418 protein-coding genes, 5 tRNA genes, 5 pseudogenes and 1 riboswitch (2 of these 429 cut by a window edge) are annotated in these 451,050 nt (G+C 71.3%); of the genes and pseudogenes, 182 read left to right on the top strand and 246 right to left on the bottom strand.

From position 1 onward, the window contains the following. Together ACQRWP_RS31185 and ACQRWP_RS31180 are read right to left on the bottom strand one after the other, a co-directional pair. Positions 1-1,152, bottom strand: partial view of an MFS transporter gene (locus tag ACQRWP_RS31185; protein ID WP_430499786.1) — the 5' portion only. The gene continues 120 nt to the left of window position 1, outside the view; only the first 1,152 of its 1,272 coding nucleotides appear in the window; the start codon lies at positions 1,150-1,152; the stop codon falls past the left edge of the window. Beyond that, positions 1,149-1,859, bottom strand: coding sequence for a siderophore-interacting protein (locus ACQRWP_RS31180; RefSeq protein ID WP_430499785.1), 711 nt, complete (start codon positions 1,857-1,859; stop codon positions 1,149-1,151). The genes ACQRWP_RS31185 and ACQRWP_RS31180 overlap by 4 nt, the downstream gene beginning before the upstream one ends. An 81-nt stretch (positions 1,860-1,940) precedes the next feature. Between ACQRWP_RS31180 and ACQRWP_RS31175 the strand changes: the two genes are divergently transcribed. After that, positions 1,941-2,501 (top strand): GNAT family N-acetyltransferase, encoded by a 561-nt coding sequence (locus ACQRWP_RS31175; protein WP_430499784.1) that lies wholly within the window; start codon positions 1,941-1,943, stop codon positions 2,499-2,501. Between the two features lie 3 nt (positions 2,502-2,504). Here the strand turns inward: ACQRWP_RS31175 and ACQRWP_RS31170 are convergent, their stop codons facing one another. The 3 genes from ACQRWP_RS31170 to ACQRWP_RS31160 are packed head-to-tail and all read right to left on the bottom strand — an operon-like array spanning position 2,505 to position 5,785. Beyond that, entirely contained in the window at positions 2,505-3,203 is a 699-nt protein-coding gene (locus tag ACQRWP_RS31170; protein ID WP_430499783.1) for a hypothetical protein, read from the bottom strand. Between the two features lie 24 nt (positions 3,204-3,227). Next, positions 3,228-3,887 carry a DUF305 domain-containing protein gene (locus ACQRWP_RS31165; RefSeq protein ID WP_430499782.1) on the bottom strand — a complete coding sequence of 220 codons (660 nt, stop codon included), beginning with the start codon at positions 3,885-3,887 and terminating at the stop codon, positions 3,228-3,230. Between the two features lie 14 nt (positions 3,888-3,901). After that, on the bottom strand, positions 3,902-5,785 hold the full coding sequence (locus ACQRWP_RS31160) for a sigma-70 family RNA polymerase sigma factor (protein WP_430499781.1): 1,884 nt from the start codon (positions 5,783-5,785) through the stop codon (positions 3,902-3,904). Between the two features lie 321 nt (positions 5,786-6,106). Here ACQRWP_RS31160 and ACQRWP_RS31155 point away from each other — a divergent pair, with 321 nt between their 5' ends. Both ACQRWP_RS31155 and ACQRWP_RS31150 read left to right on the top strand, forming a co-directional pair. Continuing rightward, positions 6,107-6,292 carry a hypothetical protein gene (locus tag ACQRWP_RS31155; protein WP_430499780.1) on the top strand — a complete coding sequence of 62 codons (186 nt, stop codon included), beginning with the start codon at positions 6,107-6,109 and terminating at the stop codon, positions 6,290-6,292. A 232-nt stretch (positions 6,293-6,524) separates the two neighbouring features. Further along, entirely contained in the window at positions 6,525-7,337 is an 813-nt protein-coding gene (locus ACQRWP_RS31150) for a SigB/SigF/SigG family RNA polymerase sigma factor (RefSeq protein WP_430499779.1), read from the top strand. On the opposite strand, the gene ACQRWP_RS31145 is transcribed toward ACQRWP_RS31150, so the two are convergent. Both ACQRWP_RS31145 and ACQRWP_RS31140 read right to left on the bottom strand, forming a co-directional pair. Then, positions 7,338-8,405: a DUF2855 family protein gene (locus ACQRWP_RS31145; RefSeq protein ID WP_430499778.1), complete on the bottom strand. Its 1,068-nt coding sequence runs from the start codon at positions 8,403-8,405 to the stop codon at positions 7,338-7,340. Between the two features lie 69 nt (positions 8,406-8,474). Continuing rightward, positions 8,475-9,689, bottom strand: a complete 1,215-nt coding sequence (locus ACQRWP_RS31140) for a PP2C family protein-serine/threonine phosphatase (RefSeq protein ID WP_430499777.1) — start codon at positions 9,687-9,689, stop codon at positions 8,475-8,477. Positions 9,690-9,955: 266 nt separating this feature from the next. On the opposite strand from ACQRWP_RS31140, the gene ACQRWP_RS31135 reads away from it, so the two are divergent. Further along, on the top strand, positions 9,956-10,975 hold the full coding sequence (locus tag ACQRWP_RS31135; RefSeq protein WP_430499776.1) for an ice-binding family protein: 1,020 nt from the start codon (positions 9,956-9,958) through the stop codon (positions 10,973-10,975). Positions 10,976-11,030: 55 nt separating this feature from the next. Here ACQRWP_RS31135 and ACQRWP_RS31130 read toward each other — a convergent pair whose 3' ends face one another. From ACQRWP_RS31130 to ACQRWP_RS31110, 5 genes are all read right to left on the bottom strand, one after another. After that, positions 11,031-12,521: a glycoside hydrolase family 130 protein gene (locus tag ACQRWP_RS31130; protein WP_430499775.1), complete on the bottom strand. Its 1,491-nt coding sequence runs from the start codon at positions 12,519-12,521 to the stop codon at positions 11,031-11,033. After that, complete coding sequence (locus ACQRWP_RS31125) at positions 12,518-13,570, bottom strand: glycosyltransferase (RefSeq protein ID WP_430499774.1); 1,053 nt, start codon at positions 13,568-13,570, stop codon at positions 12,518-12,520. Before ACQRWP_RS31125 ends, ACQRWP_RS31130 begins: the two co-directional genes overlap by 4 nt. Beyond that, positions 13,567-14,703, bottom strand: a complete 1,137-nt coding sequence (locus tag ACQRWP_RS31120; protein ID WP_430499773.1) for a glycosyltransferase — start codon at positions 14,701-14,703, stop codon at positions 13,567-13,569. The genes ACQRWP_RS31125 and ACQRWP_RS31120 overlap by 4 nt, the downstream gene beginning before the upstream one ends. Positions 14,704-14,818: 115 nt before the next feature. Continuing rightward, a complete protein-coding gene (locus ACQRWP_RS31115; protein WP_430499772.1) occupies positions 14,819-15,823 on the bottom strand; it encodes a glycosyltransferase family 4 protein in 1,005 nt (334 codons plus the stop codon). Continuing rightward, entirely contained in the window at positions 15,820-15,993 is a 174-nt protein-coding gene (locus tag ACQRWP_RS31110; protein ID WP_430499771.1) for a hypothetical protein, read from the bottom strand. Before ACQRWP_RS31110 ends, ACQRWP_RS31115 begins: the two co-directional genes overlap by 4 nt. Positions 15,994-16,413: 420 nt before the next feature. Between ACQRWP_RS31110 and ACQRWP_RS31105 the strand changes: the two genes are divergently transcribed. Continuing rightward, positions 16,414-17,595 carry a low temperature requirement protein A gene (locus tag ACQRWP_RS31105; protein WP_430499770.1) on the top strand — a complete coding sequence of 394 codons (1,182 nt, stop codon included), beginning with the start codon at positions 16,414-16,416 and terminating at the stop codon, positions 17,593-17,595. Positions 17,596-17,602: 7 nt separating this feature from the next. Here ACQRWP_RS31105 and ACQRWP_RS31100 read toward each other — a convergent pair whose 3' ends face one another. From ACQRWP_RS31100 to ACQRWP_RS31090, 3 genes are all read right to left on the bottom strand, one after another. Beyond that, entirely contained in the window at positions 17,603-18,634 is a 1,032-nt protein-coding gene (locus ACQRWP_RS31100) for a medium chain dehydrogenase/reductase family protein (protein ID WP_430499769.1), read from the bottom strand. 87 nt (positions 18,635-18,721) lie between these two features. Then, a complete protein-coding gene (locus ACQRWP_RS31095; RefSeq protein ID WP_354944028.1) occupies positions 18,722-19,264 on the bottom strand; it encodes a TetR/AcrR family transcriptional regulator in 543 nt (180 codons plus the stop codon). A gap of 90 nt (positions 19,265-19,354) precedes the next feature. Continuing rightward, entirely contained in the window at positions 19,355-19,687 is a 333-nt protein-coding gene (locus tag ACQRWP_RS31090) for a nuclear transport factor 2 family protein (RefSeq protein WP_430499768.1), read from the bottom strand. A gap of 144 nt (positions 19,688-19,831) precedes the next feature. Here ACQRWP_RS31090 and ACQRWP_RS31085 point away from each other — a divergent pair, with 144 nt between their 5' ends. Next, on the top strand, positions 19,832-20,314 hold the full coding sequence (locus ACQRWP_RS31085) for a winged helix-turn-helix transcriptional regulator (protein WP_430499767.1): 483 nt from the start codon (positions 19,832-19,834) through the stop codon (positions 20,312-20,314). Positions 20,315-20,328: 14 nt separating this feature from the next. On the opposite strand, the gene ACQRWP_RS31080 is transcribed toward ACQRWP_RS31085, so the two are convergent. Then, positions 20,329-21,210 (bottom strand): helix-turn-helix domain-containing protein, encoded by an 882-nt coding sequence (locus ACQRWP_RS31080; protein WP_430499766.1) that lies wholly within the window; start codon positions 21,208-21,210, stop codon positions 20,329-20,331. Positions 21,211-21,366: 156 nt separating this feature from the next. Here ACQRWP_RS31080 and ACQRWP_RS31075 point away from each other — a divergent pair, with 156 nt between their 5' ends. Continuing rightward, the gene (locus ACQRWP_RS31075) at positions 21,367-22,233 is read left to right on the top strand and encodes an oxidoreductase (protein WP_430499765.1); all 867 of its coding nucleotides are present in this window, start codon (positions 21,367-21,369) and stop codon (positions 22,231-22,233) included. On the opposite strand, the gene ACQRWP_RS31070 is transcribed toward ACQRWP_RS31075, so the two are convergent. After that, a complete protein-coding gene (locus ACQRWP_RS31070) occupies positions 22,230-23,822 on the bottom strand; it encodes an MFS transporter (RefSeq protein WP_430499764.1) in 1,593 nt (530 codons plus the stop codon). The two genes, ACQRWP_RS31075 and ACQRWP_RS31070, sit on opposite strands and share 4 nt — an antisense overlap. A 102-nt stretch (positions 23,823-23,924) precedes the next feature. On the opposite strand from ACQRWP_RS31070, the gene ACQRWP_RS31065 reads away from it, so the two are divergent. From ACQRWP_RS31065 to ACQRWP_RS31050, 4 genes are all read left to right on the top strand, one after another. Then, a complete protein-coding gene (locus ACQRWP_RS31065; protein ID WP_430499763.1) occupies positions 23,925-24,404 on the top strand; it encodes a winged helix-turn-helix transcriptional regulator in 480 nt (159 codons plus the stop codon). 251 nt (positions 24,405-24,655) lie between these two features. Continuing rightward, entirely contained in the window at positions 24,656-25,906 is a 1,251-nt protein-coding gene (locus ACQRWP_RS31060; protein ID WP_430499762.1) for a DUF222 domain-containing protein, read from the top strand. A gap of 739 nt (positions 25,907-26,645) precedes the next feature. After that, positions 26,646-29,723: a S8 family serine peptidase gene (locus ACQRWP_RS31055; RefSeq protein ID WP_430499761.1), complete on the top strand. Its 3,078-nt coding sequence runs from the start codon at positions 26,646-26,648 to the stop codon at positions 29,721-29,723. 98 nt (positions 29,724-29,821) lie between these two features. Beyond that, entirely contained in the window at positions 29,822-32,347 is a 2,526-nt protein-coding gene (locus ACQRWP_RS31050; protein WP_430499760.1) for an ATP-binding protein, read from the top strand. A gap of 51 nt (positions 32,348-32,398) precedes the next feature. Here ACQRWP_RS31050 and ACQRWP_RS31045 read toward each other — a convergent pair whose 3' ends face one another. The 5 genes from ACQRWP_RS31045 to ACQRWP_RS31025 are packed head-to-tail and all read right to left on the bottom strand — an operon-like array spanning position 32,399 to position 39,778. Next, positions 32,399-34,612: a glycoside hydrolase family 27 protein gene (locus ACQRWP_RS31045; protein WP_430499759.1), complete on the bottom strand. Its 2,214-nt coding sequence runs from the start codon at positions 34,610-34,612 to the stop codon at positions 32,399-32,401. A gap of 46 nt (positions 34,613-34,658) precedes the next feature. Continuing rightward, the gene (locus ACQRWP_RS31040) at positions 34,659-36,746 is read right to left on the bottom strand and encodes an alpha-galactosidase (protein WP_430499758.1); all 2,088 of its coding nucleotides are present in this window, start codon (positions 36,744-36,746) and stop codon (positions 34,659-34,661) included. Further along, positions 36,743-37,564 (bottom strand): carbohydrate ABC transporter permease, encoded by an 822-nt coding sequence (locus ACQRWP_RS31035; protein WP_196920834.1) that lies wholly within the window; start codon positions 37,562-37,564, stop codon positions 36,743-36,745. Before ACQRWP_RS31035 ends, ACQRWP_RS31040 begins: the two co-directional genes overlap by 4 nt. Continuing rightward, the gene (locus ACQRWP_RS31030; protein ID WP_124818439.1) at positions 37,561-38,481 is read right to left on the bottom strand and encodes a carbohydrate ABC transporter permease; all 921 of its coding nucleotides are present in this window, start codon (positions 38,479-38,481) and stop codon (positions 37,561-37,563) included. Before ACQRWP_RS31030 ends, ACQRWP_RS31035 begins: the two co-directional genes overlap by 4 nt. A gap of 1 nt (position 38,482) precedes the next feature. Continuing rightward, complete coding sequence (locus ACQRWP_RS31025; RefSeq protein ID WP_430499757.1) at positions 38,483-39,778, bottom strand: ABC transporter substrate-binding protein; 1,296 nt, start codon at positions 39,776-39,778, stop codon at positions 38,483-38,485. A 159-nt stretch (positions 39,779-39,937) separates the two neighbouring features. On the opposite strand from ACQRWP_RS31025, the gene ACQRWP_RS31020 reads away from it, so the two are divergent. The 8 genes from ACQRWP_RS31020 (at position 39,938) to ACQRWP_RS30985 (ending at position 47,095) form a co-directional block, all read left to right on the top strand. Further along, the gene (locus tag ACQRWP_RS31020; protein ID WP_430499756.1) at positions 39,938-40,684 is read left to right on the top strand and encodes an SDR family NAD(P)-dependent oxidoreductase; all 747 of its coding nucleotides are present in this window, start codon (positions 39,938-39,940) and stop codon (positions 40,682-40,684) included. A 35-nt stretch (positions 40,685-40,719) separates the two neighbouring features. Further along, the gene (locus ACQRWP_RS31015) at positions 40,720-41,430 is read left to right on the top strand and encodes a FadR/GntR family transcriptional regulator (protein ID WP_430499755.1); all 711 of its coding nucleotides are present in this window, start codon (positions 40,720-40,722) and stop codon (positions 41,428-41,430) included. After that, the gene (gene dgoD / locus ACQRWP_RS31010) at positions 41,427-42,572 is read left to right on the top strand and encodes a galactonate dehydratase (RefSeq protein WP_430499754.1); all 1,146 of its coding nucleotides are present in this window, start codon (positions 41,427-41,429) and stop codon (positions 42,570-42,572) included. The genes ACQRWP_RS31015 and dgoD overlap by 4 nt, the downstream gene beginning before the upstream one ends. Further along, a complete protein-coding gene (locus ACQRWP_RS31005) occupies positions 42,566-43,420 on the top strand; it encodes a hypothetical protein (protein WP_430499753.1) in 855 nt (284 codons plus the stop codon). Before dgoD ends, ACQRWP_RS31005 begins: the two co-directional genes overlap by 7 nt. 10 nt (positions 43,421-43,430) lie before the next feature. Next, positions 43,431-44,051: a bifunctional 4-hydroxy-2-oxoglutarate aldolase/2-dehydro-3-deoxy-phosphogluconate aldolase gene (locus ACQRWP_RS31000; protein ID WP_430499752.1), complete on the top strand. Its 621-nt coding sequence runs from the start codon at positions 43,431-43,433 to the stop codon at positions 44,049-44,051. Beyond that, a complete protein-coding gene (locus ACQRWP_RS30995) occupies positions 44,048-44,989 on the top strand; it encodes a sugar kinase (RefSeq protein ID WP_430499751.1) in 942 nt (313 codons plus the stop codon). Before ACQRWP_RS31000 ends, ACQRWP_RS30995 begins: the two co-directional genes overlap by 4 nt. 20 nt (positions 44,990-45,009) lie before the next feature. Further along, positions 45,010-45,891, top strand: a complete 882-nt coding sequence (locus ACQRWP_RS30990; protein ID WP_430499750.1) for an SMP-30/gluconolactonase/LRE family protein — start codon at positions 45,010-45,012, stop codon at positions 45,889-45,891. Positions 45,892-45,991: 100 nt separating this feature from the next. Further along, positions 45,992-47,095 carry an L-dopachrome tautomerase-related protein gene (locus ACQRWP_RS30985; protein ID WP_430499749.1) on the top strand — a complete coding sequence of 368 codons (1,104 nt, stop codon included), beginning with the start codon at positions 45,992-45,994 and terminating at the stop codon, positions 47,093-47,095. Between the two features lie 135 nt (positions 47,096-47,230). On the opposite strand, the gene ACQRWP_RS30980 is transcribed toward ACQRWP_RS30985, so the two are convergent. Next, complete coding sequence (locus tag ACQRWP_RS30980) at positions 47,231-47,986, bottom strand: dienelactone hydrolase family protein (RefSeq protein ID WP_430499748.1); 756 nt, start codon at positions 47,984-47,986, stop codon at positions 47,231-47,233. Between the two features lie 178 nt (positions 47,987-48,164). Between ACQRWP_RS30980 and ACQRWP_RS30975 the strand changes: the two genes are divergently transcribed. Then, complete coding sequence (locus ACQRWP_RS30975) at positions 48,165-48,560, top strand: hypothetical protein (RefSeq protein WP_430499747.1); 396 nt, start codon at positions 48,165-48,167, stop codon at positions 48,558-48,560. Then, positions 48,557-48,997: an SAV_915 family protein gene (locus ACQRWP_RS30970; protein ID WP_430499746.1), complete on the top strand. Its 441-nt coding sequence runs from the start codon at positions 48,557-48,559 to the stop codon at positions 48,995-48,997. The genes ACQRWP_RS30975 and ACQRWP_RS30970 overlap by 4 nt, the downstream gene beginning before the upstream one ends. Here ACQRWP_RS30970 and ACQRWP_RS30965 read toward each other — a convergent pair. The 8 genes from ACQRWP_RS30965 to ACQRWP_RS30930 form a co-directional block, all read right to left on the bottom strand. Further along, on the bottom strand, positions 48,901-50,916 hold the full coding sequence (locus ACQRWP_RS30965; RefSeq protein ID WP_430499745.1) for an FAD-dependent oxidoreductase: 2,016 nt from the start codon (positions 50,914-50,916) through the stop codon (positions 48,901-48,903). The genes ACQRWP_RS30970 and ACQRWP_RS30965 overlap by 97 nt on opposite strands. A gap of 102 nt (positions 50,917-51,018) precedes the next feature. Next, entirely contained in the window at positions 51,019-51,699 is a 681-nt protein-coding gene (locus tag ACQRWP_RS30960) for a response regulator (RefSeq protein ID WP_210782924.1), read from the bottom strand. Further along, on the bottom strand, positions 51,696-54,245 hold the full coding sequence (locus tag ACQRWP_RS30955) for a DUF4118 domain-containing protein (protein WP_430499744.1): 2,550 nt from the start codon (positions 54,243-54,245) through the stop codon (positions 51,696-51,698). The genes ACQRWP_RS30960 and ACQRWP_RS30955 overlap by 4 nt, the downstream gene beginning before the upstream one ends. A gap of 73 nt (positions 54,246-54,318) precedes the next feature. Then, complete coding sequence (locus ACQRWP_RS30950) at positions 54,319-55,200, bottom strand: potassium-transporting ATPase subunit C (RefSeq protein WP_430499743.1); 882 nt, start codon at positions 55,198-55,200, stop codon at positions 54,319-54,321. Further along, positions 55,200-57,395, bottom strand: coding sequence for a potassium-transporting ATPase subunit KdpB (kdpB, locus tag ACQRWP_RS30945; RefSeq protein WP_430499742.1), 2,196 nt, complete (start codon positions 57,393-57,395; stop codon positions 55,200-55,202). The genes ACQRWP_RS30950 and kdpB overlap by 1 nt, the downstream gene beginning before the upstream one ends. Positions 57,396-57,415: 20 nt before the next feature. After that, positions 57,416-59,071, bottom strand: coding sequence for a potassium-transporting ATPase subunit KdpA (kdpA, locus tag ACQRWP_RS30940; protein WP_430499741.1), 1,656 nt, complete (start codon positions 59,069-59,071; stop codon positions 57,416-57,418). Continuing rightward, positions 59,071-59,160, bottom strand: a complete 90-nt coding sequence (gene kdpF, locus ACQRWP_RS30935) for a K(+)-transporting ATPase subunit F (RefSeq protein WP_036410889.1) — start codon at positions 59,158-59,160, stop codon at positions 59,071-59,073. Before kdpF ends, kdpA begins: the two co-directional genes overlap by 1 nt. Before the next feature lie 345 nt (positions 59,161-59,505). Further along, complete coding sequence (locus ACQRWP_RS30930) at positions 59,506-60,546, bottom strand: TRM11 family SAM-dependent methyltransferase (protein WP_430499740.1); 1,041 nt, start codon at positions 60,544-60,546, stop codon at positions 59,506-59,508. Between the two features lie 72 nt (positions 60,547-60,618). Between ACQRWP_RS30930 and ACQRWP_RS30925 the strand changes: the two genes are divergently transcribed. Then, positions 60,619-61,509 (top strand): zf-HC2 domain-containing protein, encoded by an 891-nt coding sequence (locus ACQRWP_RS30925; RefSeq protein WP_430499739.1) that lies wholly within the window; start codon positions 60,619-60,621, stop codon positions 61,507-61,509. 31 nt (positions 61,510-61,540) lie between these two features. Here ACQRWP_RS30925 and ACQRWP_RS30920 read toward each other — a convergent pair whose 3' ends face one another. Continuing rightward, complete coding sequence (locus tag ACQRWP_RS30920; RefSeq protein WP_430499738.1) at positions 61,541-62,074, bottom strand: MarR family winged helix-turn-helix transcriptional regulator; 534 nt, start codon at positions 62,072-62,074, stop codon at positions 61,541-61,543. 79 nt (positions 62,075-62,153) lie between these two features. Between ACQRWP_RS30920 and ACQRWP_RS30915 the strand changes: the two genes are divergently transcribed. Beyond that, positions 62,154-62,543 carry a hypothetical protein gene (locus tag ACQRWP_RS30915; protein ID WP_430499737.1) on the top strand — a complete coding sequence of 130 codons (390 nt, stop codon included), beginning with the start codon at positions 62,154-62,156 and terminating at the stop codon, positions 62,541-62,543. 82 nt (positions 62,544-62,625) lie between these two features. Here the strand turns inward: ACQRWP_RS30915 and ACQRWP_RS30910 are convergent, their stop codons facing one another. Continuing rightward, complete coding sequence (locus ACQRWP_RS30910; RefSeq protein ID WP_430499736.1) at positions 62,626-63,276, bottom strand: TetR/AcrR family transcriptional regulator; 651 nt, start codon at positions 63,274-63,276, stop codon at positions 62,626-62,628. 104 nt (positions 63,277-63,380) lie between these two features. After that, positions 63,381-64,406: an IS30 family transposase gene (locus ACQRWP_RS30905; RefSeq protein WP_430499735.1), complete on the bottom strand. Its 1,026-nt coding sequence runs from the start codon at positions 64,404-64,406 to the stop codon at positions 63,381-63,383. Between the two features lie 154 nt (positions 64,407-64,560). Between ACQRWP_RS30905 and ACQRWP_RS30900 the strand changes: the two genes are divergently transcribed. The 4 genes from ACQRWP_RS30900 to ACQRWP_RS30885 are packed head-to-tail and all read left to right on the top strand — an operon-like array spanning position 64,561 to position 70,220. Further along, positions 64,561-65,727, top strand: coding sequence for an acyl-CoA dehydrogenase family protein (locus ACQRWP_RS30900; protein ID WP_430499734.1), 1,167 nt, complete (start codon positions 64,561-64,563; stop codon positions 65,725-65,727). Beyond that, positions 65,717-66,931 carry an acetyl-CoA C-acetyltransferase gene (locus tag ACQRWP_RS30895; protein ID WP_430499733.1) on the top strand — a complete coding sequence of 405 codons (1,215 nt, stop codon included), beginning with the start codon at positions 65,717-65,719 and terminating at the stop codon, positions 66,929-66,931. The genes ACQRWP_RS30900 and ACQRWP_RS30895 overlap by 11 nt, the downstream gene beginning before the upstream one ends. Before the next feature lie 14 nt (positions 66,932-66,945). After that, positions 66,946-69,102 (top strand): 3-hydroxyacyl-CoA dehydrogenase NAD-binding domain-containing protein, encoded by a 2,157-nt coding sequence (locus ACQRWP_RS30890; RefSeq protein ID WP_430499732.1) that lies wholly within the window; start codon positions 66,946-66,948, stop codon positions 69,100-69,102. Next, on the top strand, positions 69,099-70,220 hold the full coding sequence (locus tag ACQRWP_RS30885; RefSeq protein WP_430499731.1) for a CaiB/BaiF CoA transferase family protein: 1,122 nt from the start codon (positions 69,099-69,101) through the stop codon (positions 70,218-70,220). Before ACQRWP_RS30890 ends, ACQRWP_RS30885 begins: the two co-directional genes overlap by 4 nt. Before the next feature lie 64 nt (positions 70,221-70,284). On the opposite strand, the gene ACQRWP_RS30880 is transcribed toward ACQRWP_RS30885, so the two are convergent. Both ACQRWP_RS30880 and ACQRWP_RS30875 read right to left on the bottom strand, forming a co-directional pair. After that, positions 70,285-71,142 (bottom strand): cytochrome c oxidase assembly protein, encoded by an 858-nt coding sequence (locus tag ACQRWP_RS30880; protein ID WP_430499730.1) that lies wholly within the window; start codon positions 71,140-71,142, stop codon positions 70,285-70,287. Continuing rightward, positions 71,139-71,627 carry a DUF2243 domain-containing protein gene (locus ACQRWP_RS30875; protein WP_430499729.1) on the bottom strand — a complete coding sequence of 163 codons (489 nt, stop codon included), beginning with the start codon at positions 71,625-71,627 and terminating at the stop codon, positions 71,139-71,141. The genes ACQRWP_RS30880 and ACQRWP_RS30875 overlap by 4 nt, the downstream gene beginning before the upstream one ends. A 189-nt stretch (positions 71,628-71,816) precedes the next feature. Here ACQRWP_RS30875 and ACQRWP_RS30870 point away from each other — a divergent pair, with 189 nt between their 5' ends. From ACQRWP_RS30870 to ACQRWP_RS30855, 4 genes are all read left to right on the top strand, one after another. Continuing rightward, the gene (locus ACQRWP_RS30870) at positions 71,817-73,079 is read left to right on the top strand and encodes a DUF2786 domain-containing protein (RefSeq protein ID WP_430499728.1); all 1,263 of its coding nucleotides are present in this window, start codon (positions 71,817-71,819) and stop codon (positions 73,077-73,079) included. Positions 73,080-73,226: 147 nt separating this feature from the next. After that, a complete protein-coding gene (locus ACQRWP_RS30865; RefSeq protein ID WP_430503345.1) occupies positions 73,227-73,583 on the top strand; it encodes a YciI family protein in 357 nt (118 codons plus the stop codon). Then, positions 73,580-74,833: an RNA polymerase sigma factor gene (locus ACQRWP_RS30860; RefSeq protein ID WP_430499727.1), complete on the top strand. Its 1,254-nt coding sequence runs from the start codon at positions 73,580-73,582 to the stop codon at positions 74,831-74,833. Before ACQRWP_RS30865 ends, ACQRWP_RS30860 begins: the two co-directional genes overlap by 4 nt. A 91-nt stretch (positions 74,834-74,924) precedes the next feature. Further along, positions 74,925-75,593, top strand: coding sequence for a class I SAM-dependent methyltransferase (locus tag ACQRWP_RS30855; protein WP_430499726.1), 669 nt, complete (start codon positions 74,925-74,927; stop codon positions 75,591-75,593). A 48-nt stretch (positions 75,594-75,641) separates the two neighbouring features. Here the strand turns inward: ACQRWP_RS30855 and ACQRWP_RS30850 are convergent, their stop codons facing one another. The 7 genes from ACQRWP_RS30850 to ACQRWP_RS30820 all read right to left on the bottom strand — a co-directional run bounded on the left by ACQRWP_RS30850 (position 75,642) and on the right by ACQRWP_RS30820 (position 81,680). Beyond that, positions 75,642-77,102, bottom strand: a complete 1,461-nt coding sequence (locus tag ACQRWP_RS30850) for an alpha/beta hydrolase (protein WP_430499725.1) — start codon at positions 77,100-77,102, stop codon at positions 75,642-75,644. A 124-nt stretch (positions 77,103-77,226) separates the two neighbouring features. Then, positions 77,227-77,496 (bottom strand): hypothetical protein, encoded by a 270-nt coding sequence (locus ACQRWP_RS30845; protein WP_430499724.1) that lies wholly within the window; start codon positions 77,494-77,496, stop codon positions 77,227-77,229. After that, on the bottom strand, positions 77,493-77,840 hold the full coding sequence (locus ACQRWP_RS30840; protein ID WP_285792822.1) for an ArsR/SmtB family transcription factor: 348 nt from the start codon (positions 77,838-77,840) through the stop codon (positions 77,493-77,495). The genes ACQRWP_RS30845 and ACQRWP_RS30840 overlap by 4 nt, the downstream gene beginning before the upstream one ends. Positions 77,841-78,002: 162 nt before the next feature. Continuing rightward, positions 78,003-78,176, bottom strand: coding sequence for a CsbD family protein (locus tag ACQRWP_RS30835; RefSeq protein WP_036390803.1), 174 nt, complete (start codon positions 78,174-78,176; stop codon positions 78,003-78,005). A gap of 74 nt (positions 78,177-78,250) precedes the next feature. Then, positions 78,251-80,497, bottom strand: a complete 2,247-nt coding sequence (locus tag ACQRWP_RS30830) for a heavy metal translocating P-type ATPase (RefSeq protein ID WP_430499723.1) — start codon at positions 80,495-80,497, stop codon at positions 78,251-78,253. 12 nt (positions 80,498-80,509) lie between these two features. Next, on the bottom strand, positions 80,510-81,457 hold the full coding sequence (locus tag ACQRWP_RS30825; RefSeq protein ID WP_430499722.1) for a hypothetical protein: 948 nt from the start codon (positions 81,455-81,457) through the stop codon (positions 80,510-80,512). A gap of 13 nt (positions 81,458-81,470) precedes the next feature. After that, positions 81,471-81,680, bottom strand: a complete 210-nt coding sequence (locus ACQRWP_RS30820) for a heavy-metal-associated domain-containing protein (RefSeq protein ID WP_430499721.1) — start codon at positions 81,678-81,680, stop codon at positions 81,471-81,473. A gap of 95 nt (positions 81,681-81,775) precedes the next feature. Between ACQRWP_RS30820 and ACQRWP_RS30815 the strand changes: the two genes are divergently transcribed. After that, complete coding sequence (locus tag ACQRWP_RS30815) at positions 81,776-82,072, top strand: metal-sensitive transcriptional regulator (protein WP_030329541.1); 297 nt, start codon at positions 81,776-81,778, stop codon at positions 82,070-82,072. 6 nt (positions 82,073-82,078) lie between these two features. Here ACQRWP_RS30815 and ACQRWP_RS30810 read toward each other — a convergent pair whose 3' ends face one another. Further along, the gene (locus ACQRWP_RS30810; protein WP_430503344.1) at positions 82,079-84,097 is read right to left on the bottom strand and encodes a copper-translocating P-type ATPase; all 2,019 of its coding nucleotides are present in this window, start codon (positions 84,095-84,097) and stop codon (positions 82,079-82,081) included. A 368-nt stretch (positions 84,098-84,465) separates the two neighbouring features. Here ACQRWP_RS30810 and ACQRWP_RS30805 point away from each other — a divergent pair, with 368 nt between their 5' ends. Together ACQRWP_RS30805 and ACQRWP_RS30800 are read left to right on the top strand one after the other, a co-directional pair. Then, positions 84,466-85,836, top strand: coding sequence for a YibE/F family protein (locus ACQRWP_RS30805; protein WP_430499720.1), 1,371 nt, complete (start codon positions 84,466-84,468; stop codon positions 85,834-85,836). A gap of 166 nt (positions 85,837-86,002) precedes the next feature. Further along, a riboswitch (cyclic di-AMP (ydaO/yuaA leader) is annotated at positions 86,003-86,133 on the top strand. 4 nt (positions 86,134-86,137) lie between these two features. Continuing rightward, a complete protein-coding gene (locus ACQRWP_RS30800) occupies positions 86,138-87,157 on the top strand; it encodes a coiled-coil domain-containing protein (protein ID WP_430499719.1) in 1,020 nt (339 codons plus the stop codon). Positions 87,158-87,213: 56 nt separating this feature from the next. On the opposite strand, the gene ACQRWP_RS30795 is transcribed toward ACQRWP_RS30800, so the two are convergent. Continuing rightward, the gene (locus ACQRWP_RS30795; RefSeq protein WP_430499718.1) at positions 87,214-87,951 is read right to left on the bottom strand and encodes a carbonic anhydrase; all 738 of its coding nucleotides are present in this window, start codon (positions 87,949-87,951) and stop codon (positions 87,214-87,216) included. A gap of 226 nt (positions 87,952-88,177) precedes the next feature. Here ACQRWP_RS30795 and ACQRWP_RS30790 point away from each other — a divergent pair, with 226 nt between their 5' ends. Together ACQRWP_RS30790 and mycP (ACQRWP_RS30785) are read left to right on the top strand one after the other, a co-directional pair. Continuing rightward, positions 88,178-88,513 carry a helix-turn-helix transcriptional regulator gene (locus tag ACQRWP_RS30790; protein WP_430499717.1) on the top strand — a complete coding sequence of 112 codons (336 nt, stop codon included), beginning with the start codon at positions 88,178-88,180 and terminating at the stop codon, positions 88,511-88,513. A gap of 51 nt (positions 88,514-88,564) precedes the next feature. Then, on the top strand, positions 88,565-89,794 hold the full coding sequence (gene mycP, locus ACQRWP_RS30785; RefSeq protein WP_430499716.1) for a type VII secretion-associated serine protease mycosin: 1,230 nt from the start codon (positions 88,565-88,567) through the stop codon (positions 89,792-89,794). Positions 89,795-89,890: 96 nt separating this feature from the next. On the opposite strand, the gene ACQRWP_RS30780 is transcribed toward mycP (ACQRWP_RS30785), so the two are convergent. From ACQRWP_RS30780 to eccCa, 3 genes are all read right to left on the bottom strand, one after another. Further along, the gene (locus ACQRWP_RS30780) at positions 89,891-90,169 is read right to left on the bottom strand and encodes a WXG100 family type VII secretion target (RefSeq protein WP_030329555.1); all 279 of its coding nucleotides are present in this window, start codon (positions 90,167-90,169) and stop codon (positions 89,891-89,893) included. Positions 90,170-90,194: 25 nt separating this feature from the next. Then, positions 90,195-90,503: a WXG100 family type VII secretion target gene (locus tag ACQRWP_RS30775; RefSeq protein WP_030329557.1), complete on the bottom strand. Its 309-nt coding sequence runs from the start codon at positions 90,501-90,503 to the stop codon at positions 90,195-90,197. A 204-nt stretch (positions 90,504-90,707) separates the two neighbouring features. Further along, positions 90,708-94,673, bottom strand: coding sequence for a type VII secretion protein EccCa (eccCa, locus tag ACQRWP_RS30770; protein ID WP_430499715.1), 3,966 nt, complete (start codon positions 94,671-94,673; stop codon positions 90,708-90,710). Positions 94,674-94,839: 166 nt separating this feature from the next. Here eccCa and eccD point away from each other — a divergent pair, with 166 nt between their 5' ends. After that, positions 94,840-96,237 carry a type VII secretion integral membrane protein EccD gene (gene eccD / locus ACQRWP_RS30765; RefSeq protein ID WP_430499714.1) on the top strand — a complete coding sequence of 466 codons (1,398 nt, stop codon included), beginning with the start codon at positions 94,840-94,842 and terminating at the stop codon, positions 96,235-96,237. 19 nt (positions 96,238-96,256) lie between these two features. Here the strand turns inward: eccD and ACQRWP_RS30760 are convergent, their stop codons facing one another. Continuing rightward, positions 96,257-97,444 carry a type VII secretion protein EccE gene (locus ACQRWP_RS30760; protein ID WP_430499713.1) on the bottom strand — a complete coding sequence of 396 codons (1,188 nt, stop codon included), beginning with the start codon at positions 97,442-97,444 and terminating at the stop codon, positions 96,257-96,259. Positions 97,445-97,606: 162 nt separating this feature from the next. On the opposite strand from ACQRWP_RS30760, the gene eccB reads away from it, so the two are divergent. The 8 genes from eccB to ACQRWP_RS30720 all read left to right on the top strand — a co-directional run bounded on the left by eccB (position 97,607) and on the right by ACQRWP_RS30720 (position 104,199). Then, on the top strand, positions 97,607-99,226 hold the full coding sequence (eccB, locus tag ACQRWP_RS30755) for a type VII secretion protein EccB (RefSeq protein WP_430499712.1): 1,620 nt from the start codon (positions 97,607-97,609) through the stop codon (positions 99,224-99,226). A 46-nt stretch (positions 99,227-99,272) separates the two neighbouring features. Next, positions 99,273-99,683: a hypothetical protein gene (locus ACQRWP_RS30750; RefSeq protein WP_354943970.1), complete on the top strand. Its 411-nt coding sequence runs from the start codon at positions 99,273-99,275 to the stop codon at positions 99,681-99,683. Continuing rightward, positions 99,676-100,974: a WXG100 family type VII secretion target gene (locus tag ACQRWP_RS30745; protein WP_430499711.1), complete on the top strand. Its 1,299-nt coding sequence runs from the start codon at positions 99,676-99,678 to the stop codon at positions 100,972-100,974. The genes ACQRWP_RS30750 and ACQRWP_RS30745 overlap by 8 nt, the downstream gene beginning before the upstream one ends. A gap of 245 nt (positions 100,975-101,219) precedes the next feature. After that, on the top strand, positions 101,220-101,540 hold the full coding sequence (locus tag ACQRWP_RS30740) for a hypothetical protein (protein WP_430499710.1): 321 nt from the start codon (positions 101,220-101,222) through the stop codon (positions 101,538-101,540). 153 nt (positions 101,541-101,693) lie between these two features. Next, positions 101,694-102,512 (top strand): hypothetical protein, encoded by an 819-nt coding sequence (locus ACQRWP_RS30735; protein WP_430499709.1) that lies wholly within the window; start codon positions 101,694-101,696, stop codon positions 102,510-102,512. A 33-nt stretch (positions 102,513-102,545) separates the two neighbouring features. Then, positions 102,546-102,887, top strand: coding sequence for a YkvA family protein (locus ACQRWP_RS30730; RefSeq protein WP_091395179.1), 342 nt, complete (start codon positions 102,546-102,548; stop codon positions 102,885-102,887). Between the two features lie 36 nt (positions 102,888-102,923). Beyond that, positions 102,924-103,331 (top strand): pyridoxamine 5'-phosphate oxidase family protein, encoded by a 408-nt coding sequence (locus ACQRWP_RS30725; RefSeq protein ID WP_430499708.1) that lies wholly within the window; start codon positions 102,924-102,926, stop codon positions 103,329-103,331. Between the two features lie 223 nt (positions 103,332-103,554). Beyond that, complete coding sequence (locus tag ACQRWP_RS30720) at positions 103,555-104,199, top strand: C39 family peptidase (RefSeq protein WP_430499707.1); 645 nt, start codon at positions 103,555-103,557, stop codon at positions 104,197-104,199. A 10-nt stretch (positions 104,200-104,209) separates the two neighbouring features. On the opposite strand, the gene ACQRWP_RS30715 is transcribed toward ACQRWP_RS30720, so the two are convergent. Further along, positions 104,210-105,526: an FUSC family protein gene (locus ACQRWP_RS30715; protein WP_430499706.1), complete on the bottom strand. Its 1,317-nt coding sequence runs from the start codon at positions 105,524-105,526 to the stop codon at positions 104,210-104,212. A gap of 170 nt (positions 105,527-105,696) precedes the next feature. On the opposite strand from ACQRWP_RS30715, the gene ACQRWP_RS30710 reads away from it, so the two are divergent. Further along, entirely contained in the window at positions 105,697-106,296 is a 600-nt protein-coding gene (locus ACQRWP_RS30710; protein ID WP_430499705.1) for a hemerythrin domain-containing protein, read from the top strand. A gap of 71 nt (positions 106,297-106,367) precedes the next feature. On the opposite strand, the gene ACQRWP_RS30705 is transcribed toward ACQRWP_RS30710, so the two are convergent. After that, entirely contained in the window at positions 106,368-106,538 is a 171-nt protein-coding gene (locus ACQRWP_RS30705) for an antitoxin (protein WP_430503343.1), read from the bottom strand. Positions 106,539-106,751: 213 nt separating this feature from the next. Here ACQRWP_RS30705 and ACQRWP_RS30700 point away from each other — a divergent pair, with 213 nt between their 5' ends. Continuing rightward, positions 106,752-107,852 carry an AI-2E family transporter gene (locus ACQRWP_RS30700; RefSeq protein ID WP_430499704.1) on the top strand — a complete coding sequence of 367 codons (1,101 nt, stop codon included), beginning with the start codon at positions 106,752-106,754 and terminating at the stop codon, positions 107,850-107,852. On the opposite strand, the gene ACQRWP_RS30695 is transcribed toward ACQRWP_RS30700, so the two are convergent. Beyond that, positions 107,853-108,503: a dienelactone hydrolase family protein gene (locus tag ACQRWP_RS30695; RefSeq protein ID WP_430499703.1), complete on the bottom strand. Its 651-nt coding sequence runs from the start codon at positions 108,501-108,503 to the stop codon at positions 107,853-107,855. A 191-nt stretch (positions 108,504-108,694) separates the two neighbouring features. On the opposite strand from ACQRWP_RS30695, the gene ACQRWP_RS30690 reads away from it, so the two are divergent. Then, positions 108,695-108,889, top strand: a complete 195-nt coding sequence (locus tag ACQRWP_RS30690; protein ID WP_091395197.1) for a hypothetical protein — start codon at positions 108,695-108,697, stop codon at positions 108,887-108,889. Positions 108,890-108,963: 74 nt separating this feature from the next. Here the strand turns inward: ACQRWP_RS30690 and ACQRWP_RS30685 are convergent, their stop codons facing one another. From ACQRWP_RS30685 to ACQRWP_RS30640, 10 genes are all read right to left on the bottom strand, one after another. Continuing rightward, positions 108,964-111,336 (bottom strand): glycoside hydrolase family 65 protein, encoded by a 2,373-nt coding sequence (locus ACQRWP_RS30685; RefSeq protein WP_430499702.1) that lies wholly within the window; start codon positions 111,334-111,336, stop codon positions 108,964-108,966. Then, on the bottom strand, positions 111,333-112,136 hold the full coding sequence (locus ACQRWP_RS30680; RefSeq protein WP_430499701.1) for an HAD family hydrolase: 804 nt from the start codon (positions 112,134-112,136) through the stop codon (positions 111,333-111,335). Before ACQRWP_RS30680 ends, ACQRWP_RS30685 begins: the two co-directional genes overlap by 4 nt. A 59-nt stretch (positions 112,137-112,195) precedes the next feature. Continuing rightward, entirely contained in the window at positions 112,196-112,660 is a 465-nt protein-coding gene (locus tag ACQRWP_RS30675) for a DUF4442 domain-containing protein (protein ID WP_112581804.1), read from the bottom strand. Between the two features lie 61 nt (positions 112,661-112,721). Continuing rightward, positions 112,722-113,732, bottom strand: a complete 1,011-nt coding sequence (locus ACQRWP_RS30670) for a hypothetical protein (protein ID WP_430499700.1) — start codon at positions 113,730-113,732, stop codon at positions 112,722-112,724. A 94-nt stretch (positions 113,733-113,826) separates the two neighbouring features. Beyond that, positions 113,827-115,125: an ABC transporter ATP-binding protein gene (locus ACQRWP_RS30665; protein ID WP_430499699.1), complete on the bottom strand. Its 1,299-nt coding sequence runs from the start codon at positions 115,123-115,125 to the stop codon at positions 113,827-113,829. A 124-nt stretch (positions 115,126-115,249) separates the two neighbouring features. After that, complete coding sequence (locus ACQRWP_RS30660) at positions 115,250-117,460, bottom strand: bifunctional glycosyltransferase/CDP-glycerol:glycerophosphate glycerophosphotransferase (protein WP_430499698.1); 2,211 nt, start codon at positions 117,458-117,460, stop codon at positions 115,250-115,252. Between the two features lie 14 nt (positions 117,461-117,474). After that, complete coding sequence (locus tag ACQRWP_RS30655) at positions 117,475-119,505, bottom strand: DUF5941 domain-containing protein (protein ID WP_430503342.1); 2,031 nt, start codon at positions 119,503-119,505, stop codon at positions 117,475-117,477. A 26-nt stretch (positions 119,506-119,531) separates the two neighbouring features. Next, positions 119,532-120,278, bottom strand: a complete 747-nt coding sequence (locus ACQRWP_RS30650) for an ABC transporter ATP-binding protein (protein WP_430499697.1) — start codon at positions 120,276-120,278, stop codon at positions 119,532-119,534. Position 120,279: 1 nt separating this feature from the next. Further along, positions 120,280-121,107, bottom strand: a complete 828-nt coding sequence (locus tag ACQRWP_RS30645) for an ABC transporter permease (protein ID WP_430499696.1) — start codon at positions 121,105-121,107, stop codon at positions 120,280-120,282. A 71-nt stretch (positions 121,108-121,178) separates the two neighbouring features. Further along, on the bottom strand, positions 121,179-122,549 hold the full coding sequence (locus tag ACQRWP_RS30640; protein ID WP_430499695.1) for an L-serine ammonia-lyase: 1,371 nt from the start codon (positions 122,547-122,549) through the stop codon (positions 121,179-121,181). A 731-nt stretch (positions 122,550-123,280) separates the two neighbouring features. On the opposite strand from ACQRWP_RS30640, the gene ACQRWP_RS30635 reads away from it, so the two are divergent. Continuing rightward, the gene (locus tag ACQRWP_RS30635; protein WP_430499694.1) at positions 123,281-123,490 is read left to right on the top strand and encodes a PspC domain-containing protein; all 210 of its coding nucleotides are present in this window, start codon (positions 123,281-123,283) and stop codon (positions 123,488-123,490) included. Between the two features lie 225 nt (positions 123,491-123,715). On the opposite strand, the gene ACQRWP_RS30630 is transcribed toward ACQRWP_RS30635, so the two are convergent. The 7 genes from ACQRWP_RS30630 to pdxH all read right to left on the bottom strand — a co-directional run bounded on the left by ACQRWP_RS30630 (position 123,716) and on the right by pdxH (position 129,848). Then, a complete protein-coding gene (locus ACQRWP_RS30630) occupies positions 123,716-124,573 on the bottom strand; it encodes a DUF4230 domain-containing protein (RefSeq protein WP_430499693.1) in 858 nt (285 codons plus the stop codon). A 99-nt stretch (positions 124,574-124,672) separates the two neighbouring features. After that, positions 124,673-125,836, bottom strand: a complete 1,164-nt coding sequence (locus ACQRWP_RS30625) for an acyl-CoA dehydrogenase family protein (protein ID WP_430499692.1) — start codon at positions 125,834-125,836, stop codon at positions 124,673-124,675. 44 nt (positions 125,837-125,880) lie between these two features. Beyond that, the gene (locus ACQRWP_RS30620) at positions 125,881-126,186 is read right to left on the bottom strand and encodes a type II toxin-antitoxin system VapB family antitoxin (RefSeq protein WP_030329612.1); all 306 of its coding nucleotides are present in this window, start codon (positions 126,184-126,186) and stop codon (positions 125,881-125,883) included. 187 nt (positions 126,187-126,373) lie between these two features. Further along, the gene (locus ACQRWP_RS30615; protein WP_430499691.1) at positions 126,374-126,976 is read right to left on the bottom strand and encodes a nitroreductase family protein; all 603 of its coding nucleotides are present in this window, start codon (positions 126,974-126,976) and stop codon (positions 126,374-126,376) included. Next, positions 126,976-127,905 (bottom strand): aldose 1-epimerase family protein, encoded by a 930-nt coding sequence (locus ACQRWP_RS30610; RefSeq protein WP_430499690.1) that lies wholly within the window; start codon positions 127,903-127,905, stop codon positions 126,976-126,978. Before ACQRWP_RS30610 ends, ACQRWP_RS30615 begins: the two co-directional genes overlap by 1 nt. Before the next feature lie 18 nt (positions 127,906-127,923). After that, a complete protein-coding gene (locus tag ACQRWP_RS30605; RefSeq protein WP_430499689.1) occupies positions 127,924-129,222 on the bottom strand; it encodes an MFS transporter in 1,299 nt (432 codons plus the stop codon). Continuing rightward, the gene (pdxH, locus tag ACQRWP_RS30600) at positions 129,219-129,848 is read right to left on the bottom strand and encodes a pyridoxamine 5'-phosphate oxidase (protein ID WP_430503341.1); all 630 of its coding nucleotides are present in this window, start codon (positions 129,846-129,848) and stop codon (positions 129,219-129,221) included. The genes ACQRWP_RS30605 and pdxH overlap by 4 nt, the downstream gene beginning before the upstream one ends. Positions 129,849-130,126: 278 nt before the next feature. Here pdxH and ACQRWP_RS30595 point away from each other — a divergent pair, with 278 nt between their 5' ends. The 3 genes from ACQRWP_RS30595 to sepH all read left to right on the top strand — a co-directional run bounded on the left by ACQRWP_RS30595 (position 130,127) and on the right by sepH (position 133,852). Continuing rightward, a complete protein-coding gene (locus ACQRWP_RS30595; RefSeq protein WP_091395245.1) occupies positions 130,127-131,233 on the top strand; it encodes a citrate synthase 2 in 1,107 nt (368 codons plus the stop codon). Between the two features lie 226 nt (positions 131,234-131,459). Next, entirely contained in the window at positions 131,460-132,587 is a 1,128-nt protein-coding gene (gene serC, locus ACQRWP_RS30590; RefSeq protein ID WP_430499688.1) for a phosphoserine transaminase, read from the top strand. A 185-nt stretch (positions 132,588-132,772) separates the two neighbouring features. Next, positions 132,773-133,852 carry a septation protein SepH gene (gene sepH, locus ACQRWP_RS30585; RefSeq protein WP_430499687.1) on the top strand — a complete coding sequence of 360 codons (1,080 nt, stop codon included), beginning with the start codon at positions 132,773-132,775 and terminating at the stop codon, positions 133,850-133,852. Between the two features lie 54 nt (positions 133,853-133,906). Here sepH and ACQRWP_RS30580 read toward each other — a convergent pair whose 3' ends face one another. Then, on the bottom strand, positions 133,907-134,737 hold the full coding sequence (locus tag ACQRWP_RS30580) for an alpha/beta fold hydrolase (RefSeq protein ID WP_430499686.1): 831 nt from the start codon (positions 134,735-134,737) through the stop codon (positions 133,907-133,909). Between the two features lie 15 nt (positions 134,738-134,752). Beyond that, complete coding sequence (locus tag ACQRWP_RS30575) at positions 134,753-135,418, bottom strand: DUF4097 family beta strand repeat-containing protein (RefSeq protein ID WP_430499685.1); 666 nt, start codon at positions 135,416-135,418, stop codon at positions 134,753-134,755. 237 nt (positions 135,419-135,655) lie between these two features. On the opposite strand from ACQRWP_RS30575, the gene ACQRWP_RS30570 reads away from it, so the two are divergent. Next, on the top strand, positions 135,656-136,423 hold the full coding sequence (locus ACQRWP_RS30570; RefSeq protein WP_430499684.1) for a helix-turn-helix domain-containing protein: 768 nt from the start codon (positions 135,656-135,658) through the stop codon (positions 136,421-136,423). Here the strand turns inward: ACQRWP_RS30570 and thpR are convergent. The 5 genes from thpR to ACQRWP_RS30545 all read right to left on the bottom strand — a co-directional run bounded on the left by thpR (position 136,393) and on the right by ACQRWP_RS30545 (position 140,980). Then, entirely contained in the window at positions 136,393-136,971 is a 579-nt protein-coding gene (gene thpR / locus ACQRWP_RS30565) for an RNA 2',3'-cyclic phosphodiesterase (RefSeq protein ID WP_430499683.1), read from the bottom strand. The genes ACQRWP_RS30570 and thpR overlap by 31 nt on opposite strands. 13 nt (positions 136,972-136,984) lie before the next feature. Beyond that, on the bottom strand, positions 136,985-137,494 hold the full coding sequence (locus tag ACQRWP_RS30560; protein WP_430499682.1) for a hypothetical protein: 510 nt from the start codon (positions 137,492-137,494) through the stop codon (positions 136,985-136,987). An 87-nt stretch (positions 137,495-137,581) separates the two neighbouring features. Beyond that, on the bottom strand, positions 137,582-138,865 hold the full coding sequence (locus ACQRWP_RS30555) for an MFS transporter (RefSeq protein ID WP_430499681.1): 1,284 nt from the start codon (positions 138,863-138,865) through the stop codon (positions 137,582-137,584). Positions 138,866-138,937: 72 nt separating this feature from the next. Beyond that, a complete protein-coding gene (locus ACQRWP_RS30550; RefSeq protein WP_030486369.1) occupies positions 138,938-139,387 on the bottom strand; it encodes a MarR family winged helix-turn-helix transcriptional regulator in 450 nt (149 codons plus the stop codon). A 114-nt stretch (positions 139,388-139,501) separates the two neighbouring features. Beyond that, on the bottom strand, positions 139,502-140,980 hold the full coding sequence (locus tag ACQRWP_RS30545; protein WP_430499680.1) for an NCS2 family permease: 1,479 nt from the start codon (positions 140,978-140,980) through the stop codon (positions 139,502-139,504). An 88-nt stretch (positions 140,981-141,068) separates the two neighbouring features. Here ACQRWP_RS30545 and ACQRWP_RS30540 point away from each other — a divergent pair, with 88 nt between their 5' ends. Then, complete coding sequence (locus ACQRWP_RS30540) at positions 141,069-141,314, top strand: DUF2530 domain-containing protein (RefSeq protein ID WP_091395273.1); 246 nt, start codon at positions 141,069-141,071, stop codon at positions 141,312-141,314. Between the two features lie 36 nt (positions 141,315-141,350). Here the strand turns inward: ACQRWP_RS30540 and ACQRWP_RS30535 are convergent, their stop codons facing one another. Then, entirely contained in the window at positions 141,351-142,190 is an 840-nt protein-coding gene (locus ACQRWP_RS30535; RefSeq protein WP_430499679.1) for a DUF3027 domain-containing protein, read from the bottom strand. 88 nt (positions 142,191-142,278) lie between these two features. On the opposite strand from ACQRWP_RS30535, the gene ACQRWP_RS30530 reads away from it, so the two are divergent. Next, a complete protein-coding gene (locus ACQRWP_RS30530) occupies positions 142,279-143,880 on the top strand; it encodes an MFS transporter (protein WP_430499678.1) in 1,602 nt (533 codons plus the stop codon). Further along, entirely contained in the window at positions 143,877-144,527 is a 651-nt protein-coding gene (locus tag ACQRWP_RS30525; RefSeq protein ID WP_430499677.1) for a futalosine hydrolase, read from the top strand. The genes ACQRWP_RS30530 and ACQRWP_RS30525 overlap by 4 nt, the downstream gene beginning before the upstream one ends. A 12-nt stretch (positions 144,528-144,539) precedes the next feature. On the opposite strand, the gene ACQRWP_RS30520 is transcribed toward ACQRWP_RS30525, so the two are convergent. Then, positions 144,540-145,130, bottom strand: coding sequence for a GNAT family N-acetyltransferase (locus tag ACQRWP_RS30520; RefSeq protein ID WP_430503340.1), 591 nt, complete (start codon positions 145,128-145,130; stop codon positions 144,540-144,542). Between the two features lie 78 nt (positions 145,131-145,208). After that, positions 145,209-145,352: pseudogene (locus ACQRWP_RS30515) on the bottom strand (helix-turn-helix domain-containing protein); the annotation flags it as partial. A 469-nt stretch (positions 145,353-145,821) separates the two neighbouring features. Between ACQRWP_RS30515 and ACQRWP_RS30510 the strand changes: the two are divergent. Continuing rightward, positions 145,822-146,670: a 1,4-dihydroxy-6-naphthoate synthase gene (locus ACQRWP_RS30510; protein WP_112677681.1), complete on the top strand. Its 849-nt coding sequence runs from the start codon at positions 145,822-145,824 to the stop codon at positions 146,668-146,670. On the opposite strand, the gene ACQRWP_RS30505 is transcribed toward ACQRWP_RS30510, so the two are convergent. Together ACQRWP_RS30505 and ACQRWP_RS30500 are read right to left on the bottom strand one after the other, a co-directional pair. Continuing rightward, positions 146,631-147,017, bottom strand: a complete 387-nt coding sequence (locus ACQRWP_RS30505; RefSeq protein WP_196920747.1) for a cold-shock protein — start codon at positions 147,015-147,017, stop codon at positions 146,631-146,633. The two genes, ACQRWP_RS30510 and ACQRWP_RS30505, sit on opposite strands and share 40 nt — an antisense overlap. A gap of 27 nt (positions 147,018-147,044) precedes the next feature. Continuing rightward, entirely contained in the window at positions 147,045-147,668 is a 624-nt protein-coding gene (locus ACQRWP_RS30500; RefSeq protein WP_430499676.1) for an HAD family hydrolase, read from the bottom strand. 83 nt (positions 147,669-147,751) lie between these two features. On the opposite strand from ACQRWP_RS30500, the gene ACQRWP_RS30495 reads away from it, so the two are divergent. Further along, positions 147,752-150,235, top strand: coding sequence for a helicase-associated domain-containing protein (locus ACQRWP_RS30495; protein ID WP_430499675.1), 2,484 nt, complete (start codon positions 147,752-147,754; stop codon positions 150,233-150,235). 30 nt (positions 150,236-150,265) lie between these two features. Here the strand turns inward: ACQRWP_RS30495 and ACQRWP_RS30490 are convergent, their stop codons facing one another. Both ACQRWP_RS30490 and ACQRWP_RS30485 read right to left on the bottom strand, forming a co-directional pair. Then, the gene (locus tag ACQRWP_RS30490) at positions 150,266-150,502 is read right to left on the bottom strand and encodes a hypothetical protein (RefSeq protein WP_430499674.1); all 237 of its coding nucleotides are present in this window, start codon (positions 150,500-150,502) and stop codon (positions 150,266-150,268) included. A 97-nt stretch (positions 150,503-150,599) separates the two neighbouring features. After that, positions 150,600-151,478 carry a L,D-transpeptidase family protein gene (locus ACQRWP_RS30485; RefSeq protein ID WP_430499673.1) on the bottom strand — a complete coding sequence of 293 codons (879 nt, stop codon included), beginning with the start codon at positions 151,476-151,478 and terminating at the stop codon, positions 150,600-150,602. Positions 151,479-151,650: 172 nt separating this feature from the next. Here ACQRWP_RS30485 and ACQRWP_RS30480 point away from each other — a divergent pair, with 172 nt between their 5' ends. Next, entirely contained in the window at positions 151,651-153,330 is a 1,680-nt protein-coding gene (locus ACQRWP_RS30480) for a DNA repair helicase XPB (protein ID WP_112699948.1), read from the top strand. Between the two features lie 88 nt (positions 153,331-153,418). On the opposite strand, the gene ACQRWP_RS30475 is transcribed toward ACQRWP_RS30480, so the two are convergent. Continuing rightward, positions 153,419-153,994 carry a TetR/AcrR family transcriptional regulator gene (locus tag ACQRWP_RS30475; protein WP_430499672.1) on the bottom strand — a complete coding sequence of 192 codons (576 nt, stop codon included), beginning with the start codon at positions 153,992-153,994 and terminating at the stop codon, positions 153,419-153,421. A gap of 89 nt (positions 153,995-154,083) precedes the next feature. Between ACQRWP_RS30475 and ACQRWP_RS30470 the strand changes: the two genes are divergently transcribed. Then, a complete protein-coding gene (locus ACQRWP_RS30470; RefSeq protein WP_430499671.1) occupies positions 154,084-154,455 on the top strand; it encodes a DUF4267 domain-containing protein in 372 nt (123 codons plus the stop codon). A gap of 147 nt (positions 154,456-154,602) precedes the next feature. On the opposite strand, the gene ACQRWP_RS30465 is transcribed toward ACQRWP_RS30470, so the two are convergent. Then, complete coding sequence (locus ACQRWP_RS30465; protein ID WP_430499670.1) at positions 154,603-155,355, bottom strand: TIGR03089 family protein; 753 nt, start codon at positions 155,353-155,355, stop codon at positions 154,603-154,605. A gap of 141 nt (positions 155,356-155,496) precedes the next feature. Here ACQRWP_RS30465 and ACQRWP_RS30460 point away from each other — a divergent pair, with 141 nt between their 5' ends. Both ACQRWP_RS30460 and ACQRWP_RS30455 read left to right on the top strand, forming a co-directional pair. Then, positions 155,497-156,582 (top strand): hypothetical protein, encoded by a 1,086-nt coding sequence (locus ACQRWP_RS30460; protein WP_430499669.1) that lies wholly within the window; start codon positions 155,497-155,499, stop codon positions 156,580-156,582. A gap of 54 nt (positions 156,583-156,636) precedes the next feature. Next, entirely contained in the window at positions 156,637-158,943 is a 2,307-nt protein-coding gene (locus tag ACQRWP_RS30455) for an esterase-like activity of phytase family protein (protein WP_430499668.1), read from the top strand. A gap of 84 nt (positions 158,944-159,027) precedes the next feature. On the opposite strand, the gene ligD (ACQRWP_RS30450) is transcribed toward ACQRWP_RS30455, so the two are convergent. Both ligD (ACQRWP_RS30450) and ligD (ACQRWP_RS30445) read right to left on the bottom strand, forming a co-directional pair. After that, the gene (gene ligD, locus ACQRWP_RS30450) at positions 159,028-159,942 is read right to left on the bottom strand and encodes a non-homologous end-joining DNA ligase (protein ID WP_430499667.1); all 915 of its coding nucleotides are present in this window, start codon (positions 159,940-159,942) and stop codon (positions 159,028-159,030) included. Beyond that, positions 159,932-160,873, bottom strand: a complete 942-nt coding sequence (gene ligD / locus ACQRWP_RS30445) for a non-homologous end-joining DNA ligase (protein WP_430499666.1) — start codon at positions 160,871-160,873, stop codon at positions 159,932-159,934. The genes ligD (ACQRWP_RS30450) and ligD (ACQRWP_RS30445) overlap by 11 nt, the downstream gene beginning before the upstream one ends. Positions 160,874-160,958: 85 nt before the next feature. On the opposite strand from ligD (ACQRWP_RS30445), the gene ACQRWP_RS30440 reads away from it, so the two are divergent. The 6 genes from ACQRWP_RS30440 to ACQRWP_RS30415 all read left to right on the top strand — a co-directional run bounded on the left by ACQRWP_RS30440 (position 160,959) and on the right by ACQRWP_RS30415 (position 166,265). After that, positions 160,959-161,993, top strand: a complete 1,035-nt coding sequence (locus ACQRWP_RS30440) for a Ku protein (RefSeq protein ID WP_430499665.1) — start codon at positions 160,959-160,961, stop codon at positions 161,991-161,993. Between the two features lie 73 nt (positions 161,994-162,066). Continuing rightward, positions 162,067-162,705 carry a DUF4241 domain-containing protein gene (locus ACQRWP_RS30435; RefSeq protein ID WP_430499664.1) on the top strand — a complete coding sequence of 213 codons (639 nt, stop codon included), beginning with the start codon at positions 162,067-162,069 and terminating at the stop codon, positions 162,703-162,705. 145 nt (positions 162,706-162,850) lie between these two features. Then, complete coding sequence (locus ACQRWP_RS30430; RefSeq protein WP_430499663.1) at positions 162,851-163,522, top strand: FKBP-type peptidyl-prolyl cis-trans isomerase; 672 nt, start codon at positions 162,851-162,853, stop codon at positions 163,520-163,522. 190 nt (positions 163,523-163,712) lie between these two features. After that, positions 163,713-164,540, top strand: coding sequence for an SCO6745 family protein (locus tag ACQRWP_RS30425; protein ID WP_430503339.1), 828 nt, complete (start codon positions 163,713-163,715; stop codon positions 164,538-164,540). A 32-nt stretch (positions 164,541-164,572) separates the two neighbouring features. Continuing rightward, positions 164,573-165,226, top strand: coding sequence for an HAD family hydrolase (locus ACQRWP_RS30420; RefSeq protein WP_430499662.1), 654 nt, complete (start codon positions 164,573-164,575; stop codon positions 165,224-165,226). 28 nt (positions 165,227-165,254) lie between these two features. Continuing rightward, positions 165,255-166,265 carry an NADPH:quinone reductase gene (locus ACQRWP_RS30415; RefSeq protein WP_266303845.1) on the top strand — a complete coding sequence of 337 codons (1,011 nt, stop codon included), beginning with the start codon at positions 165,255-165,257 and terminating at the stop codon, positions 166,263-166,265. 183 nt (positions 166,266-166,448) lie between these two features. Here ACQRWP_RS30415 and ACQRWP_RS30410 read toward each other — a convergent pair whose 3' ends face one another. Continuing rightward, the gene (locus ACQRWP_RS30410) at positions 166,449-168,083 is read right to left on the bottom strand and encodes a fatty acid--CoA ligase (protein ID WP_430503338.1); all 1,635 of its coding nucleotides are present in this window, start codon (positions 168,081-168,083) and stop codon (positions 166,449-166,451) included. Positions 168,084-168,154: 71 nt separating this feature from the next. On the opposite strand from ACQRWP_RS30410, the gene ACQRWP_RS30405 reads away from it, so the two are divergent. Then, entirely contained in the window at positions 168,155-168,646 is a 492-nt protein-coding gene (locus ACQRWP_RS30405; protein ID WP_357762795.1) for an NUDIX domain-containing protein, read from the top strand. Positions 168,647-168,666: 20 nt separating this feature from the next. Here ACQRWP_RS30405 and ACQRWP_RS30400 read toward each other — a convergent pair whose 3' ends face one another. Beyond that, positions 168,667-169,701: an aldo/keto reductase gene (locus tag ACQRWP_RS30400; protein WP_430499661.1), complete on the bottom strand. Its 1,035-nt coding sequence runs from the start codon at positions 169,699-169,701 to the stop codon at positions 168,667-168,669. A gap of 125 nt (positions 169,702-169,826) precedes the next feature. Here ACQRWP_RS30400 and ACQRWP_RS30395 point away from each other — a divergent pair, with 125 nt between their 5' ends. Then, the gene (locus ACQRWP_RS30395; protein ID WP_430499660.1) at positions 169,827-170,459 is read left to right on the top strand and encodes a TetR/AcrR family transcriptional regulator; all 633 of its coding nucleotides are present in this window, start codon (positions 169,827-169,829) and stop codon (positions 170,457-170,459) included. A gap of 53 nt (positions 170,460-170,512) precedes the next feature. On the opposite strand, the gene ACQRWP_RS30390 is transcribed toward ACQRWP_RS30395, so the two are convergent. Both ACQRWP_RS30390 and ACQRWP_RS30385 read right to left on the bottom strand, forming a co-directional pair. Next, positions 170,513-172,189: an MDR family MFS transporter gene (locus tag ACQRWP_RS30390; protein ID WP_430499659.1), complete on the bottom strand. Its 1,677-nt coding sequence runs from the start codon at positions 172,187-172,189 to the stop codon at positions 170,513-170,515. A gap of 182 nt (positions 172,190-172,371) precedes the next feature. Then, positions 172,372-172,914, bottom strand: a complete 543-nt coding sequence (locus ACQRWP_RS30385) for a type 1 glutamine amidotransferase domain-containing protein (RefSeq protein WP_430499658.1) — start codon at positions 172,912-172,914, stop codon at positions 172,372-172,374. Between the two features lie 180 nt (positions 172,915-173,094). Between ACQRWP_RS30385 and rfaE2 the strand changes: the two genes are divergently transcribed. Together rfaE2 and ACQRWP_RS30375 are read left to right on the top strand one after the other, a co-directional pair. Beyond that, complete coding sequence (rfaE2, locus tag ACQRWP_RS30380; protein WP_430499657.1) at positions 173,095-174,930, top strand: D-glycero-beta-D-manno-heptose 1-phosphate adenylyltransferase; 1,836 nt, start codon at positions 173,095-173,097, stop codon at positions 174,928-174,930. Beyond that, entirely contained in the window at positions 174,927-175,805 is an 879-nt protein-coding gene (locus ACQRWP_RS30375) for a glycosyltransferase family 2 protein (protein WP_430499656.1), read from the top strand. Before rfaE2 ends, ACQRWP_RS30375 begins: the two co-directional genes overlap by 4 nt. Before the next feature lies 1 nt (position 175,806). Here the strand turns inward: ACQRWP_RS30375 and ACQRWP_RS30370 are convergent, their stop codons facing one another. The 3 genes from ACQRWP_RS30370 to ACQRWP_RS30360 are packed head-to-tail and all read right to left on the bottom strand — an operon-like array spanning position 175,807 to position 177,976. Beyond that, a complete protein-coding gene (locus tag ACQRWP_RS30370) occupies positions 175,807-176,913 on the bottom strand; it encodes a glycosyltransferase family 9 protein (RefSeq protein ID WP_430499655.1) in 1,107 nt (368 codons plus the stop codon). Between the two features lie 8 nt (positions 176,914-176,921). Further along, positions 176,922-177,473, bottom strand: coding sequence for an Hsp20/alpha crystallin family protein (locus ACQRWP_RS30365; protein WP_430499654.1), 552 nt, complete (start codon positions 177,471-177,473; stop codon positions 176,922-176,924). After that, a complete protein-coding gene (locus ACQRWP_RS30360; protein ID WP_430499653.1) occupies positions 177,470-177,976 on the bottom strand; it encodes a DUF2231 domain-containing protein in 507 nt (168 codons plus the stop codon). Before ACQRWP_RS30360 ends, ACQRWP_RS30365 begins: the two co-directional genes overlap by 4 nt. Positions 177,977-178,141: 165 nt before the next feature. Between ACQRWP_RS30360 and ACQRWP_RS30355 the strand changes: the two genes are divergently transcribed. The 3 genes from ACQRWP_RS30355 to ACQRWP_RS30345 all read left to right on the top strand — a co-directional run bounded on the left by ACQRWP_RS30355 (position 178,142) and on the right by ACQRWP_RS30345 (position 181,368). Then, on the top strand, positions 178,142-178,759 hold the full coding sequence (locus tag ACQRWP_RS30355; RefSeq protein ID WP_430499652.1) for a pyridoxamine 5'-phosphate oxidase family protein: 618 nt from the start codon (positions 178,142-178,144) through the stop codon (positions 178,757-178,759). Between the two features lie 96 nt (positions 178,760-178,855). Beyond that, complete coding sequence (locus tag ACQRWP_RS30350; protein ID WP_430499651.1) at positions 178,856-179,740, top strand: SAM-dependent methyltransferase; 885 nt, start codon at positions 178,856-178,858, stop codon at positions 179,738-179,740. A gap of 179 nt (positions 179,741-179,919) precedes the next feature. Continuing rightward, complete coding sequence (locus ACQRWP_RS30345) at positions 179,920-181,368, top strand: gamma-glutamylcyclotransferase family protein (protein ID WP_430499650.1); 1,449 nt, start codon at positions 179,920-179,922, stop codon at positions 181,366-181,368. Positions 181,369-181,383: 15 nt separating this feature from the next. On the opposite strand, the gene ACQRWP_RS30340 is transcribed toward ACQRWP_RS30345, so the two are convergent. Next, positions 181,384-181,938 carry a DUF4240 domain-containing protein gene (locus ACQRWP_RS30340; protein WP_430499649.1) on the bottom strand — a complete coding sequence of 185 codons (555 nt, stop codon included), beginning with the start codon at positions 181,936-181,938 and terminating at the stop codon, positions 181,384-181,386. 109 nt (positions 181,939-182,047) lie between these two features. Here ACQRWP_RS30340 and ACQRWP_RS30335 point away from each other — a divergent pair, with 109 nt between their 5' ends. Both ACQRWP_RS30335 and ACQRWP_RS30330 read left to right on the top strand, forming a co-directional pair. Further along, positions 182,048-182,692 (top strand): class I SAM-dependent DNA methyltransferase, encoded by a 645-nt coding sequence (locus ACQRWP_RS30335; RefSeq protein ID WP_430499648.1) that lies wholly within the window; start codon positions 182,048-182,050, stop codon positions 182,690-182,692. A gap of 92 nt (positions 182,693-182,784) precedes the next feature. Next, a complete protein-coding gene (locus tag ACQRWP_RS30330) occupies positions 182,785-183,660 on the top strand; it encodes a patatin-like phospholipase family protein (protein WP_430499647.1) in 876 nt (291 codons plus the stop codon). Between the two features lie 553 nt (positions 183,661-184,213). On the opposite strand, the gene ACQRWP_RS30325 is transcribed toward ACQRWP_RS30330, so the two are convergent. After that, positions 184,214-186,460, bottom strand: coding sequence for a hypothetical protein (locus tag ACQRWP_RS30325; protein ID WP_430499646.1), 2,247 nt, complete (start codon positions 186,458-186,460; stop codon positions 184,214-184,216). A gap of 93 nt (positions 186,461-186,553) precedes the next feature. Here ACQRWP_RS30325 and ACQRWP_RS30320 point away from each other — a divergent pair, with 93 nt between their 5' ends. From ACQRWP_RS30320 to ACQRWP_RS30305, 4 genes are all read left to right on the top strand, one after another. After that, a complete protein-coding gene (locus ACQRWP_RS30320) occupies positions 186,554-186,901 on the top strand; it encodes a hypothetical protein (RefSeq protein WP_430499645.1) in 348 nt (115 codons plus the stop codon). Continuing rightward, positions 186,901-187,521, top strand: coding sequence for a tetratricopeptide repeat protein (locus ACQRWP_RS30315; RefSeq protein ID WP_430499644.1), 621 nt, complete (start codon positions 186,901-186,903; stop codon positions 187,519-187,521). Before ACQRWP_RS30320 ends, ACQRWP_RS30315 begins: the two co-directional genes overlap by 1 nt. A gap of 8 nt (positions 187,522-187,529) precedes the next feature. Further along, a complete protein-coding gene (locus ACQRWP_RS30310) occupies positions 187,530-188,795 on the top strand; it encodes a glycosyltransferase (protein ID WP_430499643.1) in 1,266 nt (421 codons plus the stop codon). Positions 188,796-188,913: 118 nt separating this feature from the next. Continuing rightward, positions 188,914-189,132 carry a hypothetical protein gene (locus ACQRWP_RS30305; protein WP_430499642.1) on the top strand — a complete coding sequence of 73 codons (219 nt, stop codon included), beginning with the start codon at positions 188,914-188,916 and terminating at the stop codon, positions 189,130-189,132. A 23-nt stretch (positions 189,133-189,155) separates the two neighbouring features. Here the strand turns inward: ACQRWP_RS30305 and ACQRWP_RS30300 are convergent, their stop codons facing one another. From ACQRWP_RS30300 to ACQRWP_RS30290, 3 genes are all read right to left on the bottom strand, one after another. Then, entirely contained in the window at positions 189,156-189,296 is a 141-nt protein-coding gene (locus ACQRWP_RS30300) for a DUF6228 family protein (protein WP_430503337.1), read from the bottom strand. A 54-nt stretch (positions 189,297-189,350) separates the two neighbouring features. Further along, on the bottom strand, positions 189,351-189,914 hold the full coding sequence (locus ACQRWP_RS30295; protein ID WP_430499641.1) for a YbaB/EbfC family nucleoid-associated protein: 564 nt from the start codon (positions 189,912-189,914) through the stop codon (positions 189,351-189,353). Positions 189,915-190,337: 423 nt separating this feature from the next. Beyond that, positions 190,338-190,414 (bottom strand) — tRNA-Thr (locus ACQRWP_RS30290). Positions 190,415-190,558: 144 nt separating this feature from the next. Between ACQRWP_RS30290 and ACQRWP_RS30285 the strand changes: the two genes are divergently transcribed. After that, positions 190,559-192,313 (top strand): metallophosphoesterase family protein, encoded by a 1,755-nt coding sequence (locus tag ACQRWP_RS30285; RefSeq protein ID WP_430499640.1) that lies wholly within the window; start codon positions 190,559-190,561, stop codon positions 192,311-192,313. A 9-nt stretch (positions 192,314-192,322) separates the two neighbouring features. Here the strand turns inward: ACQRWP_RS30285 and ACQRWP_RS30280 are convergent, their stop codons facing one another. The 6 genes from ACQRWP_RS30280 to tmk form a co-directional block, all read right to left on the bottom strand. Further along, a complete protein-coding gene (locus ACQRWP_RS30280) occupies positions 192,323-193,162 on the bottom strand; it encodes a PSP1 domain-containing protein (protein ID WP_430499639.1) in 840 nt (279 codons plus the stop codon). 376 nt (positions 193,163-193,538) lie between these two features. Further along, the gene (locus ACQRWP_RS30275) at positions 193,539-194,213 is read right to left on the bottom strand and encodes a hypothetical protein (RefSeq protein ID WP_430499638.1); all 675 of its coding nucleotides are present in this window, start codon (positions 194,211-194,213) and stop codon (positions 193,539-193,541) included. Further along, a complete protein-coding gene (locus ACQRWP_RS30270) occupies positions 194,213-194,518 on the bottom strand; it encodes a hypothetical protein (RefSeq protein WP_430499637.1) in 306 nt (101 codons plus the stop codon). Before ACQRWP_RS30270 ends, ACQRWP_RS30275 begins: the two co-directional genes overlap by 1 nt. A gap of 1 nt (position 194,519) precedes the next feature. Next, positions 194,520-194,849: a YbaB/EbfC family nucleoid-associated protein gene (locus ACQRWP_RS30265; protein WP_007454690.1), complete on the bottom strand. Its 330-nt coding sequence runs from the start codon at positions 194,847-194,849 to the stop codon at positions 194,520-194,522. 122 nt (positions 194,850-194,971) lie between these two features. Then, the gene (locus ACQRWP_RS30260; protein WP_430499636.1) at positions 194,972-196,234 is read right to left on the bottom strand and encodes a DNA polymerase III subunit delta'; all 1,263 of its coding nucleotides are present in this window, start codon (positions 196,232-196,234) and stop codon (positions 194,972-194,974) included. Then, positions 196,234-198,333, bottom strand: a complete 2,100-nt coding sequence (gene tmk / locus ACQRWP_RS30255) for a dTMP kinase (RefSeq protein WP_430503336.1) — start codon at positions 198,331-198,333, stop codon at positions 196,234-196,236. Before tmk ends, ACQRWP_RS30260 begins: the two co-directional genes overlap by 1 nt. A 309-nt stretch (positions 198,334-198,642) precedes the next feature. Between tmk and ACQRWP_RS30250 the strand changes: the two genes are divergently transcribed. After that, complete coding sequence (locus ACQRWP_RS30250; protein WP_430499635.1) at positions 198,643-199,851, top strand: amino acid deaminase/aldolase; 1,209 nt, start codon at positions 198,643-198,645, stop codon at positions 199,849-199,851. Between the two features lie 49 nt (positions 199,852-199,900). On the opposite strand, the gene ACQRWP_RS30245 is transcribed toward ACQRWP_RS30250, so the two are convergent. Next, positions 199,901-200,506 (bottom strand): TetR family transcriptional regulator, encoded by a 606-nt coding sequence (locus tag ACQRWP_RS30245; RefSeq protein WP_410819953.1) that lies wholly within the window; start codon positions 200,504-200,506, stop codon positions 199,901-199,903. A 226-nt stretch (positions 200,507-200,732) separates the two neighbouring features. Here ACQRWP_RS30245 and ACQRWP_RS30240 point away from each other — a divergent pair, with 226 nt between their 5' ends. Beyond that, positions 200,733-202,049 carry a D-arabinono-1,4-lactone oxidase gene (locus tag ACQRWP_RS30240; RefSeq protein ID WP_430499632.1) on the top strand — a complete coding sequence of 439 codons (1,317 nt, stop codon included), beginning with the start codon at positions 200,733-200,735 and terminating at the stop codon, positions 202,047-202,049. A 31-nt stretch (positions 202,050-202,080) separates the two neighbouring features. On the opposite strand, the gene ACQRWP_RS30235 is transcribed toward ACQRWP_RS30240, so the two are convergent. From ACQRWP_RS30235 to ACQRWP_RS30195, 9 genes are all read right to left on the bottom strand, one after another. Continuing rightward, positions 202,081-203,181, bottom strand: coding sequence for an SGNH/GDSL hydrolase family protein (locus tag ACQRWP_RS30235; protein WP_430499630.1), 1,101 nt, complete (start codon positions 203,179-203,181; stop codon positions 202,081-202,083). Beyond that, positions 203,178-203,477: an antibiotic biosynthesis monooxygenase gene (locus tag ACQRWP_RS30230; protein ID WP_430499628.1), complete on the bottom strand. Its 300-nt coding sequence runs from the start codon at positions 203,475-203,477 to the stop codon at positions 203,178-203,180. Before ACQRWP_RS30230 ends, ACQRWP_RS30235 begins: the two co-directional genes overlap by 4 nt. Then, positions 203,474-204,100 (bottom strand): TetR/AcrR family transcriptional regulator, encoded by a 627-nt coding sequence (locus ACQRWP_RS30225; RefSeq protein WP_430499626.1) that lies wholly within the window; start codon positions 204,098-204,100, stop codon positions 203,474-203,476. The genes ACQRWP_RS30230 and ACQRWP_RS30225 overlap by 4 nt, the downstream gene beginning before the upstream one ends. 114 nt (positions 204,101-204,214) lie before the next feature. Beyond that, positions 204,215-207,049 carry a type I DNA topoisomerase gene (gene topA, locus ACQRWP_RS30220; RefSeq protein ID WP_430499624.1) on the bottom strand — a complete coding sequence of 945 codons (2,835 nt, stop codon included), beginning with the start codon at positions 207,047-207,049 and terminating at the stop codon, positions 204,215-204,217. Positions 207,050-207,398: 349 nt separating this feature from the next. After that, positions 207,399-208,151: a hypothetical protein gene (locus tag ACQRWP_RS30215; protein ID WP_430499622.1), complete on the bottom strand. Its 753-nt coding sequence runs from the start codon at positions 208,149-208,151 to the stop codon at positions 207,399-207,401. After that, entirely contained in the window at positions 208,142-208,681 is a 540-nt protein-coding gene (locus ACQRWP_RS30210; RefSeq protein WP_238662652.1) for a hypothetical protein, read from the bottom strand. The genes ACQRWP_RS30215 and ACQRWP_RS30210 overlap by 10 nt, the downstream gene beginning before the upstream one ends. 103 nt (positions 208,682-208,784) lie before the next feature. Next, positions 208,785-211,145: a sodium-translocating pyrophosphatase gene (locus ACQRWP_RS30205; protein ID WP_430499620.1), complete on the bottom strand. Its 2,361-nt coding sequence runs from the start codon at positions 211,143-211,145 to the stop codon at positions 208,785-208,787. A gap of 316 nt (positions 211,146-211,461) precedes the next feature. After that, entirely contained in the window at positions 211,462-211,899 is a 438-nt protein-coding gene (locus tag ACQRWP_RS30200) for an ATP-binding protein (protein WP_430499618.1), read from the bottom strand. Then, positions 211,896-212,252 (bottom strand): STAS domain-containing protein, encoded by a 357-nt coding sequence (locus ACQRWP_RS30195; RefSeq protein WP_091395433.1) that lies wholly within the window; start codon positions 212,250-212,252, stop codon positions 211,896-211,898. Before ACQRWP_RS30195 ends, ACQRWP_RS30200 begins: the two co-directional genes overlap by 4 nt. A gap of 140 nt (positions 212,253-212,392) precedes the next feature. Between ACQRWP_RS30195 and ACQRWP_RS30190 the strand changes: the two genes are divergently transcribed. From ACQRWP_RS30190 to ACQRWP_RS30180, 3 genes are all read left to right on the top strand, one after another. After that, positions 212,393-214,813, top strand: a complete 2,421-nt coding sequence (locus ACQRWP_RS30190; RefSeq protein WP_430499615.1) for a DEAD/DEAH box helicase — start codon at positions 212,393-212,395, stop codon at positions 214,811-214,813. Positions 214,814-214,912: 99 nt separating this feature from the next. Further along, positions 214,913-215,122: a hypothetical protein gene (locus tag ACQRWP_RS30185; protein ID WP_030334221.1), complete on the top strand. Its 210-nt coding sequence runs from the start codon at positions 214,913-214,915 to the stop codon at positions 215,120-215,122. Positions 215,123-215,285: 163 nt separating this feature from the next. Next, the gene (locus tag ACQRWP_RS30180; RefSeq protein WP_354944416.1) at positions 215,286-215,864 is read left to right on the top strand and encodes a hypothetical protein; all 579 of its coding nucleotides are present in this window, start codon (positions 215,286-215,288) and stop codon (positions 215,862-215,864) included. Positions 215,865-216,073: 209 nt separating this feature from the next. Here the strand turns inward: ACQRWP_RS30180 and ACQRWP_RS30175 are convergent, their stop codons facing one another. The 10 genes from ACQRWP_RS30175 to ACQRWP_RS30130 form a co-directional block, all read right to left on the bottom strand. Continuing rightward, complete coding sequence (locus tag ACQRWP_RS30175) at positions 216,074-216,493, bottom strand: Rv3654c family TadE-like protein (protein ID WP_430499612.1); 420 nt, start codon at positions 216,491-216,493, stop codon at positions 216,074-216,076. Next, positions 216,493-216,888, bottom strand: a complete 396-nt coding sequence (locus ACQRWP_RS30170) for a TadE family type IV pilus minor pilin (RefSeq protein WP_430503335.1) — start codon at positions 216,886-216,888, stop codon at positions 216,493-216,495. Before ACQRWP_RS30170 ends, ACQRWP_RS30175 begins: the two co-directional genes overlap by 1 nt. Positions 216,889-216,935: 47 nt before the next feature. After that, on the bottom strand, positions 216,936-217,103 hold the full coding sequence (locus ACQRWP_RS30165) for a DUF4244 domain-containing protein (RefSeq protein ID WP_081883916.1): 168 nt from the start codon (positions 217,101-217,103) through the stop codon (positions 216,936-216,938). A gap of 22 nt (positions 217,104-217,125) precedes the next feature. After that, complete coding sequence (locus ACQRWP_RS30160; RefSeq protein ID WP_430499610.1) at positions 217,126-217,854, bottom strand: type II secretion system F family protein; 729 nt, start codon at positions 217,852-217,854, stop codon at positions 217,126-217,128. After that, positions 217,851-219,017, bottom strand: a complete 1,167-nt coding sequence (locus ACQRWP_RS30155) for a hypothetical protein (protein WP_430499608.1) — start codon at positions 219,015-219,017, stop codon at positions 217,851-217,853. Before ACQRWP_RS30155 ends, ACQRWP_RS30160 begins: the two co-directional genes overlap by 4 nt. Then, positions 219,014-220,225 (bottom strand): TadA family conjugal transfer-associated ATPase, encoded by a 1,212-nt coding sequence (locus tag ACQRWP_RS30150; RefSeq protein WP_430499606.1) that lies wholly within the window; start codon positions 220,223-220,225, stop codon positions 219,014-219,016. The genes ACQRWP_RS30155 and ACQRWP_RS30150 overlap by 4 nt, the downstream gene beginning before the upstream one ends. Then, positions 220,222-221,325 carry a septum site-determining protein Ssd gene (gene ssd, locus ACQRWP_RS30145; protein WP_430499604.1) on the bottom strand — a complete coding sequence of 368 codons (1,104 nt, stop codon included), beginning with the start codon at positions 221,323-221,325 and terminating at the stop codon, positions 220,222-220,224. Before ssd ends, ACQRWP_RS30150 begins: the two co-directional genes overlap by 4 nt. Before the next feature lie 220 nt (positions 221,326-221,545). After that, positions 221,546-222,553 (bottom strand): CU044_5270 family protein, encoded by a 1,008-nt coding sequence (locus tag ACQRWP_RS30140; protein WP_430499602.1) that lies wholly within the window; start codon positions 222,551-222,553, stop codon positions 221,546-221,548. Next, entirely contained in the window at positions 222,553-223,107 is a 555-nt protein-coding gene (locus ACQRWP_RS30135) for an RNA polymerase sigma factor (RefSeq protein ID WP_430499600.1), read from the bottom strand. The genes ACQRWP_RS30140 and ACQRWP_RS30135 overlap by 1 nt, the downstream gene beginning before the upstream one ends. A 110-nt stretch (positions 223,108-223,217) precedes the next feature. Beyond that, on the bottom strand, positions 223,218-224,408 hold the full coding sequence (locus tag ACQRWP_RS30130; protein ID WP_430499598.1) for a serine hydrolase domain-containing protein: 1,191 nt from the start codon (positions 224,406-224,408) through the stop codon (positions 223,218-223,220). Between the two features lie 541 nt (positions 224,409-224,949). Between ACQRWP_RS30130 and ACQRWP_RS30125 the strand changes: the two genes are divergently transcribed. Further along, positions 224,950-225,753, top strand: a complete 804-nt coding sequence (locus ACQRWP_RS30125; RefSeq protein ID WP_354944431.1) for an HAD family hydrolase — start codon at positions 224,950-224,952, stop codon at positions 225,751-225,753. A gap of 18 nt (positions 225,754-225,771) precedes the next feature. On the opposite strand, the gene ACQRWP_RS30120 is transcribed toward ACQRWP_RS30125, so the two are convergent. Next, positions 225,772-226,518, bottom strand: a complete 747-nt coding sequence (locus tag ACQRWP_RS30120; RefSeq protein ID WP_430499595.1) for an oxidoreductase — start codon at positions 226,516-226,518, stop codon at positions 225,772-225,774. Positions 226,519-226,830: 312 nt separating this feature from the next. Between ACQRWP_RS30120 and acs the strand changes: the two genes are divergently transcribed. The 4 genes from acs (at position 226,831) to ACQRWP_RS30100 (ending at position 235,790) form a co-directional block, all read left to right on the top strand. Beyond that, a complete protein-coding gene (acs, locus tag ACQRWP_RS30115) occupies positions 226,831-228,795 on the top strand; it encodes an acetate--CoA ligase (protein ID WP_430499593.1) in 1,965 nt (654 codons plus the stop codon). 267 nt (positions 228,796-229,062) lie between these two features. Next, positions 229,063-231,858 carry an immune inhibitor A domain-containing protein gene (locus ACQRWP_RS30110; protein WP_430499592.1) on the top strand — a complete coding sequence of 932 codons (2,796 nt, stop codon included), beginning with the start codon at positions 229,063-229,065 and terminating at the stop codon, positions 231,856-231,858. Between the two features lie 334 nt (positions 231,859-232,192). After that, the gene (locus ACQRWP_RS30105; RefSeq protein ID WP_430503334.1) at positions 232,193-234,646 is read left to right on the top strand and encodes an immune inhibitor A domain-containing protein; all 2,454 of its coding nucleotides are present in this window, start codon (positions 232,193-232,195) and stop codon (positions 234,644-234,646) included. Between the two features lie 211 nt (positions 234,647-234,857). Next, the gene (locus tag ACQRWP_RS30100; protein WP_354944435.1) at positions 234,858-235,790 is read left to right on the top strand and encodes an alpha/beta fold hydrolase; all 933 of its coding nucleotides are present in this window, start codon (positions 234,858-234,860) and stop codon (positions 235,788-235,790) included. A gap of 4 nt (positions 235,791-235,794) precedes the next feature. Here ACQRWP_RS30100 and ACQRWP_RS30095 read toward each other — a convergent pair whose 3' ends face one another. Further along, positions 235,795-236,160: a hypothetical protein gene (locus ACQRWP_RS30095; protein ID WP_430499589.1), complete on the bottom strand. Its 366-nt coding sequence runs from the start codon at positions 236,158-236,160 to the stop codon at positions 235,795-235,797. After that, entirely contained in the window at positions 236,157-238,940 is a 2,784-nt protein-coding gene (locus ACQRWP_RS30090; protein ID WP_430499587.1) for an SseB family protein, read from the bottom strand. Before ACQRWP_RS30090 ends, ACQRWP_RS30095 begins: the two co-directional genes overlap by 4 nt. A 152-nt stretch (positions 238,941-239,092) precedes the next feature. On the opposite strand from ACQRWP_RS30090, the gene mycP (ACQRWP_RS30085) reads away from it, so the two are divergent. Next, complete coding sequence (mycP, locus tag ACQRWP_RS30085; protein ID WP_430499586.1) at positions 239,093-240,316, top strand: type VII secretion-associated serine protease mycosin; 1,224 nt, start codon at positions 239,093-239,095, stop codon at positions 240,314-240,316. Positions 240,317-240,443: 127 nt separating this feature from the next. On the opposite strand, the gene ACQRWP_RS30080 is transcribed toward mycP (ACQRWP_RS30085), so the two are convergent. Beyond that, on the bottom strand, positions 240,444-240,737 hold the full coding sequence (locus ACQRWP_RS30080; RefSeq protein ID WP_091395513.1) for a WXG100 family type VII secretion target: 294 nt from the start codon (positions 240,735-240,737) through the stop codon (positions 240,444-240,446). Between the two features lie 21 nt (positions 240,738-240,758). Next, a complete protein-coding gene (locus tag ACQRWP_RS30075; RefSeq protein ID WP_430499583.1) occupies positions 240,759-241,079 on the bottom strand; it encodes a WXG100 family type VII secretion target in 321 nt (106 codons plus the stop codon). A 361-nt stretch (positions 241,080-241,440) separates the two neighbouring features. On the opposite strand from ACQRWP_RS30075, the gene eccE reads away from it, so the two are divergent. The 4 genes from eccE (at position 241,441) to rarD (ending at position 245,340) form a co-directional block, all read left to right on the top strand. Continuing rightward, positions 241,441-243,324 carry a type VII secretion protein EccE gene (eccE, locus tag ACQRWP_RS30070; protein WP_430503333.1) on the top strand — a complete coding sequence of 628 codons (1,884 nt, stop codon included), beginning with the start codon at positions 241,441-241,443 and terminating at the stop codon, positions 243,322-243,324. Positions 243,325-243,386: 62 nt separating this feature from the next. Continuing rightward, a complete protein-coding gene (locus ACQRWP_RS30065; RefSeq protein ID WP_238679880.1) occupies positions 243,387-243,773 on the top strand; it encodes a phage holin family protein in 387 nt (128 codons plus the stop codon). A gap of 128 nt (positions 243,774-243,901) precedes the next feature. Beyond that, positions 243,902-244,399: a GNAT family N-acetyltransferase gene (locus ACQRWP_RS30060; protein ID WP_430499581.1), complete on the top strand. Its 498-nt coding sequence runs from the start codon at positions 243,902-243,904 to the stop codon at positions 244,397-244,399. Next, positions 244,396-245,340, top strand: coding sequence for an EamA family transporter RarD (rarD, locus tag ACQRWP_RS30055; RefSeq protein ID WP_430499579.1), 945 nt, complete (start codon positions 244,396-244,398; stop codon positions 245,338-245,340). The genes ACQRWP_RS30060 and rarD overlap by 4 nt, the downstream gene beginning before the upstream one ends. Before the next feature lie 93 nt (positions 245,341-245,433). Here the strand turns inward: rarD and ACQRWP_RS30050 are convergent, their stop codons facing one another. Beyond that, positions 245,434-246,150 (bottom strand): anti-sigma factor family protein, encoded by a 717-nt coding sequence (locus ACQRWP_RS30050; RefSeq protein ID WP_430499577.1) that lies wholly within the window; start codon positions 246,148-246,150, stop codon positions 245,434-245,436. Beyond that, complete coding sequence (locus tag ACQRWP_RS30045; protein ID WP_051708644.1) at positions 246,147-246,662, bottom strand: sigma-70 family RNA polymerase sigma factor; 516 nt, start codon at positions 246,660-246,662, stop codon at positions 246,147-246,149. Before ACQRWP_RS30045 ends, ACQRWP_RS30050 begins: the two co-directional genes overlap by 4 nt. Positions 246,663-246,888: 226 nt before the next feature. Between ACQRWP_RS30045 and ACQRWP_RS30040 the strand changes: the two genes are divergently transcribed. Then, positions 246,889-249,015, top strand: a complete 2,127-nt coding sequence (locus ACQRWP_RS30040) for a PhoX family protein (RefSeq protein ID WP_430499575.1) — start codon at positions 246,889-246,891, stop codon at positions 249,013-249,015. A gap of 102 nt (positions 249,016-249,117) precedes the next feature. Here the strand turns inward: ACQRWP_RS30040 and ACQRWP_RS30035 are convergent, their stop codons facing one another. Further along, positions 249,118-249,900, bottom strand: coding sequence for an IclR family transcriptional regulator (locus tag ACQRWP_RS30035; protein WP_238679885.1), 783 nt, complete (start codon positions 249,898-249,900; stop codon positions 249,118-249,120). Between the two features lie 154 nt (positions 249,901-250,054). On the opposite strand from ACQRWP_RS30035, the gene ACQRWP_RS30030 reads away from it, so the two are divergent. Then, positions 250,055-251,281: an MFS transporter gene (locus ACQRWP_RS30030; RefSeq protein ID WP_430499573.1), complete on the top strand. Its 1,227-nt coding sequence runs from the start codon at positions 250,055-250,057 to the stop codon at positions 251,279-251,281. On the opposite strand, the gene ACQRWP_RS30025 is transcribed toward ACQRWP_RS30030, so the two are convergent. The 25 genes and pseudogenes from ACQRWP_RS30025 to paaA all read right to left on the bottom strand — a co-directional run bounded on the left by ACQRWP_RS30025 (position 251,257) and on the right by paaA (position 278,574). Further along, complete coding sequence (locus tag ACQRWP_RS30025; RefSeq protein ID WP_430499571.1) at positions 251,257-252,342, bottom strand: polyprenyl synthetase family protein; 1,086 nt, start codon at positions 252,340-252,342, stop codon at positions 251,257-251,259. The genes ACQRWP_RS30030 and ACQRWP_RS30025 overlap by 25 nt on opposite strands. A 90-nt stretch (positions 252,343-252,432) precedes the next feature. Continuing rightward, positions 252,433-253,986 (bottom strand): NADH-quinone oxidoreductase subunit NuoN, encoded by a 1,554-nt coding sequence (gene nuoN, locus ACQRWP_RS30020; RefSeq protein WP_430499569.1) that lies wholly within the window; start codon positions 253,984-253,986, stop codon positions 252,433-252,435. 52 nt (positions 253,987-254,038) lie between these two features. Then, complete coding sequence (locus tag ACQRWP_RS30015; RefSeq protein WP_145794932.1) at positions 254,039-255,574, bottom strand: NADH-quinone oxidoreductase subunit M; 1,536 nt, start codon at positions 255,572-255,574, stop codon at positions 254,039-254,041. 64 nt (positions 255,575-255,638) lie between these two features. Beyond that, on the bottom strand, positions 255,639-257,564 hold the full coding sequence (nuoL, locus tag ACQRWP_RS30010; protein WP_430499566.1) for an NADH-quinone oxidoreductase subunit L: 1,926 nt from the start codon (positions 257,562-257,564) through the stop codon (positions 255,639-255,641). Between the two features lie 12 nt (positions 257,565-257,576). Continuing rightward, positions 257,577-257,894 carry an NADH-quinone oxidoreductase subunit NuoK gene (gene nuoK / locus ACQRWP_RS30005; protein ID WP_088951135.1) on the bottom strand — a complete coding sequence of 106 codons (318 nt, stop codon included), beginning with the start codon at positions 257,892-257,894 and terminating at the stop codon, positions 257,577-257,579. Beyond that, positions 257,894-258,664: an NADH-quinone oxidoreductase subunit J gene (locus tag ACQRWP_RS30000; protein WP_430499564.1), complete on the bottom strand. Its 771-nt coding sequence runs from the start codon at positions 258,662-258,664 to the stop codon at positions 257,894-257,896. The genes nuoK and ACQRWP_RS30000 overlap by 1 nt, the downstream gene beginning before the upstream one ends. Then, positions 258,661-259,302 carry an NADH-quinone oxidoreductase subunit NuoI gene (gene nuoI / locus ACQRWP_RS29995; protein WP_238679892.1) on the bottom strand — a complete coding sequence of 214 codons (642 nt, stop codon included), beginning with the start codon at positions 259,300-259,302 and terminating at the stop codon, positions 258,661-258,663. Before nuoI ends, ACQRWP_RS30000 begins: the two co-directional genes overlap by 4 nt. A gap of 1 nt (position 259,303) precedes the next feature. After that, complete coding sequence (gene nuoH, locus ACQRWP_RS29990; protein WP_430499563.1) at positions 259,304-260,656, bottom strand: NADH-quinone oxidoreductase subunit NuoH; 1,353 nt, start codon at positions 260,654-260,656, stop codon at positions 259,304-259,306. Next, complete coding sequence (locus tag ACQRWP_RS29985) at positions 260,653-263,160, bottom strand: NADH-quinone oxidoreductase subunit G (protein WP_430499561.1); 2,508 nt, start codon at positions 263,158-263,160, stop codon at positions 260,653-260,655. The genes nuoH and ACQRWP_RS29985 overlap by 4 nt, the downstream gene beginning before the upstream one ends. Then, positions 263,160-264,476, bottom strand: coding sequence for an NADH-quinone oxidoreductase subunit NuoF (gene nuoF, locus ACQRWP_RS29980; RefSeq protein ID WP_430499559.1), 1,317 nt, complete (start codon positions 264,474-264,476; stop codon positions 263,160-263,162). Before nuoF ends, ACQRWP_RS29985 begins: the two co-directional genes overlap by 1 nt. Continuing rightward, entirely contained in the window at positions 264,473-265,654 is a 1,182-nt protein-coding gene (gene nuoE, locus ACQRWP_RS29975) for an NADH-quinone oxidoreductase subunit NuoE (protein WP_430499557.1), read from the bottom strand. Before nuoE ends, nuoF begins: the two co-directional genes overlap by 4 nt. Continuing rightward, positions 265,651-266,976 (bottom strand): NADH-quinone oxidoreductase subunit D, encoded by a 1,326-nt coding sequence (locus tag ACQRWP_RS29970; RefSeq protein WP_430499555.1) that lies wholly within the window; start codon positions 266,974-266,976, stop codon positions 265,651-265,653. Before ACQRWP_RS29970 ends, nuoE begins: the two co-directional genes overlap by 4 nt. Before the next feature lie 55 nt (positions 266,977-267,031). Then, positions 267,032-267,769, bottom strand: coding sequence for an NADH-quinone oxidoreductase subunit C (locus tag ACQRWP_RS29965; RefSeq protein ID WP_430499553.1), 738 nt, complete (start codon positions 267,767-267,769; stop codon positions 267,032-267,034). Further along, complete coding sequence (locus ACQRWP_RS29960) at positions 267,766-268,443, bottom strand: NuoB/complex I 20 kDa subunit family protein (RefSeq protein ID WP_124821345.1); 678 nt, start codon at positions 268,441-268,443, stop codon at positions 267,766-267,768. The genes ACQRWP_RS29965 and ACQRWP_RS29960 overlap by 4 nt, the downstream gene beginning before the upstream one ends. Positions 268,444-268,457: 14 nt before the next feature. After that, positions 268,458-268,823 (bottom strand): NADH-quinone oxidoreductase subunit A, encoded by a 366-nt coding sequence (locus ACQRWP_RS29955; RefSeq protein ID WP_007454588.1) that lies wholly within the window; start codon positions 268,821-268,823, stop codon positions 268,458-268,460. 135 nt (positions 268,824-268,958) lie between these two features. Then, positions 268,959-270,236 (bottom strand): geranylgeranyl reductase family protein, encoded by a 1,278-nt coding sequence (locus ACQRWP_RS29950; protein WP_238679898.1) that lies wholly within the window; start codon positions 270,234-270,236, stop codon positions 268,959-268,961. Between the two features lie 139 nt (positions 270,237-270,375). Beyond that, complete coding sequence (locus ACQRWP_RS29945; protein ID WP_430499550.1) at positions 270,376-270,600, bottom strand: hypothetical protein; 225 nt, start codon at positions 270,598-270,600, stop codon at positions 270,376-270,378. Positions 270,601-270,687: 87 nt separating this feature from the next. Beyond that, a complete protein-coding gene (locus ACQRWP_RS29940) occupies positions 270,688-271,398 on the bottom strand; it encodes a demethylmenaquinone methyltransferase (RefSeq protein ID WP_196920656.1) in 711 nt (236 codons plus the stop codon). Positions 271,399-272,166: 768 nt separating this feature from the next. After that, positions 272,167-273,222, bottom strand: a pseudogene (locus tag ACQRWP_RS29935) (cell wall anchor protein); the annotation flags it as partial. A 376-nt stretch (positions 273,223-273,598) separates the two neighbouring features. Then, positions 273,599-274,789 (bottom strand): cyclic dehypoxanthinyl futalosine synthase, encoded by a 1,191-nt coding sequence (gene mqnC / locus ACQRWP_RS29930; RefSeq protein ID WP_430499548.1) that lies wholly within the window; start codon positions 274,787-274,789, stop codon positions 273,599-273,601. A gap of 129 nt (positions 274,790-274,918) precedes the next feature. Continuing rightward, complete coding sequence (gene paaE / locus ACQRWP_RS29925; RefSeq protein ID WP_430499546.1) at positions 274,919-276,028, bottom strand: 1,2-phenylacetyl-CoA epoxidase subunit PaaE; 1,110 nt, start codon at positions 276,026-276,028, stop codon at positions 274,919-274,921. Beyond that, complete coding sequence (gene paaD, locus ACQRWP_RS29920; RefSeq protein ID WP_430499544.1) at positions 276,025-276,501, bottom strand: 1,2-phenylacetyl-CoA epoxidase subunit PaaD; 477 nt, start codon at positions 276,499-276,501, stop codon at positions 276,025-276,027. Before paaD ends, paaE begins: the two co-directional genes overlap by 4 nt. After that, positions 276,495-277,220, bottom strand: a complete 726-nt coding sequence (gene paaC, locus ACQRWP_RS29915) for a 1,2-phenylacetyl-CoA epoxidase subunit PaaC (protein ID WP_430499542.1) — start codon at positions 277,218-277,220, stop codon at positions 276,495-276,497. Before paaC ends, paaD begins: the two co-directional genes overlap by 7 nt. Continuing rightward, positions 277,217-277,501, bottom strand: coding sequence for a 1,2-phenylacetyl-CoA epoxidase subunit PaaB (paaB, locus tag ACQRWP_RS29910; protein ID WP_091395615.1), 285 nt, complete (start codon positions 277,499-277,501; stop codon positions 277,217-277,219). The genes paaC and paaB overlap by 4 nt, the downstream gene beginning before the upstream one ends. Next, entirely contained in the window at positions 277,498-278,574 is a 1,077-nt protein-coding gene (gene paaA, locus ACQRWP_RS29905) for a 1,2-phenylacetyl-CoA epoxidase subunit PaaA (protein ID WP_430499539.1), read from the bottom strand. The genes paaB and paaA overlap by 4 nt, the downstream gene beginning before the upstream one ends. A gap of 371 nt (positions 278,575-278,945) precedes the next feature. Between paaA and ACQRWP_RS29900 the strand changes: the two genes are divergently transcribed. Next, positions 278,946-279,935 (top strand): hypothetical protein, encoded by a 990-nt coding sequence (locus ACQRWP_RS29900; RefSeq protein WP_430499537.1) that lies wholly within the window; start codon positions 278,946-278,948, stop codon positions 279,933-279,935. Then, positions 279,935-280,897, top strand: a complete 963-nt coding sequence (locus ACQRWP_RS29895) for a hypothetical protein (protein WP_430499535.1) — start codon at positions 279,935-279,937, stop codon at positions 280,895-280,897. Before ACQRWP_RS29900 ends, ACQRWP_RS29895 begins: the two co-directional genes overlap by 1 nt. A gap of 90 nt (positions 280,898-280,987) precedes the next feature. Here ACQRWP_RS29895 and ACQRWP_RS29890 read toward each other — a convergent pair whose 3' ends face one another. From ACQRWP_RS29890 to ACQRWP_RS29880, 3 genes are read right to left on the bottom strand one after another with little or no spacing between them, the layout of a single operon-like run. Next, positions 280,988-281,839 (bottom strand): menaquinone biosynthetic enzyme MqnA/MqnD family protein, encoded by an 852-nt coding sequence (locus ACQRWP_RS29890; RefSeq protein ID WP_210785476.1) that lies wholly within the window; start codon positions 281,837-281,839, stop codon positions 280,988-280,990. Next, a complete protein-coding gene (locus tag ACQRWP_RS29885; protein WP_430499533.1) occupies positions 281,791-283,200 on the bottom strand; it encodes an MFS transporter in 1,410 nt (469 codons plus the stop codon). Before ACQRWP_RS29885 ends, ACQRWP_RS29890 begins: the two co-directional genes overlap by 49 nt. 42 nt (positions 283,201-283,242) lie before the next feature. After that, the gene (locus tag ACQRWP_RS29880; protein ID WP_430499531.1) at positions 283,243-283,827 is read right to left on the bottom strand and encodes a winged helix-turn-helix domain-containing protein; all 585 of its coding nucleotides are present in this window, start codon (positions 283,825-283,827) and stop codon (positions 283,243-283,245) included. A 213-nt stretch (positions 283,828-284,040) separates the two neighbouring features. Here ACQRWP_RS29880 and ACQRWP_RS29875 point away from each other — a divergent pair, with 213 nt between their 5' ends. After that, positions 284,041-285,330, top strand: a complete 1,290-nt coding sequence (locus tag ACQRWP_RS29875; RefSeq protein ID WP_430503332.1) for a DUF222 domain-containing protein — start codon at positions 284,041-284,043, stop codon at positions 285,328-285,330. A gap of 504 nt (positions 285,331-285,834) precedes the next feature. After that, the gene (locus ACQRWP_RS29870; RefSeq protein ID WP_430499529.1) at positions 285,835-288,030 is read left to right on the top strand and encodes a HelD family protein; all 2,196 of its coding nucleotides are present in this window, start codon (positions 285,835-285,837) and stop codon (positions 288,028-288,030) included. Here ACQRWP_RS29870 and ACQRWP_RS29865 read toward each other — a convergent pair. Beyond that, positions 288,019-288,630: a hypothetical protein gene (locus tag ACQRWP_RS29865; protein ID WP_430499527.1), complete on the bottom strand. Its 612-nt coding sequence runs from the start codon at positions 288,628-288,630 to the stop codon at positions 288,019-288,021. The genes ACQRWP_RS29870 and ACQRWP_RS29865 overlap by 12 nt on opposite strands. A gap of 160 nt (positions 288,631-288,790) precedes the next feature. On the opposite strand from ACQRWP_RS29865, the gene ACQRWP_RS29860 reads away from it, so the two are divergent. The 5 genes from ACQRWP_RS29860 to ACQRWP_RS29840 all read left to right on the top strand — a co-directional run bounded on the left by ACQRWP_RS29860 (position 288,791) and on the right by ACQRWP_RS29840 (position 292,288). After that, positions 288,791-289,435: a transporter gene (locus ACQRWP_RS29860; RefSeq protein ID WP_430499525.1), complete on the top strand. Its 645-nt coding sequence runs from the start codon at positions 288,791-288,793 to the stop codon at positions 289,433-289,435. After that, positions 289,432-289,743 carry a transcriptional regulator gene (locus ACQRWP_RS29855; protein ID WP_430499523.1) on the top strand — a complete coding sequence of 104 codons (312 nt, stop codon included), beginning with the start codon at positions 289,432-289,434 and terminating at the stop codon, positions 289,741-289,743. Before ACQRWP_RS29860 ends, ACQRWP_RS29855 begins: the two co-directional genes overlap by 4 nt. Further along, positions 289,740-290,681 (top strand): ABC transporter ATP-binding protein, encoded by a 942-nt coding sequence (locus ACQRWP_RS29850; protein ID WP_430499521.1) that lies wholly within the window; start codon positions 289,740-289,742, stop codon positions 290,679-290,681. The genes ACQRWP_RS29855 and ACQRWP_RS29850 overlap by 4 nt, the downstream gene beginning before the upstream one ends. 10 nt (positions 290,682-290,691) lie before the next feature. Further along, positions 290,692-291,429 carry an ABC transporter permease gene (locus ACQRWP_RS29845; RefSeq protein ID WP_430499519.1) on the top strand — a complete coding sequence of 246 codons (738 nt, stop codon included), beginning with the start codon at positions 290,692-290,694 and terminating at the stop codon, positions 291,427-291,429. Positions 291,430-291,523: 94 nt separating this feature from the next. Further along, positions 291,524-292,288 carry a VOC family protein gene (locus ACQRWP_RS29840; protein ID WP_430499517.1) on the top strand — a complete coding sequence of 255 codons (765 nt, stop codon included), beginning with the start codon at positions 291,524-291,526 and terminating at the stop codon, positions 292,286-292,288. Positions 292,289-292,304: 16 nt separating this feature from the next. Here ACQRWP_RS29840 and ACQRWP_RS29835 read toward each other — a convergent pair whose 3' ends face one another. The 4 genes from ACQRWP_RS29835 to ACQRWP_RS29820 all read right to left on the bottom strand — a co-directional run bounded on the left by ACQRWP_RS29835 (position 292,305) and on the right by ACQRWP_RS29820 (position 297,491). Next, positions 292,305-293,108 carry an ABC transporter ATP-binding protein gene (locus ACQRWP_RS29835; RefSeq protein ID WP_430499515.1) on the bottom strand — a complete coding sequence of 268 codons (804 nt, stop codon included), beginning with the start codon at positions 293,106-293,108 and terminating at the stop codon, positions 292,305-292,307. After that, the gene (locus tag ACQRWP_RS29830; RefSeq protein ID WP_430503331.1) at positions 293,105-294,196 is read right to left on the bottom strand and encodes a FecCD family ABC transporter permease; all 1,092 of its coding nucleotides are present in this window, start codon (positions 294,194-294,196) and stop codon (positions 293,105-293,107) included. The genes ACQRWP_RS29835 and ACQRWP_RS29830 overlap by 4 nt, the downstream gene beginning before the upstream one ends. 121 nt (positions 294,197-294,317) lie before the next feature. Continuing rightward, positions 294,318-295,247 (bottom strand): ABC transporter substrate-binding protein, encoded by a 930-nt coding sequence (locus tag ACQRWP_RS29825; protein WP_430499513.1) that lies wholly within the window; start codon positions 295,245-295,247, stop codon positions 294,318-294,320. 366 nt (positions 295,248-295,613) lie between these two features. Next, positions 295,614-297,491, bottom strand: coding sequence for a M14 family metallopeptidase (locus ACQRWP_RS29820; protein WP_430499511.1), 1,878 nt, complete (start codon positions 297,489-297,491; stop codon positions 295,614-295,616). A gap of 210 nt (positions 297,492-297,701) precedes the next feature. Between ACQRWP_RS29820 and ACQRWP_RS29815 the strand changes: the two genes are divergently transcribed. Continuing rightward, complete coding sequence (locus ACQRWP_RS29815; protein WP_430499509.1) at positions 297,702-299,039, top strand: C39 family peptidase; 1,338 nt, start codon at positions 297,702-297,704, stop codon at positions 299,037-299,039. Between the two features lie 77 nt (positions 299,040-299,116). Here the strand turns inward: ACQRWP_RS29815 and ACQRWP_RS29810 are convergent, their stop codons facing one another. The 3 genes from ACQRWP_RS29810 to mqnE all read right to left on the bottom strand — a co-directional run bounded on the left by ACQRWP_RS29810 (position 299,117) and on the right by mqnE (position 301,114). Next, positions 299,117-299,410 carry a DUF4229 domain-containing protein gene (locus ACQRWP_RS29810; RefSeq protein WP_430499507.1) on the bottom strand — a complete coding sequence of 98 codons (294 nt, stop codon included), beginning with the start codon at positions 299,408-299,410 and terminating at the stop codon, positions 299,117-299,119. Positions 299,411-299,483: 73 nt separating this feature from the next. Then, complete coding sequence (locus ACQRWP_RS29805; RefSeq protein ID WP_430499506.1) at positions 299,484-299,921, bottom strand: hypothetical protein; 438 nt, start codon at positions 299,919-299,921, stop codon at positions 299,484-299,486. 23 nt (positions 299,922-299,944) lie between these two features. Beyond that, entirely contained in the window at positions 299,945-301,114 is a 1,170-nt protein-coding gene (mqnE, locus tag ACQRWP_RS29800) for an aminofutalosine synthase MqnE (protein WP_124815231.1), read from the bottom strand. Between the two features lie 239 nt (positions 301,115-301,353). Between mqnE and ACQRWP_RS29795 the strand changes: the two genes are divergently transcribed. The 4 genes from ACQRWP_RS29795 to ACQRWP_RS29780 all read left to right on the top strand — a co-directional run bounded on the left by ACQRWP_RS29795 (position 301,354) and on the right by ACQRWP_RS29780 (position 307,436). Then, positions 301,354-302,913, top strand: coding sequence for a C40 family peptidase (locus ACQRWP_RS29795; protein ID WP_430499503.1), 1,560 nt, complete (start codon positions 301,354-301,356; stop codon positions 302,911-302,913). A gap of 114 nt (positions 302,914-303,027) precedes the next feature. Further along, positions 303,028-304,518 carry a hypothetical protein gene (locus ACQRWP_RS29790; RefSeq protein WP_430499501.1) on the top strand — a complete coding sequence of 497 codons (1,491 nt, stop codon included), beginning with the start codon at positions 303,028-303,030 and terminating at the stop codon, positions 304,516-304,518. 311 nt (positions 304,519-304,829) lie between these two features. Then, complete coding sequence (locus tag ACQRWP_RS29785; RefSeq protein WP_430503330.1) at positions 304,830-306,713, top strand: DEAD/DEAH box helicase; 1,884 nt, start codon at positions 304,830-304,832, stop codon at positions 306,711-306,713. 102 nt (positions 306,714-306,815) lie between these two features. Further along, positions 306,816-307,436, top strand: coding sequence for a putative glycolipid-binding domain-containing protein (locus ACQRWP_RS29780; RefSeq protein WP_372471488.1), 621 nt, complete (start codon positions 306,816-306,818; stop codon positions 307,434-307,436). Positions 307,437-307,488: 52 nt separating this feature from the next. Here the strand turns inward: ACQRWP_RS29780 and ACQRWP_RS29775 are convergent, their stop codons facing one another. The 3 genes from ACQRWP_RS29775 to ACQRWP_RS29765 are packed head-to-tail and all read right to left on the bottom strand — an operon-like array spanning position 307,489 to position 309,952. Then, positions 307,489-308,580, bottom strand: a complete 1,092-nt coding sequence (locus ACQRWP_RS29775; protein WP_112680845.1) for a PLP-dependent cysteine synthase family protein — start codon at positions 308,578-308,580, stop codon at positions 307,489-307,491. A gap of 32 nt (positions 308,581-308,612) precedes the next feature. Continuing rightward, the gene (locus ACQRWP_RS29770) at positions 308,613-309,443 is read right to left on the bottom strand and encodes an SDR family NAD(P)-dependent oxidoreductase (protein WP_430499499.1); all 831 of its coding nucleotides are present in this window, start codon (positions 309,441-309,443) and stop codon (positions 308,613-308,615) included. A gap of 50 nt (positions 309,444-309,493) precedes the next feature. Next, a complete protein-coding gene (locus ACQRWP_RS29765) occupies positions 309,494-309,952 on the bottom strand; it encodes an Lrp/AsnC family transcriptional regulator (protein WP_238668705.1) in 459 nt (152 codons plus the stop codon). Positions 309,953-310,222: 270 nt separating this feature from the next. On the opposite strand from ACQRWP_RS29765, the gene ACQRWP_RS29760 reads away from it, so the two are divergent. Beyond that, entirely contained in the window at positions 310,223-310,489 is a 267-nt protein-coding gene (locus tag ACQRWP_RS29760; protein WP_007454516.1) for a BldC family transcriptional regulator, read from the top strand. A 143-nt stretch (positions 310,490-310,632) separates the two neighbouring features. Here ACQRWP_RS29760 and ACQRWP_RS29755 read toward each other — a convergent pair whose 3' ends face one another. After that, positions 310,633-311,262 carry a UbiX family flavin prenyltransferase gene (locus ACQRWP_RS29755; protein WP_091395700.1) on the bottom strand — a complete coding sequence of 210 codons (630 nt, stop codon included), beginning with the start codon at positions 311,260-311,262 and terminating at the stop codon, positions 310,633-310,635. 151 nt (positions 311,263-311,413) lie between these two features. Between ACQRWP_RS29755 and ACQRWP_RS29750 the strand changes: the two genes are divergently transcribed. Beyond that, positions 311,414-312,397, top strand: coding sequence for a terpene synthase family protein (locus ACQRWP_RS29750; protein ID WP_430499495.1), 984 nt, complete (start codon positions 311,414-311,416; stop codon positions 312,395-312,397). A 21-nt stretch (positions 312,398-312,418) separates the two neighbouring features. On the opposite strand, the gene mqnP is transcribed toward ACQRWP_RS29750, so the two are convergent. After that, positions 312,419-313,330 (bottom strand): menaquinone biosynthesis prenyltransferase MqnP, encoded by a 912-nt coding sequence (mqnP, locus tag ACQRWP_RS29745; protein ID WP_430499493.1) that lies wholly within the window; start codon positions 313,328-313,330, stop codon positions 312,419-312,421. Continuing rightward, on the bottom strand, positions 313,330-314,790 hold the full coding sequence (locus ACQRWP_RS29740; protein WP_430499491.1) for a menaquinone biosynthesis decarboxylase: 1,461 nt from the start codon (positions 314,788-314,790) through the stop codon (positions 313,330-313,332). Before ACQRWP_RS29740 ends, mqnP begins: the two co-directional genes overlap by 1 nt. Before the next feature lie 151 nt (positions 314,791-314,941). Between ACQRWP_RS29740 and ACQRWP_RS29735 the strand changes: the two genes are divergently transcribed. Beyond that, positions 314,942-315,817, top strand: a complete 876-nt coding sequence (locus ACQRWP_RS29735; RefSeq protein WP_430499489.1) for an alpha/beta fold hydrolase — start codon at positions 314,942-314,944, stop codon at positions 315,815-315,817. Between the two features lie 28 nt (positions 315,818-315,845). Here the strand turns inward: ACQRWP_RS29735 and ACQRWP_RS29730 are convergent, their stop codons facing one another. After that, positions 315,846-316,400: a carboxymuconolactone decarboxylase family protein gene (locus ACQRWP_RS29730; protein WP_430499487.1), complete on the bottom strand. Its 555-nt coding sequence runs from the start codon at positions 316,398-316,400 to the stop codon at positions 315,846-315,848. 83 nt (positions 316,401-316,483) lie between these two features. Here ACQRWP_RS29730 and ACQRWP_RS29725 point away from each other — a divergent pair, with 83 nt between their 5' ends. Next, positions 316,484-316,960 carry a MarR family winged helix-turn-helix transcriptional regulator gene (locus tag ACQRWP_RS29725; RefSeq protein WP_430499485.1) on the top strand — a complete coding sequence of 159 codons (477 nt, stop codon included), beginning with the start codon at positions 316,484-316,486 and terminating at the stop codon, positions 316,958-316,960. A 27-nt stretch (positions 316,961-316,987) separates the two neighbouring features. Here ACQRWP_RS29725 and ACQRWP_RS29720 read toward each other — a convergent pair. The 8 genes and pseudogenes from ACQRWP_RS29720 to hemL form a co-directional block, all read right to left on the bottom strand. Then, positions 316,988-317,119: pseudogene (locus ACQRWP_RS29720) on the bottom strand (DUF397 domain-containing protein); the annotation flags it as partial. 17 nt (positions 317,120-317,136) lie between these two features. After that, positions 317,137-317,382, bottom strand: a pseudogene (locus ACQRWP_RS29715) (Scr1 family TA system antitoxin-like transcriptional regulator); the annotation flags it as partial. Between the two features lie 54 nt (positions 317,383-317,436). Next, positions 317,437-318,408 (bottom strand): c-type cytochrome biogenesis protein CcsB, encoded by a 972-nt coding sequence (ccsB, locus tag ACQRWP_RS29710; RefSeq protein ID WP_430499483.1) that lies wholly within the window; start codon positions 318,406-318,408, stop codon positions 317,437-317,439. Then, positions 318,408-320,051 (bottom strand): cytochrome c biogenesis protein ResB, encoded by a 1,644-nt coding sequence (resB, locus tag ACQRWP_RS29705; protein WP_430499481.1) that lies wholly within the window; start codon positions 320,049-320,051, stop codon positions 318,408-318,410. Before resB ends, ccsB begins: the two co-directional genes overlap by 1 nt. After that, the gene (locus ACQRWP_RS29700; RefSeq protein ID WP_430499479.1) at positions 320,051-320,869 is read right to left on the bottom strand and encodes a cytochrome c biogenesis CcdA family protein; all 819 of its coding nucleotides are present in this window, start codon (positions 320,867-320,869) and stop codon (positions 320,051-320,053) included. The genes resB and ACQRWP_RS29700 overlap by 1 nt, the downstream gene beginning before the upstream one ends. Beyond that, on the bottom strand, positions 320,869-321,438 hold the full coding sequence (locus ACQRWP_RS29695; RefSeq protein ID WP_350854418.1) for a TlpA family protein disulfide reductase: 570 nt from the start codon (positions 321,436-321,438) through the stop codon (positions 320,869-320,871). The genes ACQRWP_RS29700 and ACQRWP_RS29695 overlap by 1 nt, the downstream gene beginning before the upstream one ends. Further along, positions 321,438-322,085 (bottom strand): histidine phosphatase family protein, encoded by a 648-nt coding sequence (locus ACQRWP_RS29690; protein ID WP_266303973.1) that lies wholly within the window; start codon positions 322,083-322,085, stop codon positions 321,438-321,440. Before ACQRWP_RS29690 ends, ACQRWP_RS29695 begins: the two co-directional genes overlap by 1 nt. 7 nt (positions 322,086-322,092) lie before the next feature. Then, positions 322,093-323,430: a glutamate-1-semialdehyde 2,1-aminomutase gene (hemL, locus tag ACQRWP_RS29685; protein WP_430499476.1), complete on the bottom strand. Its 1,338-nt coding sequence runs from the start codon at positions 323,428-323,430 to the stop codon at positions 322,093-322,095. 179 nt (positions 323,431-323,609) lie between these two features. Here hemL and ACQRWP_RS29680 point away from each other — a divergent pair, with 179 nt between their 5' ends. Then, on the top strand, positions 323,610-323,945 hold the full coding sequence (locus ACQRWP_RS29680) for an STAS domain-containing protein (RefSeq protein ID WP_088951070.1): 336 nt from the start codon (positions 323,610-323,612) through the stop codon (positions 323,943-323,945). 14 nt (positions 323,946-323,959) lie between these two features. Here the strand turns inward: ACQRWP_RS29680 and ACQRWP_RS29675 are convergent, their stop codons facing one another. Both ACQRWP_RS29675 and ACQRWP_RS29670 read right to left on the bottom strand, forming a co-directional pair. Beyond that, a complete protein-coding gene (locus ACQRWP_RS29675) occupies positions 323,960-324,514 on the bottom strand; it encodes a response regulator (RefSeq protein WP_196920611.1) in 555 nt (184 codons plus the stop codon). Beyond that, positions 324,511-328,881, bottom strand: a complete 4,371-nt coding sequence (locus ACQRWP_RS29670; RefSeq protein WP_430499474.1) for a HAMP domain-containing protein — start codon at positions 328,879-328,881, stop codon at positions 324,511-324,513. Before ACQRWP_RS29670 ends, ACQRWP_RS29675 begins: the two co-directional genes overlap by 4 nt. A gap of 287 nt (positions 328,882-329,168) precedes the next feature. Between ACQRWP_RS29670 and ACQRWP_RS29665 the strand changes: the two genes are divergently transcribed. Next, positions 329,169-331,241, top strand: a complete 2,073-nt coding sequence (locus ACQRWP_RS29665; protein WP_430499472.1) for a SpoIIE family protein phosphatase — start codon at positions 329,169-329,171, stop codon at positions 331,239-331,241. A gap of 48 nt (positions 331,242-331,289) precedes the next feature. Next, positions 331,290-331,721: a hypothetical protein gene (locus ACQRWP_RS29660; RefSeq protein WP_430499470.1), complete on the top strand. Its 432-nt coding sequence runs from the start codon at positions 331,290-331,292 to the stop codon at positions 331,719-331,721. A gap of 46 nt (positions 331,722-331,767) precedes the next feature. Here the strand turns inward: ACQRWP_RS29660 and ACQRWP_RS29655 are convergent, their stop codons facing one another. Next, positions 331,768-333,126, bottom strand: a complete 1,359-nt coding sequence (locus tag ACQRWP_RS29655) for an FAD-binding oxidoreductase (RefSeq protein WP_410819862.1) — start codon at positions 333,124-333,126, stop codon at positions 331,768-331,770. 96 nt (positions 333,127-333,222) lie between these two features. On the opposite strand from ACQRWP_RS29655, the gene ACQRWP_RS29650 reads away from it, so the two are divergent. Beyond that, positions 333,223-335,319, top strand: a complete 2,097-nt coding sequence (locus tag ACQRWP_RS29650; protein ID WP_430499468.1) for a S9 family peptidase — start codon at positions 333,223-333,225, stop codon at positions 335,317-335,319. 176 nt (positions 335,320-335,495) lie between these two features. Continuing rightward, on the top strand, positions 335,496-335,681 hold the full coding sequence (locus ACQRWP_RS29645; RefSeq protein ID WP_430499466.1) for a hypothetical protein: 186 nt from the start codon (positions 335,496-335,498) through the stop codon (positions 335,679-335,681). A gap of 42 nt (positions 335,682-335,723) precedes the next feature. Here ACQRWP_RS29645 and ACQRWP_RS29640 read toward each other — a convergent pair whose 3' ends face one another. From ACQRWP_RS29640 to ACQRWP_RS29625, 4 genes are all read right to left on the bottom strand, one after another. Then, on the bottom strand, positions 335,724-337,259 hold the full coding sequence (locus ACQRWP_RS29640) for an FtsX-like permease family protein (protein WP_430499465.1): 1,536 nt from the start codon (positions 337,257-337,259) through the stop codon (positions 335,724-335,726). Next, complete coding sequence (locus ACQRWP_RS29635; RefSeq protein ID WP_430499463.1) at positions 337,256-337,957, bottom strand: ABC transporter ATP-binding protein; 702 nt, start codon at positions 337,955-337,957, stop codon at positions 337,256-337,258. The genes ACQRWP_RS29640 and ACQRWP_RS29635 overlap by 4 nt, the downstream gene beginning before the upstream one ends. Continuing rightward, positions 337,954-338,490 (bottom strand): PadR family transcriptional regulator, encoded by a 537-nt coding sequence (locus ACQRWP_RS29630; RefSeq protein ID WP_430499460.1) that lies wholly within the window; start codon positions 338,488-338,490, stop codon positions 337,954-337,956. Before ACQRWP_RS29630 ends, ACQRWP_RS29635 begins: the two co-directional genes overlap by 4 nt. Positions 338,491-338,652: 162 nt before the next feature. Beyond that, positions 338,653-339,231 carry a TIGR03086 family metal-binding protein gene (locus tag ACQRWP_RS29625; RefSeq protein ID WP_430499458.1) on the bottom strand — a complete coding sequence of 193 codons (579 nt, stop codon included), beginning with the start codon at positions 339,229-339,231 and terminating at the stop codon, positions 338,653-338,655. Positions 339,232-339,262: 31 nt separating this feature from the next. Here ACQRWP_RS29625 and ACQRWP_RS29620 point away from each other — a divergent pair, with 31 nt between their 5' ends. After that, positions 339,263-340,090, top strand: a complete 828-nt coding sequence (locus ACQRWP_RS29620; RefSeq protein ID WP_430499456.1) for an AraC family transcriptional regulator — start codon at positions 339,263-339,265, stop codon at positions 340,088-340,090. Positions 340,091-340,111: 21 nt separating this feature from the next. On the opposite strand, the gene ACQRWP_RS29615 is transcribed toward ACQRWP_RS29620, so the two are convergent. The 6 genes from ACQRWP_RS29615 to ACQRWP_RS29590 are packed head-to-tail and all read right to left on the bottom strand — an operon-like array spanning position 340,112 to position 345,709. After that, positions 340,112-341,641 (bottom strand): SpoIIE family protein phosphatase, encoded by a 1,530-nt coding sequence (locus tag ACQRWP_RS29615; RefSeq protein ID WP_430499455.1) that lies wholly within the window; start codon positions 341,639-341,641, stop codon positions 340,112-340,114. 13 nt (positions 341,642-341,654) lie between these two features. After that, on the bottom strand, positions 341,655-343,016 hold the full coding sequence (locus ACQRWP_RS29610) for a sensor histidine kinase (RefSeq protein WP_430499453.1): 1,362 nt from the start codon (positions 343,014-343,016) through the stop codon (positions 341,655-341,657). Continuing rightward, the gene (locus tag ACQRWP_RS29605) at positions 343,013-344,026 is read right to left on the bottom strand and encodes a SpoIIE family protein phosphatase (RefSeq protein ID WP_430503329.1); all 1,014 of its coding nucleotides are present in this window, start codon (positions 344,024-344,026) and stop codon (positions 343,013-343,015) included. The genes ACQRWP_RS29610 and ACQRWP_RS29605 overlap by 4 nt, the downstream gene beginning before the upstream one ends. Next, complete coding sequence (locus ACQRWP_RS29600) at positions 344,023-344,442, bottom strand: anti-sigma regulatory factor (RefSeq protein ID WP_430499451.1); 420 nt, start codon at positions 344,440-344,442, stop codon at positions 344,023-344,025. Before ACQRWP_RS29600 ends, ACQRWP_RS29605 begins: the two co-directional genes overlap by 4 nt. Continuing rightward, the gene (locus ACQRWP_RS29595) at positions 344,439-344,849 is read right to left on the bottom strand and encodes an STAS domain-containing protein (protein WP_355029225.1); all 411 of its coding nucleotides are present in this window, start codon (positions 344,847-344,849) and stop codon (positions 344,439-344,441) included. The genes ACQRWP_RS29600 and ACQRWP_RS29595 overlap by 4 nt, the downstream gene beginning before the upstream one ends. Then, positions 344,849-345,709 carry an STAS domain-containing protein gene (locus tag ACQRWP_RS29590; RefSeq protein WP_430499449.1) on the bottom strand — a complete coding sequence of 287 codons (861 nt, stop codon included), beginning with the start codon at positions 345,707-345,709 and terminating at the stop codon, positions 344,849-344,851. Before ACQRWP_RS29590 ends, ACQRWP_RS29595 begins: the two co-directional genes overlap by 1 nt. Positions 345,710-345,872: 163 nt before the next feature. On the opposite strand from ACQRWP_RS29590, the gene ACQRWP_RS29585 reads away from it, so the two are divergent. Continuing rightward, positions 345,873-346,229, top strand: coding sequence for an STAS domain-containing protein (locus tag ACQRWP_RS29585; protein ID WP_091395791.1), 357 nt, complete (start codon positions 345,873-345,875; stop codon positions 346,227-346,229). A 13-nt stretch (positions 346,230-346,242) separates the two neighbouring features. On the opposite strand, the gene ACQRWP_RS29580 is transcribed toward ACQRWP_RS29585, so the two are convergent. Beyond that, complete coding sequence (locus ACQRWP_RS29580; RefSeq protein WP_430503328.1) at positions 346,243-347,394, bottom strand: MFS transporter; 1,152 nt, start codon at positions 347,392-347,394, stop codon at positions 346,243-346,245. A gap of 179 nt (positions 347,395-347,573) precedes the next feature. On the opposite strand from ACQRWP_RS29580, the gene ACQRWP_RS29575 reads away from it, so the two are divergent. From ACQRWP_RS29575 to ACQRWP_RS29560, 4 genes are all read left to right on the top strand, one after another. Then, a complete protein-coding gene (locus ACQRWP_RS29575) occupies positions 347,574-348,290 on the top strand; it encodes a FadR/GntR family transcriptional regulator (RefSeq protein ID WP_430499447.1) in 717 nt (238 codons plus the stop codon). Between the two features lie 39 nt (positions 348,291-348,329). Beyond that, positions 348,330-348,788, top strand: a complete 459-nt coding sequence (mscL, locus tag ACQRWP_RS29570; protein WP_430499445.1) for a large conductance mechanosensitive channel protein MscL — start codon at positions 348,330-348,332, stop codon at positions 348,786-348,788. Positions 348,789-348,869: 81 nt separating this feature from the next. Beyond that, positions 348,870-349,121 carry a hypothetical protein gene (locus tag ACQRWP_RS29565; protein ID WP_238678688.1) on the top strand — a complete coding sequence of 84 codons (252 nt, stop codon included), beginning with the start codon at positions 348,870-348,872 and terminating at the stop codon, positions 349,119-349,121. Positions 349,122-349,246: 125 nt separating this feature from the next. After that, complete coding sequence (locus tag ACQRWP_RS29560) at positions 349,247-349,618, top strand: hypothetical protein (RefSeq protein WP_347664732.1); 372 nt, start codon at positions 349,247-349,249, stop codon at positions 349,616-349,618. A 67-nt stretch (positions 349,619-349,685) separates the two neighbouring features. Here ACQRWP_RS29560 and ACQRWP_RS29555 read toward each other — a convergent pair whose 3' ends face one another. Beyond that, the gene (locus ACQRWP_RS29555; protein ID WP_430499443.1) at positions 349,686-350,903 is read right to left on the bottom strand and encodes a benzoate/H(+) symporter BenE family transporter; all 1,218 of its coding nucleotides are present in this window, start codon (positions 350,901-350,903) and stop codon (positions 349,686-349,688) included. A gap of 55 nt (positions 350,904-350,958) precedes the next feature. On the opposite strand from ACQRWP_RS29555, the gene ACQRWP_RS29550 reads away from it, so the two are divergent. The 8 genes from ACQRWP_RS29550 (at position 350,959) to ACQRWP_RS29515 (ending at position 357,735) form a co-directional block, all read left to right on the top strand. Further along, positions 350,959-351,519: a helix-turn-helix domain-containing protein gene (locus tag ACQRWP_RS29550; protein ID WP_425697368.1), complete on the top strand. Its 561-nt coding sequence runs from the start codon at positions 350,959-350,961 to the stop codon at positions 351,517-351,519. A gap of 115 nt (positions 351,520-351,634) precedes the next feature. After that, entirely contained in the window at positions 351,635-352,354 is a 720-nt protein-coding gene (locus tag ACQRWP_RS29545; RefSeq protein ID WP_357567778.1) for a PP2C family protein-serine/threonine phosphatase, read from the top strand. A 104-nt stretch (positions 352,355-352,458) separates the two neighbouring features. Continuing rightward, entirely contained in the window at positions 352,459-352,797 is a 339-nt protein-coding gene (locus ACQRWP_RS29540; RefSeq protein ID WP_430499440.1) for a PadR family transcriptional regulator, read from the top strand. Further along, on the top strand, positions 352,794-353,639 hold the full coding sequence (locus ACQRWP_RS29535; protein ID WP_430499438.1) for an ATP-binding cassette domain-containing protein: 846 nt from the start codon (positions 352,794-352,796) through the stop codon (positions 353,637-353,639). Before ACQRWP_RS29540 ends, ACQRWP_RS29535 begins: the two co-directional genes overlap by 4 nt. Then, positions 353,636-354,328, top strand: a complete 693-nt coding sequence (locus ACQRWP_RS29530; protein ID WP_430499436.1) for a hypothetical protein — start codon at positions 353,636-353,638, stop codon at positions 354,326-354,328. The genes ACQRWP_RS29535 and ACQRWP_RS29530 overlap by 4 nt, the downstream gene beginning before the upstream one ends. A gap of 68 nt (positions 354,329-354,396) precedes the next feature. Then, entirely contained in the window at positions 354,397-355,587 is a 1,191-nt protein-coding gene (locus tag ACQRWP_RS29525) for a GNAT family N-acetyltransferase (protein ID WP_430499434.1), read from the top strand. A gap of 54 nt (positions 355,588-355,641) precedes the next feature. Continuing rightward, positions 355,642-356,391: a ZIP family metal transporter gene (locus ACQRWP_RS29520; RefSeq protein WP_430499432.1), complete on the top strand. Its 750-nt coding sequence runs from the start codon at positions 355,642-355,644 to the stop codon at positions 356,389-356,391. 159 nt (positions 356,392-356,550) lie between these two features. Further along, positions 356,551-357,735: a hypothetical protein gene (locus tag ACQRWP_RS29515; protein WP_430503327.1), complete on the top strand. Its 1,185-nt coding sequence runs from the start codon at positions 356,551-356,553 to the stop codon at positions 357,733-357,735. 129 nt (positions 357,736-357,864) lie between these two features. Here ACQRWP_RS29515 and ACQRWP_RS29510 read toward each other — a convergent pair whose 3' ends face one another. The 4 genes from ACQRWP_RS29510 to ACQRWP_RS29495 form a co-directional block, all read right to left on the bottom strand. Beyond that, complete coding sequence (locus ACQRWP_RS29510; RefSeq protein ID WP_430499430.1) at positions 357,865-358,947, bottom strand: NAD-dependent epimerase/dehydratase family protein; 1,083 nt, start codon at positions 358,945-358,947, stop codon at positions 357,865-357,867. Positions 358,948-359,094: 147 nt separating this feature from the next. Next, positions 359,095-359,373 (bottom strand): hypothetical protein, encoded by a 279-nt coding sequence (locus tag ACQRWP_RS29505; protein WP_430499428.1) that lies wholly within the window; start codon positions 359,371-359,373, stop codon positions 359,095-359,097. Positions 359,374-359,504: 131 nt separating this feature from the next. Further along, positions 359,505-360,554, bottom strand: a complete 1,050-nt coding sequence (locus ACQRWP_RS29500) for a GlsB/YeaQ/YmgE family stress response membrane protein (protein ID WP_430499426.1) — start codon at positions 360,552-360,554, stop codon at positions 359,505-359,507. Further along, positions 360,551-360,973, bottom strand: a complete 423-nt coding sequence (locus ACQRWP_RS29495) for a PadR family transcriptional regulator (protein ID WP_430499425.1) — start codon at positions 360,971-360,973, stop codon at positions 360,551-360,553. Before ACQRWP_RS29495 ends, ACQRWP_RS29500 begins: the two co-directional genes overlap by 4 nt. A 244-nt stretch (positions 360,974-361,217) precedes the next feature. Between ACQRWP_RS29495 and ACQRWP_RS29490 the strand changes: the two genes are divergently transcribed. Further along, positions 361,218-361,289 (top strand) — tRNA-Lys (locus ACQRWP_RS29490). Positions 361,290-361,373: 84 nt separating this feature from the next. On the opposite strand, the gene ACQRWP_RS29485 is transcribed toward ACQRWP_RS29490, so the two are convergent. From ACQRWP_RS29485 to ACQRWP_RS29460, 6 genes are all read right to left on the bottom strand, one after another. Then, complete coding sequence (locus ACQRWP_RS29485) at positions 361,374-362,594, bottom strand: tyrosine-type recombinase/integrase (RefSeq protein ID WP_430499424.1); 1,221 nt, start codon at positions 362,592-362,594, stop codon at positions 361,374-361,376. Further along, positions 362,594-362,791, bottom strand: coding sequence for an excisionase family DNA-binding protein (locus ACQRWP_RS29480; RefSeq protein ID WP_430499423.1), 198 nt, complete (start codon positions 362,789-362,791; stop codon positions 362,594-362,596). The genes ACQRWP_RS29485 and ACQRWP_RS29480 overlap by 1 nt, the downstream gene beginning before the upstream one ends. Then, a complete protein-coding gene (locus ACQRWP_RS29475; RefSeq protein WP_430499421.1) occupies positions 362,788-364,356 on the bottom strand; it encodes a replication initiator in 1,569 nt (522 codons plus the stop codon). Before ACQRWP_RS29475 ends, ACQRWP_RS29480 begins: the two co-directional genes overlap by 4 nt. Positions 364,357-365,419: 1,063 nt before the next feature. Further along, positions 365,420-365,890, bottom strand: a complete 471-nt coding sequence (locus tag ACQRWP_RS29470) for a hypothetical protein (RefSeq protein WP_430499419.1) — start codon at positions 365,888-365,890, stop codon at positions 365,420-365,422. Continuing rightward, a complete protein-coding gene (locus ACQRWP_RS29465; protein WP_430499417.1) occupies positions 365,887-366,699 on the bottom strand; it encodes a hypothetical protein in 813 nt (270 codons plus the stop codon). The genes ACQRWP_RS29470 and ACQRWP_RS29465 overlap by 4 nt, the downstream gene beginning before the upstream one ends. A gap of 923 nt (positions 366,700-367,622) precedes the next feature. Further along, positions 367,623-368,264 carry a hypothetical protein gene (locus ACQRWP_RS29460; protein ID WP_430499416.1) on the bottom strand — a complete coding sequence of 214 codons (642 nt, stop codon included), beginning with the start codon at positions 368,262-368,264 and terminating at the stop codon, positions 367,623-367,625. Positions 368,265-368,852: 588 nt separating this feature from the next. Between ACQRWP_RS29460 and ACQRWP_RS29455 the strand changes: the two genes are divergently transcribed. After that, positions 368,853-369,755, top strand: coding sequence for a hypothetical protein (locus tag ACQRWP_RS29455; RefSeq protein WP_430499414.1), 903 nt, complete (start codon positions 368,853-368,855; stop codon positions 369,753-369,755). 163 nt (positions 369,756-369,918) lie between these two features. Here ACQRWP_RS29455 and ACQRWP_RS29450 read toward each other — a convergent pair whose 3' ends face one another. Further along, a complete protein-coding gene (locus ACQRWP_RS29450) occupies positions 369,919-370,320 on the bottom strand; it encodes a GntR family transcriptional regulator (protein ID WP_430499412.1) in 402 nt (133 codons plus the stop codon). A 369-nt stretch (positions 370,321-370,689) separates the two neighbouring features. On the opposite strand from ACQRWP_RS29450, the gene ACQRWP_RS29445 reads away from it, so the two are divergent. From ACQRWP_RS29445 to ACQRWP_RS29425, 5 genes are all read left to right on the top strand, one after another. Next, entirely contained in the window at positions 370,690-370,908 is a 219-nt protein-coding gene (locus tag ACQRWP_RS29445; protein WP_430499410.1) for a flavin reductase, read from the top strand. Continuing rightward, positions 370,905-371,078: a hypothetical protein gene (locus ACQRWP_RS29440; protein ID WP_430499408.1), complete on the top strand. Its 174-nt coding sequence runs from the start codon at positions 370,905-370,907 to the stop codon at positions 371,076-371,078. Before ACQRWP_RS29445 ends, ACQRWP_RS29440 begins: the two co-directional genes overlap by 4 nt. 408 nt (positions 371,079-371,486) lie before the next feature. Next, positions 371,487-372,293 (top strand): IclR family transcriptional regulator, encoded by an 807-nt coding sequence (locus ACQRWP_RS29435; protein ID WP_430499406.1) that lies wholly within the window; start codon positions 371,487-371,489, stop codon positions 372,291-372,293. Positions 372,294-372,731: 438 nt separating this feature from the next. Beyond that, positions 372,732-374,162: an extracellular solute-binding protein gene (locus ACQRWP_RS29430; RefSeq protein WP_430503326.1), complete on the top strand. Its 1,431-nt coding sequence runs from the start codon at positions 372,732-372,734 to the stop codon at positions 374,160-374,162. Further along, positions 374,159-376,195 (top strand): ABC transporter permease subunit, encoded by a 2,037-nt coding sequence (locus ACQRWP_RS29425; protein WP_430499404.1) that lies wholly within the window; start codon positions 374,159-374,161, stop codon positions 376,193-376,195. The genes ACQRWP_RS29430 and ACQRWP_RS29425 overlap by 4 nt, the downstream gene beginning before the upstream one ends. 124 nt (positions 376,196-376,319) lie before the next feature. Here the strand turns inward: ACQRWP_RS29425 and ACQRWP_RS29420 are convergent, their stop codons facing one another. Further along, positions 376,320-376,964, bottom strand: a complete 645-nt coding sequence (locus ACQRWP_RS29420; protein ID WP_430499402.1) for a TetR/AcrR family transcriptional regulator — start codon at positions 376,962-376,964, stop codon at positions 376,320-376,322. Positions 376,965-377,020: 56 nt separating this feature from the next. Here ACQRWP_RS29420 and ACQRWP_RS29415 point away from each other — a divergent pair, with 56 nt between their 5' ends. The 3 genes from ACQRWP_RS29415 (at position 377,021) to ACQRWP_RS29405 (ending at position 378,676) form a co-directional block, all read left to right on the top strand. After that, positions 377,021-377,314, top strand: a complete 294-nt coding sequence (locus tag ACQRWP_RS29415; RefSeq protein WP_430499401.1) for a hypothetical protein — start codon at positions 377,021-377,023, stop codon at positions 377,312-377,314. Beyond that, positions 377,314-378,177: a methyltransferase domain-containing protein gene (locus ACQRWP_RS29410; protein WP_430499399.1), complete on the top strand. Its 864-nt coding sequence runs from the start codon at positions 377,314-377,316 to the stop codon at positions 378,175-378,177. The genes ACQRWP_RS29415 and ACQRWP_RS29410 overlap by 1 nt, the downstream gene beginning before the upstream one ends. A gap of 94 nt (positions 378,178-378,271) precedes the next feature. Continuing rightward, on the top strand, positions 378,272-378,676 hold the full coding sequence (locus tag ACQRWP_RS29405; RefSeq protein ID WP_430499397.1) for a hypothetical protein: 405 nt from the start codon (positions 378,272-378,274) through the stop codon (positions 378,674-378,676). A 42-nt stretch (positions 378,677-378,718) separates the two neighbouring features. Here ACQRWP_RS29405 and ACQRWP_RS29400 read toward each other — a convergent pair whose 3' ends face one another. Further along, positions 378,719-379,663 (bottom strand): GNAT family N-acetyltransferase, encoded by a 945-nt coding sequence (locus ACQRWP_RS29400; RefSeq protein WP_430499395.1) that lies wholly within the window; start codon positions 379,661-379,663, stop codon positions 378,719-378,721. Then, the gene (locus ACQRWP_RS29395) at positions 379,660-380,271 is read right to left on the bottom strand and encodes a dihydrofolate reductase family protein (protein WP_112677548.1); all 612 of its coding nucleotides are present in this window, start codon (positions 380,269-380,271) and stop codon (positions 379,660-379,662) included. The genes ACQRWP_RS29400 and ACQRWP_RS29395 overlap by 4 nt, the downstream gene beginning before the upstream one ends. A gap of 137 nt (positions 380,272-380,408) precedes the next feature. On the opposite strand from ACQRWP_RS29395, the gene ACQRWP_RS29390 reads away from it, so the two are divergent. Both ACQRWP_RS29390 and ACQRWP_RS29385 read left to right on the top strand, forming a co-directional pair. Then, positions 380,409-381,290, top strand: a complete 882-nt coding sequence (locus ACQRWP_RS29390; RefSeq protein ID WP_430499393.1) for a LysR substrate-binding domain-containing protein — start codon at positions 380,409-380,411, stop codon at positions 381,288-381,290. 72 nt (positions 381,291-381,362) lie between these two features. After that, positions 381,363-382,544, top strand: coding sequence for a low temperature requirement protein A (locus ACQRWP_RS29385; protein WP_430499391.1), 1,182 nt, complete (start codon positions 381,363-381,365; stop codon positions 382,542-382,544). A gap of 30 nt (positions 382,545-382,574) precedes the next feature. Here the strand turns inward: ACQRWP_RS29385 and ACQRWP_RS29380 are convergent, their stop codons facing one another. The 3 genes from ACQRWP_RS29380 to ACQRWP_RS29370 all read right to left on the bottom strand — a co-directional run bounded on the left by ACQRWP_RS29380 (position 382,575) and on the right by ACQRWP_RS29370 (position 385,523). Further along, on the bottom strand, positions 382,575-383,471 hold the full coding sequence (locus tag ACQRWP_RS29380; RefSeq protein WP_430499389.1) for a GNAT family N-acetyltransferase: 897 nt from the start codon (positions 383,469-383,471) through the stop codon (positions 382,575-382,577). A gap of 27 nt (positions 383,472-383,498) precedes the next feature. Further along, on the bottom strand, positions 383,499-384,659 hold the full coding sequence (locus ACQRWP_RS29375) for a low temperature requirement protein A (RefSeq protein ID WP_430499387.1): 1,161 nt from the start codon (positions 384,657-384,659) through the stop codon (positions 383,499-383,501). 75 nt (positions 384,660-384,734) lie between these two features. After that, positions 384,735-385,523 carry an SAM-dependent methyltransferase gene (locus tag ACQRWP_RS29370; RefSeq protein WP_430499385.1) on the bottom strand — a complete coding sequence of 263 codons (789 nt, stop codon included), beginning with the start codon at positions 385,521-385,523 and terminating at the stop codon, positions 384,735-384,737. Positions 385,524-385,668: 145 nt separating this feature from the next. Here ACQRWP_RS29370 and ACQRWP_RS29365 point away from each other — a divergent pair, with 145 nt between their 5' ends. Continuing rightward, entirely contained in the window at positions 385,669-386,133 is a 465-nt protein-coding gene (locus tag ACQRWP_RS29365) for a hypothetical protein (protein ID WP_430499383.1), read from the top strand. A 13-nt stretch (positions 386,134-386,146) separates the two neighbouring features. Here ACQRWP_RS29365 and ACQRWP_RS29360 read toward each other — a convergent pair whose 3' ends face one another. Further along, the gene (locus ACQRWP_RS29360; protein WP_430499381.1) at positions 386,147-388,546 is read right to left on the bottom strand and encodes a glycoside hydrolase family 65 protein; all 2,400 of its coding nucleotides are present in this window, start codon (positions 388,544-388,546) and stop codon (positions 386,147-386,149) included. Between the two features lie 173 nt (positions 388,547-388,719). Between ACQRWP_RS29360 and ACQRWP_RS29355 the strand changes: the two genes are divergently transcribed. Then, positions 388,720-389,352 (top strand): phosphatase PAP2 family protein, encoded by a 633-nt coding sequence (locus tag ACQRWP_RS29355; RefSeq protein WP_430499379.1) that lies wholly within the window; start codon positions 388,720-388,722, stop codon positions 389,350-389,352. Between the two features lie 31 nt (positions 389,353-389,383). Here ACQRWP_RS29355 and ACQRWP_RS29350 read toward each other — a convergent pair whose 3' ends face one another. Beyond that, positions 389,384-390,061 carry a prepilin peptidase gene (locus ACQRWP_RS29350; protein WP_430503325.1) on the bottom strand — a complete coding sequence of 226 codons (678 nt, stop codon included), beginning with the start codon at positions 390,059-390,061 and terminating at the stop codon, positions 389,384-389,386. A 797-nt stretch (positions 390,062-390,858) separates the two neighbouring features. Between ACQRWP_RS29350 and ACQRWP_RS29345 the strand changes: the two genes are divergently transcribed. From ACQRWP_RS29345 to ACQRWP_RS29290, 12 genes and pseudogenes are all read left to right on the top strand, one after another. After that, on the top strand, positions 390,859-391,425 hold the full coding sequence (locus tag ACQRWP_RS29345) for a hypothetical protein (protein ID WP_430499377.1): 567 nt from the start codon (positions 390,859-390,861) through the stop codon (positions 391,423-391,425). Continuing rightward, positions 391,419-392,354, top strand: coding sequence for a hypothetical protein (locus tag ACQRWP_RS29340; RefSeq protein WP_430499375.1), 936 nt, complete (start codon positions 391,419-391,421; stop codon positions 392,352-392,354). The genes ACQRWP_RS29345 and ACQRWP_RS29340 overlap by 7 nt, the downstream gene beginning before the upstream one ends. Next, positions 392,351-393,010 carry an SAF domain-containing protein gene (locus ACQRWP_RS29335; RefSeq protein WP_430499373.1) on the top strand — a complete coding sequence of 220 codons (660 nt, stop codon included), beginning with the start codon at positions 392,351-392,353 and terminating at the stop codon, positions 393,008-393,010. Before ACQRWP_RS29340 ends, ACQRWP_RS29335 begins: the two co-directional genes overlap by 4 nt. 2 nt (positions 393,011-393,012) lie before the next feature. Then, positions 393,013-393,813 carry a ParA family protein gene (locus ACQRWP_RS29330; protein WP_430499371.1) on the top strand — a complete coding sequence of 267 codons (801 nt, stop codon included), beginning with the start codon at positions 393,013-393,015 and terminating at the stop codon, positions 393,811-393,813. Then, on the top strand, positions 393,803-395,344 hold the full coding sequence (locus tag ACQRWP_RS29325; RefSeq protein WP_430499369.1) for a CpaF family protein: 1,542 nt from the start codon (positions 393,803-393,805) through the stop codon (positions 395,342-395,344). Before ACQRWP_RS29330 ends, ACQRWP_RS29325 begins: the two co-directional genes overlap by 11 nt. Before the next feature lie 4 nt (positions 395,345-395,348). Continuing rightward, positions 395,349-396,251, top strand: a complete 903-nt coding sequence (locus ACQRWP_RS29320) for a type II secretion system F family protein (protein ID WP_430499368.1) — start codon at positions 395,349-395,351, stop codon at positions 396,249-396,251. 55 nt (positions 396,252-396,306) lie between these two features. Continuing rightward, a complete protein-coding gene (locus ACQRWP_RS29315; RefSeq protein ID WP_430499366.1) occupies positions 396,307-397,179 on the top strand; it encodes a type II secretion system F family protein in 873 nt (290 codons plus the stop codon). 25 nt (positions 397,180-397,204) lie between these two features. Next, positions 397,205-397,408, top strand: a complete 204-nt coding sequence (locus ACQRWP_RS29310; RefSeq protein ID WP_430499365.1) for a hypothetical protein — start codon at positions 397,205-397,207, stop codon at positions 397,406-397,408. A 5-nt stretch (positions 397,409-397,413) separates the two neighbouring features. Next, positions 397,414-397,857, top strand: a complete 444-nt coding sequence (locus ACQRWP_RS29305) for a TadE family protein (RefSeq protein WP_430499363.1) — start codon at positions 397,414-397,416, stop codon at positions 397,855-397,857. Continuing rightward, complete coding sequence (locus ACQRWP_RS29300; protein ID WP_430499361.1) at positions 397,854-398,321, top strand: TadE/TadG family type IV pilus assembly protein; 468 nt, start codon at positions 397,854-397,856, stop codon at positions 398,319-398,321. The genes ACQRWP_RS29305 and ACQRWP_RS29300 overlap by 4 nt, the downstream gene beginning before the upstream one ends. Further along, entirely contained in the window at positions 398,318-398,767 is a 450-nt protein-coding gene (locus ACQRWP_RS29295; protein WP_430499359.1) for a pilus assembly protein TadG-related protein, read from the top strand. The genes ACQRWP_RS29300 and ACQRWP_RS29295 overlap by 4 nt, the downstream gene beginning before the upstream one ends. A 14-nt stretch (positions 398,768-398,781) precedes the next feature. Continuing rightward, positions 398,782-399,825 (top strand): annotated as a pseudogene (locus ACQRWP_RS29290) (LysM peptidoglycan-binding domain-containing protein); the annotation flags it as partial. Between the two features lie 648 nt (positions 399,826-400,473). On the opposite strand, the gene ACQRWP_RS29285 reads toward ACQRWP_RS29290, so the two are convergent. Further along, positions 400,474-401,328 carry a Rieske 2Fe-2S domain-containing protein gene (locus ACQRWP_RS29285; protein ID WP_430499357.1) on the bottom strand — a complete coding sequence of 285 codons (855 nt, stop codon included), beginning with the start codon at positions 401,326-401,328 and terminating at the stop codon, positions 400,474-400,476. 185 nt (positions 401,329-401,513) lie between these two features. On the opposite strand from ACQRWP_RS29285, the gene ACQRWP_RS29280 reads away from it, so the two are divergent. Beyond that, positions 401,514-402,314: a crotonase/enoyl-CoA hydratase family protein gene (locus tag ACQRWP_RS29280; protein ID WP_430499355.1), complete on the top strand. Its 801-nt coding sequence runs from the start codon at positions 401,514-401,516 to the stop codon at positions 402,312-402,314. A 1-nt stretch (position 402,315) separates the two neighbouring features. On the opposite strand, the gene ACQRWP_RS29275 is transcribed toward ACQRWP_RS29280, so the two are convergent. From ACQRWP_RS29275 to ACQRWP_RS29240, 8 genes are all read right to left on the bottom strand, one after another. Then, a complete protein-coding gene (locus ACQRWP_RS29275; RefSeq protein ID WP_430499353.1) occupies positions 402,316-406,011 on the bottom strand; it encodes a discoidin domain-containing protein in 3,696 nt (1,231 codons plus the stop codon). Positions 406,012-406,162: 151 nt separating this feature from the next. Next, positions 406,163-409,030 carry a discoidin domain-containing protein gene (locus tag ACQRWP_RS29270; protein ID WP_430499351.1) on the bottom strand — a complete coding sequence of 956 codons (2,868 nt, stop codon included), beginning with the start codon at positions 409,028-409,030 and terminating at the stop codon, positions 406,163-406,165. Between the two features lie 143 nt (positions 409,031-409,173). Next, complete coding sequence (locus tag ACQRWP_RS29265) at positions 409,174-410,793, bottom strand: glycoside hydrolase family 13 protein (RefSeq protein WP_430499349.1); 1,620 nt, start codon at positions 410,791-410,793, stop codon at positions 409,174-409,176. A gap of 139 nt (positions 410,794-410,932) precedes the next feature. Continuing rightward, a complete protein-coding gene (locus ACQRWP_RS29260; RefSeq protein ID WP_430499347.1) occupies positions 410,933-411,820 on the bottom strand; it encodes a carbohydrate ABC transporter permease in 888 nt (295 codons plus the stop codon). Between the two features lie 11 nt (positions 411,821-411,831). Beyond that, entirely contained in the window at positions 411,832-412,788 is a 957-nt protein-coding gene (locus tag ACQRWP_RS29255; RefSeq protein WP_430499345.1) for a carbohydrate ABC transporter permease, read from the bottom strand. A gap of 86 nt (positions 412,789-412,874) precedes the next feature. Further along, on the bottom strand, positions 412,875-414,254 hold the full coding sequence (locus ACQRWP_RS29250) for an ABC transporter substrate-binding protein (RefSeq protein ID WP_430499343.1): 1,380 nt from the start codon (positions 414,252-414,254) through the stop codon (positions 412,875-412,877). A 333-nt stretch (positions 414,255-414,587) separates the two neighbouring features. Continuing rightward, positions 414,588-415,592, bottom strand: coding sequence for a LacI family DNA-binding transcriptional regulator (locus ACQRWP_RS29245; RefSeq protein ID WP_430499341.1), 1,005 nt, complete (start codon positions 415,590-415,592; stop codon positions 414,588-414,590). A 117-nt stretch (positions 415,593-415,709) separates the two neighbouring features. Further along, a complete protein-coding gene (locus ACQRWP_RS29240; protein WP_430499339.1) occupies positions 415,710-417,197 on the bottom strand; it encodes a dihydrolipoyl dehydrogenase family protein in 1,488 nt (495 codons plus the stop codon). Between the two features lie 80 nt (positions 417,198-417,277). Here ACQRWP_RS29240 and ACQRWP_RS29235 point away from each other — a divergent pair, with 80 nt between their 5' ends. After that, positions 417,278-418,354, top strand: a complete 1,077-nt coding sequence (locus tag ACQRWP_RS29235; RefSeq protein ID WP_430499337.1) for a serine hydrolase domain-containing protein — start codon at positions 417,278-417,280, stop codon at positions 418,352-418,354. Here the strand turns inward: ACQRWP_RS29235 and ACQRWP_RS29230 are convergent, their stop codons facing one another. Both ACQRWP_RS29230 and ACQRWP_RS29225 read right to left on the bottom strand, forming a co-directional pair. Next, positions 418,355-419,680, bottom strand: a complete 1,326-nt coding sequence (locus ACQRWP_RS29230) for a cryptochrome/photolyase family protein (RefSeq protein ID WP_430499335.1) — start codon at positions 419,678-419,680, stop codon at positions 418,355-418,357. It abuts the gene before it with no gap. After that, entirely contained in the window at positions 419,677-420,600 is a 924-nt protein-coding gene (locus tag ACQRWP_RS29225; protein WP_430499333.1) for a phytoene/squalene synthase family protein, read from the bottom strand. Before ACQRWP_RS29225 ends, ACQRWP_RS29230 begins: the two co-directional genes overlap by 4 nt. Positions 420,601-420,663: 63 nt before the next feature. On the opposite strand from ACQRWP_RS29225, the gene ACQRWP_RS29220 reads away from it, so the two are divergent. The 9 genes from ACQRWP_RS29220 (at position 420,664) to ACQRWP_RS29180 (ending at position 426,608) form a co-directional block, all read left to right on the top strand. Further along, the gene (locus tag ACQRWP_RS29220) at positions 420,664-421,806 is read left to right on the top strand and encodes a polyprenyl synthetase family protein (protein ID WP_430499331.1); all 1,143 of its coding nucleotides are present in this window, start codon (positions 420,664-420,666) and stop codon (positions 421,804-421,806) included. A 28-nt stretch (positions 421,807-421,834) separates the two neighbouring features. Next, entirely contained in the window at positions 421,835-423,316 is a 1,482-nt protein-coding gene (gene crtI, locus ACQRWP_RS29215) for a phytoene desaturase family protein (protein ID WP_430499329.1), read from the top strand. Further along, complete coding sequence (gene idi / locus ACQRWP_RS29210; protein ID WP_430499327.1) at positions 423,313-423,933, top strand: isopentenyl-diphosphate Delta-isomerase; 621 nt, start codon at positions 423,313-423,315, stop codon at positions 423,931-423,933. The genes crtI and idi overlap by 4 nt, the downstream gene beginning before the upstream one ends. Further along, positions 423,923-424,873 carry a MerR family transcriptional regulator gene (locus ACQRWP_RS29205; RefSeq protein WP_430503324.1) on the top strand — a complete coding sequence of 317 codons (951 nt, stop codon included), beginning with the start codon at positions 423,923-423,925 and terminating at the stop codon, positions 424,871-424,873. The genes idi and ACQRWP_RS29205 overlap by 11 nt, the downstream gene beginning before the upstream one ends. A 75-nt stretch (positions 424,874-424,948) precedes the next feature. After that, a complete protein-coding gene (locus ACQRWP_RS29200; protein ID WP_430499326.1) occupies positions 424,949-425,731 on the top strand; it encodes a polysaccharide deacetylase family protein in 783 nt (260 codons plus the stop codon). A gap of 154 nt (positions 425,732-425,885) precedes the next feature. Beyond that, positions 425,886-425,958, top strand: a tRNA-Glu gene (locus tag ACQRWP_RS29195). 57 nt (positions 425,959-426,015) lie between these two features. Beyond that, positions 426,016-426,089: transfer RNA gene (locus tag ACQRWP_RS29190), tRNA-Asp, on the top strand. 99 nt (positions 426,090-426,188) lie between these two features. Further along, positions 426,189-426,262: transfer RNA gene (locus ACQRWP_RS29185), tRNA-Phe, on the top strand. Positions 426,263-426,404: 142 nt separating this feature from the next. After that, positions 426,405-426,608, top strand: coding sequence for a hypothetical protein (locus ACQRWP_RS29180; RefSeq protein WP_430499324.1), 204 nt, complete (start codon positions 426,405-426,407; stop codon positions 426,606-426,608). A gap of 152 nt (positions 426,609-426,760) precedes the next feature. Here the strand turns inward: ACQRWP_RS29180 and ACQRWP_RS29175 are convergent, their stop codons facing one another. Beyond that, positions 426,761-428,014 (bottom strand): hypothetical protein, encoded by a 1,254-nt coding sequence (locus ACQRWP_RS29175; protein WP_430499322.1) that lies wholly within the window; start codon positions 428,012-428,014, stop codon positions 426,761-426,763. Between the two features lie 166 nt (positions 428,015-428,180). Between ACQRWP_RS29175 and ACQRWP_RS29170 the strand changes: the two genes are divergently transcribed. Then, complete coding sequence (locus tag ACQRWP_RS29170; RefSeq protein WP_238678737.1) at positions 428,181-428,708, top strand: SRPBCC family protein; 528 nt, start codon at positions 428,181-428,183, stop codon at positions 428,706-428,708. A 12-nt stretch (positions 428,709-428,720) separates the two neighbouring features. On the opposite strand, the gene ACQRWP_RS29165 is transcribed toward ACQRWP_RS29170, so the two are convergent. Then, positions 428,721-429,425: a DUF2786 domain-containing protein gene (locus ACQRWP_RS29165; protein ID WP_430499320.1), complete on the bottom strand. Its 705-nt coding sequence runs from the start codon at positions 429,423-429,425 to the stop codon at positions 428,721-428,723. Between the two features lie 129 nt (positions 429,426-429,554). Here ACQRWP_RS29165 and ACQRWP_RS29160 point away from each other — a divergent pair, with 129 nt between their 5' ends. After that, the gene (locus ACQRWP_RS29160) at positions 429,555-429,995 is read left to right on the top strand and encodes a hypothetical protein (protein WP_430499318.1); all 441 of its coding nucleotides are present in this window, start codon (positions 429,555-429,557) and stop codon (positions 429,993-429,995) included. A 56-nt stretch (positions 429,996-430,051) separates the two neighbouring features. Here ACQRWP_RS29160 and ACQRWP_RS29155 read toward each other — a convergent pair whose 3' ends face one another. After that, a complete protein-coding gene (locus ACQRWP_RS29155) occupies positions 430,052-430,441 on the bottom strand; it encodes a hypothetical protein (RefSeq protein WP_210784162.1) in 390 nt (129 codons plus the stop codon). A 156-nt stretch (positions 430,442-430,597) separates the two neighbouring features. Between ACQRWP_RS29155 and ACQRWP_RS29150 the strand changes: the two genes are divergently transcribed. Beyond that, complete coding sequence (locus ACQRWP_RS29150; RefSeq protein WP_430499316.1) at positions 430,598-431,941, top strand: ABC transporter substrate-binding protein; 1,344 nt, start codon at positions 430,598-430,600, stop codon at positions 431,939-431,941. A gap of 68 nt (positions 431,942-432,009) precedes the next feature. Here the strand turns inward: ACQRWP_RS29150 and ACQRWP_RS29145 are convergent, their stop codons facing one another. After that, complete coding sequence (locus tag ACQRWP_RS29145; RefSeq protein WP_430499314.1) at positions 432,010-432,753, bottom strand: enoyl-CoA hydratase/isomerase family protein; 744 nt, start codon at positions 432,751-432,753, stop codon at positions 432,010-432,012. Positions 432,754-432,805: 52 nt separating this feature from the next. Continuing rightward, complete coding sequence (locus tag ACQRWP_RS29140; RefSeq protein ID WP_430499312.1) at positions 432,806-433,663, bottom strand: 3-hydroxyacyl-CoA dehydrogenase family protein; 858 nt, start codon at positions 433,661-433,663, stop codon at positions 432,806-432,808. 177 nt (positions 433,664-433,840) lie between these two features. Between ACQRWP_RS29140 and ACQRWP_RS29135 the strand changes: the two genes are divergently transcribed. Beyond that, positions 433,841-434,128 (top strand): hypothetical protein, encoded by a 288-nt coding sequence (locus tag ACQRWP_RS29135; protein WP_091396025.1) that lies wholly within the window; start codon positions 433,841-433,843, stop codon positions 434,126-434,128. Positions 434,129-434,178: 50 nt separating this feature from the next. On the opposite strand, the gene ACQRWP_RS29130 is transcribed toward ACQRWP_RS29135, so the two are convergent. After that, complete coding sequence (locus ACQRWP_RS29130) at positions 434,179-434,958, bottom strand: class I SAM-dependent methyltransferase (RefSeq protein WP_430499310.1); 780 nt, start codon at positions 434,956-434,958, stop codon at positions 434,179-434,181. A gap of 54 nt (positions 434,959-435,012) precedes the next feature. On the opposite strand from ACQRWP_RS29130, the gene ACQRWP_RS29125 reads away from it, so the two are divergent. Continuing rightward, positions 435,013-435,402, top strand: a complete 390-nt coding sequence (locus tag ACQRWP_RS29125; RefSeq protein WP_356975710.1) for a PPOX class F420-dependent oxidoreductase — start codon at positions 435,013-435,015, stop codon at positions 435,400-435,402. Positions 435,403-435,488: 86 nt separating this feature from the next. On the opposite strand, the gene ACQRWP_RS29120 is transcribed toward ACQRWP_RS29125, so the two are convergent. Further along, the gene (locus ACQRWP_RS29120; protein ID WP_007073996.1) at positions 435,489-435,698 is read right to left on the bottom strand and encodes a BldC family transcriptional regulator; all 210 of its coding nucleotides are present in this window, start codon (positions 435,696-435,698) and stop codon (positions 435,489-435,491) included. Between the two features lie 250 nt (positions 435,699-435,948). Continuing rightward, the gene (locus ACQRWP_RS29115) at positions 435,949-436,788 is read right to left on the bottom strand and encodes a hypothetical protein (protein WP_238678788.1); all 840 of its coding nucleotides are present in this window, start codon (positions 436,786-436,788) and stop codon (positions 435,949-435,951) included. Between the two features lie 193 nt (positions 436,789-436,981). Between ACQRWP_RS29115 and ACQRWP_RS29110 the strand changes: the two genes are divergently transcribed. Both ACQRWP_RS29110 and ACQRWP_RS29105 read left to right on the top strand, forming a co-directional pair. Beyond that, complete coding sequence (locus tag ACQRWP_RS29110; RefSeq protein WP_430499302.1) at positions 436,982-438,064, top strand: Leu/Phe/Val dehydrogenase; 1,083 nt, start codon at positions 436,982-436,984, stop codon at positions 438,062-438,064. 300 nt (positions 438,065-438,364) lie between these two features. Beyond that, complete coding sequence (locus tag ACQRWP_RS29105) at positions 438,365-438,580, top strand: DUF3073 domain-containing protein (protein WP_030332207.1); 216 nt, start codon at positions 438,365-438,367, stop codon at positions 438,578-438,580. Positions 438,581-438,716: 136 nt separating this feature from the next. On the opposite strand, the gene amcA is transcribed toward ACQRWP_RS29105, so the two are convergent. The 5 genes from amcA to ACQRWP_RS29080 all read right to left on the bottom strand — a co-directional run bounded on the left by amcA (position 438,717) and on the right by ACQRWP_RS29080 (position 443,419). Continuing rightward, the gene (amcA, locus tag ACQRWP_RS29100; RefSeq protein WP_124853502.1) at positions 438,717-438,944 is read right to left on the bottom strand and encodes a multiple cyclophane-containing RiPP AmcA; all 228 of its coding nucleotides are present in this window, start codon (positions 438,942-438,944) and stop codon (positions 438,717-438,719) included. After that, a complete protein-coding gene (amcB, locus tag ACQRWP_RS29095) occupies positions 438,913-440,016 on the bottom strand; it encodes a cyclophane-forming radical SAM peptide maturase AmcB (RefSeq protein WP_430503323.1) in 1,104 nt (367 codons plus the stop codon). The genes amcA and amcB overlap by 32 nt, the downstream gene beginning before the upstream one ends. Before the next feature lie 130 nt (positions 440,017-440,146). Continuing rightward, positions 440,147-441,301 carry a phosphoribosylformylglycinamidine cyclo-ligase gene (purM, locus tag ACQRWP_RS29090; RefSeq protein WP_196920530.1) on the bottom strand — a complete coding sequence of 385 codons (1,155 nt, stop codon included), beginning with the start codon at positions 441,299-441,301 and terminating at the stop codon, positions 440,147-440,149. 57 nt (positions 441,302-441,358) lie between these two features. Beyond that, positions 441,359-442,897, bottom strand: coding sequence for an amidophosphoribosyltransferase (purF, locus tag ACQRWP_RS29085; protein WP_430499299.1), 1,539 nt, complete (start codon positions 442,895-442,897; stop codon positions 441,359-441,361). 168 nt (positions 442,898-443,065) lie between these two features. Next, entirely contained in the window at positions 443,066-443,419 is a 354-nt protein-coding gene (locus ACQRWP_RS29080; protein ID WP_430499296.1) for a sterol carrier family protein, read from the bottom strand. A 161-nt stretch (positions 443,420-443,580) separates the two neighbouring features. On the opposite strand from ACQRWP_RS29080, the gene ACQRWP_RS29075 reads away from it, so the two are divergent. Next, on the top strand, positions 443,581-445,596 hold the full coding sequence (locus tag ACQRWP_RS29075) for a hypothetical protein (RefSeq protein ID WP_430499294.1): 2,016 nt from the start codon (positions 443,581-443,583) through the stop codon (positions 445,594-445,596). Between the two features lie 106 nt (positions 445,597-445,702). Here the strand turns inward: ACQRWP_RS29075 and ACQRWP_RS29070 are convergent, their stop codons facing one another. From ACQRWP_RS29070 to purS, 4 genes are all read right to left on the bottom strand, one after another. After that, positions 445,703-446,458, bottom strand: coding sequence for a 2-phosphosulfolactate phosphatase (locus ACQRWP_RS29070; RefSeq protein ID WP_112586203.1), 756 nt, complete (start codon positions 446,456-446,458; stop codon positions 445,703-445,705). 4 nt (positions 446,459-446,462) lie between these two features. After that, a complete protein-coding gene (gene purL, locus ACQRWP_RS29065; RefSeq protein WP_430499293.1) occupies positions 446,463-449,132 on the bottom strand; it encodes a phosphoribosylformylglycinamidine synthase subunit PurL in 2,670 nt (889 codons plus the stop codon). A 67-nt stretch (positions 449,133-449,199) separates the two neighbouring features. Beyond that, on the bottom strand, positions 449,200-449,883 hold the full coding sequence (purQ, locus tag ACQRWP_RS29060; protein ID WP_091396055.1) for a phosphoribosylformylglycinamidine synthase subunit PurQ: 684 nt from the start codon (positions 449,881-449,883) through the stop codon (positions 449,200-449,202). Next, positions 449,880-450,143 carry a phosphoribosylformylglycinamidine synthase subunit PurS gene (gene purS / locus ACQRWP_RS29055; protein WP_030491392.1) on the bottom strand — a complete coding sequence of 88 codons (264 nt, stop codon included), beginning with the start codon at positions 450,141-450,143 and terminating at the stop codon, positions 449,880-449,882. The genes purQ and purS overlap by 4 nt, the downstream gene beginning before the upstream one ends. Before the next feature lie 358 nt (positions 450,144-450,501). Between purS and ACQRWP_RS29050 the strand changes: the two genes are divergently transcribed. Next, positions 450,502-451,050: the 5' portion of a S1 family peptidase gene (locus ACQRWP_RS29050; RefSeq protein WP_430499290.1), read on the top strand. It continues 132 nt past the right edge of the window; only the first 549 of its 681 coding nucleotides appear in the window; the start codon lies at positions 450,502-450,504; its stop codon lies off the right edge, out of view.

The raw sequence follows: 451,050 nt of genomic DNA, 5'->3' as shown, positions 1-451,050 counted from the left end.
CCCGGCGGCCACCAGCACGATGGCCGCGACCGCTACCGCCGGATAGCCGACCCGGTCGGCGGCCGCGAGACCGATGGACGCCGCCACGAACGAGCAGACCAGACCGAACGACGACAGCACGGTGAAGTCGGTGCCACCGGTGTCGGGCCGGGAGTAGTCCATGTTGACCGTGTAGAGCACGACGTTGGCGATGGTGTAGGCCACCATGAAGCAGCAGAGCGCGGCGACCGTCCCGGCCAGCGGCGCACGGCCGTTCATCAACGGCAGCAGCAGCAACGTCGACACAGTGAGCGCCACGCCCCCGACCACGAGCACGCCACCGCGCCCGAACCGCCCGATCCCGAGCCCCGCGACCAGACCCGCCACGATGGCCGGGGCGCTGATCACCACGCCGGTGACGACGCCGATCCGACCCAACGACCAACCGGCGTCGACCAGAGCCGGGGTGACCAGGGCGTACGCCATGCCCGCGCCGACGTAGACCAGCGGCACCACACCGAAGGTCCACCACCGGCAGCCCGGCTGGCCGAACACCGACAGCAACGCCCGGTAGGCCGCGCCGACCCGTTCCACCCGATCGGTACGGGGAGGCTCCCGGAACCGCCACACCACCAGCAGGCCGACCGCCGTCATCGCGGCCAGCAGGCCGATCGCCGGCGCCCAGCCGAACTGGTCGTAGACCAGGACGCAGGCTCCGCCGCCGAGCAGGTTGCCGAGGTAGCTCGCGGCGACCTGGATGCCGTTGCCGGTCCCCCGTGCCGAGTCGGCGAGCATCCGGACCGCGACGGCGTCCACGGCGATGTCCTGGGTGGCCGAGAAGAACACGTACGCGGCGCAGATCGCGATGATCGGGCCGAGCGCGTCGGCCGGGCTGGCGAACGGGAGCAGCGCCAGCAGGGTGAGCACCAGGGCGGTCTGGAGCACGAGCAGCCAGGAGCGGTAGTGGCCGCGGTGCCGTGAGCCGTACCGGTCGAGGATCGGCGCCCAGAGGAACTTGATCGGCCAGATCAGGCCGACGATCTGCAACAGCGCCAGCGTGTCCAGCGAGGTGCCGCCGTCGCGCAGGATGGCGGTGAGCCCGACGGTGATGAAGCCGACGCCGAGGTACTGGGTGACGTACAGCGCGGTCAGGGTGCCGAGCCGGCCCTTCATGCCGCTTTCCAGTAGCCGAGAGAGGTCAACCTGTCCTTGTCGACGCCCAGCGTCTTGCGGAGGTGTCGGGTGATGCCGCGGGTGGTGGCCGCCTCGCAGGCCACCCAGTAGTGGCCCGCGCCGGTGGTCGGCAGGGCGGCGCAGACCGTGTCGACGAGATGCTGACCCGCGTCGCGCCGTGGCACCCAGGTGACGTCGTGGTGCGCCCGGGCCCGCAGCGCGAGCGCCTTCTCACCCTCGTGGGCGTACTCCAGCCAGACCGTCGCCGGGATGTCGGCACCGGCGTCGAGCAGGCTGTTCACCGCGGGCAGGGAGGCCGCGTCGCCGACCAGGTAGAGGTGCTCGGGCGTGGGGTCGGGAAGCTCGAAGGCGCTGCCCTGCACTGTCGCGCTGATGGTGTCGCCGACCTTGGCCGTGGTGGCCCAGCGGGCCGCACAGCCGTCGTGGATGGCGAATTCGAGGGTGAATCGGCCGGTGGTCGGGTCGGGGTCCACCAACGTGTACGCGCGCTGGTGGGCCCGGCCGTCGTTGTCGAACCACAGCCGGATCCACATCGTGGGGTGCACCCCACACGTCTCCAGCAGGCCGCCCCCGTCCAGGAGAAGCCGCTGGTAGTGCCCGTCGATTGACTCGGTGCTCAGGACGGTCAACCGAAAGTCCCGACCTCCCATGGCCTTGAGGACCAGGGCCTCCCAGTTCCGTTTCACGCACCCCTCCAGGTAAGGTCATCCTTGGTTAGGGGAGGTTAACCTAAGTTGCGCCCCGGATGGAACAGAGGACAGCGCCCGATGACGTACCAGGAGAAGATCGCCGGTCTCGGCGAGCTGTCGTTGGTGACCGTGGACCCCGACCGGGACGCCGCACTCCTGCACGGTTGGGTGACCCTGCCCCGCAACTCCTTCTGGGGCATGGGTTCGCACACCCTCGAAGAGGTCCGCGAGATCTACGCCTTTGTGGACAGTCTGCCCACGCACCACGCGTACCTGATCAAGGTTGACGGGGAGCCGGTCGGCCTCTTCCAGAGCTATCAGCCCGAGGCGGACCCGGTCGGCGAGCGCTACCCCGTCCAGCCCGGCGACGTCGGGATGCACCTGCTGCTCAGCCCCGACCGGCGCCTCGCCCGCAGCCTCACCAACGCGGTCGGCCCGGCCGTCGCCCGCTTCCTGTTCCGCGACCCGGCCGCGCAGCGGATCGTGGTCGAGCCGGACGTCCGCAACCACCTCGCCCTACGCCGACTGGAGATCGAGGGCTTCACCTTCGACTCCGAGATCGACATGCCGGACAAGCGGGCCCAGCTCGCGTTCCTGACCCGCGCCCGGTTCACGGCGAGACACCCGACGCCAGCCTGACCGTCAGCCGTTGGCGTTCCAGAAGCCGACGAGGGTCGCGGTCCACCAGGCGACCTGCGAGATCGTGGCGGCGGCGACACCGGGCAGCAGGGCGGACCAGGGTGGGCGGCCCTGCACGGCCACGAGTCGATCCCGGACCCGGCCGAGGAACAGCCCGTTGATGCCGACCACCAGCACCGCGAGCAACTTGACCCAGACCAGCCCGGACGACGTGTCCGGCCCGAGGGCGGCCCCACTGGCGAGCAGACCCACCAGACCCAGCCAGATGAGCAGGTGCGCGCCGCGGGCGGCGGTCAGCACGGTGCCGAGCGGTTCCCGGCGCAGCAGCCAGCGGAGGCTGAACCAGTCCACCGTCAGCACCGCGCCGAAGCCCACCACGAGGCAGGTCAGGTGGCCGAAGAGGGCGACCATCCGCGCACCCGGAGAGAGGGTGACGTGCGGCGCGACGAGGATCGCGAGCAGCCACCCGAGACTGACCGTCAGAACCGAGGCGACGATGGTGGCCCGACCGGCGGCGCGTCGGTGGCCACCGCGCCAACCTGCCGCCGGCACCGGGGCGACCGCGTCGGGCGGTGTCGCGCTCCGGGTCCGGTGCGTCGGGCGTCGCACCGGGCGGACGGCGTCCGTCGTGACGGCACGGTGGGCGGGGCGGGACGCCCGGGACGAGGGGTGGACGTCGGCGTGCAGGTCAGACGTCCGCATCGGCCGGTCCCCTGGGCCGCATGCTCAGCCGCCCGGTACGGCGGTGGGCGCGCCGGGCTGGTTGTCCAGCGTGTTCAGCTCGGCGGCCCGCGCCTGCTGGATCCGGCCGGCGAGCGCCTTCAGCTCCGGGCTTCCCCCGGCGGTCTGCTCGCCCCGGCACAGCACCACGGTCTGCGCGAGGTGCGCCCGGATCAGGGCAGCCGCCCGCGACGACACCTCCGCGTCGGACGCGGCACGTAGCTCGGCGAGGCGGGCATCGGTGACCATGCCGGGCATCTGATGCCCCTCGTGGATGTTCAGCTCCGGCACGTTGCCTGCGCCCAACAGCCCACGTAGGTCCCGCAACTCTGCCTGATGGGCCTTCCGGACCTCGCCGAGGAGGGCCCGTAGCGACGGATCCGCCGGGCGGGTGTCGAGCTGGTCGATCAGCGCGAGCGCGCCCTCGTTCATCGGGATCAGCAGTTGGATGAAGGCGTCGTCGGTGCCGTTGAGCACCACCGGCGCGGTCGGCACCACAGCGGCCGGCGACGCTGTTACCGACGACGCTGCCGGTTCCTGGTTGGTGCGGCCCCACCCCTGGGTGAGCCCGACGGCCAATGCCGTGGCGACCAGGGTCGCGACAACGCCGACCAGCCGCCCGGCCCGTACGCGAAGCCCTCGGCGCACCATGATCTGCTCGTCCATTCGTTCGCCAGTGCTCAGCGGGCGGCTTGGAACGCGCGGCCGACCACTGTCGCCTCGGTCCCGTCGCTGAACAACCCGGACCGATCCTTGTCCGTGGCGGGTAGCCCGAACCAGGCGTAGCGCTGCAGGTAGGGGAGTTGGCCGAGCATGGCGGTGGCTGCCGTGAGGAAGGCCGCCTGCTGCTGCTGACTGGGAAATTGCGAACCGCCCCCGGCGAAGCGGATCAGCGCGAACTCGGTCAGCCAGATCGGCTTCCGGTACCGCTGGTAGACGGCCTGGAGGTACTGCCGGAGTTGGGCCACCGCGGTGGCGGTCGTGAAGTCGGCGCCGAACCAGTGCAGCGTGATGAAGTCCACCCGGTGGCCGCGGGCCTGGGCGCCGGTCATGAACCTGTCCAGCCAACCCTGCGGGTCAGGCCCACCCCAGGCGACCGCCGGGCTGCCCAGTTTGCTGCCCGTCGCCATCAGCTGCGGCCACAGGTCCAACGCCTGCTCGACGGTCATGTTCGCCTGCTCGGGCAGGTCCGGCTCGTTGAAGGTGAGCAGGTACGGCCCGGCGGCCTTGGCCCGAGCCAGCTCCGCGGCGGTGACGTTCTCCGCGCTGCGGATCATCGGCACGAACGTCGCACCGCGCGGCGTGCTGATCCCCGGGTGCTGGGTGCCCCAGGTGTAGTACCAGCTGGCCTTGGAGTTCGCCAACGCCTGGCTCGCCCCGGCGAAGTTCCACACCCCGACGCCCTTGCGGGCGGAGCTGACCGCCGGAACCACCGGAGCTTTCGACGAGGGCCGCGCGCTCGGCGAGGGCGCGACGCTCGGGGTGGCGATGACGGTGGGCGCAGCAGACGGCGGCGCCGCCCACGAGGGTGCGGACGGATCGTCCGGCAGGATCACCACCGCCATGGTGATGGCCAGGACGGCGGCGGCCACACCAGCGGCGAGGGACGGCACGAGGCCACGGGGCCGGTTCACCGCGAGGTCGACGACGCTCGGGCCGCCGCCCGCATCGGTGGGCACCGCGCCGGGTGGGGTCGGCCCGGCGGCGGGTCCGGCCGTCGGGCTCGGCGGCGCGACGGCCTGCGCGGCGGCGGCCGGGGCGGCCGCGCTCGGCAGGTGGGCGCCGAGACCCGCCGGCAGCGGCAGCAGCGGCATACCGGCGAGCAGCCGATCGATCGGCAGGAGGGTGGTTCCCAGCCGTCCGCAGAACGCGCAGTCGCGGACGTGTCGAGCCAGTCGCTTGCGCCACAGCGAGCTGGGCGTGCCGTCCCACTCGGCGGTCACGGCGCCCAGGTCCGGGCAGCCAGGGCGGGCGCGGAGCGCGCGTACGACGCCGCGGGCGCTCTGGATCTGCTCCTTCATCCGGTGGATCCGCACCGCGACGTGCCCGGGTGACAACCCGAGCGCGTCGGCGACCTCGTTCCGGGTGATCTCGCCGGTCTCCTCCAGCCACCACAGCGAAAGCAGTTCCTGGTCGTCCGGGTCGAGCCAGCGGGTCGCCTCGGCGACCTCGCGTCGTTGGTCGGTGAGGCCGAGCCGGAGGATGGTCATTCCCGCGAAGTCGGAGGCGGGGTCGGGCACGTTGTGGATCGCGTCCAGCCCGGCGTCGCGGTTGAGCGCGACGCGGCGGCGCGTCTCCCAGTCACGCACCTGACGGATGGTGATCGCCACCAGCCAGGACCGGTACGCCGCCGGGTCGTTGAGCGCGGGCAGGTACCGGATCACCCGTACCAACGTCTCCTGGACCACGTCGTCGACGTCGGCGTGACCGCGCAGCGCACGCCCGACGATGTTGTACACCAGCGGGAGCGAGGCCGCGACGACGTCATCGAGAGCGCGCTGGTCGCCCTGCCGGGCCGCGACGACCAACCCGACATCGGGCAGTGCTCGACCGGCTGACGACATGGGTCTCACTCCTCGGGTGCTCATCCGCGCGGCGCCCACGCTGGGTGTGCTGACCGCCCTCAAGATCGGAGACTCGCGGCAGCGGGTGGGATTACAGAATTCCCGGGCGCCCGGTTCGCCACAAGCGAGACGGGTCCGTCGGCGGCGCATAAGGGGCGGCTACGCCGGGTATGGTGCGGGGTGTCGGTGTCGCCGGGCGCTCGCCCGTGCACAGGACACCAGCATTCGGGCGCCAACGTGTGCGCCGAAGCGTCACCAGGTCGCACGGCCGACGTTGCCGAGGCCCCAGACGCACCCCTTTCGTAGAGACAGGATCCCTGCATGACATCGAACGACAACGGCCGACCCGCCCTGTTCCTCGCCACGTCGCACGGCGACGGGCTGGACGGACCGGCGGTGACCTTCGACAGCAGCGAGGAGGCCATGCGGCGACTGCGCCACCCGTTCGCGGTGAAGCCGGCCCAGTCGGCCCCGGCCGCTGTCGACGCCTCGGATGAGCGCGGCTGATCTCAACGCGCTGCCCCTACCCCGAATGCTTGGTCTCATACTTTCGGCTAGAAAATAGTCAGTCTTTCGGGTAGTGTCCGGGTCATCAAGTGAACGACATGACGCGGTGGCGAGGCCCGTGTTCGTGGCCTTGCGACAGCGCACCTTCGCCCGTACGTGCGCCCCGGCGGTAGCCGGTTCGGAGACCCTTCCGGTCGACTCGATCGACGGGCCTGCGGGAAGGACCACCCAGATGGCCACCATCGTCGACAACGCCACCAGCGCCGGCATCGATCCGCGGAGCAGCGAGCAGAGCCCGGACGACCTCCTCGCCGCCCTGGCGGCGACCCCGGCAGACGATCCCCGCCGTCCGGCAGTGCGGGACCGCGCAATCGAGGCGTGGCTGCCGCTCGCCCGGCACCTGGCCCGCCGCTACGGCGGACGCGGCGCACCCGATGACGACCTGGCCCAGACCGCCTTCGTCGGGCTCATCAAGGCCGTGGACAACTTCGACCACGACCGAGGCGTCGACTTCAGCGGGTACGCCATTCCCACCATCGTCGGCGAGATCAAGCGCTACTTCCGGGACCGCACCTGGGCGGTGCGCGTACCCCGCCGCCTCCAGGAGCTGCGCCTGTCGATCAGCGCGGCGAACAGCGCCCTGACTCAGAACCTCGGCCGCTCGCCGACCGTCGCCGACGTCGCGTCCTACCTCGACGTGACCGAGGAGACCGTCCTGGAGGGGCTGGAGGGTGCACGCGCCTACCGGGCCACCTCGCTGTCCACCCCGACCGGGGCTGACGGCAGCCGCGAGCTCGGGGACACCCTCGGCGACGACGACCGCGCGTTCGATCTCGTCGAGATCCGCGTCGCCCTCGGCCCGGCCCTCGCCACGCTGCCGGCCCGCGAACGCGAGATCCTGAGCCTGCGCTTCCACGGCAACCTGACCCAGGCCCAGATCGCCGACCGGATCGGCGTCTCACAGATGCACGTGTCCCGGCTGATCACCCGCTCCCTGGCCGCGCTGCGTCACCAGCTCAATCCCGACATCGCAGCCTCAGCCTGATCAGAGTTGGATGACGTGGCCCACCCGTGGCGGCGTACGACCAGCGAGAACGTCGAGCCAGGCGTGTTGCAGCGCCGCCGGCCCGGCACCCACCCGAACGTCCAGCCACCCGCTCACCACGGCGGCGAAGCGTTGCCATGCCTCGGTGAACCGCTGGTCGAGGCCGTCGCGGCCCCAGTCGTGGCTGCGCTTGCGCATCTGCACCGGCGCGAAGAACACCTCCTCGGCGGCTTCGGCGTTCGGCGTCTGGTTGGTGAGCCCGACCGCGATGTCCCGGACGAGCCGGTCGCCGAGGCGCCGACGCAGGGCGGCACGGGTCGGGGGCGCGCCGGACAGGTCGAGGTAGACCGTCGGGACCACGTCGAGGGCGTCGATGTCGTCGTACGACACGACCTCGTCGTAGCAGCCGAGCGACCGGGTGAACGCCAGGTTGCCGGGTGAGGTGAGACCGACCAGGCGCGGCCCGCGCCGGTGCAGCTCGAACGCGGCGGCGTACGCGGTCTTGCTCGACGCCGACGACACCAGCAGCGCCTCGGCGCCGTAGAAGTCGTTGTCGACGACCTGGTCGGCCAGCATGAACGAGGTGAAGAACAGCGGCCGGAACAGGATCAGCAGATCCTCCTGGTCGCGCTGGTACGCCGGGTCGCCGGTGGTCGACCGGTACGCGTTGTACGGCGACGGCAGCTCGGCCCGGTGCGGGCTCGCCTCGCGGAACCCGGACGCGTCCACCCGGTCCGGCCGCACCACGAGGTGACCGGCGGGCGGGAGATAGCCGTAGAACCGTTGCCCCACCTCGACCCCCGCCGCCGCCGAGGCGACCACGTCGGCGAAGCCCCAGAGCGGCGGCAGGCCCCACTGCGGCCCGAGGCCCTGGGCCGCCGGCGGAAAGAACTGCCAGTAGCGCATCGAGTCGCCGAGCACCGCGTAGGTCACGTTGTTGGCGGTGAGGCCGACGCGGTCCACGCGCAGCAGCGCCTCGCCGTCGGCCAGGGCGGGAGTGGAGCCATCGACGAGCGTGGTCTGCCCGAGGTCGTCACGCGCCACGGCGAAGGTCCATGAGTCAGCCATGAGGTGACGCTAGACAGCCCCGCAATCGGAGACAAGTGCACTGCGAGTGCAAAATCCCACTGCGCGCGGTCAGGGTCGGAGCGCGGCGAGGTCGCGCAGGTGCGCGAGCGGCAGGTGCGGCGGCCGCCACTCCACGAACAGGGCGGTCGCGTCATCCTCAAGCTGGTCGTCCTGGTAGCCGACGACCGCGCGGACCAGGCGACGCATCGTCTCCGGGCTGGGCAACCCGTCGTTCAAAGCGCGGTTGACGAAGTCGACGAGCCGGTCCAGCCCGAACTGCTCCCCCTCCGCGCTGCGGGCGTCGGTGATGCCGTCGGTGTAGGCGAGGATGCGGTCACCCGGGTGCAGGTCCTCGACGTGTACCCGCGGTCGGCGGGGAGTCAGGTGACCCAGGCCGAGGGGCAACGCGGTCGGCCCAGGGAGCTCTCGGATGGCCTTGCCGTCGCGCAGCAACATGGCACCTGGGTGACCCGCGTTGATCATGCTGAGCCGGCCGGTCTGACGGTCCAACTCGATGAGCAACCCGGTCGCGAAGAAGTTCGGGTGCTCGGACCGCACCCACCGGTCGATGCTGATCGCCGTGTCGACCAGGTCGAGGCCACACCGACGGGCGTTGCGGTACGCGCTGACCACCAGTGAGGCCAGGGTGCTCGCCTTGATGCCGTGCCCACAGGTGTCGAAGAGCCCGACGCTGAGCACGTCGTCGTTCAACGCGTAGTCGAAGATGTCGCCGCCGACGTCGTAGCACGGTTCGAGGATGGCGGTGACCACCAGGTCGTCGGTGGCGAAGGTCAGCGGTGGGAGCAGACCCCACACGATCTCGGCCGCGACCTGCATCGGCATCCGCCGCCGCATCCGCTCGACCACGTCACCGTAGAGCCGGCGGTTGACCAGGATCTGGGCGACGTTGACCGCCACCTCCCAGGCCGAACCGTCCATCGTCTCATCGGCGGCGACCGGGGAGACGATCTCCAGTACGCCCATCCGCTCGCACCCGAGCAGCAGGGGCACCCAGACCCGGTCCGGGTTGTCGGGCGCGCGCTGGATGTCGAGGGTGGTGAAGGCCCGGCCGGCGAGCGTCGTCTCGATCGGCAACTGGTCCCGGTCGAGACCCGCGCCGAGCAGCGGCACGAGGAGGGTCTGCGTGTAGTCGGCCAGATAGATCACGATCTCGCTGGCGTCGATGGCGGGCGCCGCACGGGCGACCAGTTGCGACACCTCGTCCGGGCCACCCCGGGGCGCGTTGAGCTGCAACCACCGCACCACCTCGCCGACGTCGGCCATGCTCCACCTCCCCCTGTCCTCCCGATCGCAGGAGCACGTAGTGCGAGCGGTGAGGCTACCGCGCCCCGCCGCGTTCCTCGCCTGCCGATCGTCCACGCCTGACCGGTCGCCCACCTTTCGCCCCACCGACCTCATCCATCTCGCTGGTTTTGCAACTTTTGCGAATTAGGTGTGCAAAAGTCCGGTTGAGAACCTCTGTGGCTCGTGCGGCCTCCAGCCGCCGCACAACTGGCGTCTGGTGAGATGCCTTCGCGAAAGGGCACGTCGTGACAACCAAACTATTCAGCCAACCGAGACGGGTGGCCCTGTCCGCACTGGCGGCAATCGCCGCCAGTGGTACAGCCGTCGCCGTCCTTCTCGTCAGCGGCACCGGCGCGAGCGCCGCCGAAGCACCGGTGGGACTCGGGACGGCGGCGAACTTCTCCGTACTCGCCGGCTCCACGGTCACCAACACCGGTCCAAGCTTCCTCGCCCAGAGCCTCGGCGTCAGCCCTGGCAACACCGCGCCCGGCTTCCCGCCGGGCATCGTCGGCGGCGAGACCCACCTCGGCGACGCCGTCGCCCTGCAGGCCAAGAACGACCTGACCACCGCCTACAACGACGCGGCCGGCCGGACCCCGTTCACCAACCTGCCGGCCGAGCTGGGCGGCACCACGCTGCTCCCTGGCGTCTATCGGATCGGTGCCGCGCAGCTGACCGGAACCCTGACGCTCGACAGTCAGGGTGACCCGGCGGCGGTGTTCATCTTCCAGATCGCCTCGACACTCATCACCGCGCCCAACAGCAGCGTCGTGTTCATCAACGGGTCCTCGCCCTGCAATGTCTACTGGCAGGTGGGCAGCTCGGCCACGCTCGACACGGGCACCCGGTTCATGGGCAACATCCTGGCCCAGACCTCGATCACCATGAACACCGGCGCCACCCTCCAGGGCCGCGCCCTGGCACAGACCGGCGCTGTCACCCTGGACACCAACACCATCAACGCCCCCGTCTGCCTCCAGCCGACGGGGACGCCCACCCAGACCCCGACCGGCCAGCCCACAGGTACGCCCACGGGCACGCCGACCAGCACCCCGACCGGCCAGCCCACAGGTACGCCGACCGGGCAGCCCACGGTCACGCCGACCGGGCAGCCCACGGCACGGCCCACCCGCAGCGAGTTGCCCGTGACCGGCAGCAGCGGCGATGCCGCCCTGCTTCCCGTCCTGACCGGAATCGGCAGCGTCGCCGTCGCCACCGGCGCGGCTCTGCTGCTCCTCTATCGACGCCGCAGGTCTGAGTCCTGACCGATGCGCCCCGGCGGCCGGTGACCAACCGGCCGCCGGGGCAGCACCACCGCGCTCATTCGTTCCGGCTGCCCGATTCTGGGGCCTCGACCATCGCGCTGAGGAGCGCGGACAGCGGCACGGTGGCGAATCCCACTCGCGCGTCACTCGCCCCGTACGGCACCCACAGCTCACCGTCGTGCACCAGCGCACCGCAGGAGTAGACGACGTTCGGCACGTACCCGTCCCGGTCGTCCTCGTCGGGTGCGAGGAGCGCACCAGGCAGGTGGGCGACGACCCGCTCCGGTGTGTGCAGGTCGAGCAGGAGCGCACCGATCGCGTACCGACGCATCGGCCCGACGCCGTGGGTGAGCACGAGCCAGCCGGCGTCGGTCTCGATCGGTGATCCGCAGTTTCCGACCTGGATCAACTCCCAACTCTCGCCCGGTGCGTGCAACGGGGTCGGGGCCTGCCAGCGGCTCTCGCCGTTCAGGGCGGTCAGGCCGATGGTCTCGCCGTCGGCACGGCAGAGTGCCAGGTGCCGGCCGCCGACGGTACGCGGGAACAGCGCGAGCCCCTTGTTGCGGGCGCCCGGTCCGCGCATCGGGGTCATCTCGAACCGGCGCAGGTCGTCGCTGGCCAGCGCGCGGGTGGCGATCTTCCGGCCGTCGTAGGCGGTGTAGGTGGCCCGGTACACCGGTCCGGATTCATCGACGAAGCGGACGAACCGGGCGTCCTCCATGCCGTTGCTCTCCGCCGGGATCGCTGGCCACAACACCCGTTGGTGCAGGACCGTGTCCGCGGGGAAGCCCGTGGCGTAACTGCCGGCGTTGGTACGACGCAGTTGTTCGACGGTCCCCAACCCGGTGCTACGGGAGAGCAGATCGGGTGGCAGGTTGCCGAGCACCCGCTCGAAGGCGGCCTCGTCGTACCACTCGGGCAACGCGTCCAGCACCGTGGCCGCGACCTCGTTGTCGCAGCCCTCCTCGGCCAGGCCGGCAACGAGCAGGTCCCGACGGTGCCGTACACCCATCCGCTGCCCGACGGCCAACGGCCCGGCCCGGTCGGCGATCGTGAGCTGTTCCCCGGGTCCGACGATCGCGGTGGCGAATCCGATCGAGGACACGTGGCCCTCCCCGACCTGGCGCAGGCTGATGGCGACGCGCAGCTGCCCCGGGCCGAGACCGCTCTGGTCCGGGTGGACCACCATCGACGGGTTGCACAGGGCGGCGGCCTCGACGGCGTACTCGTGGCTGAAGTAGGCGCCGACCAGCAGCCGACTGTTCGGTGAGAGGTCCCGGGCCCGCGCGGCGCGATGCCGGACCAGCTCGTAGTGGTGGTGGAAGGTGCCGGCCAGGTCGCGGTGCCGGGCACCGAACCGGTCGAGGGTGTCCCGCAGCAGTCGTGCGGTCTCCTCGTCGTCGAGGTGCGCGACCCGGTCGATCAGTGCCTGCGCACGGGTCCGTACCACCGCGGCGTCCTCACCCGGAACGAAGAGCTTGACGATGACGCGGCGTGGATCCGGGGTAAGAGTGACGTCCTGCCGGACGGCCAGACTCCGGGTCACGACCACCGCCGGCCGTGCTGAAGCGTGGAGATGAGCGCGAGGGTGGACTCGGCGCCCTGGTTGAGGTTGGGCCCGTGCGGGGTCAGCCCGTCGTAGCCACCGCCGGTCGTCGGATCCCACATCGGCGTGCCGAGGTCGTTGTCGCCGAGGAACCACCCGACCGCCTGCCGCACCCCGTTGTCCCACTCCGGGTCACCGGTGACCGTGGCCGCCGTGGCGCAGGCATCGGCCAGGGCGGCGACCTCGATCGGCTGCTGGTCGTGGTGCAGCCGTACGGCGCCGCGCCGCCAACCCCCGGCGGGTACGACCGACAGCCGCCCATCGCGGAGCTGAACATCACGCAGCCAGGTCAACATGCGCAGGCCATCGTCGAGAGGTGGGCCACCTTCGCGAAGCTGACTCGCGGCGATGACCACTTCGGCGAGGGCGGCATTGGCGTACGTCAGCTCCTGCCGTGGCCACGGCCACCCCGCATCGGAGGCCGGCGGGCCGATCGTGCTGGCCGCGTCCGCCAGCAGGGACGCGGCGGCGACGTGGCCCGGGTGACGGCGAAGCACCTCGGCCGCGCCCAGACCGGCGAAGGCCATCGTGTGCGGGGCCTTGGCCCGCCGGGTGGCGCCGCGACTGAAGGCGACCAGCGCCTCCTCGCGTACCCATGGGGCGGGGCTGCGGGCGACGGCAGTGCCCAGGCCCCACAGAGCTCGACCCCACCAGTCGCCGAGCCCCGGCCCGTCGACCCAGCGCCGGTCGTACCCGAGCCGGTTGTGGAACGCTCCGCCGGCGTCCTGCGCGTGGGTCAGGAACGCCAGGTAACCCTCCGCCAGCCGGAGCAGTTCCTCGCTCGGCTCCGGCTCGCGACTGACGACCAGCAGGCCACGAGCCACGTCGTCGGTGCAGTAACCATGCTCACGCCGGACGATGGCATGCCGTGCGTGCTCGAACAGACCGGTGTCATCGCTCAGCCGAGCCAGATGCGCGAAGCTCGGGGCGGGTGCCGTCACCCAGCGCCCACGCGTCGACGTCCGGGGGTGTCCGGTGGTCGCCGTCACGCCGGCACCGCGCTGACGGCGGGTGAGCGGGCGTCGACGAGCTCGTCGGCGAGGGCGCCGTAGCGGGCCGCCACCGCAGGCCAACGCAGGTGCGCGGCCAGCGGGCGGACCCGTCCGGCCAAACGGGCGGCCAGGCCCGGTTCGATCAGGACCCGCCGGATCGCCTTGGCCAGTGCCGCCGGGTTCTGGTGGGGTACGACCAGACCGGGCCCACCGGTCAGCAGCTCGACGGCGTGCGGGAACGCCGTCGCCACGACGGGCACTCCGGCGGCCACCGCTTCGATGAGTACCCCGGAGGTGACCTGTTCGCGGGAGTCGTAGGGCAGGACGACCACGTCGGCGGAGCGGATCAACCGGCCCAGCGCCTCCTGGTCGTGGTAGACGTCCTGGTAGTCGACGGCGTGCGCGACGCCCAGCTGGGCACCGAGCTGGTGCAGCCCCGCCCGGTACGCCTCACCGTGGTGCTCGATCACTTTCGGGTGGGTCCGCCCCGCCACCGTGTAGGTCGGAGTCGGTTCCAGATCCTGCAACCGCGCAAGGGCCCGCAACGACCACTCGATGCCCTTGCCCGGCCCGAGCAGCCCCCAGGTCAGCAGGTGCGGTCGGGTACGCCGGTCGGCGGGTACACCGGCAAGCTCGGCCGCGCCGTGCGGGATCACCGTCACCTTGCCCGCAGGCACGGCGTACCCGACGAGCAGCCGGTCGCGAGCCGTGTCGGTCATCGTGACGACCGCCCCGGCGGTCGCCACGATCTGCTCCAACAGGGACTTCTGCCGGGCCGAGGGCTGGCTGAGCACGGTGTGCAGAACCACGATGCTCGGCACGCTGAGCCGCCGCAGCAACGGCAGGACCTCCTCGCCGTCGGTGCCGGGGTAGATGCCGTACTCGTGCTGGACGATCGCCACGTCGTACGCGTTCAAGGCGGCCGCCGCCTCCCGCCAGCCGGCCGGGTCACGCGCCGACCAGGTGTGCACCACCCCGGGTACGGGCCGCTGGTCGTCGCCGTGATCGGTGACCCGGACGATGCCGCTGCGGGTGCCGTCCGCGGTCAACTGGGCGGCGAGGGCCGCGTTGAAGGTGGCCAGTCCGCACCGGGTCGGTGGGTGGGTGCTGAGGAATCCGTAGCTGGGCATGAACGTCGGGCCTTCCGGTTGTCGGCCACCGCAGTAGTACGGGTGAGCCTCACGCGGGGACGGCGCACGCCGGTCAGCGTGTGTGACCGGCGGAACGGAGAGCGGTGCAGCTCAGTCAGTTGTGGACGAGCTTGTCGTAGACGGCGAGATAGTCGGTGACCATCCGGTCCGCGCTGAAGCGCTTGAGAGCCCGCGCCCGACACTCCACCCGGTCGAGGCCGGCGACCCGGGTGATCGCTTCGACGGCCTGGTCGACGGTGGAGACGAGGAGACCCGTCACCCCTTCGTCGACGACCTCGGCCATCGACCCTCGCTTGTAGGCGACGACCGGGGTGCCACAGACCATCGATTCCACGACCGACAGCCCGAACGGCTCGTCGAAGGCGATCGGGTGCAGCAGTGCGGTGCTGTCACCCAGCACCTCGGCACGCCGCCGCGGACCCACCGAACCGAGGAAGACGACCTGGTCGCCGTCGATGTGCGGGGCAACCTCTTCGGCGAAGTACCGCTCGTCCTGCACGATCCCGCAGATGGTCAGGGGCCGGCCGGCTCGGCGGGCGATCTCGATCGCGGTGTGGGTGCCCTTGTCCGGGTGGATCCGGCCGAAGGCGGCCAGCCCGGGACCAGCCTCACTGGTGAACGGCAGTCCGCCGACATCGACGCCGTGGTAGACCGTGGCCACGTAGTCGAGCTCCGGCGCCCGGTCGGCGTCGGAGATGGACACGTACGACGAGCGGGCTCGGCCATAGGCGGGCAGGATCCCCGCGCCGGAGAAACCGTGCACTGTGGTCAGCAGCGGCGCGCGGCAGTGTTCCGCGAACGCCAGGGGCAACCAGTCCAGGTGACTGTGTACCAGGTCGAACTGCGCCGAGCGGGCCATCGCGTGGGAGACGTGCATCGCCTCCCACACCCGACCGTCCAGGTCCGGGTCGTCCGCGTACCCCCGTGGGCAGACTCCGTCGAGCTGGGCGGACGTGACGGAGTCCAGTGTCGCGAAGAGCGTCACGTCGACCCCGCGGCTGACCAGCCCCTCGGCGAGCAGGCCGGTCACCTGCTCCCACGGGCCGTAGTGATGTGGGGGCGTACGCCAGGCGACCGGTCCGAGCAGCGCAACCCTCAAGGGGAGGACGCGTCGACGAGATCAGCTGGGTTGAGGTTCAGGGTGGCGAGCAGCCCGGTGTGCTTGGCCGGGTCCACCCACTCGGGCAGTTCGCGCTCGACCCAGGCGGCCCGGGCCACCTGACCCCGGTCGCGAAGTGCGGTGACGATCCTGTCTCTGGCGATTCTCATCTGGCGCTCCCCTGGTTAAGGTGTTCAAAACGATCATTCGCACGGACAGTGCTGCGCACGTGCGGTTGGATACCGGACCACCAACCGTTCCGACCGCGATGACGGGCGAACCCGACGGCCGGGACGTGGTCGGCGATCGGCCAGCACGACCAGCGAGTCGCGGCGACGGGGATGACGTTCGGTAACACCCCTGATGGGCTGATGGCGACGGCGTCTGGCGGCCACCGGGGTCCCGGGCGACTTGTTCACCGTACGCCCTCGTGACGTGCGGCTGCACACGCACGGGCAGCCGGGCCGGTCGGAAGGTGCTGCCCAGCGGCCTGGATCCGGCACCTCGACGAGGCCGGCATACCGGCTTTGCCCGAGTTACCACCGAAATCTCACTAGCATTGAGGGCCGGAGCACGTAGGCGGGCACCTGATGACGACCGACCAAGCGGTGGGGCTGACCCGCGAGGATGAGGGGCCCCAGCGGGCGACCCTGTTGGAATTGTTCCTCGATCTGGTGTTCGTCGCCGCGCTCGCTCTGACTTCACAAACCCTGGCGCAGCGCCTCGACTGGGTCGGGGCCTTCGAGGCCGCGGTGCTGCTGATGGCCATCTGGTGGGTCTGGGCAGCCAACGCGCTGGCAACCGAACTCCACCGCCCCGGCCGGCGTCTGATCTTCGCCATCACGGTCTGGGTCATGTTCGGGACGATCCTGATGGCGGGTTCGCTGCCCGGAGCCTTCGCCGAGCACGGCCTCGTCTTCGCGGGCGCGTACGTGGCGATTCAGGTGGGGCGTGGCACCTTCCTCGTCGCCGCGCTGGGCGCCCACCTGGAGCAGCAACGCTCAGGTCGGCTCATGTTCTGGTTCGCTGTGTCCGCCGTGCCGTGGCTAGCTGGCGCTCTGGTGAGTGGTTCGGCGCGGGGCCTGCTGTGGACCGCCGCGCTCGCCATCGACTACGGAGCCGCCTGGCTCCGTCACCCGACGCCGGTAATCGGCCGTCTACCCACACCTGACTACGCGGTGGCGGCCGACCACCTGGCCGAGCGCTACCAGCAGATCTTCACGCTCGCCCTCGGCGATCTCATCCTCGTCATCACTCTGACCTACGCCGCCCACGACCTGACCATCGACCGGACGGCGGCACTCCTGGTCGGGTTCGCAACGGCCGTGCTGCTGTGGCAGATCTACGTCCACCGCGCCGGGGCCCTGCTGAAAGCCGCCATCGAAACCTCCCGGGACCCAGGCAGGTTCGTGCGGTCCGCGCCCAACACTCACCTACTCATGGTGGCCGGCATCGTGGCCGCCTCCGCGGGCTTCGAAGCCGTCATCGCCCACCCCGCCGAGGAGGCGTCGCCGTGGTTGGTCGGCGTCCTTCTCGGCGGGCCCGCGTTGTTCCTGCTTGGACGCGCTCGGTTCGAGTACGAGGTGTTCAGCCGCGTGTCGCCGTCTCGACTGCTCGCGCTGCTCGCGTTGGCGGTCGCGGGACCCGTCCTGATGCTCACCCCCGCGCTGGTGGCCGGCTTCGCCGCAACCCTGGTGCTCGCCGGGGTTGCCGTCACCGACAGCATCCGGGCCCAAGGGCGCGCGCCCGAACCACCAATGCCCTCGACGTAGTCGATGATCAGGGCTCCAGTACCACCTTGCCGGCCCGGCTGCGGTTCTCGGCGAACACCAGTGCCGCGGAGACCTCGCTGAGCGGGTAGCGGGCGGCGATCTGCGGCACGATCACTCCCTCCCGCAGCAGGTCGAGCACGATGCCGAGGTCGGTGCGCAGGCGACGGCGGAACGCGGCCCGCCGGGTGAGCTGGCCGGCCCAGAAGTTGTAGAAGCCGGCCCGGTGGCCGTTGGGCAGCGCGTTCCAGGTGTAGAGGCGGGTCAGCAGCTTCACGAAGACCCACGCGACCGACTGCCCGGTGCCGACGGCGGCGGCGTTGCCGTAGACGACCAGCTTGCCGCCGGGGGCGAGCAGGGCGTACGAGGTGCGTACGCCCGGGCCGGCGACCGGGTCGAAGACGGCGTCGACACCGCCCGGCGACAGCTCGCGGACCCGCGCGGCCATGTCCGGGTCCCGGTAGTCCAACGGTTCGACGCCGAGTTCGCGCAGCCCGGCGTGGTGCCGTTCCGCGGCGGTGCCGATGACCCGCAGGCCGAGGTGTCGACCGAGTTGGACGAGCACGCTCCCGACGCCGCCGTTCGCGCCGTGCACGAGGATGGTCTGCCCGGCCGTCAGGTCGGCGTCCCGCAGCATCTGCCAGGCGGTCACCCCGTTGACGACCACGGTCTCGGCCGCGGCGGGGTCCAGACCTCCCGGTACGGGGGCCAGGGCGTCGATGTCGACAAGCGCGTGGGTGGCCCAGGCACCGGTCTTGGTGACCGCCGCCACCCGGGTCCCGACGAGCGCGTCGTCGCCGCCGGGACCGACCGCCCGGACGGTGCCGACGAGGTCGTAGCCGGGCACGAACGGGAACTTCGGCTGGCCGGGGTAGAGCGCGTGGCGCATCTGCTGCTCGGCGAACGAGATGCCGGTGGCCTCGACCTGGACGAGCGCCTGCCCCCGGGCGGGGACGGGCATCGGGCGCCGGTGCAGCAGGAGGCCGTCGGGCTCCACCACGCCGGGCAGTACCACTTCGGTGATCGTCGTGTCGGTGGTCATCGAGCTTCCCTTGTTTGTAAGTGTGTACTCACACACTTGGCGGGCTCAAAAAGTGGGCCGCCGAAGCGGCCCGGCAATCGGGGTCGGTCAGGGGTGGCGAATGCCGGCGGTCAGGGCACGGGCCCAGGGTTCCGGGACCTGCTCCAGGCCCGCGGTCACGATCAGGTGGCACAGCTGGCCGTACGCGAAGAACTGCTGCACCTGCGCGTCGCTGGCGCCGGCCCGACTCTGCACGAAGGTCGCGACCCGCCGGTAGCCGGCCCGCACCGCCTCGGCGACCTCTGGGATGTCCGTGACGGCCTGCGCCTGCACCTGGAAGAGCAACAGGTCGCGATCGGCGATCAACTCCGCGTAGGCACCGCCCATGGCGTCGAGGATCTCCTGCGGGCTGTCACCCCCGGCACGCTCCGCACCCGCCTCGATCGCGTCGGCAATCCGGTCGAAACACGCCCCGGCCGCCGCCACGAACAAGCCGAGCTTCCCGGAGAAGAGCCGGAAGACGTACGCCTCGGAGATGCCGGCGGCCGCGGCCACGGCGGTGACCGGGGTGGCGTGGAACCCGGCGCGCGCGAACACCGACACTGCGGCGTTCAGGACGGTGACCCGGCGGGCCTCGGCGGTGGATCGCATGTTTGTAAGTGTGCACTCACAAACAAGTGCCGTCAAGCCCGTCGCTCCGTCATGCCGTCCGCCGCTCGGGCCCGTGACGCGATCCGGCCATCAGGGTGCGATGCGCAGCTGCCGGATCGCTGTGTCGTCGTAGTCGCTGAAGCGGTACCGGAGGCCGGCGAACGGACTGCCGGGAAAGTCGCCAGTGATCGTCGCGGTCACGACGGTGCCGGCGGGAGTCTCCTCGACGTCGGTGATCTCGTACGACACCAGCGGCACGGCGCGACGCCACTGGCGGATGGCCTCGATGCCCCGGTGCTCGGTCGACTCGTCCTCGACCACGGCGTCCTCGGCGAAGAGGCCGAAGTAGTCCTCGGAGTCGGGCTGGCCGGCTAGCTCGAAGTAGCGACGGATGATGGCCGGTGCGGCCTGGGTGACGGTCATGGCGGGAACCCCTTCCGGACGTCGCTGGGCAGCATGGGGCGCACGTCACCAGGACGTCGTATAGTTACTTCTGAACTAGCACCTACTAACTTCGACACTAGCACCTACTCGGGAGAGGGCACAGTTGTGGCCGGGAAGATCCGCTTGGAGGACCGCGAATGCCCGCTGTCCAGCGCGCTGGGCCACGTGGGCGAGTGGTGGACGCTGCTGATCCTGCACGACGCCTTCGACGGGTACACCCGGTTCGACCAGTTCCAGGCCAACCTGGGCGTCTCGTCCAGCATCCTGACCAGCCGGCTCAGGACCCTCACCGGCCAGGGGTTGCTCGAACGTCGCCGATACCAGACCAGGCCCGACCGCTACGAGTACGTCCTCACCGACCTCGGCCGCAGCCTGCGCCCCGTCGTCGTCGCCCTCGCCGCCTGGGGTAACTCACGCCTCGATCCGAGCGAGCGCAGCATGATCCTCGTCGACCGGACCACCGGGGTGGAGGCCGACCCGGTGATCGTGGACCGCCGCACCGGTCGCCCGCTCGACGACGCCGATTTCGTGTTCGCCGCCGGCCCGGCCGCCAGCGAGACCATGCGCAAGCGCTACGAGCACATCCCCACTCAGGCGACCCCGTAGCGCCCCGAAGGGGCTCACTCCAGCGGATAGAGGCGGGCCGGGTCGCCGGGTCGGAGGCTGTCCGGCACGTCGTCGGCGCTGCTGGCGGCGATCGAGCCGAGCAGCGCCAACGAGCGGGCGGACTCCGTACCGGGCTCGGCGTGGTAGATCACGAGCAGTTGCCCGTCCGCGCCCGCCACCGCGAGCTTGTCGCAGTACAGGTCGAGGTCGCCCACCTCGGGGTGGTGCAGCCGGCTGACGATGCCCTCCCGTCGACGCACCTCGTGGCGCGCCCACAGCTGCCGAAAGCAGTCGCTCTTGAGTGACAACTCCCCCACCAGCGCCGTCAACCGTGGGTCGTCGGTGGCCCCGCCCGAGTCGGCACGCATCTGCCCCACCACGCTCTGCATCGCCTGCCGCCAGTCGCGGAACAGCTCCCGCTCGGCCTGGTCCAGGAACACCGCGCGGAGTCGGTTGGCGCCCGGGGCGAGATTCGGCGACAGCGCCCTCGCCATCGGGTTCGAGGCCAGGATGTCGAGGTAGCGATTCTGCACGAAGGCCGGCATGGAAAGCTGCCGCAGCAGGTGCAGGATGCTGGCCGGCACCCGCTCGGCGGCCGGTCGGGCCGCCCGGCGCGACCGCGCACGGCTCAACCCGATCATGTACGCGGTCGCCTCCGGATCCAGATGCAGCACCCCGGCGAGGGCATCGAGGACCTGCACGGAGGGGTGCCGCTCGCGACCCTGCTCCAATCGGAGGTAGTAGTCGGCGCTGATGCCGGCCAGCATCGCCACCTCCTCACGCCGCAGCCCCGGAACCCGGCGCAGGCCCACGCCCGGGCCGAGCCCGACGTCCTCGGGCCGGGTCTGCTCCCGGCGGGCGCGCAGGAATTCGCCGAGCGGGTTCGTTGCGTCCATGCCACCGACGGTAGATCGCCGGACGGCCCGGTGACTGGCTGTGTCACTACCAGGAACAGCTCGCCCTGCCGCCCGGGCCGTTCCCGGCGGACAGTCGTCGAAGGGCCGGTTCCGAACGGCCGCAGATGTCACGACGACTACTGACAAGAGGATGAGATGAGCGAGAACCTTCCCGGCGGTGCCCTCACCCCCGCTGACGGCCTCACCCTGAGCCGGATGGGCTACGGGGCGATGCAGCTGGCCGGCCCGGGTGTCTTCGGCCCGCCCCGCGACCGCGAACAGGCGCTCGCCGTGCTCCGCGAGGCCGTCGACCTGGGCGTCCGACACATCGACACCAGCGACTTCTACGGGCCCGTCGTGGTCAACGAACTGATCCGCGAGGCGCTCCACCCGTACCCCCAGGGTTTGCACCTGGTCACCAAGGTCGGCGCTCGCCGCGGCGCCGACCGCTCCTGGATCCCGGCGTTGGAGCCGGACGATCTCAAGGCCCAGGTACGGGAGAACCTGGAACACCTCGGCCTGGACGTGCTCGACGTGGTCAACCTGCGGGTAGGCGTGGCGGAGGGCACCGGCGACGAGCCGCTCGGTGCGCAGTTCACCGCCCTGGCGGAGCTGCGGCAGGAGGGCCTGATCCGGCACCTCGGGCTCAGCAACGTCACGCTCGACCAGCTCACCGAGGCCCAGGCCATCGCGCCGGTGGTCACCGTGCAGAACCTCTACAACCTCGCCAACCGGCAGGACGACGCCCTGGTCGACCGGTGCGCGGAGGAGAACATCGCGTTCGCGTCGTTCTTCCCGCTCGGCGGGTTCACGCCGTTGCAGTCCGACACGCTCGACGGCGTGGCCGCCCGACTGGGTGCCTCACCGCAGCAGGTCGCCCTCGCCTGGCTGCTCCAGCGCTCCCCCACCACCGTGCTGATCCCCGGCACCTCCAGCGTCGCGCACCTGCGGGAGAACATGGCGGCGGCCGACCTCAAACTGCCGACCGACGCCATCGAGGAGCTGGACGCGCTCGGCTCCTAGTGTTGGTGCGGCCGGTTGCGGATCAGGGTGAGCGCAAGCACAGCGGTGAGCAGGAAGACGACGCCGTTGATCCGCAACCCGGCCTGGACACCGGAGGTCAGTGCCTCGGCGATCGCCGCTCGGACCGGGTCGGGCAGCGGTTGGCCGCCGTTGGCGCCGGATGCCACCGCCGCCTGGACGGCGGCACGGGTGGGTTCGCCGACCTGGTGCGCGGCGAGCCGGTCCGGCAGGTCGGCCACCATCGTGGTGGTGAGGAGCGTGCCGAGCAGGGACGAGCCGAGCACCGAGCCGACCTGGCGGGCGGCGTTGACCGCGCCGGAGGCCATGCCGGCCTGGGCGGGCGAGACGCTGGCCAACGCCGCCGCCGTCGCCGGCGCCACCACCAGGCCGCCGGCCGCGCCGAACAACGCGAACAGCGCCCAGCGGTCACCGAACGACGTGGTCGGCCCCTGGTTCGCCAGCGCGAAGCTGGCCACCGCACCGAGGACCAGGCCGAGGGTCAACGGCGCCTTGAATCCGGTACGACGAATCGCGCGCCCGGCACCGAAGGCGACCAGCACGTACGCGCCGAAGAGCACCAGCATCCGCCAGCCGGTGTCCAGCGGGCTGAGCGCCTGGGCACGTTCGTGGAAGAGGACCAGCAGGATCGCCACGCCGGTGAAACCGAACAGCGACACCGCGGCGACGACCATGACAGCGCTGAACGACGCGGACCGGAACAGCCGCACGTCGAGCATTGGCGCGCTGGTCCGCAGCTCGACCAGAACGAACGCGACAAGTGCGACGACCGCGACGACCCAGGCCGTCGACACCACCGGGCTGGTGTAGCCGACCTTGCCGCCCTGGATCAGCGCGTAGACGGCGGCCGCGATGGCGACGGTGCCCAGCAGCAGGCCGGGCACGTCGAGTCGGGCGGCGCTCGGCCGGGACTCGGCCACCCCGACGGCGGCGACGACGAGGGTGACCAGACCCAACGCGATCGTCGACAGGTAGACGCTGTGCCACTGGTGGTGCCGCAGCAGAGTGCCGGCGATGAGCGGGCCGATCGCGAGCCCGATGCCGGACGCCGCCGACCACGCGGTGATGACCTCGGTCCGTCGGTGCGGGTCGGTGAAGGTCGCGCCGAGGATCGCCAGGCTGTTCGGCAGGATCAGGGCACCACCGAGGCCGGCGACCAACTGCCCGACGATCACCCACGCGACGGTCGGAGCGCCCGCCACGACGGCTGCGCCGACGATCATCGCGACGACCCCGGCGCCGAACATGCGCTTACGCCCGTAGCGGCTGCCCAGGGTGGCCGCGGACAGCACGACGCTCGCCACCATCAGGGTGTAGGCGCTGGGGATCCAGATCAGGGTGGTCGGGTCGACTCCCAGGTCCCGCTGGATCGTGGTCAGCGCGGAGACCGTTGCGGTGATCTGCAGGAACGTGATCATCGCGCCCAGGCACATGGCGATCAGGGTCACCGGGCGGGAGCCGCGCAAGGATGAGCGGGCGGTGCCGGCTGGCCCGGGTGCCGCCGGTCCAGGTGGGGTCTTCCCGGGTGGGGTCGCTCCGGGCGGGGTCGGGGCCGTGGCGCTGGTGGTCACTGAAGATCCTTCAGGCTGGTGGTCTGACTTGCGTATGCTGAAGTCAGACCACCCAGTGAAGCACCTGGCTAGCCTTCATGCAAGTCAGGTAGGCTGGACGGCATGGAGGACCTACGAGACGATCGCGATTCCTGGACGAGCGAAAACTGCTCGGTGGCCCGGGCGATGGACATCGTGGGCAGCAGGTCAACGGTCCTGATCATGCGCGAGGCCCTGCTCGGCACGCGCCGCTTCGACGACTTCGTCCGCCGGGTCGGCGTCGGCGAGCCCGCGATGGCCGCCCGCCTCAAGGAGATGGTCGCCGCCGAACTGCTCGAACGAATCCCCTACCGGGAGCCCGGGCAGCGCACCCGCCACGAGTACCAACTCACCCGCAAGGGCCGCGAACTCCTGCCCGTCATCACCGCGCTGCGCAACTGGGGCGACACCTGGGCCGCCACCGACACCGGCCCGTCCGTCGTCGCGACCCACCACGACTGCGGCGAGCCGATCCGCGCGGTGCTGCGCTGCGCCGCCGGCCACGAGATCGCGGACGGCGACATCGACATCATCGCCGGCCCGGGCCTCGTCCGGCGCAACTGACACTTCGAACACGGCCGGACCGGCACCCCTGCCGCCACTCAGGTCGCGCGGCACCCCCGGTCCGGCAACTCTTCCTGGCCGCCCGCCTTTGCCGCACCCGTCGCCGCGCTTCACCACGCACTCTGCGGCGTTGTCTCGCAAGCCAGCACACTTCCAGCCGTAGCGCGGCCCTGCCAGCTCAACGCCGATCGCACCCGAAGCAATCGATCATGGCGACTGAAAGTGTCGTACACCTGTTCTAGTCTCGGGTCATGCTCGAGGAGTTGGCGCAGGCAGACGACGCGGTCGCCGCCTGCGCCGACGCCGCCGCCTGGGCCCTGCCGGAGCACGAGCTGATCGCCGCACTCGACGCCGCGCACCGCTTGGAGCAACGGCTCGCCGCCGTCAAACTCGCTCTGGTCCGCGAGCTCGACGGCCGCTGCACGCCCCGCGCGCAAGGGGCCTCCTGCACCGCGGTCTGGCTACGCGAACGACTGCGGCTGACCGTCCCCGCCGCCCGCCGCCTGATCGACCTCGCCACCGCCCTGGACGCCGGCAACCCCGGCATCCGACAAGCGCTGGCTGATGGTGCCATCAGCCTGGACCAGGTCCGGGTCATCGCCGACACCGTCGACGCCGTGAACAGGTCGGCCGACGCCGAGGCCGCCGACAAAGCGGTCGGTGTGCTCGTCGGCTGGGCGAGCCAGTTCGACCCCACCCACCTACGCAAACTCGGCGCCCGCATCCTCGACCACGTCGCCCCCGACATCGCCGACGCCGCCGCCCAAGCCGCCCTCGACGCCGAAGCACGCCGCGCCACCCGCGACCGGCACCTCACCCTGTCCGAACAGAGCGACGGTCGACTCCGACTCACCGGCACCCTCGACCCCGAAACCGCCGGCCTCTTCCGCGCCGCCATCGACCCACTGACCGCCCCGTCCGCACCGGACGACTCCCGTTCCCCCGGGCAACGCCGCCACGACGCCCTCGCCGAACTCTGCCGACTCACCCTCCGGACCGACGAGCTGCCCGACAGCGGTAGCGATTGCGCTCAGATCGTCGTCACCACCGACTACGACGCGCTCACCGCAAAGCTCGGCACCGGCACCCTCGACACCGGCCTGCAACTCACCGCGGAAACGGTGCGCCGACTCGCCTGCGACGCCACCATCCTGCCCACCGTCCTCGGCGGCGCTGGCCAGGTCCTCGACGTCGGTCGACAACGCCGACTCATCAGCGGGCCGCTGCGCCGCGCCCTCTTGCTGCGCGACCGGGGATGCGCGTTCCCCGGCTGCGACCGACCACCCCGCTGGTGCCACGCCCACCACATCCACCACTGGGCCGACGGCGGCCAGACCAGCCTCAACAACGCCGTCCTACTCTGCGGCCACCACCACCGCCACCTGCACCACAGCGACTGGACGGTGCGGCTGGCCGGCGACGGCCACCCCGAGTTCGTGCCGCCGGCCTGGCTCGACCCCGAACAACTCCCCCGCCGCAACCACTACCACCGACGAACGTAAGAGCAGCCAGCCGACGCCCGAGCAGCCCTTCAAGCCGGGCAACCACATCCGCGCGTGGCTCCGAGGCGACCGGACTTGCCACTGGTGGCGGGCCGGGGCGTGCTGGCGCTGCGCTTCGCCGACTCGATGGGACGCAGCGCTGGGCTGCCCGCCTAACAACGCGGACGGACACTCCACCTGTTCACCGAGAGCGGGCTGCTCCACGCCACTCGACAGCGCGGGCTGCGCAGATGCGTCCGTTCCTACAACGCGCCTAGCCGCTCTTCCCGCTCGACTGCGCACGCACTACTCCGGATACTCAGCGACGCGGGAAGCCGCCCGGCCGCACGCCGCGGAACACCGAGCAACCGCACGCCTGGCCCGCGCCTGCGGTAATGCACCACTGCCCAGCTCAGGGTGTCGCCAGCCGCCAGGCGCGGACCAGTGCTGGCACGTCGGGATACCGGGCGGCCGGCGCCTGTCTCGTTGCTCGTTCCACGACCCCGTAGGACAGGCATCCGGAGTCCTGGGCGCCGAAGACCACGAAGGCCGACTCGACCGACGGCACAGGCAACCGACCAAATGGCACGGATCCCCCATGTCTGCGCTCCCAAATGACGCGCAAAGTACCCGTTGTGTTACGAGCTTGTTTCCAAGATGACAGCCAGGTTACGGGTGCTTCTCGATGATCGATACCGATCCTAGGTTTCGGCCACCGTCATCAGTCGTGGCGGCCGGCACCGAACGTGGAGGCAACGACGTGCCACAACCGAACGCACATCGGACCGGACGGGCCAGGTACGGGGTCAGCATGCTGGCCGCCGTGGCGCTGACCGCGGCCGGCCTGACCAGCCTGCCCGCCAACGCAAGCGCCGCGCCGGCGAGCAGTGGGCCGACCGCCCGCTACCTCGTCCAGCTCGCCGAGGAGCCGCTGGCCACCTACACCGGCGGGGTTCCCGGGATCGCGGCGACCAAGCCGGTCGACGGGGCCAAGCTGAACCGCACGTCCGGCAGCGCCAACGCGTACCGGGATCACCTGCGCCAGCAGCGTGAGTCGGTGCTGGACCACGTCGGTGTTCCGGCCGAGCGCACCCGCGTCACCATGGAGACCGCGTTCAACGGCTTCGCCGCCGACCTGACCGGGCCGCAGGCCGCCCGGCTGCGCGCCACCGACGGTGTCCGAGCGGTGTACGAGAGCCAGAAGGTGCACGCCGCCACCTCACACACCCCCGACTACCTGGGCCTGACCGGCAAGGGCGGGGTGTGGAAGAAGGAGTTTGGTGGGGACTCCCACGCCGGTGAGGGCGTGATCATCGGGGTCATCGACAGCGGTTACTGGCCGGAGAGCGCGAGCTTCGCGCCGCTGCCCAGCCCGCGCCCCGACCAGGCCGTCATCGACGCCAAGTGGAAGGGCACCTGCGACGTCGGCGTCGAAGCGCCGGTCACCTGCAACAACAAGGTGATCGGGGCGCGCTGGTACAACGACAGCGGCATCGCCGAGGCGTTCCCGGACGACTACTCCTCGCCGCGCGACCGCAACGGCCATGGCACCCACACCGCCAGCACCGCGGCCGGCATCCACGGCGTGCGGGCCACGTCGGGCACCCAGGACCTGGGCATGATCTCCGGCATGGCGCCGGCCGCGCGGTTGGCGATCTACAAGGCTTTGTACGACAACGGTGCGGGCGGCGCGACCGGTACCGACATCGACATCGTGCACGCCATCGACGACGCGGTCGCGGACGGCGTCGACGTGATCAACTACTCGATCGGTGACGACACCGAGCGGTTCGGGGCGGTCGACGCGACGTTCTTCAACGCGGCCGCCGCCGGGGTGTTCGTCGCCGCCGCCGCCGGCAACTCCGGCCCGTTCGCCAACACCGTCGACAACTCGACGCCCTGGCTGACCACTGTGGCCGCGAGCACTACCGATCGGCAGAACACCCGGAAGCTCACCCTCGGCAACGGCACCACCATCGCCGGTGTGGGCATGGGCGAGACCGGCGTCGGGCCGGCCCGACTGGTCTTCGCGAAGGACAGCGCAATCGACCCGGACGGTGCCTACGGTGCCGGTCTCTGCGCCGACGACACGTTGGATCCGGCCAAGGTCAAGGGCGCGATCGTGCTTTGCCTGCGGGGCGAGATCCCGCGTACCGACAAGAGCATCGAGGTGGCGCGGGCCGGCGGCGTCGGCATGGTGCTGTACAACGACGAGCTGAACTCCCTGAACGCCGACGTGCAGGCCGTGCCGACCGTGCACATCAACGAGGTCGACCTGGCCACGGTCACCGCGTACGTCGCCACGGGCAACGCCACGGCGACCATCTCGCCGAGCAAGCTGGAGACGGTCGAGGCGCCCTCGGTCGCCGCGTTCTCCTCGGCGGGCCCGTCGAACCTGAACGCCGGTGAGCTGCTCAAGCCGGACATCAGCGCGCCCGGTCAGGACATCGTCGCCGCGTTCTCCCCGTCCATCGGCGGCAACGACTTCGCACTCGAGTCGGGCACCTCGATGGCGGCACCGCACATCGCCGGTATCGCCGCCCTGCTGCTGGCCAAGCACCCCGGCTGGTCGCCGGCGGCGGTCCGCTCGGCGCTGATGACCAGCGCGGTGGACAAGACCGACAAGGGCAACCCGATCAAGATCGGCACGTACGACGCGACTCCGCTGAACTACGGTGCCGGCCAGGTCGAGCCGGGCAGCGCCTTCGACCCGGGCCTGGTCTACGACTCCAACCAGCAGGACTGGATCCAGTACCTGTGTGGGGTATCCGCCGACCGTGGCGGCGACTACGGGCTCGGTGACCTGGACGGCTGCGATTCGGTCGGGCCGATCGACACGGCGCAGCTCAACTACCCGTCCATCTCGCTGGGCCGGATGGTGGGCAAGCAGACGGTGACCCGTACGGTCACCAACGTCAGCGACGAGAGCAGCACCTACTCCTCGTCGGTGCAGGCCCCGCCGGGCTACACGGTCAAGGTCACCCCGAAGAAGCTGCAGATCCGCCCGGGCAAGAGCGCCCGCTTCACCGTTGAGGTCACCAACACCGGTGGCGCCTTCGACACCTGGGCCGACGGTTCGCTGACCTGGCGCGACCAGTTCAAGCACGCGGTACGCAGCCCGCTGGTCGTGCACAACTCCGGGCTGGTCGCCCCCGACGCCATCACCGGCAAGGGCACCTTCGGCAGCGTCCGGATCGCCGCCGAGGTCGGCTACCAGGGTCAGCTGATCTCCCAGCTCTCCGGCCTGACCTCGGGCACCAGCAACGTGGTCACCCTGAAGGGCGACGGACCGAGCTGGGACTGGAGCACGTCGAACAACCTGCCGGTGCCGCTGCCCGCGTCGATCAGCAGGACCACCCTGCACGTGCCGGCCGGGACCCGCAGCCCACTCGTCCAGGTGACGTCGCAGCGGCCCACCTGCTCCCACATCGACTGGGACGACGAGGAGGGGGTGATGGAGTGCACCGAGTTCAGCCTCAACGTCTACGACAAGTTCGGGAAGTTCGTCACCGCCACGGCCAGCGGTCGGGACGGCGCCAAGGTGACCCTGCCGGACGGCGCCGGGGACTACATCGTGGTCGTCGAGCAGGAGTTCACCGAGAACACCAAGGACGGCGCGAACGCGTACACCGTGACCAGTTACCTGCCGGGCGCGCCGGGGACCTCCACCGGCCGCTTCACCATCGACCCGAAGCAGCGCAGCGTGCGGCCGGGCACGACGGCGAACCTGACCCTGCGATGGTTCGGCCTCGCCCCGGGTCAGCGCTACCTCGGCGTGCTGGAGTTCCGCAACGGTGACGGCTCGCTGAAGACCGTGCCGGTCACCGTCCAGTCCTGACCGTGCCGACGGGCCGGCGGAAAGGCGTGTGACCCAGGTCACCGCCGGTCCGCCGGCCCACCGTCGCGTCGGGCAGAGGTGATCTGCTCGGCCCCACGGTGATCGACGGTGGCGAGGACAAGACACGGGGCGGCGGGAGCCCAACTCCCGTCCGCCCCGAACGTCTGCGCGGACCCGTCGAGTTCGTCGGCCGGGCGGCGGAGCTGGCCCAGTTACGCCGGCTCGTCGCAACCCCGCCCTGCCTGATCCTGTTGGAGGGTGAGCCGGGGATCGGCAAGAGTCGACTCGTCGCCGAACTGCTCGCCGAACTCCCCGGGCGGCACCTCATCGGCGAGTGCGACGACGTGCCCGAGCCCTTCCCGCTCGGCGTGCTGCTGGACGCGATCCGGGGCAGCGCCGACCGACTCGGTCCGCTCAGCCCGGTGGCCGGCGCACTCGCGCCGCTCCTGCCCGAACTGTCCGACGTCCTGCCGGACGCGCCGCCCCCGTTGGTCGACCCGGCCGCCGAGCGACATCGCCTGCTCCGCGCCGTCGCGGCGGTGCTCGCCGCGCTGAGCCCGGCCACGCTGTTGCTGGAGGATCTGCACTGGGCGGACCCGGCGACCTGCGAACTCCTCGCCTACCTGAGCACGCACCCGGTGGAAGGGCTGGCCGTGGTGCTGACCGCGCGTACGGCGACGCCGGGGAGCAGTACGCCGATCCACGACGCCCTCGCGCGGACTCCCCCGTGGAGCGTCACGCGCGTCGCGCTCAGCCCGCTGGACGCCGACGACGTACGCCGATTGGCGGCCCGCACCCTGCGGCTCGATGATCCGCCGCAGCAGCTGACCGCCACCCTGCTCGACCGCACCGCCGGCATCCCGTTCGTGGTCGAGGAGGTGCTGCGGACGCTCGCCGAGCGGGGCGGCGACCCGTTGGCGGACGACAGTGTCCCGTTCGTCCTGCGGGACGTGCTGCTCTGGCGGCTGCGCCCGCTGGACGAGGCCACCCGGGAGGTGCTCGGCGCGGCTGCCGTACTGGGGATGACGCCCGATCAGCGCATCCTCGCCTCGGTGCTCAGCCTGGACCGGGTGGCGATCGGCGCGGCGTTGACCGCCGCGCACCGGGCGGGTCTGCTGCACGACGCCGGGGACGGCCTGCGGTTCCGCCACGACCTGGCCCGACAGGTGGTGTACGACCTGGTGCCCCGGGAGAGCCGGGAGTGGCTGCACCTGCGGGTGGCGCGAGTGTTGGAGCAGGAGCTGCCGAGGCCGGTGGCCCAACTGGCGCACCACTACCGTCGGGCCGGCAGCGGGGCCGACTTCGTCCGCAACGCCGAGGCGGCGGCCGACCTGGCCACCGAACGCGGCGACGACGCGACCGCCGCCAGCTTCCTGCTCCAGACGATGGACATCGCCGAGCTGCCCCGACCGGTACGGGTTCGGCTCGCCGCGAAGCTGGGCCGGTCGGCCATCGACGGGCTCAGCCAGGCCGAGGCGATCCCCGTGCTGGAACGACTGCTCGCCGACCGACGGCTGCCGCCGGGCGCCCGAGGTGAGCTGGGTCTGGTGCTCGGGCGGATGCTGCGCCAGCAGGGCGAGGCGCTGCGCGGGTACACCGAGATCGAGCGTGCCGTGCCGTACCTGCGCGCGCCGCGCCGCAAGGCCCCGGCGCTCGCGGTGCTGGCCGCCCCCGACACCGTCGTCGGCCGGCACGTCGACGACCACCTGGACCGCTGCGCGGAGGCGGAGACCGCCGCGGCGGCCAGCGGGGATCCGGCGGCGCACCTCGCGGTCCGCATCGCCCGAGCCTCGCTGCTGCTGGAGTTGGGCGACCCGGTGGCCTGGGCGATCATCTCCGAGCTGCGCGCGTCCGCCGAGTTGGCCGACCGGCCCCGCGAACATGCGCGGGCCTGCCTGAACTGGGCGCAGGGCGCGCTGCACGCCGGTCACCCGGAGCAGGCCGACGCGCTGCTGGCGGCCGGTCGGGCGCTGGTCGACGAGACCGGGTACGAGCGGCTTACGTCCCTCGTGGAGGCGACCGAACTGTCACTGGACCGGGCCGCCGGCCGACTGGACGGGCTCGCCGAACGGCTCCGCCGGTTGGTTGCCAGCGCCGAGCGGATGCCGGTCACCCTGCTGGACGCGCGGGCCGAACTGGCGACCGTGCTGGCCCGTACCGCCGGCACCGCGGGCGACCGCAGCGCCGGGGGATGTGCCTGCACCGCAAGCGGCGGCAGCGCCGAGGAACCCGGCGACAGGGCCGAAGGCCACGGCGGCGGCGAGGGGCGCGACGACGTGGAGGTGGCCGAACGGGCGCTGCGGGAGGTGGTGGCCGACGCCCGGCGGGTCGGTGCGATCTGGCCGCTGGTGCAGGCGCTCTCGGCGCTGGCCCGGCTCACAGTGGCCGAGCGTCCAGAGGAAGCCGTCCGGCACGCGGCGGACGCGCTGTCGCTGGTACGCGGAAAGGGCATCCTGGCGTGGGCCGCCGAGGCCGTATTGGTGCTGGCCGAGGCGGCAGCCGCAGCCGGTGATCCGGGGCGGGCCGCGGGAGCGGTGGCCGAGCTGGAGGCCGGGATCGCGGGCCGGGACGCGCCGCTGGCCCTGGCCGTCCTACGCCGATGCCGGGAACTCGTCCCGGCCTGAGCCACGCTGACTGGGTGGCGGGCCGTCAGGTCGACGGCCCGCCACCGTGGGTCAGAGGGTGACCTGGTGCACCCGGTCGTCGACACCGCGTACCGCCAGCCAGGCGCTGCCGTTGGCACCGGCGGCGGCGCCGGGCGCACCCCGGAACGCGTCGGTGGCGAACTCACCGCGTCGGAACCAGCCGCCCCAGGCGCCGTCGGCCAGGTTGCGCTGCCAGAGCCGGTTGTCGGCGGCCAGCGCGAACAGGTAGACCCGGCCGGACGTGGCGAGCAGGGTCGGGCTGCCGCTGGTGGTGCCGCCCAGGCTGGTCCAGGCCGACCAGGTGGTGCCGGTCCGGCTGCTCCACCACACCTCGTCGGTGCGGCTACGGACCGCCACGTGCAGCACGCCGGCGTCGTCGACGACCGCGCTCGGCCGACCGTAGAACGGCCGGTTCTCGGGAGCCCCGACGCCGGTCCAGCCGGCGCTCGGCGTACGCGACCAGAGCTTGCCGTCGGCGCCGCGGGCGACGAGGGTCCACTGCGTCGGGTTGGTCCAGGCCACAGTGGGCGCGTCGGTCAACGTGCCCCCGAGGCTGCGCCACGGTCCCCAGCTGCCGGCCGCGTAACTGCGCTGCCAGGCGGCGTTGTCGGTGCCGCGGACGAAGACGTCGAGCCGCCCGTCGGCGGAGCCGTACGCCGCCGGCTGGCCGAGGATCCGGCCGCCGACCGGGCCGCCGAGGGAGGTCCACCGGCTTCCCCAGGTCGTACCGGAGCGGGTGTTGACCGCCAGGGCGCCCCGCGCGTCGCGGACGAAGGCGGTGGCGTGCGTGTCGTCCACCCGGACCAGCGCCGGGCTGGCGCTGGCGGTGCCACCGAGGTCGGCGCCGGCGACCTGGTCGGTGCCGGTCAGGCCGAGCATGGCCACCCCGTGCGCCGGCACCTCGACGGTGTACGAGCCGGTGAACGGCTGCGCCCCCGGGGTGTTCGGCTGGGCGTCCACCGTGGTGCGGGACCACAGGTCACGAACCTTGACCGACCCGCCGAGGGCGACGTCGGCGAAGTTCACAGTGATCTGCTGAGCGCTGTCGTGCCGGTTGAGCAGTGCGACGGCCCGCTTGCCGGAGCCAGCGAGGACCTTGCTCCACACCTGCGCGTCGGTGCCGGTGTCGGCGACCTTGACGCCCTGCCGGACCAGCGGGTCCTGGTCCACCGCGATGATCTCCGGGTTGGTCAGCGCCGAGATCATCTCCTTCGGCAGACCACGCGGGTCGGAGCCGATCACCAGCGGCGCGGCCATGATGGCCCACATGCCGAGCTGCGTCTTGGACTCGTCCAGGCTCAACTCGTACCCGCCGTCGGGCAGCGGACGCATCGGCAGCAGGTAGTCCGGGTCGTTGTAGTGCCCCGGTCCGGTGGCCGCCGGGTGGTACGCGTTGACGTCCATGTTGCGCAGCACCCACGGGTACGCCCACTGCGGGCTCGGGTCGGTGAGCCCCACGTCGGTGTAGGTCCGCCAGGAGTCGGCGATGGTGGGCGCGTACGTGTAGCTCCAGGTGGAGAGCTGCTCCGGGGTGTACGGGCCGCCGCCCCAGTCCGAGCTGACCGGGTTGCAGATGTTGAGCAGCATCGGTCGGGGCGACTGGCGTACCGCCTCGGCCAACTCCCGGAAGGTGGTCTCCGGGTCGAGGCCGGCGGCCCGGCCGCAGAGCCAGTCGGCCTTCAGTGCGTCGAAGCCCCAGCCGGCGAACTGGGCGATGTCGGCCTGGTAGTGGCCGTTGCTGCCGAGCCCACACTGCCCCGGCAGGTACGGGCCGGCGTCGGTGTAGATGCCGGCCTTCATCCCCTTGCTGTGGATGTACGCGGCCAGCGCGGCCATTCCGCCGGGGAAGCGGGCCGGGTCGGCGACGAGCTGACCGGCCTCGTTGCGCGGGGTGGGCGCGGCCCAGTTGCCGTCGATCCAGACGTACGTGTAGCCGGCGTCCCGCAGGCCACTGTGGACCATGTAGTCGGTGACCGACCGTACTTCGGCCTCGGTGGGGTCACCACCGAGACCGAAGTAGGTGTTCCAGCCCTGGTAGGGCGTCGGGGCGAGGCCGCTGTTGAAGAAGGTCGGCGCGCCCTGGTCCTCCGCCCCGGTGGCGGCCGGGGCGTGACCGGGACGGCCGGGCCCGTGGCCGGCCTGCGGTGGGTCGGCGTGGGGTGGGCCGGCCATCGCCGGCGTCGGGCTGGCCAGGCCCAGGCCGAGCACGGCCAGGGCAGCGGTCAGCTGTCGGTTCAGGCGCATGGAGGTACTCCTGTCCCTCGGGGGTGGGGGTGGTGGTGCTCCGATCTCAGTCGCGGGTCAGCACGATGAGGTCGGCGTCGTGGGTCGCGCTCCATTGCACGGGCAGGCCGACAGTGGCGAGGTGGCTGCCGGCGTAGTGCCGATCGCCGTGCGAGTAGCGGGCCGTCGGGTCGAGGCCGCGCAGGGGTAACCGGACCGGGCGGGACGGAAGCAGCCCCGCGCCGTCGAGCCGGCCGGTGTGCCAGGCCAGGACGACCACCTGGTTCTCGTCCGGCGCGGTGTACTGCACCGCGCAGCGGGCCTGGTCGGGGCCGCCGACCAGGTGCACCTCGCCGTGCGTGACGACGTCCCGGATCTCCTTGTAGCGGGCGATCCAGCCGGCCGCCTCGGCCCGCTCGGCAGGGGTCCACGCCCGGATGTCCGCGCCGATGCCGAGCACACCGGCCATCGCCAGGACGAACCGGAACGCCAGCGTTCGGGGGCGGGGGTCGAACAGGCCGGGCGCGTCGGTGACCCAGGAGCTGAGCAGGTGCGGGGCGTTGGCGTGCAGGAAGCCGTACTGGATGGCCAGCCGGTCCAGCGGACCGGTGTTGTCGCTGGGCCAGAAGACGTCGGCCCGGGCGGCCATCGCCAGGTCGGTCCGCGCGCCCCCGCCGGCGCACGCCTCGATCAGCACCCCGGGATGGTCCCGGCGCAACCGCTCGTAGATCCGGTGCAGGTTGGCGACGTGCGCGCCGTCCAGGTCGAGCGGGCCCGTTCCACCGGACCGACCCGGCTCGGTACGCGGCCGGTTGAAGTCCCACTTCAGGTAGTCGATGTCGTACCGGCGCAGCAGGTCGTCGACTGTGGAGTGGACGAACTCGGCGACCTCCGGCCGGCCCAGGTCGAGCAGGTACTGGTTACGGACCGGGGTGAGCGGCCGGCCGTCGACGGCGTAGACCCAGTCGGGGTGCTCGGCGTACAGGGAGGACTTCGGGTTGACGCACTCCGGCTCGACCCAGAGCCCGAAGTTCAGTCCGAGGGCGCGGACGTCGGCGATGAAGGTGTCGAACCCGGCCGGGAACTTCGCCGGGTCGGGTGTCCAGTCGCCCAGCCCGGCGGTGTCGTCGTTGCGGCCGACGAACCAGCCGTCGTCCACGACGAACGTCTCCACGCCCAACTCGGCGGCGATCCGGGCGAGCGCGAGCTGACTCTGCGCCTCGACGGCGAAGTAGGTCGCCTCCCAGGAGTTGTAGAGAACCGGGCGAGGGCTGAGCCGCTCCCCGGCCAGCATCCGCTGGTGGGTGTGCCAGACCCGGGCCAGCCCGTCCAGGCCGTCCGGGCTGTACGCCCCGGTGACCACCGGCAGGGCCAGCCGCTCGCCAGCGGCCAACTCCAGCGGGCCGTCGACCAGTTGACGGCCGACCCGGACCCGGGTCAGACCGCCGGTGTCCCGCTCTGCGCTGATCTCCCACGAGCCGGTCCAGGCCAGCGCCATCCCCCAGGCCGGTCCGGCCGGCTCGGCGGTGTCGCGCACGGCCAGCCAGGGCACGTGCAGGTGCCCGGGTACGCCCTGGGAGCTGCCGATGCTGAACGCGCCGTGGCCCAGCTCGACGTGGGAGAGCTGGAACTCCTGCGCCCACTGCCCCCACTGGTGGCTGAGCAGGGCGCCGTGCGGCGTCGGTACGCAGAACCCGCCCGATCCGGCCCGGACGACCCGCAGCGCGTCGGTGCCGTCGTTGGCCAGGTCGACCCACCGCTGCACCACGTCGGTGCCGACGGGCACCCGGTAGTGCACTGTGGCGCGCAGCCCGGTGACCGGGTCGGCGAACTCGACGGCCAGCTCCCGCTGGTCGGCGTCGATCCGCGCGTCGGTGTGCACGAAGCCCACCCGCCGCTGCCCGTTCGACGTCTCGATCACCAAATCGGCGCCGGTGAACGGGCGGTCGGCGTCGGTGGCGTACTCGATGGGGGCCGCGTCCCCGGCGGTGAGGAACGGGACCGGGCCGTCGTAGGCGACCGGCGAGGGCCCGTCGGAGACGCCGTGCGGCCCCCACGCGACGAGTTCCAGCCAGCGACCGTGCGCGGGCACCCGCACTGTGTACTCGGTGTGCGTGCCCCGCAGCGTCCAGCGCTGCCCGGCCTCGGCGGTCACTTGACCGCTCCGAGCGCCAGACCGGAGACGAAGTGCCGCTGGAAGCGGAGGAACACCGCGACGGTGGGGACGGCCGCGATGACCGTACCGGCGGCGATGACGTTCCAGGACGACACGAACTGGCCCTGGAGGGCGAGCAGCGCCGGGGTGACCGGCATGTTGTCATCGGTACGCAGCACGGTGATCGCCCAGAGCAGGTCGTTGAAGATCCAGGTGAAGGAGAGCGCGCCGAGAGCGGCCAGCGCGGGTCGGGTCAGCGGCAGCATCACCTTGGTGAAGATCTGCGCCGTGCCGGCGCCGTCGATGGTGGCCGCCTCCTGGATCTCGCCCGGCAGATCCCGCATGAAGCCGTGCAGGACGAACGTGTAGAAGCCGAGCCCGAAGCCGACCTGCACCGCGATCAACGCCCAGAGCGTGTCGTAAAGGCCGGTCAGCTCGCTGAACTTGGCCACCGGGATGAGCAGGATCTGCGGTGGGAGCAGGTTGCCGGCGAGCATCAGCAGCAGGATCGTGCGCCGCCCGGGGATCCGGAAGCGACTCAGCGCGAACGCGGCCATCGCGGCCAGCCCCAGGCTCAGCGCCACCGATGGGACGGTGACCAGCATGCTGTTGATCAGTGCGCGCAGCTCGCCACCGTCGGTCCACGCCTGCCGGTAGGTGTCCAGGGTGAACGAGCGGGGCAGGCTGCCCACGCCGTGCGCGGCGATGTCGTCGAACGACCGGGTGGACATCACCACCACCCAGAGCACCGGGCCCAGCCAGAGCAGCGAGAGCAGGATCATGCCGGTGTGGAAGGCCCCGGTACGGAGCTTGTTCATGACGCTTCCTCCCGGAACGCGCGGACCAGGTAGCCGAGGATGACGGCCAGCGCGAGCACGAAGATCACGACAGCGATCGCCGAGGCGTAACCCAGCCGGAGGCTCTGGAACGCGGTCGAGTACATGTAGGTGCTGAGCAGCTCCGACGAGTGGTACGGCCCACCCTTGGTCAGCGACCAGACGATGTCGAACGAGCGCAGCGAGTCGATCACGATGACCGACAGCACCACGGCGTTGACCCCCTTCATCTGGGGGATGGTGACGTGCCACAGCCGCTGCCAGGAGTTGGCGCCGTCCATCCGGGCCGCCTCGTGCAGCGCCGGGTCGATCGCCTTCAACCCGGCCAGGAACAGCACCATCACGTACCCGATCTGCCGCCACAGCGCGGGCAGGATCACCGCGTACAGGGCGGTCTGCGGGTCGGCGAGCCAGGGCCGGATCAGCTGTTCCAGGCCGACCGCCCGCAGCAGCGTGTCGGCGATGCCGTCGGGCTGGTAGAACACCCGCCAGACCAGCGCGGTCACCACCAGCGAGAACACCACCGGGGTGAACAGCGCGGCCCGGTAGAAGCCGACACCGCGCCGCTCCTTCTGCAGGACGAGTGCCATCCCGAAGCCGCCCAGCACGGAGAGGCCGCCGAAGAGCACCAGCCAGATCACGGTGTTGACCAGCGCACCCCGGAAGGTGGCGTCGCCGGCCAGCTCGACGTAGTTGTCGGTGCCGACGAAGGTCGGCGGTGTCATCCCGTCCCAGCGGGTGAGGGAGAACCAGAAGCCCTGGATCGCCGGCCAGAAGACCCAGACGCTCTCGACCGCGAACGGCACGAGGACGAACGCCACCAGCAGCGGCGACAGTCGAGCCGACCGTCGCCGCCGCCGGGTGGGGGTGACCGAAGTCGTGGAGATCGTTGCTGTCACGTCAGCCCTTGAAGACCTTCTCGGCGCCGGCCTGCCACTCCCGCAGGATCGCGTCGATCTGGTCCGGCTTGTCGATGAACTTGGTCAGCGCGGTGTCCGCGGTCGGCTGGAGCGCGTCGCTGGAGTCGCGGTTGAAGAACTGGGTCAGCTCCTCGGCCTCGTTCAGCATCGCCTTGCCCTTGACCACCAGGGGCGAGTCCGACGCCTTGGCCTTGGGGTTGGCCGGCAGCACGATGCCGGAGCTGGCCTTGACGTACGCCTCCTGGGCCTCGACCCCGGCCAGGTAGCTGAGCAGGGCCTTGGTGCCGGTCGGGTTGGCGGTCTTCGCGCTGGCGAAGAAGCCGTCGGTCGGTGCCTCCTCGGCCAGCGGCACCGCCGGGTCGATGATCGGGAACCGGAAGAAGTCCAGGTCGCCGAGCGCGTCCTTGGGTGCCGCGTCGGCGAAGAACGTGCCGATCAGGAACATGCCGGTCTTGCCGGCCAGCAGCGCGGTGGTCGCCTCCTGGAACGGGTACGCCTTGCCCTTGGGGTCGAAGTAGGGCAGGGCCTCGCGCCAGCGGGTGAAGACCGCCTTGACCTTCGGGTCGTCGAAGCGCTGCTTGCCGGCGAGCAGCTCGCGGTGGAACGGCGCGCCGTTGATCCGGATGTTCAGGTAGTCGAACCAGGCCGAGGCAACCCACGGGGTGTCGCCGAGGCCGATACCGATCGGCGGGATGCCCTTGCTCTTCAGCGTCTCGCACAGCGCCAGGAACTCGGTCCAGGTCTTCGGCTCCTGCACGCCCCACTTGGCGAAGTTGGACTTGCGGTAGAAGAAGCCCCACCAGTAGTTGTTCATCGGCACGAAGATCTGCTTGCCGCTGGCGTCGGTGGAGAGGGTGCGCAGCGACTGGGGGTAGTCGTCCAGTGACTTCCACACCTCGGACACGTCCAGCAGCAGGTTCTTGCTGGCGTAGTCGTTGGCGACCGAGCCCGCGTACCAGGTGTAGAGGTCCGGCGGGTTGGCCGAGGTCAGGTAGGTCGGCAGCTGGGTCCGGAAGGTCTCCGAGGCGATCGTGTTGAGGCTCGCGGTGCCCTTGCCCTGCGCGTTGAAGGTCTCGATCAGCTTCTCCATCGCCGCCTTGGCCTGCGGCGAGGAGAGGTTGGACTGGATGGTGACCGCGCCCGAGCCGTTGCTCGTGGTCGGCCCGCTGGCGGAGCTGGCACACGCGCTGAGGAACGAGCTGGCGCCGAGCGCGCCCAGTCCGGCGAGCCCAAGGTGGCCAAGGAATCGCCGGCGACCGGGGTCGAAGTCGCTCACGGAGGTATCCCTTCCTTTACGACACTCAGCGTCACCACGCGATGTGTCGTCCATGTGAATGCTGTGACCAGAAGGTTGCATCGACCCTCGCCGGCTGTCAAGATATCTTCGTAATTAATGATTAGACGAGACCAAGGCGAGGGTCAGGTGGATCAGCCTATGCGCCGGCTTGAGGGCAAGAACGCGCTGGTCACCGGCGCGATGGGTGGGATTGGCACGGCCATCGCCCGGCGGCTCGCCGCCGAGGGGGCAGCGGTTGCGCTGCTCGACGTGGCCGACCCGGCCCCACTGGCCGACGAACTGACCGCGCGCGGCGACCGCGCACTGTCCGTAGTGGGCGATGTCAGCGACGAGGCCGACTGGACGGCCGCCGTGAGCGCCGTACGGGACCACCTCGGCCCGGTCGACATCCTGGTCAGCACCGCTTACGCCGTGCGGGTCGCCCCGGCGCACGAGACCAGCCGGCAGTCCTGGGACCACCAGCTCGGCGTCAGCCTCACCGGCTCCTTCCTCGGCGTCCGCGCCTGCCTGGACGACCTGCGGGCACGCTCCGGCGCGGTGGTGCTGATCTCCTCGGTGCACGCGCTGGTGGGGTTGCCCGGCCGGCCCGCGTACGCCGCGGCCAAGGGTGGCCTGGTCGCGCTCGGCCGCCAACTCGCAGTCGAGTACGGCCCGCCGGTCCGGGTCAACACCGTGCTGCCCGGGCCGATCCTCACCGCCGCCTGGGCCGACGTGTCCGAAGAGGACCGCCAACGCAGCATCGCGGAGACCGTCGCGAAGCGCTTCGGCACACCGGACGAGGTGGCCGCCACGGTCGCCTTCCTCGCCTCGCCGGACGCCGCCTACATCACCGGCGCGAGCCTCGTGGTGGACGGTGGCTGGACAGCGGTGAAAGCCTCGGCCTGAGAGATCGATACCGACCAGCGAAAAGGCCAGGAGCATTGGCACAGTACGCACGCCGCGGCGTCCACGGGCAGACCGTCGAAGCGATCGCCCGTCGCATCCTCACCGGCGAGATCGCCGCCGGCGCGACCCTGAACATCGTCGCGTTGCAGGAGGAGTTCGGCGTCAGCCTCACGGCGCTCCGCGAGGCGCTGAAGGTCCTCTCAGCCAAGGGCATCGTGGACGCCCGACAGAAGCGCGGCACCTTCGTCCGACCCCGCGCGGACTGGAACCTGCTCGACGGCGACGTGATCCGCTGGCAGTTCGCCGAGGGCACCGACCAGCGGTTGCTCGACCAACTGCACGAGGTGCGCGCCATCATCGAACCGGCCGCCGCACGGCTGGCCGCCACCCGCGCCACCGAGGACGACCTGACCGCCCTCGACCGGGCGCTGGCCGAGATGGCCCAGGCCAACGGTGATCCCGCCGCCGCCATCGTCGCCGACCTCGCCTTCCACCGCGCGCTGCTCACCGCCACCCACAACGAGCTGCTCGAGCGGATGGAGGTGGTGATGGAGACCGGGCTCGCCGAACGGGACCGGCTGGTGCACGGCGGCACCGCGCACGACGACCCGGTGCCCAGCCACCGCGCGGTGGTCGACGCGCTGCGCGACCGGGACGAGACGGCGGCCGAGACCGCGATGCGTCAGTTGCTGGACAAGGCCGTCCGCGACGTCGAGAAGGCACGGGGACGAAGGGGCAGTCAGTGAAGATCGCGCGGATCGAGACCTTCCTGGTCGCGCCACGGTGGTTGTTCTGCCGGGTGGAGACCGACGACGGGCTGGTCGGGTGGGGTGAGCCGGTGGTCGAGGGCCGCGCCGAGGTGGTGCGCAGCGCGGTCGAGGTGCTCTCCGAATATCTGATCGGTGCGGACCCCCTGCGCATCGAGCAGCACTGGCAGGTGCTCACCAAGGGTGGCTTCTACCGGGGCGGCCCGATCCTCTCCAGCGCGGTCGCCGGCCTCGACCAGGCGCTCTGGGACATCGCCGGGCAGGCGTACGGCGCGCCGGTGCACGCGCTGCTCGGCGGGCACGTGCGCGACCGGGTCCGGATCTACTCGTGGATCGGCGGGGACGAACCCGGTGAGGTGGCCGACGCCGCCGCCGCGCAGGTCGCCGCCGGCCTCACCGGGGTCAAGATGAACGCCTGCGGGCGGCTCTCGCCGATCCCCACCTCGGCCGAGGTGGACGCGGTCATCGGCCGGGTGGCCGCCGCCCGCGAGGTGCTCGGGCCCGACCGGGACATCGCTGTGGACTTTCACGGTCGCGCCGGAATGGCCGCCGTCCGCCGGATCCTGCCCGAACTGGCCGCCCTGCGCCCGTTCTTCGTGGAGGAGCCGGTGCTGCCCGATCAGGCTCACCACCTGCGCGACATCGTCGCCAGCACGCCGATCCCGGTGGCCACCGGCGAGCGGCTCTACGGGCGGTCCGAGTTCCTCGACCCGTTGCAGGCCGGGGTCGCCGTGGTCCAACCGGACCTGTCGCACGCCGGTGGGATCTCCGAGGTCCGCCGGATCGCCGCGCTGGCCGAGACGTACGGCGCGCTGCTCGCCCCGCACTGCCCGCTCGGCCCGATCTCGCTGGCGGCCAGCCTTCAGGTGGCCTTCGCTACGCCGAACTTCCTGATCCAGGAGCAGAGCATCGGCATCCACTACAACGCCGGCTCGGAGTTGCTGGACTACCTGGTCGACCCGGAGCCGTTCCGGTTCGTGAACGGGCACATCGCCCGCCTCGACCGACCCGGGTTGGGCATCACTGTCGACGAGGCGGCGGTCCGCAAGGCCGCCCAGACCCCACACGCCTGGCGCAACCCGGTCTGGGAGCACGCCGACGGGTCCTTCGCCGAGTGGTGACCGACGTGCGGCCGGTGGCGCTGCGGGCGGCGTACGACGCGGCGCACGGCGGCCGGTGGACGAGTCTGCGCGGCGGTGGCCGGGAGTGGCTCTGGCGTGGCCCGGAACCCGGCCGCCACGAGGTACGCCCCGACGACGCGTTCGTCGACGCCGGTGGGCTGGAGGAGTGCCTGCCCACCGTGCGCGGCGAGCCCGACCACGGCGAGGTGTGGTCGCGGCCGTGGAGCAGCGCCGGGCCCGGGACCGTGGTCATCGAGCGGCCGACGTTCACCCTCACCCGCCGGATCACCGACTCCGGCGGCGCGGTGGTGGCCGACTACCGGCTGGCCGCCGACCCCGGGCACCGCTTCGTCTGGGCCGCGCACGCCCTGCTCGACCTCTCCCCGGCCGCCCGCCTCGACGCGCCCGCCGGCACCCCGACCCGGCTGCACCCGGAGGCCGCCACGCTCCTGCCGCCGGGCAGCTGGCCCACCGGTGACCCGTGGTTGACCGGGCCGTGGCCGACCCCGGCCGGGTTGACAGTGGCCGGGCTGACCCTGGACATGTTCGGGCCGGACGACGGGACCGCGCTCGGCGCGGTGCTGCTCGACTGCGCCCGGGTCCAGGTGGTCGACGGAGCCGACCGGCTGACTCTGGAGCTGGAGTGCGCCGACCAGCCCCGCAGCACCGCGCTCTGGCGCAACCTGGGCGGCTGGCCGGCGAACGGCCCGTACCGGAGCGTCGGCATCGAACCAATGCTCGGCGCGGCCTTCGACCTGGCCGACGCCGGCCCCTCCGACGCGGCGGTCGTCCCGCCCACCGGCGAGGTCACCTGGCGACTCACCATCTCCGCCCACCGCAACCACTGAGGACACCGTGATGAACCTGCTCGACGAGCTGCGTACCCATCGACTGTTGGCCATCGTGCGCGGCCCGGACCCGGCCGCCGCGCTGACCGCCGTGCTCACCCTGGCCGAGAGCGGCGTCGCCCTGGTCGAGGTCTCGATGACCAGCGCCGACGCGCTCGGCATCATCCGCCGCGCCCGCGCCGCCCTCGGGCCCGACTTCGCCCTGGGCGCCGGCACCGTACTCAGCGCCGAGGACGCCCGTGCGGCGGCCGACGCGGGCGCCGGTTTCCTGGTCACCCCGGCGATCGCACCGAGCCTCGCCGAGGGTGGCCGGCTCGGGCTGCCGGTGCTCGCCGGCGCCCTCACCCCCACCGAGGTGGTGCAGGCCGTCGACGGCGGGGCCACCGCGATCAAGCTCTTCCCGGCCTCGCTCGGCGGGCCCGACTACCTCGGCGCCCTGCGCGACCCGTTTCCCGGTATCGCGTTCGTGCCGGTCGGTGGGGTCGACGCGGACGGTGCGCGGCGCTACCTCGACCGGGGCGCGACAGCGGTCGGCGTCGGTTCCCCGCTGCTCGGCGACGCCGTCCGAGGCGGCGACACGGCGGCGCTGCGGGAGCGCGCCGCCGCCTTCCTCGCGGCGGTCCGGCCGTGACCGACCTGCTCACGCTCGGAGAGACGATGGCGGCGTTCCGTACCGCCGGCCCACTGCGACTGGGCGGCACCGCCGGGATCTCCATCGCCGGCTCCGAGTCCAACGTGGCGATCGGCCTGGCCCGGCTCGGCCACCGGGCCGCCTGGGTCGGCGTCACCGGCGCCGACGAGCCCGGCGAGCTGATCCGCCGTACGCTGCGCGCCGAGGGAGTCGACCTCACCTGGTCCCGGGTCGACGCGACCGCCCCCACCGGGCTGATCCTCTTCGAGAACCGGGTCGCCGACATCAACCGGGTCACCTACCACCGCGCCGGGTCGGCCGGCTCCCGGCTCGGTCCGGCCGACGTGACCCGGGCCTTCGACGCGCCCGGGTCACCACCCCGGCTGCTGCACGTCACCGGCATCACCTGCGCGCTCGGCGTCGAGCCGTACCAGGCGGTGGTGGAGGCCGTGCGGCGCGCCCGCGCCGCCGGCAGCACGATCTGCCTGGACGTCAACCACCGCAACCGACTCTGGTCGGTCGCGGAGGCCGCCGCCGCGCTGCGCCCGCTGCTGCCCTCGATCGACCTGGTGATCGCCTCCGACGACGAGCTGGCCGTGCTGACCGACGCGACCGACCCGGCCTCGGCGCTACTCTCGGCCGGCGTCACCGAGGTCGTGGTCAAGCACGGCGCCGGTGGCGCGACCAACCACAGCGCGACCGACGCCATCCACCGTCCAGCCCGGACGGTGCCGGTGGTGGACACCGTCGGCGCGGGCGACGCCTTCGTCGCCGGGCTGCTCTCCGGCTGGCTCGACGGCGTCGACGCGTCGACCCGCCTGGACCGGGCCGTCACCACCGGCGCGTTCGCGGTCGCCACCCGGGGCGACTGGGAGGGCCTGCCCGACCGGGCCGAGCTGGCGCTGCTCGACCACGGCCCCGGCGGTACGGTCCGCTGACGACCCTTTGGAGGAGCACCATGGAGCTGACCGAGCCGACCGTCTGGAGCAACGACCGGCTGGAGTTGGGTGAGGGCCTGCGCTGGGTCGACGACCGGCTGGTCCTGGTCGACCTGCTGGCCGGGCGACTGTTGGAGACCGACGGCGACGCCCCGACCCCGCTGCGGGAGCTACGCCGCCTCGACGTGCCGCTCGGCGCGGTCGCCCCGGTGGCCGACCGACCCGGCGAATGGCTGGCCGCCGCCGGGACCGGCGTCACAGTGCTGCCCGCCGCAGGCGACCCCCGACCGGTCGCCGACCTGGTCGCCGACGCGCCCGAGCCGACCCGGATGAACGACGCGGTCGCCGACCCGCACGGCCGCTTCTGGGCCGGCAGCATGACGTACGCGATGGTGCCCGGCGGGGGCACGCTGTTCCGCCTCACCCCGGGCGCCGAGCCGATCCCCGCGGTGACCGGGCTGACCATCCCGAACGGGCCGGCCTTCGACGCGACCGGCACCACCATGTACCTGGCCGACACGCCGCGCGGTGAGATCGACCGGTTCACCGTCGACCCCGCCACCGGGGCCCTGCGGGGGCGGGAGCCGTTCCTGCGGCTGTCCCCCGCCGACGGCGGCCCGGACGGCATGACGCTCGACGCGGCCGGCCACCTCTGGATCGCGCTGTGGGGCGGCTCCGCGGTACGCCGCTACCGGCCCGACGGCACCCTCGACCGGGAGATCCGGCTGCCGGCCAAGCAGCCGGCCGGCATCTGCCTGGGCGGCCCCGACCTGCGGCGACTCTTCATCGGCACCGCCCGGGTGGGGCTGGACTCGGCGGGCCCGCAGGACGGCGCGCTGCTCGCGGTGGACGTCGCGGTGCCCGGCCTGCCCGCCGCGCGGGCCACTGCGCCAGTGAGCTGACCGGAGGCATACCGGACGCCAGGGCGGGAACAACCGCACCGGAGCGCGGTAACGACCGACCGGTAGGGAGCGAGCCGATGAGCACCGTGGGGCGGACGTCATGAACGGGCCGGTCGGCGACGAGCCGATGGGCGAGCTGGAGCTGGTGCACACCTTCACCGGCCCGATGCCGACCGGGGTGAGCGTCTCGCACCGGGGCCGGATCTTCGTCAACTTCCCGAAGTGGGGTGACGAGGTGCCGGCCACCGTCGTCGAGCTGCGCGACGGCCGGGAGATGCCCTACCCCGACCAGGCCTGGAACGACCCGTCCGGCGACGACGACGCGGGCGCGTTCGTCTCGGTGCAGAGCATCGTGGTGGACCCGGCCGACCGGCTCTGGGTGCTGGACACCGGCAGCCCGATGTTCCAGCCCACGAAGCCGGGCGGCCCCAAGCTGGTCCGGATCGACCTGGACACCGACACGGTCGCCCAGGTGATCACCTTCCCGGCGGACGTGGCGCTGCCGACGACGTACCTCAACGACGTCCGCTTCGACCTGCGGCGGGGCGAGGCGGGGGTCGCGTACATCACCGACTCGGCGGACTCCGGGCCGAACGGGATCATCGTGGTGGACCTGGCCAGCGGGGCCTCCTGGCGGCGGCTGCACGACCACCCGTCCACCAAGGCGGAGCCGCTGACGTCGTTCCGGCCGGTGGTGGAGGGTCGGCCGTTCCTCGAACGGCCGGCCGACGGCCCTCCGAAGCCGGTGAGCATGGGCTCCGACGGCATCGCCATCTCCGCGGACGGCGATCGGCTCTACTACTGCCCGCTGGCGTCCCGGCGCCTGCACAGCGTCTCCACCGAGGCGCTGGCCGACCCGGGCGTCACCCAGGAGGCGGCCGCCGCCACAGTGGTCGACGAGGGCGACAGGGGCACCGCCTCGGACGGGTTGGAGAGCGACGACGCGGGGCGGCTCTACCTCACCTCGTACGAGCACAACGCGGTGCTGCGTCGACTGCCCGACGGCGAGTACGAAACGCTGGTGCACGACCCGCGTCTGCTCTGGCCGGACACCATGTCGGTGGCCACCGACGGGTACCTCTACGTCACCGCCAACCAACTGCACCGGCAGCCGCAGTACCAGCGGGGCAAGGACCTGCGGCGCAAGCCGTACGCGCTGTTCCGCACCCGCATCGACGCCGGCCCGGTGCTGCTGCGCCGCTGAGCGAGCGAGTCGCGCAGAAGTTCGCGCCGATCTTGCAGTTGTGGTCGTCGACATGGGTGGGATGCACCTTTTGCCAGGACAGAAAGTGCAAGATCGCGAAGGGGGGAGGCGCATACCCGACGCAGTGGAGACTTGTCAGCTCACGGGCAGGGTGCGGTCCAGGAGGTCGAACAGGGCGACCCAGTGACGCTCGGTGGCCTGCTCGTCGTACGCCGGGGTGTCGGACATGGTGTAGCCGTGGTGCGCCCCGGTGTACACCTCGGAGCGGTAGCGCACCCCGGCGGCGTCCAGCGCCTCCTCCAGCGTGGCGATCTGCTCGGGCGTCATCGACTGGTCGGCGTCGGCGTGCCCGAAGTACACCTCGCCGGTGATCGAGGCGACGCCCAGGTGTGGGCTGTCCGGCGCCTCGGTGACGATCCGCCCGCCGTGGAAGCTCGCCACCGCGGCGATGCGGTCCGGGTGCGCCTCGATGGCCCGCAGCGCGTTCGTGCCGCCCATGCAGTAACCGGTGATGGCGACCGGACCCGGTCGGACGTCGTCGCGGGCGGCCAGGAAGTCGAGGAACGCGGCGGTGTCCCGGTTGATCACGTCGGGAGTCAACACGCCGACCAGCGGCATGATCTTCTCGAAGAGGGCGCCGCGCTGGTCGGCGTCGCCGAGGCGGGACAGGTCGAAGAGCGGTGCGCGGCCGGCCCGGTAGAACAGGTGGGGCGTCAGCACCAGGTAACCGCGTTCGGCGATCCGCTCGGCCATCTCGACCAGGCGCGGGCGCGGCCCGAAGGCGTCCATGAAGAGCAGCACCGCCGGGAACGGGCCGTCGCCGTCCGGTCGGGTCAGACTCGCGTCCGCCACTCCGTCACTGGTCGGGATGTCCACCGTCGTCGTCAGCACCGTGCCTCCTCGTACGCCGATCTTGGTCCGTTTGGAACGTTACTCGCCGTGCCGGTGTCCCTGGCGGGCAGCCGCGTGAACGCGGCGTCAAGAAATGGCGGTGGTCTGTCGAAACCGCGTATCGAGTGGTGCCCCGCCGTCGCGCGGTGGTGACGATGGGTCCATGAGTCCTTGGCGGATGACACGCTGGGAACGCGGCGAGCCGCCACCCGGCACCGACACGGCCAGCGACCCCGGCGAGCCCGCGGCCAGAGCGGACGAGCCGGAGCGGCGGCACGAGGCGCTGGTCAGCGTCCGGCTCGGCCCGTCCGCGCCCGGCAGTCACCTGGTGGAGTACCTGCGGCACGAGCCGTGCGCGGTCGCGGCGTGGTGGATCGCCGCCGACGTCGACGCCGTGGTCCGCCTCTCCGCCGGCAGCATCACAGTGCTGCACCGCGCCGTGGCCGACCTGCGCCTGCGCGCCGGGGTGGAGGTGGCGGAGGCCAACTACATCCTGCGCGCGCTCGACCTGACCACGCCCACCGACCCGCGTACCGCGAAGAAAAGCCCGGCCCGGGTGGGATCCGCCGCATGAACCGCCGCACCGGCGCCCAGCGCTTCCCGACACGTGTGGAAAGGACCAACCCGACCATGGACGAGGCCCCGATAATCTTCGCCGTTCCGGTGCGCGACCTGCCGGGACGGCTGGTGCGGGCGGTTCGGACCGGCCGTTCGCCGCAGGGGCAACGGGTGGGCATCGCCTTCACGCGGCCCGAGCTGCTGGTCGCCGCGATGGGCGCGGACCAGCGCTGGGAAGAGCTGTGCGAGTCGGCTCTGCGGGGCATGCTGCGCCCGCTCGGCATCGAGGTGATCCAGGTCGACCCGCTGCTGGTGGCCCCGCCACTTGACCGGGTCGACCCGGCACCCGCCTCCGGTCAGGCGCGCACGAAGCGCACCGCGTCCGCGACCACGTGGCCGTCGGTGTCCTCGGTGCGGATCAGCACGCTTCCGTCGCTGCCCGCCGTGAACTGATAGGTGCCCAACGGCACCCACTGGCCGCCGGACTGTCGCTGGTTGACCGTCCGGGTGACCAACCCCCCGGAGTACGCGATGTCCACCGGCACGTTCGTCGCGCGGTTCGGGTCCGCGGTCCAGCGCAACTGCACGGTCCACGACCCGGAGGCGGGCAGTGTCGGGCGGAACCGCAGCCGGTTGACGCCCTTGGCGGTGTTGCCGTCGTGCTCGTAGTCCGAGCCGTAGTAGCCGCCGATGCTGGTGCTGCGCAGCCACGTCCCGGCCCGGGTGATGCCGCTGGACGCGGCGTTGTCCAGGATCACCTCGCTGGTCGAGCCCCACTCCAGCACCGCGCCGTCCTGACGCAGCCGGGTCTGGAGGGCGGGCACCGACACGGTCTGCACGGCGGAGTTGCCGGCGAGCGCCAGGGACGCCGCGGTGGCCGCGGCCTGCCCGAGGATCATGAACACGGGTTCCATCCGGATCGAGCCGTACGCGATGTGACTCGCCGAGAGGCAGACCGGCACCAGCAGGTTCGCGCACTGCGCCTGGTGCGGCACGATCGCGCGGTAGCTCACCGGGTACGGCGCCGGCACGCCGATCTGCACGTCCCCCTCGTTGCGCACCTTGCCGTCGACGACCACCCGCTGACAGTTGTGCGAGTCCATCGTGTAGCTGGCCAGGCCCACCGAGTCGGTGGCGCGTACCCGGCTCCGACAGTCGGCCTCGGTCATCACGTACGCGGAGATCATCCGGCGTGCCTCGCGGATGTAGAGCATCGGCGGCCAGCCGCCCGTGCCGGTGAACTCGTCCACCGGCAGCCCCCACCGGGCCGTCGAGTCGCGGACCGACGCCGGCAGTCGGGGGTCGTTGGCCAGGAACCACATCAGCCCCTGCTGGTAGGTGCGGTGCTCGGCGATGATGCTCTCCCGCGTGGCCCAGCTCGCCGTCGGGTACGCGTAGTTGAAGCCGATGTTGTCGGTCGACACGGCGCCGTTGTTGTTGGAGTCGGTCTTCCCGCCGCCGACCGAGTGGGTGGTGAAGTACGGCCCGGTGTAGCCGGCCTGGATGTGCCGCAGCAGGAGCTCGTAGCGGATCGGGTCGTAACCGGACGGCTTGCCGAACGGGATGCGGTTGGCCGCCTGGGTCAGGCACATCCGGAAGCAGTACGCCTGGATCTTGTCGTCGCCGCTGCCCTGCGGGGCGAGCGGGGTGGCGGAGATGCCCGGCAGCAGCCCGCTGGCGGGCGAGCCGGCCGTCACGTACGGGTCGATGGGGTAGGCGAACTGGTGGGTGTTGCGCGACTGCACCCCGTTGATCGTCTCGCCGTAGGTGTCGTTGGACTCCCGCCCGACGGTGAACCCCACCCCGGCCATGGCCAGCAGGTCGCCCTCGTAGGTGGCGTCGACGAACACCCCGCCCCGGTAGATCGACCCGTCCTCGGTGCGCAGCTCGGTGATCCGGTTTCCGCTTCGGCCCAGGCCGGCCAGCCGAGCGTTGACGATTACCGGCACGCCCGCCTCGGCCAGCAACTCGGCGAAGACGGCGGTGGCGACGTGCGGTTCGAAGGTCATCCGCAGCGGCGACGTCGGCGTGAGGGTTCCGCCGTGGTACTTCACGTACACCCGGCGGTAGAACTCGGCGGCCAGCCCGCCGATGGACGCCTGGACGCCGGTGTCGGTGGCGCCCAGCCCGGCGGTACTCAACCCACCGACGTGGCCGGTGGGCTCCACCACCACGGCGGTGCGGCCGAGGCGGCGCATGGTGATCGCGGCGGCCAGCCCGCCGGAGGTGGCGCCGTAGACGACCAGGTCGGCGGTGGTGACGGCGGCTCGGGCGGGGTCGGCCCGGAACGGGTCGGTGAGGCCGGCCAGGACGAGGCCGGCACCGCCGGCGACCAGCAGCCGGCGACGGGACAGGGGCAGGGGCACGGACACGGCGGGCTCCCGAGGGGTAACCGGTGAAGGGGACGGTTACAGAAGCACGCCGCTGCCGCTGCGAACGAGATTCTTCAATCTCTGCCGGCGGCTGTCAACGGTTCACGGCCGGTAGCGGTAACCCATTCCCGGCTCGGTGATGAGGTGGCGGGGGCGGGCCGGGTCGTCCTCCAGCTTGCGCCGCAGCTGGGCCAGGTACTGCCGCAGGTAGTTGGTCTCGTTCTGGTATTCCGGCCCCCACACGTCCTGGAGGAGCTGACGTTGGCTGACCAGCTTGCCGGGGTGACGCAGCAGCTTCTCCAGCACGCTCCACTGGGTGGGGGTCAGCTTGACCTCGGTGCCGTCGTCCCGCAGCACGCTGTGGTCGGCCAGGTCGACGGTGTGCTGGCCGATCCGCAAGGCCGGCACCGCTTCGCTGGGCGCGCCGAGGCGGCGGGTCACCGCGCGGATGCGGGCCAGCAACTCCTCCACCCCGAACGGCTTGGTGACGTAGTCGTCCGCGCCCGCGTCCAGCGCCGCGACCTTGTCCTCGCTGCCGGCCCGGCCGGAGAGCACGATGATCGGCACGGTGGTCCAACCGCGCAGGCCCCGGATCACCTCCACGCCGTCGATGTCGGGCAGGCCGAGGTCCAGCACCACCAGGTCGGGCGGGTGGCTGGCGGCGGCCTTCAACGCGGCGGCCCCGGTGCCGGCGACGTCCACGTCGTACCGGCGGGCGCGCAGGTTGATGCGCAGGGCACGCAGGATCTGCGGTTCGTCGTCGACGACCAGGATGCGCGTCATTCCTGCGGCCCCTCGAAGGTGGTCTGCGCGGCCGGCAACCGCAGCACCATGGTGAGCCCACCGCCGGGGGTGGTCTCCGGGGTGATGCTGCCACCCATCGCCTCGGCCAACCCCCGGGACAGGGCAAGACCGAGACCGACGCCGGTCTGGTTGTCCCGGTCACCGAGGCGTTGGAACGGCAGGAAGACGTGCTCCCACTGGTCCTCCGGGATGCCCGGCCCTCGGTCGATCACCCGCAGCTCCACCTGGCCGGCGTGGGCGCTGGCGGTGATCGTGGGCGGCTGACCGGGCGGGCTGTACCGCAGCGCGTTGGCAACGATGTTCACCAGCACCCGTTCCAGCAGGCCCGGGTCGGCGGTGGCGGCCGGCAGGTCGGCCGGGATGTCAGTGCCGACCGTCGCGGCCGCCGGGCCAAGTTCGTCCAACGCCAGGGGTACGGCGTCCTCCAGGCCGATCGCGGTCGCCGAGATGCCCAGCACACCCGCCTGGAGCCGGCTCATGTCCAGCAGGTTGCCGACCAGCCGGGCGAGACGGTCCAACGACTCCTCGGCGGTCTCCAGCAACTCCTCGCGGTCGGACTCGTCGAACTCGATGTCATGGCTGCGCAGGCTGGTCACGGCCGCCTTCGCGGACGCCAGCGGGGTACGCAGGTCGTGGCTGACCGCGGCGAGCAGCGCGGTGCGCATCCGGTCGGCGGCGGCGAGGGGCCGGGCGGTGGCGGCCTCCTCGGCGAGCCGTTCCTGGCGCAGCGCGACGGCGGCCTGGGCGGCGAACGCCTCGACGATCCGCCGGTCGGCGGCCTCCAGCCGCCGGCCGCTGAGCACGACGGTGATCCGGTCGTCGACCGGCACCGCCGTCTCGCCGCCGTCGGGCGTGCAGGCCGGCTGCTCGCCGACACTGGCCACCACACACCAGGCGTGCTCCTCGCGGGCCCGCTCCGGTCGCCCGCTGGCCTCCTCGGCCAGCTCCAGCACGCTCACCGCGCGCAGCCCGAAGGTCTCCCGGAGCTGATCCAGCAGGGCGGGCAGCGGACGTTCGCCGCGCAGCACCCCACCGGCCACGGCGGCGAGGGTCTGCGCGTCGGCGGCGGCCCGGGCGGCCTCCCGGGTACGCCGGGCGGCCACGTCGACGATCCAGCTCACCGCCAACGCCACCCCGACGAAGACGGCCAGGGCGAGCAGGTTGTCCGCCTCGGCGATGGTCAGCGTTCGGAAGGGCGGAGTGAAGAACCAGTTGAGCAGCAGCGAGCCGCCGAGCGCGGCGACCAGGGCCGGCCACACCCCGCCGACCAGCGCGACCCCGACCACCCCGGCGAGGAACAGCAGGATGTCGTTTGTCAACGTCAGGTCGGGCAGGGTCTTCAGCAACAGGGTGAGCAGTGGCATGCCCAGCCCCGCCAGGCCGAAGCCGAGCAGCCGGCGGCGTCGGGACAGCGCCGCCGGCACGGCCGCCGCCCGGCGACCCTTGCCGGCCTGCTTGTGGGTGACCAGGTGCACGTCGATCGAGCCGGAGAGCGCGGTGGTGGTCACCCCGACACCCCGGGCGAAGATCTGCGCGAGGCGACCACGCCGGCTGGCCCCGAGCACCAGCTGGGTGGCGTTCACGCCCTGGGCGAAGTCCAGCAGCGCGGCCGGCACGTCGGTGCCGAGCACCTGGTGGTACGTGCCGCCCAGGCTCTCCACCAGCACTCGTTGCCGGGCCAACTGGGCCGGGTCCGCGCCGGCCAGGCCGTCGCTGCGGGCCACGTGCACGGCGAGCAGGTCGGCGCCCTTGCTGCGGGCCGCGACCCGGGCCGCCCGACGGATCAGCGTCTCGCCCTCCGGGCCACCGGTCAGCGCGACCACGACCCGTTCCCGGGCCTCCCAGGTGGCCGCGATCCCCTGCTGGCTGCGGTAGCGGTCGAGCTGCTCGTCGACCTTGTCGGCCAGCCAGAGCAGCGCCAGCTCGCGCAGCGCGGTGAGGTTGCCGACCCGGAAGTAGTTGCCCAACGCGGCGTCGATCTTGTCGGGTCGGTAGATGTTGCCGTGCGCCATCCGCCGGCGCAGCGCCTCCGGGGTCATGTCGACCAGCTCGACCTGCTCGGCGGCGCGGACAATCTCGTCCGGCACGGTCTCCCGCTGGGTGGTGCCGGTGATCTGCGCGACCACGTCGTTTACCGACTCCAGGTGCTGCACGTTGACCGTGGACAGCACGTCGATCCCCGCGTCGAGCAACTCCTGGACGTCCTGCCAGCGCTTGTCGTGCCGGGAACCGGGCACGTTGCTGTGCGCCAGCTCGTCGACCACAGCGATCTGTGGCCGGCGGGCCAGCACCGCGTCCAGGTCCATCTCGGTGAACGCCGCGCCGCGGTAGTCCATGCTCCGGCGGGACACCTGCTCCAGGTCGCCGAGCATCGCGGCGGTGTGTTGGCGGCCGTGGGTCTCCACGAAACCGATCACCACGTCGGTGCCGCGCGCGGCCCGCCGCTGGGCCTCCTCCAACATGGCGTACGTCTTGCCGACGCCGGGGGCGGCCCCGAGATAGATGCGCAGTTCTCCGCGTGGCACGGGGACCATCCTCCCTGGTCAGATCGGCGGGCGGGGCCGCGCCCGGTTGGCACGGCCCCGCCCGCGAGGGTGCTCAGCGTGCGGCGAACTGCTTGTCGAGCGCGAGGTTGAGCTCCAGCACATTGACGCCGGGCGCACCCATGAAGCCCAGCCCACGCCCGTCGGTGTGCTCCTTGACCAGCTTGCGGACCGCCGCCGGGTCCGCGCCGCGCTCGCGCGCGACCCGGTTCACCTGCAACTCGGCGTACGCCGGGCTGATCTGCGGGTCGAGACCGCTGGCGCTGGCGGTGACGGCGTCGGCGGGCACCGCCGGGTCGGCGGGCGCGTCGCCCCGGATCGGGGTGACCACCCCACCGGCGGCCACGTAGTCCTCGCCGGGCTGGGCCGGCTCCACCGTCACCCCCTGGTACTCGGGGACGAACGGCGTGGCCGGGGCGGCCTGGTTGACGCTGACCACCCGGGTGACCGGGCCGGTCAGACCGTCGGCGCGGAAGACCGCGAGCACGGCACCCACTCCGTCGTCGGTGCAGTAGGGGCGTCGGCCGTCGACGCCGTTGAGCTCGCCGACGGACTTGCTGCGCCCGCACACCTGGGTGAGCAGGCTCTCGCTGGATTCCTCCGGGTCGGTGGCGATGGTGTCGACCACGCTCTCCGGGCCCAGGTTGCTGGCCGAGGTGGAGGTTGGGTCGTAGCCGTCGCCGGCGGCGGAGGGGCGGGACTGGAAGTACCGGGCGATCGGGTTGCCGTCCGCGTCGGTGAAGGACTGGCCGATCAGCGCGCTGCCGACCGTCGTCCCGCCCGAGGAGATCAGCGAGCCGTCCGTCTTGTGGTTGAGGCCGGGCAGCTGACCAACCGCTACCAGGGCCAGCGGGTAGACCAGGCCGAGCAGCACCGTGAAGACGAGTACGGCGCGCAGCGCGGCGAGGTGTTGGGCGATCCAGGTGGGTAGGCGCATCACGAAATCCCCGGGATGAACTGGATGAGCAGGTCGATGAGCTTGATCCCGATGAACGGCACGATGATGCCGCCCAGCCCGTACACCAGCAGGTTGCGGCTGAGCAGCTTCGACGCGGCGGCCGGCCGGTACCGCACGCCCCGCAGGGCGAGCGGGATCAGCGCGATGATCACCAGGGCGTTGAAGATGACCGCGGACAGGATCGCCGACTCCGGGCTGGACAGCCGCATGATGTTCAGCGCGTCCAGGCTCGGGTAGAGGCCGGCGAACATGGCCGGGATGATCGCGAAGTACTTCGCGATGTCGTTGGCGATGCTGAAGGTGGTCAGCGCGCCACGGGTGATCAGCAACTGCTTGCCGATCTCCACGATCTCGATCAGCTTGGTCGGATCGGAGTCGAGGTCGACCATGTTGCCGGCCTCTTTGGCGGCCGACGTGCCGGTGTTCATGGCCACCCCGACGTCGGCCTGCGCGAGCGCCGGCGCGTCGTTGGTGCCGTCACCGGTCATCGCGACCAGCCGGCCACCCTCCTGCTCCCGCTTGATCAGCGCGAGCTTGTCCTCCGGCGTCGCCTCGGCCAGGAAGTCGTCCACCCCCGCCTCGTCGGCGATCGCCTTCGCGGTCCGCGGGTTGTCGCCGGTGATCATCACGGTTCGGATGCCCATCCGGCGCATCTCGTCGAACCGCTCCCGCATGCCGGACTTGACCACGTCCTTGAGGTGGATGACGCCCAACGCGCGGGCGGGCTCACCGTCGACGTGCTCGGCGACGACCAGCGGGGTGCCGCCGGTGCCGCTGACGGCGTCCACGATCTCGCCGACCTGCTCGGTCGGGTGGCCGCCGTTCTCCCGTACCCACTTCATCACCGCGGCGGCGGCGCCCTTGCGGACCCGGCGGGCCGCGCCCACCGCGCCAGCGTCCACGCTGGCGTCCGGGGTGAGGTCGACGCCGCTCATCCGGGTCTGCGCGGTGAACGGTACGAAGGTGGCGTGCGGCATCACGCCGGGCTCGCGCTCGCGCAGCCCGAACTCGTTCTTCGCGAGGACGACCACCGAGCGCCCCTCCGGGGTCTCGTCGGCCAGGCTGGACAGCTGCGCGGCGTCGGCCAGCGCCGCGGGGTCGACCCCCTCGACCGGTACGAACTCGGCGGCCTGCCGGTTGCCCAGCGTGATGGTGCCGGTCTTGTCCAGCAGCAGGGTGTTGACGTCGCCGGCCGCCTCGACGGCCCGGCCGCTCATGGCCAGGACGTTGCGCTGCACCAGCCGGTCCATGCCGGCGATGCCGATGGCGGAGAGCAGCGCGCCGATGGTGGTGGGGATCAGGCAGACCAGCAGCGAGATCAGCACCACGCCGGTGACACCGGAGTCGGTGATCGCCCCGCTGTTCGGGGCGGCCGCCTGGTACGCCTTGGAGAAGATGGCCAGCGGCTGGAGGGTGACCACTGCCAGCAGGAAGATGACCGTGAGCGCGGCGAGCAGGATGTTCAGCGCGATCTCGTTCGGCGTCTTCTGCCGGTTGGCCCCCTCGACCAGGGCGATCATCCGGTCGATGAAGCTCTCCCCCGGCTTCTGGGTGATCTTCACGATGATCTGGTCGGAGAGCACCTTGGTGCCGCCGGTGACCGCGCTGCGGTCGCCGCCGGACTCCCGGATGACCGGGGCCGACTCGCCGGTGATGGCCGACTCGTCGACGCTGGCGATGCCCTCGACGATGTCGCCGTCGCCGGGGATGATGCCGCCCGCCTCGACGAGCACGACGTCGCCCTGACGCAGGTCCGGCGCCGGCACCGCTTCATCGCGGTAAGTGTTCGCCCGCGCGCCCGGCTTCCAGTCGATCAGCCGGGTGGCGATTGTGTCCTTCTTCGCCTGCCGCAGGGTCGCCGCCTGGGCCTTGCCCCGACCCTCGGCGACCGCCTCGGCCAGGTTGGCGAAGACCACTGTCAGCCAGAGCCAGATGGTGATCGCCCAGGCGAACACCGACGGGTCGATCACCGCCAGGACTGTGGTGAAGGCCGCGCCGACCTCCACGATCAGCATCACCGGGTTGCGCCACAGCGTGCTGGGGTTGAGCTTGCGTACCGCGTCCGGCAGGGACCGGATCAACTGCTTGGGGTCGAGCAGGCCCCCGCCGATCCGGTTGCCCTGGGTGGCGGGTGTGCCGGGGAGTTGCTCTGTTGGGGCGGACGTGACGGACATGTCCTCGTTCCTCATGATGGTCAGAGCCCCTCTGCCAGCGGACCGAGCGCGAGCGCGGGCAGGAAGGTCAGTGCGACGAGGACCACCGTGACGCCGACGACCATGCCGATGAACAGCGGTCGGTGGGTCGGCAAGGTGCCCTCGGACGCGGGGGTGGGTGCCTGGCGGGCCAGCGAGCCGGCCAACGCGAGCACGAAGATGAGCGGCAGGAACCGGCCCAGCAGCATGCACAACCCGAGCGCGGTGTCCCACCAGGTGGTGTTGACGGTGATGCCGCCGAACGCCGAGCCGTTGTTGTTGCTGGCCGAGGTGAACGCGTACAGCACCTCGGAGAGGCCGTGCGGGCCGACGTTGAGCGCCGTGGAGTTGTTGCCGGTGCCGAACGCCGCCGCCGTACCGACCAGCACCAGGATCGGCGTGATCAGGAAGTAGAGCGAGGCGAACTTGATCTCGCGCGATCCGATCTTCTTGCCCAGGTACTCGGGAGTGCGGCCCACCATCAGCCCGGCCACGAAAACCGTGATCACAGCGAGGATGAGCAGGCCGTACAGCCCCGAACCGGTGCCGCCCGGCGCGACCTCGCCGAGCATCATGTTGATCATCGTCATCATGCCGCCGAGCGAGGTGAACGAGTCGTGGAACGAGTTCACCGCGCCGGTCGAGGTGAGCGTGGTGGCGGCGGCGAAGGTGGCCGAGTTCGACACGTCGAACCGCACCTCCTTGCCCTCCATCGCCGCACCGACCGCCTGCGGCACCGTGCCGTGGCCGGCCAGCTCGAAGATGTTGGTGATGGCGACGCTGAGGAACGCGAGGATGCCCATCACCGCGGCGATGGCGTAGCCCTGCCGGTTCTGCCCGACCATCCGGCCGAAGACCCGAGGCAGGCTGAACGGGATCAGGAGGATCAGGAAGATCTCCAGCCAGTTCGTCCAGGTGGTGGGGTTCTCGAACGGGTGCGCGCTGTTGACGTTGTAGAAGCCGCCACCGTTGGTGCCCAGCTCCTTGATCACCTCCTGGCTGGCGACCGGACCACCGGTGATGGTCTGGGTGCCGCCGGTCAGCGTGCTCACGTCGGTGCCGGCGGAAAGGTTCTGCACCGCCCCGCCGATCATCAACGCGATCGCGCCGAGCACCGCGATCGGCAGCAGGATCCGCAGCGTGATCCGGGTCAGGTCGACCCAGAAGTTGCCGAGCTGCCCGGTGCGGCTGCGGGCGAAGCCGCGAACCAACGCGACCGCCACCGAGATGCCGACCGCCGCCGAGACGAAGTTCTGCACGGCCAGGCCGGCCATCTGCACCAGGTGGCCCATCGTCGACTCACCCGAGTACGACTGCCAGTTCGTGTTGGTCACGAACGACACGGCCGTGTTCCACGCGCCGTGCGGCACCACCGGGTCGAACCCCAGCGACAGCCACAGGTGGTTCTGCACCCGCTGGAACAGGTACAGGAACAGGATCGAGACCGCGGAGAACGCCAGCACGCTGCGGGCGTACACGCCCCAGGTCTGCTCGGCGGCCGGGTTGACCCCGACCAGTCGGAAGATGCCCCGCTCGACCCGCGACTGCTTCGTGCCGGAGACCGCCCGGAACATGTAGTCGCCGAACGGCTTGTAGACGGCGACCAGGGCCGCCACCAGCGTCAACACGAAGATGACGCCCGCTGTTGTCATGGTCATCAGAAGCGCTCCGGAAACAGCAGGGCGAACACCAGGAACGCGCCCAGGACGACCGCGAGCACCAGACCGACGGCGTTGACCGCGTTCACAGCTTCTCCACCGCCCGGACCACCAGGGCGAGCACTGCGAACAGCGCCACCGTCAGGACCACGAACACCACGTCAGACACGCTGACTCCTCAGCCGGAAAGGTTCGTCGCGACCGCCTTCCGGTCGCGCCGGGCAATCAAAGCCCCACCACCCGTCGAACGGCAGGGGTCATAACGCGACCATGACGGGGGCGAACCTTTTCTTGACGTGGTTTTCACACCTGCCCTCTGAACAGGTGAAATGCGGCACAGACCCTCGGTGGTCCACGAGGTCAGGACGAGAAAAACCACGCGCGACCCGGATGGGGTGGCGCATGGTGCGGCGAGGGCGGAGGTGCGAGGCCGTTCAGGCCGGGCGGCGGGCCACCAGCACGTCGCGCATGATCGACTGGTCCACCCGGTGCCGCAGCGCGCGGTAGGGCTCGGCGTCGACCACGGTCAGGCCGGCGTCGGCCAACGCCGCCGCCGCGTCGTCGCGGCTGGCGACGTGGGTGTTCCAGGAGATCCCGAGCGCACCACCGGGGCGCAACAACCGGGCCCAGACCGGCGCGGCGTCCGCGAGCAACGCCAGCGGGTCGCGGGTCAACCCCTGCCCAGCTGTACGACTGCCGTGCTGCACGCCGTACGGCGCGTCGGCGACGACCAGGTCCACGGTCTCCGGGCGGAAGAACTCCGCCGAGCGGGCGGTGTCGGCGTTGACCACGTCCAACAGCTGCGTCTGGCCGGCCTTGTGCTCCTCACGGGTCGGTGCCAGCTCGATCCGCACCCGTCGGCCGACCACCTTGCGCTCCCGCCGCACCGGCCCCGACTCCAGCACCCGGTGCTTGACCCGCTTCTGCTTCAGCCAGGTGGTGATGAACGCCCGGTACGCCTCGACGTCCTTCTGGTCGCGCTCGATTCCGGCGGCGTCGAAGCCGTACATCAGCGCCTGGTTGAGGGTGGTGCCCCGGCCACAGAGCGGGTCGAGCACCCGAAACCGGCGGCTGGTCATCTCGGCGGCCCAGTCCGAGGCGAGCAGGGTGACGTTGAGCAGCAGCTTGGTGAACTGCTCGTTGGTCTTGCCCGGGTACTTCTGGATGGTGAGCAGATCGTCGTCGTAGCGGTCCAGACGGCTCCACTCGATCGGCCGCAACAGCTCGCCGACGATCTCGAACAACGCGTATCCGGCGGAGAGGTTGCCAAGGACGGTCAGGTCACGCTCGGTCAGCCCGTCGCCGGTGAACGTGATGTAGGACGCCCCTCCGACGACCTCGGTGTCCAGCTCGCCGATCCGGCCGTCCAGCGCCGAGCGGCCGAAGATCTCCAGCTCGGCTCGGGTGAGGTCGACGGCGGCGCGGGCGTACACCCGGTTGGTGGCGGGCAGGATCAGCAGGCCGTAACGCGTCATGATCCGGCGAGTATTCCACAACCAGTCACGGTCGCCGGGAACCGGAGCGGCTGCCGGAGCGACTACCGATACATGGGGTGTGAGCAGTGGCGGGAGGTCCTGTCCGCGCAGCTGGACGGGGAGGAGACCGCCGCCGAACTGACGGCGGTGCAGGGGCACCTGGACGGGTGTGCCGAGTGCCGGGCCTGGTTCACGGCGGCGGCCGCGGTGACCCGTCGGGTTCGTACCCGACTGGTGGTTGAGGTGCCCGACCGGACGGCGGCGATCCTTGCCGCCACCAGCGCGGCCCCGGCCCGCCGGTCGCGGTGGCGGCGTTCGGACGGACGTGGCCCGCTGGTCGCCGGCCTGCGGAACGTACTCGGACGGGGCCAGCTCGCGGCCGGGCTGCGTGCGGCGTTCGGACGTGGCCCGCTCGTCGCCGGCCTGCGGTCGGCGCTCGGGCTGCTCGGCGCGGTGCAACTGGTGCTCGGCCTGGCCCAGGTGGGCCGGGGCGCGACCGCCGACCACCTGCACCCCACCGGCCAGCACCTGTGGCACGAGTCGGCGGCGTGGAACGTGGCCGTGGGCGCGGGCTTCCTCTTCGTGGCGCTGCGCCGCAGCCCACCCGCCGGGCTGCTGCCGATGCTCAGCGCGTTCGTCGGCACGTTGCTGCTGCTGTCGGTCAACGACCTGGCCACCGGTTCGGTGGGCGGGGAACGGCTGATCAGCCACGGCTTCCTGGTGGTCGGCTACCTGATCACCGTGCTGCTGTCCCGGCCCGGACTGCGCCCGGGCGGCCCGGCACCACAGCGGCAGCCGACACCGTCCCGCTGGCGGTTCGGGGCCGACGAGGTGGATCGGCCGCTGCGGGTGGTACGCCCCGAGTCCTACCCGGCCCAGGCCGCCGATCGCTACGCCGCCCCGGCGGCGCAGAGCGGGCATGCCACGCGTACCGATCACGCCGGCGGACGCCGCGCCGCCTGATCGTCGGCGTCATCGACCACCCGGTGGATTCTCACGTCGTGCGCTTGTTCGGGCCCTCGCTGTGGCGCGTTCCGACGACGCCGACGCCACTGCCGGGTAGCAGCCCGGGTTCCAGCGTCTCGTCGGCGTGGCACCGGGGATCGTGAGCTGCGTAGAGCAGGGACAGCTGTCGGTGCAGCTGGTGCCGCTCGTCTTCGCCGAGGGGAGCGAGGAAGTCGTCCTCGGTGCGGCGCATCGCCGTGAGGGCTTCCGACAATACGGCGCGGCCGTCGGTGGTGACACTGATGACCTGTTTACGGCGGTCGCTAAGGCTTCGCTCGCGCCGGACGTACCCGTTGCGCTCAAGTTCGTCGATGACTGCGACCATCGTGGTGCGGTCGAGTCCGGTCTGCTGACACAGGTCGCGCTGGGACAACTCCCCGTCCTGGACGAAGGCCAGCACCCGCAGATCCCGGCCGCGTAGGCGGAGGGGCAGGAGCACCTCTTCCATCCAGACGCTGGCGAGGTTCGCCAACTTCATCAGCAGATACCCGGTGGCGGAGGAGAGGGTTTCGGATGAGCGCATAACCTTCAGCCTAGTCTATCGCAGAACTGATTATCAGCTACGCTGACGATCAGCGAGTCTGACTCACTGGGAGGGTCGTATGAAGATGCGCGTCATCCTCACCATCGTCGGCGTGATCACCGCAACGCCCGCGCTTGCCTTGTTCTGGCCGCAACTGCTGACGAGCAGTTATGGCCTGGCCGACCCCGACCGCATGACCACTGCGCTGCTCCAGCACCGGGGTGTGCTGCAGGCGGCTCTTGGCGCGGCCATCATCTGGGGAGCCTTCTACCTGCCGGCCAGAGTCCCGGCGGCGGCGACCGCCGTCATCACCAAGTCAGTGTTTCTCGCCCTGACCGTCGTCGACGTCGGCATGCGGGCCGACATGAACCTCATCTCGCTGGTGTTCGACCCGATCGCCATCGTCATCCTGACCATCGCCATCGTCCTCCACCTCCGCGAATCGTCCCCCGCTGCCGCACCAGCCTGAAGCCCGGCGCTGGTGCGGCCCAGGCGAAGCGTGCGTTCCGTCAGCGGCGGCGCGGCCGTCCAGCGAGGGCGGGGCAGGCAGCTCAAGCGGGAGGCGCTGGCCGGGTCGAACCGGCACCGGCGATGACCTGCGGGATGACCTGTTCGACGATGGTCAGCAGGGTCGTGGTGAGCAGCAGGTGCACCTGGGCGCGGGTCAGCGCGCCACGCTGGAGCCATTCGCGGGCGGTCGACGTGGCCAGCCCGCCGTAAGCCCGGACCATCCCGCGCAACTCCTCGCGGTGCTCCGCCTCACCGGCCAGCCCGACGGCGACCAGCATGCGGTCCGCGGCGACCTCCTCGGCCTCGGCGAGCACCCGCTCCACGTCGGCGTCGCCGCCCATCCCCCGGGCGGTGACGGCCGCCAGCCATGAGGTGCTGTGTCGCGACACCACGTCGAGGAACCAGGTGACGCTGGCGTCGACCCGGGTCCGGAGATCACCCTTGGGCAGCCGCTCCAGGGCAACCTCGGGGATGGTCACCATGACCCGGACGACCTCCAGGTAGAGGTCCTTCTTCGCCCCGAAGTAGTGGTTGACCAGGCCGCGAGCAACACCTGCCTCGCGGGCGACGTCGGTGGTCGACACGTCCGCGTACGGGCGCTCGCCGAACAGCCGGACCGCGCAGGCCAGGATCTGCCCACGCCGGGCGTCCGGCTCCAAACGGCGGCGGCGCGGAGCCGTCTCGACACTCATCTGCCCGACCCTATCGACAGCTCACCCCCGGGATCAGCGCGGCGCAGGCCTCGCGGCGGGCCGAGATCTAGCAATCTTGGACAGTTTCCGTTATCTCGGTGGGCTCAACCGGTGGTTGCAACACCTAGAAGTTGGGTCATCTTCTCACCGGGGGTGGCCCAGCCCAGGGTCATGCGGGGGCGGTCGTTGAGTTCGTCGGCGACGTGGTCGAGGCCGGTTTGGTCGATGGTGGTGAAGTCGAATTGGCCTTTGGGGAAGTACTGGCGGAGCAGCCCGTTGGTGTTCTCGTTGCTGCCACGCTGCCAGGGGCTGTGTGGGTCGCAGAAGTAGACCGGGCAGTCGGTGGCGATGGTGAAGTCACGGTGCCGAGCCATCTCGACGCCCTGGTCCCAGGTCAGCGAGGCTCGTAACCGCTGCGGGAGCCAGCTCATCGCCGCGGCCAACTGGGACACGACGTGTTCGGAGACCTTGCCCTCGGGCAGTCCGACCAGGATCACGAACCGGGTAGCGCGTTCGACCAGCGTGGCGATCGCGGAACCACCGCGCCCACCCCGACGGACGCCCTCGAGGAGATCACCCTCCCAATGACCGGGCACCGCCCGGTCAGCGACCTCAGCCGGACGGTCAGCGATACGCAGGTCGACCCACGGCCGAGCCGAGCGCACCGCCCCGCCCGGCGCGGCCCGACGGCGACGAGCGGCCCGCCCCGATCGCAACGCCACCTGCCGCGTCAACTCCGCGCGGAGGTTGCCCCGCGCCTGCAGGTAGATCGCCTGGTAAATCGTCTCGTGCGACACCCACATCTCCGGCGTGTCCGGGAACTGCACCCGCAGCCGAGCACTGACCTGCTGCGGCGAACGGCGTCGCCGCAGCATATCCAGCACCACCTGACGCAACGGCCCGCCGTCAGCCAACCGCGGCACCCGCCCGGACCGGTTATGCCGCAGAAACGACGCCCACTGCGCCATCAACGGCTGATACCGCTGCCCATAACGCTCGAACCGACCCACCTCCCGCGAGATCGTCGACGCCGACCGCTCCAACCTTCGCGCGATCGACCGCAACGACTCACCCGCAGCCCGACCCAACCCGATCTGCTCCCGCTCCAGCGGACTCAACCTCGACGCCATAGCCACCCCAACGAAAATCACCGAAGGGTGTTGCAACCACCGGTTGAGCCCGCCGAGCTAACGGAAACTGTCCAAGATCTCCGGGGCGCCCGGGCGCCCGGCCGCTGATCACGACTTATTGACATGCCGCCAACAGCGCGCGAGGGTGGTGCACATGCCGACCCCCCCGCCCGACGGCTCCCCCTCACCCTGGCGCGAGCCGGAGCATGACGACCTGGCCGACCTAACCCGCACCTTCTTCACCAAGGAGGTGCTGCCGCACGCCGAACGTCTGCAAGCGCAGGGCCACCCGGACCGCGAGCACTACCGGCGCGCCGGCGAGCTGGGGCTGCTCGGCCTGTCCGTCCCGGAGGAGTACGGCGGTGGGGGCGGCGGGTTCACCCACGAGGCGGTGCTGCTGCACGAGCAGGCGTACGCCGGGGAGAGCAGCCTCGGCCTGGCCGTGCACAGTGGCATCGTCACCGGTTACCTGGTGGCGTACGGCAGCGAGGAGCAGAAGCGGCGCTGGCTGCCCGGCCTGTGCAGCGGTGAGCTGGTCGGCGCCATCGCAATGACCGAGCCGGACGGCGGCTCCGATCTTCAGGCGATGCGGACCCGGGCGGTCCGCGACGGCGACGAATACCTGGTGACCGGCGCGAAGACGTTCATCACCAACGGCGGTCTGGCCGATCTGGTCATCGTGGCCGTGAAGACCGACCCCGAGCAGCGGGCGTCCGGCGTCTCGCTGCTGGTCTGCGAGGTGGGTGGTGACCCGGCGGGGTTCCGGCGAGGCCGGCTGCTGTCCAAGATCGGCCTGCACGCCAACGACACGGCGGAGCTGTTCTTCGACGAGTTCCGGGTGCCGGCGGCCAACCTGCTCGGCGGCGCCGAAGGGCTGGGCTTCATCCAGCTCATGCAGCAACTCCCGCAGGAACGGCTGGTCATCGGCGTCGGCGCGGTCGCGGCCATGGAACGGGCGGTCGCGCTGACCGTCGCGTACGCCAAGGAGCGCACCGCTTTCGGCAAGACCCTGATGGGTCACCAGAACACCCGGATGGTGCTCGCCGAGTGCGCCACCCGCGCACGGGTCAGCCGGGTCTTCCTGGACGACTGCATCGTGCGACACACACGGGGCGACCTGGACGTGGCCACCGCGGCGATGGCGAAGTCATGGCTCACCGACGGGCAGTGCGAGGTCGTCGACCGGTGCCTTCAGCTCTTCGGCGGCTACGGCTACACGACGGAGTACCCGATCGCCCGGATGTACGCCGACGCCCGCGTCCAGAAGATCTACGGCGGCACCAACGAGATCATGAAGGAGTTGATCGCCCGTGCTCTCTGAGGCGTACGTCTATGACGCGGTCCGCACCCCGCGCGGACGCGGCCGGGACACCGGCGCGCTGCACGGGGTCAAGCCCATCTCCTTGGTGGTCGGCCTGATCGACGCGTTGCGGGAGCGCAACCCCGGCCTGGACGTGGGCCGGCTGGAGGATCTGTTGCTCGGCATCGTGACCCCGGTCGGCGAGCAGGGCGGCGACCTGGCTCGGGCGGCCGCGCTGTTGGCCGGGCTGCCCGACCAGGTGGGCGGGGTGCAGCTCAACCGGTTCTGCGCCTCCGGGTTGGAGGCGGTCAACTCCGCCGCCGCGCGGATCCGCTCCGGCTGGGAGCATCTGCTGCTCGCCGGCGGGGTCGAGTCGATGTCCCGGGTGCCGATGGGCTCCGACGGCGCGGCCTGGGCCACCGATCCGCAGACCGCGCTGGCCACGTCGTTCGTGCCGCAGGGCGTCAGCGCGGACCTGATCGCCACCCTGGAGGGCTTCACCCGGGACGATATGGACGGCTACGCGCTGCGGTCGCAGGAGCGGGCCGCCAAGGCGTGGGCCGGCGGGTACTTCGCCCGTTCGGTGGTGCCGGTCCGCGACGGCAACGGGCTGGACATCCTCACCGTCGACGAACATCCGCGCCCCGAGACCACCCGGGAGGCGCTGGCGAAGCTCACGCCGTCCTTCGCCACGATGGGCGAGGCGGCCGGCTTCGACGCGGTCGCGTTGCAGAAGTTCCACTGGTTGGAGGCGATCGAGCACGTCCACCACGCGGGCAACTCGTCCGGCATCGTGGACGGCGCCGCGCTGGTGCTGATCGGCTCGGGCGACGTCGGTCGGGACCTCGGCCTCACCCCGCGCGCCCGGATCGTCGGCGCGGCGGTCACCGGCGCCGATCCGACGCTGATGTTGACCGGTCCGATCCCGGCCACCCACAAGGCGCTCGCCGTCGCCGGGCTGACCCTCGACGACATCGACCTGTTCGAGATCAACGAGGCGTTCGCCGCGGTGGTGCTCAAGTACGTCCGTGACCTGGGCCTCGACCCCGACCGGGTGAACGTCAACGGCGGCGCCATCGCGCTCGGCCACCCGCTCGGCGCGACCGGAGCGATGCTGCTCGGTACGGCGTTGGACGAGTTGGAGCGCCGCGACCTGCGCCGCGCCGTGGTGACCCTCTGCATCGGCGGCGGCATGGGCGTCGCCACCGTTCTCGAGCGCTGCTGACCCGGAGGACGACCATGACCAACACCATCCGGTACGACCGCGGCGCCGACGGCATCGTCACGCTCACCCTGGACGACCCCACCCAGTCCGCCAACACCATGAACCGGGCGTACGCCGCCTCGATGAGCGCCACCCTGGACCGGCTGGAGGCCGAGCAGGATCTCGTCGGCGTCATCGTGACCAGTGCGAAGTCGACCTTCTTCGCCGGCGGCGACCTGCCCGAGATGATCCGGGCCACCCGCGCCGACGCGCCCGACCTGGCCGACCTGCTCGGCACCATCAAGCGGGACCTGCGCCGGCTGGAGACGCTGGGCCGGCCGGTGGTCGCCGCGGTCAACGGCTCGGCGCTCGGCGGTGGCCTGGAGATCGCGCTCGCCTGCCACCACCGGATCGCGCTGGACGCGCCGGGCAGCCGGCTCGGGCTGCCCGAGGTGACCCTGGGCCTGCTGCCCGGGGCGGGCGGCGTCACCCGGACCGTACGGATGCTCGGCCTGGCCGGCGCGCTGACCACAGTGCTGCTCACCGGCCGGCGGATGCGCCCGGCCGACGCCCTGTCCGCCGGGCTGGTCGACGAGGTGGTCGCCACGCCCACCGAGCTGTTCGAGCACGCCCGGGCTTGGATCGCGGCGAACCCGCACCCGGCGCAGCCGTGGGACCGGCCGGACTATCGGATGCCCGGCGGCACCCCGGCCAGCCGCTCGCTGGCCGCCCAACTGCCCGCCTTCCCGGCGACACTGCGCAAGCAACTCAAGGGCGCCCGGCTACCCGCGCCCGAGGCGATCCTGGCCGCCGCCGTCGAGGGCGCACAGGTCGACCTGGAGACCGCCCTGACCGTGGAGACCCGGCACCTGATCGGCCTGCTCACCGGGCAGGTCGCCAAGAACATGATCGGTGCGTTCTTCTTCGACCTGAAGGCCGTCAACGGTGGCGCGGCCCGGCCGGCCGAGGTGGACGCCGCACCGGTACGCCGGGTGGCGGTGCTCGGGGCCGGCATGATGGGCGCGGGCATCGCGTACGCCTGCGCGAGCGCCGGGCTGGACGTCGTGGTCAAGGACGTCACGCCGGAGGCCGCCGGCCGGGCCCGGGAGCACGCCGAGCGGTTACTTGCCCGCGCGGTACGCAAGGGCCGCACGACCGAGGCGGACGCCCGCGCCGTACTGGACCGGATCATCACCACCGACCAGGTGGACGCGCTGGCTGGCTGCGACGCGGTCATCGAGGCGGTCTTCGAGGACCCGGCGCTGAAACAGCAGGTCTTCGCCGAGGTGCTGCCCGTGCTGGCGCCCGACGCGCTGCTCGCCTCCAACACCTCCACTCTGCCGATCACCGGGTTGGCCGCCGGCGTTGACCGGCCGACGGACTTCATCGGCATGCACTTCTTCTCCCCGGTGGACCGGATGCCGTTGCTGGAGATCGTGGTGGGCGAACGGACCGGGGACGTGGCGCTGGCTCGGGCGTTCGACCTGGGCCGTCGGATCGGCAAGACCCCGATCGTGGTCAACGACGGCCGGGGTTTCTTCACCAGCCGGGTGATCGGCAAGTTCATCGACGAGGCGGTCGGCATGGTCGCCGAGGGTGTCCCCGCCGCATCGGTGGAGCAGGCCGCCCTTCAGGCCGGCTACCCGACCGGGCCGCTGGCGCTGGCCGACGAGGTCAGTCTCACGCTGATCCAGCGGATCCGCCGCCAGTTCGAGGCGGCCAGCGAGGAGTTCCGACCGCTGCCGGCGCACCGCCTGGTGGACGAGCTGGTCGACGCGTACGACCGGCCGGGGCGCGCCGCAGGACGCGGCTTCTACTCCTACGACGACGGCACCCGGGGCCGGCTGTGGCCCGGTCTCGCCGACCTGACCACCGACGCGGGTCGGGCGGTGCCGTTCACCGACCTCCAGGAGCGCATGCTCTTCGCCGAGGCGCTGGACGCGCTGCGCTGCCTCGACGAGGGGGTGCTGCGCACCGAGACCGACGCCAACATCGGCTCGATCTTCGGCATCGGCTTCCCGGCCTGGACGGGAGGGGTGATCCGCTACGTCCGGCAGTACGCGGGCGGCCCGGCCGGCTTCGCGGCCCGTGCCACCGAGTTGGCCGGCCGCTACGGCGACCGGTTCACGCCCCCCACCGACCTGGCCGACCGGCTCGACGCCCGTCGGGCCGAACCGGTGGACGTCGCGTGACGGCGGCACGCGGCGGGCCGCTGGCCGGGGTGCGGGTGGTCGAGCTGGCCAGCCTCGCCCCGGCGCCGTTCGGCTGCATGGTGCTCGCCGACCTCGGGGCGGACGTGGTGCGGGTGGACCGGCCGGGCGCCCCGGGAGCGGGCCGGCTGGCCGCACCGACCAGCGGACCGTTGCAACGCGGCCGGCGGGTCACCGCGCTGGACCTGAAGTCCCCGGCCGGGGTGGCGGACCTGCTGCGCCTCGCCGAACGCGCGGACGTGCTGGTCGAGGCGTACCGACCCGGGGTGGCCGAGCGGCTCGGCATCGGGCCGGAGGTGTGCCAGGCCCGCAACCCCCGACTGGTGTACGCGCGGATGACCGGCTGGGGTCAGGATGGCCCACTGGCAGCCCGAGCCGGGCACGACATCGACTACATCGCGGTGGCCGGGGCGTTGGAGCCGCTGGGGCGGGCCGGCGAACGCCCGTACGCGCCGATGAACCTGCTCGGCGACTTCGGCGGCGGCGGCATGCTGCTCGCCGTCGGGGTGCTGGCCGCGCTGCTGGAGCGGGAGCGCTCCGGCTTCGGCCAGGTGGTCGACGCGGCGATGGTGGACGGCTCGGCGCTGCTCACCTCGTTCCTGCACGGGCTGCTCGGCACCGGCCTGTGGGCGGCCCCGCGTGGGCGCAACATGTTCGACGGCGGGGCGCCGTTCTACGACACGTACGCCACCGCCGACGGTGGCTACATGGCGGTCGGCGCGATGGAGCCGGCCTTCTACGCCGTACTGCTCGGCGGCCTCGACCTTGCCGACGACCCGGACCTGCCCGTTCAGTACGACCCGAGCGGCTGGGACGAGCTGCGCCGCCGGTTCACCGAGCGGTTCGCCGAGCGCTCCCGGGACGAGTGGACGGCCGTCTTCGCCGACCTGGACGCCTGCGTCGCACCGGTGCTCGCCCCCGGCGAGGCGCATGCGCACCCGCACAACGCGGCCCGGGGCACGTTCGTCGAGGTGGGCGGCGAGATCCAGCCGGCCCCCGCACCCCGCTTCGACCGCACCCCGACCGACCGGCCAACCCCGGCACCCGACCCGGAGCAGGATGTCCTACCGGTCGAGGAGATCCTCACCAACTGGCAGTGAGGACGAGATCCGCTCGTTCTTCCGCCGACTCTCCGCCGCACTGCCCACCCCGCCTTCGAGCTGATCAAGAGGTTTGCGTCAAGGAATCGCCCTCCGGTGACGCAAAATTCTTGATCAACGGGGACGGAGATGGGGTCGGGCGGGGGCGGGGGCGGCGGGAGTGGTACCAGGTGGCGAAGAGGGCTGCTGCCAGGAGCAGTTCGGCCAGGTCGCCGCCGTAGTACATCAGTTGGGCGGCCTCGCGGAACGCTTCCGGGTCCCGGTCGGTGAGGCCGGGCGGGAGGGTTTCGGCCTGGGCGTACAGGTACTTGGCCAGCACCGCGTGGCCGGCCGACGTGGCCAGTAACGCGCCGACCCGTACCGTCAGTCCGGGGCGATGCGGCGCCGGGTCGGGCCCGGCCAACGACCAGGCGAAGAGGTACCCGGCGGCCAGGTAGTGCAGGTGTACGGCGTGGTGCAGGACGGGTTGCCGTTCGGCCGCCGCGTACAGCGGGGTGAGCAGCACCAACGCCAACCCGCCGGTGGTCAGCAGCGCGGCGGTGACCGGGTGGGCGAGCAGGTGCAGCGGGCGGGCGCGCAGCAGCCGGCCGACCGCTCGGCGTACCGGCGGCGGCGCGACCCGCAGCAGCAGCGTCACCGGGGCGGCGAGCACCAGCCCCAGCGGGGCCAGCATGCCGAGCAGCAGGTGCTGCGCCATGTGCCCGCTCGGGTTGTCGGGGAGTTGGGCCAGCGGCCCGACGGCGACCGCCAGCAGGGCGCAGCCGACCAGCCAGGAGGCGGTGCGCCGGTGGTCCCAACCCCGCGAGTCGCGGACGGCGGCCAGCACGTAGCTGGCCGCCAACACCGCAACCGGGAACAGCGGGAGCCAGGTCGGCCCGTTCGCACCGTGCCCAGCGTGCGCCAGCGGCCCGGCCACCGTCATCGGGGGCCGGCGCCGGGCCGGCGGGCCCGGGCCCGGGCCCGCCACAGGACAGCACCGCCGGCCAGCAGCAGCACCGCGCCGGCCACGTTCCAGACCACGTCGTACGGCACCAGGTGTACGCCGTAGCGGATCTGGTGCAGCCGGAGCACCTTGTGGTCGACGAGCCCGTCGAAGAGCTGGAATCCGCCGGCGCCGAGCAGGAAGCCACCCCAGGCCAGCCGGCTGGACAGGGCACCCCGTCGACGCAGGTCGGCGAACCAGAAGAACCCGCCGACCAGGGCGATCACCTCGGCGGCGTGCAGCAGCCCGTCCGAGAGCAGCGCCACCGAGGGGGTGGAGCGGTCGTAGAAGTGGTGCCAGGCGAGGAGTTGGTGAAAGACGATCTCGTCCACCGCGGCCATGATCGCGATGCCGATCAGGACGCCGACGAGGGTGGAGGAACGAACGTCGGCGGTACGGGTCCTCGGCAGGCTCGAATCGACCACCACACACCTCGCAGTCAGCTCGGATCAGGTCGCAAATACCCCGAAGCGCATGAAACATGCCGGGTCATCGCGGCGGGAAGGCCCAATGGGCCGGTGGCACATCCCCGTTTCGTGACTCCCGGGCCACGGGCGGCATGATCATGGAGCCTAAAGGGGCAGCGACAGCCAGATCCCGAGAAGGAGGTGCCCGTGCCGGACGCGGACGAACTCGTCGCCAACGCGCTCGCGGCGGTGCGCGGCACTGACGTACGGCAGGCCGAACGGCAGCTGGACCAACTGATGGTCGGCACCGGCGCCGCGGACGGCACCACGGCGGTGGACGCCGCTCTGCTGCGTCGCCTGGTCCGCGGCCTGGGCCGGCTGTGGCCGCGCGGTTGGCAGCCGGCCGACGTGGACCGGATCACCAGTCGACGGCTCGACGCCCGTGCGGCCCGGCTGGTGCGTGCCGCGATGGCCGCCCAGCGGCGCGACCAGGCCGAGCCGGTCCCGGCCTGGTGGGACGACCAGCTACGCGAGTTGGCGGCCACCGAGGGCGGTGCCGACGGCAGCGTGTTGGCCGGCTGGGCCAGCCGGGAGGGTCTGGACCGGGCCGACGCGCTCCGCGCGGCCGTGGACATCCTCGCGCTGGTGGAGAGCCTGCCGCCGATCGCGGTGCTGCGCCCACCGCCGGGCACGAGCGGCGCGGCACTGCCCCGCACGGCGGGCACGGCTCGCAGCGGGTCGCCGATGCTGGATCGGGTACGCGCGCTGCTGGCGAAGGCCGAGTCGACCACCTTCCCGGCGGAGGCGGAGGCGCTGACCGGGAAGGCCCAGGAGCTGATCGCCCGGCACAGCATCGACGAGGCGCTGCTGGCGGCCGGGTCGGAGCGCGGGGACCTGCCCGGCGGCGTGCGCCTGAGCACCGACACCCCGTACGCGGGCGCGAAGGCGCTGCTGGTGCAGGAGGTCGCGGCGGCGAACCGGTGCGAGGCGGTCTGGTCCGACGATCTCGGCTTCGCCACCGTGCTGGGCTGGCCGGCCGATCTGGTGGCGGTGGAGCTGCTCTACACGTCGCTGCTGGTCCAGGCCACGGCGGCGATGCTGCGTGGGCGTGCCGAGCGCCGGGCGGGGTCGGGGCGACGGACGAAGGTCTGGGACGAGTCCTTCCTCAACGCGTTCGCGCTGCGCATCGGCGAGCGGCTTCGGACGGCCACCGAGGCGGCGACCGAAGCGGCGGACCAGGCGGCGGCCGAGACGGCCGGGGCGGAACGGCTGTTGCCGGTACTCGCGGCGCGGGGCGAGGCGGTCCGGGAGCGGTTGGACACGCTCTTTCCCGGCGTCACCCGGCACCGGCTCAGCGTGCGCGACGCCGAGGGTTGGTCGTCCGGCACCTCGGCCGCCGACCGGGCTTCGCTGGACGTCGGCGGCGCCCGGAAGCCCCGACAGGTGCCCGGCCGACCCGATCCGCGCTGAACCATTCGGCGTGGGACCGCCCCCGGCGGACGTTTCTGCGATTTTCTTCGGTACGCGGTAGGGATCGGGGGAACGGCTCCGACCCTCCGGTGAGCCGCACCCCGGTCGGGGTGCGACCAGAGCCTGAGGAGCATCGCCGTGAAGTACATGCTGCTGATCTGGAACCGGCCCGGCTTCACCGAGGAGCTGAGCGAGCAGGAGCGCACCACGCTCTTCGGTGAGGTCGACGAGATCATGAAGGAGCTGACCGAGACCGGCGAGCTGATCGGCGGCCAGGCGTTGGCCAATCCGTCGCAGTCGTTGACGGTCCGACTCGTGGACGGCAGCCCAGAGGTCCTCGACGGCCCGTTCATGGAGAGCAAGGAGCAGTTCGCCGGTTACCTGGCCGTCGACTGCGACAGCCCGCAGCGGGCCGCCGAGATCGCCGCCCGCTGGCCGGACGTCCGGTACGGCGGCGCGATGGAGGTCCGCCCGATCATGGACGAGGCCGGGACGGAGATGTGACCGAGGACCGGACGGTCGAGGATCTGCTGCGCACGTTCGCGCCGCAGGTCCTCGGCCTGCTGGTCCGTCGGCACGGACAGTTCGACAGGTGCGAGGACGCGGTCCAGGAGGCCCTGCTCGCCGCCGCGACGCAGTGGCCCGGCCAGGGCGTACCGGATAACCCGCGCGCCTGGTTGCTCACCGTGGCCACCCGTCGGCTCACCGACGAGTGGCGTAGCGAGAGCGCGCGCCGGGACCGCGAGGTGGCGGTGGCGCGGCGCGAGCCGGCGTACGCGGGGGTGGCGCCGGCGGCGGACGCGGAGCCCGCCGTTGCGGCCGACGACGAAACCCTCACGCTGCTGTTCCTCTGCTGCCACCCGGCGCTGCCCGGATCGGCGCAGGTGGCGCTCACCCTGCGAGCGGTCGGCGGTCTCAGCACCGCCCAGATCGCCCGGGCGCACCTGGTGCCCGAGGCGACGATGAGTCAACGGATCCGGCGGGCCAAGCAGCGGATCGAGGCCGCCGGGGCCCGGTTCATCATGCCCGGGCCTGCCGAGCGGGGCGAGCGGCTGGGAACGGTGCTGCGGGTGCTGTACCTGATCTTCAACGAGGGCTACACCGCGTCCAGTGGCCCGGACCTGCGCCGGGCCGAGCTGACCGGCGAGGCGATCCGGCTGGCGCGCATCCTGCGCGGGCTGCTGCCCGACGACGGCGAGGTGGCCGGGCTGCTGGCGCTGATGCTGCTGACCGACGCGCACCGGGCGGCCCGGGTGGGGCCGGACGGGGATTTGGTGCCGCTGGCGGAGCAGGACCGTTCCCGGTGGGACGCCGCCGCCATCGCGGAGGGGGTCGCGCTGATCACCGAGGCGTTGACCTGGTCGCCGCCCGGCCCGTACCAGCTCCAGGCGGCGATCGCCGCGGTGCACGCCGAGGCGTCGACGGCGGCGGAGACGGACTGGCGGCAGATCGTCGCGCTCTACCGACTGCTGGCCCGGATCGCGCCGAACCCGATGGTCACCCTCAATCAGGCGGTGGCGGTGGCCATGGTCGACGGGCCCCGGGCCGGGCTCGCCCTGCTCACGCCGTTGGACGCCGACGAACGCACGGCCGGGCACCACCGGCTCGCCGCCGTCCGGGCTCACCTGTTGGAGCTGGCCGGCGACGTCGGTGCGGCGCGGGAGGCGTACCTGGCGGCGGCGCGGGGCACCACGAGCCGGCCCGAGCAGCGCTACCTGGAGGTGCGGGCGGCCCGGCTGACCGCGCAGGGGTGAGCGACGCCGTCTTGCCATTTTGGCAACAATCTTTGCGCATGCCGCCGTCGCCGGTCACAGTCGTGGGCGACGCGCGAAGGAGCAGGCACAGATGACCGAGCAGCACGAGTTCGACAAGGACTACTGGGAGCGGCACTGGCACCAGGCGCACCACGATCGCCCCGGTGCGATGAGCACGAGTCCCGCGCACCCGTACCTGGCCCGGGAGACCAACGCTCTGGTGCCGGGCTCGGCGCTGGACGCCGGGTGCGGCGCCGGCGCCGAGGCGATCTGGCTCGCCGCCCACGGCTGGCAGGTCACCGCTGTCGACATCGCACCCGTCGCCCTCGCCCGGGCCGCCGAACGCGCGACGGAGAGCGGAGTCTCCGAACGCGTGCGGTGGATGGAGGCGGACCTGACGGCCTGGGCCCCGGAAACGCGGTTCGACCTGGTCACGACGCACTACGCGCACCCCGCGATGCCGCAGTTGGCCTTCTACGACCGCGTCGCCGGCTGGGTGGCCCCCGGTGGCACCCTCCTGATCGTCGGACACCTGCACACCTCGGACGCCACCGAGCCGGGGCACGGACATGGGCAGGGACACGGGCAGGGACACGGGCACCACCCGCCGGACGAGGCATCGGTCACCCTCGCGGACATCACCGCCGGCCTGGACAGCAGCACCTGGGAGATCATCACCGCCGAGGAGCACCGCCGCACGATGCCGGGCCGGGAAGCCCCGCTGCACGACGTGGTCGTACGCGCCACCCGGCGCCCCTGAGCACACCGCTGCCGACCGCCGGGCGATCCGGCGGCCGGCCAGCGGCGGTCACACCTCGGGTTTGATGGCCGGGCAGCTGGCACCCCGGGCGGGCACCACCTGGTCGATCAGGTAGGAGTCGACGGCTCGTTGCACGCACGGGCTGGTGCTGTAGCTGCCGTGCCCCCACCCCTGGTAGGTGAGCAGCGCGCCGTGCCGACCCAACTGGCGCGCCACGTTGCGCGCCCAGTCGTAGCCGCTGGCCGGGTCGTGCACGGTGGCGGCGAGCAGCAGCGGCACGGCGGTGTGGACCCGTAGCCGATGCTGCGGGTTGGCCACCGGCGTCGGCGTGCCCAGGCAGGTGACCAGGGCGAACAGGGCTGGCGGGTAGCGCAGGTCCGGCGCGAGCCGGGCCGAGCGGCGCAGATGTTCGACGTACTCGCGGTAGTCGCGGACCGGCAGGCTCCAGTCCTGGCAGAAGACCGCGAAGGGGTACGGAGCCACGGCCTCGCCCGCCAACGGGCGGACGCTCGGCGCGGTGGCGGCGTTCTCCAGTCGGACGATCCACTCGGCCAGCCCCGGCCACCGCCAGGTGTCGTAGAGCTTCTTGTGGGCGAGGCGGCTCAGCTCGAACGGGTCGAGCGTCGCTCCGGCCCGGTCCGGGTCGGTCAGCGAGCCACTCTCGGCCCGGGCGTGCAACCCGGCCCAGCTGGCACGGACGTCGCGATCGTGCAGGACGCAGTCGGCCGAGCGGGCGCACCAGGCCAGGAACTCGTCGAACGCGCCCTCCGCGGTGACCGCCTGGGTGTCCAGGAAGGCGCGGGTGCCGAGGCTGTGGTCCATCGCGGCCTCCAGCACCATGGCCCGGACCCGGTCGGGGTACAGCTCGGCGTACCGCTGCCCGAGCAGGGTGCCGTACGAGCTGCCGTGGAAGGTCAGCTGCCGTTCGCCGAGCGCGGCACGGACGGCGTCCAGGTCGCGGGCGGCGCTGGTGGTGTCCACGTGGTCGTAGAGCGCCCCGGTGCGGGCCCGGCAGTCGGTGCGCAGCAGCGCGTTGTTGGCCAGGACGGCGTCGAACTGGGCCTGGTCGGCGATCAGCTGCGGTTGCCGGGCGAGCAGGTCGCGGGCACAGACGACCGGGTGGCTGCCGCCGGTGCCGCGTGGGTCGAAGCTGACGATGTCGAACCGGGCCCGCAGGTCGGCACTGAACCGGGAGCTGCCGTTCACCACCCGGTCGACCCCGCTGTCACCCGGCCCGCCGGGGCCGAAGACCAGCGCACCTTCCCGGGTGGCCGGGTCGGCGACCCGGCGGGCCAGCGACAGGTCGAAGCGCTCACCCCGGGGTCGGTTCCAGTCCACCGGCAGCGACAGGGTGCCGCACTCGGCGCTGGTGTCCGTGGCGCAGGGCCTCCAGTCGATCGTCGGGGCGGGCCGTGGTCGGGCGGCGGCCGGGCTCGCCGGGGTCAGGGCGGCGGCCGTGAGGGCCAGGGAGACCGCCCAGCCGACGGCGGATTTGCGTACGCGCAGCATGAGGTGCTGTCCTCTCCTCGAAGGAGCGTTGCGGTGAAACTCGCCCACTGGGCGAGGTGATGCTGCTTCCACCCGGGCCGTCGAGTAGCCGCTCGACGGCCCGGGGCCTTTTTCGTCCGCCGGGTCAGTCGACCTCGCGCAGGACGCGTTCGAGCGTGGTCATCCGGGTCTCCATCCCGCCCAGCCGGCCGTCCATCGCCGCCAGCAGTCGGGCGTTCTCCGTCTGGGCCTGAGCGGCCGTCTCGGCGAGCCGGCGGTAGTCGTCCGCCCGGGCCGCCTCGTACCGGGCCCGCCGGGTCTTGGCGAGCTGAACGACGGTCACCGTGACCACGCTGATCAGGAAGGCGAAGATGCCGATCGCGCCGACCACCTCGGTCCAGTCGTGCTCGCTCATCGTTGCGCTCCCGGCTGCTCGCCCGAGTCGGGCACGGTCAGCGTCTCGACCGCCGCCGCGATGACCGCGGGGGTGAGTGTGAGCACGAACGGCTCCACCTCGTAGTAGTTCATGGCCTTCCCGTCCTCCGACAACTCCAGGCGGGCGGTGACCAGCCCGGCCGCCGCCAGCTTCCGTAGGTGGACCTGCAACAGCGCCCGGCTGATGCCCAGTTGCCGGGCCAGCCCGCTGACGTACGCACGCTCGCGGGCCAGCGCGGCGACGACCCGCAGCCGGTGCGGGTTGGCCAGGGTGGCCAGCACCCGGACCAGGTCGTCGCCGGTCGGCGGCGAAGCGGTGCTCATAACCAGCCCTTGCACATGCCAAGGAAAGTTAGCAGGTGTCGCCGTGCTGCGGTGCGGACGGAAAACGGAATCAGGGGGATCTCAGGGTCGACGAAAGAGGCCGGACACACAGCACGCCGGGCCGGTGATGATCACCGGCCCGGCGTGCGGGGTACGTGTACGTCAGCTCTTGAAGGCGTCCTTGATCTTCTCGCCCGCCTGCTTGAGCTTGGCGGTGGACTGGTCAGCGCGACCCTCCGCCTCCAGCTGCTCGTTGTCGGTGGCCCGACCGGCGCCTTCCTTCAGCTTGCCGGTCGCGTCCTCGGTGGCGTTGTTGATCTTGTCGTCGATACCCATTGCCAACCTCCATTGCAAGCGTCGCTACAACCACAGAGGTACCCCCGCCGTAGCCGGCCCAACCATTACCGTCGTCACAGATCGGCAGCGGCCGGACGAAAGCGGCGCAGCCGCAGACTGTTGGCCACCACGAAGACCGAGGACAGCGCCATCGTGGCGCCGGCGATCATCGGGTTGAGCAGCCCGGCGGCGGCCAACGGCAGGGCCGCCACGTTGTAGCCGAACGCCCAGAACAGGTTGCCCCGGATGATGCCGAGCGTGCGTCGGGACAACCGGATGGCGTCCACCGCGGCGTCCAGGTCGGCCCGGACGAGGGTGAGGTCGGCCGCCTCGATCGCCACGTCGGTGCCGGTGCCCATGGCCAGCCCCAGGTCGGCCTGGGCCAGCGCCGGGGCGTCGTTGACCCCGTCACCGACCATCGCCACCGACCGCCCCTCGGCCTGGAGCCGCTTGATCACGTCGACCTTCCCGGCCGGCAGCACCTCGGCGATCACCTCGTCGACGCCCACCTCGGCGGCGACCGCGCGAGCCACAGTGGTGTTGTCCCCGGTCAGCAGGACCGGGGTCAGCCCCAGCCCGCGCAGCCGGGCCACCGCCGCCCGGCTGGTCGGCCGGACCACGTCGGCGACCGTGAGTACGCCGCGGGCCCGTCCGTCCCAGCCGGCGACGATCGCCGTAGCGCCGGCGGCCTCCGCGTCGCGCACGGCCCACTCGACCTCCGGCGGTACGTCGATCTCGTGCTCGCGCAGCAGCCGGACCCGGCCGACAAGCACGGCTCGCCCGTCGACAGTGCCGGTCACTCCGAGCCCTTCGAGGTTGCCGAAGGCGGTCACCGGCGGCAGTGCGCCCGCGTCGGTGGCGGCGGCGGCGACCGCACGGGCGATCGGGTGCTCGGAGGCGGCCTCCACCGCCCCGGCGAGCCGGAGCAGCTCGGCCCGATCCACACCGCTCGCCGGCACCACGTCCACCAGGGTCATCCGGCCGGTCGTGACGGTGCCGGTCTTGTCGAGCACCACGGTGTCCACCCGGCGGGTCGACTCCAGCACCTCCGGGCCTTTGATCAGCACGCCGAGCTGGGCGCCCCGGCCGGTGCCGACCAGCAGCGCGGTCGGGGTGGCCAGGCCGAGCGCGCACGGACAGGCGATGATCAGCACGGCCACGGCGGCGGTGAACGCGGCGGTCGGGCCGGCCCCGGTGCCGAGCCACCAGCCGAGCGTGCCGACGGCGAGGGTGATGACGATCGGCACGAAGACCCCGGAGATCCGGTCCGCCAGCCGCTGCACGGCCGCCTTGCCGCTCTGCGCCTGCTCCACCAGGTCGGCCATCCGGGCGAGCTGGGTGTCCGCGCCGACCCGGGTGGCGGTGACGATCAGCCGCCCACCCGCGTTGATCGTGGCACCGACCACGCCGTCACCTGGGGCGACCTCGACCGGCACCGACTCACCGGTGAGCATGCTGGCGTCGACCGCGGAGGTGCCCTCGTCGACCACCCCGTCGGTGGCGATCTTCTCCCCGGGGCGGACCACGAACCGGTCACCGACGGCGAGCTGGTCCACGGGAATCAGGGTCTCCACGCCGTCGCGCAGCACCGCCACGTCCTTGGCGCCGAGGTCGAGCAGGGCGCGCAGGGCGGCGCCGGCGGTCCGCTTGGACCGGGCCTCGAAGTAGCGACCGGCCAGGATGAACACGGTGACCCCGGCGGCCGCCTCCAGGTAGATGTTGCCGGCGCCGTCGGTCCGGGTGATGTCGAAGCGGAACGGGTGCGTCATCCCGGGCATCCCCGCGTCACCGAGGAAGAGCGCCCAGAGCGACCAGCCGAACGCGGCCAGGGTGCCGAGCGACACCAGCGTGTCCATGGTGGCCGCGCCGTGCCGCAGGTTGGTCCAGGCGGCCCGGTGGAACGGCAGCCCGCCCCAGACCACCACCGGGGCGGCCAGGGTCAGCGACAGCCACTGCCAGTAGTCGAACTGCCAGGCCGGGACCATGGCCAGCAGGACCACCGGCACGCTCAGGGCCACCGACACCCAGAGCCGGGTACGCGGCCCCCGCAACGGGTCCACCGGGGGTTCCGCGCTGGGCGGAGCCGGCAGCGCCGCGGTGTAGCCGGTCTTCTGCACCGTTCCGATCAGGTCGTCCGGCGTGACACCGTCGGCGTACCGGACGGTCGCCTTCTCGGTGGCGTAGTTGACGGTGGCGCTCACCCCGTCCATCCGGTTGAGCTTCTTCTCGATCCGGGCGGCGCACGCGGCGCAGGTCATCCCGCCGATCGCCAGTTCGATCCGGTTCGGCGCCTCGGGCAGCGGTCTGCTGGTGGTGGTCATCGTCTGGTCCCGTCAGTTGTGTCCGTGCCCGGGGGTGCCGTGGTCGGCCCCGCCGGTCGGCGCGGGTCCGCTCGGGGTGGGGGCGTCTCCGGTCGGGGCAGCGCCGGCGACCACTGTGAACTCGGCGGTGTGCACCCGCCCGCCGTGTTGGAAGTCGAGGTAGAGCCGGTAGCTGCCGGCCGAGGGCACCTCGGCGAGGAAGGTGACGGCCGGACCGGGCCGGGTGCGCCCATCGCCGGGCGTCCCGTCCGGGTGCACGTGCAGGTAGGCCAGATCACCCCGGCGCAGCGCCACCAGGTGCCCGTACGCGCCCAGGTAGGGCTCCAGGTCGGTGACCGGCTGGCCGTCCCGGCTGACGGTCAGGGTCAGCGACGAGGTGCGACCGGGCTGCGGCGCACCGGTCAGGGTGACCGTGTAGCCGTCGACGGTGGTGCTGGTCGCCGGGGCGGGCAACGGCCGTTCGGTCAGCTCGCCGGGGACTGTCACGTCCACGCCGAGGGTCAGCGGCTCGCCACCGGTCGGGGTGAAGTCGGCGAACGCCCGCCACTGCCCGGGCCCGGTCAGCGGGGTGTCGACCCGCCAGGTGCCGTCCGGGGCCAGCTCGGGGTGGACGTGGCGGAAGCCGGAGAGGTCCCGGCGGGCGACGATCAGGTGCATCTGCTTGTCGTGCGCCACGTCGTACCGGGTGACCGGTTGACCGTCCGGCCCGGCGATCCGGAAGGCGAACTCGTCGGCCGGGGCGTCGAGCGGTTCGAGGGTGTAGCCCCGGTCGGAGACGAGCAGGCCGCCGGGGAGCCGGTCGGCCGTCTCGTCGTGCTCGCCCGTCGCATGGGCGGCGTCGCCGTCGTGCCGGCCCTCGACCACCGGGGCGCGGTCGACAACCCGACCGATCCCGTACGTCGTGCCGAAGATCGCCGCGAGGCCCACGGCGAACCCGGCCAGTCTCGTCACGGTACGCACGCCGGCCCGCCGATCACGCGTCGACGAGGTCGTAGCCGGCCTCGTCGACGGCGGCCCGGACAACCGCGGTGTCCAGCGGCTGATCGCTGCTGACGGTGACCCGGCCGGCCGCGAGGTCGACCTGGACGTCGCGCACGCCCGGGATCGCGCCGACCTCGGCGCTCACCGCGCTGACGCAGTGTCCGCAGGTCATGCCCTGCACCTGGTAGCTCGTGTCGATCATTGGATCGTCTCCTTCGCGGTACCGGTACCCGGTGGGGGTATCTCACCAGAACACGACCGTACCATACCCCCAGGGGGTACGCTATCCTGGTCGACATGACCGCACCCACCCCGATCCGCGGATACACCGCCAGCAAGGACCAGCTGCTCGCGCGGCTCCGCCGCGTCGAGGGGCAGGTCCGGGGCATCGAGAAGATGGTCGACGACGACCGCTACTGCATCGACGTGCTCACCCAGATCTCCGCCATCCAGGCCGCCCTCGACAAGGTGGCCCTCGGGCTGCTCGACGGTCACGCCCGGCACTGCATGCACGAGGGCGCCGCCGAGGGCCGGGCCGACGAGATGGCCACCGAGATGATGGCGGCGGTCGGCCGGCTCATGAAGCGCGGCTGACCGCGCTCAGTCCGGCGCGGGGTCGAGACGGACCCGGCGCAGCAACTGCGCGTTGAGCGCCACCACGATGGTGGACGCCGACATCAGCACCGCGGCCAGCGCCGGGCTCAACGCCACACCGGCCCAGGCCAGCACCCCGGCGGCCAGCGGCAGCGCCACCACGTTGTAGCCGGCCGCCCAGGCCAGGTTCTGTCGCATCTTCCGGTACGACGCCCGGGACAGCCGGACCACTGCCGCCACCCCGCGCGGGTCCGAGGACGCCAGCACCACTCCGGCGGACTCGATGGCCACATCGGTGCCCGCGCCGATCGCGATACCCACGTCCGCCCGGGCCAGCGCCGGCGCGTCGTTCACCCCGTCACCGACCATCGCCACGACCAACCCCCGCCGCTGGAGCTCGGCCACCCGATCGTCCTTCTCCGCCGGGAGCACCTCGGCGAAGACCTCGTCGACCCCAGGTCGGAAGCCGAGGTCGGCGGCGACCGCCTCGGCCACCGGCCGGGCGTCACCAGTGATCATGGCGATGGTGCGGACACCCTCGGCCCGCAACTCGTCGACGGCGCGCCGGGCCTCCGGACGCACCTCGTCGGTCAACGCGAACGCACCGAGCACGGTCTCCGGCAGCCGCACCAGGTGCAACACCGCGGCACCCCGCGCCGACCACCGCCCGGTCGCTGCCTCCAGCTCCGCCGGGAGCTGAAGGCCCAGCTCCCGCAGCAGCGCGGGCCCGCCCACCGCGTACTGCGTACCGTCGATGGTCGCCTGCACACCGCGGCCCGGCAGCGACCGGAACCCGGCCGCCCGGGCCGGGCCGGCGCGCCCGGCCGCCGCCACGATCGCCCGAGCCAACGGATGTTCGCTCTCCGACTCGACACCGGCCGCGATGCGCAGCACCTCGTCCCGCCCGACGCCGGACGCCGTCACCAGGTCGGTCATCCCGTGCTCGCCCCGGGTCAGCGTGCCGGTCTTGTCGAAGAGCACAGCGCCGACGGTCCGCATCCGTTCCAAGGCCAACCGGTCCTTGACCAGAATCCCGGAGCGCGCGGCGAGCGCGGTGGAGAGCGCGACGACCAGTGGGATGGCGAGACCCAACGCGTGCGGGCAGGCGATCACCAGGACGGTGACCGCCCGGACCACCGCCTCGTCCGGCTGACCGAGCGCCGTCCAGACCAGCACGGTCAACACGGCGGTGCCGGTGGCCAGGTAGAACAGCGCGGCGGCGAACCGGTCGGCCAACAGTTGGGCCCGCCCACCGGATTTCTGGGCCTGCGCGACCATCCGCTGGATGCCGGCCAGGGCGGTCTGCTCACCCAACGCCTCGACGCGCACCCGGATCGCGGAGTCGGTGGCGACGGTGCCGGCCACCACCCGGTCGCCCGTCGACCGGGCGACCGGGCGCGACTCCCCGGTGATCATCGACTCGTCCAGCTCGGCGCCGCCCTCGACGACCCGGCCGTCCGCCGGCACCCGACCCCCCGGCCGGACCAGGACCACGTCGCCGATCCGCAGACCGGTCACCGGCACCGCCTCGACCCGCCCGTCCGCCGCCACCCGTTCGGCCTCGTCCGGCAGCAGCGCGGCCAGCGCCGCCAGCGCTCCCCGGGCCTGCCCGATGGCCTTCATCTCCTGCCAGTGCCCGAGCAGCATGATGGTGACCAAGGCGGCCAACTCCCACCAGAAGTCCAGGTCGAAGGCGCCGACGCTGGTCGCCAGGGACGCGGCGTACGCGACGGTGATCGCCATCGCGACCAGCAGCATCATCCCGGGCGCGCGGTCCCGCACCTCCCGCACCGCACCGACCAGGAACGGCCAACCGCCCCACCAGAACACCACCGAGCCGAGCACCGGGCCCACCCAGGACCGACCGGGGACGTCGTCCCCGGCCAGGCCCAGCTGATCCGACACGAGATGACTCGTCAGCACCACCGGGATGGTCAACACCAGGCAGACCCAGAACCGGCGGCGGAACATCGCCGGATCGTGCCCGGAGTGCTTGTCGTGCCCGGAGTGCTTGTCGTGCGGCATTGGTCCGGCGCGTCGCGGTCGGTCGGGGCCGGGCGGTGACGGAGCGGGCATGGCTCCAACATGCCGCCCCGGGGACCGCCGCGCCGGCGGTTCGGCCGCCCGACACTCCGCCACGACCTGCAACCCCCAGGAGGGCTGGCTAGCATCTCCCACGATGGCTCTCCGTATGCCGCTGCCGCTGCACAGTCGGGCACCGGCGCCGCCCCGTCGTGGCGTCGCCCCCGGCCGGCCGGGCCGAGCACTGACCGTCAGTGATCAAGCGGTCGTCAGGCAGCGATCCGCCCCGCCGTCCGCCGCGTTTCCACCGCAACGGTGAACCGCCCGGCCCGCTGACCCGTATCACGCACCGGATCGTTGGGAGTCTCGCCTTGGCCGCCGACCACACTCACTCTGCTCCGTCCGCCCCACCACGGGTGCGACGGATCCTCGTCGTGACGGTGGTACCCCTCTTCGTCGCCACCGTGCTGGCCGCGGTGCTGCTCTGGCCACGCGGCGGGTCACCGCAGACCGATGGTGGTGCGGACGTGCCGCGCTACCCCGGCACGGTCACCCGGGTGGTGAGCGAGCCGTGCCCGCCGGTGCCGTCGGCCCCCGAGGGCACACCGAGGGTCGGCGACGGGCGGTGCGGCACTGTCGACGTCCGGGTGGACGACGGGCCAACCGCCGGCCAGCAGGTACGGACACCGGTGCCCGACGGGCCCGGCGCACCCCGGGTCGAGGTCGGCGACGAGGTCATCCTGGTCGAGCTGGCCGACCCGACCGATCCCACCACCAGCAACTGGAACATCGCCGAGCACCAACGCGGCACCCCGATGGTGTGGCTGGCCGTGATCTTCGCGGCCGCGATCGTCGCGTTCGGGCGGTGGCGAGGTCTGGCCGCGCTCGCCGGGCTGGCCGCCAGCTTCGCCATCCTGCTCACCTTCGTGCTGCCGGGCATCAGCGCCGGCAGGTCACCGCTGCTGGTGGCGGTGGTCGGCGCGGCCCTGATCATGTTCGTGGTGCTCTATCTGACCCACGGGGTCACCGCACAGACCTCGGTCGCGGTGCTCGGCACCCTGGGCAGCCTGGTGCTGACCGGCGTGCTCGCCACCATCGCCACGGCCGCGACCCACCTCACCGGCTTCGGCAGCGAAGACGCCACCACCCTGTCGATGTTCCAGGGCGACGTGGACCTGCACGGTCTGCTGCTCGCCGGGATCATCATCGGATCGCTCGGGGTGCTCGACGACGTGACGGTGACCCAGGCGGCCACCGTCACCGAACTGGCGAACGCCAACCCCGGGCTGACCCGGTTGCAGCTGTACCGGGCGGCCACCCGGGTCGGCCGCGCGCACATCGCCTCCACTGTCAACACCATCGTGCTGGCGTACGCGGGCGCGTCGCTGCCCCTGCTCCTCCTGCTCACCGCCGATGCGCGGCCGATCGGGCAGATCCTCACCAGTGAGTTCCTCGCGCAGGAGATCGTCCGCAGCGCGGTCGCCACCCTCGGTCTGATCGCCGCCGTGCCGCTGACCACCGGGCTGGCCGCGGTGGTGACCGCCGCGGGGCGTACGGCTGCCACGGCGTCCACCGGCGCTCCGGCGTCCCGGCCCCAGCCGGACCGCAGCGAGGCACTGGCCGCACTCATCTCACCGCGAACGGCCGGCTCCGACGAACCGGACCAGACGCGGACCGCACCCCCACCCGAGGCCACCGAACGGTGGCCGCAGTCGAACAGGAGCACGGATACGGCATGGTGACACTCCTCAGCGTGACCAGATCGGGCATCCACCCTGAGAACCGCGTCACTGGTCACTCAACGCCATGGCGAATTGACGCTTTTGGTCGGCATCCAGGCGTAGCTCACCCGGTCGACTCTCGGGTAACCTCGCTGCCGGTTACCGATGAAGGCGCGAAGCGGCGCCTGCGGTGCCACCGCCCAATCGCCAGCCGGCGAGCCGGGGACCCAGGTACCTGGGGTGAATCCGCGTCAGCGGTAGGGGCCACTTCCGCCCCGAACCCGTCAGCTAACCCGGTCGGCGGTCGACGGAAGGGAACATTGTGACGGCACCCCTACGCCGCTGGTTGACTCCCGTGGTGGCCGTGATCGCCGCACTGACCGTGCTCGCCGGGCCGCTCCCGGCGCACGCCGCCCCGACGAACCCCACACCGTCCGGGCACGAGGAGGACGGCGAGCCCAAGCTGCTCAACGACGTCATCGAGCAGGCCAACCGCGACTACTCCGCCGCAAAGTCCAAGCTGGACAAGTCCAAGAAGCGGCAGGGCGAGTTGGCCGCGGAGGTCGACCGGGCCAAGGCCGACCTGGACGCGTTGGCCCCGCAGGTCGGGCAGATCGCCGCCCAGGCGTACCGGACCGGCCGGATCGGCGCGGTCGCGATGCTGCTGGAGAGCGAAGCGCCCGACTCGTTCGTCCAGCGCGCCGGGATGCTCGACGAGATGAACATGGTCAACGAGAAGAAGCTCTCCGAGGTCAACGAGGTGAAGGCCCGCGCCGAGCAGGCCAAGCTGGCCCTCGACACCGAGGTCCGCGAGCAGCAGAAGCAGACTGCCCTGATGGCGAAGCGCAAGAGCGAGGCCGACAAGGCGCTCTCCCTCGTCGGCGGCAAGGGTTTCACCGGCGGCCTGGTGGATGCCACCTCCAAGGTCGCGAAGATCGGCCCGGGTCGCACGGCCGACGGTGACTGGAAGCCCCAGTCGTGCAGCGAGAAGGACCCCACCACGTCCGGCTGCATCACGCCGCGCACGCTGCACGCGTACAAGGAGGTCAAGGCGGCCGGCTTCAACCGGTTCGTCGGCTGCTACCGCCCCGGCGGGCCGTGGGAGCACCCGAAGGGCCGCGCCTGCGACTGGTCGCTACAGAAAAGCGGGTTCTCCCCGTGGCACAACAACGACACCCGGACGTACGGCAACAACGTCGCCGCGTTCCTCATCCGTAACGCCGACCGGCTCGGCATCTACTACGTGATCTGGAACCGGCAGATCTGGTTCCCGGCCACCGGCTGGAGTTCGTACAGCGGGCCGTCGAACCACACCGATCACGTCCACATGTCGCTGCTCTGACCCGCACGATCCCCGTCGAGGGCCGTTCCGCGTGACGCGGAGCGGCCCTCGTCGCGTCAGACAGTGGCAGCCGCGGCTGGGTCGGTCGACTCGGGCGATCCGGCCGGGGTCTCCAACGTCGCGAAGCCAGCCGGCACGGCGGCCACCGGGCGCACCGCTCCGGCGGCGAGTCGGTAGGACACCCCCACCACCGCGCACCGCCCCCGCGCCACCTCGTCGGCCAGCACCGGGGACTGACCGAGCAACGTCTCGACGGTCTGGGCGATGTGGATGTCGACGATGCCGTCGATGTCGTCCACGCCCTCGGCCTCGGCCCGGCGCAGGCTGGGCAGCACGGCGTCGACCACCGCGCGCAGATGACCACTCGGTGCGGTACCGGTCGCGGCGGACTCCCGGGCGGCCTGCACCGCACCGCAGGAGTCGTGGCCGAGCACCACCACCAGCGGGGTGCCGAGCACCGTCACCGCGTACTCGACGCTGCCGAGCACCTCGGGGCCGGCGGTGTGCCCGGCGGTGCGGACCACGAACAGGTCGCCCAGACCCCGGTCGAAGATGATCTCGGCGGCGAGCCGGGAGTCGGAGCAGCCGACGATCACCGCGAACGGATGCTGCCCGTCGGCCACGGCGGCCCGGTGCCCGGCATCCTGGTTGGGGTGGCGTGGTGCGCCATCGACGAAGCGCCGGTTGCCGGCGACCAGTTCGGCGTACGCCCGGGTCGGCTCGCTGAGCGTGGTGGCCCGGTCGGCGGTCCGCTGCGGACCCGGCTGACCGCCGGAGCTCCCGGTATGACTCATCCCGCACCTCGTCTCGACGCATCTGACCTGGTCAAGCCGGCTTTCCGCCGGCCGTGCGGGCGGGTGCTGGCTCGCGCTCCACCGTCACACGCACCGTAAGATGCGTCAAGGTATGCGTGATTTAGATTTCATACGTTGACTCCGACCACCCCCTGGGCAACCTGCCCGGGGCAGGGCGGACCAGACTCTCGCGAGGGCAGGCGGACATCCGGAAGGCGGTCACACGATGGCGAGCACGGTGACGGACGACACCGGCGGCGGGCGGAACTGGACGTTCCTCACCAATCACGGGCACGTTCTGCTGGCCATCGCCCGCGATCCGACCGCCCGGCTGCGCGACGTCGCGGCCGAGGTCGGGGTGACCGAACGGGCTGCGCAGGCGATCGTCGCCGACCTGGAGGCGGGCGGTTACCTGCACCGCACCCGGGTCGGGCGACGCAACGAGTACACCCTCAACCCGGCCGGCCGGTTCCGGCATCCCGCCGAGGCCGACCGGCAGGTCGGCGATCTGCTCGCGCTGTTCGCCGACGATCCCGCCGCGAAGGCACAGCCCCGGGCCTGACCCTGGTCACCAGGGGCCGCTGACCGACGGTCACGGCGGTAACCTTTGCGGGTGCGCGAATGCCCGCCGTTGAGCGCGACCCCGTCCCGCCGTGCCCTTCGCGGCGTCCTCAGTGGAACGCTGGCGGTCCTGCTCGGCGCCGGCCTGGTGGCACCCTCCCCCGCGACCGCCGCGCCGCCCCTGTGCGGTCCCACCGGCACCGACGGCCTGACCCAGATGCCGTGGGCGCTCCGCCGGTTGGAGCCGTCCTCGGCGTGGCCCTTGTCCCGGGGCGCCGGGATCACAGTGGCCGTGATCGACTCCGGAGTCTCCGCCGCCCACCCGCTCCTCAAGGGGCAGGTGCTCGAGGGTCGCGACTTCAACGGCCTGCCGGCCCGGCAGGGCCAGTGCGACGAGGCCGGGCACGGCACGCTGATCGCCGGCATCATCGCGGGCCGGGAGGGCACTGTCGTCCCCTTCAGCGGCATCGCCCCGGCCGCTCGCATCCTGCCGATCCGGGTCTTGCCGCAGCTCGGGGCGGTCAACAACCCGCAGCTCCCCGCGCAGATCGCGGCGGCCATCGACTGGGCGGTCGAGCAGGGCGCCGACGTGATCAACCTGTCCCTCACCACAATTCCCCGCCCCGAACTGACGGCGGCCGTCGAGCGCGCGCTGGCCAAAGGGGTGGTGCTGGTCGCCGCCGCGGGCAACCGGTCGGAAGATTCGCAGAACCTTCCGGGTTACCCGGCCGCGTACCCCGGGGTTATCGCGGTCGGCGGGGTGGACGAGCAGGGCGGCCACGTCGGCACCTCGATCAGCGGCGACTACGTCGACATCGCCGCACCGGGGATGAACATCGTCGGGCCGGCGCCCGGAAACACCGGCTACCGCATCGTGCCGGAGGGCGGCACCAGCTACGCGGCCGCGTACGTGTCGGGCGTGGCCGCGTTGGTCCGGGCCGCCTATCCGAGTCTCGACCCGCAGCAGGTCGCGGATCGGCTGAAACGCACCGCGGACAACCCACCCGAGGGTCAGAATGCCGACATCGGGTACGGGATGATCAACCCGTACCGGGCGGTCTCGAGCCTGCTCGGCACCCGGGCGAACCCGCCCGCCGGCGCGCTCCCGGCACCTGCCGTGCGGGACGACCCGCTGAGCTGGCAGCGCCCCACCGCGATCTGGGCGGCGGTCATCGGCGGGCTACTCGCCGCGCTGCTGCTGGTCGCGCGACCGATCATGGCCCTGGGCCGCCGACGCGACTGGCGCCCCGGCCGACGCACCGACGCACCAACTGCCGGCTGAGCGGCGCACCGCAGCCCGACGCCTACGCCCACCTACGCCAAACACAGAGCGGCTCCGGGCCGGGCGAACCGGACCGGAGCCGCTCGTGCGAATCCCTCAGCTCCACACCTTGGAGTTGCTCATCTCCGTGGTGAGGTAGTTTTCGCGGGCGATGCCCACGGCACCGCCGATCTCGTTCAGGATCCGGTTGATGTCCCGGACCGCCGCGTCCCACTTCGCCTGGTGCTGCTCGTAGGCAACCCGGTCCTCGCCGTCCCAGTGCAGCTTGGTCAGCATCGACCGCAGCGTGTCAAGCTTTTCCTCGAGGGTCTTCGAGATGGCCTGCATCTGCTGGTTGCTGCTCTCGAGGACCGCATAGTCAACTTTGATCGTCACGATTTCCTCCTCTGCCGGCTACGGATCACGGGTTGAGAGCAGAGTGGAACTTGTCCAGCATCTGCTGCTGCTCTTCGTCGTTGACCTGGTGCGTCGTACCCGACTTGTCGAGCAGGTCAGCGATGCTGTCCATCGCCGTCAGCAGTTTGACGGTGTCCTCGTTCCAGCGCGTCATCAGCGACTGGAAGCCCGTGGACGCCTGACCCTTCCACGCGATGGCCAGGTCATCGACCACGTTCCACAGCTTCTTGAGCTCGCCGTCGACCTCGCTGCGCGTGGACCGCACGTCACTCGCGGCGGTATGCAGAGTCGCAGCTTCGACCTCGAACGCCATGCTTCACACCCTTCCGTCTGTTGTGGTGGCGGCTTCGCCGCACCCTCCCCCGCGGCAAGGCAGCAACACCCCACCGACGGACACTCCTGTGAAGACCGTAGCGGAACGTGTCCAGCCCTCGCAGCCCTGACCGGTGACGTTCGATGGATGGTGGTGAATCGGACCGGAACGGCCGACCACCCCCTACCGAACGACCGACCGCGCTCAGGTCGGCTCGGACCAGGCGGTCTGAATCAGCTGCTGGCCATCGCGACGGCGAACCAGGGTGCCCCGGCCGGGCGGTTGCGGGCTCGGCCGCAACGTGCCGAAGACCGCGCCCTCCTCCCGGTTGCCGGACATCAGCAGGCCCGGCGAGTCCAACTCGCGCAGCCGTTGCAGCACCGGCTCGTAGAGCGCCCTGGACACACCACCGACCCGGCGCGTGACGATCAGGTGGAGACCGATGTCGCGGGCCTGCGGCAACAGCTCGTGTAGGGCGCTCAGCGGGTTGCTGCCGCCGGAGGCCACCAGGTCGTAGTCGTCCACCAGGATGTACAGATCCGGACCCTTCCACCAGCTCCGATCACGCAGCTGGGCGGTGGTCACGTCCGGGCCGGGCAGCCGGTTGGTGAGCGCGCTGCGGATCGACCCGAGCCCCTGGGCGAACGCCTGGTTCGACGGGGCGTAGTCGAGCAGGTGGTCACCCTCCACCGCCCCCAGCAGGCCACGGCGGTAGTCGGCGATCACCAGCCGGGCCTGCGCCGGCGTGTACCGCTCGGTGATCCCCCGGGCGATCAGGCGCAGCAGGTTGGTCTTGCCGCACTCCGCGTCGCCGAAGACCGTCAGGTGCGGCTCGTTGGCCAGGTCCAGGTAGACCGGCGCGAGTGCCGACTCGTTGACACCGATCGGAAGCCCGGGTGCCGAGCGGTCGATGATCCGGGCCAGCTCCGCCACCGGCAGCCGGCGCGGCAGCAACCGCACCTTCGGCGCCGGGCGACCCGGCCAGTTCGCCGCCACGTGCCCGGCCAGGGACAGCGAGGCCTCGCTCAGATCGTCGATGTCGCGACGCCCGTCGATCCGCGAGATGGCCGTGAGGAAGTGCAGCTTGTCCCGGGTCAGGCCCCGACCGGGCGACTTCTCCGGCACGTTGTTCGCCGCGCGGCGGTCGATCTCGGACTCCGACGCGTCGCCGAGGCGCAGCTCCAACTTGGTGCCGAGCAGATCCCGCATGTTGATCCGGATCTCCGCCCACCGTACGGCGGTGAGCACCACGTGCACCCCGAAGCCCAGGCCCCGGTTGGCCAACGTGGTAATGGTCTGCTCCAGCTCCTCGTACTCCTGGCGCAGGGTGTTCCACCCGTCCACCACCAGGAACACGTCGCCGAACGGGTCGTCCGCGAACTCGCCAGCGGCACGGCGACGGCGGTAGCTCGCCACCGAGTCGATGCCGTGCTGGGCGAAACGACCCTCCCGCTCGTCCAGGATGGCGACCACCTCGGCCACCGTCCGGCGGACCGCTTCGACGTCGCGCCGACCGGCCACCCCGGCCAGGTGCGGCAACCGCTCCATGCTGCGCAGCGCGCCCCCACCGAAGTCCAGGCAGAAGAACTGCACCTCCCGCGGCGTGTGCGTGAGCGCCAGCGAGGCGAGCAGCGTACGCAGCATCGTGCTCTTGCCACTCATCGACCGACCGACGATGACCACGTTGCCGCCGGCCCCGGCCAGCTCGACCATCATCGGGTCCCGGCGCTGCTCGTAGGGGCGGTCCACGACGCCGACCGGCACTGTCAGTCGCCCGCGCCCGGGCCAGGAGGCGGTGCACAGCCCGTAGGTCGGGTCGACCGCCAGCGGGCCGAGCAGCTCACCCAGACCCGGCGGGTCGGCGAGCGGCGGCAGCCACACCTGGTGCGCCGGCCGACCCCGACCCTTGAGCTGGTCGATCAGCACGTCGAGCATCGCCACGGCCTTGCCGTCGGCCGGCTGCTCCGGCTCCGGGGCGGTGGCCACCGGCACCTGCGGGACCTGCACCGGAACGAAGTCGAGGCCGTACGGCACGATCCGCCGCTGCACCAACGCCTGCGAGGCGGAGGCCTGCTGCCCCGGCGCCCGGTACGCCCCCGACACGTACGCGGCCCGGAACCGCAGCATGGTGCTGGTGTCCGTCTTCAGGTAGCCGTGGCCCGGCGCGTTCGGCAGCTCGTACGCGTCCGGTACGCCGAGCACGATCCGGCTCTCCACGGCCGAGAACGTCCGCAGACCGATCCGGTACGACAGGTGCGTGTCGAGGCCCCGCAGCTTGCCCTCCTCGAGGCGCTGGCTGGCCAGCAGCAGGTGCACGCCGAGGGACCGACCCAACCGGCCGATCATCACGAACAGGTCGATGAAGTCCGGTTTGGCGGCGAGCAGTTCGCTGAACTCGTCACAGATGATCAACAGGCTGGGCATCGGCGCCAGCGGCTCACCGGCCGAGCGCGCCTTCTCGTACTCGAAGCGGGAGACGTAGTTGCCGGCCGCCCGCAGCAGCTCCTGCCGGCGCACCATCTCGCCGGCGAGCGCGTCGCGCATCCGGTCGACCAACGGCAGCTCGTCGGCCAGGTTGGTGATCACCGCACTGGTGTGCGGCAGCGCCTCCAGCGAGGCGAAGGTGGCACCACCCTTGAAGTCGACCAGGACGAAGTTCAGTTCCTCCGACGAGTGGGTCACCGCCAACGCGGCCACCACCGTACGCAGCAGCTCACTCTTGCCGGACCCGGTCGCGCCGATCACCAGACCGTGCGGGCCCATGCCCTCGTGCGCCGACTCCTTGAAGTCGAGCTCGACCACGTTGCCGTCCGGCCCGACGCCGAGCGGGATGCGCAGCCGGTCCCGGTGCCCCCGTGGGCGCCAGGTGTTCTGCACGTCCACCGCCGCGGCGTCACCGACGCCGAGCAGGTCCGGCAGCTCCGTGCTGCGGGCCAGCGGCTCGTCGCCGCCGGTCTGCTGCTGGGAGAGCCGGAAGGGGGCGATCTGTCGGGCCAGCCCCTCGGCGGCCTCCGCGCTGAGCCGGTCGGGCCGACCCAGCGTCGACGACGAGCTGCCCCGGACCAGGTCGAGCGAGTCTCCGTCGCCCAAGTCGAGGCAGAGCAGCCAGCGGCCGGCGTCGCGCGGCACCGTCCCGGAAAGGTCGATCACGGTGGCGCCGAGCAGCCCCGGGCCGACCAGCTGGCAGGTCGGTGAGATCTCCCCGCCGTCGATCACCACGACCAGGTGCGGGGCGGTGGTCAGCGGTTTGGCCTCCGGCGCGAACCGAGGCCGCCCGCCCAGCTCGGCGGCGAGCGACGCCTCGGCCTCGGCCAGGCTGGCGAAGACCAGCCGGCGCGCGCCGGCCGCGTCCGTACGACCGCTGTGGTGGGCGTGTGGCAGCCACTTCACCCAGCCCCAGGACGACTGCCGGTCGGGTGCGGCGACCACCGCGATCACCAGGTCGTCCGGTGCGTGGAAGGTGGCCAGCTGGCCCAGCGCCGCCCGGGTCAGGTCGAGCACCGGCTCGCGGTCGCCGCGCAGCACCACCCGACTGAACGCGCGCACCGACAGCGCCGTCGGCAGGTCGGGCACCGTGGAGTGTGCCCGGACGAACCGGCGAAGCGCGATGGCGCTCATCGGCTCCAGGTCCTCCACCGGCTTCGTCTCCGGTGGAACGATCTCCACGGCGAGCCGCTGCGGGCCGAGGGCGATCCGGGTCTCGCCGAAGTCGTCCTCGGTGATCCGCCGCTCCCAGAGTCGCCGGGACGCGGCGATCGACCAGAGCGCGTCGGGCTCCGGGTGCCGCCAGGCCATCGCGGCCCGCTGCTGCTCGGCGGCGCGCCGGGTGCGCTTGCGCATCTGCGCCAGGTAGCGCATGTAGTCGCGGCGATCGGCGTTCAGCTCGGCCTTGTCCTTGCCACCGTTGTTGGCCAGCGAGCCGATCGCCATGCCGAGCATCGAGACACCGAACAGACCACCGGCGACGTAGGTCATCATGCCGCCGCCCTTGCCGGCGTAGAGGAACGCCATGGCGCCCACCCCGCAGAACATCGGCAGGATCATGAGCAGCTGCCCCATCCCGCGGGGCGTCGGCTCCGGTAGCTCGGGAGGCGACTCCAGCAGCACCTCGCCGCGCGGTAAGGCCGGCCCCGGCTGACGCGGGAGCCGGCGGAACACCACCGTGCTCACGGCTGTCTCCTCCCCAGAAGCGGCCCTGATGACGTGCGGCCCGTGGAACACCGCCCGCGGGTGGGCATCGTACGTGCCGTCATCGTAGGTAATCTGCCGTGTGCGCGGTGGACCCGGACCGCAGCATCACAGCCAGCCGATCACAGACGCACACCTGGAGGCCACTGTGGCGACGAAAACGGCGACCGGTGGTCTGAGCCGGATCACCATCGTGGCTCCACGTACCCGGATGGATCTGGCGCTGCCGTCGGACGTGCCGCTGGCCGACCTGCTCCCCACCCTGCTGCGCTACGCGGGCGAGGACATGGCCGACGAGGGTGCGCGGCACGGCGGCTGGGCACTGTCCCGGTTGGGCGGTGCGCCCCTCGACGGTGGTCGTACCGTGGCGCAGCTCAGCGTCCGCGACGGTGAGGTGCTCTACTTCAACCCCCGGTCCGACGCCGCACCGGAGATTGTCTTCGACGACGTGGTGGACGCGGTCGCCACCGCTACCAACCAGCGCCCCGGCGCCTGGCAGGTCGGCGCGACCCGTTCCTTCGCTGTGGTCTTCGCGGCGGCGGCGTTCGGCGCCGGCGCGCTGGCCGCCCTCTTCGCCGGTCCGCCGCACCTGCCCGGCGCGCTGGCCGCGCTGCTGGTCGCGGTGGCGCTGCTGGTGGGCGCCGCGGTGCTGTCCAGGGCCGCCGGTGACAGCGGCATCGGCGCGGTGCTGGCCCTGGTCGGTCTGGTGCACGCGGCCACCGGCGGCCTGCTGCTGCTCGCCGGAGATCGATCGCTGACCGACCTGGCCAGTCCGCATGTCCTGCTCGCGGCAACCGCCGCGGTGGTGGCCGGCGCGGTGGCCGTGCTGGCGGTCGGCGATCGGTACCCCCTCTTCTTCGCCGCGATCGGGGTCGCCGCCGCGACCGGCCTGGGCGCGGTGCTCTGCCTGGCCCTGGGCCTCGACGCGGCGGCCTCCGCCGCGGTGGTCGCTGCTGTCGCGTTCGGCGTGGTCCCGGCGCTGCCGATGATGGCCTACCGGCTGGCCCGGCTGCCGGTGCCGTCGATTCCGACCGGTCCGGAGGACCTGAAGACCGACAGCGAGTCGGTGGACGGCAGGCAGGTGCTCCAGCAGAGTGAGCGCGCTGACCAGTTCCTCACCGGTCTGCTGTGGACGGTGTCGCTGCTGGTACTGGGCGCGCAACTCGTGCTGGCCCTGGACGGGCGCCTGCCCGCGGTGCTGCTGTGCCTGGTGCTGGCCCTGCTGGCGCTGCTGCGGGCCCGCCCCCTCCTGGGCCGGGCCCAGCGCACCCCGGTGCTGCTGGCCGGCACCGTGGGTCTGGGCCTGGCCGCCGCGACCACCTTCGCCGGTGGGTCACTGCCGGTCCGGCTCGGCCTGATCCTGGGCGGGCTGGTGCTCGCCGCGGTGATCAGCCTGATCTACGGTCTGACCGTCGCCGGCAAGCGCATCTCGCCGGTCTGGGGCCGCCTGCTCGACATCGCCGAGATCCTGCTCATCATCTCGCTGGTGCCGCTCGCCTTCTGGGTCTGCGGCCTCTACGGCTGGATCGTCAACCTCCGGCCCTGACCGTGCGCCGCCGCACCGGTCAGCGCGACCGCGGACCGGTGGAGACGCCCAGCGCCGACGCGACCGGAGCGGTGGCGTAGACGCCCGGAGCATGCTGACCGTCCATCGGCCGGGTGGACGCGCCCACCCGGCCGGCGACCTCGCGAACCACCTTGACCAGGGCCTCGACGTGGTTGTCCATCGCCGCGACCCGCAGCAGCGGTGCCGCCACCCGACCGTCCGACGAGACGGTCACGGCCACCGTGTGCGACGGCGCCGAGGTCGCGGTGATCGCGTCCACGAGTGGACCGAGCGGCGCGTCGAAGCGGCCCCGCAGAGCCATGCAACGGTGCGTCCAGCCGCCGCCGCGCAATCCACTCCAACCCTCCGCCGGCGCCTCGGGCACCAGGTCCAGGCCGGCGGCCGAGACGATGGCCGTGCGTAGTTCCTCCCGGCCCAGCGGACGATGGGCCAGCCCCGCCGAGGTCAGCGCCTTGCCGAGCCGGCCGATCCCGGCCGCCACCGTCCGGTGTACGCCGGTCAGCCCGCCGCCCCGGCTCACCGCCTCGACCCGGGCGTCCCGGACGGTGAGCCGCACCGCCACCCAGACGGTCCGGTGTGCCGCCGGCGGCGCACCGGGCGCCGGGTACCAGACCAACGTGTGCGCGACGACCTGGGCTCGGGAGACCGGGGCGCTGAAGTCCGTGAGCACCCGCAGCGCGCGGTCCACCGCGGCGGCGTCGACGGAGCCGACCGCAGCACCGGTCGCGGACTGCAACGCGACGGCCGCGAACCAGCCCTGGTCGTCGCGCCCGATGCCGAGCCGGGTGCCTCGGTCGGTCAGCTCGATGACGCTGAGCTCGGGGGCGAGCGCAGCCAACCTCGGGTCGGTCGCCGTGCCGCTGGCCAGCGCGGCCGACGCCCGCTCACCGCGTCGCCGCAGCCGCCGACGCAGCAGCAGGTCCTCGAACCACCAGCGGCCACCCCGACGGGCGAAGGCCGCCAGGACGACCAGCAGCGCCGCCGCGCCCACCGCGGCGAGCACCCAGCTGGGTCCGGCCGTGGCGGCCCAGACGCCGACCACGCACAACTCCAGCACGACGAGCTGCCCGACCAGCACGGGGCCGACCCGCCCACGGCCGGGCCGCTCGGCCGGGGGCGCCGGCCGAGTCGGAACGTCGACAGGGTCCGTGACCGCTCGGGCGGGTGGCGCCTGAATCTGCGTCATCGCTGACTGTCCCTCCTGCACGGTACGACTCTGCGCCGGGTCGGTCCGGTGCCGGCCACGAGCGGTGGTCCCAAGGAACCACCGTCGGCCCCTTATCGTAGGGAAGCCCGCGACGGCACCCCGACCCTGATCGTCGCGGATCCACCCCGCCGGAGGTAAGTCATGCGGACCCGCCGCGATCAGGTGCAGGCGTACCGCTTCGTCACCCGCCGCATCGTCTCCGCCTTGCTGTCGGGCGATCCGGAGACCACCAACCTGCCGATGCGACGGCTCGGCATGGCCGTCTTCGGCAGTGTCCTCACCGCAGCCATCGTGCTCGGCGGGGTGGGTGCCTACGGCCAGTTGACCGGTGGCGCGGCGCCCCTGGACGACCAGACCCTGGTCATCGAACGGGAGACCGGCGCGACGTACGTGTTCATCCAGGGCAAGCTGCACCCGACGCTCAACTTCACCTCGGCGCGGCTCATTGTGAACGATGCGAGTGCCCAGGTGCGGACGATGTCCCAGGCGTCACTGCGGGACCGACCCCGCGGCGTCACCGTCGGCATCGTCGGGGCACCGGACGCCCTGCCGGACCGCAAGTCGCTGACCGGGCTGCCCTGGTCGGTCTGCGACGTGCCCGACCCGGTCGACCGGCAGCGGTCCAGCACCCGGCTGGTGATCGACCGGGCCCTGCCCGGCGGCACGCCGCTGGGTGACCGGGCGGTGCTGGTCTCGGTGAACGACCAGCGGTACCTGGTCACCAACAACACTCGACTCCAACTGCTCGACCCGTCCCGCACGATCACGGCGCTGCGGATGGCCGGCACCGAGCGACTCCAGGTCGGGCAGCAACTGCTCAACGCCGTTCCGGCCGGGCCACCGCTGCGCCGGCCGTCGCTGCCCGGTGAGGGCGAGCCCAGCAGCCGCAACGTGGCCGGGCAGATCCACAACGTCGGTTCGGTGTTCAAGGCCGCCGGGCGGCACTACGTGCTGACCCGGGACGCTCTCGTCTCGATCAGTGAGATCACCGCTCTGCTACTCGTCAGCAACGGCGGTCGGATAACCGACATCACCCCGAATCAGGCCAGCGAGGCGTTCGAGGAGCGGCGGATCGAGGAGGAGGGGGTGCCCCCGACGATGCCCGCCCTCTACCCGGCCCAGCCCGGTCAGACCACGCTGTGCGCGACGTACCGCAAGGGCAGCGCGGGCGGCCCGCCGACCACCACCCTGGAGGTCTTCGACCGGGTGCCGAGCGAGTTGACCGACAGCGATCCGGGCCTGGTGCCGGTGCGCCAGACCAGGCGCGACGCCGTACGCACCGCCGAGGCGGTGCTGCTGCCCGGCGGCAAGGGTGTCATCGCGCAGGCCTCGCCCGGTGCCGGGACCAGCGGGTCCGGCGCCGCCGGGTCGACGATCTACCTGATCAGCCCGCAGGGCATCCGGTATCCGCTCGGCTCGGCGGCGACCCTGGACGTGCTCGGCTACGGCGGAATCACCCCGCTGGCCGTGCCCGGCTCCCTGCTCGCACTGATCCCGACCGGGCCGACTCTGGACCGGGAGGACGCGTTCGCCGTCTTCGCACCCGACGGGCCGGCACCGGCCGCACCACCGTCGGCCACACCGAGGTCGGGCTCACCATCCGCGGCGCCACCGTCGGGGACGCCGTCCGTGGCGCCACCGTCGGGGTCGTCGCCCGCCGCGCCACCGTCGGGTTCGACACCGTCGAGTCCGGCCAGTGGCACCCCGTCGAGCGGCGGGACCGGCGGGGGCTCCACGGAATCGACGGGCGCCGACGGCTGAGCAGCTTCGACGGGTCGCCCAGAGTCGCACTGGTGGACTAACCTGGATGTCGCTGACGGTTGTCAACCAGAACGACGGGGATGTTGCCATGGCCGGGCGTACGGAAGTCGACCTGTTGTCCCTCGAGGACTTCCACGAGCACCTGGCGTCGCGGTTGAGCCAGGCCGAGTCGGTGCTGCGCAAGCTCAACACCGAGATGCAGTGCCGTCCTCCGGCGCTGGGCTCGTTCTTCGACGCCACCGACAAGGCGCGTCGCTACAGCGAGGTGCACCAGTCCTATGTCGACCAGGCCGAACGGATCCGGCAGGCGGTGCTGGCGGCACAGCAGGCGACCAGCACGATCCTGAGCAACTACCGCACCGCCGAGGCGCGTAACGCGGCCAACGCCGACGATGTCACCGCCGCGCTGACCCCGGTCGACCGGGCGTTCCAGCCGAAGGAGGACGGGCGTGTCTGAATACACCCAGCGCTACCAGGGCAACAGCCACCAGCAGCTGTACGACGGCCTGATGGCGGGCAAGCCGGAGCAGATCGAGGGCGTGGCCACCCAGTGGGCCGAGCTCAAGGGCATCCTCGACGGCCTCGGCCGGGATCTGAGCGGCGACCTCGACAAGCTCGGCAACACGTGGACGGGTTCGGCGGGTCGGGAGTTCCATCGGCGACTCAGCCTGATCGTCGCCCACACCGACGCGTTGGGCGAAGGGATGGCCGGGATCAAGCAGGGGTTGACCATGATGGCCGACCATCTGCGCGCCGCCCACAAGCAGGCTGAGAGCCCGGAGGAGACCGACGACAACGACAAGGCGATCGGCGGTGCGATCAAGGGTGGCGCCGTCTTCGGTCTGACCGGCCTGATCGTCGGGGGCATCGCGGGTCACCAGCAGGACAAGGCAGAGCAGGAGAAGGCCCACCAGCGGATGGTGAACCTGGTGGCCGGCCTGGCCAACAGTTATGAAATGTCCGCCTACGACCGGGTGGTCGAACCACCCCCGCCCGACCCGGATACTCCGACCACCGCCCGCAAGGATCCGACGACGCCACAGAGTGTCTCGGCCATCGCCAGGGTGTCCGGCGGTCCCAACACCGGCGCGGACACCGGGCACACCGGCGACGCGACCATCTCGTCGCCCGACCGGGTTGCCCAACTGCCGGGCGACGGTTCGACGCCGGGCGAGGTCGGCTCGGGCACCGGTGGCAGCCCGGCTGTCGGCGCCACTCCGATCGGCGCTGGCAGCGGCCTCGCTGGCAGCGGCGGCACCTCCCTCGCCGGAGCGGACCCATTGGTCGGCGGCGCCCTGCTGGGCGGGGGTGCCGCCGGGCTGGTCGGGCTGTCCGGGCCGGCCGGCGCGCCCGCTGCGGCGAGCACCGGTCCCGGCCTGCTCTACGGAGCACAGGGCGGGTCACCGGCCGGCGGGGTGTTGCGCAGCGGCGCGCTCGCGGGCTCGGGCAACGCACCTCCCACCTCGGCTCGACCGACCGGCGGTGGTGCGCCCCCGGCGGAGAATCGCGCCGCCAACGGGGTCGGGCGCAGCATCGACGGCCAGCGCGGTGGGAGCGGCGGACGCCCGGCCATGACCGGTGGCAACGCCCGACCGGGGTCCGGCGGCGGCCGTCCCGGCGTGCTCGGCGGGCGCGGTGCAGCCCAGGACGACGACACCGACGAGCGGCTGACCTGGTTGACCGAGGACGAGATGGTGTGGCAGGGCGACGAGAAGCCCGCGCCCCCGGTGCTCGGCACCGGCGACTGACCACGGCCTGACGCCGGCACGCGCGCACCACCGGCGGTGCCACCAAGACAGCGAGCGGTGCCCCCGATCGGACCCGATCCGGTCGGGGTCACCGCCGTTCCCGGGTCCCGATCGACGGCGTCCACAGTGCGCATGGTGGTGGCGGTCACGCCCGCGCGGTCCTTCGCCGTGCTGCGCCGGGCCAGGGCGGGCGATAGGTTGGTCGGGTGTCGTCCGCAGCGTCTGTCCGCCCCGCCAGGTGGGCTGTGCTGCGGTCACTGCGGGACCTGACCCGCCTGGCGGTCACCGCGCTGGTGCTCGCGGTCGGCCTCGGTGCCGCTCTCGCCGCGACCCCGCCGCCCGCCTCCACGCAGCTGCGGCCCAGTGCCGTGAGCAGCCGGGTGGCAACTGTCCGCCCCGACGCCGGCTCGGCCAACGAGCGGGCCGGCCAGCCCGCCGAGGCCCCGCCGGCTGGCACGATCGATACCGCCACGGCGACCGGTCCGGTCGCGGCGGGCCCGGTGCACATCCCGGCCATCGATCCCGGCCGTGGCACTCCTGCACGACGCGGCCCGCCCGCCCGCTGAGCCCGGCCCGGCGATCCCCGGGGCCCGATCCCGGCTGATCCTCCCGCACGGCACCTGAGTTCGCCGTCGACGGGACGACCCCGCCGCCGGGCCGACCGGTGCTGCCGCGCCTTCCTGCCGCCCGTCGATACCCGCTACCGCGAGGTGCTGATCATGCAAACCATCCTCTCCGCCGTACTGCCAGACCTCTCCCGGGCCGCCGTCATCTGGCTGAGCCTGCTCGGGGTGGTCGCCGTCGCCGTCTCCGTGCTCCTGCTGCGGCCCGGCCGACTCCGCTTCGATCCGGGCGCCCGGATCCGCCGCGCCGCCATGCCGAGCCAACTCGAGCAGGCGCAGGAGGAGCGGGAGCAGAGCCGCTACGCGCAGGAGGTAGCGGTGGCGGCGGAGCGGGCGACCACCACCGTCCGGCGCCGCCGGGCGGAGTGGGAGGCCGCGCAGGAGGCGGTCGAGACGGCGTGGCAGGCGTACGAGGCGGCCGAGGCTGGCGTACGGCGGCTCGACGCGGCGGCCGCGATGCCGCTGCCGCACACCGCACGGACCCCCGCCGAGTACGCGGACCGCGAGCGCTACCTGCACCGGGCGGCGCTGGACGCGTACTGGCGGCGGGAGCTGTCGGTGGAGCAGCTCAGCGACGTCTTCGGACACCGCGACGGCTGGGACCCGCGACTGCACCCGGTCGAGCAGGAGCTGGTGCTCCAGCGTGCGATCCGGGACAACCTGGCGGCCCGGCACGCCGCAGCCCGCGAGCGGGAGCAGGCCGCGTGGCGGGCGGCGGAGTTGGCGGTGGCCGCGGCTCGCAGTCTGCGCGAGGAGGCGTACGCCGCGACCGGACGACGGGTCGCCGAGTCGGCGTCGGTGCTGCCGCTGAGCGAGGTTGGCCGACCGGTGGGCGCGCAGACCCGGGAGAACGTCGAGCAGACCCGGGAGAACAAGGTGACCGCGCGCGGCCGTGCGACGGTGCCCGCGTTCTGAGCCGCGCGGGCTCGGGTGGGTTAGCGTGACGACATGTCCCGACAGGCGTGGGTCCTCGTGGTGATCGCCAGCATCCTGGCGCTCGCCACACTGGTCGGTGCCGTGGTGCTGGCGGTGCGGGTGGTGCGTACCCGGCGGATGCTGACCGGGCTCGGCGCGGGCGGCAAGGTCGCCTTCTACGGGGCGCTGATCTACACGATCTTCCCGGTCGACGTGCTGCCGGACCCGATCTACCTGGATGACATGGGTGTCCTGGCCGCCGCCCTGATCTACCTGACCCGGCTGGTGCACCAACGTCGGGCGGCGGGTCGCCAGCTGCCCGGTCAGCCGGACGCCCCGCCGGATCGGGGCCAGGTGCGCCGCCGCGTGCCATGATCGAGGTCGGTTCGGCGGACAGGGCAGGGGACGGGCATGGCGGGCGATCATGGGTTGGACGTGCACGATGAGCGGGTTGTCGCCTTCTGCGCCGAACGACACCTGGCGACGCTGACCACCCTGCGGGCGGACGGCACCCCGCACGTCGTACCGGTAGGTGTGACTCTCGACCCGGCGGCCGGACTGGCCCGGGTCATCACCTCCGGCGCCTCCCGCAAGGCCCGTCAGGTGGCGGCGGCCGGCGCGTCGGGCGCGGCGGTGGCGGTGTGCCACGTGGATGGCCGCCGCTGGTTGACCATCGAGGGTCGCGCGGTGCTGCGGTCGGACCCGGCCGCCGTGGCTGAGGCGGAGCGGCGGTACGCCGAGCGGTATCGGACACCGCGCCCAAATCCGGAGCGGGTGGTCATCGAGATCACAGTGACCAGGCTGTTGGGCAGCCTCTGACCTGACCGTTCGTCCCCGATGACCGGTTCGGGTCGGGCAGGGATGCCGCGCGACGCCGGTGCCCGCAGCCGGCGGAATTCTCCGTGAAGCAGAGCGGTTACGCCCTCGGTACGCCCAGGGCCGAGACCACCGATGGTCGGCCCCCGTGTTGCGCCGAGCGCCATTCCCGGTGCTGCCGCCCTCCGCTGGCCGGAGGCGCCAACCCCCGAACGGAGACTCGACCATGAACCCGATCGTCCAGAAGAGCGGTCTGTCCGTCGTCGGCCTGCTGGTCGCCGGCGGCTGCGCCCTCGGCCCGGCGGTGGCCGCGCAGGCCGCCCCGACGCCTGCCGCTCCGGCCTCGTCGAGCCAGAACGACCGGCACGCCGAACGGATCCTCGGCGTCGACTACCAGGCCCAGCCGAACTTCTACTACTGCGGCCCGGCCGCGACCCGGATCGCGTTGTCGGCTCAGGGCAAGGCGCTCTCCCAGGACGAGGTGGCCCGACTGCTCGGCACCACCGAGGCGGGTACCCCCTCGGCCCTGGACACCACCCGGGTGCTGAACGAGCTGACCGGCGGCAAGTACCGGACCACCGAGATCCGTGATTCGGTGGCCCGCCCCGACCAGGTCGAGCAGCTGCGCCGTGACGTGCTGGCTGCGGTGGACGCGGGCCGCCCGGTGGTGGCCAACATCAAGGGCACGACCGTGGACACCGACGGCAACCCGCACTCGTACGAGGGCGGCCACTACCTGACCCTCGTCGGCTACCGCGACGGTGGTGACACGATCCGGGTCGCCGACCCGGCGGACCCGGCGTTGGGCGAGTACTGGATGAGCCTGCCGAAGGTCGCCAACTGGATCGCGGAGCGCGGTTACTCCTCCTGATCCGGACGGTTCACCGGGCCGGCCTCTCCCGTGCGGGGAGGCCGGCCCGACCCTCGTTACGGGCCCGGGCGGCGAGGTGTGCGCGTCGACGGGCTCGGGCGGCTCGCGTTGGCCGGGCCCGGTGCAGTTGCCGTCGGACCGGCGGGTGGATCTCCCGCTCGCCGGCACCGGCCGCCCGGCGCACGATCCGGTTGGCGTCGTCGGGTTCGCAACCGCATGCCCGGAGCAGGTCGCTGGCCGCGGTGCGCAGTCCGGTGACGAGGGATTCGCCGAACGAGCCGAGCCCACCCGCGGCAGCCCGCCCGGCCAACTCGGCGCACTGCTCGATCAACCGGCGTGTGCGCTTGGGGTCGTCACCGACCTTGCACTCGGTACGCATCTCCGCCACCGCCTGACCCAACCGGCTTATGGCGTCGGGCAGCTCCGGCGGAATCGGCTCGTCGTACTGCAACGCGGTGGACGACCAGCGGGCCATGGCGCGACTGTCCAACAGCAGCCGCTCCAGGTGATCCGCGCTGCGGGCGTAGCGATGGTACTGCTGCCGGCGGTGCCAGCGCACCGGGGCGATGGTCACCACCTCCTCGGCGCCGCTCAGCGCATCGTGCAGCCGGCCCAGGTCACCCTCGGTCCCCCGGAGCCGCTCCAGGACGGCCAGGGTCCGCTCGCCGTCGCGCTCCCGCATCGCCTGCGCCAGCTCGGCGAGCTGCTCGCAGAGAATCGCGAAGATCGGTGCGGCGGCCCGGTCCAGCACTCGCAGCGGGTTGATCGGCAGCAGCAGCGCGACCACCACCAGGCCGACCGCCCCGCCGACGAGAGCGTCGAAGATCCGGGGTAACTCCAGGCCACGCTCCATCGGGGCCAGCGTGGCGATCAGCACGGCGGTACCGCCGGCCTGACCGACCAGCGCACCACCCCTTCCGGCCACCAGCAACGCGGCGGCGATGGCCAACGCGACCACCGCACCGGTCTGCCACGGGCCCGAGCCGAGCAGGAAACGCAGTGTGTCGCCGATGATGATGCCCAGGGACACGCCGCCCAGCAGCTCAAACGTGCGCCGCGCTCGCTGCCCGATGGCGGTGGCGATCGTACCGACGGCAGCGGCGGGAGCGAAGACGTGCGCTCCCGGGCCGAGTAGGTTCTTGGCGAGCAGGGCGGCGATCGCTGCGGCCAGGCCGGCCTGAATGGAGATCACCAGAGTGACCTCCCACTGCCGGGCCCGGATCCGGCCGGCCTCTCCGCCACGGTGCCGCACCTTTCGGACGGCCCGCTCGGCGGTCTCGTCGAGCCGCGACTGACCGCGGTCGGCGGGTGGGCGGTCGTCGGCCATGGCGGCGGTTACCCCGGCGACGGCAGGGCAATCGCGGCAGCTCGACACCAGCGCCACCGCAGGTACCACCGACACCGTCAAACACATCGTCCACCGTAGGTTTGTGCAGCCCCTTAGGGGTACCAGAGCCCCACACTCCCACCGATCCGCAACCGGTAAGGGGCCGTGACATGACCGATCCACAGACCGCCGACGACCACGATGTCGTCGACATCCTGGTCTCCGATCATCGTGAGATCGAGGAAGTCCTCGTCGAGTTGGAGACCCGGCAGGGCACCCCCGAGCACCGCCGGCGCATCGCCGACGTGATGATCGCCGAACTCGTCCGCCACTCGGTGGCCGAGGAGACGTACGTGTATCCGATCGCCCGCAAGGTGTTGCCCGACGGCGACGAGATCGCCGACCGCGAGATCGCGGAGCACGCCGACGCCGAGCGGACCATGAAGGAGTTGGAGTCCGCCGACCCGGCCGACCCCCGCTTCGACGAGCTGCTCGCCCAACTGACCAACACCGTCCGACACCACGTGGCGGACGAGGAGAAGGAACTCTTTCCCCGCCTGCGCGCGGCGACGGCGCGGGAGGAGCTGGTCGAGATTGCCGCCAAGGTGACGGCGATCAAGGAGATCGGGCCGACCCGGCCACATCCGGGAAGCCCGGAGCACCCACTGGCGCACAAGCTGCTCGCCCCCGGCATCGGTCTGGTCGACCGGCTGCGCGACGCGTTGAACGGCCGGCCCACCTCGATGGACGAGCTACGCGACAAGCGCTGACCCGCGTATCAACCGGACCCGGGCACTCCCGGGTCGCCGACGGCTCGGCGGCCCGGGAGGAGCGCGGTGTGTCAGCGGACCTGGTCGCCCTCGCCGGTACGCGCCTGGGCCTGGTCCACGCCCTTGTCGATCTGATCGCCGTGCTTACCGCCGGTGCGCTTGTCGGCCATGTCGCCGGCCTTCTCCGCACCCTGGTCGACCTGCTTGTCGTGCTTGTCGGCGAAGTCCTTGGCCTTGTCCATGAAGTCACCCACGGCGTTCCTCCTCAGTCCGGTCCGTCCTCATTGCGTTCCCTCGGCCCGACCACGCAAACGCCGCCGTTCCGGGTGTGATTCGCGAAGCCCCACCCGCGTCAGTCCGGCCGACGTACGATCCGCGCGGGCGACGGCCAGCGATTCGGGTGTCGGGGCACGACCGACCGGGTACCGACCTCGTCGACATCGAGGAGGACCGACATGGCCGCAGAGGAACCCGCACCGACAGGCGGCCCCGGGCCGCGCCAGACCTGGGCGGCGCTGCCGTGGCTGGTCCGGACCGCGGTGTTGTGGAGCGCCTGCCTGGTGGTGATCGCCGCAGGGCTCTACCTGCTCGGCCGGATCGCCGTCCTGTTGGCACCGCTGGCCATCGCGCTGGCCGCCACCATCTTCCTCACCGCGCTGCTCGACCCGGTGCTGCTCCTGCTGCGTCGGCTGCGTCTGCCGGCGGCACTGGCCGCGCTGTGCACCGTACTTCTGCTGCTCGGCATCCTGGTCGGCGTCGGCGCGCTGGTGTGGAACCTGACCGCCAGTCAGTTCGACCAGCTCAGTCAGGAGTTGACGCAGGGCGTCGAGCGCAGTCGGGACTTCGTGACGTCGACGCTGCCGGTGACCGAGGCGCAGCTGGACCGGCTGGTGGACCAGGCCCGGCAGGGGCTGAGCGGCAGCTCGCCGGACCCGGTGGCGGGCGCCCGGACGGCCACCGAGGTGTTCGGTTCCGCGCTGCTCGCCCTGGTGCTGCTCTTCTTCCTGCTCAAGGATGGCCGGTCGATGTGGCACTGGCTGGTGTCCCGGATGTCCGGCGCGACCCAGCCCGTGATGGCCGAGGCCGGCCGGGCCGGGTGGCAGACCCTGGGTGCGTACAGCCGGGGCACCATGTTGATCGCCGCGATCGACGCGCTCGGCATCGGGCTGGCTCTGGTGGTGCTGCGGGTGCCGCTGGCCCTGCCGCTGGCCCTGATCACCTTCCTCGGCGGGTTCGTGCCGATCATCGGGGCGACGGTGGCCGGCGCGGTGGCGGTGCTGGTGGCGCTGGCCGCGAACGGTCCCACCACCGCGCTGCTCACCCTCGCGGCGGTGATCGCCGTGCAGCAGATCGAGGGCAACCTGCTGGAGCCGCTGGTCATGAAACGGCAGGTCCGGCTGCATCCGGCGGTGATCCTGGTGGCGGTCACCGCGGGCACGCTGATCGCGGGCATCGCTGGCGCCTTCGTCAGCGTCCCGATCACCGCCGTCCTCTGGCGCATTATCGACACCGTCCAACAGCGCCGCTCGGCCTCGGCTCTCCTGCCTGCGGACTGATCACCGACCGAGGTACGTGGTGAACCAGGTGCCAGCCTGATCGGCGACCTGCTCAAGGGTGCCGGGCTCCTCGAAGAGATGGGTGGCGCCGGGGATCACCCGCAGCTCGCCGACCTCCCCCAACTCGGCCAGCGCCCGCTCGTTGAGCGTGATCACCTCTTCGTCCAGCCCGCCGACCAGGAGCAACGTCGGGGTACGCACCTGGGGCAGCGCGTTCCCGGCCAGGTCCGGCCGGCCACCCCGGCTGACCACGGCGGCCACCCGATCGGCGCGGGACGACGCCGCGACCAGGGCAGCGGCAGCACCCGTGCTGGCCCCGAACAGGCCGATCGGCACGTCGCCGGCGGGACGCTCGACGGCCAGCCAGTCGACGATGCCGGCCAGTCGGCTGGCCAGCAACCCGATGTCGAAGCGCAGTTCGGCTGTTCGCGCGTCCACCTCGTCCTCGGCCGGGGTGAGCAGGTCCGCCAGCACAGTGCCGAGCCCACTGTCGTTCAGCGTCCGAGCCACCGCCACGTTGCGCGGGCTGTGCCGAGAACTGCCGCTGCCGTGCGCGAACAGCACCACGCCGACCGGCCGGGCGGGCAGCGTCAGATCGGCGGGGAGTTGGGCGTCCCCGATCGGAATGGTCACGCTGCGCTGCTCGTCCATGCCCCACCTCCGCGTGCTCGCCGGTGGTCCGGGTACCCCGCTCGCCGCCGGGCACGCACGACGCGACGGCGTCACCCTCCGGGCCGTGGGCCCCCGCCGGGCCGCGTTTGCCCGCTGAGGCGTCGGGTACGCGACGAACGACCGCAGACCGTGTCGGCGCAGCCGCGCCCCGACGGATCGCGAGGATCGCCATGGCCAAGCAGCAGATTTCCCGGCAGCAGCAGCTGACCGAGCGGACCCAGCGTGAACAGGACGCCGAGCGCAACCAGGACGTCGGGGACCAGGATTTCGGGGACCAGGCCGCTTCGGCCCGGCTGCCCGACGACCCGAAGGCGGCGGCGCCCCGGGACGCGATCGGACGACCGTCGACCGGTGAGCCGGTCTGACCTACCCGGGACCGGTGAGCCGGTCTGACCACCGGGCGCGGGCGGGTGGGGCGGGGAGACTCCCGCCCCACCCGTCACTGTTCGCGTTCGGGCAACCGCAGCAGCGGAGACCGGCCCGGTGGCTGCTCGGGCGGCGGGCCGGACGGCTCGGCCGGCGGCACCGCCACCGTCACCGGCTCGTCGCAGGTCACCCGCAGCATCTGGTCGTGGTGGCGCAGCTCCACCACGTCGTCCGGGCCGCCGTGGCGCAGCGAGTACGTCGTCTGGTGCGGCCGGACATCCACCCGCAGCGCCAACCCCCGCCACTGGAGCGAGAACTCCAACCGGCTGAGTCGGCTGGAGAGCCGGGGGGCGAAGGACAGCTCGCCGTCGTGGTCCCGTAGACCGCCGAGCCCGCTGACCAGGGCGAGCCACGCGCCGGCCAACGACGCCATGTGTACGCCGTCGCGGGTGTTGTCGTTGAGGTCGTGCAGGTCCATCAGCGCGGCCTCACGCAGGTAGGTGTGCGCGAGTTCGGGGTGGCCCACCTCGGCGGCGAGCACCGACTGGGTGCAGGCCGACAACGACGAGTCGCGTACGGTGCGGCGCTCGTAGTAGAGGAAGTTACGCACCTTCTCCTCGGGGGTGAAGGCGTCCCCCCGCCAGTGCATGGCGAGGACCAGGTCGGCCTGCTTCACCACCTGCTTGCGGTACAGCTCGAAGTACGGGTAGTGCAGCAGCAACGGGTACTTCTCCGACGGGGTGTGCGTGAAGTCCCATTCCTGGAGTCGGGTGAAGCCCTCCACCTGCTGATGGACCTCGAGCTCCTCGTCGTACGGGACGTGCATGGAGGTGGCGGCGTCCCGCCAGCTCGCGGCCTCCTCGTCGGTGACGCCGAGGTGGAACGCCTCATCCCGGTAGCGCATCACCACGTCGGCGGCGGCGAGCAGGTTCCGCTGCGCCATGAGGTTGGTGTAGATGTTGTCGTTCTTCACGGCGGTGTACTCGTCCGGGCCGGTGACACCGTCGATGTGGAACTGCCCGTGCCGGTCGTGGTGGCCGATCGAGCGCCACAGCCGGGCGGTCTCCACCAGCAGCTCCAGCCCGATCTCCCGTTCCAACTGGGTGTCCCCGGTGACCATCACGTAGCGGCGCACGGCGTCGGCGATGTCGGCGGCGATGTGGAAGGCTGCCGTCCCCGCCGGCCAGTACCCGGATGATTCCGGGCCTCCGATGGTCCGCCAGGGGAAGGCGGCACCCCGGAGGTTGAGCGTCTCGGCACGTTCCCGGGCCGAATCCAGCGTGCTGTGCCGCCACTGCAACGCGCTACGCACCGCGCTCGGCTGGGTGTACGTGAGCACCGGCAGGACGAACATCTCGGTGTCCCAGAAGGCGTGGCCGTCGTAACCGGGGCCGGTCAGCCCCTTCGCCGAGATCGGCCGCTGCTCGGCGCGCGCGCCGGCCTGCAACACGTGGAAGAGACCGAACCGGACCGCCTGCTGCACCTCCGGGTCGCCCTCGACCAGCACGTCGGAGGCGTCCCAGAACGCGTCGAGGTAGTTGCGCTGCTCCCGATGGAGCCCGTCCCACCCGTCGAGTCGGGCGCCGGCCAGTGCCGCGCCGACCTGGTCGCGCAGCGCCGGCAGGGACCGGCGGCTCGACCAGCTGTACGTCAGATACTTGATCACCCGCAGCTTCTCGCCGGGCTGGAGCACGCAGGCGATGGTGGTACGCACCCAGTCCTGGTATCCCTCGGACTCGATGGTGGTGTGGTCCGGGCCGTGCACCTCGTGCTCCATGGCGGCGGCGACCCGCAGACCGGAGACCTTGGTGCGGTGGATCAGCTGCCCGCCGTCGGGGGTGGTCAGCTCCTCCTCGGCCTGGAGCGGCGACTCCAGCACCGCCGCGACCCGGGGGTCCTTGCTCTGCGCGGGCAGCGACTCGTTCGCCACCAACTCGGACTGCACGATCAGCCGCAGCGGGCGGTCGACGGCCTCCACCTCGTAGCTGATGGCGGCCACGGACCGCTGGGTGAACGAGACGAGACGGGTGCTGCGGACCTTGACCTCCCGGCCGGCGGGCGAGCGCCAGTGCAGCTCCCGGTGCAGCGTGCCGGCCCGCAGGTCGAGGATCCGCTCGTGGCCGAGCAGGTCCCCGTAACGCACGTCGAGTGGTTCGTCGTCGACCAGCAGCCGGATCAGTTTGCCGTTTGTGACGTTGACGATGGTCTGCCCGGACTCGGGGAAGCCGTAGCCCGCCTCCGCGTACGGCAACGGACGCAGTTCGTAGAACGAGTTGAGGTAGGTGCCGGGCAGGCCGTGCGGTTCGCCCTCGTCGAGGTTGCCCCGCAGGCCGACGTGCCCGTTGGAGAGCGCGAAGACCGACTCCGACTGGGCCAGCACGTCCATGTCCAGCCGGGTCTCCCGGACGTGCCACGGCTCTACCGGATAGGCGCGCTCCCGAATCATCCGGAGCCTCGTTCGGCGGCGAGCGGATCGGTCGCGGTGCGGTTCGGCGCCGGTGGATCACCGCTGTCGAGCAGGTCGGCGAGGTCCGTCACCACGATGTCGGCGCCGTGGGCCAGCAACTCGTCGGCCTGCCCGACCCGGTCGACGCCGACCACGTAGCCGAAGCCACCGGCGCGGCCGGCGGCCACCCCGGAGAGCGCGTCCTCGAAGACGGCGGCCTGGGTCGGGTCGACGCCGAGCAGCCTCGCCCCGGCGAGGAAGGTGTCGGGGTGTGGTTTGCCACGCAGCCCCTGCGCACGAGCGACCAGCCCGTCCACCCGGGCCTCCAGCAGCGGCTCGAACCCGCCGGCGGCGACCACCTCGGCCCCGTTCGCGCTGGCGGTGACCACGGCTCGACGGAGCCCGGCGGCGGTCGCCGCCTTCAGATACCGCACCGAGCCCGGGTAGACCTCGACGCCTGCGGTACGCAGACGTTGCAGCAGCAGGACGTTCTTGCGGTTGCCCAGGCCGTTGACGGTCTCGGCCTCCGGCGGGTCGTCCGGGCCGCCCTCGGGCAGCACGATCCCTCGGGAGGCGAGGAACGACCGGACGCCGTCGGCCCGGGGGCGGCCGTCGACATAGCGGTTGTAGTCCGGGCCCGGATCGAACGGTTGGAACGGTTCGCCGGAGACCGTGGCGCGCTGGCGGAGAAACTCGTCGAACGTCTGCGTCCAGGCGGCGTTGTGTACGCGGGCGGTCTGCGTCAGCACACCGTCCAGATCGAAGAGACAGGCGGTCACGTGAGCAGGTAGGCCCAGCACGGTACGAATCTATCCACCCTGCTGGGCCCGCAAACCCATTTCGGCAGCCCTGAGGCGTTTCAGTTCGGTCGCAGCGTCCAGATCACCGTCATCTCCGAGGTCGGCTTGCCGTCCTCGGTGGCGATCTGGACCGCGACGGGGAATTCCGGGCGCCGACCGGCGGCCAACTCCTCGGTCACCTCGGCCGCCGGCCGGCCGAGTCGCGCGGTGGCCAGCACCGGACCCATGGCGAGTTTCCGGTAGGCGATCTCGGCCCGGACGGCCAACGGCACGGCCCGGTCGAGCAGCTGCCCGAAGGCGGCCAGCACGACCGCGCCGGAGGCCGTCTCGCCGAGGGTGAACATGGCCCCGGCGTGCGGCCCGCCGATGTGGTTGTGGGTGGCCGGCGAGTCGGGCAGCCGGACGACTGCCCGAACGCCGCCCTCCGCCTCGGGTGCCACCTCGACGAACTCGATACCGAGCGTACGAGCGAACGGCACCGCTTCCAGCATGCCGGCAGCCACCTGGCGGGAGTCGATAGTCATGGCCTGACGTTACTAACCGGTAACCAGGCCGGCAACCAGCGACTTCGCCGACGGGGCACGCTCAGAGGTTGGCGATGGTGCGCAGGATCTCCGCGTAGAAGTTGCCGTCGATGCTGCGGAAGAAGGCGAAATCCTGGCCGGGGTCGCCGAAGAACGGCCGCAGCGTCCAAGCCAGCTGGGTGCCGACGAAACCGAAGAGCAGGATCCAGATGTAGAGCAGGGTCATGCTGGCCGGCCGCTGCGTCGGCTCCCCGCGTCGGACCGGACGGCCGTCCCACGGGCGTTGCGCCACGTAGCCGGGCGGCAGCGTGCCGGGCGGGAGCGAGGCACCGGCCGGCTGCCCGGCCCACTGCGTCGGAACCTGAGCCGGAGCCGTCGCGGTGGTCACGGCACCGTTCGCAGTCGACTCGGCCACCGCGGCCCCGGCCGGCACGGCGACCGGCTCGGCGGTCTGGCCGGCGACCGGCACGGCGGCCGGCGTCGCCCCGGCGGGCACCGCGGCCGGCACGGCCTGGACCGGCGCCGGGGTGCTGACCTGCTCGTCGACCTTGGCGTTGGCGGCCTCCGGCGCGAGCAGGCCGTGGTCGTTGAGCACCTGCATCCCGCTGGTCAGGAAGCGCAGCCCGACCAGCGCCGACAGGGTCAGGATCGACACGTTGAGCAGCTTGAAGAACCCGTAGTCGTTGGCGGTGATTAAGAAGAAGAGGCTGATCGGCGCGAACGCCACCGCGAGCATCGAGGTGACCGTGATCGCCACCATCACCAGCGCCAACGACTGCCGCACCGAGAGCCGGGCGCCGAAGACCAGGTTGAACAGGTAGAGCGTGGGCAGGCAGATGGCCAGGGTGACCAGGAACAGCAGCGGCAGCTTCAGCGCCGAGGTCAGCGCCATCAGCGGGCTGTGGAAGAAGCCCAGCACCGCCCCGTAGCAGGCCAAGGCGATGGCGGAGCTGGCCAGCATCCGCCCGGTCAGGGCGTTGAGGTCACGCTCGGCCACGATCTGCTGCCAGATGCCCTCGCGATCCCGCAGGATGCGCTCGATGACGAGCGGACTGGGACGGTCACCCGACACGGGTGCACCCCTCTCGGTGGTATTTCACAGTGGACTGGGTGGGGAGACGGTAGGGCACCGGACGGTGGGCCCGCCACCCCGTCCGGGCACGTCGTCAGCGCCAACCCACGTCGATCCGGTCGCCGCGCTCGTCGAAGAAGTGCAGGGCGTCCATCCGTACCGAGACGGCGAGCGGGTGGCCGGCGCTGACCGCCGGGTACGGCGCCAGCCGTACCGCCAGCTCCGCCGGGCGGCGGTGGTGCCGGCCCGGATCGGGCAGCACGCTGGTCTGGACGCCACTGGCCGAGGCCTCCTGCGCCTCCACCGGCTTGCCGGTGAGCCGCTGCATCACCGAGCCGAACCGGCGCAGGCCGCGCTGGCCGACCGGCGGCGTTTCCTGCGGCGCGCCCATCTCGTCGACCACGATCGCGGTCGCGCCGATGTCGAGGAACGCCAAAGACTCGTGCCCGTGATGCTCCAGGTAGCGGATCCGCCCGCGCAGCACGTCGCCGGGGCTGTCCGGTGCGACCGGGGTGAGCGCCTCGGCCCGCATGCCGACCACGATCCGCTCACCGTGGTAGTGCGCCACCGCCCGACTGCGGATGTCGTTCCAGGGCAGGTAGAGCGACTGGTCGCCGAGGTTGAGCGTGACGTACCGGTCGAGATGGACGTAGACCGACGCCTCCAGCAGGTTCATCCGTGGGCTGCCCAGGAACGCCGCCACGTAGAGCGTCGCCGGTCGGCCGTACACCTGGGTCGGTGTGCCCACGTCCTGGAGCACGCCGCGGCGCATGATGGCCACCCGGTCGGCCATGGTGAGCGCCTCGGCCTGGTCGTGCGTGACGTAGACCGTGGTGACGCCCAGCTCGCGGGTCAGGCCGGAGATCTCCGCGCGCAACTCGGCCCGCAGGCCGCTGTCCAGGTTGGACAGCGGTTCGTCCATCAGGAACAGGCCCGGCCGACGGACGATCGCGCGCCCCATCGCCACCCGCTGCCGCTGCCCGCCGGAGAGCTGACCCGGCTTGCGGGCCAGCACGTCACCGATGCCCAGCGCGCTCGCCACGTCGCTGACCCGCTCGCCCCTCGGCTCGGGCTCGACCCCGGCCAGCCGCAGCGGAAACGCGATGTTGTCGCCGACGGTCATGTGCGGGTAGAGGGCGAAGTCCTGGAAGACCATGGCGATCTTGCGGTCCCGTGGGGGGAGGTCGTTCGCCAGCTCCCCGTCGAGCATGACCGCTCCGGTGGTCGGTTCCTCCAACCCGGCGATCATTCGCAGCACTGTCGACTTGCCGCACCCGGACGGCCCAAGCAGCACCATGAACTCGCCGTCGTTCACATCGAGGTTGACGCTGTCGACGGCCAGCGTGCCATCCCGGAAAACCTTGGTCACATCCTTGAGCGTGACGGTGCTCACCGTCTTCCCCCTCAGCGCGTCGGCCGAACCCCACAAGACTGTGACCAGGATCATGGGTCTAGGACATCGGGTAAACGTCTCATGTTCGATCGATGACACTGCTATTACACGACAGAAGCCTCGATCAGCAGCGCGTGGACCGCTCGCCCGGCTGACCGAGGAACACCTGCCGCACCACCCGCTCCGCCGCCCGACCGTCGTCCAACGTGCAGAACCGGGCCCGGAAGTGCTCGCGGGCCTTCACCGCCGCGTCCGAGCACACCCCGTCGGTACGGAACAGGTCGAGCAGATCGGCGAAAGTGGAGGCTACCGCGCCCGGCGGCTCGGCGGTGACGTCGAAATAGACCCCCCGGGCCAGCCGGTACGCCTCCCAGTCCGGGGTGTAGAGCACGATCGGCCGGTCCAGCACCGCATAGTCGAACATGGCCGACGAGTAGTCGGTGACCAACACGTCCGCCACCAGATAGAGATCCTCCACCCGCTGATGGCCGCTGACGTCACGGACCCGCTCCCAGTCCGTCGGCTGGCCAGGACGTCGATCACGGTCGTGGAAGTAGTGGCTGCGCATCAACAAACGGCCCGAGTCGCCCAGCGCCTGGACGAACCGGTCCGGGTCGAACGGCGGCCGGTAGCCGGGCAGGTGCTCGCGGTGCGTCGGGGCGTACAGAACGACCTGCTCGTCGGGGTCGAGGCCGAACTCCGCGCGGAGTCGGCGCACCTCGTCCGGGCCGGCGGTGACCAGGCGGTCGTTGCGCGGGTACCCCACCTCCAGCGTGGTGTACGTGGCCGGGTACGCCCGGTCCCACATCTGGGTGGAGAAGCTGTTGGCGCTGACGCTGTAGTCCCAGCGGTCCACCCGGCGCAGCAGCCCGGCGAAGTCCATCCGGCCCGCGCCGACCGGGTAGCGCTGCTGATCCAGCCCCATCACCTTGACCGGCGTGCCGTGGTGGGTCTGCACGTGCACCTGTTCCGGTCGCTTGCGGACGAAGTCCGGAAAGTTGACGTTGTTGATCAGCCACCGGGCGCGGGCGAGCACCCGGTAGTACGCCGGCGTGCCGGCCACCACGTACTCCACCCCGGCCGGCACGGTGTCCACCCGGTCCCGGCGCACCACCCACACCCCGCGCACCCCCGGCGCCAACCGGCGGGCGACCTCGTAGATGGCCGCCGGGTTGCAGGAGTAACCCCGGTACCAGTACGCCGCGTACACCGCGAGCGTCGGGTCGACCGGCCGCCGCATCTCGGCCCGGTAGTACTCGCGCAGCAGCCCGTCGCGGGTCAGCCGGGCACCGCGCCGGGCGACCGGGCCGACAGTGCGCCGGGCGGTGCGGGTGTGCCGGCGGGCGGCGTCGCGGGCCCGGCTGGCGGCCCGCAACGCGCTGAAGGTGCGCCACCGACCCGAGGCGACCAGCTTGTGCTTGATCCCCTCGACCCCGTCCGGCACCGGATAGCCGCCGGGCGGCAGCCAGCGCTCGTAGTCGGCGGTGATCTGCGCGAAGAACGCCTCCCGCAGCTCCGGCGCGATCCGCTGACCGTTGCCGAGCACGGTCAGGTAGTGCCAGATCATCCGTTCGAAGACCGCCGGTCGCAGGGCCTCCGTCGCCGACCCCCACGAATCCATCAGGTGGAAGACCCGGTGCCACTGCGGAAAGACCTCGAAGTGCCGGTCACCCCGGGTCCGGGTGATCGCGCCGGCGCGGCGTTGGCGGTAGTTGACGCAGACCCGATCCAGTACGCCGATCCGGTGCGCGGCCATCAGCACCGGGTAGCTGAACGAGACGTCCTCGTACCAGCCGGGCGCGAAGCGCAGCCCCAGCTCGGCGAGGAACTCCCGACGGACCAGCCGGTTCCACGCGGTGTGCAGCAGGTGCATCGCCTGCGGCCGGTCCCGCAACCGGAAGGTGCCCGGGCCCGGCGACTCCGGAAACACCTCAGCCATCGCGCTGCGGGTGGCGGTGTCATTCCAGTGGGTGCGGACATGGTCGACCAGCAGGACGTCCGGACGGGTGACCCGCAACCGCTCGGCGACCTCGGTCAGGCACTCCGGAGCAAGCCAGTCGTCGCCGTCGAGGAACCACACGTACTCGCCGACGGCCCGGTCCAGCCCGATGTTGCGGGCCGGACCGAGGCCGACGTTCTCCGGCAGCCGGACCGACTGGACCCGCCGGTCGCGGGCCGCGTACTCGTCGATGATGTCGCCGCTGGCGTCCGGCGAGCAGTCGTCGACGGCGATCACCTCGATGTCGGTCTCCGGCTGACCGAGGATGGAGTCCAGGCACTCCCGCAGGTATCCCTGCACCCGGAAGGCCGGCACCACGAAGCTGATCAGGGTCATCCGGCCGCCCTCCGTCAGCGCGGCGCGGCACCTCCAGCGCCCGCCGGCGCCACCGACGCCCGCGCGCTACGGGCCGGTCGCACGAACCAGGCCAGGACGACGCTCACCACGAAAACCACGAGAAGGTACGCACCGAGTGTAGCCAGTCCGATACCCGCAATACCGGCGATCGCCGCGAGGGCCAGCAGCACCGAGCGCCCCTCCCAGCCCAGCGTCGCCGCGTGCAGCGGCGGTGCCGCCTGCCGCTTCTCCAGCCGGGCGGTCAGGTCGTAGTGGTGCACGGTGAGCACGAAGACGTACCCGAAGATCAGCCAGCCGGGCACCGCACCGACCACCCCGACCGCGATGGCGAACAGGTACTCGGCGGCCCGCAAGGCCGCGGGCACCAGCCAGTCCAGCGGACCGTTGTGCGCCGCCCCGGCGCCCAGGCCAGCGACCAGCAGCACCAGCAGCGCCACCGGCACCGCCCAGCGCAGCCCGTCGGGCGCGTCACTCAGCAGCGCCCCGACCAGCAGCGCCGCCGGGCCGAGCGCGGCGATCACCGCCAGGGTCAGCGGCCCCATCGGACGGACCACCGGCAACCAGCGGGCCAACGGCCCGTCGTCGCGGTGCAGCGTGGCATCGACCGTGTCCAGCACCGGCACCCACATCCAGCGGGCCCGCAGCGTCCGCAGCGCCCCGGTGTACGCGAACGCCAGCACCCCCCAGACCAGCACGGCGATCAGGCTGACCAGCGGGTTGAACAGCGCCACGGTCAGCGCGATCAGCGCCCACCGCTCACCGATCGGGAAGACCACGGTCCGCTTCAGCCAGTACGACACCGAGCCGGTGTCCGCCTGCACCCGGGTCGACGCCGCGTTGAGCCGGTCACCGATCCCGCCGCTGGCGTTCGTCGCCGTACGCGGTCGACGGGCCGCCTCGTCGTGCAGCACCCCGTACCACGTGTCGGTCATGTGCCGGACGGTCTGCAACGTCATCGCGGCGATCGCGAGCGCCCACCCGTTGCCCAGCCCGGCGTGGCTCACCCCGAAGCCCAGCCCGGCGTAGACCAGGTACTCCTTGGCCCGGTCCGCCATCGTGTCCAGCCAGCCACCCCAGGCGCTGAAGTGCCGGGTGTAGCGGGCCAGCTGGCCATCCACGCAGTCCAGCACGAAGCCCAGGTAGAGCAGCACCGCGCCACCGACCAGCGCGGGCCGTCCACCGACCCCGAACAGCACCGCCGCGCCCAGCGCGAAGAGCACCGAGATCACCGTCACCCCGGTCGGGGTGAGCCGGAGCCGGGCCGAGAGCCGGACCACGTACGGCGACCAGGTGCTGACGAAGTAGGTGGAGAAGAAGTCGTCCTTCTCCTTCACCGACAACCGCAGCTCGGCTCGGTCCTCGTCGACAGCGGTCACCGCCGCCTCGGCAGCGGTCAGCCCGGCCTGGTCCTCGACCCGGTGGGCGACGAGCAGGCGTACCCGCTGGGCGAAGACCAGGGTGCCGAGCGCCGCGAGACCCGCGAAGAGCCGGTCCACGGCGGACCCGGGGCCACCGGCCGCGACCGACCCCCCGGACCCGGCCCCGCCGGTCACCGGCAGCGGTGCCACGTCGCCGGCCGGGCCGATCGGGGCGGCGACGGGGAGCATCCCCGACGCGGCGGCCCGAGCGGCGGCCGCGAGGGTCGGCAGATCATCCACGCCGACCCGCAACGCGCCGCCGAACACGCCGGTGGCGGTGCCGTCGAGGGCGTCCAACGCGCCGGCGTCGACCACCTGCCCGCGCTCCTCCCGCACTGCCGTCCGGCCGGGGACCGGCGGGTCGCCGAGCACCAGCGCCACCGTGGGCCCCACCGGGCTGGTGGCCAGGTGCCGCAGTACGGCGGTGTGCGCGACCAGGTCCGTGCCGGTGATCAGCACCGGGGCGGTCGCGGTGGTGACCAGGTCGGACAACTCGTCGAGGGTGGCGGCGAAGCGCACCTCGTCCGCCCCGGCCAGGCGCAACTGGGCGGCCAGCCGGTCGGCCAGCGGCTCACCGGTCGCGGTGGTCAGGCCCGCCGCGGGCATCCCGGCGGCGAGCACGATCGCGAGCGTCACCGCGGGACCGCGGCGTGGTACGCGTCGAGCGCCTCGGCGATGGTGCCGTCGAGCGTCAACCGGCCCGCGTCGAGGTACAACCCCCGACGGCAGAACCGGGTCAGGTCCTTTTCGTTGTGTGACACCAGCACGAGCGTGCGCCCCTCCCCGAGCAGACGATCAATCGTCGCGTAACACTTCTTGCGGAACTCCGCGTCCCCGACCGCGGTCACCTCGTCCATCAGCAGGATCGGGTGCGGCAGGTGCGAGATGATCGCGAAGCCCAGCCGCACCTTCATCCCCGACGAGTAGTGCCGCACCGACGTGTCGATGGCCCGTTCCACCTGCTCACCGGCGAACTCGACGATCTCGTCGAAATGCCGCTTCAGGTAGCTCGTCGACAGTCCGTGCAGCCCACCGACCAGGTGCAGGTTCTCCCGCCCGGTCAGGTCGTTGGAGAAACCGGCGGACAACTCCAGCAACGGCGCCACCGCGCCGTGCACCCGGATGCCGCCCTCATCCGGAATGAGCACCCCGGCGATCAGCCGCAGCAGGGTGCTCTTGCCGGTGCCGTTGCGCCCGATCACCCCGACGGTCTCGCCGGGTTGCACCGTGAACGACACGTCCCGCAACGGCCAGAACTGGCCGGGCAACGCGCCACGGCCGCCCCGGTGGATGAACAACTCCCGCAGCCGAAGCTGGCGGCGACGGTTACGGACGAACCGGATGCCCAGGCCGTCCGCCTCGATGATCGGCGCGGCCACGTCAGAGCTCCTTGAGCACGGCGGGCTCCAACCGGCGGAACGACCACCAACCGGCGGCCAGCACCAGCAGGCTGCCGACGATCGTGGTGGCGAGCAGCCGGGCGTCCGGGAACTCGTCCGGGTACCAGATCGCGTGGTGCAGCTGGAATATCCCGACCAGCGGGTTCAGCTCGTACACCACCTTCAACCAGCCCGGCAGCCCGGACTCCCGGACCAGGCTGAGCGGATAGATGATCGGCGTGGCGTAGAAGAGCACCCGGATGATCAGCCGCATCAACCGTTCCACGTCGCGCATCAGCACGTTCCACGCGGACAGCAGCAGGGCGAGGCCGGTCAACAGGACGGCCTGGACGGCCACCGCCAGCGGCAGGGAGAGCAGCGACCAACCGGGGTGGATCCGGCCGTGCACCACGTAGATCACCGCGATGGCGATCAGGATCGGCAGGCCGGCCGCGTACTCGGCGAACCGTCCGGCCACCCGGCCGATCGGAAAGGCCTGACGCGGCACGTTCATCGTGGTGATCAGCCGGGACTGGCCGGTCAGCGCGTTCGTCGCCTCGCTCAGCGCCGAACTGGTCCACATCCAGGCGAAGATGCCGGTGATCAGGAACAACGGGTACGACCCGGCCGCCTCACCGAGGTGCCGACCGGTGTCCCGGGAGTAGAGCACCCCGAAGACGAACCAGTAGATGGCGCCCATGCCGAGCGGCTCGATCAACGACCAGAAGTAGCCCAGCACCGACTGCTGGTACTTGACCGCCAGATCCCGCCTGACCAGGATGCGCAGCGAGTTGCGGTGCGACCACAACGCCGCGACGCCAGAGGTCACCGCAGCCTCCCGCCTCCTGAAACGGACGACAGGTTAGCAGTCGGTGAACGATTGCCCCGAATCGACCGGACTCAGCACTCGATCACGTTGACGGCCAAACCGCCACGCGCCGTCTCCTTGTACTTGACCTTCATATCGGCGCCCGTCTCCCGCATGGTCTTGATGACCTTGTCCAGCGACACCTTGTGCACCCCGTCGCCGCGCAGCGCCAGCCGGGCGGCCGTGATCGCCTTGATGCTAGCCACCGCGTTCCGCTCGATGCAGGGGATCTGCACCAGGCCACCCACCGGGTCACAGGTCAACCCGAGGTTGTGCTCCATCCCGATCTCGGCAGCGTTCTCCACCTGCTCCGGGGTGCCACCGAGCGCCTCGGCCAGCCCCGCCGCCGCCATCGAACACGCCGAACCGACCTCACCCTGGCAGCCCACCTCGGCGCCCGAGATCGAGGCGTTCTCCTTGAACAGCACACCGATCGCCCCCGCCGTCAGCAGGAACCGCACCACACCCTCGTCATCGGCGCCCGGAACGAACCGGGTGTAGTAGTGCAGCACCGCCGGAATGATCCCGGCCGCGCCGTTGGTCGGCGCGGTGACCACCCGGCCGCCCGCGGCGTTCTCCTCGTTGACCGCGAGCGCGAACAGCGTCACCCAGTCCATCACGTGCAACGGGTCGGCCGACCCGGCCTCCGCCTCCAGGCCACGCCGCAGCTCCGCCGCGCGCCGCCGAACCTTCAACCCCCCAGGGAGTACGCCGTCCCGCTCGCAGCCGCGCTGCACGCACTCCTGCATCACCCGCCAGATCTCCAGCAGACCGGCCCGGATGTCCGCCTCGCTGCGCCAGGAACGCTCGTTGGCCAGCATCACCTCGCTGATCGACAGCCCGGTGCGGGTGGTGACGTCGAGCAGTTGCGCCCCGGTCAGGAAGGGGTACCGCACCACGGTGCTGTCCGGCTTGATCCGGTCCGCCCCGGCTGCCGCCTCGTCCACCACGAACCCGCCACCGACTGAGTAGTAGGTGCGGCTGCGCAGTTCGGCGCCGGCCCTGTCGTACGCCACGAAGGTCATCCCGTTCGGGTGGTACGGCAACGACCGCCGGCGGTGCAGCGTCAGGTCCCGATCAGGGTCAAAGTCGATCTCGTGCGCGTCGAGGATGTTGATCCGCCGCTCGGCCCGGATCCGCTCGACCCGAGGACCGACGGTGTCCGTGTCGACCGTCTCCGGCGACTCGCCGGCCAACCCGAGCAGCACGGCCGGACCGCTGCCGTGGCCGTGCCCGGTGGCCCCCAGCGAGCCGAACAGCTCGGCCTGCACCCGCGCCGTGTCCGTGAGCAGCCCGTCGGCCTTCAGCCCGCCAACGAACGTACGCGCGGCCCGCATCGGTCCCACCGTGTGCGAGCTGGACGGCCCGATACCAACGCTGAAGAGGTCGAAAACACTGATCATGGCTGCGCTTCCTCGCCGTCGTCCCGGCGTACGGGACCCGGCCGGGTCGTGACCGCCGGTCTGGCGGCCCCGCTCGTGACCGTCCGGGGTATGGGGTGCCGGCCCTCCGGGGTGTGGAAGGCCGATCAGCCAGCCTACCCGCCCAGCTCACCGCCCACCCGGTCCGGGACGTGAACACCCGACCATCGTCTCCCACCCGCGCCTCACCGCCCCGCGCCACGCGCAAGATCGCGCGGCCCCCGGTTCCCGCTCATCCGCCCCACCGGCCCGTCCGCTTCGCTCAACCGCTCAACCGCCCGGCAGCCCGGCAGCCCGCAAGATCGTGCTCGATCCAGGATGTAGTGGTCTCCGTCCGCCGCGATGCCACTACAACCAGGATCGAGCACGATCTCCGCGTGGCTGCGGCGGACGCGGCAGTGCGGGAGGCAGGCGGGCGGGCGCGAGCAGGCGGGCAACCAGCCGGCAGGCGCGGGCGGTATCGGGTGCGGGCGGTCGGGTGCGGGCGGTGGCGGGCGCGGGCGGGGTGCGGGCGGGGTGCGGGCGGGGTGCGGGCGAGGGTGGCGGGCGGCGCGCGAGGGGCGGTTCGGGGAGGCGTCAGCGGGGGGCTGCCCGGGTAAAGCACTTACGGGTCCACGGGTCGCCGCTCCTCCTCGGGACCGAGGGCGAGGTGGCCATCCCTTTCTACCGTGGATTGCAGACGCGGCGCACCGCCGCAGAGTGGGAGTACGACGATGAGTCGCAAAATGGTCCGGCCTCGCGAGGGGCGCATGATCGCCGGTGTCTGCGCCGGCCTCGGACGGCGGTTCGGCATGTCGGCCGGAATGGTCCGGCTGCTGTTCCTGCTGTCGCTGCTGCTGCCCGGCACGCAGGTGATCGTCTACCTGATCCTGTGGGTGCTGATGCCGAACGAGGACCGCTACCTCGCCTCCACCGGCCACTGACCCGCCCCGCGCACCTGACGTAATCGCAGATCTTGGACAGTTTCCGTTAGCAGCTAACGGAAACTGTCCAAGGTTGCTCGGTCCGCCACCACGACGATGCCTCATATCCGTCGAATCGGCCGCGCGCCTCAGCAACGGGCCTCCGGACCCTCGGCTGCCGTGGCACGACGAAAGCGCCCGCCCCGACGAGAGTCGGAGCGGGCGCTTCGGCGTACGGAGGGCAGGTCAGGGAGCCACGTAGGTGACCGTGATCTGCTGGTAGCCGAGGGAGCGGAGCAGCCCCTCCAGCATCTTGCGGGTGTTCTCCTCGGCTCGGGCGGAGAGCCCGCTGTCCCGGGCGGCGGCGGTGATCCGGTCCTCGGCGAGCTGGTAGACCTGCTGCTGCCGGTTGGGATCGTTGCCGACCAGGTCACCGAGTCGGTTGAGCAGACCGCGCTGCTCGGCGAAGACGTAGCTCTTCTCCATGTCGAGGTTGGTCTCGCCGAGCTGCGGCGCGGGCAGCTTGATCTCGACCGACTTGCCGTCGGCGGACTGGACGATGGCGCCCTCAGCGATCTTGGTGAAGTCGACGTACGCCTCGACGCTGCCGGCCCCGACGAACAGGGTGCGCTCGTTGAGCAGGAAGTCCGGAACGTTGCGCCGGTCGTTCTGCGTGTCGACCACGACCTGGAAGTTGCCTTCGGCGGCCACGTAGCGGCTGAGGTCCTGGATCGACTTCAGCAGCGGTGGCTGACTGCGGTCGGTCTGCTCCTTGGCGAACGGGTTGCGGAACTCCGGCAGGATGCCGGTCGCCTGGATGCCGAGCAACACGACGACGGCCAGCGCGGCGGCGCCGAGCAGCAGGAGCAGACCGCGGGCCGCCCCACCGCCACCGCCGGGGCCATCGCCACCGCCCGTCGGGCCACCGGGGCCACCGGGGCCACCCGGACCAGCAGGCCCGCCCGGACCAGCAGGCCCGCCGGGGTCACCCGGCGTATCCGTGCTCCACTCGGGTGTCGCGCTCGACCGCGCCTTGAGATCGTCACCGGTCGGGTAACCGGGGAACTCTCTCGTGGGCTCGTTGCTGCCAGCGTCGCGGGCCATCACCCTCACCGTCCTCGTCAGACACGTCGTCTGTCAATGACGGTACGGCCCCGATACGACAGTCGCGCGGCGAGCGCCAGGAAGTGACAAACGGGCAGGTCAGGCGAATGCGGAAAGCCCGGTGAGCCGCTGCCCGATGACCAGTTGGTGGATCTCGGAGGTGCCCTCGTAGGTCAGCACGCTCTCCAGGTTGTTGGCGTGCCGCATCACCGGGTACTCACCGGAGACACCGTTGGCACCGAGGATGGTGCGGCACTGCCGGGCGATGGCCAGCGCCTCCCGCACATTGTTCAGCTTGCCCACGCTGACCTGCTCGGGCCGCAGCCGCTGGGCGTCGGCGAGCCGGCCCAGGTGCAGCGCGAGCAGTTGCCCCTTCACCAACTCGACGGCCATGTCGGCGAGCTTCGCCTGGGTGAGCTGGAAGCCGGCCAGTGGGCGACCGAACTGGGTGCGGGTGGTCGCGTACGCCAGGGTGGTCTCCAGGCAGTCGCGGGCCGCGCCGACCGCGCCCCAGACGATGCCGTAGCGGGCCTCGGTGAGGCAGCTCAGCGGCGCCTTGAGCCCGACCGCCTCGGGCAGTTGGGCGTCGGCCGGGAGCCGGACGTCGTCGAGCACGATCTCGCCGGTCACCGACGCGCGCAGCGACATCTTGCGGCGGATCTCCCGGGCCGTGACGCCGGGCGTGTCCATGGGTACGGCGAAACCCCGTACGCCCTCGTCGGTGCGCGCCCAGATCACCGCGACGTCCGCGATCGGGGCGTTGGTGATCCACATTTTCCCGCCGGTGAGCACCCAGTCGTCGCCGTCGCGGCGGGCCCGGGTGGCCATCGAGGCGGGGTCGGAGCCGTGGTCCGGCTCGGTCAGGCCGAAGCAGCCGATGGCCTCACCGGTGGCCATCGACGGCAGCCAGCGTTGCTTCTGCTCCTCGCTGCCGTAGCGCCAGATGGCGTACATGGCGAGCGATCCCTGCACGGAGACCAGGGAGCGGAGGCCGGAGTCGCCGGCTTCCAACTCCTGGCAGGCCAGCCCGTAGGCGACCGCGGAGGCGCCGGCGCAGCCGTAGCCGGTCAGGTGCATGCCGAGCAGGCCGAGCTTGCCGAACTCGCGGGCCAGCTCCCGGGCGGGCACCCGGCCGTCCTCGTACCAGTCGGCGACGTGGGGTCGCACCCGGTCGTCGACGAGTTGGCGGACGACGTCGCGGATCTGCCGCTCCTCCTCGCTGAGCGACGGGTCCAGGTCGAGCAGGTCCAGCGGAGCGGTCATGGACGCCACCCTAACGAAGGTTCAGCGTACGAAAGAAGGGCTCGTCACTCGATCGGCTCGGAGAGGACCAGCACTCGCGCGTGGATCTGGTTGCGCTGCTGGAGGGCGGCGCGCAGCGCCCGGTGCAGCCCGTCCTCCAGGTAGAGCCCGCCGTTCCACTGCACGACGTGCGGAAAGAGGTCACCGTAGAAGGTGGAATCCTCGGCGAGGAGCTTGTCCAGCGCCAGCTCGCGCTTGGTGGTGATCATCTGATCCAGGCGCAGTGGCCGCGGCGGGATCTCCGCCCACTGCTTGAGCGTCAGATTGTGCTCCGGATAGGGACGCCCGTCCCGGACCGCTCTGAAGATCACGACGGCACGCTCCCCTCCCCGTGGCCGGGCCGACCGACGGCGCCGAGCCGGGCCGCGGCGGGCACCGCGCGGCGCGGCACCGATGACCGTGCCAGCCTAGCCGCCCAGCGCACGCTACGTTCTGCTCCCTGATGTCAGTTTCGCTACCGCTCGTCCGATCCTCAACCGGACGAACGGGACGTCCGCCTCAGTTCCACCGGCCGCGCCGCACGACTTCGTCCATCGGGCGACGTCCACGGCGCAACGATGGTGACCGATGGTCGGCTGCCCGGTAACCGATTGTGACGGCGCCGATGGGTTGATACTCCGCCGGCACGCCGAACGCGTCCCGGTAGGCGGCGAGCCGCTGCGGCGGAATGCCGAAGAAGCACGCACCCAGCCCCTCGTCCACCGCGGTGAGCAGCATCAGCAACGCCGCGAAGCCGGCGTCCACGTGCCAGTACGGCACCGGCCACCGGTCCGGGGACTGATCCGTCCAGCCCTTGTCCGGCTCCGCGTACCGCCGCAGGTAGGCCGACTCGTTGGCGTGCGGCACCACGATCAGGGGTGCCCGGCGCATGCCCGCGAGCCAGCGTTCCCGCCCACCGCCATCGGGGGTGGTGGCGGCCCAGAACCGTTCCCGATCGGCCGGCTCCTCCAACACCAGGAAACCCCAGCCCTGGGCGAAGCCGGCCGACGGCGCGCGGACCGCGTGGTCGAGCAGCCGGTCCACCACGTCGGGCGGGACCGGACGGTCCGGGTCGTAGTTGCGCACCATCCGCCGACGGCGGACGACCTCGGCGAACTCCATCAGGCACCGGGGCGGATGCCCCAGGCACCTCGCCAGGTCGTGCCGGGCTTGAGCGTCAGCAGATCCTTGCCCGACCGGAACGCGTCCGGTGGGCAGGTCATCGGCTCGACCGCCACCGAGCGACGGTGCCGCTCGCCGGTGAGGGCGTCCCCGGTGAACACCTGCCACCAACCGAACTCGGCATCCGCCCAGATGCTCACCCCGGCCGATCCGTCCGGCGCGGCGAGGCTCACCGACGAACCGCCGTCGGCGTCCCGGATCACCTCGCCGAAGCAGGAGTCCAACACGGCCGCGCCGATCCGGCGAGGGCTGGTCCAGTCGTACTCGGTGCCGGCCACCGGGGTCACCCCCACCGGCAGCAGCCGACCGTCCACCAGCACCCGGCTCCGGGTGGGCAGCCGCAGCACCAGGTCGTCCACCGCGACGCCCGGCAGTTGCAGGTACGGGTGCACGGAGAAGCCGAACGGGGCCAACTCCCCGCCGATGTTTGTCACCTCGTGCTCGGCACGCAGCCCGTCCGCGTCGACGCTCCACCGGCTGCGCAGCCGCAGCGGCCACGGGTAGCCGGGCTGCGGCGGCAGGTCGTAGCCGACCGTCACGGCGTCGGCCGACTGCTCCAGCAGCTGCCACGGCACCCAGTTGACCAGCCCGTGGATGGCCACGTGCCGCTCCGGCTCGGTGAGTGAAAGCTGGTGCGTCCGCCCGTCGAACGAGTAGCGACCATCGCGGATCCGGTTCGGCCAGGGCGCCAGCACCTGCCCGGTGCAACCGGGGCAGACCTCATCGGTCTGGTACCCGTCGAGCAGGTCGACACCGTCGTGCCGGTACGTCCGGAGCCCACCGCCGACCTCCACGATGACGGCCTCGTGGCCGGCGGCGGAGATGGTCCACTGGGCGCCGGAGAACGGGCGCGGATCGGGGCTTTCCATGCCGGCGACCCTAACCGGTCAGGTCCGGTCGTCGCTCGACGCCGTCGCCGCCCGGTAGCGCAGCAGCGCCGGGAACGCGACAGCGAGCACCACCACGAGCACCGCGGAGGCGAGCCCACCGGCCACCCAGGCCACCCCGCCACCGAACCCGGCGGCCATGGTGCCGGCACGCAGGTCGCCCAGGCGTGGGCCACCCGCCACCACCACCGTGTTGACGCCCTGGAGTCGGCCGCGCATCCGGTCCGGTGCGTAGACCAGCAGCATCGACTGACGCAGCACCGCGCTGATCAGGTCGGCGGCGCCGGCCACGGCGAGCAGCACGACCATCAGCCAGAGCTGGTGGGCCAACCCCGCCGCGGCGATGGCCAGGCCCCAGCCGACCACCGCGAGCACCAGGCCGAGCCCTTGGCGGCGGAGCCGGCCGATCCAACCGGAGGTCAACCCACCGATCATCGAGCCGATCGCGATGGCGCTGTAGAGCAGACCGACCGCGCCACCGCCACCGAATCGCTCGTGCGCGATCTCCGGAAAGAGGGCCCGTGGCATGGCGAGGATCATCGCGATCAGGTCCACCCCGAAGGACAGCAGCAGGACCGGGGTGGTGGCCAGGTAGCGGAACCCGTCGACGACGCTGGCCAGGCCGGCGCGCCGGGCCTGGCCGTCGGCGGTCGGCTCGGGCGGGAGCGAGGGCAGCCGCAGCGCGGCCCAGAGCATCGCGGTGAACAGCACCGCGTCCAGCCCGTAGGCGATCGGCAGGACCACAGTGGTGTCCGGCGAGGCGGAGAGGATCAGGCCGGCGGCGAGCGGGCCGGCGACCGAGGCGGCGGTGAAGGTCGTGTAGTTCAGGGTGGTGGCGGACGCCACCAGGTCGTCCGGCACCAGCCGGGGCAGCATGGCGCTGCGGGCCGGCGAGCTGATCGCGAACGCCACCGACTGCAGCGCCATCAACGCCAGCAGCAGCACCGGGCTGCCCACGTCCAGCACCGCCTGGAGCAGCAGCCCGAGAGTGGATGCCCAGAGCAACAATGAGCCGCCGAGCAGCACCGCACGCCGATCGCGGGCGTCGGCGATCGCGCCGCCCCAGAGCCCGAAGACCAGCAACGGTACGAAGGCAGCCACGCCCAGTAGGCCCACCCAGAACGAGTCCCGGGTCAGGGCGTACATCTCCACCGGTACCGCGACGGCGGTGAACTGGAAGCCGAACATCGCCACGGTGTTGCCGAGCCAGAGCCGGCGGTACGCCGGAACCCGCAGCGGACGTACGTCGATCGCCCAGCGGCGCGCGGCGCGCGGCCGGGTCTCCCGCACACCCGTCACGGTGCCAACCGCTCGACGATCCAGCCACCCTCGTCGAGGCGACGGAAGCGGAGCCGGTCGTGCAACCGGCCGGCGCGGCCCTGCCAGAACTCCACCGACTCGGGTTGGACCCGCAGCCCGCCCCAGTGCGACGGGGTCGGGATCTCGGCCTGGTCGGCGAACCGCGCGGCCGCCTCCTCGTACCGCTGCTCCAGCGCCGCCCGACCCGACACCACCTGGGACTGCGGGCTGGCCCAGGCACCCAGTTGGGAGCCACGCGGCCGGCTGGCGAAGTACGCCTCGCTCGTGGCGCGGTCGACGTGCGCGACCCGCCCGGCGACCACCACCTGACGCTGCATGGGAAACCACGGAAAGACCAGGCTGGCGTACGGGTTGGCGGTCGCCTCGACGCCCTTGCGCGACAGGTGGTTGGTGAAGAAGACGAAGCCCTCCGGGTCGTACCCCTTCAGCAGCACCGTCCGCCCGCTCGGCCGGCCGGCCGAGTCGGCGGTGCCCACCACCATGGCGTTGGGTTCGGGTAGCCCGAAGGCCACCGCGTCGGCGAACCACCTGTCGAACTGGGTGTGCCAGTCGGCGGCCAGGTCAGCCTCGGTCAGGCCCAGGTCCGCGGCGTACTCGTTACGCATCGCGGCCGGGGCGGGTGTGTCACCCGTCACGTCCCCACTCCTTTTCGCAGGCCCCGCCAGCACCCTCCCGCGCTGACCAGCCCGCCCTGCCCAGTCTCACTGAGCCGAGCTGAGAATGCGCGTCCGGGGATGTCGCGTGCAGCACAGTCGCAGCGGGTCGCGTATCCCTTACTCAGCAGGCAGTATGTTCCGAACACATCCCTGAGGGTCGCCTAAGGCGCTCGGCCGATCGGGCCGGATGAGCGATCGGGCGCACCGACCAGATCCAGGAGAGCGACATGGCTGATTTCAAACCCGGGCTGGAGGGCGTCGTCGCCTTCGAGACCGAGATCGCCGAACCTGACCGTGAGGGCGGTGCGCTGCGCTATCGCGGAGTCGACATCGAGGATCTGATCGGCCAGGTGTCGTTCGGCAACGTGTGGGCACTGCTGGTCGACGGCCGGTTCGGGCCGGGCCTGCCGCCGGCGGAGCCGTTCCCGGTGCCGGTGCACTCCGGCGACATCCGCGTCGACGTGCAGTCCGCGGTCGCCATGCTGGCCCCGTACTGGGGTCTCAACCAACTGCTGGACATCTCCGACGAGCAGGCCCGTGAGGATCTCGCCCGGGTCTCGGTGACCGCGCTCTCCTTCGTCGCCCAGTCCGCCCGCGGCCTCGGCCTGCCGGCGGTGCCGCAGAAGGAGATCGACAAGGCGCAGACCATCGTCGAGCGGTTCATGAAGCGCTGGCGCGGCGAGCCCGACCCGCGGCACGTCAAGGCCGTCGACGCGTACTTCATCTCGGCCGCCGAGCACGGCCTGAACGCGTCCACCTTCACCGCTCGCATCGTCGCCTCCACCGGGGCGGACGCGGCTGCCTGCATCTCTTCGGGCATCGGCGCCCTCTCCGGCCCGCTGCACGGCGGCGCCCCGTCCCGGGTGCTCAGCATGCTGGAGGCGGTGGAGCGCAGCGGCGACGCGGAGGGCTACGTCAAGGGCGTCCTCGACCGCGGCGAGCGGTTGATGGGCTTCGGCCACCGCGTCTACCGTGCCGAGGACCCGCGCGCCCGAGTGCTCCGGCGTACGGCCAAGGAGCTGGGCGCGCCACGCTTCGAGATCGCCGAGGCGCTGGAGAAGGCCGCCCTCGCCGAGCTTCAGGCCCGCCGCCCGGACCGGGTGCTGGCCACCAACGTCGAGTTCTGGTCGGCCGTGGTGCTGGACTTCGCCGAGGTGCCGGCGCACATGTTCACCTCGATGTTCACCTGCGCACGGATGGGTGGCTGGAGCGCGCACATCCTGGAGCAGAAGCGCCTCCAGCGGCTGGTCCGCCCGTCCGCCCGTTACATGGGCCCGGAGACCCGCAAGCCGTCCGACGTCGAGGGCTGGGCGGCCATCCCGCACGGCGTCTGAGCTGGTAGGAAAGGGCCCCTCCCCGACGCCGGGCGTCGAGGAGGGGCCCTTTTCGACGCCTCGCGTCGAAGAGAGGTCATTGTCGACGACTACCGGGGCCGACTGTGGCGAAGGACTCAGACCGACCGCCGGGACCCCGCCCATCGCCGTCCGGCCCGAGTGCGAGGATGAGGGCCGGCAGTGTCGCCGGGCCCGCCCTCGCCCTTGCGGAAGGATCTTCAAGACCGTGGCTGACGCACCGATCATCCGGATTCCCGATGAGATCAAGCCCGCCGACGGACGCTTCGGCTGCGGCCCGTCCAAGGTCCGCCCGGCGGCGGTGTCCGCTCTCGCTGAGGTCGCGACCACCTACCTCGGCACCTCGCACCGGCAGAAGACGGTCCGTGACCAGGTGGCCCGGCTGCGTTCCGGCATCGCCGAGTTCTTCTCGCTGCCCGAGGGCTACGAGGTGGTGATCGGCAACGGTGGCACCACCGCGTTCTGGGAGGTCGCCACCTTCGGCCTGATTCGCGACCGGGCCCAGTTCGCCAGCTTCGGCGAGTTCGGCGCCAAGTTCGCCAAGTCGGTCAAGGACGCCCCGTTCCTGGGTGAGCCGACCGTCCGCAAGTCCGACGCGGGCAGCGCGCCGACCCTGGTCGCCGAGTCCGGCGTGGACACGTACGCGACGCCGCAGAACGAGACCTCGACCGGTGTGGCCGTCCCGATCAACCGGGTGGCCGGTGCCGACGAGGGTGCGCTGCTGCTGGTCGACGCGACCTCCGGCGCGGGTGGCCTGGAGGTCAACGTCGGTGAGACCGACGTCTACTACTTCGCCCCGCAGAAGTGCTTCGGCTCCGACGGCGGTCTCTGGCTGGCCCTGATGTCCCCGGCCGCACTGGACCGGGCCGCCGAGATCAAGGCGTCCGGGCGCTACATCCCCGCCTTCCTCGACCTGGTCACCGCGATCGACAACTCGCGGCTGGAGCAGACCTACAACACCCCGGCGCTGGCCACCATCTTCCTGGCCGCCGAACAGACCGACTGGATGAACGCGCAGGGCGGCCTGTCCTGGGCGGCGAAGCGCACCGCCGAGAGCGCCGCCGCGGTCTACGGCTGGGCCGAGCGGTCCAGCGTGGCCACCCCGTTCGTCACCGACCCGGCGCTGCGCTCGAACGTGGTCGCCACCATCGACTTCGCCGACGGGGTGGACGCCACGGCGATCGCCAAGGCGCTGCGCGCCAACGGCATCGTGGACACTGAGCCCTACCGCAAGCTCGGTCGCAACCAGCTGCGGGTGGCGTTGTTCCCGGCCGTCGAGCCGGCTGATGTCGAGGCACTCACCGCGTCCATCGACTACGTGGTCGAGCGACTCTGACGTTCGTCACGGTCGGTGTCCGTTGGGGCCTCCACGGACACCGACCGTGATCATCGCCGCAGCTCAGTCACGACATGCGGGGTGTCGCTTCCCCCACCCCGAGGCAGATGCGCGTACGGTGGTCCGAGACGCCTGGGTGGCCGACTCGTGGCGTGCGGCCAGCGAAGCGGGACGGAGGCAACGCTATGCGCCCAGTACGCTTCGTCGCCCTCTCCGAGGACGGTCAGGCGCTGGTGCTCGCCGACGAGGTCGGGCGACTCCTCGCCCTGCCGATCGACGAACGCATCGCCGGCGTGATGCACCCCGAGCCGGGTGCCCCGCCGCTCGCGGTGGCACCGAGCACCGTCGACCCGGTTCCGTCGCTGTCTCCTCGGGACATTCAGGCCCGCATCCGCTCCGGTGAGTCCGCGGAGGATGTCGCCCGGATCGCCGGGGTGCCGGTCGACCGCGTGCTGCGCTATGCCGGCCCGGTGTTGCAGGAGCGGGCGATGCTCGCCCAGCACGCTCGCCGCACCCGCCTCAAGGGCGCGGAGAAGCCCACCCCGCTCGCCGAGGTGGTCAACGGTCGGCTGAGCCAGCACGGCATCGACACCGAGAAGATCTCCTGGGACGCGTACCGGCGTGACGACGGCACCTGGCGGATCATCGCCACCTGGCCGTCGGGCAAGGCGACCGCGCAGGCCATCTGGGACATGGACAAGGCCCGGCAGGTGGTCGCGCCGCACGACGACATGGCGCAGTACCTGTGCGCCGAGCGGCCCACGCCGATCCTCGGTCAGGAGCCGGCGCCGGAGCGGGGCGGGCACGCCCTGCCCGGTCCGTCGCGTGGTGAGCCGAGTCGTGGCGGGCACGGGTTGCCGGCGGCGTCCGAGCACCCGCGTCCTGGCCGTGATCCGATCCGGGCCGGCCGTGATGCCCTTCTCGCCTCCCTGGACCGCCCGCTCGGCGCCTCGTCGGGTCGAGGGCTGGAGCCGCGTACCCCGGCTGCCCTTGCCGGGTCGGACGCGCCCCGGCAGCGGCCGGTCGGTGGGGGTGCCGCCGCGCTGCTCGGCGGTGGCCAGGGCTCGGCCTTCGACGATGATTCGGACGCGCCCAAGGAGGTGCCGGCCGTGCCGTCGCTGGCGGTGCTGCGGCCCCGCCGGACTGGCGCTGCGGCGGCCGCCGGCGGCGAGTCCACCGACGCCAACGGCAAGCCGCGCAAGCGGCTGCCAAGCTGGGACGACGTGCTCTTCGGCAGCGGCCCGGCCGCCCGCGAATCCTCCTGACGCTTCGCGTTGACGGGTGACAGTGCGTCACCCGTCAACGCGAGCGTTCGGACCTCACCGAGTGTCTCCGGCGTCTTCCCGATGAGGGGCGGCGACCCCGCGTACGGCCTCGGCGACGGCACGGAAGTCCTTCTTGAGGATCGCACCGTGGTTGCTGGCGACCTTCGCCCCGATGGTGATGTTCGGGTTGCGGGCGGTCACCGCGTCGAGGCTGGCGCGGATCTGCTCCTGCTCGTCCCCGCGGCTGCCGAGGGACGTTCCCGAGGCGACCACGTACCGCACCGGGACGGTGATGGCGTCCAGCACTGGGCCCAGTTCGCGCTCGCGGGAGAGTTCGCCGAGTTCGATGTTGCTGTCCGCCATCTGGTCGGCGTTCATCCGTGGGGTCAGGCCGGTCGGGCGGAGCAGCGGCATGAACAGGTTCATCCGTCGGAACATCTTGCGGATCCGCTGCGCCATGGCCTCGTCGAGCCAGTCGTGCGGGAACGCGCCGTCGACCAGGACCGCGCCCAGGGCCCGCTCCGGGTTCCGGTTGGCCCAGTGTGCCCCGACCACCGCTCCGTAGGACCAGCCCACCAGCACCGCCTGGTCCACGCCTCGGGCGGCGAGAACGGCGTCGACGTCCCGGACGGCCGCCTCGAACGAGTAGTCGACTGAGCGCTTCGACTTCCTGCCGCGAGCCCGCTCGTCGTAGGTGATGTGCCGGAATTCGGTGCCAAGCTCGGCGATGACCCGCCGCCAGTAGCCCTGGGTGGCGAACTGGCCGTTGAGGTAGACCACGGGGATGCCGGGACCACCGGTGTCGGTGACGGCCAGGGCCGTGTCGTCGACCGACACCATGCCGGTCCACGGCGAGTTGGTTGAGGGCATGCTGTTGTTCGTCATCTCGATCCGTCCTTTTCAGAGGCTGCGGGCGTTGATGTCGCCCTGCAGGGTGCTGGCGTGGATGTCGAGCTCGACGGTGCCGTCGTTCTTGAGGGCGTTGCTGACGCGGCCGTGGCCGGTGCCAGCGTCCAGGGCGGCCGAGACGCCGGCCGCCGCCGCGACCGAGATGTCGCCGGACTGGGTACGGAGGACGACAGTGCCGCGCATGGCCTCGGCGACCCTGATGTCACCCCGGGCGGTGCTGATCTCGGCGGGCCCGTTGAGCCGGCCGATCTCGACATCGCCGTCGATGGCGGTGAGGCGCACACTCGCCGCCTCGTCAATCTTGATTTCCCGGTACGCCCCGTCGACGGTGACGTCGCCGAGGCGGCCGACGCCCCGAAGCTCGGCGCTGGCGGCCCTGGCCTCGACATGGGAGTCGGCGGGCACCCGGACGGTGACCTCCAGAGAGCCGGAGGGGCCGAAGAGCTTGTTGATGGGACGTGCGGTCGTGATTCGCAGGACGCCGTCGGCGTAGGCGACGGTGGTCTGCTCGGCGGCCCTGGTGTCGCTGCTCTTGGCGGGGTCGGCCGGGAGGACCTCGACGGTGGTGTCGGCGCGGTCCGCGGCGATGAGCTGGATGCGTCCGGCGGGGATGTCCAGGACGGCGGAGATGGGGGCGGGGGTGTCGAACGTCTGCATCGTGCTCTCCCAGGTTCGTGCTTGTTTCTGATGTGGGAAACGCTACGTTGCTTTCCAATTTCCGCAACACCCTCGTTGCAGTGAAACGGTGTTTTAGCTGTTCAAGCTCCTGCGATTGTTGCAACCATCCAGAATCTAATGCAACGATTCCCTCGTCGTCGTTGCATTGATATGTGGGTTAACGCTATGGTGACGGGGTCTGGGCCGCCGCCCTACGGGACCACGAGGGAGATCGCGATGCCGGGAGGCAGACTCAGCCAGCAGGAACGCCAGCAGATCGCGCTGGGGCTGGCCGACAGCCTCTCCTACGCCGAGATCGCCCGACGCCTCGACCGTCCCACCTCGACGGTCACGCGCGAGGTGATGCGCAACGGCGGCCCCACCGGCTACCGCGCCGATCTGGCCCACCACGCGACCGAGCGCCGCGCCCACCGGCGCAAGCCCGCCCCTTCCCATGGGGCCGAGGCGGCCCGCCGACCAGACGGACGCGACGCCCAGGCCGTGGCCGACTACGAGCAGGCGTTCACCACCGTCCTCATGGCCTCCGGTCTGAACAAGATGGGAGCCCGAGTGTTGACCAATCTGTTCCTCACCGACTCGGGCAGTCTCACCGCGTCTGAACTAGCCCAACGCCTCCAGGTCAGCCCGGCGTCGATCTCCAAGGCGGTCACCTTCCTGGAGAGCCAGAGCCTCGTCCGCCGCGAACGCGACGAGCGCCGCCGCGACCGCTACGTCGTCGACGACGAGCTCTTCTTCCAGGCGACGATCGCCAGTGCCCGGGCCAACGACCATCTCGTCGCGACCGCACGCCAGGGCGTCGCCCTCCTCGGGGCGCACACCCCCGCCGCCGCCCGTCTGGAGAACATCGCCCGCTTCCTCGACTTCATCAGCGAGAGCATCACCCGCGCCGCCGAACAGGCCCGCGAGGTCCTCCGCAGCAGGCCTTCCAGCGCGACCAGCCACGTGCCGCCGGGTCACAGCGACCAGGCGGCAATCCGCTCGTAGCGCGGTCGGCCGCCGGGGTGGCTGCGCACCAGCAGCAGCTCCGACGCCGCCCACGATGGCCCTTCGTACCCGTCCAGGCTGGCCCGGTCGGCCTCGACGTCGGTCGGGTCCATCCGATCGCCGGGCCGGGCAACGGTCAGATGCGGCCGGAACGGTTTCTCGTCGCACGGCAGCCGGCCGTGGCTCAGCCGGGACCGAATCAGCCCGGCCAGCACGTGCAACGCCTCGACCTCCCCCCGCAGGTCCACCCACAGCACTGTGGTTCGGCCGCGGCCGAATCGGCCACCGCCGCCGAGACTCAACCGCGGTAAGGCGTCCCGGCCGTTCCGGAACCGCTCGGCGGCCAACCCGAGCGCACTCTCCACCTCGATCAGCCGATCAGACTCGACGGCGCCGAGGAACGTCAGGGTGAGGTGCAGGTCGGCCGGGTCGGCGAGCCGGACGTTGACGCCAGCGGCGGTCGCCGCCGCGACGCGCAGACGGGCGACCTGTGCGCCGAGGTGATTGACCGCCTGGACGGACGGGCGGACCGCGACGAAGAGTCGCACAGCGTGCGGCCGCTCAGCGGTGCCGCTGCCGAAGCCCAGCCCGGGCCGCCGGAAGGGCCAGCCCGGCGGCGTGCAGCACGCCCTCCACCCGGACCCGCTCGATCTCCTGGTCGACGCCCTCCAGCTCGGCGAGGTGTTCGGCGATGCCGAGGGCGCGGCAGGCGAGGCGAAGCCGGTCGTCGTACGCCTGGAGCAGCGCGCTGTGCCAGACCATTGATCGACCGCCGCCGACGATCCGCTGACCACCGAGGCGGCGCAGGTCGGCGGCGAGCTGCTCCAGCGGCCGGCGGTCAACGCGGTCGAACTCGCTGAGGTCGATGTCCCGGGTCAGCGCGTCGGCCTCGATGGCCCGGTCGAGTCGGGCGATCGTCCGCTTCTCCCGTCGGCGGTCACGCCACTCGGACCAACCGCAGACCGCCCGGTCGACGATCTCGTCGTAGCAGAAGAGCAGGGCGAATGCCGCCGGCAGAGTGGCCACGGCGAGGAACGCCAGGGCCAGCATCAGCGCGCGTCCGACTCCCACGTATCGACGCTAAGCCCCGCCGTGCCACCCCGCCAGCGGTTTGGCCGCATCCGCGCAACCGGACGCGGCCGGCGCCGGTGGTAAACCTCAGCAGTCGGTGGAGGTGACGTAGAAACGGGGCATCGGCAGCACCCGGAACCGCAGCCGGGCACCGGAGTGGCGGAGCTGCCAGGTGAGCGCGACCAGAGCGGCGGCCAGCGAGATGAGCCCACCCATCCAGATGCTGGCACCGGCACCGTAGTGCTCCGCGACCCAGCCGATCAGCGGCGCGCCGACCGGGTTGGTGCCCAGGAACACCAGCACCCACAGGGCCATCACCCGTCCCCGGAAGGCTGCGTCGACGCCCATCTGGATCCGCTGGTTGGCGGCCTGGGCGAAGAAGACCATGCAGAAGCCGGTCGGCACCAGCAGCGCCACCACCAGCCAGTACGCAGAGGAGAGGCCGACCAGGGTGCCGAAGCTGGCGCAGGCGATCGCCGCGCCGAGCACCAGCCACACCGACGGGCGGCTACGCCGACCGGTGCCACTGAGCGCGCCGCCGAGCGCGCCGACGGCCAGCGCCGTGCTGAACAGGCCGAAGGAGGCGGCGCCGGTGTGGAAGACCGTCTTCGCCAACGCGGCCAGGGTGAGCTGGAAGTTGAACAGCGACATGCCGATCACCGACATGATCGCCATCGGCAGCAGCAGGTCGGGGCGGCGCCACACGTACCGCAGCCCGTCGACGACCCGGGCGGACGCCCGCTCGTCGCGGGGCAGCAGAGCGTCGCGGTGCAGCTCGGTCGTACGCATCCGGACCACGTTGACCAGGGGCGCGACCGAGCTGAGGGCGGTGAAGAGGAAGACCGGGCCCACGTCGAACGCGGCGATGGCCAGGCCGGCGACGGCCGGCCCGACGATCCGGGCGGAGTTGAACACGGCGGCGTTCAGCGACAGCGCGTTGGGCAGCAGAGGCGTGCCGACCAGTTCGGAGACGAACGCCTGCCGGACCGGGGTCTCCACCGCGTTGGCCGTGCCGAGCAGCGCGGCGAAGGCGAAGACGTGCCAGAGCTGCACCATGTCGGTGAGGACCAGCACCGCCATGCCGAGCGCCAGCAGGCTCCAGAAGGCGTTGGCGGCGAAGAGCAGCACCCGCTTGTCGTACCGGTCGGCGAGCCGGCCGGAGAGCAGGGTGAGCAGGAGCACCGGGGTGAACTGGCAGGCGGTGACCACGCCGAGCGCGGTCGCCGAGTTGTTGGAGAGCTCGAGGACGAGCCAGTCCTGGGCGATGAACATCATCCAGACGCCGATCAACTTGATCAGCTGCCCGGATGCGAAGAGGCGGTAGTTGCGGACCTGTAGGGACTGGAACATCGTGCTCAGCTTCGCCTGCACTCTTGGTGCGCCTCCTCCGGACGTACGCGTCATCGACAGGTGACGGCACGGACCCGGTGGCGCGGGTGCGGCTCAGGCGCGAGCGAGCTGCTGAAGAATCTCGGCGGCCCTCTGCAGGGTCTCCCGTTCGTCCTCGTCGAGTGCGGCCAGCCGGTGGGCCAGCCACTCGTCGCGGGCCCGCTCGAACTGGTCGAGCACGGCCTGCCCTCCTTCGGTCGCCGCGAGGATGACCTGCCGCCCGTCGGTCGGATGGGGTGTCCGCCGCACAAGGCCGCGGTCCTCCAACTTCCCGACGATCTTGGTCATCGTCGGCGGCTGCACCCGCTCCACATCGGCCAGCTCCCGGGGTGTCATCGCGCCAGCCAGCCGCAGGCTGGTGAGCGCGGAGACCTGGGTGACCGTGAGGTCGCCGACCGGTCGGGCCTGTCGGACCCGCCGGTTGAGTCGGGTGATCGCATCACGCAGCTGGGGAGCCAGCTGCGCCGGTGGCACGCGTTCCGCCGTCACCGTCCGCTCCGTCACAGTAGTTAGCTTAACTAATGAGCCTGGCTAACGACATCCGTTATGACCAGGCTCACGAGGGGATTCGAATGGTACGGGCGGGGAATCCTGATCGACTCCCCGCCCGGATGTGCCTCAGAGCACCAGGGACTCGATGGGCCCACGCAGGAAGTACAGCACGAAGAGTGCGGCCACCCCGTACAGCAACGGGTGGATCTCCCGGGCCTTGCCCCGCGCCAATTTGACCACCACGAAGGTGATCAGGCCAGCGCCGATCCCGTTGGAGATCGAGTAGGTGAACGGCATCAGCACGATGGTGAGGAACGCCGGAATGGCGATCTCGTAGTCGGACCAGTCGATCGTCCGCACCGCGGTCATCATCAGGAAACCGACCACCACCAGGGCCGTCGACGCCGCCTCGAACGGCACGATCACGACCAGCGGCGCCAGGAACATCGCGAGCAGGAAGAGCGCGCCGGTGACCAGGTTGGCCACGCCGGTCCGGGCGCCCTCCGCGACACCGGCGGCGCTCTCGATGTACGACGTGTTGCTGGAGGTGCTGGCCGCACCGCCGGCCGCCGCCGCGATCGAGTCGACCAGCAGGATCTCCTTGGCCTTCGGCGGGGTGCCCTGCTCGTCGAGCAGGCCGCCTTCCTGGCCGACCGCGACCATCGTGCCCATGGTGTCGAAGAAGTCCGTGATCAACAGCGTGAAGATGAACATCAGCACGACCAGCCAACCGGCCCGGCCCCACGAGTCGAGCACGTTGAACTTGCCGAGCAGCGACAGGTCCGGCAGGTCGACCACCGACTTCGGCAGCTCCGGAACGTTCAGCGACCAGCCCTTCGGGTTGGGCTGACCGTTGACGAACGACGGGCCGATGTTGCCGACGGCCTCCACGATCACCGCGAGCACCGTCGAGGCGAGGATGCCGATCAGGATCGCGCCCTTCACCCGACGGACCACCAGCACCAGCGTGATCAGCAGGCCCACCACGAAGACCAGCATCGGCCAGCTCACCAGCTTGCCGCCGATGCCCAGGCCGACCGGAACTGTGGTGTTGGCATCATCCGGGATGCGTCGGACGAAGCCGGCGTCCACCAGGCCGATGATGGTCAGGAACAGACCGATGCCGACCCCGATCGCGCTCTTCATCTGGGTTGGCACCGAGCGGAACACCGCGGTCCGAAGACCGGTCAGCACCAGCACCGCGATGATCAGACCCTCGATCACCACCAGGCCCATCGCGTCGGCCCAGGTCATCTCGGGGGCGATCTCGTACGCCACCAGCGCGTTGACACCCAGACCGGCGGCGAGCGCCAGCGGGAACCGGCCGACCACACCCATCAGGATGGTCATCAGGCCGGCGACGAGCGCGGTCGCGGCAGCCAGCGCGGGAATCGGGAGGCTCTTGCCGTCACCGTCGACGGCGCCGCCCAGGATCAGCGGGTTGAGCACCACGATGTACGCCATCGTGAAGAAGGTCGCCAGGCCACCGCGTACCTCACGGCTCAACGTCGAGCCACGGGCGGAGATCTCGAAGAAACGGTCGAAACCGTTACGCGGATGAGCGGGGTTGGGAGGTGTGCCGTTCTCGGGCGGCGCTACGGCCATCAGGTCCTCGCAGGTGATCTTCCAGTTGTCGCGCGCATCGTCCCAGATCGTCGGTGGGCAGGGGAAGTAGATCCCGTACGCTTGCCGGATGCCGAACGAGCAGCCACCGCGGCCCGCACCACTGGATCCGCCGATGGTGCCGTTCGCCCTCGCCGGGTTGATCGCGTGGGCGGTGGCCGGGCTGGTCCTGCTGATCTTCTTCCGGGGCTGGCTGACCGACCACGGTCACCAGAACTGGCTCTGGACCTGCCTCGCCGGTTTCCTGTGGGGTTTCCCTGGCCTCGCCGTGATGATGCGGCACGACGCCAACCGACGCCGCCGCCGCGCGAGGTGAGCTGGTTGCCGCGCCGGAGCGCTCCGGCGCGGACGATCAGGAGTGCCCGTACGGCTCCGCCGGCTCAGCCGCCTCGACCGAGCCCGGAGCCCGGCTGACCGACATGGCCTCCACCGCGCTGTCGTCGTACACCGTGGGGAGCTCGTCGACAGAGGTCTCGGCCACCTCGATCAACGTCTCGGAGTGGGCGCCGCAACCGTGGTCGGCGCTCACCACCCGGCCGTCGTCGGGGGCGTAGAAGTTGCCGCACGCCCCGAAGGCCTGCCGCATCGCACCGGCCAGCGGCAGGTAGAAGCCGCAGGTGCCGCAGCGGGCGGCGGACGGAGCGGCGGACGAGATGGCCGCGGCGGGGCCGTGGTCACCTTCGTACCAGCGCTGCGCCGTGTCGATGCGGCCCTCCCGGGAGAGCACCCGGGCGCGCCCGAGGCCCAACTCCCAAGCCGTCTCCTCGACCGCAGGGTCGTCGGAGAGCAGGTAACCGGGGACCAGTCGATCGTCGTCGGGCGAGGTCGGGAGCAGGTCACCCGGGCCCAGGTCGCCCGGCTTGAGCCGCTCCTGCCAGGGCAGCCAGCCGGGCGCGAGCAGCGCGTCCGGGCCGGGCAGCAGGACCGTCTCGCAGATGGTCACCGTCTTGCTGCGCGGTACCCGGGTGACGGTGACCGCCCAGCGCCAGCCGTTGTAGCCAGCGAGGCGACATTCGAAGTAGTGGGTGACCAGCCGATCACCTTCGGCAACGACCTGCAGGTGATCGCCGACATCGTCGGCGTCCACCTCGGTGATGCCGGCGCGGGCCACCTCGACGGCGGCGGCGCAGACCTGGTCGAGACGGGCGGCACGGGTGGAGACGGGCCTGGTCACCTCACCATTGTTCCCCATGCGCCTCGCAGGGGTGACAGGGACTCCCGGGGAACCTTTCCCAGCGGTGGTGCGGCGTACCCGGATCAGATGGGCGAGGATGGTGCACATGCCGTCGTACTCCCGCTCCGGGCGATCCGTCCTCGGGCGGACCGTCGGCACCGGCATTCGCGCCATCCGTCTGCTGCTGCGCGGTTCGGTGGGCAGCGGCCGCTGGGTGACCCGCCGGGCCGGTCGGGCCCGCGCCCGGGGTGCCGGCGGTGAGGTCGGCATGGTTCGCCTGTTCGACCTGCACGCGCTGTCCTGTGCCGGTGACACCCTGATCGCCATCGGTCTTGCCGGCACGATCTTCTTCAACGTGCCGCTCGGCGAGGCCCGCAGCAAGGTCGCGCTCTACCTGCTGGTGACCATGGTGCCGTTCGCGATGCTCGCCCCGGTGGTGGGCCCGCTGCTGGATCACTTCCGGCACGGCCGGCGGTACGCCCTGGCCGCGACGATGCTCGGCCGCGCCTTCCTGGCTTGGTTGATCTCCGACTACATCCACGGCTTCGGGCTCTATCCGGCCGCGTTCGGGGTGCTCGCGCTCTCCCGGGCGTACGGCGTGGCTCGCTCCGCGGCGGTGCCCCGGTTGCTGCCGGAGGGCCTCGGCCTGTCCCAGGTGGGTGCGCGGGCCAGCGTCTACGGCACGGTCGCGGGTGCGCTGGTGGCGCCGATCGGGTTGGCCGCGTTCTGGTTCGGGCCACAGTGGCCGCTCCGGGTCGCGTCGGTGATCTTCCTGGTCGGCATGGTGATCTCGTTGCGGCTGCCGCCGAAGGCCGACTCGGAGCCACCGGAGCGGGTCCCCCGGCCACTGCGCGCGCTGGGCCGCCGCCGTGGTGATCGCCCCTTGGGTCGGGGCCGGCCGTCCGGCCGGCTGGTGATCGCCACGCTGATCGGCGCGGCGACGCTACGCGCGCTCTACGGCTTCCTGCTGCTCTTCCTCGCCTTCGCGATCAAGAAGGGCGACCTGACCACCGTGGTGTTCGGTCGGGAACTGGGCGCCGAGTGGGCGTTGGGCGTGGTCGGCGGCGCGCTCGCGGTCGGCACCTTCCTGGCCACCGCCATCGGCACCCGACTGCGCATCCACCGGCCGACCGCCATCCAGTCCAGCAGCATGATCATCGTGGCCGGGGTGGCGGTGCTCGCCGTCATCCAGTTCTCGCTGCTGATGGTCGCCCTGCTCTGCCTGGTCGCCGCGATGGCCAGCGGGATAGCGAAGCTGGCCGTTGACGCCTCGATCCAGGAGCGCATCCCGGAACGGCTGCGGGCCAGTTCCTTCGCCCACTCCGAGACGGTGCTGATGCTCGCCTTCGTCGCCGGCGGCGGGCTCGGGCTGGTGCCGTTCGATGGCCGGATGGGCATCGCCGTGGCCGCCGGGGTCGGCGTCCTGGCCGCGATCCGGGGTGTGCTGGCCGCCGCCCGGCTTCGCGGCGAGAAGCTGGCCGGCCGACCGCTCGGTGACGACGAACTGACCGAGGACGAGCCGGCGGACGAGCCCGGCGACCCCGCGCCCACCTCACCGGCACCGGCCCAGACCAGCTCACCGCAGTACGACGACCCGAGCCTCGCCCCGCCGGGCTACCACATCTACCGCCCGTCGTCTGCGGTTGGCGGGCCGGGTGGCGGGGCCGACGACGAGACCCGCCGGGAGTCCCCCGGCTCACTCTCGTGACCGGTCTGCTGGTGGTGACGGCGGTTCCCGCCGAGGCGGACGCGGTCCGCGCAGGACTGACCGACCCCACCGTGACAGTCACCCCGATCGGTGTGGGCCCGGCCGTCGCCGGTGCCGCCACCGCCCGGCTGCTGGCGCTGGCCGAGGCCGCCGGCCGCCCGTACCGTGCGGTGGTCAGCGCCGGTGTGGCCGGCGGCTTCACCGGGCGGGCCGAGGTCGGCGACACGGTGCTCGGCACCGCCAGCATCGCCGCCGACCTGGGCGCGGAGTCGCCCGACGGCTTCATCCCGGTCGACGAGCTGGGCATGCCGCCCGCGCTGCTCGGTGCCGGCAGCAGGGTGCCGGCGGACCAGGGCCTGCTGGCGGCACTGCGGGCCGCCCTCCCGACGGCCACGGCCGGCCCGGTGCTCACGGTCAGCACCGTCACCGGCACCACGGCCAGCACCGACGAGCTGCGCCGGAGGCATCCGGAAGCGGTCGCCGAGGCCATGGAGGGGTACGGCGTGGCGGTCGCCGCGGCGCAGGCCGGGGTGCCCTTCGCGGAACTGCGCACCATCTCCAACCCGATCGGCCCCCGCGACCGGGACGCCTGGCGGCTGCGCGAAGCCCTGGCCGCCCTGACCACAGCAGCCCCGGCGCTGCGCTGACCCAGGCGGCCTTCAGGAAAAACAGCGTTTGCCCGGGTGGCCCAGGCGCAGTGCGGTTGGGCGGCGTGCCTCGATCTCGAAGCCGCACGCCAGCAGCAGGTCGGTGCCGGATCCCTCGGCTATCGCTGCCGCGTCGTCGATGCCTGCCTCACGCATCCCGGTCACCAGTGCGGTGACCAGCCGACGCCCGAGCCCCAACCGCCGGTACCGGGCGTCGACAAGCACGCCGTCGAGCACCATCTCCCGCTCCGGCTCGTCCGGATGCCACTCCCCGTGCTCCAGGAATGGGCTCCGCTCGTGGGCCCGCAGCTCACCAACCAGCTTCCCGCCGGGAAGCTCGGCGACGTAACGCCAGGAGGTGGCCGGCAGGTCGCTACTGAGCACCCGACGCACCTGCGCAGTCCGCCGGACCTCGGCAGCCCACCGCCGGTTGTCGCGATAGCGCCGGTTCAGCTCGTACGCTGCCGGTGGCAGCGGGAGTGGATACCGCTCGGGCGGCAACCGGTACCACTCCGCCCACCAGGCGCCGGGCCAGTCCCGAGGCTCGTGGACCGGCCAGACGTCCAGGTGAGCCGGGTACCGGCGGCCTGCCTCGTCCCACATGTCGTCGTGCGGGACCGGCGTGGGTTCGGTGACGCCGGAGCTGGATGGTGGGACGCCAACGGCCAACGTCCCGCCCGCCGCCTGGACGAGGCGTTCCACCGTCCGGAATCGGGGATCGACCGCCCGCCCCGACTCGATCCGGGCCAGCGTCGGCTGCGGCACCCCGGATCTCTCGGCCAACTGCCGCTGACTCAAATCGGCCCGCCGACGCAGCGCGCGGAGCGCCCGACGAGATCGGCTGCGCCGGCCTCGTCGGTGTGGTCACTCGCCTCGGTCACAGGCCGATGTTCCCGGCTGGTCGACGAGCTATCAACACCCCGCGCCAACCTGTGGATAACGCTGTGGACAACCTCTCCGACCGGTGGACGAACTACCCCCGCGATTCCCTTTGGAGCTGAATCGTTTGCGGCATCACTACCCTGTCAGAGTCCCCAGCTCCGGACCACGGTCACCGACGCTGGGCGATTCGTCTACGACATCAGCTCCAAAGGGAGACTAGGCAGGGTGCTCGACCCTGCTGGGCCGATCGCGCCCACGCGTTGTTCCACCCGGCGGCGTCCGCCGCAGTCGACGCCGCCGCCTCGCTCCGACCTAGAGCACAGCTGCGGATCACACCTGCACGGCCCGGTCGCGGGTCACAGTCGTGGGGTGGGCACGGACCCCGTGCGGTGGGCGGGGCTACCGTGGGGGTGTGGCGCTCTCCCTGGCGATCTCGCCCTGCCCCAACGACACGTTCGTCTTCCACGCGCTGGTGCACGGGCGGGTGCCCGGCGCGCCGCCGGTCGAGGTGACGTACGCCGATGTGGACGTCACCAACACGGCGGCCGAGCGGGGCGCGTTCGACCTGGTGAAGGTGAGCTTCGCGGCGCTGCCCTGGCTGCTCGACGACTACCACCTGCTGCCCTGCGGGGGCGCCCTCGGTCGCGGTTGCGGTCCGCTGGTGCTCACCCGGGGCGACCGTGACGGCGGGCCGGACCGCACCGACCTGACCGGTGCCACGGTGGCGGTGCCGGGCGACCGGACCACCGCGTACCTGCTGTTCCGGCTCTGGTCGGCGGGGCGACCGCCGGCCCGGATCGAGGTGGTTCCGTTCCACGAGATCATGCCGGGCGTGGCGGCTGGGCGTTACGACGCCGGGCTGGTCATCCACGAGGCCCGGTTCACCTACCACCGGCACGGCCTGAGCGCCCTGGTCGACCTCGGTGAATGGTGGGAGGCCGACACCGGCCTGCCCATTCCTCTCGGCGCGATCCTGGCCCGACGCGGGGCGGTCGACCCGGAGGCCGCGGCCGGCTGGGTCCGCGAGTCGGTCCGGCAGGCCTGGGCGGACCCGGCGGCCAGCCGGGAGTACGTGCTGGCGCACGCCCAGGAGATGGAGCTCGACGTGGTCGACCGGCACATCGGTCTCTACGTCAACGAGTTCACCGCGGACCTGGGCGAGGCCGGTTTCGCCGCGGTGGCGGCACTGCTCGACCGGGCCGCCACCGCCGGCCTGGTGCCTCAGACCTCCAGCTCGCGGGCCACCGCGTGGACCAGCTGAGCGATCTTCTGCGCGGCCTTCTTGTCCGGGTACCGACCCCGGCGCAGGTCCGGCTGGACCTTCGCCTCCAGCACCTTGATCATGTCTTCGACCAGGCCGTGCAGTTCCTCGGCCGGCCGACGGCGCAGCTCCGACATCGACGGCGGCGCGTCCAGCAGCTTGACCCCCATGGCCTGTGCGCCCCGGCGGCTGTCCACCACGCTGAAGTCGACCCGCTGGCCACCCTTGAGGTCGGTGACGCCCGCCGGCAGCGCCCCCTTGGGCAGGAACACGTCGCCGCCCTCGTCACTCGTGACGAAGCCGTATCCCTTGGCCGTGTCGTACCACTTCACTCGACCCGTAGGCACCTGAAAACCCCTGCTTCACTTGAGCCGCTACTGCTCCAAGGCTAGCTGGATCATCCCGTCGAGCGCCGCTGGGAATTCGGTGAGCTCGTCCAGCACCATTTCCGCCCCGGCCGCGCGCAGTTCATCGGCGGAGCACGGGCCGGTTGCCACACCGATGCCGGGCACGCCGGCCGCAGCCGCCGCCACCATGTCCGCGACATGGTCACCTACGTAGTGGGTCGCGCCGTGCTCCCGCAGAGCGGTCGCCTTCTGCTCGGCGAACAGGTCGCCGGCCAACTCGTCGACCGCGAGACCGAGGTGGTCCAGGTGCAACCGGGCCAGCCGGCCCATCTTGGCAGTGACGACCAGCACGCGGCCGCCGCGGGCGTGGATCGCCTCGATGGCCTCCCGCGCGCCGGGCAGCAGGAGCGTCGGGGTGATCGCGTACGCCGGGTAGAGCTCGCGGTACGCGCGTACCGCCGATTCGACCTGTTCCGCCGGAAACCAGTGCTCGATCTCGGTACGCAGCGGCGGGCCGAGCCGGGACACCGCCAGTTCGGCGTCCACAGGCACACCGGTCCTCGCGGTCAGTGCCCGGAAAGCCGCGGCGATGCCGGGGCGGGAGTCCACCAGGGTCATGTCGAGGTCGAATCCGACGGTGAGTGCGGGCATGTCGAGAAACGTACCGGCTACTCCCAGTCGGCCGGACGTCCGAGGGGCGCGGAAGCCCGGTGCCGGGCTAGCGTGGAAAGACGATGACCACCTCACTCGCCGACCACCTGCGGTCGCTGCCCGACGAGTCACTGGCCGCGCTCCTCCAGCTGCGGCCCGACCTCGTCGTGCCCGTGCCGGCCGACGTCTCCGCCCTGGCCATCCGGGCCCAGTCCCGGGTCTCCGTGGCCCGCGCGCTGGACGGTCTGGACCAGTTCACCCTCCAGATCCTCGACGCCGCCCGCCTCACCCGGAATCCGGACGACGCCACCACGGCCACCGACACCGTGCTCGCGATGGCGACCTCGGGGCCGCAACCGCCGGCTCCGACGGCCGTCCGGGCCGCCGTGGGCCGACTGCGTGCGCTCTTCCTGCTGTACGGCCCGGAGCACGCGCTCCAGGTGGTGCCCGCCGTCGACGAAGTCGCCCCGTACCCCGCTGGGCTCGGCCGGCCGGCCGCCGAGCTGGACCCGCGCACGGCCGCGCTCTGCGCGGACCCGGCGAAGCTGCGACGGACGGTGCTCGCCGCCCCGCCCTCGGCCCGGGCGATCCTGGACCGGTTGGCGGCCGGCCCACCGGTGGGCAGCGTGCCGCCAGGGGCGTTGCAGGCGCCGCCGCTCGGCGCGGCGGACCCGGTCCTCTCCGACCCGACCAACGGCGGCGCGCCGACCGGCTCCCCGGTGCGGTGGCTCGTCGACAACCGGCTGTTGGTCCCCGTGACGACCGGCTCGTCCACGGCCAGCGGAACTGTGGAGCTGCCCCGCGAGGTCGGCCTGCTGCTGCGCCGCGACAGTGGCCCGCTCGGGGCGCTGCGTACCAGCCCACCGTCGGTGGCCGCCGCGCCACGGGAGCCGAAGGCGGTCGACTCGGCCGGGGCCGGGCAGAGCATGGAGGTGGTCCGGCACACCGAAGGGTTGCTGGAGCAACTCGCCGACGAGCCCGCGCCGGTGCTGCGTTCGGGTGGCATCGGGGTGCGGGACCTGCGCCGGTTGGCGCGTGCCGCCGGGCTGGACGAACCGACCACCGCGCTGCTGCTGGAGGTCGCGTACGCGGCGGGGCTCCTCGGTGAGCTGGAGATGCCCGGTACGACCACCGGCCGGTACGGGGCGGATCAGCAGGTGCTGCCGACCGGCGGGTACGAGGTGTGGCGGGCCGCCTCGCTGGCCCAACGGTGGGAGCAGCTCGCCCGAGCGTGGCTGACCATGACCCGGCAGGTGGGGCTGGTGGGCCGCCGCGACGAGCGGGACCGGCCGATCACCGCACTCTCCGCCGAGGCCGAGCGGGCCAGCGTGCCGGCCACCCGACGGGCGGTGCTCGGCGTGCTCGCCGATCTGGAGCCGGCGACGGCGCCCACCCCGGAGGAGGTGCAGGACCTGCTGGACTGGCGGGCCCCGCGTCGCAGCCGGGGCCGGGACGCCGCCCACCGGGAGGTGCTGGCCGAGGCCGCACAGCTGGGCGTGACGGGGTTGGGCGCGCTCACCTCGTACGGTCGGCTGCTGCTGGGGGACCTGACGTCGACCGACGAGCGGGGTGACGACCCGCTGGGCGTGCACGCGGACGTCGAGAGCGGCGACCCGTCCGGTGCCGCGCGGGCGCTGGACGCCCTGCTGCCCGCACCGGTCGACCACTTCCTGGTGCAGGCCGACCTGACCGTGGTGGTGCCCGGCCCACCCGAGCCGGCGCTCGCCGTCGAGCTGGAGGCGATGACCGAGCTCGAGTCGGCCGGCGGGGCCAGCGTGCACCGGGTCACCACGGCGAGCGTGCGACGGGCCCTGGATTCCGGCTACACGGCCGACGACCTGCACGACGTGTTCCGGCGCCGGTCGCGCACCCCCGTGCCGCAGGGGCTCACCTACCTGATCGACGACGTGGCCCGTAAGCACGGTGGGTTGCGGGTCGGCCTGGCCGGGGCGTACCTGCGCAGCGACGACGAGACGCTGATCAGCGAGGTGTTGGCAGATCGGCGGCTGGAGTCGTTGGCGCTGCGCCGGCTCGCGCCGACGGTGCTGTGTACGCAGTACCAGGTTGGTCGGCTGCTGGGTGCGCTGCGCGACGCGGGGTACGCCCCCGTGCAGGAGGACGGCACCGGCAGCACGGTGCTGGCCCGGCCGCGAATCCGGCGGGCCCCGCCCCGGGTGTCGGTGACCACCCGGACGATCGACCCGCTGGCCGCCCCGAAGCTGCCCATGCCTCGCCTGCTCGGCGTGGTGGAGCACATCCGGCGGGGTGACGCGGCAGCGCGGGCCGCCCGACGGGCACCTGCGGTGGTGCGCGGCGGCGCGCCGGGGCTGGGCGGCGGCCCGGTGCCGGCGCACACCCACAGCGAGGCCCTGGCGGTGCTCCAACAGGCCGTCCGGGACAAGGCGCTGGTCTGGGTGGGTTACGTCGACGCGCACGGGGCGACGGCGTCACGCCTACTCAAGCCGGTTTCGATCGGTGCCGGCTACCTGCGGGCCGAGGACGAACGGACCGAGATGCTGCACACGTTCGCGCTGCACCGGATCACCGCGGCGGTGGTGGCGGACTGACCGACGGCGCCACCGCGCGGGCGCTGTCGGTCAGCGGCGGCTGCGGCGTACGGTGCCGACCACCGAGATGATCAGCAGCAGCCCGAAGCCGGCGCCGGCGGATTCCCCGACCGAGTCGACGAAGCCCTGCTGGAGCACCAGCCAGCCGAAGAGGAACCACCCGAGGAGGAGCGTCGCCGCGACGGCGTACGCGATGACTGTCGCTCGGGACACCTCGTCGGGTGGTGCTTGCTCGTGCTCCGCGAATACGTCACGGTCGACCGTCATGCCCAGCCTCCCCGCCCGGTACGGCACTGGACTCCCAGGGTGACACTCGAAAGTCCGGTCGGACAGGGGGTCATGCCCCCGATTCGCTCCGTGTCGGTCAGGTGCCGGGGCGCCGGCCGATCAGCACCACCCGGGTGCCGACCTTGCCGAGCTCCCACATCCGGACGGCGTCGGCGTGCAGCAGGTTGACGCACCCGTGCGAGCCGATCGACTTGTCGTGCAGGTAGGTGGTGGTCTCGTGGAAGCCCATCCCCTGGGTGAAGTGCTGCCAGTACGGCAGCCACACCTCGTACGGGTCGGACCACTCCTTGGGGTTGCGGTAGTTGACGGCGTACGTGCCGGCCGGGGTGCGGTAGCCGGACATGCCGGTGCGGGTCACCGTCGGCGCCATGATCACCTTGCCGCCCCGGAGCGCCCAGACGGTCTGCCGGGTCAGGTCCACGCAGAACGTGGTGCCGGTGCCGGCCTTGCAGCGGGTCGTGTCGGTGGTGGCGAGGCGCTGGGCCACGTCGAGGGTGGTTGGTCCGGCGCGACCCTCGACGGGGCGAATGCCGTACCTCTTCTGGAACTTCTTGATCGCCGCGCAGTCGGCGGCGGACTGCCGGCCGTCCACGGTCACCGCCCCGAACCCGCCCAACCGGGCCAGGTGGGTCTCCACCGCGCGCTGGTGCTGCCCCTGGGGGCAGCCGGCGACCGTCGGCGTACCGGTGCCGGGGGTTGTGGTGGGCGCCGGGCGGGTCGGCTTCGGCGTGGGTTTCCGGGAGGGTTTCGGGGTGGGCGCGGTCGGCGTGGGCCGGCCGTGCTGGTCGGGCCCGGGCGTGTCGCCCGCCCCCGTTGCCTGTTCCGCCGCACCGGCTGGGGCGGCTCCCCCGCCACCACTCCCGCCGGACTGCGGATCGAACGCGCACGCTCCCGCGCCGACCAGCACGACCACCACGAGGGCAACCAGCCGGGAAGTGACCCGGACATGCTTCATGGGACCTCCCCAGACAGTCGTCCCTTTACTAGACGTTCGTGAGTGCCATCACGGTTGCGCCCGGTGAGCATCTTTCTTTCGCCGTCCCGCATCGTGCAACACTGGATGGTCGGCCAGCAGCGGGTATGCGACCCGTTCCGGCCGGTCGGCCAACCGAGGAGAGGACGCTGGCGTGAGCGGTGGACCACTGATCGTGCAGTCGGACAAGACCCTGCTGCTGGAGATCGACCACCCCGACGCGCAGGCCTGCCGGATGGCGATCGCGCCGTTCGCGGAGCTGGAACGCTCGCCGGAGCACGTGCACACCTACCGGCTGACCCCGCTGGGTCTGTGGAACGCCCGCGCGGCGGGGCACGACGCCGAGGGTGTCGTGGATTCGCTGCTCAAGTACTCCCGCTACCCGGTGCCGCACGCGCTGCTGGTGGACGTGGCCGAGACGATGGACCGGTACGGCCGGCTTCAGCTCGCCAACGACCCGGCGTACGGGTTGGTGCTGCGCGCACTGGACCGGCTGGTGCTGATCGAGGTGGCCAAGAGCAAGAAGCTCGCCGGGATGCTCGGCGACAAGATCGACGACGACACCATCCGGGTGCACCCGTCCGAGCGTGGCCGGCTCAAGCAGGCGCTGCTCAAGCTGGGCTGGCCGGCGGAAGACCTGGCCGGTTACGTCGACGGTGAGGCGCACCCGATCGAGCTGGCCGAGGCCGGCAAGGACGGGCGCAAGCCGTGGACGCTTCGCTCGTACCAGCGGGAGGCCGTCGAGGCGTTCTGGGCCGGCGGGTCGGGAGTGGTGGTGCTGCCCTGCGGCGCCGGCAAGACCCTGGTCGGCGCGGCGGCGATGGCCGAGGCGAAGGCGACCACCCTGATCCTGGTCACCAACACGGTCGCCGGCCGGCAGTGGAAGCGGGAGCTGATCGCCCGCACCTCGCTGACCGAGGAGGAGATCGGCGAGTACTCCGGCGAGCGCAAGGAGATCCGCCCGGTCACCATCGCCACGTACCAGGTGCTCACCTCGCGGCGCGGCGGCGCGTTCACCCACCTGGACCTCTTCGGGGCCCGCGACTGGGGTCTGGTCGTCTACGACGAGGTGCACCTGCTGCCCGCGCCGATCTTCCGGTTCACCGCGGACCTCCAGGCCCGCCGCCGGCTGGGGCTCACTGCGACTCTGGTACGCGAGGACGGCCGCGAGGGTGACGTGTTCAGCCTCATCGGTCCGAAGCGGTACGACGCGCCGTGGAAGGACATCGAGTCGCAGGGCTGGATCGCCCCCGCCGAGTGCACCGAGGTCCGGGTGACCCTGACCGACGCGGAGCGGATGTCGTACGCGACGGCGGAGGCCGAGGAGCGCTACCGGATGGCGGCGACCGCCCGCACCAAGCTGCCGGTGGTCAAGGCGCTGGTCGACCGGCACCCGGACGATCAGGTGCTGGTGATCGGCGCGTACATCGACCAGCTGCACCAGCTCGGCGAGTACCTCGACGCGCCGATCATCCAGGGCTCGACCACGAACAAGGAGCGGGAGCGGCTGTTCGACGCGTTCCGCACCGGGGAGATCCGCACCCTGGTGATCTCGAAGGTCGGCAACTTCTCCATCGACCTGCCCGAGGCGGCGGTGGCGATCCAGGTGTCCGGGACGTTCGGGTCGCGCCAGGAGGAGGCGCAGCGGCTCGGTCGGGTGCTCCGGCCCAAGGCCGACGGCCGGCAGGCGCACTTCTACACGGTGGTGTCCCGGGACACGATCGACACCGAGTACGCGGCGCACCGGCAGCGCTTCCTCGCCGAGCAGGGGTACGCGTACACGATCGTCGACGCCGACGACGTCCTCGGCCCGAAGCTACCGACCGTCGACTGACCCGCGCGCGGCCTTGATCGACTCGGTTTTCAGGAAGTCGCGGTGTCCGGGGCAGGTTGATGCCCCGGTTTCCTGAAACCCGAGTCGATCATCGCGGGGAGAAGCGGTCCACCAGGACCGCGAGCCGGCGGTCGTGGTCGGCGCGGCGGAGCCGACCGCTGCGCATCAGTGTGACCAGCCCGTGCAGGCCGGCCCAGAAGGTTTCGGTGACCGTCTCCAGGTCGTCGGCCGCGGCGACCGGGCGCACCGTCTCGGACAGTTCGGCGAAGCCCCGGGCCAGGTCGGTTGGCACGTCCTGGCTGGCGAACGGCAGGTCCACGGCGAGGGTGAACATCGCGTCGTAGATCGCGGGCCGCTGCTGGGCGAACGCGACGTACGCGGCTGCCACGTCGGCGACCGCCTGCCGGGGGTCGGCGGCGGAGGCCCGGGCCGAGACCAGTGCGGTTGCCAGCTCGGTGAAGCCCTCGACGGCCACCGCCGCCATGATGGCGTCCTTGCCCTTGAAGTGGCTGTAGAGGACGGGCTGGCTGTATTCGATCTCGGCGGCGAGCCGTCGAGTGGTTACCGCGTCCCAGCCTTCGGCCAACGCCAGGTCCCGTGCCGCGGTGATGATCGCCTGCTCCCGCTCAGCCCGCTCACGCTGCCGGCGCGACTGTGTCGACATGACAGCAACCCTAGCACCGCTAGCGATCCTGTCGGCGCTCTGCTAGCGTCGCTCTCATATCTAGCAGCGCTAGGAATTGGAGCAGACTCATGCTGGCACCCCTCGCCTACGGACTCGCCGTCGTACTCAGCCTCTTCGTCGCCTTCATCGGCGCGCGGTTCCTGCTGGTGCCGCAGGCTGCGGCCGCCGGGTACGGCGTACCGGCCAGGCCGGACGGTGACCCCGCCTACCTGACGGTCAAGGGCCTACGCGACTTCAGCTACGGGCTGATCGGCCTCGCCCTGATCGCCTTCACCACCGCCGACGCCGTCGCGTGGTTCATGCTGATCGTCGCGCTCAACCCGCTGGGCGACGCCGTCGTCGTGCTGCGAAACGGCGGGACGAAGGCGGTGGCTTTCGGCATCCACTTCGCCACCGCCCTCGTCGTCCTCCTGGACGCCGCCCTGCTGTTCGCCCTGTAGCTGCCGAAATCGCACGGCCGCGCCCGACCCCGGCCGGGCCGCGCCCGCCTTGATCGACTCGGCTTCCTGGAAGTCGCGGTGTCCTAGGCAGACTGATGCCCCGGTTTCACGGAGACCGAGTCGATCAAGGCACGCGGCGAGACGGCCTCAGAGGACCCGGGTCACCTGTTCGGCGGCGACGACCGCGTCCCGCCGCGCCGGGTCGAGGTTGGCGCTGATCACCACGGACGCGCCGGCCGAGAGCGGCGCGAGCAACCACTTCAGCGGCTGCTCGGTCTCGGCGGCGTCGACCAGCAGGCGGTCGCCGGCGCGCAGGTCCAGCATCGCGGCGAACTCCTGGGCGAGCGCACCCCACTGACCGTAGGTGGTGCCGTCAGCGGTGGCCGGGTCCGACGGGTGGATGGCGGTGTGGTCGGGCGCCCCGTCGCCGTGCCGAAGCACCTCGGCGGACCAGTCCAACCAGCCCAACGGCACGTCGTCCAGCCGCCCCGGCCCGGTGCCGACGAGATAGCGGTGCGGCGCGTCCGGCACGTCCTCCAGCCAGTCGTCCTGCCGCTCCGGCGTCACGAAGACCGCGTCGAACGGCCGGTCGCCGCCCGGTTCGAGCACCGCCAGGCCCGCTGTGGCGCGCGGTCGGAACGACACCGCCAGGCCGGAGGCCCAGGCACCCAACAACACCGCGGCGGTACGCCAGTGCGGCGGCAGCAGAACCGCTACGCGGCTGCCGGGGCCGAGCCGGCAGCCGTCCCGCAGCAGGCTCGCGCTGCGTGCCGCCCACTGGCCGACCTGCTGTGCGGTCAGGTCGACGCGCTCGCCGGTCGCCTCGTCGCGGTAGCTGAGCAGCGGACGTTCGGCCTCGACGGGCCGGGCCGTCAGGTCGGCCGTGACGGTTGGCTGCATCCCCACGCTCCCCGGGTCGACGTCGGCACCACAGTACTCAACGACTTTGGTCGCACCGGTCGTCGGCCGATGGCCGTATCGGGTGACCGGGTGGCCCGCGCACGGTGCAGGTGACCCCCGAAACGCCGTTGAGGAGCGCCCATGCCGACCGGACCCGACCCCGTCACCGGCGACCATCCCGCCGCCGACAATGCCGCCGCTGACCGCCCGGTCGCCGCTGACCATCTGCCACTGCGTCGGCGGCTCCTGCCGGTGATCGCGTTGCTGCTGCTCGCGCCGTGGGCGGCCGAGTGCTCGTGGGGTGGCTTCGCCATCGACGACTTCCTACCGGTGCTGATCTTCCTGGGCCCGATGTACGGCGGCGCGGCGATCCTCATTCGGGAGACCGCCCGGCACCTCGGCGCGGGTTGGCCGACCATCGTGCTGCTCGCCGCCGCGTTCGGCGTACTCCAGGCCGGGCTGGTCGACCAGTCGCTGTTCAACCCCGACTACCTCGACGACACGCAGTACGCCGACACCCGCGCCGCCGCCGAGGCGTCGCTGGTGCCGGGGCTCGAATTCAGCCTCCGGCAGGCCTTCGACTACGTCGGCAACCACATCGTGCTGACCATCTGCGCGCCGATCGTGCTGATCGAGTCGATCCTCGGGCCGAAGCGGCGGCTGCGGCCGTGGCTGGGCCGGCCCGGTCTCGCCATGGTGGGCGTGCTCTACCTGCTCGGTAGCCTGTTGATCTTCTCGGACATCAACGATGACAAGGGCTTCCTGGCCAGCCCACTCCAGCTGACCTTCGCGGCGTCGCTGGTCCTTGCCCTCGTCGCGACGGCCCTGCTCCCCCGCTGGCGTCACCCCCGCCCGCGCCGGGCCCGTCGGGTGCCGCACCCGCTCTGGGTGGGCCTGCTGGTCGTCCTCGTCCGAGTCGGGGCCGACCTGACGCCCGGCTGGGCGGGGGTGGCCATCGCGCTGGCACTCGCCGCCGTCGTCGGAGGGCTGATCGCGTACTGGTCGTCGGGCAGCGGCTGGGGGCAGCGGCACGTGCTCGTGGCGGGCACGGCGGGCCTGGTCACCGCCGCCGCGTTCGCGTACCTGGTGCCGCCGTACTCCCCGGCGAGCCCGGCAGCGGCCCTGGCCGGCGACGTCGCTGTCACCGTCGTCACGGTCGCCCTGGTCGGGGCCGCCTGGTGGCGGCTGCGCCGTGCTTCGCCGACTGTTCATGTCGGCGCAAGCTGACGCTCCCCAACGACTGTCAGCCTCCGTGCGGGTACGACCTAACGGAGGAAGTCCTTGACACTCAGAAGAGCCTTCACCGCGCTCACCGCAGCCGGTGTCGCCGCCGCCAGCCTGACCGGGGCCACCCCCGCGTCGGCCGGCGCGAACCACCACCCAGGCCTGTCGCTCGCCTTCGACCGGGTCGCCACCTACCCGGTGTTCCAGAACCGTCCGGCCGGCGAGGATCCGACGACCGCGACGGTCGCCGAGATCTCAGCGGTCAGCGAGGACGGTCGCACCCTGATCCACACCGACGCGCTGGCCCGGCGCATCGGCTTCCTGGACATCTCCCGTGCCGACCGGCCGCGCGGCCTCGGCACGCTCTCCCTGGCCCAGCTCGGCAACGCCGAGGACGAGCCGACCTCGGTCGCCGTGGTCGGCAGGTACGTGCTGGTGGTGGTGAACACCAGCGCCAGCTACACCGAGCCGTCCGGCCGCCTCGACGTGATCGAGCTGGCCAGTCGCCAGCGGGTGGCCAGCTTCGATCTCGGTGGTCAGCCCGACTCCATCGCGATCAGCAAGGACAAGCGGTACGCCGCGATCGCCATCGAGAACGAGCGCGACGAGGAGGCCACCCCGCCCGGCGGCGAGGAGGGCGACCTGCCCCAGGCGCCCGCCGGTTTCGTGCAGATCGTCGACCTGGCCGGGAAGGCACCGGCCGGTTGGCGGCTGCGGCCGGTCGCGCTGACCGGGGCCGACGGCAGCGCGCTGCCCGCGCTGGCGCAGGCCGGCCTCGCCGCGCCGACCGACCCCGAGCCGGAGTACGTCTCGATCAACAGCCGCAACCAGTTGGCCGTGACGCTTCAGGAGAACAACGGCGTCGCCCTGGTCGATCTGCCCACCGGCCGGATCACCAAGGTGTTCAGCGCCGGCACCGCCACGATCAGCGGCATCGACACCAAGAAGGACGGTGTCATCGACCTGACCGGCGGCATCACCGACGTGCCGCGTGAGCCGGACGCGGTGGCCTGGGTCGACGACCGCTATCTCGCCACGGCAAACGAGGGCGACTGGCACGGCGGCACCCGTGGCTGGTCGGTCTTCGACAGCCGCAGCGGACGCGTGGCCTGGGACGCCGGCAACACCTTCGAGCGGCTCGCCGTCACGTACGGGCTGCACAACGAGGACCGGGCCGCCAAGAAGGGCACCGAGCCGGAGGGCGTGGCCGTCGCCGAGTACGACGGCGTCCGGTACGCCTTCGTCGGCTCGGAGCGGAGCAACTTCGTCGCCGTCTACGACCTGGGCGACCCCACCCGGCCGGTGTTCCGGCAGGTGCTGCCGACCACCAACGGGCCGGAAGGGCTGCTGCCCATCCCGTCGCGCGGGCTGCTAGCTGTCTCCAGTGAGGAGGACGACGCTTCGGTCAACGTTCGGGCCTCGGTGTCGCTCTTCCAGCTCGGCAAGGCCACCCCGGCGTTCCCGAGCATCGTCTCCGGCACCGACCGGGCCGGCACCCCGATCGGTTGGGGCGCACTCGGCGCGCTGAGCGCGGTCCCGGGCAAGCGGGACCAGCTCTACAGCGTCACCGACGCGGCGTACGGCCAGACCCGCATCCTCACCGTCGACGCGAAGCGGACGCCGGCCGTGATCACCGGTGCGCTGCCGGTGCGGGACGCGGCCGGCACACCTGTCGGGTACGACGCGGAAGGCATCTTCGCCCGCCCGCAGGGCGGCTTCTGGCTCGCCGTGGAGGGCGCCAAGGGCGCGGAGAACAAGCTGGTCCGGCTCGACGCCGCCGGGGTGACCCGGCAGACCGTCGCGCTGCCCGCCGAGGTCGCCGCCGGCCTCGGCAAGCAGGGCCTGGAGGGGGTCACCGCGACCACCGACCGTCAGGGCCGGGAGATCGTCTGGGTGGCCGTGCAGCGGGAGTTGAGCACCGACCCGGCCGGCATCGTCCGACTCGGCCGCTACGACGTCGCGGCGGGCACCTGGAGTTGGTTCGGCTACCAACTCGGGGCCACCACCGTGCCCGGCGACTGGATGGGCCTCTCCGAGATCACCGTGGTCGGTGACCGGCTCGCGGTCATCGAACGGGACAAGCTGAACGGCCCGGCCGCCGCAGTCAAGCGGATCTACACGGTGTCGCTGCCCGGTGCGGCGGCGACCGGCCCGCTGACCGTGCTGCCGAAGACGCTCGCCGTCGACGTACTGCCCGCGCTGCGCGCCACCGACGGATGGACGCAGGAGAAGCTGGAGGGTCTGACCGTCGCCGGCAACGGCGAGGTGTACGCGATCACCGACAACGACGGGGTCCAGGACGCCACCGGTGAGACGGTGCTCCTGCGCCTCGGCTCCAGCCGCAAGGTCTTCGGCCGCCGCTGACCCGGCAGCCGACCCGGCCCGGCGTCCACCAGGGTGGACGCCGGGCCGCGCTGTTTCGCGTCTTCCGGACGGTGTCGGAACCCGTCAGCGGGCGGGCAGTTCCGGGCCGCCGTCGAGCAGGGGGCCGAGCAGGTCGTCGTACTCCTCGACCCGGGCCAGGACCTCGGCGGCGGTGAACTGGCGGACGGCCGGCTTCCGGCCGCGCGCGCCGGCCTCGACCTCGTCCCAGGTCAGCGGCGTCGACACCGACGGCACCGACTGGGCCCGCAGCGAGTACGGCGCCACTGTGGTCTTCGCCGCGTTGTTCTGGCTCCAGTCGATGAAGACCTTGCCCGGGCGGAGGTTCTTCGCCATCTTCGACACGATCAGCGTCGGGTGGGCCTTCTCCAGCTCCTGGGCGATCCGTCGGGCGTAGTCGGAGACGAGGTCGGAGGACTGGGTGCCGGCGATCGGGCAGCAGAGCTGCATGCCCTTCTTGCCGGACGTCTTCGGGTACGAATCGATGCCGTCGTCGGCGAGGCGGTCGCGCATCAGGACCGCCACCGGGCAACACTCGGCGAGCCCGGCCGGCGGCCCCGGGTCCAGGTCGACGACCATCATGTCCGGATGTTCGCCCACCTTCCACTGCGGCGTGTGCAGCTCCAACGCGGCCAGGTTGGCCAGCCAGACCAGGGTGGGAAGGTCGTCGGCGACCACGTAGTCGATGGTCTCCCGGCCCTTCGTCGAACCGGGCGCCGGCAGGTTCTCCACCCGCACCCAGTCCGGGGTCGCGGCCGGTGTGTTCTTCTCGAAGAACGATTTGTCGTCCACCCCGTTGGGGTAGCGGATCCGGGTGACCGGACGGTCCCGCAGGTGCGGCAGCAGCACCGGGGAGATCCGGGTGTAGTAGTCGATCACCTCACCCTTGGTGAACCCGGCCGCCGGGTAGAGCACCTTGTCCAGGTTGGACAACTCCAGCGCGCGGCCCTCGACGTCCACCCGTAGCCGTTCAGCCGGCATCGTCGACCTCCTCCGGAGGCTTGTCCGGGCGCAACCGCAGCACCCGGGGGAAGCGCAGCCGGCCGTCGGGGGTGCGCTGGCCGTACTTCACCTCCACCACCACCTGGGGTGTTACCCAGATGGCGCCCCGCGCATCCTCGCGCGGCACACCCGGCGCGAACGGTGACACGCCGGAGCGCAGTGGTTCCAGCTCGGCGAGGAGCTGCCGCTCGATGGCCGCGCCGATCCCGCCGCCGACCCGACCCCGGTAGATCAGTCGGCCGTCCGGGCCGGGCACCCCGACCAGCAGCCCGCCGATCCGGCGGGCACCCGGTCGCCAACCGCCGATGACGAAGTCGCCGGTCACCTCCAGCTTGACCTTCACCCAGTCCGGCGAGCGCACCCCCGGGCGGTAGACGGCCCCGACCCGCTTGGCCATCACCCCCTCCAGGCCGTGCTCGCCGGCCGCCTCGTAGGTGGCCGGCCCGTCGGTGAACATCGGCGGCACCGCCCACCGGAGGCCACCGAGCGCGAGCGCGTCCAGCGCCTCCCGGCGGCGCTCGTACGGCCAGCCGGTCAGGTCGTCACCGTTCAGCCGGAGCAGGTCGAAGATCATGTACGTCACCGGCATGACGGCGGCCAACCGGGCGGCCTTGGCCCGGTCCCGGACGTGCATCCGCTCGGCCAGCGCGGTGAAGGACGGCTGCCCGCCCTGGCCGAGCAGCACCACCTCACCGTCGAGCAGCGCGTCGTCGACCTGCTCGGGCAGGGTGGCCAACTCCGGGTACGCGGCGGTGATCTCCACGCCGGAACGGGCATACAGGTGCTGACCGCCGTTGGAGATGTCGGCCAGGGCGCGGACGCCGTCCCACTTGAACTCGTACGCCCAGCCGTCACCCGCCGGGAGCGGCCCGGTCATCGCGAGCATCGGCTTGAGCGGCGCGCCGGGCACGACCCGACTGTAGTAGCAGCCCGAACACCTCGCGTCCGGTTCTTTCGGATGCGAGCATGGTCGATACCGGGGAAGGGAGCGCAGGATGCGTGCCATCTGGAAGGGAGCCGTGTCGTTCGGGCTCGTCTCGATCGGGGTGAAGCTCTACTCCGCGACCGAGGAGAAGGACATTCGGTTCCACCAGGTGCACCGCGAGGACGGCGGCCGGATCCGCTACAAGCGCACCTGCTCGGTCTGCGGCGAAGAGGTCACCTACGACGACATCGCCAAGGGCTACGACATCGGCGGCGGCGAAATGGTGATCCTCACCGACGAGGACTTCGCCGACCTGCCGTTGACCAGCTCCCGCGCCATCGACGTACTGGAGTTCGTGCCGGCCGAGCAGGTCGACCCGATCCTCTACAACAAGGCTTACTTTCTCGAGCCGGAGGGCGCGGCGACCAAGCCGTACGTGCTGCTGCGCGACGCGCTCATCGACTCGGAGCGGGTGGCCATCGTCAAGGTGGCGCTGCGCCAGCGGGAGCAGCTTGCCACGCTGCGGGTCCGCGAGGGTGTGCTGCTGCTCAACACCATGCTCTGGCCGGACGAGATCCGTACCCCGGACTTCGGTTTCCTCGACGAGGACCTCAAGGTGCGCCCGCCGGAGCTGGCCATGGCCAGCTCACTGATCGACTCGATGACCGGCGAGTTCGAGCCGGACGTCTTCACCGACGACTACCGGGCCGCGTTGCAGGAGGTCATCGACGCCAAGGTGGAGGGTCGGGAGGTCGTCCAGCCGGAGGAGGTCGAGGAGGCCCCGGCCGCGGCGGTGGACCTGATGGCGGCGTTGAAGGCCTCGGTGGAGCGCGCCAAGGCGGCTCGCGGCGAGCAGCCAGCCCGTGGTGGCGGTGGCGGTGGTGGCGGCGGCGAGCCGACGCCCATCTCGTCGGCGCGGTCGGCGCAGAAGGCAGCCGAGAAGAAGGCAGCCAAGGCACCCGCGAAGAAGACCGCGGCGAAGAAGACGGCCGAGAAGAAGGCGGAGCCGGCGAAGAAGACCGCCGCCAAGAAGACCGCTGCCAAGAAGGCGGAGCCGGCGAAGAAGACGGCCGCGCGCAAGACCGCACCCCGCAAGAGCGCCTGACCGTACGGCAGCGGCGGCGGTGTCCGCCTCGCCGGGTACGCTCCGCCGGCCGCTGGCGACCGGAGGAGCCCCCATGCCGTACACCCCTGATCTGGACCGGTTGCTGACGCCCGGCGCCCGCTTCACCGACCAGCACGGCGGATACCTGATCGAGGTCCACCCGGTGGGCGACATCGTGTTGCCGACCGGCCGCGTGGTCGGGTGTGACCCGCTGGTCTGCCCGGAGGCCGAGCCGTTCACGGTGACCGTGCCGCCGGGGCGGCATCCCGCCCGCGCCTGGGTGGCGGTGGTGCTCCGGGAGGATGCCGAGGTGGACCGGCGGGTCGCCGCGCTGGAGCTGGTCGTCTCGGCTGAGCCGACGATCCGCTGGGAGCCGGCCGTCGCGGGCGACCAGGACGTCGCCACGCTCGGCGCTGACGACTACTTCGGCTACGGGGTGGACGCCGGCGTCGGCACCTTCGCCGACCCGACCGCGCTCGCCGTCCTGGAGGGCTGGGACGAGGACCGGGTCGAGGAGGTCTTCATCCCGGCCGAGCTGCCATCGTCCCCGGTCCCGGGGCTGATCACCGCCGTGTTGGACGAGGCCAGCGGCGCCAACGTCGTCACCGTGTCCACGGGTTGGGGCGACGGCTGCTACGGCACCTGGATCGGCCGTGCCGCCGACGGCCGGGTCACCTCGTTCGTGACCGACTTCATGGTCGTCCCGGAATAACCGCCCGGGAAGCTCCGGAAGTGCCGCGCTGGGCGATCCGAGGCGTCCGCGGCGGGCACGGTAGGCCGCGGTGCGGGTACCGTGTGCGTCGGCTTTCCCCCCGGCACCGGGTGCCGGCCACACTTCGCAGCAGGGAGTCGACGACGTGAGCGAGCGGACGCAGCAGACGGGCCCGGACCAGAGCCCGGCAACCAAGTCGGGGCGCCGCCTGGCCGCCCAGTTGGCGGAGAAGAAGGCCGCCGACGCGAGGCGCAAGCGCAACGCGTGGGCCAGCGGCCTCGCCGCCGTCGCCGTGGTCGGGGTGCTGATCGGCGTCTTCGTGACGATCGGCGGGGGCGACGACAAGCCCAAGAACCAGGCCGACGCGACCCCGTCCGCCTCCGCCCCGGCCCCCGACGAGGCCGGCGCGCCCCCCGCTCCGCAGCTGCCCGAGGGCGCCGATCCGGCGCTGGGCACCAAGCCGGCGGTGACGCCGGGCACGGGCGAGCTCAAGAAGCTCACGGTCACGCCGCTGATCAAGGGCAAGGGCCCGGCCGTGCAGAAGGGCCAGAACATCACCACCAACTACGTGGGGGTGTTCTTCAAGGACGGCAAGGAGTTCGACTCCTCCTGGAAGGCCGGGCAGCCGGCCACCTTCCCGATCGGCGTCGGCCAGGTCATTCCCGGCTGGGACCAGGGTCTGGTCGGGGTGACCGTGGGCAGCCGGGTGCAGCTCGACATCCCGGGCGAGCTGGCGTACGGCAACGACGAGGCCGCCGCCGGTGGACGTCCGACCGGTCCGCTGCGCTTTGTGGTGGACGTGCTCGCCGCCCAGTGACCTGTCCGGGTCGTCCCGGTTGTCGCCGGGACGCGATGGAGTTGTTCACATGGGGCTTCCGGCCCGTCACCCAGCGGCAGTAGGTTCGGCGTCACCCCGGGCGGTTCGCCGCCCGGGGTGAGCATCCGGAACCTGGGACGCGGAGGTGCATGTGACGGCGCTGGACGAGCCTGGGCGGACCGCCCGGTCGATGTGGGCTTACTTCGAGCCGGTGCACACGGTCACCTACCTCCACCCCCGGGCCCGGGCCGCGTACGAGGCGGTCGGGCTGCGCGGTTACTGGCGCGGTTATTTCGCCGGCCGTGCCGCGCCGCTGGGAGCCGCCGAGGCGGCCCCGGTGATCGCCGCCTTCTTCAACTTCGCGCCGCCGATGGTGGCCCGTGCGCTGCCGGCGGTGTGGCGGTTGGCCACCCCGCAGGAGGCGCTGCGCGCCCGTCTGACCGGTGCGGTGCAGGCGCTCGCCGAGCTGACCTACGAGCTTCCGGAGTCGCACCTGGTGGAGGCCGCCGACCTGCTGGAGCGGGCCGCCGCGGCGGCGCAGACCGCCGGCCGGGTGCTCGGCGCCGCCAACGCGGCCCTCCCGGCCGGCGAGTACCCGCTGGCCCGGCTCTGGCAGGCCGCCACGACGCTGCGCGAGCACCGGGGGGACGGGCACGTGGCCGCGCTGGTGGCCGCCGGCCTGGACCCGGTGGAGACGCTGACCGGGCGGGTCGCGCTGGACGGTTCACCGCCGCAGTACCTGCTGGGACGAGGCTGGTCCGAGGAGCAGTGGCACGCCGCCCGCGAGCGGCTCACCGAGCGGGGTTGGCTCACCGGGGACGGTGCGGCCACCGACCACGCCCGGGCCGAGTTCCAGGCCATCGAGGACGCCACCGACCGGGCCGCCGCGCACCCGTGGCAGGCCCTCGGCGCCCACGACACGGACCGGCTCCGGGAGCTGCTGGAGCCGATCGCCCGGTCCGGCCACACCCTGCTCCCCGCGAGCAGCCCGCTCGGTCTGCCCGCGTTGCCCAGCTGACCGGGCACCCACCGGTCGGGCAGGATGGGCCCGTGACTGATGCGGTGGTCTTCGACCTGGACGGCGTGATCGTGGATTCCGAGCCGGTGTGGGAGGAGGTCCGCCGGGCGTACGTGGCGGCGCACGGCGGGACGTGGCAGCCGGACACGCAACGCCGTCTGATGGGGATGAGCACCGGTGAGTGGGCCGACTACCTCAGCGGAGAGCTGGGCGTCGACCGCACCGCCGAGCAGGTCGCCGTCGAGGTGGTCGAGGAGATGACCCGACGCTACCGGGAGCACGTACCCCTCATCGACGGCGCCGACCAGGTCGTGCGCCGGCTGGCCGCGCGGTGGCCGCTCGGGTTGGCCAGTTCGTCGCCGACCCGGCTGATCGAGGCGGCGCTGGCGGCGACCGGCCTGACCGACGCGTTCGGCGCGACCCTCTCCACCGAGCAGACCGAGCGGGGCAAGCCCGCACCGGACGTGTACCTGAGCGTGGCGCAGCGCCTCGGCGTCGACCCGACCCGCTGTGTGGCGGTGGAGGACTCGTCCAACGGTGTGCGCTCCGCCGCGGCGGCGGAGATGCGGGTGGTGGCGGTGCCGCACGGCTCGTACCCGCTCGATCCGGACGCCGCCGGGCTGGCCGTGGTGACGCTGGACGCGATCGGTGAGCTGACCCCGGAGCTGGTGGACGAGCTGGGTTGACAGGGGTCGAGCCGGGTAGAGACCACGGATGAAGGCCATCGTGTACGAGCGCAACGGCGACCCTTCGGTGCTCGATCTGGTCGACCGGCCGGTGCCGGAGCCGGGCGCGGGCGAGGTACTGGTGCGGATGGCGGTCTCCGGGGTGAACCCGACCGACTGGAAGTCCCGCCGCAACGCCCCGCCGAACGGGTGGCAGATCCCCGGGCAGGACGGCGCGGGGGTGGTCGAGGCGGTCGGCGAGGGGGTCGACCCCGACCTGATCGGTGAGCGGGTGTGGGTCTGGGAGGCCGCCTGGCAGCGACAGTGGGGCACGACGGCGGAGTACACGCTGGTGCCGGTCCGGCAGGCGGTGCGCCTCGGCGCCGCCCCGTTCGAGCTGGGCGCAGCCCTGGGCATCCCGTTCCTCACCGCGCACCGCTGTCTGACCGCTGGCGAGTTCATGCCGGACACACTGCGGGCCGGCGCGCTGGCGGATCACACGGTGCTGGTGCAGGGCGGCGCGGGCGCGGTCGGCAACGCCGCGATCCAGCTCGCCCGCTGGGCCGACGCCACGGTGATCGCCACGGTGAGCAGCGCGGAGAAGGCGCAGCTCGCTGCCTCGGCCGGCGCCTCCTTTGTGATCAACTATCGGGAGCAGGACGTGGTCGAGGAGGTCCACAAGATCGCCCCCGACGGGGTGCACACGATCGTGGAGGTCTCCCCTGCCCGCAACGCCTCGGTCGACGTACGGGTGCTGCGGCACGGCGGCGCGGTCTGCATGTACGCCGACAACGGCGGGGATGAGGTGAGCATCCCGATCCGAGCGATGATGGCGCCGAACGCCCGCTGGCAGTTCGTGCTGGTCTACACCGAGCCGAAGGCGGCCAAGGCGCAGGGCGTGAAGGACGTGGCGGCGGCGGCCAGCCAGGGTGGCATCCGGGTCGGCGCGGACGCCGGTCTGCCGCTGCACTACTACCCGCTGGCCGAGGCGGCAGCGGCGCACCAGGCGGTGGAGGACTCGACGGTGGGCAAGGTGCTCATCACCACCAGCGACGCCTGATCGGGTCGCTGACCACCCGATTTCCCCGTCAGCAGGACAGAAGCGAACAATTTTCGCAACAATGACGGTGCGGGTCACCCCGCGTGGAGCGGGCGGCCCCGGCGCGGTGCGAACGCCGGGGCCGCCCCTGGGGAGGGTTTAGGAGTACTCCCGCCCCAACAGGCGACAGTGCCGGGGGAAACGTTACGGGGCTGTCAGCTCCCGGACAGTCAGCTCACCCCCGGCGTACCGCGAACGGACGACCTTCTTGTCGAACTTGCCGACGCTGGTCTTCGGCACCGTGTCGATGAACGCCCAGCGCTCGGGCAACTGCCAGCGCGCCACCGACCCGGCCAGGAAGTCCCGCAACTCCTCGGCGGTCACCGAAGCGCCCTCCCGAACCACCACTGTCGCCAGCGGACGTTCGTCCCACCGCTCGTCCGGGACCCCCACCACGCACGCCTCCAGCACCGCCGGGTGGGCCATCAGCGCGTTCTCCAACTCCACCGACGAGATCCACTCACCCCCGGACTTGATCACGTCCTTGGCGCGGTCGGTCAGGTTGATGTACCCGTCCGGCGAGAGGGTGCCCACGTCGCCGGTACGCAGCCAGCCGTCGCGGAACTTCTCCTCGTCCGGGGCGTCGTCACCGACGTACCGGGCGGTCACCCACGGCCCACGAACCTCCAGCTCGCCCACGGCCGTGCCGTCGGCGGGCATCGGGTCGCCCGACGGGCCGACGATCCGCGCCTGCACGCCCGCCGGCACCCGCCCCTGGGTGTAGCGGTAGCGCCAGGCCTGCTCACCGGTCGCACCGGCAGGCGGACGCGAGACCGACCCCAGCGGGGACATCTCGGTCATCCCCCAAGCGTGAATGACGTCGATCCCGTGCCGCTCGTCGAACGCGTGCATCAGCGCCGGCGGGCACGCCGAGCCGCCGACGATCACCTCACCGAGCGAGGAGGTGTCCACATCGTGGGTGTCCAGGTAGGCCAGCAGGTCGGTCCAGATGGTCGGCACCGCACCGGCCAGGGTGGGCCGCTCGGCGACGATCATCTCGGCGATCGGCGCGGCCTGGAGGAACCGGTCCGGCATGATCAGCGATGCGCCGGAGAGGAAGGCCGCGTAGGGCAGGCCCCAGGACATGGCGTGGAACATCGGCACGATGGCCAACTCGCGGTCGGTCGGCCCGAGACCGAAACCCTCCGGCATGCAGACCTGCAACGAGTGCAGATAGATCGACCGGTGCGAGTAGGCCACGCCCTTCGGGTTGCCGGTGGTGCCCGAGGTGTAACAGAGCGCGGCGGCGTCGCGCTCGTCGACCTCGGGCCAGTCGTACGTGTCCGGCCGGTCGGCGAGCAACGCGTCCCAGTGGTGCACCGCGATCCGGTCGCCGGCCGCCGCCACCAGCGGCGCCGGGTCGCCGCCGCCGACCACCACGACATGCCGCACAGTGGTCAGCTCACCGATCACCCGGGCCAGCAGCGGGATGAGCGTGCTGTCGACGAGCACCACCCGGTCCTCGGCGTGGTTGGCGATGTAGACGACCTGGTCGGGGAAGAGCCGGATATTGAGCGTGTGCAGCACCGCACCCATGCTCGGCACCGCGAAGTAGGCGACCAGGTGCTCGTTGTTGTTCCACATGAAGGTGGCGACCCGCTCGTCGCCGGTCACCCCACACTCGTCGCGCAGCCCGTGTGCCAGCCGGGCGGCGGCCCGGCCCACCTCGGCATACGTCATCCGGCGGGGTTCGGCGCCCGTCCAGGTGACCACCTCGGCCGTGCCGTGCACCCCTGCACCGTGGTCGAGGATCCGGGAGATCTGCAGAGGGGCGTCCATCATCGTGCTACGCATGGGTAACAAGCTAGTGTCGGCGGTCACACGTTGGGAACCCCCGTAAGTTGTCGCAGGTGAGCATCTCCTGGGCCGACTCATACGTGGGGCAGTTGCGCGCGCTCGCCGGGGACCGGACGCTGATGTTCGTCGGCGCCCGAGCCGTGGTCAACGACGACGCCGGCCGCATCCTGCTGATCAAACGCTCGGACAACGGCCAGTGGGCCATGCCGGCCGGCGCGATGGAGCTGGGCGAGTCGATCGCCGACTGCGCGGTACGCGAGGTCCGCGAGGAAACCGGGCTGCGCGCCCTGCGGGTCTGCGCATTCGCCCTCTACACCGGCCCCGACCGGACGAGCACCAACATGTACGGCCACACGTACCAGGTGTTCACGACCGCGTTCAAGGTGGAGGAGTGGGACGGGCAGTTGGCCCGGGTCACCGACGAGACCACCGACGCCGGCTTCTTCGCCCGCGACCGGTTCCCCGCCCCACTCTCCACCTCGGTCGTCGAGACCCTGGCCGACCTGGACGTCTTCGAGCAGACCAACCGGCTCATCCTCAAGTAGGGCGGCCCCGGGGCCGTGCCTCACTGCGGCAGGCGGAGCCCGGCGAAGAACCCTTCCTGGATCCAGTTCGGGTATGCGACCGGCAGCTTGGTGGCCTCGTCCAGCTCGGTGAGATCCTCCGCGGTCAGGGTGAGGTCCGTTGCGGCGATGTTGTCGACCAACTGCTCCTGCTTACGGGCACCGACGATCACGCTGGTCACCGCCGGCCGGGACAGCAGCCAGGCGACCGCCACCCGGGCCGGGCTGACCTCGTGCCGCTCGGCGACACCCTTGAGCACGTCGACCACCCCGAAGGCGTGCTCGGGGTCGAACGGGGTGAAGCTGGCGTAACCGGGCTGGGCGCTACGCGCGCCACTGTCGGCGACGGCGCCGTCCCGGCTGACCTTGCCGGAGAGGAAACCACCGGCGAGCGGGCTCCACACGGTCAGCCCGACACCCTCGTTGAGCGCCATCGGCACCACGTCGCGCTCCACGTCCCGGCCCAGCAGGGAGTAGTACTCCTGCACCGAGACGAACCCGGCCAGGTTCTCCCGCGCGGAGATGCCCAGCGCCTTGGAGATCTGCCAGGCGGCGAAGTTGGCGGCGCCGATGTAGCGGACCTTGCCCTGCCGGACCGCGTCGTCGAGCGCGCGCAGCATCTCCTCCATGGGAGTGATGTGGTCGAAGTTGTGGATCTGGTACAGGTCGATGTGATCGGTGCCCAGCCGGCGCAGGCTGTCCTCCAGGTTCTGCATGATGTGCAGCCGGGAGGTGCCGACGTCGTTCGGTCCGGGGCCCGTCCGGGAGTGCACCTTCGTCGCCAGTACGACGTCGCGACGCCGCTTGCCGAGCGCCTTGCCGAGCAGCTCCTCGCTCTCGCCGTCGCTGTAGCCGTCGGCGGTGTCGACGAAGTTGACGCCCGCGTCCAGCGCGGTGTCCACCAGCCGCTGCACCTCGGGCAGCGCCAGCCCACCCAGGGTGCCCCAGAGCGGGTGCCCGCTGCCGCCGAAGGTCATCGCGCCGAGCGAGATCTCCGAGACGTACACCCCGGTGGTGCCCAGCAGTCGGTACTTCACGTGTATTGCTCCTCGTGGTGGGTCGGAGGCCGAGGTCGGGCACTCCGTGGTCACTATGTCGGACACTGTGTCCGGCAACGAGCGTACGTCGCCCACCCGACCCCCGGCCACCTAGGATTCCGGCTATGCCCTCGATCACCCGCCGCCGCCCGCGCAACCCCGACGGACGCGCGGCAGTCGAAGCGCGGGTGCTGGCGGCCACCGAACGACTCCTGAAGGAGGGGATCCGCTTCACCGACCTCGGCGTGCAGCGGATCGCCGCCGAGGCCGGTGTGGCGCGGTCGACCTTCTACACCCACTTCCGGGACAAGACAGAGCTGCTCATGCGCCTCGCGGGCACCATGCGGGAGAGTTCGTTCGACCGCACCGGCGACTGGGACCCGGGCGGCCCCGGCGACCCGCTCGCGCGGCTCACCGAGGTCTTCGCCGACGTGATCCGGATATACCGGACGTACGCCCCGGTGCTGGCCGCGGTCAGCGAGGTCGCCGCCTACGACGAGGTGGTCCGGGAGTACTGGGCGGCCGGGCTGGAGCAGTTCGTGGCCCGCACCATCGACGCGCTCCGGATCGAGCAGCAGGCCGGGCGTACCCCCGCCGACCTGGACGTGACGGCGGCCAGCCGGCTGATCGTGATCGGCGGCGACCGCTTCCTGGCCGACCACGTCAGCACGGCCTCGGCAGACCCCGAGACCGACGCGGCGGCCGCCCGGGAGTTGGCCGCGACCTGGTGGTACGGCGCCTACCGTCGCCCCGCCTGACCGGCTGACGCCGACCGCCCCGGAGCGGTCCGGGGCGGTCGGCGTCGAGACACTCAGATCATCGTCTGGGACTTGGCCTCCATGTCGGCGGCGGCCTCCTCCTTGGACTCACGGGTCAACGGCTTGCCGCCCGGAGCCGGGGCCTCGCCGCCGAGCGGGTCGGCGCCACCGGTGGCACCCTTCGGGCCGGCACCCCGCAGCTGCGTGTTGGGAAGCGTCAGGGTGACCAGCACCGCCACGATCGCGATCAGGCCGGCGGTCAGGAAGACCATGTCCAGCGCGTCGACGAAGGCGCCCTGGATGGCAGCGCGCACCGGCCCCGGCAGGGCCAGGATGGTGGCCGGGTCGTTGATCGAGATGTTGGCGCCGCCACTCGCCGCCACGGCGGCCTGCTCCTGCGGCGGCAGCTGCGCGATCGCGCCGGGCAACCGGTCGGCGAGCCCGCCGGTCAGCCGGGACGAGAGCACAGTGCCGAGGATCGCCACCCCGAACGATCCGCCCAGCGACCGGAAGAAGGTCGCCGAGGAGGTGCCAGCACCCAGGTCGCGTACCGAGACCGCGTTCTGCACCGCCAGGATCAGCGACTGCATACACAGACCCAACCCGACGCCGATCACCACCATGAACCCGAACGCGACCCAGAGCGAGGTGGCCACCTCCAACTGGGTGAAGAGGAACATGCCGACCAGCAGGGTCACCGAACCGGCCACCGGGAACCACTTGTACCGACCGATCCGGGTCATCGCGCGGCCGGTCAGGATCGAGGTGATGATGATGCCGGCCATCATCGGCAGCATCAGCAGACCGCTTCGGGTCGGCGAGGCGCCCTTCACGATCTGCAGGTACAGCGGGATGAAGATGATCGAACCGAACATCACCAGACCGATGATGAGCAGGGCCGAGTTGGCCAACGCGAAGGTGGCGTTCCGGAACAGCCGCAGCGGCAGGATCGGCTCGGCCACCCGGGCCTCCTGGAGGACGAAGAGCACCCCCAGCACCGCACCGACGACGAAGAGTGTGATGATCACGCCGGAGCCCCAGGCGTACTCGTTGCCGCCCCAGCTCAGCGCGAGCAGCAGGGAACTCACCCCGGCCACCAGCAGGCCGGCGCCGAGCCAGTCGATCGAGTGGTCCCGACGTTCGAACGGGATCAACCGCATCACGTGGTAGCAGACGACGATCGCCAGGATCGCCAGCGGCACGTTGATGTAGAAGATCCACCGCCAGTCGGTCTCCGCGAAGTAACCGCCCACCAGCGGCCCGGCGACCGACGAGATCCCGAAGACCGCGCCGAACAGCCCCTGGTAGCGGCCACGCTCCCGGGGTGACACCACGTCCGAGATGATGGTGAACGCGAGCGTCAACAGACCACCGGCGCCGAGACCCTGGATACCCCGGGTGACGATCAGCTGGGTCATGTTCTGCGACAACCCGGCCAGCAACGACCCGAGCAGGAACGTGCCGATCGAGAAGAGGAAGACCGGCCGACGCCCGTACAGGTCGGCCATCTTGCCGTAGAGCGGCGTCGACGCGGTCGAGGCGAGCAGGTACGCGGTGACCACCCAGGAGTAGTGGTTGATTCCGCCCAGCTCGCCCACGATGGTCGGCAGCGCCGTACCAACGATGGTCTGGTCGAGTGCGGCCAGCAGCATGCCGGTCATCAGGCCGAACATGAGCAGCCGGATCTGCTGACGGTTCAGCACCGGCGCATCTGAGGCTTCGGTGGTCATGTGCCCTTCTATCCCGCGAGCCGCAGAACATGCGCGGAACCACCAAAAAACCAACCCCTACCGCAGCCTCCTCGCGCTCCCGCGTCCTGGCGTTGATCAAGAGATTTGCGTCAGGACGGACGGCGGTTTCGTGACGCAAACCTCTTGATCAACGGGGGAAGGGTGGGGCGGAGGGGCAGGGGTCAGGGGGTGGCGAAGGTTTTGGTGATTGCTGCGCAGAAGGCGGGGAGGTCGTCGGGTTTGCGGCTGCTGGTCAGATTGCCGTCGGTGACGCACTCCTCGTCCACCCAGGTGGCTCCGGCGTTGGTCAGGTCGGTACGCAGGGTGGGCCAGGAGGTGATCCGCCGACCGCGCACCACGTCCGCCTCGATCAGCGTCCACGGGCCGTGACAGATCACCCCGACGGGCTTGCCCGCGTCGAAGAACGCCTTCACGAACCGCACCGCGTCCGGGTCGCCCCGCAGGAAGTCCGGGTTCGCCACCCCTCCGGGCAGCACCAACGCGTCGTAGCCGGCGGCGTCTGCCTTGTCGACGGTCACGTCCACGTCGTACGTCTTGGAGTGGTCCAGGTGGTTGAAGGACTGGATGGAGCCGGGCTTCAGCGAGACCAGCTCGGCCGTCGCGCCGGCGTTCTCGACCGCCTCGCGTGGTTGGACGTACTCGACCTCCTCGACGCCATCGGCGGCCAGGAAGGCGATCCGCTTGCCCTGCAATGTCGCTGCCATCTCGGTACATCTCCTTTCCGGGGGTACCTCAATCCCCTTCCCGCCCTCGAACGCCCGAAACAGGTCGGACAGGTTCGGACTGGTTCGGACCGGTCAAGGGCCGTCGAAGGCCGCCTGACCAGCGGCGGGACCGGTCGGCGCGCAGGTTTGTCCGCCAGGCCGCTGGGGACCCGGGGAGGCATGGCAGGAGCAGCAGCGGAACAGCGCCGGTTCGCCAGCGTCGTGGAGAGCTGGCTCGGACGCCCCGTCCTGATCGTCGGTGACGCCATGTTGGACGAATGGCGGTTCGCCGACTCCGACCGGCTCTGCCGGGAGGCGCCCGCCCCGGTCCTCACCCTGCGCCGACGGATCTCCGCAGCCGGTGGGGCCGCGAACACCGCCGTCAACGTCGCCGCCCTCGGCGGACGGGCGGTGCTGGTGGCACCGGTCGGCGCCGACGTCGCCGGGGACGAACTGCACGACTGCCTGGACCGCGCGAGCGTCTGGGACCGCACTGTCAACCAGCCTGGGCGACCCACCCCGGTCAAGCGGCGGATGTTGGCCGGCAACCAGATCCTGCTGCGTGAGGACTCCGGCGACCCGGAGGACGCCCTGGACCACGACGGGGTGACCCGGCTGCTCACCGCCCTGAGCTGCGCCACCGAGGAGTTGCGCGCCGCCGCCGGTGGGGAGGCGCCGACCCTGGTGGTCTGCGACTACGGCCTGGGCGCGCTGCCCGCGCCGGTCCGCGCGTGGCTGGTCGAGAACCGCCAGCGGTACGCCACGGTCGCGCTGGACGCCCACGACCTGGCCGACTGGCGGGGCCTCGCGCCGACCGTGGTCACCCCCAGCTTCGCCGAGGCGACCCGGCTGTTGGCCCGCGCGGGCGGTACGACCCGACCGACCGGCGGGACCGAACTGCACCTGGAACACCCGGACGGCGACCCGGTCGACGGGCCCTCCGAAATGACCGTCGGCGCGGCACCGGGCGCGATACGCGCGGAAGACACGGCCGCCGAGGTGGCCCGGGCCGACCGCCCGGGACCGGTCGGCGAGCCCACCCCGGGCGAGGGACGGGTCGCCCTCACCGGCGACGGGCTCAGCGTCACCGGCACCGGCGTCACAGTGAACACCCGGGCCGGGGAGGGCGTCGACCGGGCCGTCCTGGCCGAGTCGCGGCTGGCCGAACTGCGTGCGCACACCGGTGCCGACGTGGTCGCGGTGACACTGGACACCGAGGGTGCGGTGGTCGGCGGCGCCGACGGGGAGCCACGACGCAGCCACAGCACCCCGGTGCCGGCGAGCCACGCCGTGGGCGCCGGCGACGCGTACCTGGCGGCGATGACGTTGGCCCTGGCCGCCGACGCGCCCCTGCCCACCGCCGCCCAACTCGCCCAACTGGCGGCCACCATCACCGTCTCGGACACCGGCACCTGCGTGTGCCGACGGGACGACCTGCTCGCCGCGCTCGACCAGCCGACCGACACCACGAGCCACCCCGCGCTGGTCGGCGGCGACGAGTTGGACGCGATCGTCGCCGAGTACCGCGAGGCGGGACGGTCGGTGGTCTTCACCAACGGCTGCTTCGACGTGCTGCATCGCGGGCATGTGCGCTACCTGGAGCAGGCCCGCGCGTTGGGCGACCTGCTCATCGTGGCGGTCAACTCGGACGGCAGCGTACGACGGCTGAAGGGTCCGGACCGGCCGGTCAACCCGGTCGAGGACCGGGGTGCCCTGCTCGCCGCGCTCGCCTGCGTGGACCACGTGGTGGTCTTCGAGGAGGACTCACCCGCCGCGCTGATCGAGGCGGTCCGACCGGACGTGTACGTCAAGGGCGGCGACTATCCGCCGGAACTGGTGCCGGAGGCGCCGCTGGTGCGCCGGCTGGGCGGCCAGGTGCGCACCCTGGGGTACGTGCCGGACCGGTCCACCTCCGCGATCATCGAGCGGATCCGGTCGCACAGCCAGGACCCGTCGCCACACCTCGACGACCGGGAGCCTGACCCGTCGCTGCGCACCCGCACCCAGGCGTCGTGAACCGCCCCCTCGACCTCGGTACCCCGGAGGCGTTTCGCGCCGACCGGCTGGTCGACGTGCTGATTCCGACCCGGAACCGGCCCGCCGAGTTGGCCGTCACCCTGGGCGGGCTCGCCGCCCAGGACGGGGTACCCGGCTTCGGCGTGGTCGTCAGCGACCAGTCCGACGGGGATCCGGCGTACACCCATCCCGCCGCGGCCACCATGGTCCGGGCGCTGCGGCACCGGGGTCACCCGGTGCTGCTGACCCGCCGGCTGCCCCGGCGGGGGTTGGCCGAACACCGGGCGTACCTGCTCGCCGCCTCGGCTGCCCGATACGTCCTCAGCCTCGACGACGACATCTGGCTGGAACCGGGTGCGCTGCACCGACTGGTCACCGCGATCGGTGAGCTGGGCTGCGGGTTCGTCGGCAACGGCGTGCACGGGCTCTCGTACACCGACGACGTACGGCCGGAATCGCACGGCCACTACGAGGAGTGGGCCGGCCCGGCCACACCCGAGCGGATCCGACCCGGCACCCCGGAGTGGGACCGGGCCCGGATCCACTCGGCCGCGAACCTGCTGCACATCACCGAGCGGTTGGCGCTGCCGCCAGGCGCGTGGCGGGCGTACAAGGTCTCCTGGATCGGCGGGTGCGTGCTCTACGACCGGGCCAAGCTCGTCGACGCCGGTGGCTTCGACTTCTGGCGGCGGGTGCAGGAGAAGCACCAGGGCGAGGACGTGGCCGCGCAGCTCGCCGTGTTGTCCCGCTACGGCGGCGCGGGCATCCTGCCCAGCGGCGCGTACCACCTGGAGTCCCCCACCACGGTCACCGACCGGAACGTGGAGGCGTGGGAGGTCGTCCTCGCCGAGGAGGACACCCCGCAGCCGGCCTGAACTAGTGGGTGAGCAACTCCCGGGCGGCTTCCAGCACCTCGATCACCGGTACGTCGGTCACGAACGAGTCCCGGTGCGGGCACTCACCGTCGCCGGGCCGGTGCGGGTAGATGCCCGGTGTGCAGTCGACCCCGCAGACCGGGCAGTGCACCGTCCACGAGCTGATCGGCCGGTGCCGGGCCCGCAGCGGGCTGGCCCCGTTGATCAGGTTGCCGACCCAGAAGATCCCCACCGTGGGCGCGCCCACCGCGGCGGCCAGGTGCAGCGGGCCGGTGTCGTTCGAGACGACCAACGCGCAGTCGGCGTAGCAGCCAACCAACCCACCCAGGCTGAGCGTGCCCACCTGTGGGCGCACCGGCACCTGCGCCGCAGCGACGACCCGGTCCACCACCTCCTGCTCGGAGGGCGTGCCGGTGACCAGCACCTCGTAGCCGTCCTCGTGCAGCGCACGGGCCACCTCGGCGAAGCGCTCGGCGGGCCAGCGCCGGCGGGTGTCGGTGGCACCCGGATGCAATGCCACCCGGGGACGGCCCGCCGGGCCGAGCACCTGGGCGGCCTCAGCCCGGTCGGCGTCGGTCACCGCCAGCGTTGGCGTGATGGTGGTGGCCGGCGCTCCCGCGAGCGCCACCACCTCCAGGTAGCGGATCACCTCGTGCTGGTAGTAGACGTAGCGCAGCCACCGGTCCAGCGGCGGCGCGTCGTCAGCGCGCAGACCCACCGTCAACCGGGCACCGAGCCGACTGATCAGCGGGTTGGAGTTGGCACCACCGCCGTGGATCTGCACCGCCAGGTCGAATTCCGCACCGGCGGCAGCGGCCACGAAGTCGTCGATCGACGACTCCGGCTCGCCCGGCTCCGGCGTACGGATGCCGGCGGCCGGCGGCACCACCAGCACCCGGTCCACCGGGCCGGGCCGGTCGCGCCAGAGCTTCGCGTGCCACGGCGCCCCGAGCAGCACGATCTCCGCCGAGGGGTACGCGCTGCGCAACGCCTCCAGCGCCGGCAGGGCGAAGATGAAGTCACCGAGCGCGTTGGCGCGCAGCACGGCGATCCGCCGCACGTCGGGAAGGCGCTCGGCCGTCGGGCCGAGCACGGACGGGGTGACCACCCGGTCCGCTACGGCCGGTCGATCTCGCCCGCGGTGTCCGGGCGGTGCAGCTCCCGGTCCGCGGCGGGATCGGCTGACATCGGCGTACCCGTGGAGAGGTCGCCGGAGCGCGGCCCGGTGCGGCCGACGGTGATGGTGCGCGGCGCGGGCCGGGTCGCCCGCGGCAGCCGGACCCGGAGCAGGCCGTGGTCCATCACCGCGTCGATGGTGTCCGGGTCGACCCGCGCCGGCAGGTTGACCCGGTACTCGAAGCCGCGCGTCTCGAAGCCGCCGGGGATGCCCTGGTCGGCGTTGACCTCCGCCTCCGAGCGGGCCCGCACGCACAACTCGCGGTCGTCCAACTCGACGGCCACCTCCTCCGGCGCCACCCCGGGCAGCCGGACGACGACCTCCCAGCCGTCCGAGGTCTCGGTCAACTCGACGTCGGACGCCCCGCCGCGACCACCGACCAGGCGACTCAACTCGGAGCGCAGCGACTGCAACTCCCCCATCGGGTCCCAGCCCTGCTGCCGGCTGCCGCGCCACCCCCGGCCGAAGCCGCCAAACTGCTGCTCGCTCATCGCACCTCTCCGATCCGCTGGGCGGCCGTCGGCGGCCGTAGTGAGCTGGGCGCGTCCAGGCCGGCGTCGCGGTCGACGCCCACACCGAGCCGGTCGACCAGCTCACCACCGAGCCAGGCGCTGATGCCGAGAATCGCCAGCGCGACCACCTCGATGGCGACCAGTGCCCCGCCGGCGGCCCGGGAATCCGCGTTGAGCCGCACCGCCCACACGGCGGCGAAGAGCAGGATCACCGCGACGTTGGCGCCTGCGTGCAGCAGACCCACCCGCTTGGCGCGGGTGCCGGTCGGGATCGCGAGCAGGTCGAACGTGCCGGCCGCCGCGGCGAGCAGGCCACCGATCAGACCGACGGTGATGTTCCAGTACGCGACCTCGCCGAGGAAGTCGGGACCGCCGACGGTGTCCACCACGTCGAACAGCACCGCCGTGGCCAGCAGCGCGACCGGGAACATCACCAGCATCGGGTGGACTGGGTGCCCCAGCACCTTGAGTCGGCTCTCCATCTCCCGGCCTCCACTGGTCGGCGTTCTGCGGAACGGTCACGTGCGGCGGCGCGTCGGGTGAGGCCGTACCCCCGGCAACCAAGCACAAACCTCGCGCTGGTCACGGCGGCCTAGGCTGACGACGGTGGTGCCCGCCACCGGGTCAACGGCTGAGGGAGGATCAACGTGACGGTGGAGATCACCTCGCACGAGGAGTTGCGCGAGCTGCTCGGCGTGCCGACCGCGCGGGTCGTCAACAAGGAACGCACCCGCCTGCACGAGCGGGACCGCGAGTGGCTCGGTGCCTCGCCGTTCTGCCTGATGGCCACGGCCGGCGCGGACGGCAGCTGCGACGTCTCACCCAAGGGCGACCCGGCCGGGTTCGCCCTGGTGCTGGACGACACGACCATCGCGCTGCCCGAGCGGCCCGGCAACAAGCGGGCCGACGGCTACCGCAACATCCTCGACAACCCACACATCGGGTTGCTCTTCCTGATCCCCGGTCGGACCGACACGCTGCGGATCAACGGGCGGGCCCGCCTGGTCAGCGACGCGCCGTGGTTCGACGACATGGTGGTCAAGGGGCACCGACCGGTGCTCGCCGTGGTGGTGGAGATCGAGCAGATCTTCTACCACTGCGCGAAGGCGTTCCTACGGTCCGCGCTGTGGCGGCCGGAGACCTGGCAGCCCGAGGCACTGCCGTCCCGGGCACGCCTGATCAAGGAGGTCGAGGCCCCGACGGAGAGCCTCGAAGACCTGGAACGGCACTACGGCCCGGCGTACGCCACGAAGATCTACGTCTGATCCCTCCGCACGACAGGAAGATCGTGCTCGATCATGCGCGTTGACCTACGGTTACCGATAGTCACGGTCCCGTGGGTGACCTGATAGCTTTCGTCGATGAGTTCGGCAACTGAACGAGGCGCGTCTGGCCACGTTGATCGCGTCGCTGACTACTACGACGACAACACGCGTCGGTTCCTCCTGGTTGCCGAGAGCCCAGGCATTGACGCTATCCATCGCGGTGTGTGGACGCCGGACGTCGCGAACACGGCAGCGGCCATGGACACCGTCAACCGCCTGATCATCGAGCGCTTGCGCGGGCAGGTCCCTGCGGGAAGCGCGAGGGTGCTTGACCTTGGCTGTGGTGTCGGCGGGACGATGGTTCGCTTGGCCCGCGAGGTGGACGGGTTCGTCTCCGGGGTGACCATCAGCCGCGTGCAGGCCGAGATCGCAGCGAAGCGGTTTGCCCGCGAAGGACTGACCGGCCGCTGTGACGTGATCTGTGCCGACTTCGCCGAGCTGCCCGCGGAACCGCACTACGACGCCATGGTCGCCGTGGAGGCGGTCGTCCACTCGCCGTCGCTGGAGAACCTGATCCCGTCCCTGGTGGAGCGGCTGCGCCCTGGTGGCCGCCTCATCCTGTGCGACGACTGGATGACCGAGAAGGATCGTGGGCTCGCCGCTCGGGAGCGTTGTCTCGACCAGTTCCGCGCCGGCTGGCGGGTCGGAAGCTTGCACACCGTGGCCGAGCTGGTCGCCATGTCCGAGCGCGCTGGCTTGCGCTTGGTCGAGGACCTGGATCTCACCCCATACCTGCACCTGGGGCGGCCCCGCGACCGCGTGATCAAGCTGGCTGTCGGCGCCACAGCCGCGCTTCCACGGCTTCGCAGCCGTCTTGTCGAGAAGCCATTCTGGGCCAACATGATTGGCGGTTCAGCGTTGCAGGCTGGATTGTCACGGCGTTGGTTGGAGTACCGCTTGATCGTGCTCGAGAAGGCCTGAGGTATCGCCCGTCGTCGCGGATCGGCATGTCTGTTGAATGACACTCACCGATGACGCTCGCACGCCTACGCTGGATCCCCACGGGAAGGGGTCCAATGAGGACGAGCTGGCCTGGGTCGCACCCCGTCATCCGCAGGGCCGGCCGCTTCTGGGTCGCTCGTGCCTCCGCCTGGCAGCTGGTGACGGCGCTGGTTCTCTTCGTCGCGGCCGTCTCGGCGGCCTTCACCGTGGCCGCGATGCTCACCACCGGCCCCGAGCCGACCGACCGTGGCGGACCGAACGGTTTCCCGCAGACCTGGCTGGCGACCGCTCGGTCGCTCCTCGGCGCGGAGGACTTTCCCCGGCAGGATGGGAACACCTGGCACGAATTCCTCGCCACACTGGCGAGCCTTCTCGGCGCGGTCACCCCGGCCGCGATCATCGGCATCGTCATGATCCGGGTCTTCGCCACTGAATTCTTCACCTGGCGGGCCAAGGGAAGTCTGTCCAGCCTCGCCGAACTGCGGTCGGACACCGCCGGGCCGGTGCAGGTCAGCACGGACGGAATCATCGCGATCCGCTTCTACAAGAAGATTCACGGCGTCGCACTGAGCGACATCCGGGCACGCGCCTACCTGGCCTTCCGTTCTACGTCGCTCATCGACGGCAGCACCTTCTTCAAACGCGAGCAGCTCCAGGTGCTCAGCCCGGAGGCCACCGAGGTGGAGGAACGGGTGTGGCCCCGGGTCGACTCGTGCATGCCGCTGACCCTCTGGATTCCGCTCAGGGCGCCTCTGCGCGACGGGCGGGCGACGAGTGTGCAGGGCCGGCAGCTCGACAGCCGCACCTACCACATCTTCGTGGTGGTGGAGGCCAGGGTCGCCGGGTTGAACATCAGCGTCCACGACCAGCGCAGCTATGCGCTCGCCAAGGATTTCCACGAGGGTAGGGCGGTGCCGATCGAACCTGACCTGACCCGACGGCCTCGCGACTGGCGCGGCTGGGATCGCTTCGACGAGCCGGCGACGTACGGGATCTTCGCGTACGGGTCACTGGTCGCGCCCGAGACGGTCAGCGACCTGCTCGGTCGACCCGCTCGGGAGGGCGTCGACTACTGCCGTGCCGCCCTGGACGGCTGGCGCCGGACGTGGAGTGTCTGCACCGACAACACCGGACCGGGCCGTATCCGCTACCAGGACGTGGCGAGCGGTGACGAACCCGAGATCCAGGTGCTGTTCCTCAATGCCGAGCCGGACGTTGATGCCTCGGCGGCCCTCGACGGAATCCTGATCCTCGTGCGGGGAGAGCAACTCGTCGAGCTGGACAAACGCGAGGGCAACTACCAGCGCACGGTGCTCACCACCGGGCTTTCGGTGCCGGCCGGCACAGTGGTGCCCGACGTGGTGTGGATCTACACCGGGCGGCAGGAGCAGGTCGACCGGGCACGCCAGGGCATCGTGATGGGCACCGCGCGGATCCGGCAGGAGTATCTGGACAGCGTCTGCAAGGCACACGCGCGACACCAGGGCCTGCTGGAGAACCTGGAGCGGTATACCAGCACTCCGCCGGGCGTCTCGGTGGTCAGCCTCCGCCGGATCGAACTGCCGGCGACGGAAGCAGCCCCACCTCAGCAGCGCAAACCGGGCTGATGCAGACGGCAACGATCAGGCCGACCAGCCGGCCGGGTTGCCGAACGACTCCCGGGAGATCCCCGAGCCGGTCTCCGGCCACGAACCGAACCGTTCGTTGTGCAGGTGCGCGAAGAAGTAGCACATGCCTTCGCAGTCGGCGTCCAGCAGAGCCAGCGCGGGGTCGGCGCGGACCGCCTCGTAGTACGACCGCCCCAGGGCCACGATGAAACCTCGGGCGTAGAGGAAGCCGTCGTCCGACCCGTCGGTCACCTCGTGGATGTCCTCCCGATCGATGTCGTGCAGCTTGCGCTCCACCACCCGGTCGAGATCCGTCAACTCCTGCCCGGTCAGCTCGACGGTCAGCTGCCCGAGGTGGTCCAGGAAGGCATCAAGCCAGGCGTCGATCGCGTAGGACGGGCTGTCATCGTCGTCGCCGTCGTCGCCGTCGGGGTCGCGCTCGACGAGGGCCTGCCGCAGCGCCAAGGGCTCGGCGCCCAACTCGGCCCAGGCAGCCTCGATGAGTGCCCACAGCCGGGCCTCGTCGGCGGGGGTGGGCAGCGTCCCAGGGGCATCGGTGGTCACGGTCACCGCCGGACCATATCGACCACCGCCGACACTTTCACCGCCACCACAGACCGCCGGCCCCGTCAGCTCTCCACATCGGTCGGTCGTCGTGCCGCTGCTCTAGCGTTGCCTGATGAACGACGACGATTGGTTGACAGCGACCCGCACCTCCTACGACACGGTCGCGGTCAGCTACGCGCACCTGGTACGTGACCTCCTGGCGGAGGCACCGTACGAACGAGCCGCCCTGGCATCGTTCGCCGAGCTCCTGCAGGGTGCCGGCGGCGGGCCGGTCGCGGATGTGGGCTGCGGGACGGGGCGGATCACCGCCCACCTTCACACGCTCGGCGTCGACGCCTTCGGGATCGATCTCTCGCCCGGAATGATCGACGTGGCCCGCCGTGACCACAGTGAGCTGAGGTTCGAGGTCGGCTCGATGACCGACCTCGATCTGGCCGACGGCTCGGTCGCCGGCCTGGTCGCCTGGTACTCCCTCATTCACATCCCCGACGACCAGATCGGTGTGGTGTTCGCCCACTTCCGGCGGGTGGTCCGGCCCGGTGGCCCGCTGCTGCTCGGCTTCCACGTGGGCGACGAAACGACCCTCAAGACCGAGGGCTACGGCGGGCACCCGATGAACGTGCACGTCCATCGTCGGCAGCCAGCCCAGGTGGCGGCCTGGCTACGCCAGAGCGGCTTCACGATCGACTCGCAGACCACCGTCACCTCGGCGGAGAGCCGGCTCGGCGGGATCATCCTCGGACGACGGGAGCCCTGAACGGCACCGCAACCCTTGTCTATCCTCCGCCACCGCCGCTACGCTAAACTGCGTACAGCGTTAGCAGTATTCGACTTCGAATGAGGCGACTGATGTCGGACGACGCGCGGCCCGTCTGGGTGCTCGGCGGCGGTGGAGTTGCCGGCATCGCCTGGGAAATCGGCATCCTCACCGGGCTAGAGGACGAGGGAGCGACAGTGGCCCCGGAGGCCGTCCTCATCGGCACCAGCTCCGGTGCCGTTGTGGGCGCTCAGCTCGCCAGCGGCACCCCACTCGCGGAACTCTTCGAGGGCCAGCGCGCCGGCATCGCCCACGAAACCTCACCTGCGCTGGGCCTTCTCCACCTACTTCGGCTCGCACGGGCACAACTGTTCGCGCGCAGCCCCGAGCAGGCCGCTCGCCGCCTCGGTCGACTCGCCCTCGCCGCACGCATCGACGACCCGTCCCGGCAGCGCCGGATAGCCGAGGCCCGCCTGCCCAACCACGCCTGGCCGGACGACGCGGACCTTCGCATCGTGGTCGTCGACACCGAGACCGGCGCCAGTCGCACCATCAGCCGGCACGATGGCGTCCCCCTGGTCGACGCCGTCGCCGCAAGCTGCGCCATGCCGATCTCCGCAGCCCCGGTCAGCATCGGTGACCGCCGCTACATGGACGGCGGCATGCGGTCGACCCTCAACCTCGACCTCGCCCCCGGAAACGGCCCGGTCATCGCCCTCGCGCCGAGCACCGCCGCGATCGGGCCCTGGGCGCGCATCGACAATCAGCGAGCCGCGCTGGAAACGGGTCGCCGGGTGGAGTTGCTGCTCCGGGACCCAGCCTCCAAACGAGCCCAGGGGACCAGCGTGATGGACCGATCTGTCGTGCCCGCGCTCGTGGCCGCAGCCCGCGAGCAGGGCCGCCGCGAGGCGCCCCGGGTGGCGGCCGCACTCGCGGAAACAACGCCGGGGCGGGAACCGCGAGGCTGACAAGCCCAGGCCTCCGCGTGCCGTCGTTCCGCACACGACAGGCACGGTGGCGGTTTCCCAGCATGGGCGTCGCGCCTACTGCGGGCCAACCGGCTGTCCCGGACGAGCCTCCGGGTCGTGGCGGTCATCCACCGAAGAACGTGACGAGTCCTTGGGATCGGCGGCCCACAACGCGGCGGCCAGGACTTATGCCCCTATCGCAAATAAGTTCCGCCTTCTCCTAAATGTACCCAAGTACGGCCAAAACCTCTCTCGACCAACCAACTGGTCGAATACGCTACGACTCGCCCATAATGACGGCAAGTGACTAGCACGTAGCTCTGGGTGTATCCGGGGCGGCTCTGGAGGGGTCATGAGCAACAACCGACGGCTGCGGCGCAGCCTGAACCATGGCCGGGCCGCTTCAGGGCTGAGCTCCGCCCTACTGGTAGTCGGGATGACGGGTGGGCCCGCAGCCGCGGCGCAACCGGTGGAGACGAAGCCGTCCGCACAGGACGTACACATCGGTACGCCCGGTCCGCTGGGCCAACGCGGCGGGTGGCCGTCATCCTGGTCAACTGTCCGCCAAGACGACGACGGACCCGGCGATTCGTGGGACCAGTACCCCGACGGACAAACGGACTACGGTCCGCAGGGCTGGCAGAGCCCCTGGGGTGGTCACGACAAGGACAAGCACGACAAGGACAAGGGGGACTACCCGCACGACAAGCATGGCGCTCAAGGCCCCCAGGGTGCTCAAGGCGCCCAAGGCGACGCAGGCGCTCACGGTGCTCAAGGTGCCCAGGGCGACGCAGGCGCTCAGGGCGCACAAGGCTTCCAAGGCGAGGCGGGCGCTCAGGGCAACACGGGCGCGCAAGGCGCGCAGGGCGACGCAGGTGCTCAAGGTGCCACCGGCGCCCAGGGCCCACAGGGCGACGCGGGGGCTCAAGGTGCCACCGGCGCCCAAGGCCCACAAGGCGACGCAGGCGCTCAAGGCGCCCAAGGCTTCCAAGGCGCCACCGGCGCGCAGGGCGACGCAGGCGCCCAAGGCGCCACCGGAGCCCAGGGCCCGCAAGGCGACGCGGGCGCCCAAGGCCCACAGGGCGACGCGGGGGCTCAAGGTGCCACCGGCGCCCAGGGCCCACAGGGCGACGCAGGCGCTCAAGGCGCCCAAGGCTTCCAAGGCGCCACCGGCGCGCAGGGCGACACCGGCGCGCAAGGCGCGCAGGGCGACGCGGGTGCCCAAGGTGCCACCGGCGCCCAGGGCCCACAGGGCGACGCGGGTGCTCAAGGCGCACAAGGCTTCCAAGGCGCCACCGGCGCGCAGGGCTCGCAGGGCGACGCGGGGGCTCAAGGTGCCACCGGCGCCCAAGGCCCGCAAGGCGACGCGGGCGCTCAAGGCGCCACCGGCGCGCAGGGCTCGCAGGGCGACACGGGGGCTCAAGGTGCCACCGGCGCCCAAGGCCCGCAAGGCGACACCGGCGCCCAAGGCGACGCGGGCGCCCAAGGCCCACAGGGCGACGCGGGGGCTCAAGGTGCCACCGGCGCGCAGGGCCCACAGGGCGACGCAGGCGCTCAAGGCTTCCAAGGCGCCACCGGCGCGCAGGGCGACACCGGCGCGCAAGGCGCGCAGGGCGACGCGGGGGCTCAAGGTGCCACCGGCGCGCAGGGCCCACAGGGCGACGCAGGCGCTCAAGGCGCCCAAGGCTTCCAAGGCGCCACCGGCGCGCAGGGCGACACCGGCGCGCAGGGCGCGCAGGGCGACGCGGGTGCCCAAGGTGCCACCGGCGCCCAGGGCCCACAGGGCGACGCGGGTGCTCAAGGCGCCCAAGGCTTCCAAGGCTTCCAAGGCGCCACCGGCGCGCAGGGCGACGCAGGCGCCCAAGGTGCCACCGGCGCCCAAGGCCCGCAAGGCGACGCGGGCGCTCAAGGCGCCACCGGCGCGCAGGGCTCGCAGGGCGACGCGGGGGCTCAAGGCGCCACCGGCGCCCAGGGCCCACAGGGCGACGCGGGTGCTCAAGGCGCCCAAGGCTTCCAAGGCGCCACCGGCGCACAGGGCGACACCGGCGCCCAAGGCGCCACCGGCGCACAGGGCCCGCAAGGCGACGCGGGCGCCCAAGGTGCCACCGGCGCCCAAGGCCCGCAAGGCGACGCGGGCGCTCAAGGCGCCACCGGCGCGCAGGGCCCACAGGGCGACGCAGGCGCTCAAGGCGCTCAAGGCGCCCAAGGCTTCCAAGGCGCCACCGGCGCGCAGGGCTCGCAGGGCGACGCGGGCGCTCAAGGTGCCACCGGCGCCCAAGGCCCGCAAGGCGACGCGGGCGCTCAAGGCGCCACCGGCGCGCAGGGCTCGCAGGGCGACACGGGGGCTCAAGGCGCCACCGGCGCGCAGGGCCCACAGGGCGACGCGGGGGCTCAAGGTGCCCAAGGCTTCCAGGGCGCCACCGGCGCGCAGGGTCCGCAAGGCGACGCGGGGGCTCAAGGTGCCACCGGCGCCCAAGGCCCGCAAGGCGACGCGGGCGCCCAAGGCCCACAGGGCGACGCAGGCGCCCAAGGCTTCCAAGGCTTCCAAGGCTTCCAAGGCGCCACCGGCGCGCAGGGCTCGCAAGGCGACGCGGGCGCTCAAGGTGCCACCGGCGCCCAAGGCCCACAGGGCGACGCAGGCGCTCAAGGCGCTCAAGGCGCCCAAGGCTTCCAAGGCGCCACCGGCGCCCAAGGCCCGCAAGGCGACGCGGGCGCTCAAGGCGCGCAGGGCGACGCAGGGGCTCAAGGCGCGCAGGGCGACGCGGGCGCTCAAGGCGCCACCGGCGCCCAGGGTTTCCAAGGCGCCCAAGGTGCGCAGGGCGCCCAGGGAGACACGGGGGCACAAGGACTTCAGGGCGTACCAGGACCGCAGGGCGCCCAGGGCGCGCAGGGAGTGGCGGGCAACGGAATCGAGGCCGCCTACATTCAGGGCCCTCTGACCGTTATTGCAGACACCCCTGTGAATTTCGGCTGCCAGGCCGGAGATATTGCTGTGGGAACCGGATACCAGCTCTCGGGAGCAGGCGTCAACCCTGTGCTCATCCAGCCACTCTCGACCAGTGGCTACCAGTTCACCTTCACCGGCGGAGGCGCCGACATCTGGGTCTCCTGCATTTCACTCGCCACACCGTTGGCATTGACGGCTCCGTCCAACACGTCGGGCCGGGCGACATCAAACAGTAGCGACGCCAACCGGCCGAACAGCAGGTCGAACCGCCCCGTTACCGTCGAGGAGGAGTAATGGACATGCGTCAGATATTCGGGTCGCTCGCCTGCGGTGCGGTCCTGCTGACCGGAGTCACGGCATGCAGCGACAAGCCTGCCGAAAAGCCGCAGACGAACAACGCCGGCAACACCGACAAGTCGAACGGCGGCACCGAAACTACGCCGGCGGATCTGCTCAAGCTCGGTGTCGAGCAGGGCCAGGCCGGGAACTTCGACGCGGCGAAGGCCACCTTCGAGAAGCTGCTGGACGCCGAGGCCGACAACAAGTTCGCCTGGTTCAACCTGGGCTACATCGCCCAGTCTCGCAACCAGGGCGACGAGGCGATCAGTAACTACGACAAGGCACTGGCGGCAGACGCCAACTACAAGCCGGCCCTTTACAACAAGGCCATAGCAATGGAAGGCAAGGCGCCGACGACGGCGATAGACATCTACCGCAAGGTCGTGTCGATCGACGACAAGTCGTCAACCGCTTACCTTCGACTGGGCATGTTGCTGTCCCAATCCGGTGAGGACGCGGCAGCGCGGGACGCCTTCAAGGCGGCGATCCGTCTGGACAAGGGGCTCACCTCAGCCGTTCCCGCGAAGTACCGCACGACTCCTACCGCTCGGTCTTCGACTTCGGCGGGTCGGTGATTGGCTCAATGCGCACACCTCGCGTAACGGTGTTCACGGGGAGCAACCGCACCCGCTTCATCGACGAATGCTTCGAATCGCTCGTCGCGCAGACTTTCACCGACTGGGAGTGGGTGGTCATCCTCAATCAGGGGTCGCGTTGGCGGCCCGAGAGGCACGACGATCGGATCAGGCTCATTGTCCAAGATGACCTGAACGGCGTCGGCGCGGTGAAGGGGTACGCCTGCGCCGAGGCTACCGGTGACATCCTGGTCGAGCTTGACGACGACGACCTGCTCAGCAGTGACTGTCTGCAAGAGATCGTCGACGCCTTCGACTCCAACCCGGAGGTGGGGTTCGTCTACAGCGACACGGCGCAGATCCAGGAGGACGGCGGCCGCTCTGAAGACCGTTTCGCGAGTTCGTTCGGCTGGCGGCACTACGACGACAAGGTGGACGGCCGCGAGGTGCTGGTCTGCCGGGCGTTGCCGCCGACGCCACACAACGTGAGCTACATCTGGTACGCACCGAACCATGTACGGGCGTTCCGCCGGGACATCTACGAGAAGGTCGGCGGGTACGACGAGTCGCTCGACGTTGCGGACGACGCCGATCTCATGGCTCGGATGTACCAGCTGAGCGAGTTCCATCACATTCAGAAATGCCTGTACCTCCAGCGCATGCACGCCAAGAACACGCAGCGCATTCCAGAAGTCAACGCTCGCATCCAGCAGCGCACGGTGGAGATCTACGACCGGAACATTCAACATAACGTGCTGGCCTGGTCACGTCGGCAGGGACTTTTGGCGCTCGACCTGGGCGCCGCGCACAACAAGCCGGAAGGGTACCTCGGTCTGGATTACCACGACGGGTCAGGTGTGGACATCGTCTGCGACATCACGAAAGGTGTCGACCTGCCGGACAACAGCGTCGGGGTCATTCGGGCGGTGGATTTCCTGGAACACATCCCAGACAAGATCGCACTTTTCAACGAGCTGTACCGGCTACTCGCGCCGAACGGGATGTTGTTGTCGCTGACGCCCAGCACCGACGGTCGAGGCGCCTACCAGGATCCGACGCATGTGGCGTTCTACAACGAAAACTCGTTCTGGTACTTCACGGACGGCAAATATTCTCGGTTCGTACCTGAAATCAAATGCCGATTTCAGGCTTCGCGGCTGGTTACGTACTTCCCGAGCGAGTGGCACCAGGCGCACAACATCCCGTACGTATCCGCGAATCTCATCGCGATCAAGGATGACGCCCTGCGCAACGGTGGCCTGCTGAACATATGACATCACGTGCGGTGTCCGAGCACCCAGGGAGCCTTCAGGGCCGACTGTGGGCCGGAATACGACGGCGGCGACGGTCCATGGATCGCCGGGTTCGGCCTCCACCACCTACTGTCGACTCATGGTTGACACTGACGAGGCTGTCCAGATCGCGATGCGATTCCTGGCCCGCCGCCTTGGCGAGCGTCAGGATCTGCGCGAACTGCCAAGCGTGCAGGGGGTGACTGTCGAGCAGGTGGTCACCGTGACCGGTACGCGGCGCTGTCACATCGTGAGTTTTGCCTGGCCGCTGCGGGTGGCTGTCGATCATGAAACGGGCGACGCGGACATGCTGCGGTAGGAGCGATCTGATGCGGACCGCTGCTACGTGCGGAGGAAATGTGTGAGGTCGCCCGGCCCGTCGTGCCGAGCGTCGATCACCAGCTCGCGTTCCATGGATGTCCAGGTACCGGCGCCGCCCCAACCTTCCCAATCGGCAGCGAGCCTCTCCAGGAACCCGGGCAGCGTCGTATCCAGAGGGCGTGGCGCTTATCAACTCTCAGGACCGTGCGAGCGGTGTCAGGCGGGCCGCCACTCGTCGTGGGCGTCGAACTCGCCGAAGGGGTCCTCGGTCCAGCCCAGGTCGCGCCAGGTGCCGGTGCCGTCCAGCGGGCCCTCGTAGAGCAGCTCCACGTAGCTGCCGCGATGGGCGGCGGGGCCACGTCGGGGCGGCCGTCGATGATCTCCATGCCGAGGACACCCTTCCAGGCCAGCTGGAAGCCGGACGTGGGGACGGCCGGGCCACGCAGCAGACAGGAGAAGGCGTCGATCCGCCGCCGACACGGCCGCCTCCGCCGGATCCGCGCCCGGCGCGGACGCCCAGGCGGCGTTCACCGCCTCGATGATCTCCTGCTGGAGCTCGTGTCGCGGCAACGACGTCGAGCGCTCGTCCAGTAGCAGCCCAACCAGCCGTCCGTCCGCATCCATCTGCGCACGCACCAATCCGTCCCCGGCCGTACCGACGCCGATGGCATGGGGATCCTCGAGCATCGATGGCGGCGTGGGCGCCTGCATCGCACCGACCTGAGCGCGGGCCCGATCCAGCAGCTCTGCGAGTTCACCGCCCGCCTGATACGCATCCATTCACGCTCCTCTCTGTCCGCCCGGCATCCCAGGAACAGCCCGCAACCCCAGAACACCGGTGAGGAGAAATAGAGCGATCGCGATCAGCGACGGTCAGACCGATGGGGTGAGGCCGACCAGGGCGCCGACCAGGAGGGCGAGTGAAGGTGCATGCGGAAACACGCGCGAACCGCGGCGCGTCGGGCGGTGGTCTGCTCGGCTCGTCCCAGGTCGATGCCAGGCGGGAAGGCCTACCGCAACCACCCACGGCCGTGACCCGCCGGCGGTGCCCCGGCCATCCTGGAGCCGGAGCTCCCTCGCCGGAAGGCGCACTGACCGCGGCCCCGCGACCCGCTGCCAGGTCGCTTGGCTGCTCGCCTGGCGAGGGCAAGCAAAAGGCCCAGGTCATGGTCGGCGATCAAGCCGGTGACCTGGGCCTTTCAGTGGAGCCGCCTGACGGAATCGAACCGTCGACCTACGCATTACGAGTGCGTCGCTCTAGCCGACTGAGCTAAGGCGGCAACGATCAGCAAGTGTACGGCACCCCGGCGGCACCGACCGAACGGGATACCCCCGTCGCGCCCGCCAGCACCAACCGGACATCGGCCGCCATCTGGACGCTTACCGGACAGCGGATGATCGGGGCCGGGACTACGCTGCGGCGGGTGAGCGACGAACGCGACCACCCCGAACGTCAGGACGAGCCCACCGAACGCCCTGACCGTGCGCCAGCCGGTGAACGCGCCGCCCATCGGCCGCGCAGCACCGACCCGCTGGAGCTGGGCTTCACGCCGCGCAAGCCGGTGCCGTGGCTGGCGCCGTTTCTGTTGATCAGCACCGGCATCCGGACGCTGCTGGCGGTGCTCTTCGGGGCGTACCTCGACAAGCGCGAGTTGCAGAACGCGTTCGGCGACGGCGTCTTCCGCCAGGTCGGGCCGGACGGCGGACTGTGGCTCGACTACGTGGCCGACCTCGGTGACGGCTTCAACGCCACCTACTCGGTGGCGTACCTGCTGGCGCAGCCCGAGCTGGCCGTCGACGGGCACCGCCTGCCCCGGGCGCAGACCCTGGTGATGGGCGGCGACCAGGTGTACCCGTCAGCGGCCTACGCCGCCTACGAGGACCGGTGCAAGGGCCCCTACCAGGCCGCCCTGCCGGTGGCGCCGGCCGAGAAGCCGACGCTCTTCGCCGTGCCGGGCAACCACGACTGGTACGACGGCCTCACCGCGTTCCTGCGGTTGTTCGTCCGCTCCCGGGACCGCAACTTCGCGGGCTGGGGCACCGGGCAGTCCCGGTCGTACTTCGCCGTGGAGCTGCCGGCCGGCTGGTGGTTGCTCGGCGTGGACGACCAGTCCGGGTCGTACCTCGACGACCCGCAACTGGCCTACTTCGACGAGGTGGCCCGGCGGCTCGGGCCGGAGTCCAAGGTGATCATCGCAGCGCCGGCGCCGACCTGGGTCAAGGCCGCCGACAACCCCACGGCGTACGACTCGATCGACTACTTCATCCGTACGATCATCGACCCCACCGGGGCGCGGGTGCGGCTGCTGCTCTCCGGCGACCTGCACCACTACGCCCGCTACTCCGGGCCGGACCGGCAGCTGATCACCTGCGGTGGGGGCGGCGCGTACCTCTACCCCACGCACAAGCTGCCGGAGCGCATCGAGGTGCCACCGCGGGACACGCTGGCCCGCAAGGCCAGCTCCGCCCAGCCGTACGACCTGGTGGCCCGTTACCCGGATGCCGCGCGGTCCCGCCGCTACGGCTGGGGCATCTTCCCCCGGTTGCCGTTCCGCAATCCCGGCTTCACCACGTTGCTCGGCACTTTGCACACCCTGCTGATGCTGGCCATGGCGGGTGCGACGGCGAACTGGGCCGACAGCACCAACCAGCGGCTGTTCAGCGTCCCGCTGGTGCTGATGGTGCTCGTGACGGTGATCGCAGCGGCCCTGTTCGCCAAGCCGCCGAGCGCGAGCGGCAAACGCCACGCGCGGCACTGGATCCTCGGCGTCGGCCACGGCGTGGCGCAGGTGGCTCTGGCGGCGGCGGGCACCTGGGCCTGGTTGGCGCTGCCGTTCTACGACTGGCCGTGGCCGCTGCCGGCGGTCGCCGCGGCGGTGCTCTACGGCCCGGTGATCGGTCTGGTCGCCAGCCAGCTGGTGGCGGCGTACCTGCTGGTGGCGGGCTCGTTCGGCGTGAACGTCAACGAACTCTTCGCCGGCCAGGGCATCGAGGACTCCAAGTCGTTCCTGCGACTGCGCATCGACCCGGACGGCACGTTGACCATCTACCCGCTCGGGGTGGACCGGGTCTCCCGCGACTGGCGGGTGAACCCCGACCAGTCCCCCACACAGAGCTGGCTGATCCCCAAGTCCCCCCTAAACCCCCACCTAACCGAACCCCCCACAGTCCTGCACTAACCCCCCGGGTTAGGGGGTGTAGTGCTGGTCGTGGGCTTGGCGGGGGGCGCAGACGGAGGCTCGGGAGCAGGAGCAGCGGGAGCCGTCGGCGTCCAGGCGTACGGTCACCGCGTCGCGGGGGACGCTGTGGCCGACGACCCGACCATCACCCTCGGGGGTGGAGACCCGACTGCCGACCGCCGGGGCGGTCTCCTGAAAGCGCTGGTACAGCGGGTGCTCGTACTTGAGGCAGCACATCAGCCGACCGCACGCGCCGGAGATGCGCAGCGGGTTGAGCGGCAGGTCCTGGTCCTTCGCCATCCGGATGGTCACCGGCTCGAAGTCGGTGAGGAACGTGGCGCAGCACAGGTCGCGACCGCAGGAGCCGATGCCGCCCTGCACCCGTGCGGAGTCGCGTGCGGAGAGCTGGCGCAGCTCCACCCGACAGTGCAGGGTCGCGCCCAGGTCGCGGACCAGGGAGCGGAAGTCCACCCGGTGCGGGGCGGTGAAGTACACGGTGCTGCGCTCACCGCCGCTCTCGGCGGAGCCGAGCACATGGTCGACCGCCACCACCTTCATCGGCAGGCCGTGCGAGCGGATCAGCCGTTTCGCGGCCACCTTCGCCTCGGCCTTACGCCGACGCAACGCCTCATCCCGGTGGAGGTCGTCGTCGCCGGCCAGCCCGACCAGGCGGGGGAAGCCGTCGGTGTCCTCGGTCACCCACTGCGCGGCCCACACGCACTCCGCCACCTCGGGCCCGTCATCGGTGGGCACCAGCACCCGGTCGCCCACCTGCGGACGCAACTCACCGGGGTCGAGGTAGTAGAGCCGCCCGTACCGGTTGAAGCTGACCGCGCAGAGCATGCCCATCCCCCCACCCTACGACGGGTCACGCCGCGAAGCGCAGCGGCCGGCCACGCCCCGCTGCCATTCATGACCGTCGACTTGACCTATTGCCGGGCGTCCCGTCGTGCCGTTGCTGCTCGCCCGGACGGTTGAATCCGGGGCCGGGCAGGAGACAAGACGTGCCTCGGCGGCGTTGAGTGGAGGCAGACCTGCGGGGGGTGCAGGGGGAAGACCACGGCGTCGCCGTGGGCGTCGGCTCAGGCCAGGCGCCCGCGAGCGACGCCGTGGCCTGTCCGGGGCAACCCGGCCACGGCCATGGACCGAAACCCGAGGCGATACGGCCGCAGCCAGAGGACCGAGATCCGGGGCGACCCGGCCACGGCCGGAGGACCGGGCTCGGTTACCAGCCGACCCGGGTGGGCTGGTCGTAGCGGGGGCGCCCGTCCGTTGGCGGACGCCACGCGGTTTCGGCCAGGCTCGGCGCCCACTGACGCAGCAACGTCTCCGCACCGTCGTACGCGACGCAGAGCACCGCCAGCACCCGTGCGGCGATCTCGGCGGCGTCGGCCACACCGGGCCCGACCGGCCCGGGGCGCGTCGACGCACCGGTGGCGGCGACCACGGCGACCGCTTCGGCCGAGCGGAGCACGTCGGCCAACGTGCGGGCCAGCGCGAGACGGCTGCCCTCCACCCAGTCGGCGAGGGCGTCGGCGTAACCGGCGGTGGATTCGAGTCGGCCGACCAGGCTGTCCGGCCCCTCGTCGAGGTGGCGTAGCAGCGCCGCCCGCTGTTGCCCGTACGCCGTGGCGGCCGGACCGGACCAGAGCACCGAGTCGGTGAGCGCGGCGGAGACGTCGTCGTACCCCCGGACGAGCCGGCGCACCGCGTGGCCGGCGCTGGCGAGCGGCACCGGGTGCAGGTCGAGGAAGCCGCGAACCGCGTCGCCCGGCAGCACCTGCATGCGGCGCAGCAGCGGCCAGACCCGGTGCCCCTCGGGGACGCCGGCCGCGATCAGCGTGTCCACCCGGCGGAGCAGGTCGAGGCCGGGTTCGGCGAGCCGGTCCAGCGCGTCCATCACGGTTCCCCGGTGAGCCGGCGGCGGGCCGCCCGGTCGACCTCGGCGTAGCGGTCGGCGGCCTCCCGCACCGCCGCGGCGGCGGCGGCCAGTCGACCGGCGGCGGCGCGGGCCTCCCGGGCCCGGTCGTCGGTGGCGGTGGTCCACTGCCGGTGCAGCGCCCGACCGATCTCGCCCGGGCGGCCCGGGGCGCCGGCGCCGAACGCGACCTGGGCCGGATCGCTGGCGGTGACGGTGTGCGAAACGACGGTGAGCGTGGCGCTCGCCTCGTCCAGTCGGGCGGAGAGCGCGCGCAGTGTGTCCATCTCAGGCCCCCGCGAGCGGTCGGTAGGCGGCGAACGTCTCGTTGTGCAGCTTCTCCCGGGCCCATTCGGCGGCGTCGGCCGCCGCGGTGACCGCGGCCTGCACCGACCCGGCCACGTCGCGCGGGCTGCGGGTGTGCAGCGGCCCGAGGAACCGGACGTCGGTGATCCGTCCACCGGCGGTGACCACCACCTCGACCAGGCCGTCCGGCGAGCGGACGGTCACCTCGACGGTCGACACCGCCTGGTCGAACTCGGCCTGGAGGGACTCGATCCGGCGGTAGCGTCGCACCGCCTCCTCGATCCAGGCTTCGTCGATCTCCCCCCGCGGCATCGGCCGACTCCTCCCGGGTGATCCATCACTCAGTGTGGTGCCACCGTCACCACGGCACTGGGACCGTACCGCACCGCAATCGGGCCTGTCGATGCCTGTGGACAACGGCCGGGAAGCGCGGGTCAGCCCTTCCAGAGGGCGAGCATCATCGCCTCGACCGCGATCCGCGGCTTGACGTTCGCCTCGATCGCCGCGCGGCAGGCGAGCACGGCCTCCAACCGGCGCAGCGACCCCTCGGCGTCCCACTTCTGCGCGCCGGCGCCGGCCAACGCGGCCGTGTCGGTGTGCACCGGGGCGACGGGCGCGCGCAGCGCCATGGTGAGCGCGTCCCGGTAGAAGCCCGCGAGGTCGACCAGCGCCCGGTCCAGTGCATCCCGCTGGGCCCGGGTGGCCCGGGACTTCTGCCGCTTCTCCAGCTCCTTGAGCTGCCCGGCAGCGCCTCGCATGGCGCCGGCCGCGCCCCGGCCGGTGCCGCCCGCGCCGAGCGCGGTCTCCAGTGCCGCCCGCTCGGTCGTGTCGGCCTCGGTGACCGACGCCTCGGCCTCCGCCTCGGCCGCCTCGATCAGCGCGGACGCCGCGTCGAACGCCGCGCCGACACCTGTCAACCGGCGGGGCACCGCGAGCACCGCCTCACGCCGTTTGCGGGCCTCCGGGTCGCGGGCCAGCCGGCGGGCCCGACCCACGTGACCCTGCGCGGCCGCCGCCGCCCACTGCGCCACGTCGGGGGCTATGCCGTCCCGACGAACCAGCACCTCGGCCACCGCGTCGGCCGGCGGCTGCCGCAGGGGTACGACCCGACAGCGCGACCGGATGGTCACCGAGATGTCGTCCGGGTGGGTGGACGGGGCGCAGAGCAGGAAGACCGTCCTCGGCGGGGGTTCCTCGATCGCCTTGAGCAGCGCGTTGCCGGCGGCCTCGGTGAGCCGGTCGGCGTCCTCGATGACCACCACCTGCCAGCGCCCGCCGGACGGGGTGCTGGCCGCGCGGAGCACCAGCGCGCGCATCTCGCCGACGCCGATGGAGAGCCCTTCCGGCACCACCATCCGCACGTCGGCGTTGGTGCCGCCCATCGTGGTGTGGCAGCCGGGGCACTCACCGCAGCCGGTGCCGTGCACGCACTGGAGTGCGGCGGCGAACGCCCGTGCGGCGACCGAGCGGCCGGAGCCGGGTGGCCCGGTGAAGATCCACGCGTGCGTCATCCCGGTGGACGGGTCCACCGCGCCGGTCACGGCGTCGTCGGCCGCTGACGCGTCACCGCTGACCTGGCCGGCGGCGACCAACGCGGCCGCGCCAGCACGCAGCACGGCGGCAGCCGCGGCGGCGGCGCGCCGCAGCTCAACCACCGCCTCGTCCTGACCGACCAGGTCGGCGAAGACGTCCGGCATCAGGTTTTGTGCTCCATCGTCACCAGCTCCGCGTCGGATAACTCAGGCTGCACCGAGGTGTCCGGGCCCTGCGCCGGCCGCGGGTGCACGATGCCGCCCGGCTTGCCGAGCATCTCCTCGACCCGCCGGACCACCAGCCCGGTGATCTCGTCGGCCGGCCGGGACGCGTCGAGCACCAGGTAGCGCTTCGGGTCGGCGGCGGCGAGGTCGAGGAACGCGTATCGGACGCGCTCGTGGAAGGCGACCGACTCGGCCTCCAGCCGGTCGGTGCCGGTGTTGCGCGAGGCCACCCGGGACTGGCCGGTGCGCGGTTCGACGTCCAGCAGCACCACCAGGTCGGGCTTGAGCCCACCGGTGGCCCAGGAGGAGAGCCAGGAGACCTCGTCGACGGGCAGTGTCCGGCCGGCGCCCTGGTACGCCAGGGACGAGTCGACGTACCGGTCGCTGATCACCACGCCACCCCGGACCAGCGCGGGCCGAACGACGGTGGCCACGTGGTGCGCCCGGTCGGCGGCGTAGAGCAGCGCCTCGGCCCGGGGAGAGGGTGCGTCGTCGCCGGAGGTGTCCAGCACCAGCGACCGGATTCGCCGGCCGACGCCGGTGGCCCCCGGCTCGCGGGTGACCACGACCTCTCGGCCGTGGCCGCGCAGCCGCTCGGAGAGCGCGGTGAGCTGGGTGGACTTCCCCGCACCCTCGCCGCCCTCGAAGACCACGAAGAGCCCGGCGGAGACGAACGGCTCGGAGGGCATCAACGGACGACCCCGGATGGAGCCCCAGAGGTCGGCGAGGACCGGTACGCCCTTCTTGTCGTCCATCTGGCCGAACGCGCTGATCCCGGCGAAGATACCGGCGGCACCGGCGGCGAGCAGCAGCAGTCGGGTGGAGGAGACGGAGATGCCGAGGTCGGCGATCTCCAGCTTGCGCGAGCCACCGACACCGACCAGCACGCTGCTCAGCCCGATGGCCAGGATCAGCACCAGCCGGGTGCCGATCTGCACCACCGCGAAGACCCGGCCGCGCACCTCGTCGGCCACCTCTCCACCCAGCAGCGTCGTGCCGGCCAGGAAGGCCATCCCGGCGCCGGCGCCGACCAGCACCGCGCCGACGATCGCCATGGACAGGTGGATGGCGAAGGCCAGGGTCATCACGGCGGCGCTGGCCAGCACGATGCTCATGCCGAACCAGCGACGCCGGGACATCTCCTTGACGACCATCGGGCCGAGCCCGATGCCGAGCGCCAGACCGACGAAGATGGCACCGAAGAGCAGTGAGAACGCCGCGTCGCCAGCGCCGAGCGAGTTGGCGAAGAACTTGGCCGTGCCGACCACGATGCCGCCGCCGGCGAACGCGCCGAAGATGCCCAGCACCAGGCCGCGGACGAGCGGGGTCTGACCGATGTACTTCCAGCCCTCGGAGAACTGCCGGAACATGCTCTGCTCGGCGCGCTCCGCCTCGCCGCGCTGCGCCTCGCTGATCTCCTTGATCCCGAACGCCACCACCAACGCGGTGGCGAGCCGGGAGAAGGAGTTGAACCAGAGCGCGAGCTGGGCCGGCTCGGCCCAGGAGGGTAGGTCGCCGCCGACGGCACCACGGACGCCTCGGTCGAGCACGGCAAGGCCGATGGCGGCGGCGACCGGGGTGAGGCCGTACGTGGTGATCAGCGTGAGCTGGTTGGCCGCCTCCAGCCGGGCCCGCGGGATCAGGTTGGGGACCGCGGCCTCCTTGGCCGGGATCCAGAGCAGGGTGAGCGACTCGATCAGGAAGGTGGCGATCAGCGCCCAGCCGACCACCAGGCCGCCTGCGGCGCCGCTGAGGGCGTAGAGCGGAATGGAGGCGAAGAGCACGAAGCGCAGCAGGTCGCAGATGACCATCGTCCAGCGCCGGTCGAACCGGTCGGCGAAGACGCCGGCCACCGGGCCGAGCACCAGCGCGGGCAGCAGCCGGATCGCGGTGACCCCGCCGAACGCGGCGCCCTGGGCGGTGCTGCCCTGCACCTGCGAGGCGGCGAAGAGGGCGGTGGCCAGCAGGCCGAGCCAGTCACCGAAGGAGGCCGCGCCGAGCACGATCCAGAGCCGGCGGAACGGCCGGATGCGCAGCACGGACCGGATCGCGGCATAACCGGACGGATCAACCTGACCGCCGTTGGGCTGCTTGGCGGCGTTGCCCGACTGGTCGCCCGAGCGCGACACGCCGGGCGACTCGCCGCTGTTCTGGCTTTCGATGGCCGTACCTCCACGTGCCGGCCCATCGCTGGGCACCTCCGGTGCAACACTCTAGACCCGGTGGGGGCCACCCCCCCCGGGCGACATTCTCCTGCTCGCTGAGCCTAGGCCGCCGGAGGTACCGGCCGCAGCCCGGACGTACGCGAGGGTATTTCGCATTCTCCGTCAGACAGTTAGCGTGCACACGTGGCCATCGAAAGCGACAAACTTCGCGAACGCCTGGATCGGGCGACTGCCCACCTCGACCCCCCGTACGCGGTGGTCGACCTCACCGCCTTCGACGCCAATTCGGCCGCCCTGGCCGATCGCGCCGCCGGAAAACCGGTCCGCCTCGCCAGCAAGTCGGTCCGCAGCCGGGAGTTGATCAGTCGAGCCCTCGCCCGGCCCGGCTGGCAGGGCGTGATGGCGTTCACAGTGCCCGAGGCGATCTGGCTGGTCCGTGCCGGCGTCAGCGACGACGTGCTGGTCGCGTACCCGAGCGCTGACCGCGCCGCCCTCGCCGAGCTGGGGGCCGACCCCACGCTCGCCGCCGCGATCACCCTGATGATCGACAGCACCGGCCAACTCGACCTCATCGACGCCATCCAGGCCCCGGGGCAACGCGCCGAGCTACGGCTCTGCCTGGACTTGGACGCCTCCTGGCGACCGCTGCGCGGTCGGGTGCACGTCGGCGTCCGCCGCTCACCGGTGCACAGCGCGCGGGCAGCCGGCACGCTCGCCGCCGCCGTCGCCGGTCGGCCCGGCTTCCGGCTGGTCGGGCTGATGTCGTACGAGGCGCAGATCGCCGGCCTGGGCGACGCGCCGCCGGGCAAGACGCTGCTGGCGGGCGCGATCAGGCTGGCCCAGCGCGGGTCGTACCGCGAGTTGCTGGCCCGCCGTGGCGCGGCGGTCGCCGCGGTACGCGAGCACGCCGACCTGGAGTTCGTCAACGGCGGCGGCACCGGCAGCGTGGCCGCGACCAGCGCCGATCCCGCGGTCACCGAGATAACCGCGGGATCGGGCCTGTACGGGCCGACGCTGTTCGACGCCTACCGCGCCTGGCGGCCCACCCCGGCGGCGTTCTTCGCCTGCGCGGTGGTCCGCCGACCGACGCCGGAGCTGGCAACGGTGCTCGGCGGTGGCTGGATCGCCTCCGGCCCGGCCGCCGACAGTCGACTGCCCCGGCCGTGGCTACCGGCGGGGCTGAAGCTGGTCGGCACCGAGGGCGCCGGCGAGGTGCAGACTCCGCTGTCCGGAGCGGCGGCGGCCGAGCTGCGCGTCGGCGACCGGGTGTGGTTCCGGCACGCCAAGGCAGGTGAGCTGTGTGAACGGGTCAACGAGCTGCACCTGATCGAGGGGGACGCGGTCGTGGCGACCGTCCCCACCTACCGGGGCGAGGGGCAGGCCTTCCTCTGATTCCGGGCAGCCGCCGCCCCCGTCGGCCGAGCCCGCCCGCCGCGCCGACTCAGGCGGGTTGGGGCGCCTCGGCCTGCTTGCCGACGGTGGACCGGCCGTTGTCCGGGCCGTCGACCTGGCGGTGCAGGTACTCCCGGATCAGCGCCTTCGCCTCGAGCAGCACCCGCTCGTCGCCGTCGGACTTCCGACGGAACGCGAGCTTGATCAGCGCGTCCGCCGCCTCGACCGCGATCTCCAGCACGAAGCGCAGCTTTGGCACGTCGGTGAGCCCGAAACGCTCGGTGAGCACCCGGGCCAACTGGTCGGCGATCACGCCGTTGTTGTCCCGCTGCTCGTCGAGCAGGTGCAGGTCGACCACATCGCCGAAGTGCAGGGTACGGAAGCCGGGGACGGTGCGGTGCATCGTGATGTACTCGTCGATGCCCGCGTCGACGCCGTCCCACCAGTGGGTCATCTCGTCGGAGGCGAACCGCTCGTCGAGGCGCTGGAGGTAGGACTCCATGGTCCGCAGGGTCAACGCCTGCACGATCGCCCGCTTGTCCGGAAAGAACTGGTAGACCGACCCGATCGCCACCTCGGCCCGCTCGGCGAGCAGGGTGGTGGTCAGCCCCTCGTACCCCACCTCGTCGACGAGTTCGGCGCAGGCATCCAACATGCGCTGTACCCGCGCGACACTTCGACCTTGCACCGGTACGCGGCGCAGCGGCCCGGTCGTGGCGGCTGGTGTGGACACTCTGCGCCACCCCCCTTCGACGGATGAACATATCTCCACGTCACGAGTCCGTGACTACCGGTACAACGAGCGGATCGCAATTGCGGTATTTACCAGCTAGAACGTTCCTGATATGAAGTCAGTTCATATTCATGAATGAGGAGCGCGCATGGTCCGCACCGCACCGCTCGGGGCTGGATGGTCCAACTGGGCCGGGAACCAGCGTGGCAGCGCCAGCGCGATCCTGCGCCCCGGCTCGCCGACCGATGTCGCAGAAGCCGTCCGATCTGTTGCCGCCGAGGGCGGTCGGATCCGGGTGACGGGCAGCGGGCACTCGTTCACCGCCGTCGCGCTCGCCGACGACCGTCGGATGGACCTGTCCGAACTGGACACCGTCGTCAGCGTGGACGTCGCACACCGACTGGTCACCGTGCCGGCGGGAATGACCCTGCACGTGCTCAACGGCCTGCTCGCCCGGCACGGCCTCGCGCTGCCCAACCTCGGCGACATCGACGCGCAGACCGTCGCCGGGGCGATCTCCACCGGCACCCACGGCACCGGAGCCGGCTACGGGTGCCTCTCCACCTTCGTCGAGGCGATCACCCTGGTCACCGGCACGGGCGAGGTGCTGCGTTGCTCCGCCGACGAGCATCCCGACGTCCTCGCCGCCGCCCGGGTGTCGCTCGGCGCGCTCGGCGTCCTGGTCGAGGTGACCCTGCGCTGCGTGGACGCGTTCGTCCTGCGCGCCCACGAACGCCCGGCCGAGCTGGCCGACGTGCTCGGCGAACTGCCCGAGCTGATCGGCCGGCACGACCACGTCGAGTTCTACTGGTTCCCGTACACGTCCCGGGTCCAGGTCAAGGCCAACGACCGGGTGCCCGCCAACGACCGGCCGCTGTCCCGCTGGCGCGGCTGGGTGGACGACGACTTCCTGTCCAACCGGGTCTTCGCCGGCGCCTGTCGACTCGGCCGGGCCGTGCCCGCGCTGGCCCCGGGCATCAGCGCGGTCTCCGCCCGTGCCCTCACCGAACGCCAGTACACCGGTCGCTCCGACCGGGTCTTCTGCACCCCGCGCCGGGTCCGCTTCGTGGAGATGGAGTACGGCCTGCCCCGCGAGGCGTTGCCCGAGGCGCTCGCCGCGCTCCAGCGGATCGTGGACGGCCTGCCGTTCAAGGTGCTCTTCCCGGTGGAGGTGCGATTCACCGCCGCCGACGACATCTGGCTGTCGCACGGCTACGGCCGGGACAACGCCTACATCGCCGTGCACCAGTACGTCGGCATGCCGTACGAGCCGTACTTCCGGGCCTTCGAGCAGGTGGCCGCCGGGCTGGGCGGGCGCCCGCACTGGGGCAAGCTGCATTACCGCGACGCCGCCTCGCTGGCCACGGCGTACCCCCGCTTCGCGGACTTCCAGGCCGTCCGCGACCGGCTCGACCCCGACCGCGTCTTCACCAACGCCCACCTGAACCACGTCCTCGGGGTCTGACGGCGCAGGTTGTCGATCGCGGTGACCAGCGCTAGAGCGCGAGGTCGTCCAGGTTCACCGCGGCGGCCATGGCCTCCGCGCCCCTGTCGTTCAGGTGCATGCCGTCGCCGCTGTCCAGCGCGGGGTGGATGTGGTCGGGGGCGTGCGGGTCCGCGACAGCGCGCGCCACATCGAAGACGGCGTCGAAGGCGTCCGTCGTACGGATCCAGTCGTTCACCTCGCGTCGGGTGGCGAGGCCCGCCGGCGTACTGATCTCCGGGCCGGCGCCCGCGAACGGGCCGATGGTGGCGACAACGATCCGCAGACCGGCGCCGTGGGCGCGGTCGGCCAGCGCACGGAAGCCCTCGACGAGGGCGTCGGCGGTGACGGGCGGCTCGCCCAACATGGCCGGAAGGCCGAGGTCGTTGATACCGAAGTGGACCAGGACGTGGGTCAGCGCCGGAATGGCGAGGACGTCACGGTCGAAGCGCGCCAGCCCGTGTTCGCCGACGCCGTCGCGCAGGAGTCGATTTCCGGCGATGCCCTGGTTGACCACCCACCCGCGCTTCAGACGCCGGTTGAGGAAGTCGACCGAGCGACGATTCGCGCTCGTCGTGGTGCCGACTCCTTCGAACCAGGAATCGCCGAAGGCCGCGGCGACGGCGGTGTCCCGGTGGGCGAGCACGTCGACGCCCGCCAGGTAGAACCTGGCCTCGACCTGCTCGGCCCCAACCAGCACGGGCGACGTGACGTGATTGCCGTCGACTATCCGGGCCAGCTCCGCCGGCTTGTGGGAATGGGTCGCCAGACCGGTCCGCTCCGGAAGGTAGAGGCTCACCACCAGATCCGTGCCGGCCGAGACGGGGATGCCCACCGGGTCGGTGACGGCCTCCTCGCCCGCCGGAATGACGTGGCGCTCCACGCCGTCGACGGTGAGGGCGGCCCACTGCCCACCGACGGCGACCGTGGCAGCCGCGATGGTCAACGGAGTGCGGCCGTAGCGGTTCGTCAGCCGTACCCGGAATGCCTCCCCGCCGCCGGCCAGGTGCAGCACCTGACGAACGGTCTGGTCGGCGAAGCTACGGGGTTCGCTGAACTGGAGCTGCTCGTACGGACTGAGCACCCCGGTACGGAAACCGGCGGTCCAGATCATGGCTGGTCCAGGTCGGTCGTGGTGCCCTCCTCCATGCTGATCACGGATTCGATCAGGGAGAAGAACGTCTGGATGCCGGGCAGGTTGGCGCCTCGGCGGCGGGATTCGGCGTAGTCCTCGGACGAGTTCCAGAAGACGATGTCCAGCCACTCGTCGGCCGCCAGCCGGATCAGTCGCGCGCCGAGGAAGCCGGCACGATCGGCCTGGAAGTCGCGCAGCATCGCCGGCCGCGCGGCCAGCAGGGCGTCCGCGCGCTCGGCGGGGACGCGTAAACGGGTGATTTCGACGGTGGTCATCGTGTTTCGATCCGTTCGGGTTGGGAGCCGTTGACGCCCAGCATCAGCCGGAGCTGGGTCAGGAGGACATCGCGGAAGTCCGCGGGTGCCGGTGTGGGGTCGCGCTGGACGCGAAAGATGATCAGGCCGGCCAGCGCCGAGAGCAGGAGGTCCGTCACCGCCTCGGCGTCATGGGCCAGCGTGAACGCACCCCGGGCGGCGCCTTCCCGGACGGCGGCCAGGAAGGGCGCCCGGTACCTCTCCTGCACGTTGGCGCTGTAGTCGCGCAGCTCGTCGTCGCGCATCGCGGAGCGCCAGAACTCCACCAGCACCTGCCGGGTCTGCTCCGAGTTGTGCAGGCTCCGGTCGACCAACGCGACGAGTCGTCGCCACGGATCGTCCTCGGCGGCGGAGACGGCCCGCAGGGCCTCCACCTCCCGGTCGGTGAACACCTGCATGGCCTCGATGATCATGTCTTCGCGGGAGCCGAAGTAGGTCTGGAGGGTGCTGATCGCGACCCCGCCGGCCGCGGACACGTCCGTGAAGCGGGTGTTCTCGTACCCGCGGGTGGCCAGCACGCCTGCCACGGCGTCGAGAACGGCATCCCGCTTCTCCCCGCCCGCACGCCTCTTCCTCGTCGGCATGGCCATACGGTACGACCGTACCGGCGAAACCGCGAAGGCCTCGACCTCTCGCGTGACCCGAAACACCGCAAAATAGATCTTGGATCTAAAGCACGGATCAGACGGCGCGGAGGGCTACTCGGTGCTGGTCGCGGCCTTGCGCGGGGCGGCCTTCTTCGCCGGAGCCTTCTTCGCCGCCGTCGCCTTGGCCGTGGTGGTCTTCTTCGCGGCCGTGGACTTGCTGGCGGCGGCCGTCTTCTTGGTGGCCGTGGCCTTCTTCGCGGGCGCCTTCTTCGCCGCCGCCTTCTTCCGCGGCGCCGGACCCTTCGCCCGCTTCTCGGCCAACATCTCGGACGCTTCCTCGATGGTCAGCGCCTCCGGCGTCTGCCCGCGCCGCAGCGAGGCGTTGAACTCCCCGTCGGTCACGTACGGGCCGAACCGGCCGTCCTTGATCACCAACGGCTTCTCGGTCGCCGGGTCCACGCCCATCTCGCGCAACGGCGGTGCCGCGGCTCGCCGTCCACGGGCCTTCGGGGCGGCCAGCAGAGCCAGGGCCTCGTCCAGACCGACGGTGAACATCTGGTCCTCGGACTCCAGTGAACGGAACTCCTCGCCCCGCTTGACGTACGGGCCGTAGCGACCGTTGTTCGCGAAGACCTCGACGCCGTCCGGCGCGACACCGATCAGCCGGGGAAGGCTGAGCAGCTTGAGTGCCTCCTCCAGGGTCAGCGAGTCCGGGGTCTGCGTCCGCAGCAGCGATGACTTCCGCTCGCCGCTGGACACGTACGGGCCGAACCGGCCGGACTTGAGCACGATCGGCTCGCCGGTGCCGGGGTCGTCGCCGAGCTTCCGCTCGCCGCTGCCGCCGAGGAACAGCTCGTGAACCTTCTCCGGGGTCAGCTCGTCCGGGGCCAGGCCCTCGGGGATCGGCGCCCGGTCACCCTGGGTGCCGCCCTCCTCGCCCTCACCCGAAGCCGGTGCCGGCTGTTCGCCGCCGGGCAGCTCCCGCTGCAGGTACGGCCCGTAGCGGCCGACCCGCACGACGACCTCGCGGCCGTCGTCGTCGGTGAAGAGCGGGATGGAGTTGACGCTGCGGGCGTCGATGTCGCTGAGGTTCTCGGTGACCAGCTTCTTGAGCCCGCCGGAACGGGCGATGTCCTGGTCGCCAGCACCGTTGGAGCTGCCGAAGTAGAACGCCGTGAGGAAGTCGACCGCCGCGTGGTCACCGCCGGCGATCTCGTCCAGCTCGTTCTCCATCGTCGCGGTGAAGTCGTAGTCGATCAGGCGGGGGTAGTGCCGCTCCATCAGCCCGATCACCGCGAAGGCCAGGAAGGTCGGGATCATCGCCTGGCCGCGCTTGGTGACGTACCCCCGGTCCTGGATCGTCTGCATGATCGACGCGTAGGTGGACGGGCGGCCGATGCCCAGCTCTTCCAGGGCCTTGACCAGCGACGCCTCGGTGTAGCGCGACGGCGGCTGGGTGTGGTGGCCCTGCGCGGCCAGCTCGTCGGCGGTCAGCGGCTGGTCCTTGACCAGGGTGGGCAGCCGGCGCTCGGCGTCCTCGGCCTCGGCGTTCTCGTCGTCGCTCGACTCGACGTAGGCGCGCAGGAAGCCCGGGTCGGTGATGGTCTTGCCGGTCGCGCCGAAGTCGGCCTCCTCCTGCGAGGTGGAGACCGCCCGGATACGCACCGACACGCTGGAGCCGACCGCGTCGGTCATCTGCGAGGCGATGGTGCGCCGCCAGATCAGCTCGTAGAGCTTGAACTCCTCGGCGGACAGCTCCTTGGCCACCTCGCCCGGGGTACGGAAGTTGTCCCCCGCCGGGCGGATCGCCTCGTGCGCCTCCTGCGCGTTCTTCACCTTGCCGGTGTAGCGGCGCGGCTCCGGCGGAACGCTGCGCTCGCCGTACAGCTCGACGATCTGTCGACGGGCCGCCGAGATGGCGGTCTCCGACAGGTTGACCGAGTCGGTACGCATATAGGTGATGTAGCCGTTCTCGTACAGGCGCTGCGCGGTGCGCATCGTCTGCTGCGAGGACAGGCGCAGCTTGCGGGCCGCCTCCTGCTGGAGGGTCGAGGTGATGAACGGCGCGTACGGGCGACGGCGGTAGGGCTTCTCCTCGACCCGGGTGACGGTGAATGGCCGCCCCTCCAGCCGGGCCGCGAGACCCCGGGCGCCACTCTCGTCGAGGTGCACGACACCAGCGCCGGCCCGGACACGACCGGTGGTCGGCTCGAAGTCCTTGCCGGTGGCGATCCGGTCGCCGTTCAGAGCGATCAGGGTGGCGTTGAACGCACGCGGGCCCTCACCGGCGTTGGCCACCGCGAGGGTGGCCAGGATGTCCCAGTATTCGGCGGTGCGGAAGGCCATCCGCTGCCGCTCCCGCTCGACCACTATGCGGGTCGCCACGGACTGCACCCGGCCTGCCGAGAGCCGCGGCATGACCTTCTTCCACAGCACCGGGGAGACCTCGTAGCCGTACAGGCGGTCGAGGATCCGGCGCGCCTCCTGGGCGTCGACCAGATCGCGGTCGATCTCCCGGGGGTTGGCCACCGCCGCCTGGATCGCCGGCTTGGTGATCTCGTGGAAGACCATCCGCTTGACCGGGACCTTGGGCTTGAGCGTCTCGACCAGGTGCCAGGCGATCGCCTCGCCCTCGCGGTCCTCATCCGTCGCCAGGAAGATCTCGTCGACTTCCTTGGCCAGCTTCACCAGCTTGCTGATCTGCTGCTTACGGTCGGCGGAGACGACGTAGAGCGCCTGGAAGCCGTTGTCGACGTCCACCCCGAGCCGGGCCCAGGGTTCCTTCTTGTACTTGGCCGGCACGTCGGCGGCGTTGCGCGGCAGGTCGCGGACGTGACCGAAGCTGGCCTCCACGACGTACCCCGGGCCAAGGTAGCCCGAGATCGTCTTGGCCTTCGCCGGTGACTCGACGATGACCAGACGGGTGGTTCCAGCGTTGCTCGGCACGTCTCTCCCCGACCTCACTCCTGCTCGTGGCCTGCCGGCGCCCGGACAGCGACCGCTTTCGACCCCGCCGTCGCACCGGCGGTCCGGATGTCCAACGTAACGCGCCGCCCGCGTTTCGGGTTTCGCGGGCCGCAAACCGCTTCAAGGCGGCGGTCGACGCCGCCCCGCCGCGCTCGGCACTGCCGGACGGCGCCACCGTACACCGTGGGTAGGGCTCGAAGCGGGTCACTGTGACGATGGCGGACCCACGACCGAGGCGCGACCCGCCCGTTTTCCGCCTGGATCGACCCGCCGGCTGTCCGGCACCGGACACCCGGCCTGCACCGCCGACCTGGGCGGAATGACCGATTCAGGGCCGAGTTGGCCAGGCGCCGGCCGGCGCCGCGTTCGGCGCTCCGCCGACCAGCTCGGCGAGCCGCGCCAACCGGCGACGGCCGGTGATCCGGTACGCCGGGCCGCCCTCACCCGGGCCGAGCAGCGTCCCAGCCAGCCCCGCCGAGGCGAGCGCCACCCCGATCGACTCCCAACACTCCTGGTCGTCGGCCCCCAGCCGCAACAGAAAGCAGTCCGGAGGCTCCGGCGTCCCGGCGGCGGCGAGCCACAGCCGCAACCGCCGGCCGGTCAGGTGGAAGGCGGCCGGCGGGCGTTTCGTCGTACCGTGCAGCCAGGCGGCCGCGAGCGGCTTCAAGACCCGGGTGTACGACGTACGAACGGCGTGTCGCGCGCCCTCGGTCGGCTCCCAGCTCGCCGCCAGTCCGCGCGACGCCAGCTCGGCGACGAGCACGTGCACCCGCCAGGCGGCGTCCACCTGCACCGAGAGCCGGGCGGTGCCGCCCATCCGGACCACCTCACCTGGCCCGGCGAGCAGCCCGGCCAGGTCGGCGACGGTCGGTTCGGCCGCGTCCGCGCCGAAGAAGACAAGTTGCCGGCCCGCGTCGTCATTTTGGGGCGGGCCGTTCTGAACTGAGCCGTCCTGCGACGAGCGGTTCGGTGACGCGCCGCCGCGGCGTCGCCCGGGAGTGGGCGTGTCGGACTCGGGCGCGGGGAACAGCGCCGGGGGCGGCTGTGCCTTCCCGGTGTCACCGAGCCCGCTCAGCGACACTCCGGCACCTCGTCGAATGCCTGTTTCAACTCCTCGGAGTTGAGCTTGCTGGTGTCCAGCGCGCTGGCGTCGTACTCCTTGTTGAGGGTCTCCACGGCGGCCCGCACGCCGTCGTAGAAGGCGGTCGGCTCGCCGGTGCCCAGGCCGTCGATGGTGTCCCGGGCGCGACCGTACGCGTCCCGCATCTTCCCCAGGGAGCTGCGGAAACCCGCGGAGATGGCCTCGCCGTTGTCGGCCTCCGGGATGCCCGCCTTCTCCACCTTGCGGCGCGCGGCCTCGCTGGCCTGCTCCGCCCCATCGAAGAGCCGCACCAGGTTCTCCTTGGCCTGCGCCGGCGTGGTCTGCGCGGTCATCTGCTCGTCAGTGCTGCTGGTCAGCTTGTTGATCTCGGAGCGCCACGGGGTGAGGGCACCGCAGACCGAGGCCGCCCAGGCCCGTGGGCTGGGGCCTCCGCCGCAGCCGGCCAGGACGACGATCGTGGCCAGGACCACCGTGAGCTTTCCGGCGGCAGACGCCCGGCACGTACGCATGCGTTGCAGCGTACGGCCTTTGGCCAGGTGTGGCATCGGGCCGGACGGCCGGGGTCCCCGGTCGACGGGCTACGTCGACCGGGGACCCCGGGCCGTTCCTGGGTCAGGCGTTGACCGTCTCCGGGCGGTGATCGGTGCTGCCCGCGCCGGTGTTGCCATCGGCGTCCGAGTCGGACATCGCGATGCCCTTGCGCTTGCTGAACACCACCGACGCCACGATGATCAGCGTCGCTACCAGCGCGATGCCGACCCGCAGGCCGACGTTGCGCTCGTCGCCGACGCTCCAGGCCACCACGGCGGGCGCGATCAGCAGCGAAACCAGGTTCATCACCTTGAGCAGCGGGTTGATCGCCGGGCCGGCGGTGTCCTTGAACGGGTCACCGACGGTGTCGCCGATGACAGTGGCGGCGTGCGCCTCGGAGCCCTTGCCGCCGTACGCGCCGTCCTCGACCAGCTTCTTGGCGTTGTCCCAGGCCCCACCGGAGTTGGACAGGAACACCGCCATCAGCGTGCCGGCGCCGATCGCACCGGCCAGGTACGCCGCGAGCGCGCCGGGCCCGAGGCCGAAGCCGACAGCGATCGGCGCCAGGATGGCGAGCAGGCCGGGGGTCATCAGCTCGCGCTGCGCGTCCCGGGTGCAGATGTCGACGACCTTGCCGTACTCCGGGCGCTGGGTGCCGTCCATGATGCCGGGCAGCTCACGGAACTGCCGGCGGACCTCCATCACCACGGCACCGGCCGAGCGGGACACCGCGTTGATGGCCAGCCCGGAGAAGAGGAAGACCACCGCCGCGCCGATGATCAGGCCGACCAGGTTGCGCGGGTTCGCCACGTTCAGCGCGTTGAGGATCTCGTTGCCGACGTCGTTCACGCCAGCCGTCGCGTACGCGCTGCTGAGCGTGTCGGTGTACGAGCCGAACAGCGCGGTCGCGGCGAGCACCGCAGTGGCGATCGCGATGCCCTTGGTGATCGCCTTGGTGGTGTTGCCGACCGCGTCCAGCTCGGTCAGCGTGCGAGCGCCGTGCTCGTCGATGTCGCCGGACATCTCGGCGATGCCCTGGGCGTTGTCGGAGATCGGCCCGAAGGTGTCCATCGCGACGATCACGCCGACGGTGGTGAGCAGGCCGGTGCCGGCCAGTGCCACCGCGAACAGCGACAGCGTGATGGAGCTGCCGCCGAGCAGGAAGGCGCCGAAGACGCCGGCGCCGATCAGCAGCGCCGAGTAGACCGCCGACTCCAGGCCGATGCTGATGCCGGCCAGGATCACTGTCGCCGCACCGGTCTGCGAGCTCTTGCCGATGTCCTGCACCGGTCGGCGCTTGGTCTCGGTGAAGTAGCCGGTCAGCGCCTGGATCGCGGCGGCCAGCACGATGCCGATCACAACAGCGCCGATGGCCACCAGTCGCGGGTTGCCGGGGGCGTCGGTGAGGCCACTGTCGAACTCGCCGAAGGTCGCCGGCAGGTACGCGTAGGCGGCAATCGCCACCAGCACCGCGGAGAGCACCGCGGACAGGTAGAAGGCCCGGTTGATCGCGGTCAGGGCGTTACGGTCGGACGCGCGAAGCCGGGTGATGAAGACACCGACGATCGCGATCAGCACGCCGATGGTGGAGATGATCAGCGGGAAGACCAGACCCTGCTCGCCGAACGCGGCGCGGCCGAGGATCAGCGCGGCGACCAGCGTCACGGCGTACGACTCGAACAGGTCGGCGGCCATGCCGGCGCAGTCACCGACGTTGTCGCCCACGTTGTCGGCGATGGTGGCGGCGTTGCGCGGGTCATCCTCGGGGATGCCCTGCTCGACCTTGCCGACCAGGTCGGCGCCGACGTCGGCGGCCTTGGTGAAGATGCCGCCACCGACCCGCATGAACATCGCGAGCAGCGCGGCGCCGAAGCCGAAGCCCTCCAGCACTGTGGGCGCGTCACCCCGGTAGACGAGGACGACCAGCGCCGCACCGAAGAGGCCGAGGCCGACGGTGAGGAAGCCGACGACACCGCCGGTCCGGAAAGCGATCTTCATGGCCGCCTCACGGCCGCCTGCTCGCTCCCGTGCGGCGGCTGCCACACGCAGGTTGGCTCGGGTGGCCAGCCACATGCCCGCGCCGCCGATGAACGCGCTGAACAGAGCGCCCACCACGAAGAAGAGCGAGCGGCCGATCTTCACAGCCAGCTCACTGCCATCGGTGTCGTGCACCGGAAGCAGGAAGAGCAGCACGACGGCGACGACGACGAAGATCGCCAGGGTGCGGAATTGACGGAGCAGGTAGGCCGAGGCGCCCTCCTGGACCGCCCCCGAGATCTCCTGCATTTTCTCGGTGCCCTTACCAGCGGCCAGCACCGTTTTTGTCAGGGCGGCAGCGAAACCGAGTGCCACCAGCGCGACAACCGCGGCGATGACGACGTAGGTGACATTGCTTCCGGTAAGGGAAAGCCCGCCGCCGTCGGCGGCCAAGGTCTCGGACATCTGTGTCCTCCTGTTACCGAACAATCGCGCCGGTGAGTGGAGACGCACTGACCGACGCCTGGATGCGGACTCGCAAGCGCGCGCCAACCCACCAGCGGACCAGCGATGAACACCCATACCCGCTGGCTGCGGGATAGGTCACTTGCTGACAACCCGGGTACTGTAGCCCTCCGCAGTGTTGGAGGTCACACCCAGGTGGCACCGTGTCGCGATGATCTTCGTCGCTGTGTTATGAAACGAAATCTGATATAGGGCCCGATCCATGCGAAGAAGGCCGCATCCCCAGCAGGGGACGCGGCCTACGCAGCGGAACTGATCAGCGGCCGACCGGCCACACCATCCGCACCTCGGTGCCGATGCCCACGTCGACCGGGCGCACCTGGAGGTCCTCGACGAAGCCGGCGAGCAGCGCGAAGCCGACGCCGGTGGTCAGCGCTTCATCGGTCAGCGACTCGTTGGCCAGCTCGTCCGGCGGCAGCGCGGTCAGACCGATACCCGCCTCGATCGGCGCCCGGTCCACCACCCGCACGGCGTACGAGCCACCGTCGGACATCTCCACCAGCACCGGGTCGGCCAGGCCGTACTGCCGGTGCAGGGCCACCGCGCGCGTGCACGCCTCACCGATGGCCAGGCGCACCTCGTCCAGCAGGTCCTCCCGCACGCCGGCCCGCCGGGCGACGGCGACGCCGACCAGGCGGGCGGTGCGCACGTGCACCGGGGCGGGCGAGAACGAGAGCTTGACTGTCGCCATCACGCGCCGGCGCCCGCCGAGTCGGCGCTGATCGCCGCGTCGACCGTCGGGTGCAGCGGAAACACCTGGTCGAGCGCGGTGATCCGGAAGATCTTGAGCAGCGGCTCCTTGTCGCAGACCAGCGCGAACGAACCGCTCGCCGAGCGGAGCCGCTTGAGCGCGCCGACCAGCACGCCCAGCCCGGTGGAGTCGAGGAAATCCACCCGACCGAGGTCGACCACCACGTGACGGGCGCCACCGTCGATCAGTTCGAGGAGTCGTTCACGGAGCCGGGGCGCGGTGTAGACGTCCACCTCACCACCGACCTCGAGCACCGTGTGCTCGCCCACGGTGCGGGTCGCCAGTGACAGCTCCATCGGTCCTCCTCGCCAGAGCCGTAAACTCTCGTGGGCATCTAACCACTACCGCCGAGGCGGCCTGCGGACGCCAGCGGAGGCTTCCCCTTACCCCGGTGTCCGACTTTTCATCTCCGAACACCAGTGCGAGAGTGCAGGGCGTGACCTCCGACGACTTCAGCTCCGCGCGCCACACGCCGCGCCGCGACCTGGAGTCGTCGTCCGCGGCCACCGTATCCGCTGGTCCCGGCCCCGGGCCAGCGCCGGCCGACCTGCTGCGCCGGCTACGCGCCCGGGGCGCCGCCGACCCGGTCACCCACGTCGAGCGGGTGCCGGCCCGCGCCGGGGTGCCCGCCCCGTGGCCGTCGTGGGCACCGGCGGAGTTGCGCGCGGCGTTCACCCGGCGTGGCGTGGTCGCGCCCTGGCAGCACCAGGCCGAGGCGGCCAACCTGGCGTACGAGGGCCAGCACGTGGTCGTCGCCACCGGCACCGCGTCCGGCAAGTCACTGGCGTACCAACTGCCCGCCCTGGCCACCCTGCTCGCCGACCCCCGGGCCACAGTGCTCTACCTGGCGCCGACCAAGGCGCTCGCCGCGGACCAGTTGCGCGCCGTCGCCGCGCTGGAGCTGGAGGGCGTACGCCCCGCCTGCTACGACGGGGACACTCCACGCACCGAGCGGGAGTGGATCCGCCGGCACTCCCGGTTCGTGCTGACCAACCCGGACATGCTGCACCACGGCATCCTGCCCGGGCACGCCCAGTGGTCCGGCTTCCTGCGCCGACTCGCGTACGTGGTGATCGACGAGTGCCACACCTACCGGGGCGTGTTCGGCTCGCACGTCGCGCACGTGCTGCGTCGGCTGCGTCGGCAGTGCGCCCGGTTCGGGGCCACCCCGGTGTTCGTGCTCGCCTCGGCCACCTCCGGCGACCCGGCCACCGCGGCCGGACGGCTGACCGGCCTGCCGGTGACAGCGGTCACCGAGGACGCCTCCCCCCGCGGCGGGGTGACCTTCGCACTCTGGGAACCGCCGCTGCTGCCACCCGACTCGTCGGCCTCTTCTCCGGTGCCGCCGCAGGCGACGGGCGACCACGACGAGCTTCGCCAGGTCCGCCGGTCGGCGCTGCGCGAGACCGCGGACCTGCTCGCCGACACGGTCGCCGAGGGGGTCCGCACCCTCGCATTCGTCCGCTCCCGCAAGGGTGCCGAGGTGGTGGCCGCCAACGCGCGTCGAGCGCTGGACGACGCGGTGCCGGGGCTCGGCGACCGGGTGGCCGCCTACCGGGGCGGTTACCTGCGGGAGGAGCGGCGCGAGCTGGAACGGGCCCTGCTGCACGGCGATCTGCTCGGCCTGGCCTCCACCAACGCGCTGGAGCTGGGCGTGGACCTGGTCGGGCTCGACGCGGTGCTGATCTGCGGCTACCCGGGCACCCGGGCGTCGCTGTGGCAGCAGGCGGGCCGCGCCGGGCGTTCCGGGCAGGAGGCCCTCGCGGTGCTGGTGGCCCGGGACGACCCCCTGGACACCTACCTGGTGCACCACCCGGAGGCGATCTTCGGCGCGCCGGTGGAGGCGACGGTGCTCGACCCGGCCAACCCGTACGTGCTGGCACCGCAGTTGGCCTGCGCCGCGGTGGAGGCGCCGCTCACCCCGGCCGACCTGGCGCTCTTCGGCGAGGGAGCGAAGGAGGCGGTCGACGAGCTGGTCGCGGCGGGGGCGCTGCGGCAGCGGCCCACCGGTTGGTACTGGCGGCACCGGGAGCGGCCCGAGGTGGACCTGCGCGGCGAGGGCGGCGCCCCGGTCGCCGTGGTGGAGTCGTCGACCGGCCGGCTGCTCGGCACTGTCGACGGCGGTTCCTCGCACTTCCTGCTGCACTCCGGCGCGGTCTATCTGCACCAGGGCGTCTCGTACGTGGTCGACCAGCTGGACCTGGCCGACGGTTGCGCGCTGGTGCGCGCCGAGGAGCCGGACTGGTCCACCCACGCCCGCGACGTCACCGACCTGTCCGTGGTGTCGGTGCGCTCCTACGTTGACGCCGGGCCGGTCGGCATGTTCCTCGGCGAGGTGGATGTGACCAGCCAGGTGGTGTCGTACCAGCGGCGGCGGATCGCCACCGGCGAGGTGATCGACACCCGGCCGCTCGACCTGCCCGCCCGGGAGCTGCGCACGGTGGCGGTCTGGTTCACCCTGTCACCGCAGTCGTTGGCCCTCGCCGGGGTCCAGCCGGCCGACGTGCCGGGTGCGCTGCACGCCGCCGAACACGCCGCGATCGGCCTGCTGCCGCTGATGGCCACCTGCGACCGGTGGGATATCGGCGGGCTCTCCACCGCGCTGCACCCGGACACCGAGGCGCCGACCGTCTTCGTCTACGACGGGCATCCGGGTGGCGCCGGGTTCGCCGAGCGGGCGTACGGGACGGCGGCGGCGTGGCTGCGGGCCACCCGGGACGCGATCGCGGAGTGCGGCTGCGAGGCCGGCTGCCCGTCCTGCGTGCAGTCACCGAAATGCGGCAACGGCAACAACCCCCTCTCCAAGCCGGACGCGATCCGGGTGCTCGACGTGGTGCTGACGAACCTGCCGGACTGAGCGGCTTGCATGAATCGGCATGGCACGGGGCACAATGGTGTGGGAGCGCTTCCATCGATGCCAATGTTGCTGATCGCCCCCCGTGCCCGAGGAGAAGCTGTGGCCGACACCATCGCCGAAACCGTCGACCTGCTCTACACCATCGACCAGGACAATCTCACCCTCGACCAGCAGATCGCGCTGGGGTCGGCACTGGCCGCCCTGGCCCAGGCGGAACGGCTGGAACAGATCAACGAGCGGCTGCGCGGCATCCACCAGGTGCTGAACACCTGGGCGCTGCGGGCCGCGACCTCCGTCGACAGTCGCTGAGGTCTCCCGGAGTGATCCTGCTAGGGCACCAGTGATCACTCCGTGCTGGGTAGTCGTCCGGCGACCTCGACGGCTACCCAGCAGCAACTGATCATGGATAGCAGGGGGCACGACGGTTGTCGGGCTGTGCGAGACTCCGGCGCACCGACCCAGAGGAGTACACATGCAGCTCGACAACTTGCAGGGCCAGCACCAGTTCCACATCCGCCAGCGACTTCGCATGATGGTCAACCAGTACGAGGTCCGGGCGGTCTCCCCCGACGGCACCGAGGGTGAGCTGCTGGCGTTCGCGCAGCAGAAGCGGCTCGCCTTCAAGGAGCAGGTGACCATCTACACGGACGACTCCAAGCAGCAGCCTCTGCTCGGCTTCAAGGCCCGCCAGCGCATCGACCTCGGCGCCACGTACGACGTCACCGACGCGGCTGGCAACCCGATCGGCCTGTTCCGCAAGGACTTCGCCCAGTCGCTGCTGCGGTCCACCTGGCACGTCGAGCAGGGCGGCCTGCCGCAGGTGACGGGCCAGGAGCGAAGCATGCCGGTGGCACTGCTGCGTCGATTCGTCGACTCGCTGTCCTGGCTGCCGTACCACTTCGACTTCACCGCGGGCGGCCAGCCGGTCTTCACCGTGGTCAAGAAGTGGGGCCTGCGCGACAAGTACATCGTCGAGGTGCAGAACCCGCAGATCGACCGTCGTCTGGTCATCGCGATGGCCGTCGCCCTCGACGCGCTCCAGGCCCGCTGACACACCCGGCCCGGACCAGGGCGGTGCGGCGATGCTCCGCGGTCGCCGTCGCGGCCACCCAAACCTCGGCCGCCGGCCGGGACCTGGACCTCGACCAGTCCCGGCCGGCAGGCCGTCGGGCCGCACTCTGCTCTGGCCGCGCCCGCCGCCACGGCGGCGGTGGCAGCGGCGGTCAGCAGAGACGCCGCCGCGACCCTCAGCCGCGCGGCTCAGCCGCGTACCGGGCCGGCACGAGCGCTCGCCGCGGCCACCCGGGTCAGCCCGGGTAGTGGCGTGAACGCCACCTCGACCGTCACCAGCAGGTCCAGCCCGTCGAGGTGACAGCCGACCAGCCGGCCATCGTTGCGACCGGCGAGGTCCGCGGCGGACGCGCAGGCCACCGCGTCGCCGTCGAGTGCCCGGGCTGCCCCGGCCAGCGCGCCGAGGTCGGCTGCTACCGCCGCCCGTTGGCTCGCCATCCCGGCGGCGACGATGGCGGCGCCGAACGTTCCGAACACCACGAAGACGAGCCCTATCGCCAACAGCAGGACCGTCGCTCCACCTCGCTCCGGGCCCGGCCCACCGTCAACGAGCCCTCCGACAGCGGGTTCGCGACCGGCGCGGGGTGATCGATCGCCAGTTCGTCGCACTACCAACTCCCCTCGTGAGCGCCCGGCTCGACGACGGCGACGGCGGTGGCGACCACTGTGATTCGCGGTAGCCGGCCGCCCAACGTCCGGACGGGTGCCCGTACCGTCGCCTGCACCCGGTCGCCGTCGACGGACACCGACACCGCTGCCCCCGGCGGTGCCGCACGACCACCCTCCGCGCTGCCGTCCGCGCCCCGGGCGGCGGCGAGCGCCGCCTCCCGGGCCGCGTGCAGGCAGCCCGCCTGTGCGCTGACGGCGTTGACCGCGGTCAGGCCGGCCAGCAGGAGCAGGAGCAGCGCCGGCAGGCCGGCTGCCAGTTCGGCGGTGAAGGACCCCCGGTCCCCGCCAACCGCCCACGCGAGGACGCGAAGTCTCCGCCCGCCGCGTGCCGCCAGCCCGGGAACGCTCGACCCTGAATCGCGGCCGACCTGCCGGCGCTCGATCACTTCAGTGCCCGGTCGATGACGGCGGTCAGCGCCGACTGGACGTTACCGGAGGTCAGCACCTTCAACAGGATGCCGGCGAAGGCGACCGCGGCGAGGGTGCCCACGGCGTACTCGGCCGTGTTCATTCCGGCATCGCCGCGCAGGCGAGCGATGAGTTTGCGCATGACTGTTTCCCTTCTCGATGGGTCAGAGCACATCGCCGAGAACGGCGACGATCACCGGCACGAGTCCGGCGAGAATGAACGCCGGCAGGAAGCACAGCCCCAGCGGCAGGACGATGAGCACACCCGCCCGGCGGGCCGATGCCTCGGCAGCGGTGGCCCGGTCGGCGCGCAGGTCGTCGGCGAGCCGGGTCAGTGCGCCGGCCAGGGCGGCACCACTGTTGGCCGAGCGCAACGCCGCCGCGGTCAGGCGCTCCGCGCCGGGCACTCCGTCCAACGCGGACCATGCCTCAGCCGGGCCACCACCAAGCAGCAGCGTGCGGCCGACCCGGGCCAACCGGCCGGCGAGCGGCCCGTCCAGCGCCTCGGCGACGGCCAACACCGAGCGATCCACCGGGGCGCCCGCCCGCATCGCAGCGGCCAGCAGGTCGGCGGCGAGCGGTAGGTCGGCGGCCTCCTGCTGCCGCCGCCTGCGCACAGCGGGCGACTCGATCCGCCGCAGGAGGACATCAAGCAGGAACGCGGCCGGGAGTGCCCCGAGCAGCCCGAGCCAGCCCTCGACGACGATCGCCACGGCAAACCCACCCAGCACCGCCGCGAGCCGGATCGCATCGAGCCGCCGCCTGGTTGAGCCGGGCTGGCTCGCCGAGTTGGGCCGGCCGGCTGGGCTGCGTTGGCCGGCTGAGCTGAGCTGGCCGGCTGAGCTGGGCTGGCCGGCTGAGCTGGGCTGAGCGGCTGGGCGGCGGGCCGTCATTCGCCCCGCCCCGGTGTCGCGCCCAGCCGTTCTGCCCAGAGGAGGCCGACGGCCTGAAGGGCGACCGCGACAACCGCGCAGGCTCCGCCGACCGTGCTGTGCAGGAGCACGGCCATGGGGTCGACACCGATGCCGTACCCGAGCCCGATCCCGCCAATCGGCAGCGCAGCCAGTAGCCAGGCCGTGGCCCGGGCACCCGCCGCCTGGGCCGCCGCTGCGGCCAGACCCCGGTCGGTCGCCCGAGCGTCCGCCTCGATCCGCTCCACGAGCTCCGCCAGCGGCGCGCCGGTCCGGTCGGCCAACCGCACCGCCGCCGAGGTCAGCTGACGTAGGCGGTTCGCCCCGTCACTCTCGACGGCCGTGACGTCGAGCGCGTGTGGGACGGGCAGGCCAGCCCGCAAATCCGCGGCGAGGCCGCAGAGCTGGTCCAGCCCACGTCGTCGGTCCCGCTCGGCGCTCCGGTTCACTCGCCAACGCAGCGCGGCGCGCACAGCCAGCGTGCCGTAACCGGCCAGCGCGACCGCCGCCACCGGACCGCCGACCACGGCTCCCACACCGCCACCGAGCAGACCGACCACTGGCAACACGCGGGCCGTTGATCGCGAGATGTGCACCGACGGAGGGGTTGCCGGACCGGAGACGTCGTTCCGACCGTCCACGTCCAGACCGCTGACACCGGTCGTGATCGTGGCCGCCGGTGCGCCTGGCCGTCGTCCGGCATCGAGCGTGGTGGGGGCCACCTCCGGCCGGGCGGTGCCGGTCGGGCGTCGGGGATCACGACGGGCCGGTGGGCGTGTCGGGCCCTCCGGACGCGTGAATCCACCTGTCGCTCCCGGCCACCTCGGGCTACGGGTGACGTCCCGATCGGGCCAGCCGAGTGCCGTCCGCCTACCGCTGGAACCCGCAGTGGTACCCGACTCGATTGCGATGCCGACCGGATGACCCGAGATCGGGGCAGCGCCGGTGCCGTCGACCGGCCCGTCCGGCGTGCGACCGAGTTCCCTGATCCACTGCACCAGGGCGTCATCCGGATCGGCACCGCCGCCCCTCCGTGCCGGTGCCAGCACGCGACGTCGACGGGCCCGGATGCTCCGCACGGGCCACGCCACCAGGGCAGCGGCGACCAGGAGCAGCGCCGCCGCCACCATCGTTTCGGCGGTCATGCCGGGCCCGCCGATCCGGGCCACGGCTCGCTGAGGATGGGCGGCACCGCCACCCCACGCTCCCGCAGCAGCGCCCCGAGGGCACGGGCGGCGAGCCCGAGCCCACTGCCGCGCACCCAGGCGGGCACCACGGTCACCATCCGTTCGGGCCCCTCTGGCAGCAGCAGGCAGACCGACTCCAGGACGCGACCCCGGTCGCCACGTCGCACCTGGAACAGCACCTGCAACGCGGCGGCCACCTGAGCGTGCAGCGCGGCACGAGGCAGCCCACCCAACATGCCCAGGGCCTCCAACCGGGCCGGCACGTCCGACGGTGTGTTGGCGTGCAGCGTGCCGGCACCCCCGTCATGGCCGGTGTTGAGCGCGGCCAGCAGGTCGACCACCTCACCGCCCCGGCACTCACCGACCACCAGCCGGTCCGGGCGCATCCGCAAGGCCTGTCGGACCAGGTCCGCCAGGCTGACCACGCCAGTTCCCTCCACATTGGCGGTACGGGCCTGGAGCCCCACCACGTGCGGATGCCCCGGACGCAGCTCGGCGGCGTCCTCCACCAGCACGATCCGTTCGGTGGCCGGCACCATCCCCAGCAGGGTGTTGAGCAGGGTCGTCTTGCCCGACCCGGTGCCCCCGGTCACCAGGTACGCCAGCCGGGCAGCGACGACTGCGGCGAGCAGTGGTGCCAGCGGTCGCGGCACCGTACCCTGGCGCACCAACTCATCGAGGGTGAACGGCCGGTGTCGGAAGGTCCGCAGGGACAGGTACGGACCTTCGGTCGCCACCGGCGGCAGCACGGCGTGCAGTCGGGTGCCGTCGGGAAGCCGCGCGTCCGCGTACGGGGAGCCGTCGTCGAGCCGCCGCCCCGCGCTGGCGATCAGCCGCTGCGCCAACCGGCGGACGTCCTCCACCGAGCCCACCGGGACAGCGACCTGGTGCAGCCCCGACCCACGGTCGACCCAGACCCGCGCCCCGTTGACGAGGACGTCGGTGACCTCCGGGTCGGCGAGCAGCGGCGCCAACGGCCCCGCGCCGACGAGGTCGTCGCGCACCCGGTCGGCGATTCGCAGCATGGCGGTGTCACCGAGCACTGCGGCGGCGGGCTCGGCCCGTACCGCGGAGACGATGGCCGCCGCGGTGACCGGGGTGGTGGCGGCGGCGATCCGTTGCCGTACCCGAGCGGCAAGCGTGCCGTCCTCCGGCCCGGCGGTCATGCCGCACCCGTAGCCGGCACGCCGGTGAGGTCGGTGACGATCCGTTGGCAGAGCGCGGCCAGTGGGCCCTTGCCCCCGGCGGCCGGCGCCTCGCCCCGTTCCAACCCACGGCAAAGCCCCGGCTCGGGGCGCAGCGTGCCGGCCAGCGGGAGGCCCAGCGCGCGTGCCACCTCGGTCGCCCGCAGCCGCCCGGGCGCAGGCCCGCGCACCACCACCGAGAGCGCAGCGCAGTGCGGGGCGGCCGCGGCCACCACCCGAGTGGCCGCCGCAGTGGCCCGCAACTCGGCCGGCACGACGACGAACGCCTGGTCGGTGGCTTGCAACGCCACCACGGCCGCATCGTCCAACTGCCGGGGCAGGTCGATCACCACGAAGTCACGCCCGCGCCGGGCGGCGTCGACCGTCGCCGCCATCGCCGTCGCCGGCAACGCCAGCATCTCGCCGCGGTCCCAGGAGAGCACCACGAGATCACCCCGGCTGGGCAGGGCCTGCACCAGCGCCGGGGCGTCCACCCGCCCGTCGGCGCTGGTGAGCGACGGCCAGCGCAGGCCTTCCAACTGCTCCCAGCCCAGCACAAGGTCGAGGCCACCACCGAGCGGGTCGGCGTCGACCAGGAGAGTGCGCAGCCGGGCCCGGGCGGCGGTCACCGCAAGACCACCGGCGAGCACACTCGCGCCCGCACCGCCCCGACCACCAAGGACCGCGACGACCCGGGCGCCGACGCCGGCCGGACGGTCCGGGTCATGCTCTGCGAACCGATCCACCAGCCACGGCTCCGCGGCCGGCAGCGTGGCGACGTGCTCGGCCCCGATCAGCTCGGCGATCTGCCAGCCGGGGTCGAGCTGACCGGCCCGGCCGAGCAGCACCAGCCGGGGCCGCTGCGGCAACCGGGCGCGCAGACAGGCCTGTGCTTGATCGGCGCCGAGCAGCACCAGGGGCGCGGAAAGCCAACGGGTACGGGCAGCCGCTGGGTCGCGGGCGAGCTCCACCTCGGTGCCACCGACGGCGGCGAGCCGGAGCACATCGTCGAGCAGATCGTCGTCGCCGGTGACGACCAGCGGAAGCCGGCGGATCGGCGGAACCGTGGTACGGGGTGGCATCGCGGCCTCCAGCGGTCGGACTCTGGTATGCCGCCGACCCTGCTCGGAATCCGCCCCACGAGCCGACCCGATGTCGTCGCCTGTGGACAACCTGGTGGCCTGTGGAAAACCCCCGCCGAAACAGTTGATCTGTTAGGAGCGCGGGCAACGCCGCAGCTACTGCCACTGCGGGAAAACAGCGGGGCCGCTCCCGGGAAGGAGCGGCCCCGCAAGTCGGCGGTCAGCCGGGCTGATTTGCCCAGGCGGTATCGAGGATCACGTTGTACGAGCTCATCCGCACGGGCGACAGGGTCAACAGCTCATCGGCGAGCAATTCGCCCGTCTTCGGATCGAAGATCAGAAGTGATTGCTGGTCGTGCTCGCGGTCGTCGAAGGTGACGGCCACTCCGTGCCGGCCGGCGCGGTCGGTGACCTGCCCCCGCCAGCGGAAGCCGGGCACGTCGGCGAGGACCCGCAGGACCGCCGCTCGGGTCGCACGCGGTACGACGTACCGCCCGTAGAGCGTGCTGACCCCCTTGCTCGCCGCCCCCGCGCCGTACTCGACCTTCAGCCGCTCCCGCAGCTCCGACGGGACGGCCGACGGCGGCGTGAGCTCCTCGGGCGGTAGCGGCATGACGCTCGGTGCGGGGGTGCCGGTGGTTGCTGGTCGCCCAATGCTCTCGCGCTGCCAGTAGTCCCGAGACTCCTGGTCGGGGTACTGGGGCTCCAGTTGAATCCTGATCTGGTTACCGGTCCCGTCTGCGGCCTGCCAGAGCTTCGTCTCGCTGGCGAAGGCCACGTGGTGGCGGCCGTCGGCAGACGTCATCACCGGATCGCCCCACAGCTTCGTGTGGTGATACATGTAGCGCCCGCTCTGGTGGTCGTACGCTGCGTCTTTGATCTTGTCGGCCAGCATGCGTAGCTGCGGGCCGGCGGCCGGCGGATCCGCGTCGAACTGGTACGCGACCGGCACGAGCACCAACCCCGCTGCCGCCGGTTCGCCCGGAGTGTCCGGTGCGCCCCCGCCGAATGGCTGGAGCGCCGCCACAGCACCGACCGCGGCGGCCAGCGTCCCGGCCGCCAGGACCAGCCGGCGTGTCGGGTGTACGCGACGACGCCCGGCGACCGTCTCGGTAGCGCCGGCGCGGTCGATCAGCTCGCGCGCCGAGACCAGCGGTGGCCCGACGGCGGCGTTCCGGGCCGGGTCGGCCGGGCCCAGAAGAGTACGGGTTCGCTCGGCTCCGAACATCACAGATCCTCTCGAATGGTCACCAACACCGGTCGACGCCGGGTCTGGGCGGGCCGGTCCGACATTGCTTCGGCAAGACGACGGCGGGCGCGATGCAGCCGCACTGCCACGGTCGCCCCGGTGCAGCCGAGAACCTTGGCCGCCTCGGACACCGTCAGCTCCTCCCAGCCGACCAGCCGGAGGATTTCCTGGTCGAGGTCGTTGAGGGTGGCCAGAGCGGACCAGATGTCGGCGACCCCGACCCTCGTGTCGGCACCCGAAGATCCGGCCAGTCGCTCGAGGTCGACGTCGGTGATCGAAAGGAGGTCCGGTGCGCTGCGTCGCGACCGCCACTGGTTCGCCAGAAGGCGCCGGGCCACCCCGTACAGCCAGGGCAGGCTGCGATCCGGCACCTCGACGCGGCGACGCCAGGCGACGACGAAGACCTCCTGGGCAAGCTCCGCCGAGGCATCCCGGTCAGCGAGCCGACGCAGGCCGTATCGGACTATGTGCTCGTACTCGGCGGCGTAGAGACTGGTGAACCAGCCCTCGTCCCGCTTCTTCGGTGGACCCACCCGAACCCCCATTGCCTCGGCGACTCTCACAGTGGCTTGTGTCGCTGGGGGCCCCGGGATTACCGCGCGGCCGAGGGCGGGTGCCGCCCACCGGGAAACGAGCGATGCGGTCAGTCGTCGATTGCCTGGTAGACGGTGGTCCAGAAGTCGTGCCACATCGGCAGCCGCTGGTCGCCCGCGTGCGACCGCTGCATGAACACGATCGTCGTCAGGTCCTCGGCGGGATCGTTGTACCAGGCGGTGCCATAGAAGCCGGGCCATCCGTAGCTGCCGACCGAGGGCCCGAGGTGTGTGCGGCGGGTCCGGATCGACAGTCCGAACCCCCAACCGATGGCGTCGAAGTATCCGGGCCAGAACCCGGAGATGGCCTTCTGCGTCGGGGTCAGGTGGTCGCTCGTCATCAGCGACACCGCCGGCCGCGACAGCACCCGCTCGCCCCGGTGGGCGCCGCCCGCGAGCAGAGCCGAGGCGAAGGCGAGGTAGTCCTGGGCGGTCGAGACGAGCCCGCCGCCACCGGACTCGAACATCCGCGGTCGACTGAACCGCCCGTCGGGAGCGTCTTCGACAACCGGCTCGCCGGTGGCGGCGTTGTCCTGCTCGTACGCCGTCGCGAACCGGCCGATGCTCTCGCTACCCACCTTGAAGGCGGTGTCGGCCATCCCAAGCGGCTTGCAGACCCGCTCACGGATGGCATCCCCGAAGGACATGCCGGTGGCCCGGGCGATGAGCACACCGGTCACGTTGGCGGCGGTGTCGTACATCCAGCGCTCACCTGGCTGGTGGACGAGCGGAAGGTCACCGAGCTGGCGGATCCACTCGTCCGGCGACGGATATTCGAGTGCGTTCAGCGCGTCGGCGATCGGCACCGTTCCCGGCTCGGCGGGGACCATGCCGGTGCCAAGGGTGCCGTCCAGTACGTCCCGCAGCGTTATCGGGCGTTCCGCCGGGACGGTGTCGTCCAGTGGGCCGTGGGGATCGGCGAGCACTGTCATGTCCGCCAGCTCCGGGAGGAGATCGTCGACCGGGTCGTCGAGGCGGAGTGTGCAGTCCTCGACGAGGGTCATCGCACACGCGGCGACGATCGGCTTCGTCATCGAGCCCAGGCGACAGATCGTGTCGACCGCCATCGGCATCTGCGACCCTGCGCCCTCGAACGCGAGATGACCCGTTGCCTCGACGTGCACCTCGCCGTGCCGGGCGAGGACGACCACCATGCCCGGGACGAAGCCGGAGTCGACGTGGCGCTCAAGCAACCCTTGCACCCGAGCCAGCCGTTTCGACGAGAAGCCACCAGCAGCCACGTGTTTCCTTCCCAGCTCGTCCCGTTTGGCAAATTACACGCCACGCGGCGATCGCACGGTCCACGACGAGCTGGGGAGGGGACCTCGTCCGAGCGGTACCGCTCATCGACAGCCCCCCGCTGAATCGCACGAGCGCGCCTCATGTTGCGGGGTTGTGTCGCGCAACGAGCCCGGTGGCCAGAGACCGGCAGCCGGCGCGCTTGCAGCAATGGCGCGCTTCCAGGGAAAAGGGACGACCCCCGTCGGGGGGAGACGGGGGTCGTCGGAGGTTCGGCTCCGGGGGGGTCGAGCCGAACCACTCAGCGGTCACGGGGGGTGCAACCGCTGAGGGTCTGCCTGTTTCGAGGATGTGAAAGCTCGTCGTACGGACAAGTCTGCCTGAGCGGGCCCGTCACGTCGAGTGGTGCTGCCTCCACTCACTGCGAAAATCTCCTCGCAGAGTGTGAGCGCGATCACGCGGAGCGGAGAGCCCGCAGGTCTGAGGGGTGGCATGACCCCGGGCACCCGCCGACGATAGACCATCCGGCTAGACTTTCGCGCCGTGGGCCGAAGTGCCGCTTTCTTCGATCTGGACAAGACCGTCATCGCCAAGTCGAGCGCCCTGGCGTTCGGTCGGCCGTTCTACCGGGATGGGCTGATCACCCGGCGTGACGTGGTCAAGTCGGCGTACGCGCAGCTGATGTTCCGGCTGGGCGGCACCGACGAGCAGACCATGGCCCGAACACGGGACTACCTGGCTGCGCTCTGCAAGGGCTGGCAGGTGGAGCAGGTCCGCCAGATCGTCGCGGAGACGCTGCACGAGCTGATCAACCCTTACGTGTACGCGGAAGCCGCCGCCCTGATCGTGGAGCACCAGGCGGCCGGGCGGGACGTGGTGCTGGTGTCGGCGTCGGGCGAGGAGATGGTCCGGCCGATCGGCGAGCTGCTCGGGGTGACCGACGTGATCGCCACCCGGATGACTGTGCGGGACGGCCGGTACAGCGGCGAGGTCGAGTTCTACGCGGCCGGCCCGAGCAAGGTCGAGGCGGTCAGCGAGTTGGCCGCCGCCCGGGACTACGACCTGGCTGATTCGTACGCCTACTCCGACTCGTACAGCGATCGCCCGCTCCTGGAGTGCGTCGGACACCCGAGTGTGGTCAACCCGGACCGGCAGCTGCGCAAGCTGGCCTCGGAGAACGCGTGGCCGGTGCTGGAGTTCCGGCACCCGATCCCGCTGGGCCGGCGCCTGCGGGAACGGCCCGCGGTCCCGGTGGCCGCGGCGGCCCTGGGGGTCGGGGTGGGTGTCGCCATCGGCATCGCCTGGTACGGCCGGCACCGCCGCACCCGAGCCGCCACCACCGCCTGATCCCACCCACTCAACCGCTCAGGCGGCGGCGAGGATCTCGTCCCCGATGGCGGTGAGCTGGTCGGCGCCGACCTCGACGGCGGCCATGTAGTGGCGTAGCCAGGAGCGCAGCCCGTCCGGGGTGCCGGTGGCGAAGGCACCGGCCGCGCCGACGTACTCGGGCTCCCGCTCGCGGTGCCCGACGTCGACGGCGAGCAGGCCACGCGGGTCGAGGCCGCTGGCGAGCAGCACCAGCCGGGCGGCCCCGCGGGCCACCACGCCGGACGGCCCGGCGAACGGGCGCAGGTTCAGCAACTCCCCGTGCACGACTGCGGCGAGCACCAGCGGGGAGACCTTCGTGCCGCCGGCGACGAGGCCGGCCAGCCCGTCCAGACGGGTGGCGACCACCGGGTCGGCGACCGGGCGGCCCAGCTCGGCTTCCGACACCAGGTCCCGGGCGGCGAGAACGTGCAGTTTCGCGAGCGCCTGGCGGGGTGCCTTCGGCCACAGCTCACTCAGGCCGGGCAGCGCTCCGGCGACCCGCAGCGCCCCCTGGAGCACCGGGTCGGTGACGGTGCCGGCCCGGACCGCCTCACGCTCGTGCCCGGCCCCCTCGAGGGCCGCGCTGGCCACTGCGGAGCGGAGGCTGACCTCGGCGGCAACCTGTCCACCGTGCCGGCGCAGCGCCCGGTGCCCGAGCGCCTGGTCGAACCGCTCGCGGGCCTGCTCGACGGCGGCGGGGATGTCGGCGAGCGCGAGCAGCGGGGCGAGCGGGTCGGTGGTCACCCCGCCACGCTAACGACCCGGCCCGGCGTTGCGGGCCGCACCCGCCCGCAACGCGACCCGGACCACCCGCCCGACGCGGCAGTTCCGGCAACGTCAACACGGGTTCATTGAAGTTGGGGTGTCCGCCTGGCCTGGACACCGCGACTTCCATGAATCCGTGTCGATCAAGGCACTTCGCGCAGCGACGGGCCGTCGGGCGCGCGGCGGGGGCCACTCGGCGCGACGCAGCGGGCAGCCGTGGCCGGTCGCAGGCCTCGCGACTACCCTCGTGCCATCGAGACCCAGGTCACCCCGAGGATGAGGAGTCACGGCATGAGCGAGGCATTGGCCAATCTGCTGAACGAGACGCGCCAGTTCCCCCCGCCGGCCGAACTCGCCGCGCACGCCAACGTCACCGTCGACGCGTACGCCGAGGCCGAGGCCGACCGGCTGGCCTTCTGGGCGAAGCAGGCCGACCGGCTGGCCTGGTCGAAGAAGTGGGATGAGGTGCTCGACTGGTCGAACCCGCCGTTCGCGAAGTGGTTCGTGGGTGGGCAGCTCAACGTCGCGTACAACTGCCTGGACCGGCACGTCGAGGCGGGCCGGGGCGACAAGGTGGCGATCCACTGGGAGGGCGAGCCGGGCGACACCCGCACCATCACGTACGCGGACCTGCACGAGCTGACCTGCCGGGCGGCGAATGCGCTCACCGACCTGGGGGTGACCGCCGGCGACCGGGTGGCGATCTACCTGCCGATGATCCCGGAGGCGGCGGTGGCCATGTTGGCGTGCGCCCGGATCGGCGCCGCGCACAGCGTGGTCTTCGGTGGCTTCTCCGCCGACTCGTTGAGCAACCGGATCCAGGACGCCAGCGCCAAGGTGGTGATCACCGCGGATGGTGGTTACCGGCGGGGCAAGCCGTCGGCGTTGAAGCCCACTGTGGACGAGGCGGTGGCGAACTCCCCGTCGGTGGAGCACGTGCTCGTGGTCCGCCGCACCGGCGAGGACGTGGCGTGGTCGGAGAAGGACCACTGGTGGCACGAGACGGTGGAGACCGCGTCGGCCGAGCACACCGCGCAGCCGTTCGACGCCGAGCACCCGCTGTTCATCCTGTACACCAGCGGCACCACTGCCCGCCCGAAGGGCATCCTGCACACCACCGGCGGCTACCTCACCCAGGCGTCGTACACGACGCACGCGGTGTTCGACCTGAAGCCCGAGACGGACGTCTACTGGTGCACGGCCGACATCGGCTGGGTCACCGGGCACTCCTACATCGTGTACGGCCCGCTCTCCAACGGCGCCACCCAGGTGATGTACGAGGGCACCCCGGACACGCCGCACAAGGGTCGGTTCTGGGAGATCATCGACAGGTACGGGGTGAGCATCCTGTACACCGCTCCCACCCTGATCCGGACGATGATGAAGTGGGGCGACGACATCCCGGCGGGCTTCGACCTGTCCTCGCTGCGCCTGCTGGGCAGCGTCGGCGAGCCGATCAACCCGGAGGCCTGGATGTGGTACCGGGAGCACATCGGCCGGGGCGAGCTGCCGGTGGTGGACACCTGGTGGCAGACCGAGACGGGCGCCATCATGATCTCGCCGTTGCCGGGGGTGACCGCTGCCAAGCCGGGGTCGGCGATGACGCCGCTGCCGGGCATCGTGGCCGACGTGGTGGACGACCAGGGCCAGTCGGTGCCGAACGGCGGTGGCGGCTACCTGGTGCTGCGCGAGCCGTGGCCGTCGATGCTGCGCACCATCTGGGGTGACGACGACCGGTTCATCGACACGTACTGGTCGCGTTTCCAGGGCATGTACTTCGCCGGCGACGGTGCGAAGAAGGACGACGACGGGCACATCTGGCTGCTCGGCCGGGTCGACGACGTGATGCTGGTTTCCGGGCACAACATCTCGACGACCGAGGTGGAGTCGGCGTTGGTGTCGCACCCCTCGGTGGCCGAGGCGGCGGTGGTCGGCGCGACCGATCCGACCACCGGTCAGGCGATCGTCGCGTTCGCCATCCCGCGAGGCAGCACGGACATTGCCGGTGAGGCGGGCGAGCAGCTCATCTCCGACCTGCGCAACCACGTGTCGAAGACGCTCGGCCCGATCGCCAAGCCGCGGCAGATCATGCTGGTGCCGGAGCTGCCGAAGACCCGCTCCGGCAAGATCATGCGCCGGTTGCTGCGGGACGTGGCGGAGAACCGGTCGCTGGGCGACGTGACCACGTTGCAGGACTCCTCGGTGATGGACCTGATCTCCTCGGGGATGAGCGGTACGAAGTCCGACGAGGACTGACGGTAGGCGTACCCATTGGAGGGTGGCGGTCCGGGCGGACCGCCACCCTCCGTCATGTCTTACGGGTACGGTTCGCGCCGCCTCGCCACTGTCACATCGGTCGGTCGGAGGAGTCGGGAGAAGCTGAACGGGCACAGGCACAGGCCACCGCTGTCCTTTCGGCCGGTTGTGCTTTAGGTTCACGCAGGTTGGAAGAGTTCGACACACATCACATCGATGGTCGACCACGCCAACGTCCTCCTCCCCATGCCCGAGAAACGGAGCGGCATGAACCACAAACCGCAGTCCAGGGCGCGGCGACGACTACTCGTCGCGCTGCCCGCCATCGCCCTCGCGGCCACGTCACTGACCGTGAGTGGCAGTGCGGCGGCCCAGTCGCCGTCCGGCACCCCCCAGGCGGTGATCGGCGCCGACGAGCACTACATCAACTACGCCGAGCCCGAGGTGCAGCCGGACACCACCGGCCGTGAGGTGAAGGGCAAGGGTGGCATCTACACCCCTGCCGCGGAGTCCGCGCGCGCGTTCGACCAGAAGCACGCTCGGGGCAACCCGGTGACCGCACGGCAACTGGCCAAGGACGAGGCCAAGTCGCTGAAGACCGGTCAGAACCCCCGCAAGTTCAAGAAGGCGCCGACCACCCAGACGGCGAAGCTGCTGACGCTGCTGGTGGAGTTCAACGACAAGGCCAACGACGACTTCACCGGCGTGATGGTCCCCAAGACGGTGTTCGAGGACCGCACCTGTGTCCCCGGCACGGTCCAGAACGGCCCGAAGCACAACAAGATCCCGGACCCGGCGCGCCTGCCCCACGAGGACAACAACTCGATGTGGGTGCCGAACTTCTCGCCGCAGCACTACAACAAGATGCTCTACAGCAAGAAGGGCATCACCGAGCGGGTCCGCACGGACCTGAAGGGCCCGGACGGCAAGAAGGGCATCGACCTGTCCGGTCGCACCATGCACAACATGTACCTGGAGATGTCCAAGAACGCGTACACGGTGGACGGGCAGGCCAGCCCGTGGATCACCGTGCCGCACTCGGAGGGCTGGTACGCGGCCAACCGCTGCTTCCAGGACGAGACCGGCGCGTGGGTTCCCGGCCGTGAGCAGTCGATGAACGGCCACCCGGACAACCCGGCCGGCGCGGGCCGCCTCGCGACCGACGCGATCGACGCGCTCGTCGCGAAGGACCCGAACTTCCCGTGGGCCGACTACGACATCGAGGACCAGGCCGACCGCGACGGTGACGGCAACGTCTTCGAGCCGGACGGCGTGATCGACCACCTCGTGCTGGTGCACGCCGGTCAGGGCAAGTCCCGTGGCGGCGGCGCCGAGGGCGTGTACGCCGTGTGGGCGCACTCCTCCACGGTCGCCGGTGGCTACACCATCCCGGGCACCAACCTGAAGGCGTCGAACTACATCGTGCAGCCGGAGGACGCCGGTGTCGGCGTGTTCGCGCACGAGTTCGGCCACGACCTGGGCCTGCCGGACCTCTACGACACGTCCGGCAACGCCGACTCCGACGTGGACTTTTGGGACCTCATGGCCTCGGGCTCGCACTCGGGTGAGATCTTCCAGGCGCTGCCGACGCACATGGGCATCTGGGACAAGTGGGTGCTCGGTTGGGCCGACCCGCTGACCATCCGCCCCGGGTCGAACCCGCGCGAGGTGAAGCTCGGCCAGACGTCGCGCACCCCGATCGACTCCGAGGACGGCATCAAGGTCGACCTGCCGGACAAGGTGACCACGCTGGCCACCCCGCACAGCGGCACCAAGATGTGGCACAGCAACAACGACCAGGAGTGGGCCGACGTCAAGCTGAGCCGCTCGGTCGACGTGCCGGCAGCCGCCGACTCGAAGTTCTGGATGTGGAACAACTACATCATCGAGGAGGACTGGGACTACGGCTTCGTCGAGCTCTCCACCGACGGCGGTACGACCTGGACCGAGCAGAAGGTGTACGACGAGGGCGGCACGGTGGTCACCACGCCGGACGGCTACCCGGACCCGAACGGCCGCATGAACGACTTCGGCGGCAAGAAGTACGGCCTGACCGGCAGCACCGACGGCTGGCGCCACGACTACGTCGACCTGTCGGCGTACGCCGGGACGACAGTGCAGGTGCGGCTGCGCCTGGCCACGGACGAGGCGTTCGAGGAGCGCAACTGGTTCGTCGACGACTTCTCGGTCACCGGCGGCGGCGCCACCACCTGGAGTGACGACGTCGAGGGTGGCGACAACGGCTGGACGGCCACCGGCGGCACCTTCGTCGACACCACCGGTGGGGGCTGGAAGGTCTCCAGCGGCACCGAGGTCCACGCCCAGTACTACCTGGCGGAGTGGCGCAACTTCGACGGCTTCGACAAGGGACTGAAGTACGCCTACGACACCATCTACTCGCACGAGGCGTGGAAGGTCGACCGGATCTCCTACAACGCCCCGGGCATGCTGGTCTGGTACCGGGACACCGCGCTCGGCGACGTCAACCACGTCACCGGGCAGATGACCGCGCTGCCCAGCTACGGCGCGAAGGGCGGGTTGCTCATCGTCGACTCGCACTTCGACCCGTTGCGGCGCACCGGTGAGGCGGCCGTGAAGGATCCGTCGGTGACGGACAACCTGCCGAGCCGCCCGCAGTCCTCGAACGCGGCCTTCACGTTGCAGCGGACGTACCCGTTCACCGAGTGCCTGGAGGCGGCGGACGAGCCGTACAGCTCGTACTGCACGAAGTTCAAGGGGTTGGCGCCGGTGAAGGCGTTCACCGACGCCAAGGGCTGGTACCCGGGTATCGAGATGCGCGATGGCGCTGCCTACGCTCGGGACAACGACGCGTCGGTGGTCCTGCCGTCGCGTAACAACGCGCCGTACACCACCCGGGTCACCCACCCGGACGGCAGCCCGGCGCCGGAGTTCTACGGCGTGACCCTGGGCGGTGGCGCGATCGTGCTGGGCACCGGAAACCCCGGCGACCAGGGCGTGAACTACGGCGTCTCGCTGACGATCAAGAAGGCTGCCGGGGACAACTCGTCGGCCATGATCTACGTGACGCCGGCGAAGAAGTAACGGTTTCACGGATCGAGAACTGATGGTGGGGCCGGTGGCGGAGACGCTGCCGGCCCCACTGTCGTATGTGCGATCAGCTTGATCGAAAAATGTCGTTGTATACGTTCGCGTCCGGGGCCGCGCTGGTCAGCGCGGCTGATGAACCGGCGGGGTGTGACGGTGAAAAGCATTCCCAACAAAATCTTGCAACAAATCGACGCGTTCGTCTTCCCACCCGTCCCGCCAGTAACTATGTTCACCAATGGTCCCACTAGTGGGATCGATCTCCCACCGGCCCCGTACCCCCGTTGGGCCGGTTCCCTCACACCGGAGGTACCACGTGCGCAAAGTCGCAGTGGGTCTGCTCGGGCTCTCACTGACGGCGACAGGCCTGGCTTTCGGCCCGTCCGCCTCGGCGGCGCCTCAGCCCAAACTGCCGGCCGCAGCACCGGCCGCTGCCGAACCACAGGCGCTGAAGGATGAACTCCCCGACAAGCTCGAGGAGAAGCGCCGCGCGCTGCGTGAGCAGGGGCTCAGCGATGTGCTGAGCGGTCGTAGCAAGCCGATCGAGCGCAACGGAAGCACTGTCGTCAAGGTCGGCGAGGTCGGCAAGGCGGCCGGAACGGGCGCCAACGCCCGCACCACCGCTGGTGCGAAGCAGACCAAGGACCAGTACGTCGAGCTCAAGCGCGAGCGGACCGACAAGATCTTCGTGATCCTGGCCGAGTTCGGGGACGAGCGGCACCCGTCCTACCCGGACAAGGACATGAACCCGGACATCGCCGGACCGACGACGTTCCAGGGTCCGCTGCACAACAAGATCCCCGAGCCCAACCGGGCCGTGGACAACTCCACCATCTGGCAGCCGGACTTCAGCCCGGAGCACTTCCGCCAGCTCTACTTCGGCACCAACCCGGGCGACGAGTCGCTCAAGCAGTACTACGAGGCCCAGTCCTCGGGTCGCTACACCGTCGACGGTGAGGTGACCGACTGGGTCAAGGTCCGGTACAACGAGGCCCGCTACGGTCGCTCCGACGACCCGATCCCGGACCCGCCGCCCGGCCAGAAGCCGGACCCGCGGGACGATCTGGCCGTCTGCCCCGACAACGTCTGCGCGAACACCTGGAACCTGATCGCCGACGCCGCCAACCAGTGGGTCGCCGACCAGAAGGCCAAGGGCCGGACGGACGCCCAGATCGCCACCGAGATGAAGTCCTTCGACCAGTGGGACCGGTTCGACTTCGACGGTGACGGCGACTTCAACGAGTCGGACGGCTACATCGACCACTTCCAGATCGTCCACTCCGGCGGCGACCAGGCCGACGGTGACCCGCAGCAGGGCGAGGACGCCATCTGGAGCCACCGCTGGTCGGCGTTCAACAGCTCGCCCGTCGGCCCGCCGAACTTCCCGATCGGCGGCACCCAGATCGGCAACACCGGCGTCTGGATCCGCGACTACACGATCCAGCCGGAAAACGGCGGCCGCAGCGTCTTCTACCACGAGTACGGTCACGACCTGGGCCTGCCGGACGACTACGGGCCGGCGGACAACAGCAACGAGCACTGGACCCTGATGGCCCAGAGCCGGCTCGGCGCCAAGAACGACGTCGGCATCGGCGACCGGGGCGGCGACCTCGGCGCGTGGAACAAGCTCCAGCTCGGTTGGCTCGACTACGAGGTGATCGTGGCGGGGCAGAAGCGCTCGCTGGAGCTCGGCCCGCAGGAGTACAACTCGGACAAGGCACAGGCCGCCGTGGTCGTTCTGCCTCAACGGGAGTACACGTTCAACTACGGCGCGCCGTTCGAGGGCGCCAAGCAGTACTTCTCCGGTAACGAGGACGACCTCGACAGCAAGATGACGAGGACGTTCGACCTCACCGGTAAGTCCGCGGCGGCGTTGTCGCTCAAGGGCAAGTACAGCATCGAGGCCGGCTACGACTACCTCTACTTCGAGGCATCCACCGACGGCGGCAAGACCTGGACCGACCTGAACGGCACCGTCAACGGTTCGCCGATCGGCGTCGACGGCGCGGGGCGTCCGGCCCTCGCCGGCACCAGCAAGGGCGCCTGGGCGGACATCAACATCCCGCTGACCTCGGTCGCCGGGAAGGTGGCGCAGGTCCGCCTGCACTACGTCACCGACGGCGGTGTCTCCGAGGGCGGCTTCTTCGGTGACGCGATCACCGTGACCGCCGACGGCCAGACCGTGTTCAGCGACGGCGCCGAGACCGACGCTGGCTGGGCGCTGGAGAAGTTCCAGGTGGTCGGGGCGACCTACACCCGGCTGTTCGACAACTTCTACATCGCCGGCAACCGGTCGTACGTCTCGTACGACAAGTACCTGAAGACCGGCCCGTACTTCTTCGGCTACGCGAACACCCGCCCGGACTGGGTGGACCACTACGCGTACCAGGAGGGCCTGCTCATCTCGTACTGGAACACCCGCTTCTCCGACAACAACACCGCCCCGGCGTCGGAGTCCAACCCGGGTGGTCACCCGGGTGAGGGTCGCAACCTGTACATCGACGCGCACCCGCGCCCGATCTACAACCTGACCGGGGCTCCGTGGCGGGCCCGCGTCCAGGTGTACGACGCACCGTTCAGCCTGAACAAGGCCGACTCGTTCACCCTGCACCTCAACAGCCAGCCGCAGTACATCCGTGGCCAGGCCGCTGAGCCGCTGTTCGACGACACCAAGAAGTACTTCTACGAGGAGCTGCCGAACCACGGCGTCAAGCTCCCCGCGGCCGGTGTCAAGATCAAGGTTCTGGAGCAGGACGGCACCTCGATGAAGATCCGGGTCAGCTGACCACTGATCCCGCACCAACCAGCGACGCCCGGGCAGGTCATCTGCCCGGGCGTCGCCCTTTGTGCGCCACCTCCCGGATGTCCCGGACCGGATTTCGCCAGGGACAGTTCGGCCCGGTGCCCTGGTCGCGGTCCGGGGCAACCCGGGGCTTTCCCCTGTTCAACGCGACCACCAGGGTCGCCTGCGGCAACCGGGTCCTAGGCTGTCTGCCATGACCGACCAGCGCGGCGGGGCCGTCGACGAGTCCTGTGTCCTCACCGAGGGGCCGTGGACGCACCGTTTCGTCGGCGCCAACGGCAGCCGGTTCCACGTGGTCGAGGCCGGCACCGGGCCGATGGTGCTCTTCCTGCACGGCTTCCCGGAGCACTGGTGGGCCTGGCACCAGATGCTGCCGGCGATCGCCGACGCCGGCTTCCGGGCGGTCGCCGTCGACCTGCGCGGCTACGGTGCCAGCGACAAACCACCCCGGGGGTACGACGGCTACACCCTCGCCGCCGACATCGCCGGGCTGATCCGCGCGCTCGGTGAACGATCCACGACGATTGTCGGCAGCGGCCTCGGTGGCATGGTGGCCTGGACGGTTGCCTCGTTCCACCCGTCCCTGGTCCGCCGCCTCGTCGTGCTGGGGGCACCGCACCCGCTGCGACTGCGCGCCGCCATCTTCGCCGACCCGCGCGGGCAGTTCACCGCCTCGACTCCGGCGCTGAAGTTCCAGCTACCCCGCTACGAGCACGTGCTGACCCGCGACGGCGCGGCGGCCGTCGGCGAGATCATGCGCCGCTGGGGCGGCCCACAGTGGGTGGCCGGGCCGGACTTCGAGGCGTACGCCGAGCGGTGCCGGGAGGCGATGTGCATCCCGCAGGCCGCGTTCTGCGCGCTGGAGGGTTACCGCTGGGCGTTCCGCTCGCTGCTGCGGCTGCACGGCTACCGGTTCGTCCGCCTGATGCAAAAGCCGCTGTCCACCCCGACCCTGCAACTGCACGGCGCCCTGGACACCGCCTCCCTGCCCCGCACCGCGCTGGGTTCCGGCCGGTACGTCGTCGCCCCGTACGAGTGGCGACTGCTCGACGGGGTGGGGCACTTCCCGCACCTGGAGGCACCGGAGCTGGTCCTCGGCGAAATCCTGCGGTGGGCGAAGACCTGACCGGTCAGACCCGCTGCTCCCGCAGGTCGGTGACCTCGGCGGCCGGCGCCCAACCCTGGTAGACACCGAAGTCGAAGACCTCCAGCCGCATCGCCTCGGCCACCGGCCAGCGACCACCGGTGTACTCCACCCGCAGCCAGGCGTCGTGCTCGCCGAGCACGATGAACGGCTGCCCCTTCCAGGTGCAGGTGGTCCGCACGTACGCCAGATCCTCGATCTCGCTCGCCGGCAGCACCCGGACGTAGCGGCCCGCGCGGACCTCGTCGAAGCCCTCGCCCGGCTCGGGCTGATAGAGGCGGATGGCGTCGCCGTCCGGACTGGCCTGGTATTCCCGACCCTGCCAGCGGGCCACGTAACCGTCGCGCATCACGCCTCCCCGACCCGTCGCCAGGTGACCGAGTCGGTGTCCAGCTCCGCGACCACCCGCTCGCTGCCGTCCGCGCCGATCCGCCAGAGTTGGGCGCCGTGCGGCAGGCGTGCGCTGTCCACCTTGAACTCGGCAACCACGTCGCTGCTCTCGCCCGGGGCGAAGCCGTTGCCCCGGAACGGCGGGCGTTCGATGACCCAGCCCTCCATGGCCCGCATCGCCGGCTCGTTCTGACCGCCGTAGGGGATGCGGTAGAGGCTTGGGCGGTGCGCCGGCCAGCGCAGCACGTAGATCTCCTCGGCGTCCGGGGCGAACGGCGAGCCGGGGTAGCTGAGGCCCAGCGCCTCGTGCAGCTGAGTCGGCGTGGTCAGGTGGGACAGTTCACCGGCCCGGTGCACGAACCCGGACACCCGGTCGTACCCACGATCCAGGTAGTACGCGAGCTGGCTGGGCGCGATCGCCTTCTGCATGACCGTCGGCCGGGTCGGGTCGACGGCCGCGGGGGCGTACCGGGGGCGGGCGGCGGGTTCGGCCACGGCCGGCGCTTCCACCTGGTCCACTTCCAGGTCGTCCCCGAGCCCCACCTCGGCGGCCCAGTTGGCCAACGCGACGATCTGCTCGCCGGGCAACTTGGCGCCGACCGGCGTGCCCGGGTTGACGGCGAAGGACCAGTCCTCGTCGGGCCAGCGCCGGATCAGTTGGGCGAACTTCACCCGGACCGTGTCGACGTCCCCCTCGACATGGTCGGCGAGGCGCTCCGGCGACGTGTAGACCACCACGTACGTCTCGCCGTCGAGCTGCCCGGTACGCCAGATGAAACCGGGGTCCCCGGGGCGGCTTCCCCGCACCGAGTCCGGTGCTGCCGGCAGTAGCACCCGGGCCAGCAGCAGGGTGGACAGGAACGTGTCGGTGCTGCCGGAACCTGCGGCGTTGAGCAGGTCCTCCTCGACCGTGTTGGCCGGCTCGAACTCGACCGGCGCCGGCTCGTCGGCCGGCGGGTGCGGAACGTCGCCCGCGATCACGCTCTCGCCGCCGGCCTGGTCCGTACCGGCCGGGCCGGCCGACGAACCAGCACTGTCGGCGCGGTCGTTCCTGAGCGGGGCGTCGACGTGGCCGTCGATAACCGGATCACCAAGGCCACCGCCGGTAGCGCCGGCCTCTGTCGGAATCACGGGGCGCGGGACGGACGGGCTCGGAGCGGGCTGACCGGGGCTGAACGAGGCGGGCCCGGACGGGCTGGGACCGAAGGACGACGGACCGAACAGGCCCGGACCGGGGGGCGTCGAGCCGAACGGCGGCGGGGCGGCCTCGGCGGAGCTGGGCCGACGGGGCGCCTCGACCGGGGCGCTGCTCTCGACCGGGTCGGTGAGGTCGCGGGACTCGATGATGGTGCCCTCGATGACGATGGGCGTGAAGCCACGGCGCGGCGCGGGCGGCCCGGAGACCGGTTCCGCGACGGACGCCGGCAGATCCTCCGCCGGCTCGAACCGGCCCGGCCGGTCCCGGGGAATCGCCTGCGTCTCCTCCGCCGATGGCCGCCCAGGCGCACCGGCCAGGGGAGGCTCACCGGTCATCCGGAACGCGCGGGTGGGCTCCTCGGCCAGCGGGTTGTGCCGGCGCGGCGGCAACGGCTGGGTGATCTCCTCGCCGGATGGCGGTGCGCCCACCCCACGGGACGAGCCGAGGCCGCTCTCCGGCCGTCGTATCGGCTGGGTGGCTGCCGAATCCGCCGTCATCGGAAAGGCCCGCGTCGCGGTCTCGTCGACCGGCGCATCGGCTGGGCGGCGGCGAGGGAAGGGCTGGCTGCCTCGCCCGAACCGGGTCGGCGGGGCCGCCCGGTCACCGGGGCGTCCCCCGCTCGGGGCCGGGTCCCGGGTCGGGCTGGGGTCGAAGAAGGAGCGCCGGGGTGCGGCCTGGGGGCCACCGTTGCCGTTGCCCGGGGCAGGGCCGTCGACGTCGCCGGGCCGGGTCGCTGCCGGCCAGCCCACGCTCGGCCCGGGCTGATCGGTGGTGGGGCCGGCGGTCGCCAACGGGGTGAACCGGGACGGCCGGCCGGTGCGGGGCAGGGCTCCGTTGCCCGCCGCGGGCCGGGGCGGCTCGGTGGGGTGCCGCTGACCGGCGGCGGGCAGGTCCTCCTCGGGTCGGCGCGGCGGCTCAGCGGGGACGGGTGGCCGGGGCGCCGGACCCGGCACCGGCGGGGCACCCACCCGAGGGGCCGCGCTCCGCGCGGACCTACGGGGTGCGAGCGGAGCATTCTCGGGCCCGGACGAGGCCGCCCCCGTCAGCGGAGGCGATCCAGCGGCTGGCGCGGCGTCCCGCGGTGGCGCGCCGGGCCGGGTGCGGGCCAACGTCTCGGCCCGCTCCAGTCGAGCGCGGGCACCCATGGCACGGCCGGGCAGTCGCACGTCGCCTCGGGACAGCTGCGACACGAACCAGGCCGGCAGGTAACCCTCGACCGGCAGACCCGGATTGACGGCGAGCCACCACTCGTGGTTGGGCCAACTGGCCGCGAGATCGGCGAAGGGGATGCGTCGGTTGCTGCCGGCGTGATCGCCGAGGCAGGCCCGCAGGGCGGCGGCGGAGGTGAAGGCCAGGACGTGGGTCCGGCCGCCGGTGGTCCAGGTGCCCCATCCGGCGGGTGGCTGGCCGGGCTGCGTCGGCGCGGAGACCGGCAGCAGCACATCGGTGCGGGACAGGAGCCGGAAATACAGCTCCTGGTCGTTGGCGCGCAGCGCGTCGCGCATCGCCACCTCGGCCTCCGTGGCCGGCTCCCATGCGGTCACGGCCACCTCCCCTTCCGAGAACAGGCCACAGGTATCGCGTACAACCTACAAGGTGGTACCAAGATCACAATGGCTGGCCGGCGGCGGCCTGCCAGGGCGCGGAGGAGGCGATAACATCCCGTTCCGGAGCCGACACGATACGGAGGGTGTCGATGTCCCGATCGATCACGCGCCCGGTCCTCGCAGGTCTGGCCGCCAGCCTGTTGACCGTACCGGCCCTTCCGACCGTCGCCGCCACCGCCGGGCTCCGGGCGGCACCGGCCTGCGCGACCCCGCTCGCCCCCGTCCGGCCGGTCGCGGCCAGGCCCTGGCCACAGCAACGGTACGACCCGGCACGGCTCGCGCCGCTGGCCACCGGCGCCGGGGTGACCGTCGCGGTGGTCGACTCCGGGGTGGACCGGGTGCACCCGCAGCTGGCGGGGCGCGTGCTGGCTGGCGCCGACCTGCTCGACCCCGGCGGGGACGGTAGTCGGGACTGCGCCGGGCACGGCACCGGTGTGGCGAGCATCATCGCCGCAGCACCCCGCCCAGATGTCGCCTTCCGCGGTCTGGCCCCGGGTGCCCGAATCCTGCCGGTGCGGGTGAGTGAGCAGCAGGTGGTGCAGGGGCGGGAGTCGGGGCGTACGGTCAGCGCCGACGAGTTCGCCCGGGCAATCCGGTGGGCCGTCGACCATGACGCCGACGTGGTGAACCTGTCCGTGGTGCTGTACGCGGACGACCCGGAGGTCCGTTCGGCCGTGCGGTACGCGGTCGACCGGGACGTGGTGCTGGTGGCCGCCGCCGGAAACCTGCACGACAGCGGGGACCCCCGACCGTTCCCCGCCGGCTACGACGGGGTGCTCGGCGTGGGCGCGATCGGGGCGGACGGCGGGCGGGCGACGTTCTCGCAGACCGGTCCGTACGTCGATCTGGTGGCGCCGGGCAGTGAGGTGCTGACCGCCGCACCCGGTGCCGGCCACCATCGGGTCGAAGGCACCAGTTACGCGGCGCCCTTCGTGGCCGCCACCGCCGCGTTGCTGCGGGAGTACCGGCCGGAGCTGACCGCCGCACAGGTGGCGGAGCGGATCATCGCCACCGCCGATCCAGCTCCGGGCGCGGGCCGGGGCGGCGGATACGGCGCCGGGGTGTTGAACCCCTACCGGGCGGTCACCGAGACCAGCGGCGGCCGTGCTGCCGGCGCGCGGCCGGTCGCCGCGCTCGCCGACGATCGGGCCGACCCGGCGCAACTCGCCCGCCAGGCCCGCCGGGCCGCCGCACGGGACCGAGCTCTGCTGGTCGGCGCGGTGGCCGGCATCACGGCGGTCACCGTGGCGCTGCTCGCCCTGGTGGTGCCCCGGGGCGTCCGTCGACGCTGGCGCCCGGCCGGCCCGGTCTGAGCCCGCCCGCACACGGTCTGAGCTCGCCGACACACTGCCTGAGCCTGCCCGCGCGCCGCCCTGCCCGCCGACCGGCTGCGGGCGGGGCGCTGGCCCGGACACGGTCAGCGCTCCCGGCCCACATCGCTCACTGGAACAGCCCGGTGTTCTTCTTTTCGGTGTCCAGGTAGTCGGTGGCGGAGTCGTTCACCGCCAACCTGATGTCACGCAGCATCCCCTGTAGGTCCTGCGAGGCCGAGCGCCACTTCGCCTGCCGCTGCTCGTAGGCCTGCCGCGCCTCGCCCGTCCAGCTCGCCACCAGCGGGGCGGCGTCGCGTTCGAGTTGGCCGAGTTGCGCGTCGAGGGTGTTCAACGCCTTCTGAATGTCAGCGCCGGCCTGCTGCAGCGCGGCGAAGTTGACGACCAGCACACCATGGTCCATCGGATTCCCTCCCCAGCGGGATCAGAGCGGCAGCTGGATGCCGCCGCGGTTGGTGCCGGCGACCCGGCTGGCCACCTCGTCGTCGGACGCGTGGTACTGCCGACCGGCGGTGCGGATCGCACCGGCGGTCTCGCGCAGCGCGCGGTGCAGCGTCGCCTGGTCCTGGGACCACTGCTGCTTGACCTGCTCGAACGACCGGCCACCAGCGCCACGCCAGGCCTGCTGCAACACCTCCAGCTCGGCCAGCAGGCCGGTCAGCATGGACTGCAACGACTGGTCCACCTGCTCGAACTTCGCGGCGGTCTGCTGCATCACCGCTGCTTCTGCCTTGGTTTGGGACATCCGGACGTCACCTCGTCTCTCGGATCGCACCTGGCCGTCGACGCGCCCACCCTGGCCGACGCGTCGTCGCTTGGCCCGGTCGTCGAGCACTGAGACACGGGTCAGCGAAGGACTTCGTGGCTGACGGTAGCGACCTCGTAGCGGTTCTGCTACCCCACCGGCTTCCCCTGTGGACAACCGAGGCGGCCATCGGTCGCTTACGATGTGCCGCAGCCACGTCGCGGCGCGTGACGGGCCGCCGGAGGGCGGCCGGCCGCCCGACCCGGTCCCCACTGGTCGAGGAGGCACGGTGCCGGCGATCACCACCGGAGGGCCGCACCCGCCGACCCCGGTCGGGTCCGAGGCAGGTGCCTCCCCACGGGTGGGAGCGCCGGGCCGACCCACCGACCGTGGCCCGCTGTCGGTCGATCAGCGCACCCCCCGTCGCCGGTCGCCAGTGGCTGACTGGGTCGCGCTCGGCCGTCGGGTGGGCGCCGGAGCGCGAGCTGGCCAACTGGTCACCGCACAGGTCGCGGCGGCGCTCGTCCTCGTCGTCCTCGGCCGACCCGCACCGGTCGTCGCGGCGGCCGTACTGGTGGCCGTGCTGCTGGTGGCCGCGGCCTGGGTGCCGGTGCGGGGGCGGTGGCTCTTCGAGTGGCTGGGCACCGCCATCGGGCACCTCACCCGCCGGCGGGCGTTGACCGGGCCGGCCGACGCGGCCGAACTGCTCGACCTGGTCGCCCCGGGCACCGTGGTCCGCTCGACCGAGTTGACCGGCGGGCCGGCGGCCGTCCTGGAGGACACCACCGGCATGGTCGCGCTCCTGGAGTTGGGCGACCCCGGCGACCTGTTGGGCGACGTTTCCCAGGCGATCCCCGCCCCGGCCGCGTTGCTTCCCCCGACCGGGCCGGACCAGCCCCCGCTGCTGGTCCAACTGCTGCTCGCCGGTGCACCGGCGCCGGTGCCGAGCGCCGGTGGCACGGTCGGCACGTCGTACCGGCAGCTCACCGACGGACGGCTCGCCGGGCGCGAACGGGCGGTGGTGGCGGTCCGGGTGCTGCGGGTGAACGGTTGGTCCGAGGAGGACCTGCGCCGGGTTCTCGCCGGCACGGTCCGCCGGATCGTCCGCCGGCTCGGGCCGTTGGCCGCGCGGCCGCTCGGGGTGCCGGCGGCGCTCCGCGTCCTGGGCGAGCTGGCCCACCACGACGGCGAACCGGTCCGCGAGTCCTGGCCGGCGATCCGGTCCGGCACCCTGGTCCAGGCCACCTTCCGACTGGTCCATTGGCCCGACGCGGGCGCTGCGGCTGGACGCCGGCTGGTGCCCCGCCTGCTCGCACTGCCGGCGACGGCCACGACGGTGTCGATCTGCTCAGGCCCGTCGCCGACGATGTCGACGCCGTCGGGTCCACCGGTGACCCGCGGAGTACCGACCGAGCTGACCGTACGCCTGGCCGCCGGGACGGCGACCGAGTTGGCGGCGGCCACCGAGGCGCTGGTCCGCCTGGTGACCGACCTGGGCGGAAAGCTGCGACGGCTCGACGGCGCCCACCTGAGCGGGCTGGCCGCCACGCTGCCGTTGGCGCTGACGGCACCCGGGGCGCAGCCCCGCCCACCGGTGCCCGGGGCGCGACCCGGCCCAACGGTGGACGACTGGGAGCTGTCCCTGGGCGACGCGGGCATGATGGTCGGCACCAACCGGCACGGCCGAGCCGTCACCGTGCGACTGTTCCGGCCGGAGAGCACCCGCGTGCTGCTGGTCGGTGGGGTGCGGGCAGCCCAGCTGGTGGCCCTGCGCGCCCTGGCACTCGGTGCCCTGGTGGTGGTGCAGACCGCCCGGCCACGCGCCTGGGAGCCGTTCATCCGAGGGGTTGGCGCGCCGGGCGGCACGATCCCGTTGCTCCCGCCCGGTCGGGCGATCGCCGACGGGGTGGGCACCGCGCTGCGTCCGTTGCTCCTGATCGTCGACGCCGTGGCGGCCGAGGCCGCGCCTGGCTCGCCGTGGCGGGCCACCCTTGTGGTACGCGACGAGCTGACCCCGGCCGATGTGGACGCGTTGAGCCGCGCGGACCTGGCGTTGCTCCAGCCGCTGACCTCGGCCGAGGCCACCCTGGCCGGCGCCGCGCTGGGGCTGGGCGGCTCGGCCGAGTGGCTGACCCGGATCCGGGAGGACATGGTGGCCGTGGTCAACCGTCGGGCGCTGCGCTGGGCACTGCTCTCCCCCACTCCGATCGAGGCACAACTGATCGGACCGCCGACGCGCGGCTGAATCCACCGGGACGGCCGGCTGCCGGGTTACGCCGGTGCGGTGTCCGTGGCACGATCCCCGCCATGGGTTTTCTGAAAGGTCTGCTGATTCGGCTGGCCAGCACAGCTCTGGCTTTCTGGCTGGCCACGCTCCTCATTCCGGGCATCTCCCTGGATTCGAACTCGGCCACCGAGACGGTGACCACGCTGCTCCTGGTGGCGGTGATCTTCGGTGTGGTCAATGCGGTTCTCCAGCCGATCATCAAGACCGTCGGCTGTGGCTTCTACCTGCTGACCCTGGGTCTCATCGCCCTGGTGGTGAACGGGCTGCTCTTCCTGTTCACCAGCTGGATCGCGGACCAGGCCGGGCTGCCGTTCTCGGTGGACGGTTTCTGGCCGGCGGCCGTGCTCGGCGCCCTCTTCGTGAGCATCGTGACCTGGATCCTCGGCGCCGTCCTCGACCGGGACTGACCGGCGACCAGCCAGCACCGACCCGGCCCGCCCGGGGCTCCGACCTCGGCCGGGGCCCCGGCGGGCCGATGACCAGAGTTCGGGAATTGGCCGGTCCGAGTGCCCACCTCGACGGTTAGCGTCGCGGCATGTTCTCGCTGACCTACCCCGACGGCCACCTGCTCAGCACCGATCCGGCGCGGATCGATCTGGACCTGGTGCACCACTGGTTGTCCACCGACGCGTACTGGGCGCTCGGACGAGACCGGGAGACCACCGAGCGGGCGTTCGCCGGCTCGCTGCCGTTCGGCATCTACCGGCCGGAGGACGGCCGTCAGGTGGCGGTGGCCCGGGTCGTCACGGACCGCGTCACCTTCGCCTGGCTCTGCGACGTGTACGTCGACCGGGCCGCCCGGGGTCGCGGGCTGGGCGGGTGGCTGGCGGGCGCGGTCCGCGACCACCTGGCCGAGCTGGGCGTACGCCGGATCCTGCTCTGCACCAGCGACGCGCACCAGGTGTACGAGCGGGTGGGCTTCACCCCGCTGGACGTGCCGCAACGCTGGATGCAGCTCGACCGGCGACCCCCGGTGACCCCGATCACCGGAAAGGAACAAAGCAGCACTACGCCCCTTACGGTGGAGGCGTGACGCCACTCCGTCTGGGATACCTCTACGGCCTCGGCGCGTACCTGCTCTGGGGTTTCTTTCCGCTCTACCTGAAGCTGCTGCGGCCCGCCGGCCCGCTGGAGATCCTGGCCCACCGGATCGTCTGGTCGGTGCTCTTCGTGGCCCTGCTGCTGGGGGCGCTGCGCAACATCGGCTTCCTGCGGGCGCTGCTGCGCCGCCCCTGGGCGGTGGCGGGGATCGTCGCCGCCGCCGCGCTGATCGCTGTCAACTGGGGCACCTACATCTACGGGGTCAACTCCGACCGGGTGGTGGAGACCGCGCTCGGCTATTTCATCAACCCGCTGGTAGTGGTGCTGCTCGGGGTGACGGTGCTGCGCGAGCGGCTACGCCCGGCGCAGTGGGTGGCGCTGGGGATCGGCGCGTCGGCGGTAGCGGTGCTGGCCGTGGACTACGGCCGGCTGCCCTGGCTGGCGTTGACCCTGGCGTTCAGCTTCGCCGGCTACGGCCTGGTCAAGAAGCGGCTCGGGCTGCCGGCGGCGGAGGGGCTCTTCGTCGAGTCGGCGGTGCTGGCGTTGCCGGCACTGGGCTACCTGGCCTGGCTGACGGCGAAGGCCGACCTGACCTTCGGGCATGTCTCGGCCGGGCACACCGCGCTGCTGGTGCTGGCCGGCGCGGCCACGGCGATCCCGCTGCTGTTGTTCGCCGGGGCGGCCAACCGCCTGCCCCTGAGCAGCCTCGGCATGGTCCAGTACCTGGCGCCGATCCTTCAGCTCGGCTGCGGAGTGCTGATCTTCCACGAGCCGATGCCGCCGGCCCGGCTGGCCGGCTTCGCGCTGGTCTGGCTGGCCCTGATCGTCTTCACCGCCGACGCCGTCCGAACCTCCCGCCGCACCCGCCAGTCCCGCCGCACCCCACCCCCAACCACGGTCGATCATGGAGTTGTGGTGCCCGCCCAGCACTAGTTCGGGCGATTTGCCACCCACCACAACTCCTTGATCGACGCGGATGGCGGGGCGGGGCGTGGCCGGTGGGTGGGGGTGGGTGGGTGGGTGCGGTTACGGGACGGCGTAGGTGAGGAGAGGGGTTCCGTCGGCTTTTTGTAGCTCCACGCTGACCAGCTCGGCGTCGGTGAACCTCGTCGCGCCGGTGAAGCTGAGGTCGTCGCCGGGAGCCGCCAGCCAGGAGCCGATCTGCTCGGTGGCGCCGTTCGGACCACGGGCCACCAGCCGGAACGGGTACGCCTTGCCGTAGCTCGTCCGCGCGTCGTACCCGCAACGCATGGTCACCTCGGTGCCCCACTTGGTGCCGGTGAGCCCGAGGTCGGCGTGCACCGGCCCGGCGGCGGCCACCGGTCGCATGGCCACCATCGACACCTGCGGGCCCGGGTTGCCCTGCGCGCCGGGCGGCCCGGACGGGTCGACCGGTCGAGGCAACGCCACGGCGGTGCCCACACCGACCACCAGCGCCAGCCCGGCGGCGGCCAGTGTGGTCAGTGCGTACCGTCGCCGGTCCGCGGCGCGTTCCCGACGACGGCGGTGGCGGGCCTCGTCGAGCAGCGCGGGCACCCGGGGCGGGGCCGGCGGCGGCAGGATCTGCTCCAACCCCGCCGGGTCGAGGCGCCCGAGCAACCCGGGCAGGACGGCGATCTCGGCGACCGCCTCCCGACACGAGGCGCAGCCGCCGAGGTGCCGCTCGTAGGCCGCCCGTTCGGCGGGGGCGAGGGCGCCCAGCACGTACGCGCCGTCGTCGTACGCGAACTCGCACCGGGTCATCCCGTCACCCCCATCTCGGCCAGGACCAACCGTAGAGACCGCAGCGCGTAGTGGGTGCGGGATTTCACGGTCCCTGGCGGTACGCCCAGGCGGGACGCCGCCTCGGCCACCGACCGCCCCTGGTAGAAGCACTCGACCAGCACTTCCCGGTGGGTCGGGCTGAGCCGGTTCAGCGCCTCGGCGACGGTCCACGCCTCCACCGCCCGTTCGGCCTCGTCGATCACCTCGGGCGGTTCGGGCAGATCGTCGGTGAACACCTCCCCGACCCGGGTGGATCGCCGCCGCCAGGCGTCGATGGCCAGGTTGCGGGCGGTGGTGAACAGCCAGGACCGCACCGATCCGCGCCTCGGGTCGAGCGACTCCGGATGTCGCCAGGCCCGCAGCAGCGTCTCCTGCACCAGGTCCTCGGCCCGCTGCCGGTCCCCGTTGACCAGCCGGAGGGCATGGGCGTACAGCGCCTCCGCGTGCTCGTCGTGCAGCGCGCGCAGCAGTTGGGCGTCGTGGTCGCTGATGGCGGTCTCCTCGCTTCCGGCGCGCGTCCGGCGGTGCGTCCGCTCGGGAATACGTGCGGTCACGCCGATCGGTTCAGCCCGAGGTCAGACCGGTTGCGTGGTGTTGCCGCCGACGAAGGTGTTCATGCCCGGTTCACATCGCGGCTGACGTGCGCTCACCACGTCCTCCTAGCGTCCGGCTGGTACGCCGCCTGTCGTGACACCGACTTCTCTGGAGGCCTCCCCCATGAGCGACCGTCCCCGGCTGCTCCCCCTGTTGAACGGCACCCGCCATGGCACCCGTGATGCCATGACCTGTCTGTACCGGTGCGGAAACGCGTGTGACCACCCGGTCCCGAACACCTCCGACAACGCGTACTTCGGTGACGTGGTGAACGCCGAGGTGTCGCGGCGTGGCGTGGTCCGGGCCGGCGCGGTCGGCGCGCTGGTGCTCGGCTTCGGCGGCGCGGCAGCCGGAGCGCTCGCCGGGGCTGCTCCGGCCATGGCGGCCCCGGCCGCCCCGGACGTACCGGAGAACTTCGGGTTCGGTCGTCCGAGCACCGGGGCCGGCAGCGGCGCGCTGACCTTCAAGCCGATCCCACCGAACAAGCTGGACACCCTGGTCGTGCCGAACGGCTACGACCACGCCGTAGTGATCAAATGGGGTGACCCGGTGCTGCCGGGCGCGCCGGAGTTCAACCTGCACCACCAGACCGCCGCCGCGCAGTCCAAGCAGTTCGGTTACAACAACGACTTCGTGGGCGTGTTGCCGCTGGACAAGCAGGGCAGGCGGGCGCTGCTCGTGGTCAACCACGAGTACACGAACGAGGACCTGATGTTCCCGGGCTTCCCCGGCCTGGACGGGCTCTCCGTGGAGCAACTGCGCACCGCCATGGCCGCCCACGGCATGTCAGTGGTGGAGCTTGAACGGGTCGCGGGCACCGGGCAGTGGAAGCCGGTCGGCAAGGGCCCGCGGCCGTACAACCGGCGGGTCACCGCCCTGAGCACCAAGTTCGACCTGACCGGCCCGGCCGCCGGCTCGGCCTGGCTGAAGACCGCCGCCGACCCCAAGGGCCGCACTGTCGTCGGCACGCTGAACAACTGCGCCGGTGGCGTGACCCCGTGGGGCACGGTGCTCTCCGGCGAGGAGAACTTCAACCAGTACTTCGTGGGCGCCGACGCCGCCCCGGCCGAGCTGAAGCCGAAGCTGGACCGTTACGGCATCAGCACCGCCAGCCGCTACCCCAGCGGCAGCCGAAAGTGGGAGCGCGCGGACGAGCGCTTCGACCTGGCGAAGAACCCCAACGAGGCACACCGGTTCGGCTGGGTCGTCGAGATCGACCCGTTCGACCCGGAGAGCCGCCCGCGCAAGCACACCGCGATGGGCCGGTTCAAGCACGAGGGCGCCAACGTGATCGTCGCGAAGGACGGTCACGTGGTCGCGTACATGGGCGACGACGAGCGGTTCGACTACCTCTACAAGTTCGTCTCGGACAAGAAGTTCATGAAGGGCAACTCCTGGGCTGCCCGCAAGCACAACCTGACGCTGCTGGAAGCCGGCACCCTCTACGTGGCGAAGCTCGACCAGACCAGCGCCGCCGAGATCGACGGCTCGGGCAAGCTCCCCGCCGACGGCGCGTTCAACGGCCGGGGTCGCTGGATCAAGCTGGTCAGCGGCAACCGGTCGTTCGTCGACGGGATGACCGCCGCGGACGTGCTCACCTTCACCCGGCTCGCCGGTGACAAGGTCGGCGCGACCAAGATGGACCGCCCCGAGGACGTCGAGCCGAGCCTGCTCACCGGCAAGGTGTACGTGGCGCTGACCAACAACACCAACCGGGGCGTCGGCAGCAACCCGAAGGCGGACGAGGCCAACCCGCGTAACGCCAACAAGCACGGGCAGATCCTGGAGCTGGTCGAGGACCGCAACGACAACACCTCGGAGACCTTCGCCTGGTCGCTACCGATCGTCTGCGGCGACCCGACCGACCCGTCGACCTTCTTCGCCGGGTACGACAAGACCAAGGTCTCCCCGATCTCCTGCCCGGACAACGTCGCCTTCGACGCCACCGGCAACCTCTGGATCTCCACCGACGGCAACGCGCTGGGCAGCAACGATGGCCTGTTCGCCACCGCCGTGGAGGGCCCGGAGCGGGGTCACCTCAAGCAGTTCCTGACCGTGCCGCTCGGCGCGGAGACCTGCGGCCCGTTCATCACCGGCGACAACCGCTCGGTCTTCGTCGCCGTGCAGCACCCGGGCGAGATCACCGGGGCCTCGGTGGAGAACCCGGCCTCGAACTGGCCGGACGGTGACTACGCCAAGCCGGGCGTGGTGGTCACCTGGCGCCTCGACGGCGGCCCGGTGGGCAGCTGACGTCGTACGCGCGGCCGAGCGGCCGCTGACGTTGCTCTGGCGGTCCGGCGCTGGACCGCCCCGAGAGGCCCTCTCCCAGCCCGGGAGAGGGCCTCTCGGCGGTCAGTTGTCGGAGGCGATGCCGTCGGCCACGCTGCGGGCCACGGTGAGCAGCTTGGCGCGTACCACCCGGGCGGAGGTCATCATCTCGCTGGCCGGCAACGCGCAGGCCAGCACGACGCGGCGCTCCATGTCCTTGTCCGGCGCGACGAGCACAGCGGCGCAGGCCACCCCCTGCCGGAACTGCCCCATCTCCAGTTGCATGCCGCGCCGGTCGCCGGCGGCCAGGTCGGCCTCGAAAGTCTCGGTGGTGGTCAGCGTGGCGGTGGTGAACGGGCGCATGCCGTACTCGCGCAGATAGCGGTAGCGCTGGTCGGTCGTGAGGGTGGCGAGCAGCGACTTGCCGAGCGCTGTCGCGTGCGCCCCCTCGTCGAAGCCGGGGACCAGATCCTCCAGGTAGGGCGAGCGGTGCCCCTCGGCGACCGCGGTGAGGGCCACCTGACCGCCGACGAACCGCCCGAGGTAGTGGCTGTAGCCGGTGTCCAGGGCTGCCCGCCGCAGCGTCTCACCGACCGCCGGCGGGCCCCGGAACGCCGTCACCAGCTCCCGGTACCGGTCGGCCACCTCCAACCCCACGATGTACGTGCCGTCCTCGCGACGGATCACGTAGCCCTCGTAGGCGAGGGTGCGAACCAGGTGGTAGGTGGTGGCCACGGTCAGCTCGCAGCGCCGGGCGATCTGCTTGACGGTCAGGCCCTTCGGGGCGCGACCGACCGACTCCAGCACCCGTAGCGCTCGGGACACGCTGCGAATCAGGTCCGAAGGTTCTGCCAAGGGGTCGCGCACAACCACCTCCGCCGCCGGGGACTTACACCATATGAAAAACAGGCCCGGTGCGAAATGCCTGTTCGGGTCGAGGATGCCAGATCACCATCCACAGCTTGTGCCCCGCCAGTCACCAGGAGTGCTGTGAGCGGGGCTCGCGTAGGTTTGCCGAACGATGACCGACACCTCCAATACCCCCGATCCGGCCGTTGCCCAACCCCATCCGGTCCGGGCCAGCGCTGGCGCAGTCGTCACCACAGTGGCCTGCGTACTCCCCGTCTTCCTGCTCGGCGGTCTCGCCGTGCAGATGGGCACGGACCTCGGCTTCTCGCCGGCCGGGCTGGGCCTGGCCGTCTCCGTCTACTTCGGGGTCAGCGCGCTGGCCTCGGTGCCCTCCGGGCGGTTGGTCGAACGGTACGGGCCGGCCCTGGTGGCCCGCTGCGGCATTCTGCTGGCCGCCGGGTCGATGCTGGCCGTGGCCGCCTTCGCCCGGTCGTACCCGGTACTGGTCGGCCTGCTGGCGCTCAGCGCCGCCGCGAACGCGCTCGGCCAGTTGGCCAGCAACGCCGCGCTGGCCCAGCACGTGCCGGCCCGGCGGCAGGGGCTGTCGTTCGGTGTCAAGCAGGCCGCCATCCCGGTCTCCACACTGCTGGCCGGGGTGGCGGTGCCCACCATCGCGCTCACCGCCGGCTGGCGCTGGGCGTTCGTGGCCGCCGCCGTGGCCGCGCTGACGACGCTGGCCGCCGTACCCCGGCAGTTGCCCGGCCTGGCCCGGCGGGCCGGGGCCGCGCGCGCCGGTCGGGCGACGACGGCGCTGGTGGTGATCGGCGCGGCGGCGACGTTGGCCTCGGGCGCGGCCAACTCGCTGGGCACCTTCCTGGTGGACTCCGCCGCCGCCCGGGGCCTGTCGCCGGGCCTCGCCGGCCTCACCCTGACCCTGGGTAGCGCGGTCTGCGTGGCAGCTCGGGTGGGCGCCGGCTGGTTGGCCGATCGCCGCGAGACCGGCCACGTCGCCCTCATCGCCGCGATGCTGCTCGTCGGCGCGGTCGGGTTGGGCCTGCTCGCGTTGACCGGCTCGGTGCCGTTGGTGGTCGGCGTGGTGCTCGGCTTCGGCCTGGGCTGGGCCTGGCCCGGCCTGATGAACTTCGCTGTGGTCCGGCTCCACCCACAGTCACCGGCCGCCGCCACCTCGATCACCCAGACCGGGGTGTACGCGGGCGGCTGTCTCGGCCCGCTGAGCCTGGGCCCGCTCGCCGCCCACCTCGGCTACCCGGCGATGTGGACCATCGCGGCCGTGGCGATGCTGCTCGCCGCCGCCCTCATGCTCGTCGGCAGCCGGCTGTTGACTCGCGCCGCCGTAGCGGCCCGGGGCGTGGATCAGCTGGTGCGGTCGGCGATGTAGTCGCAGAGCGACTCGAGCGCGCTGCGGGACGGGCCGTGCGGCAGCGGGGCGAGCTGCGCGCGGGCCTCCTCGGCGTAGCTGCGCACGGTCTCCCGGGCCCGCTTGAGCGCCGGGCTCTCCCGGAGCAGCCCCAACGCCTCGGCGTGCAGCGCGTCGTCGGTCAACGGGCCGGTCGCCAGGATCTCCCGCAGCCGCACCGACGACGCGTCGGAGTCGTCCGCCTCGCGGGCGTAGAGCACCGGCAGCGTCGGGACACCCTCGCGCAGGTCCGTGCCGGGGGTCTTGCCCGACTGCACCGACTCGGAGGCGATGTCCAGCAGGTCGTCGGAGAGCTGGAAGGCGACACCGATCGTCTCGCCGTACCCGGCGAGGGCCTCCACGTGCTCCGGTGCGGCACCACCGAACATCCCACCGAAGCGGGCGGACGTGGCGATCAGCGAGCCGGTCTTCTCGGCGATCACGTTCAGGTAGTGGGCCACCGGGTCGTCGTCGGCGCGCGGCCCGACCGTCTCCGCGATCTGGCCGTGCACCAGCCGGGCGAAGGTGCGCGCCTGCAACCGGACCGCCTCGGGGCCCAGGTCGGCGGCGATGTCCGCCGCGCGGGCGAAGAGGTAGTCGCCGACCAGGATGGCGACCGAGTTGGTCCACCGGGAGTTCGCGCTCGGCGCGCCCCGACGGACGGCGGCCTCGTCCATCACGTCGTCGTGGTAGAGGGTGGCGAGGTGAGTGAGCTCCATCACCACGGCGGCCGGGACCACCTGCGCACCGGTCGGATCACCGAACTGGGCGCCGAGCGCCACCAGCAACGGCCGGAATCGCTTCCCGCCGGCCTCGACGAGGTGCCGGGCGGCCTCGGTGACGAACGGGTCGGCACTGGACACGCTGGCCCGCAACTCGACCTCGACCGTGTCCAGCAGACCCAGCACGGACGCCTCGACACGGGGATCGGAGAGGTTGAGGCCAAGCGCGCCGAACTGACTCGTGCTCGCCCGACCCCGTCGACCGCCGGAGCCGGAGGCACCTGAACGCTCGCCCGCCGGTTTCACCACGCTATCAACCATGCCACACCCGTTCGACCTGCTCCGGTCCGGGGATACGCACCGGGGGCCGGCACGTGAACACGCGCCGACCCCCGGTGATCGATCCTTCGGTCATCGAACGAATTCGGCGGCTCCGGTAGCCAGGTCGAGCAGCGGCGCCGGGGCGACGCCCAACACCAGGGTCGCCAGCACACCGATCATCAGCGCGGCGGAGGTGAGCCCACCGGGCACGGTGACGGTCGGGGTGGACTCGCCCGGCTCGGAGAGCCACATCATCACCACGACCCGCAGGTACGGGAACGCGAGCACCATGCTGGTCAGCACACCGGCGATCACCAGCCAGGCCTGGCCACCCTCGAGCGCCGGCCCGAAGATGGCGAACTTGCTGGTGAAGCCGCTGGTCAGCGGGATACCGGCGAAGGCCAGCAGGATGAACGTGAACAGTGCGGCGAAGAACGGTGACCGACGGCCCAGCCCGGCCCAGCGGGACAGGTGGGTGGCCTCGCCGTCCTCGTCGCGCACCAACGTCACCACGGCGAACGCGGCCAGCACCGAGAAGCCGTACGCGACCAGGTAGAACATCGTGCCGGCGAGCCCGTCGCGGCTCGGTGCCAACACACCGACCAGGAGGTAGCCGGCGTTGGCGATCGAGGAGTACGCGAGCAGCCGCTTGATGTCGGTCTGGGTGACCGCGAGCACCGCACCCACCAGCATGGTCAGCACCGCCACCGCGCCGAGGACCGGGGTGAAGTCCCAGTTGGCGTCGGCGAACGCGACCTGGAAGACGCGCAGCAGGGCACCGAACGCGGCGACCTTCGTGCAGGCCGCCATGAACCCGGTGACCGGGGTCGGAGCGCCCTGGTAGACGTCCGGGGTCCAGACGTGGAACGGGGCCGCCGCGGCCTTGAAGAGCAGACCGATGGCGAGCAGGGCCATGCCGGCGAAGAGCAGCACCGGGCTGGCCGGCGACTCGCCCACCGCCGCGTGGATGGTGGCGAAGTCGACGCCGGCAGTCCGGCCCGGGATGCCGGAGGTGAAGCCGTAGATCAGGGCCACGCCGAACAGGAAGAACGCCGAGGCGTACGCGCCGAGCAGGAAGTACTTCATCGCCGCCTCCTGGCTCAGCAGACGCCGGCGACGGGCCAGCGCGCAGAGCAGGTAGAGCGGCAGGGAGAAGACCTCCAGCGCGATGAACATGGTCAGCAGGTCGTTCGCCGCCACGAAGATCAGCATGCCGCCGATCGCGAACGTGGTCAGCGGGTAGACCTCGGTCAGACCGTTGCGCCCCTCGGCCTGCCGCCGGTCGTCGGCCGACTCGGCGGTCACCGCGGCCTGGGCGACGAACGCCCCGCCCCGCTCGACCGAGCGATCACCGATCAGCAGCAGCGCCATCGCGGCCAGCACCAGGATCGCGCCCTGGAGGAAGAGCGTCGGCCCGTCGATCGCGAGGGCCTGGCCGGCGGTGATGATCCGCTCGTCGGCGCTGAGGACCACCATGGTCAACGCCGCGAGCACCGCGAGCAGCGCCAGCGTCAACTGCACCACGTGCCGCCAGCGACGAGGCACCAGCGCCTCGACCAGCACGCCGAGCAGCGCCGTGCCCAGCATGATCAGGATCGGAGAGATCGCCGCGTAGTCGATCGACGGCAGTTTCAGCTCGGTCACTTTGCCGGCCTTTCGTTCGCGACTGCGGGGCTCGCAAGCTCACTCCTCGCGCTCACCGGCCTGCCTCCTGGACGGTGCCGCCCACGGACGGCGCCGGGTCGGTTCTGCCGATGTCGTCCATGGTCGCCTGGACGGCGGGGTTGATCACGTCAGTGACCGGCTTGGGGAAGAAGCCGAGCAGCACGATCAGCGCGATCAGCGGGGCGACCACGACCTTCTCGCGCAGGTTGAGGTCCCGGCGCATGCCATCGACCTCGGTCAGCGCCGGGTTGAGGGTGCCCTGGGTGGTGCGCTGCACCATCCACAGCACGTAGGCGGCGGCCAGGATGATGCCGAGCGTGGCGATGACCGCGACCGGCTTGTTCACCGTGAAGGTGCCGATCAGCACCAGGAACTCGGAGATGAACGGCGCCGTACCAGGCAGCGCGAGCGAGGCGAGACCGGCGAAGAACAGCACCCCGGCGAGCACCGGGACCAGCTTGCCGGCGCCACCGAAGTCGCTGATCAGCGCCGAACCACGCCGGGAGATCAGCATGCCCACCACCAGGAAGAGCAGGCCGGTGGCCAGCCCGTGGTTGAGCATGTAGAGCACCGCGCCGGTGCCGGCCTGGGTGGTGAAGGCGAAGATGCCCACCCCGATGAAGCCGAAGTGCGCGATCGAGGTGTACGACACCAGCCGCTTGAGGTCGTTCTGGCCGACCGCCAGCAGCGCGGCGTAGACGATGCCGATCACGCCCAGGGCCAGCGCCCACGGCGCGAACCACTTCGACGCCTCGGGGAACAGCGGCAGGCAGTAGCGCAGGATGCCGAACGTGCCGACCTTGTCCAGCACGCCGACGAGCAGCGCCGCCGCGCCCGCCGGGGCGGCGCCACCGGCATCGGGCAACCAGGTGTGGAACGGGAAGAACGGCGCCTTGATGGCGAACGCGAGGAAGAAGCCGAGGAACAGCCACCGCTCGGTGCCGGTGCTGATGTCGACCTGCGAGAGCGCCTGCCAGTCGAAGGTCTTCCCGCCGACCACCCACAGGCCGATCACCGCGGCCAGCATGAACAGACCGCCGACGAGCGAGTAGAGGAAGAACTTCACCGCCGCGTACTGCCGCTGGTGGCCGCCGTAGCTGCCGATGAGGAAGTACATCGGCACCAGCATGACCTCGAAGAACACGTAGAACAGGAAGACGTCGGCGGCCGCGAAGACGCCGATCATCGTGCATTCGAGGACCAGCAGCAGCGCGAAGTAGACGGGCACCGACCGCTTCGACGACTCGGCGTCGTGCCAGGACGCCAGGATCACCAACGGCACCAGCACCGCGATCAGCATCAGCATCACCAGCGCGATGCCGTCGGCGGCGAAGGTGAAGCTGACCCCCCAGTTCGGGATCCACGAGTACGACTCGCGGAACTGGAACCGGTCACCGCCGGCGTTGAAGCTGACCCACATCACCACCGAGAGCACCAGCACGAGCAGCGACCAGGCGAACGCCACCTGCTTGGCCAGCTCCGGGCGGTGGCGCGGCAGGAAGGCCACCACCAGGGCGCCCACCAGCGGCGCCACGGTGAGCACCGAGAGGAACGGGAAGTTGGACATTATGCGGCCTTACCTCCGTCGTCACTGCGTGGTCCGCCGGCGGGGGCGGCCGGAAAGAGGTCGATCACGCCAACCACCCCGCCTGCACCGCCAGGAACGCCGCCATCACCAGCAGCGCACCGGCCAGGATCGAGGTGGCGTACGAGCGGACAAAGCCGGTCTGCATCCGACGGAGGCGACCCGAGCCCCCGCCGACCGCGGCGGCGAGCCCGTTGACGAGCCCGTCGATGCCCCGGTTGTCGAGGTACACCAGCGCCCGGGTGAGGAAGATGCCCGGCTTCTCGAAGACCGCCTCGTTGACCGTGTCGGTGTAGAGGTTGCGCCGGGCGGCGGTGACCAGCACCCCGGCCGGCTGCGGCGCGGTGGCCGTGCCGGCCCGGAACAGGAACCAGGCGAGCCCGGCACCGAGCACGGTGACCAGCAGCGACAGGATGGTGATCACGGTGTGCGAGAGGACCGCCTCGTGCTCGGCGTGCTCGCCGCCCAGCCCCGCGGTCTCCGTGAGCCAGTCCGGAACGGACGTGGCGAGCAGGAAGCCGGCACCGACCGAACCGACCGCCAGCAGGATCAGCGGGATGGTCATCAGCTTTGGCGACTCGTGCGGGTGCTCGATGTCCTCGGTCCACCGCTTCGGACCGTGGAAGGTGAGCACGAACAGCCGCGTCATGTAGAACGCGGTCAGCCCGGCGCCGAGCAGCGCCGCACTGCCGAAGAGCCAGGCGGTCCAGTCCTCCCGCTCGAAGGCGGCCACGATGATCGGCTCCTTGGAGAAGAAGCCGGAGAACGGGAACATGCCGATGATGGCCAGCCAGCCCATCATGAAGGTCAACCAGGTGATCTTCATGTACTTGGACAACCCACCGAAGCGGCGGATGTCGACCTGGTCCTTCATCCCGTGCATCACCGAGCCGGCGCCCAGGAACATGTTGGCCTTGAAGAAGCCGTGCGCCAGCAGGTGCACGATGGCCAGCGCGTACGCCGCGCCGCCGAGGCCGACACCGAGGAACATGTAGCCGATCTGGCTCACCGTCGACCAGGCGAGCACCCGCTTGATGTCGTCCTTGGCGGCACCGATGATGCAGCCGATCAGCAGGGTGAGCGCGCCGACGCTGACCACCACGAGTTGCAGCGTCGAGTTGGCGGAGAAGATCGGGTTGGACCGGGCGATCAGGTAGACGCCCGCGGTGACCATGGTGGCGGCGTGGATGAGCGCCGACACCGGGGTCGGGCCCTCCATCGCGTCCGGCAACCAAGCCTGGAGCGGGAACTGGCCGGACTTACCGGCCGCGCCGAGCAGCAGCAACAGGCCGAGGACCAGCACTGTCGTGCCGGTCAGCGCGCCGACGGAGTTGAACACCTCGTCGTACTGGGTGGTCCCCAGGGTGGCGAACATGATGAAGATGCCGATGGCCAGGCCGGCGTCGCCGACCCGGTTCATCAGGAACGCCTTCTTGCCGGCGGTGGCCGCGCTCGGCCGCTCGGTCCAGAACGAGATCAGCAGGTACGACGCCAGACCGACGCCCTCCCAGCCGAAGTACAGCATCACGTAGTTGTTGCCGAGCACCAGCAGCAGCATCGCCGCGACGAACAGGTTGAAGTACGCGAAGAACCGACGACGGCCCGCGTCGTGCGACATGTACTCCACCGCGTACAGGTGGATCAGGAAACCCACCCCGGTGATCAGCAGTACGAAGACCGCGGCCAGCGGGTCGAAGAGCAGGCCGAAGTCGACGCGCAGATCACCGACCGCGATGAAGTCCCAGAGGCTCAGCTCGACCGACTTGTTCTCCAGGCCACGCAGCTGGAAGAAGAAGCTCAGGCCGAGCACGAACGCGGCGCCGATGGCGGCGACGCCCAACCAGTGCCCCCAGCGGTCGGCCCGGCGGCCGAGCAGCAGCAGGATGGCCGCGCTGACCAGCGGGATCGCCACCAGCAGCCAGACGCCCCCAAGCAGCCCCGTGGCCTGGGCGTATTCCACAGTCTCTTCCACCGGTGGACCCCTCTAGTACTTGAGCAGGTTGGCGTCGTCGACACTCGCCGAGCGTCGCGTCCGGAAGATGGACATGATGATCGCGAGCCCGACCACGACCTCGGCCGCCGCCACCACCATCACGAAGAACGCCATGATCTGACCGTTGAGGTCACCGTTGATCCGGCTGAAGGTGACCAGCGTCAGGTTGGCGGCGTTGAGCATCAGCTCCACGCACATGAACAGCACGATCGCGTTGCGCCGGATCAGCACCCCGGCGGCGCCGATGGTGAACAGCACCGCGGCGAGGACGAGGTAGTAGGTCGGCTCGACCGAGAAGAACGTTCCCATTACTTGTCCGTCCCCTTCAGCGCGGTCTCCTCGGCGGTCAGCTCGCGCTGCGGAAGGATCGCCGGGGTGCTGCGGTCGGTCAGGCGGCCGTCGGGCAGCCGGGCCGGGGTGGCCACCGAGGAGGAGGTCGCGAAGACGCCGGGGCCCGGCTTCGGGCCGGGGTAGTTGCCCGGGGCGAAGCGCGCCCGCATGGTCGACACCTGGTCCACCTTGTCCTGCTTACGCCGCTCGACGTGGGCCAGCACCATGGCACCGACCGCCGCGGTGATCAGCAGCGCCGAGGTCAGCTCGAACGCGAAGACGTACTTGGTGAACAGCAGCCGGGCGATGCCCTGCACGTTCCCCTCGGCGTTGACCTGGTCCAGACCGGCCGTGGTGGTGCGGTCCAGTGCCTGGTAGAGGCCGGTGCCGACCAGGCCGGCGAAGCCCAGGCCGAGCACGATCGCGGCGACCCGCTGGCCGCGCAGCGTCTCGATCAGCGAGTCGGTGGAGTCCCGTCCGACCAGCATCAGCACGAAGAGGAAGAGCATCATGATCGCGCCGGTGTAGACGATGATCTGCACCATGCCGATGAACGGACCGGCCTGGAGCACGTAGAACACGCCCAGGCAGAGCATGGTCAGCACCAGCCACAGCGCCGAGTGCACGGCGTTGCGCGCGGCAACCATCCCGATCCCGCCGATCAGCGCGAGCGGGGCGAGGATCCAGAAGGTGACCGCCTCGCCGGTGGCGACCGAATTCGCCGCGGCGAGCACCGTAGACGTGGTCATGCTTCCTCTCCCTTGCCGGCCGCCACGCGCTGGGCGGCCTGCTCGGCGCCCGGGAACGTCACGCCTGGGTGCTCCTCGACCTGGTAGCGGCCGGGGCCCATCGGGGACGTCTCCGCACCGGCGGAGGTGCCCGGGTTGTCGAGCGCGCCGACGTAGTAGTCCTTCTCGCTGTCACCCAGCCGCATCGGGTGCGGAGGCTGCTCCATGCCCTCCAGCAACGGCGCGAGCAACTGCTCCTTGGTGAAGATCAGGTCCTGCCGGTTGTCCCGGGCCAGCTCGTACTCGTTGCTCATGGTGAGCGACCGGGTCGGGCAGGCCTCGATGCACAGTCCGCAGAAGATGCAGCGGGCGTAGTTGATCTGGTAGACGCTGGCGTACCGCTCACCCGGCGAGAAGCGCTGCTCGTCGGTGTTGTCGCCACCCTCGACGTAGATCGCGTCCGCCGGGCAGGCCCAGGCGCACAGCTCGCAGCCGATGCACTTCTCCAGGCCGTCCGGGTGCCGGTTGAGGATGTGCCGCCCGTGGTAGCGCGGCGCCGACACCGGCGGCTTGAACGGGTAGTCGGTGGTGACGACCTTCCTGAACATGTGCGAGAAGGTGACACCGAATCCCTTGAACGTTCCGGTGATCGCGCCCACGTCACACCTCCCTGGAGTCCGAGCCGGCAACGATGTTGGCCGGCTCCCGCTCGGCGACCACGCGCGTGATACGCGGGCTCGGTGGTACCTGAAGATCCATCGGTGGCAGCGGGAAGCTCCCGTGCGGCCGGTTGTCGACCTGTTCCTGCGTCGTCGGCGTCGGCTTCGGCTTCCGGCTGGGCCAGAAGATCGTGGCGATCAGCAGGATGCCGGCCGGAATGCCGACGGCGATGACCTTGCCGCGGGTGTCCCAGTCCTCGATGGAGCGCAGGCCCGAGAGGACCAGGATCCAGACCAGGTTGATCGGCAGCAGCACCTTCCAACCGAGCCGCATGAACTGGTCGTACCGCAGCCGGGGCAGCGTGCCACGCAGCCACACGAAGACGAAGACCAGCGCGATCACCTTGCCGAAGAACCAGAGCATCGGCCACCAACCGGAGTTGGCGCCCTCCCAGATGGTGATCGGCCAGGGTGCTCGCCAGCCGCCCAGGAACAGCGTGGTGGTGACCGCGGACATGGTCACCATCGCGACGTACTCGCTGAGCATGAAGAGCGCGAACTTCAGCGAGCTGTACTCGGTCATGAAGCCGGCGACCAGCTCGGACTCGGCCTCGGGCAGGTCGAACGGCGCCCGGTTGGTCTCACCCACCGTGGCGATGAAGAAGATGATGAAGCTCGGCAGCAGCAGGATGGCGTACCAGCCCGGCGCCGGGATGGTCTGGCCCCAGATGGTCAGCTGGGTGCCGTCGCCCTGAGCGGCGACGATCCCGCTGGTGCTCATCGTGCCGGCGGTCATGAAGACCGCCACGATGCTGAGCCCCATGGCGACCTCGTAGGAGATCATCTGGGCGCTCGACCGGAGACCGCCCAGCAGCGGGTACGTCGAGCCGGAGGCCCAGCCACCCAGCACGATGCCGTAGACGCCCATCGAGGAGCAGGCGAGCAGCAGCAGCACCGCCACCGGCACATCGGTGACCTGCAACGGCGTGTGGTGACCGAAGATGCTCACCATCGGGCCGAACGGCACCACCGACAGGGCGGTGACCGCGCAGATCACCGAGATGGTCGGGGCGAAGAAGTAGACGACCTTGTCGGCCGCCTTCGGGAGGATGTCCTCCTTGAAGGCCATCTTCAAGCCGTCGGCGAGGGTCTGCAGCAGGCCGAACGGGCCGACCTGGTTGGGGCCGGGCCGCACCTGCATGTAACCGACCACGCGCCGTTCGAACCAGACGCCGAGCAGGGTGGCCAGCAGACCGAAGGCGAACGCGAAGACAATCTTGCCGAGAACCAGCCACCACGGATCCCGGCCGAAGTCGGCCAGCGTCGGATCCTGGGCCAGGATTGACGAAGTCACTGGTTACCCCCGGAGTTGAGGAGCGGACCCGGGAGACCGGTCTCGTCGGCCGCCACGCGTCCGGCCGGGATGGCCGTACTCGGTGCGGGGACGGAGATCCGGACGACCGCGCCGGACGTCGCCCCGAGGCTGCGCCGCACGGTCGAGCCGGGTGAGTTGGTCGGCAGCCAGACCACGCCGTCCGGCATCTCGGTGAGTTCCGCCGGCAGGGTCAGCGCCCCCCGGTCGGTGCCGACCGTGACCGCGTCACCGTCGACCACACCGAGCGCCTCGGCGGTGCCCTTGCCCAGCCGGACCACCGGCGGACGGGCGGTCCCGGCGAGGTTCTCGTCGCCCTCGGTCAGGGTGCCGAGGTCCACCAGCTGGTGCCAGGTGGCCAGCACGGCCTCCCCGGCGTTCGGCTGCGGCACCCGGCCCGGCGCGACCGACGGCGCGGCCGGCCGGGACATCCGCGTCGCCGGCAGCGTCCCCAGCTCACGACGCACGCTCGGCACGTCGGCCGTGCCGAGGCGCACGTCGAGCAGCGCGGCCAGCGCGTCGAGCAACCGGCCGTCGGTCATCGCGGCGGTGTTCAGCACCGCCTCGAACGGGCGCAGCCGGCCCTCCCAGTCCAGGAAACTGCCGGCCTTCTCGGCCACCGGGGCGACCGGCAGCACCACGTTCGCCCGCCGGGTCACCGCGCTGGCACGCAGCTCGAGGCTGACCAGGAACGGCACCGCGTCCAGGGCGGACTCGGCCAGTCGCGGGTCGGCCAGGTCGGCCGGGTCGACACCGCCGACGACCAGCGCGCCGAGCTGCCCGTTGGCGGCCGCGGTCAGGATGCCGTCGGTGTCCCGGCCGGCCTGGCTCGGGATCACCCCGGCCGGGATGTCCCACGCCTCACCCAGCTCGGCCCGGGCGGCCGGCTCGGTGACCAGGCGTCCACCGGGGAGCAGGTTGGGCAGGCAGCCCGCGTCGACAGCGCCGCGGTCACCCGCGCGCCGCGGCACCCAGGCCAGCTTCGCGCCGGTACGCCGGGCCACGTCGGCCGCGGCGGAGAGCCCACCCGGCACGGTGGCCAACCGCTCGCCGACGATCAGGATCGCGCCCGGTGCGCTCAGCGCCTCGCTGACAGTGGCGTGCTCGGCGAGCACGCTGGCCTCCTCGCCCGGCACGACCCGGGCCAGCTTGGCACCGAGCTTCTCCAGGCCGCGGGTGGCGAAGGGCGCCAGCGCGTACACCGTCAGGGTCTTCTTCAGGTACGCCTTGCGCAGCCGCAGGAAGAGGATCGGGCACTCCTCCTCGGGCTCCAGGCCGACCAGCACCACCGCCGGCGCGTTCTCCACGTCGGTGTAGGTGACGTCGGTGACCCCGGCGACCGAGCTGGCCAGGAAGTCGGCCTCCTCGCGGGAGACCGGCCGGGCCCGGAAGTCGATGTCGTTGGTGTTCAACGCGACCCGGGCGAACTTGGCGTACGCGTACGCGTCCTCGACGGTCAGCCGACCGCCGGTGAGTACCGCCGTGCCCTGCCCGCTCTCCCGAGCGATGTGCAGCCCCTCGGCGGCGACGGTGAGCGCCTCGCTCCAGGACGCCTCGCGCAGTTCACCGGTGTGCTCGTCGCGGACCAGCGGAGTGGTCAGCCGGTCGGCGGCCCGGGTGTACTGGAAGCCCCAGCGGCCCTTGTCGCAGTTCCACTCCTCGTTGACCTGCGGCTCGTCGCCGGCCAGCCGGCGCAGCACCTTGCCGCGCCGCCAGTCGGTGCGCTGCCCGCAGCCGGCCGAGCAGTGCTCGCAGACGCTCGGGCTGGAGACCAGGTCGAACGGGCGGGCGCGGAAGCGGTACTGGGCACCGGTCAGCGCGCCCACCGGGCAGATCTGCACGGTGTTGCCGGAGAAGTAGGAGTTGAACGGGACATCCCCGGCGTCGCCCTCCTCGCCGTAGGCGTCGTCCCGGTAGATGTTGATCTCCTCGGCGGACGACCGGCCCATCAGGTCGATGAACTTGTCGCCGGCGATCTCCTCGGAGAACCGGGTGCAGCGCTGGCAGAGCACGCACCGCTCGCGGTCCAGCAGCACCTGGCTGCTGATCGCCATCGGCTTCTCGTACTCCCGCTTGTGCTCGTGGAAGCGCGAGTCGGTGCGGCCGGTGGACATCGCCTGGTTCTGGAGCGGGCACTCGCCGCCCTTGTCACACATCGGGCAGTCCAGCGGGTGGTTGAGCAGCAGCAGCTCCATCACCCCCTCCTGCGCCTTCTTGGCCACCGGGGAGGTGATCTGCGTACGCACGACCATGCCATCGGCGACGGTCTGGGTGCAGGAGGCGACCGGCTTGCGCTGGCCCTCCACCTCGACCAGGCACTGCCGGCACGCGCCGGCCGGGGCCAGCAGCGGGTGGTCGCAGAACCGGGGGATCTCGGTGCCCATCTGCTCGGCGACCCGGATCAGCAGCGTCCCCTTGGGGGCGGTGACCTCGACGCCGTCGATGGTGAGGGTGACCGTGTCGGTCTGCTTGGCTACGTCCGTCATCAGTGAGCTCCAACCAGCTGCTTGTCGGAGAGCTTCGGCGCGGTACGTCCCTCGATGTAGTCGAGGTAGTCCTGCTTGAAGTACTTCAGCGAGGAGGTCACCGAGCTGGTCGCGCCGTCACCCAGACCGCAGAACGAGCGGCCGAGGATGTTGTCGCAGGTGTCCAGCAGGGTGTCCAGGTCTTCGTGGGTGCCCTGACCGGCGAGGATCCGCCGGTAGACCCGGACCATCCAGTAGTTGCCCTCACGGCACGGGGTGCACTTGCCGCACGACTCGTGGTGGTAGAACTCCAGCCACCGGTACGTCGCGTAGACCGGGCAGTCCTGGTCGGAGAAGATCTGGGTGGCCGTGGTGCCGAGGATCGAGCCGGCCGCCGCCACCCCCTCGAAGTCCAGTGGCACGTCCAGGTGCTCGGCGGCCAGCAGCGGGGTGGACGAGCCGCCCGGGGTCCAGAACCGCAGGTTGTGGCCGGGCTGCATGCCACCGGCCAGCTCCAGCAGCTCGCGCAGCGTGACACCCATCGAGCACTCGTACTGGCCCGGGTTGACGACCCGGCCGGAGAGCGAGTAGATCATCGGCCCGGAGGACTTCTCGGTGCCCATGCTCTTCCACCAGTCGGCCCCACCGAGCACGATCGGCGGCACGCTGGCGATTGTGCCGACGTTGTTCACCACCGTCGGGCTCGCGTACAGGCCGTGGGTGGCCGGGAACGGCGGGCGCAGCCGGGGCTGACCCCGGAACCCCTCCAGCGAGTCCAGCAGCGCCGTTTCCTCGCCGCAGATGTACGCCCCGGCGCCGGAGTGCACCACCAGCTCCAGGTCGTAGCCGCTGCGCAGGATGTTCCGGCCCAGGTAACCCTTGTCGTACGCCTCCTGGACCGCGTTGCGCAGCCGACGCGCGGCGTGCACCGCCTCGCCCCGGATGTAGATGTAGGCGCGGGCGGCCCGGATCGCGTACGACGCGATGATGACGCCCTCGACCAGCGCGTGCGGGTCGTGGGTCATCAGCGGCAGGTCCTTGCAGGTGCCCGGCTCGCCCTCGTCGGCGTTGACCACCAGGTAGTGCGGCTTACCGTCGCCCTGCGGGATGAAGCCCCACTTGAGGCCGGTGGGGAAGCCGGCGCCGCCTCGGCCGCGCAGCCCGGAGTCCTTGATCAGCTGGATCAGGTCGTCCGGGTGGGCCTTGAGCGCCTTGCGCAGCGCGGCGTAGCCGTCCAGCTGCTCGTACGTGCCGATGCGCCAGGCGTCCGGCGACAGCCAGCGCTTGGTCAGCACCGGCGTCAGCTTGGCCAGCGTCTCCGGGCGGGGAGTGGTCACTTCTGGGCCCCCGTTTCGTTCGCGTCCGCCGCTCCGGCGCCATCGGCGTCCGTCCCAGCCTTCGCTTCGGTGAGGTTGCGCTCCTGCGCCCCGGCCTCGTCGCCGGCGGGCTTGCCGTCGCCGGCCGGCGGGTTGGCCGCCACGCCGGCGGCCTCCGCCGCCTGCGCGTCACGGGACGCCGGCGCCGTGGTGTCCGTCGGGACCTTGGTGCCAGGGGCGTCCGGCACCGCCGTGCCCGCGTCCGGCTGCCGGGTCTCGGCGGTACGCACCTGCGGCGACTTGTCGTCCGGTGCCTTGACGTCCCGCGTGGTGCTGCCACTCGCCTCTGCCGGCTTCGCCGGCCCGGTGGCCTCTGCCGGCTTCGCCGGCTCGGCGACCCCGGTCGGGGCGGACGCCCCGTCGCCACCCTTGACCGGCGCCGCGCTGGCCTCGACGGGCGCCGGCTTGGCGGCCTCCGCCTTCGCCTTCGCCTCGGCGGCGGCCTTGTCGGCCTCGGCCTTGCTGCGGATCGGGGTGTTCGGGTCGAAGCCCGGCACCGAGACGCCGTGCTGCTGGGCCAGCCGCAGCCCGCGCAGGGTGGGCTCGCCCGGCCCGCCGTCGGCGACCGCACCGTCGCGCTCGTCGGCGAAACCGGCGAGCTGCACCGCCATTTCCTTGAGGGTGCAGAGCCGGGCGCCCCGGGTCGGCATCGGCCGACCGCCGGAGCGCAGCTCGTCGACCACACCGACAGCGGTGGAGGCGTCCACGCCGTCGAAGAAGTCGTAGTTGACAGTCATCACCGGGCCGTAGTCGCACGCCGCCAGGCACTCGGCGTGCTCCAGCGTGATCGTGCCGTCCGCTGTGGTCTCGTCGTGCCCGACGCCCAGGTGCTCGGCGAGGGTGTCGTAGACCTCCTGGCCACCGAGCACATTGCACATAGTGTTCGTGCAGACGCTGACCAGGAAGTCACCGGTCGGCTTGCGCTTGTACATCGTGTAGAAGGTGGCCACCGCGCCGACCTGGGCCTTGTTCAGCCCCAGCACCTCGGCGCAGAACGTGACCCCGGCCGGGGAGACGTACCCCTCTTCGGCCTGCACCAGGTGCAGCAGCGGCAGCAACGCCGAGCGGGACCGGTCCGCCGGGTAACGGGCGATGATCTCGCGCGCCCGCTCCCGGGTCTCGTCAGTGAAAACACTCATCGGTCACAACCACCCATCACCGGGTCCAACGAGGCGCCGCCGGCGATCACGTCGGCGATCAGACCGCCCTCGGCCATCGCCGGGAGGGCCTGGAGGTTGACGAAGCTCGGCTCCCGGTAGTGCACCCGGTAGGGCCGGGTGCCACCGTCGGAGACCGCGTGGACGCCCAGCTCGCCGCGGGGCGCCTCGATGGCGACGTACACCTGGCCGGGCGGGACCCGGAAGCCCTCGGTCACCAGCTTGAAGTGGTGGATCAGCGACTCCATCGACTGACCCATGATCTTCGCGACGTGCTCCAGCGAGTTGCCCATGCCGTCCACGCCGATGGCCAACTGCGCGGGCCAGGCGATCTTGCGGTCGGCGACCATCACGGGGCCCGGACGGAGCCGGTCCAGCGCCTGCTCGACCAGCTTCATCGACTCCCGGATCTCGGCGAGCCGGACCTGGTAGCGACCCCACACGTCACCGTCGGGGTGGGTCGGCACGTCGAACTCGTACGTCTCGTAGCCGCAGTACGGCATGGTCTTGCGCAGGTCCCAGGCGAGGCCGGCGGAGCGCAGCACCGGGCCGGTGATGCCGAGCGCCACGCAGCCGGTGACGTCCAGCACCGCGACGTTCTTCGTCCGCTCGGTCCAGATCGGCTGACCGGAGAGAAGGTCCTCGTACTCCTTGAGCTTCTTCGGCATCATCTTGAGGAACTCGCGGATCTTGACGATCGCGTCGTCCGGCACGTCCTGTGCCACACCGCCCGGCCGCACGTACGCGTGGTTCATCCGCAGGCCGGTGATGGTCTCGAAGATGTCGAGGATGTACTCCCGCTCACGGAAGCCGTACAGCATGATCGAGATCGCGCCCAGCTCCATGCCGGTGGTGGCCAGCCAGACCAGGTGCGACGAGATCCGGTTGAGCTCCATCATCAGCACGCGGATCGTGGTGGCCCGCTCGGTGATGTCGTCGGTGATGCCGAGCAGCTTCTCGACGGCGAGGGCGTACGCCGTCTCGTTGAAGATCGGTGCGAGGTAGTCCATCCGGGTCACGAACGTCGAGCCCTGGATCCAGTTGCGGTATTCGAGGTTCTTCTCGATGCCGGTGTGCAGGTAGCCGACCACCGAGCGGGCCTCGCGGACCGTCTCGCCCTCCAGCTCCAGGATCAGCCGCAGCACCCCGTGCGTGGACGGGTGCTGCGGACCCATGTTGACCACGATCCGCTCGTCGTTGATCGGGTCGGTGCCCGCGACGATCGTGTCCCAGTCCCCACCGGTGACGGTGAAGACCCGGCCCTCGTCGGTCTCGCGCTCGCTGGCGTAGTTCGACGTCGTCACAGCGCCGGCCCTCCGATCGCGACTGCGGGGCTCCGCTCCGCTGCACTCCTCGCGCTCACTGGTACGACCTCCGCTCGTTCGGCGGCTGGATCTCCGCGCCCTTGTACTCGACGGGGACGCCGCCGAGCGGGTAGTCCTTGCGCTGCGGGTGGCCCTCCCAGTCGTCCGGCATGAGGATCCGGGTCAGGCTGGGGTGGCCGTCGAAGACGATGCCGAACATGTCGTACGCCTCGCGCTCCTGCCAGTCCGCCGTCGGGTAGATGGCGGTCACGCTGGGCAGGTGCGGGGCCTCGACGGAGACCGCGGCCTCCAGCCGGACCCGCCGCCGGTACGTCATCGAGGTGAGCAGGTAGACCGCGTGCAGCCGGCGCTCGTCGGCACCCAGGTAGTCCGCACCGGACACCGAGGAGCACAGCTCGAACCGCAGCGCCGCGTCGTCCCGCATCACCTGGCAGACCTCGGCGATCCGCTCGGGGCGTACGTGCAGGGTCAGCTCACCCCGGTCGACAACTACCTTCTCGATCGCGTCGTTGAAGGCCGGGTAGGCCTCCTCCAGCGCGTCGCGGACCTCGTCGAAGTAGCTCCCGTACGGCCGGGACGCCTCCTCGATGGGCTGGCGCTGGCGGACCAGGCCGCCGTAGCCGGACACGTCGCCGGTGCCCTGGTTGCCGAACATCCCGCGACCGGCCGGGCTGGCCGGCGGGAACTCGGCGGGGGCACCGCTGGTGGCGCCGGCCGGCACCACCGGCAGCGGTACGCCGCCGTCGTTTGGCTTGTCCGTGGGTGACGTCATTTCGGGCCTGCCTGCGGGTGGAGGTGGTTCTGAGCGTTCATCCAGTTCTCGATGCGCAGCTGCTCCTCGCGGCCCTCGCGGACCGCCCGGGTCCACTCGGCGCGCCGGGCCTTGTCGCTGCGGTACGAGGAGGGCATCGAGCCGTAGGGCACGATCGGGACGTCGCCGCGCTCCTGGCGGGCCGCGAGCATCTTGCGACCGTTCGGGCCGAGCGGCTCGTACATGATCTTCTCGCGGAGCTTGAGGATCGCGTCGATGAGCATCTCTGGCCGGGGCGGGCAGCCGGGCAGGTACATGTCGACCGGCACCACGTGGTCGACGCCCTGCACGATCGCGTAGTTGTTGAACATGCCGCCGCTGCTGGCACAGACGCCCATCGAGAGCACCCAGCGCGGCTCGGCCATCTGGTCGTAGATCTGGCGCAGCACCGGGGCCATCTTCTGACTCACCCGGCCGGCCACGATCATCAGGTCGGCCTGCCGGGGCGACGCCCGGAAGACCTCCATGCCCCAGCGGCCCATGTCGTAGTGCGGACCACCGGCGGCCATCATCTCGATGGCGCAGCAGGCCAGGCCGAAGGTGGCGCCCCACACGGACGACTTCCGAGACCAGTTGACCAGCTTCTCCACCGAGGTGAGCAGGACGCCGGCGGGAAGCTTCTCCTCGATGCCCATCTGACGTTCCTTCCTCAGTCCCAGTCCAGGCCGCCGCGCCGCCACACGTAGGCGTACGCAACGAAGACCGCGACGATGAACAGGACCATCTCCACGAAGCCGAAGATCGGCAGAGCGTCGAACGAGACCGCCCAGGGGTAGAGGAAGATGATCTCGATGTCGAAGACGATGAAGAGCATCGCCGTCAGGTAGAACTTGATCGGGAACCGCCCGCCGCCGACCGGCTGCGGGCTGGGCTCGATGCCGCACTCGTAAGCCTCGAGTTTGGCCTTGTTGTAGCGACGGGGACCGGCGAAGCGGGCGGCGCCAACGGAAAACAGCGAGAACGCCGCGGCGAGGGCGAACAGCCCGATGATCGGTGCGTAAGGCGAGAGCGACATCGTTTTCTCCTGCTCGTCCTTCCCTGCCCTCGGTGCTTGACGAAAATCACACTATTCACGTCCCTCGCAGTGGCAGTCGGCGGGGGTCGATCTTTGTCAGCGTCGGGGCCGTGACCAGCGCCGATGCCGTCCTACTTATACGGCTGGGGCGGCCTTCGTCATCGCGTTGATGACCCGATCCATCGCGTCCCCGCCGCGCGGGTCGGTCAGGTTGGCCAACAGCTTGAGCACGAAACGCATCAGCGTCGGGTGCGGCATGCCGTGTTTGGTGGCGATCCGCATGATCTCGGGGCGGCCGATCAGTTTCACGAAGATGCCGCCCAACCGGTAGTAACCACCGAGCCGGGCCTTCAGCTCGTTCGGGTACGCCAGCAGAGCGCGCTCCCGTTCCGGGCCGGCCGGCCGGGCGAGGGCCTGGACCATGACCTCAGCGGCCAGTTCGCCGGACTCCATCGCGTACGCGATGCCCTCACCGTTGAACGGGTTGACCATGCCGCCCGAGTCACCGACCAGCAGCACGCCCCGGGTGTAGTGGGGCACCCGGTTGAAGCCCATCGGCAGCGCGGCGCCGAGGATCGGGCCGTCGGCGTTGGTCTCGTCGGTCATCCCCCAGTCTTCCGGGGTGTTGGCGAGCCAGTCGGTGAGCAGCCGGCGGTAGTTCGTCTTGCCGAACGCCGAGGACGAGTTGAGCACGCCGAGGCCGACGTTGACCCGTCCGTCACCGAGGCCGAAGATCCAGCCGTACCCGGGCAGCAGGTTGTCGCCGCTGTCCTTGCTGCGCAGCTCCAGCCAGGACTCCAGGTAGTTGTCCTCGTGCTTTGCCGGCGAGTTGTAGTAGCGGCGGACGGCCACGCCGATCGGCCGGTCCTCCCGCTTGGCCAGCCCGAGCGCGAGCGGGAATCGGCCGGAGACGCCGTCCGCCGCGACGACCAGCGGGGCGTGGAAGGTGGTGGGCTCCTTGCCCGGCCCGACCTCCGCCTCGACGCCGGTGACGCGGCCGTCGCCGTCGAGCACCGGGCCCAGCACGTTGACGCTGGTCCGCAGCTTCGCGCCGGCGGCCACCGCCCGCTGGGCGAGCAGGTCGTCGAAGTCCAGACGCGTGCGCACCAGACCGTAGTTGGGGAAGCTGGCCAGCTCCGGCCAGTCCAGTTCGAGGCGTACCCCGCCGCCGATGACCCGCAGGCCGCGGTTGTGCAGCCAGCCCGCCTCGGGCGAGGTGTCCACACCCATCCGGATGAGCTGGCGCACCGCGCGCGGGGTCAACCCGTCGCCGCAGACCTTCTCCCGGGGGAACTCGGTCTTCTCCAACAACAGCACCCGTACGCCGTGCCGGGCCAGGTGGTACGCAGTCGCTGATCCACCGGGACCGGCGCCCACGACAATGACGTCGGCATCATGTTCAACCGCGGTCATTCGCGCCTCCTCCCGCACGCTCGTGAAATGCTTCACAAGCCAGACGGGACGAGTGTATGACCGGCGTCATACCAGCGCAGGATCAGGGGTACCTAACTCGCCGATGTGACAGTTCATCACCGTCCACAGCAGTCAGGTGTCAGGCCGGGCTGGAGGCGTCCAGGCCCGCATCGACCCGAATTGTCTCCGGTAGATGCTCCCGGAGCGCCCCGCCCGCCGCCCGGTCCAGTGCCGCCAACACCTCGGCGACCACCTGCCGGACCTCCACCGGGTCGGCCCCGGCCAACTCGCGCAACTGGGCGATGAGTTCGGCCGCGTCGTTGTCGGTGGCGGCCACCGGGTCCGCCGGGTCTGCTCCGGTCATGCGATCGAGCGTACCGGGCAAAGTGGACTAAAGTCCGATATTAACGAAACCTGAATAATGTCCGTACCGGCTGGCGCGGAACGTCCGCTACTCGCGGATCCCCCGGTGCAGGGCCACCACGCCACCGGTCAGGTTGCGCCACGCCACACGCCCCCACCCGGCCGCGGCCACCCGGCCGGCCAGCGCGGACTGCGCCGGCCAGGCCCGGACCGACTCGGCGAGATAGACGTACGCCTCGGGGTTGCTCGACACCGTGCGGGCCACCGCCGGCAGCGACCGCATCAGGTACGACAGGTAGACCGTCCGGAAGACCGGGTTGACCGGGGTGCTGAACTCGCAGACCACCAGCCGGCCGCCCGGCCGGGTCACCCGGGCCAGCTCACGCAGCGCCGCGTCGGTGTCGTTGACGTTGCGCAGCGCAAAGGAGATGGTCACCGCGTCGAAGCTGGCGTCGGCGAACGGCAGCCGCAGCGCGTCTCCCGCCAGCAGCGGCACCTCGGGACGGGCCCGCTTGCCGGTGTGCAGCATGCCCAGCGACAGGTCGACCCCGACCGCGTACGCCCCGGACTGGGCCAGCTCGCGCGTCGAGACGCCGGTGCCCGCCCCCACGTCCAGCACCCGCTCGCCCGGCCGCAGCCCGAGCGCCGCCCGGGTGGCCCGCCGCCAGGAGCGGTCCTGGCCCAGCGAGATCACCGTGTTGGTCAGGTCGTAACGCTCTGCCACACCGTCGAACATCGCGGCGACCTCGTGCGGCTGCTTGTCCAGACTGGCGCGCTGGCCCTGCGGGGTACGGCTCACCCCTCCACTCTGCCAGCCGCCCGCCAACCGACGTTCGCTGGGTGGGGCGGCACGCCCCCGTACGCGAAAGGGCGGGGTGGTCGCCCACCCCGCCCTCGCGTCGTGCCCGCGTCCATGACACCTCGGTCAGGACGCCTGTCGCAGTCGCACCCGTCGCGGTCGCGCCGCTCGTGCGCGCCGCTGGTCAGGACACCGGTGTCAGTCGGTCGACTTCTCGTCGGTCGGCGAGACCAGGACCACCTTGCGGCGACGGGTGAGCACCAACAACGCCCCGCCCACCAGCAGGATGATCACGCCAATGCCACCGATCAAACCGACCTGCACACCGGTCACCGGCAGGCCGCCACCGCCCGAGCCGCCACCGACGGAGCCACCACCGGCACCCGGCGAGACCGTCGTGCCCGGCGTCGTCGTACCGCTCGGGATCGGCGTCGGAGTGGCCGTCGCGGTCGGGGTGAATGTCGCGGTCGGCGTGACAGTCGGCGTCGCCGTCGCGGTCGGCGTCGCCGTCGGCGTGGGCGTCGGCGTCGGGGTCGGAGTGGCCGTCGGCGTCGGGGTCGGCGTCTCGGTCGGAGTGGCCGTCGGCGTCGGGGTCGGCGTCTCGGTCGGAGTGGCCGTCGGCGTCGGGCTCGGCGTCTCCGTCGGGGTGACCGTCGGCGTCGGGGTCGGCGTCTCCGTCGGCGTTGGCGTTTCCGTCGGGGTGACCGTCGGCGTCGGGCTCGGCGTCTCGGTCGGAGTGACCGTCGGCGTGGGCGTCGGCGACTCGGTCGGAGTGACCGTCGGGGTCGGCGTCGGCGATTCCGTCGGGGTGGCCGTCGGCGTCGGCGTCGGCGTCGGGTCGACGGCGAGGTCGACGAAGACGTCGAAGATCGCCTGGTTGTCGCCCTCGTCGATCTCGGTGAAGGCCTTCCGCTGAGCGGCGCTGGCCCGCCGCGGCTGCTCCTCGGGCTTGCCGGCTGCCGCGTCCAGACCGTGCGCCACCAGCTCGCCGACCCGCAGCACCGGCTCGGTGACGTCCTTGCCGACGGTCACCTTGATGTCCGCCGTGTAGTAGTCACCGGGCCGGATCACCGCGCCGTCGTCCTGACAGAGCGCCTGAGCGACGCCGAAGGTCTGCGTGGTGCACGTGTCCGGCAGGGTGTCGAAGGTGACGCCCGCCGGGAGGGTGAGCACGTAGGCGAGGCCGGTGGCCTTGCGGCTGCCGTCGTTGTAGACCGCCCAGTCGACCGGCACCGTCTCGCCCGGCCGCACCGGCCGAAGGTCGGGGTCGTCGCCGTTGACGCCGTTCACCACGACGTTCGCGTTGACGTCCTGCACCCAACTGGTCAGGTCGTACCCAGGCTCGGTGACGGTGATGTCGTGCTCGACCTTGTTGTCTTCCTCGTTCGGGTCCTCGGTGGCCGAGCGGATGGTGACCACCAGAGTGCCGGCGGCGCCCTTGCCACCGGTGGAGAAGATCGGGATACCGAAGTCCTCGCTGGTGCCGGCGGCCAGGTCGCCGAGGCGGCAGGTGAACTTCTTGCCGTTCACCCGGCAGCCGTCGGGCACCACGACCCGGACCTTGTTCGTCTTCAGCTTGCTGGTGTCCACCGTGTAACTGACACCCTTGGCGTCTTCCTTGCTCCGGGTGTTGTCGACAGAGAACTTGAACGGCTTGCTCTTGGCCTCCGTGACACCCTTGGCCAGGTTGTAGCTGAGCGGCACCAGGGCCAGATCGGCCTCCTCGGCCGCCAGCACTGGGGCGGCCACGGCGGCGATGCCGCCGGCCGCGAGCAGCGCCACGACACTGGCGCGCACCAGCGTCGAGCGGTGGAACGCTGTCATCAGTCCCCCGGGGGTAGGGAAGAAAGAATGGTTGCGGAACGAGCGGACGCTATCGGAGGCCGATCTTCCACGCCAGCAGGCGGAGCCGTTTTCATCCGTCCGGTCCGAGCTGGGCAGACAGTACGGGCGGGATGGTCACCCATCCCGCCCGTACTGCCGTGCGTTATATGAACGACCCGCAGCGGGCCGATGGAGGACAGCCCCGTCGGTCGACGGTGGTGACGAATATGAGCCGGGACGCTAGCCGCCGACGATCATCTCCACCAGCCCCGCACCGGACAGGCTGACGCTGCGGCGGCGGGGACCACCCGTACCGCCGGGGGGTGATCCGGCGGGAGCATGAGCGTCGATCAGCCGAACGGCCGGGTGTCGACAATCAGCTGACGTCCACCAGGGGCAGGGACTTCCCCGCGCCGCCGCCGGGCAGCGCGATCGAGGAGAAGTGCGAGACCACCCGCTCGTCGGTCGGGTCGTCGGCCGGCGTGTGGTGCACGGCGAGCCGGTTGTAGAGGGTGTCGCGCTGCGCGGGGATCCGGTCCGCCGAGCGGATCATGCCGATCAGCTCGTGCAGGTTGGAGCGGTGCCGGGCACCGGCGGAGGAGATGACGTTCTCCTCCAGCATGATCGAGCCGAGGTCGTCCACGCCCATGTGCAACGAGAGCTGCCCGACGTCCTTGCCGGTGGTCAACCAGGACGCCTGGAGGTGCGGCACCGTCTCGAAGAAGAGGCGGGCCACAGCGACCAGACGCAGGTACTCCAGCGTGGTCGCCTGGGTGCGGCCCTTCAGGTGGTTGTTCTCCGGCTGGTACGTCCACGGGATGAAAGACCGGAACCCACGGGTGCGGTCCTGCACGTCCCGGATCATGCGCAGGTGTTCGATCCGCTCGGCGTGCGTCTCGCCGGTGCCCATCATCATGGTGGCGGTCGACTCGATGCCCTGCCGGTGGGCCAGCTCCATGACCTCCAGCCAGCGCTCGCCCGACTCCTTGAGAGGCGCGATGGCCTTGCGGGGCCGCTCCGGCAGCATCTCCGCGCCGGCGCCGGCGATCGAGTCCAGGCCGGCGGTCTTGATCCGGGCGATGGCCTCGTCCAGGCTCACCCCGGACACCTTTGCCATGTGCAGGATCTCGCTGGGGCCGATCGAGTGGATGACCAGCTGCGGGTACGCCTGCTTGACCGAGGAGAACAGCTCCTCGTAGTACTCCACGCCGTAGTCCGGGTGGTGCCCGCCCTGGAGCATCACCTGGGTGGCGCCCAGCTCGATTGCCTCGCCACAGCGGCGAAGGATCTCCTCGGTCGGGTGGGTCCACCCTTCCTTGTGCTTGGGCGCCCGGTAGAACGCGCAGAACTTGCACGCCGTCACGCAGACGTTCGTGTAGTTGATGTTGCGGTCGATCAGGTAGGTGACGACGTTGTCCGGGTAGCGTCGCCGACGCACCGCGTCCGCCGCCTCGCCCAAGGCGTGGAAGGGCGCCTCGGTGTAGAGCAGCAACGCCTCCTCGGGCGTGATCCGCCCGCCGTCCGCGCCGCGCTGCAGGATGTCGTCGATCTCCCGGCTCACCGTCACACCCCGAGCCTACGCCGGTCACGCGCCTCGGCCCTGAGGGGTGCTTAAGGCTGTGATTCGCTCCGCACACGGCTGAGATCCCGCTGGAGGCAGCGCCGAACGGGAGCGGACGGACGGGCGGGCGGACGGTCAGGCGTCGTAGTCGACAGTTAGCTTGTCGGTGGTCGGGCTGGACTGGCAGGTCAGCACGTAGCCGGCGGCAAGCTCGTCGGGCTCCAGCGCGTAGTTGCGGGCCATCGTGACCGCGCCGTCGACGACCTTCGCCTTGCAGGTCGAACAGACACCACCCTTGCAGGCGTACGGCAGCTCACCCCGCACCTTCAGCGCGGCGTCCAGCACCCGTTCCTCGCGACCCATGGTGAAGCTCGACGACCGGCCGTCCAGCACGATTGTCACCTCGGCCCCGGCACCAGCCTGGTCGACGGGTCGGCGCACCGGCTCCGGCGGCGTGTCGACGTGGAACAGCTCGGTGTGCACCGCCGACTCGGGCAGCCCGCGTTCGGTCAGCACGTCACGAACGTCGACCACCATGCCGTACGGGCCGCAGAGGAACCACTCCTCGATCAGGTCGCCCGGCACGATGGTGCCCAGCAACCGCCCCAGCCGCTCGGCGTCGACCCGACCGGAGAGCAGCGGCGACTCGCCCTGTTCCCGGGAGAGGACGTGCACCAGGTGCAGCCGGGTGGGGTGGCGATCCTTCAGGTCGGCCAACTCCTCGGCGAACATCACAGTGTTCGCCGTGCGGTTGCCGTACACCAGGGTGAAGGTGCTGGCCGGCTCGACGGCCAGGGCGGTCGCGACCAGCCCGAGCACCGGGGTGATGCCGGAGCCGGCGACGACAGCGCCGTAGTGCCGCACCCGGTCCGGCGCGAAGGCCGTCGTGAAGGTGCCCAGCGGCGGCAGCACCTCGACCGTGTCGCCGCCGCGCAGCGCCCCACAGGCGAACGCCGAGAAGGCGCCGCCGGGAATCTCCCGCACCCCGATCCGCAACCGGCCGTGCCGGGCCAGGTCGTCCGGGGTGGAGCAGATCGAGTACGACCGGCGCACGTCCGCGCCGTCCTCGGCCACTCGCCGGACCGTGAGGTGCTGGCCGGCGCGGAACGCGAAGGTCTCCCGCAGTTCCTCGGGTACGGCGAAGGTCACCGCCACGGAGTCGTCGGTGAGCCGGTCGACGGCGGCGACGGACAACGGGTGGAAGACCGGCCGGCGGCGGACCGGGCGGGTGATGGTGACAGTCACAGCGCCTTCAGGTGGTCGAAGGGTTCGGAGCAGGAACGGCACCGCCACAACGCCTTGCACGCGGTGGAGCCGAACCGGCTGACCTGCTCGGTGTCCGGCGAGCCGCACTGCGGGCAGCGGACCGCGAGCGTCAGCGACACGACGCCGGCGGCCGGCACCGGGGCCGGCGGGGCGATCCCGGCGACGGCGAGCTTGGCCCGCCCACCCTCGGAGATCCAGTCGGTGCTCCAAGGTGGGCTGTAGACGGTCTGGACCTCCGCGTCCGGGTGGCCGGCGGCGGTGAGCGCGCTGCGGATGTCGGCCCGGATCACGTCCATCGCCGGGCAGCCGGTGTAGGTCGGGGTGATGGTGACGATGACCCGGCCACTGGCCGGATCCTCCTCGACCGCCCGCAGGATGCCCAGCTCGTCGATGGTGATGACCCGGATCTCCGGGTCCACGACGCTCGCGGCGGCCTCCCGTGCGCTCACCACTTCGCTCCGGGGTGGGCGCGGTGCAGCACCTGCATCTCGGCGAGCAGGTAGGCCAGGTGCTCGGTGTGCACACCGGTCCGCCCACCGGCGGGGGCCCAGGCGCTGTCCGGCTGGGTGAGCGTCGCCTCGGCCAGCACCGGGCCGACGACCTCGTCGAACGCCGGCCGCAGGGTGGCCGGGTCGACCGGCGCCGCCGGGTCCGCGGCGAACAGCTCATGGGTGTACGGCCACACCTGGTCGACGGCCGCCTGCATCCGGCGATGCGACTCCTCGGTGCCGTCACCGAGGCGCTTCACCCACAGCGCGCCGTGGTCCAGGTGGTACGCCGACTCCTTGCGCGCCTTCGCGCCGATCGCGGCCAACCGCTCGTCCGCGCAGCCGGCCAGCGCCGTGTACATCGGCAGTTGGTACGCCGCCAGGAAGAACAGCTTCGCCATCGTCACCGCGAAGTCGTCGTTGGGCAGCTCGACCAGGAGCGCATTGCGGAACTCGCGGTCGTCGCGCAGGTACGCCAGCGCGTCCTCGTCGCGGCCGGCGCTCTCCAACTCGCCCGCGTACGACAGCAGCAGGCGCGCCGCGCCGAGCTGGTCGAGGGCGATGTTGGCCAGCGCGATGTCCTCTTCCATCTCCGGCGCGCGGGTGGTCCACTCGGCCAACCGCTGGGCCGCGATCAACGCGTCGTCGGCGAGAGCGAGGGTGAAGTCGAAGGGCCCGTTCACAGGTGGGCCACCCCGTCCGGCACCTCGTAGAAGGTGGGGTGGCGGTAGACCTTGTCGGCGGCCGGGTCGAAGAAAGCGTCCTTCTCGTCCGGGCTGGACGCGGTGATCGCACCGGCCGGCACCACCCAGATCGACACGCCCTCCTGACGGCGGGTGTAGAGGTCACGGGCGTTGCGCAGGGCAAGCTCGGCGTCGGGCGCGTGCAGGCTGCCGACGTGCGTGTGCGACAACCCGCGCCGGGCCCGCACGAAGACCTCCCAGAGCGGGGTGTGTTGCGTCATGCTGCGACCGTCTCCTTCTGAACCGCCCGCTTCGCGGCGTACGCCGCGGCGGCCTCGCGTACCCAGCTGCCGTCGGCGTGCGCGGCCCGGCGGTGGGCCATCCGCTCCCGGTTGCACGGCCCGTTGCCGGAGATCACCTGCATCAGCTCGTCGTAGTCCGGCTGGGTGTAGTCGTACGCCTGCCGCTCGTCGTTCCAGCGCAGGTCCTCGTCGGGGATGCGCAGCCCGAGGATCTCGGCCTGCTGGACGCACATGTCGACGAAGCGTTGGCGCAGATCGTCGTTCGAGAAACGCTTGATCTTCCAGGCCATCGACTGGGCGGAGTGCGTGGAGTCGCCGTCCGGCGGCCCGAACATGGCCAGCGACGGGTACCACCAGCGGTCCACCGCGTCCTGGGCCATCGCCTGCTGCTCGGGGGTGCCGTGCGCCAGGGTGTGCAGGATCTCGTAGCCCTGCCGCTGGTGGAACGACTCCTCCTTGCAGACCCGGATCATCGCGCGGGCGTACGGGCCGTAGGAGCAGCGGCAGAGCGGCACCTGGTTGACGATCGCCGCGCCGTCCACCAGCCAGCCGATGGCGCCAACGTCGGCCCAGCTCAAGGTGGGGTAGTTGAAGATGGAGCTGTACTTCTGGCGGCCGTCGAGCAGCAACTGGACCAGCTCGTCGCGGCTGATGCCGAGGGTCTCGGCGGCGGCGTAGAGGTAGAGGCCGTGACCCGCCTCGTCCTGCACCTTGGCCAGCAGGATCGCCTTGCGCTTGAGCGACGGCGCCCGACTGATCCAGTTGCCTTCCGGCTGCATGCCGATGATCTCGGAGTGGGCGTGCTGGGCGATCTGCCGGATCAGCGTCCGCCGGTACGCGTCGGGCATCCAGTCGCGGGGCTCGATCTTCTGCTCGGCGTCGACCACCTCGGTGAAGTACGCCGCCAGGTCCTCGTCCGGCGCGGGGCCGCCACGCCGCCCGCGCGCCGCCGCTGCCCGCAGCTCGGCCTCGGCGGCCTCGACCTCGCCCAGCAAACCGCCGGGCGCCTCGTCGGGAGCGCCGTTCGGGGCGGAGAAGTCGTTGCCATACATGAGGCTAAGTGTTACAGCTTGCACCGCGTTGCACCAGGGGGTGTAACAGGAATCCGAGCATCCCATCTGTGAGCGGATGAGCGCTTTGCGCTACCTGAGCACCGTTATATGGCCGTGACTTAGGCCACGAAACAAAGGTGAATCGCTGCAAAAACCTCATACCGGCCCCATATCCCGCCTTTATCGCAGGTTGCCTAGTGTCGAACCCTGGCGGTCCGCCGGTCCGGACGTAGACTTCTGCCGGACAACCGATCGGCTGCCGACATCGACATCTCCACAGAGGCCACCTCCCCCGGCCTCGGCGATCGCACCCGATTCGTCCCGACGACAAGCCGGTCCCCCCGGCCCTGACACCTGGAGTTCACCCACTCATGCGATCTCGCGTGACCCTGGTGCTCGCCATCACGGCGGTCGTGCTCGGCGGCGTCCTGCTGGTCCCCACCGCGTACGCCCGACTCGCCAGCGACGACAGCGGCGGAGGCGGTGGCGGAGGTACGTCGAGCGTCGCCGCTCCCGCCCCCACCCCACCACCGCCGCCCACCCTGGCCGCCGGTCCGGTGTCGGTGAGCTTCCAGGGTGAGTTCTTCTCGTGGGCTCTGCTGGACCGGAAGACGGGCAAGATCTCCGGGTCGCCGAACATGACAGCGACCAGCTCCACCGAATCGATGATCAAGGCTTGGATCGTCTCCGACTACCTGCGACAGCTCGGCAACAAGGAGCCGTCCGCAGCGATGAAGGAGATGGCTCGACTCGCCATCGTCGACAGCAACGACGGGGCGGCCAACAAGGTCTACGCCGCCGCAGGTGGCTCCTACAAAGCCTCGACCAGCAGCATCCCCGACCCGGTGATCCAGCGGGCGATCAAAATCTGCGGTCTGACCGACACCATGCGCGGCAACGTCAAGCCGTACACCGGCTTCTGGAGCTTCACCCGGATGTCCCCCCGCGACGCGGCCCGGGTCGGCGACTGCATCGCCGACGGTAAGGCCGCCGGCCCGAAGTGGACCAAGTGGGTGCTGGACCAGATGAGCAAGGTCAAGGGCACCACCGCGGCCAAGGACCAGCGGCCCTCGTCCGGCGGCGGCCGCTGGGGGATCATCGACGGCCTACCGAAGTCGATCACCGCACAGGGCCCGGTCAGCATCAAGAACGGCTGGACCCCCATCTACGGCGACGGCGACTGGCACGTCAACTGCCTCGCCGTCACCAGCAAGTGGAGCCTCGCGGTGATGTTGCGCTACCCGATCAGGACCGGTCTGGATTACGGCGCGAAGGTCTGCGCCAGTGTGGCCACCCAACTGGTCACCCCGCAGCCGGGCGCCGCGCTCAAGGTGCCGCAGCAGCCGGTCGGGAAGCTCTGATGGCCGGCAACCGTCGGGTCGACCGGCGCAACGGCGGCGAGGCCTCCCCGGTTCGGCTGATCGCCGTCGCGGTCGTCCTCATCGGGTTGGTCCTGGTGTCGCTGCGGCTGCTGCCCGGGTCGCCATTCGAGTCGTCCGCAGCGGCCAAGTGGGGTGACGCGGGCTCCAGCACCAGCGACCGCCCCACCGGCGCCGGCACCGACCGCAGCGCCCGCCAGCCGTCCTCGCCGTCACCGAGCCCCAGCCCGTCGCTGGAGCCGCTGCCCTTCGTGGCCAAGGACCTCAAACTGGACATCGAGGGCTGGTACTCCTGGAGCGTCCTCGACCGCCGAACCGGAAAGATCATCGGTTCGAAGAACATGGGCGAGACCAGCACGACCGCCTCGATGATCAAGGCCTGGATCGTCGCCGACTACCTGCGTCGCGCGGCCGACGCCGGCCAGACCCCGAGCGACGCGAAGCTCGCCGACGCGACGCGGATCATCCGGGACAGCGACAACACCCGGGCCGAACAGTTCTACAACCAGGTCGGCCGGGACGCCTCGATCAAGCGGCTCATCTCCATGTGCAAGCTGACCGACAGCAGCGTCGCCCCCGACGGCGGCTGGAGCCGGACGGCGCTCTCCCCCCGGGACACCGCCCGGATGGGCAACTGCATCGTCACCGGCACCGCCGCCGGGCCGAAGTGGAGCAAGTGGCTGCTCAACGAGATGAAGCAGGTTCGCGGTGCCGGCGACTTCGGTATCCGCAAGGCCTTCCCGGCCACCGAGCAGAAGAAGATCGCCATCAAGAACGGGTGGATCGACCGGACCAAGGAGCAGGAGATGCACATCAACTGCCTGGCCATCGGTGACACCTGGACGATGGGCGTGATGGTCAAGTACCCGATCAACATGGGCTACGACTACGGCATGAAGAACTGCGAGAAGATCACCGAGGCGCTGCTCCGCCCCGGCACCTGAGCCGCTCAGGCTGACGCCGCCCGCTCTGCGGGCTCTGGATTGCGGCGCCCCGGCTGGCAGCTCGGCTCTTTGCCGGGGCGGCGGCAGCGGTCAGCCGGCGAAGAACTCCGGGCCGCCGTCCGGCAGCGCCGGGGCCTCGCCGATGGCCGCGGCCCGACGGGCCCACTCGCGCAGCCCGGCGACCTGCCGGTCGCCAAGGGAGAAGTCGAGAGTCCGAAAGTACGTGGCCAGCGTCTCCGCGTCGAAGGTCTCCCAGCGGGCCGCCGCCTCGGCGACCTGGTCCAGCTCCGCCAGGCAGAGGTCCCGCGAGCGCAGGAAAGCCTCGTGTACCTCCTTGACCAGGCCCGGGTGGGCAGCGGCGAAGTCGCGGCGGACCGCCCAGACGGCGAAGACCATCGGCAGCCCGGTCCACTCCCGCCACGCCTGCCCGAGGTCGGTGACCGTGAGGCCCTTCTGCGGCGCCTCGTAGTACGCCCGCAGCGCCACGTCCCCGATCAGCACGGCGGCGTCGGCCTCCAGCAGCATCTGGGTCAGATCCGGCGGGCAGCGGAAGTACTCGGGACGCACGTTGTACTGCTCGGCGAGCAGCAGCTGAGCCAGCATGACCCCGGTCCGCGAGGTCGAACCAAGCGCCACCCGAGCGCCATCCAGCTCGGCGAGCGGCCGGGTGGAGACCATGTTGACCGAGAGCACCGGCCCGTCGCTGCCCACCGCCAGGTCCGGCAGGAGCAGCAGCTCGTCGGCGTGCTTCAGGTACTCCAACAGCGTGATCGGGCCGATGTCGAGGTCGCCGGCGACAAGCGCCGCGCTCAACCGGTCCGGCGAGTCCTTGTGCAGGTCGACGTCGAGCAGGGCCCCGGAGCGCATCAGACCCCAGTAGATCGGCAGGCAGTTCAGGAACTGGATGTGCCCGACCCGCGGGCGTGCGATGCGCTCAGCCATGGCCCGACCGTATCCCCGGCGGCTGGCCCCGGCTCGGCGGGCTGGCCCGGAGTGGCCAAGCCCGCACTTGATGACCGTCGTACCGCGCGGGTCACGACCGGCACGAAGACCAGCACCACCAGCAGCCCGACCACGCCGGCCCCGGCGATCAGCGGCCGAGGCGGAACGGCCGCGAGCAACGCCCCGCCGATCAGGAAGCCCGCCATCGAGCCACCCTGCACCGCCGCGCCATAGCTGGCGTACGCCCGGGCGCGCATCGCCTCCGGCACCCGCCGAGCGGTGAGCAGGTTGGCGAAGACGTTCTCGCCACCGTTGGCCGCACCACCCACCAGCCAGAGCGGCACCAACACACCTGCCGCCGGCACCGACGCCGCCAGCAACACCATCAGGCTGCACACGGCCAGAGTGGCCAGCACCCCACGTACCAACGCGCCGTCGTCGTCGAGCCGCCTGGCAAGTCGTACGGCGAGCCAGGTCCCCGGCAGCATGCCGGCCATCCACGCGGCACTGACCAGGCCGTACGTGGTCGCCGAGCCCCCCAACGTCTCCCGGATGAAGAAGACCTCGATCACGTTGATGCCGCCGATCGCCGCGATCACCACGGCGGTGCTCACCACCATGACGAGCATCAGCGGATCGCGGCGCAGCCGCCAGCTGATCTCCGTACCCCCGGGGGTTGGCACGCCGCCCGAGACGGCCGGGCTGCTCGCGGCGGAGGCCTCGCTGGCGGCGGCCTCGCTGGCGGCGGCCTCGCTGCTCACGGCGGCCTGGCTGGCGGCGGGCCGCCGGCCGCCGCGTCGGGTCCGCAGCAGCAGGCCGGCGACCACAAGCGCCAGGTAGGTCGCGGCATCGAGGAGCAGCGGTACGCGGGTGCCGAACTGCCCCACCAACAAGCCGGCCAGCACCGGGCCGCCGAGCGCACCGAGCGAGACGGCGGTCTGACTGATCGCGCTGGCTCGCGGCAGGTCGGCCGGGCGGACCATCGCCGGCAGCAGCGCGGCGAGGCAGGGTTGGGTCACCGCAAGCCCGCAGGCCAGCAGGGTGACGAGCCCGACCACCAGGACCGGTTGCTCGACGACGGCGAGCAGCGCGCAGATTGCGGCCTGCCCGAACCCGACGGTCACCAGCAGGGTACGACTGTCCGTCCGGTCGGCGAGTCGGCCCGCGAGTGGGGCGAGCACCACCAGGGGCAGGGTTGCGGCCAGAAGCAGCCCGGACACGGCCAGCCCGCCGGCACCGGCACCCTGAAGGGCCAGCGCCAGCGCCGTCGCGGCGAGGAAGTCGCCGCAGATCGTGGTGCCCCGAGCAGCGGCGGCGAGCCAGACGTCCGACCAGCGCGACTCATCAGTTGTGAAGGACATACTTCGAAAATAATCCTTCACAACTGATTCATGCAAGCCTGGCTATGCCAACGGCACCGTCCGGTACTGCACAGCGACCGTTCGCGCCCCCGGCGGCGGATCACCCTGCCGCCGCCGCGGGTGATACGGCCGGAGCAGCGCCAGCACCGCCTCGTTCAACTCGGCCAACTCGTCGGCGGTGAGCAGCAACAGCGTGTCGGTGAACAAGGCCGTGTCGTACCACTCGGCCGGCTCGTCCCCGGCGCGCCGCAACCAGTCCCGGGTCCGCTCCATGGCCCGGACCGCATGGGCCTCCACCAGCGCCTGCTCTGCCGCACGCGCCTCAGGCCCGGCATCACGACCCGCCTCGACCAGCACACTCACACTCGGTACGCGCCACAGCCGCTCACGCGCGTCCCCCCGGCTCGGCGCCTGCTCGACCAGGCCGAACTTCGCCAGCGCGCGCAGGTGGTAACTGGTTGCGCTCGGCGACAGCCCGACGATCTCGGCACACTCGGTGGCGGTCCCACCGCTCTTGCGACTGTTCAGGTACTCCATGATCGCGATCCGGGCCGGATGGGCCATCGCCCGCATCACCTGGGGGTCGCTGATCGTCATCCGGCGCGAATCGGAGCGGGCCTCGGTCATAGGCCCATGATCCCGGCAGACCCCCCAACCTGCCATCACCCCCGCGTCCCGCTCGACCACCACGCGTCGACCTAGCCCCACCCCCGGCAGCGAGCAGGCGGATTTGACGGCGGGCATGGCTTGGCGCAGTGGCCGACATGGCGGGCGTGGCCCAGCGGCCCGGTCCAGCGCTCACGATGATCGACAGAATCTGGTTCCCATTCATTGATCGACATGACTCAAAAGTGTCGTACACCAGTTCTATTTTGGTTTCATGTTGGAGGCTTGGCGCAGGTGGGCGGGGCGGTTGACGACTGCGCCGAGACCGCGCTCTGGGCGCTCTCCGATGACGAGTTGCTTGCTTCTCTCGACGCGACTCAGGTGGTGGCACAGCGTTTGGCAGCCGTTCAGCTCGGTCTGGTCCGCGAGTTGGACGGTCGCGGGGTGGCGGCCACCCAGGGCGCCTCGTCCACCGCCGTCTGGCTTCGGGAGCGGCTCCGGCTCTCCGGTCGCAATGCCCGCCAGCTGGTCCAGCTCGCCGCCACCATCGACGCCGCCCCGCCAGCGGTGCGCGACGCGCTGCTCAGCGGTGCCATCACCGTCGAGCAGGGCCGGGTGGTGGCCGAGACGATCGCCGCCCTCCCGGTCGAAACCGGTCCCGAAGTGGCGGACAAGGCCACCCAACTACTGGTCGCCTGGGCCGACCGTTTCGATCCGACCAGCCTGAGCAGGCTCGGCGAGAGAGTCCTCGCGCACGTCGCCCCGGAGCTGGCCGACGAGGCTGAGTTGAAGGCTCTGGAGCGGGCCACCGAGCGGGCCGAGGCCCGCCGGCACGTCACGCTCTCCGAGCAACAGAACGGCCAGGTACGCCTCAGCGGCAACCTCGACACCGAAACCGCGAGCCTGCTGCGCGAGGCGATCGATCCGCTCTGCGCCCCAGCTGGTGAACACGATGACCGCAGTCCTGGTCAGCGCCGCGCCGACGCGTTGGGCGAGATCTGCCGACTGGCGCTACGCACCGGTCAGCTGCCCGACAACGGCGGCGACCGTCCTCAGCTGGTGGTGACCGTTTCGCTGGACGAACTGGTCAACGGCCTACGCGCCGGAACACTGGAGACCGGCACGCGTCTCACTCCCGGTGCGGTCCGCCGCCTGGCCCGCGATGCGGGCGTGCTGCCGGTCGTGCTGGACGGCAACAGCCAGGTCCTGGACGTCGGTCGCCAGCGCCGGCTCTTCACAGGCCCGTTGCGGCGCGCGCTGGTTCTGCGAGACGGCGGTTGCGCCTTTCCTGGTTGTGATCGGCCGCCGAGATGGTGCGACGGTCACCACATCCGACACTGGGCCGACGGTGGCGTGACGGTGCTGGGCAATGCGGTGCTGCTCTGCGGCTACCACCACCGGTTCATCCACCGCGGCGACTGGACGGTCCGTCTCGCGGCGGACGGTCGACCTGAGTTCCTCCCGCCCAGCTGGCTCGACCCGCTGCGCACCCCACGTCGCAACCTCTACCACCTGCGCTGCTGATGCCGACGACCACGCCCACGCCGCCCGCGACCACGCCCCACGCCCCACGCCCCACGCCCCACGACCACGCCCCACGACCACGCCCCGCGCCCGGCGACCGCGCCCCGGGCCAGACATACGACAACCCCGCTGGCCCTGCCGCCCCAAGCCGCGTCTCCCGGTGATCGACTCGGTTTCCTGGAAACCGGGCCGTCCCACCGGCCCAGACACCGCGACTTCTTGAAAGCCGAGTCGATCAACGGCTCCCTCGGCGGTCGCGGCGTGAGAAAGCACGGCGCGGGGCGGGGCGCGGTCGCCCGGGGACACCCGACCGGGCAACACGCCGTCTCGGATGGGTGGTCGCGTCGGTAATTCGCTGGATGCGGCGGGTTGGGGAGCGTAGGGTTGCAGGCCGCTTGACGGCCGAGGTGAGCTGCACCGGAACGGACGTCTTCGCGCCGGGCGGGCGGCCATCCGCCCCCGGACACGCGAGCGCGCAGCAGATGTGAACGATGGGACGTCAGCATGCCCGCACTTGACCTCGACACCCAGCTCGACGCCGACCTCGACGCGGACCTGGCCGCCGAACGTGCACACCTCACCATCTCGCGGGCGGCGCTCGGTCGGATGCGGGAGCGGGCCGAGTCTCTCTTCGCCACCGGTGACCAGGTGGCCGGCGACGCGTACGCGGCTGAGACGCTCGGCCGCACCCTGGCCCGCCGGGTCGCCGAACTGGCCGACGACCCGACCACTCCGCTCTTCTTCGGCCGCCTCGACTTCGCCGGCGCCCCAAACAACAGCACCACCGACAGCGGCGCCACGGACAACAGCACCACCGACAGCGGGACCGCGAACAGCAGAACCACGAACAGCGACACCACGGCCAGCAGGCCTGCGAACGACCCGACCGCACCCGACGCCAGCGGTGATCATTACGGGCGGCGGTATCACGTGGGGCGGCGGCATGTCACCGATGAGCGTGGCGAGCCGTTGGTGCTGGACTGGCGGGCGCCGGTCTCCCGCTCGTTCTACCGGGCCAGTGTGCGGGATCCGCAGGGGGTGGCGGTTCGGCGGCGGTTCGGGTTCAGCAATGGTTTGCTGACCAGCTTCGAGGATGAGCGGCTGGATCGGGGCGAAGAGTTCGGTACGACCAGTCGGATCCTCACCGCCGAGATCGAGCGTCCGCGCGTCGGGCCGATGCGGGACATCGTCGCCACGATTCAGCCGGAGCAGGACGAGCTGGTCCGGGCTGACCTCGCCGACTCGATCTGTGTGCAGGGCGCGCCGGGTACGGGGAAGACGGCGGTGGGTCTGCACCGGGCCGCATACCTGCTCTACCTGCATCGGGAGCGGTTGCGGCGGGCGGGTGTGCTGATCGTCGGGCCGAACCGGGCGTTCCTGTCGTACATCGCGGCGGTGCTGCCGGCGCTCGGTGAGGTCGAGGTCGAGCAGGCCACGGTGGAGGAGTTGATCTCCCGGGTGGCGGTTCGGGCGGTCGAGACGCCGGCGGTGGCCGCGCTCAAACACGACGTACGGATGGCGAGCGTGTTGCGGCGCGCGGTGCAGGCGCAGATCGGCGCCCCGACCGAGTCGATCACCGTGTCGGACGGTTCGTTCCGCTGGCGCATCGGGGTGGAGCCGTTGCACCGGATCGTCGAGGAGACCCGCCGGGAGGGGCTGCCGTACGGCACGGGTCGGGAACGTGTCCAGGCGCGGGTGGTGAGTCTGCTGCAACGGCAGGCCGAGGCGCGGCGTGCGGAGTCGCCCAGCGATGCCTGGCTGCGTCGGATGAGCCGCTGCCGGCCGGTGCTCGACTTCCTGGACGCGGTCTGGCCGGCGCTCACCCCGGAAGGGCTGGTGCACGGCCTCTTCTCCGACCCGACCCGGCTCGCCGCCGCTGCGGACGGGCTGCTCAGCGACGCCGAGCAGGCGCAGTTGATGTGGGCGAAGCCGGCCCGCACGCCGAAGGCCACCCGCTGGACCGCCGCCGACGCGGTGCTGATCGACGAGGCGACCGGGCTGCTGGAACGGCTCTCCGGGTTCGGGCACGTGGTGGTGGACGAGGCGCAGGACCTCTCCCCGATGCAGTGTCGGGCCATCGCCCGGCGCAGCGAGCACGGCTCGGTCACGCTCCTCGGTGACCTCGCCCAGGGCACCGCGCCGTGGGCGGCGACGGACTGGAAGGAATCCCTCGCCCACCTGGGCAAGCCGGACGCGGTGGTGGTGCCGTTGACCGTCGGTTTCCGGGTGCCCGCCGCGGTCGTCGCATTCGCGAACCTGCTGCTCCCGGCGCTCGCGGTGGACGTACCGCCGGCCGAGTCGCTGCGCAACGACGGCGGCCTGGACGTGCGTACGGTGACCGACCTGACCTCGGCGACGGTGGCCGAGGTGCGCGCGGCGCTCGCGCACGACGGCTCGGTCGGTGTGATCGCCGCGGACGACGCGGTCGACGGCCTGCGCGCGGCGCTGGCCGAGGCCGGTGTCCAGACCGCGACCGCCGACGACGTGGCGGCCGCGGAGCGGGTCACCGTGGTGCCGGCGACGCTGGTCAAGGGCCTTGAGTACGACCACGTGGTGGTGGTCGAGCCGGCCGCGATCGTCGCGGCCGAGCCGCGTGGGCTGCACCGGTTGTACGTGGTGCTCACCCGGGCGGTGTCCCGGCTGGCGGTGCTGCACGTTGCACCGCTGCCCGCCCCGCTCGTCGGCGGGTCAGCCGGCTGACAGGGCCGCCGCGACCTCCCGCAGCGGGCGGCTGGAGTCGGCGAGCGGCACGTGGAACGACAGCCACGACCCGTCGGCGAAGTCGATCCGCAGCCGCTTCCAGTTCAACCGGTACCTGCCGACCCGGGCGGCGACTGTCGTTCGCGGCACGGACCCGAGCAGTTCGATGTCGGCCTGCGCCCGTTCGTCCGCCGCCGAGCTGGAGAGCAGCCCGACGGGTGCGGTCGCGCCGAGCAGCAGCCGCTGGTCGGTGACCCCCAGCACGAGGTTCCGGAGGCCTGAGCCCTTCGCCGCCACGGTCAGGGCATGGTGCAGCGCGGATGCCGAGGAATCCGGTTTGCCTCGACCTCCGACACCGAAGAAGAGCCAGTCGACGGCGTTGTCCGCCCGACCGAAGGTGATGTTCGGTGACAGCACGTTGAGCAGGACACTCAGGAAGCCCGGCCCACCCGTGGCGGGTGGAGTCGACGGCTGCGAGGGCGGTGCCGGCGTCAGCCCGCCGCCCGCTCGGACCTGGGCCACCGCGCGCACCTGCTCCCCGGCCGCCAGCAGCCGGGTGATTCCCTCGACGTACCGTGCCTGACTCTCGTCGACCGTCATCAGCGCCCCTCGTGGTCGGCGGGCCAGGACCCTCCCCTGTGGCCGGTCCGACGGGTCAGCCGCCACGACTGACCACCATAGGCACTGCTCGCCGTGATCGGGGGTCCCGCCGGTGATGACGGGGTCACTCGGCTCGACTTTGTGCCGTAAAGTAGTTTGCGTGGACCCCGACGATGATTCACCACCCACCGACGCCGCAGCGGCGCTCCGGCTGATCCAGGACCAACGGTCGGCGACGGCACGTCGGCTCGATCCCGACGCCCGCCTGCTCTACTGGCCGTGGGGTGTCGCCTGGCTGGTCGGCTTCGGGCTGTTCTTCCTGCGGTTCCCCCCGGGTGACCGGGCGCTGGTCCACCTGCCGGGCTGGCTCCCGCTGACCGTCCTCTTCGTACTGCTCGCGGCTGCCGGAGCGACCCAGGCGGTGGTCAGCACGCGGGCCTACGGCCAGGTGATCGGCGACTCCGCCCGGCGTGGGAGGTGGTACGGCTACGCCTGGGCCCTCGGGTCGGTGAGCGTCTACGCGGGGCTCGGCCGAATCTCCGAGCACCTGCCGCACGACCTGGCGGCGCTGCTCTGGTCGGCGACCGCCGTCGGGTTGACCGGCGCGCTGCACATGGCCGGCGGGGCGGTCTGGCTGGATCGGGACCTGTTCCGGCTGGGCGCCTGGATCAGTGTGATCAACCTGATCGGTGCGATCGCCGGGCCGGGCTGGCACGCGCTCGTCGTGGCGGTGGCCGGCGGCGGCGGAATCCTGGTGGTCGGCGCGCTCGCTCGACGGCGGCAGCGACAGCGACAGCTGCCGTGACCGAACTGGATCCGGTCATCCACGCGCAGGCCCGGCTGCGGGTGGTCGCCAGCCTCTCCGCCCTCAACGACGGCGACAAGATCGCGTTCCCCCGCCTGCAGGAGCTGCTCGCGATGACCGCCGGCAACCTCTCGGTGCACCTGCGCAAGCTCGAGGACGCCGGCTACGTGGAGATCAGCAAGACCCATCGCGGACGCACCCCGGCGACGCTGGTCCGGCTCAGCCGGCGAGGCCGGCTGGCGTTCGAGGAGTACACCGAAGCTATCCGCGCCCTGCTCGACCCCACCCCGTCGAAGGAGCAGTCATGACCCTCGCCCGCGCCGACCAGGCCAGCCGCCGGTACGGCGACGTCCTCGCCCTCGACCGCGTCGACCTGGAAGTCCGGGCCGGTGAGCTGGTCGGCCTGCTGGGGCCGAACGGCGCCGGCAAGAGCACCCTGATGAACCTGCTGGTGGGCCTGCGCCGCCCCAGCTCGGGGCGGGTCGAGCTGTTCGGTGGCGACCCCCGCGACCCGGCGAGTCGGCGGCAGATCGGGGTCACCCCGCAGGAGACCGGCCTGCCCGGCACGCTGCGCGTCGGCGAGGTCGTCGACTTCGTCTCCGCGCACTACCCCGACCCGGTGCCCCGGGCGGAACTGCTCGACCGCTTCGGTCTCGCCGACCTGGCCCGACGGCAGACCGGTGGGCTCTCCGGCGGGCAGCGCCGCCGGTTGGCGGTGGCGTTGGCGTTCGTCGGCCGGCCCCGGTTGGTGCTGCTCGACGAACCGACCACCGGCCTGGACGTGGCCGCCCGGCACACCCTGTGGGAAGCGATCCGGGCATTCCACGAGGACGGCGGCACCGTGCTGTTGAGCAGCCACTACCTGGAGGAGGTGGAGGCGCTCGCCCACCGGGTGGTGGTCATCGGGCAGGGCCGGGTGCTCGCCGACGACACAGTGGACGCGGTGCGCGGCATCGTGGGCGTACGCCGGGTCAGCCTGGTCGCCGACAACCTGCCCGACCTGCCCGGGGTGGTTCGCACCGAACGGGTCGACGGTCGGCTGCACCTGCTCACCACCGACGCCGACGAGCTGGTCCGAGCGCTGGTCACGGCCCAGACCCCGTTCACCGACCTGGAGGTACGGCCGACCTCGCTGGAGGAGGCGTTCCTTGCCATCACCAGCGGAGAAGCGCCTGGCGCAGACGCGCCCACCGGCACCGGCCGACCCACCACCGCCGCTGCCGGCGGCCGACCCACCACCGTCTGAGGAGGCGACCGTGCAGCTCGCCCTGGTCCACGCCCGCTACCAACTCCTGGAGATCATCCGGATTCCGGTGGCCGTCTTCGGCAGCGCCTTCTTTCCGGCCGCCGCCATGATCTTCTTCGTGGTGCCCTTCGCGGGTGACGATGCGGTCGGTGCCACCTACGCCACCGCGTCGATGGTCACCTTCTCGGTGATGAGCGCAAACATCTTCCAGTACGGCGTCGGCGTCGCCGAAGACCGCGACCAGCCCTGGAACCCGTACACCCGGACCCTTCCGGCCGGGCCGGCACCGCGGTTCGCCGGCCGGGTGCTGGCCGGCCTGGCGCTGACCTACCTCTCGCTGATCCCCGTCGTGGTGATCGGCGCGACGCTGACCGCGGCCCAGGTCACCCCGGCGGCGTTCCTGCTGGCCCTCGGCACCGTGGCCGTCATCTCGGTGCCGTTCACGCTGATGGGGCTCGCCATTGGCTACTCGCTGCCGAGCAAGGCGGCGATCGTGGTGGCGCAGGTGCTCTTCCTGCCGCTGGCCTTCGGCGGCGGCCTGCTCTCCGCGCCGGATGACGCGCCCGGATTCATCGAGACGATCGCGCCGTACCTGCCCACCCGTGGCGCTGCCGAACTGATGTGGGCGGCGGTGGCCGGTTACGACGTGGAGCCGCTGGCAGTGATCATGCTCGGTGTCTGGGTGGTGCTGCTCGCCGCGCTCGCCGGCTGGGCGTACCGGCGGGACGAGGGTCGCCGGTTCAGCTGACGATTCGTCCGTTTCCGCCCCGGGCCGCAGCGGGACGGTGCCAGGATTCCGGCAGGGGGCCGCCGTGGCCGCCCGGGCCGAGAGGGGTCTTGACGTGAGCACCGTCCCGCCGGGTACGCCCTGCTGGGCCGACCTGGCCACCCCGGACCTGACCGACGCGCGGCGCTTCTACCCGGAGCTGTTCGGGTGGACCGGCCAGGTCACCCCGGAGCCCGAGGCGGGCGGCTACACGGTCTTCCTGCTCGACGGTAAGCCGGTGGCCGGCGCCGGCCCGCCCGCGATCCCGGACCAGGTCCCGATCTGGTCGACGTATCTCGCCACCGACGACGCCCAACTGGTCGCCGGCCGGGTCGAACGGGCCGGCGGGCAGGTCGTCGTACCACCGTTCGAGGTCTTCGACAGGGGTTGGATGGCGGTCTTCGCCGACCCGGCCGGCGCCACCTTCAGCGTCTGGCAGCCGCTGGCCATGGCCGGTGCGGAGGTGTTCAACGTGCCGGGCGCGATGAGCTGGAACGAGCTGGTCACCCCCGACCCCGAGGGCGCGAAGGTCTTCTACGAGCTGGTGTTCGGCTGGCAACCCGACGACCAGGCGGTGGGCGCGATGACGTACACCGGGTGGCGGCTCGGGACGCAGATCGTCGCCGGCATGATGCCGCCGCTGGCCGACGACTTCCCGGCCAACCTGCCCGCGTACTGGACGGTGTACTTCGCGGTGCCCGACGCGGACGCCGCCGCGGCCCGCGCCGCCGAGCTGGGCGGAACGATCCTGGTCCCGCCCCGCGACATCCCGGCGGGCCGCTTCGCCGCCCTGCGCGACCCCCAGGGCGCCCTCTTCTCCGTCATCGACCTGGGCCCCTGACCCAGCGCCTGCGTGCTCAGGGGCGGGTGGGGCGGACGGGGACCACCAACGGGCCGTGGGCGCCGGAGACCACCCGGACGCTGGCCCGGTAGTGGGTGGCGAGCAGCTCCTCGGTCAGCACTTCGGGCGGAGTCCCGGCGGCCACCACCTGACCGGCGGCGAGCATCACCATCCTGTCGGCGTACTCACCGGCCAGGGAGAGGTCGTGCATCGTGGCCAGGACGGTCAGGCCGTGCTCGCGGCGTAGCTGGTCGACGACTTCGAGCACGTCCTGCTGGTGGCCGATGTCGAGCGCGCTGGTCGGCTCGTCGAGCAGCAGCAGCGTCGCACCCTGGGCGAGCGCGCGGGCGAGGAACACCCGCTGCCGTTCGCCGCCGGAGAGGGTGGCCAGTTCACGACGGTGGAAACCGGCGAGGTCCAACCGCCCCAGTACCTCGTGCACGGCGTCGACGTCGGCGGTCGACTCCCGGCCCAGGGTCGGGATGTACGGGGTGCGGCCGAGCAGCACGTAGTCCAGCACCGACATGCCGGGCGGCACCACCGGGGACTGCGCCACCGTGGCCACTATCCGGGCGCGGTCCCGACGGCGCAGCGCGGCACTCGGCGTACCGAAGAGAGTGATCGCCTTCGGCGCGGGCAGCAGGCCGCCGACGGCGCGCAACAGGGTGGATTTGCCGGCGCCGTTCGGGCCGATCACGGTGACCCACTCCCCGACGGCGACGGTGAGGTCGACGCCGGTCAGGATCGGCGTGCCGCCGAGGGCGACGTGCAGCCCGCGCACCTCGACGGCCGGCGTGCCGGCGGCGGGTTCGCGGCTCACGTGAGCACTCGCCGGGCGGTCCGCAGCACGAGGACGAAGAACGGGCCGCCCAGCAGGGCGGTCACCACTCCGATCGGCAGCTCGGACGGAGCGGCGACGGTGCGGGCCACCACATCGGTGAGCGCCAGGAACGCGCCGCCGAACAGCAGTGACATCGGCAGGATCACCCGGTAGCTGGATCCGGCGAGCAGCCGGACGGTGTGCGGCACGATGATGCCGACGAAGCCGATCAGCCCGGTCGCGGAGACCGCCGCCGCGGTGCCCAGCGAGGCGGCGGCGATCAACAGGTAGCGGGTGCGCTGCGGGTGCAGGCCCAGACTTCTCGCCTCGTCGTCGCCGACCGCGAGGACGTCCAGTTCGCGGCGGTGCAGCAGCACCACGACAGTGGTCAGCGCGGCGTACGGCAGCACCAGCAGCACGTCGTGCCAACCGGCGGTGGCCAGCCGGCCGAGCAGCCAGGAGTAGACCGGCTGGATGCTGTCGGCATGTCGTTGCAGGAGGTACGTCTGCCCGGCGGAGAGGAACGCGGAGACCGCCACCCCGGCCAGGATCAGCATCGCCGGTGACCCGCGTCGCCCGCCGGCCGCGCCGAGCACGTAGGTCATCGTGACGGCGAGCAGCGAACCGGCGAACGCGGCCAGCGGAATGGTCATCGGCAACCCGGAGAGCGTGCCCTCCCGGCCGGCGCCGCCGAGGGCGATCGCCGCGGTGACCGCGAGGCCGGCGCCGGCGGCCACACCGAGCAGGTACGGGTCGGCCAGCGGGTTGCGGAACACGCCCTGGTAGCAACCACCGGCGAGGGCGAGCAGACCGCCGACGAGCAGGCCCAGCACCACCCGGGGCAGGCGCAGCTCGGTGACGATCGCGATCTCACGCTCGGTCAGCCCGCTGTCGAGGTGTACCCCGGGGAACAGGTTGAGCAGCTCGGCGGCGACGCTGCCCGGGGGCAGGCTCACCGGGCCGAGCGACACCCCGACGACGAGCGCGACGAGCACCGCGACCAAGCCCGCGACCAACCACCGCAGGCGCAGCCCGGCGGGCCGGGCCCCGGACGGCAGTCCGGCGGCGCGGGCCCCGGAGGACGGCAGCCCGGCGGGCCGGGCCGGGGAACGTGGCTCGGCCCGCGGGGACGACGGCGGCGTCTCGGGCGGCCGACCGGTTGGTGCCGGATCGGACACCTGTCGCGGCCCGGTCACCGACGGACGACGGTCACGCGGGCACCTTGGCGACCGCGTCGATGATGACCCGGAGCAGGTCCACGACCCGCGGGCCCCACCGGGAGGCGATGTCATCGTCGAGGGCGACGACCTGGTTGTTCTTCACCGCGGTGAGGCCGGCCCAGCCACTGCGCGCCTTGACCGTGTCGGCGCTCTGCTGGCAGCACTTGGCATCGGCCAGGAAGACGAAGTCCGGGTCGGCCTTGACGATGAACTCCTGGGACAGCTGCGGGTAGCCGAAGTTCTTACCGTCCGCGTCGGCCGGGTCGGCGATGTTGGTCAGGCCGGCCTGGCTGTAGAGCGAGCCGATGAAGGTCTTGCTGGTGGCGCTGTACAGCTCCGGGCCCAGCTCGTGGAAGTAGGTGAGCTTCTCGGCGCGCTGCGGCAGGTCCTTGACCAGCTTGGCGATGTCGTCCTTCATCCGGGTGGCGACGTCGGTGGCCTGGTCGGCGTGCCCGGTCAGCGTGCCCAGCTCGGTGATCTGCCGGTACGAGTCGTCGAGCGTGACCGCCGCCGGGGTCTGGTACACCGGAATCTTCAGCTTGCCGAGCTGTTCGACGATCTTGTTGCGGTCGTCGGAGAGCACCACGAGGTCGGGGTTCTTGCCGGCGATCGCCTCGGCGTTCGGCTGGAAGGCGGAGAGGTCGGTCTTGGGCACGTCGGCCGGGTAGTTCGACTGGTCGTCGGCGGCGGTCACCTGCGGGCCGGCACCGATCGCGAAGAGCATCTCGGTGGCGGTGGGCGACAGCACGACGATCTTTTCGGGGCGCTTGTCGAGGGTGAGCGCGCCGACGGTGACCGGATAGGCGGCGGCAGCGGTGCCGGCGCTCGGCTGGTCGTCAGCCTTCTCGGCGCAGGCGCCGAGGGCGAGCGCGGTGACCGCGAGGGTCGCCGCGAAGAGCCGAGGGGTACGTCTGAACATGGGGGCCTCCTGTCGGTCGAGGAGTGTGGTGCTTCGCCGACAGGGACTTTCGTACGCCCGCCCACGAGGCGCCCTTCCTCGAGAGCGCGTTTCGCGACCGATCCGTAGGCGACCTGGCTCGTCCCCACCGAGCGGTGGGGCATCACAGTTGCGGGACAGCGCCGGGATGAGCACCGGCTTCGCTGCGGACTGGTCGCTAAGACGGTAGCGCACCGCCAGGACGTGCCGGATCGATCAAGGGCCGGTCGGCAGCCGTCGATACCGCAGACACCGACACCGCGCGGGGCGGGGAGGTATATGTCCGAGATCCTGGGGTTTCGGAGCGGGTGGTGGGGCCCCGCCGGGGCGGGACGGGGCCCCACCCGATCAGGAGGACGTGATGGTGACGTTGTCCACAGCCGCCTCTACCAGGCTGGCCCCGGACGCGTCCGCCGCCTCGACGAGCACGCGGACCGACTGGCCGGCGTACGGGGTGAGGTTGAGGTTGGCCACCGCCCAACTCCCGTTGCGGTTGCTGGCAGCGCCGGCCTGGGTGAGCAGCGCGGTGGTGCCGCCGTTGTGCACGACGCTCACCCGCAGGTAGTCCGCCGACGAGGCGTTCGAACCGTGCGCCAGGTACCAGGCGAGCGAGAGGGTCAACGTGCCGGACGACGGCAGGGTCACCGCCGGGGACCGGGCGCTGGTCACACCGCCGTCGACGTCGTAGTCACCGGCCGCCGAGCCGGCGAGCCGGCCGGTGACCAGGTCGTTGGACCCGCCGTACGGGGTGAGCTGCTTGGCCCCGGAGGACGTGGTCGCCTGGGCGACGCCCCGCTCGAACGCGCCGAGGGTGGCGGTGTCGGTGCCGCCCGGGTTGATGGTCCAGCCGGTGGCGGTCTCGAAGGTGTCCGACCAGACAGTGGTGCCGCCACCGCCGCCGCAGTACTGCGCCTGCTTGCCGATGGCCCGGTACGGGCAGTCCGCGTACTCGCTGAGGATCAGCACCGCCTCCCGGTTGCGCGAGGTCTGCGCCGGGATCACCTCGTCGGGCGGGTAGAAGCCGCCGCCGCCGGACGAGCCCGGGTACATCTCGAAGGTGTACGCCCAGATGTTGTGGGTGGCCCACATCCAGTCGAGGCTGTCTCCGTCGGTGATGTAGAGGTCGCTGGACTGTTCCGGGGTGTAGCCGTTGGTGGCCGCCATCTGCTGACCGATGGTGGCGAAGGTGTTGTACTGGTCCGCGTTCATCCCGGTCGCGGTGTTCGCGGTGGTGTAGCCGTACGGCCAGAGCACCAGCTGCGAGTACGTGTGGAAGTCGATGTTGGCCTTGATCTGCTGCACGCCGCCGACCACCCGGCCGTTGACGAAGTTGCGCAGCGCCTGCGTCTCCGGCGCGGAGAACGCCGACGGCCCCCGGTAGGTCTCCGACGAGGTGGTGCCGGACGAGCCGCCGCAGCATCCCCAGTTGTAGGACCAGTTGCGGTTCAGGTCGGTGCCGACGTTGGACGAGCCGCTGTTGGGCTGCCGGTTCTTGCGCCAGGACCGGTACGACCCGGTGGCGATGTCGTACTCGCTGCCGTCCGGGTTGACCGTCGGCACGATCCAGAGCTCCCGGCCGTTGACGATGTTGGTGATCCGGGAGTCGCTGCCGTAGCTGTCGGTGAACAAGTTGAGCAGGTAGATCGCCATCTCGACGGTCAGGTGCTCACGGGCGTGCTGCTGTGAGTTGAACAGGATCTCCGGCTCGTTCTCGTCGGTGCCGACGTTGTCGGAGATCTTCACCGCCATCAGGTCGCGGCCCTCGTACGACGAACCGATGCTGATCTTGCGGGCGATCGCCGGATGGTCCGCGACGACCTGGTTCACGACGGCGGTCAGTTCCGCGTAGTCGTGGTAGTTCGAGTCGGCCGGCGGGAAGGCCTGCGTGCCGAAGTCGCCCGCGCCGCGCTCGGCGTTGGGTGGCGGGGCGAGCGGTTCCAGCCGGAAGCCGAGCTTGCCGATCGCGGCGGCCTCTTCCGCGGTGGCCGAGATGTGCAGCACGCCGTGTTCGGAGTAGTCGATGGCGGCTCCGGTGCGGGCCACCGCGTTGCGGTCGGCGAGGGTCCGGGGCCCGAGCACCCGGTAGCCGGCGGCGGCCTGCTCGGCGGTGCGGTCCGGTGCCGGTCGAGCGGCGACCGGGCCGGCGGCGACGGTGACGATGCCCAGCCCGGTGACGACAGCGAGCACCAGGACACGGCGGAGGGGGATGGGCGTGCGGAGGGCCATGGACTACCTCCTCGATGGGCGGGAGATCCCGCTCGGTGAAGGACACTTCACCACCTGTCACATGGTCATATCAATATTGATCGCTGCGTTAGCCATCCCAGGCGGATCATCACGGCGGCAATGATTTTCCACCTATCAACATCTGGCGAAACTTCCCTCCAAGCGGAAAACTGACCAGCGACGATGCCCCCTCGACACCGCGGAGCACCCATGGCCAGATCCCGCCTGCGCGCGGCCGCCCTCGCCGGCGTCACCACGCTCACCCTGCTCACCAGCGCCGCGCCCGCGCTGGCGGCCCACCCGCCCGTCCCCGCCCACGACGAGCAGATCACCTACCAGGACTGGTCCGGGCCCGCCGACTGGCACCGGGGCAGCCGGGCCGGCACCCGCGTCGTGCCCGGCGCGCGAGCGGGCGTCACCCTGGCCCGCCCGGCCGGCACCATCGAGTACGCGGACCCGCACACCGGCGCCACCCGCACCTGGGAGTACGGCACCTGGACCTCGCCGGTGACCCGGGTCGGGTTCGACGCCACCGAGCTGATCGCCTCCTGGAACGCGGAGACCCCCGCCGGCACCTGGATCCAGGTGGAGATGCAGGGCAGCTACACCAGCGGCGACCAGACCCCGTGGTACGTCCTGGGTCGCTGGGCGTCCGGCGACACCGACATCAAGCGGACCAGCGTCAACCGACAGGGCGACCCCTGGTCGACGATCTGGACCGACACCTTCAGCATCGACGACGCCGCCGCCGGGGTGCTGCTGCGGTCGTACCAGCTCAAGCTGACCCTCTACCGCGCACCCGGGCAGAGCGCCGCCCCGGTGGTCCGGATGCTCGGCGCGATGAGTTCCACAGTGCCGGACCGGTTCACCGTGACCCCGAGCGCCGGGCACATCGCCTGGGGCCGGGAGCTGCCGGTGCCGCGCTACTCGCAGAACGTGCACTCCGGGCACTACCCCGAGTACGACGGCGGCGGCGAGGCCTGGTGCTCACCCACCTCGACGGAGATGGTGGTCGAGTACTGGGGTCGCAAACCGTCGACGGCCGACACCTCCTGGGTGGACCCGACCTACCCCGACCCGACGGTCAACCACGCCGCCCGGATGACCTACGACTACGCGTACGACGGCGCGGGCAACTGGCCGTTCAACACCGCGTACGCGGCCAGCTTCCCCGGGCTGGAGGGCCGGGTGACCCGGCTGCACTCACTGGACGAGCTGGAGCGTTTCATCGCCGCCGGCATCCCCGTCGTGACCAGCCAGTCCTTCCTCGCCAGTGAGCTGGACGGGGCGAACTACGGCACCTCCGGGCATCTCTTCGTGGTGGTCGGCTTCACCGCCGACGGCGACGTGATCGTCAACGACCCGGCCTCGTCCAGCAACGACGTGGTGCGCAACGTCTACAAGCGTGCGCAGTTCGAGCAGATCTGGCTGCGGACCAAGCGCACCAACGCCAGCGGCGGCGTCTCCGGCGGCTCCGGCGGCATCGCGTACCTGATCAAGCCCACCACAAAGCCCTGGCCGAAGGTCCCCGGCTCCACCAACTGGTAACCCGGCGCCTGCGTCAGCACGAGTTGATCAAGAGGTTTGCGTCACCGGAAGCCGTCCTGGTGACGCAAACTTCTTGATCAACGCTGGGAATCGGGGGCCTCGGTGGGGGGGTCGGGGGTGGGGGTTTGGTCTTCGCCGGCCAGGGCGGAGCGGAGGCGTTCCTTCTCGGTGCGGCGGCGCTCGGCTGCTTCGGCGATCTCCCCGGCCATCTCGTCCCGCCAACCACGCAGCAGGAAGAAGGAGAGCGCGGCGGAGAACACCAACGCCAGCATCAGCTTCAGGAACACGTTCATGTCGATCAGCCAGAGGCCGGCCAGCACGGCGACGAACAGCCCGATCCGGCCCAGCGTGTACTTGAGCGCGGCGCTCACCTGCACCACTCCGTTCTCTCCGTCGCCCGCCACTGCCGGCGGAAGGGTCGAGCCGCCCGACGGGCGGTCGTGGTCAGCCGGTCCGGCGGGCCAGCCAGCGGACACCCGGGAACCAGAGGGCCGCATACGCCACGGTGAACGCCCCCGCCGCCAACGCGCCGGAGAGCAGCGGCGGCAACCCCGCGCCCAGACCGGCGATCAGCAGCCCGGCGAACACCCCGACGGCAGCGGCGACCACCGCCGCCACCACCCGGGCCGCGCCGAACTCCCAGGCCCGGAAGTCGTCCCAGAACAGCCAGGCCGGCAGGATCACCGCCAGCCAACCGTTGGTGTGCCCGAAGTCGCCGGCGCCGATCGAGGCGAACGCCCAGTCGAACAGCACCAACGCGAGCGCGCCGATGACCAGGCCGGCAAGGCACACCCCGAGCAGATCGCCCAGGGTACGGATGCGGCCCTCGGCGTCCCGGCGGGGAAACCCGCTCTGCTGCTCAGGTCCTCGTTGCTCGGTCATCGACTGCGAGGGTACGTGGTGGCTCAGGCCCAGACCTGCTGCGGCTCGGCGCGCCGCTCGGCCAGCGACGGGGCCTTGTCGTACTCCCGGACCACGTTGTAGCGGGTGTCCCGCTCGACGGGCTGGAAGCCGGCGTCCCAGATCAGGTGCAGCAGGTCGTCCCGGTGCATCGTGTTCGGGGTGCCGTACGAGTCGGCGTCGTGGGTGATCTTGTATTCGACGACGGAGCCGTCCAGGTCGTCGACGCCGAAGTTCAACGAGAGCTGAGCCACCGACAGCCCGTGCATCACCCAGAAGTTCTTCAGGTGCGGCACGTTGTCGAAGAGCAGCCGCGAGACGGCGAACGTCTTCAGCGACTCTGCCGGCGAGGCCATCGTGGTGCGCGCCTGGATCCGGTTACGGATCTTGCCGTCCGCCGAGTCGACGAAGTCGTGCTGGTAGCGCAGCGGGATGAAGACCGCGAAGCCGCCGGTCTCGTCCTGCAACTCGCGCAGCCGCAGCACGTGGTCGACGCGGTGCCGGGGCTCCTCGATGTGGCCGTACAGCATCGTCGCCGGGGTCTTCATGCCCTTGCTGTGCGCCAGGGCGTGGATGCGCGACCAGTCTTCCCAGTGGCAGGCGTGGTCGACGATGTGCTGCCGGACCTCCCAGTCGAAGATCTCCGCGCCACCACCGGTCAGCGACTCCAGGCCGGCGTCCATCAGCTCGTCGAGGATCTCGTCGGCGCTCAGGCCGCTGATCTTCTCGAACCACTGCACCTCGGTCGCCGTGAAGCACTTGAGCTTGACGTTCGGCAGCGCCGCCTTCAGCTCGCGCAGCACCTTCGGGTAGTAACGCCAGGGCAGCGTCGGGTGCAGGCCGTTGACGATGTGCAACTCGGTGAGCTGCTCGTCCTCCATCTCCTTGGCCTTGCGGACCGCCTCGTCGATGCGCATCGTGTACGCGTCCTTCTCGCCCGGCTTGCGCTGGAACGAGCAGTACGCACAGGACGCCGAACAGACGTTGGTCAGGTTGAGGTGCCGGTTGACGTTGAACATCACCCGGTCGCCGTTCAGCTCGGTGCGCTTGTGGTGCGCCAGCCGCCCCAGCCAGGTCAGGTCGTCGCTCTCGTAGAGGGCGACCCCGTCCTCCCGGGTCAGCCGCTCACCGGCGTACACCTTCGCTTCGAGCTCACGCTTGAGTCCGGCGTCCATGGCACGTCCCTTCCACCTGCGGTCCGGATCGAGCGTACGTCGCGGCACCGACGGGCCCGGCGGCACGGTCGCCGGCAGCGACCCACTTCACCAGACTCTCAGCCTCCCGTAACCCGGCAACGCATCGACATGAGTGGCGAGGTGCGGTAGTAACAAGGTGGGGCGGAACACACACACTGGTACCGTCCCGGCGGTCGCGCCCACCGAGCGCGGCGACGAGTGGTTGGACGGGGAGCGGCATGGTCTACAGCGGGCGCGGGCGACGGCAGCGACGACGGAGCCCGGTGATCTCGCCGGTCCTGCGTCCGAAGCTCTGGGCCGCCCTGCTCGGCGCGATCGCCGCAGCCGTGCTGGCCACCCCCGCGTACGCGGAGCCCGGCGTGCCGACCACAGTGCCGGACACCGGCTCGCGCCCGGCGGTCACCGGCTCGCTTCAGCTGCCCGGCGGCGCACCGGTCGCCGGCGTGCCCGCCCAGCCGGTGGTCAACATCGGCAACGGCCCACTGGCCACCGCGATCTCCGCCGGCGAGGTTCAGGTCGGCGCGCTCGGCGAGGCGTTGCTGGTGAGCCGGCAGAAACGCGTCGACGCGCAGGCGCAGCTCGACGCGGCCGGCAAGGCGCTGGCGACCGCGCAGGACGCCCTCCTCCGGGCCCAGCAGACGGCCGACACCGCCGCCGCCGAGGCCGTAAAGGCAGCCGCCGCGCTGCCGCCGGGCGACTTCGCCGAGGACATCCGTGGGCTCAGCCGCCTCCAGGCGATCACCCGTGGCGAGAAGGTCGACGGCGGCACCACCGGGGTGGCCGGGGAGCTGTCCCGGGCCCGCGCCGGCGAGCAGGCCGCGTACCAGAAGCACACCGAGGCCAAGGACCGGCTCGCCGCCGCAGAAACGGAGTTCACCGCCGGTGAGACGGCGCTCCGCACCGCCGAGGCGAGCCTGCTCAAGCTGCGCCGGGACAACGCCGCCGCGCTGATCGAGATCGAACGTCAGCAGGAAGCCACCGAGCAACAGATCGGCGCCGGCTACGTCTCCAACCAGAGCATCAGCGGCATGGCCGCGCATCCCCGGGCACTGGCTGCGGTCCGGTACGCGCTCGCCCAGCTCGGCGACCCGTACAAGTGGTCCGAGGAGGGGCCGAACCAGTTCGACTGCTCCGGCCTGATGTGGGCGGCGTACCGGTCCCCCGGCGCCGACTACTTCGACCTGCCCCGGGTCTCCCGCGACCAGTACGCCGCCACCCGGGGCCGTACCGTCCCGCAGAGCGCGCTGCTCCCCGGCGACCTGCTCTTCTTCGCCTCGGGCAGCAGCTGGACGACGATCCACCACGTCGGCATGTACATCGGCAACGGCAAGATGGTGCAGGCGCCCACCACGGGCGACGTCGTCAAGATCTCGGTCGTCCGCTGGTCCCGGCTGTACGCGGCCACCCGGGTGATCGGCGCGGTGCCGGCACCGGTCGTGACCAACCCGACCCCGCCCGTCTCGACCCCGAAGCCGACGCCCACCCCGTCGCCCACGAAGACCACCAAGCCGACGCCGACGCCGTCGCCCACGAAGACCACCAAGCCGACGCCCACGCCCACGCCCACGCCGACACCGACGCTGACGACCACCCCGACGCCCACCCCGACCGGCAGCACCACGCCGACGCCGTCGAAGACCCCGAGCAACACTCCGACGACCCGGCCCTCGGCACCGACCAACGCGCCGACCAGCGCGTCTCCGACGACCACGCCGAAGGCCAGCACGAGCGCGACGGGCAGCGGCAGCGCGACGGGCAGCCCCAGCGCCACGGGCTGATCCGCCACGGCCGGCTCCGGCTGTCCGCTCGGGAAGATCTGTGGCACCGTGACAACCAGGCACATCCGGCTCGACGTCACGGGTCCGGGTGCGAGCATGGCGCGGAGGGCGGAAATGGTCGAGCAGAGAGATCCGGCGGAGACTGTCGACCCCGTGGTCGACCAGGCCGGCCCACCAGGGCCGGGCACCGCCGACCCGGTGGCCGCCAGCGACGCCAGCCCGGCTGCCACCAGCTCGACAGGCAGTGACACCAGCTCGGCGGACGCCGGCTCCGCTGACAGCGACGCCGCCCCGGCTGTCAGCGGCCCGGCCGGCAGTGGCACGGCAGCGGTCGTCGAGGACGCCTCGACCGACGCCGATGACGACGTACCCGCCGGCGACGACGAGCGCCAGAGCGCGGCCGCCGCACCGGTACGCGCACGCGCCAGCGTCGTGACCGCCGGCGCTCTCCGCAGCGACCTGCCGGCCAGCGCTCCGGTCACCGCGACCACCTACCGTGCGACCGGCTCGGCCAGCCCGGCCGACGTGTCGTTGCCGGGGCAGCGGAGCGACTCCCCCGCGTCGGCCCGGGCCAGCGCCACGGTTCCGAGCAGCAGCCGGGGCACTGCCAGTGCCCTGGGCACCCCGGACCGTCGCGAGAGCGCGCCCGGCGTCTATCGAGCCGCGCCGGTGGGTGCCGAGCCGGCCCAGCCCTCGACGCCGTCGACTCCGGAACCGGAGCCGGAACCCACGCCGCCCGGCCCCGGGCCGACCCAGCCGTCGCCACCGGAACCGGAGCCCGCGCCGGCCCCGGGCCCGTACCCGCCCGGTCCGGTGCCGACGCCGGGTCCTCGACCCACGCCGCCGCCCGGTCCGGTTCCGCCCGTTCCGGGCCCGCCCATCCCACCGCCCTCGCCGGTGCCGCCCATCCCCGGCCCGCCGACGCCGCCCGTCCCGAGCCCGCCGCTGCCGCCGCCCGGTCCGCCGGTGCCGGCACCACCGGCCCCGCCCGGCCCGATGCCGGCACCGCCGTTCCCGCCGCCGCCGGCGATGACCGACACGCCCGGGGTACGAGCCAGCGCTTCGGTCTCCGCACCGCCGGCCGGGTGGCCGTCCACCGGTGGGGCGACCCCACTGACGTCCGGTGCCGGATGGGCCGGGGCACCCGCCGCCGCGCCGCCGGTGGTGCCCGCACCAGCGCTGCCGAGCTGGCCACCGTCCACCGCCGGGGCTCCTTCCTCGACCGGCAACAGCACCGGAAACTCCCGCGCGACGGCGCCGCCGAGCGGCCCACCGGCTGGTTCCGCCGGACGGGACGCGGCCGGCGCCCGTGGTGGGCGGCACGACAGTCGCACCGACCTGGCCGGCACCGTCTACGGCAACGGCGAGGGGGCCGGCTTCACCACTGTCGCGATACCCGCCAACGCGGTGGAGACCTCCGGCTCGCTGACCGGGCACATCCTGGCTCAGGGCTGGTCCGACACGCCGGCCGAGCGGTCCAGTAACGCCCGGGTGATGATCGTCCTGGCCGCCGCTCTGGGGCTGCTGGTGGCGATCAGTGTCATGGTCGTCCTGCTGGCCGGCGACGCCCTGGACGGTCTGGTGGGCAGCGTGCTCAACGGGTGAGCCAGCGAGCGCCGGCGATGGTGAGTCCGCCCACTACGGTCGGTCAACCGGCTGGCGGCTTCGCCAGACCGCCGTACACTGGCTGAGATCACTGACCCGGCGCGCGTGGTGTGCGCCCCTGGGCGATCTTGCGGGCGATCCGGCGGTACAGCCGCGGCAGGCCATCGCGAAGATGCGCCCCGCTCGAAAGGTTTTTGTTGACCACCTCTGCTGACCCCAGCACCGTTACGTCCGTTTTCAACTCAGTCCCGGCGACCGACACCGCCCGGGAGCAGCTCGACGTCCCCCTGAGCGAGGCCGGCACCGCGCCGGTGGCGACCGCGCAGGCCGAGCCGACCGAGACCGCCGAACCGATCAGCTTCGCCGCCCTCGGCCTGCCCGAGCAGTTGGTCCGCGCGCTGGCGCAGCAGGGCATCACCAGCCCGTTCGAGATCCAGCGGGCCACCGTTCCGGACGCGCTCGCCGGCCGCGACGTGCTGGGCCGCGGGCAGACCGGTTCGGGCAAGACGCTCGCCTTCGGGCTGCCGATGATCGCCCGGCTGGCCACCCGCAACCGGGCCCGGCCGATGCGTCCGCGCGCCCTGGTCCTGGTGCCCACCCGCGAGCTGGCCATGCAGGTCAACGACGCCCTGGTGCCGCTGGGCAAGTCCGTCGGCATCTTCCTCAAGACCGCGGTCGGCGGTGTTCCGTACGACCGTCAGATCGACGCGCTGCGCCGCGGCGTGGAGGTCATCGTTGCTACCCCGGGCCGGCTCGGCGACCTCATCGAGCGGGGCATCTGCCAGCTCGACGACGTCGAGGTCACGGTGCTCGACGAGGCCGACCAGATGGCCGACATGGGCTTCCTGCCCGAGGTGACCGATCTGCTGGCGAAGACGCCCGCGAACGGTCAGCGGCTGCTCTTCTCGGCCACCCTGGACGGTGACGTCGACGCGCTGGTCAAGCGGTTCATGACCGACCCGGTCACGCACTCCACGGCGCCGTCCACCGCTTCGGTGTCCACCATGGACCACCACATGCTGTTGATCCCGCCGCACGAGAAGTTCCCGGTGGCGGCCTCGATCGCCGCCCGGGATGGCCGGACCATGGTCTTCGCCCGTACCCAGCTCGGTGTGGACCGGCTGGTCGAGCAGCTCGCGGCCGTCGGCGTACGCGCCGGTGGGCTGCACGGCGGCAAGACCCAGCGGATGCGCACCAAGACGCTCGCCGAGTTCCGTGAGGGCCGGATGAACGTGCTGGTCGCCACGGACGTGGCGGCCCGAGGCATCCACGTCGACGGGGTCACTCTGGTGCTGCACGTCGACCCGCCGAAGGACCCCAAGGACTACCTGCACCGTGCGGGGCGTACCGCCCGGGCCGGCGAGTCGGGCGCGGTCGCCACGCTGGTGCTGCCCAAGCAGCGCCGTACCACCCTGGCGATGATGGAGAAGGCCGGCGTCGCGCCGGCCGAGACCCGGGTCCGGGTCGGGGACGCGGCGCTGGCCGAGCTGGTCGGCGCCCGCGAGCCCAGTGGCGTCCCGGTCCGCGTCGAGGCCGAGCCCCGGGGCTACGGCGACCGCTCCGGCGGCCCGCGCCGGTTCGACGACCGCTCCGGCGGCCCGCGCCGGTTCGGTGACCGCACGGGCGGCGAGCGCCGCTACGGCGACCGCCCGCAGGGCGACCGGCGCTTCGGCGACCGGCCCACCGGCGAGCGCCGCTTCGGCGACCGCCCGCAGGGTGACCGGAGCTACGGCGATCGCCCGCAGGGCGACCGGGGCTACGGTGACCGCCCGCAGGGTGAGCGCCGCTACGGCGACCGGCCCACCGGCGAGCGCCGCTTCGGCGATCGGCCGCAGGGCGACCGGGGCTACGGTGATCGCCCGCAGGGTGAGCGCCGCTTCGGCGACCGGCAGCACAGCGACCGGCCGCAGGGCGACCGGGGGTACGGCGACCGGCCGACGGGCGAGCGGCGTTACGCCGATCGGGACACCCGGGGGCACGCCGACCGACCGACCGGCGAGCGGCGCTTCGGCGACCGTCCGCAGGGTGAGCGCCGCTTCGGCGACCGGGACACTCGGGGTGGTTTCCGCCCGGAGAGCCGGGTCCGTGACGACCGGCCCCGTGACGACCGGCCCCGTGACGACCGGCCCCGCGAGGACCGCCCGCGTGACGATCGGCGCGGTTTCGGCGGGCGACCGGCGGCGCGTACCCACTGATTGATCCACCGAACGCCGTCGTGAAGCCCAGGCTTCGCGGCGGCGTTCGCGCATGCCCTGCCGATGTCCAGCGGGTCGCGTAACGTCCGGCTCATGCCGACCATGCCGAAGTCAATCTTCTGGTCCCGGACGGACACCGCCGGCAGCGAGCAGGTTCTGCTCGACGACGGCCACGGGTTGGCGGCCCGGGGCACTCTGCTCGCCGTGGACCCGATCCCGTGGACCGCCCGCTACCAGCTGACCACCACGCCGGACTGGGCCACCACCCGGGTCGAGGTCGAGGCCGAGGGTCTCGGCTGGCTGCGCCGAGTGAAGCTGGAGCGGGCCGCGGGCCGCTGGCGGGTGACCACCGCCGAGCAGGGCGACCTGGACGCCGCCCTGGTCGCGGCCGGTCATCGCCGGGCGGGTCTGCCCGGTACGGACGACCCGGACCGGCTGGCCGACGCGCTCGACGTCGATCTGAGCGGTTCGCCGCTGTTCAACACCCTGCCGGTCCACCGGCTTCGGATGGCGGCCGAGCCGGCCGATGTGGCACACCGCATCACCGTTGCCTGGGTGCTGCTGCCCGGCCTGGAGGTGGTGCCGGCCGAGCAGATCTACACCGGGCTCGGGCCGGGTCGGGTGCGCTTCGCCAGCGGCACCTTCACGGCCGACATCGATCTGGACGACAGCGGTTACGTGGTGCGCTACCCCGGGCTGGCCGAACGAATTGACCCGCGCTGATCAGCGCCCCGGGCGGGCCAGGCTCCGGGCGGGCCAGGCTCCGCTGAGCGGTTCAGGCGGGCCAGGCTCCGCTGGCCAGGAAGCGGTCGATGGTGGCCAGGTGCGGGGTCAGGTCGAGGCCCTGGGCGGCCACCCAGTCGTCGGCGTAGTACGTGTCGGCGTACCGGTCGCCCGGGTCGCAGATCAGGGTGACCACCGAGCCGGTCCGACGCTCGGCGAGCATGGCGGCGATCAGGCCGAACGCGCCCCACAGGTTGGTGCCGGTGGACCCACCCACCCGGCGGCCGAGCAGCGCCGACCCGGCGCGCATGGCGGCCAGGGACGCCGCGTCCGGCACCTGGACCATCCGGTCCACCACCGAGGGCAGGAACGACGCCTCCACGGTGGGCCGCCCGATCCCCTCGATGCGGGAGCCCTTCCCGGTCCGTACCGACCAGTCGGCGGCCAGCCAGGCCGGGTAGAACGCCGAGTTCTCCGGGTCGACCACGCAGAGCTTGGTGGCGAGCCGGCGGTACCGGGCGTAGCGGCCGATGGTCGCGCTGGTGCCTCCGGTGCCGGCGCCCACCACGACCCAGGCGGGGATCGGGTGCCGCTCCAGCTCCAACTGGGCGTAGATCGACTCGGCGATGTTGTTGTTGCCCCGCCAGTCGGTCGCCCGTTCGGCGTAGGTGAACTGGTCCATGAAGTGCCCGCCGGAGTCCTCGGCGAGCCACCGGGCCTCGACCACCACGCTCGCCGGGTCGTCCACCAGGTGGCACCGACCGCCCTGGAACTCGATCTGCGTGATCTTCTCCGGCGAGGTGGAGGCGGGCATCACCGCGATGAACGGCAGGCCCAGCATCCGGGCGAAGTACGCCTCGGAGACCGCTGTGGAACCCGACGACGCCTCGACGATCGTGGTGCGCGGCCCGATCCAGCCGTTGCAGAGCCCGTAGAGGAACAGCGAGCGGGCCAGGCGGTGCTTCAGCGAGCCGGTGGGGTGTGACGACTCGTCCTTGAGGTAGAGGTCGATCCCCCATTCCCGGGGGAGCGGGAACGGCAGCAGGTGGGTGTCGGCGGACCGGTTGGCGTCTGCCTCGACGGCGGCGATCGCCTCGGTCACCCAGGTTCGGCTGGATTCGTCGCACCGGTCGAGATGAGTCACGCTCGGAAACCTAGCAAGCGGGCCAGCGGCGGTCAGCGCCGGTCCGGTGGCGTTGACCTGCGGCGTTGGCGTCGCTGACCGGCGCGGCCGGCGGCCCGGACGAGCGGGGTCAGTGCGACGGCCAACCTGGGCAGTGCGTCCAACAGGCGCACCTGCGCTCCCCGCCAGCGGGGCAGGCTGACCACCGGACGTGGCCGGCGGGCCAGCCGAACCGCCCGGGCCGCCACCTGCTGCGCGGTCAGCATCGATCCGGTGAACGAGGCCACCGCCCCCGGGTCGTCCAGCCGGTCGTGCAGCATGGGGGTCCAGATGCCGTCCGGGCAGAGGCAGGAGACGTGCACCCGCCGGTACCCGGCCATCCGCAGGTCGGACAGGGTGCCGAGGCTGAACGCCAGCAGCGCGTGCTTGCTGGCCGCGTACACCGTCTCGCCGGGCGCGGCGACCAGCCCGGCCAACGAGACGACGTTGAGCACGTGGCCGTGACCCTGCCGGCGCATCACGGTCAGCGCGGCGAGGGTGCCGTTGATGGCGCCGTGGGTGTTCACGTCGAGCACCCGACGGCGGGTCGCGGCGTCGTGTTCCCACGACGCCCCGGTGACCAGGATGCCGGCGTTGTTGACCCAGAGGGCGAGATCGCCCCGGCCTGCCGCGTTCGCGGCGGTGGCGGCGCAGGCGTCCTCGTCCCGGACGTCCAGGGCGGCCGACCAGCCGCCGAGTGGCGCCGCGGCGCTCTGCACCGCCGCCGGGTCGAGGTCGGTGAGCAGCACCGGCCAACCGTCGGTGTGCAGCGCGGTGGCGATGGCGCGGCCGAGGCCGCCGGCAGCGCCGGTCACCACGGCCACGGGACGCGCCGGCGGGGTCATCGGCGCACGCTACCGCCGGCCGCCCGGGCGACACCAGGGGTACGCGGCGGTCAGGCCGCGGGCGAGCCGACCGGCTGGGGGCGGTTCTCCCACTTCGTGGAGAGCGCGATGGCGGTACGGGTGGAGGCCACCCCCGGCGTCCGGTTCAACCGCACGATCAACTGCTCCAGCTCGGCGATCGTGCCGACCCGCGCCTTGAGCAGGAACGACTCCACGCCGGCCATGAAGTAGCAGGATTCGATCTCGGGCAGCACCCGCAGCGACTCGAGCATGTCGTCGGTGTCGGCGCCGGAGTCCTCGACGATGCCGATCAGCGCGGTGACACCCAGCCCGATCGACTCCGGGGCCACGTCCGCACGGTAGCCCCGGACCACGCCGCTGCTCTCCAGCTTGCCGACCCGCTCGTGCACGGCCGGGGCCGACAGGCCCACCTGTCGGGCCAACTCGGCGTACGAGAGGCGGGCGTTGCCGCGCAGTAGGTCGACGAGGCTCAGGTCGATGGCATCCACAGAGAGTGACCTTAACCGTTGACACGTAACGTGCGGCCTTCGGCACCCGTTGGACTGAGCGGTGAGTCACTGTTCATAAACCGCCGGTCAGGGCAGAGGTAGCACCAGTAACATTACTAACTCCCCACTCAGTGCATTTTTCGCGTTTGGGCGGACAGGCCATGTCCCTGGTGCTGTAATTGCCATACGTCCCTCATGACGGCTCTGGGCTACGCACCAGCCGGGGGCAGTGTGTTCAGCCGGGGGCTTCGTCGACGCGAGGAGGGGGCTGTGGACACTGGAGATCGCCTGCTGACACCGGGTGAGGTCGCCGCGCTGTTTCGGGTAGACCCGAAAACTGTGACGAGATGGGCGGCGGCCGGCCGGATAGGAAGCATCCGGACTCCAGGCGGGCATCGCCGGTTTCGGGAATCCGAGGTGCGAGCCCTGCTTGAGGGGGAGGGCATGCTGGACGAGGTGGATGAGGTCGGTAAGCCACGCAATGTGGGGCCGGCGGCATCCACGGGGCCGGGTCCGGCCAACGCCGGCATGTACTGAACTGGTGCGGACAACGCCACGCGGACCGGACACCAGTCCGGTCCGCGTCCCGCTTCGGCCAGGCGCCGGGCGGCAGCACCACTCGTGCTGAGCGGCACTATCGTGCCCAGCACGAGCGGACGGCTCAGCACGAACGGGACAGCTCAGCTTCGGGCTGCGCCGAGCTGGCCGGACCACCGCCGGAACAGGGTGTGCGGGACGCCGAGCGCGTCCAGCACCTTGCCGGCCACGAAGTCGACCAGTTGCTGCGCGCTGGCCGCCGCGCCGGCACCGTAGAAGCCGGGGCTGGCCGGCAGCACCACCGCGCCCGCGTCGTGCAGGGCGATGAGGTGCTCCAGGTGGCTGCGGGTCACCGGTGTCTCCCGGGGGACCAGCACCACGGGACGGCGTTCCTTGAGGTTGACCTCGGCGGCGCGCTGCAACAGGTCCTTGGAGAGCCCGATCGCGATGCCCGCGCAGGCGGCGGTGCTGGCCGGGACCACTGCCATCCCGCGTACCCGGTAGGAGCCGCTGCTCGGCCCGGCGGCCAGGTCACCGGCCGGCCAGTGCCGCACATCCGCCGTGGTCAGGTCCCGGTCGAGCCAGGCGGCGAGGTCCTCGGCCCAGTGCCCGTCCCGGAAGGGTCGGCCGGTCTCGTCGAGCACTGTGAGTCGTGCCGCCCGGGACACGATCAGGTCCACCGGCTCGCCCGCGTCGAGCAGCCCGCCGATGACGGCCGCCGCGTACGGCGTACCGGAGGCACCGGAGACCCCGACCACCCATGGTTCCCGCATGCCCCCAGCCTGCCTGGTCCGGCTGGTCCGCCGGTTGGCACCCCCGGGGTTGGGCCGGTCCGACATGTCCGGCGGGTACCTGCGCATCCCGCCGACCTGACATGCTGCCGCTGGCGATTCGCACCGGAACCATCTCGAAGAGGAGGCATCGGTGACGACCGGCGAGATCCTCCGGGCGCTGCGTGCCGAATGTCCGATCCCGCCCCGGCTTCCGCACCACGCCGATCGTGTGCAGGACTGGCTGCTCGGTCTGCTGCCCGAGCTTGGCCACTCACTGGACGACGCCGCGCTGCACCGGCTGTCCCGGGGCGCCTTCGCCCGGTACGCCGGGCGGCTCTACCCGGCGGCGACCGAAGCCGACCTGCGGGTGCTGGCCGCGCTGTTCACCTGGTTCTTCCTGGTCGATGACGCCTGCGACGGGCCGCATAGGTTGACGCCGGAGCAGATCCGGGCGCTGCGCAACGGCACACTGGCGCTGCTGCACGACGGCACCCGGCTGCGGCAGACCGGGCTGACCGGCCCGCTGCGGCGACTGCTGGTGCTGGCCTGGCGGGAGCCGCGCCGCCGGATGCCGGCCCGGTGGCGGCAGCGTTTCGCCGACGCCGTGGCCCGACACCTCGACGGCACCTGGCAGGAGGCCGTCAACAAGGAGGCCGGCCGCCGTCCCAGCGTGGACGAGTACGTCGAGCTGCGTCGGTCGACCTCGGCGGCGGAGGTGTCGTACCCGCTGGTGGAGTTCGTCAGCGGGCGGCCGTTGCCCGACCCGGTCTACCACCACCCGCTGCTGCGTCAGATCGCCCGCACCGGCAACGACCTGCTCTCCTGGTACAACGACATGGCCTCGCTGGAACGGGACCGGGTGACCGCTGGCGGGCACAACCTGGTCCTCGCCATCGAGGCCGAACTGGGCGTGCCGGAGGCGGAGGCGGTCGAACGGGCGGCCGAGCACTGGAGGGAGGCGATGCGGCGCTTCGTCGCGTTGCGAGCCGCGGTGCCGTCGTTCGGCCCGGCCTTGGACGAGGCGGTCGCCGACCATCTCGACGGGATCGCGAACGCCGTGCGCGGGACGGTCGACTGGACCTTCGAGAGCGCCCGCTACCCCGTCAGCGCCACCCCGCCCGCCTCAGGGCCGTAGGCCGACCCGGACCACCCAGCCTCAGGGCCGCAGGCCGAGCCGGATCACCAGGTCGAGCAGCGCGAAGAGGAACAACGCGATGCCGACGAACCCGTTGGCGGTGAAGAACGCCCGGTTGACCTTGCTCAGGTCGGTCGGGGTGACCACCAGGTGCTGGTAACCGAACGCCACAGCAGTCAGCGCCAGCCCGATCCACCAGAGCCAGCCGAGACCGATCAACGCGCCGAACCAGATGAACAGGGCGAAGGTCACCACATGCGCGACGGTGGAGGCGTGCAGCGCGAAGCGCCGGCCGTACCGGGCGGGCACGCTGTGCACGCCGATCTCCCGGTCGATCTCGGAGTCCTGGCAGGCGTAGATCAGGTCGAAGCCGCCGATCCACAGCCCCACGGCCGCGCCGAGCAGCCAGGCCGGCCCGGAGCCGTCCAGGGTGCCGGTGACCGCCAGCCAGGCGCCGACCGGGCCGACCGCCTGGGCGATCCCGAGGATGGCGTGCGGCCAGTTGGTGAACCGCTTGGCGTAGGGGTAGACGACCAATGGCACCACGGCGAGCGGCGCGAGCACCAGGCAGAGCGGGTTGAGCAGGGCTGCGGCGACCAGGAAGACCACAAGTGCGACGGCCGCGCCGGTCCAGGCCGTCCGCACGCTCACCGCTCCGGTGACCAGTTCCCGGCCGGCGGTACGCGGGTTCCGCGCGTCGATCTTGCGGTCGAGGATCCGGTTGGCGGCCATCGCGAACGTCCGCGCCCCGACCATCGCCACGGTGATCAGCAGCAGGTCGAGCCACCGTACGCGCCCGCCGGAACTCTGCATCGCGGCCAGCGCCGAGAGGAACGCGAACGGCAGCGCGAAGACGGAGTGCTCGACGGCGACGAGCTTCAGGAAGGACTTGGTCCGGCCCGGCTTCGCCGTCGGTGCGTCGATGACGGCCATCAGATTCCGTACTCCTTCCAGCGCTTGTCGACCAGGGCAGTGACCTCGGGGGCCATGCTCATTTCCTCCGGCCAACCGCGGGTGTAGCCCTCGGTGGGCAGCTTGCGGGTCGCGTCGACGCCAGCCTTACCGCCCCAGAACTGCTGGTACGACGAGTGGTCGAGGTGGTCCACCGGACCCTCGGTGAGCAGCAGGTCGCGGGCGTAGTCGACGTTGCCGAAGGCCCGGAAGGCGACCTCGTTGTAGTCGTGCACGTCGCAGTCCTCGTCGACGATCACGATCAGCTTGGTCAGCGACATCAGGTGCGCGCCCCAGATCGCGTTCATCACCTTCTGCGCGTGCTTCGGGTAGCGCTTGCGGATCGAGACGATCGCGCAGTTGTGGAAGACGCCAGCGGCCGGCAGGTCGTAGTCGACGATGTCCGGGATCATCAGCTTGAGCAGCGGCTGGAAGATCCGCTCGGTGGCCTTGCCGAGGCCGTGGTCCTCCTGCGGCGGCTTGGAGGTGACGATCGAGTGGTAGACCGGCTTGCGCTGCATGGTCATCGCCTCGATGTGCAGCACGGGGAACGGCTCGACCGGCGTGTAGAAGCCGGTGTGGTCGCCGAACGGCCCCTCGGGCAGCCGCTCGCCCGGCTCCAGGTAGCCCTCCAGCACGATCTGCGCGTGCGCCGGCACCTGCAACGGCACGGTGAGGCAGTCGACCATCTCCACCCGCTCGCCGCGCAGGAACCCGGCGAACAGGTACTCGTCGATGTCGCTGGGCAGCGGCGCGCTGGCCGCGTACGAGACGACCGGGTCGCAGCCGATCGCGATCGCGACCGGCAGGCGCTGCCCGAGCCGCTCGGCGACCGCGTGGTGCGCCGTCGAGTCCTTGTGGATCTGCCAGTGCATGCCCAGGGTGTTGCGGCCGTGCTGCTGGAGTCGGTACAGGCCGAGGTTGCGCTTGCCGGTCTCCGGGTGCTTGGTGTGGGTCAGCCCGTAGTTGTGGAAGATCCCGCCGTCGTCGGGCCAGACCTGCAACCCCGGCAGCCGGTTGAGGTCGACGTCCTCACCCCGGTAGACGACCTCCTGGCAGGGGGCGGTCTTCACCTTGCGCGGCGGCACCGACTTGAGCTGCATGACCTTGCCGAGGCCCTCCCGGATGCCCGACCAGCCAACCGGCAGCTCCGGCTTGATCAGCGCGCCGATCCGGGCGCCGACCTCGTCCAGCGAGTCGACGCCGAGAGCCATCGCCATCCGCTTCTCGGTGCCGAACAGGTTGATCGCCACCGGCATCTCGCCCCGGGTCGGACGCTCGAAGAGCAGCGCTGGGCCGCCGGCCCGCACCGTGCGGGTGACCACCTCGCTGATCTCCAGAGTCGGATCGACCGGGACGTCGATCCGGCGCAACTCCCCCGCGCGCTCCAGCGCCGCGATGAAGTCCTTGAGATCGGTGTACGGGAAGCCACGAGCCGCCATGTCGCCCAGTCTCCCGCACCGGCTTCCGCACGGCCCAAGCCGGGTGCTGTGACGCTCGCGATGACCCCTGGGTGAACGTTCGAGCGCAGATCCCGCAGGCATGGCGGTGGGTTGAGCGGGTAGCCGGGCAGCCGGCGGACGGAGGCGGCGAATGGGTGGGGATCGGGTTCCGGCGGGGTTCAGCGAAGAACGGGCGCGGGTCGGCCAGATCACCATGAACTACGTCCGTGGGGGTGCCGGCCCGCCACTGGTGTTGCTGCACGGGTATCCGCAGTGCTGGTACATGTGGCGGCACCTGCTGCCCGAGTTGGGGCGCTCTTTTGAGGTGGTCGCGCCCGACCTGCGCGGCTTCGGGGGCAGCGACGCCCCGGACGGCGGATACGACAAGAAGACGGTCGCCGCCGACCTGCACGGACTACTCGACCAGCTCGGCCTGGACAGTGACCTCCGGCTGGTCGGACACGACCTGGGGACCATGGTGGCGTACGCGTACGCCGCCGCCCATCCGCAGCGGGTCAGTCGGCTGGCGCTCACCGAGGCGCCGATCCCCGACGAGAGCATCTACACGTTCCCCGCGCTCACCTCGGCGGGGCCCGGGGTGTGGAACTTCGGCTACTTCTCCCTCGGCAACGGGCTTCCGGAGGCGTTGGTCGACGGGCGGGAGTCGCTGTGGGTGGACAAGTTCACCGACGCGCTGATGGTGCGCAAGGGCAGCATCGCCGCGCCCGACATCGAGGAGTTCGCCAGCCATCTGCGCGACCCGGCGCATCTGCGGGCCAGCTTCGCCTACTTCCGGGCGTTCGAGCAGGACATCGCCGACAACGCGGCGTACCGGGGCACGAAGCTGACCATGCCGGTGCTGGCCGTCGGGGCGGCGGCCAGCCTCGGCGGGCAGATCGCCGAGCAGGTTCGCCGGTACGCCGACACGGTACGCGGCGAGGTGATCGAGGACTGCGGGCACTGGCTGTACGAGGAGCGTCCGGACGAGATGCTCGCCCTCCTGCGGGACTTCCTTCAGGCGGCCTGAGCAGGGGTCCGCAGGCAGGTGTCCTCGGTCAGGCGGCGGGCGACCAGGCGTGGGCGGCCAGTGGCGGGTCGAGCGGCGCCCGGGTGAGCCGGTTGGCGAAGGTGGACATGGTGTACGCGCCGACACCGAGCACCACGTCCAGCGCGTGCCGGGGCTGGTAGCCGGCGGCCAGGAAGTCGTCCATCTCGTCGTCGGGCACCGCGCCCCGGTGGTCGAGCACGGCCAGCGTGAAGCGGCGCAGCGCCTCCAGGCGCGGGTCGGGCAGCACCGAGCCCGCACGCAGCGCGGTGATCAGCTCGGGGGTCGCGCCGAGTCCGGTGAGCTTGCCGGTGTGCAGGGCGACACAGAAATGGCATTCATGACTGGTGGAGACCGTCAGGATGACCACCTCCCGGTCCAGCGGGGCGAGGTCGGTCTGCTCGAAGCCCGTGCTGGCGGTGAGGAAGCCGGTAAGCAACTGCGGCGAATCGGCCATCAGGGCCACCGGGGTGGGCAGCCAGCCGAACCGGCCGCGTACTCCCTCGATGGACCGACGGGCGGCGGCGGGTGCGGTCTCAGCGGTGTGGGCGGTGAAGACGGACATGGTTACCTACTTTCCAGAACCTGGATCGGGGGACGTTACGATAGTCAACGTGGTTGACGAAATAGTAAACGTGGTTGTCGAAGATGGCAACCGCTGATCCCGCCCGGCCCGGTTTCCAGCTACCGCTGCTGCTGTTGGCCGGCTTCCGGACGCTGATCGACGACCTGCACACCGAGCTGGCCCGGGAGGGGCATCCGGAGCTGCGACCGCTACACGGGTTCGTGCTCCAGGCCGTCGGCCCGGACGGCACCACCGCCACCGAACTGGGCCAGCGGCTGGGCATCTCCAAGCAGGCCGCGGGCAAGACCGTCGACCGGTTGGTCGCCGTCGGCTACCTCGAACGGGTCGACGACCCCTCGGACGCCCGGCGTCGGCTGGTTCGGGTGACCCCACGCGGTGCCGACGGGCTACGCCGCTCGGCCGAGATCTTCGACCGGTTGCGGGCACAGTGGGCCGACACCCTCGGCCCGGAGCGAGTCACCGCAATGGAGGACGACCTGCGCACGATGGCCTCGGCCAACTGGTTCCGGCTCGACGTGCCCGGCTGGTTCGGTGGCTGATCGCGGGCTGCCGGGCTCAGTGGTCGGTCAGCGGGTGCGGGCCAGCTCGACGAAGGCCCGCCAAGCGGCGGGGGTGAAGGTCAGCAGGCCGCCGTCGCGGTCCTTGGAATCGCGGACGTGCACCCGGCCGGCCAGGTTGTCGGCGACCTCGACGCACGCACGAAGAGGCCGGCGTGCAGGCCCACGCCCTGCGGCAGCACGTGCACCCGGATGTGCGGGCGGCGGGCGCACGCCACCAGATGCCGGAGCCGCTCGGCCAGCACCCCGGCGCAGCCTTCCGCGAAGCGCTGCAACGCGGCCTCGTCGATCACGGCGGTGAGCTGCGGCGGGTGCTCCCGGTCGAGGATCGTCTGCCCCAGCTCGACGGCCGCCACCGCAAGATCCACTCGGGTTTCAGGGAGTCGGGCCGTCCCAGGGCGCAGGACACCCCCACTTCCTGAAAGCCGAGTGGATCAACGGCCGACCAGGCGCGGGGGTCAGTCCAGCCCGCCGTACGAGTGCAGGCCGGTGAAGAAGATGTTCACGCCGAACAGGTTCATCAGCATGGTGAGAAAGCCGAGCACCGCGATCCAGGTGGCCACGTTGCGCTTGACGCTGGGCGTCGCGCGGGCGTGCAGGTAGCCGGCGTACACCACCCAGGAAATGAACGCCCAGGTCTCCTTCGGGTCCCAGCCCCACGGCCGACCCCAGGCCGCCTCGGCCCAGATGGCACCGGCGATCACCGCGAAGGTGAAGATCGGGAACGCGAAGGCGTGCAGCGCGAAGGTCAGCCGCTCCAGGCCGACCGCGCCGGGCAGCCGCTTGGCCAGGGTGTACGGGAAACTCCGCTTGCCCTGCTCGTACCCGTTGCGCATCAGGAAGCCGACCGCAGGCACCACGCCGAGCAGGAAGATGCCGGACGCGAAGACGATCGTCGAGACGTGGATGACGAACCAGTACGAGTTCAGCGCCGGCACCAGCGGCACGATCGGCACGTACAGCACCAGCTCGGCGGTGGCGACCAGCAGCACCATCACCAGGGTGAGGAAGAGCCCGAGCTTGCGCAGCGACGGTCGCTTCCAGAGCACCACCAGCCAGGCGGCCACCCCGATGAACGTCACCGTGAGCACGAACTCGTACATGTTGCCCCAGGGCATCCGGTCCGCGGCGAGCCCACGGGTCACCAGCGCCGCCAGGTGCAGCGCGGCGGCGACCGCGGTGGCCCCGACCCCGATCAGGCCCCCGAGGCGGGCCCGCCCGGCGGGACGGTCGGCCGTGGGCGGCGACGGGACCGGCGCGGGCGGCGTCGGGACGACACCGCCGCCGGCGCCGACCAACTCGCGCGTCGGAGCCGCCGTGGCGACCCGGGTACGAACGTTGCCCAGCGCGTACTCGACGGCGTGGCCGATCATCGCGACCAGGTACGCCAGGATCGCGAAGGTCACCAGATTGTCGGAGAGTGCGGACATCACTCGGCTCCTTCTCGCACGCCGGCCCGGTCAGCGGAGTCAGCGCCAGCACCAGCCCGTTCGGTACCGCTGACGGCGGCGACCAGCTGGGTGAACTCGTCGGCGAACCCTGGATAGTCGGTACGCGGCAACCCACCGACCTCCATCAAGCTACTACCGCTCGTCGGAGATCCTTCGCCGGGGTCGGCCGGCACCACCCGGAAGAACACCCGGCGGCGCTTCCCGAACAGCGAACCCATCAGCCCGACCAGCAGCACGCCGCAACTGACCAGCAGCATCGTCGAGCCCGGGTCGTGCCGGATGGAGAGGGTGACGTACCGCTCGGTGCCCAGGAACTCGACGGTCGTGCCGTCGTCAAGCTTCCAGGTCTCGCCCTTGCGGAGCAGCTTGGTGCCGACCTCCTTGACCTTGCCGGCCCGCACCTGCCGCTGGTCGAGTTGGTAGACCGAGCCGGGGATGCCGGCGTCCAGGCCGAGGTTGCCCCGGTAGGCGACCAGGTTCAGCGCCGGGTTGCGCTCGGTGGGGTACTGCGAGCGGACGAACGGCGCCTGCTCGGGCGCCGTGGGCAGGTAGATGCCGGTGAACGCCATCTGCTGATCCGGTGCGCGCTGGCCGGTCGCAGGGTCGACGTTCGCGTCCGGGAAGGCCGCCAGCCCCTCGCTGGTCAGGCCCATGTCGCCGGTGGTCAGGAACGGTTCGTCACTGATCTGGCTGTTGCCGAACCGGTCGGTGTAGCGGATCACCGGGGCGTACCCGTGGCCGAGCAGGTAGACGCTCGCGTCGTTCAGGCGTAGCGGCGAGTTCACCGAGAAGTCGGCGCTGCGGGTCGGCTCGTCCGGGCCGTCGACGGTGACCGTGGCATTGAAGAACTCCGGCTGACCGGACGCCAGGAACCGGGCCTCGAAGTCGTCCAGCCGCAGGCAGAAGCGGGGCAGGTCCGCGCTGCTCACCTGGGGGCCGAGCTTCGCCTCGGCGTACTGCTGGCGGGTGTTGCAGAACGCGTTGTCCGCGCCGGCCACCAGCAGCCGGTTGCCGCTCCAGCCGTACCAGGAGCCGAGCGCCACGCCGATCAGCACCGCGATCAGCGAGGTGTGGAACAGCAGGTTGCCGGTCTCCTTGAGGTAGCCCTTCTCGGCGGAGACCTCGTCGCCGCGCACCTCCACGCGCCAGCGGCGCTTGCGCAGCGCCTCGGCGATCGCCGCCGCCCCACCGGGCGGGGCGGGCAGCACTGTGTGCTGCGGCAGCCGGGCCATCCGCTTCGGCGCGGCCGGCGGCCGGGACCGCAGCGTGCGGACGTGGTCGCGTAGCCGGGGTGTGATGCAGCCGATCAGGGAGGTGAACAGCAGCAGGTAGATCGCGGAGAACCAGACCGACCCGAAGACCTCGAACGCGCCGATCCGGTCCAGTCGGGGGGCCCAGTCCGGGTGGTCGACGAAGTACTCGTTGACCTTCTCCGGGCTGATCCCGCGCTGCGGCAGCACCGAGCCGGGGATGGCGGCGATCGCGAGCAGGAAGAGCAGGATCAGCGCCGTACGCATGCTGGTGAGCTGCCGCCACGAGTTGCGCAGCAGGGCCAGCAGCCGGTTCGGCCGGCGGCGTGGCGCGGGCGCCACGGTCTCCGGTCGGTCGTCGACGACCGTCATCAGATGCTCACCTCGCCCACCCCGACGGTGGTCTGCAACCAGATCACGAAGCTCTGCCATCCGCCGGTGACCAGGGCCAGGCCGATCAGGATGAGCAGAGCGCCGCCGACCCGGGTGACCCAGCGGCTGTTGCGCCGGACGGCGCGGAAGACCCCGAGCAGGCGTTCGAAGCCCAGCCCGAAGACGATGAACGGTATCCCCAACCCGAGGCAGTACGCCACGGCGAGCACCACCGCGCGGTCGCTCTGGCCGCTGGCGGTGGCCATGCCCATCACCGCGCCGAGCGTGGGGCCGGTGCAGGGCACCCAACTGAGCGCGAAGACCGCCCCGAAGACCGGTGCGCCGAGCAGCCCGGCCGACGGCAACCGGGAGATCCGGAACTCCCGTTGCAGGGCCGGGATCATCCCGAGGTAACTCAACCCCGCCACGATGACCAGCACTCCGACGCCGACCTGCAACTCGCGCTTGTAGTCGAAGAACACCCGGCCGATGCTGGCGAAGAGGATCGCGGTGGCCACGAAGACGACTGTGAAGCCGCCGATGAAGAGCAGCGTCCCGGCGAGCACCCGACCCTTGACCGCGCCTACTCGCGCGACCCGTTCCTTGACCGCGACACCCCCGGTGGCCGGCGCGGGATCGGCCGCCGGCCGGCGGCCCTCCAGGTCGGCGCCGGCCAGACCGGTCACGTACGACAGGTAACCGGGGACGAGCGGAAGCACGCATGGGGAGAGGAAGCTGACCAGGCCGGCGAGCGCCGCCGCGCCGATGGCGAGCAGCAGCGGCCCGCTGAGGGCCAACTCCCGGAAGGTGTCGCCCATCAGTTCGGCGCCGGCTTCTCGGCGGCGATCCGTTCGACGATCGGTTGCAGGCCCTCCTGCTTGACGGCGGCCCGGATCACCGCCGCGATCCGGCCGTCCCGGTCGAGCACCACAGTCGCCGGCACGCTGTTCGGCGGGATGTCCAGGGCGAGTGCCGTCTTGCTGGACGGGTCGAACAGGCTCGGATAGGTGACCCGGCCCTTCTCGAACGCCTTGGCCTTGTCCCGCGAATCCTGGACGTTGATGCCGAGGAAGTTCACCCCGGAACCCTTGGTGGCCTGGTAGACGGCCTCCAGGTCGTCCGCCTCGGCGCGGCACGGCGCGCACCAGGAGCCCCAGAAGTTGACCACCACTACCTGACCGCGCGCCTCGCTGACGTCGTAGCTGCCGCCGAGCAGCAGCTCACCGGCGACCTTCGGGGGTGCGGAGCGCTGGTCCGGTGCGCACTCGAAGATCCCGTCGGTGGTGGTCGTGCAGGTCTTCTCCTGCGCCTTCGACGACGTGCAGCCGACCAGCGCCACCGCGGCGACGGTGGCGAGCAGACCGGCGGTCCACCTCCGGGCGTTCATCAGGCCCCCTTGGCCGTCCGGGCTGTCGCGGAGAGAGCGATCAGGTGCGCGGCCGGCTCGCTGTAGCCGATGCCCACCACCTTCGCGTCGTCGAAGTGGAACGAGGTGAGGCTCGCCAGCCCGCACTGCCGCTTGCGCGGGTCGTGCCAGAGCCGCTTACGCTCGACGTAACGGCGCAACGTCCAGATCGGGAGCTGGTGCGACACCAGCACCGCCTCGCGCCCCTCGGCGGCGACCCGGGCGGCTTGCACGGCGGCGAACATCCGCTCGGCGATCACCCGGTACGCCTCGCCCCAGGACGGGGTCACCGGGTCGCGCAACACCCACCAGTTGCGCGGGTCGCGGAATGACCCGTCACCCGGGGAGACCTTCTTGCCCTCGAACCAGTTGGCGCTCTCGATCAGCCGCTCGTCCACCCCGACCGGCAGCCCGAACTGGGCGGCGATCGGCTCGGCGGTCTGCTGTGCGCGCTCCAGCGGGCTGGCCACCACGTGCACGATCTCCCGCTCCGCCAGGCCCTGCGCGGCGGCCTTGGCCATCTGCACGCCCAGCTCGGAGAGGCGGAAACCGGGCAGCCGGCCGTAGAGGATCTGGTCGGGGTTGTACACCTCGCCGTGCCGAAGCACGTGCACCACCGTCTTGCTCAAGGTTTTCTTACCCCCCGTGACCGGCCGCTGCCGCCGCGTTCGCCGCCGTGGGCAGCGCGTCGGCGATGTGTTCCAGAGCGGCGTCGTCCAGCGCCGCCGACACGAACCACGACTCGAACGCGCTCGGCGGCAGGTAGACGCCGGCGGCGAGCATCGCGTGGAAGAACGCCTTGAACGCCGGCACCTGCTGGGTGCGCGCGCTGTCGTAGTCGACCACGTCGGCGTCGGTGAAGAAGACCGAGAACATGCTGCCCGCGTACGACAGTCGGTGCGGGACCCCGGCGGCGGCCAACGCGTCGGACGCCAGCTTGCCCACGACGGCGGCCGTCTCGTCGAGGCGCTGGTACAGCGCGTCGTCGGCGAGCCGCAGGGTCGCCAGACCGGCGGCGCAGGCCAGCGGGTTACCGGAGAGGGTGCCGGCCTGGTAGACCGGGCCGGCCGGCGCGAGCCGCGCCATGATGTCCGCGCGCCCGCCGAACGCCGCGGCGGGCAGGCCACCACCCATGACCTTGCCGTACGTCCACAGGTCGGCGTCGGAGGCGTCGAGGCCGTGCCACCCGGCGCGGGAGACCCGGAACCCGGTCATCACCTCGTCCACCACGAGCAGGGCGCCGTGGGCGTGCGCGATCCGGGCGAGCTGCTGGTTGAAGCCGTCGCGGGGGGCCACCACGCCCATGTTGCCGGCGGCGGCCTCGGTGATCACCGCGGCGATGTGCTGGCCCTCGGCGGCGAACGCCTCCTCGACGGCCCGGATGTCGTTGTACGGAAGCACGATCGTCTCGCTGGCCGCCGCACCGGTCACGCCGGGCGAGTCGGGCAGCCCCAGGGTGGCCACGCCGGAGCCGGCGGCGGCGAGCAGCGCGTCGACGTGGCCGTGGTAGCAGCCGGCGAACTTGACGATCTTCGAGCGGCCGGTGAAGCCGCGGGCCAGCCGGATCGCCGACATGGTCGCCTCGGTCCCGGAGTTGACCAGGCGAACCTGCTCGACCGGGGTCCGGGCGACGATCTCGGCGGCCAACTCCACCTCCCCGGGGGTGGGCGTGCCGAAGCTGGTGCCCCGGGCGGCGGCGGCCTGGACGGCCTCCACCACCTCCGGATGGGCGTGCCCGAGGATCAGCGGACCCCAGGAGCAGACCAGGTCGACGTAGCGGCGACCGTCGGCGTCGTACAGCCACGGGCCCTCACCACGGACCATGAAACGCGGGGTGCCGCCGACCGCCTGGAAGGCGCGCACAGGAGAGTTCACCCCGCCCGGCACGAGGGCGCGGGCGCGGTCGAACAGGGCCTCGGAGGCCGGCGCGTCGGCTGGATAGCGGCCGGACCCGGCGGGAAAGATGTCGGTCACGATGCCGCCATTGTGACAGCGACGGACGGTCAACCAGCAGCCACCCCGTGGTGGGGTTATCCGGCTCACCCATGACGTGCGCCGGTCAGCGGCACCGACACGGGGGGCCTCGCGGCCTGGACGGGGACGGCTCGCGGCCTCGACAGGCCAGGTCGGTCGGATCGCGCTAGGCTGACCGGGTGGATCGTGCCGAACTGTCCATCACGCTACACCGGACGGGCGACGAAGCAGTCTTGCGCCTGGCCGGTGAAATCGACATGCTCACGGCGGCGCAGCTCTCCACCGTCGTCAACGAGGTGCTGGCCGACCCACCCCCGAAGATCGTGCTCGACCTCGGCGGTGTCACCTTCTGCGACTCGCAGGGCCTGGGCACCCTGGTCGTGCTCAGCCGCAAGGCCAGCCACGCGCAGAGCCTGCTGATGCTGACGCACGTGGGCGACTTCCTGATCCGCGTTCTGGACATCACCGGCCTGCGCAGCGCCCTGATGATCCGCAACGATCAGCCCACCGGCTGAGCCGCCCCGCCGCGTCAGGCGGTATTGCCCCAGCGGGCCTGTTCGAGCATCCGTACCGCCCGGTCGCGGACCTCCGGGTCGTCCGAACGGAGCAGCGTGGTCGCCTCGTCGACCGCGTCGGTGAGCCGCCGCCACTGCGTGTCGCGCTCCCGGACCAGATCCGACTGGGTGGCCAGCTGCCGGGTCTTCACCCACAGCTCGACGAAGACCGACACCTTGGCCCGGAGCACCCACGGGTCGAACGGCTTGGTGAGGTAGTCCACCGCGCCCACCTGGTAACCCCGGAGGGCGAGCTGGGCGTCCCGGTCGGCGGCGGTGAGGAAGATGATCGGCACGTGCCGGGTCCGTTCGCGGCGCTTGATGTGGCTCGCCGTCTCGAAGCCGTCCATGTCCGGCATCTGCGCGTCCAACAGGATCACCGCGAAGTCGTCCACCAGCAGCTGCTTGAGCGCCGCCTCGCCGCTCTCCACCGCCACGGACTGAACCGGCAGGCCCTGAAGGATCGCCTCCAGGGCCGTCAGATTCTGCCGCCGGTCGTCCACGAGCAGCGCTTTGGCCATCTGGGTCACGAAGTCTCCTCGGTCCGGCTGCCGTTGATCCAGGACGACATCAGTTCGATCAGGTCGTCCAGGTCGACCGGCTTGGTGATGTAGTCGCTGCCCCCGGCAGCGAGCGCCGACTCACGGTCACCCGGCATCGCCTTCGCGGTCAGGAAGACCACCGGAAGGTCGGCGAACCGGTGGTTGCGGCGAATCTGTCGGGTGGTCTCGTAACCGTCCTGGTCGGGCATCATGGCGTCCATCAGCACGATGTCCACCTCCGGATGCTCAGCCAGCAGGCGGACACCGTCCGCCCCGTTGTCCGAGTACAGCACGGTCATCCCGTGCAGCTCCAACGCGCTGGTCAAGGCGAAGACGTTCCGTACGTCGTCGTCCACGATCAGCACTGTGGCGCCGTCCAGTTGACGGGTGGCCGGTGCCTCCGGCCGTTCCGGCAGCAGTTCCAGCGGCGGCATCAGCAGCGACGACGGCAGCCCGGCGCGCTGCGGCGACGGCGTCTGCGGCGCGACCACGGCGTCCGGGGCCAGCACCTGCGGCACGAACAGGGTGAAGGTCGAGCCCTGACCGGGCGCGGACGAGACGGTGATGGTGCCGCCGATCAGTCGGGCCAGATCGCGGCTGATCGACAGGCCCAGGCCGGTGCCGCCGTACCGGCGACTGGTTGTGCCGTCGGCCTGCTGGAACGCCTCGAAGATGATCGACAGCTTGTCGTCGGAGATGCCGATCCCGGTGTCGATCACGGTGAACGCGATCACCTGCTGGGCGTTCGTCAGCGCCGGGACGTCGAAGACCGCGTTCTCTGCGGCCGGAGCGATCCGCAGCGTCACGGCACCGTTGTCGGTGAACTTCACCGCGTTGGAGAGCAGGTTGCGCAGGATCTGCTGCAACCGCTGCGCGTCGGTCACCAACGCCGGCGGCAGATCCTTGCTCACCCGTACCTGGAAGTCCAGGTTCTTCTCCTCGGCCTGCGGCGCGAACGCCTGCTCGACGTAGCCGCGCAGCTCGGTGAAGCGGATCTCGGTCGGCTCGACGTCCATCCGACCCGCCTCGATCTTGGACAGGTCGAGGATGTCGTCGATCAGACGCAGCAGGTCGGAGCCGGACCCGTGGATGGTCCGGGCGAACTCGATCTGCTTCGGGCTGAGGTTCTGCTCCGAGTTCTCGGCCAGCAGACGGGCCAGCAGCAGCAACGAGTTCAGCGGGGTCCGGAGCTCGTGGCTCATGTTGGCCAGGAACTCCGACTTGTACGCCGACGCCCGGGTCAGCTGCTGCGCCTTCTCCTCCAGGCCCAGCCGCGCCAGCTCGATCTCCCGGTTCTTCGTCTCGATGTTGCCCTTCTGCTCGGACAGCAGCGTGGCCTTCTCCTCCAGCTCGGCGTTGGTGCGCTGCAACTCCGCCGACTGCTCCTGCATCTCGTGCGCCAGCCGCTGCGACTGGGCCAGCAGCTCCTCCGTACGCCGGTTGGCCTGGATGGTGTTGACCGCGATGCCGATGGTGAGCACCAGCCGCTCCAGGAACGACAGGTGCAGCTCTGAGAAGGCCGACACGCTGGCGAACTCGATCACACCGAGCAGCTCGCCCTCGAACAGGACGGGGAGCACCACCAGGTCGGACGGGGGTGTCTCGGCCAGGCCGGAGCGCAGGGTGAGCCGGCTGTTCGGGGAGGCGCTGACCCGGATCGTGCGACGGGAGAGCGCGGTCTGCCCGACCAGCCCCTCACCCGGCCCGAAGGTGACGTCGTGCCCCCGCGCCACGTACCCGTACGAGGAGGTCAGCCGCAGCCGCATGCTGCCGTCGGTGTCGTCGGCCAGGAAGAAGGCGCCGAGCTGGGCGTCGACCAGCGGAGTCACCTCCGTCATGATCATGCGGCAGACCTCGCCGAGGTCGCGCTGGCCCTGCAGCAGGCCGCCGATCCGGGCGAGGTTGGAGTCCAGCCAGCCCTGCTCGGCGTTCTTCTTGGTCGTCTCCCGGAGGGTGACGATCATCTGGTTGATGTTGTCCTTCAGCTCGGCGACCTCGCCCTGCGCCTTGACCGCGATCCGCTGGGTCAGGTCGCCCCGGGTCACCGAGGTCGACACCTGGGCGATGGCCCGCAACTGTGTGGTCAGCGTCGAGGCGAGCTGGTTGACGTTCTCGGTGAGGTCGCGCCAGGTGCCGGAGACGCCCTTCACCTGCGCCTGACCACCGAGCTTGCCCTCGATACCGACCTCGCGGGCCACCCGGGTGACCTCGTCGGCGAACGACGACAACTGGTCGACCATCGTGTTGACAGTCGACTTCAGCTCCAGGATCTCGCCCTGGGCGTCCACGGTGATCTTCTGCGACAGGTCACCCTTCGCCACCGCAGTGGTCACCGAGGCGATGTTGCGGACCTGGCTGGTCAGGTTCGACGCCATCGAGTTCACGTTGTCGGTGAGGTCCCGCCAGGTGCCGGAGACGCCCTTCACCTGCGCCTGACCACCGAGCTTGCCCTCGGTGCCCACCTCACGGGCCACCCGCGTCACCTCGTCGGCGAACGACGACAACTGGTCCACCATCGTGTTGACAGTCGACTTCAGCTCCAGGATCTCGCCCCGCGCGTCCACCGTGATCTTCTGCGACAGGTCACCCTTCGCCACCGCAGTGGAGACCTGGGCGATGTTGCGCACCTGGGCGGTCAGGTTGGAGGCCATCGAGTTCACGTTGTCGGTCAGGTCCCGCCAGGTGCCGGCGACTCCGCGTACCTGCGCCTGACCACCGAGCTTGCCCTCGGTGCCCACCTCACGGGCCACCCGGGTCACCTCGTCGGCGAACGACGACAACTGGTCCACCATCGTGTTGACAGTCGACTTCAGCTCCAGGATCTCGCCCCGCGCGTCCACGGTGATCTTCTGCGACAGGTCACCCTTCGCCACCGCAGTGGTCACCGAGGCGATGTTGCGGACCTGGCTGGTCAGGTTCGACGCCATCGAGTTCACGTTGTCGGTCAGGTCCCGCCAGGTGCCGGAGACCCCCTTCACCTGCGCCTGACCGCCCAGGTTGCCCTCGGTGCCCACCTCACGGGCCACCCGGGTCACCTCGTCGGCGAACGACGACAACTGGTCCACCATCGTGTTGACGGTGTTCTTCAGCTCCAGGATCTCGCCCTGGGCGTCCACCGTGATCTTCTGCGACAGGTCGCCCTTCGCCACGGCGGTGGAGACCTGGGAGATGTTGCGGACCTGGCTGGTCAGGTTGCCGGCCAACTGGTTGACGTTCTCGGTGAGGTCCCGCCAGGTGCCGGAGACACCGCGCACCTGGGCCTGACCGCCCAACTTGCCCTCGATGCCCACCTCACGGGCCACCCGGGTCACCTCGTCGGCGAACGACGACAGCTGGTCCACCATTGTGTTGACGGTGTCCTTCAGCTCCAGGATCTCGCCCTGCGCCGCCACCGTGATCTTCTGCGACAGGTCTCCCCGCGCCACCGCCGTGGAGACCTGCGCGATGTTGCGGACCTGGGCGGTCAGGTTCGACGCCATCGAGTTGACGCTGTCGGTCAGGTCCTTCCAGGTGCCGGCCACGTTCGGCACCTCGGCCTGGCCGCCCAACTTGCCCTCGGTGCCCACCTCGCGGGCCACCCGGGTCACCTGCTCGGCGAAGAGCCGCAGCGTGTCGGTGAGGTAGTTCATCGTGGCGGCCAGCTCGGCCACCTCACCACGCGCGCCGACCGTGATCTTCTGCGACAGGTCGCCCTTGGCCACCGCCGTCGCGACCTGCGAGATCGACCGCACCTGGCCGGTCAGGTTCGACGCCATGGTGTTCACCGAGTCGGTGAGGTCCTTCCAGGTGCCGGCGACGCCCCGCACGTCGGCCTGGCCGCCCAACTTGCCCTCGGTGCCCACCTCACGGGCCACCCGGGTCACCTCGTTGGAGAACGACGACAGCTGGTCCACCATCGTGTTCACGGTCCGCCCGATGCGCAGGTACTCACCGCGCAGCGGCCGACCGTCGATCTCCAACGCCATGTGCTGGGACAGGTCACCGTCGGCGACCGCCACGATCACCCGGGCGATCTCGGTGGTCGGTCGACCCAGGTCGTCGATCAGCGAGTTGATCGCCCGCTGCCCCTCCGCCCAGGAGCCGTCCAGCCCCTCGTCGTCGAGCCGCTCGGTGAGCCGGCCGTCGCGACCGACGATCCGGCTGATCCGCCGCAGGTCCAGGTACTGCCGCTCCTGGAGCGAGACGACCTCGTTGAAGGCGTCCGCCACCTCGCCGGCCGCGCCGGCCCGGCGGGGAAGCCGGACCTTCAGGTCGCCGCGCCCGATCCGTCGCAGTGCCTCGGCCAACTCACCGAGGAGCGCCTCGTGGTCGGGCGCGGACGGATCCGCCACCGACTGCTTCGACGTGGTCATCATTCCTCGCTCAACTCGGGGGCGCCGGTCCGTGCGGACACACCGGCACCCCATATTGTGCCCGCGCGCGCCGTGGTGCCAGGGTGCGCGACCCGCCAGGTGGCATCGATCGCGCGTCGACCCGCCCAATTGGCGTCGAGCCGGCACGGCGCGGCGGAGACCTCGCCCGGCTCCCGCACCGGTCGTTTCGACGCGTCAGCCGCGCTGCCGCCGGTGCCGCTGACCGACGCGACAGCCCGCGATCGGTGATCGGCTTGGCACCCGGCAGGGGGACGGTGGAGGATACGGGGGTGTCAGCCGAGGCGGGGCCCGCGACGGCCGGGGCCCGGGACGGGGCCGTCCGGCGTGTGCGGCTGCCCGCCGACCGCCGTACGCCGGCCGCCGCCCGTGCCGTGGTCCGCTCGGTGTTGACCGAGTCACACCTGGACGAACTGGCCAACGAGGCGCTGCTGCTCACCACCGAGCTGACCACCAACGCCGTCGAGCACGCCCGTACCGAGCTGGACATCGAGGTCGTCGCGGACGAGATCGGGCTGACCGTCACCGTCTCCGACTTCGCCCCCGGTTCGGGCGACGAGCTGACCGTCGGCGACCGCAACGACTCCACCGAGATCAACGAGGTCTCCGTGCGGGGCCGGGGCCTGCTGCTGGTCGACCACTTCGCCAGCCGATGGGGCACCACGTACCTGCCCACCGGGAAGGGCGTCTGGTTCCGGCTGGACCGCCCCGGCACCGACCCGCCCTTGACGGGCGCCATCGGCGAGTCGACACCGGCCAACGCCGGCCCCCAGACGAGCGCCGACGGGTCCGCGCCGAGCGCCAGCGCGATGAGCGAACTCATGCAGACAGCCCCCGACCTGTACGGGGACGACCCGTTGCCCGACTTCGCCACCAGCCTGCTCAGCCGGGTCGCCGAGATGGTGGGCGCGGCCGGCGGCACGATCCGTCTGGACCGCGGCGACGGGCAGGGCCGCCAGGTGCTGGCCCGCTTCGGTCGGCCGCCCCGCCCCGGCAGCGAGCTGCTCCGGGTGCCACTGACGGTGCACCGCCCGTACGCCGGTGATCTGGAGTTGGATGCCGCGCCGTCGGCGTACGCCCAACCTTTGGCGGTGCTCACCGCCGAGCGGCTGTCGCTGCACCTGGAGAACGACCGGCTGCGCCGGGCCGACGTCCGCCGGCAGGTGTGGCTGACGTTCCTGGCCGAGGCGAGCGAACTGCTGGCCCAGTCGCTGGACGTCGACCTGACCATGGCGCTGGTGCCGCAGTTGGTGGTGCCGCGACTCGGTCAGTGGTGCGCGGTGCACACCGCCGACGAGTGGGGCCGGCTCCGGCTGGCGGCGGCCAGCCACGCCGACGAGTCGATGCTTCCGCAGTTGCACAAGGTGCTGGCGGAGACCGGGCCCGACTCGATCCAGGCCCGTCTCCGCGAGGCATCCCGCAGCGCGGCGCAGATCCCCCTGGGCGGGCCGATGGAGGGTTTCGCGGTCCCGCTGATCGCCCGCGGGCAGCGGCTCGGGACCCTGGCGGTGGGGCGGCACCAGCGGCACCGGCACGACCCCGACGAGGTGGCGGTGTTGGAGGACGTGGCCCGGCGGGCCGCGCTGGCCATCGAGAACGCCCGGATCCACGCCGAGCGCCGTCGGGTGGCGCAGACGCTCCAGCAGTCACTGCTGCCGCCGGTGCTGCCGCTGGTGGACGGGATCGGTTTCGCCGCCGAGTACGTCCCGACCGGCGACGACGCCGAGGTGGGCGGCGACTTCTACGACGTGGTGCCACTGCCCGACGGGCGTTGGCTGGTGGTGATCGGTGACGTCTCCGGCAAGGGTGTTCAGGCCGCCGCGGTGACCGGGCTGGTCCGGGACGTGATCCGGGTGCTGGTCGGCGACGGAAAGCCGTTGCCGGAGGCGCTGGCGCGGCTCAACGAGACACTTGTCGAGCGCGGTGGCGGCCGCTACTGCACCCTGGCGCTGGCAGCGGTCGGGCCGGGCGAGGGCGACCAGTTGGACGTGTCGCTGCACCTCGCCGGGCACGACCGGCCGGTGCTGCTGGCCGGTGCGGGCGGCGCCGAGTTCGTCGGCACCGGCGGCACCGCGCTCGGCCTGCTCGACACGATCACCTCGCCGACGGCGCAGATCACGCTGGCACCGGGCGATTCGTTGATCTTCTACACCGATGGCGTCACCGAGCGGCGGCGCGGCCGGGAGCTGTTCGGCACCGACCGACTGCGGGACGCCGCCGCGCCCCTGGCCGGATATTCGGCCGACGTGGTGGCCGCCCGGCTGCGCGCCGCGGCGATCAACTTCTCGGTCGAGCCGCCCCGCGACGACATCGCCGTCCTGGTGCTCCGCAACGACGCGACCTGACCGCCGCGCGACCCCCGGATATCGGGTCCGCTCGGTAGATTGACGGTCATGACGAGCGTTGCGCAGGTCACGTCGTACTCCCGGCCGGCGGTCCGGACTCTGATCGTCGCGCAGCTCGCGACCATCGGCGCATTCCTCGCCGTGCTGCTGCTCTACATCGGTCGGATGACGACGGCCGGCGTCGGCCAGGCCGAGATGCTGACCGGCGCGTACGACCCGAAGGACATGATCCCGTTCGGGATGGCTGGGCTGAACCCGTTCCTCTGGCTCTATGCCGTGGTGGGGATGCTCTACGTGGTGGGTGCGGTGCTCGGGCTGCCGTTGGCGATCGTCGCGGTGGCGCTGGCCGCCCGGGAGCGTGCGGCCCTGCCCCGGGCGACCCGGTCACTGCTGCTGGCCGGCGCGGTAGGCGGCCTGCTGGTGCTGGTGGCCCGCTTCACCCCGCCGCTGCTGGACATGCAGCGGTGGTGGCTGGACTGACCCAGCCGAGCGCCTTCGGCCGACGGGCTCAGACGGCCGCCCGGCCTCACAGGCCGCCGGGGAGCCGCCCGGGCGCGAGCCGGTGCTCCGGATCCAGGTGCCGCTTCGCGGCCCGCAACTGAGCCAGGCCGGCCAGCTCGCCCCAGAGGTCGACCGCCTGGCGGACCGCCGCCGGAGCGGAGACCACCACGCAGCGGCCCTGCCGGGCCAGCAGCACCCCTCGGACAGCGGCCAGAATGGACGCCACCCGATCGGCTGCCAGCGCCCCGGGCAGCGCCGCGTGCACCACGCCCAGCCCGGCGGACCCGCGCACCGGCACCGGAGCTCCGGCCGCGTCGCGTAGCGCGTAGACGGCGGCGTGCAGGTCGCCGATCGGCACTTCCAGGCGCAGCGCCGTGTCACCGGGCGCGAACGGGTAGCGGCGCCACCACGTCGGCGCGGAGTGGGCGATCGTCGCCTCCCCGTGCAGCAGGCCGACCAGCCGCTCGGCACGCTCGGTGACGTCGGCGGGGCCGCCCTCCAGCAGCACCACCAGGCTGCCGGCCCGGGACGGGGCGCCGGCCCGACCGGACATCGACGGGTGACGCTCCCGGGCGGTGGCCGCCGGGTGACCGGGCGGGTACGGCGTACGTGGGCGGGGGGTGCCCCCGGGCAGGTCCAGCTCGATGGCCGACGGCTCCAGTCGAGCGGCGAGGATCGTCCGGACCAGGTCGTGCACCTCCAACGGCGTCCACACCGGGCGGGACACCCAGAGCCTGCTCGCCGGCACCGGCTGCACCCGCAGGCTCGCCGACACCAGCACGCCGAGCGCGCCCTGGGAGCCGCAGAGCAGGCGGGCCAGGTCGAGCCCGGGCGCGCCACCGCCGACGCTGATCAACTCGCCGTCGGCGGCGAGGTAACGCACACCGAGCAGTTGGTCGCAGGGGCTGCCGTGGCGGTGGCGCAGCGGACCGGCCTCGCCGGCGGCGAGCACGCCACCCAGGGTCGCGCCGGGTGAGGGGGCGTCCATCGCGAGCCGCTGCCCGGTGCGCTCAAGGGTGGCCTGCACCGCCCGCAGTGGAGTGCCGGCACCCACGTCGGTCACCAGCGAGTCGACCGGCTCGTGACCGATGCCGGCCAGCCGGCCGGTGTCGAGCAGGATGTCGACCTGAACGGGGGCGGCACCCCAGTCGATCTTCGTGCCCGCGCCTCGGGGCACCACCGCCAGGTCGTGCACGGCGGCCAACCGCAGCACCTCGGCAGCGGCGTGCGGGCCGCCGGGAACGGCCACCCAGCGCGCCGGTCGCCCCGCCACCTCGTCGGCCGGCCCGGCCAGCCGGGAGAACGGTGGACCGCAGATCGCCGCCAACCGCCGGGTGATCTCGAGGGCTCCGGACCGGCCGAGGGAACTTGCTGCTGCCGCCATGCCGGCCATCGTACATGTGTTCGAAAGCCGTGGTGGCGAGCATCGGGATGCCGCTGGTCCGGCGCGCTGCGGCTGCCGGCCGGTAACGTGGCCGCCGTGACCACCGAGACTGCCCCGCCCGCGGCGAAGCGGGTGCCCAGCGAGCGCACCCACCACGGCGACACCGTCGTCGACGAGTACGCCTGGCTCGCCGCCAAGGACGACCCGGAGACGATCGCCTACCTGACCGCCGAGAACGAGTACACCGACGCGCGTACGGCACACCTGGCCGACCTGCGCGCCGACCTGTTCGAGGAGACTCGCCGACGCACCCAGGAAACCGACCTGTCCGTGCCGACCCGCAAGGGCGGGCACTGGTACTACACCCGGACGGTCGAGGGGCAACAGTACGGAGTGCAGTGCCGCCGGGCGGTCCGCGACGGTGAAACCGACCCGCCGGTCAGCGCGGACGGCGCCCCACTCGACGGCGAGGAGGTGCTGCTCGACGGCAACCTGCTGGCCGAGGGGCACGACTTCTTCTCGCTCGGCGCGTTCGACGTCAGCCCGGACGGTCGCTGGCTGGCCTACTCCACCGACTTCTCCGGTGACGAGCGGTTCACCCTGCGGGTGAAGGACCTGACCACCGGCGAACTGCTGCCGGACGAGGTGCCGGACACGTTCTACGGCACCGCCTGGTCGGCCGACGCCTCGGTGCTGTTCTACGTGACTGTGGACGACGCCTGGCGGCCGAACCGGGTCTGGCGGCACACCATCGGCTCCGCCGCCGCCGACGACGTGGTGGTCCACCAGGAGGACGACGAGCGGTTCTGGGTGGGGGTGGAGCTGACCCGGTCGGAGAAGTTCATCCTCGTCGACGTGCACAGCAAGGTGACCAGTGAGGTGCTGGTGATCCCCGCCAGCAACCCGACGGGCGCGCCGGCCGTGATCGCCCTCCGCCGACAGGGCGTCGAATACACGGTGGAGCACCACGGCCACCGCTTCCTGATCCTGCACAACGACGGCGCGGAGGACTTCGCGCTGGCGTTCACCTCGGCGGACGTACCGGGCGACTGGGTGCCGCTGATCGAGCACACCCCCGGCACCCGGCTGGAGGCCGTCGACGCCTTCGCCAACCATCTGGTGGTGTCGCTGCGCACCGACGGGCTCACCGGGCTGCGGGTGCTGCCGGTGGGCAGTGACGACGGGTACGACATCGACTTCCCCGAGCCGCTGTACAGCGTCGGGTTGGACGCCAACCCGGAGTACCGCACCGGCCAGGTCCGGTTGCGCTACTCCTCGCTGATCACCCCCGACTCGGTGTACGACTACGACCTGGTCACCCGGCAGATGGTGCTGCTCAAGCAGAAGCCCGTGCTGCCCGGGCCGGACGGACGACCGTACGACCCGGCCGAGTACGAGCAGCACCGCGACTGGGCGCTCGCCGACGACGGCACCCGGGTGCCGATCTCACTGGTCTGCCGGGTGGGCACCCCAAGGGACGGCTCGGCGCCCTGCGAGCTGTACGGCTACGGCTCGTACGAGGCGAGCATGGACCCGTGGTTCTCGGTGGCCCGGCTGTCCCTGCTGGACCGGGGCGTGGTCTTCGCGGTGGCGCACATCCGGGGCGGCGGTGAGCTGGGCCGACGGTGGTACGACCAGGGCAAGTTGCTGGCCAAGAAGAACACCTTCACCGACTTCGTGGCGTGCGCCCAGCACCTCGTCAAGGCCGGCTGGACGGCCAGCGACCGACTGGTCGCCCGGGGCGCCTCGGCCGGTGGCCTGCTGATGGGCGCGGTGGCCAACCTCGCGCCGGACGCGTTCACCGGGATCGTGGCGCAGGTGCCGTTCGTGGACGCGCTCACGTCGATCCTCGACCCGTCGCTGCCGCTGACCGTCACCGAGTGGGAGGAGTGGGGCAATCCCCTCGACGACCCCGAGGTGTACGCGTACATGAAGTCCTACACGCCGTACGAGAACGTGGCCGCCGTGGACTATCCCGCGATCCTCGCGGTGACCAGCCTCAACGACACCCGGGTGCTCTACTCGGAGCCGGCGAAGTGGATCGCCCGGCTGCGGGCGGTGGCCCCGAGCGGTGACTACCTGCTGAAGACCGAGATGGGTGCCGGGCACGGCGGCCCGAGCGGTCGCTACGACTCCTGGCGCGAGGAGGCGTTCATCAACGCCTGGATCCTGGACCGCATCGGCCGCGCCTGACCGTCGGTCGTCATGATCGCGCTCGATGGTGGGAGTAGTCCCCTCGACGGCTCGGGGAGACCACTACTTCCATGATCGGGCGCGATCATGCGTCGGGTCGCGTATGCGCGGGCCTCCCGCGCCGCACGGCCTGGCCTTTCTCGGTCGCAGCGGAGACCCCGGCCTAGACTTCCGGGGTGACCGGGGCTACGGATAGTGACGGCGACGCCGCCGATGACGTGCGCCGACCGAGCGTGGCGACGGTGGCGCGGGACCGCCGGGTCTGGCTGATCCTCGCGGTGGTCGCCGGCCTGCTGGTCTGCTGCTGTTCGGCTGTGGTCGGCACCCTGATCGCACTGTCCTCCGGCCTGCTCGCCGCCTGACCTGGCCGAGCGGATCATGCGGGCCGGCGGAGGCAGCTCGGTTCAGGTCGTCCGCAGCTCATCCAGGGCGGTGCTGGCGCGCAGGAACAGCAGGCCGACACCGATCGTCACCAGCACCGCGGCCAACGCGCCGGCGCCGAGCCACGCCAGGTGCTCCAGAGGTACGGGAACGGCTCGCTGCACCTCGGGGATGTGCACGAGTCGGTTGTACTGTGCGCTGGTGGCAGGGTCCTCACAGAGCGCCACAGTGGCCTCGCAGATCGTCGCCATCCCGCCGCCTCCTGACACCTCCCGCGCGGCAAGCCCTCGGCCGAGCAGCGTGCCCACTGTGAGCGCGAGCAGGATCGCCGGCACGGCCGGCGCCAACGCCTGCCAGGCCACCGAACGGCTCAGCGTGGCGCGGGGCACCCCGGTGGCGACCAACGCGGCGTAGGCGCGTCGACGGGCGACGATCCCCTCGACCAGCGCGACGATCAGCCCGCCCGTCGCGATCAGGATGGCCACGGCTATCGCTCCATCGACGTAATTCATCGTGGACAGATAGAAGGGGTCGGTGCCACCATCCAACCCGGCGAACCGGTTCTGCTCCTGCTCGAGCTGGTCCTTGGTCCCGAAGTAGGCCCGCTGGGCGGCGGCGCCCCCGCCGAAGATCAGGGCGGCGAGCAGCGCCGCCAAGGTCCGGCTGCCCGCCCACGGGTCGGCCATCAGCCGGCCCGCCGCGAGCAGGGCAGCCGGGCCGCGGGCGTGCCGACGAAGCAACCGCCCGCAGTGGTACGACAGCCAGCCGGTGCCGATCACCACCCCGATCATCGCCGCGAGCGCGCCCACAGCGAACAACGCCGGCACCAGCCAGGCCATCAACTCCCCGTCGTCGGCGAACTGGTAGACCACCGGGCGGATCACCGCGAACGAGGCCACGCCGAACCCGATCAGGAGCCCCGCCCACGGACCCGGGCCACGCTCGCGGGCGGCCTTGCGGCTCACCCCGAGCGGGCTGGTGGTGACCGTACGCAGCATGAGGGCTGTGGCCAGCGCCGCCACGACCGGCAGACCGAGCACCACCCCAGCCAGCGCGCCGGTCGACGGCAGCACGTCGGTGGGCAGGGCCAGTTGGCCTTGCGCGTCCGGGCGGTGCAGCAGATCGCGGCCGACCAGATAGACACCCAGCCCGACGAGCGTACCGAGCAGAGCGGCCACGCCGGTCTCCAGCACCACCAGCCGGGTGACCTGCCCGGGAGTGGCGCCGGCCAATCGGAGCGCTGCCAACCGGCGGTCCCGTGCCGGCGCGCCGAGCCGGGCACACTGACCGGCCAGCGCCAGCACCGGGACCATCAGCATCAGCAGCGCGAATGCCGTGCCACCTCGCAACCCGGGCTGCACCAACAGCGCGTTGTGGTACTGCTCCGACCACCTGTCCTGGTTCTCCACCGTCGCCGCTGGGGTCGGAATGGCCCATACGGTGAGCGCCGCGAGCCCGGCCAGGGTCGCCAGCAGGGCGCTGAGCGCGGTGAGCACCACCCGGGCGGTGTCGGTGCGGGTGCCGGCGAGCGCGAGGCGGAGCAGCGTCGTCGGCCTCACCGGGCGCCGCCGGCCAGCGGCACGTCGAGCCCCAGGCCGGTGTGGTCCACCAGGCCGTCCCGCAGCACGATCTCCCGATCGGCGTACGCGGCGATCCGCGGCTCGTGGGTGACCAGCACGACGGCGGTGCGCTGCTCGCGGGCGAGCCGGACCAGCTGGGTGAGGACCTGCTCGCCGGTGAGCGTGTCCAGTGCGCCGGTCGGCTCATCGGCGAAGAGCACCGATGGCTCGGTCACCAGCGCCCGCGCCGTGGCGCAGCGTTGCTGCTGCCCCCCGGACATCTCACCCGGCCGCACGTCGGCCACCTCGGCCACCCCGAACCGCTCCAGCCAGGTGAGCGCCGCCGTCCGTGCCTCTCGCCGCCCCGTGCCGGCGAGGAGCAGGGGCAGGGCGACGTTCTCGGCCGCGGTCAACTCGGCCACCAGCTGACCGAACTGGAACAGCACCCCGAACTCGGTGCGCCGCAGCCGCGACCGAGCCGCCTCCGACCAGGTGTCGATGCGGTGCCCGCGCCAGGTGACCTCGCCGGCGTCCGGCCGGAGGATCCCAGCCAGGCAGTGCAGCAGGGTCGACTTGCCGCAGCCACTCGGCCCGGTGACGGCGACGATCTCGCCCTCGGCCACCTCGAGCGTCACGCCGCGCAGCGCGGGCGTCGGGCCGTACGCCCGAACCACGCCGCGAGCCTGAAGTTGCGTCACGGATGCACCTCCCGGTGCCAGTCGGCGACCCGGCTCAGCGTGGCGTGCAGCCACCGCAGATCCGCGTCGAGATGGGCGATCGCGAAATCGGCCGCGACCACGTCGCTGAGGGTGGCGGTCGGGTCGGCCTTGACCACGGTCAGCTCACGCAGCCGTGCGGTGTGCGCGGCCCGCTGGGCGATCAGGTACGACCGGGCCCGATCGGCGTCGGCGACCAGCAGCGCCACCACGACCTTGGCGAAGAGCGTGCTGGCCACGTACGGCATGGGTGCTTCCACGGTGGACAGCCATTGATCCAGCGTGTCCCGCCCCTGGTCGGTCAGCGCGTACGCCGTGCGATCCGGCCCGCCCACCCGATCCTGCCCGGCGGCAGCCACCAGGCCGTCGCGTTCGAGGCGGCCGAGAGTGGCGTAGACCTGCCCGAAGGCCAGCGGCCGAGCCCGTGGCAGCCGCTCGTCGTGCGCACGCTTCAGCTCATACCCGTGCCGGCTGCCCCCAGCGAGCAACCCGAGCAGAACATGCGGCGTAGACACCCCACTCACTATTCACCCAGCGAATACCCAAGTCAACAACCCACCCCCACACCCACCCCACTCCCATCTGGTTGATCAAGAAGTTGCGTCACCAGCACGCCGGAATCTGACGCAAACTTCTTGATCACCGAGGGCGGGGGTGGGGGCCGGGGGTGGGTGGGGTTAGGGGGTTTGGGGCCAGGTGGGGGTGCGGCCGGTTTGGGTCAGGAGGTGGGCCAGGTCGGGCGCCAGGTCGGGGGTTGGGGTGGGTAGGGGATCGGCGAAGACGCCCATCTTGCGGGCGGTGGGGCCCAACTGCTCCACCAGCCCGTGCAGCTCGGCCACCGCCTCCGGGGCCGGGTGGTACGGCTGGCCGGTGGCGACCGCGAGGTCCCAGCCGTGCACGGTCAGGTCCAGCAGGGCCATGCCGCCGATGACAGACTGCGGCATGCCCATGCCCGGCGACACGCCCTCCAGGGTGGACGGATCCGACCAGGCGGCGACCAACCGGCCGGTCTCCGCCTCGAAGCGGTCCCGCCAGCCGTCGCCCAGGTGGTCGGGCTTCTCGGCCCACTCCACCTGCCGCTTCTCGGCCAGGTCCTGAAAGTTGACCACCACCTGGAAGAGGTGATTGAGCAGATCACGGACCAGGTAGTCCTGGCACGGCGTGGGCAGGTCCAGTTGGTCGTCGGAGATACCCCGCACGACATCGACGGTTCGCGGCGCGGCGGCCGCCAGCAGCTCGCTAGTCTGAGTGGACATAGGGCCAGCGTATGAGGGTGGTCTTGAACAAATGCGACAGCGACCGCGTGGCGACAGCCGGGGAATTCTCGACCCCGGGCGTCTGCTGCGCGAGATGCGCTTCCGTCGACACCTGCCGGCGGAGTCGCTGCGCCCGTGGGTCGAGCACTACTGGTTGATCGACTGGGTGTTGAGCGCGCCGTTCGAGCAGCGGGTCGTGCCGCACCCGGCGGTGAACGTGGTGTTCCGACGGGACGACGACGGGCCCGAGTCCGGCGAGGTGGCCGGGGTGGGCCGCGACCTGTTCCGGATCACGCTCAACGGCACCGGCCGGGTGTCCGGGGTGCAGTTCCGTCCCGGCGGCTTCCACCCGTTCTGGCGGCGCGCGGTCAGTGAGCTGACCGGCCGCAGGGTGCCGCTGCCCGCCGGCCGGCTGACCCACCCGGACGTCCCGGTGGGCGCGGGCGCATCCCCGGTGGCACCCACCTCGTCTGCCAGCGACGACGAGCGCTGCCGGGCGCTGGACACCCTCCTCACTGCCTGGCAGCCGGAGCCGGACCCGATGGCCGAGGAGGCCGTCCGACTGGCCGAGGCGATCCGTACCGACCGGATGGTGCTGCGCGTCGACGACTTCGCCGCGCGGCACGATGTTCCGGTCCGCCGGTTGCAGCGGCTCTTCGTGGAGTACGTGGGGGTCGGGCCGAAGTGGGTGATCCGCCGCTACCGGCTCCAGGAGGCGGTCGAACAGGCCGCCGGTGGCCCACTGAGCTGGGCTGACCTCGCCGCCGACCTCGGCTACAGCGACCAGGCCCACCTGGTCCGTGACTTCACCGCCGTGGCCGGGGTGTCCCCCGCCGCGTACGCCCGCTCGGTGCGCTGAGCGGCCGAAACAGCTGACAGATCAGCGGCGCCGCAGAACGACCACGGCGACGTCGTCCTGGATCTCCGGTGGAGCCAGTTCCACCAGCAGCCGGGCGCAGAACTGGTCCAGGTCACCGTCGACGGTCGCGGCGACCCCGGCCAGCGCGGCCAGTCCCTCGTCGATGGTGGCGTCCCGTCGCTCGATCAGCCCGTCGGTGTAGAAGACCAGCGTGGCCCCGGCCGGCACCACGAACTCCAGGTCGGCCGGGCGCGGGGCGCGGATGCCGAGCAGCGGCGCGGAGTGCTGCACGAACTCGACCTTGCCGTCCATGATCAGCAGCGGTGGAAGGTGCCCGGCACTGGCCAGCCGGACCCGCCCGGTCGGCGGGTGCATCAGCAGTACGCAGAGCGTCGCCACCTCGTTCGGCAGCAGGGTCCGCATCAGCTCGTTGACCCGGTGCAGGATCTCGCCGGGCTGGTGGCCCTCGACCGCGTACGCCCGCACCGCGTGCCGCAGCTCGGCCATCACGGTCGCCGCGTGCAGCGAGTGGCCGGCGACGTCCCCGATCGCGAGCAGCAGATGCCCGTCGAGCATCACCAGCTCGTAGAAGTCGCCGCCCACCTCGGTCTGCGCGCTGGCCGGCTCGTAGCGCACCGCGAGATCGAGGCCGGCCACTGTGGGCAGCCCACGCGGGAGCAGGCTGCGTTGGAGGGTGACCGCGATCCGGTGCTCCTCGTCGAAGGAGCGCTGCCCCTCCACGGCCGCCGCCACCGCCTGAGCCAGCTGCTTGAGCACCGGGGTCCGCGCGGTCTGGGTGGCGGTCGGAACCACCACGTACAGCGGGGCCCGGTCCTCGCGCAGTCGGGCGGCGGCGACGGTCACCGTGTCGTCCGCCGGCCATTCGACGAGCGCCCAGTTCGCCGGGGCCTCCACCCGCACGGTGGCACCGGTGGGCACGCCGGTGTCGTCGACGACCCACGGCACCACGGCGGCCACCGCGCCGGGACCGGCGCAGACGCCGGCGAGACAGTCCCCGTCGAAGGTTTCGGCGATCACCGCCGCCGGGCTCTTGAAGATCTGGGCGGCTCCCTCGGCGGCGGCCTCCAGCAGACGCGCGAAGGTCGGCGCCGCGTGCACCGCGACGGTCGTGTCGGCCAACCCGAGCAGCCGCTCGGCGAGCAGTTCGGCGCGCTGCCGGGCCTGGTAGTAGCGCAGCACCGCCCGCGTGGTGGCGATCAGCTCCTCGGGCTCGATCGGCTCGGTGAGGTACGCGTCCGCGCCCCGGGTCAGCCCCTGGGCGCGGTCGGCCACGTCCACGGCGTGCGCCGACACGTGAATGACCGGCATCGCCGGGTGCCGCGCCTTGATCTGTTCGCAGACCTCGTAGCCGCTCAGGTCGGGCAGGCGGACGTCGAGGACCACCAGGTCGATCCGGTCCACCTCGACCCGGGCCAACGCCTCGGCGCCGTTCTGGGCCTCCAGCACGGTGAAGCCGGCCCGGGTAAGCCAGCTGACCAGCAGGTATCGCTTGGTACGACTGTCGTCGACCACCAGGATGGTTGTCGGCATGCCGTCCACGCCGTCACGCCCCGCCTGTGGGCAGGGAGACGGTGAACGTGCTGCCTTCGCCCCGCGCGCTGGTCAGCTCCAGTGACCCGCCGAGCAGCGTCACCAACCGCCGGGCGTACGGCAGACCGAGGCCGGTGCCGCCGACCCGGGTGGCGCCGGGGATCTGGTAGAACTCCTCGAAGATCCGGTCGTGCAGCTCGGGAGCGATGCCCGGCCCGGTGTCACTGACCTCGAACTGCCAACGGTCGCCGTGTTGGCTGGCCCGCAGCCGCACCTCGCCGCGCTCGGTGAACTTCAACCCGTTGTGCAGCAGGTTGCGCAGCACCTGACCGAGCAGTACCTCGTCGGTGCGCAGCAGGGCCGGCCCGCTGGGCTCCTCCACGACCAGCTCCACCTCCGGGCGGGTGGCCAGCGCGCGCAGGGTGCCGCGCAGTTGACCGAAGACGGGCCGCAGGTCGACCTCGGCCAGCTCCGGCTCGATCCGCCCGGACTCCGCCTTGGCCAGGTCGAGGAGTTCGTTGACCAGGTTGAGCAGGTCCGCCGCCGAGGAGCGGATCAGATCAACCTGGCGGCCCTGCTCGTCGGTGAGCGGGTCGGAGGCGGAGTCGGTGAGCAGCCGCCCCAGGCCGATGATCGCGGTGACCGGGGCACGCAGCTCGTGGCTCACGTTGGCCAGGAACCGGCTCTTCGACTCACTCGCCGCACGGAGCTGGGCCGACTTCTCGTCCAACTCGGCGTAGAGGGCGACGACGCCCCGGTTGGTCTCCTCCAACTCCTCGGTGAGCTGGTTGTAGAGCGCCAGCACGCCGCGGTTGGTCTCGGCCAGCTCCTCGTTCAGCACGGCCAGCTCGTCACGCTGACTGCGAACCTCGTCGAGTGCGGCGATGAGCTGCCCGTTCTGCACAGTCAACTCGTCCAGCGCACTGCCCGGCGCGGTGCGGCCGAGTTCAGTACGGAACTCGGCGAGCCGCTCCGGCGTCGGTGTCGGCGCGTTGGCCGGGACTCGTCGGGACATCCGTACGACCGTAACCCCCTCGACGGTCGACACGCTCAGTGTGTCGACCAGTCGGGACACCGCGCCGGACTGCGGCTGGTAGCGGCCGTCCGGGAGTGGGGTAACCGGGGCCAGGTCGGCGCGCAGGTGGAACCGGCCGTCGGCACCCGCGTCGACGTGGAACGAGACGTCCGCACCGCCGGTCATCCGCAGCAGGTCCCGGGCGACCTCGCTGAGCGCGGTGGCGATCCGCACCTGGTCCTGGTGTTCCAGGCCGACCACCGTGGCCACCTCGCGCCCCCGCTGACGGATCACGAAGATGTCCTGCTCGACCCGCAGCGCCATCTGGAGCAGCGGCAGCGCGGCCGGCTCCGCGCTCATGCCCACGACCTCGCGACCAGTACGCAGGCGTCGTCACGTCGCACACCGGCGTCACGCAGCAGGGTCGCCGCCATGACCAGCGGGGACCGCTCCGCCAGGCCCGGGTAGTCGGCCATCCGCCACCGGTCGACCACCCCGTCGCTGTGCATCACCAGCCGGGCACCGGGACCGAACGGGTAGTCGTACTCCCGGATCGTCGGCCGTTGGTGGCCGGCGATGCCGGGCAGCGACACCAGCCCCCGGCGGTGGCCGTCACCCTCGACGACCACGCCGGAGATGTTGCCCAGGCCGGCGTAGTGCAGGACACCGGCCGTCGGCGCCAGCTCAGCGACCGCGAGCGCGGCGCCCCGGGTGTGCGACATGCTCCGGTGCAGGTGACCGACCACCGTCGCCGGTGGGCCGGCGGGGGCGTCGCGGAACGCGGCCAGCGCCGCGTCGGTGGCGGCCCCGGCCAGCGGGCCGTGCCCCAACCCGTCGCTCACCAGCACCTGGTGCCGCCCGTCGGCTACCCGCACCGCGTAGCCGTCGCCGCTGATCGTCTCGCCGGTCAGCGGTCGGGTGAGAGCACCGGCCCAGGACGGCCGAGCCGCCTCGGCCGGCCAGACCTGCACGGCGAGGACGGTGCCCTTACCCGGCAGCGAGTATCCGTCGAACCAACTGGCCTGCCGGACGATGGCACCCAGGCCGATGCCGAGCGTGCCAGTGGTGGAGTGTCCGTCGCGGGTGGAGACGGTCAGGTCGGCCATGCCGGGCCCGGAGTCGATGGCGATCAGCTCCACGCCGGCCTGCCCGGCACGGCGCACCGGCCGGAGCAGCAGCACACCCTCGTCGGCGTGCTTGACCAGGTTGCTGGTCAGCTCGGCGGCGACGATGGCCAGGTCGGCGATGCGCGCCGCACCCATCTCCACCTGTGCGCCGAGGCGCTCGGCGGCCCGCCGGACGGCGCTCGCCGCGCTGCTGGCCTCCACCCGGAACCAGATGCCACTGTCGGTGACCGGGTCGCCGTTCACCTGGACCACTTGGTGACCGTGATCCGCGTGCCGCTCTCCGTTGACGTCTCGATCTGGAACTCGTCGACCAGGCGTCGCGACCCACTGAGCCCGAGGCCGAGGCCGCCGCCGCTGGTGTAGCCGTCGGTCATCGCCAGGTCGAGGTCGGCGATGCCCGGCCCGGAGTCGGCGAACACGATCTGCACGCCCTTGCGTCGGCCGTTGTCCACGACCGTCACCTCGACCGAACCGCCGCCGCCGTACACCAGGGTGTTGCGGGCCAACTCGCTCGCCGCGGTGACCACCTTGGTCTGGTCGACGAGGGACAGCTTGACGGCAACCGCCACGGCGCGAACCAGCTGCCGGACGCGCACCACGTCCTCATCGCTCCGGACCGACTGCGCCTGTGGCTGGCCCAGGTCGATGCCCGCGGTCACGGCGTGGCCGTCTCGGCGTCCGGATCGTCGTCGAGCTGGTAGTCGAGCTCGTCGGCGTGGGCCGCCGCGATCAGTTCCATGCCGCGTTCCACGTTCAGCGCGGTACGGATGCCGTTCAGCGACAGCCCCAGTTCGACAAGGGTGATGGCGACGGCTGGACGCATTCCGACCACCACCGTCTCCGCGTCGAGCACCTTGGAGATCGACGCGATGGTGGAGAGCATTCGCCCGACGAAGGAGTCGACGATGTCCAGTGCGGTGATGTCGATGATGACGCCGTGGCAGCCGGTGTCCACGATCCGCTCGGCCAGGTCCTCCTGGAGCTGGACCGCCGTCTGGTCGGACATGTCGAGCTGGATGGAGACGAGCAGGATGTCGCCGATCTTGAGGATCGGTACGCGTTCCATCAGACGGCCCGACGCGGCTGGCGGCGGGCGGTCTCCACCCCGGTGAGTCGCAGCACGTGGCGCAGCGCGTCGGCGAGGCTCGCCTTGGTGGCGATGTCGCCGAACTCGATGCCGAGCGCCACGATGGTCTGCGCGATCTGCGGGCGGATGCCGGAGATGATGCAGTCGGCGCCCATCAGGCGGGCGGCCACCACGGTCTTCAGGATGTGCTGGGCGACCTGGGTGTCCACCGCCGGTACGCCGGTGATGTCGATGATCGCGTACGGCGAGCCGGTGTCGACCAGGGTCTGGAGCAGCCGCTCCATGACGACCTGGGCCCGGGCCGAGTCGAGGGTGCCGACCAGCGGCACGGCGACGACGCCCTCCCAGAGCTTGACCACCGGCGTGGAGAGCTCGAGCAGTTGCTCGGCCTGATCGGCGATCAGACTCTCCCGGGTGCGGACGAAGCTCTCGAAGGTGAACAGGCCCATCTCGTCGACCAGCTTCGAGAAGGCGACGTAGTCGTGCAGCGCGTTCGGGCCGCCGGCCTCCTGCACCAGCTCGGCCAGCACGTCCTTCAGCGCGAAGACGCTGACCGTGGTCTCGGTGGCGGAGAAGCCCTGCCGGGCCCGGCCACGGGACAGCTCGGAGAGCGCGGCGCGCAGTTCGGCGGCGCTGTCGGCGGACAGGTCGATGGTGCCCTGCTCGCTGGTGGCGACGATGGCACCGTGCAGGTCCTGGACCTGTCGGCGCAGCTCCGCCTGGCTCAGCCGGCCTCGCAACGAACTGGTGACGATCTCGGTCCACCGAGTTGTGACCCGTTCGTCCTGCCCGCTGAGCAGCGCGGCGAGCCGACCACTTTCTTCGGTGCTCAACGCCATTTCGAACCCCCTTGACCTGGACCGGGCGGACTCTATCACCGGGGTCTGACCAACTACTTGCCCCGTAGCAACGGAATGACGATGGCCACCGGATCCCGGCTCCCGTTCTACCTCCGACCATGGTCGTGGGATACCGTTCCCCCGATAACAGGAGGTCTGGCGAATGTCGTTGACGGTGCACACGGAACAACGCGGCGACGTGGTCGTCGTGGCGGTCGCGGGCGAGCTGGACATGGCCACTGCACCGCAGCTACAGGACCAGATCACCGACCTGCTCGACAAGGGCCGCAACCGGCTGGTGTTCGACCTGGCGGACGTCTCGTTCTGCGACTCGACCGGTCTGTCGGTCTTCGTCCGCGCCAAGAACAGCTGTGACGAGGCTGGCGGCGTGGTCCGGCTGGCCGCCCCGCAGCGCGGCGTGCTGCGCATCCTTGAGGTGAGCGGGCTGGTCGAGGTGCTGCACACCTACCCGACGGTGGATGAGGCAGTCGCCGGCGAATCGACGCCGGCTTCCTCCTGACCGTCCGCGTGCGTCACTCGTCCTCGACGTAACGGGGACGAGCGATCGCCATGCCCGCCGTCGTCTGCACGGCGAGGGCGCCCAGCAGGAACCCGATCGGCGCGGTCCAACCGCCGGTGGCCTCGTAGAGGATGCCGACCATCAGCGGGCCGAGGGCGGCGATCACGTACCCGGTGCTCTGCGCGAACGCGGAGAGCGCGACAGTGCCCTCGGCGGTGCGGGCGCGTAGGCCGATGGCGGTCAGGATCATCGGGAACGCTCCCTGACCGATCGCCAGCAGGGCGACCCAGAGCAGCGCGGCACCGTGCGGTGCGAGCGCCAACCCCAGGTAGGCCAGCGCCGACGCGGTGGTCAGCCCGAGCACCAGCGGCCGCAGGCTGCCGAGTCGACCGGCCAGGGTGGGCATCAGCAGCGCGATCGGCACGCCGAGCGCGGTCACCCCGGCGAGCAGCAGCCCGGCCGACTCCGGCTGGTAACCGGCGTCGCGGAACAGCTGGGCCAGCCAGCCCATGATCGCGTACCCACTGAGCGACTGCGCCCCGAAGTAGACGGCCATCGCCCAGCCGAGCCGGGTCCGCGCCGGCCGGACCCGCACCGGTGTGGCGACGACCGCCGTCGGAGTCGCCCGCCGCGCCGCGGCGCGGGCCCGCAGCGCCAGCGGCACCCACGGGAGTACGGCCACCGCGGCCATCGCGGCCCAGACGCCGAGCCCGGCCCGCCATGACCCGAAGGCGTGCGCGATCGGCACCGCGGAGGCGGCGGCCACCGTCGTGCCCACGGTCAACGCCATCGTGTACGCCCCGGTGACCAGGCCGGTGCGGTGCGGGAAGTGCTGCTTGACGAGCATCGGCAGCAGGATGTTGGCGACCGCGATGCCGGACAGCGCCAGCGCGCTGGTGAGCACGAAGATCAAGGCCGAGTCGGTGGCGACCCGGAGCACCTGGCCGACGGCGAGGGCGAGCATGGCGACCACCAGCACCCGGGCCGGTGCCACCCGGCGGACCAGCCATGGGGTGAGCGCGCCGAGGCCGGCGAACGCGATGGTCGGCAGGGTGGTGACCAGACCGGCGGTGACGCCGGAGAGGCCCAGCCCGTCGCGGACCTCGTCGAGCAGTGCGCCGAGGCTGGTCACCACGGCACGCAGGTTGAGCGCGACCAGCAGCATCCCGACCAGCACCAGCGCGCCACCGGTCGCCGGGTGCGTCCGCCGGCCGGCACCGGGGTCCCGCGTGGGGCGAGGGTCGACGGTGGCGGGGGCGGGCAGCGCCGGGGCGGCGGTTGGTGGCGGGGTCATGACCTCTAACCTACAATCATGGGATGAATTTGGGACCGGTGATGTAACCAGTGCCACCGTCGGTTGATTTCCCCTCCGCGCCGCCGGTGCCGCCCCGCGGCCAGCCCGCCGTGCCGCCCCGCGGCCACCGGGTCCGGCAGACCACCGAGCAACTCCGCGCCCGGATCCTCGGCGGCGAATGGCCCGTCGGCGGGCGCATCCCCACCGAGCCACAACTGGTCGCCGCGCTGGGCGTCGGGCGCAACACGGTCCGCGAGGCCGTCCGCGCCCTGGTGCACGCCGGGGTGCTGGAGTGCCGGCAGGGCTCCGGCACCTACGTGGTGTCCACCGACGAACTGGCACCGGTGGTCGCCCGCCGGCTCGGCGACGACCGGATGACCGAGGTCATCGAGGTACGCCGCGCCTTCGAGGTGGAGGCCGCCCGGCTCGCCGCGCTGAGGCGTACACCGGAGGACCTGGCGGCGCTCGACGGCGCGCTCGCCCAGCGCGAGGCCGCCTGGCACGGCGGCCGGGTCGACGCGTTCGTCGAGGCCGACGCGGCACTGCACACGGCGGTGGTCGCCGCCGCGCACAACACCATGCTCGCCGAGCTGTACGCCTCGGTGGGCACCGCCCTGCGCAGCACTGTCGCCCAGGCCATGGGTGGGGCGCTCACCCCCGAGCGCTACGTCGACCACACCCGGTTGGTCGAGGCGATCCGGGCCGGCGATCCCGGCCGGGCGGCGCTCGAAGCCGGCGCTTTTCTGGAACCCGCCGAACGGGCATAGGTTGTGCCCGACAGAAAAGCGGACACCTCGGGAGTACGAATGCTCAAGGGCTTCAAAGACTTCATCATGCGCGGCAACGTCGTCGACCTGGCGGTCGGTATCGTCATCGGCGCCGCTTTCACGGGCGTGGTCACCCAACTCACCAAGTCGTTCCTCGAACCACTGATCAAGGCAATCGGTGGGGGCAGCGGCCTCACCGCCGGGAAGTGGACGCTCAACGGGCAGATCTTCGACTGGGCGGCTTTCATCAACGCCCTGATCACGTTCGTGCTCACCGCCGCGGTGCTCTACTTCTTCGTGGTGTTCCCCATGAACAAGCTTGCCGAGCGTCGGCAGCGGGGTGAGGAGCCGCCGCCGGCGGCGCCGAGCGAGGAGGTCAAGCTGCTCACCGAGATCCGGGACGCCCTGGTCTCCGCCGGCCACACCACCCCGGGTCAGCAGCGCGGGGCGCTGGACGACGTGCTGGGCCGCCGTCCCGAGCCGCCGACGCAGCGCTGACCCGAACGGATGCACATCGGCCCCTGTGGGATTCCCGCAGGGGCCGCACCTTCTCGTACGTGTGTTCGATAGAGTCCCGCCATGGAGCAGCGAAAGCACTGGTGGAACGGGAAGTGGGGGCGGCTGGCCCGGCGGGACGTCTTCCTGCGGGTGGACGCCGATCGGTGGCACGTCGAGCAGCGGGCCGGCGGCGCCGAGGGCATCTCCCGTTTCTACGAGTACGGCAGTGCGGACGAAGCCGAGGACACCGTCCGGGCGCTGCTCGACGGCCCGGACACCTGGCGGGAGCTGTCCCCCCGCCCGCCCGGCGGCTGGACCCTCCCGAACGGCTGAGTGGGCGGAACGCCGCGCACGGGCCGCCGCCTCCAGGCCCGCCGCCTCCAGGTGCTGCCGCAGTTGCTGAGTCGGCGGACCGGCGGCGGCGTTTAGCGGCGAGCCGCCCTGGGAACCGCAGCGGGATGGACCAGCAGGACGAGCAGCAGGCGACCATCTCGCGGATCACCACTGGGATGCCGGTGATCGACTCAGCTGGCACCGAGGTCGGGACCGTGGACCTCGTCCAGCGGGGTGACCCGAACGCGGTGACCGTCCAGACATCGACCGCCGACCCGGGCAGCAGCCTGGACGAGCTGATCGAGGCGACTGCGGTCGAGGAACCGGACGTCCCGGCCGATCTGGCGGCGCGGCTGCTGCACAGCGGCTACCTGAAGGTCTCGACCGACCTGACCCGCACCGGCGCGGTCTACGTACCGGCCGACCGGATCGGGTCGGTGGCCGACGGCCGGGTCCTCCTGGCCGTCGGGGTGGCCGACCTGCCGCCCGAGGAGTGACCCCACCGCCCTGATCGACTCGGGTTCAAGGAAATCGGGGCCTCCGGAGCCTCGGGACAGCCCGACTTCACGAGACCCGAGTGGATCTTCCCGGCGCAGCGGGGGCGGGTTGGTCCGGCGCCGCAGGGGCGGGTTGGCGGCGGTGGAAGAGCAGCAGCATCAGGCAGCCCGCGACGAGGCCCCAGAACGCGCCGCCCACGCCGATCAGCGTCACCCCGGACGCGGTCACCACGAAGGTGACCACGGCGGCCTCGCGGGTCGCCGGGTCGGTCACCGCCGAGGCGAGCGCGGTGGCGAGGGCGCCCAGTAGCGCCAGCCCGGCGACCGCCTCGATGAGGATCGGCGGGGCGACCGCCACCAGCGTGGTGGCCACCCCGGCACCCAGGCCGAGCACGGCCAGCCCAGCGCCCGCGGTGACCGAGGCGATCCACCGGCGCTCCGGGTCGGGGTGCGCGTCGGGGCCGGCGGCCAGCGCGGCGGTGATCGCCGCGAGGTTCACCGCGTGCCCGCCGGCCGGGGCGGCGAGCAGACTGGCCAGACCGGTGGTCCGCAGCGCGGCGCCGAACGGCGGCCGGTAGCCGTAGCCGACCAGCACCGCCATGCCGGGCACGTTCTGCGCGGCCATGGTGACCAGGAACAGCGGCAGGGCCAACCCGACCAGCGCGGACGCGTTCCAGGCCGGCGCGGTCAGCGTGACCGACGGGATCAGCGCGGCACCCCTCAGGCCGGCCGGCGGTGCGGTCAGTGCGATCGCCGCCACCGCCACCACCAGCGCACCGGGCACCGCCCAGCGGCGGGCGAACCGGTGCAGCAGCAGCCAGCCGACGACCACCGGCCCGGCCACCATCGGCAGCTCGACCAGCGCGCGGACCGGGGCGGTGCACAGCGGCAGCAGCACCCCGGCGAGCATCGCGCCGGCCACCGGCTTGGGGATGGCGGCCACCGCACGGCCGAGTGGCGGGAACAACCCGGCCGCGACGATCAGCACGCCGGAGACGAGGAAGGCGCCCACCGCCACCGGCCATCCGCCCGGCGGCGGCCCGGTCGCCACCAGCAGCGCCGCACCCGGAGTGGACCAGGCCGCGCTCATCGGGATCCGGTACCGCCAGCCCAGCCAGACGGCGACGAACCCACTCGCCACGCAGAGAGCGAGCAGGCCGGAGGCGGCCTGTGCGTCCGACGCGCCCGCCGCTCGGAGCCCGGCCAACACGACGGTGAACGAGCTGGCGAAGCCCACCAGCGCGGTCACCACCCCCGCCAGCACCGGTTGCACGCGTCCGGCCACCCCACCCTCCCGACTGTTCCGTTTACGGAACGGAAGCGTGTAGCACGATAGCCGGGTGCCGCACCCACCACCAGCCCCGCGCCCGGGCCTCGACGTGGATCCCGCCGTCGTCGGGCGCCGGGTCCGTGCCCTGCGCGAGGAGCAGGGGATCTCGCTGTCCACACTCGCCCGACTCGCCGGTGTCGGAAAGGCCACCCTCTCCGGCCTGGAGCACGGCACCCGCAACCCGACCCTGGAGACGCTCTGGGCGGTCACCGCGCAGCTCGGCGTACCGCTGACGGCGGTGCTGGCGGAGCCGGCCGCCGGGCCCACCGTGCACGGCACCGCGGTCACCGCGACCCTGCTGGAGGTCTTCACCGACACCGACGCGACCTACGAGCTGTACCGGATGCGGGTCGCGCCCGGCCCCGGCCAGCTCTCCCCCGCCCACCCGGCGGGAGTCACCGAGCACATCACCGTCTTCGCCGGGGTGCTGCGCGCCGGGCCGGCCGACGCACCGCTGACCGCCCCGGCCGGCGGTCACCTCCGCTGGGTGTCGGACGTGCCACACAGCTACGCGGCGGTGGGTGACGAGGAGGTCGCCGCCAGCCTGTTACTGCGCTATCCGCGCCGCTGAGACCCCGCCGATCGGTCACGGACCGTCGGCCCCGTCGACGAAAATCGCAATCATTTCTCGACCTAGGTAGGAGGCGTAGAGACGAATGCGGGTTGTTCTTGGCAAGCTTGACCCCATGACGCTGATCCTCCGCTCGGTCATCCTCAACGACATCGGCTTGGTGCGCACCAACAACGAGGACTCCGCCCTCGCCGGTGACCGCCTGATCGCCGTCGCCGACGGCATGGGTGGGCTGCCTGCGGGCGAGGTGGCGAGCGAGATCGTGATCCGGATCCTGGACGAACTGGCTCCGCCCACCGACCCCGACGGCGCCGCCGACGCGCTGCGTGCCGTGGTCAGCACCGCCAACCAGCGCATCCACGCCGCCATCACCGTCGACCCGAGCCGGGACGGCATGGGTACGACGCTCACCGCGGCGCTGCTGGCCGGGGAGACGCTGGTGCTGGCCCAGGTGGGCGACTCCCGCTGCTACCTGCTGCGCGAGGGGGAGCTGACCCAGCTCACCCGGGACGACACGTTCGTGCAGGCGCTTGTCGATCAGGGCACCCTCTCTCCCGAGCAGGCCCGCCACCACCCGCAGCGGTCCCTGGTGACCCGGGCCGTGCAGGGCGCCGACACCCCACCCGCGGTCGGGGTGCTCACTGTCGTCCCCGGTGACCGGCTGCTGCTGTGCAGCGACGGGCTCTCCGACTACGTCGAGGACGAGGCCATCGCCACGGCCCTGGGCATGTACGCGGACCGTCAGCAGTGCGGTGAGCAGTTGGTGAAGCTGGCCCACCACGCCGGCGCGCCGGACAACGTCACCGTCGTGGTCTCCGACGTCGTCGCCCGCTGACCCGCACGGCTCACTCGGCGGCTCACCCGAACCGACTGGTTCGGGTTCCGCTGCCTCAGAGTAGGTGGTTGTGCCATCTAGCTTGCGCCGCTACTGTCCGACGCGTGGATTCCGACCGGCGCGGGCAGTGGCTGCGGGGGGTGCTCGACATCTGCGTCCTGGCCCTGCTGTCCAAAGGCGAGTCCTACGGCTACCAGCTCGCCCAGGCGCTCGACGCGGCGGGCGTCGGGCCGATCCAGGGCGGCACGCTCTATCCCGTACTGCTGCGCCTACAGAAGACCGGCCTGGTGACCGCGCAGTGGCGGGAGGGCAGCGCCGGGCCGGCCCGCAAGTACTACCGGCTCACCGACGACGGGCAGGCGGCGCTCCGCGCCGGCGGCAGCGCCTGGCTCACCTTCGTCCGGCCGGTGAACGACATCGTCACGAAGGGGGTCACCCGGTGAACGCCGACGATTGGCTGCGTACGCTCACAGCCGAGCTGCACCAGCGCCGGGTCGCGGCGGACGCCGCACGGCACGTGGTCGCCGAGGCCGCCACCCACCTGCGCGAGGGCGGCGGCGACCCCTGGGTCGTCTTCGGCCCACCCCAGCAGTACGCGGGCGCGGTCGTGGAGAGCATCGGCACCGCACCCGGACCGCGCCCCGGGCCGGTCCGGCTGCACGCGGCGGGCATCACCAAGAAGTACGGACGACGAACCGTGCTGCGCGACGCCACGCTGACCGTCCGGGCCGGACAGATCGCCGCCGTCGTCGGCGCGAACGGCTGCGGCAAGAGCACCTTCCTCCGGATCTGCGCCGGACTCATGTCACCGGACGCCGGTGAGGTGACCGTCTCCGGGCGGCTCGGCTACTGCCCGCAGTCCGGCGGCACCGCCGACTTCCTGCTCGCCGACGAGCACTTCGTGCTGGTCGGGGCCGGTCAGGGCGTGGCCCGAGGCCCGGCCCGCCGCGCCGGTCGGGCGGCGGCTCGGCAGCTCGGTTGGGAAGCGGGCGGGGACATGCAGGCCCGCCACCTGTCCGGCGGCACCCGACAGAAGCTCAACCTGACCATGTCCACGCTCAGCGCCCCCGACGTGCTGCTGCTCGACGAGCCGTACCAGGGCTTCGACCAGGGCACCTACGTCAACTTCTGGGACCAGCTCAGCAGGTTGCGCGACGCGGGCACGGCCATCGTCGTGGTGACCCACCTGCTCAACCAACTCGACCGGGTGGACATCGTGCTCGACCTGACCCCGGCACACGAGACCGGGTGGCACGCGCCCGGCATGCAGGGAGGCCGCCCATGAACCGGCTCGTCACCGTCGCCGAGATGACCCTGCGGGAGCTGCTGCGGCGTCGGGGCGTACTCCTGCTGTTGCTGTTGATGCCGTTGACCTTCTACCTGATCCGGCGGGACGCCTACCTCGGGCAGTCGGTTCGCTCGCTGCTGCTCGGCGTGGGCTGGGCGGTGAGCACCGCCGCGCTCTTCGCCACGACTGCGGCCCGCGAGTTGGAGCCGAGGCTACGGCTGGCCGGCTACCGCCCACACCACCTCTATCTCGGTCGCATGCTCGGCCTGTGGACGGTGGGGCTGGTCATCTCCGTACCCTTCTTCCTGCTCCCGATGATCGACGGCGCGGACCTGCGGTACGGCGGCCTGGCGGCGGCGCTGCTCTGTTCCGTCGCGGTGGCGGCGCCGTTCGGGATGCTGATCGGTGCGCTGCTGCCCCGCGAGTTGGAGGGCACGCTGCTGCTGCTCACCGTGGTGACGGTGCAGATGCTGATCAACCCGGCCGGGTCCGGGGCGAGGTTGACGCCGTTCTGGTCGAGCCGGGAGATCGCCACCTGGACGGTCGACAACACCGACCAGGGCTACCTCTCCCGTGGCCTGCTGCACGGGCTCGTCGTCACCGCCCTGCTGGCCCTGGGCGTGGCCGCGGTGGCCAGCGTCCGCCTGCGCCGCCGTCGCCACCTGCGGCACCTGCCGGTCGGCTGACCGCCGCACCGGTCGTGGATCGGGCCAATCCGGTTGCTGCGATCCGCGCGGCGGGTTGAGATGGGCGAATGACCATCCGCCGGGTGACCGACGACGACCGTCTCACCACCAGCTTCCCGCTGGCCGCGTACGCCTTCGAGTCCTCGCCGCTCAGTGCTGCCCGCACTGCGGAGTTCCGCGACTACCTGCCCTACAACCAGGGCAACCGGACGCTGATCGCCGAGGAGGACGGCTCCACGTTGGCCGCCGTCTCGGCCATCCCGATGCGACAGAACCTACGCGGAGTGGTGCTGCCGATGGCCGGTGTCGCCGGGGTGGCAACCCATCCGCTGGCCCGCCGGCAGGGGCACGTCCGGACGCTGCTGCACCAACTCCTCGACGAGATGCGCGACGAGGGCCATCCGCTCAGCGCGCTCTATCCGTTCCGGCCCAGCTTCTACGCCCGGTTCGGCTACGTCGGGCTACCCAAGCCGCGCCGGGTCACCTTCACTCCGGCCAACCTGGCCGCGCTGCTCCGGGTGGACCTGCCCGGCGAGGTCGGCTGGGAACGCGTCGCCGCCGGCTATCCGGCGTGGCGGGCGTTCACCGAGCGCAACCTCCAGGAGCGACACGGCTTCGCGATCTTCCCCGACTACCGGGCGATCGGTTTGCGCGACCGTGACGAGTACTGGCTGCTCACCGCCCGGGTCGGCGGGGAGGTCACCGGAGCGGTGACGTACCGGATCGACGAACACGGCGGCACGCTGCACGGCAACGAGCTGTTGGTCACCGACCCGCTCGCGCGGGCGCTGCTGTTGCAGTTCTTCGCCCGGCACGTCGACCAGATCGAGCGGATCACCGTCCAGGTTCCGCCCGACGAGTTGCCCGAGCTGTGGCTGACCGACCTGGACGTGCACGTCGAGGCCCGCACGGCCGTGCCGGGTTCGTCCGCGCCGATGGCCCGACTGCTGTCGCTGGACGCGTTGAGCGGGCTGCCCGCCGGGCCGGGCCGGGTGCGGATCGAGCTGACCGGGGACCGCTGGTTGGCCGGCACCCACCTTCTCGACGGCACGACCGGCGCGCTGGAACTGGTCGACGACACCACCGGCCGCGCGCCGACCGCCACGCTCACCGCCGCCGGGCTCTCCGCCCTCGCGTACGGGGTGCTGGATCCGGCCGAGCTGCCGCTACGCGGTCTGGGCGAGGTACCGGTGGACGCCGCCACGGAACTGCGCGGCCTCTTCCCCCGACGGGTGCCGTACCTCTTCGCCGACTTCTGAGCCCTCCTCACAATCGGGTTTGTCGCCTCGGCGCCCGTGGGTACGGTCCCGCGAATGCCGGAGTGGTTACAGGCGGGTGGATGGGGGTTGCTGGCCGGGTCGGCGCTGCTGGTCGGGGCGGCGGTCGGCTGGTTCGCCCGGGTGCCGCAGCGCGTCATCGCGTCGATCATGGCGTTCGGCGCGGGAGTTCTGCTCTCCGCCGTGTCGTTCGAGTTGATCGTCGAGGCGCACGCGCAGGGCGGGCTACTCCCCACCGTTCTCGGCGCTGCCGTCGGTGCGCTGGTCTACACCCTGGCCAACCTGGCTCTCGCCCGGCACGGCGCCCGGCACCGGAAGCGGTCCGGCGATCAGCAACCCTCCGAGGGCGAGCAGCCTGGTTCCGGGTCGGCGCTCGCCGTCGGCGCGCTGCTCGACGGCGTACCGGAGTCGGTCGTGATCGGCGCCAGCCTGCTCAGCGGCGGCGCGGTCAGCCTGGTCACGGTGGCGGCGGTGTTCCTCAGCAACGTTCCGGAGGGGCTGTCCAGCGCCGCCGGCATGCGCCAGGCCGGCCGCACCCGACGGTACGTGTTCCTGCTCTGGACCGGGATCGCGCTGATCAGTGGCGTCGCCGCGCTGGTCGGCAACACGCTGCTGGGTGGCGCGCCGCCGGAGGTGCTGGCCGCCATCACCGCGTTGGCCGCCGGGGCGATCCTCGCCATGATCACCGACACCATGGTCCCGGAGGCGTTCGAGAACGCGCACCTGCTGGTCGGGCTGATCACGGTCGCCGGCTTCCTGACCGCCTTCGCCCTCTCCCACACCTGACCACCGGTCACCGCGCCACGACCGGCGCGGCGGTCCGCGGACGGCCGGCGGGCGTGGCGGTAGGCGGCGGTGGGCGGTGGGCGCGGCTTAGCTGCGCATTAAACCGGCTCGGCGGATTCGTCGCGATGCCGTCGCGGCTCCTAGCATCACGGGGTGCGCATGACGTCGCTTGCCGCTCTCCTCGTCCTCGGTGTCGCCACCGCGACCCTGCCCGCCTGCGCGCCCAACGACCCGGCCCCCGCGTTCGAGGCCGGCTCGACCGCCGCGCCGACGGCGCCGCCGACCGCCGGTCAGGGCGACGCGCCGGGGGCTCGCGACGGCCTCGGCGGCCCAGGGACCAGCGCGAGCCCGAAGCCCGCCAACAAGGTGCTCGCCGCCGGCAACCCGAACGGCAGGGCCACCGTGCCGGCCGAGGCACGGGCGGTGGACACCTCGAAGCCGACCCGGACCATCGGCACCGGCACCCCGGCAAGCTGCACCTCTGCGGCGGTAGTGAAGGCCGTGGCGGCCGGCGGTGTCATCACGTTCAACTGTGGACCGGCCCCGGTGACGATCAAGATGGCCGCCACCGCGAAGGTCCGCAACGCCAACGGGCCGAAGATCGTGCTGGACGGCGGCGGCACTGTCACGTTGAGCGGCCAGGGGCAGCGCCGCATCCTCTACATGAACACCTGCGACGAGGCCCAGGGCTTCACCACCTCGCACTGCCAGAACCAGGATCACCCGCAGCTCACCGTGCAGAACCTCACCTTCGCCGACGGCAACTCCACCGGCGAGAAGGCCGAGGGCGGCGGCGGTGGGGCGATCTTCGTCCGCGGCGGGCGGCTGAAGGTGGTCAACTCGCGCTTCGTCCGCAACCGCTGCGACCGCACCGGCCCCGACCTGGGTGGCGCGGCCGTCCGGGTGCTGAGCCAGTACGAGAACAAGCCGGTGTACGTGGTGGGCAGCACCTTCGACGGCGGTTCCTGCTCCAACGGAGGGGCGCTGAGCAGCATCGGCGTGTCGTGGGTGGTGCTGAACAGCCTGCTCAGGAACAACGAGGCGATCGGCAGCGGCGCCAACCCGGCCAAGTCCGGCACGCCCGGCGGCGGCAGCGGCGGCGCGATCTACTGCGACGGCAACGAATTCACCGTACGGATCGCCGGCACGATCATCGAGAACAACAAGGCCAACGAGGGCGGCGGCGCGGTCTTCTTCGTGAGCAACAACCGCACCGGCACGATGAAGATCGAAAACTCGACCCTGCGCCGCAACCCCAGCGCCAAGTTCGAGACCCGCGGCTTCCCCGGCATCTTCTTCCTGGGCGCCCGCAACCCCACGGTCACCAACTCCAAGCTCTCCTAACCTGGGCGCTCGGCCCCGACCAACGCCCCGCCGGCCCGCGCCAGTGATCGCGCCGGTGATCAAGAGGTTTCGGTCATCGGAGCGGCGTTTTCTGACCGAAAGCTCTTGATCAGCGAGCCGGGAGCGGGGTCAGTAGGGGTTTCCTTCGCCTGGGGGGCGGGCGTGGAGGAGGGCGGCGGGGCGGCCGGGCAGGTCTCGTGCGCCGGACATCGGGGGGCTTGCCGTGTGGTCGCCGTCGGCCATTCCGGCGAAGAGTTCCTTGAGCGCCGTCAGCGCACTGATCTTGGGCTGCCAGCCCAGCTCGGTCTCCGCGCGCTCGCTGGACATCAGCGGGGCGTTCAGACCCAGCTCCACCCAGCCCGCGTCGACCGGTTGCAGCCGCGCCCGCCAGGTCAGCGCCGCCGCCGCCCGCAGCACCGGCGCGGCGACCGGCACCGTCCACCCATGGAAGTGCCGGGCCACCAGCTCCGGAGTGAGCACCGGGTCCGCGGCGACATTGAAGGCGCCGCGCGCATCACCCAACACCGCCCGGGCGTACGCGTCAGCCACGTCATCGGCGTGCACCGCCTGCATCCGCAACCGGCGGTTCGTCGGCACCAGCGGGATCCGGCCGAAGCGCAGCAGCCGCACCGGCGCCAACGGGCCGAGGAAGTAACGCGTGATCTCCGCACCGGCGGCCCGTTGGAAGATCAACCCTGGGCGCATCCGCACCACCCGCAGTGTGGGGTGATCCTGTTCGAGCCCGTCCAGCAGCGCCTCCACCTCCGCCTTGTGCTCGCTGTACGACGAACCGGGCACACCGGTGGCCGGCCACCGCTCGCTGATCGGGTGGTCCTTCGGGCCGGGCGCGTAGGTGCCGACCGACGAGGCGTACACCAGGGCCGGCACACCGGCCTGGACCACCGCGTTGATCACCGCCCGGCTGCCCTCGACGTTGGTCCGGCGCAGCACCCGCTGGTCGTGGCTGGGCTGGATCTGCCAGGCCAGGTGCACCACAGCGTCCGCACCCGCGAACACCTCGGCGAGCTGCCCGACCGCGCCCGGCGCGCCGATGTCGCAGGAGTGCCACTCCACCTGGTCGTACGGCTCGCCGGCATCCGGGCCGGGCAACCGCCGAACGACACCGGCCAGCTCCACGCCCCGCTCCCGGCGCAGCCGCCGCAGCACCGCCGTACCGACGTTGCCGCTCGCCCCCACCACCACGATCCGCATGCCCGACCTCGTACCCGCCCAGCAGCAGCTCAACCACCCACCAGAGCGGCGGGGGCCTGCGGCGCGCGCGGCTTGATCCACTCGACTTCCTGGAAGTCGCGGTATCCGAGCGCACAGGACAGCCCGACTTCCGGGATCCCGAGTCGATCAAGGGCGAGGGGACTCCCGTACCCAGCCGTGCTTCTCCTTGCCCCGCCTACCGGCGGTGGCGGCCAGGCAGCGTGGGCAGATCCAGCCCACCGCGTCCGCCCCGGTGAGCACGTCGGTACCCGAGTAGTCGAAGGGCACATGCGGAAAGCGGCGCAGTCGGGTCCGGCTCAGCGCCAGGCCACAGACCGTCTGGTTCTGGCCGGGCAGCCAGGCGTGCACCTCGCCACCCGGCTGGCGTACGCCATCGCGCCCGATCTCCTCCCCGGAGGCCGCCACGGCCGGTATGCGGCTCGATCCCATACCGGTCCTGGTTCCCCACCGACCCACACCCATGCGCCGCCGCGCGAGGTCGCTTGATTCACTCCACATCACCGACCCGGCCTGCCACATCGCTGATCCCGCCGAAGTCAGGTCCCTGTCATCGCAGTCGAGCGGTGTCCGCAGGTCGGGCAGGCGTCGTCGAGCACTCGTCGACGTACGGTCCGGTGTCGGGCGGCCTGGCCGGCGAGGGCGGCTGCCAGGAGCGCCGCGCCGACGAGAAGGATCGACCCGGCTGTGACGGCAAAGGCCGTCGGGGCGGGTCCGCCGCCGCTGGTACCCCAGATCGCCTGGCTGAGCTGGTCGGCGCCGAAGAGGCCGGCCGGGGTGGCGAGCAGCAGGGTCGCCCAGAGGCCGGCGTCATCGGCTCGCAGGGCGCGGCCGAGGCCGACGAGCAGGACCAGTGCGAACATCAATCCCCCGGCCATCGCCAGCAGCTCGGGGGTCGAGCCGTACGAGGTGAACATGTTCCCGCCGTTCTCGACGGCGCTGAATGCCACCGATGCGGCCGTCACACAACCGGCCGTGAGCGGCGGCAGGCTACGCGCGACCCAACCGGGATGGGAGGGCAGCGCGAGCGTGGCCAGGCCGAGCGCGACGGCCGGGACCAGCACGAACAGCGGCGGCCCAGGTTGTCCGGTGACCGCGGCCACTGGCGGCACGGCGGCGGTCAGTAGGAGACCAACGGCTGCGACGGTTCGGGCCCAAGGCCCGGGCAGCGCCGTGGCGGTGAGGCCAACGACCAGCCAGCCCAGCCAGATCAGGGCGCCGAGGGTCTGGAACGGACCAACCGGGTCCAGCCGAGCGAAACGCGGATCTTCGAACTCGACCTGCAGTAGCAGGAAAGCGGAGACCGCTACCAGGGTGTTCAGCGCGGCGGTCGCGGCCAGCGGGAGAGCTGCAACCAGCCCGAGAGCGCCGTACCCGCGCAGTCGCTCCCGAAGCCCGGCGCCGAGCAGGTCGACGGCGTCGTGTGGGGATGGCCAGCGCCGCCCCGGATCGACGGTGTCGAGGTACGTCCCGACGATCTCGTCGCCCCGCTCAGCCTGGTAGTCACCCGGGTAGGCCCACAGCAGCCGCCGGTAGCGGGACTCCAGCGGCGACCCGACCTGTTCCTGCGCGGGGTTGGGCCGGTTCATGCCGGGCCTCCGGCCGGTCGAAGGATGGGGCGGGCGGCCGTTCCGGGGATGTTGAGAGGGCCGCGTGAGGTGCCGTCGGCGGTGCGGGTGCCCGCAGGCCGAGCACGTAACCGCTGCGTGGCGGCCTCGACGTTGCGGCGCAGTCGTTCGGTCTCGGCGGTGAGCACGGACCGGCCGGCGTCGGTGAGCCGGTAGTAGCGGCGCAGCCGTCCCTCGACGACCTCCTCGTGGTCCCGCTCGACCAGCCCTTCGTCGGTCAGGCGGTCGAGTGCGCCGTAGAGGGTGCCGGGCCGCAGCGCCAACCGCCCACCGGAGAGGGCCGCGACATCGCGGATGATGCCGTAGCCATGCATGGATTCCCGCGCCAGGGCGGTGAGGATCAAGAAGGTGGGTTCCCGCAGCGGCGTCGGTGTGGCCATGACGTTCAATGTATCGGTGATGAAGCTATACCGCTGACAAAGCGGTGCAGAAGTTTGCCGAAGGTGTCACGGCGGCAGCGGACGCGACCCACTCCGCCAGTTGTTCGTCTCGGCAGGCCGGCCAACTCTGCACCCGTCAACGGCGGTCGCCCGACGCCCACGCCGTCGCGTAGATCAGCATCGCTCCTCTGGAGCGGGGACGGACATCAGCCGGGGCGCAGACGGTCGGGTAACCTGAGCGCGCGGGCCGCTAGCTCAATGGCAGAGCTGTGGACTTTTAATCCATAGGTTCAGGGTTCGAGTCCCTGGCGGCCCACTCTTCCGCAGGTCAGCGGCCCTTTGCAGGGTCGCTGTTGGCGTGATCCGGGCCGGTACAGCAGCGAAGTACAGCAGTAGCGCCTTACCGATCCAGTGCGCTGCCGAGCCGCTTGAGGGCGTCGCGGGTGGCCGCCGAGGACACCACGGTGTAGATCTCCATGGTGATGGCGAACTGGGCGTGCCGGAGGATCTGCATCGCCACCCGGGGGTGCACGTCCAGGTCGGCCAGGAGCGAGGCGCAGGTCCGCCGGGCGTCTCGGACGGTGATCCGCCGGACTCCGGCCGCGTCGCAGCGCCGGTCCCAGAAGCGGTTGACGTTGCGCGGCTCGACGGGCCGGCCGTAGCGCGTGGTGAAGATGTGGTTCGAGGGCTGCCAGGCCGGTCCGGCGGCATCCCTGGCGACGGTCTGCGCCAGCCTGCGGCGGTCGAGCGCCACGGTGCAGATGTCGGGCAGCGGCAGGGTGGCGTCCGAGGCGGCTGTCTTCGTCTCCCGGTGCAGCAGCTCGGCACCGACCCGCTGGAGCTGCCGATCGATGGTCAACTCCCCCGCGTCGAGGTCGACGTCCGCCCAGGTGAGCCCCAGCATCTCGCCCTTGCGCAGACCGAGCACCAGGACCAGGACGTACGCGGCGTAGAGCGGGTCGTCGTCAGCGCGGGCCGACTCCAGGAAGCGCCGTGCCTCGTCGCTCGTCCACACCTTTCGCTTGCGCTTGCGTACCGGTGGCAGCTTCACCAGGGACGCGACGTTGCGGGTGATCAGCCCTTCGGTGATCGCCCGGGACAGCAACGTCCGGAGGACGGTCCGCAGATGGGTGACGCTGGTGGCCGAGGGCAGATCCCGGCAGCAGCGGCCGAGGGCACAGCAGCGACGCTGGGCGGGCTTGCGTCGCGCGTCCTTGCCCTGGGCGCAGCACTGGCAGGTCCGCCCGACCTCGTTGATCCAGGTCTGCACGTCGCTGACCCGCAGCTTGTCGAGACGTTTCCGGCCCAGCCCTGGCACGAGATAGAGCCGCACGACCACCTCGTAGGTGACGTAGCTCCCCGGGGCCAGGTTCGGCTTGACGATCTCCCGCAGCCAGTAGCCGGCGTACTCCCCCACCGTCGGGGAGCGCGTCGCCACCGGACCGGCCTTGGCCTGCCCGTGCAGCTTGATCCACTTGTCGTGGACCTCCTCGCGGGACTTGCCGTAGACCCACTTCCGGCCCCGCTTACCGTCAGGCTTCTCGACCCAGACGTACGCGGCAAAGCCGTTCCGGTACGGGAAGATCGAGCCCTCGCCGTTGGCTCGGGCACGTCCGGGCATCAGGCAGCCTCCTGGCGCTCGACCTGGTCGCGGATGTAGTCGTCGACCCACTCCGGGAGGACGCGGCGGTACTTGCCGTCCTTGATGGAGCGCAGCTCGCCCGTGGCGATCTTCATCTTGACCTTAGACAGACCGAAGCCGAGCAGGACGGCGACCTCGGCGGGTGAGTACCAGCGGGGGCGGAGGTCGTGGTTCATGCGGCGACCCCGGTGAGCCAGGCTTCGTGGGCGAGTTCTTCCCGGCCGATGCGTCTGGCCTGCCGGCGCTGCGCGGCGGCGGTGTTGGCCAGGAGGGCGTCACCTTCTGTGAGCCACCCTGAGCCCGAGTAGCTGAGAGCGTTGACGGTCATTGTCTCGGTGGTGCCTTCGTCGTCGCTGCGACGGTAGGTCGCGCGGGTATCCCGGAGCAGGCCGAAGGTGACCGAGTAGCGGCGGGCCTTGGTGAGGAAGTGGCCACCAAAGCCGAGCATGTGTGCCCAGCGGCGCAGCCGGGTGTAGGCGTTCGGTTCGGCGTCAAGGCTGCCTTGACGGTCGTCGGTCGTTGCGGCGCTGCTGGCGGTGTCGGTGCCGGTGGGCCGTCCTAGGTGCCAGCAAGCGTCAATGAGGCGGGCGAGATGGTCGCCTTCCGGGTCGGCGTAGTCGTCAACGGTGGCGGGGGTGAGTCGGGTGGAGCAGTGGCCGGTGACCTCAGTGGCCTTGGTGGCGTACTTGGCGAGGTACGCGGCCACCTTGCCGTCGGTCAGCTCACCGCTCCTGGTGTTGATCCGCTGGACGTCGACCTGCTTACCCCAGCCGATTAGCCAGCCCTGCGGCCGGTCGGGGTGCGGCGGTGTCTTGACGATGATCTGGGAGGCGGCGGCGTGCACGGCCGCCTCCAGGTCGTCGACGGTGATGTCGGCCGACGGCGGCACGTGGGCATCCGGACCGTGGGGGTCGACGCCGTCGAGCCGCAGCAGGACGTGGAAGTGCACGGCTGCCCGGCGCTGCATCTCGGCGACCTTGCCGTGCGACACCCGCACGGGCGGCACCCAGCGGACCTTGCCCGACGCGGTGACGACCCGGACGAAGGGAATGCGGCGTCGGCGGCACAGCGCGGCGAGGTGACGTTCAACTGCCTGCTTGGTGCGCCGCCACAGTTCTCCGGAGAAGTAGTTCCAGACGACCTGGTAGCCGTGGTCGTAGCAGTCCAGGCACAACGGCTGCCCGAGCTGCGGATCGTCGGCGTCGTGACGGGCGAAGCACACCGCAGGCTTCCCGTGCGGGCAGGTGCCGGCGGTGTGGCGGGCGCGGCAGGGGGCCGGGCGGCAGTCGCAGCGCTGCCGTGTAGCGCAGGTGTGGCGGGGAACGTGCCGGTGGTGGACCGCGCCAAAAGACGGGGCAGTGAAGGTGGCGAAGACGACCGGGTGCCGGCCGACCGAGTCGGGTACGCCTTTGCCGCCGGTCAGGCCGCAGCGGACGACCTGGTAGGCGTCGCCTTGGTAGACCCAGGCGCAGTCCGGGCACTGCGATTCGCGGCGGTTGCCGCACGCCTTGTACAGCGCCCGGTCGGGCAGTTCGTCGGTGTGCTGGTCGATCAGAACCCGGCCGGTGTCTCGCTCTACGGCGGCGATGGTGCCGGTGAGGCGGATTGGCCGGACACAGCCGCCGGCGGAAGCGGTGTGCTCCAGCCAACCGGAGAACTCCGGCGTGGCAGCGCGGTGCAGGACTTGGGCGTCACGGCCGCTGGCGACGCCGGGCCGGTACAGGGGGAGCGGGGTGGACACGGTCTTCTCCTCTGGGGGTGGCAGGGACGGGAGACGAAGCACCACCAGCCGTGGACGTTGGTCCGCTGGTGGTGTTCGTCGTGTCTCCTGGCACCGCCGGGAGGGCGGCTTACGCCGGAGGGCGGATTCGTGGTGGTGCCACGTCCCGCCGATGGTCGTGTCCTTTTGCCCTCGTGGAGTCGGTGACGGAGGCCGGCAAGGGTGGGGAGCCTGGGATGTCGGCATCCGGCCGGTTGCCGCAGGCTGCCCCACTCGTGGAGGTGTGCGAATCCGGGCCATGGTGGACGGCAGGGGAAGGCCGTGCTGGGCCGCTCAGCGGATTCGGGAGACCGGCGCAGCGGCCGGTGCGATCGAGAGCCGGTGGGACGTGACCCGTATCAGCGGCAGGAAGGCCGCTCGGAATCTCCAAAATCGAGTCCAGCGATCCGGCAGGAAGCGGCGCTGGCGTGCTCGACGAGCGCCAGAGTAGCACCGGGTTCCGACACGTCAACCCACCGTGATCCCGGAGGCTGTGGCGGGACGGCCGGCTGCCGGTGCGTGGGAGGACTTTCTGTACGTCTATCAAGGCGGCCCTAGACGGGCCGCACACGCCGCCGCCAGGGCGCGCGTCCGTCGCTCCGCTGGCGCTCCGACTCCGGCCACGCAACACGCCCGGCGGCTGGCGCGGAAGCGAGAAGCCCAAGGGGCCGCCGCAGAACGACAGGCCGTTGACCGGTGAGAGGTTGGGCCGGCAGCCGGCCGGTCCGCGCGGCCACGAGCCCGCGCGGCGTAGGGAAGCGCACGCCGGCGGCATCGGCGAGCTGGCGGCGGTCGCGGGGTTGCGGTCACTGCGCCTCCGGCGGGGGCGCTCGGGCTCCGAGATGGTTGCAAACCCGTCGGCGCCTTGCGGTCCCTGGGTGGTTGCGCGGGCCATCCCGCCTGCCATCGACCGGGGCAAGCCGAGCAGACCACCGCCCGGCCCGCCAGCGTCCGAACGGCCGTCAGGGTCCGCTTAACGTGGCAGGCCGGGCGGCGGCCCGCTCCCCAAGAGGGCGGGTCGACGGCAGACGGGATGGCGGACAGCTTAGGTAGAAAACAATGTGTTCGGGATGAAGATCTCTTTGGTAATCCGATATAGGTAGTCGCAGTTTTTGCCCGAAGCTTTTAGCTCTCCAGTCACACCAGACATAGCGCTGCCGGAGATGCCCATAAATTTAAGCCGCATGCGCGAAGCGGTATCAGCTGCGCCAAACTCGAATTCATTCTTCTTTACGTTAATCAGAGCGAAGTTGTTCTTGAAGCTATAGAAGTCGATGAACTCATTCGGTGTCATAAAGTTATGGGCTTCGGAGAGGCAGTCGGAGGTGAAGAACCATGCGCCGCCGTAAATCCGCCCCTCCTCTCCCATGGTTTCGCTAATAAAGATTCGCCGAATTTCTTGCCCGGCGGGCAGGAGCTCGGCCGTCAGTTGGAAGAGCTTTGTGATGCGTGAAATCGCGTGCACCGTCACATCAATATCTTCCAAGTAATCCCGCATCTCCTCGGAGATGTTCACAGAGCCCTCCCTCGCTTCCGAACCTCCATAATCATTCCCTCCATGTAGTGAAGAACATGCCCTAGGTAGTTCGGCAGAAACTCGGGGCTTTCGTAGTCCCACTGCCATTTCTTGTCGCCCAGTGGGCTGCGCGATCGTCGTCGTTCGTAGTAGTCGTGTGTCAGCTTGCGAATTACGTCTTGAAGTTGTGTCGTGACTTGAATTTCAAGGCGGACACGCACAACCTCTGTGTCCCAATCAATCTTCGGAATCTCTAGGTCGAAGCCTATATAGCAGTGGGCTGCGTAATAACCTTCATCGCGGGCCTCGAAGTCTACCGTGAATTGGTGCCCACACTCATCGGCCGTTTCTTTCAGTTTCTTGACAAGAAAATCGACGCCGTCGAGGTACTTTACTACAAGAGTCGTCCGAACAGTATCATTAGTTAGTCGGTACCAATTCCCGGGCGTAATCCAGCCCGAAGCTGGCGGCTCTGGCCATTGGTGGTTATTTACAACGTTCTTCCGGAAGCTCTTATCAAGAAGCGATTCGTAAGGCTTTAGATATAACGGGGGCGCATCTGCATTTACTAGGAGCTGATAACCTGTGGTGGTCAAGTACTCATCGTTGTATTCGCGCAGGCCGTCGGAAATCGCCTTCCATGCCTTGGAGGTCGCGACGTCGGCTTGAATCTTCGCGCCCACCGTCTCGTGGCGCCCCTTTGTGGCATATGGTGCTCCTGCCTTCGGGTCACACAACATTAACCATTGGGGGTACTCGTCATTCGTTGGACGAGTTGGCTCACCTGAGTCCTTTTCAACATCTTCCACCGAACACGTCCCTCACAGCTGCTCTTCATTCTCGACTTAGGCTGATACGGCGAGCTGTTGCCGGCCTGGTGCACTAGTCCACGAGGTGACTGCGTGCTGCTGGATCAGCGAGGGCCCGGTTGGCGATGCGTCGGGCAACTGCTCCAAGGCTGCAGACGGCCTATGGGCTCCCGCGCGCGAACGGCCAGCATAGCGATGGCTGACTTCGTAAACCACGAGTTGCTCCTGCCAGTTCGACCATCACTGCTACCCGCGACACTAGGGGATAGGCGGCTAGCTACGCGTGCCCTAGATCATCGATCATGGCGGCCCGCTAGGTACATCCCCGGTAGCACCCCTGGTTCATCCGGGGCTTTCTGCGGTAGATGCGCACTAGCGTGGCGCTGTCGGTTAGCAGACAGTCAGCCACTGGCGACCGAGGAAGCCGCCCGAGCTCGCGGTTGCGGGCGGACCCGCCGGACGGAAGGCCCAGAACTTCTAAGCGCAGCATCAGACAGCGGGGCAGCAAGAAGGCATCACGAGCATCGGTGCCGGTGGCTACGGACGTGAACCGACGACGCTCCCTGCGTGCTCGTCGATGCCGGCTGCCACCAAGTGGCAGCGGCCAACGGCTTAAGACCGCATCCCCCCGGCGGGGATCGGCCCGGGTCTCCTGCGAGATGGCTGTCGACAGCAACGCTGACAGCAACCGCGCCGGACTCCAGTGTGCTGACGAGTGCAGGCACGGACGAAGCTTCGAGCGTGCAGCCGTTCCCCGACGAGCGCAGACGAGGTGCACAGAGCTTGTAAGCGAGGTGTCACATGATCGATGGTCGGCACGAGCTAGCAGTCGGCAGGATGGGGGGCATCCCACCGACGTCGAGCTAAGGCTCGACACCGAGTCGCAGTCGGTTACCGTGGCCGTCCGTCGCCGCGGGTGCACCTTAGGCCTGGCTGTCGGCGCCAGGAGGCTCGTTGATGACCTCGATTAAGGCCTCGAGGTCCTTCTGCCGGGCCAGCATCTCAGCGAGTGTTGGCTCGTTCATGTTGCCGTCCTTGACGTCGATCGTGTTGTAGTCGACCTCAAGGTTCTCTGCCAGCCGGGCTGCCCTCTCGCGCACTGCCTTCGTTGGGTGGCTTGCGTGTAGCTTACGAAGGTCGCGAATGACGTCACCGACATCCGCATGGCCGCCGGATGGCAGATGGGCTGGAAACATGTCGTGGTCTAGGCCGTACTTTTCCATCGCCTCGTAAAAGTTCCATGCCAACGCGTTGCCAGCCAACTCAGCCGCCTCTTTACGGGCCTCAAAGTGGGCCTGCTGTTGCAACATCGCCTGTTGGTGTCGGTGATCCGCCTGCTGGCGTTCGCGCTGGCCTTCGAGGTCCAGCTTCTGGCGCTCCCGCAACCCGTCCAATTCCAGCTTCTGCCGGTCCCCTTGGCCCGCCAACTCCAGCCCTTGGCGTTGGCCCTGCTGGCTGCCAGCGAGCTTAAGGTTCCAGCGATCGAACGCGCCCTTCAGAGCTCCGCCCAGAACTCCCGACACGCCAATCAAGGCGAACCATCCGGTCCAGTCTGGCAACGGCACGTTGTCTCCTCGTTACGCCTCGAAGGATAGGCACCACTCCGCCGTCAGCTTGCCGGGCACGGATGTGGGCGGCAAGGGCCACAACCTCATAGCCGCCGTTCCTCGCGCAGCCGGCAGGCTTGCCAAGCAGCCAACCAAGCAGCCAAACCAGCGGTCGTAGGCGGACGATGGCGGACCGAGACAACAGGTCAGGCGTGAGGGCCAGACGGTGAGTCGGTGCCAGGGGGCCGACTCGTAATGCGCCAGTCAGATCGGTGCGTTACGTCGACAAGCCAAGCCGACCAGGCATGACTCTCCACTACCAACTTGGTCAACGGGAACGCTAGTCGCTGATGGAGGTGCAAGCCAGACGGACCGCGAGGCCAAGGTGACGTCCGGTAAACGGGTGCTGACTGATCAGAGCCGGGAAGGGTAGATTCCTGAGCATCAGCCGCTGGCACTTTTTTGCACGTGGAGGCTCGGTTGGCCGGGATGCTGTACTACCCCTTCGCAAACGCCCCGGCGGCAGTCCTGCACCAAGCGGTTCTGTACTGGGATGACCTCGCAACGGTCGTCGCTCCTGGGTGGGAACGCCGGCTCAGTGCACGGATGCGCGAGGTGCAGGACGCGGGACTCTATCGACCTCTGGAGGCCAACATGGCCTTCGGACCCTACGAGCTGAGCGAGATCGAAGGGGAGCTCGACCACGCTCTCAAGCAAGTTCCACCCGACGACCTGATTCCGCCCGTTAGTCCGCCGGACGCTGAGTTCAGCACACTTCACGTCGACAAGCTGCACGAGAGCGTCGTTGCAGAGCTGCTCGCCCGTCGGCTCGTCTACCCGCACCCACACAGCTCATCCCGGCTTGTCGCCGCGCCGGCCTTGCTGCACCTCGTCGTCAGCCTCATTGCCGGACGTATTGCCTTCGACAGCAACAGGCGATCAGGATGCATCGGTCCCCAGGGGCTACGGCCACACACCAACGTCCACACCGCTTATCGCCTCAGCACCGAACCCGCTCCAGGCTACGACGTGACGGCCTGCTGGCAGGTCGACGTGGGGCCCCTTTTGCCCGTGCCACGTGATGTCATGATCAGCGACCTTGTGGCCTTCAGGGCCAAGTACGACGCCGAGAGGCGCCACTTGATGCTCACCATCGACAAGCTCCTGCACGAGCTAAAGCAGGCCGGTCGCCACCCTCAGGACGCCTTCCGCCTGGTGGAACGAGAACTATCCAGCGCGGTGGCCGAACTACAGGCTGCCGCTCGTGCCACGAAGTGGGGTTGGGTTAAGCGATCGCTGGCCGTCACTGTTGCAAGCGGCGCTGGCTTCGGAGCATCTGTGGCGATCGCCCAACCGGAGCTGGCCGCACCGTTAACGGTTGTGTCCGGTCTAGCGGTCAACATCGCATCCAGCCAGTCCCGACGAGGCGTCGGCAGGACGGCGCTGGGCCAGCCAGCTGACTACACGTACCTGCATCGGACAACGGAGCTGGTCCGAGAAGCCATCTGAGCGAGGCAGCAAGAAGGCAGCGCCCACCTTGATGCGTGCTGAACCTGGACGTCAACCGACGAGGCCCGGCACCTGCTCATCGGTGAGCGCTGCTACCGGCTGGTAGCAGCCAACAACCTGAGAGCGCATCCCCGACGGGGGTCGCCGACGGTTGCGACAGGGGTCAGCGGCCGACGCGGATGCGGTCGGCGGCGTACAGCTCGCGGGATCCGTCGGCTCGAAAGATCACGATGACCGGAATGCCCTCGCCGATCTCCAGTTCGCGCCGTTCAGCCGGGGTCGGCATACGCGCGGTCGCGGTGTCGCCCTTGAGGAGGGTCACCGTTTCGGTCGGCTCGTCGGCGCGGACGAACGTGCCGCGCGGTGGTTCCACGATCACGAGCCCTTCCGACCGGAGTAGCGCTACCGCTTGTCGGACGCTCGTGCGGCTCAGCCCGTACTCCTGAGCCAACCGCAGCTCGCTGGGAAGCGAGGCCCCGGGCGCGAGGTCGCCAGACGCGATCCGGTCTCGCAGGAGGTCTGCGAGCTGCCGGAACACGGCACGATCCGCGCTGGGGTCGATCACAAATGTGACGCTACGTCTCCAACAGTTCTACATCTTATTGTATCTACAGTCCTACGTCGTTGGTGATATGAGCTGGGACAGCAGCCGCGATCGACTCCCAGCCCGCCCGCGACATCGACAAAGATCCGAAGGGAGGCCCATGACTCGCGTGTCGTACGAGGAGTATTTGGTGGCCGTCGCGCTGACCCTGGCCAGGCGGCACCGGCCGGTCTGGTCATGGCAGCGATGGCGGAAGGTCTGCCGGTGCGGGGGCGAGTTGCCCTGCCACACGAGGCATCGAGTCCCGATCAACCGAGGCCACTGGCCGTCAGAGGACGGCCGGCCATCTGCTCCATCATCGGAACCGCCGGCCGAGCGGGGGAAGCCGAAGTGACGAGCCACCTTCCGATCACGCCGGCCTGGATCTGCGGCGGCTGCGGTGCCGACTGGCCCTGCCACACCCGCCGTCGGGAGCTGCGAGCGGAGTACGACCGAGCCCCGGTGTCACTCGCCCTGTACCTGGCAGCCCAGCTCGTCGACGCCGCCCAGGACTTGGCCCACGTCCCCGCCGGCCACCTGCACTATCGATTTCTCGGCTGGACCCGTTGAGCATCCTGCGACCCGGTGACGAGAAGTTCCACTACAGCGACGGCTTTCACAAGTGGATCCCGCCGGACCCCGACTACGACCAGGACGTCTGGGACGAGCAGGTCCGCCAGCACAAGCACGGCCACCTGCGCAACGAGCGCCCGAAGGTTCGCATCCAGCGCCTCGTCTGACGCCAGCCGTACAGCAGCGAAGTACAGCAACTGTGCCAGCCAAACCAGAACGAGAAGCGCGCCAGCAGGCCGGATGACCTCGCACCACACCCCATCCGGCCGCCCCGCCGGCAATCCATAGGTTCAGGGTTCGAGTCCCTGGCGGCCCACCACAACGACATCCCCCCGTGCGGGCCGCAGCGGACGCCACGCCGAGCGCGACCAAGCGCCCGCCGACCGGCCGGATCGCCGCCATCGGGAGATCACCCAGTGGTCGCCGGGCCCTTCGGAGATCGATCCGCCCACTCCGGCGGCCTGACATACGGCGACATACCGCGTCGAGTCCGCTCCAATCGGTGACGAGTCCGGGATCTGGCGCCGAGGGCTGACGTAGATATCCTCTTCAGGTGCTGGCCCGTGTGGAGATCGTTGACGCGGGTCCGGCGCTGCGAAGGGACTATCGACATGCCCCGTGTGGTACCGGCGGTCATCCGCGCACTCGACGTCCTCGAACTGTTCCTGGACTGCCCCCAACTGTCGGCTCGCCAGGTGATGGAGCGGCTCGATCTGCCCCGCACGACTGTCCACGAGTTGCTCGTGACGCTTGAGGCTCGCGCGTACCTGATCTCCATACCGGGTCAGCCTGTGCAGTATCGGCTCGGCATGCCGCTGTTCCAGCTGGGCGCGGCGTTCGCGGGCCGGCTTGATCTGGTACGCGAGGCGCAGGGCGTCGCGCGGGACGTGGCCGCCGCGTGCGACGAGGCGGTTCATGTCGCGGTGCTCGACGGTGCCGATGTCATCTATCTCGTCAAGTTCGACAGCACCCACCCCGTTCGGATGGTTTCCGGGGTCGGGCTGCGGCTGCCCGCGCACTGCACGGCCGTCGGCAAGGTACTGCTGTCAGCTCTCGATCAGGCGGACCTGGACGTCGTCCTGCTCAAGGACCCCCTGCCGGGCATGACGCCGGACAGCATCACCGACCCGGATCTTCTTCGTGAGCATCTGAACCGTGTCCGGGCGGAGGGTGTCGCGGTCGACATCGGCGAGTCGGACACCGCGATGCGCTGTGTCGCTGCGGGGATCCGGGACCATACCGGCGCCATCATCGCTGGGATGAGCCTGTCCGCGCCGATCATTCGCTGGACGCCTCAGGTGCAGGTGGAGTGGACCGGGCTGGTTCGCGAGGGCGCGGCTGTGTTGTCGGCTCGCATGGGCTACCGGGCGCAACCTCGGTAGCCAACCTCCCGCTTTCGGTTCGAAACAACATCGAAACATTGACATCGCTCGTCACGTTGCCCTAGCGTCGCGACCACTCGATACGGTATATCGAACCTAGTTCGAAATCTCGAACGGCGGTGGTCAGGTGACCCGACCGAACTGGAACGTCAGCGCTACTACCTCGGCCCGGTCGCCGATCGCCTCAACCTCGGCGCGCTACCCGGAGAGCGCCACCCGACATGTCTCGGGTGGCTCCGACGAAGCGCGAGTGAGCGGACGTCCCACGGTGACGGGCGGGCCTGCTCACCACCGCAGGAAGCCACGAACGAACTGATCTCGACGGGCGCCCCTCGGTGGTCGCCGGCAGAAACCAACTGCAACACAACCATCGCGGTGTTCGCCAGCTAGGCCTTCGGCGTGCAGCCGTGCGCGGGAAGAAGAAGGAGGCGGGTGTCCATGGAGGACAAGTCGGTGTGGTCCCGGCGCGGCTTTCTGGGAGTAGGGGTGGGGGTGCTCGGGGCGGCCGGTCTGGCCGCGTGTGGGGACGGCTCCGATCCGCCCACCAGGGTGCAGCCGGAAGTTCCGCAGGAGCTGATCGACGCCGCGGCGGCGATGAAGGGCTCCTCGCTGGGCATGCTGTCGCAGAAGCTCTACTCGACAGCGGCGAACGAAGCCCTTGACGGCTCGATCAGGAAGTTCGCCGACACCACCGGAACGAAGATCGAGAACAGTCTGGTCCAGGCCGACGCCGGCGACGTGGTGGCCAAGATCCACGCCGAGGTCGAGGGCGGGGTGGCTCGCGACCTGGCGTTCATGACCGACTCGCGGTTCGTCGCGCAGTTCCAGGCACTGGGCGACCTGGAGGACGTGACGGACGTCGTCCAGGCGCTGACCGCCAAGTACGGCGAGCCCTGCGCTGAGGCCAAGAACTTTTGCGTCTTCGACGGCAAGTGGTTCGCCATCCCGTACCACTTCATCGGGATCGGATCGTTCCTGCGCAAGGACTGGATGCAGGACAAGGGCATCTCCCCCAAGGACATCTACAGCTGGGAAGAGCTGCGGGACCTGTGTCTGGAGATCTCCGATCCGGCCAAGCGCCGCTTCGGCTGGGGCATGACGGTGAACCGGTCCGGCGACGGCAACGGAATGATCGAGGCGCTGATCAACGCCTACGGCGGGTCGATCGCCTCCAACGACGGCAGGAAGGTCACCTTCAACACCCCGGAGACGGTGCAGGCGGTGACCTTCCTCGGCGACATCTACACCAACCCCAAGTACAAGCCGATGTTGCCACCGGGGATCGCGAGCTGGACCGACACCAGCAACAACGAGAACTGGCTCGCCGGAATCCTCGGTTACACCCGCAACCAGTTCAGCGTCTACGCGGACTCCAGGACCAAGAAGAACCCGGTGCACGCGAACACCCACGTGTTCTCCGACTGCATCGGGCCGGCGACCGACAATCCGCTGCTGCTCGGCCAGTCGCAGGGCTTCGTCGTCTTCAAGGGTGCCAAGAACCCGGCGCTCGCCAAGCTCCTGGCGCAGTACCTGGTCAGCGCGCCCGCGCTGCTCGGGGTGGCGAAGGAAGCGCCCGGTCTGGTGATGCCCGCCTGGGAGAAGGTCTGGGACGCCGACCCGTTCTTCACCAGCGGCGACCCGGCGTTCCCCATGCTGCGCAAGATCACTGAATTGAAGCTGCCGCTGAACACGAAGAACGGCCTGGCCTTCCCGCAGAAGGCCAGCGCGGGCCAGCAGGCGGTGGGGTCGGCCTACGTCCTCACCGACATGATGCAGCAGGTCGTCCAGGGAGCGGCGCCGGCGCAGGCCGTGACGACCGCCCACGCGAAGATGGTGCAGATCTTCAACCAGCAGGGGCTGCCGCAGTGAGGTCGGTCCGTCCTGCGCGGGTCCCGGCGGCGAGAAAATCCCCGCCGTCGGGACCCGGCTCCCTTACTGCGGTCCAGCGGCGGCTGGGGCGTGACTGGCGACTGGCGGCACTGTTCCTGGCGCCGATGGCCGTGCTGGTCGGCGGGCTCGTTCTCGTGCCGATCGCCCGGTCGATCATCACCAGCACCACGGAACGGCACGGGCAGGACAGCGTGTTCGTCGGCCTGGACAACTATCTCGCGCTCGTCGGCGACGATCAGTTCCACACGGGCGTGGTGAACTCGTTCGTCTTCACCGCGTACGCCGAGATCTTCAAGGTCGTGCTGGGGTTGGCCGCGGCCCTGCTGCTGCACCATCGACGCCGCGGACGGGCCGTGCTCGCCGGGCTGCTCCTGGTGCCGTGGGTGGTGCCGACGGTGGTGACGGCGTTCAGCTGGCGCGCGCTGCTCGACCCGATCTTCGGCAGCGTCAACACGCTGCTCACCGCTACCGGGATCGGGCCGCTGCTGGCCAGCGCGCACCTGGTGGACAGCTGGCCGGCGGGCTGGCTGTCCGACCCGTCGCTGGCCATGCCGTCGGTGATCCTCGTCAACGTCTGGAAGGGAGTGCCGTTCTTCACCGTCTGTTTCCTGGCGGGGTTGAAGGCCATCCCGGCGGACCTCTACGAGGCGGCGACCATCGACGGCGCCTCGGCGTGGCAGCGGTTCAGGAACGTGACGCTGCCCGGACTGCGCCACGTGATCACCGTGACGGTGACCCTGTCGTCGATCTGGACGTTCAACAACTTCGACCTCGTCTGGTTGCTGACGCAGGGCGGCCCGGGCGACGTGACCGCGCCGTACGTCCTCATCGCCTACTCGAAGGCGATCCTGCAACTTCAATACGGCGCGGGCGCGGCGGTCACGCTCGTCATGCTGCCGATCATCGGCGGGCTGGTGTTCGTCCTGGTCCGGTTGTTGCGCCAGGACACCAACATCAAACTGCCCCGGCGACGCCGGACAGCGCGGTGGATCGGGACCCAACGGTGGGCCGTGACGGCGCGGAAGGCCCTGCCGTGGGTCGTCGCCGCGCTGGTCACCGGCCTGCTGGCCTGGGCCTCACCGCAGATCTTCTGGAAGGCGGCGGTGGTCCTCGGTGTGATCCTGCTGATCGCGGCGGCGGTCGGCCGGGTGGTCTCGACTCTCCAGTCCCGAGGCGGTCGCCGGTCGTCGTCAGTGGTGTCGGGCCTGGGTTCCTGGGCCGCGCTGGCCGGGTTGCTCTTCTTCGTGCTGGGCCCGCTGTACTGGATCGCCGTCACGGCCTTCAAGTCCGAGGGCCAGGTCGTCATGCGGACCGACGACCTGTGGCCGACGCCGTGGACCTTCGAGCAGTTCGGCGCCCTGTTCGACAACCAGCCGTTCGGCCGCTGGTACCTCAACACCCTGCTGGTGTCCGCGGCGTCCACCGCGGTGGCACTGGTCTGCGCCGCCCTGGCTGGTTACGCGCTGGCCCGGCTGCGGTTCCGGGGTGCGCAGGGCTTCACCGTCACGGTGCTCCTCACCTACGTGATGCCAGGCGCGCTGCTGTTCATTCCGCTGTACCAGATGCTCATCGGCGCCCGGCTCACCGACTCGTTGTGGTCCCTGGTGGTGACGTACCCGACCTTCACGCTGCCGTTCGCCACCTGGCTGCTGGTGGGGTACTTCTCGTCGATCCCCATCGAGTTGGAGGAGGCCGCGCTTGTCGACGGTTGCAGCCGCATCCAGGCGTTCGGCCGGGTGGTGCTGCCCCTCGCCAAGCCAGGGCTGCTGGCGGTCGCGCTCTTCACCCTGACCAACGCCTGGAACGAGTTCCTCTTCGCGTTCGTGTTCATCACCAAGGACGAGTACAAGACGCTCCCGGTGGGGATGCAGTCGATGATTGCCGGGGACGTCGTACCGCAGGGACAACTCGCCGCCGCGTCGCTGCTCGTCAGCATCCCCGTGGTGATCATGTACGCCCTCGGGCAGCGCTTCCTGACCGAAGGGCTCACCGCGGGGGCGGTAAAGGGCTGATCGGGCCCGTCGGAACGATTGCCGCACCGGCAACGAGACGGACTCATCCGAGCGTTCGCCGCCGACCGCCGCATCTCGATCATCGCTGCTCACTCGAGATGCGGCGGTCGGCCCGACCCATCCGCTAGTCGGTGCTGACGAGTAGGGCGCCGCTCACGGTGTCCACATACCAGCGCTGGTACTGCTCCAGCCGCCATCCGCGTTGCCGAACGAGCCAGTCGAAGTTGCGGACGTCCTGAGCCAACCAGAGGATGTCGGCCACCTGTTCGACGTCCAGGTCAGGGCGAAGGCCGCCCGTGCCGACGAGTTCCGCAGCGAACATGGCCATCCCGCGGCGGCGATCGTCGATGTTCTTGCGCCAGATCTCGGCGGCGTCCGGGTCGGCCGTGGCGGCTCCGGCCAGGGCGAGCATCACCTGGGCCTGCCGGACGTTGACCTCGGCCAGGTGCTGGGCGTAGCGCACGAGCTTGGCGCGGGGGTCGGCGAGCTTGCGGATCTCGGCGACGAAGGGCCGGTCCGGCAGAGCCACCGGTTCGTCGTCGCCGGCCAGTGTGACGTCGACCAGTTGGGACAGCAGTTGCCGCTTGCTGCCGAACACCGCGTACAGGGTCTGGACCGCGACGCCGGCTTCCACTGCGACAGCGGTCAGCGGCGTTGCCGCGTAACCGGGGTCGACGAACAGCCGGCCAGCCGCTTCGAGGATTGCCCGCCGGGTCTGTCGAGCCTGCTCCTGTCGGCGGGAAGAGTCGTAACGCCTCTTGACAACCACCCGCCGAGTGTAGTGCTCTATCCGATAGAGCTTAACTCTATCGAGAGGCGGCGGCCATGCCGTTCGGTGTGTTGCAGGAGATGCCCGGCGTCAGCGAAGCGGAATACCGGCAGGTCGAACGGCACCTCGGGCCCGACCGGCCGCCGGGCCTGGTCGCCCATGTCGCCGGGCCGACCGAGGACGGCTGGCGGATCATCAACATCTGGCAGGACGAAGCGGCATTCCGCCGGTTCCAGTCCGAGCGGCTGGTCCGGGCTGCGGGCCTGGCGGCACAGGAGGACGGCTTCGACCCGACGAAGGCAGCCCACTTCCGCTCGATGAGCGTCGACGGCACCGAGATGCCGTTCTGATGGCCGACACCGCCAGCCTGCGTTCCCGCAACGCTGCCTTCTGGGCGGGGGCGGCAGCTGGCTGGATTCGCCACGCCGACAGACAGGACGAGGTCGGTCGGCCGCTGGGCGCACCGGCAATGGATCGACTGGCCGCCCGGCCGGGCGAGCGGATCCTCGACGTGGGCTGCGGCTGCGGCAGCACCACCGCCGAGCTGGCCACGGCTGTCGGCGAAACCGGCGCAGCGGTGGGTGTCGACCTCGCCGAGGCGATGGTGACCACCGCCCGACAACGATTCCGTCCGGACCGGTACCCGGGCATCCAGTTCCACGTGGCCGACATCGAGACTGTCGATGTCGTACCGGGTGGCCCGTTCGACGCGGCGTTCTCCCGAATGACCCTGATGCTGCTGGCGGATCCGGTCGCCGGCTGCGCCACGATCCGGCGATCGCTGCGAACGGGCGGGCGCCTCGCGGCGACCGTCTTCCGCGACGGAAGCGTCAACCCGTGGCTGTCCGCGGCGATGCTGGGCGCGGCACCGCATCTCGGGCCCCTACCTCCGCTACCGGTAGGTGACGAGCCTGGTCCACACTCCTTCGCCGACCCCGCGCGCCTCGCCCGAGTCCTCACCAGCGCCGGCTTCACCGCCATCACGATCACTGCGTGCGACGTCGCCCTGGAGGCTCCAGACGACGCCGACGCGATAGCCGAATGGCTTGTCGAGATCGGCCCCGCCGGTGCCGCGTACCGAATTTCTCCGCTGGCCAGGCAGGCTGCGGCCCGGGCGGGGGCGGTCCGGCTGCTCGATCGGTTTCGTGGCCCCGACGGCGACTATCGACTGCCCGCCGGCCTCTGGCTCGTCACCGCGATCGCCGCGGCCTGACCGCCGACGCCCGCACGGCTCGGCGACGGCCAGCCAGCCGCTTCGGCCCGTCCACGGGCGCCCACCACCAGCAACCACGTCAGGGAGACGCTTGATGAGAACGATCCGAACGCTCGCGCCGGCCCTCTGCCTCGTGCTGGCTCTGACGGCTTGTACCGACGCCGGCGCGCCCCCGCCCACCGGCGCCGCGACGCCGGGCACCCCCACCGCAACCAACGCCGCGACCGGCGCAGTCGGTGCCACTCCGGCCAGCGGCTCCGCCCCTGCTTCGGCGAAGGAGGTGTGTGCCTACCTGAATGGCCAGTTGCCGACGTTGAAGGGGATCGGGTCCGAAACGGGCGTGATGGCCAACCTCACGGTGAACCTCTATTCCTGGTATGAGAAACAGGGTCCCGTGCCGACCGGCCGTCAGATCGACGACCAGACCCGGCTGGAATGCCCGGCGACCCGGACCGAGGTGCTGAAACTCGCCGGCATGGAGAGCTTCGAACGGCTGTAGCCGCCGCGAGGTGGTCCTGACCTCGGCACATGGGACCGCTGGCTACCAGGCCATGTTGATGGCGCGCTCGAAGTTGACGTAGCCGGCCCGGGCGAAGGCGTTAGCCATCGGGGCATTGCCCAGGTCGGTGGCGGCGCGGATGCGTGGCACGTTCTCCTCGGCCAGGATGCGGGTGCCCTCGGCGAGGAGGCCGTCGACGTACCCCTGACCCCGGTGCTCTGGAACGACACCGAGGTAGGCGATCACCGGGTGGTAGGCGTTGCGGGCCGGGACGATGAACCCGACCGGCGCGCCGCCCTCGCCCAACGTGCCGATGCGCCACCACTCACGGGGGCTGGAGTACGTGGCGAACTCCTGCTCGTAGTGCTTGACCGCGGCCTCGTGCGGGGACATCTGCGCCAGGTCGCCACGACTGTGCGCGTCCAGGGTCCCGTCCAGGGTGCGGGTCATCAACGCGATCAGCTCGTCGGTGTCACCGACCGGGCGAAAGGCCAGGCGTCGGTCGGGCGTCGGTACGCCTGCCGCCGGGCTCCACTCCAGGCGGAGCCGTTCGACAGTCAGGTGAGCGCCGGTGTTCTCCAGTACGCCCATCCTCAGTCGCACCGCCCGGTGCGCGTCCGGGTCCTCCCGCCAGTCCGCCGGGATGAAACGCCCGTACTCGGGAGGGGTGGTCCCGGTTGGCAGGACCTGCCTGGCGGCCGTCTCGTACAACGCCTGCGCCACCTCGGTCAGATCCTCGGCGGTGTCGTCGACGTCGAGGATGTCCAGCAGCAACGGATTGCTGTCGCCGCTGCGGCCCCACCAGGCGACCCTGGCCAGCAGGCGGTCGCCGTCCAGGGCCATCCACATCCACTCCGGTCGGCGGCGCTTGTCGGCAAGGTCGTCGTCGAGCTCGTGATTGATGGTGTACGGCAGGCGGTTGAACAGGGCGATCTCGTCCGGCCCGGTGATGGGACGGATCGTGACGTCGTCATGGGAGGTGCTCATGCGGACTCGTTTCCGGTCTGTGTGCGCGTGTAGGTGAGGAAGAGAGCGCCACTGTCCAGAACGGTGTGGTCGGTCAGGCGCCAGGTGCGTGGTGCGAAGACGGCGTCGCGGCCGAAGAGCGGGATGCCGGCGCCAATGGTCAACGGGGCAAGCTTGATGATCAACTGGTCGATCTCGGGGTAGAGGGCACCGGCCAGCGCGCCGCCGCCGATCACCCAGACGTCCTTGCCGTCGTGCCGCTTCAGCTCTCGTACCGTGGCAATTGGGTCTTGACCGATGACCTCGACGGCCGGGTCCGGGCTGCTGCCCAACGTGCGGGAGAACACCAGGTGGCGCAGGTGCGGGTACGCGTCGGTCACGCCGGCCTTCAGGCCCACCTCGTAGGAGTGGCGCCCTTCCAGCACGGTGTCGAACCGGCTGCCCTGGTCGGTGATGCCGAACGCCTGCCGCGCCGGACCGGGGAGGGTCTCCGGATATTCGCTGACGAGGTGGTGCAGGTAGTCGTCCGGGATGGGCCAGAAGCCGTCGGGGCCGGTGGGGTCGGCGCCGTCGGGACCGGCGATGAAGCCGTCCAGGGTGGCGGCGATGTAATACACGAGCTTGCGCACGACGATCTCCTCGTTCAGGCTGCCGGATGCTGTTCAGCGGCGACGTCCATCAGCCTGCCGGGCGAGGCACCGGGCCACAAGATCACAACTGGTAACGTGCCATAACCCTTCGCTAATGCGTGGATCGGGAACAGTACATGGAACTCCGCGACATCGAGATCTTCCTGACCCTGGCGGAGGAACTGCACTTCACCCGCACCGCCGAGCGGCTGCACGTGACCCAGGCCCGGGTCAGCCAGGCGATCAAGAAGCAGGAACGTCGGATCGGCGCTGCGCTGTTCGAGCGGAACAACCGGCAGGTGGCACTCACACCGATCGGCCAACGGCTCTTCGACGACATTCAGCCCATGTACCGAGGTCTGCACGAGGGCATGGACCGGGCCAGGCTCGCCGCCCGCGGCAAGACCGGGGTGCTGCGGGTCGGGTCGATCGCCGTCAACCTTCACGATTTCCGCGAGTTGTTCGACGGGTTCGCGAAGGATCACCCTGAGTGCGAGGTGCAGCTCCGGCATGTCGACTTCGGCGATCCCTTCGGTCAGCTGCGCGCCGGCGACATGGACCTGCAGATCGTGTGGCTGCCCGTCAAGGAGCCGGACCTCACCGTCGGCCCGGTGATCTACACCGAACCCATCGTGCTGGCCGTCGGGGCTACCCACCGGCTGGCCGGCCGGGAATCGGTCTCCTACGAGGACCTGGCGGACGAAACAGTCATGGGCGGGGCCCGGCCGGACTACTGGCGGGAGATCCTGGTGCCCGTACGCACACCCAGCGGACGGTTGATCCCGATCGGCCCGTCGGTCTCCAACTTCCAGGAGATGATCCCGATCCTCGTCACGGGCGAAGCCGTCTCGCCGGTCCACGCCCAGGCCGCCCGCTACTACGCGCGGCCGGACATCGCCTACGTGCCCATCCACGACGCCCCGCCGGGCCGGTGGGGACTGATCTGGCGTACCGGCAGCGAGACGGAACTCATTCGGTCGTTCGCCAGCGCCGCGCACCACCTCAACTCCATCGAGTAGCCCGGCTGGCTCACCCCTGCCGCGTGGTACGAATGCCGCAGAGCGCGCATAACCCACAGGACGGGCGAGCCGATGACGACGCATAGTGCGGGCAAGCTGCTGCGGAAGCCCGGGGATCCGCAACGGGCCACCTTCCTGGAGCTCTTCTTCGATCTGGCGTTCGTCTACGTGCTCACCCAGCTCGGGCGGGTGCTCAGCCAGGACCTCACCTGGCGTGGCACCCTTCACACGCTGGTGCTGCTGCTGGCGGTTTGGTGGGTCTGGTGCAGCACGGCGACGGTCCCGGACCGATTCGACCCGCAGCGGGCGACGATACAACTGCTGGTCATCGCGACTCTGGTAGGCAGTCTGCTGATGGCCGTCGCGCTACCGGAGGCCTTCGGCGCGCAGGGCCTGGTCTTCGCGGGCGCGTACGTCGCCGTCCAGGTCGGTCGCAGCATCGGCCTTCTCGTCGCCCTGCGGGGCCACGAGTTGCAGCGCGGCGCCCTACGGGTGGTCATCTGGTTCTGCGCGTCTGCTGTGCCGTGGATCGCAGGGGCACTGGCGCACGGCACCGCCCGGGAGGCGCTGTGGGTGCTGGCGGTGGCCATCGACTATCTGGCGGGAAAACTTCGCTACCTGACACCCGGGCTGGGCCGCTCGCCGCCCTCGGAGTTGCCGAGCGCGGCCGAACACCTGGCCGAGCGTCACCGACAGTTCTTCATCATCGCGCTGGGCGAGATGATCCTGGTCTCCGCGTCAACCCTCGGCGGCAGCGGCTTCGCACCCGACCGGACCACGGCGTTCCTGGTGTCGATCGCCGCCACGGTGCTGCTCTGGCGCATCTACATCTACCGTGCCGGGGAGTTGTCGGCGTCAGCCATCGCCAACTCCCGCGATCCGGCCCGCCTTGGACTGTCGGCGTTCTACGCGCACCTGGTCATGGTGGCCGGTGTGGTCGTCGCAGCGGTCGGCGCCGAACTCGTCATCGCCCATCCGTCCGGGCATCCTGAACCGGCCTGGATCGCGATCATCCTCGGCGGACCGGCGCTGTTCCTGGCCGGGCGCTCCCGCTTCGAGTACGTGGTCTTCAGCCGGGTGTCCCGGGACCGGCCGATCGGGCTGCTCGCCCTGGCGGCCCTGACGCCGTTGATGCTCCTCGTACCGCCGATCGTGGCCGCCCTCGCCGCCGCTGCGGTCCTGGCCGGGGTCGCCATCTCGGACGCCGGCCGTACGCGGGGACGCCCACCCGAGCCGCCGTCACCACCCGGATAGCCGGCCAAGACCACGCCGGACCAAGTTCCGTCACCGTCGCAGCTGTTTCTCGAACCAGTGGTGGGCGTAGTGCTCGGTGTTGTACGCCTCGATCTCCCGGTAACCGGTCGCCCGGTACAGGGCGATCGCCTCGGTGAGGTTGTGGTTGGTGTCCAGCCGGACCGCTGTCGCGCCGCGCTCGGCGGCGTACCGTTCCAGTTCGCCCAGCAGCCGCCGCCCGACGCCGAGCCCGCGTACGGCGTCGGCCACCCACACGCGTTTGATCTCGGCGGGCGCGTCGGGGTGGAGTTTGACGGCGCCGCAGCCGATCGGTTCGCTGTTGAGGGTGGCGAGCAGGAGCACCCCGTTGGGCGGGACGAGCGCTTCGTCGGGGAGCGGTTTGCTCAGTTCGGGGTCGAACCCGCCGTCGAATCGTCGTGCGATGTCGCGGACGTAGGCCCGCAGGCACGCACGGGCTCGCGGGTCGCTCGGCGGGCACGGCTCGATGACGACCATCGAGCCCATGAGCAGCCGTTCGACCTCGGCCATGGCGGCGACGAGTCGTTCGCGGCGGTGTTCGGTGAGCGGTTCGAGGATCGAGGCGGCGAGATCGTCCGACCGCTGGTCGAGGTCGGCCCACTGGGCTCGACCGGCGTCGGTGAGCGTGGCGACGCGTACCCGGCCGTCGGCGCCGGTCCGGTCGGCTGGCCCCACGGCGATGAGGCCGTCGTTCTCCAGGGTGCGCAGGAGTCGGCTGAGGTGTCCGGAGTCCAGCCCGAGCCGGGCCCGTAGCGCGGCGACCTCGGCACCGGCGGGGCCGATCTCCCAGAGCAGCCGCGCCTGCCCCAGCGGGCGCCCCTGGGCCATGTACTCGTCGTCGAGCGCACCCACCCGTTGGGTGACCGTCCGGTTGAACCGCCGCACGGCGGCGATGAGAGCCGAGTCCATATGCCTGACTTTAGTCAGGCTTCTCGACTACGCGCCAGATCGGTGGCGGTAGGAGCCGATGCCGGCGTGGTCCAGGACGACCACCACGAGCACCACCCCGGTGGCGACCGCGCTGACCGCCAACAGCGGCAGCCGCACGACGGCCGCCGCACCTGCCAGCACCAGCAGGGCGGCGACCCGGGGCCAGGAGAGTCGCCGGTGGATCGCCGCCGAGAAGAGGATCCGCCCGACGAGGAACAGCAACGGGCCGCTCAGGATGACCAGGACCGCAGTGCGGTCACTGGTTCGCAGCGGGTGGGCGATGCTCAGTTCGGCGCCGACGGCGGTGACCACCAACCCGGCGATCATCACCAGGTGCAGGTACCCGGTGATGACCCCGAGTCGGGACGGGTCGGCGTGCTCGATGGCCGGGCCGAGGCGCTGGCCGGCAGGCGTGACGTAGAGCAGACCGATCAGCACCGCACTGGCGAAGACCAGCAGGAACGCGGCGGTCTGCGCGAGGGCGAGGTCGCTTTCGGCGTACGAGAGGCCCGCGACCAGGACGAGCTCACCGAGCGCGATGATCATGATTTGTTGGTACCGCTCGGCGAAGTGCTCACCGGCCAGATGCAACTCCTGCGGCCCGGTCCGGCCCATCAGTGGCGTGGGCCAGCCGAGTCGTGGGCCGGTGAAGTCGATGGCGAGGGCGAGCAGCCAGAGCGGCACCCGCCACTCCGGCAGAAACCCGCCGGCCAACCACGGTACGGCGGAGACGCTGAACCAGCAGAGGATGCGCAGCGCCCGGCTCTGCCGCGGGTGACCGCGTAGCGCGAGAGCGGTGACCACCCCCCGGGCGATGTGCACCGAGACGTACGCGCCGGCGAAGAGCAGGCCCCGCCCGTCCAACGCCTGCGGAATCGCCACTCCGGCCAGCAGGCTGCCCAGCGCGGCACTGACCAGCAGCCACCGCACCGCCGGGCTCTCCGGGTCGTACCAGTCGGCGAACCAGGTGGTGGTCACCCAGATCCACCAGACCCCGGTCAACAGCAGGGCGGTGTGCAGCGCGCCGGTCAGGCGGAGGTCGTGCAGCAGGTGGGCGGCCAACTGGCTCAGGGCGAGCACGAACGCCAGATCGAAGAAGAGCTCCAGGAACGAGGCGCTCAGCGGCGAGTCGTCGCCCCGCAGCAGCCGTTCGGGTCTGCTCGCCATCGGCGCTCCTCCCGCCGGCGCACGCCCTGTGTCCGTCGTACCACCCGAGGCCGGCCACCGGAGGCGAAAGCGGGGTCAGCGGCGGACGCCGACCCCCGCGTACCCGTGGGCGTCCACGGTCTCCGGCTCGCCGTCCGGTCGCCACCGGGTGGTGGCGACCAGGCCGGGTTCCACCAGGTCGTACCCGGCGAAGAAGCGTGCCGTCTCGGCGCGCGTGCGGGGCACCAGTGGGGCGCTGCTGTTGCGGTAGACGGCCTGGCCGCGCTCGGCCAGCTCCGGCGGGATGCCGTCCAACGTCAGATGGGACAGCACCAGGTGACTGCCGGGCGCGGTGGCGGCGCGCAGCCGGGCGATCGCCGCCCACGGGTCGTCGTGGTCCGGCACGAAGTGCAGCACCGCGAGGAGCAGCACCGCCACCGGTTGGTCCAGGTCGAGGGTCGCCCGCACGTCCGGGTGGGCCAGCAGTTCGTCCGGCCGTCGCAGGTCGCCCTGAACGACAGCGGTGCCGGGTACGCCAGTCAGCAACTGCCGGGCGTGCCCGACGGCCACCTCGTCGTAGTCGACGTAGACCACCCGCGCGTCGGGCGCCACGGCCCGCACCACCTCGTGCACGGCGTCCTGGGTGGGCAACCCGGCGCCGATGTCCAGGAACTGGCGTACGCCCTGCTCGGCGGCGTACCGGACGGCTCGGCGCAGGAAGTGCCGGTTGGTCTGAGCGGCGACCCCGGTCTCCGGGAAGATCTCCAGCACCCGGTCGGCGGCGGCCCGGTCGGCCGGGAAGTTGTGGCTACCCCCGAGGAAGTAGTCGTACATGCGGGCGACGTTGGGTCTGGTGGTGACGTCAGGTGCCGGCTGATCGGTCATGCGGGATCCCTTCGGCGGCGGGAGCGGAACTCGATGTCTAGCACCCGCGGCGACGACCCGCTGACCCCTCGTGTCGTTGATCCGGCTGCGCCCATGGTCACCGCTGACCACGGTGGGGGCACCGACTCAACGAGGAGGGACGCCGATGACCGCTCAGCGCGAGACCGTGCAGGTCGACCACGACCTGTTCCGCGCCGTGTACGACTCGCCCGCATCACTGCCCGGCCGACACCGCTGGACCACCCCCGAATCGGATGTCCGGCGGCTGGAGAAACTGCTCGGCATGCCGGCGCGCAGCATCGGTGCCCCGCTCTGGGTCAGCGGCGACGAACCCGACTGCCCGAAGTGCCGCCGGCGGGTCACCTGGTACGACATCGTCTCGTCGGCGCTCTCCGGTCTGCACGACAAGGCCATGATCGCCACGGTCATCCTGGGCGAGCGCAAGTACGTCAACACCGAGATCCCGGATGCCATCGCCGGGGTGCGCTGCTCCGACTGTCACACCGCGATCGACGGTCTGCGCAGCTTCAAGTGCCACAACTGGGCGTACGCCTTCGAGGAGCTGGAGGCCGTCCGCGAACGGATGGCCGGCGGTCCCGTGTCGATCTGAGGCGGCAGCGGGCTCAGTCCGCTGAGCGTCGGGTGGGGCGGCGGCCGGGCGGGGAGGGCGGCTCCGGGCCGGGGTCGGGCACCGGCGGCATCGGCCGGGTGACCGGTTCGGCGCCAGTGACCCGCAGCGACTCGCCGTGGTGCCACAGCTCGACCTCGGCATCGCTGGCGGCGTCGGGCAGCTCGTAGCGGGCCTCGGCCGGAGTCAACGTGACCCGCACCCGGTGGCCGCGCCACCGCAGGCTGAACGCCAGCCGGTCGATCCGGCGCGGCAGCCGGGGGTCGAAGGAGAGCACCCGGCGATCGTCGCGCAGCCCACCGAAGCCCTGCACCAGCGCCAGCCACGCGCCGGCCAGTGAGGCCAGGTGCAACCCGTCGGCGGTCTTGTCGCCCAGGTCGGCCAGGTCCTGAAGGACCGACTCGGCGAACAGGTCGTACGCCAGATCCAGGTGCCCGACCTCGGCGGCCAGCACGGCCTGCGGGGCCGCCGACAGCGACGAGTCGCGGACCGTGCGGGCCTGGTAGTAGGCCAGGTTGCGGGCCTTCTCGTCGGCGGTGAACTCACCGGGGCAGAGCTGCATGGCCAGCACCAGATCGGCCTGCTTCACCACCTGCTTGCGGTACAGCTCCAGGTACGGGAAGTGCAGCAGCAGCGGGTAGTCGTCGTCGCCGGTGTTCGCGAAGTCCCACTCGGGCTGTTCGGTGAACCCGGCGGCCTGCTGGTGCACCCCACGCTCGCCGTCGTACGGGATGGCCATCGCGTCGGCGGCGGCCCGCCAGCCGGCCACCTCGTCGCGGTCCACGCCGAGCCGGTCGGCCAGTTCGGGATGCCCCTCGGCGGCGTCCGCCGCACCGCGCAGATTGCGCTTCGCCATCAGGTTGGTGAAGACGTTGTCGTCGACCAGCGCCGCGTACTCGTCCGGGCCGGTCACCCCGTGCAGGTGGAAGTCGCCCTCGCCCGACCAGTGGCCGAAGCCGTGCCAGAGCCGGGCGGTCTCCACCAGCAGTTCCAGCCCCGCCTCGGCCAGGAACCCCTGGTCGTCGGTGGCCGCCAGGTAACGCAGCACCGCGTCGGCGATGTCGGCGTTGACGTGCAGCGCTGCGGTGCCCGCCGGCCAGTAGCCGGAGCTTTCCCGGCCACCGATGGTGCGCCACGGGAAGGTCGCGCCGGTCAACCGCAGCTCGGCGGCCCGCTCCCGCGCCTCGGGCAGGTGGGCGTGCCGCCACGTCAACGCCGAGCGGGCCACCGCCGGGGCCAGGTAGGTGAGCACCGGCAGGACGTAACTCTCGGTGTCCCAGAGGACGTGCCCGTCGTAGCCGTTGCCGGTCAACCCCTTGGCCGAGATGGTCCGGTCGGAGTCCGGGCGACCGGCCTGGATCAGGTGGAACATCGCGAACCGAACGGCCTGCTGAAGCTCCGGATCGCCGTCGAGCTGCACGTCGGCGACCTGCCAGGCCGCGTCCAGGGCGGCGCGCTGGTCGGTGAGCAGGGCGTCGAAGCCATCCGCGCGCGCCGCGTCCGCCTCGGCGGCGACCAGGGCGGCCAACTCGTCGGCGGGCGTCGCGTCGATTGCCGCCCACTCGTAGGCGGCGAACTTCGTCAGCCGCAACCGCTCCCCCGGGTGCAGGCGACCCGTCACGGTCAGCCGCACCCGGTCCGGGGTGCAGTCACCCGTGGTGGTCACAGTGCCCGGCCCCTCCACCAGGTGACTGACCGCGACCGCGACACGCTGACCGCTGCGCTCGGTGCGGTGCACCAGCACGCCGTCGAGGCCGGTCGCACGGTACGTCTCGGCGGTCAGCGGGTCGGTGGGCACCGAGGCGGCCCGAGGATCGTCCGAACGCTCCGGCACCTTCTCGTTGGCCAGCAGATCCGAGCAGACCCGCAGCTCGACGGCGGCGTCCACCGGCTCGACCTCGTACCGGACGGCGGCCACCGGGCGACGCGGCAGGGACACCAACCGGGTGCTGCGGATGCGTACGCCCCGCCAGGCCGGTGAAATCCACTCGGTCTCCCGGCGCAATACGCCGGTACGCAGGTCGAGCACCCGTTCGTGGCTGCGCAGCGTCCCGGTCCGGAGATCCAGCGGCTCGTCGTCGACCCAGAGCCGGATCAGTGCGGCGTTCGGTGCGCTGATGACGGTGTCGCTGGTCGGCGGAAACGCGTACCCCTCCTCGGGATAGCTCAGCTCGCGCCGCTCGTGGAAGCCACTGACGTAACTGCCAGGCATCCCGCACGGGGCACCCTCGTCGAGCACCCCGCGCCAGCCGATCCACCCGTTGCCCAACGCGAAGATCGACTCGGTCTCGCCGAGCCGGTCGACGTCGGCCGCCGTGCGCCGGATCCGCCAGGTCTCGTCGTCCGCCGTAGCGGCGGTGGACTGCGGTTGATCGGTGGCCGAACCGGTCTGCACGAAGCCTCCTGTCGATGTCGACGTTCTGCAACAGCCAACCAGAGCCGGCTGTGCGAATCCTGGACGACGAAGGTCGGGTGGAGCGCCCGACCTTCGACAGCAGCGATGCCCTCTGCCGCGTTCCTAGGGTGTCCCCAAGGTGAACAGGGTATGAACGTGAAGTGAGGTGATGCATGGTCGACAACGGCAGCATGGACGTTCCGGAGATCAGCGCCGAGTGGTACAGCGACGTCGTCGACGCCGCCGCCGGCAGCCCAGAGCCGGTGCAATGGTTCGTCGGACACGCCACCGAGGGGGTGATCCTGCTACTCGGCGCGCTGCTGGTGATGGCCGCGCTGAGCCGCCGGTCCGGCGGTCCGCACAACCGGGCACTCGCCCTGATCGCGCCGGTGCCGGCCCTCCTGGCGTACGTGGGCAGCGAGTTCTTCAAGACCGTGGTGGACCAGGATCGCCCCTGCCGGACCATCGGTCGGGAGATAATCGCGGGTGCCTGCCCACCTCCGGGCGACTGGTCGTTCCCCAGCAACCACGCCACCATCGCTGGCGCGCTGGCGGTCACCACGTTGCTGCTCTCCCGCCGACTCGGCCTGGTCGCGCTGCCCCTGGCCGCGCTCGGTGCCTTCTCCCGGGTCTTCGTGGGCGTGCACTACCCGCACGACGTGATCGCGGGTGTGCTGTTCGGCGCCCTGGTCGCCGTGGTGGTCACCCCGTTGCTGGCCCGCCCGACCAGCGAGGTGCTGCGCCGCCGCCGGGCGAACCGCCCCGACAGCCCGGTCCCCAAACTGGCCAGCCGCTCCCGCCCCTGACCACCGGCACACCCAGGGGCGAGCCGGCGGGTCAGGTCGTCAGCAGGAGGGCGGCCGTTGTGCCGAGCAGCAGGAACGGGCCGAACGGCAGGTGGCTGCTCCAGTTGACGCGGCGGGTGGCCAGCAGGCCCAGACTCACCAGGGCGGAGAGCCCGAAGGTGAGCACCAGCCCGAACAGCAGCACCGGCCAGCCGTACCAGCCGAGCAGCGCGCCGACGCTGAGCGCCAGCTTGGCGTCGCCCAGCCCGAAGCCGCGGCGGCCGAGCAGCACCGCGGTGCTGGCGAAGAAGAGCGCCAGCCCCGTGCCGCCGATGACGGCTCGCAGCCAGTGCCCCGGGTCGGCGTCGAGCGCGGCCACGCCGAGCAGCAGCCAGGTGCCGGCCGCCGCGGGCAGGGTGAGCCGATCCGGCAACCGGTGCACGGCCAGGTCGACGAGGATCGCCGGGATGGTCCAGGCGAGCCACCAGATCAGCGCCGGCAGCGTCCCGCCCGGCGGACCGGCGAACGCCAGCAGCACCGCCGCCGCGAGCACCGCCAGCTCGACGGTGACCGGCGGTGGGCCAACCCGGGCGCGGCACTGACCGCACCGGGCTGCCGGGCCGAGCGCCGGCCAGGGGCGGGTCAGGCCGGCCGGCGCGCCGCAGGCGTCGCACCCGGTCCGGCTGGGCAGACCCGGGGGTACGGCGTAGCGCAGCGCGGCCAACCGCATCAGCGGGCTGATCGCGAGGATCGCGAACACTGTCGAGACCCGGGTGCGTGCCACCACCGAGACGAGGCTCGCCGGTCGTTCGCGCGGCGGAGAGGGCGTTGCCTGGCTTGCGGGTTCCGTCGCATCACCGGACGGCGGGGGTGCCGGACTCCGATCGGGTGGGTCTTCCCGACCGGGGATGGCTGCCGGGGGGCCGGTCAGCGCCATGTCGCCTCCATTGCGGCCAGATGCTCCCCCGCGATGGTGAACACGGATCGTGATTGAACACTCGCTACGGTGTAGCGGATGGCGCAGAAAGCGACCTGCGGACCGCAGCCTGTGCGGGTGCTTTCGACCGCTTCCGGGTCAGGCGTGCCATTGGACGAGGTGGCCCGCCGGCAGGGTGTCGGCGTCGGTCGAATGCCGGGATGAGACCGCGATGTCCCACTCCCGCGACCGGTGACACGACTCCCGTGAACCCATCCGGCCCGACGACGCCCCATCAATAACGACGTTTCGCTCGCCCATTGCCCGGGGCGCAGTGCGGACACCGGCCACCACCACCTGTCATCACACTGAGTGTTCGCTTGAATTGCCTCTGTTGCATCGGCGAGCGTCAGCCTATGCTCGCCCCTTGGGTGTGACGCAAGCCTCACCTTCACCATCGGACGACACAGGACCCCGAATTTGTAAAAGATCCGTAACGGTGAATGCAGAAGCGCAATGAACAGCTCCGGGTGTGCTGATCCGGGCGCGCTTCCGCATGCCCGGCGGCGGTGAACCGTCACCGCCCCGGGCGACCACGAGGAGGCTCGACGGTGCGCGGACGGCAGCTCAGAAGAGCGGCAATCTGCCTGCTGGTGGGCGTGGCGGCGATGCCTGTCACCGCCTGCGCCAGCGGACGGGAAACGGTCGAACGGCCGACGGAAGTCCGCGACAACGGACCCCGGACCGATTCCGACGTCGAACGACGCGCTGCCGAAAAGGCGGCACTTGACGCGTACTCCGGGTATCTCGCGGCCTCGCGCACGGCGGGCCTGCGCAGTGATCCGCGTTCGCCGGAACTGTCCCGGTTCCTCGGTGATCCACTTTTGACTCGGGTTCGCGTCTCCATTCGCGAGGCTAAGGAGCACGGCGCTATGCGTACCGGGACGATCAAGTCCGACCCGACCGTGACCGCCGTCAGCCTGGACGCGAAGCCGGCCACCGTGGAGATCCAGGACTGCCTGGACACGACCGGCTACCGGCTGGTCTACGCCAAGGACAAGCGCTCGGTCCCGGGCAGCGGCGGCGGCAGACACCTCTCCACCGCCACCGCGACCCGCTATCCCGACGGCCGCTGGCTGATCAACTACGGCGCGACGCACCGGGACCAGCCGTGCTGAGCGGGGCCGCGACAACCCGACGGGCGCTCGCCGGGATCGGCCTCACGCTCCTGCTGGTAGTCGGTGCGACCCCGCCGGCCACCGCCGCCCTACGAGCCGACCCGGGAGCGGGCTGCCCACCCGACCAACCCGACTGCAGCGTCTGGGACGACGAGCCCGGCAATCCCGGTGACCCCGGGGGCGGCGGGGACAACGGTGGCGGCGGGGACGACGGCGGCGGTGGCGGTGGCGGCGTCTGCCAGTGGAACGGGCGGACCATCCCCTGCTACGACGAGGACCTGGGCTGGTTCAACAACGGCAACGGGTGCTACTACAAGCTGACCGAAGGGCCGGCCGAGCCCTCCGAGGGTCACCAGTGGTATCTGGAAACCTGCAACGGCGGCGACCTGGGCGCCCAGGACGTGGTGCAGCTGGCCGATCCGCCGGCCGGCTTCGGCGCGCCGCCGGACCCCGAGGAGTTGGCCCGTCGCGCCCTGGCGTCGATCAAGCTGCTGCCGGCGCGGCTGAAGGTCGCCCCCCGTAAGGACATCGGTCCGGGCCTGGTCGGCCTGCCCGTGTGGATGTGGGCAACCGCAGGGAAGAACTACTTCGGCCCCATATACGCCGACGAGTCCGACCGGGGTTTGACCGTCTACATCGAGGCGAAGGTCGACCGGATCGTCTGGGAAATGGGCAACGGCAAGACTGTCACCTGCTACGGCGCCGGCACCGAGTACAAGGCCACTGGCACGCGGGCGGGTGCCACCTCCCCGGACTGCGGCTACGACGAGGGCTACTCGAAACCCGCCACCTACAAGGTCACCGCCACCACGCACTGGACGGTGAACTGGTGGACCAACAGCGACGCCACGAGGCGGGTGATCCCGCAGACCCGGAGAAGCGGCATCGTGCAGATCAGGATCAACGAACTTCAGGTGGTCACCAGATGAGCCTCGCGACGCGCAACGGGACCCCGTCGGTGGACGCACCCGTCAACCCGCCCACAGTGGTCCGCCAGCGCCGGGTCCGCCCCGGGTTGCTCGGTCTCGCCGTTCTCCTGATCGCCCTGGGCGGGCTGGGCGCGGCCTTCGCGGTCACCTCGGTACGGGCCACCGGCAGCTATCTGGCGGTGGCCCGACCGGTCGAGGTGGGCCGGGAGATCAGCGCGGCCGACCTGGTCACCGTGCAGGTCGCCGGCGGCCAGGGGTTGCGCCCGGTGCCCGCCGCACGGCTCGACGAGGTGGTCGGCAAACGGGCCGCCGTCGCGCTGCTTCCGGGCACGCTGCTCACCCTGGGACAGGTCACCGACGACCCGCTGCTCGGCCCCGGCCAGCAGCAGATCGCGCTCGGCCTGAAGACCGCCCAGGTGCCGGCCCGCGAACTGCACCCCGGTGACAAGGTCCTGCTGGTCAGCACTCCGGACAACGATGCCGACGGAGAAACGGCCGCCGCCGGCACCCGGTTCGCGGCCACCGTCATCGACATGGTCAGCCCGGCCAACGACGACAAGGTGCTGTACCTGGCGCTGCTCACCCGTGATGTGCCGGCGGTGGTGGCGCTCGCCGCACAGGAACGGCTCGCCGTCGTGCTGACCGAGGCGGCCTGAGCATGGCGATCATCGCGCTGGTGTCCGCGAAGGGTTCGCCCGGCGTCACCACCTCGGCGCTGGCCTGCGCGCTGGCCTGGCACCGGCGGCTGGTGGTCGCCGAATGTGACCCGGCCGGCGGCTCGATCCTCGCCGGATACCTCGGCGGCCAACTGGACGGCCCGCGCGGCATCGGAGAGCTGGCCGTCGGCGAGTTGCGCGACGGCAACCTGGAAACCGCGTTCTGGTCGCAGCTGGTCGACCTGGACGCACCCCGCCGGGAACGGCTGCTGCTGCCCGGCCTCGTCGACCCGGCCCAGAGCGGCAGCGTCACCCCGCTCTGGCAGCGCTTCGCCGACTACTTCGACGCCCTCGACCGCGGCACCCCCGGCTACGACGTCCTGGTCGACTGCGGCCGGCTGCACGTTACCGGGCCACCGTGGCCGGTGCTGCGGGCCGCCTCGGTGGTGCTGCTGGTGACCCGGGCGCACCTGCCGGACCTCTCCGGCACCCGCGCGGTGGTAACCACGATCGAACGGGACTTCGCCGAGCACCGGGTGCCCCCGGGCACCCTGCGGCTGCTGCTGGTCGGCGACGGGCACGGGCGGGCCGAGATCAGCCGCGCCCTGAAACTGCCGGTCATCGCACGGCTGCCGCACGATCCGCGTACCGCCGGGGTGCTCGCCCTGGGCGGGACCGTGCGGGCCGGTCGGCCGCTGATGCGCGCGGCGGCCGCGCTGGAGGTCCCGATCGGGGCGCTCCTGGAACGGCGACGGGCCCGGTTGGCGTGGCCCGTGCAGCAGGGGGTGCCGGATGCGGTTTGAGCCGGTCTCCACCGATCCGCGCCAGCAGCCACCGGCCGTGACCTCCACAGCGCCACCTCTGGCCGTGCCGAACGGCCGGCACCACCAGTCCGGGGCGCAGCCGCAGCCGGCGCCCGCGGCCACCCCGCCGCCGGAGTCGCCGCCCCGGGCCCGGATGGACTTCCAGGTGGTCCGGGAGCTGCGCCGGGAACTCACCGAACGGCTCACCCTCTGGCAGCGCGGCCGGGAGTTCACAGTCGACGAGGAGGACACCGAGCGGGCCCGACTCGCCGTCACTGTGGTTTCCGCGTACGCGGACTCGGTACGCCGGGCCGGCACGCCGATGGCCGCCGGCGATGAACGCCTGCTGCTCGACCAGGTGACCGCCGAGCTGGTCGGGCTCGGCCGGCTACAGACGCTGCTTGTCGACGACACCATCGAGGAGGTGCACATCCTCGGCTGCGACCAGGTACGCATCACCCGGCACGGCGGTGGGGTGGACTGGGCGGAGCCGATCGCCGACAGCGACGCCGAGCTGGTGGAGATCCTCCAGGCGGCGGCCCGTCGGGCGGGCGCGACCGAGCGGTCCCTGTCCACGGTGAAGCCCACCCTCGACCTGCAACTGCCCGACGGCAGCCGGCTGGCCGCGGTGTTCCTGGTCAGCCACCGCCCGTACGCGGTGATCCGCAAACACAACACCCTGGAGGTGAGCCTCGACGACCTCGCGGGCGCCCGAGGTGACCTGGACGAGATGATCGATCCGCTGCTGCGCGACTTCCTCCGCGCGGCGATGCGCGCCGGTCTGAACATCATGGTCGCCGGGTTGGCCGGTGCCGGGAAGACCACTGTCATCCGGGCGCTGATGAACGAGATCCCGCAGGACGAGCCGTACGTGCTGCTGGAGGAGAGTCGGGAACTGCTTCCGGCCCGCCGCCGGGAACGGCACCGGGCGGTGATGAGCTTCGAGGCCCGGGAGGGGCACGGCGAGCGCGGCTTCGACGGCCGCCCGGCCGGTGAGGTGACCATCGCCGACCTGATCCCGCTGTCGCTGCGGATGGGGGTCCTGCGGATCATCGTGGGCGAGGTGCGGTCCCGGGAGATCGTGCCGATGCTCCAGGCGATGACCACCAGCCGGGGGTCGATGTGCACCATCCACGCCCGTACCGCCTCCGGTGTGGGTGAACGGATCGTCGAGCTGGCCCTGGCGCACGGCCGCGAGATGACCGTCGACCAGGCCCGCCGGATGGCCGGCAACGCGCTCGACCTGATCGTCTACGTCACCATCGAGGACGAGACCGCGATCGGCGGGCGGAAGCACCGGTTCGTCTCGCATGTGGAGGAGGTGATCGGGGCCGGCGAAGCTGGCCGGATCACCACCACAACGGTCTTCGGGCCGGGCCCGGACGGTCGTGCGGTTCCCCGGCACCTGCCGGAGCGGGTCCGCGACCAGTTGCTGCGGGTGGGTTACGACGCGCGGCTGCTGACCCGGTGGGTTGAGGCCGGTGCCGGTGCCTGGCGGCGGCCTCGGCAGACCCGACTGGCCCGGCGGTGACCTGATGCTCGACAGCCTGGAGTTGATCGCGGTGGTCTCCGGCGCCGCCTGTGTGGCCGGGCTGCTGCTCGCCGTGGTCGCCCTGGTCGGCACCCGCCGACCCCCCGGGCCGCGGCCGGGCAGCGGGCCGGGGCTGAGCCGACTCTGGCGCGGGCCGGGCAGCACTCCGGCCGAGCATCGGGCCTATCAGGCGCTGTTGGTCGCCGCGCTGGTCGCCGGCGCGTTGGCGTTCCTGCTGACCGGGCTGCCGGTGGTGGGCCTGCTGGTGGCGGTGGCGGTGCCCGGCACCCCGTGGCTGTTCGGTGTGGGCAGGGCCGAGCAGCGGGCGATCGCCCGGATCGAGGCCGTCGGCGAGTGGACCCGCCGGCTCAAGGACGTCTCCGGCACCGGGCAGGGCCTCCAGCAGTCGATCATCGGCACGATCGGCAGCGTGCCACCCGGCATCGAGGACGAGGTACGGCTGCTGGCCGCACGCCTCCAGGCCGGCTGGATGGCACGCTCCGCGCTGCTGGCGTTCGCCGACGAGATCGCCGACCCGGTCTGCGACCAGGTGGTCGCGGCGCTGATCCTGCACCTGTCGGACCGGGGTGAGCGGCTTGGTGACGTGCTCGGTTCGATCGCCGGCGCGGCCTCCGCGGAGGTGGCGACCCGTCGGGAGATCGAGGCCAAGCGCACCCAGCCCCGGTTCGCGGTCCGCTTCCTCACCGGGATGACGCTGGCGACCCTGGCGTACGGGCTGATCAACACCGAGTACATCAGGCCGTACGGCACGCCGGTGGGTCAGCTGGTGATGGCCGCCCTCGGCGCAGCCTTCATCGGCCTGCTGGCCTGGGTGCGGTCGATGAGCCAGCCGCAACGGCCGGCCCGGTTCCTGCCGGCGCCCAACCCGGCCGAGGTGATCGCGTGAGCGCGAGGAGTGCAGCGCAGCGGAGCCCCGCAGTCGCGAACAAAAGGCGGCTCCCATGATCGTGAACTGGCAGTTTGTCCTCGCGGTCTGCGGTGGCGCCGGGATCGGCCTGGGTGTGTTCCTGGTGGTTCGGGAGCTGGTGCCGGCGACACCGGCGCTCGGGCCGGCGCTGCGCCGACTGCACCAGCCGCCGGGCGTCGGCCGGGTGTCCACGCCCGCGTCTCGGCGACTCGACTGGCTGACCGGGATGTCCCGCTGGTTGCGGCCGCCGCAGATGCAGCTGGCGCTGATCGGCCAGACCTCCGAGCAGTACGCGCTGTCGGTGCTGCTCTCCGCGCTGATCGGGTTGGCCACACCGACTGTGCTCGGGGTGGCGCTGTGGGTGCTCGGCATCCCGTTCCCGCTGGTAGTGCCGGTGCTGGGCAGCCTCGGCCTGGCGCTGCTGGCCGGCCTGCTGGCGCACCGCGCCGTGCTGACCAAGGCCAACGCCGCCCGCGACGAGTTCCGCCAGGCGGTCTGCACCTACCTCGACCTGGTGGCGTTGCAGCTCTCCGCCGCGCACGGGCCCGTGCAATCGCTGGAGCGGGCGGCGGCGGTCTGCGACGGTTGGGTGTTCGACCGCCTCCAGGAGTCGCTGCGGATCGCCCAGATGCAGATGCACGCGCCCTGGGACGAGCTGCGCGACCTCGCCGACAAGATCGGCATTCCGGAGTTGGGTGATGTCGGCGCGATCATGCGCTCCTCCGGCAGCGAGGGCGCGCAGGTGCACGAGACGCTGCGCAGCCGGGCCGACTCGCTGCGCGACCAGATCCGCACCGACAACCTGGCTCGCGCCGAGGGAATCACCAGCAAGCTCGACATCCCGGGCGCGCTGCTCGTCTTCGTGCTGCTCGGGTTCGTCCTCTATCCGTTCATCGCCCGTGTGTGACCCCGTCCCCCTGAAGGAGAACGCCATGTCCATCCTCAGCTATCTGCACGTCGTGGTGACGACGCGCATGGCCGAGCTGCGCCGCGACGGTGAGCGCGGCGACAGCCCGGTGCCCACTGCGGTGATCATCGCCGGCCTGGTCGCCGTCGCCATGGCCGTCACCGCCCTGGCCCTGACCAAGGCCAAGGGCTGGATGGACGGCATCCCGGGATACACGGTCCCGAAGTAGCCGGAATGCGTCGAGCCAGGTACCCGAGATGGAGCCGAGCGGTCACCGCCGCCCGGCGCCGCCTCGCGGCCGGCGACCGCGAGCGGGGTGCCAACCCGGTGGAACTCGCCGTGATGATGCCGCTGATCCTGGTGCTGCTCTTCGCCTCGATCCAGGTCGCGGCCGTCTTCCTCGCCCGCTCCACGGCGTTGAACGCCGCGCAGAGTGGCGTCAACGCGCAGCGGACGTACCAGGCGCGCAACGGCGCCGGGGTGGACAGCGCCTCCCGCTTCCTGAGGGCCGCCGGCGGTTGGTTGGTGGGCTGGGACAAGGCCGGCCCGACCTGCGTGACCACCACGACCGACGTGACCTGCACGGTGAGCGGCCGGTCCCTGTCCGTGGTGCCGGGCGTGGACTTCGCAATAGAGCAGACCGCCCACGGAACGGTGGAGAGGGTGACCCAGCCATGACCCGTACCGCCGAGCGGGGCTCGGTCTCCATCGAGGTGGCGGTGCTCGCGCCCGCGTTCATCGCGTTGATGGTGTTGGCCGGTGTGGTCGGGCGCAGCGCGGTGGCGGCGGAGGCGCTTGAGGCGGCCGCGCACGACGCCGCCCGGGCGGCCTCGATTTCCCGGAATTCCGACGTCGCTAAAGATGAGGCGCGGGAGGCTGCCCAAAAGCAGCTGGACTGGCACGGCCTGGCCTGTACCAACGACCTGGAACCGGAATTCACCGGCAAGTCGCCCGGCAATGTGTCCAGCTTCGACGATGCCTTCAGTAGTTCGGTCGGTAGCAACGCCACGGTGACGGTGACGATCCGCTGCACAGTGTCCTTCAAGGACATCACACTCGACGTCCTGCCCGGAATGGAGATCGAGAAGGAGATCTCCGCGCAGTTCACCTCTCCGCTCGACCGTTACCGGAGTCGGCAATGACGGCCACCACGTCGGCTGCCAGGCCCTCGCGGGCAGGTGAGCACGGCCGGGTGAGCATCTTCTTCGCGGTGACGATGGTCGGTGTACTGGCCATCATCGGCCTCTCCTTCGACGGCGCCGGGCAGCTCCGCACCCTGCAACGCGCCCAGAACCTCGCCGCCGAGGCGGCCCGGACCGGCGGTCAGGCCATCGACCGGGCCACCGCCATCGAGGGCGGACCGAAGCGGATCAACGAGCCGGAGGCGCGCGAGGCGGTCGCCAGCTACCTGGCGGCCGTGAACACCGCTGGCCACACCGTGAACTTCCCCGAGGTCGACGGGGAAACCCTGATCCGGGTGACCGTCTCCATCACCTACCACCGCTCGATGGTCGGACCGTTCATCCAGAAGAAGACGGTCACCGTCACCGGCGAGGCGACCGCGCGTGCCATCACCGCAACACCGTAGGAAGGAAGGCAGCCATGCCCGTATCGGGTGGGTCCGTCGTACGGCGGACCGGACGGATCCTCACCGGCATCGGTGCGCTGGCCGTGCTCCTGGTGCTGCTGGTCGGCGCGCCGATCGCGCTGCTCGCCTTCGCCGGTAACCCGCTGCCCGATCACCTTCCCACGATCAGCGAGGTAGGCACCGCGCTGACCAGCCGGGACGACGGTCAGCTCTTCCTGCGGGCGCTCGCCGTGGCCGGTTGGTTCGGCTGGGCCACGTTCGCCTTCTCCGTCCTCGTCGAGCTGGGCGCCCAGACCCTGCGCCGGCCGGCGCCGAAGCTGCCCGGGATGGGCCGCCAGCAGAAGGCCGCCGCCGCGCTGGTCGGCTCGGTCGCGCTGATCCTGGTCGCCAGCCCGGCCGCCGCCAGCGCCGCGGCAATCTACGGAACTCCGGTGTACGCCAGTCCGAGCGCGCCGGCCGTCACCACCCTGGCCGCGCCGACCCGCGCCGCGACGACACCGGACACGGCCGCGCCGGTGGCCCGAGGAGGGCTGCTCGGCATGGCCGGGACGGGGGTGGCCGCACCCGGTGCCTCGGCGGCGAACGACGAGGCCGCGCCGGTGTACCGGGTGGCGCGGGGCGACTACCTCGGGGAGGTGGCCGAGCGGTACCTGGACGAGTTCGGCGACTACCGACAGCTCGCCAAGCTGAACAAGCTCGACGATCCGGACCGGATCCGCCCCGGCCAACTGCTCCGACTGCCCACTGAGGCCGCCGACCAGGGGGCTCGGCAGCACGCCACCGGCCGGCTCGTCGACCGGCCCGCGGCGCCGAAACCGCCCGCGCCCCGGCCGGCGCCCGAGCGGGCCGCACCGCCGCGGGTGGCCCCGGCACCACCCAGCGGTACGGAGTCAGCGGGCCAACCACCAGCGATGACGGTCGGTGCGGCCCGAGCCGGTGCCGCCGATCGGGTGAACCGCCCGCTGGCGGTCTCCGCCGTACTGGCGGTGGCGAGCATCGTCGGCGCCCAGATCGGCGCCGTCCTGGGGCTCCGCCGCCGTCCAGCCACCGCCGGCGCGTCTCCCCGACTGGCCGCGTCCTCCCGCACATCCCGGGGCGGCGCGGGCCGGCGGGGCAGTGGTGGGGCGGGCGGAAGTGGTGCCGCGTGGGCTGCCAGCCGGGCGGCGGCGGCCATCGAAGCCCCGGCGACTCCGCACAGCGGCGCGGCACCGAGCGGGAACGACTTCGCACCTCGTGGTGGCGGAATGACGCCTACCGGCAGTGGGGTCGCACCTGCCGGCAGTGGGGTGACGCCCGTCAGTAGCGGGATCGCCCCTGCTGGCAGTGGTGTGACGCCCGCCGGCAACGAAGTGGAACCCGCCGGAAGCGGAATGGCTTTCCCCGGCAGCACGGCGTTCCCGGGCAGCGGGATGGCTCTCTCCGGCGGCACGGCACCCCACGGCGGCGGAATGACGACCACCGGCCCTGGGGGCTGGAGTGGTGACGAGGGCTGGGCCGGTGCTGGTGGCGAGGGCGGGCTGTTCGACGGCGGGCACGGCCTCGACTCCGTACCGGATGGTCCGCCGGTCGGTCGACACCGACGCACCTGAGCGGGCCCGCACGACCTGGTGTCTCTGCCGCCTGCGGAGGCTCCGCAAACTCAGGCAGGGTTGCGCCGGGTGCCGGGGTGCCAGGCCGCAACGCTGGGGCCGGTCCGGGCAGGCGGGTCAGGGTAGGCGGGTCTGGAGCACGCCGTTCTGGATCCGGGTGGGCAGGATCTGCTGATCGTTGCCGGACGGCCCCTGCACGACCTCACCGCCATTGAGCCGGAAGGCGCTGCCGTGCCACGGGCAGACCACGCAGGCGTGGCCGTCGATCTCCTGAACTTCACCCTCGCCGAGCGGCCCGCTCTGGTGCGGGCAGCGCTCCAACATCACCGTCACCTCGTCACCGTGCCGGTAGAGGATGACCGAGATGTCGTCGTCCACCTCTCGGGTGATCAGGGTGCGTTGCGGCAACGTCGCCATGTCGGCCAGCGAGTGCCAGCCATCGGTCATCCGGTGCAGCTCGGAGACGCTCTGGTTGACCTGCGCCCCCTGCTTGTACGCCAGGTGACCCCCGATGTACGCGCCGAGGCTCACGGTGGAGAGCCCGAGGAAGCCGAGGGCGCGACCCACTCCGTGGCGGCCGGACAGTCGGGCGGCCAACGAGCCGGCGTAGAGCGTCATGCCGACGGTGTTGGCGGCGGCGTGCACCAGGCCGACCCGGCGCTGGTCCCGGGCGAGTGCCGCCCAGTCGTTCAGACCGGCGACCGCCGCCGGCAGCGCGCTGGCGGTGCCCAGACCGACCAGCACGGTGGCGGGCCGGCGCTGCCCAGGCATGAGGTCGAGCACCGCGGCGCTGATCCACGCGCCGACCGGCACCTGCACCATCGCCGGGTGCAGCGGGTGCCCGAGGGTCACCCCGTGCAGCAGGTCGCGCAGCCGGCGTGGACGCAGCGTCCCCAGGACGACCTTCTGCAACCGGTCACCCGCGCGGTCCAGCCGGGAGTCCTGCTCAACTTTCGTCAAAAGTGCTCGCACGAGTACCGACTTCCCGGCGATCGCCGTCGCAAACCGGTCGGCGGCGACAAACCTGCCGCGCCGTCCACACCGCCGATCTTGCAGTTCCTGCTCCGATAATCCGGGGCACAAGCCGCGAACCGGCAACCGGAAGTGCAAGATCGACGGGGCTGGTGGGGGTGGGGTGGGGCGGGCATGCTGGCGGGATGGGTGTGCGGGTGGAACGGGTCGGGGCGGTCAGCACCGTGGTGTTGGACCGGGCGGACGCTCGGAACGCCGTGGACGGTCCTACGGCTCGGGCGCTGGCCGACGCGTTTCGGGCCTTCGACGCCGATCCCGACGCGGCGGTGGCCGTGCTCTGGGGCGCCGGTGGAACGTTCTGCGCCGGTGCCGACCTCAAGGCGATCGGCACACCGAGCGGCAACCGGGTCGAGCCGGAGGGGGACGGCCCGATGGGTCCGACCCGGATGACGCTCAGCAAACCGGTGATCGCGGCGATCTCCGGGTACGCGGTGGCGGGCGGGCTCGAGTTGGCGCTCTGGTGTGACCTGCGGGTCGCCGAGTCCGACGCGACACTCGGGGTGTTCTGCCGCCGCTGGGGAGTGCCGCTGATCGACGGTGGCACCGTCCGGCTGCCCAGGCTGATCGGCGAGAGTCGGGCCATGGACCTGATCCTCACCGGCCGCCCGGTGCCGGCCGACGAGGCGTACACGATGGGGTTGGTCAATCGGTTGGTGCCACCCGGCCAGGCGCGGGCCGCGGCCGAGGAGTTGGCGGCGGCGATCGCCCGGCATCCGCAGACCTGCCTGCGCAACGACCGGGCGGCGCTGCTGGCCGGCGCGGGGCGAGAAGAGCCGGAGGCGCTGGCGACCGAGTTGGCGTACGGGATGGACTCGCTGGCCACGGACGCGGCGGCCGGCGCGGCCCGGTTCGCCGCGGGTGAGGGCCGACACGGCGCGACGCCGCCGGGAGGGGTACACCCCCCGGCGGCGTCGGCTACCGGCTAGCTCAGTTGCGGTTGATGGTGAAGGTTGTCGTGGGGTTCTGGATGTCCACCGCGTTGTTGCTCAACCGGAGGTTGTTGAAGGTGACCGACCCGACGGCCGGCCCCTGCCCGGCCTCCGGCATCGGGTTCGCCCAGATGGCGAAGCCGGACTTCGCGTCGTAGGCGTCCCCGCTCTTCCGGGCACCGCTGATGGAGATGTTCGTGAAGACCGTGTCGGTGATCGGGTTCTGCGGCTGCCCACCGACGTAGTTGGTCTGGAACATGATGCCGCTGTAGGTCGGATCGATGATGTCGACGTCGCTGACCCGGATGCCCTGGAACACCTTCGAGGCGGAGAAGACCCAGATCGCCGGGAAGGTTTGTGAGCCCCAGAAATGCCCACCGGCCCGCACGATCGAGATGTTCTCGAACCGGGTGGGCGGGCTGGCACCGAAGCCGTTCATCGGATAGCCGAAGTCGAGCGAGCTGATGGTGATGCCGGAGTAGACCAGCGTGTCCGCGATGTAGATGTTGCGGAACGTGTTGCCGTAGCCGCCGTACACGGCGACACCGGCGGCCCGCCAGGTCAGGGTCGAGGTCAGGTTCTCGTAGACGTTGTCCTTCATGTCGGCGCCGCCCGCGTCGATGGCCGAGAACAGCGCGAAGCTGTCGTCGCCGGTGGCCCGGGCGTCGTTGTTGCTGACCAGGTTGTTGGTGCTCCCGTTGGTCATGTTGATGCCGTCGGCGAACATGTTCCGGATCCGGGAGTTCTTGATCGTCATATAGTCGGTGTTCGCGCCCCAGTAGAGGCACACCATGTGCTCGTTCCAGATGTTGTCGATCACGATGTTCGACACGTTGGAGAAGTCGAACACCTTGCCCGGACCGTCGATCCGCGAGGTGTAGTTGCCGAAGTACGCGAAGTTCTTGAACGACGAGTTGGCCGCCGAGTTCTCGGCCCGGAAACCGATGTCGGTGTTGTCCTGGCCCGACGGCGCGTTGAACCGGGTGTACCAGGGGCCGGCACCGGTCACCTGGACCGCCTTGCCGTACACCTGGAACTTCGACGAGGTGGAGTAGTTACCGGCCGGCAGGTACACCCCGATCAGGTTGCCGGTGGTGTCCATCCGCACCCGGTCCAGGGCGTTCTGCACGTCCTGGTGGGTGAAGCCGGTCGGCGTGGTGTAGCGCGCCGGGTCCGGGTTGGCGACCGGCGCCACCTGCTCCGTGTTGATGAAGTCGATGGCGTACGTGGTGGTGTTGGCCGGGTCCTTCTGAAGGCGGATCTTGCTGCCGGCCGGAACGGTGGAGTTGAGCATGACGTTGGCTTCGTCGTAGATGTGCCGCGGACCGCCCGCGCTCGGCGAGTTGCCCGGGCTGGTCTCGTTGCCGTACAGCCAGGCGTACCGGGACGTCAGGTCGATGGCCTTGTGGAACGTGCCGTTGACGTAGACGTTCAGCGTCGAGTTGATCCCGCCACCGCCGGCGGCGTCCGGGATGGAGAAACGGGTGACCAGCGTGTTGGTGCTGGCCCGGGTGGTGAACTCGACATAGCTGCCGTTCGAGTTGAGGGTCACCGCCCGCCGACCGGACGCCTCGCCGGCCAGGTCGCCGACCTCCCGGTTCGGTCCGACGACGGCGGCGCCACCGCCGATCACGCCGTCCTCAGCCTCGTACATGTCATACGGCATGTTGGCGCCGCGACCGACGAAGAGCGGACGGTCACTGGTGTTGTTGGCCTGCTTCACCGGCAACTCGTTGCCGTCCACGGCGAGCACCACCCGGACGGTGTACTTGCCGTTCGCGGCGGTCCAGGTGCCCAGGCTGATCGGGCCGACCGTGGCGCCGGCGTTGATCACGCCGGAGTACGAGCCGGTCAGGGTACGGACCACGGTGCCGGACTCGTTGAGCACGGTCAGGGTGATGCCGTGCGCACCGGACGCGGAAGCCTGGTTGCCGGCATTGCGGATGGACACGGAGAAGTTCACCGTGTTGCCCGCCGACGGGTTGCCCGGCGACCAGGCGACCGCCGAGGCGACCAGGTCCGAGCTGGCGACCGCGGCGACGACCAACGGGCTGGGGTTCGTGTAGCTGTTGTTGGTGTCGTCCTGCTCGACGACGGTGTTCGACTCGTCGACCTTGGCGCTGAGCGGGTAGCTGCCCGAGTCCCGGGTGCCGATGCTGGCGCTGACAGTGGTCGAGGCGCCGGCCGCGAGACCGCCGACCGAAGCCGTGCCCACCCGGGTGGAGCCCAGGTAGAAGTTGACGTTGGTCGCGCCGGAGGCCGCCGAGCCCGCGTTACGCACCGTCGCGGAGAGCGTGATGGTGCTGGTCTCCACCGGTGCGGACGGGCTGAACGACATGCCGGTAACGGTCAGGTCCGGGTTCGGCGCCGGGGTGCCGAAGACCTGGAACTCGGCCACCTGACCGGCCGGAGCGCCGGTGTTCGAGGCGATCGAGAGCCGTACGTCGGCCGCCGCGCCGGAGACCGGGATGGTCACCGTGTTGCCGCTGCCCGGGTTGAAGCTGTAGTTCGCCGCGCCGACCAGGGTGGTGAAGCTCGACGAGCCCTGGTCCCGGCCGAGCACCGTGATGTTCTGGGTACGCGCACCCCACGCCGAGTCCGGGTTGAGCTTCACGACGACCTGGCTGAGGCTGGCGTTGGCGCCGAGCTGCACGGTCAGCGTGCTCGGGTTGCCGTTGCCCTCCCAGTAGGTGGCCACATTGTTGTCGTTGGCGTTGGTGGCCACGAACGTGTGCACGAACCCGGAGGCGGTGATCGGCTTGCCGATCGCCAGGTTGGAACCGGTCGGCGGGTTGCCGGTGCCGGTCCGGGTCACGGTGTTGCTGTTCGCCGACTGGTTGCCGGCCGCGTCCTTGGCCCGCACGTAGTACGAGACCGTGGCACTGGTCGGCTGGCTGTCGGTGTACGTGAGCGTCGAGCCGTTGACGCTGCCGCGCAGCGCGCCGTTGGCGTAGACGTCGTACCCGGTCACCCCGACGTTGTCGGTGGACGCCGACCAGGCGAGCCGAATCTGCCCACTGACCGGCTGGGTGTAGGCCAGGTTGCCCGGGACGCTGGGCGCCTGGGTGTCGTTGCTGCCGGTGGCGCCGTAGACCTCGACCTCGGACAGCTGGGCAGCCGGCCAACCGGTGTTGCCGGTCACCTGCACGCGTACGTAGCGGGTGCTGGCGGCGGTGAAGCTGACGGTGGCGGTGTTGCCGCTGCTCGGGTTGAAGGTGTAGCCGGCGGACGCCTTCAGGGTGGTGAAGGACGAGCCGTTGGTGGAGCCGAGCACCGACAGCGTCTGGGTGCGGGTCTGCCAGTCCGACGCGGGCGGCAGCTTGAGCACCACCCGGTCCACGCTGACCGTGGCGCCCAGGTCCGCCTGGATCCACTGCGGGAACGCGTTGTTGGCGCTCTCCCAGTAGGTCGACGCGTTGCCGTCGTTGGCGTTGCCCGCCACGTAGTTCTGGTTGTAACTGCTGGCGGTCATGGTCGCGGAGAGCCCGGCGAGCATGGCCACGCGGGCGGCGGCCGCGGACGGGTCGGCCGCCGGTGCCGCGCTCGCCATGGGGGTGACGACCGGGGCGGTGGCGAGGAGCATCCCGGCGAGCGCGCCGGCGAGCATCCGACGGCGGCCCGTGCGGGCGGTGCGGGGGACGGTGGTGGGCGCGCCGGTTGGCGGCGTGCCTCGTCTCGTGCCAGTCCTTGACATGGGGTCGCTACACCTCTTTCGGGGGTGGGTGTGTGTGCGTTGCCCGGGGACGGGTGCAGGGGTACGCCCGTCGTTCCGCGACAGGTGGGGGACGGTGCGGGTTGGGGACGGGGTCGGACGGCCGGCGCGGCGTTGCGCCGGGGCAACCGACCTAGCTGGAGTAGACCTCGAACTCGCTGAGCTGGCCGGCTGGCCAGCCGCTGTTGCCGGTGACGGTCAGCCGCAGGTACCGCTGGGTGGTCGCCGTGAAGGTCACGGTGACCGTGTTGCCGCTGGCCGGGTTGAAGCTGTAGCCGGCGGACGCCTTCAGCGTGCTGAACGTCGAGCCGTTCGTGGAGCCGAGCACCGCCAGCGTCTGCGTACGCGTCTGCCAGGCCGACGACGGTGGGAGCTTCAGCACGACCCGGGACACCGTCCGATTGGTGCCCAGGTCCACCGTCAGCGACTGCGGGAACGCGCTGTTGGCGCTCTCCCAGTAGGTGTTCGCGTCGCCGTCCACCGCGTTGGGGGCGGCGTACACGTCGGAGTGGCTGGTCTCGGTGATCGACCGCCCGGCCGCCAGGTTGCCGCTGGGCGGCGGCGTGGTCGGGGGCGGCGTGGTCGGGGGCGGTGTGGTGGGCGGCGGCGTGGTCTGGGTGCCGCCGTACACCTCGACCTCGGAGAGTTGCGCGGCCGGCCAGCCGGTGTTGCCGGTGACGGTGACCCGGATGTAGCGGCGGTCACCGGAGGGCAGCCCGATCGACACGGTGTTGCCCGCGCCGGGGGCGAAGACCCGACCGGCGGACGACGCCAGCGTGTTGTACGACGAGCCGTCGGTGGAGCCGAGCACCGACAGGGTCTGGGTGCGCTGCTCCCAACCGCTGGGCAGCTTGAGTACCACCCGGTCGACCGACCGGGACGCGCCCAGGTCGATGGTGACCGACTGGGGGAAGGCGTTGTTGGCGCTCTCCCAGTACGTCGACGCGTTGCCGTCCACCACGTTGGCGGCCGTGTAGCTCTGGTTGGTGCTGGTCGCGGTCGTCGACCGGCCCAGCGCCAGGTTTCCGCTGGTCGGGGGCGGGGTGGTCGGGGGCGGCGTGGTGGGCGGTGGGGTGGTCGGCGGCGGCGAGGTGGGTCCACCGCCCCACTGGGGGTTCGGCCACGGGCCGCAGTACGGGGTCGGGGTGTACCAGCCGGAGTTGCCCGAGCCCTGGGTGATCTGGAAGCCGGCGCCCACGCAGTTGTGCATCGGGTTGCTCTGCGCGATGTTGGTGGCCCGCACGTTGGTGAAGGACACCTGGCTGTTCGCCTGGACCTGGAGCGCGTACGTGCCGGCGCCGTCGATCCGTACGTTGTTGAGGTTGATCCCGTTGGTCTGGCCCTCGATCCAGTGCAGCGCCGCGTACGAGCTGTCCAGGATGTCGGTGTCGGTGATGTTGATGGTGGGGTTCTGGAACGCCTCGTTGAGCGCGGAGAACCAGATCGCGCCGACACCGAAGTTCCAGTTGTAGTCCGAGTTGCCGTTACGGATCAACGTGTTACGGGCGATCGTCCAGGTGCCCTGGACGCCGGTGGCGCCCTGCACGCCGGGGTAGCGGTTCGCGACGTGGATGCCGCCGCCGTTGGTCAGCGAATCGGCCGTCACGTTGTCGGTGATCTTGATGTCCCGACCGCCGTAGCTGACCAGGTGGTTCGCCAGCAGGGTCACCCCGATGGTGTTGTGGGTGAAGGAGTTGTTGACGTTCGGCACGCTCTGCGCCCACATCGCCAACGCGTCGTCGCCGGTGTTGCGGACGAACGTGTTCGTCACCGTCGAGTTGGTCACCCCGGTGTGGAAGTTCACCCCGTCCGCGGTCTGGTCCAGGATCCGGCTGTTGCGGATGGTGAAGTTGTCCATCGGGCCGTCCATCCACGCCCCGACCTTGGTGTTCTCCAGCCAGAGGTTGTCGACCACCGAGTTGGTCATCGCCCCGCCCAGTGCGTTGACCTGGTCGTCGTCGACCCGCTCGCGGATGTCGCCGATGATGGCGAAGTCCCGCAGCGTGACGTTGCGGCTGGGCCCGTTCGCCTCGTGCGCGCGGACCGGGCCGGTGTAGCCGCCACCGGGGACGTACTTGCCGTAGATGCCGACGGACCTGTTCCGCTCGGTGGGGTGCCGGCCGCCGAGCACCGAATACCAGGGGCCGGCGCCACGCAGTGTCACCCCGTCGACCACCACGTGGTCCCAGAGGGTGAAGGTGCCGGTCGGGATCCAGACCGCCCGGCCCTGGGCCCTGCCGGCGTCGACCGCCGCCTGGAACTTCGCCGTCGAGTCGGTCGCGCCACTCGGGTCGGCACCGAAGTCGGTGACCACGTCGAGCACACCGGAGGGCTTCGTGATCGCCGGGGCGACCAGCTCGAAGTCGGCCAGGTCGATGGTGAACGTGGGCGACTGCGCGGTCGAGGAAACCTGGAGCCGGATCTTCGTGCCGGCCGGCTGGGTGCTGCCGAACAGCGCCCGGGTCTCGTCGTAGAAGTGGTGCGGGTTGGTGTCGCCCGGGTTGTTGTTGAACGGGTATCCGCCGTAGTACCAGCCGTACTTCGACGTGACCGGGACCGACTTCAGCAGCGCCCCGTTGGCCCGCAGGTCGATGGCGGCGTCACGGCCGGTGCCGGCCGGGCTGTCCGGCAGGCTGTAGCGGAAGGTGACCGCGTTGGCCGGGGCGGTGAGGGTGAACTCGACGTACTCGCCGACGGCGTCGAGGGTGACCGCCTCCCGGCCGGACGCCTCTGACGGCAACGTGCCATAGCGCCGGTCCGGGCCGATCTTCGTGCCGTTGTGGGCGGTCTCCTCCGCCTCCTGCTCGACGAACGGAACTGTGGCGCCCCGGTTGGGGATGTCGAAGGGGGACAACCCCGCCGCCGAGGCCGGGGTCGCGGTGCCGGTGACCGCGAGGGCGGTGACCGTTGTGGCGGCGAGCAGGGTGGCGGCGATGGCGGCCAACCCTGCCCGGGCCGGGTGTCGAAGGTGGTGCGGGGTGCCGGTGGTGTGGTTGGCCATGAGCTGCGCTCTCCCTTTCGTCAGGCAGGCCAGATCCCCCCGTGTCGGTGCGGTGTCGCGCGTCCCCCCTCGGTTCTCCCTTCTTGGTGGCGTGGTGCCGGCGACCGGGACGGGCCGCCGGCACCACGGCGAGCAGAGTCAGGTCAGGCCGGGCCGTCCGCCCCGCGCGGCCCGTCGGTGGATTCGGCGGTACGCAGCCAGACCGCTGTGTCGGACGGCAGCAACCCGTCGTCGAGCGGCCCGCTGGCCAGCAGCAACTCCCCCCGAGCTGGCATCGGCACCGGCGCGGCGGAGAGGTTGACCAGGCAGGTGAAGCCACCGCCGCGGTTGAACGCCAGCACCCCGTCCGGGGCGGGCAACCAGGTCAGCTCGCCGTCACCGAGCGACGGGTCGGCCTTTCGGGCCTGGATCGCCGCCCGGTACAGCTCCAGCATCGAGGCCGAGTCGCCGGTCTGCGCGCTGGCCGTCCGGTCCTTCCAGTCGGCCGGCTGCGGCAGCCAGGGCGCCGCGGCACCCTCGGGGCTGAACTCGAACGGCGGCTCGTCCCCGGCCCACGGCAGCGGTACGCGGCAGCCGTCCCGACCGGGGTCGACCCGGCCGGACCGCTCCCACATCGGGTCCTGCCGCATCGCGTACGGAATGTCCTCGACCTCGTAGAGGCCCAGCTCCTCGCCCTGGTAGACGTAGGCGGCACCGGGCAGCGACAGCGAGAGCAGCGCGGCGGCGCGGGCCCGGCGGGTGCCCAGCTCCAGGTCGGTGGGGGTGCCCTCGCGTTTGGCCGCGAAGCTGAACCGGGTGTCCGCGCGACCGTAGCGGGTGACGTGCCGGGTGACGTCGTGGTTCGAGAGCACCCAGGTGGCCGGCGCGTTGACCGGCGCGTGCGCGCTCAGCGTCCCGTCGATGCTCTCCCGCAGCGCCGCGGCGTCCCAGGCGCAGCCGAGGAAGTCGAAGTTGAACGCGGCGTGCAGCTCGTCCGGGCGCAGGTAGTTGGCGAACCGCTGCCGGTCCGGCAGCCACACCTCACCGATCAGCGCCCGGTCGGCGTACTCGTCGGCGACCCGACGCCAGCCCCGGTAGATGTCGTGCACGCCGTCGAGGTCGTGGAACGGGTGCGGTTGGTCCTCGCGGACCTCGGGCAGCGTCCCGTCCTTGACCAGGAGCCCGGCCGAGTCGATCCGGATGCCGTCCACGCCCCGGTCGAACCAGAACCGCAGGATGTCCTCGAACTCCTCCCGCACCCGGGGGTGGTCCCAGTTGAAGTCCGGCTGCTGGGGGGCGAACAGGTGCAGGTACCAGTCGCCGGGGGTGCCGTCCGGGTTGGTGGTGCGGGTCCAGGTCTCGCCGCCGAACTCGCCGATCCAGTCGGTGGGTCGTTCGTCGCCGTTGGGACCCCGGCCGGGTCGGAACCAGAACAGGTCCCGTTCGGGCGCGCCGGGTCCGCCGGCGAGCGCGGCCTGGAACCAGGGGTGCGCGTCGGAGCAGTGGTTGGGCACCACGTCGACGATGGTCCGGATGCCCAGCGCGTGCGCCTCCGCGATCAGCGCCTCCACCTCGGCCAGGGTGCCGAAGACCGGGTCGATGTCGCGGTAGTCGGAGACGTCGTAGCCTGCGTCGGCCATCGGGGACGGGTACCAGGGGCTGAACCAGATCGCGTCGACGCCGAGCGCGGACAGGTGGTTCAGCCGGGACCGGATGCCGGCGATGTCACCGATGCCGTCGCCGTTACCGTCGGCGAAGCTCCGGGGATACACCTGGTAGATCACGGCTCCACGCCACCACGGACTTCTGTCAGCTGTGGACACGAGCACCTGCTTTCTGCGTCAGTACGTCGGCGGGTTCGCCGGACCTAGATATGTATCGGGCGAACGGTCGTTGTTCGCCGCGCGGGAGGACCGGTGGTCGCTATCCCTTGATGCTGCCCGTGGTCAGACCGGACATGATGTTCCGCTGGAAGATCAGGAAGATGATGACAGTCGGGATCGCGGCGATGACCGAGGCGGCGATCACCACGTTCATCGGTGTGCCGCCCGCGAAGGCGTAGATGCCGACGCTGACCGTCCGGGTCTCGGGCGACGGCATGACCAGCTTCGGCCAGAGGAAGTCCTTCCAGACCGCCGTCACGGCGAAGATCGAGACGACGCCGAGGATGGGGCGCGACAGCGGCAGGATGATCGACCAGAGCGTGCGCAGCGACGTCGCCCCGTCCATGAGGGCGGCCGCCATCAGCTCCTCGGGGATCGAGTCGAAGAACCGCTTCAACAGGAAGATGTTGAACGCGTTGGCGACCAGGGGCAACCAGATCGCGAAAGGCGAGTCCAGCAGGTTGATGTGCACGATCGGCAGGTCGATCACGGTCACGTACTGCGGAACGATGAGGACCATCGCCGGGATCATCAGCGTCCCCAGCATCAGGGCGAGGATCACGTTGCCGAAGATCGGTCGAAGCTTGGACAGCGAGTACGCGGCGGCGGTGTCGAAGACGAGTTGGAACAGCACCGCGCCGATGGCGTAGTAGAAGGTGTTGAACAGCAGCTTGGCGAGGGCCAGGTTGTTCCACGCGTCGATGTAGTTCTGCGGCTGCGGGTCCTTGGGGAACAGCGACGGTGGGGTCTGCGCGATCTCCTGGCCGGACTTGAGCGCGCCGGTGACCATCCAGTAGAGCGGCCCGAGGAAGACGAGCGTGAACCCCGCCACGACCACTACCAGCAGCGTCCAGTAGATGACCCGACCGCGCCCCCGGCGGAGCTGGGATTGGGAGATGAGGGTCCGGGTTCCGGAATCCTGTGCCATTCCTCGCCGTCCTAGTCCTGTTTCGCAGTCAGCCGCACGTACACGGCGGAGAAGCCGGCCAGCACCACGAGCATGATCACGCCCAGGGCGGCGGCGCCGTTGAGATCGTTCTGGAAGAACCCGTGCTGGTAGATGAGGTACGCCACCGAGGTCGCCGAGTCCTCCGCGCCCGCGCCGTTGGCGAGGATCAGTGGCTCGATGAAGAGCTGCATGGTGGCGACGATCTGCAACATCGCCAGGAGCGCGAGGATCAACCGGGTCTGCGGGATCGTCACGTGGACGATCCGGCGCCAGATCCCGGCGCCGTCGAGCTCCGCCGCCTCGTACAGCTCGCCGGGGATGTTCTGCAACGACGCCAGGTAGATCAGCACCGCGCCGCCCATGTTCATCCAGGTCGACGCGAGCACCATCGCCGGCATCGTCATCTCCGGCGACTGCATCCACTGCGAGGTGGGCAGGTGCAGTGCCTTGAGGATCGCGTTGAAGAGCCCGGCCTCGCTGGGGTCGTACGCGTAGAACTTGAAGAGGAACAGCGCCGAGGCCGGCGGCAGCATCACCGGCAGGTAGACCAGGATCCGCAGGTACCCCTTGGCGTGGCGGAACTCGTTGAGCAGGATCGCCACGAAGAACGGCACCACGTACCCGAGGGCCAGCGCCAGGACGGTGAAGTAGAACGTGTTCTGCCAGGCCGTCCAGAAGCTGGGGTCGGCGATGATGCGGGAGTAGTTGTCCCAGCCCACCCAGCTGGTCTCGCCGCGCCGGGTCCGCTGGAAGCTCATGATGATGCCGCGGACCATCGGGTACCAGGAGAAGACGACGAAGCAGAGCACCGCCCCGATCAGGAACGCGTGACCGGTGAGATTGTCCCGTACCTTGCGGCCGAGGCTCGTGCGCTGCGGCCTCGCCGAGTACGGCGACGGCGGGCGGCCCGGTTTCCTGGGGGTCTCCGGGACGGTGGTGATCGCCAAGGCAACTCCTGGGTGAGTCGGTGACGTCGAGATGCGGTGCGAGTGGCGTGGGGGTCGGGTCGGCGTCCCGACCCCCACACGATCGGTCAGCTCTCGGCGGCGAGGAGCTGGTTGACCTTCTCCTCGGCGGTCTTGAGCAGTGCGTCGATGTTCGAGTTCGGGTTGGTCAGCACACCCGACATCGCGGCGTCGAGCACCGCGTAGACCGCCTGGGCGTTGCGCGGCTCACCCTTGATCGGAACCGGGGTCGCCTCGAAGAGCGCGAAGTTCGCCGTGTCGACGTTCGCGTTCGCCTTACGCAGCTCCAGCTCCTGCTTCTGCGCGTCACTGCCGTTGGCGAAGAGCAGCGGCTGGGGCAGACCCACCGGGTAGTTCTGCGGCTTGGCCCGGACGTAGTCGAACTGGCCCTTGCCCGGGGTGAGCTTCTGGTACGCGATCCACTTCAGACCGGCCTTGACCTGCTCGGGAGTGAGGTCCTTCTTGAAGAAGTAGCCCTCGCCACCACCGAGCGTCCCCTTGGCCGCGCCGTCCTGGCCGGGCAGCGGAGCCATCGCCCAGTCCTGGAACTTGCCCTGGAACTGGCTGACGATCGCCTGGGTGGCGTCCGGCGCGCCGATGAACATGCCGACCTTGCCCGCGCCGGCGTTCGTCAGCAGGTCGCCCCACTGGAGCAGCTGACGGGCGCCCATGCTGTTGTCGCCGTAGCGCATGTCCTTGAGGTTCTGCAGGACCTGCTTGCCCATGGCGTTGTTGAAGTCGGCCTTCTTGCCGTCCTCGGTCAGCACCTGGCCGCCCTGCGAGTAGAGCAGGGAGGTGAAGTGCCAGCCACCGGTGTTGCCGGCGCTGTACTCCGAGTAGCCGGCGATGCCGTTGCCGAGCGCGGAGATCTTCTTGGCGGCGGCCCGGACCTCGGCCCAGGTCTTCGGCGGGTTGTTCACGTCCAGCCCGGCCTGCTGGAACAGGGCCTTGTTGTAGACCAGGCCCATCGAGTAGTTCTTCACCGGAACGGCGTAGAGCTTGCCGCCGTCGGTGAAGACCTCCTTGAGCGCCGGGTCGACGCTGTCCCAGGTCGAGATCGTGTCCTTGTTGACCTGCTGACTGATGTCCATCGCCTGACCGGAGTCGAGCACCTGCTGGAGATCGGTCATGTACCCGTAGAAGACGTCGGTCACGGTGCCGCCGGCGAGGCGGGCGGTGAAGTCCGGCGGGTTGTTGCACTGCTCGCCGACGCTGACGCTCTTGATGGTGATGTCCGGGTTCTGCTTCTGGAACTCGGCGACGTCGTCGTTCCAGTTCTTCAACAGCTCTTTCTGGGCACCGACCGGCTGGCAGTCGACCGTGATGGTGACCTTGCCGCCTGCGGTCGAGCCCTTGTCGTCGCTCTTCGTGGAGCATGCCGTGAGGCTGAGCCCCAGGCCGGCCACGAGCGCAACCGCCGCAGCCTTTCGGTATTGCGGTACGGACATCTGTCCATCCCTTCGGGAACGGGTGTCTCCAATGACCTTCGCTGATCTGCGGTGATACGACCTGACGCCCAGTAGCTGCGTCGGAGCCAGGTGTGAGTGGAGTCACTGTAGCGAGGCCGACTCATTTCGGCAAGGTATCGACCCTGTTCCGAAAGGACACGACGCGATGACGACAGATGTTGGCAAACCTCTGAAAGCAGGCCGGTTTGCCGGCTATTGATCCCTTATGGCCGATCATTCGGCTTGGTCGATGGCGACCGTGACGAGCAACGACGAAAACGGCCGCCGACCGCGAGATGCGGTCGACGGCCGAAGCGTCGTTCGGTGTGGTGCCTAGCGGCCGGGGGCGGGCGCGGTGGAACCCCGCACCACCAACTCCGGCTCGAACAGCAACTCGTCCTGAAGGACGCCGGCACCCTCGATCTGGGTGACCAGCAGATCCACGGCGGCCTGCCCCATCGTCTCGATCGGCTGCCGCACCGTGGTCAACGGCGGGTCGGTGCACGTCATGAAAGCGGAGTCGTCGAAACCCACCACCGACACGTCGGCCGGCACCGAACGACCCAGCCGCCGGGCCGCGCGGATCGTGCCCAGCGCGAGCACGTCGCTGGCGCAGATGATGCCGGTCACGCCCCGCTCGACCAACTTCGTCGCGGCGACCCGTGCACCCTCCATCGAGAAGCTGGAACGCTCGACGCACTCGGCGTCGCCCTCGTCCCAACCGGCTGCCTTCATCATCGCGTCGAGCTTGCGCCGCGACGGCACATGCCCCTCCGGGCCGAGCACCATGCCGATCCGTTCGTGCCCGAGCGAGCGCAGGTGCCCGTACGCCTGCTCCACCGCCACCGCGTCGTCAGTGGAGACCCGGGGGAAACCCAGCTCGTCCACACCCGCGTTCACCAGCACGACCGGAAGCCCTCGGTCGGTCAGCCGACGGTAGTGGTCGTGCCGAGCGTCGGCGAGCGCGTACGAGCCACCAGCGAAGATCACCCCGGAGACCTGGTGGTCGAGGAGCATCTCCACGTAGTCCATTTCGGAGACCCCGCCGATGGTCCGGGCACAGAGCGCCGGGGTGTAGCCGCGCTGGGCGAGAGTGCCGGTGACGACCTCGGCCAACGCCGGGAAGATCGGGTTCTGCAACTCGGGCAGCACCAGCCCGACCAGCCGGGCGCGTTCGCCACGCAGCTTGGTCGGCCGCTCGTAACCGAGCACGTCCAGTGCCGTCAGCACGGCGGTGCGGGTCGCCTCGGAGACCCCGTCGCGGCCGTTGAGCACCCGGCTGACGGTGGCCTCGCTGACGCCCGCCTTCTTGGCAACTTCAGTCAACCGCTTGGTCACGGTCGCAATCGTACGTCACCTGAATGAAAGAAATGAACAGCAAATTGCCCGTCGTTTGCTGGCCGGCTGCCGCGCGACTTCCTGAAACGCGAGTGGATCATGCCGGCCGGGCTGAGGTCAGGACAGGTCGCGTAGGGCGGTTTCGATGGCCCGGTGAAAGGTCGGGTACGCGTAGATCATGTGCCGGAGCTGACTCAGCGGCACCGCCGCGTGCACCGCCACCACCAGTGCGGACAGCACCTCGCCGCCGGCCGGCCCGGCCGAGGTCGCGCCGATCAGCACGCCCTGGTCGGCGTCCGCCACGAGCTTGATGAAACCGTCGTCGCCGACCCGGTGGATCCAGCCTCGGGTCGAGCTGCCGAGTTTGGTGAAACCGACCTGCACGTTGATGCCGCGCTCGCGGGCCTGCTGCTCGGTGAGCCCGACCGCGCCGATCTCGGGGTCGGTGAAGGTCACCCGGGGCAGCGCGCGGTAGTCGGCTCGCGGGACGGTGCCGGCCGACCCGCTCGATCCGCTGGCGGCCAGCGAACTGGACGCGCCCATCGCTCCGCCGACCACGCTGGAGGTGCCACTGGCGTCCGCCCCCGCCTCCGCCTGCCGGGCTCGGGCCAGGATGTCGGCGATCACGATCCCCGCCTGGTACATGGCAATGTGGGTGAAGGCACCCTCGCCGGTGATGTCGCCGACCGCCCAGACGTGGTCGGTGACGTGCAGACGGTCGTCGACCGGAAGGAAACGCTGGCTGGCGTCCAGGCCGATGGTGTCCAGGCCCAGCTCGGCGAGGTGGGCCTTGCGCCCGGTCACCACCAGCAGCCGGTCGGCGGTGAACTCCGCGCCGCCGCCACCGCGCAGTGTGAACCTGGTCCCGTCGTGCTCGACCCGTTCGGCGCGTACCCCGGTGTGGATCTCCACGCCGTCGGCGCGCAGCGCCGCGGCGGCGACCTCGGACGCCTCGGGTTCCTCGATGGCCAGCACCCGGTCGAGCGCCTCGACCACTGTGACCCGGACCCCGAAGCGGGCGAAGACCTGCGCCAACTCCAGGCCGATCGCGCCGCCGCCGAGCACGAGCAGCGACTCCGGCAGCTCCTCGACCTCGATCGCCTGGTGGTTGGTCCAGTACGGCGTGTCGGCCAGGCCGTCGATCGGCGGCACCGACGGACGGGTACCGGTGCCCAGCACCACCCCGTGCCGGGCCTCGAACACCTGGTCACCGACGCGAACCCGGCGCGGACCGTCGAGCCGGCCGCTGCCCCGCACGAGCCGGCCGCCCTTGCCGACGAACCGCTCCGCCGCGACCGTGTCGTCCCAGGTGTCGGTGGCTTCCTCGCGGATCCGCTTCGCCACCGGCGCCCAGTCCGGCTGGACCTGCGCCGTCCCGGCGAGCCCGTCGACCCGGCGAGCCTCGGCGAGAGCGTTGGCGGCTCTGATCATCATCTTGCTCGGGATGCAGCCCCAGTACGGGCACTCCCCGCCGACGAGATCCCGTTCGACGCCGACGACGTTCAGGCCGGCCTCGGCAAGTCGCTCGGCCACCTCCTCGCCACCGACCCCGAGCCCGACCACGACCACATCCACCAGCTCCGGCTCCGCCACACCGAACAGCATCCCCCAGCGGCACCACCCCAACCACCGGGGTCGGCGGAAAAGTGGGCACGCGCACCGGCCCGGACGCCTACCGTGGCCGGATGCACGCACGCTTCGCTCCGGTCCGGGACTGCTTCCACGACCTGTTCGCCTCCGGCCGGGAAACCGGCGCGGCCCTGACCATCTGGTACGACGGGCGGCCGGTCGTGGACCTGGTCGGCGGCTCCCGCAGCGGCCACGGGCCTGGCGGCGAGCCGTGGCTGCCGGACACCCTGGTGAACGTCTACTCGGTGGGCAAGCCGGTGGCCGCGCTCTGCCTGTTGCTGCTCGTCGACCGGGGAACTGTCGATCTCGACGCTCCCGTGGACCGGTACTGGCCGGAGTTCCGCACACCCGCCACGGTGCGTCAGGTGTTGTCGCACACCGCCGGGTTGCCGGCCTTCCCGGTGCCCCGACCGGCCGCCGCGGTCGCCGACTGGGCGCTGCTGGCCGGCGACCTGGCCGCCGCCGACCCCGAGTGGTCGCCGGGCTCGGTCGCCGGGGAACACGCCTGGACGTACGGGCATCTGGTGGGCGAGTTGGTCCGCCGCGTCGACGGACGGTCGGTGGGCCGGTTCCTGGCCGAGGAGATCGCCGACCGGTGGCAGCTCGACCTCGGCTTCGGGCTGAGCGAGGCGGACCAGCTGCGCTGCGCGAACCTGCGGTACGGCGACCCACAGTGGCCGAGCCGGAAGCTCGGCGAACCGGGGTCGCTGCGGGCGCGGGCGCTGGGCAACCCGGCCGGCGGGCTGGACCTGGCCGTACTGAACAGCCCGCTGTGGCGGGGCGCCGAGATGCCCGCCGTCAACCTGCACGCCACCGCGCCCAGCCTGGCCCGGCTCTACGCCGGTCTGCTGGCCGGTGGCGTCCTGGACGGGATCCGGCTGTTCAGCCCGGAGCTGGTGGCGGAGGCGACCCGGGTCCAGTACGACGGGCCGGACCTGGTGTTGGACCGCGACGCCCACTGGACGCTGGGCATGCAGCGGGAGCCGGACGGCAGCTGGGGCATGGGCGGCATCGGCGGCAGCAGCGCGTGGGCCGACCCCGAGCGCGGCTACACCTTCGCGTACGCCACGGCGCACCTCGCCGAGCACGACCGGGTGGACGAGCTGGTCGAGGCGTTGCACTCGGTGCTGTGATCAGCGCAGCCAGACGGGGTCGGTGCCCGGCACCGAGAGGGGCGGTGGGTAGTCGAGCGTCTGGCGCAGGGCCTCGGGCAGCTTCCACGGTTGGTGGATGGCCTTGCCCTGCACCCTCGCCAGCTCCGGCACCCACCGGCGCACGTAGTCGCCGTCCGGGTCGTACCGTTCGGCCTGCCGGACCGGGTTGAACCCCCGGTAGGGCTTGGTGTCGTTGCCGGTGCCGGCGACCCACTGCCAGTTGCCGGAGTTGTTCGCCACGTCCCCGTCGAGCAGCCAGCGGAAGAAGACCGCCACCCCGGACCGCCAGTCCTGCCCGAGGTGCTTGGTCAGATAGCCGGCGGTGATCAGCCGGGCCCGGTTGTGCATCCAGCCCTGGGCCCGCAGCTGCCGCATCCCGGCGTCGACGATCGGCATCCCGGTGCGTCCCTCGGCCCAGGCCGCCAACGCGTCGTCGTCGTAGCGCCACTGCTCGGTGGCACCCCGCCGGTACGCCGCGGTCGAGATCTCCGGGAAGGCGGCGGTGACCTGGTAGTAGAAGTCCCGCCAGCAGAGCTGCCGGACGAACGGGCCGGACCGGTCCCCGGCGCGGTTCGCCACCGCCAGCGGCGACACACAGCCGAAGCGCAAATACGGGCTGAGTCGGGAAGTGTCGTCGCCGGCCATGTCGTCGTGCTGATCGCCGTACCGGGGCAGGTCGGGCAGGAAGTCGGTGAGCCGCTGCCGGGCGATCCGCTCGCCACCGCTGGCCGCGTCGGGCGAGTCGCCGGCCGGCAGCGCCGGTAGCCGGCCCACGCGTACCCGGTCGGGCAGCGCGATCCGGCGCGGCGCGGCCAACTCCTCGCGCCACCGGTTGGCCGCCCAGGCCCGGTGGTACGGGCTGAACACCCGGTAGTGGTCACCGCCGCCACCGGGCCGCAACGCGCCCGGCTCGACCACTGTCAGCCCGGGAAACAGTCGCAGGTGCAGCCGGTGCCGCTCGCACTCGGCGCGTAGTCGCCGCTCCCGGCGGCCGGCGTAGTAGCTGACGTCGGCCGAGAGCGCGACGGCGGTGGCCCCGACCTCGTCGGCCAGCCGGATCGTCTCGGCCACCGGGTCGCCGTGCCGGACCACCAGGTCGCCGCCACGCTCGCGGAGTTGATCGCGCAGGTCGGCGAGGGCCTGGTGCAGGAAGCGGGTGCGGTTGGCGGAGAGGTCGGCCAGCGCCGGGTCGAGCACGTACAGCGGCACCACCTGGTCGAAGGCCGCACAGGTGGTGGCCAGCGCCGGGTGGTCGTGCACCCGCAGGTCGCGGGTGAGGAGCACGATCGCCGTGCTCGCGGTCACCGGCTCTCCGGGTGGATCGTCGGCCCGGGGATGACGACCGGGGTACCGGTCGAGCTGAGCAGGGCCCGTGCGGCCACCGCCATCCGTCGCCGCTGCGGCACCAGGGCCCGCCGGACGAAGACGTCGTAGTCCTGCGCGGCCACCTCGTCGAGGATGCCGCCGTAGAGCGCGTACGCGGTGCGCATGCAGGCCTGCGAGGCGGGCGCCAGCATGGTGATGCCCGGTGCGGCGGCGGCGTAGTGCGCCTGGGCGCGGGTCACCTCGTACTCGATCAACTCGCGGATCCGGGGGGTGACGCGGCCCCGGGCGCGGGCCTCGGCCAACTCCTCGCGGGTGACCCCGAACTTCGCCATGTCCTCGTCGGGCAGGTAGGTGCGGCCCCGGTCGAGGTCCTCGGCGACGTCCCGGATGAAGTTGGTGAGTTGGAAGGCGAAGCCGAGCTGACGGGCCGGCTCCCGGGCCGCCACCGGGTCGGAGCTGCCCAGGATCGGCAGCATCATGGTCCCGATGACCGCCGCCGATCCCTCCATGTAGTCGAGCAGGTGGTCGTAGGTCGGGTACGCGGTGACGGTCAGGTCCATCGCCATGCTCTTCAGAAACGACGCAAAGTCGTCCCGGTCGAGATCGAAGACGGCGATCGTGTGCAGCACGGCCGGCAACAGTGGGTCGTCGACGGGCGCACCGTGCAGACCTGCCACGAACTGGCTGGCCCAGTGATCCAGCAGGGCGGCGCGCTCGGCCGGCGGCAGGTCCTCGGTGCGATCGACGATCTCGTCCGCGTACCGGGTGAACCCGTAGAGGGCGTGCACATGTCGTCGTTTCCAAGCGGGGAGCAGGCGGGTGGCGAGATAGTAGGTGCGGCCGTGGCGTTTGTGCAGCTCACGGCACCGGTCATAGGCAGCGGTGAGATCAGTTTCCACCGGCCCTCCTCATTATCGACGCACCAATCGACGCAACTCGTAGCCTAGGGTACGCTCAGCCGCATGGCCAACGACGCAGTTGCGGGCAACGTGACCCGCGTGGCGCCGACAGGGCCGGGGGACGGGGACGATCCGGTCCGCGCCGTTCTGGCCGCTTATACCCACGATCTGGTCACGGCGGTCGACGAGACCCTGGACACCTTCCTCACCGCCGAGGTCGACACCCTCAACGACATCGACGCGTCGATGGGCAGCTTCGCCGCCACCGCGCGGGAGGCCGTCCTGACCGGCGGCAAGCGGATCCGGTCCACGTTCGCCTACTGGGGGTGGCGCGGGGCCGTCGGTGGCACCGCGGCGCTGCCACCCGTGCTGCCCGCGCTGGCCGCGCTGGAGCTGCTGCACACCTTCGCGCTGGTGCACGACGACGTGATGGACGCGTCCACCACCCGCCGCGGCCGTCCCACCGCGCACGTCGCGCTCGCCGAACAGCACGTCGCCGCCGGCCACCGAGGTGATCCCGGCCGGTTCGGTGAGGCCGTCGCCGTGCTCATCGGCGACCTCTGCATGGTCTGGGCCGACCAGTTGCTGGCCCACGCCTCGGTGCCGTCGACACGGCTCTTCGAGGTGCGCCGCTGCTACGACCAGATGCGGGTGGAGACGGTCGCCGGGCAGTATCTCGACGTGCTCGGCGAGAACGACCCGGGCAGCTGGTCGGTCGACCGGGCGCTACGGGTGGCCCGCTACAAGACCGCCAGCTACACCGTCCAGCGACCACTGCTCTTCGGTGCCTGCCTGGCCGGGGTGCCCGCCGACGACCCGCTGGTCTCCGCGTACACCCGCTATGGCCTGGCTGTCGGCGAAGCGTTCCAGCTCCGCGACGACCTGCTCGGCGTCTACGGCGACCCGGCGGCCACCGGCAAGCCGGCCGGGGACGACCTCCGCACCGGCAAGCCGACCACGCTACTCATGCTGGCCCGTGAGCTGGCCACGCCGGCCCAGCTCACGGCGTTGGAGCGAGCCGCCGACGGGCCGGTCGACACGCTCGCCGGGCTGGTCGCCGAGACCGGCGCGGTGACCCGCGTGGAGCAGATGATCGCCGAGCGGGTCAGCGACGCGCTGGCCGCGCTCGACGCCGCACCCGTGGACCAGACGGCGCGGACCGCGCTGACCGGGCTGGCCACCGCCGCTGCCAACCGGCGGGCCTGATGAGCGACTTGAGCAAGGAGGTGGTCACGTGCGGACGGTGACAGGACGGACGGACCGGGTGGTGGTCGTCGGGGCCGGGCTGGGCGGGCTGGCCTGCGCGCTGCACCTGGCCGGCAGCGGTCGACAGGTGACAGTGCTGGAGCGCGAGCCGGTGCCCGGCGGGCGGGCCGGACGCCTAAGCGTGGACGGCTACGAGTTCGACACCGGCCCGACCGTGCTCACGATGCCCGACCTGATCGCCGAGGCGCTCGGCGCGGTCGGCGAGGAGCTGCACGACTGGCTGGACCTGACCCCGCTCGACCCCGCCTACCGGGCGTACTACCCGGACGGCTCGACCCTCGACGTGCTCACCGACACCACCCGGATGGCGGCCGAGATCTCCCGCGTCTGCGGACCTCGGGAGGCCGACGGCTATCTGCGGTTCGTCGAGTACGCGCGGGAGCTGTGGCGGCTGGAGCGCACCGATTTCATCGAGCGCAACCTGGACGCGCCGACTGACCTGATCACCGGCAACCTGCTCAAGCTGCTCAGCGGCGGGGCTTTCCGACGCCTCCAAACGAAGATCAACCAGTTCTTCCGGGACCCGCGTACCCAGCGGATCTTCTCCTTCCAGGCGATGTACGCCGGCCTCGCGCCGCACGATGCGCTGGCCATCTACGCGGTCATCGCGTATCTCGACTCGGTGGCCGGGGTCTACTTCCCGCGCGGTGGCATCCACGCGGTCTCCAAGGCGATGGCCGGCGCGGCCGAGAAGCACGGCGTGCAGATCCGGTACGACACCACGGTGACCCGGGTGGAGACCGTGAACGGCCGCGCCACCGGCGTGCTCACCGCCGACGGCGACCTGGTGCCGGCGGACGTGGTGGTGCTCAACCCCGACCTGCCGGTCGCCTACCGGGACCTGCTCCCCGCCGCGCCGCAGCGCCGGCTCACCTACTCGCCGTCCTGCGTCGTTCTGCACGTCGGCTCCCGACAGGCCTATGCGAAGATCGCCCATCACAACATCCATTTCGGACGCGCGTGGAAGGGCACCTTCGATGAGGTCATCCGACGGGGCGAGCTGATGACCGATCCGTCGCTGCTGGTGACCAACCCGAGCCGGACCGACCCTGCGGTGGCCCCGCCGGACCGACACACCTACTACGTGCTCGCCCCGGTGCCCAACCTGCACCGGGCGCCGTTCGAGTGGCGCGGCGACCTGACCCAGCGCTACACCGACCAGCTGATCGGCACCCTGGAGGAGCGCGGCTACGTCGGCTTCGGCGCCGGGGTCGAGGTGCTCCGGGCGATCACCCCCGCCGAGTGGGAGGAGCAGGGGATGGCCGCCGGCACCCCGTTCGCCGCCGCGCACACGCTCTTCCAGACCGGCCCGTTCCGCCCGTCCAACCTGCACCGCGACCTGTCGAACGTGGTCTTCGTCGGCTCCGGGACCCAACCCGGCGTCGGCGTGCCGATGGTGCTCATCTCCGGCAAGCTCGCCGCCGGCCGGATCACCGGAGAAGGTCGATGAGCAGCCGCGAGAAGCACCTCGTCGAACTCGTCGACGAGACCGGCACGGCCCACGGCGAGACGACCGTGGCGGCCGCGCACCAACCGCCGGGGCAGCTGCACCGGGCCTTCTCGGTGTTGCTGGTGAACCCGGACGGCCAGGTGCTGCTCCAGCGCCGAGCCGCCGTCAAGACCCGGTTCCCGCTGCGCTGGGCCAACTCCTGCTGCGGCCACCCCCAGCCCGGGGAGTCGCTCGCCGAGGCGGCCAACCGACGGTTGGGCGAGGAGTTGGGCGCGGGCCCGGTCGAACTGACCGAGGTCGGCATCTACGTCTACTACGCCGAGGACCCGGCGACCGGTCGGGTCGAGTTCGAGTACGACCACGTACTGCGAGGCGAGTTCCTGCCCAGCGCTCCGCTACTGCCCGACCCGGACGAGGTGGCCGAGCTGCGGTGGGCCGACCCCACCGCGCTGGAGGCCGAGTTGAAGGTCGACCCCCGGTCGTACGCGCCCTGGCTGGGCGGGGTGGTGAACCGGCTGCTACGCCCCTCGGAATCCCGGTCGGGCGCAACCGGCCCGGCCATGACGCCGCCCGGTTCGTCGGCGGATGACACGGCGGAGCGGTCGGGTGGTCGATGAGGCGCTGAGCGCGGGCGCGGTCGCACGTCGGTTGGGGGTCGCGGTGACCACCCTCCGCACCTGGCACCAGCGCTACGGGCTCGGGCCCAGCGAACACATCCCCGGTCACCATCGCCGGTACACACCCACCGACCTGGCCCGCCTCGAGATCATGCGACGACTCACCGCCGAGGGGGTGAGTCCCGCCGAGGCGGCCCGCTGGGCCCGCCAGGCACCGGACCCGATGCCCAACGGCACCGGCACCTCCGCCCTCGCCCGAATCCACCCGACCGGCCGTGACGGCGGCGGCTCCATCCCGGTCGGCCGCGCCGGCCCGGCGGCCCGCGGGCTGGCCCGGGCCGCCATGCGACTGGACGCGGCGGCGATCAGCGAGACGATCGCGCACGCCCTGGCCGCTGGCGGGGTCGTCGCCACCTGGGAGGGCCTGCTGCGCCCGGTGCTCGCCGGCATCGGCGAACGCCACGCCGCCACCGCCGGCCTCATCGAGGTGGAACACCTGATGTCCCGCTGCGTCTCGGAGGCGCTCGCGGCGGCCAGTCGGGCCAACGTCCCCACCGGGCCGGCCCGGATCCTGCTCTCCTGCGCCGACGAGGAACAGCACACCCTGCCGCTGGAGGCGTTGGCGGCGGCTCTCGCGGAGGCCGGTGTCAGCTACCGGATGCTCGGCGCCCGGGTGCCGGTGGCCGCTCTCGTCGAGGCGGTCAACCGGACCGGACCGGCCGCCGTGGTGCTCTGGTCGCACACCCGGGCCACCGCCGACCCGATCCAACTCAGCGCGCTGCTCGCCGCCCCCCGACGCCCGTTGCTGGTGCTCGCCGCCGGCCCCGGCTGGCGAGCCGACACGCTGCCCGCCGGGGTGGTGCGGCCGGTCGACCTGGCCGAGGCGGTCGCGCTCTCCGCCGCCGTCCGCGACTCCCTGGACCAGTCGAGGCGTGATTGATCGCACTGTCGCCGGATCGCGGCGTGAACTACCGTCGGGCGGGTCCGCCTACCCCGACCCTCCGGGAGCGAGCAGATGCAAGCCCGCGCCATCCTGGCGTCCGTCCTCGCCGTGGCGCTGGTCCTTTCCGGCTGTGCCAAGCCGGAGCGCACCATCGCACCCGCCGGCGCTCCACGGCCGGTGGAATCGACCACGCCGCCCACCCCGACACCGCACCCCAGCGTCACCAAGCCGGCCAAGCCGCCACTGCGGCCGCTGCCGGCCAAGCTCCCCGCCGGTCTGGGGCGCAACACCGGCGTACGCCCGGTGGCCCTGACGTTCGACGACGGGCCCAGCCCGGCCTGGACACCCAAGGTGCTCGACCAGTTGAAGGCCGCCAAGGTGACCGCGACCTTCTGCGTCGTCGGTCGTGAGGTGCAGCGGCACCCGGAGTTGGTCCGGCGGATCGTCCGGGAGGGACACCAGCTCTGCAACCACAGCTGGCGTCACGACCTCGATCTTGCCCGTCGACCTGTCGGCGAGATCCGGGCCGACCTGGACCGCACCAACAAGGCCATCCAGAAGGCCGCTCCCGGCGCGAAGGTGTCGTTCTACCGGCAGCCGGGCGGCCGGTGGACGTCGGAGGTGCTCGGGGTGGCCAAGGACCTCGGCATGCGTCCGCTGCACTGGTCGGTCGACCCGCAGGACTGGGACAAGCCGACCGCGGCCACGATCGGCAAGCGCGTCCACGCCGCCACCCGGCCCGGCGCGATCGTTCTCCTGCACGACGGGGGCGGTAATCGGGCCGCGACACTCGCCGCATGCCCGAAGTTGATCGCCGACCTGAAGCAGCGCTTCGGCATCACCCGACTCCGCTAGAACCGCTCTGACCTGCGGTTATAGCCCGTCCCAAGCCCTTGCCCATACCGATTTTGTCGACCGACGGAGCATCACGTATGCTTTCCAAGCCTCCGGCGGGGCCGGATGGGAGCAAGTCCGCTTGAAGTTGCGAATGTGCAATGATGGCGGGGCCGCCCTCATCGTCTAGCGGCCCAGGACGCCGCCCTTTCAAGGCGGTAGCACGGGTTCGAATCCCGTTGGGGGCACGACCGGCGCAAGCCGGAGCAAGGCAAGGCCGGCGCAAGCCGGAGCAACACAAGCTAGGTCCTGTGGAGCAGTTGGAGTGCTCGCCGCCCTGTCAAGGCGGAGGTCGCGGGTTCAAGTCCCGTCAGGACCGCAGCGCTGACGCCGCGCCTCGCGCGGCGTTCTGCGTATCGGAGCAGGTCGCCTTGCCGCCGGTTCGTCCGGTTGCCGGGTAACATGAGCCGAGCGACACGGCCAGGTAGCTCAGTTGGTACGAGCGTCCGACTGAAAATCGGAAGGTCGGCGGTTCGACCCCGCCCCTGGCCACATAGCCTTTCGCCGGGCTACAGAGGTCCCCACCAGCGGAAACGCAGGTGGGGATCTTGCTTTTTCCGGCGCTTGGGGCCGACACCCTGGTCGACAGCTCCTCGTCGACCCGCGTTCATCGTCCGCACCTACGCTCCCGCCCGTGGACAAGAGGCCTGGCGGGACCGTGGAAACCATCGGAACCCTCGGCGCCGTTGTCGGCGGCGCCCTCTTCGTCATGGGCCTGACCGGCGTCAATTCTCGCGGCGATTTTCTCGTGGCCGGCGCCCTGCTGGTGATCGCTGGCCTGCTGCTCCGCATCGAGGCAGCGGTGCTGGGATCCCGCTGGCGTGGACCAGGCTTCTGACCTGACCCCTCTCGCTTCTGACCTGGCCCCTGCCGCAGGCGAGCAGCACCACGGACCACATGATCGACTCGACTTTCCTGATGTCGGGGTATCCCAGCGCTCGCGACACCGCGATTTCAAGGAAACCGAGTCGATCACACGATGGCGCGGCGTCAGTGGTCGCGGCGACCCTGCGGGCGGTGCTGCGCCACGCTGCCCTGGATCGCCTCCCACACGCTGCGTCCGGCCTGTCGCAGCGTCTCCCCCGCCTGCTCGGCGAGTTGCGCCGCGCTCTGGGCCGCGCTTTGCGCCGCGGCCTGCGCCGCGCCCGGCAGACCACCGTCGTCATGCCCGGACGGACTCGGGCTGGGCCCAGCCGACCGACCGGGCTGGTTCCCGGCCGCCCCGACCGCCCCTCCCGCCGGTCCCTCGGGGCGCTGCTGGTCCCTGCCTGCCGCTCCCGGGCGCTTCCCGTCGCCCGAGCCTTCGGGCCGCTCCTCCTCGTCGTGACGCGGTCCCTCGTGCCGCTGGCCTTCTGGGCGGTTGCCACCTGGCGCGCCGACCTTTGGCTCACGGCCCTCCGGCTGCCGTCCATCTGGCTGCCGTCCCTGAGGATGCTGGCCCTGCGCATGCGGCCCCTCAGGACGCCGAGCCTCCGGCTGCGGGCCCTGCGGATGCGCCTGGTCAGCTGACCCCGGGCCGCCAGCTCGCGGCCCGGGTCCTCCAGCACCTCGTTCCGAGCCGACCGGGCCTGCCCCGGACCGACCCCCATCCGGCCGACCCCCATCCGGCCGGCCAGTACCGGGCCGACCAGGGCCCGGCCGATCGGAACCCGGCCGATCGGGGCCCGGCCGATCGGGGCCCGGCCGATCGGGGCCCGGCCGATCGGGGCCCGGCCGATCGGGGCCCGGTAGACCTGGATCCGGCCGAGAGGGAGCCAGTCGGTCGCGGTCGGCCACCGGGCTGGCCGCGCCGACCTGGCGGCCCGGCTCGTCGCGTGCGCCGTCCGAGCGTCGACTCGATGCCTTGATCTCCGCTGCGCCCGCGGCCAACTGCTGGGCGCTGCGGTTCACGTCGTCAACGGCGGCGCCGGCCGTGCGTGCGAGCGCCTCGATGATGTGTGGGTTGTGGTCGAGCGTGTCGAGCGCGCGTCCCAGGATTCGGGTCAGCTGCTCCAACCGCACCCGCAGCTGCGCCTCGGCGTTCACCCCGTCGATGTTCAACTCGCCGCCGTTGAGGTGCACGCGTACGCCGGCGTCGACCTGGAGCAGGTTGGCCACCCGGGCCCGCAGCGACAGGTCGGCCTCCAGACCGTCGACCGCCAGCCGGATGGAGTCGACGGAGACCTTCGGAATGTCGAGCAGGACGTCCGGGTTCCCGCTGTCGACGTTCCGGTCCGGCTCCCGCTGCTGCCCGCTGTCGCTCATGCTCTCCCGCCCCACCTGCACACCGGCCCGGTCGTCCGAGCCGTTGGGCGCGGTTACCCGCTTTCCGGCGGGCCATCCCGTCCGTGACGACTCGACGACCCTCTGTCTGGAACCGGGCACCGCGCGAAGCTGCACACCGAGGCATCAGCCGGTATGGTCCGGGCCTATGGGACAGGAATTGACTGATCCGGCCGACATCCGGCAGGACGTCGGCCAGTTCTCTCTCCGGTGCAGCCTCCTCGTCCCGGGCTCCGTCGAGCACGCGTTCGCGGTCTTCACCGACGAGCTGACCGACTGGTGGGTCACCGAATACACCTGGTCGGGCCCGGACGCGCTGGCCGAACTGGGCATGGAGCCTCGGGCCGGCGGCATGCTCTACGAGTTGGGCCCGTACGGCTTCCGCGCCGACTGGGGTCGGGTGCTCACCTGGGATCCGCCTCGCCGGCTGGTGTTCGTCTGGCAGATCGGCCCCGACCGGGCGCCGGTGCCGGACCCGGCCCGCGCGAGCGAGGTCGAGGTGCTGTTCCATGCCGAGGGGCCGGAACGCACCCGGGTCGAGCTGGAGCACCGGCACTTCGACCGGCACGGCGAGGCTGCCGAGGGTTACCGCAAGGCGCTCACGGCCGGCTGGCACGAGTTGCTCACCCGCTACGTCGCCACGGTGTCGCGCCACCGGCCCACCACGACGGCCTGACGACCCATCGGGTCAGCGGCCGAGCCGCCGACCGGCAGCGGCCCCGCCGAGGTCCCGACCACCAAGGTTCGCGCGTTGGCCGGCCTCTGCCCCCGAGCCGAAGCCGGTGCCGCCCAGCCGGCGTGGCGGTGCCGTACGCAGCCGTGGGTACTCCTCGCTGAGCCGGCGCTGCACCCGGTCGGACCGATCGGCCAGCACCAGCGCCATCGACGGTGCGCCCGACTCGCTGGCCGCCGCCGACTCGGCCGCCCAGAGTCGACCTCCGACCACCTCCGCGAAGCCGGCCAGCCAGGAGCGGCGGAAGGCGGCGGGGTGGTCGTCCGCGGGCACTTCGGTGGCGGCCAGGCCGTGTGCCGCCTGCACGAGCAGTGAGGTGAAGAGCAGGTCGACCCGTTCCAGGTCGCTGGCGAAGCCGAAGAGGTGTAGGGCGAAGCCGTTGCCCTGCCGACGGCGTACGCAGCGGCAGCGCAGGGGCTCGGCCACCGCGGCGAGCAGGCCGACCTTGTCTCGGGCGTACGGGGCGACGACGTCCAGCACGCGATCACCGACCGGGTCGGTGGTCGGGTCCCGGGCGGCGAGTAGCGCCCGGTCGACGCCGTAGCGGGCGATCAACTCGGTCGCCTTGGCGGTGAACGCGGCGGACTCGGCCGGCGTGCAGGCCGGGTCCTCGGCCTGGGCCAGCAGCTTGCGCACCTTGCTGAGCATGGCCTCGGACATGCCTACAGAGCTACCACACGGGCCGGACATCATCGGGGCCACGCCGCAATCGATCGATACGTATCATCGTCACGGTCAGATGATCAGTCCAATACGGACGGTCAGTCAACTGTTTGGAGGAACGAACGGATGCCATCCCCGACCGCTCGTCTGCTCGCCGTCGCCACGGCCACCGCACTGCTCTCCGTCGGTACGCCCGCGCAGGCGGAGCCGATCACACCGACCGCGCCGGTCAGCTCCGGGCCGAACGCGTTCGCCCCGCTCGCCACCTGTTACGGCGGGGCGGTCCGGTCGTACTTCGAGACCGGCCGCTACGGCGGCTCGGCCGGCCAGTACCGCACCACGACGCGCTGTCGCGACATCAACGTCCGCAACGCCAGCGTGTACGCCACCGAGGCGTGCGTGATCTTCGTCGACAAGACGAGCGCCTGCAACTACTGGACCTACCTGCCGGCCAACTCGGGCTGGATCACGGTGGCGACCAACGTCCGGGACGGTGTCAACTTCCGGGTCCGCTTCGAGAACCTGCGGTACGAGTACGAACCGCTGATCGCGTACCACGCGTTCTGACCGGCCCGGCGGGTCGCGGCGTCCGCCCCCGACGGACGCCGCGACCCGGCGGCGCGTCACCCGGCGCGGCTGCGCAGGGTGGCGATCGTCGAGCCGGCGAGTGTGAGCAGGCAGTCGGGGAGCAGCCCGTCGGCGGCCGCCGCGCCGAACAGCGCCTCACCGGTCGGTTCGTCCCGGTTCGCGTACGCACTGACGAAGCGGGCAACCCAGCGGGTGTCGTACCCGGCCTGATCGATCCCCGGAAAGTCGAGCGCCGCTCCGCTGGCCGCCGGCGCGTCGCCGAGCATGGTCGCGGCCAGGCACCAGGCGACGCCGTACGCGCCGTTCAGGCCGGCCCGGTCGACGACCGCGTCGAACGCTCCCACCACCGCGTCTCCATCGCCGGTCAGCGCCGAACGGAGCACGGCGGCCGCGTCATCGAACGTCTGCTGTGGTAGGTCGGTCACGCAGCGCACAGTAGGACGGGCGGTCAAGCGCCCCTCGCAACCGTCACTGTGCGTGTTCAACGCGAGCTACCTGCGCATTACGCCACCTCCACGGTCCCGCCGCCGGCCTCGGCACGCTAATGTGCGCAGCGGACCTTCGCCGGAGGAAGGACGACCATGTTCGTATCACGCCGCTCGCGGGTAGCCACACTGGCTGCCTGCGCGACGATCCTGCTCGCCACAAGCGCTTGCGGGGATGACAAGCCCGAGGAGGCAAGCGCCCAACAGGTGCGCCTCTACGGCACGGACGGCAACATGCTCAACTCCTATCCTGCGGAGTTGAAGGAACGGGCGAGTCTCGTCGACGGGATGAAGGGCACCACGCCCCTCGTTCCGCTGCCAGACGACTTCAAGGGCCGGCTACGGGCCGTCAATCCGGCGCTGACGGACTACGTGTACTCCGCCGAGACGTACGACGCGGTGGTGATCGCCGTGCTCGCCGCCCAGTTGGCCGGGAGCACCGACCCGGCCGCCATCACCAAGCAGATCGTCGCCGTGACGAACGACGGGCAGCGCTGCGAAGACCCGGCCAGCTGTCTCGCGCTGGCCCGCAACGGGCAGGACATCGAGTACCGCGGCGTGTCGCTTACCCGGGCGGGCTTCACCGACAAGGGTGAGCCGGCCACCGCGAGCTACGCCACGCTGACCTTCGACGGGCAGCAGATCAACGACGGCAAGACCGAGTTCGTTGGCGCGGGCATCGAGTCGGCGGCGAGCACCAAGACGCCGCCGAGGCCGAAGAAGCAGCGCCCGGGTGGCGCCGCCGACCAGGAGCCGCTGACCCTGGGCGGCCTGCTGCCGAAGACCGGTGACCTCGCGATCGCGTACCCGCCGATGGCCGCCGGCGCCGCGCTGGCGATCAAAGAGATCAACGCCGCTGGCGGCGCACTGGGCAAGCCGGTGACGTGGCTGGACGGCGACGACGGCACGAGCCCGACGGTGGCCAAGGCCACGGTGGCCAAGCACGTGACGGACGGCGTCAGCGTGATCATCGGTGCCGGCGGTTCGGGTATCTCCCGGGCGGTTCTGCCGGACGTGGTGCAGGCCGGGAAGATTCTCTTCTCCCCGTCCAACACCGACAGCAGCCTGACCGACGTGGACGACCAGGGCCTCTACTTCCGTACCGCCCCGCCGGACAGCCTCCAGGGCCGGGCGCTGGCCGACGTGATCCTCCGCGACGGGTCACAGAAGATCGTCATCGTTGCCCGCAAGGACTCCTACGGTGAGGGCCTCCAGGGCACCGTCCGCGACGAGCTGGAGAAGGCCGGTATCGCCAACGACCGGCTCAAGCTGTTGACGTACGAGCCGCCGGCCGACGCGAAGGCCGCGCCGGTCGACTTCAGCGGCGGCGCGAAGGAGATCAAGGCATTCGGCGCGGACGCCGTACTGATCATCGGCTTCGGTGAGTCCGCCCAGGTGATCCGCGGCCTGGCCGACGCCGGGGTGCAGATCCGGCAGTAGGCAGGACCCGAAACCACGACGGCCGCACCGGCTTCCCGCCGGTGCGGCCGTTTCTGGTACGCGGGGGATCAGCGGGGCCGGCGGCGCTCCAGGAACTCGGTCATCCGGCGGTGCTTCTCGTCGTCCTCGAAGAGCACCGCCTGGCTGACCAGGTCGAGCTGCGGGTGCGCGGCGACCGGGGCGTCCACCGCCAGCTTGGTCAGCCGCACCGCCAACGGTGAGCCCAGGGCGATCTCGTCCAGCAACGCGTCCGCCACCGCCAGCAGCTCGCCGGGCTCATCCACCACCCGGTTCACCAGGCCGATCCGCAGCGCCTCGGTGGCGTCCACCCGCCGGCCGGTGAAGAGCAGCTCCTTGGCCCGGCCCTCGCCGATCAACGCGGGCAGCCGGTGGGTCGCGCCGGCGCCGGCCAGGATGCCCAACCGGACCTCCGGTTGGCCGAAGACCGCCCGCGCCGTGCACACCCGAAGATCGCAGGCGTACGCCAGCTCCGCGCCACCGCCCAACGCCGGGCCGTCGACGGCCGCCACAGTCGGCATCGGCAGCGCCCGGATGCGGGCGAAGGCGGCCGAGTTGATCGCGGCGAGAGCGTCCGTGCGACCCCGTTCGCGGAGCTGGCCGATGTCGGCACCACCGGCGAAGATGCCCGCAGCGCCGCCGGTGAGCAGCAGCAGCCGCGGGCGCGCCTCCAACTCGGCGCAGACCTGGTGCAGCTCGGCGATCAGGTCCGCGTCGATGGCGTTGCGCTTCTCCGGCCGGTCCAGGGTGACCACCAGCCGGTCCGGCCGCTCCTCGATCCGCAACCCGCTCACTGGGCCCACCTTCCGTTCGCGACTGCGGGGCTCGCAAGCTCACTCCTCGCGCTCACTGCTTGCCCCCGGCTTCCCAGCGGTAGAAGCCCTGCCCGGACTTCTTGCCCAGCCGTCCGGCGGCCACCATCTCCTCGAGCAGCGGCGGCGGCGCGAAGCGGTCCCCGTACGCGGCCTGGAGGGTGCGGGCGATGTCCAGCCGCACGTCGAGGCCGACCAGGTCGGTGAGCTCCAACGGCCCGATCGGATGCCGGTAGCCGAGCACCATGGCCTTGTCGATGTCCGCCGGGCTGGCCACCCCGTCGGCGACCATCCGGATCGCCTCCAGCCCGAGGGTGACCCCCAGCCGGGAGGTGGCGAAGCCGGGCATGTCGCGTACGACGACGGGGTCCTTGCCCAACCGGCCGGCGAGCGTGACGGCCGCGGCGGTGGTCTCCTCGGCGGTGGCCGGGCCGACCACGATCTCCAGCAGCGCCATCGCCCAGACCGGGTTGAAGAAGTGCAGGCCGAGGAAGCGCTCGGGCGCGTCCAACTCGGCGGCCAGCGCGCCGATGGCGATGCTGGAGGTGTTGCTGCCCAGCAGCGCCGGGCGCAGCGCGGCGGCGTCCCGGAGCACCGCACGCTTCAGGTCGAGGCGCTCCGGCACCGCCTCCACGATCACCTGGGGGGCGGGAGCGACCTCGGCGAGGGTCGGACGCAGCGTCACCCGCTGCCGGTTGGTGGCGGCCTCGTCGGCGCTCAGCTTCCCGCGCTGCACCGCCCGCTCCCACAGCTCGGCGAGCCGGTTCAGCGCGGCCGCGCCCCGCTCGGGCTCCACCTCGACCAACTCGACGGCGTGCCCGGCGCCGGCCGCCACGTACGCGATGCCAAGCCCCATCGTGCCGGCACCGACGACCACGAAACGATCGCTCATCACGCCTCCCTGTCCCGCCCGCCGACGCGCGGGGTCCCCGCCACGCCGGCCCGGGTGTCCCGCCCGCTCCGCTCGCTCATGGTGCGACCCTAGACAGCGCGACGACCCGGCCCATGCGTGGGGGAGCGCCGGATCGGGTAATGACGGCCCGTCAACCGAGGGAAGGACCGCATCGAGATGAGCCAGGCACCGGAGAGCGTCACCGACGGGGAGATCGTGGAGACCCGAGGCGACGAGCGGGTCGAACTGCTGCGCGCCGACACCAACAACGACGGCAAGACCGACGTGTGGGTGGTGGACACCGACGGCGACGGCAAGGCGGACCTGTTCCAGTTCGACACCGACGGTGACGGCAAGGTGGACATCACCATGGTCGACATCGACGAGGACGGCCAGCCGGACGAGGTGGTCGACGGCGACGGCGGCCTCCCGCCCGAGCAGCTCCCCCCGACCGTTCAGGTCTGAGACGTACGACGGCCCCCCGCTCTCCGCCCGGCGGAGGGCGGGGGCCTCGCTCAGTCCGCGAGGCGCAGGGTGGCCAGGTAGTAGGGGGCGTCGCGGTCGTCCACATCGGTGAGCCGCCAACCGGTGCCGTGCACCAGGCTGGCGAACTCGTCCGCCGAGCAGACCAGGTAGTCGAACCACTCGGTGCTCAACTCGCGGTAGCGCAGCCGTAGCCGCAGCTGACCACCGAGCCGGCCGCGCCGACGATTGCGCTCGTGGTAGCCGGTGTGCAGCGGGTCGCGCGTGCCGTACGGGTCGGTGCCCTGCGCGATGATCTGCGCCCCCGGTCGGGCCAGCGCGGCGAGCGCGGCCAGGAACTCGGGAGCGCGCTCCCGCCCCTCGAACAGTCCGAGGTTGTTGCCGAGCAGCAGGAACGTGTCGTACCGCGACCCGTCGGCGACGTGCGTGTCGACGGTGCCGTGCACCAGCCGCCGGACACCGCGACGCCGGCTCACCTCCAGCGCGCCCGCGGAGGTGTCCAGCCCGGTGACCGGTACGCCGCGTTCCTGGAGCAGCAGCGCGATCCGGCCGGCTCCGGTGCCGACGTCCAGCGTCTCGCCGTACGCCCGGTCCACCGCGCGGTGGTCGTACGGCTGCCACTCCGCCGGCCCGTCCAGGTAGTGCGCGGCCGGGGCGCCGTTGATCAGACCGTCGTCCCGTTCGATGATCTCGATGACCGGTCGCGGCAGTCGACCACCGACCAGGGGCCGGGGGCCTACCCCGGTGGCCACGGCGAGCGTGTCTCGCAGCAGTTCGCCGATCACGTCACCGATTAAGGGCTCAACCGTCACGACGTTCACGCTATCCGGCCACTCGGTGGCCCGCGCCGGCCGTATCCTGGCGGCGTGACCATGCTGGACCGGCTGTCGGCCGAGAAGTACATCCTGCTCACGACCTTCCGCAAGGACGGTCGGGCGGTGCCGACGCCGGTCTGGGCAGTACGCGACGGCGAGGCGTTGGCGGTCTGGACCCGGGCCGACTCGGGCAAGGTGAAGCGGATCCGCCGCAACGGCGAGGTGACCGTTGCCCCGTGCGATGTGCGGGGTCGGCCCCACGGGGCGGAGGTGCCAGCTCACGCGACGATCTGCGGGGGCGGTGACACCGGTCGGGTCCGCGACCTGCTCAAGCACAAGTACCGCCTGATCGGTCGACTGAGCCTGCTGGGCAGCCGGTTGCGTCGCGGCGAGGGCGGCACGGTCGGCATCAGGGTGACGTTGGCCGAGCCGCGGCGCTGATCCGCAGCCGGTGTCGTGCTCGGCGGGGCATACGAAAGGGGCGGCGGATCGAGATCCACCGCCCCTGACGAAGAACTGTTGCCGGCTCAGTCGCCCTGCCGCTGCTGCGGGATCTGGCCCTGCAGCAGCGCCCTGACCTCCGACTCACGGTACCGACGGTGGCCACCCAGGGTGCGGATGGCACTGAGCTTGCCAGCCTTGGCCCACCGGGTCACCGTCTTCGGGTCGACCCGGAACATCGACGCCACCTCGGCCGGCGTGAGTAGCGGCTCTGGTTCGTGCGTTCGCGATGCCATCGGTCACTCCTCCACATGTATAGACATCGGCCGGGGTCCCGCCGGCCGACGCGTCTCCCATGGTCCGGCTAGTCCCCGATGTCCGACATGGGCCGAACGGATGAAGGTCCCTAGACGGACGGATGAACCATGCCCGATTTTTACGACTTTTACACGGTAGAAAGTACCTTATTCGGACTCATGATCACGGTTCGTGATGCGTCAACTACGAGCACAACTCACCTTGGGAGCGCTCCTAGGGTGATATGCCCTAGTTGCACCGCTCCAACAGCTGCACCGCGCGCCACCGAGCCACCAACTTGTCGTACGCGGCCGACGCCTCCTCGGCCTCGCCGCGTGACAGCCCCGCGAGGCCGCCGGCAACCAGTTCGGGCGAGTCGTCCGCGGCGAGCGTCTCGTCGGAGAGCAGGTCGACCAGACCGCCGTAGTCCAGCTCCACCACGGATCGCGGATGGAACTCCTCCAGCCAGCGGGCCGCCTCCTCCACCGCCTCGGTGATCGGCGCCTCGCCCACCGACTTGCGCAGCACCGACAGCGCCCGCGACGAGCGGCGTCGAGCCTTGGAGATCTCGGTGCGGTAGCGCAACGCCCGCCGGCCCGGCTGGGTGACCAGGTCCCGCTCCGCCGGGTCGAAGAGCACGAACCACCGCAGCGGTACGCCCCAGGTGGCGATCTGCTCGTGCACCCGGGGCACCCCGTGCTCCAGCACCCGGGCGCCACTGCGCCAGTCGTCCACCACCGCCCTGGCCTGCCCGGCGAGCACCGGCGGCACGAAGGCGTCGGCGAGCACCGAGGGCACCCCGTCCCGGGCGCTGAGCGCCGCCTCAGCGACCCGGATGCGCAGGTTCCACGGGCAGACCAGCAGGCCGTCGTCCGTCTCCAGGACGTACGCCTCCTCCGGCAGGTCCGGCAGCCGGGTCCAGCCGGCGCCCAGCGCCTCGATCACCGCCGTCCGCTGCCGACCGGGCCCCTCGACCGGGGCGACCGCGCGCCCCTCCGAGACGTAACGGCGCCAGTAGCTCTGCCGGTCCCGATCGAAGGCGGCCAACGGTTCGTACACGCGCAGGTAAGAAGCGAAGAGCGACGGCACCGCGCGATCCTCCCACGAACCACGCCCGTACGCGGTCAGCGGCCGGAGCACGCGCGCCGCACCGTGAGACGGCGGCGGCGCGTCGAGCGCCCGCCCGGCGGCCGATACTAGGCTCGATCACACCGGCAGCATCCCCGCCGGGGTCCACCAGGTCCGCGTCTCACAAGGACGCACACCACAGTAGGAGCCAACCATGGGCGTATTCGCGAGCACCGACGACCCGGTATCGACCGGTCACGAACAGGTCGTGTTCTGCCAGGACAAGCAGAGCGGCCTGAAGGCGATCATCGGGATCTACTCCACCGCGCTGGGCCCGGCGCTCGGCGGCACCCGCTTCTACCCGTACGCGAGCGAGGACGACGCCCTCGCCGACGTGCTGGACCTGTCCCGCGGGATGGCATACAAGAACGCGCTCGCCGGTCTGGACCTGGGCGGCGGCAAGGCCGTCATCTGGGGCGACCCGGAGCAGATCAAGAGCGAGGCGCTGCTGCGCGCGTACGGCCGCTTCGTGGAGTCGCTGGGCGGTCGCTACTACACCGCCTGTGACGTCGGCACGTACGTGGCGGACATGGACGTCGTGGCCCGGGAGACCCGCTACGTGACCGGGCGCAGCGTGGAGCACGGCGGCGCCGGCGACTCGTCGATCCTCACCGCCTGGGGTGTCTTCCAGGGGATGCGGGCCGCGGCCGAGCACGTGTGGGGCACCCCGAGCCTGCGGGGCCGGCGGGTCGGCGTGGCCGGCCTGGGCAAGGTCGGCAAGTACCTCACCGGGCACCTGCTGGAGGATGGCGCCGAGGTGGTCGCCACCGACGTCAACCCGAAGGCGTTGACGTGGGTGCGCAGCAACCACCCGCAGGTCACCCTCGTCGACGACTCCAGCGCGCTGGTCGCCGCGGACATCGACGTGTACGCGCCGTGCGCGCTGGGCGGCGCCCTGAACGACGACACCGTGCCGGCGTTGCGCGCCAAGGTGGTCACCGGGGCGGCGAACAACCAGCTCGCCCACCCGGGCATCGAGAAGCTGCTGGCCGACCGGGGCATCCTCTACACCCCCGACTACGTGGTCAACGCGGGCGGCGTGATCCAGGTGGCCGACGAGATCGAGGGCTTCAACTTCGACCGGGCGAAGCTGCGGGCGACCCGGATCTACGACACCACCCGCGAGATCCTGCACCTCGCCGACGCGGAGGGCGTGCCGCCGGCGGTGGCCGCCGACCGGCTGGCAGAGCGGCGGATGGCGGACGTCGGCCGGCTGCGCGCGATCCACCTGCGCTGAGCGTCCCCGGGGGCGGGTCGACGAGATCCGCCTCCGGGCCCCGGTGCCGAGCGTCGCTGGGTAAGCTGAGCCGGGGTCAATTTTGATGCGGTTTGTCCGGTGTCACGGGTGCTAACCGTTCCGCTCCTTACCCGGTACACTGGGTGACGGCCGGATCGACGCGACGCGCAGAGCCGGCTGACGGTAACCCGAGGTGCCGAACGGTGGCATCCCCATGTACCGTAAGAGCCACGAGAGATGCCTGACGTCATCGGGGCCCGCCTTCGGGCTGCCCCGCATTCTGTGCGAGGGGGTCGAGCCATGGGGCGCGGCCGTGCTAAGGCCAAGCAGACTAAGGTGGCGCGGGAGTTGAAGTACCACTCCCCGAACACCGACCTCACCGCTTTGCAGCGCGAACTGGCGGGTGCTGGTAAGTCTGAGCACCACTTCGACGACGACTCTAAAGAGTTCGTCGACGACGATGATGAGGATCACGCGGACGACGATCCGGATCCCTGGGTCCGTCCGACCCGCTGACCTCTCGACGCAGCTGAGCACGCGGTAACCCCCGCGTGCTCACGCACGTACCGTGCAAGTGCAGTCGCCGACGATCAGGGGCCTGGCCCGACCGGATCCACTCCGGCCGCTCGACAGGCCCCTGACAACGGCTCCCTCAGCGCGGGCGATTGTTCCAGTTGTAGAACGTCGGGATGTTCTCGAAGTGGTTCCAGGCGCAGACCGCGCTGGAGCCCTCTCCGCCCGACACCTCCGAACGCAGCCGCCGTGCGTCCTCGGCCTCCTGAAGCAGCGCTACGAGCGCGGGAGCCGCGTCCCGCACCCGTTCGGTGACTCCGTCGTCCGCTTCGCGCTCAGGCCGCCGGTGACTGGTGGTCTCGGGCATGCTCCAACACTCCCTCCAATAGGCGGATCTTGCTGTTGCGGCAGTGCTCGGTCTCCGTACCGTCAAAACGCCCCAGTTCGAAGAAACGGTTGGCGGCATGGCCGCCACCGCAGAAGCCGAAGTACGGGCAGGACGCCCGACACGCTTCCACCCCGGCCAGGAACTCCCCCACCCACGGCGTTGTCGCCGCGTTGCCGAGGATCTGCGCCAACGGGGTCGCCAGCACGTTGCCGCTGCTGAAGTCGCCGTAGCGGGGGTCGGTGAACCCGGCCAGCTCCGGGGAGAGCACGATCACCGAGCCGTCGTGACCGATCGTCGGGATCGGGTCCAGTTGACGGGGCAGCACCCCGTCCGCCGAGTTGTCGAGCACCGCCGCGGCGTAGCGCAACGACCACTCGACCTCGCGGAGGTGGATCCGGGGTTCCCGGCGCCACGCCCCGACCAACTCCGCCCAGAATGCGGAAACGGCCGACGGGTCGTGGCGGTTGTCGCGGGTGTTGACCCCCTCGGTCTCCTCGATGTTGATGCCCAGCACGTCGCAGCCCAGTTCGAGGAAGTAGTCGTACAGCTCGGTGGCGAGCCCCGGCTCCGGCCGGGACACCACGGCCAGCGCGGAGAAGGGCAGACCGCGCCGGCGCAGCACCGAGATGCCGTGCAGGATCCGGTCGTACGCCGGCTGACCGCCCCGATTGACCCGGTCGCCGTTGCGCACCCGGGGGCCGTCGACGCTCACGCTCACCCGCATCTCGTGCCGGGCGAAGAAATCGCACCAGTCGTCGTCGATGAGGGTGGCGTTGGTCTGCACGTGGTGCTCGACCTCTGGCCCGAACGGGGCGATCAGCTCGGCCAGGTGCTCTCGACCGGCAGCCAGGGGCTCGCCGCCGTGCCACACGACGGAGAACCGACCGTTCGCCGCCCAGGGATTGACAGCGGCCGCGACCGCCTCGGCCACCGCCACCGGCATCCGGCGGTCGGCGGCCCGAAACGGCAGATAGCAGTACGCGCAGTCGAGGTTGCAGAGGGTGGTGGGCTGCATGACGACGTACGACGGGACGGCGGCCAGACCGCGCATCCCGCTGAACGACTGTCCCCGAGCAGCCATCGCCCTCCTCCGCCTAGCCTGAGGGTGCCCTTCAGGCTAGGCGGCATTGGCCACTCGGGTGAAGCCCTGATCAGGTGCCCGTACGATCACCGGAGGGTGATCAGCCTCGGGTGTGCTGACCGACCATCTGCACGTTGCCGGTGCCCTCGATGATCTCGCCGGCCTGCCACGCCTCAACCCCACGGCCGGTCAGGGTGGCCAGCGCCCGGTCGGCGTCCTCGGCCGACACGATCGCGAACATGCCGACGCCCATGTTGAAGGTCGACTCCATGTCGTGATCGTCGATCCGACCCTTCGTCTGGATCAGGTCGAAGATCGGCTGCGGCTTCCAGGTGGACCGGTTGACCACCGCGTCGACGTGCTCGGGCAGCACCCGCACCAGGTTGCCGGGGATGCCGCCACCGGTGATGTGGGACAGCGCCCGCACCTCGGCCTCGGCGATCAGCTTGAGGCAGTCCTTGGCGTAAATCTTGGTCGGGGTGAGCAGCTCCTCGCCGAGGGTCCGCTGCCGACCGAAGTCGTCGATCACGATGTCCAGACGCATCCGGGCCGCGCCCAGCAGCACGTGCCGGACCAGCGAGTACCCGTTGGAGTGCAGGCCGGAGGAGCGCATGGCGATCACCACGTCGCCCACCTCGACCCGCTCGGGGCTGAGGATGTCGGCTTCCTCGACCACGCCCACGCCGGTCGCGGAGATGTCGTACTCGTCCGGGCGCAGCACGCCGGGGTGCTCGGCGGTCTCCCCGCCCAGCAGCGCGCAGCCGGCGTAGCGGCAGCCGTCGGCGATGCCCGCGCCGATCTCGGCGACCTTGTCCGGCACGACCTCGCCGGTGGCGATGTAGTCGAGCAGGAACAGCGGCTCGGCGCCGCAGGCCACCAGGTCGTCAACGACCATCGCGACCAGGTCGATGCCGACCGTGTCGTGAATGTCCATCTGCTGGGCGATCACCAGCTTGGTGCCCACCCCGTCGGTGGAGGACGCCAGGATCGGGCTCTTGTACTTCTTCGTGTCCAGCCGGAACAGGCCGGCGAAGCCACCGAGGTCACCGAGCACCTCGGGACGGCGGGTCTGCCGCACCTTCGACTTGAGCAGCTCCACCGCGCGGTCACCCGCGTCGATGGAGACACCAGCGTCGGCGTACGAGACCGAGCGTTTGCGCGCCTGGCGGCCAGCACCGCCCGTCCACGGCTGGCGGTCGCCGCCGGCGCCGGTCGGGCTGCTTCCTGCGCCGCTGCGCTCGGACACGTGCGTCACGGTTCTCCCCTTTGGTTCTCGGTGCCGCCGGCGGTAGCCGGGCCGCGCCGGTTGGTGCTACGGGCGGTTTGCGGTAACGCCACCCGGAGTGGCGACGGACGAGCCGTTGGTGTTCGGGGCCTCCGGCGCCGAGTTGGCGACGCGTCGACCCACCCCTTCGAGCACGTGCTTTCCGATCAGGTTGCCGGCCGGCAACTCGATCGGGTACTCCCCATCGAAACACGCCCGACACAACCGGGTCTTCGGCTGCTCGGTCGCGGCGATCAGGCCGGGAAGGGAGACGAAGCCCAGCGTGTCGGCGCCGATGGAGCGCCGGATGCCGTCGTTGTCCAACCCGTTGGCCAGCAGCTCCGCCCGTGTGGCGAAGTCGATGCCGTAGAAGCACGGCCAGCTGACCGGCGGGGAGGAGATCCGGACGTGCACCTCCAGCGCCCCCGCCTCACGCAGCATCCGCACGATGGCGCGCTGGGTGTTGCCGCGCACGATCGAGTCGTCCACGACCACCAACCGCTTGCCGCGGACGTTTTCCCGCAGCGGGTTGAGCTTGAGCCGGATGCCGAGCTGACGCAGGGTCTGTGACGGCTGGATGAAGGTGCGACCCACGTACGGGTTCTTCATCAGGCCGGCGCCGTACGTGATGCCGGACGCCTCCGCGTAGCCGATGGCGGCTGGGGTGCCCGACTCGGGCACCGGGATCACCAGGTCGGCCTCGACCGGGTGCTCCTTGGCCAACTGCCGGCCGATCTGCACGCGCGCCGAGTGGACGTTGCGCCCGGCGATCGTGGCATCCGGGCGGGCGATGTAGACGTACTCGAAGAGGCAGCCCTTCGGCTCCGGCGCGGCGAACCGGGTGGAGCGCAGCCCGTTCTCGTCGATCGCGATCAGCTCGCCCGGCTCGACCTCGCGCACCACGCTGGCACCGACGATGTCCAGGGCGGCCGTCTCGCTGGCGATGACCCAGCCGCGCTCCAGGCGACCGAGCACCAGCGGGCGGACGCCGTGCGGGTCGCGGGCCGCGTAGAGGGTCGACTCGTCCATGAAGACGAAGCTGAACGCGCCGCGCAGCTGCGGCAGCACCTCCAGCGCGGCCGCCTCGACCGACAGGTCCGGTCGGCTGGCGAGCAGCATCGTCACCAGGGAGGTGTCGTTGGTCGAACCGTCCGCGATGAGGCCGCGCTCGGCGACCTCCTTCTCCAGCTCGGCCGTGTTGACCAGGTTGCCGTTGTGGGCCAGCGCGATGGTCGTGCCGGAGGTGGTCGACCGGATCGTCGGCTGGGCGTTCTCCCAGTTGGACGCGCCGGTGGTGGAGTATCGGGCGTGCCCGATCGCCAGGTGACCACGCAGGCTGGCCAGGGTGGGCTCGTCGAAGACCTGCGCCACCAGGCCGAGGTCCTTGTAGACCACCACGCCGGAGCCATCGCTCACCGCGATGCCCGCCGCCTCCTGGCCGCGGTGCTGTAGGGCGTAGAGGCCGAAGTAGGTCAGATTGGCAACCTCTTCGCCGGGGGCCCAGACGCCGAAGACGCCGCAGGCATCCTGGGGGCCAGGTCGTTGGGGGTCAAGGTCGTGGCTCAGCCGGCCGTCGCCTCGGGGCACCTACCGCTCCCTCATGCTGGTCTGGACCGGCTGGGCGGGGATCACGGGCGGATCCACTCTCCTCTGCCGGGACCACTGTCGTCGCCTGACAGTGTACGCGAATCGACGTCAATACAGAAAGTCACGATTCCCCTGCTCAGCGTTACGGCGAGTGGGACATCGGGACGACTAGAGGGGCAGATACGCCGAGAGGTCCGCCCGGTTGCCACTCATCTGGACGCGACCGTCGGTGACCGTCTCCGCCCAGGCAACCCTGCCGGATGCCAGCTCCAACCAGGTGTTCGGGGCCATCTCGACCACGTTTGGTGGATTTCCTCTGGTGTGTCGAGGCCCCGGTACGCATTGGATCGCCCCGTATGGTGGGACGCGCACCTCCACCGATCGGCCGGGGGCGCGCTCCGCGAGGACGGCCAACAACGACCGGACCGCCTCTCGGTACACCGGCCGTTCGGGTGTACGCCCCTCGTCGAGCGCCGACAACGCGGCCGTGACAGCAGCGGACTTACTGTGCGGAGAGGACACGACGGGACGATACGACCCCCAGGCCAAACACGCGACGCTGGCCCTGGGTCGCGCTCATGCAGTCGGACAAGGCATAGTTGCCGACGGCGTATTCGAACCGTGATGATCCCCGGCCCGGCGCCCCGCCGGTCAGAGGGAAGTCAGCCCGGAAGGCGGTGGACGTGTCAACACACCGACGTGCCTGGAAGCAGCGGGCCGGTGTGGTCGTAGCGCTGGTTGCCGGCGCTCTGCTCGCCGTCCCCGCCACACCAGCCATGGCCGCAGAGGTCAGCGTTTCCCCCAGCTCGATCACCGTAAACGCCGGCAGCGACGCCACAATCACCGTGCGCGTCACTGGGGGTAATAACGACGAGTCGGCGAAGGTCAGCCTCTCCGGCCTGCCGTCCGGCGTCAGCTGCGCCAGTGGTTGCGGCGATGTCAAACTCTCCGGCGGCGGCCTGGGCAACCCCACAGGGTCGCAGCTGGTCAGGATCGCGGCCAACGACAACGTCGGCGACGCGACCGCGACCATCACGGTGGCGGTCGAGGCCGAGTCCGGCCCGGACACCGCCACCGTCTCGCTGACCGTGAAAGGTAAGGCCGCTCCGCCGCCGCCGCAGAACCAGACCGTGCGGTCGGTCGCCGGCAAGGTGGTCGCGCAGGCCGACGGCAAGGCCGTGCCGAACGCGTTCGTGGTTCTCCAGGACAGCGCCGGTCACCGCTACGACGCCACCAGCAACGGCAGCGGTGACTTCCGGTTCACCGGCACCACCGACAAGCCGATCGCGCCCGGACGGATCGACCTGGGCGCGTCGTTCGACAACATCAAGGCGTTCAAGTCCCTGAACGCCAGCGCCGGACAGGCCATCACCGGGCAGCGACTCAGCCTCGCGATCAAGGTCGAGGTGACGCCCAGCGCCACCCCGTCCGCCACCCCCGAGGCCACCCCCACCGAGGAGGCGACCGAGGAGGGCACCGAGGAGGAGCCCACCGAGGAGGCCAGCCAGGGCGCCCCGGCGAACGCCGCGAACAACGAGGACGGCGGCGGCTTCAGCTCGTACCTGATCATCCTGCTCGGTGGTCTTCTGGTCGCCGCCGGTGTCGGCACGATCGTGCTGCTCTGGATGAAGCGCAGGGAGAACGGCGACGACGACGACGCTCCGGCAGCTGCCGGTGGCGGCGGTGTGGTGCCGCCCTCGCGGGGCGGGTTCCGCGGTCCCGACGACCAGACCCGGGTGGTCGGCGGTCGTCCCGGCGGCGGAGCGGACCCGACCATGGTCGGCGGCGCGGCGCTGAGCGAGGCACCGACGATGATGCACCGCCCGGTGGTCGACGACGTTCCGCCAGACCCGTACGGCGCGCCTGCCCAGGCGTACGGCGGCGCGGGTCAGCAGGGCTGGGGCGGCGCCGGCTACGGCGAGGAGCCAGCGTCCGCTGGATACGGCGCCGGCGGCTACGGCAACGCCCCCGCTTCCGGTGGCGGCTACGGCGCTCCGGCCGGCCCGGAGGGCGGGTACGGCGCCGGTGCGGCCGGTGACGGTTACGGTGCCGCGCCCGGTGCCGGCTACGGCAATGCTCCGGCCTCCGGTGCCGGCTACGGGAACGCTCCAGCCTCCGGTGGCGGCTACGGCGGTCGTGATTACGACGCCCCGGCCGGCACCGCCGCCTACCCGCCGGCTCCCGCTGGCGGAGCGGCCTACGGCGAGCGGTTCGACGAGCCGACCGGCCGGTACACCGGCGACAGCACCCAGTACCCGGCCCCGGCCGACCCGTACGCCACCGGCGTGTACCAGCCGGAGCAGGGGCAGGGGTACGGCCAGCCCGATGCCGCCCCGTACGGTGGTCGCGCTGCCGAGCCGACCGCGGGATACGGCGGTCCGGAGGCTGGCGGGTACGACCAGGGCGGCTACGGCCAACCAGCTGGCGGGTACGACCAGGGCGGCGCCTACGGCCAGGAGCCTCCGCAGCAGCGCGGCGGCTACGAGGACCGGGGCTACGACCAGGGCGGCTACGGCCAGCCCGCCGGCGGATACGACCAGGGCGGCAACTACGGCCAGGAGCCTCCGCAGCAGCGCGGCGGCTACGACGAGCGGGGCTACGACCAGGGCGGCTACGGCCAGCCCGCTGGGCGGAACCGGCCGGACACCCCACCGCCGACCGAGCGCGGCGGTCGACGCCTCGACTGGCTGGACGACTGACCCCACCACAGTGCACGGAAACGGCCACCCGGGAGATCCGGGTGGCCGTTTCGCTGCAAGACCCATTCGCGATCACTGAAGTCGGGTCATCCTGCAAGGAGTGCGGTCAGGCGGCGGAGAAGACGCCCTGGTGGAGCACCGGCACGACGTCCGACACGCCGATCCGGACGGCGACGTCCACGTCAGCGGCGAAGCCGCTCTCGGTCAACTCCCGCCCGGAGACGCTGCCGCGCACCGCGGCGGGCAGATCCGGTGTGCTCGCCAGCGCGGCGAGCGCCATGGCCGCCTCCACCGAGAGCCCACCGGGCACACCGGAGAGGGCGTCCAGCACCGAGGCGGCGCCGAGTTGGTCCTCCACCGACGGGCGCAGCGACCCGTCCGGCCACCGCTCCCCCGAGGCGATCACGCCGATCGGGGCGTCCAGCGTGCCGTACCCCTGGCGGCGCAGCCAATGTCCTACGGCGCGTGCGTTGCGCAGGCACGCCGCGACCACCGGCAGGCCGGTGGCGCTGGCGGCGGCGCTGATGGCGGAGCCGTTCGGCGAGGGCAGCACGAGGTCCGCCACCACGGGTGCGCTGCTCAGCGCGGCGGGCGAGAGCGACCACGGATGTTCCGCGGTCGTCTGCCGCCGCCCGACAGCAGCTGTCGCACCGACCCGGACGGCGTACTCGGCGGCCTGCTCACCCCAGGGGAACGGGTGCACCCGCATGCCCCGGGCGACCGCCACCTCCACGGCGGTGGTGAACGAGAGGACGTCCACCACCACCAGCGCCGCGCAGACCCGGCCGAGCTCGGCCGCCCCGGTCAGCCCCCAGTCGAACCGGGCACCCGATCCGGGTTGGCCGTAGACGGCGGCCGTCAACGCCTCAGCGCTCGTCAGGCGACGGCTCGGTGACACCGGAGTCAGACTCGGACGCCCCACCAGGCTGCTCTGACCCGATCGGCTCGACCGCGCCGGTCTCCGGGGAAGGACCCGAGGAAGCGATCGGCTCGGAGACCACCGCCGCCGCGTCGACCGGCTCGGCCTGCGCGACCGGCAGCGGGACGGCCTCGACCGCACCCGCCACACCGGCAGCCGGCGCGGGCACCTCGACGGCCGCCGAGCCCCCGAAGAGGCGCGGCAACGTCTCGGTGTGCGCGGTGCGCAGCTCGTCGAGGCCGATCCGGAACTGGCCGTGCACCTCGAGCGCCCCGCCGGACGGGTCGGTGACGCCGATCAGCTCGAACGGCACGCCCCGCTCGGCGCAGAGCGCCGCGAACGCCTTGTCGTGGCCGCGTGGCACCGAGACCAGCGCCCGCGTGGCGGACTCGCTGAACAGGTAGACGAACGGCATCGAGCCCTCGCCGAACTGCTCCGGCACCGCGACCCGGGCACCGACGCCGCGACGCAGGCAGGACTCGACCAGGCTCTGGGCGAGCCCACCGTCGGAGAGGTCGTGCGCGGAGGCCAGGTGGCCGACGCGGGCGGCCTCGGCCAGCAACTCGGCGAGCGCCTTCTCGCGGAGAAGGTCGACCTGCGGCGGAATACCGCCGAGGTGCTCGTGCGTCACCCAGGCCCACTCCGAGCCGGACAGCTCCACGTTCGTCTCGCCGAGCAGGTAGAGCTGGTCGTGGTCGCCACCGGCGCGCGGCACGAAGCCCATCGGCACCCGGTCGGCGACGTTGTCCAGCACGCCCAGCACGCCGACCACCGGGGTCGGGTGGATGGCCGCCGCGCCGGTCTGGTTGTAGAAGCTGACGTTGCCGCCGGTCACCGGGATGCCCAGCTCCAGGCAGCCGTCCGCCAGGCCGCGGACGGCCTCGGCGAACTGCCACATCACGCCCGGGTCCTCCGGGGAGCCGAAGTTGAGGCAGTTGGTCACGGCGATCGGCTTCGCGCCGGTCACCGCAACGTTCCGGTACGCCTCAGCCAGGGCCAGCTTGGTGCCGTTGTACGGGTCCAGGCGGGTGTACCGGCCGTTGCCGTCGACCGACAGCGCCACGCCGAGGCCGGTCCGCTCATCGATCCGGATCACGCCGCCGTCCTCCGGCTGGGCGAGCACGGTGTTGCCCAGCACGTAACGGTCGTACTGCTCGGTGACCCAGGTCTTGTCGGCCAGGTTGGGCGACGCGATCATGCGCAGCACGGTCTCCCGCAGCGCCTCCGGGTCGGCCGGGCGGGGCAGCGTCTCGGCCCGGTCGGCCTGGAGCAGGATCAGGTCGGCCGGCTCACGCATCGGCCGGGCGTAGACCGGGCCGTCGTCGACCAGCGAACCCGGCGGCACATCGACGACCAGGTGGTCCTGCCAGGTGATCAGCAGGCGGCCCGGACGGCCGTCCGGCTCCGGTGCGGTGACCTCACCGATCGCGGTGGCGAGGACGCCCCACTTCTCGCAGGTCTTGAGCACCGCGTCGAGCTTGTCCGGCTCGACGACCAGCAGCATCCGCTCCTGCGACTCGCTGGCCAGGATCTCGTGCGGGTCCATCGAGGGCTCACGCAGCGGCACCCGCTCCAGCCAGACCCGCATGCCGGTGCCGGCAGCGGCGGCGGTCTCGGTCAGCGCGCAGGTCAGGCCGGCGCCGCCGAGGTCCTGGATGCCGACGACCAGTTGGCCGTCGTACAGCTCAAGGCACGCCTCGATCAGCAGCTTCTCGGTGAACGGGTCGCCGACCTGCACGGCGGGTCGGCGTGCCTCGCTGCCCTCGTCGAAGGTCGCGCTGGCCAGCACCGACACGCCGCCGATGCCGTCCCGGCCGGTCTTGGCGCCCATCAGGACGACAACGTTGCCCGGGCCGGCGGCGGCCTTGTTCTGCAACCGGTCGACCGGCAGCACGCCCAGGCAGAGCGCATTGAGCAGGGGGTTGCCCTGGTAGGAGGGGTCGAAGACCAGCTCTCCACCGATGTTGGGCAGACCCAGGCAGTTGCCGTAGCCGCCCACGCCGGCGACCACGCCGGTGAGCACCCGGGCGGTGTCCGGGTGGTCCGCGGCACCGAAGCGCAGCGGGTCCATCACCGCGACCGGGCGGGCGCCCATGGCGAGGATGTCCCGGACGATGCCGCCGACGCCGGTCGCCGCGCCCTGGTACGGCTCGACGAAGCTCGGGTGGTTGTGCGACTCGACCTTGAAGGTCACCGCCAGCTCGTCGGAGATCTGCACGACACCGGCGTTCTCACCGATGCCGGCGAGCAGCCGGTCGCTGTGCGGGGCCTTCTCGCCGAACTGGCGCAGGTGCACCTTGCTCGACTTGTAGGAGCAGTGCTCGCTCCACATGATCGAGTACATCGCCAACTCGGACTGCGTGGGCCGGCGGCCGAGGATCTGCCGGATCCGGTCGTACTCGTCGTCGCGCAGGCCCAGCTCCGTGTACGGCTGAAGCTCGCCCGGGGTGCCACCGGCGCGCGGCACGGTGTCCACGCCCTCGGTCCAGACGGCTGCGGCCGGCTGGGCGGGAGCGGTCGCCGGTGCGACCGGCTGCGCCGGGGTCGGCTCGGCCGGCTGCGCCGGGGCGGAGTACGCCTCCGGTGTGTCCCGTACCGGGTCCGGATGGGTGGTCATGACCTCTCCTCGCTGCGCTCGTGCCCGCCAGGCCGGCGGTTGAGCTGACCGATGATCGTGCCGCCGGTCATGCCGGCGCCCCCACCAGGTGCTTGAGGACCGACGTGAAGAAGCCGAGGCCGTCCAGCGAAGGGCCGGTGAGCGCCTCCACCGCGTGCTCGGGGTGCGGCATGATGCCGACCACGTTGCCGGCGGCGTTGGTGATCGCGGCGATGTCGCGCTGGGACCCGTTGGGGTTGCCGCCGACGTAGCGGGCGACCACCCGGCCCTCGGCTTCGAGCTGGTCCAGCGTCGCGGTGTCCGCGACGTAGCAGCCCTCGCCGTTCTTGACCGGGATGAGCACCTCCTGGCCGGGCTGGAACGCGTTGGTCCACGCCGTCCCGGCCGACTCGATGCGCAGGACCTGGTCCCGGTTGCGGAAGTGCAGGTGCTGGTTGCGGGTGAGCGCGCCGGGCAGCAGGTGCGCCTCGCACAGGATCTGGAAGCCGTTGCAGATGCCGAGCACGGGCAGACCACCCCGAGCGGCGTCCACGATCGTCTCCATCACCGGGGCGAACCGGGCGATGGCGCCGCACCGCAGGTAGTCACCGTAGGAGAAACCGCCGGGCAGAACGACAGCGTCGACACCGTGCAGCTCCGGGTCGCCGTGCCAGAGCCGGACCGGCTCAGCGCCGGCGATCCGGACGGCCCGGGCCGCGTCCCCGTCATCGAGCGAGCCGGGGAAGGTGACCACACCGACCCGGGCGGTCACGAGCGGGCGTCCGCAGTCTCGTCGGCCTCGACCAGGCGGACGGTGAAGTCCTCGATGACCGGGTTGGCGAGCAGTTTGTCGGCAATCTCCCGAGCGCGGTCCAGGTCCGGTTCACCGGTGAACTCGATCTCGATCCGCCTGCCGATCCGAACCGAGGCGACGTCACCGACGCCGAGCCGGGGCAGCGCGTTTGCGACGGCCTGGCCCTGCGGATCAAGGATCTCGGGCTTGAGCATGACGTCGACGACGACGCGAGGCACTGGGCACTCCTGACTGTGTACGCAGTTGGGTGCCGACCCACAATGGGCGAGCGCAGCCAGCGTACCTGGCAGATATCGCCGCGGACGCACCGGCCGGGTGCAGTTCAGGCAGTGATCGACATTACTGACGCTCAGGCGGACCCGCCAGGCGCGACAGGTGGCCTCAGCAGGACATATACGGCGCAGCAGGTGGCCGAATCGTTACATTGGGCAACCTCGATCACTCCCTTGATAACGACCGCGTCGGGCCCTACTCTACATCGACGTAAGTCGATTTCGCCGGCTCCGGGAACCCCCGCCGCCCGGCCCCATCCGCACCCGGCGACCCCGGGCCCGCCCCGTCCAAGGAGTCCACCCGATGCGCATCCGCCCCCTGCTCGCCGTACTCAGCACCGCGCTGGTCGGCGCCCTCGGCGTCACGTCCGCCGCGTCCGCCTCCCCGCCCAGCCCGAACATCATCGGTGGCGGCACCGTCTCGTCCGCCCCCTGGGCCGCCGCGGTGCTCAGCAACGGCTCGTTCACCTGCTCCGGCAGCGTCATCGCCGCGCAGTGGGTGCTCACCGCCCGGCACTGCATCAGCGGCACGATGTCGGTGCGGATCGGCAGCGTCAACCGCACCTCGGGCGGGGTCACCCGCACCGTCAGCGCCACCTACACCCGCAGCGACCTGGCCCTGATGCGGCTCTCCACCAGCGTCAGCACCTCGACCGTGACCCTGGCGAACAGCAACCCGCCGATCAACTCGACGAACTCGATCTACGGCTGGGGCATGACCTGCTACAGCGGGTGCTCCGCGTCCACCCAGCTGAAGACCGCCACCGTCCGGGTGACCAGCAACAACGCCACCGACGCGTACGGCGGCCAGGCGATCCGCAGCACCCGGATCAACGGCAACGCCTGGCGCGGT

The organism is Micromonospora trifolii, assembly GCF_050516465.1.
Lineage (GTDB): Bacteria > Actinomycetota > Actinomycetes > Mycobacteriales > Micromonosporaceae > Micromonospora > Micromonospora trifolii.
The sequence above is the reverse complement of the archived record's forward strand: the minus strand, read 5'-3'. Positions and strand labels throughout refer to the sequence as shown.

Excerpts from the sequence above, each read along its gene's own strand:
- ACQRWP_RS30810 (WP_430503344.1), bottom strand. The coding sequence starts at position 84,097 with ATGCCGCACGACAAGCACTCCGGGCACGACAAGCACTCCGGGCACGAT.
- ACQRWP_RS29610 (WP_430499453.1), bottom strand. The coding sequence starts at position 343,016 with ATGAGCGCGGAGCCGGCCGCGCTGCCGCTGCTCCAGATGGCGCTGCGG.
- ACQRWP_RS30065 (WP_238679880.1), top strand. The coding sequence starts at position 243,387 with ATGGGTTTTCTGAAAGGTCTGCTGATTCGGCTGGCCAGCACAGCTCTG.
- ACQRWP_RS29385 (WP_430499391.1), top strand. The coding sequence starts at position 381,363 with ATGACGACGCATAGTGCGGGCAAGCTGCTGCGGAAGCCCGGGGATCCG.
- ACQRWP_RS29250 (WP_430499343.1), bottom strand. The coding sequence starts at position 414,254 with ATGTCCGTACCGCAATACCGAAAGGCTGCGGCGGTTGCGCTCGTGGCC.
- ACQRWP_RS30275 (WP_430499638.1), bottom strand. The coding sequence starts at position 194,213 with ATGGACGCGCTGGACCGGCTCGCCGAACCCGGCCTCGACCTGCTCCGC.
- nuoK (WP_088951135.1), bottom strand. The coding sequence starts at position 257,894 with ATGGGAACGTTCTTCTCGGTCGAGCCGACCTACTACCTCGTCCTCGCC.
- ACQRWP_RS30000 (WP_430499564.1), bottom strand. The coding sequence starts at position 258,664 with ATGACCACGTCTACGGTGCTCGCCGCGGCGAATTCGGTCGCCACCGGC.
- mycP (WP_430499586.1), top strand. The coding sequence starts at position 239,093 with ATGTCCCGATCGATCACGCGCCCGGTCCTCGCAGGTCTGGCCGCCAGC.
- ACQRWP_RS29160 (WP_430499318.1), top strand. The coding sequence starts at position 429,555 with ATGCCATCCCCGACCGCTCGTCTGCTCGCCGTCGCCACGGCCACCGCA.
- ACQRWP_RS30610 (WP_430499690.1), bottom strand. The coding sequence starts at position 127,905 with ATGGAAAGCCCCGATCCGCGCCCGTTCTCCGGCGCCCAGTGGACCATC.
- ACQRWP_RS30240 (WP_430499632.1), top strand. The coding sequence starts at position 200,733 with ATGGTCCGCACCGCACCGCTCGGGGCTGGATGGTCCAACTGGGCCGGG.
- ACQRWP_RS30790 (WP_430499717.1), top strand. The coding sequence starts at position 88,178 with ATGGCGAGCACGGTGACGGACGACACCGGCGGCGGGCGGAACTGGACG.
- ACQRWP_RS31075 (WP_430499765.1), top strand. The coding sequence starts at position 21,367 with ATGAGCGAGAACCTTCCCGGCGGTGCCCTCACCCCCGCTGACGGCCTC.
- ACQRWP_RS29260 (WP_430499347.1), bottom strand. The coding sequence starts at position 411,820 with ATGGCACAGGATTCCGGAACCCGGACCCTCATCTCCCAATCCCAGCTC.
- ACQRWP_RS30630 (WP_430499693.1), bottom strand. The coding sequence starts at position 124,573 with ATGGCCCGCGACGCTGGCAGCAACGAGCCCACGAGAGAGTTCCCCGGT.
- mqnE (WP_124815231.1), bottom strand. The coding sequence starts at position 301,114 with ATGGACGCCGGACTCAAGCGTGAGCTCGAAGCGAAGGTGTACGCCGGT.
- ACQRWP_RS31035 (WP_196920834.1), bottom strand. The coding sequence starts at position 37,564 with ATGAACAAGCTCCGTACCGGGGCCTTCCACACCGGCATGATCCTGCTC.
- ACQRWP_RS29895 (WP_430499535.1), top strand. The coding sequence starts at position 279,935 with ATGGCCGGCAACCGTCGGGTCGACCGGCGCAACGGCGGCGAGGCCTCC.
- ACQRWP_RS30865 (WP_430503345.1), top strand. The coding sequence starts at position 73,227 with ATGCTGCTGATCTGGAACCGGCCCGGCTTCACCGAGGAGCTGAGCGAG.
- ACQRWP_RS29515 (WP_430503327.1), top strand. The coding sequence starts at position 356,551 with ATGACGTCGCTTGCCGCTCTCCTCGTCCTCGGTGTCGCCACCGCGACC.
- ACQRWP_RS30760 (WP_430499713.1), bottom strand. The coding sequence starts at position 97,444 with ATGACGCAGATTCAGGCGCCACCCGCCCGAGCGGTCACGGACCCTGTC.
- mqnP (WP_430499493.1), bottom strand. The coding sequence starts at position 313,330 with ATGGCCGTCATCGACGCACCGACGGCGAAGCCGGGCCGGACCAAGTCC.
- ACQRWP_RS29875 (WP_430503332.1), top strand. The coding sequence starts at position 284,041 with ATGACTCAAAAGTGTCGTACACCAGTTCTATTTTGGTTTCATGTTGGA.
- ACQRWP_RS29525 (WP_430499434.1), top strand. The coding sequence starts at position 354,397 with ATGACCATCCGCCGGGTGACCGACGACGACCGTCTCACCACCAGCTTC.
- ACQRWP_RS30310 (WP_430499643.1), top strand. The coding sequence starts at position 187,530 with ATGCGCACACCTCGCGTAACGGTGTTCACGGGGAGCAACCGCACCCGC.
- ACQRWP_RS29455 (WP_430499414.1), top strand. The coding sequence starts at position 368,853 with ATGCGCGAGGTGCAGGACGCGGGACTCTATCGACCTCTGGAGGCCAAC.
- ACQRWP_RS29170 (WP_238678737.1), top strand. The coding sequence starts at position 428,181 with ATGGGACAGGAATTGACTGATCCGGCCGACATCCGGCAGGACGTCGGC.
- ACQRWP_RS30350 (WP_430499651.1), top strand. The coding sequence starts at position 178,856 with ATGAGTTCGGCAACTGAACGAGGCGCGTCTGGCCACGTTGATCGCGTC.
- ACQRWP_RS30080 (WP_091395513.1), bottom strand. The coding sequence starts at position 240,737 with ATGGACCATGGTGTGCTGGTCGTCAACTTCGCCGCGCTGCAGCAGGCC.
- ACQRWP_RS30970 (WP_430499746.1), top strand. The coding sequence starts at position 48,557 with ATGAACCGCCGCACCGGCGCCCAGCGCTTCCCGACACGTGTGGAAAGG.
- ACQRWP_RS29500 (WP_430499426.1), bottom strand. The coding sequence starts at position 360,554 with ATGAACCGGCCCAACCCCGCGCAGGAACAGGTCGGGTCGCCGCTGGAG.
- ACQRWP_RS30395 (WP_430499660.1), top strand. The coding sequence starts at position 169,827 with ATGCCCTCGATCACCCGCCGCCGCCCGCGCAACCCCGACGGACGCGCG.
- ACQRWP_RS31110 (WP_430499771.1), bottom strand. The coding sequence starts at position 15,993 with ATGAGAATCGCCAGAGACAGGATCGTCACCGCACTTCGCGACCGGGGT.
- ACQRWP_RS29270 (WP_430499351.1), bottom strand. The coding sequence starts at position 409,030 with ATGGCCAACCACACCACCGGCACCCCGCACCACCTTCGACACCCGGCC.
- ACQRWP_RS30710 (WP_430499705.1), top strand. The coding sequence starts at position 105,697 with ATGACCGATCCACAGACCGCCGACGACCACGATGTCGTCGACATCCTG.
- ACQRWP_RS29890 (WP_210785476.1), bottom strand. The coding sequence starts at position 281,839 with ATGGCTGAGCGCATCGCACGCCCGCGGGTCGGGCACATCCAGTTCCTG.
- ACQRWP_RS30490 (WP_430499674.1), bottom strand. The coding sequence starts at position 150,502 with ATGACGGTCGACCGTGACGTATTCGCGGAGCACGAGCAAGCACCACCC.
- ACQRWP_RS29725 (WP_430499485.1), top strand. The coding sequence starts at position 316,484 with ATGGCAACCGCTGATCCCGCCCGGCCCGGTTTCCAGCTACCGCTGCTG.
- ACQRWP_RS30615 (WP_430499691.1), bottom strand. The coding sequence starts at position 126,976 with ATGGAGTTCGCCGAGGTCGTCCGCCGTCGGCGGATGGTGCGCAACTAC.
- ACQRWP_RS29795 (WP_430499503.1), top strand. The coding sequence starts at position 301,354 with ATGGTCTACAGCGGGCGCGGGCGACGGCAGCGACGACGGAGCCCGGTG.
- ACQRWP_RS30245 (WP_410819953.1), bottom strand. The coding sequence starts at position 200,506 with ATGTTGGATGCCTGCGCCGAACTCGTCGACGAGGTGGGGTACGAGGGG.
- ACQRWP_RS29140 (WP_430499312.1), bottom strand. The coding sequence starts at position 433,663 with ATGAGCGATCGTTTCGTGGTCGTCGGTGCCGGCACGATGGGGCTTGGC.
- ACQRWP_RS30225 (WP_430499626.1), bottom strand. The coding sequence starts at position 204,100 with ATGCCGACGAGGAAGAGGCGTGCGGGCGGGGAGAAGCGGGATGCCGTT.
- idi (WP_430499327.1), top strand. The coding sequence starts at position 423,313 with ATGAGCAGCCGCGAGAAGCACCTCGTCGAACTCGTCGACGAGACCGGC.
- ACQRWP_RS29615 (WP_430499455.1), bottom strand. The coding sequence starts at position 341,641 with ATGCCGACAACCATCCTGGTGGTCGACGACAGTCGTACCAAGCGATAC.
- ACQRWP_RS29305 (WP_430499363.1), top strand. The coding sequence starts at position 397,414 with ATGCGTCGAGCCAGGTACCCGAGATGGAGCCGAGCGGTCACCGCCGCC.
- ssd (WP_430499604.1), bottom strand. The coding sequence starts at position 221,325 with ATGCCACCCCGTACCACGGTTCCGCCGATCCGCCGGCTTCCGCTGGTC.
- ACQRWP_RS30775 (WP_030329557.1), bottom strand. The coding sequence starts at position 90,503 with ATGGCGTTCGAGGTCGAAGCTGCGACTCTGCATACCGCCGCGAGTGAC.
- ACQRWP_RS30920 (WP_430499738.1), bottom strand. The coding sequence starts at position 62,074 with ATGCGCTCATCCGAAACCCTCTCCTCCGCCACCGGGTATCTGCTGATG.
- ACQRWP_RS29165 (WP_430499320.1), bottom strand. The coding sequence starts at position 429,425 with ATGTCCGAGGCCATGCTCAGCAAGGTGCGCAAGCTGCTGGCCCAGGCC.
- paaB (WP_091395615.1), bottom strand. The coding sequence starts at position 277,501 with ATGACGCAACACACCCCGCTCTGGGAGGTCTTCGTGCGGGCCCGGCGC.
- ACQRWP_RS31020 (WP_430499756.1), top strand. The coding sequence starts at position 39,938 with ATGCGCCGGCTTGAGGGCAAGAACGCGCTGGTCACCGGCGCGATGGGT.
- ACQRWP_RS30625 (WP_430499692.1), bottom strand. The coding sequence starts at position 125,836 with ATGACCGCTCCGCTGGACCTGCTCGACCTGGACCCGTCGCTCAGCGAG.
- ACQRWP_RS30075 (WP_430499583.1), bottom strand. The coding sequence starts at position 241,079 with ATGTCCCAAACCAAGGCAGAAGCAGCGGTGATGCAGCAGACCGCCGCG.
- ACQRWP_RS30520 (WP_430503340.1), bottom strand. The coding sequence starts at position 145,130 with ATGTGGGACGAGGCAGGCCGCCGGTACCCGGCTCACCTGGACGTCTGG.
- ACQRWP_RS30495 (WP_430499675.1), top strand. The coding sequence starts at position 147,752 with ATGACCACCTCACTCGCCGACCACCTGCGGTCGCTGCCCGACGAGTCA.
- ACQRWP_RS30315 (WP_430499644.1), top strand. The coding sequence starts at position 186,901 with ATGGACATGCGTCAGATATTCGGGTCGCTCGCCTGCGGTGCGGTCCTG.
- ACQRWP_RS31170 (WP_430499783.1), bottom strand. The coding sequence starts at position 3,203 with ATGCGGACGTCTGACCTGCACGCCGACGTCCACCCCTCGTCCCGGGCG.
- ACQRWP_RS30305 (WP_430499642.1), top strand. The coding sequence starts at position 188,914 with ATGGTTGACACTGACGAGGCTGTCCAGATCGCGATGCGATTCCTGGCC.
- ACQRWP_RS29880 (WP_430499531.1), bottom strand. The coding sequence starts at position 283,827 with ATGACCGAGGCCCGCTCCGATTCGCGCCGGATGACGATCAGCGACCCC.
- ACQRWP_RS31105 (WP_430499770.1), top strand. The coding sequence starts at position 16,414 with ATGACGACCGACCAAGCGGTGGGGCTGACCCGCGAGGATGAGGGGCCC.
- ACQRWP_RS30925 (WP_430499739.1), top strand. The coding sequence starts at position 60,619 with ATGGGGTGTGAGCAGTGGCGGGAGGTCCTGTCCGCGCAGCTGGACGGG.
- ACQRWP_RS29790 (WP_430499501.1), top strand. The coding sequence starts at position 303,028 with ATGGTCGAGCAGAGAGATCCGGCGGAGACTGTCGACCCCGTGGTCGAC.
- ACQRWP_RS29945 (WP_430499550.1), bottom strand. The coding sequence starts at position 270,600 with ATGACCGGAGCAGACCCGGCGGACCCGGTGGCCGCCACCGACAACGAC.
- ACQRWP_RS30960 (WP_210782924.1), bottom strand. The coding sequence starts at position 51,699 with ATGACGCGCATCCTGGTCGTCGACGACGAACCGCAGATCCTGCGTGCC.
- ACQRWP_RS31000 (WP_430499752.1), top strand. The coding sequence starts at position 43,431 with ATGAACCTGCTCGACGAGCTGCGTACCCATCGACTGTTGGCCATCGTG.
- ACQRWP_RS30855 (WP_430499726.1), top strand. The coding sequence starts at position 74,925 with ATGACCGAGCAGCACGAGTTCGACAAGGACTACTGGGAGCGGCACTGG.
- ACQRWP_RS29590 (WP_430499449.1), bottom strand. The coding sequence starts at position 345,709 with ATGGCGTTGAGCACCGAAGAAAGTGGTCGGCTCGCCGCGCTGCTCAGC.
- ACQRWP_RS29820 (WP_430499511.1), bottom strand. The coding sequence starts at position 297,491 with ATGGCCCTCCGCACGCCCATCCCCCTCCGCCGTGTCCTGGTGCTCGCT.
- ACQRWP_RS29480 (WP_430499423.1), bottom strand. The coding sequence starts at position 362,791 with ATGAACCACGACCTCCGCCCCCGCTGGTACTCACCCGCCGAGGTCGCC.
- ACQRWP_RS30015 (WP_145794932.1), bottom strand. The coding sequence starts at position 255,574 with ATGTCCAACTTCCCGTTCCTCTCGGTGCTCACCGTGGCGCCGCTGGTG.
- ACQRWP_RS29950 (WP_238679898.1), bottom strand. The coding sequence starts at position 270,236 with ATGACCGCGGTTGAACATGATGCCGACGTCATTGTCGTGGGCGCCGGT.
- nuoE (WP_430499557.1), bottom strand. The coding sequence starts at position 265,654 with ATGAGTGTTTTCACTGACGAGACCCGGGAGCGGGCGCGCGAGATCATC.
- ACQRWP_RS30715 (WP_430499706.1), bottom strand. The coding sequence starts at position 105,526 with ATGGCCGACGACCGCCCACCCGCCGACCGCGGTCAGTCGCGGCTCGAC.
- ACQRWP_RS31145 (WP_430499778.1), bottom strand. The coding sequence starts at position 8,405 with ATGGCTGACTCATGGACCTTCGCCGTGGCGCGTGACGACCTCGGGCAG.
- ccsB (WP_430499483.1), bottom strand. The coding sequence starts at position 318,408 with ATGTCCGCACTCTCCGACAATCTGGTGACCTTCGCGATCCTGGCGTAC.
- ACQRWP_RS29405 (WP_430499397.1), top strand. The coding sequence starts at position 378,272 with ATGAGAACGATCCGAACGCTCGCGCCGGCCCTCTGCCTCGTGCTGGCT.
- ACQRWP_RS30580 (WP_430499686.1), bottom strand. The coding sequence starts at position 134,737 with ATGACGAACAACAGCATGCCCTCAACCAACTCGCCGTGGACCGGCATG.
- ACQRWP_RS29330 (WP_430499371.1), top strand. The coding sequence starts at position 393,013 with ATGGCGATCATCGCGCTGGTGTCCGCGAAGGGTTCGCCCGGCGTCACC.
- ACQRWP_RS29740 (WP_430499491.1), bottom strand. The coding sequence starts at position 314,790 with ATGGCGGCTCGTGGCTTCCCGTACACCGATCTCAAGGACTTCATCGCG.
- ACQRWP_RS30160 (WP_430499610.1), bottom strand. The coding sequence starts at position 217,854 with ATGACGGCCCGCCGCCCAGCCGCTCAGCCCAGCTCAGCCGGCCAGCCC.
- ACQRWP_RS29120 (WP_007073996.1), bottom strand. The coding sequence starts at position 435,698 with ATGGCATCGCGAACGCACGAACCAGAGCCGCTACTCACGCCGGCCGAG.
- ACQRWP_RS29850 (WP_430499521.1), top strand. The coding sequence starts at position 289,740 with ATGACCCTCGCCCGCGCCGACCAGGCCAGCCGCCGGTACGGCGACGTC.
- ACQRWP_RS30265 (WP_007454690.1), bottom strand. The coding sequence starts at position 194,849 with ATGCCGCGGGGGGAGATCGACGAAGCCTGGATCGAGGAGGCGGTGCGA.
- ACQRWP_RS30205 (WP_430499620.1), bottom strand. The coding sequence starts at position 211,145 with ATGTCCGAGACCTTGGCCGCCGACGGCGGCGGGCTTTCCCTTACCGGA.
- ACQRWP_RS30905 (WP_430499735.1), bottom strand. The coding sequence starts at position 64,406 with ATGGCGTCGAGGTTGAGTCCGCTGGAGCGGGAGCAGATCGGGTTGGGT.
- ACQRWP_RS30730 (WP_091395179.1), top strand. The coding sequence starts at position 102,546 with ATGTCCCGACAGGCGTGGGTCCTCGTGGTGATCGCCAGCATCCTGGCG.
- ACQRWP_RS29310 (WP_430499365.1), top strand. The coding sequence starts at position 397,205 with ATGTCCATCCTCAGCTATCTGCACGTCGTGGTGACGACGCGCATGGCC.
- ACQRWP_RS29325 (WP_430499369.1), top strand. The coding sequence starts at position 393,803 with ATGCGGTTTGAGCCGGTCTCCACCGATCCGCGCCAGCAGCCACCGGCC.
- ACQRWP_RS29585 (WP_091395791.1), top strand. The coding sequence starts at position 345,873 with ATGTCGTTGACGGTGCACACGGAACAACGCGGCGACGTGGTCGTCGTG.
- ACQRWP_RS31140 (WP_430499777.1), bottom strand. The coding sequence starts at position 9,689 with ATGGCCGACGTCGGCGAGGTGGTGCGGTGGTTGCAGCTCAACGCGCCC.
- ACQRWP_RS31080 (WP_430499766.1), bottom strand. The coding sequence starts at position 21,210 with ATGGACGCAACGAACCCGCTCGGCGAATTCCTGCGCGCCCGCCGGGAG.
- ACQRWP_RS30705 (WP_430503343.1), bottom strand. The coding sequence starts at position 106,538 with ATGGACAAGGCCAAGGACTTCGCCGACAAGCACGACAAGCAGGTCGAC.
- ACQRWP_RS30900 (WP_430499734.1), top strand. The coding sequence starts at position 64,561 with ATGCCGACCCCCCCGCCCGACGGCTCCCCCTCACCCTGGCGCGAGCCG.
- ACQRWP_RS30795 (WP_430499718.1), bottom strand. The coding sequence starts at position 87,951 with ATGAGTCATACCGGGAGCTCCGGCGGTCAGCCGGGTCCGCAGCGGACC.
- ACQRWP_RS29150 (WP_430499316.1), top strand. The coding sequence starts at position 430,598 with ATGTTCGTATCACGCCGCTCGCGGGTAGCCACACTGGCTGCCTGCGCG.
- ACQRWP_RS29335 (WP_430499373.1), top strand. The coding sequence starts at position 392,351 with ATGAGCCTCGCGACGCGCAACGGGACCCCGTCGGTGGACGCACCCGTC.
- ACQRWP_RS30975 (WP_430499747.1), top strand. The coding sequence starts at position 48,165 with ATGACACGCTGGGAACGCGGCGAGCCGCCACCCGGCACCGACACGGCC.
- ACQRWP_RS31065 (WP_430499763.1), top strand. The coding sequence starts at position 23,925 with ATGGAGGACCTACGAGACGATCGCGATTCCTGGACGAGCGAAAACTGC.
- ACQRWP_RS29110 (WP_430499302.1), top strand. The coding sequence starts at position 436,982 with ATGGGCGTATTCGCGAGCACCGACGACCCGGTATCGACCGGTCACGAA.
- kdpA (WP_430499741.1), bottom strand. The coding sequence starts at position 59,071 with ATGACCATGACAACAGCGGGCGTCATCTTCGTGTTGACGCTGGTGGCG.
- ACQRWP_RS30910 (WP_430499736.1), bottom strand. The coding sequence starts at position 63,276 with ATGAGTGTCGAGACGGCTCCGCGCCGCCGCCGTTTGGAGCCGGACGCC.
- ACQRWP_RS30545 (WP_430499680.1), bottom strand. The coding sequence starts at position 140,980 with ATGGCCGTAGCGCCGCCCGAGAACGGCACACCTCCCAACCCCGCTCAT.
- ACQRWP_RS29730 (WP_430499487.1), bottom strand. The coding sequence starts at position 316,400 with ATGTCCGTCTTCACCGCCCACACCGCTGAGACCGCACCCGCCGCCGCC.
- ACQRWP_RS30640 (WP_430499695.1), bottom strand. The coding sequence starts at position 122,549 with ATGATCAGTGTTTTCGACCTCTTCAGCGTTGGTATCGGGCCGTCCAGC.
- ACQRWP_RS29410 (WP_430499399.1), top strand. The coding sequence starts at position 377,314 with ATGGCCGACACCGCCAGCCTGCGTTCCCGCAACGCTGCCTTCTGGGCG.
- ACQRWP_RS30915 (WP_430499737.1), top strand. The coding sequence starts at position 62,154 with ATGAAGATGCGCGTCATCCTCACCATCGTCGGCGTGATCACCGCAACG.
- ACQRWP_RS30330 (WP_430499647.1), top strand. The coding sequence starts at position 182,785 with ATGTCGGACGACGCGCGGCCCGTCTGGGTGCTCGGCGGCGGTGGAGTT.
- ACQRWP_RS30815 (WP_030329541.1), top strand. The coding sequence starts at position 81,776 with ATGACCGCACCCACCCCGATCCGCGGATACACCGCCAGCAAGGACCAG.
- rfaE2 (WP_430499657.1), top strand. The coding sequence starts at position 173,095 with ATGGCAGGAGCAGCAGCGGAACAGCGCCGGTTCGCCAGCGTCGTGGAG.
- ACQRWP_RS30690 (WP_091395197.1), top strand. The coding sequence starts at position 108,695 with ATGGCCAAGCAGCAGATTTCCCGGCAGCAGCAGCTGACCGAGCGGACC.
- ACQRWP_RS29315 (WP_430499366.1), top strand. The coding sequence starts at position 396,307 with ATGATCGTGAACTGGCAGTTTGTCCTCGCGGTCTGCGGTGGCGCCGGG.
- ACQRWP_RS30100 (WP_354944435.1), top strand. The coding sequence starts at position 234,858 with ATGACCGACCAGCGCGGCGGGGCCGTCGACGAGTCCTGTGTCCTCACC.
- ACQRWP_RS31095 (WP_354944028.1), bottom strand. The coding sequence starts at position 19,264 with ATGCGATCCACCGCCGAGGCCCGCCGGGTCACCGTCCTGAACGCCGCA.
- ACQRWP_RS29400 (WP_430499395.1), bottom strand. The coding sequence starts at position 379,663 with ATGAGCACCTCCCATGACGACGTCACGATCCGTCCCATCACCGGGCCG.
- ACQRWP_RS29200 (WP_430499326.1), top strand. The coding sequence starts at position 424,949 with ATGCAAGCCCGCGCCATCCTGGCGTCCGTCCTCGCCGTGGCGCTGGTC.
- ACQRWP_RS30845 (WP_430499724.1), bottom strand. The coding sequence starts at position 77,496 with ATGAGCGAGCACGACTGGACCGAGGTGGTCGGCGCGATCGGCATCTTC.
- purL (WP_430499293.1), bottom strand. The coding sequence starts at position 449,132 with ATGACCACCCATCCGGACCCGGTACGGGACACACCGGAGGCGTACTCC.
- ACQRWP_RS30195 (WP_091395433.1), bottom strand. The coding sequence starts at position 212,252 with ATGGAGCTGTCACTGGCGACCCGCACCGTGGGCGAGCACACGGTGCTC.
- ACQRWP_RS29755 (WP_091395700.1), bottom strand. The coding sequence starts at position 311,262 with ATGCGGGAACCATGGGTGGTCGGGGTCTCCGGTGCCTCCGGTACGCCG.
- ACQRWP_RS29985 (WP_430499561.1), bottom strand. The coding sequence starts at position 263,160 with ATGACGGACGTAGCCAAGCAGACCGACACGGTCACCCTCACCATCGAC.
- ACQRWP_RS30890 (WP_430499732.1), top strand. The coding sequence starts at position 66,946 with ATGACCAACACCATCCGGTACGACCGCGGCGCCGACGGCATCGTCACG.
- ACQRWP_RS30030 (WP_430499573.1), top strand. The coding sequence starts at position 250,055 with ATGACCGACACCTCCAATACCCCCGATCCGGCCGTTGCCCAACCCCAT.
- ACQRWP_RS29595 (WP_355029225.1), bottom strand. The coding sequence starts at position 344,849 with ATGGAACGCGTACCGATCCTCAAGATCGGCGACATCCTGCTCGTCTCC.
- resB (WP_430499481.1), bottom strand. The coding sequence starts at position 320,051 with ATGACGGTCGTCGACGACCGACCGGAGACCGTGGCGCCCGCGCCACGC.
- ACQRWP_RS29430 (WP_430503326.1), top strand. The coding sequence starts at position 372,732 with ATGGAGGACAAGTCGGTGTGGTCCCGGCGCGGCTTTCTGGGAGTAGGG.
- ACQRWP_RS30295 (WP_430499641.1), bottom strand. The coding sequence starts at position 189,914 with ATGGATGCGTATCAGGCGGGCGGTGAACTCGCAGAGCTGCTGGATCGG.
- ACQRWP_RS29510 (WP_430499430.1), bottom strand. The coding sequence starts at position 358,947 with ATGCGGATCGTGGTGGTGGGGGCGAGCGGCAACGTCGGTACGGCGGTG.
- ACQRWP_RS30415 (WP_266303845.1), top strand. The coding sequence starts at position 165,255 with ATGAAGGCCATCGTGTACGAGCGCAACGGCGACCCTTCGGTGCTCGAT.
- ACQRWP_RS30675 (WP_112581804.1), bottom strand. The coding sequence starts at position 112,660 with ATGACTATCGACTCCCGCCAGGTGGCTGCCGGCATGCTGGAAGCGGTG.
- sepH (WP_430499687.1), top strand. The coding sequence starts at position 132,773 with ATGCGCCCAGTACGCTTCGTCGCCCTCTCCGAGGACGGTCAGGCGCTG.
- ACQRWP_RS30880 (WP_430499730.1), bottom strand. The coding sequence starts at position 71,142 with ATGACGGTGGCCGGGCCGCTGGCGCACGCTGGGCACGGTGCGAACGGG.
- ACQRWP_RS31175 (WP_430499784.1), top strand. The coding sequence starts at position 1,941 with ATGACGTACCAGGAGAAGATCGCCGGTCTCGGCGAGCTGTCGTTGGTG.
- ACQRWP_RS29320 (WP_430499368.1), top strand. The coding sequence starts at position 395,349 with ATGCTCGACAGCCTGGAGTTGATCGCGGTGGTCTCCGGCGCCGCCTGT.
- ACQRWP_RS30235 (WP_430499630.1), bottom strand. The coding sequence starts at position 203,181 with ATGATCTGGACCGCCGGTTTCCGTACCGGGGTGCTCAGTCCGTACGAG.
- ACQRWP_RS29625 (WP_430499458.1), bottom strand. The coding sequence starts at position 339,231 with ATGTCCACTCAGACTAGCGAGCTGCTGGCGGCCGCCGCGCCGCGAACC.
- ACQRWP_RS30150 (WP_430499606.1), bottom strand. The coding sequence starts at position 220,225 with ATGACCGCCGGGCCGGAGGACGGCACGCTTGCCGCTCGGGTACGGCAA.
- ACQRWP_RS30570 (WP_430499684.1), top strand. The coding sequence starts at position 135,656 with ATGCCGGGAGGCAGACTCAGCCAGCAGGAACGCCAGCAGATCGCGCTG.
- ACQRWP_RS29695 (WP_350854418.1), bottom strand. The coding sequence starts at position 321,438 with ATGAACGCCCGGAGGTGGACCGCCGGTCTGCTCGCCACCGTCGCCGCG.
- ACQRWP_RS30390 (WP_430499659.1), bottom strand. The coding sequence starts at position 172,189 with ATGACCACCGAAGCCTCAGATGCGCCGGTGCTGAACCGTCAGCAGATC.
- ACQRWP_RS30460 (WP_430499669.1), top strand. The coding sequence starts at position 155,497 with ATGCCGACCGGACCCGACCCCGTCACCGGCGACCATCCCGCCGCCGAC.
- ligD (WP_430499667.1), bottom strand. The coding sequence starts at position 159,942 with ATGCCGGCTGAACGGCTACGGGTGGACGTCGAGGGCCGCGCGCTGGAG.
- ACQRWP_RS30485 (WP_430499673.1), bottom strand. The coding sequence starts at position 151,478 with ATGAAGCATGTCCGGGTCACTTCCCGGCTGGTTGCCCTCGTGGTGGTC.
- ACQRWP_RS29380 (WP_430499389.1), bottom strand. The coding sequence starts at position 383,471 with ATGGACTCGGCTCTCATCGCCGCCGTGCGGCGGTTCAACCGGACGGTC.
- ACQRWP_RS29865 (WP_430499527.1), bottom strand. The coding sequence starts at position 288,630 with ATGACGGTCGACGAGAGTCAGGCACGGTACGTCGAGGGAATCACCCGG.
- ACQRWP_RS30440 (WP_430499665.1), top strand. The coding sequence starts at position 160,959 with ATGCGTGCCATCTGGAAGGGAGCCGTGTCGTTCGGGCTCGTCTCGATC.
- ACQRWP_RS30335 (WP_430499648.1), top strand. The coding sequence starts at position 182,048 with ATGAACGACGACGATTGGTTGACAGCGACCCGCACCTCCTACGACACG.
- ACQRWP_RS29390 (WP_430499393.1), top strand. The coding sequence starts at position 380,409 with ATGGAACTCCGCGACATCGAGATCTTCCTGACCCTGGCGGAGGAACTG.
- ACQRWP_RS29495 (WP_430499425.1), bottom strand. The coding sequence starts at position 360,973 with ATGGCCACACCGACGCCGCTGCGGGAACCCACCTTCTTGATCCTCACC.
- ACQRWP_RS30655 (WP_430503342.1), bottom strand. The coding sequence starts at position 119,505 with ATGCCCGCGGCGGGCCTGACCACCGCGACCGGTGAGCCGCTGGCCGAC.
- ACQRWP_RS30435 (WP_430499664.1), top strand. The coding sequence starts at position 162,067 with ATGCCGTACACCCCTGATCTGGACCGGTTGCTGACGCCCGGCGCCCGC.
- pdxH (WP_430503341.1), bottom strand. The coding sequence starts at position 129,848 with ATGCGTAACGAGTACGCCGCGGACCTGGGCCTGACCGAGGCTGACCTG.
- ACQRWP_RS30385 (WP_430499658.1), bottom strand. The coding sequence starts at position 172,914 with ATGGCAGCGACATTGCAGGGCAAGCGGATCGCCTTCCTGGCCGCCGAT.
- ACQRWP_RS30470 (WP_430499671.1), top strand. The coding sequence starts at position 154,084 with ATGCTGGCACCCCTCGCCTACGGACTCGCCGTCGTACTCAGCCTCTTC.
- ACQRWP_RS30410 (WP_430503338.1), bottom strand. The coding sequence starts at position 168,083 with ATGGACGCCCCTCTGCAGATCTCCCGGATCCTCGACCACGGTGCAGGG.
- ACQRWP_RS30260 (WP_430499636.1), bottom strand. The coding sequence starts at position 196,234 with ATGCCGGACGTCTTCGCCGACCTGGTCGGTCAGGACGAGGCGGTGGTT.
- ACQRWP_RS29700 (WP_430499479.1), bottom strand. The coding sequence starts at position 320,869 with ATGGGCGACACCTTCCGGGAGTTGGCCCTCAGCGGGCCGCTGCTGCTC.
- ACQRWP_RS31090 (WP_430499768.1), bottom strand. The coding sequence starts at position 19,687 with ATGACCGTCACCCAGGCCGCACCGGCCATCATCCGTCGCTACTTCGAG.
- ACQRWP_RS30840 (WP_285792822.1), bottom strand. The coding sequence starts at position 77,840 with ATGAGCACCGCTTCGCCGCCGACCGGCGACGACCTGGTCCGGGTGCTG.
- ACQRWP_RS29365 (WP_430499383.1), top strand. The coding sequence starts at position 385,669 with ATGACCGCTCAGCGCGAGACCGTGCAGGTCGACCACGACCTGTTCCGC.
- ACQRWP_RS30575 (WP_430499685.1), bottom strand. The coding sequence starts at position 135,418 with ATGCAGACGTTCGACACCCCCGCCCCCATCTCCGCCGTCCTGGACATC.
- ACQRWP_RS30830 (WP_430499723.1), bottom strand. The coding sequence starts at position 80,497 with ATGACCACCACCAGCAGACCGCTGCCCGAGGCGCCGAACCGGATCGAA.
- ACQRWP_RS29105 (WP_030332207.1), top strand. The coding sequence starts at position 438,365 with ATGGGGCGCGGCCGTGCTAAGGCCAAGCAGACTAAGGTGGCGCGGGAG.
- ACQRWP_RS29580 (WP_430503328.1), bottom strand. The coding sequence starts at position 347,394 with ATGCTGCTGGTCGCGCTCAACCTGCGTGCCGTGGTGACCAGCCTCGGC.
- ACQRWP_RS31060 (WP_430499762.1), top strand. The coding sequence starts at position 24,656 with ATGCTCGAGGAGTTGGCGCAGGCAGACGACGCGGTCGCCGCCTGCGCC.
- ACQRWP_RS31155 (WP_430499780.1), top strand. The coding sequence starts at position 6,107 with ATGACATCGAACGACAACGGCCGACCCGCCCTGTTCCTCGCCACGTCG.
- amcB (WP_430503323.1), bottom strand. The coding sequence starts at position 440,016 with ATGCGCGGTCTGGCCGCCGTCCCGTCGTACGTCGTCATGCAGCCCACC.
- ACQRWP_RS29815 (WP_430499509.1), top strand. The coding sequence starts at position 297,702 with ATGGCCAGATCCCGCCTGCGCGCGGCCGCCCTCGCCGGCGTCACCACG.
- ACQRWP_RS31100 (WP_430499769.1), bottom strand. The coding sequence starts at position 18,634 with ATGACCACCGACACGACGATCACCGAAGTGGTACTGCCCGGCGTGGTG.
- ACQRWP_RS30835 (WP_036390803.1), bottom strand. The coding sequence starts at position 78,176 with ATGGGTATCGACGACAAGATCAACAACGCCACCGAGGACGCGACCGGC.
- ACQRWP_RS30270 (WP_430499637.1), bottom strand. The coding sequence starts at position 194,518 with ATGGACACACTGCGCGCGCTCTCCGCCCGACTGGACGAGGCGAGCGCC.
- ACQRWP_RS31150 (WP_430499779.1), top strand. The coding sequence starts at position 6,525 with ATGGCCACCATCGTCGACAACGCCACCAGCGCCGGCATCGATCCGCGG.
- ACQRWP_RS30025 (WP_430499571.1), bottom strand. The coding sequence starts at position 252,342 with ATGGTTGATAGCGTGGTGAAACCGGCGGGCGAGCGTTCAGGTGCCTCC.
- ACQRWP_RS30425 (WP_430503339.1), top strand. The coding sequence starts at position 163,713 with ATGTGGGCTTACTTCGAGCCGGTGCACACGGTCACCTACCTCCACCCC.
- ACQRWP_RS29135 (WP_091396025.1), top strand. The coding sequence starts at position 433,841 with ATGAGCCAGGCACCGGAGAGCGTCACCGACGGGGAGATCGTGGAGACC.
- ACQRWP_RS30720 (WP_430499707.1), top strand. The coding sequence starts at position 103,555 with ATGAACCCGATCGTCCAGAAGAGCGGTCTGTCCGTCGTCGGCCTGCTG.
- ACQRWP_RS30820 (WP_430499721.1), bottom strand. The coding sequence starts at position 81,680 with ATGATCGACACGAGCTACCAGGTGCAGGGCATGACCTGCGGACACTGC.
- ACQRWP_RS30530 (WP_430499678.1), top strand. The coding sequence starts at position 142,279 with ATGCCGTCGTACTCCCGCTCCGGGCGATCCGTCCTCGGGCGGACCGTC.
- ACQRWP_RS31160 (WP_430499781.1), bottom strand. The coding sequence starts at position 5,785 with ATGTCGTCAGCCGGTCGAGCACTGCCCGATGTCGGGTTGGTCGTCGCG.
- acs (WP_430499593.1), top strand. The coding sequence starts at position 226,831 with ATGAGCGAGGCATTGGCCAATCTGCTGAACGAGACGCGCCAGTTCCCC.
- ACQRWP_RS29415 (WP_430499401.1), top strand. The coding sequence starts at position 377,021 with ATGCCGTTCGGTGTGTTGCAGGAGATGCCCGGCGTCAGCGAAGCGGAA.
- ACQRWP_RS30140 (WP_430499602.1), bottom strand. The coding sequence starts at position 222,553 with ATGTTCGGAGCCGAGCGAACCCGTACTCTTCTGGGCCCGGCCGACCCG.
- paaA (WP_430499539.1), bottom strand. The coding sequence starts at position 278,574 with ATGTATGGCAACGACTTCTCCGCCCCGAACGGCGCTCCCGACGAGGCG.
- ACQRWP_RS30535 (WP_430499679.1), bottom strand. The coding sequence starts at position 142,190 with ATGGGGAACAATGGTGAGGTGACCAGGCCCGTCTCCACCCGTGCCGCC.
- ACQRWP_RS29275 (WP_430499353.1), bottom strand. The coding sequence starts at position 406,011 with ATGTCAAGGACTGGCACGAGACGAGGCACGCCGCCAACCGGCGCGCCC.
- ACQRWP_RS31045 (WP_430499759.1), bottom strand. The coding sequence starts at position 34,612 with ATGCGCCTGAACCGACAGCTGACCGCTGCCCTGGCCGTGCTCGGCCTG.
- ACQRWP_RS29175 (WP_430499322.1), bottom strand. The coding sequence starts at position 428,014 with ATGAGCGACAGCGGGCAGCAGCGGGAGCCGGACCGGAACGTCGACAGC.
- ACQRWP_RS29485 (WP_430499424.1), bottom strand. The coding sequence starts at position 362,594 with ATGCCCGGACGTGCCCGAGCCAACGGCGAGGGCTCGATCTTCCCGTAC.
- ACQRWP_RS29560 (WP_347664732.1), top strand. The coding sequence starts at position 349,247 with ATGGACCAGCAGGACGAGCAGCAGGCGACCATCTCGCGGATCACCACT.
- ACQRWP_RS30040 (WP_430499575.1), top strand. The coding sequence starts at position 246,889 with ATGAGCGACCGTCCCCGGCTGCTCCCCCTGTTGAACGGCACCCGCCAT.
- ACQRWP_RS29960 (WP_124821345.1), bottom strand. The coding sequence starts at position 268,443 with ATGGGCATCGAGGAGAAGCTTCCCGCCGGCGTCCTGCTCACCTCGGTG.
- ACQRWP_RS29660 (WP_430499470.1), top strand. The coding sequence starts at position 331,290 with ATGACGAGCGTTGCGCAGGTCACGTCGTACTCCCGGCCGGCGGTCCGG.
- ACQRWP_RS29520 (WP_430499432.1), top strand. The coding sequence starts at position 355,642 with ATGCCGGAGTGGTTACAGGCGGGTGGATGGGGGTTGCTGGCCGGGTCG.
- ACQRWP_RS29870 (WP_430499529.1), top strand. The coding sequence starts at position 285,835 with ATGCCCGCACTTGACCTCGACACCCAGCTCGACGCCGACCTCGACGCG.
- ACQRWP_RS30635 (WP_430499694.1), top strand. The coding sequence starts at position 123,281 with ATGAGTCGCAAAATGGTCCGGCCTCGCGAGGGGCGCATGATCGCCGGT.
- ACQRWP_RS29530 (WP_430499436.1), top strand. The coding sequence starts at position 353,636 with ATGAACCGGCTCGTCACCGTCGCCGAGATGACCCTGCGGGAGCTGCTG.
- ACQRWP_RS29670 (WP_430499474.1), bottom strand. The coding sequence starts at position 328,881 with ATGATGACCACGTCGAAGCAGTCGGTGGCGGATCCGTCCGCGCCCGAC.
- ACQRWP_RS30230 (WP_430499628.1), bottom strand. The coding sequence starts at position 203,477 with ATGACCACCGTCGAAATCACCCGTTTACGCGTCCCCGCCGAGCGCGCG.
- ACQRWP_RS30050 (WP_430499577.1), bottom strand. The coding sequence starts at position 246,150 with ATGACCCGGTGCGAGTTCGCGTACGACGACGGCGCGTACGTGCTGGGC.
- ACQRWP_RS30475 (WP_430499672.1), bottom strand. The coding sequence starts at position 153,994 with ATGTCGACACAGTCGCGCCGGCAGCGTGAGCGGGCTGAGCGGGAGCAG.
- ACQRWP_RS30850 (WP_430499725.1), bottom strand. The coding sequence starts at position 77,102 with ATGCTGCGCGTACGCAAATCCGCCGTCGGCTGGGCGGTCTCCCTGGCC.
- ACQRWP_RS30180 (WP_354944416.1), top strand. The coding sequence starts at position 215,286 with ATGCAGCTCGACAACTTGCAGGGCCAGCACCAGTTCCACATCCGCCAG.
- eccB (WP_430499712.1), top strand. The coding sequence starts at position 97,607 with ATGCGGACCCGCCGCGATCAGGTGCAGGCGTACCGCTTCGTCACCCGC.
- ACQRWP_RS29370 (WP_430499385.1), bottom strand. The coding sequence starts at position 385,523 with ATGACCGATCAGCCGGCACCTGACGTCACCACCAGACCCAACGTCGCC.
- ACQRWP_RS29375 (WP_430499387.1), bottom strand. The coding sequence starts at position 384,659 with ATGGCGAGCAGACCCGAACGGCTGCTGCGGGGCGACGACTCGCCGCTG.
- ACQRWP_RS29565 (WP_238678688.1), top strand. The coding sequence starts at position 348,870 with ATGGAGCAGCGAAAGCACTGGTGGAACGGGAAGTGGGGGCGGCTGGCC.
- ACQRWP_RS30725 (WP_430499708.1), top strand. The coding sequence starts at position 102,924 with ATGGCGGGCGATCATGGGTTGGACGTGCACGATGAGCGGGTTGTCGCC.
- ACQRWP_RS29805 (WP_430499506.1), bottom strand. The coding sequence starts at position 299,921 with ATGACCGAGCAACGAGGACCTGAGCAGCAGAGCGGGTTTCCCCGCCGG.
- ACQRWP_RS30750 (WP_354943970.1), top strand. The coding sequence starts at position 99,273 with ATGTCGCTGACGGTTGTCAACCAGAACGACGGGGATGTTGCCATGGCC.
- ACQRWP_RS30930 (WP_430499740.1), bottom strand. The coding sequence starts at position 60,546 with ATGACGCGTTACGGCCTGCTGATCCTGCCCGCCACCAACCGGGTGTAC.
- ACQRWP_RS30060 (WP_430499581.1), top strand. The coding sequence starts at position 243,902 with ATGTTCTCGCTGACCTACCCCGACGGCCACCTGCTCAGCACCGATCCG.
- ACQRWP_RS29780 (WP_372471488.1), top strand. The coding sequence starts at position 306,816 with ATGCCGAAGTCAATCTTCTGGTCCCGGACGGACACCGCCGGCAGCGAG.
- ACQRWP_RS30595 (WP_091395245.1), top strand. The coding sequence starts at position 130,127 with ATGGCTGATTTCAAACCCGGGCTGGAGGGCGTCGTCGCCTTCGAGACC.
- ACQRWP_RS30155 (WP_430499608.1), bottom strand. The coding sequence starts at position 219,017 with ATGACCGCCGAAACGATGGTGGCGGCGGCGCTGCTCCTGGTCGCCGCT.
- ACQRWP_RS29220 (WP_430499331.1), top strand. The coding sequence starts at position 420,664 with ATGGCCAACGACGCAGTTGCGGGCAACGTGACCCGCGTGGCGCCGACA.
- ACQRWP_RS30365 (WP_430499654.1), bottom strand. The coding sequence starts at position 177,473 with ATGAGCGAGCAGCAGTTTGGCGGCTTCGGCCGGGGGTGGCGCGGCAGC.
- ACQRWP_RS30950 (WP_430499743.1), bottom strand. The coding sequence starts at position 55,200 with ATGCGCCTACCCACCTGGATCGCCCAACACCTCGCCGCGCTGCGCGCC.
- ACQRWP_RS29955 (WP_007454588.1), bottom strand. The coding sequence starts at position 268,823 with ATGTCGCTCTCGCCTTACGCACCGATCATCGGGCTGTTCGCCCTCGCC.
- ACQRWP_RS29965 (WP_430499553.1), bottom strand. The coding sequence starts at position 267,769 with ATGACGTCACCCACGGACAAGCCAAACGACGGCGGCGTACCGCTGCCG.
- ACQRWP_RS29735 (WP_430499489.1), top strand. The coding sequence starts at position 314,942 with ATGGGTGGGGATCGGGTTCCGGCGGGGTTCAGCGAAGAACGGGCGCGG.
- ACQRWP_RS30985 (WP_430499749.1), top strand. The coding sequence starts at position 45,992 with ATGAACGGGCCGGTCGGCGACGAGCCGATGGGCGAGCTGGAGCTGGTG.
- ACQRWP_RS30110 (WP_430499592.1), top strand. The coding sequence starts at position 229,063 with ATGAACCACAAACCGCAGTCCAGGGCGCGGCGACGACTACTCGTCGCG.
- ACQRWP_RS29900 (WP_430499537.1), top strand. The coding sequence starts at position 278,946 with ATGCGATCTCGCGTGACCCTGGTGCTCGCCATCACGGCGGTCGTGCTC.
- ACQRWP_RS29280 (WP_430499355.1), top strand. The coding sequence starts at position 401,514 with ATGGGTGTGCGGGTGGAACGGGTCGGGGCGGTCAGCACCGTGGTGTTG.
- ACQRWP_RS30700 (WP_430499704.1), top strand. The coding sequence starts at position 106,752 with ATGGCCGCAGAGGAACCCGCACCGACAGGCGGCCCCGGGCCGCGCCAG.
- ACQRWP_RS29655 (WP_410819862.1), bottom strand. The coding sequence starts at position 333,126 with ATGGCGGCAGCAGCAAGTTCCCTCGGCCGGTCCGGAGCCCTCGAGATC.
- ACQRWP_RS29885 (WP_430499533.1), bottom strand. The coding sequence starts at position 283,200 with ATGTCCTTCACAACTGATGAGTCGCGCTGGTCGGACGTCTGGCTCGCC.
- ACQRWP_RS29300 (WP_430499361.1), top strand. The coding sequence starts at position 397,854 with ATGACCCGTACCGCCGAGCGGGGCTCGGTCTCCATCGAGGTGGCGGTG.
- ACQRWP_RS30210 (WP_238662652.1), bottom strand. The coding sequence starts at position 208,681 with ATGCGTACGTGCCGGGCGTCTGCCGCCGGAAAGCTCACGGTGGTCCTG.
- ACQRWP_RS30990 (WP_430499750.1), top strand. The coding sequence starts at position 45,010 with ATGGAGCTGACCGAGCCGACCGTCTGGAGCAACGACCGGCTGGAGTTG.
- ACQRWP_RS30685 (WP_430499702.1), bottom strand. The coding sequence starts at position 111,336 with ATGATTCGGGAGCGCGCCTATCCGGTAGAGCCGTGGCACGTCCGGGAG.
- ACQRWP_RS29770 (WP_430499499.1), bottom strand. The coding sequence starts at position 309,443 with ATGACCCCGCCGGCGCGTCCCGTGGCCGTGGTGACCGGCGCTGCCGGC.
- ACQRWP_RS31120 (WP_430499773.1), bottom strand. The coding sequence starts at position 14,703 with ATGCCCAGCTACGGATTCCTCAGCACCCACCCACCGACCCGGTGCGGA.
- ACQRWP_RS30360 (WP_430499653.1), bottom strand. The coding sequence starts at position 177,976 with ATGGAGAGCCGACTCAAGGTGCTGGGGCACCCAGTCCACCCGATGCTG.
- ACQRWP_RS30165 (WP_081883916.1), bottom strand. The coding sequence starts at position 217,103 with ATGCGCAAACTCATCGCTCGCCTGCGCGGCGATGCCGGAATGAACACG.
- ACQRWP_RS30280 (WP_430499639.1), bottom strand. The coding sequence starts at position 193,162 with ATGGGCATGCTCTGCGCGGTCAGCTTCAACCGGTACGGGCGGCTCTAC.
- amcA (WP_124853502.1), bottom strand. The coding sequence starts at position 438,944 with ATGCCCGAGACCACCAGTCACCGGCGGCCTGAGCGCGAAGCGGACGAC.
- ACQRWP_RS31165 (WP_430499782.1), bottom strand. The coding sequence starts at position 3,887 with ATGGACGAGCAGATCATGGTGCGCCGAGGGCTTCGCGTACGGGCCGGG.
- ACQRWP_RS29235 (WP_430499337.1), top strand. The coding sequence starts at position 417,278 with ATGCACGCACGCTTCGCTCCGGTCCGGGACTGCTTCCACGACCTGTTC.
- ACQRWP_RS30695 (WP_430499703.1), bottom strand. The coding sequence starts at position 108,503 with ATGGACGAGCAGCGCAGCGTGACCATTCCGATCGGGGACGCCCAACTC.
- ACQRWP_RS30465 (WP_430499670.1), bottom strand. The coding sequence starts at position 155,355 with ATGCAGCCAACCGTCACGGCCGACCTGACGGCCCGGCCCGTCGAGGCC.
- ACQRWP_RS30500 (WP_430499676.1), bottom strand. The coding sequence starts at position 147,668 with ATGCCCGCACTCACCGTCGGATTCGACCTCGACATGACCCTGGTGGAC.
- mscL (WP_430499445.1), top strand. The coding sequence starts at position 348,330 with ATGCTCAAGGGCTTCAAAGACTTCATCATGCGCGGCAACGTCGTCGAC.
- ACQRWP_RS29620 (WP_430499456.1), top strand. The coding sequence starts at position 339,263 with ATGCGACAGCGACCGCGTGGCGACAGCCGGGGAATTCTCGACCCCGGG.
- kdpB (WP_430499742.1), bottom strand. The coding sequence starts at position 57,395 with ATGTCCGTCACGTCCGCCCCAACAGAGCAACTCCCCGGCACACCCGCC.
- ACQRWP_RS29350 (WP_430503325.1), bottom strand. The coding sequence starts at position 390,061 with ATGCGGTTGGCCGCGCTGCGCTACGCCGTACCCCCGGGTCTGCCCAGC.
- ACQRWP_RS29295 (WP_430499359.1), top strand. The coding sequence starts at position 398,318 with ATGACGGCCACCACGTCGGCTGCCAGGCCCTCGCGGGCAGGTGAGCAC.
- ACQRWP_RS29355 (WP_430499379.1), top strand. The coding sequence starts at position 388,720 with ATGGTCGACAACGGCAGCATGGACGTTCCGGAGATCAGCGCCGAGTGG.
- ACQRWP_RS29545 (WP_357567778.1), top strand. The coding sequence starts at position 351,635 with ATGACGCTGATCCTCCGCTCGGTCATCCTCAACGACATCGGCTTGGTG.
- ACQRWP_RS29825 (WP_430499513.1), bottom strand. The coding sequence starts at position 295,247 with ATGTTCAGACGTACCCCTCGGCTCTTCGCGGCGACCCTCGCGGTCACC.
- ACQRWP_RS29240 (WP_430499339.1), bottom strand. The coding sequence starts at position 417,197 with ATGCTGTTCGGTGTGGCGGAGCCGGAGCTGGTGGATGTGGTCGTGGTC.
- ACQRWP_RS30660 (WP_430499698.1), bottom strand. The coding sequence starts at position 117,460 with ATGACCCTGATCAGCTTCGTGGTGCCGGCCTTCCGGGTGCAGGGATAC.
- ACQRWP_RS30735 (WP_430499709.1), top strand. The coding sequence starts at position 101,694 with ATGCAAACCATCCTCTCCGCCGTACTGCCAGACCTCTCCCGGGCCGCC.
- ACQRWP_RS30540 (WP_091395273.1), top strand. The coding sequence starts at position 141,069 with ATGCCGAACGAGCAGCCACCGCGGCCCGCACCACTGGATCCGCCGATG.